Annotated in this window: 386 protein-coding genes, 3 tRNA genes and 1 pseudogene (2 of these 390 running past the window's edge); 152 read left to right on the forward strand and 238 right to left on the reverse strand. The window is 33.3% G+C overall.

What is annotated here, in order from left to right; translation table 11 throughout:
* The 13 genes from DG435_RS16640 to DG435_RS16700 form a co-directional block, all read right to left on the reverse strand.
* Positions 1-307, reverse strand: partial view of an oligosaccharide flippase family protein gene (locus DG435_RS16640; RefSeq protein ID WP_106792438.1) — the 5' portion only. Its footprint begins 1,145 nt before the window's first position; the window shows 307 of its 1,452 coding nt (coding positions 1-307); it begins with the start codon at positions 305-307; its stop codon lies beyond the left edge, outside the window.
* Positions 308-438: 131 nt separating this feature from the next.
* Positions 439-2,313 carry a hydrolase/aminopeptidase gene (locus tag DG435_RS16645; protein ID WP_106792439.1) on the reverse strand — a complete coding sequence of 625 codons (1,875 nt, stop codon included), beginning with the start codon at positions 2,311-2,313 and terminating at the stop codon, positions 439-441.
* A gap of 137 nt (positions 2,314-2,450) precedes the next feature.
* Complete coding sequence (locus DG435_RS16650) at positions 2,451-2,861, reverse strand: hypothetical protein (RefSeq protein ID WP_159025551.1); 411 nt, start codon at positions 2,859-2,861, stop codon at positions 2,451-2,453.
* A 281-nt stretch (positions 2,862-3,142) separates the two neighbouring features.
* Entirely contained in the window at positions 3,143-4,003 is an 861-nt protein-coding gene (atpG, locus tag DG435_RS16655) for an ATP synthase F1 subunit gamma (RefSeq protein ID WP_106792441.1), read from the reverse strand.
* A gap of 123 nt (positions 4,004-4,126) precedes the next feature.
* Positions 4,127-5,707 carry a F0F1 ATP synthase subunit alpha gene (atpA, locus tag DG435_RS16660; RefSeq protein ID WP_024769776.1) on the reverse strand — a complete coding sequence of 527 codons (1,581 nt, stop codon included), beginning with the start codon at positions 5,705-5,707 and terminating at the stop codon, positions 4,127-4,129.
* 74 nt (positions 5,708-5,781) lie between these two features.
* On the reverse strand, positions 5,782-6,309 hold the full coding sequence (atpH, locus tag DG435_RS16665; protein ID WP_024769777.1) for an ATP synthase F1 subunit delta: 528 nt from the start codon (positions 6,307-6,309) through the stop codon (positions 5,782-5,784).
* Between the two features lie 5 nt (positions 6,310-6,314).
* Complete coding sequence (locus DG435_RS16670) at positions 6,315-6,815, reverse strand: F0F1 ATP synthase subunit B (protein ID WP_106792442.1); 501 nt, start codon at positions 6,813-6,815, stop codon at positions 6,315-6,317.
* 88 nt (positions 6,816-6,903) lie between these two features.
* Positions 6,904-7,095 carry an ATP synthase F0 subunit C gene (atpE, locus tag DG435_RS16675; RefSeq protein ID WP_101445998.1) on the reverse strand — a complete coding sequence of 64 codons (192 nt, stop codon included), beginning with the start codon at positions 7,093-7,095 and terminating at the stop codon, positions 6,904-6,906.
* Positions 7,096-7,127: 32 nt separating this feature from the next.
* The gene (gene atpB / locus DG435_RS16680) at positions 7,128-8,204 is read right to left on the reverse strand and encodes a F0F1 ATP synthase subunit A (RefSeq protein WP_106792443.1); all 1,077 of its coding nucleotides are present in this window, start codon (positions 8,202-8,204) and stop codon (positions 7,128-7,130) included.
* 122 nt (positions 8,205-8,326) lie between these two features.
* Positions 8,327-8,704: a DUF6168 family protein gene (locus DG435_RS26105; RefSeq protein WP_106792444.1), complete on the reverse strand. Its 378-nt coding sequence runs from the start codon at positions 8,702-8,704 to the stop codon at positions 8,327-8,329.
* 112 nt (positions 8,705-8,816) lie between these two features.
* A complete protein-coding gene (locus DG435_RS16690) occupies positions 8,817-9,047 on the reverse strand; it encodes an AtpZ/AtpI family protein (protein ID WP_234387083.1) in 231 nt (76 codons plus the stop codon).
* Between the two features lie 336 nt (positions 9,048-9,383).
* Positions 9,384-9,830: a polymer-forming cytoskeletal protein gene (locus tag DG435_RS16695; protein ID WP_024769784.1), complete on the reverse strand. Its 447-nt coding sequence runs from the start codon at positions 9,828-9,830 to the stop codon at positions 9,384-9,386.
* 23 nt (positions 9,831-9,853) lie between these two features.
* Positions 9,854-12,493, reverse strand: a complete 2,640-nt coding sequence (locus DG435_RS16700) for a hypothetical protein (protein WP_234387084.1) — start codon at positions 12,491-12,493, stop codon at positions 9,854-9,856.
* Positions 12,494-13,346: 853 nt separating this feature from the next.
* On the opposite strand from DG435_RS16700, the gene DG435_RS16710 reads away from it, so the two are divergent.
* The 3 genes from DG435_RS16710 (at position 13,347) to DG435_RS16720 (ending at position 15,538) form a co-directional block, all read left to right on the forward strand.
* On the forward strand, positions 13,347-14,426 hold the full coding sequence (locus DG435_RS16710) for an AraC family transcriptional regulator (protein WP_106792446.1): 1,080 nt from the start codon (positions 13,347-13,349) through the stop codon (positions 14,424-14,426).
* A gap of 93 nt (positions 14,427-14,519) precedes the next feature.
* Complete coding sequence (locus tag DG435_RS16715; protein ID WP_106792447.1) at positions 14,520-14,825, forward strand: hypothetical protein; 306 nt, start codon at positions 14,520-14,522, stop codon at positions 14,823-14,825.
* Between the two features lie 62 nt (positions 14,826-14,887).
* Positions 14,888-15,538: a hypothetical protein gene (locus tag DG435_RS16720; RefSeq protein ID WP_106792448.1), complete on the forward strand. Its 651-nt coding sequence runs from the start codon at positions 14,888-14,890 to the stop codon at positions 15,536-15,538.
* Positions 15,539-15,614: 76 nt separating this feature from the next.
* Here DG435_RS16720 and DG435_RS16725 read toward each other — a convergent pair whose 3' ends face one another.
* Positions 15,615-16,316: an ABC transporter ATP-binding protein gene (locus DG435_RS16725; protein ID WP_106792449.1), complete on the reverse strand. Its 702-nt coding sequence runs from the start codon at positions 16,314-16,316 to the stop codon at positions 15,615-15,617.
* Between the two features lie 5 nt (positions 16,317-16,321).
* Positions 16,322-17,794, reverse strand: a complete 1,473-nt coding sequence (locus DG435_RS16730; protein WP_106792450.1) for a DUF5687 family protein — start codon at positions 17,792-17,794, stop codon at positions 16,322-16,324.
* Between the two features lie 227 nt (positions 17,795-18,021).
* Between DG435_RS16730 and DG435_RS16735 the strand changes: the two genes are divergently transcribed.
* The gene (locus DG435_RS16735) at positions 18,022-19,074 is read left to right on the forward strand and encodes a ferredoxin--NADP reductase (RefSeq protein WP_106792451.1); all 1,053 of its coding nucleotides are present in this window, start codon (positions 18,022-18,024) and stop codon (positions 19,072-19,074) included.
* Positions 19,075-19,136: 62 nt separating this feature from the next.
* On the opposite strand, the gene DG435_RS16740 is transcribed toward DG435_RS16735, so the two are convergent.
* The 3 genes from DG435_RS16740 to DG435_RS16750 form a co-directional block, all read right to left on the reverse strand.
* Positions 19,137-20,195 carry a glycosyltransferase family 9 protein gene (locus DG435_RS16740; protein WP_234387085.1) on the reverse strand — a complete coding sequence of 353 codons (1,059 nt, stop codon included), beginning with the start codon at positions 20,193-20,195 and terminating at the stop codon, positions 19,137-19,139.
* Positions 20,182-20,790 (reverse strand): DUF4254 domain-containing protein, encoded by a 609-nt coding sequence (locus tag DG435_RS16745; RefSeq protein WP_106792453.1) that lies wholly within the window; start codon positions 20,788-20,790, stop codon positions 20,182-20,184. Before DG435_RS16745 ends, DG435_RS16740 begins: the two co-directional genes overlap by 14 nt.
* Before the next feature lie 429 nt (positions 20,791-21,219).
* A complete protein-coding gene (locus tag DG435_RS16750; protein WP_159025552.1) occupies positions 21,220-22,140 on the reverse strand; it encodes a DUF6427 family protein in 921 nt (306 codons plus the stop codon).
* Between the two features lie 126 nt (positions 22,141-22,266).
* Here DG435_RS16750 and DG435_RS16755 point away from each other — a divergent pair, with 126 nt between their 5' ends.
* The gene (locus tag DG435_RS16755; protein WP_106792455.1) at positions 22,267-22,497 is read left to right on the forward strand and encodes a uracil phosphoribosyltransferase; all 231 of its coding nucleotides are present in this window, start codon (positions 22,267-22,269) and stop codon (positions 22,495-22,497) included.
* A 118-nt stretch (positions 22,498-22,615) separates the two neighbouring features.
* On the opposite strand, the gene purD is transcribed toward DG435_RS16755, so the two are convergent.
* The 38 genes from purD to DG435_RS16945 form a co-directional block, all read right to left on the reverse strand.
* Entirely contained in the window at positions 22,616-23,887 is a 1,272-nt protein-coding gene (gene purD / locus DG435_RS16760) for a phosphoribosylamine--glycine ligase (RefSeq protein WP_106792456.1), read from the reverse strand.
* A gap of 158 nt (positions 23,888-24,045) precedes the next feature.
* Complete coding sequence (locus tag DG435_RS16765; RefSeq protein WP_159025553.1) at positions 24,046-25,338, reverse strand: O-antigen ligase; 1,293 nt, start codon at positions 25,336-25,338, stop codon at positions 24,046-24,048.
* A 94-nt stretch (positions 25,339-25,432) separates the two neighbouring features.
* Entirely contained in the window at positions 25,433-26,404 is a 972-nt protein-coding gene (locus tag DG435_RS16770) for a UDP-glucuronic acid decarboxylase family protein (protein ID WP_106792458.1), read from the reverse strand.
* Between the two features lie 2 nt (positions 26,405-26,406).
* A complete protein-coding gene (locus DG435_RS16775; protein WP_106792459.1) occupies positions 26,407-27,720 on the reverse strand; it encodes a UDP-glucose/GDP-mannose dehydrogenase family protein in 1,314 nt (437 codons plus the stop codon).
* Positions 27,717-28,862, reverse strand: coding sequence for an MraY family glycosyltransferase (locus DG435_RS16780; RefSeq protein WP_106792460.1), 1,146 nt, complete (start codon positions 28,860-28,862; stop codon positions 27,717-27,719). The genes DG435_RS16775 and DG435_RS16780 overlap by 4 nt, the downstream gene beginning before the upstream one ends.
* Before the next feature lie 55 nt (positions 28,863-28,917).
* Positions 28,918-30,111: a glycosyltransferase family 4 protein gene (locus tag DG435_RS16785; protein ID WP_106792461.1), complete on the reverse strand. Its 1,194-nt coding sequence runs from the start codon at positions 30,109-30,111 to the stop codon at positions 28,918-28,920.
* Between the two features lie 7 nt (positions 30,112-30,118).
* Complete coding sequence (locus tag DG435_RS16790; RefSeq protein WP_106792462.1) at positions 30,119-31,702, reverse strand: alginate lyase family protein; 1,584 nt, start codon at positions 31,700-31,702, stop codon at positions 30,119-30,121.
* Positions 31,684-33,804, reverse strand: a complete 2,121-nt coding sequence (locus tag DG435_RS16795; protein ID WP_106792463.1) for a bi-domain-containing oxidoreductase — start codon at positions 33,802-33,804, stop codon at positions 31,684-31,686. The genes DG435_RS16790 and DG435_RS16795 overlap by 19 nt, the downstream gene beginning before the upstream one ends.
* Positions 33,801-34,784, reverse strand: a complete 984-nt coding sequence (locus DG435_RS16800; protein WP_106792464.1) for a glycosyltransferase family 1 protein — start codon at positions 34,782-34,784, stop codon at positions 33,801-33,803. The genes DG435_RS16795 and DG435_RS16800 overlap by 4 nt, the downstream gene beginning before the upstream one ends.
* A 155-nt stretch (positions 34,785-34,939) precedes the next feature.
* On the reverse strand, positions 34,940-35,863 hold the full coding sequence (locus DG435_RS16805) for a WD40 repeat domain-containing protein (RefSeq protein WP_106792465.1): 924 nt from the start codon (positions 35,861-35,863) through the stop codon (positions 34,940-34,942).
* On the reverse strand, positions 35,853-36,467 hold the full coding sequence (locus DG435_RS25600; RefSeq protein WP_159025554.1) for an O-antigen ligase: 615 nt from the start codon (positions 36,465-36,467) through the stop codon (positions 35,853-35,855). Before DG435_RS25600 ends, DG435_RS16805 begins: the two co-directional genes overlap by 11 nt.
* A gap of 563 nt (positions 36,468-37,030) precedes the next feature.
* The gene (locus DG435_RS16815) at positions 37,031-38,134 is read right to left on the reverse strand and encodes a glycosyltransferase (protein WP_108840637.1); all 1,104 of its coding nucleotides are present in this window, start codon (positions 38,132-38,134) and stop codon (positions 37,031-37,033) included.
* The gene (locus tag DG435_RS16820; protein WP_106793795.1) at positions 38,131-39,522 is read right to left on the reverse strand and encodes a hypothetical protein; all 1,392 of its coding nucleotides are present in this window, start codon (positions 39,520-39,522) and stop codon (positions 38,131-38,133) included. Before DG435_RS16820 ends, DG435_RS16815 begins: the two co-directional genes overlap by 4 nt.
* 147 nt (positions 39,523-39,669) lie before the next feature.
* Positions 39,670-41,004 carry an oligosaccharide flippase family protein gene (locus tag DG435_RS16825; RefSeq protein ID WP_106793794.1) on the reverse strand — a complete coding sequence of 445 codons (1,335 nt, stop codon included), beginning with the start codon at positions 41,002-41,004 and terminating at the stop codon, positions 39,670-39,672.
* Positions 40,992-42,170: a hypothetical protein gene (locus DG435_RS16830; RefSeq protein WP_106793793.1), complete on the reverse strand. Its 1,179-nt coding sequence runs from the start codon at positions 42,168-42,170 to the stop codon at positions 40,992-40,994. Before DG435_RS16830 ends, DG435_RS16825 begins: the two co-directional genes overlap by 13 nt.
* 13 nt (positions 42,171-42,183) lie before the next feature.
* The gene (locus tag DG435_RS16835; RefSeq protein WP_106793792.1) at positions 42,184-42,948 is read right to left on the reverse strand and encodes an AglZ/HisF2 family acetamidino modification protein; all 765 of its coding nucleotides are present in this window, start codon (positions 42,946-42,948) and stop codon (positions 42,184-42,186) included.
* Positions 42,949-42,950: 2 nt separating this feature from the next.
* The gene (gene hisH / locus DG435_RS16840) at positions 42,951-43,562 is read right to left on the reverse strand and encodes an imidazole glycerol phosphate synthase subunit HisH (protein ID WP_106793791.1); all 612 of its coding nucleotides are present in this window, start codon (positions 43,560-43,562) and stop codon (positions 42,951-42,953) included.
* Positions 43,563-44,741 (reverse strand): N-acetyl sugar amidotransferase, encoded by a 1,179-nt coding sequence (locus DG435_RS16845; RefSeq protein ID WP_106793790.1) that lies wholly within the window; start codon positions 44,739-44,741, stop codon positions 43,563-43,565.
* Between the two features lie 2 nt (positions 44,742-44,743).
* Positions 44,744-45,247, reverse strand: coding sequence for a DapH/DapD/GlmU-related protein (locus tag DG435_RS16850; protein WP_106793789.1), 504 nt, complete (start codon positions 45,245-45,247; stop codon positions 44,744-44,746).
* Positions 45,228-47,129, reverse strand: a complete 1,902-nt coding sequence (gene asnB, locus DG435_RS16855) for an asparagine synthase (glutamine-hydrolyzing) (protein ID WP_106793788.1) — start codon at positions 47,127-47,129, stop codon at positions 45,228-45,230. The genes DG435_RS16850 and asnB overlap by 20 nt, the downstream gene beginning before the upstream one ends.
* Before the next feature lie 3 nt (positions 47,130-47,132).
* Positions 47,133-49,151, reverse strand: coding sequence for an acyltransferase family protein (locus DG435_RS16860; protein WP_106793787.1), 2,019 nt, complete (start codon positions 49,149-49,151; stop codon positions 47,133-47,135).
* Between the two features lie 19 nt (positions 49,152-49,170).
* Positions 49,171-50,313 carry a DegT/DnrJ/EryC1/StrS aminotransferase family protein gene (locus DG435_RS16865; protein ID WP_106793786.1) on the reverse strand — a complete coding sequence of 381 codons (1,143 nt, stop codon included), beginning with the start codon at positions 50,311-50,313 and terminating at the stop codon, positions 49,171-49,173.
* Between the two features lie 46 nt (positions 50,314-50,359).
* Complete coding sequence (gene lhgO / locus DG435_RS16870; RefSeq protein ID WP_106793785.1) at positions 50,360-51,562, reverse strand: L-2-hydroxyglutarate oxidase; 1,203 nt, start codon at positions 51,560-51,562, stop codon at positions 50,360-50,362.
* Positions 51,562-52,545 (reverse strand): NAD-dependent epimerase/dehydratase family protein, encoded by a 984-nt coding sequence (locus tag DG435_RS16875; protein WP_106793784.1) that lies wholly within the window; start codon positions 52,543-52,545, stop codon positions 51,562-51,564. Before DG435_RS16875 ends, lhgO begins: the two co-directional genes overlap by 1 nt.
* Before the next feature lie 14 nt (positions 52,546-52,559).
* Entirely contained in the window at positions 52,560-53,534 is a 975-nt protein-coding gene (locus DG435_RS16880; protein WP_106793783.1) for a Gfo/Idh/MocA family protein, read from the reverse strand.
* 226 nt (positions 53,535-53,760) lie between these two features.
* Positions 53,761-54,342 (reverse strand): acyltransferase, encoded by a 582-nt coding sequence (locus DG435_RS16885; RefSeq protein ID WP_106793782.1) that lies wholly within the window; start codon positions 54,340-54,342, stop codon positions 53,761-53,763.
* A gap of 70 nt (positions 54,343-54,412) precedes the next feature.
* Positions 54,413-55,639 (reverse strand): UDP-N-acetyl-D-mannosamine dehydrogenase, encoded by a 1,227-nt coding sequence (gene wecC / locus DG435_RS16890; protein ID WP_106793797.1) that lies wholly within the window; start codon positions 55,637-55,639, stop codon positions 54,413-54,415.
* A gap of 2 nt (positions 55,640-55,641) precedes the next feature.
* The gene (gene wecB, locus DG435_RS16895; protein WP_106793796.1) at positions 55,642-56,766 is read right to left on the reverse strand and encodes a non-hydrolyzing UDP-N-acetylglucosamine 2-epimerase; all 1,125 of its coding nucleotides are present in this window, start codon (positions 56,764-56,766) and stop codon (positions 55,642-55,644) included.
* Positions 56,763-57,635 (reverse strand): dTDP-4-dehydrorhamnose reductase, encoded by an 873-nt coding sequence (gene rfbD / locus DG435_RS16900; protein ID WP_106793781.1) that lies wholly within the window; start codon positions 57,633-57,635, stop codon positions 56,763-56,765. The genes wecB and rfbD overlap by 4 nt, the downstream gene beginning before the upstream one ends.
* A gap of 17 nt (positions 57,636-57,652) precedes the next feature.
* Positions 57,653-58,693, reverse strand: a complete 1,041-nt coding sequence (locus DG435_RS16905) for a hypothetical protein (protein WP_106793780.1) — start codon at positions 58,691-58,693, stop codon at positions 57,653-57,655.
* Positions 58,694-59,045: 352 nt separating this feature from the next.
* Positions 59,046-59,591: a dTDP-4-dehydrorhamnose 3,5-epimerase gene (gene rfbC / locus DG435_RS16910; RefSeq protein ID WP_106793779.1), complete on the reverse strand. Its 546-nt coding sequence runs from the start codon at positions 59,589-59,591 to the stop codon at positions 59,046-59,048.
* A gap of 1 nt (position 59,592) precedes the next feature.
* A complete protein-coding gene (gene rfbA, locus DG435_RS16915; protein WP_106793778.1) occupies positions 59,593-60,450 on the reverse strand; it encodes a glucose-1-phosphate thymidylyltransferase RfbA in 858 nt (285 codons plus the stop codon).
* A 59-nt stretch (positions 60,451-60,509) separates the two neighbouring features.
* Positions 60,510-61,520, reverse strand: coding sequence for a dTDP-glucose 4,6-dehydratase (gene rfbB / locus DG435_RS16920; protein ID WP_106793777.1), 1,011 nt, complete (start codon positions 61,518-61,520; stop codon positions 60,510-60,512).
* Between the two features lie 7 nt (positions 61,521-61,527).
* Positions 61,528-62,499 (reverse strand): type I phosphomannose isomerase catalytic subunit, encoded by a 972-nt coding sequence (locus DG435_RS16925; RefSeq protein WP_106793776.1) that lies wholly within the window; start codon positions 62,497-62,499, stop codon positions 61,528-61,530.
* 74 nt (positions 62,500-62,573) lie between these two features.
* Positions 62,574-63,569 (reverse strand): hypothetical protein, encoded by a 996-nt coding sequence (locus tag DG435_RS16930; RefSeq protein ID WP_106793775.1) that lies wholly within the window; start codon positions 63,567-63,569, stop codon positions 62,574-62,576.
* Positions 63,570-63,574: 5 nt separating this feature from the next.
* Positions 63,575-65,269, reverse strand: coding sequence for a hypothetical protein (locus tag DG435_RS16935; protein ID WP_106793774.1), 1,695 nt, complete (start codon positions 65,267-65,269; stop codon positions 63,575-63,577).
* Positions 65,270-65,324: 55 nt separating this feature from the next.
* On the reverse strand, positions 65,325-66,824 hold the full coding sequence (locus DG435_RS16940; protein WP_106793773.1) for a GH3 auxin-responsive promoter family protein: 1,500 nt from the start codon (positions 66,822-66,824) through the stop codon (positions 65,325-65,327).
* Between the two features lie 6 nt (positions 66,825-66,830).
* Positions 66,831-67,703 carry a M23 family metallopeptidase gene (locus DG435_RS16945; RefSeq protein WP_024769827.1) on the reverse strand — a complete coding sequence of 291 codons (873 nt, stop codon included), beginning with the start codon at positions 67,701-67,703 and terminating at the stop codon, positions 66,831-66,833.
* A 366-nt stretch (positions 67,704-68,069) separates the two neighbouring features.
* Between DG435_RS16945 and DG435_RS16950 the strand changes: the two genes are divergently transcribed.
* Positions 68,070-68,261, forward strand: coding sequence for a twin-arginine translocase TatA/TatE family subunit (locus tag DG435_RS16950; RefSeq protein WP_024769828.1), 192 nt, complete (start codon positions 68,070-68,072; stop codon positions 68,259-68,261).
* Between the two features lie 91 nt (positions 68,262-68,352).
* Here DG435_RS16950 and DG435_RS16955 read toward each other — a convergent pair whose 3' ends face one another.
* The 6 genes from DG435_RS16955 to pgk all read right to left on the reverse strand — a co-directional run bounded on the left by DG435_RS16955 (position 68,353) and on the right by pgk (position 79,971).
* Positions 68,353-70,812: a glycoside hydrolase family 9 protein gene (locus DG435_RS16955; RefSeq protein ID WP_106793772.1), complete on the reverse strand. Its 2,460-nt coding sequence runs from the start codon at positions 70,810-70,812 to the stop codon at positions 68,353-68,355.
* A 328-nt stretch (positions 70,813-71,140) separates the two neighbouring features.
* A complete protein-coding gene (locus tag DG435_RS16960; RefSeq protein WP_106793771.1) occupies positions 71,141-73,267 on the reverse strand; it encodes a Tex family protein in 2,127 nt (708 codons plus the stop codon).
* A gap of 125 nt (positions 73,268-73,392) precedes the next feature.
* The gene (locus tag DG435_RS16965; RefSeq protein WP_106793770.1) at positions 73,393-75,795 is read right to left on the reverse strand and encodes a hypothetical protein; all 2,403 of its coding nucleotides are present in this window, start codon (positions 75,793-75,795) and stop codon (positions 73,393-73,395) included.
* A 134-nt stretch (positions 75,796-75,929) separates the two neighbouring features.
* Complete coding sequence (locus tag DG435_RS16970) at positions 75,930-76,922, reverse strand: DUF4837 family protein (protein WP_106793769.1); 993 nt, start codon at positions 76,920-76,922, stop codon at positions 75,930-75,932.
* A gap of 20 nt (positions 76,923-76,942) precedes the next feature.
* Positions 76,943-78,571: a LysM peptidoglycan-binding domain-containing protein gene (locus DG435_RS16975; RefSeq protein WP_106793768.1), complete on the reverse strand. Its 1,629-nt coding sequence runs from the start codon at positions 78,569-78,571 to the stop codon at positions 76,943-76,945.
* A gap of 209 nt (positions 78,572-78,780) precedes the next feature.
* Positions 78,781-79,971, reverse strand: coding sequence for a phosphoglycerate kinase (pgk, locus tag DG435_RS16980; RefSeq protein ID WP_106793767.1), 1,191 nt, complete (start codon positions 79,969-79,971; stop codon positions 78,781-78,783).
* Positions 79,972-80,370: 399 nt separating this feature from the next.
* Here pgk and DG435_RS25605 point away from each other — a divergent pair, with 399 nt between their 5' ends.
* From DG435_RS25605 to DG435_RS16990, 3 genes are all read left to right on the forward strand, one after another.
* A complete protein-coding gene (locus DG435_RS25605) occupies positions 80,371-80,547 on the forward strand; it encodes a hypothetical protein (protein WP_159025665.1) in 177 nt (58 codons plus the stop codon).
* A gap of 231 nt (positions 80,548-80,778) precedes the next feature.
* Positions 80,779-81,930 (forward strand): DNA polymerase III subunit, encoded by a 1,152-nt coding sequence (locus tag DG435_RS16985; protein WP_106793766.1) that lies wholly within the window; start codon positions 80,779-80,781, stop codon positions 81,928-81,930.
* A gap of 106 nt (positions 81,931-82,036) precedes the next feature.
* Positions 82,037-82,432 carry a DoxX family protein gene (locus tag DG435_RS16990; RefSeq protein WP_106793765.1) on the forward strand — a complete coding sequence of 132 codons (396 nt, stop codon included), beginning with the start codon at positions 82,037-82,039 and terminating at the stop codon, positions 82,430-82,432.
* Between the two features lie 58 nt (positions 82,433-82,490).
* On the opposite strand, the gene DG435_RS16995 is transcribed toward DG435_RS16990, so the two are convergent.
* From DG435_RS16995 to DG435_RS17045, 12 genes are all read right to left on the reverse strand, one after another.
* Positions 82,491-83,447, reverse strand: a complete 957-nt coding sequence (locus tag DG435_RS16995; RefSeq protein WP_106793764.1) for a type IX secretion system membrane protein PorP/SprF — start codon at positions 83,445-83,447, stop codon at positions 82,491-82,493.
* A gap of 93 nt (positions 83,448-83,540) precedes the next feature.
* Positions 83,541-98,177 (reverse strand): T9SS type B sorting domain-containing protein, encoded by a 14,637-nt coding sequence (locus tag DG435_RS17000; protein WP_159025664.1) that lies wholly within the window; start codon positions 98,175-98,177, stop codon positions 83,541-83,543.
* A gap of 48 nt (positions 98,178-98,225) precedes the next feature.
* A complete protein-coding gene (locus tag DG435_RS17005) occupies positions 98,226-101,480 on the reverse strand; it encodes a PorP/SprF family type IX secretion system membrane protein (RefSeq protein WP_108840638.1) in 3,255 nt (1,084 codons plus the stop codon).
* A 4-nt stretch (positions 101,481-101,484) separates the two neighbouring features.
* Positions 101,485-103,557, reverse strand: coding sequence for a gliding motility-associated C-terminal domain-containing protein (locus DG435_RS17010; RefSeq protein WP_106793706.1), 2,073 nt, complete (start codon positions 103,555-103,557; stop codon positions 101,485-101,487).
* Positions 103,558-104,314: 757 nt separating this feature from the next.
* Positions 104,315-104,488, reverse strand: a complete 174-nt coding sequence (locus DG435_RS25610; protein ID WP_159025661.1) for a hypothetical protein — start codon at positions 104,486-104,488, stop codon at positions 104,315-104,317.
* A 400-nt stretch (positions 104,489-104,888) separates the two neighbouring features.
* On the reverse strand, positions 104,889-105,422 hold the full coding sequence (locus tag DG435_RS17015; protein ID WP_106793705.1) for an OmpH family outer membrane protein: 534 nt from the start codon (positions 105,420-105,422) through the stop codon (positions 104,889-104,891).
* Positions 105,423-105,651: 229 nt separating this feature from the next.
* Positions 105,652-106,503, reverse strand: a complete 852-nt coding sequence (locus tag DG435_RS17020) for a bifunctional 2-polyprenyl-6-hydroxyphenol methylase/3-demethylubiquinol 3-O-methyltransferase UbiG (protein WP_106793704.1) — start codon at positions 106,501-106,503, stop codon at positions 105,652-105,654.
* Positions 106,504-106,521: 18 nt separating this feature from the next.
* Positions 106,522-107,016, reverse strand: coding sequence for a hypothetical protein (locus DG435_RS17025; protein WP_106793703.1), 495 nt, complete (start codon positions 107,014-107,016; stop codon positions 106,522-106,524).
* A 53-nt stretch (positions 107,017-107,069) separates the two neighbouring features.
* The gene (locus tag DG435_RS17030; RefSeq protein WP_106793702.1) at positions 107,070-107,549 is read right to left on the reverse strand and encodes a hypothetical protein; all 480 of its coding nucleotides are present in this window, start codon (positions 107,547-107,549) and stop codon (positions 107,070-107,072) included.
* Positions 107,549-109,420, reverse strand: a complete 1,872-nt coding sequence (gene mnmG, locus DG435_RS17035; protein WP_106793701.1) for a tRNA uridine-5-carboxymethylaminomethyl(34) synthesis enzyme MnmG — start codon at positions 109,418-109,420, stop codon at positions 107,549-107,551. The genes DG435_RS17030 and mnmG overlap by 1 nt, the downstream gene beginning before the upstream one ends.
* Before the next feature lie 98 nt (positions 109,421-109,518).
* Entirely contained in the window at positions 109,519-109,938 is a 420-nt protein-coding gene (ybeY, locus tag DG435_RS17040) for an rRNA maturation RNase YbeY (protein ID WP_106793700.1), read from the reverse strand.
* Complete coding sequence (locus DG435_RS17045) at positions 109,931-113,320, reverse strand: DUF4175 family protein (protein ID WP_106793699.1); 3,390 nt, start codon at positions 113,318-113,320, stop codon at positions 109,931-109,933. Before DG435_RS17045 ends, ybeY begins: the two co-directional genes overlap by 8 nt.
* 101 nt (positions 113,321-113,421) lie before the next feature.
* On the opposite strand from DG435_RS17045, the gene DG435_RS17050 reads away from it, so the two are divergent.
* From DG435_RS17050 to DG435_RS17065, 5 genes are all read left to right on the forward strand, one after another.
* Positions 113,422-114,462, forward strand: coding sequence for an alkane 1-monooxygenase (locus DG435_RS17050; protein ID WP_106793698.1), 1,041 nt, complete (start codon positions 113,422-113,424; stop codon positions 114,460-114,462).
* 112 nt (positions 114,463-114,574) lie between these two features.
* On the forward strand, positions 114,575-116,086 hold the full coding sequence (gene gltX, locus DG435_RS17055; RefSeq protein WP_106793697.1) for a glutamate--tRNA ligase: 1,512 nt from the start codon (positions 114,575-114,577) through the stop codon (positions 116,084-116,086).
* A 128-nt stretch (positions 116,087-116,214) separates the two neighbouring features.
* The gene (locus DG435_RS25615; protein ID WP_152538440.1) at positions 116,215-116,382 is read left to right on the forward strand and encodes a DUF4177 domain-containing protein; all 168 of its coding nucleotides are present in this window, start codon (positions 116,215-116,217) and stop codon (positions 116,380-116,382) included.
* 70 nt (positions 116,383-116,452) lie between these two features.
* Positions 116,453-117,397, forward strand: a complete 945-nt coding sequence (locus DG435_RS17060) for an SPFH domain-containing protein (protein WP_106793696.1) — start codon at positions 116,453-116,455, stop codon at positions 117,395-117,397.
* Positions 117,398-117,736: 339 nt separating this feature from the next.
* Entirely contained in the window at positions 117,737-118,189 is a 453-nt protein-coding gene (locus DG435_RS17065) for a hypothetical protein (protein WP_108840639.1), read from the forward strand.
* A gap of 55 nt (positions 118,190-118,244) precedes the next feature.
* On the opposite strand, the gene DG435_RS17070 is transcribed toward DG435_RS17065, so the two are convergent.
* Entirely contained in the window at positions 118,245-120,287 is a 2,043-nt protein-coding gene (locus DG435_RS17070; RefSeq protein WP_106793694.1) for a glutamine--tRNA ligase/YqeY domain fusion protein, read from the reverse strand.
* 161 nt (positions 120,288-120,448) lie between these two features.
* Here DG435_RS17070 and folB point away from each other — a divergent pair, with 161 nt between their 5' ends.
* Positions 120,449-120,805, forward strand: coding sequence for a dihydroneopterin aldolase (gene folB, locus DG435_RS17075; RefSeq protein WP_106793693.1), 357 nt, complete (start codon positions 120,449-120,451; stop codon positions 120,803-120,805).
* A 95-nt stretch (positions 120,806-120,900) separates the two neighbouring features.
* Positions 120,901-120,971, forward strand: a tRNA-Cys gene (locus tag DG435_RS17080).
* Positions 120,972-121,001: 30 nt separating this feature from the next.
* Here the strand turns inward: DG435_RS17080 and DG435_RS17085 are convergent.
* The 3 genes from DG435_RS17085 to rnr all read right to left on the reverse strand — a co-directional run bounded on the left by DG435_RS17085 (position 121,002) and on the right by rnr (position 124,679).
* Positions 121,002-121,697, reverse strand: coding sequence for a LysE family translocator (locus DG435_RS17085; protein WP_106793692.1), 696 nt, complete (start codon positions 121,695-121,697; stop codon positions 121,002-121,004).
* 38 nt (positions 121,698-121,735) lie between these two features.
* Positions 121,736-122,413, reverse strand: a complete 678-nt coding sequence (locus DG435_RS17090) for a head GIN domain-containing protein (protein ID WP_106793691.1) — start codon at positions 122,411-122,413, stop codon at positions 121,736-121,738.
* A 67-nt stretch (positions 122,414-122,480) separates the two neighbouring features.
* Positions 122,481-124,679, reverse strand: a complete 2,199-nt coding sequence (gene rnr, locus DG435_RS17095; RefSeq protein ID WP_106793690.1) for a ribonuclease R — start codon at positions 124,677-124,679, stop codon at positions 122,481-122,483.
* A 547-nt stretch (positions 124,680-125,226) separates the two neighbouring features.
* Between rnr and DG435_RS17100 the strand changes: the two genes are divergently transcribed.
* The 4 genes from DG435_RS17100 to DG435_RS17115 all read left to right on the forward strand — a co-directional run bounded on the left by DG435_RS17100 (position 125,227) and on the right by DG435_RS17115 (position 127,822).
* Entirely contained in the window at positions 125,227-125,466 is a 240-nt protein-coding gene (locus DG435_RS17100; RefSeq protein WP_106793689.1) for a hypothetical protein, read from the forward strand.
* Between the two features lie 551 nt (positions 125,467-126,017).
* On the forward strand, positions 126,018-126,452 hold the full coding sequence (gene rpiB / locus DG435_RS17105; RefSeq protein WP_106793713.1) for a ribose 5-phosphate isomerase B: 435 nt from the start codon (positions 126,018-126,020) through the stop codon (positions 126,450-126,452).
* A 3-nt stretch (positions 126,453-126,455) separates the two neighbouring features.
* Positions 126,456-127,373: a cation diffusion facilitator family transporter gene (locus tag DG435_RS17110; protein ID WP_106793688.1), complete on the forward strand. Its 918-nt coding sequence runs from the start codon at positions 126,456-126,458 to the stop codon at positions 127,371-127,373.
* A gap of 5 nt (positions 127,374-127,378) precedes the next feature.
* On the forward strand, positions 127,379-127,822 hold the full coding sequence (locus DG435_RS17115; RefSeq protein ID WP_199852713.1) for a GNAT family N-acetyltransferase: 444 nt from the start codon (positions 127,379-127,381) through the stop codon (positions 127,820-127,822).
* Between the two features lie 42 nt (positions 127,823-127,864).
* Here DG435_RS17115 and DG435_RS17120 read toward each other — a convergent pair whose 3' ends face one another.
* From DG435_RS17120 to DG435_RS17150, 7 genes are all read right to left on the reverse strand, one after another.
* The gene (locus tag DG435_RS17120) at positions 127,865-129,487 is read right to left on the reverse strand and encodes a S41 family peptidase (RefSeq protein ID WP_106793687.1); all 1,623 of its coding nucleotides are present in this window, start codon (positions 129,485-129,487) and stop codon (positions 127,865-127,867) included.
* Between the two features lie 47 nt (positions 129,488-129,534).
* The gene (gene rnpA, locus DG435_RS17125) at positions 129,535-129,912 is read right to left on the reverse strand and encodes a ribonuclease P protein component (protein WP_106793711.1); all 378 of its coding nucleotides are present in this window, start codon (positions 129,910-129,912) and stop codon (positions 129,535-129,537) included.
* Between the two features lie 110 nt (positions 129,913-130,022).
* Positions 130,023-131,852, reverse strand: a complete 1,830-nt coding sequence (locus DG435_RS17130) for a M1 family metallopeptidase (protein ID WP_106793686.1) — start codon at positions 131,850-131,852, stop codon at positions 130,023-130,025.
* Between the two features lie 7 nt (positions 131,853-131,859).
* On the reverse strand, positions 131,860-133,569 hold the full coding sequence (locus DG435_RS17135; protein WP_106793685.1) for a S8 family peptidase: 1,710 nt from the start codon (positions 133,567-133,569) through the stop codon (positions 131,860-131,862).
* Positions 133,553-134,416 (reverse strand): MBL fold metallo-hydrolase, encoded by an 864-nt coding sequence (locus DG435_RS17140; RefSeq protein ID WP_106793684.1) that lies wholly within the window; start codon positions 134,414-134,416, stop codon positions 133,553-133,555. The genes DG435_RS17135 and DG435_RS17140 overlap by 17 nt, the downstream gene beginning before the upstream one ends.
* A gap of 168 nt (positions 134,417-134,584) precedes the next feature.
* Positions 134,585-136,849 carry a SulP family inorganic anion transporter gene (locus tag DG435_RS17145; RefSeq protein ID WP_106793683.1) on the reverse strand — a complete coding sequence of 755 codons (2,265 nt, stop codon included), beginning with the start codon at positions 136,847-136,849 and terminating at the stop codon, positions 134,585-134,587.
* Positions 136,850-137,710 carry a universal stress protein gene (locus tag DG435_RS17150; protein ID WP_234387139.1) on the reverse strand — a complete coding sequence of 287 codons (861 nt, stop codon included), beginning with the start codon at positions 137,708-137,710 and terminating at the stop codon, positions 136,850-136,852.
* A 132-nt stretch (positions 137,711-137,842) separates the two neighbouring features.
* On the opposite strand from DG435_RS17150, the gene DG435_RS17155 reads away from it, so the two are divergent.
* Both DG435_RS17155 and DG435_RS17160 read left to right on the forward strand, forming a co-directional pair.
* Entirely contained in the window at positions 137,843-139,678 is a 1,836-nt protein-coding gene (locus tag DG435_RS17155) for a sodium:proton antiporter (RefSeq protein ID WP_106793682.1), read from the forward strand.
* Between the two features lie 142 nt (positions 139,679-139,820).
* Positions 139,821-140,252 carry a hypothetical protein gene (locus DG435_RS17160; protein ID WP_106793681.1) on the forward strand — a complete coding sequence of 144 codons (432 nt, stop codon included), beginning with the start codon at positions 139,821-139,823 and terminating at the stop codon, positions 140,250-140,252.
* A 48-nt stretch (positions 140,253-140,300) separates the two neighbouring features.
* Here the strand turns inward: DG435_RS17160 and DG435_RS17165 are convergent, their stop codons facing one another.
* A complete protein-coding gene (locus DG435_RS17165; RefSeq protein ID WP_106793709.1) occupies positions 140,301-141,350 on the reverse strand; it encodes an endonuclease in 1,050 nt (349 codons plus the stop codon).
* 231 nt (positions 141,351-141,581) lie between these two features.
* On the opposite strand from DG435_RS17165, the gene DG435_RS17170 reads away from it, so the two are divergent.
* From DG435_RS17170 to DG435_RS17190, 5 genes are all read left to right on the forward strand, one after another.
* Positions 141,582-144,470, forward strand: a complete 2,889-nt coding sequence (locus DG435_RS17170) for a TonB-dependent receptor (RefSeq protein WP_106793680.1) — start codon at positions 141,582-141,584, stop codon at positions 144,468-144,470.
* 51 nt (positions 144,471-144,521) lie between these two features.
* Positions 144,522-145,916, forward strand: a complete 1,395-nt coding sequence (locus DG435_RS17175; protein ID WP_159025660.1) for a DUF5689 domain-containing protein — start codon at positions 144,522-144,524, stop codon at positions 145,914-145,916.
* A 168-nt stretch (positions 145,917-146,084) separates the two neighbouring features.
* A complete protein-coding gene (locus DG435_RS17180) occupies positions 146,085-146,921 on the forward strand; it encodes a mechanosensitive ion channel family protein (RefSeq protein ID WP_106793678.1) in 837 nt (278 codons plus the stop codon).
* 743 nt (positions 146,922-147,664) lie between these two features.
* On the forward strand, positions 147,665-148,744 hold the full coding sequence (locus tag DG435_RS17185) for a methyltransferase domain-containing protein (protein ID WP_106793677.1): 1,080 nt from the start codon (positions 147,665-147,667) through the stop codon (positions 148,742-148,744).
* A gap of 283 nt (positions 148,745-149,027) precedes the next feature.
* Entirely contained in the window at positions 149,028-149,279 is a 252-nt protein-coding gene (locus tag DG435_RS17190) for a hypothetical protein (RefSeq protein WP_106793676.1), read from the forward strand.
* Between the two features lie 57 nt (positions 149,280-149,336).
* Here the strand turns inward: DG435_RS17190 and DG435_RS17195 are convergent, their stop codons facing one another.
* Both DG435_RS17195 and DG435_RS17200 read right to left on the reverse strand, forming a co-directional pair.
* Complete coding sequence (locus DG435_RS17195; RefSeq protein WP_106793675.1) at positions 149,337-150,176, reverse strand: M57 family metalloprotease; 840 nt, start codon at positions 150,174-150,176, stop codon at positions 149,337-149,339.
* A gap of 126 nt (positions 150,177-150,302) precedes the next feature.
* Positions 150,303-151,139, reverse strand: coding sequence for a M57 family metalloprotease (locus tag DG435_RS17200; RefSeq protein ID WP_106793674.1), 837 nt, complete (start codon positions 151,137-151,139; stop codon positions 150,303-150,305).
* 738 nt (positions 151,140-151,877) lie between these two features.
* Between DG435_RS17200 and DG435_RS17205 the strand changes: the two genes are divergently transcribed.
* Positions 151,878-153,275, forward strand: coding sequence for a metallophosphoesterase (locus tag DG435_RS17205; protein ID WP_106793673.1), 1,398 nt, complete (start codon positions 151,878-151,880; stop codon positions 153,273-153,275).
* Between the two features lie 95 nt (positions 153,276-153,370).
* Here DG435_RS17205 and DG435_RS17210 read toward each other — a convergent pair whose 3' ends face one another.
* Entirely contained in the window at positions 153,371-157,981 is a 4,611-nt protein-coding gene (locus tag DG435_RS17210) for a DUF5689 domain-containing protein (RefSeq protein WP_106793672.1), read from the reverse strand.
* A gap of 403 nt (positions 157,982-158,384) precedes the next feature.
* On the opposite strand from DG435_RS17210, the gene DG435_RS17215 reads away from it, so the two are divergent.
* The gene (locus tag DG435_RS17215; protein WP_106793671.1) at positions 158,385-159,131 is read left to right on the forward strand and encodes a hypothetical protein; all 747 of its coding nucleotides are present in this window, start codon (positions 158,385-158,387) and stop codon (positions 159,129-159,131) included.
* Positions 159,132-159,336: 205 nt separating this feature from the next.
* Here DG435_RS17215 and DG435_RS17220 read toward each other — a convergent pair whose 3' ends face one another.
* Entirely contained in the window at positions 159,337-159,816 is a 480-nt protein-coding gene (locus DG435_RS17220; protein ID WP_106793670.1) for a hypothetical protein, read from the reverse strand.
* A gap of 130 nt (positions 159,817-159,946) precedes the next feature.
* Entirely contained in the window at positions 159,947-160,918 is a 972-nt protein-coding gene (locus DG435_RS17225) for an endonuclease (RefSeq protein ID WP_106793669.1), read from the reverse strand.
* Between the two features lie 122 nt (positions 160,919-161,040).
* On the opposite strand from DG435_RS17225, the gene hflX reads away from it, so the two are divergent.
* Positions 161,041-162,249 (forward strand): GTPase HflX, encoded by a 1,209-nt coding sequence (gene hflX, locus DG435_RS17230; RefSeq protein ID WP_106793668.1) that lies wholly within the window; start codon positions 161,041-161,043, stop codon positions 162,247-162,249.
* 25 nt (positions 162,250-162,274) lie between these two features.
* On the opposite strand, the gene DG435_RS17235 is transcribed toward hflX, so the two are convergent.
* Entirely contained in the window at positions 162,275-163,300 is a 1,026-nt protein-coding gene (locus tag DG435_RS17235; RefSeq protein WP_108840640.1) for a DUF3078 domain-containing protein, read from the reverse strand.
* 376 nt (positions 163,301-163,676) lie between these two features.
* Between DG435_RS17235 and DG435_RS17240 the strand changes: the two genes are divergently transcribed.
* Both DG435_RS17240 and DG435_RS17245 read left to right on the forward strand, forming a co-directional pair.
* Positions 163,677-166,934 carry a S41 family peptidase gene (locus DG435_RS17240; protein ID WP_106791783.1) on the forward strand — a complete coding sequence of 1,086 codons (3,258 nt, stop codon included), beginning with the start codon at positions 163,677-163,679 and terminating at the stop codon, positions 166,932-166,934.
* Between the two features lie 137 nt (positions 166,935-167,071).
* Entirely contained in the window at positions 167,072-167,515 is a 444-nt protein-coding gene (locus DG435_RS17245) for an N-acetyltransferase (RefSeq protein WP_106791784.1), read from the forward strand.
* An 80-nt stretch (positions 167,516-167,595) separates the two neighbouring features.
* On the opposite strand, the gene DG435_RS17250 is transcribed toward DG435_RS17245, so the two are convergent.
* The 7 genes from DG435_RS17250 to DG435_RS17280 all read right to left on the reverse strand — a co-directional run bounded on the left by DG435_RS17250 (position 167,596) and on the right by DG435_RS17280 (position 172,592).
* Positions 167,596-168,549 (reverse strand): DUF3078 domain-containing protein, encoded by a 954-nt coding sequence (locus DG435_RS17250; RefSeq protein ID WP_106791785.1) that lies wholly within the window; start codon positions 168,547-168,549, stop codon positions 167,596-167,598.
* 184 nt (positions 168,550-168,733) lie between these two features.
* Positions 168,734-169,243 (reverse strand): DUF2480 family protein, encoded by a 510-nt coding sequence (locus DG435_RS17255; RefSeq protein ID WP_106791786.1) that lies wholly within the window; start codon positions 169,241-169,243, stop codon positions 168,734-168,736.
* A gap of 17 nt (positions 169,244-169,260) precedes the next feature.
* Positions 169,261-169,698, reverse strand: coding sequence for a PaaI family thioesterase (locus DG435_RS17260; protein WP_106791787.1), 438 nt, complete (start codon positions 169,696-169,698; stop codon positions 169,261-169,263).
* Positions 169,699-169,750: 52 nt separating this feature from the next.
* Entirely contained in the window at positions 169,751-170,077 is a 327-nt protein-coding gene (locus DG435_RS17265; RefSeq protein ID WP_106791788.1) for a DUF59 domain-containing protein, read from the reverse strand.
* A gap of 50 nt (positions 170,078-170,127) precedes the next feature.
* Positions 170,128-170,550, reverse strand: a complete 423-nt coding sequence (locus DG435_RS17270) for a SufE family protein (protein WP_106791789.1) — start codon at positions 170,548-170,550, stop codon at positions 170,128-170,130.
* A 40-nt stretch (positions 170,551-170,590) separates the two neighbouring features.
* Positions 170,591-171,301, reverse strand: coding sequence for a DUF4377 domain-containing protein (locus tag DG435_RS17275; protein WP_106791790.1), 711 nt, complete (start codon positions 171,299-171,301; stop codon positions 170,591-170,593).
* 76 nt (positions 171,302-171,377) lie between these two features.
* Entirely contained in the window at positions 171,378-172,592 is a 1,215-nt protein-coding gene (locus DG435_RS17280) for an aminotransferase class V-fold PLP-dependent enzyme (protein ID WP_106791791.1), read from the reverse strand.
* 78 nt (positions 172,593-172,670) lie between these two features.
* Here DG435_RS17280 and DG435_RS17285 point away from each other — a divergent pair, with 78 nt between their 5' ends.
* Entirely contained in the window at positions 172,671-174,023 is a 1,353-nt protein-coding gene (locus DG435_RS17285) for a serine hydrolase (protein ID WP_106791792.1), read from the forward strand.
* A 75-nt stretch (positions 174,024-174,098) separates the two neighbouring features.
* Here DG435_RS17285 and sufD read toward each other — a convergent pair whose 3' ends face one another.
* The 12 genes and pseudogenes from sufD to DG435_RS17340 all read right to left on the reverse strand — a co-directional run bounded on the left by sufD (position 174,099) and on the right by DG435_RS17340 (position 186,518).
* Positions 174,099-175,412 (reverse strand): Fe-S cluster assembly protein SufD, encoded by a 1,314-nt coding sequence (gene sufD, locus DG435_RS17290; RefSeq protein WP_106791793.1) that lies wholly within the window; start codon positions 175,410-175,412, stop codon positions 174,099-174,101.
* A gap of 48 nt (positions 175,413-175,460) precedes the next feature.
* Positions 175,461-175,856 carry a four helix bundle protein gene (locus DG435_RS17295; protein WP_106791794.1) on the reverse strand — a complete coding sequence of 132 codons (396 nt, stop codon included), beginning with the start codon at positions 175,854-175,856 and terminating at the stop codon, positions 175,461-175,463.
* Between the two features lie 46 nt (positions 175,857-175,902).
* The gene (sufC, locus tag DG435_RS17300; protein WP_106791795.1) at positions 175,903-176,655 is read right to left on the reverse strand and encodes a Fe-S cluster assembly ATPase SufC; all 753 of its coding nucleotides are present in this window, start codon (positions 176,653-176,655) and stop codon (positions 175,903-175,905) included.
* A 39-nt stretch (positions 176,656-176,694) separates the two neighbouring features.
* Positions 176,695-177,084: a hypothetical protein gene (locus tag DG435_RS17305; protein WP_024768560.1), complete on the reverse strand. Its 390-nt coding sequence runs from the start codon at positions 177,082-177,084 to the stop codon at positions 176,695-176,697.
* 25 nt (positions 177,085-177,109) lie between these two features.
* Positions 177,110-178,555 carry a Fe-S cluster assembly protein SufB gene (gene sufB, locus DG435_RS17310; protein WP_025666176.1) on the reverse strand — a complete coding sequence of 482 codons (1,446 nt, stop codon included), beginning with the start codon at positions 178,553-178,555 and terminating at the stop codon, positions 177,110-177,112.
* Between the two features lie 39 nt (positions 178,556-178,594).
* A complete protein-coding gene (locus DG435_RS17315; protein ID WP_024768558.1) occupies positions 178,595-178,924 on the reverse strand; it encodes an iron-sulfur cluster assembly accessory protein in 330 nt (109 codons plus the stop codon).
* 131 nt (positions 178,925-179,055) lie between these two features.
* Positions 179,056-180,099 carry a cytochrome-c peroxidase gene (locus DG435_RS17320; RefSeq protein ID WP_369872183.1) on the reverse strand — a complete coding sequence of 348 codons (1,044 nt, stop codon included), beginning with the start codon at positions 180,097-180,099 and terminating at the stop codon, positions 179,056-179,058.
* Positions 180,100-180,108: 9 nt separating this feature from the next.
* Entirely contained in the window at positions 180,109-180,876 is a 768-nt protein-coding gene (locus DG435_RS17325) for an MbnP family protein (protein WP_106791797.1), read from the reverse strand.
* 5 nt (positions 180,877-180,881) lie between these two features.
* Complete coding sequence (locus tag DG435_RS17330; RefSeq protein WP_106791798.1) at positions 180,882-182,246, reverse strand: hypothetical protein; 1,365 nt, start codon at positions 182,244-182,246, stop codon at positions 180,882-180,884.
* Between the two features lie 22 nt (positions 182,247-182,268).
* Complete coding sequence (locus DG435_RS17335; RefSeq protein WP_234387062.1) at positions 182,269-183,804, reverse strand: GEVED domain-containing protein; 1,536 nt, start codon at positions 183,802-183,804, stop codon at positions 182,269-182,271.
* Positions 183,793-184,971 (reverse strand): annotated as a pseudogene (locus tag DG435_RS25975) (choice-of-anchor B family protein); the annotation flags it as partial. The pseudogene DG435_RS25975 and the gene DG435_RS17335, both read right to left, overlap by 12 nt.
* Before the next feature lie 296 nt (positions 184,972-185,267).
* Positions 185,268-186,518: a choice-of-anchor B family protein gene (locus DG435_RS17340; RefSeq protein ID WP_106791799.1), complete on the reverse strand. Its 1,251-nt coding sequence runs from the start codon at positions 186,516-186,518 to the stop codon at positions 185,268-185,270.
* A 148-nt stretch (positions 186,519-186,666) separates the two neighbouring features.
* Here DG435_RS17340 and thiL point away from each other — a divergent pair, with 148 nt between their 5' ends.
* On the forward strand, positions 186,667-187,713 hold the full coding sequence (gene thiL / locus DG435_RS17345) for a thiamine-phosphate kinase (RefSeq protein ID WP_106791800.1): 1,047 nt from the start codon (positions 186,667-186,669) through the stop codon (positions 187,711-187,713).
* Between the two features lie 7 nt (positions 187,714-187,720).
* Here the strand turns inward: thiL and DG435_RS17350 are convergent, their stop codons facing one another.
* Positions 187,721-187,990 carry a hypothetical protein gene (locus DG435_RS17350; RefSeq protein WP_106791801.1) on the reverse strand — a complete coding sequence of 90 codons (270 nt, stop codon included), beginning with the start codon at positions 187,988-187,990 and terminating at the stop codon, positions 187,721-187,723.
* Between the two features lie 247 nt (positions 187,991-188,237).
* The gene (locus tag DG435_RS17355; protein WP_106791802.1) at positions 188,238-189,017 is read right to left on the reverse strand and encodes an alpha/beta fold hydrolase; all 780 of its coding nucleotides are present in this window, start codon (positions 189,015-189,017) and stop codon (positions 188,238-188,240) included.
* 220 nt (positions 189,018-189,237) lie between these two features.
* Between DG435_RS17355 and brnQ the strand changes: the two genes are divergently transcribed.
* The gene (gene brnQ / locus DG435_RS17360) at positions 189,238-190,518 is read left to right on the forward strand and encodes a branched-chain amino acid transport system II carrier protein (protein ID WP_106791803.1); all 1,281 of its coding nucleotides are present in this window, start codon (positions 189,238-189,240) and stop codon (positions 190,516-190,518) included.
* A gap of 109 nt (positions 190,519-190,627) precedes the next feature.
* Positions 190,628-191,971 carry a cytochrome-c peroxidase gene (locus tag DG435_RS17365; protein ID WP_106791804.1) on the forward strand — a complete coding sequence of 448 codons (1,344 nt, stop codon included), beginning with the start codon at positions 190,628-190,630 and terminating at the stop codon, positions 191,969-191,971.
* Between the two features lie 27 nt (positions 191,972-191,998).
* Here the strand turns inward: DG435_RS17365 and DG435_RS17370 are convergent, their stop codons facing one another.
* The 5 genes from DG435_RS17370 to DG435_RS17385 all read right to left on the reverse strand — a co-directional run bounded on the left by DG435_RS17370 (position 191,999) and on the right by DG435_RS17385 (position 195,000).
* Positions 191,999-192,373 carry a glyoxalase/bleomycin resistance/extradiol dioxygenase family protein gene (locus tag DG435_RS17370; RefSeq protein ID WP_159025501.1) on the reverse strand — a complete coding sequence of 125 codons (375 nt, stop codon included), beginning with the start codon at positions 192,371-192,373 and terminating at the stop codon, positions 191,999-192,001.
* Between the two features lie 79 nt (positions 192,374-192,452).
* Entirely contained in the window at positions 192,453-192,620 is a 168-nt protein-coding gene (locus tag DG435_RS25620; protein WP_159025502.1) for an AraC family transcriptional regulator, read from the reverse strand.
* Positions 192,621-192,698: 78 nt separating this feature from the next.
* On the reverse strand, positions 192,699-193,091 hold the full coding sequence (locus DG435_RS17375; RefSeq protein ID WP_106791806.1) for a lipocalin family protein: 393 nt from the start codon (positions 193,089-193,091) through the stop codon (positions 192,699-192,701).
* 152 nt (positions 193,092-193,243) lie between these two features.
* Complete coding sequence (locus DG435_RS17380) at positions 193,244-194,536, reverse strand: aminopeptidase P family protein (protein WP_106791807.1); 1,293 nt, start codon at positions 194,534-194,536, stop codon at positions 193,244-193,246.
* Positions 194,537-194,718: 182 nt separating this feature from the next.
* On the reverse strand, positions 194,719-195,000 hold the full coding sequence (locus DG435_RS17385) for a hypothetical protein (protein ID WP_024768543.1): 282 nt from the start codon (positions 194,998-195,000) through the stop codon (positions 194,719-194,721).
* A gap of 185 nt (positions 195,001-195,185) precedes the next feature.
* Here DG435_RS17385 and DG435_RS17390 point away from each other — a divergent pair, with 185 nt between their 5' ends.
* Positions 195,186-198,038, forward strand: a complete 2,853-nt coding sequence (locus DG435_RS17390; RefSeq protein WP_106791808.1) for a glycosyl hydrolase — start codon at positions 195,186-195,188, stop codon at positions 198,036-198,038.
* 107 nt (positions 198,039-198,145) lie between these two features.
* On the opposite strand, the gene DG435_RS17395 is transcribed toward DG435_RS17390, so the two are convergent.
* Both DG435_RS17395 and DG435_RS17400 read right to left on the reverse strand, forming a co-directional pair.
* Positions 198,146-199,516 carry a RagB/SusD family nutrient uptake outer membrane protein gene (locus tag DG435_RS17395; RefSeq protein WP_106791809.1) on the reverse strand — a complete coding sequence of 457 codons (1,371 nt, stop codon included), beginning with the start codon at positions 199,514-199,516 and terminating at the stop codon, positions 198,146-198,148.
* 3 nt (positions 199,517-199,519) lie between these two features.
* The gene (locus DG435_RS17400) at positions 199,520-202,690 is read right to left on the reverse strand and encodes a TonB-dependent receptor (RefSeq protein ID WP_106791810.1); all 3,171 of its coding nucleotides are present in this window, start codon (positions 202,688-202,690) and stop codon (positions 199,520-199,522) included.
* Positions 202,691-203,268: 578 nt separating this feature from the next.
* On the opposite strand from DG435_RS17400, the gene DG435_RS17405 reads away from it, so the two are divergent.
* From DG435_RS17405 to DG435_RS17415, 3 genes are all read left to right on the forward strand, one after another.
* Complete coding sequence (locus tag DG435_RS17405; RefSeq protein ID WP_106791811.1) at positions 203,269-204,972, forward strand: helix-turn-helix domain-containing protein; 1,704 nt, start codon at positions 203,269-203,271, stop codon at positions 204,970-204,972.
* Between the two features lie 159 nt (positions 204,973-205,131).
* Positions 205,132-205,935 (forward strand): hypothetical protein, encoded by an 804-nt coding sequence (locus DG435_RS17410; RefSeq protein ID WP_106791812.1) that lies wholly within the window; start codon positions 205,132-205,134, stop codon positions 205,933-205,935.
* 257 nt (positions 205,936-206,192) lie between these two features.
* On the forward strand, positions 206,193-206,978 hold the full coding sequence (locus tag DG435_RS17415) for a hypothetical protein (RefSeq protein WP_106791813.1): 786 nt from the start codon (positions 206,193-206,195) through the stop codon (positions 206,976-206,978).
* 170 nt (positions 206,979-207,148) lie between these two features.
* Here DG435_RS17415 and DG435_RS17420 read toward each other — a convergent pair whose 3' ends face one another.
* Together DG435_RS17420 and DG435_RS17425 are read right to left on the reverse strand one after the other, a co-directional pair.
* Entirely contained in the window at positions 207,149-207,334 is a 186-nt protein-coding gene (locus DG435_RS17420) for a hypothetical protein (protein WP_106791814.1), read from the reverse strand.
* Between the two features lie 232 nt (positions 207,335-207,566).
* On the reverse strand, positions 207,567-209,300 hold the full coding sequence (locus DG435_RS17425; RefSeq protein WP_106791815.1) for an AraC family transcriptional regulator: 1,734 nt from the start codon (positions 209,298-209,300) through the stop codon (positions 207,567-207,569).
* A 202-nt stretch (positions 209,301-209,502) separates the two neighbouring features.
* Here DG435_RS17425 and DG435_RS17430 point away from each other — a divergent pair, with 202 nt between their 5' ends.
* The 9 genes from DG435_RS17430 (at position 209,503) to DG435_RS17470 (ending at position 218,786) form a co-directional block, all read left to right on the forward strand.
* Positions 209,503-210,783 carry a helix-turn-helix domain-containing protein gene (locus tag DG435_RS17430; protein WP_106791816.1) on the forward strand — a complete coding sequence of 427 codons (1,281 nt, stop codon included), beginning with the start codon at positions 209,503-209,505 and terminating at the stop codon, positions 210,781-210,783.
* A 193-nt stretch (positions 210,784-210,976) separates the two neighbouring features.
* Positions 210,977-212,599, forward strand: coding sequence for a T9SS C-terminal target domain-containing protein (locus tag DG435_RS17435; RefSeq protein WP_159025503.1), 1,623 nt, complete (start codon positions 210,977-210,979; stop codon positions 212,597-212,599).
* 242 nt (positions 212,600-212,841) lie between these two features.
* Positions 212,842-213,852, forward strand: a complete 1,011-nt coding sequence (locus tag DG435_RS17440; protein ID WP_106791818.1) for a kelch-like protein — start codon at positions 212,842-212,844, stop codon at positions 213,850-213,852.
* A 101-nt stretch (positions 213,853-213,953) separates the two neighbouring features.
* Positions 213,954-214,559 (forward strand): SIMPL domain-containing protein, encoded by a 606-nt coding sequence (locus tag DG435_RS17445; RefSeq protein ID WP_106791819.1) that lies wholly within the window; start codon positions 213,954-213,956, stop codon positions 214,557-214,559.
* Positions 214,560-214,879: 320 nt separating this feature from the next.
* On the forward strand, positions 214,880-215,410 hold the full coding sequence (locus tag DG435_RS17450) for a hypothetical protein (protein WP_159025504.1): 531 nt from the start codon (positions 214,880-214,882) through the stop codon (positions 215,408-215,410).
* Positions 215,411-215,638: 228 nt separating this feature from the next.
* Positions 215,639-216,295, forward strand: a complete 657-nt coding sequence (locus DG435_RS17455; RefSeq protein ID WP_106791821.1) for a collagen-like protein — start codon at positions 215,639-215,641, stop codon at positions 216,293-216,295.
* A 174-nt stretch (positions 216,296-216,469) separates the two neighbouring features.
* Positions 216,470-216,865: a DUF2721 domain-containing protein gene (locus tag DG435_RS17460; RefSeq protein ID WP_106791822.1), complete on the forward strand. Its 396-nt coding sequence runs from the start codon at positions 216,470-216,472 to the stop codon at positions 216,863-216,865.
* Positions 216,866-216,899: 34 nt separating this feature from the next.
* Positions 216,900-218,351, forward strand: a complete 1,452-nt coding sequence (locus DG435_RS17465) for an ATP-binding protein (protein WP_106791823.1) — start codon at positions 216,900-216,902, stop codon at positions 218,349-218,351.
* 21 nt (positions 218,352-218,372) lie between these two features.
* Positions 218,373-218,786 carry a response regulator gene (locus DG435_RS17470; protein WP_106791824.1) on the forward strand — a complete coding sequence of 138 codons (414 nt, stop codon included), beginning with the start codon at positions 218,373-218,375 and terminating at the stop codon, positions 218,784-218,786.
* Between the two features lie 55 nt (positions 218,787-218,841).
* On the opposite strand, the gene pyk is transcribed toward DG435_RS17470, so the two are convergent.
* The 5 genes from pyk to DG435_RS17495 form a co-directional block, all read right to left on the reverse strand.
* The gene (pyk, locus tag DG435_RS17475) at positions 218,842-220,269 is read right to left on the reverse strand and encodes a pyruvate kinase (RefSeq protein WP_106791825.1); all 1,428 of its coding nucleotides are present in this window, start codon (positions 220,267-220,269) and stop codon (positions 218,842-218,844) included.
* Entirely contained in the window at positions 220,269-220,760 is a 492-nt protein-coding gene (locus DG435_RS17480; protein ID WP_106791884.1) for an IPExxxVDY family protein, read from the reverse strand. The genes pyk and DG435_RS17480 overlap by 1 nt, the downstream gene beginning before the upstream one ends.
* Before the next feature lie 181 nt (positions 220,761-220,941).
* Positions 220,942-221,676, reverse strand: coding sequence for a ribonuclease III (gene rnc / locus DG435_RS17485; protein ID WP_106791826.1), 735 nt, complete (start codon positions 221,674-221,676; stop codon positions 220,942-220,944).
* Positions 221,677-222,930: a beta-ketoacyl-ACP synthase II gene (gene fabF / locus DG435_RS17490; RefSeq protein WP_024768510.1), complete on the reverse strand. Its 1,254-nt coding sequence runs from the start codon at positions 222,928-222,930 to the stop codon at positions 221,677-221,679.
* 17 nt (positions 222,931-222,947) lie between these two features.
* Positions 222,948-223,181, reverse strand: coding sequence for an acyl carrier protein (locus DG435_RS17495; protein WP_024768509.1), 234 nt, complete (start codon positions 223,179-223,181; stop codon positions 222,948-222,950).
* A 181-nt stretch (positions 223,182-223,362) separates the two neighbouring features.
* Between DG435_RS17495 and DG435_RS17500 the strand changes: the two genes are divergently transcribed.
* Entirely contained in the window at positions 223,363-223,947 is a 585-nt protein-coding gene (locus tag DG435_RS17500) for a phosphoribosylglycinamide formyltransferase (RefSeq protein ID WP_106791827.1), read from the forward strand.
* Positions 223,948-224,144: 197 nt separating this feature from the next.
* A complete protein-coding gene (locus DG435_RS17505) occupies positions 224,145-224,780 on the forward strand; it encodes a viroplasmin family protein (protein WP_106791828.1) in 636 nt (211 codons plus the stop codon).
* 128 nt (positions 224,781-224,908) lie between these two features.
* Here DG435_RS17505 and DG435_RS17510 read toward each other — a convergent pair whose 3' ends face one another.
* Positions 224,909-225,985 (reverse strand): carbohydrate-binding protein, encoded by a 1,077-nt coding sequence (locus DG435_RS17510; protein WP_106791829.1) that lies wholly within the window; start codon positions 225,983-225,985, stop codon positions 224,909-224,911.
* 443 nt (positions 225,986-226,428) lie between these two features.
* Between DG435_RS17510 and DG435_RS17515 the strand changes: the two genes are divergently transcribed.
* On the forward strand, positions 226,429-227,358 hold the full coding sequence (locus tag DG435_RS17515; RefSeq protein WP_106791830.1) for a PfkB family carbohydrate kinase: 930 nt from the start codon (positions 226,429-226,431) through the stop codon (positions 227,356-227,358).
* An 81-nt stretch (positions 227,359-227,439) separates the two neighbouring features.
* The gene (locus DG435_RS17520; RefSeq protein ID WP_106791831.1) at positions 227,440-229,338 is read left to right on the forward strand and encodes an amidophosphoribosyltransferase; all 1,899 of its coding nucleotides are present in this window, start codon (positions 227,440-227,442) and stop codon (positions 229,336-229,338) included.
* A gap of 256 nt (positions 229,339-229,594) precedes the next feature.
* Here the strand turns inward: DG435_RS17520 and DG435_RS17525 are convergent, their stop codons facing one another.
* Both DG435_RS17525 and DG435_RS17530 read right to left on the reverse strand, forming a co-directional pair.
* Positions 229,595-230,602 carry a DUF1028 domain-containing protein gene (locus DG435_RS17525; protein WP_106791832.1) on the reverse strand — a complete coding sequence of 336 codons (1,008 nt, stop codon included), beginning with the start codon at positions 230,600-230,602 and terminating at the stop codon, positions 229,595-229,597.
* Positions 230,603-230,773: 171 nt separating this feature from the next.
* Positions 230,774-231,382, reverse strand: a complete 609-nt coding sequence (locus DG435_RS17530) for a superoxide dismutase (RefSeq protein ID WP_106791833.1) — start codon at positions 231,380-231,382, stop codon at positions 230,774-230,776.
* 193 nt (positions 231,383-231,575) lie between these two features.
* Between DG435_RS17530 and DG435_RS17535 the strand changes: the two genes are divergently transcribed.
* The 13 genes from DG435_RS17535 (at position 231,576) to DG435_RS17595 (ending at position 252,027) form a co-directional block, all read left to right on the forward strand.
* The gene (locus DG435_RS17535; RefSeq protein ID WP_106791834.1) at positions 231,576-234,728 is read left to right on the forward strand and encodes an exodeoxyribonuclease V subunit beta; all 3,153 of its coding nucleotides are present in this window, start codon (positions 231,576-231,578) and stop codon (positions 234,726-234,728) included.
* Positions 234,729-235,013: 285 nt separating this feature from the next.
* Positions 235,014-236,411 (forward strand): OmpA family protein, encoded by a 1,398-nt coding sequence (locus DG435_RS17540; protein WP_106791835.1) that lies wholly within the window; start codon positions 235,014-235,016, stop codon positions 236,409-236,411.
* A gap of 164 nt (positions 236,412-236,575) precedes the next feature.
* Positions 236,576-239,311, forward strand: coding sequence for a PD-(D/E)XK nuclease family protein (locus tag DG435_RS17545; protein ID WP_106791836.1), 2,736 nt, complete (start codon positions 236,576-236,578; stop codon positions 239,309-239,311).
* A gap of 43 nt (positions 239,312-239,354) precedes the next feature.
* On the forward strand, positions 239,355-240,203 hold the full coding sequence (locus DG435_RS17550; protein WP_369872190.1) for an alpha/beta hydrolase family protein: 849 nt from the start codon (positions 239,355-239,357) through the stop codon (positions 240,201-240,203).
* Between the two features lie 57 nt (positions 240,204-240,260).
* Entirely contained in the window at positions 240,261-240,545 is a 285-nt protein-coding gene (locus tag DG435_RS17555) for a hypothetical protein (RefSeq protein ID WP_106791838.1), read from the forward strand.
* 76 nt (positions 240,546-240,621) lie between these two features.
* The gene (locus DG435_RS17560; protein ID WP_106791839.1) at positions 240,622-243,015 is read left to right on the forward strand and encodes a TonB-dependent receptor; all 2,394 of its coding nucleotides are present in this window, start codon (positions 240,622-240,624) and stop codon (positions 243,013-243,015) included.
* Positions 243,016-243,031: 16 nt separating this feature from the next.
* Positions 243,032-243,631, forward strand: coding sequence for a type 1 periplasmic binding fold superfamily protein (locus DG435_RS17565; RefSeq protein ID WP_106791840.1), 600 nt, complete (start codon positions 243,032-243,034; stop codon positions 243,629-243,631).
* Positions 243,632-244,279: 648 nt separating this feature from the next.
* Complete coding sequence (locus tag DG435_RS17570) at positions 244,280-244,594, forward strand: DUF6660 family protein (protein WP_106791841.1); 315 nt, start codon at positions 244,280-244,282, stop codon at positions 244,592-244,594.
* A 124-nt stretch (positions 244,595-244,718) separates the two neighbouring features.
* The gene (locus DG435_RS17575; RefSeq protein ID WP_106791842.1) at positions 244,719-249,107 is read left to right on the forward strand and encodes a CusA/CzcA family heavy metal efflux RND transporter; all 4,389 of its coding nucleotides are present in this window, start codon (positions 244,719-244,721) and stop codon (positions 249,105-249,107) included.
* Positions 249,108-249,109: 2 nt separating this feature from the next.
* A complete protein-coding gene (locus tag DG435_RS17580) occupies positions 249,110-250,303 on the forward strand; it encodes an efflux RND transporter periplasmic adaptor subunit (protein ID WP_106791843.1) in 1,194 nt (397 codons plus the stop codon).
* A gap of 2 nt (positions 250,304-250,305) precedes the next feature.
* The gene (locus tag DG435_RS17585; protein WP_106791844.1) at positions 250,306-250,722 is read left to right on the forward strand and encodes a Fur family transcriptional regulator; all 417 of its coding nucleotides are present in this window, start codon (positions 250,306-250,308) and stop codon (positions 250,720-250,722) included.
* A 55-nt stretch (positions 250,723-250,777) separates the two neighbouring features.
* A complete protein-coding gene (locus DG435_RS17590; RefSeq protein WP_106791845.1) occupies positions 250,778-251,146 on the forward strand; it encodes a DUF3703 domain-containing protein in 369 nt (122 codons plus the stop codon).
* A 2-nt stretch (positions 251,147-251,148) separates the two neighbouring features.
* The gene (locus DG435_RS17595; protein ID WP_106791846.1) at positions 251,149-252,027 is read left to right on the forward strand and encodes a cation diffusion facilitator family transporter; all 879 of its coding nucleotides are present in this window, start codon (positions 251,149-251,151) and stop codon (positions 252,025-252,027) included.
* Positions 252,028-252,034: 7 nt separating this feature from the next.
* On the opposite strand, the gene DG435_RS17600 is transcribed toward DG435_RS17595, so the two are convergent.
* From DG435_RS17600 to DG435_RS17615, 4 genes are read right to left on the reverse strand one after another with little or no spacing between them, the layout of a single operon-like run.
* Positions 252,035-252,412 carry a hypothetical protein gene (locus DG435_RS17600; RefSeq protein WP_159025505.1) on the reverse strand — a complete coding sequence of 126 codons (378 nt, stop codon included), beginning with the start codon at positions 252,410-252,412 and terminating at the stop codon, positions 252,035-252,037.
* A 4-nt stretch (positions 252,413-252,416) separates the two neighbouring features.
* Positions 252,417-253,523 carry an alkene reductase gene (locus tag DG435_RS17605; RefSeq protein WP_106791848.1) on the reverse strand — a complete coding sequence of 369 codons (1,107 nt, stop codon included), beginning with the start codon at positions 253,521-253,523 and terminating at the stop codon, positions 252,417-252,419.
* Between the two features lie 3 nt (positions 253,524-253,526).
* On the reverse strand, positions 253,527-253,934 hold the full coding sequence (locus DG435_RS17610) for a DoxX family membrane protein (RefSeq protein WP_106791849.1): 408 nt from the start codon (positions 253,932-253,934) through the stop codon (positions 253,527-253,529).
* A complete protein-coding gene (locus tag DG435_RS17615; protein WP_106791885.1) occupies positions 253,931-254,914 on the reverse strand; it encodes a polysaccharide deacetylase family protein in 984 nt (327 codons plus the stop codon). The genes DG435_RS17610 and DG435_RS17615 overlap by 4 nt, the downstream gene beginning before the upstream one ends.
* Positions 254,915-255,016: 102 nt before the next feature.
* Between DG435_RS17615 and DG435_RS17620 the strand changes: the two genes are divergently transcribed.
* From DG435_RS17620 to DG435_RS17655, 8 genes are all read left to right on the forward strand, one after another.
* Positions 255,017-255,847 (forward strand): AraC family transcriptional regulator, encoded by an 831-nt coding sequence (locus DG435_RS17620; RefSeq protein WP_106791850.1) that lies wholly within the window; start codon positions 255,017-255,019, stop codon positions 255,845-255,847.
* An 86-nt stretch (positions 255,848-255,933) separates the two neighbouring features.
* Entirely contained in the window at positions 255,934-257,037 is a 1,104-nt protein-coding gene (locus tag DG435_RS17625) for an AraC family transcriptional regulator (RefSeq protein ID WP_106791851.1), read from the forward strand.
* Between the two features lie 168 nt (positions 257,038-257,205).
* Positions 257,206-257,409 (forward strand): hypothetical protein, encoded by a 204-nt coding sequence (locus tag DG435_RS17630; RefSeq protein WP_106791852.1) that lies wholly within the window; start codon positions 257,206-257,208, stop codon positions 257,407-257,409.
* Positions 257,406-259,301, forward strand: a complete 1,896-nt coding sequence (locus DG435_RS17635) for a S41 family peptidase (RefSeq protein ID WP_106791853.1) — start codon at positions 257,406-257,408, stop codon at positions 259,299-259,301. Before DG435_RS17630 ends, DG435_RS17635 begins: the two co-directional genes overlap by 4 nt.
* A 96-nt stretch (positions 259,302-259,397) precedes the next feature.
* A complete protein-coding gene (locus DG435_RS17640; protein ID WP_024768480.1) occupies positions 259,398-259,862 on the forward strand; it encodes a hypothetical protein in 465 nt (154 codons plus the stop codon).
* Between the two features lie 27 nt (positions 259,863-259,889).
* Positions 259,890-260,663, forward strand: a complete 774-nt coding sequence (locus tag DG435_RS17645) for a hypothetical protein (RefSeq protein ID WP_106791854.1) — start codon at positions 259,890-259,892, stop codon at positions 260,661-260,663.
* A 40-nt stretch (positions 260,664-260,703) separates the two neighbouring features.
* Positions 260,704-261,753, forward strand: a complete 1,050-nt coding sequence (locus DG435_RS17650; protein WP_106791855.1) for a S41 family peptidase — start codon at positions 260,704-260,706, stop codon at positions 261,751-261,753.
* Between the two features lie 382 nt (positions 261,754-262,135).
* A complete protein-coding gene (locus DG435_RS17655) occupies positions 262,136-262,408 on the forward strand; it encodes a hypothetical protein (RefSeq protein WP_106791856.1) in 273 nt (90 codons plus the stop codon).
* A gap of 47 nt (positions 262,409-262,455) precedes the next feature.
* Here DG435_RS17655 and DG435_RS17660 read toward each other — a convergent pair whose 3' ends face one another.
* The 9 genes from DG435_RS17660 to DG435_RS17700 are packed head-to-tail and all read right to left on the reverse strand — an operon-like array spanning position 262,456 to position 276,752.
* Positions 262,456-263,481, reverse strand: a complete 1,026-nt coding sequence (locus DG435_RS17660) for a UDP-glucose--hexose-1-phosphate uridylyltransferase (protein WP_106791857.1) — start codon at positions 263,479-263,481, stop codon at positions 262,456-262,458.
* Positions 263,475-263,918, reverse strand: a complete 444-nt coding sequence (locus DG435_RS17665) for a DUF4440 domain-containing protein (protein WP_106791886.1) — start codon at positions 263,916-263,918, stop codon at positions 263,475-263,477. Before DG435_RS17665 ends, DG435_RS17660 begins: the two co-directional genes overlap by 7 nt.
* 1 nt (position 263,919) lies before the next feature.
* Positions 263,920-265,071 (reverse strand): galactokinase, encoded by a 1,152-nt coding sequence (gene galK / locus DG435_RS17670; RefSeq protein WP_106791858.1) that lies wholly within the window; start codon positions 265,069-265,071, stop codon positions 263,920-263,922.
* On the reverse strand, positions 265,072-266,652 hold the full coding sequence (locus tag DG435_RS17675) for a solute:sodium symporter family transporter (protein WP_106791859.1): 1,581 nt from the start codon (positions 266,650-266,652) through the stop codon (positions 265,072-265,074).
* 6 nt (positions 266,653-266,658) lie between these two features.
* Positions 266,659-269,802, reverse strand: coding sequence for a glycoside hydrolase family 2 TIM barrel-domain containing protein (locus DG435_RS17680; RefSeq protein WP_106791860.1), 3,144 nt, complete (start codon positions 269,800-269,802; stop codon positions 266,659-266,661).
* Between the two features lie 4 nt (positions 269,803-269,806).
* Positions 269,807-272,848, reverse strand: coding sequence for an aminotransferase class III-fold pyridoxal phosphate-dependent enzyme (locus DG435_RS17685; RefSeq protein ID WP_106791861.1), 3,042 nt, complete (start codon positions 272,846-272,848; stop codon positions 269,807-269,809).
* Positions 272,849-274,852: a trehalase family glycosidase gene (locus DG435_RS17690; RefSeq protein ID WP_234387061.1), complete on the reverse strand. Its 2,004-nt coding sequence runs from the start codon at positions 274,850-274,852 to the stop codon at positions 272,849-272,851.
* Positions 274,845-275,693 carry an aldose 1-epimerase gene (locus DG435_RS17695; protein WP_159025506.1) on the reverse strand — a complete coding sequence of 283 codons (849 nt, stop codon included), beginning with the start codon at positions 275,691-275,693 and terminating at the stop codon, positions 274,845-274,847. The genes DG435_RS17690 and DG435_RS17695 overlap by 8 nt, the downstream gene beginning before the upstream one ends.
* Positions 275,694-275,753: 60 nt before the next feature.
* Positions 275,754-276,752, reverse strand: a complete 999-nt coding sequence (locus DG435_RS17700; protein WP_106791863.1) for a GntR family transcriptional regulator — start codon at positions 276,750-276,752, stop codon at positions 275,754-275,756.
* A 142-nt stretch (positions 276,753-276,894) separates the two neighbouring features.
* On the opposite strand from DG435_RS17700, the gene DG435_RS17705 reads away from it, so the two are divergent.
* From DG435_RS17705 to DG435_RS17720, 4 genes are all read left to right on the forward strand, one after another.
* A complete protein-coding gene (locus DG435_RS17705; protein WP_106791864.1) occupies positions 276,895-279,963 on the forward strand; it encodes a TonB-dependent receptor in 3,069 nt (1,022 codons plus the stop codon).
* A gap of 28 nt (positions 279,964-279,991) precedes the next feature.
* Positions 279,992-281,512 (forward strand): RagB/SusD family nutrient uptake outer membrane protein, encoded by a 1,521-nt coding sequence (locus tag DG435_RS17710; RefSeq protein WP_106791865.1) that lies wholly within the window; start codon positions 279,992-279,994, stop codon positions 281,510-281,512.
* A gap of 93 nt (positions 281,513-281,605) precedes the next feature.
* On the forward strand, positions 281,606-284,929 hold the full coding sequence (locus DG435_RS17715; RefSeq protein WP_106791866.1) for a VCBS repeat-containing protein: 3,324 nt from the start codon (positions 281,606-281,608) through the stop codon (positions 284,927-284,929).
* A 71-nt stretch (positions 284,930-285,000) separates the two neighbouring features.
* Positions 285,001-287,208 (forward strand): alpha-N-acetylglucosaminidase, encoded by a 2,208-nt coding sequence (locus DG435_RS17720; protein WP_106791867.1) that lies wholly within the window; start codon positions 285,001-285,003, stop codon positions 287,206-287,208.
* Positions 287,209-287,419: 211 nt separating this feature from the next.
* On the opposite strand, the gene DG435_RS17725 is transcribed toward DG435_RS17720, so the two are convergent.
* The 3 genes from DG435_RS17725 to DG435_RS17735 form a co-directional block, all read right to left on the reverse strand.
* Positions 287,420-288,832: a M57 family metalloprotease gene (locus DG435_RS17725; protein WP_108840643.1), complete on the reverse strand. Its 1,413-nt coding sequence runs from the start codon at positions 288,830-288,832 to the stop codon at positions 287,420-287,422.
* Between the two features lie 423 nt (positions 288,833-289,255).
* Positions 289,256-289,329: transfer RNA gene (locus tag DG435_RS17730), tRNA-Ala, on the reverse strand.
* A gap of 8 nt (positions 289,330-289,337) precedes the next feature.
* Positions 289,338-290,138, reverse strand: a complete 801-nt coding sequence (locus DG435_RS17735) for a universal stress protein (protein ID WP_106791869.1) — start codon at positions 290,136-290,138, stop codon at positions 289,338-289,340.
* 210 nt (positions 290,139-290,348) lie between these two features.
* On the opposite strand from DG435_RS17735, the gene DG435_RS17740 reads away from it, so the two are divergent.
* The 6 genes from DG435_RS17740 (at position 290,349) to DG435_RS17760 (ending at position 295,765) form a co-directional block, all read left to right on the forward strand.
* Positions 290,349-290,849, forward strand: a complete 501-nt coding sequence (locus DG435_RS17740; protein ID WP_106791870.1) for a GNAT family N-acetyltransferase — start codon at positions 290,349-290,351, stop codon at positions 290,847-290,849.
* Complete coding sequence (locus DG435_RS17745; protein ID WP_106791871.1) at positions 290,846-292,174, forward strand: MATE family efflux transporter; 1,329 nt, start codon at positions 290,846-290,848, stop codon at positions 292,172-292,174. The genes DG435_RS17740 and DG435_RS17745 overlap by 4 nt, the downstream gene beginning before the upstream one ends.
* Positions 292,175-292,500: 326 nt before the next feature.
* Positions 292,501-293,265 carry an enoyl-CoA hydratase/isomerase family protein gene (locus DG435_RS17750; RefSeq protein ID WP_369872272.1) on the forward strand — a complete coding sequence of 255 codons (765 nt, stop codon included), beginning with the start codon at positions 292,501-292,503 and terminating at the stop codon, positions 293,263-293,265.
* A 77-nt stretch (positions 293,266-293,342) separates the two neighbouring features.
* Entirely contained in the window at positions 293,343-293,519 is a 177-nt protein-coding gene (locus DG435_RS25625; protein ID WP_159025507.1) for a hypothetical protein, read from the forward strand.
* Positions 293,520-294,502: 983 nt separating this feature from the next.
* Complete coding sequence (locus DG435_RS17755; protein WP_106791872.1) at positions 294,503-294,955, forward strand: 6-carboxytetrahydropterin synthase; 453 nt, start codon at positions 294,503-294,505, stop codon at positions 294,953-294,955.
* A gap of 51 nt (positions 294,956-295,006) precedes the next feature.
* Positions 295,007-295,765 carry a UDP-2,3-diacylglucosamine diphosphatase gene (locus DG435_RS17760; protein ID WP_106791873.1) on the forward strand — a complete coding sequence of 253 codons (759 nt, stop codon included), beginning with the start codon at positions 295,007-295,009 and terminating at the stop codon, positions 295,763-295,765.
* Here the strand turns inward: DG435_RS17760 and DG435_RS17765 are convergent.
* On the reverse strand, positions 295,762-296,733 hold the full coding sequence (locus DG435_RS17765) for an ABC transporter ATP-binding protein (protein WP_106791874.1): 972 nt from the start codon (positions 296,731-296,733) through the stop codon (positions 295,762-295,764). The genes DG435_RS17760 and DG435_RS17765 overlap by 4 nt on opposite strands.
* Positions 296,734-296,814: 81 nt before the next feature.
* Positions 296,815-298,983, reverse strand: coding sequence for a prolyl oligopeptidase family protein (locus DG435_RS17770; RefSeq protein ID WP_106791875.1), 2,169 nt, complete (start codon positions 298,981-298,983; stop codon positions 296,815-296,817).
* A gap of 41 nt (positions 298,984-299,024) precedes the next feature.
* Between DG435_RS17770 and DG435_RS25630 the strand changes: the two genes are divergently transcribed.
* Entirely contained in the window at positions 299,025-299,186 is a 162-nt protein-coding gene (locus tag DG435_RS25630; protein ID WP_159025508.1) for a hypothetical protein, read from the forward strand.
* On the opposite strand, the gene DG435_RS17775 is transcribed toward DG435_RS25630, so the two are convergent.
* Positions 299,183-299,551 (reverse strand): DoxX family membrane protein, encoded by a 369-nt coding sequence (locus tag DG435_RS17775; RefSeq protein ID WP_106791876.1) that lies wholly within the window; start codon positions 299,549-299,551, stop codon positions 299,183-299,185. The genes DG435_RS25630 and DG435_RS17775 overlap by 4 nt on opposite strands.
* A gap of 196 nt (positions 299,552-299,747) precedes the next feature.
* Here DG435_RS17775 and DG435_RS17780 point away from each other — a divergent pair, with 196 nt between their 5' ends.
* Positions 299,748-302,285 carry a M14 family zinc carboxypeptidase gene (locus DG435_RS17780; protein ID WP_106791889.1) on the forward strand — a complete coding sequence of 846 codons (2,538 nt, stop codon included), beginning with the start codon at positions 299,748-299,750 and terminating at the stop codon, positions 302,283-302,285.
* An 80-nt stretch (positions 302,286-302,365) separates the two neighbouring features.
* Here the strand turns inward: DG435_RS17780 and DG435_RS17785 are convergent, their stop codons facing one another.
* The 4 genes from DG435_RS17785 to DG435_RS17800 all read right to left on the reverse strand — a co-directional run bounded on the left by DG435_RS17785 (position 302,366) and on the right by DG435_RS17800 (position 305,863).
* Positions 302,366-303,358: an aspartate-semialdehyde dehydrogenase gene (locus DG435_RS17785; RefSeq protein ID WP_106791877.1), complete on the reverse strand. Its 993-nt coding sequence runs from the start codon at positions 303,356-303,358 to the stop codon at positions 302,366-302,368.
* 234 nt (positions 303,359-303,592) lie between these two features.
* Positions 303,593-304,009 (reverse strand): large conductance mechanosensitive channel protein MscL, encoded by a 417-nt coding sequence (mscL, locus tag DG435_RS17790; protein WP_024768414.1) that lies wholly within the window; start codon positions 304,007-304,009, stop codon positions 303,593-303,595.
* A 101-nt stretch (positions 304,010-304,110) separates the two neighbouring features.
* Positions 304,111-305,223 (reverse strand): alanine racemase, encoded by a 1,113-nt coding sequence (alr, locus tag DG435_RS17795; protein ID WP_106791878.1) that lies wholly within the window; start codon positions 305,221-305,223, stop codon positions 304,111-304,113.
* Positions 305,216-305,863, reverse strand: coding sequence for a thymidine kinase (locus DG435_RS17800; protein ID WP_106791879.1), 648 nt, complete (start codon positions 305,861-305,863; stop codon positions 305,216-305,218). The genes alr and DG435_RS17800 overlap by 8 nt, the downstream gene beginning before the upstream one ends.
* Before the next feature lie 105 nt (positions 305,864-305,968).
* Between DG435_RS17800 and DG435_RS17805 the strand changes: the two genes are divergently transcribed.
* The 9 genes from DG435_RS17805 (at position 305,969) to DG435_RS17840 (ending at position 312,398) form a co-directional block, all read left to right on the forward strand.
* On the forward strand, positions 305,969-306,811 hold the full coding sequence (locus DG435_RS17805; RefSeq protein WP_106791880.1) for a hypothetical protein: 843 nt from the start codon (positions 305,969-305,971) through the stop codon (positions 306,809-306,811).
* Positions 306,812-306,820: 9 nt separating this feature from the next.
* Positions 306,821-307,165, forward strand: coding sequence for a DoxX family protein (locus DG435_RS17810; RefSeq protein ID WP_369872198.1), 345 nt, complete (start codon positions 306,821-306,823; stop codon positions 307,163-307,165).
* Positions 307,165-307,836, forward strand: coding sequence for a 16S rRNA (cytidine(1402)-2'-O)-methyltransferase (rsmI, locus tag DG435_RS17815; RefSeq protein WP_106791882.1), 672 nt, complete (start codon positions 307,165-307,167; stop codon positions 307,834-307,836). Before DG435_RS17810 ends, rsmI begins: the two co-directional genes overlap by 1 nt.
* 230 nt (positions 307,837-308,066) lie before the next feature.
* Complete coding sequence (locus DG435_RS17820) at positions 308,067-308,765, forward strand: M50 family metallopeptidase (RefSeq protein WP_106791074.1); 699 nt, start codon at positions 308,067-308,069, stop codon at positions 308,763-308,765.
* Between the two features lie 340 nt (positions 308,766-309,105).
* Positions 309,106-309,861 (forward strand): hypothetical protein, encoded by a 756-nt coding sequence (locus DG435_RS17825; protein WP_106791073.1) that lies wholly within the window; start codon positions 309,106-309,108, stop codon positions 309,859-309,861.
* Between the two features lie 10 nt (positions 309,862-309,871).
* A complete protein-coding gene (locus DG435_RS17830; RefSeq protein ID WP_106791072.1) occupies positions 309,872-310,543 on the forward strand; it encodes a hypothetical protein in 672 nt (223 codons plus the stop codon).
* 78 nt (positions 310,544-310,621) lie between these two features.
* Positions 310,622-310,771, forward strand: coding sequence for a hypothetical protein (locus tag DG435_RS25635; RefSeq protein WP_159025437.1), 150 nt, complete (start codon positions 310,622-310,624; stop codon positions 310,769-310,771).
* 120 nt (positions 310,772-310,891) lie between these two features.
* Entirely contained in the window at positions 310,892-311,674 is a 783-nt protein-coding gene (locus tag DG435_RS17835; protein ID WP_106791071.1) for a sensor histidine kinase, read from the forward strand.
* 70 nt (positions 311,675-311,744) lie between these two features.
* A complete protein-coding gene (locus DG435_RS17840; RefSeq protein WP_024768404.1) occupies positions 311,745-312,398 on the forward strand; it encodes a response regulator transcription factor in 654 nt (217 codons plus the stop codon).
* Positions 312,399-312,555: 157 nt separating this feature from the next.
* Here the strand turns inward: DG435_RS17840 and DG435_RS17845 are convergent, their stop codons facing one another.
* Positions 312,556-313,146, reverse strand: coding sequence for a carboxymuconolactone decarboxylase family protein (locus DG435_RS17845; protein WP_024768403.1), 591 nt, complete (start codon positions 313,144-313,146; stop codon positions 312,556-312,558).
* Positions 313,147-313,274: 128 nt separating this feature from the next.
* On the opposite strand from DG435_RS17845, the gene recJ reads away from it, so the two are divergent.
* Positions 313,275-314,960 carry a single-stranded-DNA-specific exonuclease RecJ gene (gene recJ / locus DG435_RS17850; protein ID WP_106791070.1) on the forward strand — a complete coding sequence of 562 codons (1,686 nt, stop codon included), beginning with the start codon at positions 313,275-313,277 and terminating at the stop codon, positions 314,958-314,960.
* A gap of 61 nt (positions 314,961-315,021) precedes the next feature.
* Complete coding sequence (locus DG435_RS17855) at positions 315,022-315,375, forward strand: hypothetical protein (RefSeq protein ID WP_106791069.1); 354 nt, start codon at positions 315,022-315,024, stop codon at positions 315,373-315,375.
* Positions 315,376-315,452: 77 nt separating this feature from the next.
* Here the strand turns inward: DG435_RS17855 and DG435_RS17860 are convergent, their stop codons facing one another.
* The 10 genes from DG435_RS17860 to pdxA form a co-directional block, all read right to left on the reverse strand.
* Positions 315,453-316,394: an alpha/beta fold hydrolase gene (locus tag DG435_RS17860; RefSeq protein WP_106791084.1), complete on the reverse strand. Its 942-nt coding sequence runs from the start codon at positions 316,392-316,394 to the stop codon at positions 315,453-315,455.
* Between the two features lie 108 nt (positions 316,395-316,502).
* Positions 316,503-316,958, reverse strand: coding sequence for a 3-oxoacyl-ACP synthase (locus DG435_RS17865; RefSeq protein WP_106791068.1), 456 nt, complete (start codon positions 316,956-316,958; stop codon positions 316,503-316,505).
* 4 nt (positions 316,959-316,962) lie between these two features.
* Positions 316,963-317,640, reverse strand: a complete 678-nt coding sequence (gene mtgA / locus DG435_RS17870; RefSeq protein ID WP_106791067.1) for a monofunctional biosynthetic peptidoglycan transglycosylase — start codon at positions 317,638-317,640, stop codon at positions 316,963-316,965.
* A gap of 18 nt (positions 317,641-317,658) precedes the next feature.
* A complete protein-coding gene (locus tag DG435_RS17875; RefSeq protein ID WP_106791066.1) occupies positions 317,659-318,771 on the reverse strand; it encodes an FAD-binding oxidoreductase in 1,113 nt (370 codons plus the stop codon).
* A gap of 214 nt (positions 318,772-318,985) precedes the next feature.
* Positions 318,986-320,335 (reverse strand): acetyl-CoA carboxylase biotin carboxylase subunit, encoded by a 1,350-nt coding sequence (accC, locus tag DG435_RS17880; RefSeq protein WP_106791065.1) that lies wholly within the window; start codon positions 320,333-320,335, stop codon positions 318,986-318,988.
* A gap of 88 nt (positions 320,336-320,423) precedes the next feature.
* Positions 320,424-320,909: an acetyl-CoA carboxylase biotin carboxyl carrier protein gene (accB, locus tag DG435_RS17885; RefSeq protein WP_106791064.1), complete on the reverse strand. Its 486-nt coding sequence runs from the start codon at positions 320,907-320,909 to the stop codon at positions 320,424-320,426.
* Between the two features lie 27 nt (positions 320,910-320,936).
* Positions 320,937-321,932: a beta-ketoacyl-ACP synthase III gene (locus DG435_RS17890; RefSeq protein WP_106791063.1), complete on the reverse strand. Its 996-nt coding sequence runs from the start codon at positions 321,930-321,932 to the stop codon at positions 320,937-320,939.
* Positions 321,933-322,105: 173 nt separating this feature from the next.
* The gene (gene rpmF, locus DG435_RS17895) at positions 322,106-322,303 is read right to left on the reverse strand and encodes a 50S ribosomal protein L32 (RefSeq protein WP_024768393.1); all 198 of its coding nucleotides are present in this window, start codon (positions 322,301-322,303) and stop codon (positions 322,106-322,108) included.
* A 7-nt stretch (positions 322,304-322,310) separates the two neighbouring features.
* Positions 322,311-322,853 (reverse strand): DUF177 domain-containing protein, encoded by a 543-nt coding sequence (locus DG435_RS17900; RefSeq protein WP_106791062.1) that lies wholly within the window; start codon positions 322,851-322,853, stop codon positions 322,311-322,313.
* A 175-nt stretch (positions 322,854-323,028) separates the two neighbouring features.
* Complete coding sequence (gene pdxA, locus DG435_RS17905; protein WP_106791061.1) at positions 323,029-324,087, reverse strand: 4-hydroxythreonine-4-phosphate dehydrogenase PdxA; 1,059 nt, start codon at positions 324,085-324,087, stop codon at positions 323,029-323,031.
* Positions 324,088-324,174: 87 nt separating this feature from the next.
* Here pdxA and DG435_RS17910 point away from each other — a divergent pair, with 87 nt between their 5' ends.
* Positions 324,175-324,762, forward strand: a complete 588-nt coding sequence (locus tag DG435_RS17910; protein ID WP_106791060.1) for a riboflavin synthase — start codon at positions 324,175-324,177, stop codon at positions 324,760-324,762.
* Between the two features lie 137 nt (positions 324,763-324,899).
* Here DG435_RS17910 and DG435_RS25640 read toward each other — a convergent pair whose 3' ends face one another.
* On the reverse strand, positions 324,900-325,055 hold the full coding sequence (locus DG435_RS25640; protein ID WP_159025436.1) for a hypothetical protein: 156 nt from the start codon (positions 325,053-325,055) through the stop codon (positions 324,900-324,902).
* Between the two features lie 477 nt (positions 325,056-325,532).
* Here DG435_RS25640 and DG435_RS17915 point away from each other — a divergent pair, with 477 nt between their 5' ends.
* Positions 325,533-325,871: a hypothetical protein gene (locus DG435_RS17915; RefSeq protein WP_024768388.1), complete on the forward strand. Its 339-nt coding sequence runs from the start codon at positions 325,533-325,535 to the stop codon at positions 325,869-325,871.
* Between the two features lie 106 nt (positions 325,872-325,977).
* On the opposite strand, the gene DG435_RS17920 is transcribed toward DG435_RS17915, so the two are convergent.
* From DG435_RS17920 to DG435_RS17950, 8 genes are all read right to left on the reverse strand, one after another.
* Positions 325,978-327,078: an aminopeptidase gene (locus DG435_RS17920; RefSeq protein WP_106791059.1), complete on the reverse strand. Its 1,101-nt coding sequence runs from the start codon at positions 327,076-327,078 to the stop codon at positions 325,978-325,980.
* A 13-nt stretch (positions 327,079-327,091) separates the two neighbouring features.
* Positions 327,092-327,469, reverse strand: coding sequence for a RidA family protein (locus tag DG435_RS17925; RefSeq protein WP_106791058.1), 378 nt, complete (start codon positions 327,467-327,469; stop codon positions 327,092-327,094).
* A gap of 35 nt (positions 327,470-327,504) precedes the next feature.
* On the reverse strand, positions 327,505-328,344 hold the full coding sequence (locus DG435_RS17930) for a PhzF family phenazine biosynthesis protein (protein ID WP_199852626.1): 840 nt from the start codon (positions 328,342-328,344) through the stop codon (positions 327,505-327,507).
* Entirely contained in the window at positions 328,341-329,243 is a 903-nt protein-coding gene (locus DG435_RS17935; protein ID WP_106791057.1) for a PhzF family isomerase, read from the reverse strand. Before DG435_RS17935 ends, DG435_RS17930 begins: the two co-directional genes overlap by 4 nt.
* A gap of 102 nt (positions 329,244-329,345) precedes the next feature.
* Positions 329,346-330,128: a 2-keto-4-pentenoate hydratase gene (locus tag DG435_RS17940; protein WP_106791056.1), complete on the reverse strand. Its 783-nt coding sequence runs from the start codon at positions 330,126-330,128 to the stop codon at positions 329,346-329,348.
* 148 nt (positions 330,129-330,276) lie between these two features.
* Positions 330,277-330,420 carry a hypothetical protein gene (locus DG435_RS25645; RefSeq protein WP_159025435.1) on the reverse strand — a complete coding sequence of 48 codons (144 nt, stop codon included), beginning with the start codon at positions 330,418-330,420 and terminating at the stop codon, positions 330,277-330,279.
* 52 nt (positions 330,421-330,472) lie between these two features.
* The gene (locus tag DG435_RS17945; RefSeq protein ID WP_074406861.1) at positions 330,473-330,862 is read right to left on the reverse strand and encodes a RidA family protein; all 390 of its coding nucleotides are present in this window, start codon (positions 330,860-330,862) and stop codon (positions 330,473-330,475) included.
* 11 nt (positions 330,863-330,873) lie between these two features.
* Positions 330,874-331,464: a CGNR zinc finger domain-containing protein gene (locus tag DG435_RS17950; RefSeq protein ID WP_106791055.1), complete on the reverse strand. Its 591-nt coding sequence runs from the start codon at positions 331,462-331,464 to the stop codon at positions 330,874-330,876.
* A gap of 92 nt (positions 331,465-331,556) precedes the next feature.
* On the opposite strand from DG435_RS17950, the gene DG435_RS17955 reads away from it, so the two are divergent.
* Genes DG435_RS17955 through DG435_RS17965 form a run of 3 tightly spaced genes read left to right on the forward strand, consistent with a single transcriptional unit; the run spans position 331,557 to position 333,676 of the window.
* A complete protein-coding gene (locus tag DG435_RS17955) occupies positions 331,557-331,877 on the forward strand; it encodes an antibiotic biosynthesis monooxygenase (protein WP_106791054.1) in 321 nt (106 codons plus the stop codon).
* A 60-nt stretch (positions 331,878-331,937) separates the two neighbouring features.
* Positions 331,938-332,831, forward strand: coding sequence for a DMT family transporter (locus DG435_RS17960; RefSeq protein ID WP_106791053.1), 894 nt, complete (start codon positions 331,938-331,940; stop codon positions 332,829-332,831).
* A 56-nt stretch (positions 332,832-332,887) separates the two neighbouring features.
* Complete coding sequence (locus tag DG435_RS17965; RefSeq protein ID WP_106791052.1) at positions 332,888-333,676, forward strand: MOSC domain-containing protein; 789 nt, start codon at positions 332,888-332,890, stop codon at positions 333,674-333,676.
* A gap of 5 nt (positions 333,677-333,681) precedes the next feature.
* On the opposite strand, the gene DG435_RS17970 is transcribed toward DG435_RS17965, so the two are convergent.
* Positions 333,682-335,388 carry an AraC family transcriptional regulator gene (locus tag DG435_RS17970; RefSeq protein ID WP_106791051.1) on the reverse strand — a complete coding sequence of 569 codons (1,707 nt, stop codon included), beginning with the start codon at positions 335,386-335,388 and terminating at the stop codon, positions 333,682-333,684.
* Between the two features lie 362 nt (positions 335,389-335,750).
* Here DG435_RS17970 and DG435_RS17975 point away from each other — a divergent pair, with 362 nt between their 5' ends.
* On the forward strand, positions 335,751-338,561 hold the full coding sequence (locus DG435_RS17975) for an IPT/TIG domain-containing protein (protein ID WP_106791050.1): 2,811 nt from the start codon (positions 335,751-335,753) through the stop codon (positions 338,559-338,561).
* Positions 338,562-338,665: 104 nt separating this feature from the next.
* On the opposite strand, the gene DG435_RS17980 is transcribed toward DG435_RS17975, so the two are convergent.
* Positions 338,666-338,739, reverse strand: a tRNA-Ile gene (locus DG435_RS17980).
* A gap of 142 nt (positions 338,740-338,881) precedes the next feature.
* Entirely contained in the window at positions 338,882-339,313 is a 432-nt protein-coding gene (gene mce, locus DG435_RS17985; RefSeq protein WP_106791049.1) for a methylmalonyl-CoA epimerase, read from the reverse strand.
* A gap of 54 nt (positions 339,314-339,367) precedes the next feature.
* On the opposite strand from mce, the gene rbfA reads away from it, so the two are divergent.
* The gene (gene rbfA / locus DG435_RS17990; protein ID WP_024768380.1) at positions 339,368-339,760 is read left to right on the forward strand and encodes a 30S ribosome-binding factor RbfA; all 393 of its coding nucleotides are present in this window, start codon (positions 339,368-339,370) and stop codon (positions 339,758-339,760) included.
* A 119-nt stretch (positions 339,761-339,879) separates the two neighbouring features.
* Positions 339,880-341,082, forward strand: coding sequence for an ABC transporter permease (locus tag DG435_RS17995; RefSeq protein WP_106791048.1), 1,203 nt, complete (start codon positions 339,880-339,882; stop codon positions 341,080-341,082).
* Positions 341,083-341,237: 155 nt separating this feature from the next.
* Here the strand turns inward: DG435_RS17995 and dusB are convergent, their stop codons facing one another.
* Positions 341,238-342,230, reverse strand: a complete 993-nt coding sequence (gene dusB / locus DG435_RS18000) for a tRNA dihydrouridine synthase DusB (protein WP_106791047.1) — start codon at positions 342,228-342,230, stop codon at positions 341,238-341,240.
* 351 nt (positions 342,231-342,581) lie between these two features.
* Between dusB and lepA the strand changes: the two genes are divergently transcribed.
* Together lepA and DG435_RS18010 are read left to right on the forward strand one after the other, a co-directional pair.
* Positions 342,582-344,378, forward strand: a complete 1,797-nt coding sequence (gene lepA, locus DG435_RS18005) for a translation elongation factor 4 (protein WP_106791046.1) — start codon at positions 342,582-342,584, stop codon at positions 344,376-344,378.
* A 106-nt stretch (positions 344,379-344,484) separates the two neighbouring features.
* Positions 344,485-345,555, forward strand: a complete 1,071-nt coding sequence (locus DG435_RS18010) for a hypothetical protein (RefSeq protein ID WP_108840644.1) — start codon at positions 344,485-344,487, stop codon at positions 345,553-345,555.
* 5 nt (positions 345,556-345,560) lie between these two features.
* Here DG435_RS18010 and DG435_RS18015 read toward each other — a convergent pair whose 3' ends face one another.
* The gene (locus tag DG435_RS18015) at positions 345,561-346,373 is read right to left on the reverse strand and encodes an HAD family hydrolase (RefSeq protein WP_106791044.1); all 813 of its coding nucleotides are present in this window, start codon (positions 346,371-346,373) and stop codon (positions 345,561-345,563) included.
* A 178-nt stretch (positions 346,374-346,551) separates the two neighbouring features.
* On the opposite strand from DG435_RS18015, the gene DG435_RS18020 reads away from it, so the two are divergent.
* Entirely contained in the window at positions 346,552-346,974 is a 423-nt protein-coding gene (locus DG435_RS18020; protein WP_106791043.1) for a secondary thiamine-phosphate synthase enzyme YjbQ, read from the forward strand.
* 145 nt (positions 346,975-347,119) lie between these two features.
* On the opposite strand, the gene DG435_RS18025 is transcribed toward DG435_RS18020, so the two are convergent.
* The 12 genes from DG435_RS18025 to uvrC form a co-directional block, all read right to left on the reverse strand.
* The gene (locus tag DG435_RS18025) at positions 347,120-347,560 is read right to left on the reverse strand and encodes a hypothetical protein (RefSeq protein ID WP_106791042.1); all 441 of its coding nucleotides are present in this window, start codon (positions 347,558-347,560) and stop codon (positions 347,120-347,122) included.
* 150 nt (positions 347,561-347,710) lie between these two features.
* The gene (locus tag DG435_RS18030) at positions 347,711-348,763 is read right to left on the reverse strand and encodes a cytochrome-c peroxidase (RefSeq protein WP_106791041.1); all 1,053 of its coding nucleotides are present in this window, start codon (positions 348,761-348,763) and stop codon (positions 347,711-347,713) included.
* A gap of 263 nt (positions 348,764-349,026) precedes the next feature.
* Positions 349,027-352,281 (reverse strand): TonB-dependent receptor, encoded by a 3,255-nt coding sequence (locus tag DG435_RS18035; RefSeq protein WP_106791040.1) that lies wholly within the window; start codon positions 352,279-352,281, stop codon positions 349,027-349,029.
* Between the two features lie 459 nt (positions 352,282-352,740).
* Positions 352,741-354,390 carry a glucose-6-phosphate isomerase gene (gene pgi / locus DG435_RS18040; RefSeq protein WP_106791039.1) on the reverse strand — a complete coding sequence of 550 codons (1,650 nt, stop codon included), beginning with the start codon at positions 354,388-354,390 and terminating at the stop codon, positions 352,741-352,743.
* A 3-nt stretch (positions 354,391-354,393) separates the two neighbouring features.
* Positions 354,394-355,656 (reverse strand): peptidoglycan DD-metalloendopeptidase family protein, encoded by a 1,263-nt coding sequence (locus DG435_RS18045; RefSeq protein WP_106791038.1) that lies wholly within the window; start codon positions 355,654-355,656, stop codon positions 354,394-354,396.
* Positions 355,657-355,668: 12 nt separating this feature from the next.
* Positions 355,669-356,634 carry a tryptophan 2,3-dioxygenase family protein gene (locus tag DG435_RS18050; protein ID WP_024768368.1) on the reverse strand — a complete coding sequence of 322 codons (966 nt, stop codon included), beginning with the start codon at positions 356,632-356,634 and terminating at the stop codon, positions 355,669-355,671.
* Positions 356,634-357,413 (reverse strand): DUF3108 domain-containing protein, encoded by a 780-nt coding sequence (locus DG435_RS18055; RefSeq protein WP_106791037.1) that lies wholly within the window; start codon positions 357,411-357,413, stop codon positions 356,634-356,636. The genes DG435_RS18050 and DG435_RS18055 overlap by 1 nt, the downstream gene beginning before the upstream one ends.
* Positions 357,414-357,919: 506 nt before the next feature.
* Positions 357,920-358,912, reverse strand: coding sequence for a fumarylacetoacetate hydrolase family protein (locus DG435_RS18060; RefSeq protein ID WP_106791036.1), 993 nt, complete (start codon positions 358,910-358,912; stop codon positions 357,920-357,922).
* Positions 358,913-359,117: 205 nt separating this feature from the next.
* Positions 359,118-360,257 (reverse strand): 4-hydroxyphenylpyruvate dioxygenase, encoded by a 1,140-nt coding sequence (hppD, locus tag DG435_RS18065; protein ID WP_106791035.1) that lies wholly within the window; start codon positions 360,255-360,257, stop codon positions 359,118-359,120.
* A gap of 190 nt (positions 360,258-360,447) precedes the next feature.
* Entirely contained in the window at positions 360,448-361,605 is a 1,158-nt protein-coding gene (locus DG435_RS18070; RefSeq protein WP_024768364.1) for a homogentisate 1,2-dioxygenase, read from the reverse strand.
* A gap of 179 nt (positions 361,606-361,784) precedes the next feature.
* Positions 361,785-364,067, reverse strand: a complete 2,283-nt coding sequence (locus DG435_RS18075; protein WP_369872209.1) for a patatin-like phospholipase family protein — start codon at positions 364,065-364,067, stop codon at positions 361,785-361,787.
* Between the two features lie 2 nt (positions 364,068-364,069).
* Positions 364,070-365,869: an excinuclease ABC subunit UvrC gene (uvrC, locus tag DG435_RS18080; RefSeq protein ID WP_106791033.1), complete on the reverse strand. Its 1,800-nt coding sequence runs from the start codon at positions 365,867-365,869 to the stop codon at positions 364,070-364,072.
* Positions 365,870-365,994: 125 nt separating this feature from the next.
* Here uvrC and DG435_RS18085 point away from each other — a divergent pair, with 125 nt between their 5' ends.
* From DG435_RS18085 to DG435_RS18105, 5 genes are all read left to right on the forward strand, one after another.
* Positions 365,995-366,465, forward strand: coding sequence for an ATP-dependent zinc protease (locus tag DG435_RS18085; protein ID WP_369872210.1), 471 nt, complete (start codon positions 365,995-365,997; stop codon positions 366,463-366,465).
* Entirely contained in the window at positions 366,465-367,337 is an 873-nt protein-coding gene (gene rimK, locus DG435_RS18090) for a 30S ribosomal protein S6--L-glutamate ligase (protein WP_106791031.1), read from the forward strand. The genes DG435_RS18085 and rimK overlap by 1 nt, the downstream gene beginning before the upstream one ends.
* A gap of 4 nt (positions 367,338-367,341) precedes the next feature.
* A complete protein-coding gene (locus tag DG435_RS18095; RefSeq protein WP_106791082.1) occupies positions 367,342-368,322 on the forward strand; it encodes a succinylglutamate desuccinylase/aspartoacylase family protein in 981 nt (326 codons plus the stop codon).
* The gene (locus tag DG435_RS18100) at positions 368,315-368,884 is read left to right on the forward strand and encodes a 5-formyltetrahydrofolate cyclo-ligase (RefSeq protein ID WP_106791030.1); all 570 of its coding nucleotides are present in this window, start codon (positions 368,315-368,317) and stop codon (positions 368,882-368,884) included. The genes DG435_RS18095 and DG435_RS18100 overlap by 8 nt, the downstream gene beginning before the upstream one ends.
* A gap of 65 nt (positions 368,885-368,949) precedes the next feature.
* Positions 368,950-369,351: a two-component system response regulator gene (locus DG435_RS18105; protein ID WP_106791029.1), complete on the forward strand. Its 402-nt coding sequence runs from the start codon at positions 368,950-368,952 to the stop codon at positions 369,349-369,351.
* A 19-nt stretch (positions 369,352-369,370) separates the two neighbouring features.
* On the opposite strand, the gene DG435_RS18110 is transcribed toward DG435_RS18105, so the two are convergent.
* The 8 genes from DG435_RS18110 to ileS form a co-directional block, all read right to left on the reverse strand.
* Positions 369,371-369,973, reverse strand: a complete 603-nt coding sequence (locus DG435_RS18110) for a lipoprotein signal peptidase (protein WP_106791028.1) — start codon at positions 369,971-369,973, stop codon at positions 369,371-369,373.
* 129 nt (positions 369,974-370,102) lie between these two features.
* Complete coding sequence (locus DG435_RS18115; protein ID WP_106791027.1) at positions 370,103-371,551, reverse strand: S41 family peptidase; 1,449 nt, start codon at positions 371,549-371,551, stop codon at positions 370,103-370,105.
* A gap of 78 nt (positions 371,552-371,629) precedes the next feature.
* Entirely contained in the window at positions 371,630-372,346 is a 717-nt protein-coding gene (locus DG435_RS18120) for a hypothetical protein (protein WP_106791026.1), read from the reverse strand.
* Positions 372,347-372,379: 33 nt separating this feature from the next.
* Positions 372,380-373,135, reverse strand: a complete 756-nt coding sequence (locus DG435_RS18125; protein WP_024768354.1) for a DUF4097 family beta strand repeat-containing protein — start codon at positions 373,133-373,135, stop codon at positions 372,380-372,382.
* Between the two features lie 25 nt (positions 373,136-373,160).
* Entirely contained in the window at positions 373,161-373,955 is a 795-nt protein-coding gene (locus DG435_RS18130) for a HEAT repeat domain-containing protein (protein WP_106791081.1), read from the reverse strand.
* Between the two features lie 5 nt (positions 373,956-373,960).
* Positions 373,961-374,494, reverse strand: a complete 534-nt coding sequence (locus DG435_RS18135) for an RNA polymerase sigma factor (RefSeq protein WP_106791025.1) — start codon at positions 374,492-374,494, stop codon at positions 373,961-373,963.
* A 188-nt stretch (positions 374,495-374,682) separates the two neighbouring features.
* Positions 374,683-375,066, reverse strand: a complete 384-nt coding sequence (locus DG435_RS18140; RefSeq protein WP_024768351.1) for a TraR/DksA C4-type zinc finger protein — start codon at positions 375,064-375,066, stop codon at positions 374,683-374,685.
* Between the two features lie 5 nt (positions 375,067-375,071).
* Positions 375,072-378,476: an isoleucine--tRNA ligase gene (gene ileS / locus DG435_RS18145; RefSeq protein ID WP_106791080.1), complete on the reverse strand. Its 3,405-nt coding sequence runs from the start codon at positions 378,474-378,476 to the stop codon at positions 375,072-375,074.
* Positions 378,477-378,807: 331 nt separating this feature from the next.
* Between ileS and DG435_RS18150 the strand changes: the two genes are divergently transcribed.
* Positions 378,808-379,590: an amidohydrolase gene (locus DG435_RS18150; RefSeq protein WP_106791024.1), complete on the forward strand. Its 783-nt coding sequence runs from the start codon at positions 378,808-378,810 to the stop codon at positions 379,588-379,590.
* On the opposite strand, the gene DG435_RS18155 is transcribed toward DG435_RS18150, so the two are convergent.
* On the reverse strand, positions 379,582-381,195 hold the full coding sequence (locus DG435_RS18155) for an Ig-like domain-containing protein (protein WP_106791023.1): 1,614 nt from the start codon (positions 381,193-381,195) through the stop codon (positions 379,582-379,584). The two genes, DG435_RS18150 and DG435_RS18155, sit on opposite strands and share 9 nt — an antisense overlap.
* 179 nt (positions 381,196-381,374) lie before the next feature.
* The gene (locus DG435_RS18160; RefSeq protein WP_106791022.1) at positions 381,375-382,055 is read right to left on the reverse strand and encodes a ComF family protein; all 681 of its coding nucleotides are present in this window, start codon (positions 382,053-382,055) and stop codon (positions 381,375-381,377) included.
* A gap of 73 nt (positions 382,056-382,128) precedes the next feature.
* On the opposite strand from DG435_RS18160, the gene DG435_RS18165 reads away from it, so the two are divergent.
* The 3 genes from DG435_RS18165 to DG435_RS18175 all read left to right on the forward strand — a co-directional run bounded on the left by DG435_RS18165 (position 382,129) and on the right by DG435_RS18175 (position 387,942).
* On the forward strand, positions 382,129-383,010 hold the full coding sequence (locus DG435_RS18165; RefSeq protein ID WP_106791021.1) for a hypothetical protein: 882 nt from the start codon (positions 382,129-382,131) through the stop codon (positions 383,008-383,010).
* 177 nt (positions 383,011-383,187) lie between these two features.
* Positions 383,188-384,723, forward strand: a complete 1,536-nt coding sequence (locus DG435_RS18170; protein WP_106791020.1) for a glycine--tRNA ligase — start codon at positions 383,188-383,190, stop codon at positions 384,721-384,723.
* Positions 384,724-384,954: 231 nt separating this feature from the next.
* The gene (locus DG435_RS18175) at positions 384,955-387,942 is read left to right on the forward strand and encodes a GEVED domain-containing protein (RefSeq protein WP_106791019.1); all 2,988 of its coding nucleotides are present in this window, start codon (positions 384,955-384,957) and stop codon (positions 387,940-387,942) included.
* Between the two features lie 5 nt (positions 387,943-387,947).
* Here DG435_RS18175 and DG435_RS18180 read toward each other — a convergent pair whose 3' ends face one another.
* Entirely contained in the window at positions 387,948-388,316 is a 369-nt protein-coding gene (locus tag DG435_RS18180) for a hypothetical protein (RefSeq protein WP_106791018.1), read from the reverse strand.
* 147 nt (positions 388,317-388,463) lie between these two features.
* On the opposite strand from DG435_RS18180, the gene DG435_RS18185 reads away from it, so the two are divergent.
* Together DG435_RS18185 and DG435_RS18190 are read left to right on the forward strand one after the other, a co-directional pair.
* Positions 388,464-389,228: an exodeoxyribonuclease III gene (locus DG435_RS18185; RefSeq protein WP_106791017.1), complete on the forward strand. Its 765-nt coding sequence runs from the start codon at positions 388,464-388,466 to the stop codon at positions 389,226-389,228.
* 175 nt (positions 389,229-389,403) lie between these two features.
* Complete coding sequence (locus DG435_RS18190; protein ID WP_106791016.1) at positions 389,404-390,363, forward strand: OmpA family protein; 960 nt, start codon at positions 389,404-389,406, stop codon at positions 390,361-390,363.
* 72 nt (positions 390,364-390,435) lie between these two features.
* Here the strand turns inward: DG435_RS18190 and DG435_RS18195 are convergent, their stop codons facing one another.
* The gene (locus DG435_RS18195) at positions 390,436-390,840 is read right to left on the reverse strand and encodes a hypothetical protein (protein WP_106791015.1); all 405 of its coding nucleotides are present in this window, start codon (positions 390,838-390,840) and stop codon (positions 390,436-390,438) included.
* A gap of 302 nt (positions 390,841-391,142) precedes the next feature.
* Here DG435_RS18195 and DG435_RS18200 point away from each other — a divergent pair, with 302 nt between their 5' ends.
* The 5 genes from DG435_RS18200 (at position 391,143) to DG435_RS18220 (ending at position 397,968) form a co-directional block, all read left to right on the forward strand.
* The gene (locus tag DG435_RS18200; RefSeq protein WP_159025434.1) at positions 391,143-391,649 is read left to right on the forward strand and encodes a hypothetical protein; all 507 of its coding nucleotides are present in this window, start codon (positions 391,143-391,145) and stop codon (positions 391,647-391,649) included.
* A 213-nt stretch (positions 391,650-391,862) separates the two neighbouring features.
* Positions 391,863-392,543 (forward strand): TerB family tellurite resistance protein, encoded by a 681-nt coding sequence (locus tag DG435_RS18205; RefSeq protein WP_106791013.1) that lies wholly within the window; start codon positions 391,863-391,865, stop codon positions 392,541-392,543.
* Between the two features lie 752 nt (positions 392,544-393,295).
* A complete protein-coding gene (locus DG435_RS18210) occupies positions 393,296-396,670 on the forward strand; it encodes a CHAT domain-containing protein (protein WP_106791012.1) in 3,375 nt (1,124 codons plus the stop codon).
* A 215-nt stretch (positions 396,671-396,885) separates the two neighbouring features.
* A complete protein-coding gene (locus DG435_RS18215) occupies positions 396,886-397,182 on the forward strand; it encodes a phage repressor protein (protein ID WP_199852624.1) in 297 nt (98 codons plus the stop codon).
* Positions 397,183-397,254: 72 nt separating this feature from the next.
* Positions 397,255-397,968 (forward strand): DUF434 domain-containing protein, encoded by a 714-nt coding sequence (locus DG435_RS18220; protein WP_106791010.1) that lies wholly within the window; start codon positions 397,255-397,257, stop codon positions 397,966-397,968.
* 402 nt (positions 397,969-398,370) lie between these two features.
* Here the strand turns inward: DG435_RS18220 and DG435_RS18225 are convergent, their stop codons facing one another.
* Entirely contained in the window at positions 398,371-398,694 is a 324-nt protein-coding gene (locus DG435_RS18225; RefSeq protein WP_106791009.1) for a hypothetical protein, read from the reverse strand.
* Between the two features lie 370 nt (positions 398,695-399,064).
* On the opposite strand from DG435_RS18225, the gene DG435_RS18230 reads away from it, so the two are divergent.
* Complete coding sequence (locus DG435_RS18230) at positions 399,065-400,096, forward strand: aldo/keto reductase (RefSeq protein ID WP_106791008.1); 1,032 nt, start codon at positions 399,065-399,067, stop codon at positions 400,094-400,096.
* On the opposite strand, the gene radA is transcribed toward DG435_RS18230, so the two are convergent.
* Positions 400,093-401,460 carry a DNA repair protein RadA gene (radA, locus tag DG435_RS18235; RefSeq protein WP_106791007.1) on the reverse strand — a complete coding sequence of 456 codons (1,368 nt, stop codon included), beginning with the start codon at positions 401,458-401,460 and terminating at the stop codon, positions 400,093-400,095. The genes DG435_RS18230 and radA overlap by 4 nt on opposite strands.
* 195 nt (positions 401,461-401,655) lie before the next feature.
* Here radA and DG435_RS25650 point away from each other — a divergent pair, with 195 nt between their 5' ends.
* Entirely contained in the window at positions 401,656-401,835 is a 180-nt protein-coding gene (locus tag DG435_RS25650; RefSeq protein WP_152538274.1) for a hypothetical protein, read from the forward strand.
* A 118-nt stretch (positions 401,836-401,953) separates the two neighbouring features.
* On the opposite strand, the gene DG435_RS18240 is transcribed toward DG435_RS25650, so the two are convergent.
* The 4 genes from DG435_RS18240 to panC are packed head-to-tail and all read right to left on the reverse strand — an operon-like array spanning position 401,954 to position 405,335.
* Positions 401,954-403,099, reverse strand: coding sequence for an alpha/beta hydrolase (locus DG435_RS18240; protein WP_106791006.1), 1,146 nt, complete (start codon positions 403,097-403,099; stop codon positions 401,954-401,956).
* Positions 403,100-403,147: 48 nt separating this feature from the next.
* Positions 403,148-404,113: a lysylphosphatidylglycerol synthase transmembrane domain-containing protein gene (locus DG435_RS18245; RefSeq protein WP_106791005.1), complete on the reverse strand. Its 966-nt coding sequence runs from the start codon at positions 404,111-404,113 to the stop codon at positions 403,148-403,150.
* A gap of 3 nt (positions 404,114-404,116) precedes the next feature.
* Positions 404,117-404,467 carry an aspartate 1-decarboxylase gene (gene panD / locus DG435_RS18250; RefSeq protein ID WP_106791004.1) on the reverse strand — a complete coding sequence of 117 codons (351 nt, stop codon included), beginning with the start codon at positions 404,465-404,467 and terminating at the stop codon, positions 404,117-404,119.
* 19 nt (positions 404,468-404,486) lie between these two features.
* The gene (gene panC, locus DG435_RS18255) at positions 404,487-405,335 is read right to left on the reverse strand and encodes a pantoate--beta-alanine ligase (RefSeq protein ID WP_106791003.1); all 849 of its coding nucleotides are present in this window, start codon (positions 405,333-405,335) and stop codon (positions 404,487-404,489) included.
* 112 nt (positions 405,336-405,447) lie between these two features.
* Here panC and DG435_RS18260 point away from each other — a divergent pair, with 112 nt between their 5' ends.
* The 5 genes from DG435_RS18260 (at position 405,448) to DG435_RS18280 (ending at position 414,313) form a co-directional block, all read left to right on the forward strand.
* Positions 405,448-406,257 carry a glycogen/starch synthase gene (locus tag DG435_RS18260; RefSeq protein WP_024768328.1) on the forward strand — a complete coding sequence of 270 codons (810 nt, stop codon included), beginning with the start codon at positions 405,448-405,450 and terminating at the stop codon, positions 406,255-406,257.
* 20 nt (positions 406,258-406,277) lie between these two features.
* Positions 406,278-407,924, forward strand: a complete 1,647-nt coding sequence (locus DG435_RS18265; protein WP_106791002.1) for a DUF4270 domain-containing protein — start codon at positions 406,278-406,280, stop codon at positions 407,922-407,924.
* Positions 407,925-407,946: 22 nt separating this feature from the next.
* Positions 407,947-409,794: a glutamine--fructose-6-phosphate transaminase (isomerizing) gene (glmS, locus tag DG435_RS18270; protein WP_106791001.1), complete on the forward strand. Its 1,848-nt coding sequence runs from the start codon at positions 407,947-407,949 to the stop codon at positions 409,792-409,794.
* A 239-nt stretch (positions 409,795-410,033) separates the two neighbouring features.
* Entirely contained in the window at positions 410,034-412,796 is a 2,763-nt protein-coding gene (locus DG435_RS18275) for a TonB-dependent receptor domain-containing protein (protein ID WP_106791000.1), read from the forward strand.
* Positions 412,797-412,828: 32 nt separating this feature from the next.
* Positions 412,829-414,313 (forward strand): G-D-S-L family lipolytic protein, encoded by a 1,485-nt coding sequence (locus DG435_RS18280; RefSeq protein WP_106790999.1) that lies wholly within the window; start codon positions 412,829-412,831, stop codon positions 414,311-414,313.
* Between the two features lie 55 nt (positions 414,314-414,368).
* On the opposite strand, the gene DG435_RS18285 is transcribed toward DG435_RS18280, so the two are convergent.
* Positions 414,369-415,643 carry a sterol desaturase family protein gene (locus tag DG435_RS18285; protein WP_106790998.1) on the reverse strand — a complete coding sequence of 425 codons (1,275 nt, stop codon included), beginning with the start codon at positions 415,641-415,643 and terminating at the stop codon, positions 414,369-414,371.
* A 271-nt stretch (positions 415,644-415,914) separates the two neighbouring features.
* Between DG435_RS18285 and atpD the strand changes: the two genes are divergently transcribed.
* The 5 genes from atpD to DG435_RS18310 all read left to right on the forward strand — a co-directional run bounded on the left by atpD (position 415,915) and on the right by DG435_RS18310 (position 422,644).
* A complete protein-coding gene (gene atpD / locus DG435_RS18290) occupies positions 415,915-417,423 on the forward strand; it encodes a F0F1 ATP synthase subunit beta (protein WP_074406923.1) in 1,509 nt (502 codons plus the stop codon).
* Between the two features lie 94 nt (positions 417,424-417,517).
* Positions 417,518-417,796 (forward strand): F0F1 ATP synthase subunit epsilon, encoded by a 279-nt coding sequence (locus tag DG435_RS18295; RefSeq protein ID WP_106790997.1) that lies wholly within the window; start codon positions 417,518-417,520, stop codon positions 417,794-417,796.
* Between the two features lie 68 nt (positions 417,797-417,864).
* The gene (locus DG435_RS18300) at positions 417,865-418,683 is read left to right on the forward strand and encodes a LytTR family DNA-binding domain-containing protein (protein ID WP_106790996.1); all 819 of its coding nucleotides are present in this window, start codon (positions 417,865-417,867) and stop codon (positions 418,681-418,683) included.
* Between the two features lie 126 nt (positions 418,684-418,809).
* Positions 418,810-419,673 carry an alpha/beta hydrolase gene (locus DG435_RS18305; protein WP_106790995.1) on the forward strand — a complete coding sequence of 288 codons (864 nt, stop codon included), beginning with the start codon at positions 418,810-418,812 and terminating at the stop codon, positions 419,671-419,673.
* Between the two features lie 121 nt (positions 419,674-419,794).
* Positions 419,795-422,644, forward strand: a complete 2,850-nt coding sequence (locus tag DG435_RS18310; RefSeq protein WP_106790994.1) for a S9 family peptidase — start codon at positions 419,795-419,797, stop codon at positions 422,642-422,644.
* On the opposite strand, the gene DG435_RS18315 is transcribed toward DG435_RS18310, so the two are convergent.
* The 6 genes from DG435_RS18315 to DG435_RS18340 all read right to left on the reverse strand — a co-directional run bounded on the left by DG435_RS18315 (position 422,622) and on the right by DG435_RS18340 (position 427,712).
* The gene (locus DG435_RS18315) at positions 422,622-423,161 is read right to left on the reverse strand and encodes a GNAT family N-acetyltransferase (protein WP_106790993.1); all 540 of its coding nucleotides are present in this window, start codon (positions 423,159-423,161) and stop codon (positions 422,622-422,624) included. The genes DG435_RS18310 and DG435_RS18315 overlap by 23 nt on opposite strands.
* Before the next feature lie 6 nt (positions 423,162-423,167).
* Positions 423,168-424,970, reverse strand: coding sequence for a M61 family metallopeptidase (locus DG435_RS18320; protein WP_106790992.1), 1,803 nt, complete (start codon positions 424,968-424,970; stop codon positions 423,168-423,170).
* An 82-nt stretch (positions 424,971-425,052) separates the two neighbouring features.
* Entirely contained in the window at positions 425,053-426,357 is a 1,305-nt protein-coding gene (locus DG435_RS18325; protein ID WP_106790991.1) for a metallophosphoesterase, read from the reverse strand.
* A 109-nt stretch (positions 426,358-426,466) separates the two neighbouring features.
* Positions 426,467-426,673: a helix-turn-helix transcriptional regulator gene (locus DG435_RS18330; RefSeq protein ID WP_106790990.1), complete on the reverse strand. Its 207-nt coding sequence runs from the start codon at positions 426,671-426,673 to the stop codon at positions 426,467-426,469.
* A 2-nt stretch (positions 426,674-426,675) separates the two neighbouring features.
* Positions 426,676-427,188 carry a DUF2975 domain-containing protein gene (locus DG435_RS18335; protein WP_106790989.1) on the reverse strand — a complete coding sequence of 171 codons (513 nt, stop codon included), beginning with the start codon at positions 427,186-427,188 and terminating at the stop codon, positions 426,676-426,678.
* A 2-nt stretch (positions 427,189-427,190) separates the two neighbouring features.
* The gene (locus DG435_RS18340) at positions 427,191-427,712 is read right to left on the reverse strand and encodes a DUF2975 domain-containing protein (RefSeq protein WP_108840646.1); all 522 of its coding nucleotides are present in this window, start codon (positions 427,710-427,712) and stop codon (positions 427,191-427,193) included.
* Between the two features lie 123 nt (positions 427,713-427,835).
* Between DG435_RS18340 and DG435_RS18345 the strand changes: the two genes are divergently transcribed.
* Genes DG435_RS18345 through bioA form a run of 4 tightly spaced genes read left to right on the forward strand, consistent with a single transcriptional unit; the run spans position 427,836 to position 431,302 of the window.
* Entirely contained in the window at positions 427,836-428,981 is a 1,146-nt protein-coding gene (locus DG435_RS18345) for a pyridoxal phosphate-dependent aminotransferase family protein (RefSeq protein WP_106790987.1), read from the forward strand.
* Positions 428,978-429,379 (forward strand): putative signal transducing protein, encoded by a 402-nt coding sequence (locus DG435_RS18350; protein ID WP_106790986.1) that lies wholly within the window; start codon positions 428,978-428,980, stop codon positions 429,377-429,379. The genes DG435_RS18345 and DG435_RS18350 overlap by 4 nt, the downstream gene beginning before the upstream one ends.
* The gene (gene bioD, locus DG435_RS18355; protein ID WP_108840647.1) at positions 429,376-429,996 is read left to right on the forward strand and encodes a dethiobiotin synthase; all 621 of its coding nucleotides are present in this window, start codon (positions 429,376-429,378) and stop codon (positions 429,994-429,996) included. Before DG435_RS18350 ends, bioD begins: the two co-directional genes overlap by 4 nt.
* Before the next feature lie 40 nt (positions 429,997-430,036).
* Entirely contained in the window at positions 430,037-431,302 is a 1,266-nt protein-coding gene (gene bioA, locus DG435_RS18360) for an adenosylmethionine--8-amino-7-oxononanoate transaminase (protein ID WP_106790984.1), read from the forward strand.
* On the opposite strand, the gene DG435_RS18365 is transcribed toward bioA, so the two are convergent.
* Positions 431,299-432,309 carry a hypothetical protein gene (locus tag DG435_RS18365; protein WP_234387032.1) on the reverse strand — a complete coding sequence of 337 codons (1,011 nt, stop codon included), beginning with the start codon at positions 432,307-432,309 and terminating at the stop codon, positions 431,299-431,301. The genes bioA and DG435_RS18365 overlap by 4 nt on opposite strands.
* Positions 432,290-432,739, reverse strand: a complete 450-nt coding sequence (locus tag DG435_RS18370; RefSeq protein WP_106790982.1) for a cytochrome c oxidase assembly factor Coa1 family protein — start codon at positions 432,737-432,739, stop codon at positions 432,290-432,292. The genes DG435_RS18365 and DG435_RS18370 overlap by 20 nt, the downstream gene beginning before the upstream one ends.
* A gap of 128 nt (positions 432,740-432,867) precedes the next feature.
* Between DG435_RS18370 and DG435_RS18375 the strand changes: the two genes are divergently transcribed.
* The 4 genes from DG435_RS18375 (at position 432,868) to DG435_RS18390 (ending at position 437,316) form a co-directional block, all read left to right on the forward strand.
* On the forward strand, positions 432,868-434,028 hold the full coding sequence (locus tag DG435_RS18375; RefSeq protein ID WP_106790981.1) for a beta-ketoacyl synthase N-terminal-like domain-containing protein: 1,161 nt from the start codon (positions 432,868-432,870) through the stop codon (positions 434,026-434,028).
* An 86-nt stretch (positions 434,029-434,114) separates the two neighbouring features.
* Positions 434,115-435,077, forward strand: coding sequence for an alpha/beta fold hydrolase (locus tag DG435_RS18380; RefSeq protein ID WP_106790980.1), 963 nt, complete (start codon positions 434,115-434,117; stop codon positions 435,075-435,077).
* Between the two features lie 82 nt (positions 435,078-435,159).
* On the forward strand, positions 435,160-436,263 hold the full coding sequence (gene bioB / locus DG435_RS18385; RefSeq protein ID WP_024768305.1) for a biotin synthase BioB: 1,104 nt from the start codon (positions 435,160-435,162) through the stop codon (positions 436,261-436,263).
* A gap of 159 nt (positions 436,264-436,422) precedes the next feature.
* Positions 436,423-437,316, forward strand: a complete 894-nt coding sequence (locus DG435_RS18390) for a cupin-like domain-containing protein (protein WP_106790979.1) — start codon at positions 436,423-436,425, stop codon at positions 437,314-437,316.
* Between the two features lie 82 nt (positions 437,317-437,398).
* On the opposite strand, the gene DG435_RS25655 is transcribed toward DG435_RS18390, so the two are convergent.
* From DG435_RS25655 to DG435_RS18455, 19 genes are all read right to left on the reverse strand, one after another.
* Positions 437,399-437,563, reverse strand: coding sequence for a hypothetical protein (locus tag DG435_RS25655; RefSeq protein ID WP_159025433.1), 165 nt, complete (start codon positions 437,561-437,563; stop codon positions 437,399-437,401).
* Positions 437,564-437,908: 345 nt separating this feature from the next.
* Positions 437,909-438,388: a regulatory protein RecX gene (locus DG435_RS18395; RefSeq protein WP_106790978.1), complete on the reverse strand. Its 480-nt coding sequence runs from the start codon at positions 438,386-438,388 to the stop codon at positions 437,909-437,911.
* A 40-nt stretch (positions 438,389-438,428) separates the two neighbouring features.
* Positions 438,429-438,905 (reverse strand): hypothetical protein, encoded by a 477-nt coding sequence (locus DG435_RS18400; RefSeq protein ID WP_106790977.1) that lies wholly within the window; start codon positions 438,903-438,905, stop codon positions 438,429-438,431.
* Between the two features lie 123 nt (positions 438,906-439,028).
* Positions 439,029-439,217 (reverse strand): hypothetical protein, encoded by a 189-nt coding sequence (locus tag DG435_RS18405; RefSeq protein WP_106790976.1) that lies wholly within the window; start codon positions 439,215-439,217, stop codon positions 439,029-439,031.
* A 50-nt stretch (positions 439,218-439,267) separates the two neighbouring features.
* Positions 439,268-439,435, reverse strand: coding sequence for a hypothetical protein (locus DG435_RS25660; RefSeq protein ID WP_159025432.1), 168 nt, complete (start codon positions 439,433-439,435; stop codon positions 439,268-439,270).
* 44 nt (positions 439,436-439,479) lie between these two features.
* Entirely contained in the window at positions 439,480-439,635 is a 156-nt protein-coding gene (locus tag DG435_RS25665) for a hypothetical protein (protein ID WP_159025431.1), read from the reverse strand.
* 22 nt (positions 439,636-439,657) lie between these two features.
* Positions 439,658-439,813: a hypothetical protein gene (locus tag DG435_RS25670; RefSeq protein ID WP_159025430.1), complete on the reverse strand. Its 156-nt coding sequence runs from the start codon at positions 439,811-439,813 to the stop codon at positions 439,658-439,660.
* 140 nt (positions 439,814-439,953) lie between these two features.
* Positions 439,954-441,489, reverse strand: coding sequence for a vitamin K epoxide reductase family protein (locus tag DG435_RS18415; RefSeq protein WP_106790974.1), 1,536 nt, complete (start codon positions 441,487-441,489; stop codon positions 439,954-439,956).
* Between the two features lie 147 nt (positions 441,490-441,636).
* Positions 441,637-442,200, reverse strand: a complete 564-nt coding sequence (locus tag DG435_RS18420; RefSeq protein ID WP_106790973.1) for a hypothetical protein — start codon at positions 442,198-442,200, stop codon at positions 441,637-441,639.
* Between the two features lie 103 nt (positions 442,201-442,303).
* On the reverse strand, positions 442,304-442,441 hold the full coding sequence (locus tag DG435_RS25675) for a hypothetical protein (RefSeq protein WP_159025429.1): 138 nt from the start codon (positions 442,439-442,441) through the stop codon (positions 442,304-442,306).
* Positions 442,442-442,451: 10 nt separating this feature from the next.
* Entirely contained in the window at positions 442,452-442,634 is a 183-nt protein-coding gene (locus DG435_RS18425) for a hypothetical protein (RefSeq protein WP_024768295.1), read from the reverse strand.
* Positions 442,635-442,674: 40 nt separating this feature from the next.
* The gene (locus tag DG435_RS18430; protein ID WP_024768294.1) at positions 442,675-442,860 is read right to left on the reverse strand and encodes a class IIb bacteriocin, lactobin A/cerein 7B family; all 186 of its coding nucleotides are present in this window, start codon (positions 442,858-442,860) and stop codon (positions 442,675-442,677) included.
* Between the two features lie 551 nt (positions 442,861-443,411).
* Positions 443,412-443,573, reverse strand: a complete 162-nt coding sequence (locus tag DG435_RS25680; RefSeq protein ID WP_159025428.1) for a hypothetical protein — start codon at positions 443,571-443,573, stop codon at positions 443,412-443,414.
* 18 nt (positions 443,574-443,591) lie between these two features.
* Positions 443,592-443,738, reverse strand: coding sequence for a hypothetical protein (locus DG435_RS25685; protein ID WP_159025427.1), 147 nt, complete (start codon positions 443,736-443,738; stop codon positions 443,592-443,594).
* Between the two features lie 554 nt (positions 443,739-444,292).
* Positions 444,293-444,607, reverse strand: coding sequence for a hypothetical protein (locus DG435_RS25860; protein ID WP_199852622.1), 315 nt, complete (start codon positions 444,605-444,607; stop codon positions 444,293-444,295).
* An 83-nt stretch (positions 444,608-444,690) separates the two neighbouring features.
* Complete coding sequence (locus DG435_RS18440; RefSeq protein ID WP_106790972.1) at positions 444,691-444,873, reverse strand: hypothetical protein; 183 nt, start codon at positions 444,871-444,873, stop codon at positions 444,691-444,693.
* Positions 444,874-444,894: 21 nt separating this feature from the next.
* Positions 444,895-445,227 (reverse strand): hypothetical protein, encoded by a 333-nt coding sequence (locus tag DG435_RS18445; protein ID WP_106790971.1) that lies wholly within the window; start codon positions 445,225-445,227, stop codon positions 444,895-444,897.
* A gap of 80 nt (positions 445,228-445,307) precedes the next feature.
* On the reverse strand, positions 445,308-447,491 hold the full coding sequence (locus tag DG435_RS18450; protein WP_106790970.1) for a peptidase domain-containing ABC transporter: 2,184 nt from the start codon (positions 447,489-447,491) through the stop codon (positions 445,308-445,310).
* A gap of 168 nt (positions 447,492-447,659) precedes the next feature.
* The gene (locus tag DG435_RS18455; protein WP_106790969.1) at positions 447,660-448,835 is read right to left on the reverse strand and encodes an HlyD family secretion protein; all 1,176 of its coding nucleotides are present in this window, start codon (positions 448,833-448,835) and stop codon (positions 447,660-447,662) included.
* Between the two features lie 372 nt (positions 448,836-449,207).
* On the opposite strand from DG435_RS18455, the gene DG435_RS18460 reads away from it, so the two are divergent.
* From DG435_RS18460 to DG435_RS18480, 5 genes are all read left to right on the forward strand, one after another.
* Positions 449,208-451,493 (forward strand): lantibiotic dehydratase family protein, encoded by a 2,286-nt coding sequence (locus DG435_RS18460; RefSeq protein WP_106790968.1) that lies wholly within the window; start codon positions 449,208-449,210, stop codon positions 451,491-451,493.
* Positions 451,494-451,592: 99 nt separating this feature from the next.
* Positions 451,593-452,462, forward strand: a complete 870-nt coding sequence (locus DG435_RS18465; protein ID WP_106790967.1) for a thiopeptide-type bacteriocin biosynthesis protein — start codon at positions 451,593-451,595, stop codon at positions 452,460-452,462.
* Positions 452,459-454,165 carry an AraC family transcriptional regulator gene (locus tag DG435_RS18470; RefSeq protein WP_106790966.1) on the forward strand — a complete coding sequence of 569 codons (1,707 nt, stop codon included), beginning with the start codon at positions 452,459-452,461 and terminating at the stop codon, positions 454,163-454,165. The genes DG435_RS18465 and DG435_RS18470 overlap by 4 nt, the downstream gene beginning before the upstream one ends.
* 127 nt (positions 454,166-454,292) lie before the next feature.
* A complete protein-coding gene (locus DG435_RS18475) occupies positions 454,293-454,502 on the forward strand; it encodes a hypothetical protein (protein ID WP_106790965.1) in 210 nt (69 codons plus the stop codon).
* Positions 454,503-454,655: 153 nt separating this feature from the next.
* Positions 454,656-456,335, forward strand: a complete 1,680-nt coding sequence (locus DG435_RS18480; protein ID WP_106790964.1) for a helix-turn-helix domain-containing protein — start codon at positions 454,656-454,658, stop codon at positions 456,333-456,335.
* A gap of 411 nt (positions 456,336-456,746) precedes the next feature.
* On the opposite strand, the gene DG435_RS18485 is transcribed toward DG435_RS18480, so the two are convergent.
* Both DG435_RS18485 and DG435_RS18490 read right to left on the reverse strand, forming a co-directional pair.
* Positions 456,747-458,285: a ribonuclease E/G gene (locus DG435_RS18485; protein ID WP_106790963.1), complete on the reverse strand. Its 1,539-nt coding sequence runs from the start codon at positions 458,283-458,285 to the stop codon at positions 456,747-456,749.
* 285 nt (positions 458,286-458,570) lie between these two features.
* Complete coding sequence (locus tag DG435_RS18490) at positions 458,571-458,861, reverse strand: HU family DNA-binding protein (RefSeq protein WP_024768281.1); 291 nt, start codon at positions 458,859-458,861, stop codon at positions 458,571-458,573.
* Between the two features lie 130 nt (positions 458,862-458,991).
* Between DG435_RS18490 and mutY the strand changes: the two genes are divergently transcribed.
* The 3 genes from mutY to DG435_RS18505 all read left to right on the forward strand — a co-directional run.
* A complete protein-coding gene (gene mutY, locus DG435_RS18495; RefSeq protein WP_106790962.1) occupies positions 458,992-460,050 on the forward strand; it encodes an A/G-specific adenine glycosylase in 1,059 nt (352 codons plus the stop codon).
* A 192-nt stretch (positions 460,051-460,242) separates the two neighbouring features.
* Entirely contained in the window at positions 460,243-460,704 is a 462-nt protein-coding gene (locus DG435_RS18500; protein WP_024768279.1) for a single-stranded DNA-binding protein, read from the forward strand.
* Positions 460,705-460,728: 24 nt separating this feature from the next.
* Positions 460,729-461,373 carry the beginning of a gliding motility-associated protein GldE gene (locus DG435_RS18505; RefSeq protein ID WP_234387031.1) on the forward strand. Its footprint extends 687 nt past the window's final position, so the window shows 645 of its 1,332 coding nt (coding positions 1-645); its start codon is at positions 460,729-460,731; the stop codon falls past the right edge of the window.

Raw genomic sequence — 461,373 nt, forward strand, 5'->3', positions numbered from 1 at the left:
TTTTAAACAGTAAGGCTAAAACAAAAAAACAAAATGATGATATCACCAAAGATATTGCAGATGTGCTTACTACTGCATCTTTATCAGATTCTTTATTAAAAAATCTAAAAAAAGCGGTTTCCATCCCATAAGCCAGTATAACATTAAATAGCACGAAATACGAAAATATAATAGAAATTTTACCGTATTCTCCCGTTGGCAATAAATCTGTGTATAGAGGAACTAAAATAAAAGACAACATACGTGGTAGTACTGTTGCCAGTCCGTAGATAAAAGTTTGCTTAAAGAGTTTTTGAAATATACTCAATTGGTGGTGTACTTAATAGTTGTAAAAATACAATTTTTTGTCTTACGTATTGCCATGTTTTTCTTACCAACAAACTCGTTTTAAATTCTTTAGCTAATTGAAAAAATTTAAAACGAGTTCGTTACTAAAAACTACTTCTTAACACCTAAAATATCATCAATAGTATTTATAGTGACAGAATGATAGTTTGGTCGTGCTTTCTCATAAATAAGTAATGCCTCTTTTGTTTTATTGTTTCGTTGATACGCTTTAAAAATAGTAGAAACATACCAACGGCGTCCAACAGTAACAAGAAAGTCTTCAATTTTTTTATCTACATGATTACCATGGTAATCATGATTTATTGATTGTTCATACCAAACCATTGCAATATAAGAATTGGTAGTATTCGTTAGGTTAAAAGTTTTATCAAACATTGCTAAATGTTTTTTATTTATATCTTTCGGAAAATTACGAACAAAATACACCCATTCCTGAGTTGTCCAATTTTCTGTAATTTTTACATCTACTTTATTATTTGCAATAAATTGTGTTAACGCTTCTAAGACCTTATCAAATTTATCAGATTTTGCAACTGCTTGATTATCGGGAACACCTGCTTTATAAATCCACTCTTCAGCGTTAAATTTAATATCGTCTTTAATCAATAAATTTTCATTCAAAAAAACAATAAATTTCTCTGTACTTATGGTAGAGAAGGCATGTGTCTGAAAGTAATTGTTAAGAAATTTATCAAATTTTTCACGCCCAGCTGCTTCCTCCAACGTTCTTAAAAATAGGTATCCTTTCTCATAGGCAATACTATTCATACCATCGTCAGGATTTCGTCCTTTTAAGTTCAGTTTTAATTTAGTCTCATCTGGTGTTGCTTTAAAACCTTCTATTTCATCATCCAAACTTTGTCTGCTAATTAATGCTAACATATTTGCCCTGTCTACTCCATACAATTCTTCCATTATACGCGTTTCAAAATAAACTGTAAACCCTTCATTAAGCCAAAAATCATCCCAGGTCGAATTAGTAACCAAATTCCCAGACCAGGAATGTGCCAATTCATGTGCTATAACAGATGTTAAACTTTTATCTCCTGCTATTAGTGTAGGGGTAGCAAAAGTCAAACGTGGGTTTTCCATTCCTCCAAAAGGAAAACTTGGTGGTAATACAATCACATCAAATTGCTCCCAAGCATATTTTCCATACAACTTTTCGGCGGCAACGACCATTTTTTCCATATCCGAAAACTCATTATGAACAGCATCTACCATAGATTTCTCAGCATAGACACCAGTTCTGTCGCTAATTGCCTTATACTCAATATCCCCAACTGCCAGTGCAATCAGATACGGGGAGATAGGTTGTTTCATTCTAAATTGATACTCTCCGTTTTCTGTTTTCTCTTTTGGGTTTTCTGCACTCATTACTGCCATCAAATCTGACGGGACACTTACCGTAGCATTATACGTTATTCTAATCTGCGGACTATCTTGTATGGGAATCCAGGTTCTAGTCAATATTGCTTGTCCCTGAGTAAACAAGAAAGGATGTGTTTTATCAGCTGTTTGTTGTGGACTTAACCACTGTAATGCTTCGGTTTTATTCGTGGTTTTATATTGAATTGTTATTGTTTTTGTGGTTTTTTGAATATCAATTTTTAGTGGCTGCCCTAGGTATTCATCAAAACTTCCTAATAAAAATTTGGTATCAACTCCGTCTGCCTGTACGTTCTCAATTTCCAAAAATTTAACATCCAAAATTATTTCTGAAGCATTGTTGTTTTCTATTTGATAAGTAGCACTTCCCTTAATAACTTCTTTTTCAAAATCGACATCGATATCTAAATCCAAATGTTTTATTGCGGCTTTATTTGGCTGTGCGAAAGAATGTGGTTCTTCTTCATACTTAGGCAAAGAAATTTCCTCTTTCAATTCTATTTTTTCTTTTTTAGTATCGGCACAACTTCCTAGCAATAGTATTGCACACACCAATAAAGTAATTACTTTTTTCATTTTCTATTTATAAATTTACAGTGTTGATTATTCTCTTTTATTCAAAAAATAGTATTTCTGGTCATATATTGTTTCCCTAAAAATATCAATATATGACTAGTTTTTCTTCACAATTTCTAATAGTACAGCAATACAATTTACTGACTCTTTCTGGTCGGATACGCTTGCAATTCCTTTTCGGGTACATTGCTTAATTTAAAATATCCTTTTTTACCATTTTTGGTATACGCAACAATGCACTCATTATCTTTAAGTTGGAAACGAGGTTTTTCTTCAACTACCGGCAGCTGGTTCTTAAACTCTTCTTTTGGGTCATCGCTCATACTCAAATCCCGTTTTCTAGATGGATAGGTATGATGACCTACATATACAAGTTCGTTGGTTTTATGTCCCAATTCTATCTTTTTCCCTTTAAAATATGCATGTTCTAATTGTACATCTGATTTCTCATTAACTTCTATGTACAACATAAAACCAGAGCCACCACCTTCAACTCCGGCTATCCATTTCTGAAAATAAACATCTTTAAGCTCTATCGGAGTTTTCATATCTATTTGTTGACTACTGGCACATTGTGTACAAGTTATAAGTAGGAATAAAACCCCAATTGTTGTACTTATTGTTCTCAAATTTATCATTTTTGATATTTTAAGTATTGAAAAACAAAATTGATACCAAAAACATAGTCTTGGTAATTTTAGTTTCGCTAAAGATAGGAAAATAGGCAAAATACCTACTGAAAAAACAAAAAACCCCATAAGAAAACTTATGAGGTTTGGTATTTTATTATAATGAATTCCAGCCAGGCTGAATTAACATCAAATTATAATTAGTTATTCAAGGCTTCGGCACCACCAACAATCTCTAAGATTTCGTTAGTAATAGAAGCTTGTCTTGCTTTGTTATATGATAATTTAAGTGCATCTCTAAGCTCAGTTGCATTATCTGTTGCTTTATGCATAGCTGTCATACGTGCTCCATGCTCTGATGCAAATGAGTCACGTATTGCCTTATATAATTGTGTTTTAAGTGACTTAGGGATTAATTGCTCTACAATCTCTTCCTTAGAAGGTTCGAAGATATAATCCAGATTTACATTCTTATCACTTTCTACAGGTACAATAGGCAAGAATTGCTCTGTAGTAACATCCTGAGAAGCTGCATTTCTAAATTTATTATATACAATAATGATCTTATCACAAGAACCATTACTGAATAACTCCATTAGTTCTTCTGCAATATCTGAAACATTAGCAAAAGTAAGATCATCATACACCGAGCTTCTATTTGCAACTACTGTATGTGTTTTTGAAACAACATCATTGACTTTTTTACCTATGGTAACAAAATCTACTTGCTTACCCGCATACACATTTTGATATAGCTCTCTTACCCCTTTAACAATATTAGAGTTAAAAGCACCTGCTAAACCACGATTAGAAGCAATTGCCACTACTAATACTTTATTCACTTCACGTTCTTCTGCATATGCACTTGCGCTATCTCCTTCTAGTGAAGCGCTCAAGTTTTGCAATAGCTCGGTAAGTTTATCTGCATAAGGACGCATTGCAGTAATCGCCATCTGTGCCTTATTCAACTTTGCAGCAGATACCATTTTCATGGCGCTGGTAATTTGCATCGTTGAAGATACAGAGGTAATTCTACTACGTAATTCTTTTAAATTTGCCATTTTTCTTAGTATTGAGTATTGAGTAGTTAGTAGTGAGTACCTTCTAGATCAATACCATTCTAAATAGTAAACTTTATTTTATTAAGTATAGCGTGTTAGAATCTAACACGCTATACTTTAATACTAGTTTTTATATTTCGCTGAAATCTCTTTACAAGCTGCCATTAACACATCGATTACCTCGTCTGTTAATTTTCCTGCTTTTAAAGTATCTAGTGTATCTCTATGCTTTGCATTAAGATACTCTATATAGTCACTTTCAAATTCTTTTATTTTATTTACAGGCACATCTCTTAATAGGTTTTTAGAACCAGCATAGATGATCGCAATCTGATCTTCTACAGTATATGGATCATTTTGTGCTTGCTTAAGAATCTCAACGTTACGCTTTCCTTTTTCTATTACATTTAGAGTAGCTGCATCAAGGTCAGATCCAAACTTAGCAAACGCTTCTAATTCACGAAACTGCGCTTGATCTAATTTTAGAGTACCTGCTACTTTTTTCATTGACTTAATCTGTGCAGATCCTCCTACACGAGATACAGAGATACCTACATTAATTGCAGGACGTACACCAGAATTAAATAAATCTGATGTTAAGAATATCTGACCATCTGTAATCGAAATTACGTTTGTAGGGATATATGCAGATACATCACCCGCTTGTGTTTCGATAATTGGTAATGCCGTTAATGATCCACCACCCTTTACTTTATCTTTTAAAGAATCCGGAAGGTCATTCATATCTTTAGCAATAGTATCATCTGCAATTACTTTTGCAGAACGCTCTAATAATCTAGAGTGAAGATAGAAAACATCTCCAGGATACGCCTCACGACCTGGTGGACGACGTAATAATAAAGATACTTCACGGTATGCTACTGCCTGTTTAGATAAATCATCATAGATAATTAAAGCAGGACGTCCTGTATCACGGAAATATTCTCCGATCGCAGCACCAGCAAATGGAGCATATACCTGCATTGGAGCAGGATCAGAAGCATTAGCCGCTACGATAGTAGTATATGCCATTGCACCTTTATCTTCTAGTACTTTAGCAATTAATGCTACTGTAGATGCTTTTTGCCCTATAGCTACATATATACAATATACTGGTTCACCAGCATCATAAAATTCTTTTTGATTAAGAATAGTATCGATACATACTGTTGTTTTACCTGTCTGACGGTCACCAATTACTAATTCACGTTGTCCTCGTCCTACTGGCACCATCGCATCGATAGACTTAATCCCTGTCTGAAGAGGCTCATTTACAGGCTGACGAAAAACTACTCCAGGAGCTTTACGCTCTAATGGCATTTCGAAAGTTTCACCTTCGATCGCACCTTTACCATCGATAGGGTTACCTAATGTATCCACTACACGACCTACAATTCCTTCTCCAACGTTAATTGATGCAATACGTTGTGTACGTTTTACAGTTGCACCTTCTTTAACTTCAGTTGAAGAACCTAAAAGTACTACCCCAACATTATCTTCTTCTAAGTTAAGTACGATACCTTCTAAACCAGATTCAAACTGTACTAATTCTCCATATTGAGCATTAGACAATCCGTATACTCTGGCGATACCATCACCTATTTGTAATACCGTTCCTACCTCTTCTAATGAAGCTGATGCTTCAAATCCAGATAATTGTTGTTTTAATATTGCTGATACTTCAGCAGGATTCACTTCTGCCATTTTATAATAGTTTGAAAGAACGAGCATGAACACTCATTCTCTTATTATTAAATTTATATTTTAAAATGTATGTATTAATTGCTTAATTCTCTTCTTAAGTTTGTAAGCTTATTTGCTATACTTGCATTATACTGTAAATCACCTACTCTAAGAATAAATCCACCGATAATACTTTCATCGATTACATTTTCTATAGTAGCTTCATTACCTGTTAATTCTTTAATCTTGGCCAAAACTTTAGCGCTTAATCCTTTATCCAGTGGTACTGCAGTGGTTACTTTTGCAACCTGAGTGTTGTTTAACTGATCAAACAAAGCAATATATTGTTTTGCTACATCATCTAACAAGTTTACTCTTTTATTCTCGATTAATACATCAAAAAGTTTTTGTGTAATCTCACCAGTACTTTTAAAAATCTCACGCAATGAAGCAAGTTTTACTTCACTTTTGATCAATGGACTACTTAACACCATTCTGAGCTCTGCGCTACCGCTAACTGTAGCGATAATACTTTGCATATCCTTCTGAACATCTTCAGTAGCTTTTTTATCTTGAGCCAGGCTCAAAACTGCTTTAGCATAACGTATTGCTGCTCTACTCATTTAGTTTAATTTAAAGTAACATCCTCTAGCATAGACTCAACCAATTCTAATTGCTTGTCCTTACCAGATAATTCTTTTCTCACTACTTTTTCTGCAATCTCTACAGAAAGGCCAGCTACCTGACTTTTAAGATCCGCTATTGCAGCTTTCTTTTCACTAGCGATAGTAGCCTGTGCTTGTGCTACAATTTTATCAGCTTCTGCTTGTGCTTCAGATTTCGCATCAGAAATCATATTTTCTTTAAGCTGTCTGGCTTCTTTAAGCATCCCATCGCGTTCTGCTCTCGCCTCATTTAAGATTCGCTCATTATCAGCCTGAAGGTTTTGCATTTCTTTTCTTGCTTCTTCTGCAGACTCTAATGCATTTTTGATTCCTTCTTCACGATTATTTACAGCCTCTAAAATAGGTTTCCATGCAAATTTTCTTAATAATAATAGTAAACCTACAAAGATTAAAATCTGCCAGAAAAACAGACCAAACGAAAAATCATTTATTAACTTCTCCATTATTAGTGATATTAATTTCTTTAGTGTTTAATTTCAAAAATCTAATTAACAACAGCTATAACCAACCGTTATAGCTGTTGTTTGTAAATTAAGCTGCGAATAACGCTGCAAATCCAATACCTTCAATAAGTGCTGCTGCAATAAGCATAGCTGTTTGGATTTTACCAGAAGCTTCTGGCTGACGAGCGATAGCTTCCATAGCCTGTCCACCGATTCTACCGATACCAATACCAGCTCCGATTACGATTAAACCTGCTCCAACAATATTTGGAATTTCCATAATTATATAATTAAAAATTAAACGTTCAAATTCTAGTGATGTGCCTCTTCATTTGCCATACCAAAGTATAGCGCAGACAACATCGTAAATATATATGCTTGTAATGCTGCAACCAATAATTCTAATATTGATAACGCAAATGCTAATCCAAATGATAACGGACTACCTATCCAGTTTTTAAATATGAATATCATTCCAATAATACTCATTAGTACAACGTGACCTGCAGTCATGTTCGCATACAAACGAATCATTAATGAAAATGGCTTGATAAAAACTCCTAACAATTCTATTGGCGCTAAAACAACTTTCATAAAAGTTGGCACACCTGGCATCCAGAAAATGTGACCCCAGTAATTTTTATTAGCTGTTAAATTAGTAATTAGAAACACGATTAATGCTAATGCAAAAGTTACCGCAATATTTCCTGTAACATTAACTCCAAGTGGAGTCATTCCTAAAAGGTTTAAAAACCAAATAAAGAAGAAAACGGTAAGCAAAAAGCTCATGTACTTCTTATATTTATGTTCTCCAATATTAGGAATAGCGATATCATCTCTTATAAACAAAACCAAAGGCTCTAAGAAACGTCCTACTCCTGTAGGGATACCGTTATTTTTCTTATATGATTTAGCAAGACTTCTAAACATAAAAAACATAAGTAAACTAATCAATAGCATACTTACAACATTTTTGGTAATAGAAAAATCAAGTGGTTTTGCATTGGTAGCGTGGTGATCTTCATCATAATTGATCGCACCTGACGCATCTGTTTTATAAATTTTTGAATGGTATAACTTATAGTGATTACCATCAACTTCGGCAACAGATTCACCGTGGTGAAATTTAGAGGAAGAAAAAACTTTTAGTCCATTATCCCATAAAATCACAGGCAAAGGAAAGCCATAATGCTTGTTTGCTTCTTCATCAGAAAACAATGTAAAATCATAAGAGTCTTGAAGGTGATGATCTACAAATTCTTTGATTCGTTCTTTTAAACCTCCTTCTCCTTCATTTTCCTTTTTCTCGGATTCTTTGGCGAATAAGTTTCCTGTCGTAAAGACCAGACTAAAAATCAATAAAATTTTAACTACAGTACGTTTTTGCATTACGCGTAAAATTTCGGTTCCTAAATTTCGGTGCAAATGTACATAATTATGTTAGATTCTTAAACTATTTTGACTAAATAAGTTTAAGATTATCCGTAAATGATTAAGTTTCTGAAAATCAATTATTTAGTAGAATTCAAAATCTTTGAAACATAATAGACTTCGAGGATTAAACAGATTATATAGGCTATAAAAAAATCAAGAAAGACATTTTTATTGATTTCGAAATCATTAAGCTTACTGACGGCCATAAAAACCCCAATTTTTATAAGGCTACCTGCCATAAAAATAAAACCAAGTTGGTCTTTAAATTTTTTGCTTAGCACAAGTATAACTATTGTAAACACAAAGGTGAATGCACTATTGAATACATATGAAAGCTTGATAATATTGATATTTCTTTCGAGCAAAAAGGTATTTATGATACCCATATGGATCATATAACTGCCTGCTATTACAATAGTGAAAAGAAATAAAAAACGGAATACGTTCTTTCCCATTAGCGTATTAAAATTCTTTATTCAAAAATAAACTCATCAAATATCTAAATTTTCTAAATAGTACAGAAGTATTTAAGGAATTTAAAAATCTAATGGCGATACATTATAATAATCAATCAGATTTATTAATCCGATTGAGTTGCTTAATCACCAAATATATAGATGCGGTTACCCCAAAGAGTATAAACCCCATGGTAAACCATTGTTTATCCAATTCATAATAGGCATCTAGTTTTTTTCCGGCGTAAGCACACAGGAATATGGTAGCTCCCATTTGGAAAGCTATTCCTGTAAGGGCAATGTATTTATTAAAGGCTTTCTTACCTCGATTATTTTTTTTCAAGGTTCTTTTTATTAAGAAAAAGTATTGCTTTAAATAAGCGTTCTAATTATAGAAAAAACTTATTGTCCAGTACCGTCTCCAATACCTTGATCAGAATAAGTAATCACTAAATCATCAAAGGTTTTAATATTAAAAAGGTTTCTCTCCCTCCTAAACCTCCATCAGTTCTGTGAGGAGAGCTTCCTCCTTTGGCGCTCTGTAACTGATTTCTATTAAGTGTCTTTATAGAATTGACTTCCTATCTACACTTTATTTATAGTTACACCTTGTTTATATTAGAAGTTTGTATTCACTCAATCAAGAGAAAACCTAATACAGTAAATACAAACTTCTAATCTAAGCTGATTTCCCTTGTCCTTGTGTTGTTTGCGGTTGTGAAGATTTTTGCTCACTAGGCTTACCTAAAGATTTCACACTACCTTTCATAGAACAAGATGCATTAAAGTTTGCTCCTGGTTCAACAGCCAATTTACCTACAGTAACCTCGCCTTCGATATGCGCAGTTGGTTTTAAAGATAGGGTATTTGACACGATTAGAGTTCCTGAGAACTTACCTTCGAAATCTGCATCAGAACACTCTAATGTGCCTTTAATAAAGCCTGATGTTCCTACAACTACTTTACCAGTAGTTTTAAAAGTTCCTTCGATAGTACCTTCAATTCTAAAACCTCCTTCTGAAATAACATCTCCTACGATTTTAGTTCCTTCTGAGATTTTGTTTTGATTGCGAGAGAAATCGGTCGTATTGCCGTAATCTCTTCCTTTTTTATTGTCTGAAAACATAATATATAAGGGGGATTAAATGATTATTCGGTTTCTGGTTCTGGTTGTGATTGAATATATTCTTCGAGATTTTTATGAATCTGAAGCACTCGATAATTTGGAGATGCTATCGTAAAATACGAAGCCTCTACCTTTTTATAATATTTCTTTTTTCTGTTCCACTTTGTTAAATCTACACCTCGGGTGTCTTCGGTTTTACCCAAAGACAATAATTCTCCCAATCCTTCTGCAGCCAATTTATTTCCTTTTGTATGTACAACTACGAATTGTTGATCTTTATTATATACATCTAAGGAAACTTTCATATTCTCATAGCGAAGTTCTTTGATAATAGCGTCTATTAGTTCATTTAATCCTCGAGCCTGATTGTCTCCAAAAGTAGAAAATGCATAAACCAACTTATGGTTATCTTGTTCATCTATATTCGTTAAAAATACATTTTCTCGAATTTGCGGAATCGTAACCTGATAAATCACTTGGGCTTTTTTACCTTCAGGGCTTTGAGGGTAATTAAGAGACACATAATTAAGTGCTTCTTTATAGGCTTCAAATCCTCTGTATCGCCCTATTGCCTGAGCTTTTAACAATTCGAATTTGGGTAAAAAATCTTCATCTCCTCCAAATTTCGTAATCATCTCATCGCTTTCTTTTATTACCGATGCATATTTTTGGTTCTGAAAATCTCTATACAACCTATTATATATTGATTTAGGACTGTTCTCATCATCTTTTAATGCTTCATCAGGATTCTGAAGAATTTTGGCATATCTCGATTCTCCATGATTATTAATAATATCCTGCATCATTGCATTGGATCTCGAGATATTTCCTTGTGTCAAATAGATTTTATACAAATTATATTTAGAAGGAACAATTAATCGTTTTTCGGGGTTGTTTTGCAATAGATTTTCGAATTTATCTGTAGCTAAACCATACTCCTGAAATTTTTCTTTATATATAACTCCAAGTTGATAGTAAGCAAAGTTACGATCAGTTTGAAGGCTATCAATAGCTGAAGGATCGGTTGGTAATTGAGCAATATAGGTTTGCGGATCAAATGTTGGATCTGTATCGATAGAATATTCATCCTTTTCTTCTTTCTCTATTGTAGAGACAGCGCCCGGATTAGAAATACTTGAAACTCTCCAATTGTCTTGCAGCTCTCTGTTTCCATACGTTCTTTTGAAAGCAGTTTTACCATAAGCTACAGTGGTTTGGTTATAGAAGTAAAAGATTCCTCCTTCTACACTTGGCCCTTTAGTATCTGTGCCAAATCCAGAGCCTGGTTGTCTATATCTCTGTTCTACAGGTAAATTATCCTTTATTCTGGCAATTTCTGCAGCTTTTTCTTCTTCGATAGCTTTTGTTTTTAGCGCATCGGTATACTCTGCATAATACGTTATTCTCTGCTCTGGTGACATAGCCAAAATAGTAAGAATACTATCATTTGTTTTGGCAATACCTTCGTATAAAATAACATCATCAAGGTTATCTCTTTTTTTCTTTAATACTCTATACCGTTTTGAATCTACAATCATTCGCTGAAGTGTACTATCATAATACGCCCCAGAAACAGCATACTCTTTTCTATCAAAACTAATATCCCCAAGAGTATAGTAGTTAAGAGATTCTAAGTATTTATCTTCAGACTTTGTTCGTAATGATTTATTATAATATTCTACAGCCAGATCAATAGAATCCAGAGTTTTAAAATAAACTGCTTTTTGGTTGTATATTTTATCTAAAAACGGTCGATTTTCTCGATTTTTTTCAAGATCGGCTAATAATTCAAGAAACTCTTCTTTATTGCCGCTCTCATAATTAAAATTTCGAGCTTTTGCCATATAGGCATTCATCATATATTTCCTAGGTGCCTTTCTATTGAGTGCAATGACCTGATCAAAAGCATAATTTGCACTATCCTTATAGCCTAATTCATTTAATAATTGACCTTTTATATAGAGATATCTTCCTTTCTCTTCATTTTTTCTGGTATGAACGGCTGCTTTAGTAATATAAGTAACGGCAGAGTCTTTTCTTTCTAAGTTAATATATGCTTGAGACATCATAGCTATTGCATCGGCATAATCCTGAGGTTTCATAAACTCCTGCTCGATCATTCTGGTTAGATCCTCTATCGCCTTATCATTATTATCAAGGCGAAGATTTGTTTTGGCTCTCCACACTTTGGCATGATTGATCGTATTACTTGTGGGATACTTATATAAGATATAATTAAAAGCTTCTAATGCTGGTACAAAACGCTGTTCGAAATAACGAGCTTTACCCAATAACAAAAATGCTTCATCGATCTTAGGGTTACGTTCCTTATTATCAATAAGCATACTATGCTTTTGGATTGCTTTTACTGCTTTTTCTTCTGCTCTATCAAAGTTTTTATTAAGTACTTCGTTAGGAAGTCTAACGTCTTCACTTACGATCATCCTTTCTATAGGTAGTAATTCCCAGAAATTGTCTTTGTAAGACTGAATGATATCTTCTTTACCTACTTCAAAGGCCAATCGACCATTATATAGCGTATTATTTTTTGTCGTAACATCATGCCATGTACGATTTATAAACTTGTCCTTTTTACGAGAACATGCAAATCCTACAATTGCTAGAAACAATATCAGCGTGATCTTTAATAACTTTCTGCCCAAACCAGATAAATTTATACGTGTGATAACTAAAAAACTTGACTTTTAGTGTGTTGATTGTACACAAAAATTGTGTGTGCGTTGTAAAAATACATTTCTTTCGTTAAAAAACAGGTTGTTAACATATTTTTCTCTGCTCAATTATTGTTTTCGTTATGCTCTTTTGATTTATTAACAATACGGATTAGACAAAAATTACAAAACCTCCTCTTTCTTTTATTCCTTTTTTTGAATAAAGTATTTTACTCTACTTAAGATATATATTTTAACACATTGATTGTTGATCAGAATATCATGTTGAGAATTAAGGCAATCATAACATCAACATTTTACTGATTATCAAAACATTAAATATAATTGCGATTTGTTTTCCAGGTAAAAATTATTCAATAAATTCATTGTGATTTTTACACACTATCACTTTATTAAAATTTTAGACTCATGCCTTAAGTGTCTATAAATGTTTAAGGTAAAATCTCTTAAAACTCTTATTATGAAATCAAAATTGTTAAACTTAGGTAAAGCTTTAAGCAAAAGACAGCAGCAAAAAATTAAAGGTGGTGCCCACAGACATTGTACCAGCCATCAAGATTGCCCTGGTGGACAGGGATGTTGTTATGCCATAGAATTATGCTTTTTAGATTCTTATCCTGGTCTACAGCCGGGTGGTACTTGTTGGAATTAATTCATTTAATCTAAAAATAATAGGGTGCTGAAATCAAATTTTTCAGTACCCTTTAAAATAAAAAACACATCTTCTAATAACCTTTCTTTTGATATCGAAGGGTTTCTACTGCTCTCTTTTTATAGTGTCGTATTGATTCTAACAAAAAACAGAGTAGTTAACTGATTTTTTATGTCCATCATCAGGTATTTTCTTCTCATACAGTCACTTACAATTCTTTTTATTTCGGGAGGTATTTTCTTCAAATATTCTAAAAGTCTAAAAAGCTGGACTATTGCTTTATTTTCAGGAATATTTGGTTTAGAAATATTAGTATTTCTTTATGGGACTAGTAAACTATCGATAGTCTACCCCCAGTTTTTAGGATGGTTTTATTTTGATATGGGTTTTCTTTATGGACCGTTATTATGGTTTCATTTTCAATCTTTCATCTATAATAAAAATAAGTATTCAAAAATTGATGGTTTACATTTTATAGCATTCATAATTATATATATACTTATCATAGATATTTTGATGTTACCTAGTGAAGAACGTTTACAATATATGAGAGAGCGTTTTTTAGATCAAATCATGCCTATAAATTATACCAGGGCCATTCATCAACTATTATATGCAATTGCAATTATTTATATAACCATAAAAAACAGGGCAAAACTATCATCAAATGTGTTAGTGTATTTATTTACACTTGCCTGTATATACATCTGTTCTACCATAATTATTTCATTTCTTACTCTATTTGCTGATGGATGGCGTCAATTTGCTTATTATTATTTGTTTAATAATATCATGATTTTTGTTGTTGGGATTATTCTCTATACCAATCCTCAATTTCTTAAAGAGATTAAGAAAAAATACTCAAATTCTACATTGGATCATAACGATATGGCTCAAATTCAAAAGAAAATTAATGCGCTGTTTATTCATGATTCTATATTTCTAAAAAATGATCTTACCATTGGGTATTTGGCCAAAGAACTTAATGTGAAACCTTATCAAATTTCACAGACTTTTTCTGAATACATTCAAGAAAATTTTAATGATTACGTGAATAAACATAGAGTAACATATTCTCAAAAATTATTGAAAGACACTGCATACAATATTTATAAAATAGAAGCCATTGCAACTGAGTCAGGTTTTAATAATAAAGTAACTTTTTATAAGGCTTTTACAAAACACACCTCCACTACTCCTTCTAAATACCGAAACCTGAATAAAAAAAGAGTAAAAAATAATTTAAGTTAACGTTTTACAAGGTTTTTTACCTCCTATACATGATGGTTGGTTAGTAATTTTATACTGAATAACAATTTATTAATCAGTTAAATACAACAAATCATGAAAAAGTATTTCTTAAAATCAAAAAGACAGTTTTTAAAAACTTCGTTTATTTTAATATCTGTTGCCTTATTATCTGTATTTCTTATGAATCCTTTACAGCATATAAGAGCTAATGAATCTAAAAACTTAATTGTTAAAAAATTTGATTGCTCGACCCATTGGGCATTAGTAGAACAAAGTTGTTCTTGTATTGGAAGTTTATGCATAAAAGTAAAAAAATACAGAAAGTACCTTTTATGCGCAGGGGTTTATGTACAGACCAATGAGTATAAAACCAAACGAAGTGTTAGTAATGGATGTTAAACATGATCTTAGTATAGCATACAAACTTTATTAAAAAAATTAACTCTTAAAACCATAGAATCATGAAGAATTCAAATTTTAGTTTAACATTATCGACTCTTAAGTATTTATTAATTCTTTCAGTTTTATTTATTTCCTCTTCCTGTGAGAAAGATACAGGATCTACAATTGACGATCCTACTAATAACAAAACCATTGTAGATGAAGAAATAGAATCAGACATAGATTTTATACTCATGAAACAAGCCTTAACTAATAGTATGGCATCATTTCATAATTCTTTAAAATCAAACGACATTTCGTTAGCTCAATACAAAGAGCTCTATTTAAGTCAGGACCAGGATAAGCTTATTAAAGTTTTCAAAGGGAACAAAGACATTATTCTTTCCAACTTAGTAATTGCTCAAAAGCATTGGAAAGCTTTATCCTTAAAGTATCCCAATTTAAAAAATGAAGCTACCTGTAGTTTTAACTTAAACATGACAAATATTGAAGCAAAAAAAGCTTTGAAAGGTTTTGAAAACATGGAATTTATAGATCAATTTTCTACCAAAGGAGGTGATTGTGGGTGGAGGTATTATGTTTGCTTAGTTGCTGTTGGAGCTCCCGCCGCAGCATGTGCAATAAGTACTGGCGGATTGGCTGCATATTTATGTGTTTTAGGGTATGGAGCTGGCGCTATTTTATGCTTTGATACATATTGTCACTTATAGTAAAGTAATTAAAAACAGACCCTATGGTCAAAATCATAGGGTTTTTATATGTATAAAAGTATGCCCACAAAAGCATTTATTCTTCCTCACCAAAATGTGCTTCGAGTTCTCTAAGCGTTTCTTCTGATGTAGAAAGATCCTTTACTACCTCTCCTTTATCCAACACTACAATTCGTTCACATACCTCGGTCACATGTATTAAGTCATGACTTGATACCAGAACTGTAATATTTGGATCAGCGGATAGTTCTTTAATTATTTTTTTTAAGCGAATTTGTGTCGTTGGATCCAAATTGGCAAAAGGTTCATCTAGAACAATTACTTCTGGATTACCAATAAGTGCCGCAACAATACCTGCTTTCTTTTGATTTCCTTTAGAAAGATCTCTCAAATATTTTTTTTGCCCTAAAATCTCACCATGAAAAAAGTCTTCAAAACCAGATAGTAATACATCTACATCGGCTTTATTTTGCCCTCTAAGCTCTCCAATAAAATAAAAATACTCTTCTGCAGTAAGATATCCTATCAAGAACGTCTCATCAATAAATGCAGAAGTTACCGATTTCCACTCTTCACTTTCATTAACTTTAATTCCTTTATTTTCGATATACCCTGTTGTGGGTTGAATAAGATCTAATATAGCACTAAACAAAGTTGTTTTTCCTGCTCCATTATTACCTACCAGACCAAAACTTTTTCCTTTCTGTATTTCTAGAGATTCAATATTAAGAACGGTGTTTCCGGTATATGTTTTAGTAAGGTTATGTACTGATATCATTTTTCTTATTTTTTTTGTTTGTATGCCAAGATCGTTTTATACTTCTCTGTTCTATAAATACGTTCAATTTTATTAAAAACTGCATCTTTAAATGCAAACCCCGCGATACCTGCTACAGTTACAAGAGCATATCCCGCATAAGGACTATATGCATAATGGCCTATTGCATATAATATCATAGGTAAAACCATTTTGGGCAACGATAATAGTAAGGTCTTAGCGTTAAAAGCTTGCTTATCCCCAAATGCATTTTTGTTACTAGTTAAATCAATAGGTGTTTTTACATAAGCTCCCGCCCATAATACTACATGAGAATTTACTCCTATATTATAGATTGCTCCCACCACTATAGCAAGATATACTTCCCATCCATAATACAAATACCCAGATGCTAATACTGTAGAGATCAATGTTGCAATTACCATCAACCACCATTTAGAAGATAAATATTCTTTATAGCGAATATTTTGACTCATCATTAATGGATAATAAGAACTATCCCAACTCGGTACGAACTGTCCAAAACTTAATAGAAATCCACCAGTGACAAAAATGGCAGCAAAAATTCTCCAAACAGGTCCATCATATGCCTCTACAGATCCTGTGAAGAATAACAATCCATAAAATAAGAACAGAATACTCACCAAAACTGTAGACCTGGCTCGCTTATTTCTTTTTATGAGTTTTATATCATTTTTAAGAAAGGTTGCAGTCTTTCCGAATCTATCTAACCACTCCAGATTTTCTGTTTTTACATTTTTGGTTTTAGTTGCTAATCCAGCATCCAGATACAAGTCGGTTACAAAGGATCGAAACGATATGGTTATTAAAAACAATAGTATCGCTATAGGAATCAATACCAAAAAAGGAATCTCATATAATCCTTTAAAAAATGGTGCCGTATACGTAGTGATATCAAAATATTCGAAATAATGTAACCCTCCTAAAATTGCCAAAATACCACCTATGATAAATATAAGGTTGTCTTTTTTGTTTAGAATAATATTTAGAAAATTGCTACTATAGATCAATGCCGCCAATCCTATATTCCATAATAACACATCAAATACTGGATATTCATTTCCAATCAATACAATAGAAAACGGAATAAAAAAGAAAGCATGAATAATATTAAAAAATGAAAATACTGTTTTCCCAAAAGCAAAAGAAACTATTTTCCTTTTCTTAAAAGGAAGAATCAACAATGGTTTAATATTAATAACCGGCATTTTTTGCAATGCATATCGAAACAACAAATCGACTACTAGCCAATATATTAAAAACCTGTTTATGGTTTCTAGAGGATCGAGATTAAGCTCTTCTTTAATTAAAAAAAATGCACCAATTCCTCCCGAAGCCATCATGACAATAAACCAAAGTGCCCAAAACCCCATAAAGAACTTCATAAATAATCCAGAGGTTAATGAAGCAGATCGCCAAAAAGATTTCCATTGTAAATTGATGAAGCGGGTAAACATAGTTAAGATGTATTTAACTATTTAGTAATCAAAAACGTGATTTTGTTACAAAAATAAACCAAGAACTCGCTTAAATTTTTTCGTAAAGGCTCTCTTCTCTTGTTGCATTTACTATTTTTGTCACAAATTTAAAAATGAGATCCCGATATATTATCGGATTAGTTAAACTGTCTATTTTGAATTCTTCTTATAATGAAGTTTTCAAATTAGATTTTTAGTAAAATACAATGTCAGATTTTCATAAATTATCCATACAACATATTACTCGAGAAACTCCCTTGGCTGTTTCTATAACCTTCGAAGTACCAACAACATTAAAGGATGCCTATTCTTTTATCCCTGGGCAATACATTACTATCAAAACTGAGGTAGAAGGACAAGAAGTGCGTAGAGCATATTCTATTTGTAGTTCTCCAAAAAGTGATATCCTTAAAGTAACCGTTAAAGAAATATCCGGAGGTACATTTTCGGTCATTGCTAATAATAAATTAAAAGAGGGAGATGTACTCGAAGTTCACACTCCCGAAGGTAACTTCTCACTTACCCCTAATGTTCAAGCAAGTAATTCTTATGCTGCTTTTGCAGCAGGTAGTGGTATTACTCCTGTAATGAGCATGATCAAAACAGTTCTTGAAGAAGAGCCAAATAGTCGTTTTGTTTTGGTATATGGAAATAGAACACCAGAAGAAACTATCTTTTACAAAGAATTACTAGAATTACAAGCTAACTATCCAGACCGTCTATTTATAGAATTTATATATAGTAGAAGTCGGGAAGATAACGCTCACTTTGGAAGAATAGAAAAATCAACTGTAAATTACGTATTAAAAAATAAATTTAAAGATCTTTCTTTTACTTCATTTTATCTATGTGGTCCTGAAGAAATGATTAATACTGTAACTTCAATTTTATCAGAAAATAATATTTCTAAAGATAATATTCATTTTGAACTATTTACCAGTAGTGCTTCTACAACAGAAATAGATGCTGATCTCGAAGGAAAATCCAATATTAAAGTATTGGTGGATGATGAAGAATTTAATTTCACCATGGATCAGAAAAAAACAATTCTTGATGCGGCACTAGACCAGGATATCGATGCTCCTTATTCCTGCCAGGGAGGAGTGTGCAGTTCATGTATTTGCAAAATCACAGAAGGTAGTGCAGCAATGGAAAAAAATAGTATTCTTACTGATGGAGAAATCGCAGAAGGATTAGTCCTGGCTTGCCAGGCTCACCCAACCTCATCATCAATTACTGTTGATTTTGATGATGTTTGATTTTGAGGACTAACTTTATCTGTTAAAAATACATTTCAGCAAGGCTGAAATGTATGATAAGTTTATAATTTATTAATCCTTTCTACGACAGTTTCTGGTTTGATCGTATGCATCACTTTTTCATAACCGGGAGGTACTTTATTACCATAAATTGAAGTTGGAATCTGGTCATATTTTGCTAAATTAGGCAAAATAGCGCGCTCCATAGGTTGCCCAAAAGGCATAAACCCGGTAAACGGATGAGTGACTCCCCATAAGGTAATTGTTGGCACTCCGTACATCGCTGCTAAATGCGCATTTCCACTATCCATGGATAACATAGCGTCTAGGTTACCAATAAGTCTTAGCTCATCTTCAAAAGATAGTTTACCAACTATATTCGTTACGTTCTTATACTTACTCTCTATGTTGTTTAGAATATCCATTTCTCGTTTACCTCCTCCAAAGAGGAAAATCTCAAACCTGTCTTCCCTGTTCAAGGTCTCAATTACCTCAATCATTAATGCTAGTGGGTAGGTTTTACTTTCATATTGTGCGAATGGTGCAATCCCTAACCATTTTTTGGTCGAATTTTGAGTTATGGAAAGAATTTCAGGTGTTAACGGTTGTTTTTTGGGGAACTTATGAGTTGTAAGATCAATAGGATATCCTAATGCAGAAAAAACATCAGCATATCGCTGGTGTGTTGTTTTTAATTGTTTAAACGCCTTATTTTTTGATCGAGTCAATGCTTTTTTCTCTGCACGTCCTTTATCTACTTGAACTGTTTTTATCCCTCGTAACGAGAATAGGGTTTTTAGCACATTAGAGCGCAGTACATTATGCATATCGGCAACAGCATCTATCTTCTGTTTACACAACTCATTGGATAATCGTGTAAGACCAATAAAGCTTTTATGTTTATTATCTACATCTGCATGGTATACTTCTAGATTTTCAATATCAGAAAATATAGGTTCAAAGAACTTGCGGGTAAGTACTGTTAGCTTTACATCAGGATAGGTAGCTCTAAAAATTCTTAAAACAGGAACAGTCATTGCAATATCACCCATAGCAGAGAGACGAATTACCAGAACGTTCGTTTCAAATTCTTCAAATCTCTTTATTTTACTTCCCGCCACGCAATACTGGGTTTAATTCATCATCATTGTACATTTTCATTTGCTTATACACTTTCATGTATTTATCCCCATTTTCAATATCATTCAGTAGTGTATCAATAGCCGTAGACAAGTCTACTTGTTGTTCTAGTAATACATTTAATTTGTTTTGGCATGCCGCTTTATGAGTATCTGTAGCTTCTTCGCGAATCGTTTCTACATGCATGTGATATACTTTTAACGCCAAAATAGATAGTCTATCTACTCCCCAGGCAGGGCTTTCTGTATTAATGGTAGCATCTGTCTTGGGGGTTATCTCTTTATACAATTCTAAAAAATAACTGTCAATATATTCTACCATATCTGTTCGATCCTGATTAGAGGCATCGATCTTTCGTTTTAGTTTTAAGGCCGCAATCGGATCAATTTCTGGATCTCGTATAATATCTTCATAATGCCATTGCACAGTATCAATCCAACATTTTCGATATAGCAAATGCTCAATAGCCTGTGATTTACTATCATATGGATTTGAGAATTCTTGATCTACACTATCGATCACGTGGTATTTTTCTATAACTTCTTTAAAAATGGAATTTGCTTTATCGGTAAACATCTGTGCTATTATTTTTCTAAAATGTGTAAATATTCTATAATTTGTATGCTTTTATACTTTCTATAGTATCGTTTTATGCGCTTCGAACTGCTTATGAGTGATGTTCCTACCAATTCTTCAAAAGTCGGTTTTAACTTTGTTTCTTTCTCAATATACAGAACGATCATAAGTACGTAACCTTATTTTTTCGGCAGGTACAAAGGTATTATATTTTGCAATAGTATCTAGCATATGATAATTCAATCCACCTCAACAAAAATTATACACCGGGTTTAGACATAAAATACTTCCAGCTATGGCATTAAAAAAAGGTAGTACTATGGGGTAGTAAACATCTGAAACAAATTTGTAATTCTCTCAAATTCAATAGAAAATCCTTTTAGTTTTTTCTTAGCAATTATTCTTATTCCTTACTCCAATCATACATTATTAAAACAATAATATTGTAAACGGAATCAGGATGAATACCCAAATATTTATCTCTTTAGCAAATTGATGATAATTCATTTCGAGATATGTAGTGCCAATAAGAGAAAGAGGTGTTGCTATAAAAAACAGCTCAGAAGTATCCTTTTTTGGTGCAATGGCTGCTACTACAATCGCCACAATTAAATAGATGATAACAACTCGCAATATAGGTTTTGTATTTGCTGTTTTTCTACCAAATTTGATAAGGTAGATTGAAAAAAAGAATACAATACAAATAGATATTATTCCTACAGAGAAAAGATGTTCTTTTATAAAGTATGTCTGAAATGAAAATGATATCGGATCAATATAGGTGACAATTGCAAAAAACGAATCATAAAACAACAGTGTAAAACAATTTGCGAATACGTAGATCATACTAACCCCAATAAAAGGAATAATCCAGTTTCTATAGTTTTTCGGATCGAAAAATAGTATCCCCAAAAAAACCAAAATAATAAACCCAATACTCCAAAAATAAGCTAACGAAGCCAAGCCGATAAAGATTGATGCATTAAAGATTTTGGCTTTAATTTGTTTTTCATTTCGCAGATGTAGGATATTTTGTACTGCCAGTAATACAAATACGTTTGACAATAAAATAGGAAAACTGGTTAGAGAATTAGGTAATATCGCAGTAAGAAAAGCATACAAAAGTATTGTAAATGTACCTTTATTGGTAAGGTCATTTTTTTGTGCTACAAAATTAAGGGCCAACATTGGTAAAATATACAAAAAAACACTAGCAGCAGTTAGTAAAACATGGCTGCTTTCGGTCTCAAAACCCTTTCTATAATGGGCAATGCCAAATAGTATACCCATATACAATGCCACAGCAATATAATTAATGGGTTTTGATTTACTAAAAAAGCTTGATAACACTACTATTTTTTATATTTTTGCACCAGACAATAATATAGAATTGTCTATAGGTATTATTGAACTAATTTATAAAAAGTTTTTAGTTTACCGCTTTAGACTTTTTACAAAGAAAATATAGAACAAGTTATGAAAGATTTTTTTGAAGTGATAGAATCCCTTTTTGTAGATATATTATTTATTCCTTTTGATTGGTTTAGAGCATTAGAATTAGAAAACTGGTTTGGAGCTAATATGCTTAATTGGGCGTTTATGTTCATTGGTTTTGCTGCTTTTATATATTGGATGAAGGAATTAAAGAAATTTAATGACAATAATGAGGAGAATAGAGATCCTAAAGCACATTCTTTTTTAAACTAAAACCTCGTCTGATCAAGAAGTAATTCTTGAGATTTCAGATATTATAAATATTAAAAAAGCGTTTAATTTATATAAATTAAACGCTTTTTTAATTGTCTTATGTGAGAGAGATGTTTTTTTATAAATCGAATCCTAGATCTTTTCTATAATACATCTTATCAAAATTAAGTTTTTCTATACTTTGGTACGATGTTTTAAGGGCCTTTCTAAAATCTTCATCTAATGATGTCATAGCAATTACCCTTCCACCACTAGTTACTACTTTATCACCCTCTATAGATGTTCCTGCATGAAAAACAATAGAGTTTGTAATGGTATCTATACCTGTAATCTCTTTTCCTTTTTCATAAGCTTCTGGATATCCACCAGAAACAGTTACTATGGTAGCTGCACTTCGTTCATCTAATTCGAGATTGATCTTATCCAGCGATTGATCTCCGACATGCTGAAACAATTGTACTAAATCTGTCTTCACTCTCGGTAGGACCGCTTCGGTTTCTGGGTCGCCCATACGTACATTATATTCGATCACTTTTGGATCATCCCCTACTTTAATAAGCCCTATAAAAATAAAACCTTTATAATCTATATTTTCTTTTTCCAATCCTTGTACAGTAGGTTTAATAATACGCTCTTCAATTTTAGTCATAAGTGTATCATCTACAAAAGGAACTGGTGAGATCGCTCCCATACCCCCTGTATTTAACCCTGTATCTCCTTCTCCAATACGCTTGTAATCTTTGGCAGTTGGTAAGGTTAAATAATTTTTACCATCGGTAAGTACAAAAACACTAAGTTCTATTCCGTCAAGAAATTCTTCGATCACAACTTTTTCACTTGCTGCACCAAATTTTTTATTGGTTAACATGTTTTCAAGCTCAGTTTTAGCCTCATCTATATCCTGAAGAATTAATACTCCCTTTCCAGCGGCCAAACCATCAGCTTTAAGCACATAGGGTGCCTGTAAAGTTTCTAAAAATCGCTTTCCATCATCAACAGTATCGGCAGTGAAGCTTTGATAAGCTGCTGTAGGTATATTGTGCCTGATTAAAAACTCTTTGGCATATTCTTTACTTCCTTCTAATTGTGCACCTTCTTTAGATGGACCAATAACTACAATATTTTTTAATTGGCTGTCTTCAGCAAAATAATCGCTTATCCCTTTTACCAAAGGATCTTCTGGGCCAACTACAACCATTTCAATGTTCTCTTGTAACACTAAGTCTTTGATCGCAGGAAAATCTGTAACTGCAATAGGCACATTAGTAGCTATACGAGCTGTTCCTGCATTACCAGGTGCTACAAATAAGGTGTCGCAAATAGGGCTTTGCACAATTTTATAAGCAAATGTATGTTCTCTACCTCCTGATCCGAGTACTAAAATATTCATGATTTATTATGGCTTATTTTTATGGGCTCAAAAATAGTTTATTCGTAGTTGTATAGCTAATTCTTTCTAGATAAAAACTCCTGCTTTTTATATGTGCTTCTCAAACTAATACTATCCTGCCATATAATAATCAGATGCCTTGATATAATATTTTAATCTTATTCATTACCATCATTGCGAATAATCCTACTACTCAAAATACTTCTCTTTTTTAAAAGCAAAGGGGTAACAATAGAAAAGAATACAATACCATTAAATCGAACTAACATAGATTCGAATACTAATGATATAAAAAGGATTAAAAAGACCGAAAACTCATTGCGACTCCTTTTCATACGCATTGCCAATACAACAAAAATACTAACCAAGACCCCAAATCCAACAATGCCTGTCTGTAAATATGTTTGCAAAAACTGATTGTGCGAATTATACTTACTCTTGTAATTAAGGGTGTAGTTTAATTCTTTATATTTTTCAATCAAAACATCGTTTGCATCTCCTGTTCCATAACCAAATATGGGTGCATCTTTAATCAATTTGATACTGGCATCCCATGACAATAGCCTTGATTTTTCTGCAGTTGTTGCGTCATAATATTCTTCTACATTACTAAAATCTTTTATTCTGGAATAAAAATCAGATACTCTGGGGTTATTCAAAAACAGTAGTAATCCCATCAAAAAAATAATACTCATAGTGTATTTCTTTTGCTTATCAGCAATGTCAAGAACTAATAGTATAGACATTACAAACAAAATAAGATAGGCCGCAATTGAAGCTAATAAAAAAAGATATAGAAATAAGAGAATAACAATTACTAACTGTATTCGAGATTTCAACTTGTTTTTAAGGTAATAACTTAATACCAGCAGTATGTATATAGAAATATAATTAGCATTAACTGATCTTGAAAATAAAGATCCAACAAAAAAATAATGCCAATTTTTTACAATTCCCTCTATAAACAAAAGGATTTCTATGTTTTCTCTTTCATCAATAATATGCCATATTAAGTTATCACCAGCCCTAAAAACATTAACAAAGAATGAAACAATTAACCCCATAAGTAAAAAGTCAAATAATCTTTTTACTGTAGTAGCATCTTCCTTAACAAATAGAAAAATTATAGGAAATAACAATAATGAAAGGGATCGTTGTACCAAATCAAATCCACTGATCAAATTATCGGTGTAGATCAACCCCAAAGACATTACAATAAAATATAATGGAAAAAGCAATAATGATTTATCCAGAATAAATTTTTTTTCGGATCTAAACATCATACCAATCCCAAAAATGATCGAAATTATAAAAAATGGAGTTGGGAGGTTGATACCTAATGGCAGTAAAAAAAAGGCAATATACAGGCTGTTCCAAAAGGTCATTACAACCCAATGATCTTCTTTATAAAACATTTTGGTCGCCTGGGTTATGATGTTAACTAGTTGCACTTTTTATAAGATGTATTATGAGGTAGTTAACGTTTTTTTTGAATTTGTATTATCCATCACATTTATCAATAATACATATCATTAAAGAATGATGTTATTGAAAATCTCTATGTTCGCTCTTTTGAAGTTCTTCTTCAGAAAATCCTCTAAAATAATCCAAAGTTAATTTCATTCCTTCAGATCTTCTTGTTCTTGGTTGCCAATCCAAAATTTCTTTTGCTCTACCAATATCAGGTTGTCGTTGCAATGGATCATCAATTGGTAGAGGTTTATAAATTACTTTTTGATGTGTCTCGGTAAGTTTTACAATTTCTTCAGCAAAATCTTTGATTTTAATCTCATCAGGGTTACCTATATTTATCGGGTATACATAATTACTAAAAAGCAACCTATAAATTCCTTCTACAAGATCATCTACATAACAAAAAGATCGAGTTTGTAATCCATTACCAAATATAGTTAAATCTTCGCCTCTTAAAGCTTGTCCTATAAATGCGGGTACTACCCGACCATCATTTAATCGCATTCTGGGGCCATAGGTATTAAAAATACGAGCTATTCTAGTTTCTAAACCATGATAGGTATGATATGCCATTGTAATCGACTCCTGAAAACGTTTAGCTTCATCGTATACACCTCTAGGTCCAATAGCGTTTACATTACCATAATAATCTTCATTTTGTGGATGAACTAAAGGATCACCATAAACCTCACTAGTCGATGCAATAAGAATTCTAGCGTTTTTTTCTTTTGCAAGGCCTAAAAGATTGTGTGTCCCTAAAGACCCTACTTTTAACGTTTGAATAGGAATCTTAAGATAGTCTATAGGACTAGCAGGAGATGCAAAATGTAATATATAATCTAATGCACCAGGAACATGAACAAATTTGGTTACATCATGATGATAGAACTCAAAATGTTTTAGCTTAAACAGGTGTTCAATATTTTTTAGTGTACCCGTGATTAGGTTATCCATACCGACCACGTGAAAACCTTCTTTAATAAACCGATCACAGAGATGAGATCCCAAAAAACCAGCTGCTCCTGTAATTAAAACTTTTTGCATAGCTATAATTTAATATCTTTCCTCCCTATAGAAAAATAGGAAATCTCTTCTTTTTCGATATCAACAATATCATAAAGATTTCTTCCATCAAAAATCAATGGACATTTTAACCCTTCTTTTATTTTATTGAAATCCGGAGTTCTAAAAATACTCCATTCTGTACAAATGATTAGCGCATCTGCATTCTGAACCGCTTCATACATGGTTGTAACCAAGTCAATCTTATCTCCATATTTATCAGCTACATTTTTCATTGCCTCTGGATCAAATGCTTTAATCTTTACCCCTTCTTTTAACAATTCATCTATTAGATATAATGCAGGTGCTTCTCTAATATCATCTGTCTCTGGCTTAAAAGCTAATCCCCATATTGCAAATGTTTTGTTAGATAGATCGTTATCAAAATATGTATTGATTTTTGGTAATAATGCAATTTTCTGACTATCATTGACTCTAATTACTGCATCCAGAATTTTAAAATCATATTCTGAATCTTTACCTGATTTATGAAGTGCTTTTACATCTTTCGGAAAGCAAGAACCTCCGTATCCTATACCTGGGAATAAAAAACGTTTTCCAATCCTAGAATCTGTCCCTATCCCTATTCTTACTTTATCAATATCTGCGCCAACTTTTTCGCAATAATTTGCAATTTCGTTCATAAAAGTAATCTTGGTCGCCAGAAAAGAATTTGCTGCATATTTAGTAAGTTCTGCAGATTTTTCATCCATCACAATTATAGGGTTACCAGATCGTACAAAAGGCTTATATAATTTTTTCATAAGCTCTATCGCTCTATCTGAGCTTGATCCCACAACAATTCGCTCTGGTTTTAAAAAATCATCTACTGCAAAACCTTCTCTTAGAAACTCAGGGTTTGAAACTACATCAAAATCACATGTTGTATACTTTGCAATAGTGGTTCGAACTTTTTCTGCTGTCCCAACCGGAACAGTACTCTTATCTACTATTACCTTATACTCTTTGAGTAATTGTCCTATATCTCCTGCAACACCTAGTACATAAGATAAATCTGCAGAACCGTCTTCTTCTTCTGGAGTGGGTAACGCCAGAAAAATAATCTCACCATGTTCTAAACCTTCTTCAAGAGAAGTAGTAAATTTTAGCCTCCCAGCTTTGATATTTCTATCAAACAACATATCTAGATGTGGTTCATAGATAGGAACTTCCCCCATATTCAATTTTTGAACTTTACCCTTGTCTATGTCAATACATACAACTTCATTTCCTGTCTCAGCAAGGCAAGTACCTGTGACCAACCCAACATATCCAGATCCTATTACTGATATTTTCATTTATTGTGTTTATCCTTTTTTGGTTTCAAATTTTCTTTCATGGCTTTTACTTTTCTTTTAAACAAAATCTTCTGCTTCAATGAAGTAAAATTATAATTAAACCTAAAGAAAATAAAACTCAAGATTATTACACTAACCAACAATATTATGAATAACCATAAATTCTTAGTAGTACTTCCAAGAATAATAAACAATACTACAAAAATTAGATTAAACCCACCTATCAAATAACTAGCTTGTTTATGAGATAAACCCCAATAATCTATAAGGACGTGATGTGTATGATTCCGATCAGGTGAAAATGGGCTTTTCTTATTCGCAATTCTTATGGTAAAAACTCTAGCTGTATCAAAAAGTGGCACGATTAGAATACTTATTGCAATCAATGGAATATTTTCCAAAAAGAAAGGTAACTCGTTAGAAGAAGATGGTTTTAAAGCCAAAAACTTCAAAGTCATTACACTAATAATAAATCCAACAATTAGCGACCCTGTATCTCCCATAAATATTTTTTTGGTTGATGACACATTGTATCCAAAAAAAGCAAGTAGGCAAGCATCTAAACTTATAGTTATCAAAGCATAAAAATATTCTTTGGTTAAATAAAAAATAGTTGTGTAAATAATTAAAATAACTATTCCTACAATTGAGGCTAAACCATCAATCCCATCTATAAGATTATATGAATTTATTATTGTTACCATTATAAATACAGCGATAAGAAAATAAATGTAATATGGTATTTCCTCTATGTTTAAAAAACCATTTAAGGAATGTATTGTAAAACCACTATTAGCAACAACAAAAGAGACCGCTGCAAGCTGTGCGATTAATTTAGAACCGGGTGACAAAACTACTAAATCATCCTTTAGCCCAATAATAAACAAAATGGTAAGTCCAGGAATGATATGTATAATTTCACCGTTGGCATCCCAACTATTAATAAAGAATAAACCTATTATTAATGTATAGTAAAAAGCTACTCCTCCTAGACTAGGTGTTTGTATTTTATGAGAACTTCTTTCATTGGGAGCATCCATTAATCTCTTATATGAAACAACCCCAATAATTTTGGGTATCGTTAAATATGTCAACAAAAATGACCCTATGAAAATTAATATTGCTGTTTCTAGAAAATTCAACTCATTATAGATTTTGAAAATATGGTAAAAGTAGAGAAAGTTTTTAGATTAAAATTTAATCTTTAATAAACATAAGCATTTTTTTTGCCAGATTTTTTCTGTCAAAATCCTTAATAACATTTTTAAAGTTTTCTTTATTTACTGGATTGTTTTTTAAAACTATGGTTTTTTCTAAAAAATCTTCTTCGTTTTCGGGCTCAAACGTTACTCCCACCATATAGTCTTCAATTAGCTTTTTAGTCTCTCCTTCAACTCCTAATAATATTGGTTTATGCATTGCACATAATTCAAAAATTTTTGAAGGAATTACATGTTTAAAAGTATCTGATTTTTTCAGGTTAACTAAAGCTATATCTAAAATAGAAATATAATCTACAACCTCTTTTTTTGAAACTGAAGGCAACATTGTAACATTATCTAATTTTAGTTCTTTTTTAAGTTGTAATAGTTCTTCTTTTTTTGCCCCATCTCCCAAAAACAAAAAATGTATTTGCTTGTCTTCAATTTTTTGAGCACATTTTAATATAAAATCTAATGCATGTGCCATACCATGGGTTCCTATGTATCCAATTATTATTTTATTTTCTAAACGTAGTCGCTTTAATAATCCCGAGTTCTTTTCTATAGGGGCGAATAAATCTGAATTAACTCCATTTTTTACTACTTCTATTTTTGAACTTGGAACATTGTGTTTTTCAACTAAAATCTTCTTAAAAGAATTGGTTACCACCACAATTTTAGATGCATTTTTATACATTTTTTTTTCTAAAAATTCAAAAAAACGTATTGCAGGGTTTGTATTCATAGCGCCGACAGCTTTTATTGATTCAGGCCATAAATCTCTTACTTCCATAATCCATTTTTTGCGCTTCCAAAATGCTAGCCACCGACCCGAAATTGCTGTAAAAAACTGTGGTGAAGTAGCCACAATAAGGTCTGTTTTAATGAATAATCCAACAAGAAAAGAACTTATCATAAAACTCATATAATCTAGGATTCTTTTCAAAAACCCTTTATTCGCAGATATGTATGTCCAAACACGGATAACTTTTATGCCATCTACTATTTCTTTTTGATACAATTTATTTTTATATCCTTCAAACACTTTTCCTTTTGGAAAATTTGGAGCACAAGTAATTATAGTAACATCTACGCCGTTTTTCACCCATTCTCTACAATGCTCATAGGTTCTAGTTGCCGGAGCATTAACTTCTGGAGGAAAATTATCAGTCAGGAAAAGTAACTTCATTATGTTTTTATATACTTATAGTGGTCGACAAAGTGGTTTTAAAATACACTTTTATTTTTATTGCTATTTTTTTCTTATTAAATCCTAAAGCGTACTCGTAATTTTCTGTTTCGATATTCAATAAATTATTATCAAATTTTATTCCAATATTTTCATTTGGTAAATATACTTGAGCTGTTGAAATTTCTACTTCCTTTATATCAGGATGAAAATGAAAAAAAGCAACTTGCTCTTGCTCTGTCTCTTTTGAAATCACATCTGTAATAGTAATTGCAGATGTTTCAGGAAAAAACTTCCTAGTGTGTAAAAGACCAAGTTCATTATATCCATTATGGGTTGCTTCTATTTTGTACTTATCTTCTTTTAAGCTAATGACACTGGCTCGTTTTGCTACTCTAAAACCATCCCAAACCTTTGATTGTTCATGTGAGCCAATCTTTACTGTATTATGACTCGCGGTTTGCCGTTCTTCTAATCTCAATTGATTTTTCTCATAAGTAGAGATCCCTAAATCTACAATAACTGGTTTATCTTTTACATATAATTCAAAATTAAATGTATCAGAATGTGCATGACCAGGTTGATATTTTGGACCAATCTGACCTACATCTACAAAAAGTTCATACCTATCTTTCCTAAACATTCTATACCCTGATTCTGAAACTTTTATTTCACCCCATTGTAAACCTAAATAGGATCCATACACAAATAATTGATCTGATGATGGCGCTATATCATAAGTACTATCATTGACCATCGGAATGTTTCCATTACGATAGGTAACTCCTTGCAACCAAGAAAGCATTACAGTGACTTTCTCTTCTAAAAAAACCATCAATCTATCTTCTTTCCAAGGATTATTTTTTACAAGATTAATACAATCTAATAGGCGATGTAATAAAATCTGATGATACATGGGTGAAAGCTCAAAATGAGCGCCATCAGATAGTATTTGTTCAGACAATTCTTCAGTTAAAATTTGCTTTGCAATTTTGTACAAAACCTCATCTTTAAAGTAAAAGGCGCCAAATAATAATGAATATCCATTTTCGAGTAAATGATTTCCCAATAAATGATATTCTAAATTATGAATTAATGCTTGATAGTGATTATATAATACTTGATCAATATCTGCATCAGAAATGTTATTTTTTGATAAAAACTTAATCCAATTAATACCTCTTAACGAAATAGGATATGGTTCTTTTCCATCTTTTAAATTCTCTCCATTTTTCAAATAGTCTTTGATCAATTCCAGTCCTTCGCTTACACTAATTTCTTCTTGATTTAAAAAATCAAAATAATTTAAGTTATAGGTCCATAGTTTTCCGAAATTAGCATAATTCCAATCTATTTTATCTGTAAACTGATGCGATAAATTAAGAAAGATGAATCTCTTCTTTTTTGTAAAACTATTTGGATAAAAAAAAGAATCATTCCACTTTAAAGGTTCTATTTCTTTTTCTAATTTTTTGGCATAATCCCTTTTAAAAAACTTATTCCTAACCTTATAAAAAACTTGATAGTAGACTTGTTTAAACTTAAGGTGCTTTACCGTATGTATGAGTAATACTAATTTACTTCTATCCATTTTCCTTGCTTAAGAGATTCTATAGCCGCAAATGATGCTTTTGTAGTGTTTACTATCTCATCAAAAGGAATGATAGGATTTCCTCCTTTTTGCTGCTGCTCTATCAACTCTTTAAACTGGTTATAATGGCCTTTATCTTGTTTAGACGAAGTTTTTCCTCCTCCTTTAAACCCAAAGGATTTTAACTTTCTCCAATTATCCAGAATCAAGGTACGTTCTTGAGAATATACCTCTAATCGTTCTTTGGAATATGCCTTACTTCCGTTTGAAAAGTAATTGATTACTGCGTTAGTCCCATTTTCATATTTTAAAAGAATACTGGCATTATCTGTATTCTCTTCGGGATTTGTTCCCATAGCATTCATGCAAACAGCTGTCACTCTACTTCCTGAAAAATAAGTACACAAATCTATATAATGGCATGCCTCACCGATAATTCTACCACCTCCTACTTCCATATCATGTACCCATACATCTGCAGGAATAAAACCAGCATTCATAGTCGCTATAATATTGATAGGAGTATTATCGTTACCCAAAAGTTTTTTCATTTTTTTTGCCAAAGGAGCAAAACGTCTATTAAATCCAACCGAAACATTTACATTTTGAATGTTATATTCTGTAATGATCTCTTCTAATTCTGTACTAGTAAGTGCTAGTGGCTTCTCTACAAAAACACTTTTAGAAGCTTTGAGGCTTTCTAAAACCATTGAAGCATGCATATTGTGCTGTGTAGTGATAAACGCTAAATCAACATCATTGTCTTCTAAAATTTCTTTGTAGTTTGAGGTTGAATTTGCAATATTATGACGTTTGGCCATAATTGTAGAAGACAATCCTCCAGAACTAGCTATATATTTTATATCTGCATTAATTTTTTTCAAGTTAGGAAGTATAGTAGAACTTGTAAAGTTACCTGCACCGACAATACCGATCACCCCTTTTTTACCTTCGAAACTTTTCTTAGAAATTGCTACTGTAGATGTTATCTCTTCTGTGCTATCATACTCAAGAATCGAAGCAATCGATTTTGAGTTCCCCATGTCTCCATAAATCTTCTGGTAGTCCTGTAAAGGGATTCTTTCTGTAATTAATGGTTTTACATCCAGTGTTCCTCTAGAAATAGCCTTTAATACAGCTTCAAAATTTCTTTTCTCTGTCCATCGTACATAACCAATCGGGTAATCATTTCCTTTTTGTTCATATTCTTCATCGTATCGTCCTGGTCCATAAGAACAAGATACCTGAAAAGAAATTTCTTTTTCATAAAAATCTGCTCTGCTTATATCTAATCCTATAACTCCCACCAATACGACTCTACCTCTTTTTCTGCACATATTGGCAGACTGGGATATAATTTCATTACTCTTATTAGAAGCGGTAATAATAACGCCATCTGCACCGATTCCTTCTGTATATGATTCTACAAATTTTACCTGATCTGTACCTTCTGCAGGATTTATGGCTATAATTCCTTTTGCTTTTGCAATTTTTACTTTTTCTGGATCAAAATCAAACCCAATAACATTACATCCATTGGCAAGCAATAATTCTGCGGTAACAAGACCTATAAGTCCCAAACCTACCACAACCATAGTTTCACCAAAAGTTGGATTTAATAATCGTATCCCTTGTAAACCAATAGAACCTATTATGGTAAAAGCCGCCTCCTCATCTGTTACATTATCAGGAATCTTAGCTACTAAGTTTTTGGGGACATTTACATATTCTACATGGTTCCCATTAGAAGCTACTCTATCACCCACTTTAAATTCTGTAACTCCTCTACCTACGGCGATAACCTCTCCCACATTACAATACCCTAAAGGTAATGGTTGGTTCAATTTATTAAAAACAGCATCCATGGTGGGCTTAAGACCATCTGTCTTTACTTTATCTAAGACCATTTTAACTTTATCTGGTTGCTGGCGTGCTTTTTGAATAAAGTTTGCCTTCCCAAATTCTACCAACATTCTTTCGGTTCCTAACGAAACTAGTGACTTAGTAGTTTTTATAAGTACGTGTCCAGATTTTATCATAGGCACAGGTACTTCTTCTAAGATTGTTTCTCCGTTCTTAAGATCTTGTATGATTTGTTTCATTTTATATTTTTATATAATTCAATAATTTGTACAGATCCATCAACTACCAAATTGTTATGAGGTTGTGAGATAGAATTGTTAAAAAAATTATGTATTGTATTCTTTAAATCACCTCGCTTGTATAAAAACACACCTTTTGGTCGACTCACAACATCTGTACAAAAGGTAATTTTATTTAAAAATAATGATTCTTTAACCGAAATAGAATCTCCGTCGGTTGAAGTATTTCTGATACTAAAATCTGAAAGATTCAATACTTTAAAAAAGGAATGATCTCCTGTGATATGTAATATGTTTTTTGGTGTTTTTATATTTCTTTTTCTAAATTCTGTCAAATAAGCTCCTGAAGGATCCGAAAAAATCAGCCCCTTATCCTGATTATCAGTAAAATAATTGATTATTTCAAAAATTCCATAAATCTCACTATCATTTTTATCTTTAGAAAAATTATATGCATTAGTACAGAAAACGTTCTTATATATAGATTTAAATTGAACTATATTTTCTTTTAAGTCATCACTCATGAATTCTTTATTCATATTTGGTGGAATAAATGATGATATCAATACTGAGTTTTTATTTAATCTTAATGCTTTTTGCAAACTATTTTCGTTCAGAAGTATTGGATAAGTTGCACATTTCAAAACAAAAACGTCTAGTTTGTTTTTCAATTTTGAGTTATATCTTCCAATATCCCCATGTATTGTAATTATGCATTTTGATCCGAATATCTTTCCTAGTAAAACATAATATAGCCGTAAATAAACATTTGAAGTATGTATATGAAAATATGAATACTTCAAAATAAACAAGAAAGAAAGCAATAGATTCTTTTTATTTAGAGTTTTAAAATGAAAATTACCTTCATAATTTGTTTTCAGTTTCTCTAATAATCTTTGTACATGAATTGTAACCCCACCTATAGGTGGAGGTATTTTCCCTATTAATAATATCGGATTTGATGTTATTGTTTTTTCCAATTCTATATGCTTTTATTCAGTCAATATTTTTTTACAACCTGCAAAGTCTTATTCTAATATAAAATTTATTATATTCTATATGAACATAAACATATTTTTTGACAAGAGGCTTTTTGGCATATTTCAAACTACATTTATATCTGTAAAAAAGTACTCTACAATTTTAATTCTTCCATATTCCATATTCGTATCCTCTTATCTCTTGAAGATGAAAATAATTCCTTATTTCTTGTTGTTAGTGAAAAAATATAATCTTTATGGTCAGAGAAAGTTTTTTTAATTTTAAAGTCTTTAATATCTGTGAATTTTATCATTTTATCCCAGCTAGAAGTAACTACATATTGATGATTTACAAAGCATATATCTGTAATTACACTTTGATGAAGATCAATTGTCTTAACTATTTTTGATTGCTCAAGGTTGATAATATTAAGTGTTCCTTTTATATCTCCAACATAAAGGTTTTTTTTTGTTTTATCAATCGAAATACTAGTAATGATTTCTCCAATATTCATTTCAAACCTTATTTTTTTTGTTTGATTATCAATCATTCTAATACGCTTATCATAACCCCCTACAATAATAGTATTGTCGAATTTTGAAATAGCATTCAAAGCTTTATTCGAAACGTTTATTTCATATAACAATTCAGCATTAATACTCCATTTTTTAAGTTTCCCTTTCTCTCCAAAAGACAAAAAACTAGTAGTATCAAAAAAAGAAACACCATGTAATGTCTCTTGATTTGGTCGAAAGTGTTTAAGTATTTTTTTTGTTTTAATTTCCCAAATAATAATTGATTTATCTTGATTAGCAGTAACCAAATATTTACCATCTTTTGATACATCAAAGTCTAAAACGGCAAAACCTAGCCCTCCAAAAATTGCAGAATATTTATTATCATATGAAGTTACGTGTATTTCATTCTTATTGGTTTTATTAAAAAATATAGCATCAAGTTCGCCATTATAAAGTACTTTTATTACTGGCAATTCTGATTTTATAAAAACCTCACTCTTTTGTGCAAATATCATGTTACACCATAGCACTATCAATAATATCCTAAAGTTATTTTTCATTAAAATTTTGATCGCTTAATAATAGGTAAAAAAAAGAAAAAAACACAATACCATGTTGCCTCTGTAAAATATTCTCGGTAAGAAAAAATATACAGATCAAAATAAGGAATATTAATAAAAGCGCATTTCGATTCTGATATGCTATTTTATAGGATTGAAACAACATTAGCAGAAAAACAGAAAAACCAGCAATCCCATACCTTAGTAAGATGTCCAAATATTGATTATGTGTGTTGTATTTATAGAAAATGAAAAAATCATTTCCAAGCAGATAATTACCTTGGTCTAAAGCTTGTTGTGCATCACCTGTGCCATAACCAAAAAATGGGCTTTCTCTAAATACATTCCACCAACCTTGCCATATGGTTACTCTCTCATTAATCGAATCTGGAATCGCTACAAATCGATTTAAAAAATTAAAATAATAAGCAATCAGTAAAGATATACTAACTAACAAAAATATAACCAATATATATTTCTTTCTAATCTTTCTAATGGTTGTTGAAAAATAGATAAGAGAGGTAATAAAAAATGAAATAAGACCTATTCTAGATTGAAGAAAAAGTATTTGTATTAAAAAAACCAACCCAAAAATAGAAATCATAATTGTCTTTTTTTGTGAAGTGCTTTTTAATAGTTCTTCAAACAAAAAAAAGACATTGAAAATCAAAAATAATATATAATAAGCAGGATGAATATCCAAATTTTCTGTATACCCTGAATAATACCAAACATTACTAATAGGGTTATTAGAATAAGTGTATAGGTTAATTATAAATAAGAAAATCGATGCAATCAAACAACTTATGCAAAACACCCAAAGAATTTTGTTTTTCTGTTTTTCTTGAAATTTAACTATAGAAAATGCGATGGGAAAAACCAATAACGGTAGTATTTTTGTTAAGTGCTGAAATCCAATTTTATTATTTTCTGTGTATATCATTGCCAATAACCCTACACTAAAAAATAAAATTAACCATTTTCCATTTTTAAAGTCTAACTTTATTTTATCTCGTTTTACATAGAAATTACCTAAGCTAAAAATAAGCAACAAAATAATACTGATTGAATTAAAATTGTGTTTTAGAGGAAGTGTAAAAACAACCAAACAAAATAAGAAAATCTGTACCTTTACAGTACTAAAAAATGATTCAACTCCTTTGATCATCACAAACTAAACATTTCATTATACTTAGCAACCATATTTGACAATTGAAAATTATTTTCAGCCGTTTTTCTAGCTTGGTTTTCCATTGTTCTTTTATCTTCTATTGATAATTTTTTAAACCTTAATATCTTATCAATCAAATCGTCCAAATCGTTATTATTAAATAAAAACCCATTAGAATGATTTTTTATAATATGAGGGTGGTCATTTACATTGCTAGCAATGATTGGTAATCCACAGGCTAATCCTTCACAAATTGCATTTGGAAATCCTTCTCCTATAGAAGGGTGTATTAATACATCTGAAACCAATAAGTAATTCTGTATTTGTTTTACTTTACCTGCCCAATTCCAATGATTTTGTAATTCATATTTAGATATCAATTCTTTACATTCTTCAAAATAGATATTCTTTTCATTTAAAAATTCATATGTTCTCCCTAGCCATTCAACCTGAGTTTCAATATTATAAGTATCTCTTAAAATTTTTACAGCTTCTATTAGTAACTTAGTGTTTTTATTAGAGTTTATATGACCTATACTAACTATTTTAAGAATATTACTAGGCTGATGTTCTGTTTTTATTTTGAAATCATCAATATTCAAACCATTAGGTATATAAACTATTTTATCCACTAATTTTGGAAAACAAGATTTTAAGTAGTTTGTCTGTGAAATAGAATTCGCAGTAATTACATTTGAAACTCTATATAACTTTCTAATTATTTTTTTTCTATAATCTTCCTCCCTTTCAGAATGAAACGATCGTTCTGAAACTAAAACTTTAGTCTTAGAAAACGTAATTAATTTAAATAGTAATACATATAAGCTAGGGGTAAACAAAAATGCACCTATGGCATCAAACTTTTGATTTTTCATGAACCCTATCGCCTTAAATAGAGATAGTACATCAAATTTATTTCTTTTATAAAACTTATGAACTGCAATGTTGTTATTTTCGAGAATATGCTCAAAAAAATCCCCCTGATTGTAGACTAAAAAATGTACTTCATTCCCTATTTCTTTGAGCCCTATACCCAAATTGACAATTTGCCTTTGCGCTCCTCCAGAATTTAAGTTATCTATTACTAAAAGTATTTTCATATTAACATTTTTAATAAAGCATATATCAATACACCAAATAAGGACAAGAAGAAGAAAATTAAAAGGTATTTATAGAATTGATTTTTGTGGTTTACAATATAATCTATAGAAAAAAGTAGTACGATAGGATAAATTAAAAGCAAATGTCGCTGTTCTCCTGTTGCTGTTCCTACCATGATGAGTACAATTATCAAAAACCAAAAATACGCTCTAACAAAAATTTTATTTTTAACATCGTTTTTAAGCTGGATAGTGTGAATGAAATACAATGGAGAGAGAACGTACCACAAAATATTCCCTATTCCTAGGTAAAGGTTTATAATATTAAAGTCTTTGATAAACTTTGGCGGAATTGGACTAAAATAAAAGTATATATAATAAACTAAAAGTACGATAGGGTTATTTGATAATCGTAAACGTAATCCTATTGAATTTTGAACAGATTCGCTTGTTGCTAAATCTCTATAATAATTTGTTGTATAATTAATATAATTTAATATATCTGTATTAGATGGTGCTATCTTGGGTGTAGGTAGTTGCATTGCAATAAAAAACACCATTAGTATCATCAAAGTTACAACAGGAACAATTCTATTTATAAAGAAAGTAATGTAAACATTTCTGGTATTAAATAAAATGTACAAAGAGATAAGTGTAACTACAAATACAGCGCTAGATTTTCTCAGATAAAAAATAGAAACAATTAATATAGAGATTAGAATTAGTTTTTTTATAAACTTCTTATCGCTTAATATTAAATAAATGATCATCAGAAAAAAACAAATAATCCATGTATCTCTTATAATTGCTCCAGAATAATAGACAAAAGGAGGGAATACTGCACAGAAAAAAGCTGCTTTTTCTGATGTAACACTTTTATTTCCAAACAACTGAAGACCTATCTTGTAAATACAAGGCGCTATAAATGATGCTACGAATGAGTTTATGATATTTAAATGAAAAAATAGATTCCCCTTAATACCAACTATATTAAGTAGTTTATACCAATATGCAAATATCCATACATATAATTTATATTGAACAGAAGACCATTCAAACCGGTGTCCATCAAAATCAAAATCACGTATCCCTTTAGAAAAATCATTAGCTATTGAATAAAAAGCAAAATCATCTTGCCCTGCAGAGTACCAGGTATTGTTGAGATATTCGAAGCAAAAAGTAATAATTACCGCACCACATACATTTACCAAAAAGGAAAATCTCTGCATTTTTTTTACGGTATATACCTGTTTATTAAGTATAAATCTACCTAAATACAGTAAAAAGAAAAATGTAATCAAAATAGAAAAATCCTGGTAATATATTGCACATATTGGCAATAGTATCATTGCAGAAATAAATCCTAAATTTATACTATTAATTTTCATATTATTCACTTCTTCTTACTACTGATCACGTATCGCCTATTTATGTAACTCAAAAGCAAAAAATGATTTCCTTTTTTAATAATTTTTATTCAATTATAGCTTAGGGTATATCTTTTTATCGTTAATCGGCAAAAATACAATATTCTATTATTTGAGTGTAATATTAAATTGAATTAAAAACATACTCGATATAAATAGAATAGAATATACTGCAATCATCATTCTCATGTTATAGTTAAATTCATAGAGTTTTTCTGAAAAAAAGGTATATAATATTGCTGAAAATATTGAAGCAATTAATGTTGACATAATAATTGCCGAAAACCCTAAATAAGGCATTAAAATATAAGAAAGCACAAAATTTATTACAACACCCGACAACGTAATTATAGAAATATATGGAGTTTTCCTTTTAATAGTGTATCCAAAACCATTGATCGACATACCTCCAAAAATAATTATGGCCAAAAAAATTGCAGGAAGAAGGTTACTATACTCAAGGTAATTTTCTGCATTCTTACCTCCCAGAATATTGATTAAAAGAGATTTTACGAAGAAAATAACGAAGAATAATGGAATTAATAACAGATTAAAATAATCGAAAACCTTTTTATTATAGGCCTTCCCTTCTTCTGTATTATAATTATTGTACATAACTGGCAAAAACCCTTTAGAAATTATTCCTAACAATAAATTTCCTATCTGGGCAATTCTATATAGTAATGCATATAGACCAACAAAATACAAATCACCTATTAAAGTTACAATAATTATTCTGTCACTAAAAGCTATTAAATAATTTGACAAATACGTTGGGATAAATGGAATCGAAATCTGCAATAATTCTTTCAGTTTATCTTGTCCTTCTTTAAGCTTCTCAAATATGAAATATTCTTTGACAATAAATAAAGAAATCAACATACCTATCAGATTTCCAAGAGTCATTCCCAGGAAAATACTATCTATTTGCTTTTGCTCTTTAAAAAAGACAAATAAGAAAGCCATTACAATACCAAGTGAGGAAGAAATAAAGTTAACAAATGAAGCTTGTTTAGCTTTACCTAACCATCTGATAAAATTAAAAATTGATGCCGAAATATAAGTTGTAAAGACATACCCTATAAGTAAAAGGAATTCAGTAAAAGAAAAAAAGTTATAGTTATAATTAATAAAGTAACCAAAAGACGATAATACCATTAATACCAAAAAAGATATACCTAGTGATCTTGTAAATAAATACCCCAATAACTTTTTGTTATCTTTATTATCTACAATAATAATAGCAAATCCAGAATCAAATCCTAATCCGATTAATAAGGAAATAAAACTGGCAGCAACCAAAAACAAATCATATCTCCCAAACTCTTCGACCGTAAAAAAGGTATTTATAAATGGTATTATTAAAAACCCAATAATTTTACTACCAGAAACACCTATAAAATAGTAAATAGTATCTGTGATACTTTTTTTTAACAATCCCATTTTAAAATATCAAGTATTTTGTTAATTGGTCTCTTAATCAAATAAACATCAAACCAATCAAAGCCGTGTTGAGTTACTTTATCAACATCTATTTCATTATTTGCACAAGAACATAGTATTCCTTTAATTGTTTGAGGACTATCCGCATAACACATAGGATACAACTCATCATAATATTCTTTATACTGATCATCTATCCTCTTATGAATAATCAATTTTTTTAAAGCCAATGCTTCATATATTATACCATAAGAAAAATAGCTATGGTATAACTCCCCAACCACAATGTCAGACATGCTAAGTGCCATCATTACATCTTTTCTTAGAGATTTTGGTATCCAGGTAACATGATCTTCTATTTCTAACTCTTTTATCAAATCTTTACTATGCTGTACATCAACTCCGTATTCAAACGTGATTATATGAAAATTCGATTTGTTTCCTGTCTCGTTAATGAATTCTTTTAAACCCCTAAAAAGATAATCATTCGCTTTAATACTTAATTCGCTGGTAGTTGTTTTCCAATAGTGCCTTGAACTATGAAAAATAATCTGATTCTTATGTAGTTTAATCTTTTGAATTGTCTTAATAATCTCAGATTTTTCTCTTTCTTTATAAAAGGAATCACTATAAAGCTCTTTATAATATAGCATAGGAACTCCTTCATTAAAAACATTTGCATCAGGAGCTACTTTTTTTAGGAAATCTTCCAAAAGTCCTCCTGTAGGTGCCATAAAAATATGTTTTGCTTCTCGAATGCCTTTCTTTTGAGATTTTGCACTCGACCATTTGGCCCATAATAAACTTGGTTTAACGATTTTAAAAAAAGGAAGATCGTATAGATCGGCTCCATAAGGTATATAAACATCTAACGTTAAACCCGCCTTATGGAAAAAAGCTGGAGTAGTCCCACAACCAATGGTAAGGTCATATTGACTAAATTTTTTTTTTACTTCTTTAAAACTTTTTGAATCGAAAGTATCTAATCCACCCCAATCTAACTGAAATGTATAGCTCTTCCAATCATCGGCAAAAGAATCATCAGAAGGATGAAAATAATCACTCTGAAGTAAAAATAAATGGGCATCGATACCTTCATCACGAAGATATCTACAAAAAGCACTAAAATTATTATTCATATTGCCAATCAACGCCACTTTTCTCATCTATATTCCTTTCTTATTTCTCTAATGCTTTTGTTAATTTACTTCTATCTGGAAAGTTGACCAAAACTCCCATTCCTTTATTTTGATAAACGACCATACTACCCAGACAAACTGCTGAAGCATGTCCTTCATTCACAGCTTTTTTTATATCATCAATAGAAGATGCTCCTCCATTAGCAATTACAGGTATATCTACTGCATTTGATACTCGTTCAATTAAATTTGTATCAAATCCTTTCCAAGTTCCTTCCTGATGTATTGCTGTTAAAATAATTTCTCCTGCACCCAATTCTTCTAGGTTTTTTGCCCAATCCACAACATCAATTTTTTGCTTTTTCTTACCAGAGTTTGAATACACTTTATATTTTCCAAACTTGTTTTTCTTGACATCTATTGACACTACTACGGCTTGATTACCAAAGTGCTTTGCTAATTGAGTAATAAACTTTGGGTTTTCAAAAGCATAAGAATTTATAATCACCTTTTCTATGCCTATTTCAAAGAGTTTTTTGGCAGAATCAAAATCTCGTATACCTCCTCCATAGGCTAATGGCATAAAACATTCATTGGCTAATTCTGAAAGTATTTTAAAATCTGGTTGTTTATTTTTATTAGTAGCTGTTATATCTAAAACTGTTAATTCATCTACTTCAAGCTCATTAAAAATACGGGCAGTATTTACGGGGTCTCCTATATAACTAGGTTTTTTAAAATTAACCGTTTTTACTAAGCTATCGTCTTTTAATAATAGACAAGGAATTACTCTGGTTAATAGCATAATTATAGTTTAGCAAAGTTTTCAAACAATTTCATACCAAATTTATGGCTTTTTTCAGGGTGAAACTGAGCTCCATATACATTCTCACAATGTATAGCAGAATCAAACTCAATTCCATATTGAGTTTTAAGTATAGAATTCTCTTGATTTTCTACTTCTACGTAATAGGAATGAACAAAATAAAACCGGGACTCTTCAGGTAGGTTATTTGTTAGTTTATTTGATGTAGTTGTAAAAACTCTATTCCAACCCATATGTGGAACTTTTAGTTTTTCTTCCTTTTTAAATTGAAATTTTTTTGTGCGTGCTTTAATCCATCCTAAGCCTTTTTCTTTTCCTTCTTCACTACTCAACGTAAGTAATTGCATTCCCAAACATATACCTAATACAGGTACTTTTTCTTCTAAAGCTTTATAATCCAGAATTTCTCTTAATCCAGAGTCATTAATCCTTTTCATGGCATTATCATATGCTCCTACGCCGGGCAATAAGATTTTTTCGGCAACTTTAATTTCATCTAAATCAGAGGTGATTTTTGAAGTTACCCCTATTTTTTTAAACATGTTAAAAACAGAGCCGAGATTGCCCATTCCGTAATCTACAATTGTAATCATTTATTTATTCAGTTTAGCAGGAAAACAGTATTTTAAATAAAAGCTCATAGGCACCAGGTTTGCCTTAGCCAAAGCAAGAAATAATGGTCTTAGCCTTTCAAATCTTTTTTTGTATGTTGGAAATTCATACCAAGACTTTGTAGGAGCATTCATTATATCCTCAAATTCTTTATCAGTTAATGCTAGTCTTTTCTTAAAATATTCCAACAAATCATCTTCTAGATGTGGTTCGGTATTATATTCTTTCCATGCTTCTTCTCTGGTTAATTTACCCAATCGAACTCTTGCAGAAAGTGTATTATTTCTAAAATCAGTATTAAATTTTCGAGGCATATAAAAACTATGATAAAATGCTGTCATTCTATTTTCCAGATGATGCCCTCCATAATATTTCCAATCATATTCTTTTTCCAAAAATGCTCTAGCCTCTTCTTTATTATAGTCAAGGTACCAAAACGGTCTAATTTTCTTTATTCTTTTGAAAATAGTCCAATACAAAAATCTAGAAAAAGTCATTAGAGGATATGTCTTAATAGGCATAGTACCATATTTTTTATGGATTGACTTTATGTATTTACCGTCAAAATAATTCCTTCCAACAGGTGTAATTCCTTCTGTTACAAACGAATGTCCTTCAAAGATGTATTTAACACGATATTTTGCAGCAGCCCTATACATGGTTTCTGCCAAAGCCAAATCTGTAGATGCCTCTATTTCTGCTACACCGGCTTTAAAAAATGCCTTAAATATATCATCAGCTTCTTTATTATCTGTTACATGTGTGTATAGATCAATATCTAAAGCTGTTAATACTTTTCTTATATTTTCTGTTGCTATTGCACTATTCCAGGTATTATCATAATGTACAGCCAATGGTCTTAATCCCCATTTTTTTGTTAAATACAACATATAGGAAGAATCTGTTCCTCCACTTACACCAACTACACAATCATATTTTTTCCCCTTCCCGGATTTTTTAATCTCTTCTACAATTGCATCTAAGTCATTTTTTCCTTTTGATTCACCTGTGCTATATTGTAATTTTAAACTATCTATTTGCTTACAATAGTTACAGACTCCATTTTGATCAAAAGATATCCCATTTACTCTTTCGTCATAAATACATCTACTGCAGATTTTTAGCGTTGTCTTTTCTATATTTGGTTCAAACTTGATCATAATTATAATTGTTTGGCAGGATTACCTCCTATTTTACTTCCTTCTGGAAATGATTTATTTACAAAACTATTAGCACCAACAACGGTTCCTTTTCCGAGAACAACTCCTTTACTAATAATTGTATTAGGGCCTATATAACAATTGTCTCCTATAGTGGTCCTTTCATAATCGTAACAGGCCTCTCCTCCTGATATTGCCCATTGAACAGAATCATGTGTGTATATCTGTACTCCTGCAGATACTGAGCAATTGTTTCCTATAGTAAGCTTTCCAGAGCCATCCAAAATGGTATACGGTCCTACCCAAGTGTTTTTTCCTATTTTCACTTCTCCCATAACCACAGCACTGTCATAAATGCTTGTTCCTTCACCAAAACCAAGATATTTTGCTTTTTCCCATCTATCGGACAATAATTCTCCAATGGGTAAAACCCTATTATAATCAACTTTCATACTTTCTCTTTTGAAAGCTAATAATTCTTTTAATTTACCTAACAGTTTCTCCATTTAAAAATATTCTACACCACCATTCAAAATTCATAAAAGACCAAATCAATAAACGATGATTAATGTGTTCTTCTATATGTTCTTTTACGATTTTATGAATGTACTCTTTGTTTATGTATTTTGTGCTTATTGTTTTTTCTCCTAATAATAACTCTTGCACATATACTGCATTTTCTCCCCGATACCAACTCTCATCAGGGGCAGAAAATCCTTGTTTCTTTCTATTTATAATGGTATCCGGAATAAAATCCAGCATGGCTTTTCTTAATACATTCTTTCCGTCATCATATTCTCTATACGATAGTGTTTTCTTTTCGTTAGATAGTTTATTTTCATCTATCTGTGCTATTTCTTTTGAAAGATTCCCCAGTTTGTGTTTGACAGGAACTTTCATAGCAAAATCAACTAAATCGTTATCCATAAACGGAAAACGTTCTTCCAAACCATGCGCCATTGCCAATTTATCTCCTACTAAAAAGAGTCCTGGCAAAAAGGTTTTTATCTCAAAATAAAGTGAATTGTTAATATGCTGCTCAGGTGTATCGTATTTTAATTTTTCATTAAAAGTAAACACTTTTTCAAACACTTTTCTAGGCTCATCAATATCAATCTTTTCAAATACTTCTCTAGTAAAAAGGTTTTCTTTTTCGGTATCCGGTACTAAGCGCTGCCAAAAATCATAATATTGGTCAAAAAATTCTTGCTGATCCAAAGCATCAAAAACTTTATAATACCTCCACGGATATCCACCAAATAATTCATCACCGCCTGTACCTTGTAAACAAACTTTTACAAATTTTGATGCCAACCTTGAAATATAATAATTAGGATATGACATTCCTACTCTTAAATCCTCTAAATGATATACTAACTTAGGCAATGACCAACGCAGATCTCCTGCATTCATAACTTGCTCAAAATGCTCAGTCTTAAAATGGTTCGCCATTAACTCTGCATCACGGCGTTCATCAAAATTTGCTTCTCTTCCTGTTACTTCACTCATATCAAAGCCACAAGTAAACGTTGACAGCCTCTCTACCTGTTCTGAAGCTACCGCAGTAATGGAACCCGAATCCATTCCACCGGACAAATATGATCCAACAGGTACATCTGCGATCATTTGTCTTGTTACAGCTTGTTTAAAAAGTTTTTTTGTTTCTGATGTTGCATGTTCAAAAGACATACTCTCATCCGTCTTTGTGAAATCATAATCCCACCAGGAGTTATGTTTTACATAGGTCGAATCCTTATTTATTTTTACTGTATTTGCAGGAGGTAACATAGTTACACCCATAAACAAGGTATTATAGGAAAATACGTTTTGAAATGTAAAATACTCGTTTAAAGCTTTTAGGTCAACATCTATTTTATAATCTGAATGTTTTATAATCGCTTTTATTTCGCTAGAAAAGCAAAGTGTTTCTCCATTAAACCAATAATAAAGAGGTTTTATTCCAAATCTATCCCTGCTTAGATACAATTCTTCTTCTTGTGTATCCCATGCTGCAATGGCGAACATCCCATTTAATCGTTCAAAGAATGATGTACCATAGGCAGATAATCCTTCACAAATTACCTCAGTATCCGTTTCAGAAACAAACGTATGTCCTTTTGTTTTAAGTTCTTGTTTTAACTCAGAAAAATTATAAATACACCCATTAAAAACTACAATCCATCTTCCTTCTTTAGAGCCCATGGGTTGAGCCCCCTTATCAGATGTATCAAGGATGGCAAGTCTCTTATGAGCCAAGCCTATGTTCTTTTTCACATAGTACCCTTGGCCATCTGGTCCTCTATGTGCAATTTGAGATGTCATCGTTTTTAATTCGTCTCTATATACAGCTTCTTCATTTATATTAAAAACACCAACTATTCCGCACATATATTATAATTCTAAAATTCTTAAAATTTCTTTTTCGTAATATTCTACAAATTTCAACGATCCTTCTTTTGACAAATGAGAACCATCACTATAGTATATCTTTCCATTTTCAAATTGTATACATTTTTCATTTTCACAAAAAACGTTTACAGGGTCTAAAAAGTAGATATTATTATTCTCATCCGCATAATTCTTAAGATATCCATTTGTTTTTAAACTAATACTATCTTGTCGATAAAAGGACTTTACAGGGGAAAAATATTGTAAATACTTAGGTTTAAAAAGTGACTTATGAATGGGCACTTTTGAAAAAGGCTTAGGAACATTTCCAATGATTATCATGTCTCTGTTTCCTATCAATTTATGGAATTTTTTGATTTTATTGATAACCATTTCATAACCCTTTTCTGAAATATTAATATCCTCAAAAACACCTAAAGAGTCATTTAAAACCTTATTTACTTCCATCTGAAAATACCAATCGTGACTTATAATGGGTACAGCATTAGGATTTAAATTTAATAATTCTAAAGCATAATTCACTCTTTTTTTTTGAGTAGCTTCACTTCCTTTTCTTTCGAAATCTGGTAACACAAAACCTGAAACATTAGAAACAACAATAGATTTTCCGTTGTTTTTATTGATATTATTAATTAAACCATAAGAATAATGCCTTGCATGGCTATCCCCCATTAATACAAAATCTGTATGATTACCACTTCCTTTACCCAGAAAACCAATTTTAGGTAAATCAGCACCTCCATAATTATTTTTATGAAATTCATCAGGATTCTTTAATTTTTGAGCAAGTTCAATATTAGCATCCGGAACTCTCCAAACCCATCCATTCTTATTAATTACATCATTTCTAATAATCACTATTAATAAAACACATCCTATCATAAGATAAACTAGTGAAGCATCTTTTTTAATTGAAATTCTATATGATTTATATCGTAATGGAGTTTCATAATACTTAAACACAATAAGAGAGACAAGTAATGATACAAAAAATAAAAATGATTGATCAATTATATCCAACTCTCTTTCTATAATGTATTTATAAAAAACAATAATCGGCCAATGAAATAAGTACCAGGTATAGCTAATATTTCCAATCTTTTTTAACCATTTGTTTTCAAAAAGGGGTCGAGATAAATTTGTTTTACCAATAACAATTAGAATCGCTACTCCAATACATGGAATTATATTTAATGTACTTAAAAAAGGGGTGTCTTTTGAAAAAAATATTGATGGTAATAGCAATAAAGTAATCCCCATAATCAGAACAACTTCTTTAACTATGTTTGATTTAATCTTTAAAGGAAACATCCAGACTATACTCGCCCCAATTAAAAATTCAAAAATCCTAAAGGGTAAAAGAAAAAACTGAAATGCATTTTGATCTTTATAAAAATCTGTGTTTTCTGTAAATAATGTGGTTAAAAACTTTGGTTCTCCATAGTAATTTACCAAAACTGTTATTACTAAACTAGATAGCAATAAAAATAGAATCACACCTCTACTACTTATCTTATCTTTAATTTTCAGAATCAATAGTAGTGATATAGGCCATATCAAATAAAATTGTTCTTCTATACCTAATGACCAGGTATGTAATAAAGGTTTTAGACTTGCTGAAATATCGAAGTATCCTGCTTCACCTAAAAAGAAAAAATTAGAAACCGCCAATGAAGACATTAGCATTACTTTACAAAGACGTATAAAATCTGCTGGTGCAAAGATTAAAAAGCTCATTATGAATACCACAAAAAGCATTAGAAACAATGAAGGAAGTAAGCGTCTCGCTCTCCTACTATAAAAGTTCTTAAAACTAACAGTATTCGTTATTTCATATTCGTGTTTTAAAATTCTAGTAATTAAAAACCCGCTAATTACAAAAAACACATCAACTCCTATAAAACCGCCTTTTACAAAATTAAAATCAAGATGAAACAGTATTACTAATAGCACTGCAATAGCTCTAAGTACATCAATGTGATCTATATAACTAAGCTTCATTTATTATCTTTGAAAATAACTATAGCGACAAAATTGTTTGCACAACATACTTATAATCTTCCTCGGTCATTCTATTATGCAATGGAATTGCCATTGAGGCATCATTTGCCAATTTAGCTCCAGGGAATTCATCTGGTTGTATGTCATATTTTTCAGCATAAAAATTAAGCATATGAACTGCATGTGTTCCCGGGCGAGTAGATATACCTTGTTCTTGCAGTTTTTCCATAATAGTATTCCTACTAAATGGCGCTTTTTCTTCGTCTATTAAAGTTACAAAACTCTGCCAACCATGTTTAAAATCTGAAGAAATCTCTGGTAGTTTTATCCATTCGATACCTGCTAATTCTTTTTTATAAAAATCAGCCCATTTTTGACGTTCGTTTATAAAAAGATCAATTTTAGATAATTGAACTACTCCAACCGCACCTTGTAAATCAGTCATTCTATAATTATACCCCATCATATTAAAATCTGGAAGAATGAATGGTTTTGGCCCATGATGACGTTGCTCTTCTGATATGGATGCTCCATGATTTCTAAGCATTCCCATCTTTTCTCCTAATGCATCATTATTTGTTGTAACCATTCCTCCTTCTCCAGTTGTAATAGATTTTCTGGGATGAAATGAAAAACAACCAATATCTCCAAGTCCACCAGCAGGAATACCTTTATATGCAGCACCTGCAGCACAGGCTCCATCTTCAATTAATGGAATATCACCTGAAACTTCTTTTATAGCATCCATATCCGCACAAAGGCCAAATAAATGGACTATCATTATAGCTTTGGTTTTTGGAGAAATTTTATTTTTTAATTTAACCGGATCGATATTAAAAGTAGCTGGATCAATATCACAAAAGATTACTTTGGCTCCTTGATAAAGAACTACATTTGCAGTAGAAACCCATGTAAACGCAGGCACAATAACCTCATCTCCTTCTTTTATATCTAATGCAGCTAAAGCCAAATGAAGTGCTGTAGTAGCACTGGTAACAGCGATAGCATGATTAACTTTATGTCGTTTTGCAAAATCCTGCTCAAATTGCCTAACCTTGGGTCCAGATGTTAACCAACCACTCATTAAAGGTTCTTTGATTGCTTCCCATTCTTCTAACCCTGTAACAGGCAGAGAAATTGGTATATTTCTTTTTTCTATCATGTTTCCTATTTTTTATAGATATAATAGTATCTATTATGGCTAATACTTATTTTAATTCTTCTAGATATTGATCTATGATATATTTTGCTATTGCTAATGAAGATGTAGCTCCAGGGCTTGGAGCATTTAACACATGAACCTGTCTGTCTTTTCTTATAATATTAAAATCCATCAACAACTCTCCTTTTGTTGATATTGCCTGCGCTCTTACACCAGCATTCCCTTTAACAAACATATCATTGGTTACTTCTGGGATCATTTTTCTTGCTTTATCAATAAACGCCGATGAAGACATAGAGGATTTAAGTTCTCCCATTGAAAATGCAAAATTATTTTTCATAAATCGTATTAACCCAGGATAAGTCAATGATTCAAATGTTTCTTTTGCAGAAAAACTAAATGTATTATATCCTTCTCGTTTAAATGCAAAAACCGCATTAGGCCCCACTTCTCTTTGACCATCAATAAGTCTAGTGAAATGAACTCCTAAAAAAGGATATTTAGCATCTGGTACAGGGTAAACTAAATGGTTAACAATGTGATTCAGTTCTGGTTTAAACATCAAATACTCCCCTCTAAACGGAACTATTTTTAATGGAGAGGATTCTTTTGTTAATTTATTAAATGTATGATCACTATAGAGTCCTGCACAACTGACAAGATAGTCATATGCTACTTCTTTTTTATCCGTAATTAATACGACACCTTTATCATTAGAACTTTTAACTTTTTCGATTTTGGTATCTGTACAAATTTCTCCTCCATTTTGTTTAATAAGGTCAACAAGCTTCAACATTACCGCTTTATAACTTACAATACCTTCTTCTGGTACCAGAAGAGCTTTTTTTGCCCTAACATAGGGTTCTCTTTTTTGAAGTTCGTCATTATTGAGGTACTTCAATCCTTCCAGCCCATTTTTATGACCTCTTTTAGCTAATGCTTCAAGTGATTTTTCTTCTTCTGCCGTTGTTGCAACTACAACCTTTCCGCAGATATCATGAGAAATATCATGTTCTCGGCAAAAAGAAACCATTTCTCTAATACCCTGAACGGACAAAAGAGATTTTAAAGATCCCGGTTTATAATATAATCCACAATGCAATACTCCACTATTTCGACCAGATTGATGTTGCCCTACATTTTTTTCTTTCTCATAAACTGTTACCGAACTAACTGTTTTTAATTGAGAAAGTTTGTGCGCAATTGCCAAACCTATTATTCCTCCTCCTACTATTGCAATTTTAGACATTACTTTGGGGAATCAATTCCTTCACTAATTCTCCAATCTATCAGTTTTTGTAGTCCTTCTTTTAGTGAATATTTATATTTGAATTTAATTTCTTTTTCTGCTTTTTCTTTTGATCCAATTCTATTTTGAACAAGTGCTCTGGCATCATCCGCAGAATAAGGTATATATTTAACAGACAAAGAAGATTTTTTTAGCTCTAAAATAGTATCACATAACTCTCGAATAGAAGTTTGTACTTCTGTTCCTACATTATAATTACCAATTTTTATATCAGATTCTAATGCTGCTATATTTGCTCTGGCTACATCTTCTGCATATATAAAATCGTACGCCTGACTACCATCTCCATTAATGACCGGTTGCTCTCCTGCTTCTATTTTATTTAGCATAATCGGCACTACTCCACTATACACTGCATGTTGATCTTGCCCTGGGCCATAAACATTCATATAGCGTAGTCCTATTACTTCTAATCCATACCTGTCATTAAACGCTGTAGCCATTGCTTCTCCAGCAATTTTTGTAGCTCCGTAAAAATTCTTATTATTAAAAGGATGATCTTCTGTCATAGGAACTTCAATCGCATCGCCATATACTGATGCTGACGAAGAAGAAACTAACTTTTTTATTTTATTTTTAACACATGCTTCTAATACATTAAATGTTCCAGCAACATTTACATCAAATGCGGTTCTAGGATAATCTTTACAATGTAATAACCACATTGCAGCCAAATGAAATACATAATCCATTCCCTGCATTGCAGTGTCAAGAATATCTATTTCTCTTACATCTCCTCCATATGGATATACAGAACACCTTGAATCTTCTAAACTTTCTGCTATGTTTTCTTTTTTTCCACGAGCAAAATTATCATAGATGACAACTTCTTTTACGTCATGCTTTAATAATTCCTTTACAACAAAACCTCCTATAAATCCTGCTCCACCAATGACTAATACTTTTGAACCTTCTAGTTTCATTTATTTATATTTTTTTAATTGTATAATTTTCCAAATGGATGCCTTGATAATTCTTTTTTTGCTAAAGGATGATATTCTCCTTTTAATCCAACAGGATCAGAATTACGGATATCGTGAACAATTTCTATGGCTTGTCTTGCCGCATCCAACCCATATCCTTTACCAGATATTATGTCTTTATATACTTGAGTATGTAAATCTGTAAAACCATCACTGAATTCTAATTCTTCTCCTTCAATTTTTATGGATCTAAATGTTCTTTGCCCTTTCTCTTTTATTTCTTCTGGAAGCACATCATAATTTATAGACAAAAACCATCGCACCCTTGCTCTTTCAAATTCTAGATATCCAGATGCTCTATCATGCGTATGCACATGAACCACATTTTTCTTCACATCACCAAAAATCCAAGAAAGCATATCATAGAAATGTACCCCAATATTTGTTGCAATACCTCCCGATTTTGAAATATCTCCTTTCCAAGAAGTATAGTACCATTTTCCCCTAGATGTCAAATATGTTAAATCAACATCAAAGATTTTATCTTTTGGGGCAGCTTCTATTTTCTTTTTTAAATCAATTATACTTTTATGGACTCTTAACTGTAAAATATTCCAAATCTTTTGGCCTGTCTCTTGTTCTACTTTTAGAAGAGAGTCTATATTCCAAGGATTTAGTACTAAAGGTTTTTCACATATTGCATCTGCTTGCTGTCGTAAAGCGAAACGAATATGTGCATCATGTAAATAATTTGGGGTACAAACACTCACATAATCTAATTTTGAGTCTTTATATCGTAATTTTTCTATATGCCTGTCAAATCGTTCAAATTCAACAAAAAAATCAGCTTCGGGAAAATAACTGTCAATAATCCCAACACTATCAAATTTATCTAATGCAGCTATCAAATTATTACCTGTATCTCTAATAGCTTTTAAGTGCCTAGGAGCAATGTATCCAGAAGCTCCAACTAAAGCAAAATTCTTCATAATAAACGTTTTAACACTTTGCCATGTGCTTATTTTCTTTAATCCATACTACCTGTATATTCATAATTTCATTATCCTTTTTCATATACAGGTAATTTTTTGCAAATGTAATGGTTTTGGATAATGTATTGTTTGGGATCTCTTTTTATTTTGACCTTTATTTTATAACATAAATTTCTTATCGATACTCTTTTCTAACCAAAGTTTTGAATAAAAATTTATCCCCTTATTTTATTCGTTTAATCGTATCGTTTTCTAACAAATACTCTTGCTGACTTTCGCTACAAACAGCAGTATTGTTTTTGTTAAATTCGAGTCTGTGGCCATATTCACTAACCCATCCTATTTGTTTTGCAGGGTTACCTACCAATAAAGCGTAAGGTTTAACAGGTTTTGTTACAACAGATCCTGCACCAATTAAGGCATATTCACCGATATCATTCCCACAAACAATTGTCGCGTTAGCACCAATTGACGCCCCTTTTTTCACTATGGTTTGCGAATATTGTCCTCTTCTATTTACCGCACTTCTAGGATTTATTACATTTGTAAATACCATTGAAGGGCCAAGAAAAACATCATCTTCGCATATCACTCCGGTATAAATTGAAACATTATTTTGGACTTTAACATTGCATCCTAGTATAACCTGGGGTGATACTACAACATTTTGGCCAATATTACAGGATTCTCCAATCTTACAGTTAGACATTATATGTGAAAAATGCCATATTTTAGTATTGTCACCAATATCACAATTCTCATCTATTACTGCTGTATCGTGAGCATGATATTTTTTATTACCCATATATTAAAGTCTATTAATTATTATTTCCTTTGAGAAAAATTGACACAAGTGAATAAATCATTTACTGATTTTATTCTCTTTGTTCTTTAATGATTCCGCAAAAGTCTAATATTTTTTTATCTTTTGCTATATCTAAGTTTTTAAACTCTTTATGTGCTACCAAAAACACTATAATGTCTGATTTCTCAGCTGCTTCTAAGTAGTTAGTAAGCTTAAACACCGTATGGCTTTCTATATTTGGTTCTACTATATAATACTCTTCATTATTAGCGTTTTGCAATACTTTCTGTGCAATATATTTGGCTGGAGATTCCCTTAAATCATCTATGTTTGGTTTGAATGCTAAACCCATTAAAGCTATACTTGGTTTTCTTCCATATTGCAATTCAAATTCAAGTTTAGCAGTTTGTACTTTCTCTGCACACCAAAAAGATTTGTAATTATTTATTTCACGAGCTTTACCGATTATCTGCGATTCCATCGGATAATCAGCAACTATAAAATAAGGGTCTACCGCTATACAATGACCACCGACACCACAACCAGGTTGCAAGATATTAACTCTTGGATGCTTATTCGCCAAATCTATTAGTTCCCATACATTAATATTTGCTTTATCACAAATAAGAGATAATTCGTTGGCAAATGCAATCTGAACATCTCGAGAAGAATTCTCAACCAACTTGCACATTTCTGCTGTTCTGGCATTAGTTTTATGCAAACTACCTTTAATAAATTCTTTGTAAAAACTTACTGCTCTATCTGTTGATTTATCATCAATTCCTCCAATCACTCTATCATTATGTATTAACTCATACATAACATTACCAGGTAATACCCGCTCAGGGCAATATGCAATATTTAGTGTATCTTTTAAATCTGGTCGTTCAGAATAAATTAATTCCATCATCTTTTCTGTTGTTCCAATAGGAGAGGTAGACTCAATTATATATAGATCACCTTTTTTCAACAAAGGAATTATTGCACGTGTAGCAGCTTCTACAAATGAAATATCAGGTTCATTTTTACCCTTAAAGGGAGTAGGAACAACAATTAAATAAACATCTGCTTTTACTGGTTTTGTATCAGCTTTTAGATACCCCTGTGTTACAGCTTCCAAAACTGCCGTATCCAACTCAGGTTCGACAATATGAACTTCTCCTTTATTAATAGTTTCTACTACCTTTGGGTTGATATCAACTCCATGAACATGCACATTATTTTGAGCTATTAAGGCTGCTGTAGGGAGTCCTATATAACCCAAACCAACCATAACAACACTTGGTTTATTTTCCATTTTTAGTTTTTTGATATATAACTTACTATTCTTTGGCAAGCTTTTCCATCTCCGTATGGGTTATGAAGTTTACTCATATTTTGATAAGCTACTTCGTCTTTCAAAAGTTTATTTGCTTTAGAAATTATTCGGTTTTTGTTTGTTCCGACTAAAATTACTGTCCCCGCATCCACCGCTTCAGGTCGTTCTGTTGTATCTCTCATTACTAAGACAGGTTTTCCCAAACTTGGTGCTTCCTCTTGCACTCCTCCACTATCCGTAATAATTAAATAGGATTGATTCATCAGCCATACAAAAGCTGGATAAGAAAGAGGTGAAATTAATTTGATATTATCGATATTATCTAAAAGTCTATATACGGGTTTTTGAACATTTGGATTTAAATGTACCGGATAAATAATTTGAGTATCAGGGTTATCTATAGCTATTTGTTGTAAAGCTTCACAAATATTTATGAATCCTTGGCCATGATTTTCTCTTCTATGCCCTGTAACTAAAATCAATCTTTTATCTATATCAATAACTTTTTTAAGCTGTTTTACCTCTTCATCTTCAAATTTATTATCACTAACCTTGTCAACACTAAATTTTAAGGCATCTATAACCGTATTTCCTGTTATTAATATAGAATCTAAAGATTTATTCTCATTAACAAGATTTTGCTTTGATGTCTCTGTAGGTGAAAAATGAATATTAGATACAACCCCTGTTACACACCTATTCATTTCTTCGGGAAAAGGAGATTTCATATTGAATGTTCTTAATCCCGCCTCGACATGGCAAACTGTAGCTCCAGAATAAAAGGCTGCTATACTTGATGCCATAGTGGTTGTGGTGTCACCATGAATGTACACATAATCTGGACAAAAATCTTCAAGAATTGGTTTTAAACCAATAATAATATCTGCAGTAAGTGTATATAAATTTTGATCAGGTTTCATTAAATTCAGATCGTAATCAGGGTTTATATCGAAAAAAGATAATACCTGATCCAACATTTCTCGATGTTGTGCGGTGATGCAAACTTTAGTTATAAAATTATCTGTGTGTTTTTGGAATTCTTTTACCAATGGTGCCATTTTGATAGCTTCAGGTCTGGTACCAAAAACAATTAGGTTTTTCTTCATTGAATAATTGAATGTAAATTTCTTAATGAATTTTTCCAATTCAAAATTTTGAAATGAAAAGAATTAATACATTTTTCTTTACTTAAAACACTATACTTAGGTCTTTGTGCAAAAGTATGGTAATTATCTATTCTTTTAAGCATTATATCATCAAGTTTACCTAAAACTCTTAAAATTTCCTCAGCAAAATTATACCAAGTCGCCTCACCAAGGTTACTAAAATGATAGAGACCATATTTTTGATTATTATTTATCGCCAAATCGAGGATAAATTTGGCTAGGTCATTTGCATTTGTGGGAGTTCCAATTTCAGAAGTTGTAATGGTCAATTCCTTCTCAGTTTCTGATTTTTTCAAAATAGTTTTAAAAAAATTATGCCCAAATTCAGAGTACAGCCATGAAGTCCTAATGATGAAATATTTCTCCAAAATTTCTTGAATGTATTGTTCTCCAGCTAATTTTGATTTTCCGTACTCATTAATAGGATTTGGAGTATCTTCTTCGATGTAAGGGGTTTCTTTTGAACCATCAAAAACATAATCGGTAGATATATGGATAAATGTAGTATCATATCCTTTACAAATCTGTGCTAGATTTAACACTCCTGTAGCATTAACCAAAAAAGCTTTTTCTGGTTCTTTTTCTGCTTGTTCTACGTTGGTATATGCAGCACAATTCACTACAAATTTGAATGATTTACCCTTAAAAAAATGCTGTATCTCCTCTTTTTTTGTGATATCTAATACTTCAGAATTGGCAAAATACAACTGTAATCCAGGATAGTTTTTCTTAATTTTTTCTATGCATTGTCCTAATTGACCACTCGATCCCGTAATCAAAATATTATTTTTCTCTGATTTTTTTTCCATTTATTGTCTTACCAAATTCATGCACTTAATTTATCATAATTCATTAAATATTTATTTAATGAAATAAGAATTAGGACCAAAAATAAGATAGTAACAAATACTATTGGTACCAATACGATTTTTTTATTAATAAAATCATTTACCAAGGCTCCTTTATTAGGGAATTCTGAAATAATATTAATGGTATTCTTCGTGTTTGCTTTTTCATTATTTAATTCAATTTTTTCGTCTTTTAGTTTCCCGGTCTGATTTAGTAGTTCAATCTCTGATGCCTGATCTGATTGATTTTCTGCCAAGTTAATGTTGGTGGTTCCATCAGGTTTTTGAGCTTCCATGATTTTTATCTTCTTATAAAATGCTTGTAAATCATTGATTTCTTCCTGTTGAGTGCCTATAACTGAATCTTTAAGAGCAATATTGCGCTCGTTAATTTCTTTCTGTAGTCTAAAATACTCATTATTCTCTATTGATGTTACAATTGCTTTCTGGCATTGTTTTGCTATTTCTGGAGAGGTTGCTTCTATTTGTATTCTATGAAATTTTGCATTGATGTCATTAAAGTTTTCTAAATAATACTCATAATCTACTTGTTTTTGAGATATCGAATCTAATCCACTAATGAATTCACTAAACTGTTTTATTCGTTGTGTTTCATCAGAAAACGATTCTATTGTAACTTTTTTAATATATAATGCTTCCTTTTCATTAACCTGTAAGGCTTCGGATAAAGCTTTATTTTCTTGATGTACGGCCAATTGATTATAAAACTCGATATTATTGTATAGTTGTTGAACACTATTAAAATTTGGTTCTATAATCATAGAGGATTTATATATGGGTAATGATCTATGATCTAAATACCCTCCTATTATAAGTCCTATAAATGCGACAGTTGCAAATTTTAGGAAGTGGATTCTTATGAACTTAAGAAATAGGATAAAAAGGTGAAAAAGACTTTTAAAAATAGTATCAATAAACTTAATGCATCTATTAAGAGCATTGCCAATCAGTCTAAATAATTCTCCCAAGTCAATTTCTTCTGGAGTGTTTTCTTTCATCGTCGCAGGTTAATTTGTTTTAAGAAGCAATCATGCTCAAAAAATTGATAAACTTTAAATAAAACTAAAAACATAATATCGTAGATTCAAAATACAGGAGACATATCAAAAAGTCTCTTATTTATTAGAATCAATGAAATATTATTATTTTGACGATAGGGTAGGAAAAACGTCAATTATACAGCACTGGTATTTGTGCTTTCCCAAAAAATTAGATTTTTCTTTTAAAATTTTAAAAGAAACTAGGGGCAAATTAATAAAAAAATTAAACAAAAATGAGCGTTAACATTTTTTTTAACACCATATATTTACTTAATAAAAAACAAGTCCTCTTTTTATGGTTGTTAAGGTTTTATAATTTTAAGTCTTTTATAAAAGATAGCTCTTTGTCTTTTTCTGATAATTGAATTTCAGAAATATCTAATTTCCAATCAATTGCAAGATCAGGGTCATTATATATGATTCCTGATTCTGAAGATTTATGATAATAATTATCACATTTATAACTAAAAATTGCACTTTCGCTCAATGTAATAAACCCATGCGCAAAACCTCTGGGAACAAATAGCTGAAAATTATTATGATCATTTAACACAATAGAAAAGTGTTCTTTGTATGTTTTAGAATTAGGTCTTAGATCAACAACCACATCTAATACTTCTCCTTTAACTGCTCTAACCAATTTTGCTTGCATATATTCACCTGTTTGAAAATGCAATCCTCTAAGTACTCCTCTTTTGGAAATAGATTGATTATCTTGTATAAAATCGATCTTTAATCCGGTAATTTCTTCGAATACCTTTTGATTAAAACTCTCAAAAAAAGAGCCTCTTTCATCATCAAATACTCTGGGCTTAACTACAAAACACCCATCAATAAAAGTAGATTGAATTTCCATCTTAATCTAGTTGTAATAAATATTTACCATATCCACTTTTTAATAAAGGTTTTGCTAATTCCTGAAGTTGATTTTTATCAATAAAACCTTTTTTAAATGCTACTTCTTCTATTGCTCCAATTTTAAGTCCTTGTCGTTCTTCTATAACTTGAACAAATTGACTTGCTTGCATCAGAGAATTAAATGTTCCCGTATCTAACCAGGCTGTACCTTTATCGAGTATGCTTACTTTTAATTTTCCTTGTTGCAGATATGCATTATTTATATCCGTAATTTCTAGTTCTCCTCGAGCACTTGGTTTAATACCTTTAGCAATCTCTACTACTTTATTGTCGTAAAAGTAAATTCCTGGTACAGCATAATTTGATTTCGGTTGTTTTGGTTTTTCTTCTATTGAAGTGGCTTTACCATTCTTATCAAAATCAACAACTCCATATCGTTCGGGATCTTGAACATGATAAGCATATATAATACCTCCATCGGGATCATTATTATTTTCTAAAAGCTTTTCTAATCCTGATCCATAAAATATATTATCTCCTAATATTAAAGCAACTTTATCATCCCCAATAAATTTTTCTCCAATAATAAAAGCTTCTGCTAATCCATTAGGTTGATCCTGAATAGCATACTCAAATCGACAACCATAGATTTTACCATCACCCAATAGTTTTTCAAATAATGGTAAATCCTGAGGAGTAGAGATAATCAAAATCTCTCTAATCCCAGCAGAAATCAATGTAGAAAGTGGATAATATATCATTGGTTTGTCATAAACCGGCATTAGCTGTTTACTAATCGCCCGTGTAAGTGGATGTAAACGTGTTCCCGATCCTCCTGCTAATATTATTCCTTTCATTTTTATAGTATTATTGTCTGAACATGGATTTTAGTCAAATTTTCTCTTAAAAGACAGTACTAATTCTTATACTTTTTTAAGTACCAATCTATCGTTTTCTTGATTCCTGTTTCAAAATTTTCTTCTGCACTCCATCCTAATTCATTTTCAATTTTAGAAGCATCAATGGCATATCTGAAATCATGACCAGGTCTATCGGTAACATAAGTAATAAGGTCTTTATATGATTTAGTAGTATTCCTTGGAATTATAGTGTCCAAAATTTCACAAATAGTAGTGGCGATATATATGTTTTCTCTTTCGTTTTTTCCTCCAATATTATAAGTTTCCCCAATTTTCCCTTTACGTAGTACTAAATCTATTCCTTTACAATGATCCAAAACATATAACCAATCTCTTATGTTTTTACCATCACCATATATAGGTATGTTCTCTTCATTAATAGCTTTTCTAATGATAGTTGGGATTAGTTTTTCATTATGCTGTCTAGGGCCATAATTATTTGAACAGTTTGTTGTTACCACTGGTAAGCCGTAGGTATGAAAATAACTTCGAACTAACATATCAGAAGATGCTTTTGAAGCACTATATGGACTATTAGGTGCATAAGGGGTTTCTTCGGTAAAAAGACCTGTTTTTCCTAATGTACCATATACCTCATCTGTAGAGACATGTAAAAATCGAGCGTGTTCAAATTCTAACTTTGGTTGATTTGGAGCTTTCATCCATGTCTGATATGCAGCTTGTAACAAATTAAAAGTCCCCACAATATTAGTTTCAATAAAAGCTTTTGGGCCTTTAATAGAATTATCAACATGAGATTCTGCAGCAAAATGAACTACGGTATCAATCTTGTGTTCTACAAAAACTTTTTCAATTACATTCCAATCACAGATATCTCCTTTTATAAAAGTATAATTTATATCATTTTTGACCTCAATATTAGTAAGATCAGCAGCATAAGTTAACGCATCAAGATTGATGATTTTTGAGTCATCATTTTTTGAAATGAAGTTCACAAAATTCGACCCTATAAACCCTGCACCTCCTGTTATTAGTATATTTTTCATTATATATTTAAATGTAAATCTCTAACATTTTCATTGTTAGGGCATCACTTTTGATTGATAAATGTTCAATCTTGGCAGGAATTAATATCGTTTCACCAAATGAAATGTTTGTTGAATGATCGTTTATGTTTATGTTTCCGCTTCCCTCTACACACATCAAAATTTTAAATGAATCTAAGCCTATATAATTTCTTTCTAAACTACCATTTACTTCAATAAAATTGGTAGTAAAATAGGTTGAAGAAGCTAACTTATTTACACAATTTTCAATTTTATTATATTCTAATTTAGAAGAACCATCTACATTAAAGTCTAATGCTTCTAGGGCAAGATCCGTGTGTAACTCTCTTTGATTTCCTTCATTATCTTTTCGGTCCCAATCATATACCCTATATGTAATATCAGATGTTTGTTGGATTTCTGCAATTAATGTTCCTCCTCCTATTGCATGTATTTTGCCTGCATTAATAAAATAACTGTCTCCTTCAGATATTCTTTCAAAATTTAGTAATTCTGTTATTTTCCCATCATTTAAAAAAGCTTCATATTCTTGTTTTGAAGTTTTTTTATTGAAATCAACAATCAATTTAGCGTCCTCATCTGCCTGAACCACATACCACATTTCTGTCTTTCCAAAAGAATTATGTCGCTTTTTTGCTAATTCATCATTTGGGTGTAATTGAACAGATAAATCTTCCTTGGCGTCTATATATTTTATTAATAAAGGAAACTGATCTCCAAATTCCTGATATACCTTATTACCTAATAATTCTCCTTTATATTCTTTAATCAGGTGATCTAGTTTTTTTCCTTCTAACTTCCCATTAGATACTATCGAAATATCATCTCCCACTGTTGATATTTCCCAACTTTCACCGGTATTTTCATCTATTGTAGGCTTATTGAGAATAGTTTTTAATTTATCTCCTCCCCATATTTTTTCTTTTAGAATTGGCCGAAATTTTAAAGGATATAGCATAATTATTACTTTTATAATTCTTTTATAAGTTTTGACAAGGAATACTTATACTACTGAATAAATATTTATCATTATTAGTCTTTAACAAAGTCTTTTATCTCTCCATTTAGATATCGAAGAAAGTAGAATAAAGAAACCAGTCCTATGAGAAGTATAGGGATTAGTATCATCATACGATTCAATAGTTTCTTCCGTTTTGAGATAACATCTCCGTAGGTAACAAAAGAAAATATTTCTTTGTCAAGGATTAAAACGCGTTCCTGATCATTAATCAGGTCTATTAAAAGTTCTTTCTTTTGTAACAGAGAAGCTATAGAAACCATAGGCAATTCTGATCCTGAGGAAATAATAATGGCTTCGTTTTCTGCCTTTAATGGTGTTTTTTCCAAATTACTCAAATACGTATCAATAAATTGTAATGATGTCTTATTTCTTTCTATGTCAATTTTCTTTTGTTTAAGAGTGAGGTCCGATATTTCCTGATAGTATTTATTTGATCTAATATAGTTCAGAATAGATGAGATTATTCTACTGTTATTGTCATTTGCTTTATTAAAATTAATAGTGAGTTTATGATGTTTATAAAAATCCCTAAACCCTTCCTCTTTTAATTTATCTTCATCATATGCTTTCATTATATCCTTAAAAAACTCTCTGCTTTCATACCGCTCTTTTAAATTATCTAAAACATCTGTACCTCTTATAACAGGTTCAATAGTAATTTTTTTTATGTCTTTAGCATCATTTAAACTAATTCCTAATTTGTTAACAAAAACACTATCCTTAAAGTTATTCTCTAATTCTTCTACAAAATCATAAATATACTTTGCACTGTCGTATTTGGGTTCAATTATAATTTCTTGCGTATAATTATCCTTTGTATCTTGATTTTGGTCAATAAAAAACCCGATTGCTCCGCTTAAAATTAATAAAATCAAAAATAAAATCCATTTTTTTTTATAGAATACAATTACAGAAATAATCAACTTTAGAAAGTTTTTAAAAATCCCCTTAATCATTCCAAAAACTTGCATTAAGTCTAGCTCATCTTTGTAATTTTCATTACTCATAATTATTATCTTTCTTTAAATATTTGTTCTATTATTTTTTCGGTTATTAGGTATGTTGGTTTTACTCCTGTAGTTCCTAATCCTCCAGAAGCTAATGTACTTCCTGTTTCTAATGGGTTATCCGAAGCATAGTAAGCGTATCGTACTTTTACTTTTGAACTGATACTACTTCTAAGTTTTGAAGCAGATTGTATGGCCTTTTGATAATGTGCTCCTTCCATTTCTAATCCAATTACATTCCAGGTAGAATCATGAAAAAACTTTAAGATATCTCTATTTTGCAAGGACGTTCCTAAAACTGTAATCATTGCTCCATCATAGATATCAATGCCATGACCTTCTAGTTCTTTCTTTTTTAGCTGATTTTTAAATGGATAATTATCTGCTGTTCCTTCAAAGACATGAGCAGATGGTATCATTATATCCCCTTTTCCTCCTTCAAGAATACCTGCTTTACCCATAATAGAAATAGATTTAACATCTATATGTGTTTTGTTTCCTTGAGAAGTAATATATGGCTTTAATAGCTCATCCATAGTTTCGTATGCCTGTTCACCAAACGCATAATCCATAACAATGATCACTGGCTTTTTATCATCTTCGATATCAGCAATCAGATTTTTATATTCACCATCAGCATATTGAGCAGTATCAAATATCTGAATATTAATATTTGCACCACTATGATCTTCTAGGTAAGTCATTCCTTTTTGCAAGGCTAACTTTCGCACTTTTGCTCTTAATTTATCATTTTTATTATCGCTTAATGATTCATAAACATCAAAAGTGCTTTTATCTTTTAATTCTGTTTTTAATGCTATTGGAGCATATAAAGCATTCATTACACTATGCATATTAGCACTAATAATATGGATTGGGCGATGTAGTAAATTTAGCCCTTCTAATTTATTTTTAATTGTATTTGCCCAAATCTCTCCATGAATATGATGACCTAGTCTTTCTCTTAAAACCGGACTAAAAGTTACGATTCTCTTTTCATCTTCAATTGATTCTTCTATCGCCAACTTACCTAACCAATAAATAATATCTAAAAACCGTTCTTTGTTTTCTGGGCAAGAAAAACTACCATACACAGAAGAAACCTCTTCGAAGGTTCTTCCTAAAATATTAGCTGTATGGGTCAAAGCAACCTCTCTTTCGGCTTTGGTTAAATCTTTTTTAGAAGTTACTGCCTTTTCTAATTTTTGCCAATCCCTGGTAACATTCCCTTGTTCATTAATCACCACTCGATTCATGATTTTGTGTGATTCTATAAATAAAAAGGTAAGGTGAGTAAGAATATCATAAATTTCTGATCGTCCTCTGGTAATCTCAATATTCATTTGCTCATCATCTATTCGATAACAGTTCCTGCGTCTTTTGGGAGGTACTATGGCTTTAAAATGAGAATTTTTATACCCTTCGTCACTGGTTAAGTTAATATATCGGCACTCTTCAATACCAAATGGTAAACGATCAATAACATATAGTAATCCATTAAGCTCTACTTTTTCTTCTGCGACAGAACCATAAATCTCTGGGCGAAGTGTTAATAGTGCTTCTCTAAGTGTATCCCCAGAAACCCCCATGGGTTTATAAAAACCTCTATTAAAAAGATGACGCATAGTTATGTACATGCGTTCAATTGCGCTAGAGCTTTCCTGAGCTCTCGTTCTTCCTTGTAATATAAGATTTGCCATAAATTTTTCCTAGCAAATATAAGTATACTAACCGAACATTAAAATTCAATTAGGACTATTTGTCTATTATAGTTGTGAGTTTGTCTACAATATTTCTATCATTAGAAAGCCTTGGAAGTTTATTTTGCCCCCCTAGTTTACCCACAGATTTCATATAATCTTTAAATCCATCTTTTGGAACAGGAGTTATTTTTAATGTTCTCAATATTTTCCCTTCGATCAAATCATCATAATATGAGTTCTGTTTTCGCAATGAGCTCTCAATTTCTAAAGTTAATTTTCTTATATCCTCTGGAGTTTCTCGAAATTCTATAAACCATTCGTGATATGGTAGTTCGCCCTGATTTGGATTAACCTGCGGCGCTACTGTAAAATCATTAATCATTATCCCGGTGGCTTCTATACCATCTTTAATTGCTTGATCTACTTCCTTACCAATCACATGTTCTCCGAATGCCGAAATAAAATGCTTTATCCTACCAGAAACAACTACTCTATATGGTGATGTATTAGTAAATTGTACTGTATCTCCAATATTATATGCCCATAATCCAGCATTAGTAGAAACAAGCATTACATAATTTACTCCTATTTCAACCTCACCGATAGTTAATCTCTTTGGGTTTTCTTCAAAAAATTCATCTGCCTTTACAAACTCATAAAACATCCCCGAATCCAATTGCAATAGCATTCCTTTTTGGTTCTGACTGTCCTGAAATGCAAAAAACCCTTCTGAAGCCGGATACAATTCGATACCTGCTACTTTTCTGCCAATTAATTTTTCGAATGTAGCTTTATAGGGTTCAAAATTTACACCACCGTATATAAAAAGCTCGAAACCTTTAAAAAGTTCTCCTATGGTTTTGTTTGCCTTTTGCTGTAGTTTTTCAAAATACATTTGTACCCATGGTGGAATACCGCTTATCACTGTCATATTTTGATGTACCGTTTCTTCAACAATGGCATCGACTTTTTGTTCCCAATCTTCAATACAATTAGTTTCCCAGCTAGGCATTCTGTTCTTTTGAAGATATTTTGGTACATAATGTGCTACTATTCCCGAAAGTCTTCCTAGTAATATTCCATTCTTTTCACTCATCTCTGGACTCCCCTGAAGGAATATCATCTTGCCATCGACAAAATCAGTTTTTCCGGTTTCTTCAATATAGCATAAAATCGCATTACGAGCTGCTCTAACATGAGTAGGCATAGAATCTTTGGTAAGAGGAATATATTTTGCACCACTTGTGGTTCCTGATGTCTTAGCAAAATATAATGGTTTGCCTGGCCAAAGTACATCATTCTCACCAGCTACAACACGATTTACATATGATTTTAATTCTTCATAATCTCGTATTGGGACATTTTGAGTAAAATCTGAATATGTTTTTATCTGCTGAAAATTATGATCTTTACCAAAGGCCGTGTTTTCTGCTTTTTCTATAAGACTTGCAAAAACTTGTTCTTGAGTTTTTATTGGGTTTGATGCCCATTTATTAATTTTTTTGCGAATTCGCCTAGCAAATACTTTAGCTCCTAATGTTTTTAAGGACATAGATAATTATTGTTCAAAATCAATAAAGTTAGACGGATCTGTTGGGTATCCATCTCGCCATAATTCAAAATGTAAATGAGGCCCGGTAGATAATTCTCCTGTCGAACCTGCTGTAGCAATTACTTCTCCGGCCTTAACCTGTTCTCCTTGTTGCTTGGTTAGAGAAGCATTATGTTTATATACTGTAAGTAAATTATTACTATGCTTAAGTATAATTACATGACCAGTTTCTGCAGTCCATTCAGAAAAAATTACAGTCCCAGAAGATGCTGCTTTTACTGGGGTATCTTTGGGAACCGCTACATCTATACCATAATGTTTTTCATTCATGTTATAGTTAGAAGTGATATTACCTTTTACTGGAGGAAATAATGAAAAATCAGAGCTTGATTTTTCGCTTTCGAATAGGCTATATTTATCTTCCTTAGATACTTCTTCGCGAAGTTGTATATCTTGTTCTGAAGGTTTAAGGTCTACCTCTTCAGGATTTAATTTTTGGGATTGTATTGCAGAATCAATATCAAATTCTACAGTTTTTACATCTCCTGTAAGTACTTTTCTGATTGATTTATAATATTCCTGATTAATATTAATTACCGACTCCAGAGAATCTGTAGTAGCTACTAATCTGGTAGCTCTTAAATTGAGTGATGTAGAAGAATATCCTGGGATATATTCTCTAAGCGGGGTAAATGCAATCAAAAAGGTAGTTCCTGCTACCAAGACAATTGAGGTAATCGTAACCATTACAAAAACATTAAGCCTGTTTAATTTAAATGATATTCGTTCCTCAAAAGTATCCTCATTAAGGATAACCAAGCGGTACTTATTAAGCAGCTTCTTGGTAATTTTTTTTTGTTCTTTGTTCTTTTTTGCCATAGATTACATCTTCAATAAAGAATGTTATCAAATCGGTATCATTAATCGCAAATATACATAATGAACTCATCTTGGGTTTACCTTTTACCTGCGAAATTTACATTTTACCTTTTAATTTTGTCTTTTTATCAAATTACTTCATTCTTATTATATTCAAAAACGGTTTCCTCATCAAAGAAAATCAAACGTATGAAATGCAAATATAAATCAGAGAAAAATTCAACTTATCCATATTAAAACACAACGGTTTTGATATGTAAATCGTCTATCGGTTTTGATAAAATTGATATAAAAATCCGTTTTTTAACAGCTAAAAACATATATTTAATCATTTCTTGCTAACTTTGTAATCTAATAGTTAAGATCATGATATTATCTAGTATATTTTTAGGAATGATTGGCCCATGGCAAATTGCTCTAATTGTAGCAATTGTGTTGCTTTTGTTTGGTGGAAAGAAAATCCCCGAGCTAATGAGAGGCCTTGGTAGTGGTATAAAAGAATTTAAGGATGCCTCAAAAGAAGAAGAAGAAGATCCTAAGATTGATGAGAAAAAATAATTTTTGTATTCAAATACATATAAAAAAACCCAGTTCTTAGGAACTGGGTTTTTTTATTTTTCTGAATGTAATATAGAATACCATCAAATTATTATTGAACAATAAATTTTTTAACGAGAGTTTCTCCTTTTTTAGAAACAGTTAAAAAATATATTCCTTTTGCAAACGAGTGCCTAATAAAGTGTTCATTTTGACTCGCTACTTCACGATAAATTCTTTTACCTATCATATCTATTATCTCTACTCTGGCTCCTTCTAATTCAGAATAGCTAATATTTATCGTATTTTCTGAAGGATTAGGATAAACAAGAAACTCGTTGTTAGATTCTTCCAAATCACCTACTTCATCTACTACTGTTTCATCACTTATTGTTTCATCACTAGAAGCGTCATAGAGAATTCCAAACATACATACATTCCAAACCATTGTTTCCCAGGTAGTAAATTCATTTCCATTAATGAGAGACCATCCGTCACTCCATCTTCTTAACCCAGGTAAGTCATCCCAAGCCGGATAAAGTTTGTCTGTAATAACTCTTTGATATTGCTGACCGCTTCTACCTTCGGTACTACCATAGACAACTATACCAGGTACATTTCCGATAACTGGTTGTGTACCTCCACCCGGTGATTCACCATATTTGGTATAGTAACTATCCAGGTGTGCAGGACTTATAGGTTGTTTATCACCCAATCCTGTTACATAACTATGTCCTTGTGGATTTAACCCTAGAGAATAATTAGCATAATTGCTTATCTGGTTATAGTAATGTTGCTTATCTTCTTCTGAAGTGCTTAACCGCATCATATAACCAAGATCTTCTGTATATCTGCCTTGTGCAGTAGAAGCTCCCCATCCATTATATTTTGTAACACCTTGCGCATATGGAAAATCATTTTCATTCCAACCCATGTATCCTCCGGTATCAGCCTGAAATTTGAGTGCATTTAGCAACCCTTCGTTGATAGTGGGGTCTGTATAAATATCACTTACAAGTAAATAGCTAATGAATTGAGAAGATTTAATTGTTGCAGACATATTACCTCCTAAGTACTGGTCGGGCCATGTCCCTCCATTAATGATCGTGTTTATTACTTCATCTCTAAATAGTGTATGGTACCTATTCTGCGTATCCTCTGTATCATTACCGATAGCAGTAACCAGATACATTTGCAACGCGGCATACAGCATAGCTCCACGATGTGTTCCGGAAACATAATTATTGTCAATGTATGACCATGCCTGTTCTGCCTTTGCAAACAAATCCGAAGCCCTGTCAGAGTCATAAGGTTCGATAATCCTGGAAGCTTGTGCAAACATTCCGGCTGCTTCAAGAGTTGTTTTTATCCCAACCTCAAAAGTTCCATATTGGCGATCATCTTCATAATCTGCCCTATGTGCTCCATATGTTGGATGCGCCATGGTTTCTGTTCCTTGCATTACACCTCCAAAATCATCTGAGTTATCCCAGTTATTCTGATTTAGTTGTAAATTCTCCCAAATTAAAACACCCCATAAAGCTTCATCAAGAAAATCAGGAATTTCATTTCCCGATTCTGGAATATTATATTGTCTATCAATAAAATTTTGAGGAAATGCTTCAAAGGTTGAAAGCATTGTTATAGGAATAATAGTATGATAAGGTCGTCTGTCAAAATCCCCGGCATCATGATATCCACCTATAACAGTATGCATTTCGGCATCTGCAGGCACATCAATAAAACCCAGAGCAGACCATGTATTCATAGTAAAAGCACTCTCCTGATGGCATTTTTCTCTTTCATATTCTGTATAAGGCCTTTTTAGTTCGATACCGCAACGTTGATGAAACATCCCTCTCGCATGAACTTCGGCTATTTTGCGTAAATAATTATTCCCAACGCCAAAGGAATAAGATCTGCCAACACCATTTACAACAATATGGTATGGCCCTCCTACAGGAACATTTGATAGGTCTATCCTGTATACGTGTTCACCAGAAGTTGCCAGTCCTATATCGGTATCATCTCCCCAATAGATTAGTTTTCCTGAAGTAATCACAGTATTATTCTCATTAACTATCTGGTAATCTGGTATCACATCAAACATTGTAGATCCAAGATTGCCGCCGTAATATCCAAAATTGGCATAATTTCCTGTTGCATTTCCGCTATACCCTTCTTGATTTACTTTAATTGATTCGCAAAACACTTCTGTATCAGAAAAAGCTAATGATGTAGTACCATAGGGGCTTACTATAGTATAGTTTGTATTATTTACTAAGTTTTGATTTAATTCGAGATATATATTATGTCGTACAAAAATCTCATAATATCCCACGGTCCAATCATACTTTCTTTCGTCATAAACACTAGCCCCTCTTCCTATAGAAACAGGAATAGTGCCGTTTACAGTCCAACCAGAGGTAGAAGGAATTACATCTCGATTTTCTACGCTCATTTCTAGAACAACTACAATAACATTTGTGTTAGCTGTATGCACATCGACGATAGATTGTGCTGAAACAATTTTAAAAACAAATATTAAAACTAAATACAAGTATTTTTTCATGATAACCTACCAAAATTTCCTGAGTTTCTTAAAGTTTTAAAAACAATGGTATTGCTTTTTTCAAGTAGCTATAGTACTAGAAAAGTTATAGTTTTTAAATCCTTAGGAATAAAACAGGTGTTTTTACTGATTCTTTTGTCTTAAATAATAGACATTCTTAAAAATCAAACATATGCATATCAGAAAATAATTATGATATAGAATTGATGGTTATATAGTTTCAACTAATGAATGGATCTTTTCAATTCATAAATCAACAAATTGATAGAGATGTTAATTTGCTTTTAGTATAAAATAAGAAATTACAATGTTTTTTTGGCTGTATATTTTAGTCAATAAGAGAAAGTTGAATTCTCTTTCTGCTTATATCTACTTCTATTACGGTAACCATCAAGTGTTGTTGTAATTGTACTACGGCATTGACGTCGCTAATAAATTCGTTTGCCAGTTTTGAGATATGAATTAATCCACTTTCTTTAATCCCTATATCGACAAAACATCCAAAATTTGTAATATTATTTACAATTCCCGGTAGTTTCATTCCTGTTTTTATGTCTTCTATGGTTTTTACATTAGGATCAAATTCAAAGACTGTCACTTTTTTTCTAGGGTCTACACCCGGTTTTTCTAATTCTCTAACAATATCGGTTAATGTAGGAAGTCCTACCTCATCGGTAATATAGTTTTGTAGTTTGATTTTTGTAATAGCTTCTCTATTTCCTATTAATTCACTTATAGGAACTCCCGCGTCTTTTGCCATTTTCGAAACCAATTTATATCGCTCTGGGTGCACTGCAGAATTATCAAGTGGGTTTTTAGGGCTCGTAATTCGTAAAAACGCTGCTGCTTGTTCATAAGCTTTTCCTCCTAGCCTAGGTACTTTTTTGAGTTCCTCACGTGATTGTATTGCTCCATTTTCTGATCGATATGTTACAATATTTTCTGCAAGCTTTTCACCAATACCCGAAACATAGCTTAGTAACGGGACACTAGCGGTATTTACATTAATACCCACACCGTTTACACAACTCATTACTACGGTATCTAATTCATTTTTGAGCTTAGATTGATCCACATCATGTTGATACTGCCCCACTCCAATAGCCTTTGGGTCGATTTTTACTAATTCTGCCAAAGGATCGGCTAGTCGTCTTCCGATAGATACTGCACCGCGTACAGTTACATCATAAGTCGGAAACTCGGCTCTGGCAATTTTGGATGCCGAGTATACTGAAGCTCCGCTTTCATTTACCATAAATACCTGGATTGGTTTCTCAAATGGTATTTTTTTAATAAAAGCTTCTGTTTCTCTGGCAGCGGTTCCGTTTCCTATTGCAATAGCTTCAATCTTATATGCATTTACCAGAGATCTGATTTTTTTGATTGCTCCTGTTACTTCTCGTTGTGGAGGATGAGGATAAATATTTTCATTATGTAATAAATCACCTTGATTGTCAAGACAAACCAGTTTACAACCCGATTTAAATCCTGGATCCAAAGCCAGTATTTTCTTTTGCCCTAGTGGTGAAGCCAACAGTAATTGTTTTAAATTTTGCGCAAAAACCTTTATAGCATTATCATCAGCTTTTTCTTTAGATTGATTGAGTATTTCTGTAGAAATTGCCGGTGTTAATAATCGTTTATAAGCATCAGAACTAGCCAAAAACATATGATCTGTACAAGCTTCGACATTAGTTTTGATCATCACATCGTCTATAATATCTAATGCGTCGCCTTCTGGCACCGTAATTTTTACTCTTACTATTTTTTCATTTTCGGCTCTTAAAATTGCTAGTAAGCGATGTGAAGGACATTTATGAAGTGGTTCTTCCCAATCAAAATATTGTAAGTATTTCTGAGCGGCTACATCATCCTTTTTTGTCTTAATTACTGTAGAAGCTATTGTGGCTTTGCGTTGATATAATCTTCTCAGTCTATTTCTTATTTTTTCATCTTCATTAATCCATTCTGCTATAATATCTCTTGCTCCTTGCAATGCTAACTCTTCACTAGTAATAATATCATTTAGATACTGCGAGGCGATAAAAAGAATTTCTTCTTCTCTTTGCTGCATAATGATCTTAGCCAAAGGTTCTAATCCTTGTTCTTTGGCAACAGAAGCTTTAGTTTTTCTTTTTTTCTTATACGGTAAATACAAATCTTCTACTTGTGTAAGTGTATCTGCAGACAGGATTTTTTTCTCTAACTCTGGTGTTAATGCTTCTTGCTCTTTGATCGTGGCTAATACACTTTCTTTTCTTTTTTGAAGAGCTTCAAAGGCAGCTTTAAACTTTACTATTTCACCAACAGCCACCTCATCAAGGTCTCCTGTCATCTCTTTACGATATCTAGAGATAAACGGAATCGTAGCTCCATCATTGAGTAAGGAAATAGTTTTAGTAATTTGTTTTTCTGAAACAGGAATCTGCTTCGCTATAAAAGAAACGATACTCATAAAATCAAGTTTTAGAATCGCTAAATATAATGCCAAAAATGGCGGATTATTTTATGCGGAAGAGAAAGTTTTCTACAATTTTTGAAGAAAATTGCTTTTATACATACAAGACGTGTCACAAAATTCTAATTCAGATGTATTGTTTGAGTCTTGGATATCAAACTTCCATCACTTCCCATTCCTTCAATAAAAAGTGTAATATTCTCTAAGTTGGTATTCTTAACCTTAAACGTTCCAAAGCCGTCCTTGTTAAAATCAACCCAAGGTTGCCAATGAATCAAACCATAATCTATAAATCCCAAATCAAGATAGTTTGAATATCCTGGATTATAAAACTCTTTAACAGGTTCAAATCCTTTTTCCATTGTGTATCCTACAGAATTTTCATCAATGTCAATTTTTGATCCTAAAGGAACTTTTCTAGTATATATCCTTATAGATGCCCCTGCACCCCCTCGGGCACCCAAACCATAACTTATTTTATCAATATAAATTCTATCTACTTCATTAGTTCGTAATACTGTTAACATACTTTTATCGCCTCTTAACTCAACATTATCCACAAATACAGGAACCTGAGTTGGAAAATTTATAGAACTTGGTGCACGGCTGTAAATAACTACATCTGAAGTAGCCGGTCTCTGATCGCGTATAAAAAAGCTTCCAACAGACTTAATATAGTCTAATATCACGGGAAAATCCCTAGCCATTCTAGGAGTAATTTTTTTAGAATTATTTTTAATGTATTTAAGCAATGGTACTTTACTTGTGTTTTCTGATTCTTCTTTACTTTTTGCCTTCAACAAAACTTCATCTAAAACCTCAACATTATCGGCAATAAACCCTTTAGGAATCTTTATGTTCTTGTTTATATTTTTGCTTTCTATATTATTTTGTTGTGAAATAACAATATCATTAAGTGGCTTTTTATGCTGATCTAATAGTATTTGCAAATATAATTTTGGTTCTACAAAAATATCATCAGAGGTTACCCCAGAAAGTTTAATTTCTTCTCCTTTTTCAGGAAAGAAATTAGGTAATTCAAAAGAATTTGTATTATCAATATCAATAAAATTACCTTTTTGGTATGTAGTTGGATGCATATATAATTTATATATATCATCTTTGTTCTTACCTTGTATTTTTCCTTTTAGTTTATATCCCTGGTTAAATCCATACAACGTGTTAGGCTTATTATTAAAGATGGTATTCCAACTATACTTACTCCAGCCTTGAGTAATTAATAATAAATCAAGATCATATCTTTTTTTTCTGTCTATATCAGTAAAATAATATATTTCATTCTCTATAAAACCTTTTAAGTAAGGTCGCAATACCATTGCCGAATAAATATTATCGTTTGGATTATATGATTTTGTACCTTCGGGTAATACAGAAATACTTAGATCATACCTAACTCCTTTTTTTGTAGGCACCTTGATATTTATCGATAAAGAATCTTTTATAGTCTTGTTGCTAGAAGCACTAATGTCCTCAACAATTTTATCAAAAGAATTAAACAATAATCTTTCTGCAATAGGGGTTTTCTCTTTAAATACGGTTAATGTATTTATTCCTGGATAAAACACGTCTCTTTTTAATGAAATCCTCCTTTTTACTTCGTTAGGTAAAAAATGCAAAGGGATTTTCTTAGATAAATGATTTTGTTTAACTAATAAATAATAATGATCACCAGCTAAATCCTTTAATGTTCTTGTATTAGTATTAAGTTCTACCAACGTATGATCTGTTGCCATATTGTCAACTCTTATGGCTATTCCTTTATCATATATTTGAGGAAATGGTATTTGTATTTTCTCACCATTATTGAGTTCTACAATCGCTTTATATTTTTTATCTAATCTTGGACGTATATTAAATTTGCCCATCCCAAATTTATTTGAACTAAATGAAATGATTTTATTTCCTTTATCATCAAAAACATAACCATTTTCAAAATGCACTCCATAACCTCTACTATTAATCAGTTTAAAACCAACGCTATTATCTGTGTCTGAGACTAGATAACCACCTTCAGGAAGTAATTGAAAATCATATCTTAACTTTTCTGTTAAAACTTTTTCAGGATTGGGTTCTTTTATGATCTCAATTTTCTTGGTATAGGATTCATCTTCTATGAAATTATTCATCCAATTCGTTGATACTCTCATATAGTAATTACCATTATTCCAAGTAGAATCAATTTTTATATTACCTCTAAAATTACCTCTGGAACCAAAAAACAAACCATTATATAGTTCCTTTCCTTCCTGATTGAATAATTGAACATTAAAATTTGTTGAACCAAAAGATGGAAGATTATTTTGTCGATCATAAGCATAGCCTTTAAACCATACTTCTTCTCCATTAACGTAAGTGCTTTTGTCTAAATGCAAGTATAATGTTTCTCTAGGTATACTGAAGTAATCATTATTAGCTTGTTGTGCAGAGCGTGATAAACTATTATTCTGAGCATTTAATCCTATTGAAAGAAAGAACAATAGTAGTATTGGTAAAAAATGATTCATAAGCCCGTATTTATATTTCATTTCTCTAGTATATAAAAACCTTAAAACTAATAGAAATAAGATTAAACCGTTTTTTATAACTAGTTATCAATTAAAAACCAGTAGATATTAAATTTCTGCAATGTATATGAGGTCTAATCGAATTTTACCGTTTTTATAATTGCTTCAAGCTCAAATATATTATCTCTTTTACTTACCGAAGGAGCAAATACAAAGCCTTCTAATACCATTAATCTATTATTAGCAATGTCTTCTATAACATAATTAACAAATGGACCTGCCATAAAACGATCTTTGATCTCCCAGGTTCCTTTGGTTTCGAAAGTAAATCTATTGTCTAACTCAATTTCATAAAGATAAGGTGCATAAGCCTCTTCAGTAATGAAATGACCAACTTCTGGGGTAGGAATTTTCACTGTTCCCATAGAATCTCTCATTTTTATGATACTAGAAACTGTATTAGAATCTTTGGTAACCGTTCCTAGTGGTAATTCATAGATCATAAGATTCATACTGCCATGCTTAATATTTTTACGAATCCAGAAAAACTGTTTTTCTTCAATAGCGATACGATAGGCTGAAGGGATCTTTAAAGTGATTCCCATTTTTTCTTGTAGCTGTGGAATCCTCTCTAAAGACTTTTTAATAATCGCTTGTTTTTCCTTAATTTCGATGGACTTATATTTCGAAATGATCTTTTCATGATTCTCTCGAATCAAAGTAGCAATATCTTCGTTTGTGGCTCCAGAGATTACTGCACCAATTTGAGGGTTAGAAAATTTGTTTTTTAATAATCCATATTTGTTTTCTCCTTCATTTTGTTTTTCAATCCAAAGAAAAATACGACTCTGTTTTGCGAGGCCAGTAAAAGTTTCCTTTGGCATTTGTCGCATTGTAAACAAAGGTTCTTCTTGAGGTAAACCCGGTACTTCGGCTCCAAAATATTTTCTAATGGTATCACCAATAGTACTGTTCCATAGTTCATTATCTATAACTACAGAAAGATGATTTATTCTTCCATTAGAGTGCGCCATAGATTCCTGGCTCTTCTGGTTTTTATCTTTTTTAACCTCTGTACAGCTAACAATACAAAGCATGCAAATAATTGCGAGGGATAATTTTTTCATAAGGTAGATAATATTAGCGGTTATGATTTTGAAAGTTTCAGTGTCATACCTGGTTTTATACCACTACCACTAATATCGTTCCAATTTTTAAGATTTTCGACAGATACTCCTTTAAATTTTTGTGAAATGCTCCATAAAGTATCTCCTGTCTTAACCGTGTACACCTCAGAGCTATTAGCTGCAACCCTAGTTAAGGTTTTTTTTGTTGTAGTTTTTCTGGGTTTATCTACTACTGGTCTACGAGGATAAATGGTAAGACGTTGACCGATTTTAAGGTTATTACTTCGTAAACCATTCCATTTTTTAATTTGACTTACTCTAACACCATAGCGTCTTGCAATTTTTCCTAAATAGTCGCCACTACGTACTCGATATCGAATCCGATCATTTGCCTCTCGGTATTTAGGTAATGGTTTTTCGCGCTTATCAAATTCTGCCTTAGCTAATGTATAGATTTGATCTTCATTAGTAACAAAAGAACCAATTTTATCTAATGGTAATCGCAATACATAATCTTCATCTTTGATATATGGAATGATATCTAGTTTATAGGAAGGGTTTAGAAATTGCAATTCTTCAATATCAATATTTATATATTCTGAAACCTGATCTAATGTGATCATTTGTTTAACTCGTATGGTGTCGGTTTCAAAATATGCAAACTCGGGTTTTCTGGGTTTAAAACCATGTTTGTCTGCGTACTCAAAAATATACATTGTTGCCAAAAAAGCAGGTAAGTATCCTGCTGTTTCTCTAGGAAGATTATGTCTGATATTCCAATAGTTTGTATATCCACCACTACGCCGAATAGCCTTGGTTACATTACCGGGGCCCGAATTATACGAAGCCAAAGCAAGATCCCAATCTCCAAATACCTTATATAAATTAGAAAGATACTTACAAGCAGCTTTGGTAGACATAATTGGATCCATACGTTCATCGACATATGAACTTACCTCTAAACCAAACATTTTACCCGTACCAAACATAAACTGCCATAATCCTGTAGCTCCAACTCTGGATTTTGCTCTAGGTTTTAAAGCAGATTCTACAATAGCAAGGTATTTTATTTCTAAAGGAATATTTTGATTGTCTAGCTCCTGCTCAAAAAGTGGAAAATAAAATTCACTTAGTGCCATTAAGCGCTCTAAATGCTCATGCCTGTTTTTTAAATATCTTTTGATAACACTTTCTAATGAGGCATTATACTCTACATTAAAAGGAGTGCGCGCATTTAATGCTGCTAATCTTGCTTTTAAAGTATCAGTAGGAAGATCAACATATTCTACTGGTTCATATTTCAGTTCGGTAACTGATTTGTAAATAGTATCAAAAAGGTTAGAGTTATATAATTCTTGTTTCCAGATAGAATCTAACTGCGCCATCCTGGGGTGGTCATTTGCTACATAAATTACACTGTCTTTTGCACTCGTCGATGTTAACGTAGTTGTTTGTAATTCGCCAGTTGTTTTGATTACTTGAGTTGTATCTACTACCCGAACCGTATTTTGTTTTATGTCCTGAGTCTTATTAAGTACAATCTCCTTGGTATTTTTAAGATTTGATTGTTCCTCTGATGATGTTTCTTGTCCCACTAATGAAACCGAAACTAATAAAAAAGAAAGAAATAATGTGCAATAGTTATTCATTTTACAAATGCATTTGCTTTTAGTTCAACGGAAATTTGGGGGCTATCTGTGTTGTTTTTAACATGTTATCAACAATACAGCAACGAAAATCGTACTTTTTTTTCTAAACTACAAAAAATCAAGGCGTTAAAAACATGAAAAAAACGGTTAAAACAACCGCTTTTTCATAATTTTTACAAAAAATAAGTGTTTTCTTACAAAATTATACCTTATTCATTTTCTATTGCAGCAATTCCTGGTAGTGTTTTACCTTCTAAGCTTTCTAACATAGCTCCTCCCCCTGTAGAAACATAACTTACTTTAGTACCAAAACCAAATTGTTTTACTGCCGCTACAGAATCTCCTCCTCCGACAAGAGAGAATGCTCCATTTTCTGTAGCTTCTGCTATAGAATGTCCTAATGCTATTGTTCCTTTAGAAAAATTTTCCATTTCAAAAACACCCAATGGTCCATTCCATAATATGGTTTTTGATTTTAGAATTACTTCATGAAAAATTTTCATTGTTTCAGGTCCGACATCAAGTCCTTGCCAACCATCGGGAATTGTATTAACAGCAACAACCTTAGTATTTGCGTTATTATCAAATGCATCTGCACCCAATACATCTACAGGAAGGTGAATTTCTACTCCTTTTTCTTTGGCTTTCTTTAAAATCTCTAATGCCAGTTCTTGTTTATCATCTTCACAAATAGAATCTCCTATTTGACCTCCCAAAGCTTTAATAAATGTATAGGTCATTCCTCCTCCAATAATCAAGTGATCTATTTTATCCAGAATATTCTCGATTATTGTAATTTTTGAAGATACTTTTGATCCTCCTAGAATTGCAGTAACAGGCTTCTCTCCGCTTCTTAATACTTTATCAATACTTTCTATTTCTTTTGCTAATAAACTACCAAAACATTTATGCTCAGGAAAAAATTGTGCAACAATAGTAGTAGAAGCATGTGCTCTGTGAGCTGTACCAAACGCATCATTTATGTAGATATCTCCCAGTTTTGACAATTGCTCTGCAAAAATTGCATCTCCACTTGTTTCATTAGGATGAAATCTTAAATTTTCTAATAATAAAACTTCACCAGAGTTTAGCGCTGCGACAGCATCTTCTGCCTCCTGACCAACACAGTTAGCCACATATTTGACTTGAACCCCAAGAACATCTGCAACTTTATCTACGATATGTCTTAATGAAAACTCATCCTGAACACCTTTTGGCCTACCCAAATGAGACATTAGGATCGCACTTCCTCCATCTTCCAAAACTTTAATTATTGTGGGTTTTGCAGCTTGAATTCTAGTGTCATCTGTTACTTCAAAATTTTCATTTAAAGGAACATTAAAATCTACTCGAATTAAGGCTTTTTTATTTTCAAAATTAAAATCGTCAATTGTCTTCATGATACTGAATTGGTTTTTCGCAAACGAAAATAATTCTATTTCATTAAAAACATCAAAATCTGATAGAAAAATTACCTGAAATCAAAGGTAATTTTTCACTTTTATCAAATTTTTATAAAAACCCTTTTTTCAATAAAAGAATCATAGTTAAATAATAGGATTACTATCAAACCAAAAAAAGATACAATTTTGATATTTATTTTAAATTGGGATTCTTCATCCAGCTTCATGTTTTTCTTTCTTATTATACTTATTTGTTTCAATATCTTAGAATTAGAATGCGATAAATCTTTGATGCTATTAAAATCATACTTGTCTTGGCAAAATATCCTAATAGTATTTTATGTTAAAAATTATTTCTATATTGTATATACAAAAACACTAAACAACTAACTAATTATGAGTAATTTATCCGCACGAACACCAAAAAAAATTACAGTAATCATAAGTATTATACTTGTTCTTTTAGGCCTTCTAGGTTCGCGTATTCACCCTGTTTTGGCAGAAAATAGTAATTGGCTTGTACTTGCAGGATATGTGCTTCTTCTACTAGGGGTTTATCTAAAAGGGCTGTAATTTTCTGTAAAGGTCAATACCTATCAAAATTCGTTTAACTCTGATTATTTTATAGAAAGGATTTTCTAGTAATATATAGTGACTAATACTTAGTATGAATACATGTCCTAAAGTCAAATAAATACTACATCTTCTAATTACTATATTAATATTTTAGAGGTTGCTCATTTTTTATCAGGTTTTATATCTTATAGATCTGCTTTCTTTTTTAGGTATCCCTTATATTTGCCTATGCTTTTCTCAGAAATTTTAGGCTTAAAACATATCAAAAGCTATTTGACCACTAGCGCTAATCGTCAAAGAATACCTCATGCCCAGCTTTTTGTTGGTCCTAATGGTAGTGGAACATTACCCATGGCTATTGCCTATGCACAGTATGTCTTGTGCCAAAATCAAAATGGAGAAAATACAGATGGTATTGAGGCTTGTAATGTAAAGTTTGATCATCTGGCACATCCCGATTTACATTTTGTATATCCTGTTGCTGTAAACGATAAGGTGAAAAAGCATCCTACATCGGATCAATTTGCAGAGGAGTGGAGACATTTTGTAAATGAAAATCCATACGGAAGTATTTTTGACTGGTATCTTTCTCTTGGAATTGAAAAAAAACAAGGTCAGATTGGAGTTGATGAAGCGCTTGAGATCGTAAAAAAACTTTCGTTAAAAAGTTATGAAGGAGGTTATAAAATAATGTTGATCTGGATGGCTGATAAAATGAATATTGCAGCTTCTAACAAGCTTCTCAAATTAATTGAAGAGCCTCCAGCAAAAACCATTTTTATACTTATCACAGAAGATGAGGAGCAACTTATACAAACTATTAGATCCAGATGTCAGGTATTACATTTTCCTCCTTTAGGAGAACAGGTAATAAAAGAAGCGCTTCGGGAAAAAGAGAATATTTCTGATAGTGATGCTTTAAAAATAGCACATCAGGCTAATGGTGATTATAGTAAAGCTTTACACCTGCTACATCATGATGGTGGTGATGATCAATTTGAAGACTGGTTTATACAATGGGTGCGTACAGCATTTAAAGCCAAAGGAAATAAGTCTGCTGTAAATGACCTAATCACCTGGAGCGAGTCTATTGCTGGCACAGGAAGAGAAACACAAAAAAAATTCCTGAAATATTGCCTGGATTTTTTCAGACAAGCTATGTTACTTAATTATGGCGCAGAAGATTTAGTCTTTCTAGAACCAAATACAAATGGTTTCAAATTAAAAAACTTTGCTCCTTTTGTACACGGTGCCAATATTATGGACATCTGTAATGAGCTTCAGGATGCTGCTTATCATATAGAACGAAATGGTAATGCAAAAATCATCCTCACAGATCTTTCTATAAAACTTACCCGATTATTACATAAAAAAAGTTAATCACGTATAGTTTACTGCCTGTTAATACTTAAGAATAATAAATTAGAAATCAGCATTTTTTAGTCTCAAATCTTATTCTATATTTGATATCCTAAACTAATCTCACATGGATAATTTTATAAATAATATTGTTTCAATAACTATCTTATTATTTCTTCTCATTACTTTTTTGCAATCTGGTATCGATAAAATAATCGATTGGAAAGGAAATCTTAGTTGGTTAAAAGAACATTTTGCGTCTACTTTTATGGGTAATATGGTTCCTCTTCTTTTAACAATTATTTTAATTATTGAAATGATTACGGCTGTATGTTGCGTTATTGGTATGTATTACCTTATTACAGATAATATTACATGTTATGCTGTTTTAGCTATGTTTTTAGCCTGTATAACGCTCTTAATGTTGCTTTTTGGACAAAGAGTAGCAAAAGATTATCAAGGGGCCTTAACAATCACCTGTTACTTTATAGTGGCCATCTTTGGGTTGTATATAGTTTCCTAAAAACAAAAGAGAGCAGTTAATTAACTGCTCTCTTTTGTTTTTAGTATTCATTTCATTCCTAATATGTACATCCACATTTACTTTGTCTACAACCAAAGTCGAATCCTAGCGTGATCATGTGCGATCCTGCTGCAGAGGTAGGTTGTAAAACTTCGTTTACATTAATCTGATATCCATAAGCAACATAAAAATTAGCTTTTTTGATTCCTAACATAGGAGATACAGAAAGCGGTTTAAAATCCTGATCAACCAAAGATCGAAGACTAACTCCTATCCAATAATAATCTTCTCGGTGCATTTTACGAACCTTTAGATTAAGATCAGCAGTAGAACGACCATCTCCAGCAAAGTTTTGGTATAATATAGAAGGCTCTACCTCGATATCACTAAATCTATGATAGAATGTATATCCAGTATACAGATAATAGTTCTGTATTTGAGAAGGTTCTGTTGGATTAAAATCATCAATCTCTTTCTGTAATAAATTCACAGCATTGGCGCTCAAAAAGAAACGACCAATACGATATAATAATCCAATATCAAAATTAGAATCATTTACACTTATATCTGCTAATCCAGGATTAAATGGGTTATCAGGGTCTCCATTATTAAACTTTGAAGTATCAATACCAAATTGAGTAAACTTGTAGCTAATCCCAAATGATAAATATTGATTATTGTATTCATTAAGTGTTAAATGGTGAGCAAAAGATAACTGGATTCCTTTCTGAGTAGTAAATCCATTCTGATCATTAAACAGAATAGCACCTACACCCGAACGGTCTGATATTCTACCATCTATTGATAAGGATTGTGTACCTGGAGAATCCTCGATACTAACCCACTGCTCAAAACCTGAAGCTCTGATCTGCCAACAATCTCCAATACCCGCATATGCCGAGGATATCAAATATGGGTTATCTGCGATATATTGATTTTGTACAGGGGCAAAAAACTCCTGAGCAAAAGTACAATAACTTGCAAATAGGCTAAATATGATAATATACTTCTTCATCTAATATTAAAAATTACAGATCATTAACTTTTCTCTTTCTATACTATCTGGCTTTTATCCACATAGTCTTATAACTTACTAAGGCTCTATATATTATCTATATAATGTAAAGTGGCCTGTAAATTCTCTATTATCTACGTCATTCAGAATTATAGAATACCAATAATCTCCTGATGGAAGTTGTTTTCCTTGATATAAACCATCCCATCCTTGTTGGTCTCCTTTAAATTCTGCTAGCATTCTTCCATATCTATCAAAGACGATTACTTCCATATTTTCAAAGAAGAAAGGATCATCTATATTAGGAGTAATCTGTCTAGGGTACCAGAAACGATCTTCTGCCGTACTATTAGGACTATCCGGTGTAAAGTAGTTAGGAATACGAATATTAATATAAGTTAGATTCTGAACCGTAAGTACCTCACAGCCATCTGCATCAACTACACGTAATACATAATCTGCAGTCTCTCTTATTACAAAAATATTTCCATCTAATTCTGTATAGTCTGAAGGCTCTAATTGATCCAACGTCATTCCATCTTCTAACATCGTAAATGAGAATGCATAGAAAGGAGTGTTTTCAAATGGTCTTCCTCCTGATGCTATGATTTGATATTCATTAGGATCTACTGGGTTATTGGTCATTTGAGCAACTGGTATTGCCAATGGAGTATACTCAAGAATCTCGATTGTATCTACAGTTCTTGTACATCCTTGGAATTCCATAATACCTTCATACTCTCCTGGAACTACCTCAAAATTACCTGTCAAATTCGAATTGTTAGGCGGATTTGGTGTTCCATTTATACCATTCAAAGTATAAATAATACCTAATCCTTGTGACTCTTCGACAATATCAAAACTTACAAGGTATTGCTCTTCACTAGTCATCACAGGATTCGCAGGATCACTATAGTCAAATATAGGACATACTAATTCTGGTACTAGTTCACCAGCAAGGTTAACACCTGGTTCAATATCAATATTAAAGGCTCCCTGACAGTTTGCATTATTTTGCGAATCTCTAATAAATACTGTGGTTGTGCCTCCTGGTAGATTATCAATAAACAAATTCGCAGGATCTGTAACAGCTTGATAATTTACACCATCAATACTCCAGAAATAACTTGGATCTGCTGGATTTGTAGGTGGTAATCCTCCTGTAATGGATAAGGTAGCTGTACCATTCATATCTCCTGCACAATCTTCTGGCGTTGTCGAATTTACAGTAGCCAAAATCGGTGCTGGTTCTATAATTTGAATATCAATAATAGTTCTTGGACAACCATTATCATCTTCTACCTCTACTCGATATGTATCAGCTGGTAAACCTATAAATGTATGTTCATTATCCGGGTTTTCAGATTCATCTTCAATAAAGGTAAACACTGCGGTACCTGCACTATTATATAATGAGAAGTAGTATTGTGGAGTACCTCCAACAGCAGTTACTCGTATAGTACCATCAGTTTCTCCATTACAAGAAATAGGCGTTGCAAAAGCTTCTGCTATAAATTCTGCTGGTTGACGTATCTCAAAAGGTGTCACACTATCTACACAATCTCCACTAGTTACTGTATAATTATAAGTTCCTGCTGGTAAATCACCAAAGAAACTAGTAGTTTGAGTATCCGTGGCTAATGGGCCAGGTAATGTTACAGCATTACCTAAGTAATCCGTACCTGTTACTCTATATCCATAATTACCTAATCCTCCTGTAACACTTGCATCAATAGAACCTGTTGGCTCACCAAAACAAACAATAGACGTATTACTTAAGTCCAGTGTTGTCGCTAACGGAACAGGATCACGTACTGGTATGGTATTAGAAGCCGGAGAAACACATCCATTAACATCCCTAACAAAGAAGTTGTAATCCCCTGCAGGTAAAGTAAATTCATGGACTGTAGGTGAAATATTACCAGCAACAAAAGTAACTCCATCACTACTAAATACATATCCACCAGGAGTTCCTCCTCCTGCCGTAACCGTTATTGGGTTAGGACTAGGAGCAAGACAGGTTATTGGTCCTTGAACCACATCTATCGTCACAGCTGGTGGTGCATTAATAACCACAGGATCCTGAATAATTTCACATGCTAAGTTATCGGTAACCGTAACAATATAGTTACCTGGTTTAAGATCTATCCATTGGAAAGTATCTGTAGTACTTGCAACCGCAGCAGATTGTGAACCATCTGGGAATGTTAACATAAAGAAATATGTCCCTGGTCCCTGACCTCCTGTAGCAGTAGCTGTAATTGTACCGTCCTCACTATCAGAACAAGCTAATAGCGTTGGTGCAATTGCATTTAATCCTAAAGGTGTTGGTGGTTGAATATTAATTGTGCTTGTTACCTCGCAACCTCTGGTATCTCTAACTCTAACAACATAGTCTATTCCCGCTGGCGCTGCGCCAGCATCCAATAAGAAGCCTCCAAACCTTGGATCTGTACCAAATGGCACTAATGGTCCTCCTCCAGCATCTTCTAGTTGATATTGTAAAGCTCCAGTACCTCCACTGGCAACTGCTTCAACAGTAGCATCATCACCTGGTGTACAGGTTTCATCCTGTATTTGATTTACAGTAAGATTAATAACTGGTGGCTGGGTTATGGCAACTGTATTTGTAGGAGTACTACAGAATGGTGTTGCTGTAGCAGTTACTACTACTTCAATATTCCCTGCTTCTAATCCAGTGATTGTATGTGTTCCTGTAGCAGTATTACCTACTCCTGGTGTAACCGTACCCGTTGTTGTATTCGTTGCATTATAACTATATGCTCCAGTATAACCTGTTACCGTTAATACAACAGAACCATCTGGTGGAAGAGTATTGAAACAAGTGATATCATTACCTAAAGCAATTGTTGCTTCAATAGTATCATATACAGGTACATCATATTGTGGCGTAAGAACAGAACATCCTGTGCCAATATCATAAATTTCAAAAATATAACTACCTGGTGTTGGTAATCCCGGAAGGGTAAATGTATTACTTGTAGTAGTAGCTCCTCCTGAAACAACATTATTGTCTGGTGGGATAACACCTGTTGTTTCCACAAAGTTAAATGGACCTACACCTCCTGATATAGTAACTGTAACATCTTGTGTGTTCGTATTACAGTCAATTGCAGGTCCAGCATTTACTGTAGGATTGCTCATTACCGGGAATACAGGTTGTATCACATCAAAATCGGCAACAGCACAGTTATTATCATCAACAACTGTAATTGTATATGTTCCTGCAACTGGTGCAGTAATTTCATATTGAACTCCATTAGCAGGATTACCATCAGAATCTACCACATCGGTTTCTGATCCAGAAGACGAAGGTCCTGTGTATGACACATCATAAGGAGCTGTTCCTCCTGTAATCGTAACTATGATAATTGGAGATACAGGATCATTTGCTCCATTACAAGTATAAGATCCGGGAAGTCCACTTGCGTCAAGAATTGCCGTTGGTCCTCCTACTACTACCTGAATTGCTGGTGCATTAGAACATCCTTTATCAGAAATAGCAACGATATCATAAGTTCCTGCTGGTAAATTCTCAAATAATGGATTTAACTGCAATGGTCTTAGTACTGGTCCTGCTACAATCTCATATTGATATGGCGGATTATCATCTGCCGTTGGATCTAAACTTACTAAAATAGTACCGTCAGTTCCACTAAAACAAGAGACCGGTGTAGGCGTTCCTGAAGGAATTGGATCTAAGAATGTAGGTACAGTGATATTAAAAGTTGCAGGACAACCTCCTGGAGCAGGTGGATTTGGTCCTATTGCACTATCATTAACTTCTACTCTATGATTTCCTGGTGGTACATTACTAAACGTAACATCATTTGCACCTGGTACACCAACTGCCTGAGTTACTCCTGCAATAGGAGTACCTGTTCCAGCATCAACTAAACTAAAAGTCCAATTTCCTGGAGTAGCAGAACCACCACTTACTGTAGCTACTACAGTGGCATCTGAAGCACGACAAGTAGGGTCAGTAAAGGTTGCTGTTACTAATAATTCTGGATAAACCGTTATGTCTTGTGAAGCCGAAGGACAGCCATTCTCATCATATACAAATACTCTATATGTACCTGGAGCGGTAACCGTAAATTCATGAGTATTGTTGTTTACACTTCCTGGCACTTGCGGACCAACAGTAGCAACAGGGGTAACCATATTTAATTGGTATGTTAAATCTCCTGTTCCCGGCGCGGGTACATTACTTGTTGCAGTAACTGTAAATGTATAATTATTATCAAAATTACATGCGTCATCTACAAATAATGGTATAGGGTTTAATGTAGGTGGTGCTGTAACCGCTGGTATAGCTATTTGTGTTGGTACTATACAACCATTAGCATCTTGTACATAAATCACCCAATCTAAACTCGTTGTCGGGTCTAAACTAAAAGTATCTGTAAGTGCAAATACTGCGGGAGTTGCTGGTGGTGGTCCAGGAACAAGTGTTCCTGCTTCAACCGCAAAGTTGTATGGTCCAACTCCTCCGTTAGCTTCCATGGTAACTACTGATAATGGATTGTTACAATCAGGAGTAGATATACTCAAAGGACTTAATGTTAATGGGGCTGGTGCAGAAATTGTAACAACGTTTGAGGTGTCATCACATAATAGTGGTGCCGCAGCTGTCACAACAACTGTTATATCTCCAGCTTCCAAACCAGAAATTGTAATAGGTCCTGTAGCAGTATTTCCAGCTCCTGGCGTTACTGTACCAGTAGTCGCGTTAGTTGCATTATATGTATATGCTCCTGTATATCCAGTAACTGTTAAAGTAACTTCTCCTGCTGTTAAATCATTTACACATGTTATATTGGTCAAAGGCGCTATAGTAGCCTCAATAGTATCATATTCTGGGACATTAAACGAAGGCGTTTGAATCGTACATCCCGTAGCAGTATCAGTAATTTCGAACACATAATTACCAACTCCTGGTAAATTAAATGACGCAATGGTTTGAACTCCTGGTGGGGGATCAACATTACCTGTTCCGGCAGCAACTGTTACAGGTCCTCCTAACGCTCCACTTGTTTCTACAAAATCAAATGGTCCTGTTCCTCCGGTTATAGAAACTGTTACTGGTTGAACATTAGTAACACAATTTATAGGTGTACCTGCAGTTACCGTAGGATCAGTCATTACTGGTAATGGAGCTATTGGTACTGGTGCCAATACAAGTGAACAATTATTACTATCAAAAACAGTAATGTTATATACGCCATCTACCGGCGCATCAATAAGTAATGCAGTTGCCGGTGGTGCTGGTATCGGTGTTGGTACTGGGATTCTTGTTCTTACTACTCCATCTGGTTGTGTAACCGTTACAAAATAATCTGGTCCTGTTCCTGTAGTAGCATCAATAGTAATTGCTATTGTTCCTGGGCTTACTGTATTGCCTGCGCCACAAGTTAATGGATCCTGGGCAGTTGCAGTTGCAATAATTACACTTGGGTTGTCTATAATATAGTCCTGATCAGCTGTACACAATACAGACAATGCTCCGTTTGCTTCTGTTGCTGTAACACGTACTGTATAGGTACCTGCACCAAGTCCTGTAAATTGAGGGCTCGTTTGTGGAACTACTACGATAGGTGCAATAATTTCATATTGATATGTAGCTGTAAGATCTTCGGTAGCTGGATCAAGTACTGCATTAACAACTCCATCTGTATCACCATTACACGTTACACTTGTATTAGGCTGTGCTAATAATACAGGTAATGTAGGTGCTTCTATACTCACCGGTGCCGTAAATGAACACCCTGGTGCTACCCCTCTACCGTCATCTGTTATCTCAACAATATAACTACCCGGGGCAACATTAAAAAATACGCCGGTAGCGGCTCCTGTTACATTTCCGGTAGGAGCACCACCAGAATCTTGTAATACATATGTTGCTGTTCCTTGTATTGTTCCTGAGGTTGTTGTTGTAGTGATTGTTCCTGTTGCATTCGTACAATCAGGTGCCACTGTAAACGCTGCACTAATCTGTAATGGTCCATACACATCAACAGGAGTAGTTACCGTACAACCTGATTCATCGGTAACCCCAATAGTATATGTTCCTGGTGTCGAAACCGTAAATTCATGATTATTATTATCAATACTTCCGACAACCGCGGTACCACCATCTATTTGATACGTTAACGTTCCTAATCCTGTAGCTTGAATACGTATCACATTACTATTGTCATAGGCACAATCATCTATAAAGTTAGCTGAAACTATTGTTGGAAGCGGGTTCGCTACTGTTGTAACTGTAACAGGGCCAAAAGTACACCCATTATCATCTATAACAAATATATGTTGTACCTGTCCATTTGTACTACCCAAATCAATTACATTACTTAGTAATGGAAAATCTGCTAATAACGTTGGTGTAGTTACCGGAGCTCCAAAACCATCATCGGCTATTAGTGCATATTGATATCCATCAGCTGTTGGAGGGATAGCAAATGGTGTACCTCCATTGGTATTCATAATAACCTGAGCATTCGTACCACAGCCATTAGCTGGAGTTTGATTAGTTGCTGTTGAAGTTATTGGAACTGGAAGATCAATAGTAAAATCGTATCTCGCCGGACACATTGTACCATCAACTTCTTGTACAGTTACATAATATTGACCAGGTGGTATATTATTAATCGTAACCGGAACATTTGGTACTGCCGGACTTGGAGTAGTGTTATCAGAACCTGTATATGCAGCACCTAAGCTTACATTAGTAAAGGCGTTAAACACTTCCCAAGATATTTCTGTTACCGTAGGATCATATGCCGAAACATCAAATGTAACACTTCCATCATCTAAAGCTGGTGTTTCATTACAACTTACATCCGTAACTACATCATTTATAATACTCGGTTCTGATGGTGGTGCTATAGCAGGAACCATTTCTTGATATAAACAGTTCGTCGCATTATCTCTTACTTCTAAAATATAGGTTCTGTTAAAATTCAATCCGCTATACGTATGATCTCTGATCGGCGTATTTGCATCAACAGCAGTCGCTCCTCCAACACTATCATCTAATGGCACAAAATCTCCCAGTCCTGGAGATGGCTCTCCAACAATTCTAATATCAAATCCTGGTGGTGGATTTGCTGGTGGATTAATACCTGAACCTCCTTGTACATCGATTTCAAATGTTACTCCTCCAGGACATGTTGCAGAAACTGTAATGTTCTGTACTAAGTCATTTGGTGGAGAGAAAATGTTAAAAGGACCAAAAGGACCATTATCTGTACATCCATTCGTATCAGTTACAAAAATAAAGTACTGACCAAAATCCAAACCTTCAAATCTTACAGTAGTTCCTGTAGTTACAGGGTTTGGAGTTGTAGCAGCAGTAGTCGCAGGAACTAATGGTAGTACTGCAAAATTCGCTGCAGTAACCAAAGTATAGGTATAGTTTGCTGTACCTCCTGCTATTTCAAAATCAATAGCTCCTAAATCTGTTATTACAACAGAACCTCCACAAGTAACTGGAGTCTCTGTTCTGCTTACCTCGGTAATAAGATCTGGTTGATTAACATCTACACTACTAGGAGTAGGACATCCTCTAACGCCTCTAACCGTAAAATTATATGTAGCAGCAGTCAAATTTGGAAATGAAATTTCTGTACCAACAATCGTAACAAAAGTTCCCGTATTCTGAAAATCTATTTCATATGGTCCCTCTGTTCCTGTTACTCCAATTACTGCCGTTCCTGTATCTCCATTACAACTTAAAGTTACCGGAGGATTAGAAATGGTAGGTGCAACAGGGTCTGTAACTGTAAATGGTGCTGTAGTAAAGGTACACCCTCTATCATCGGTCACTCTAAACACATAAGATCCTGCGGTACCATTTGTATAATTTGCAAATGGTGTTGTAGCATTGGTCAAGTGGTCAGCAAATGCTCCACCATCTATAGAAACCGCTATGTCATAAGGCGTATACCCTCCATTAACCGCAAATGAGAATTCTGCAGGAACTGGATTACCTAAGGCATCACAAGTATTATCTGCAACTTGAGTTACTACCAATTCTACTGCTGGCGCAATAGTTTGTGTTGGTAGTACTACAGGACAGCCATTACTATCTGTAATTGTAATTATATAATCTCCAGGTAAGGTTAAATCAGGAGTTGTAGTAAACGTAGTCAATGCTCCAACATTGGTATCTGGTATAACCACTACACCACTTCTGGTTACATTATACGTATAATCTGGAGTACCAGAATCAGTACCATCAATATCGATAGTAAAGCTCACTGTGCCATCATCTAAACAGAAATCAGAACTAGCATTAACACTTGCATCTAATTGTGGTAATTGATTGATATCAAATGTTTGTGGTGCAGATGGACAACCTGCTCCATCTGTAACAATAATTTCATATCCGGTTGCATTAGGTACATTATCATACGACTGATTAACAGGTCGGCTCGCACCTAGTGGTGTCCCTCCTGAATCATTTAATACGTATGTATATCCTGCCCCACTACCTCCTGCAACTGCACTAATGGTAACTGTATTGGTATCAGCCGCACAGTCCTGAACTACTGGATCTATGGTAAATGTAATAGGATCTGGTTGGGTAATCGTTACCGTAGTTGTAGCTTGACAATTAGGTGGTGAACCTCCCACCAGATTTGAATCTGTTACAATAATGGTATATACTCCATCCTCTAAAGAACCAACATTTACCGGAGTAACTCCTACTCCTGCACCTCCTGGAACCACGATAGGACCAGTAATAGTATATGTAAAGTTAGCACTATTACCAACAGTAAATGAAAGTGCTCCATCACTACCTCCGATACAAGTCGTAGGGCTAGTTTCAACTGCATTAGTAATCTGTATTTCAGGAACTAGTTCCTGTCTATAATCTTCATCATAAGAACACTGATTATCTCCTCTTGTAGCAGTAAAAGTATAGGTTACTGCTCTGTTTAACACAAATACTCCTGTTGTAGCATTACCAGATACTGGTGCTGGAACAACACTATATGTATATGTTGGTCCTACAGGAACACCAGTTGCTGTTACCTCAATAGTTTGCGCAGAACAGTCTGAATCTCCTGTTACAAAAGTAATATCGGTAACCTCTAAAAGTGGATCTATTGTAATTGGGAAAGACTCAACACAATCATCCGTAGCTTGATTTCTAATATATACGGTATATGATCCATCGGTAGCAAAATCAATTTCAAAAGGGATTGCTGCCACTGTAGTAAATGGACCAGCTGGATTTAGACTCCATTCATAAGTACCTGAACCACCTGCGATGGCTGTTATCTGAGCCTGAGCACCAGGTGTCGCAGTACAACTTAATAATCTGAAATCATCATTTATAGTAGCTGTAATTGCAGCCGGAGGAGTTAATGATATCGGACCTAATGCTAAATCACAATTAAATCTATCACGTATTATAACATTATGAGGTACCGTAGGATCAACTCCATTAAATGTATGAGATACATCACTTGTTGGACCGAATGTTATCGCTCCATCTAAAATATAAGTAAAAGGACCTTCTCCAGCGGTAGCATTAACAGTTATTCCTCCATTATCTGCCGGACAGGCAGGATCTATTCCAACAAGGTTTCCTGCTAGTGCTTCATATGCATTGACAGTTATAGTATTTGATAATGCCGTACAGCCTAATCCATCTACTACTTCTATCTGATAAGTTCCCGGAGTTGTAATTCCTGTTATAGGATTAGGTATTCCTGCTTGAGGAGCTGTTCCTACTAAATTAAAGGTATAAGCTCCATCCCCTCCAGTAGGAGTAAACGAAATGCTAGCGCCTGAATTACAATCTATATCTTTGTCTAAATTAGCCGTAATTGTTAATTCTGGGTTTATTGTAAAGTTCACTGTATTAGAAGTACATGTACTTCCTGTATTAGTAACTGTTACTGTATGCGCTCCTGGAGTAAGATTAGGAATCTCAAATGTGTTTACAGGTGCGCCTAAAAATACAACTGCCACTGGAGCACCACCATCTAAACTATAGGTAAAAGGACCGACAGGTGCTGGAACTCCTAAAGTAATAGTAATTCTCTGTGTAGCTGGGTCAGCAGGAGTATAACATGCATCTCCCCCAGTAGCCACTGGAACAATACTAGGTGCAGTTGTAAACGGTACAATCACCTGCTGATTAATTTCACAAGCTGTTGTAGGATCACTTCCATCACGTGCAAAAACAGTATACGTTCCTGATGCTAAAGGACCAAACACATTACCCGACTGATACGGTGTAATTATTGCAACACCTGCAGCATCTCGTAATTGATATTCGTAACCTCCTCGTCCTCCTGTAACATTTACAGTAATAAAACCTGTTGGATCACCACAATCTGCAGCATCTATGCCAAAAGGATCAAAACTAAATGGATTTGTTGGTTCTGTAATATCAACTGTAGTCGTTGTAGAACAATTTACAGATGGTGCAGAAAGGCTTGTATCTGTAACTGTAATCGTATAAGTACCTGCAGATAGTGAACCAATCGTTACAGGAGTTACTCCTGCTCCTGCTCCTGCTGGAACAACTGTAGGACCAGTAACTGTATATGTATAAGCAGCACTATTACCAACAGTGAAAGATAATATACCATCACTCGCTCCAACACAATTTACAGGTTTATCCTGCGAAGCGCTTGTAATTTGTATTTCAGGAACTGTAGTTCCTGTAAAACTTTCGGTATTTACACATTGATTATCACTTCTTCTTGCAGTAACCGTATAAAGTACTCCATTAGTAAACGTATATGCTGTAGTAGTGCTAAATGCTGTTGTACCTGTAGCACCAGTTCCTGTAGCAGGGTCTGGTGTAATACTATATTCATAAAATGCCGGTAAAGTAAGAGCCGGAGATGCTGAAACTACAACATCAACCGTTTGATTAGAACAATTCTGATCTCCAGGAGTGATGGTTACACTATCAACTTCTAATATTGGATCTATAGTAATTGGGAAAGGTGTCAAACAATCATCGGTAGCCTGGTTTCTAATATATAATGTATAAGCGCCATCGGTGGCAAAATCAATTTCAAAAGGTATTGCTCCCACTGCTGTAAAAGGGCCTGCAGGATTCAAACTCCACTCATAAGTTCCCGAACCACCTGTAATAGAAGTTACCTGAGCTTGAGCACCAGGAGTTGCTGTACAACTCAATAGCCTGAAATCATCATTTATTGTAGCTGTAATACTAGCTGGTGTTGTAAAGGTCACATCTGGAGTAACTGTAAAATCACAACCAAATCCATCCTGAACAGTAACGGTATGTGATACCGATGGATCTACATTATTAAAAGTTTCAGTAGTATTAGCAGAAGGCCCAATAGTTACTTCTCCCGCTGTTCCTTGATCCAGAATATAGGTAAAAGGTCCTGTCGATCCTGCACCAATAGTCACTTGAATAGAACCACTATCTGCATTACAAGAAGGATTAATAGCCGTAGCAGTTGCTGTAATTGCTGTATAAGGGCTTACATCAACACTACCAGCCGCTATAGTACAACTATTATCAAGATCATCAACAAATACTGGGTAATTACCAGCGGCATTTGCTCTAAATTGATAAGTCGTTCCTGTTATCGGTGCCAATACAGTACCCAAGAAATCTGCCTGATTATTAAATGCAAAATTACCCGAACCTCCTGTTACTGTAACTTCATAAATCGCAATAAATAGATGAGGGTCATAGTCAGGAAGATTAATGTCATTTTGAAAGTTTGGATTACAATGTAAATCTTCAACAAGTCTTATTGTAGCCGAAAATGCTGCAGGATCATTTATTGTAACTACAAAAACCTCAGAGCAGCTACCATCGGCAGATAATACCTGTACATTATAAGTATCAGGGTTAAGTCCAGTAAATGTGTGGTTTGGAACCGTTGTAGGTCCCTCTGTATCATTAAAAGCCGTTGTAGTACTATTAATAATATATCTGTAATTAGCTTGGGAATCATCAACTGTTATTTCAATACTTCCTTGATCTCCAGGACATGTAGGAGAAGTCGGAGTAACTGTTTCTCTTGCATCCAACTCATCTAAAAAGATAGTTTCCTGAAAAACACAAGCTGTAGGTAAACCTCCAACTTGACGAACATTAACAGTGTATGTTCCTACTTCTGTTAATCCTGAAAATTCTGCTGAAGCCTGATATCCAATTACTGTATTTGTTATAGGAGTAGTTAATTGATACTCATATTGAAGAGAAGAGTTTTGAACTCGTATTGTACCTGGTGAACCACAAATGATTTGTCGTATAACTGCAAGATCAGGATCAAAATTATTCTGAAATACATTAAAGTAAAAAGGGATGGTACAATTAGCATCAAAAGTAGCCAAAATTCTATATTCTCCTGCTTCTGTAATGGTATAATCGGTAGGTGCAATAGTTGGATTAGGGTTTGTAGGAGACGGTGGAGGTATAACTGCCGTAAATTGAGTTACCCAATTACTATCAGGGCAATCGGGATTCCCATCACCATCTGTGTCGATAAAAGGAGTAGGACAATTAGGATCTCTAATTACTCCTATACAATCGGGATCAGCAGGATCTAAACGCTGCCAAACAATTTGGGTAGCAGAAGTAAATTCTGAATCTATATTTAAAGTAGTACCACTACCACAAAGAAAAATTTCAGGTAACTTTTCATCATTAATTGCACAAATTCTATCCGTACTACCATTCACATTAGGATTGGTGGCTGATGGTAAACCATCTGCAATATTTATGAGAGGATTTACAATGGTATTAAAAGCACCAACATCAAAAGTTTGTTGAGAATCCTGACAGCCAGGAGCTCCGGTTTCTGTAACTATGTACGTTCCTCCCACAGTAACCGTTATGGTTTGACTATTAGGAAAAGTAGCTGTTGGGTCCTCTACATGTGTCCAGTTATAATTGGTAAAACCTGCACCCGCAGTAAGGTCTAAAGAACCTGTACAAATAAATGCTGGTTGAGCAGTAGTAAAACAAATACCATCATTAACCAAAACGTTGGACGAACCTGCAATATCAGATCCACATGCATCTTGTTCTAAAATACTTTGCTCGCCACTTTGTGTAATACCAGAATCAACTCCGGTATAAGTAGAAATAGCTATATTACTAATTTGATTAGAACATGCATCTCGTAAATCGGCACAGGTAGCTACCACACTAACTCCAAAACGGACAGTGTGAACTCCTCCATTACGAACGACCAAAGGATCGGCTATGGTAATATCAATTTGTCGGTTTGTACCATTAGGAGTAGCAACGATTCCCGGGTTACTAGTAGTTATACTACCCAATGTAAAATCAACATTATCAGGAAGTACATCCCTAATACTTGCTGCAGTAATAGCCTCATTACCTTGATTCTCTATTGTGAGTTCATAAAACAACTGATCTGCAAAATTTACAGGATCACCTGTAATATCAATACCATTATTATCTAACACTCGCTTGGTAACCGTAAGTTCGGGTTCGATAACTTCTATTTGAAACGAACTAAAAAATACACTATAGGCATCACCCGAAGAAGTCGTAAAAAAAGTAGCTGAGGTTGTATTGCCGGGAGGAGTATTTGGTATAACAGTATTGCCAGGATTAGGGATATTAAAAATATCTGCATCAAATCCTAAAGTATTACGCGAATGTGGTTCCCGAATAGGTGGATCACCAGGAATAGGTGCTACAGCAGCATTTCCATAACCCCCATCTACAGATATCGAACTATCAAAAAAGTTACCATTAGGGTTAGCAGGAGTAGTGAAGATGTTTTGTCTTACACCATCAGGTCTTTGGATCTGGAATATATCACCAGCAAATGGTCTATCTCCCTCTAGTGTTGCAACCGAATATCGTGCACGTACTGGTAGTGGTGCAGGTAGCGTCTGGAAACCTGTATAAGTAAAGCTTTTTAAACATCCCGGGGTAGCTGGATTACAAGGCTGGTTATTTAAAAATCCACTTCGTGTACTCATAAATTTTGCAGACAAATTTGGATCTTCATAAACTACAACTAATACCCATCCACTTGATATACCATTAGAACCAAAGCCAGAAAAACCTGAAGAAAACTCAGTAGATGCTCGCATATCTGCAATAGTATATGTCCCACTTGGATCTGCAATCCCTTGTAGAAGACTTGTTACATCTGCATAACATACATACTGAATATCTGTTTCTGCGTCATTACCAGCAACCGTTGGGTATCCATCATAAATAACCGTTGTTTGTGCTGGCGTAATCGTGGTATACCCTGCTTGACTCTGATGCCTAATTTTAATAGTCCTAAAATCTGGTCGAGTATCAGGCACAGGTAAATTATCGTATATTACATCTCCAGATCCATCCGTTGCAAAATAAGAAGCTGCCCAATATAATCCTGCATATGCAATTTCTTCACAATCAAAAGGGCCATTTAATTGCAAATCTGCAGAACTCGAACTAAATGTGCTTGGATCACCATCTATATCAATATAGCCAAAAAATCTCTGGTTATTAGAAGCGTTTCCATTATAGCTATCATTGGGTGTAAAACCACTTTGATTTAGTCCTGTAATTGCATTTCCAATAATTTTAAGTTCACCGTTAATTCTTAATGTACTCCCTGGAACTTCTTGAAAAGGTACTGGTATAGGGTTAACCTGAGCTAATAGTTGAATGCCTATCATTAAAAAAACCAAAACGATAGCAGATTTCAGTCGAAGTTTCATAAGCCGTGGGGTGTTTGGGTATTTAGTCATCATAATCTCTTTCTTACATTATTGAATTTTCAATATATAAAGATCTCCATCATACGAATTGTTTACGTTAGAAAATAAACTTTGTTTAGCTTCATCAAGATTGTCATGTCTCTTTAAGTAAACGTATATATAGTTGTCTTTGGGGTTCCTGAAATATTGAGGCTCTAATCCTTGAGATCGTAGCTTCGCCATTCCTCTTTCAAAGTAATTTTCTCTTTTGAAAATATTAGTAATCAGATAATATCCATTTTCAATATTATGTCCTCCGATATATGATAGACTCTCTGTTAAAACGGTATCATCCTTAACTGTATCCTTGATAAGTCGAGTTTCTTGTAATAGCTTTTTATAGGATTCTACTCTACTCTTGGCAATGTGCAATATCCACATATCACCAAAGTATCTGTTATCAATATTATTTAAATACTTTTCTGTCGCCTCATCCCTGTTTGTGTAACTTTCTATAGCTACATACTGGAATTGATTTTCTGGGTTAAGTATTATTTTAGAATCATTGAATCCTAAATCTTTTAAAGTGCCTGAGAATTTATCAGCATATGTTCCTCCCTTAAATACATTACCTATTAAGTAATATCCTTCTGGGTATCCAGGTATATATTTGGTTGCAATTTGAGCTTCTGGTCTCGTTGTTTCTGCAAATTTCACAAACCTATTTTTAGCTGTTAATCTTTTAGAACTAGCAGGATCTGCTTCTCTTTTAGCTTCATCGGCATCATCATTCATACTAACAAGTGATTCTAAAAGCTTGCTAAATTCACGTTTATCCACATTTAAGTTGGTAGTTAGTAATGAATCTCTACGAGCAAATATCTTACTTGTGATTCGACTACTATTATCCAATTCTTTCTTAATTTCATCCAACCCTTCTTCGTTTGCAGTTGTTGTTGCTTTTGCTGCTTCTTGTTTTAATCTTTCTGCCTCTGCTAGACGAGCTGCTTCTGCCGCTGCCTCATCTGCCAATCTCTTCTCTTCTGCTAAACGAGCTGCTTCTGCTGCTGCCTCATCTGCCAGTCTCTTCTCTTCTGCCAAACGAGCTGCTTCTGCTGCCTCATCTGCCAGTCTCTTCTCTTCTGCTAAACGAGCTGCTTCTGCTGCCTCATCTGCCAGTCTCTTCTCTTCTGCCAAACGAGCTGCTTCTGCTGCCTCATCTGCCAGTCTCTTCTCTTCTGCTAAACGAGCTGCTTCTGCCGCTGCCTCATCTGCCAATCTCTTCTCTTCTGCTAAACGAGCCGCTTCTGCTGCTGCCTCATCTGCCAGTCTCTTCTCTTCTGCCAAACGAGCCGCTTCTGCCGCTGCCTCATCTGCCAGTCTTTTCTCTTCTGCCAAACGAGCCGCTTCTGCCGCTGCCTCATCTGCCAGTCTTTTCTCTTCTGCTAAACGAGCTGCTTCTGCCGCTGCCTCATCTGCCAGTCTTTTCTCTTCTGCCAAACGAGCTGCTTCTGCCGCTGCCTCATCTGCCAGTCTTTTCTCTTCTGCCAAACGAGCCGCTTCTGCTGCTGCCTCATCTGCCAGTCTTTTCTCTTCTGCTAAACGAGCCGCTTCTGCTGCTTCATCTGCTATCTTTTGCTCTGCAACTTCACGTTCTAATTGTTTTTGGGCAGCTAGACGTTCTTCTTCTACTTTTTGCTCTGTAACCTCACGTTCTAATTGTTTTTGGGCAGCTAGACGTTCTTCTTCTGCTTTTTGCTCTGCAACCTCACGTTCCAACTCTTTTTGGGCAGCTAGACGTTCTTGTTCTGCTGCTTCTGCTTCACGTGCCGCTTCTTCAGTAGCTATTCTTTCTTCTTCTGATTTTTGTTCAGCAACCTCTCGTTCTATTTGTCTTTGAGCAGCTAGACGTTCTTCTTCTGCTTTTTGTTCTGCTGTCTCACGTTCTATCCGTCTCTGTGCAGCTAGACGTTCTTCTTCTGCTTTTTGCTCTGCTGTCTCACGATCTATTCGTCTCTGAGCAGCTAGACGTTCTTCTTCTGCCTTTTGCTCTGCTGTCTCACGATCAATCTGTCTCTGAGCAGCTAGGCGTTCTTCTTCTGCTTTTTTGTTAAGTAGTTTTACTTCTTCTGCACGTTGTAATTCTAATTCTCTGGCAGCTTTGGCTTCTTTTTCTCTAGCTTCTGCTATTGATTTTTCAAGCTCACTCATAGCTTTTTGATCCTGGCTTCGAGAATCTCCTTGTTCCTCTTGTAGTTCTCTTATTAATTTATTCTGTTCAAGAATTTCTTTCTTAAGTCTTCTAATCTCAGAATCTCTTTCTTCATAGGCCTTTTGAGTACTTGATTTTGTTCTACTACCTCTTCTTCTTCTCGGCCTTTCTTTTTCAAAATTATATGCTAAACCTACCTCATGAGTCGCTCCAAAATTACTGGTATCTCCAAACCCGGTTTCGTAGGTGTATCCAACCGAAATATTCGATGTGATATTACCACCAATACCTAATGAGGCTCCATAAAAACTATTATATCCTGCTTGAGCCCAACCTAGTGCTGGTAATTCAACAATAACATTACCCCCATATCTAAGATTTGAATCTGCACCCGAATCGGGTAACATATTGGCATATACCATTCCTCGTATTAGCTTATCTGATCTTCTTTCTAAACTGGTGGTATACATAACATGACCTGTAAAAGCCATATTGTCTGTTAATAGTTCACTACCTGTTATATTATAAGCAACAAGATTTGACACAGAAACTCCCACATCAAATTCTGCATAATTAAAGTTAACACCAGGAGTTAATTGAAAAACAGAACTGTTTTCATAGTTAAGAATAACAGGATCACTTACTTCTACTCCGTTATTTAAAACAATACTTGTCGCCGAATCAATATTAGATTTAATTCCGCTTTGCGAAAAGCCGAGATTTAAACCAAAAGTGAAGTTCATATCTCTATTTAATTCGATATTATATGCAAAGTTGGCTATACCACCAAAATACCTGTAAATACCTTCATTTTGTTGATGCAAACCGATAGAAACTCCTATTTTTTCATCAAAATTTGATGTATAGTTAATTAAGTATGTCTGGGGATTGTCATTAAATGAAGCCCATTGTGTTTTATTATAAACGTTAATAGATTTTTTGTTTTCGCGAACTAAAGAGAAAGTAGGATTAAAATAAAAACGGTTATATTTTACTAGGGTATGAGTAGGAATATCGGTTGGAAGAATGCCATAAGTAGTCGTGCTTTCATCCTGTCCTCTAAGAAGGTTAAAGGATATACAAATGATTATTAATAGTAATTTTCTGGCCATAAAATTATCTCATTACCGTTATCGAACCTTTTCTGACTACGGAATTATTTTTTGTTATTATATAATAATAAAATGGGTCTTGACCCGATGATTTCGAATTCTCTCTGGGCCAGTTATTCTGATAACTTGGTGTTGTAAAATCTACCTGACCTCGTGCATTATAAATCGTAACTTCTACTTCTTGTTGATTAAACAAACTTGGAGGAAGTAACCAATTATCATTAATACCATCACTATTAGGTGTAACTACATTGGGAATAATCTCTGAAGATCCTGCAACATCTGAAATATTAAGTATCTCTGAATCTATAACACAATCCAACAATGTAATCCTAACAAAATAATCTCCGATGGTATCTATTTCTATAGAATTTGTACCCTGACCACTTATAACGGTAGAACCATCTACCAAAGACTGATTCTCTCCGTCTACTACAATAAACCATTCATAAGCATAATTGCTGCTTTGAGGAACACTTAAAGTAGAGGTTTCTCCAAATGGAATAAAAGCAGGAGAAGCTTCTATAACAACAACATCTGATAAAAACTCAACCGTTAAATCATTTGACCGAGCTGTAGGAAATGTAGTGCTTCGTAAAGTAGCCTCTAAGGCATAAACCTCTCCTATATTAGTCGCCGTTACTGTAAAAGTAGTCTCTGTAACACCTGTAGATTGAGTGCCTAAAAACCATTCAAAATCAAATAAAGAATACTGATCCGGGATGATAGGAACTTCTAATCCCGTCGAAGTAATACCAAATAATGTCTCTAATCCCAAGGTACCTGTATCTGCATCACAGTCTAACAAAGTAGAAATCTGAGTCTTAAATCCTACAGGCTCAAAAACCTCTGTGATAGCCTGAAGGGTATCCATACAAGCATCATTAGCAAATACATCTGCATGATAAACTCCTGGATTGGTAACATCAAGAGACAAAGCTCCCGATGTCGTAATCGGAAGCGGACCCTTTATGCTTATACCATTCCTAAACCATTCTACCGTACTACCAGCAGAAGGTGCATTTGTCTCTATAGACAACGTTAACACTGGTTGGGTCGGTAATAACATAATCTGGGATGGAGGTTTAGTTGTAATGTCTGAGCCCAAATTAATAACCTCCACGGGGGGGGTAGTAATTATATTACATGTTGGAGTTCCAGTAACATTAACTGTATAAAAACCTGCAAAATTACTTTCTGGCAAAATCTCGGAAGGACCATCAAACTCCGGAATCAAAACTCCGTCCTTAAACCATTCATAAGTGAAACCTGCATCGGTAACACTGGTTGATAAAATCTTAACATCACTGGGGCAAAAAGATTGTGGTGAAGGCTCATTGATTCGTACTGTTGTAGAATTAAAGTCAATTACTTGCACTTCGGCACTATCAAAATTGAAAACTGCATTACAGCTTCCAAAATTTACCTGAACTTTATATTTTCCAATTTGTGATACATTTTCAAGCGTATTACCAGATTCACCCGGAATCACAACAAAATTATTGGTTCCTGTAGCATCAAAAGACCAAATGTATTCTGGAAAATCTCCTGGTAAAGCTGTCAACGTCGCCGATTCTCCAACACACAATGCTACTGTGTTAGCTTCAATATTTGCTCCGGTTAATGTGACTCCTTGAGAGAAATCAAAATAATAAATAGGAATATTTTCTTGTACCGCACTTAAAATAGTACTTGCCGGTACATTCACACGTAAACTATAATTTTCTCCTGCTAAATCTGTAGGAATAGCAAAAGAAGGAAATTCAATATCACCACCGGGAGGAATCGCTATAGGTGTTGTAAATCGAGTTAAAATTCTGGTGGTATCATTAGAAAAAACTCCATTTTCATCAGATAATTCTAAAACAAATTCTGTACCTGTTGTAAATAAAATATTTGCCTTAGCTATGGCTCCTCGATTGGGGCCGTTTTGATTTACACAGAGTTTCGTAGTAGTCGATCCAGTAGTAGAAGTAAATAAAGGAGCACTAATATCCTGAGCGTTGGCTTTCAAAGAAGAAAATAGAAAGCCTGTCACTATAGCAATTAATGATATGAGGTTAAGTTTTTTTTTCATGATATCACACTTATGATTAAGGTGAATATACTATATTAACTTCGCGATTTGGGGCGCTTGTTAATAATATTGTTAATATATTTTTTACCAAGACATAAAATTATAAATTAAATGTTTATATCAAACTAAAATTTAACTTTTTTTTGTAATAATTTTCTGACCTTTTATTACTTGTCCAATTTTAACTGAAGCAAATACGATCTCGAAAAACATTTCAATATACATAAAAATTTGTTAATCAATGTCTTGAGCTAACGTAAAAAATCATTTCATGCCTGTAAAAAAGGTTCAAATCTCCCCTGTTTTTATTAAAAAAACGGAAGTATATGGTAAAAAAAACATACTATTTGCACGTTTTTGGGCGTATTTTCTTTACGTTAAATGTTCTAAAAAAGGTAATTTTTCTCGATAAAGTGTAAAAAATAGCATTAAGTTTTTGGTCCTTGAAAAATGATATTATATAAAAATTAAGAGAAGATTTACACATAAAAACTCATCCTGTTTTTAAGTTGTTTTTTCTTTAAATCGGTTTTTTTCCTGAAGAAAAATTTCCGAAAAACGTTCTAAGAAATTCTCTCTTTATTGGTAGAAATTTTACGAATTTATCACCGTAAATCATAAAATCACCCTATTACTGTTATAGAAAATTTTCTGACTATGCAATTGTTTTTGGTTATTATAATAATAAAGTGCATCCTCATATTATTAGACCAAATTCTCCCTGGGTCAGTACGATCAATTTTTGAAAATCAAAATATTATTCTTGTACTGTATTTAAACCAGAACTTGCCTGTACATTCGTTCCTAAATTATAGTTCTCTCTTCTTGAATCCGAGGTTATAATTAAAAGAAGGAAATCCGATGTCATATTCAAAAAAGATAAAATATGTTTTCCGATTTTTAAAGCATTAACAGGTAGTATTATAGACATATAATAACAATGTTTTTTTAGTTTTAGGTTTTAAGATTATTTCTTCAAATCTATAGATGAATTTACCTTCAAGAAATCATAAAATATTAGTTATTTGCTATATAAAAATTCTTAATCATTTGATAATCAGTCATTTAGTTTATTGTAGAATATTCCTGTAACACACTCATAATTAATGTATTATCCATAAAATAGTAGATAAAAAATAGTGTTTATCAAATAAGGCGAAAGTTATTTTGGTAAATGTGTTTTACAAGTAGCACACCTTTAGGAAATCCAATATGATTGTAACCATAAACCTAACGAATTCACAGCTCGATATGATATAAAGATTAATATTAGTCATTAAAAAACCCTCATTAAATATTCAATGAGGGTTACAAAAATATTTTAAAGAAAACTACTCCTTTGTTTCGGTAGTTGTTGTATCTCCTCCATTTAATTCTTTAAGAATCTTATCTGTAATGTTTAATTCCTCTTTACCATAAAGTATATTACTAGTCTCTGTGTCTCCATAGATATAAGTATATCCATTTTTCTTACCATAATCCTCTATAAAGCTCTTCACCTTACCTATAATAGAATCTATCTCTACTTGACTTCCTTGTTGGATCTCTTGCATTTTGGCTTGCTGCTCTCTTTGTAAGCCTTGTTGCTTAACCATCAATTCCTGTTCTTTCTTTTCTCTATTGGCAGCAGACATAGATTTCATAATGTTTTTGTACCCTTCTACTTCAATCTGAAATTGCTTTGCCTTTTCTTCAAGTTCAGCCCGTACTTCATTATTACGCTTTGTCCATTTTTCTTGTGCCACTTTCATTTCTTTATAATCAGAAACAACTTTGGTATTATTTACATAACCCGTTTTTTCTATTTGTTGATTACAAGAAGCCAAAATTAATAATGCGCTTGCAACCCATACTATTTTTTTCATTTTTCAAAAATTTAGTTCTGAGCAAAAATATCAAAGTTCGTGCGATGTTATTCATTATATAGTCGTAAAAAACTATATATAAGAAAAAACAATCATTTTACATGTTGTAATATAAAAAAACTATTAAAAACGAATAAAAATAAGCCGTTTTAAGCTCTTTTTAAAAAAAAGGGGTGTAAATAGATATGGTTTGTTCTAAAAAGAGAAAAAAAGCATCTAAAAACAAAAATTAGTCGTTTTTAAGAATGTAAATGTGCGAAGAATACTCACCAGATCGTTTTGCTTTAAGATTAGAACGTAATCCAATCCAAAAAGCATTTAAAAAGTTCATTTTACCACTTTTGTACTTTTCGGATAAAAGTGACACATAAAATGAATCAAACTTCATAGGAAGTATTTTTTCCAATTTTAAATTTTCTTCTTCAAAAAGTTTTTGGATAGAAGTTTTAGAAAAATGCCAAAGGTGTCTGGGCACATCATATGCTGCCCAAAACGAATTATATTGTTTTGCATCATATGACTTAAAATTTGGTACGGCTATAATCACAAATCCATTTGGTTTTAAAAGACGTCTTAATTCTCTAATTTGAAGTTGCAAATCTGGTATATGCTCTAAAACATGCCACATCGTAATAACATCAAAACTTTTCGAATCCAAATTAGCCGTTTCGGGTTTTAAATCAATTCCTTTTTGTTTTGCTAGTTCTTTTGCTTGATTATTTGGTTCTACTCCTTCGATTCTCCAGCCTTTATTTTTTGCTGCACTTAAAAAATCTCCTGTACCTGCTCCAATATCCAAAAGTACACCTCGTTGTTGATTTAACTTAGAAATAAGTTTAACCTTTTTGTTTAAAGAATAGGTTTTAACTAAGTGGTATAGTTTTTCAAAAAGAGATCGTTTGGAATCTGTATGAGAAATATAATCTTCACTCTCGTAATATTTACCCAATTCTTTTTCATTAGGTTTCGGAGAGGTAACCAACATATCATATTCTTTATCATAAAGCAACTGAAACTTTTCTCCAGAAACCGTATAATCTTTACATTCGATAAAAAAATCTAAGGTTTTTTGTGTATTCATTTATGTAGATAGAAAAATTTAAAATAATGGTTCTATTTTTATGTTGTTTTTTATATCAATTAAAAACGATCGCATTTTATTATAAAACAAAGATCTTGTAGAAAGACAATTATCACCATTAGAATCTACAATGATAATTTTTACAAAAGTTTCAGCATCTCCTATTTCATTTTCAGCATCTTCTTTGTTCGATTTATTTATTAAATCACTAACCAAATTTGATCTTACTTCTCTATCCACATCAAAACTTATTTTGATATTAAATTCCGCATCAAAATTATCGAACAGTTTTACATCAAAATTGGATAGGTTTTGATCCTTTGTTAAGCCAAACTGTTTTCGCAATGAACGTTTCGCTTCTTCTGGATACATATTGGGTTTAAAAAGAAATGATTCTTCATTAAACACATTCTCTGTTTCAATTCTAAAATTATCAATCTGTCTTACCTTGTGTGTAGTGATACACGAATAAAACAAGAATAAAGCAAAAAACAGTATAAAAGAGTTTTTCATTATTTGTTTTTTAAAATTAGAATGTCTTACGACAAAAAATGTTCCACGTGGAACTATTCTTTAGATCTGTCATAAATTTCAACTCCCAAAAGTTCACTTAACTCATTAGCCTTCTTATAGGCCTTCCCATATTTTTCTGTTTTATAAAGTGTAAAATTCTTGTTTCCCGAAAAAAAACGAATTACAATTTTACTATGTCTTTCTTTTGTTCCAATTGCACTAACAGCACCCCACTCATTATCTAAACTAAAAGAAGTTGTAAAAATGGAAATATAATCAGGATATTCTAAATCGAGTTTTGTTTCAAAAATAGGGAATCCAAAAAGCGAAAAAAGTTTTTGATTATTAAAATCTCTATTGATTTTATAAGAAACAGAATATCCAAATACTCCTAAAGATAAAAGTAAAAAGATCAATCTGGATAAAAGTGGTTCCTCTGTATAAAAAAGAAAGGCAATAGCAATTACTAAAATCAGAATAGAAAGAATTCTTCCTTTTACAGGTTTTTCTTGTTCACAAAGCACACTATTCATCACCTACCCATATAAACCAAAAGTACAGAAATATCACTTGGCGATACTCCGCTAATTCGTGATGCTTGAGAAACGGTTGCTGGTTTTATTTTAGACATTTTCTCTCTTGCTTCAAAAGACAAAGATTTCAATTTTGTATAGTCAAAATTCTTAGGGATTTTTACATCCTCGAGTCTGTTTAGTTTATCTGCATTATTTTTTTCTTTTTCTATATAGCCCGAATATTTAACCTGAATCTCTGTTTGTTCTAAAACCTCTTTATCCAAATCATTCTCCTCTATATATGTAGAAACTTTCTCAAAATGTTTTATATCATCCAAAGTAATCTGTGGTCGAGAAAATAATTTAAATAGTTTCCCGCTCTGATTAATAGGTGAAGTTTTCTTTTCTTCTAAAACAGGATTTGCTTCTTCTGGAGTAACACTCGTATCCTTAAAAAACTGAACAAAGGCACTTGCCTTCTTTTCCTTCTCTTCCATTCTTTTCATTCGTTCATCTGAAGCTAAACCAATCTCATGAGATTTTGGTGTTAGTCTAAAATCTGCATTATCTTGTCTTAATAAAGTTCTATACTCTGCACGAGAAGTAAACATTCGATATGGTTCTTCTGTACCTTTAGTTATAAGATCATCTATTAAAACACCGATATAAGCTTCGCTCCTTTTAAGAATAAAAGATTCTTTTTCTTTCACTTTTAGCGCGGCATTTATTCCTGCCATTAATCCTTGAGAAGCTGCTTCTTCATATCCAGTTGTTCCATTAATTTGCCCCGCAAAAAATAACCCAGAAATCAATTTCGTTTCTAAGGTGTGTGTTAATTGTGTTGGAGGAAAATAATCATATTCTATAGCATATCCTGGTCTAAAAAACTTTACATTTTCAAAACCTACTACAGATTTCAAAGCTTTAAATTGAACATCCTCTGGTAAGGATGTAGAAAATCCGTTTACATAAACTTCTACCGTATTCCACCCTTCGGGTTCTACAAACAATTGATGTCTTTCTTTATCTGCAAATCTATTAATCTTATCCTCTATAGATGGACAATATCTTGGTCCAATACTTTTAATTCTACCATTAAACATTGGAGAACGATCAAAGCCTTCTCGTAACAAATCATGAACCTCTAAAGAAGTATATGTCATATGACATGATCTCTGTTTGGTGAGCGGTTTTGTTACATCTGTATAGCAAAATTTCTCAGGATTATCATCTCCTGGTTGTTCAATCATTTTAGAATAATCCAAAGATCTTCCATCCACTCTAGGAGGTGTTCCTGTTTTCATTCTTCCAGCATCAAAACCAAAATCAATCAATTGTTCTGTTATACCGGTTGCAGCTTTTTCGCCAGCTCTACCTCCGCCAAATTGTTTTTCTCCAATATGGATTAATCCATTCAAAAATGTTCCGTTAGTCAACACAACAGTCTTTGCTTTTATCTCAATTCCTAAAGACGTTTGTACTCCTTTTATTTCTCCGTTTTCAACCAAAAGTCCGCTCACCATTTCCTGGTAAAAATCCAAATTAGGAGTTTGCTCTAACAGCAACCTCCATTCTTCTGCAAAACGCATTCTGTCACTTTGAACCCTTGGGCTCCACATTGCAGGTCCTTTTGATTTATTCAACATTTTAAATTGTATGGCAGTACGATCACTCACTATTCCACTATACCCACCAAGTGCATCAATCTCTCTTACAATTTGCCCTTTTGCAATTCCACCCATAGCCGGGTTACAACTCATTTGAGCAATGTTCTGCAAATTCATTGTAATAAGTAAAGTGCTACAACCTAAATTGGCAGCTGACGCTGCCGCTTCACTTCCTGCATGGCCTGCTCCAACTACTATTACATCATACTCCGTATCAAACATAATTTCTATACAATTGTTCCACGTGGAACATAAATTTATTAATCAAAAATAATTGTTCCACGTGGAACAATTATTACTTTATACATTATCATAATGCACTAATGTTCCACGTGGAACATTAGTAATTTTTCTTCTTCTTTTTGTCTCATAAGACTTTCGTCTATATCAGACTTATCCTTATATCCACAAAAATGTAGTACCCCATGTATCAAAACACGTCTCATTTCCTCCTCCTCAGAAACCATAAATTCATTAGCATTATCCTTTACTCTTTCCGCAGAAATAAATATATCACCATTTAATTGGTTACCTATTGTATTGTCAAAACTTATGACATCCGTAAATGTGTCGTGATCCAAAAAGTCCTGATTTATTTTAAGCAAGTATTTATCATCACACAAGATGAAATTAATCTCTCCTTCTGACTTATTTTCTGATAATATAACTGCATTAATCCAAGAAGATAACGCGGCTTCGTTGGGTAGTTTTATGTTCGTTTCGTAAAAAAAATTAATCATTATCTTTCTTAAAATACTCTTGTACCTTTTGTTTATAATTTTGCCGCAAAGGTAATACTTGTCTATTTAATATTTCAGTAGTATTAAAATATTGTTTTGCCTTTTCTAATTGCTGTCTATTTTGATTACCAAACTGTACTTGATTTGTTTTGCTTTCCCTTTTTTCTTCCTCACCTTGTTCCAAAGTGGCATCCTCCAATTTAAGCAACTCATGTTTTAAATTGAGCATCTTAGATAATGTCCTTTCGTTAAATCCTTTTTCCAAAAGTTCTTGCTCTACCTGTTCCATTTTACGCAACAAGCTACTCCCAATCTTATTTCCTTTTCCTTCTTTCTTAATCTTATCTTGTAGTGCATTTCTAAGTTGTTGCTGTTGTTTGTATATTTCATACAATTCCCCATTCATATCCTCCTTCTGCATCTGTGACTCACCTTCTCCATTTTTACCATCACCATTCTTTTTGTTCCCTTCTTTACCTCCTTTTTGGTTTCCTTGTTTACCACCACCTTTACTATTCTTGCCCTGTTTTTCTCCTTGCTTATTTCCCTCTTGTTCTCCTTTTTTATCACCTTTCTTTTTTCCTTTTTCAGCACCCTCTTCCATCTTCTTATTTAACTCATCCTGTTTCTTTATAATATCTGGTAACTGAAATTCATTAGAACCACTCTTGCCTTTACTCCCTGAAGCAGACATGCTGTTTTGCATCTGGTCCAAAGTTCTACTCAATAAATATGCTAAATCATTTGATCCAGTAACAGTGTACTGTTGATTGGCCGAACCCTGGACAACTTGATTCTCTGCTAACCTTTCTAATGATTTATCTATATTAAACTCTATGTCTGTAAGTTTTTGTGTTACCACTTCTGTTATTTGTGGTGTTCGTAATGCTAAGGCATAAAGGCTGTCATCTATATGTATGAAGTTCTCTCTTAATATACTTTGCTTTCTAAGTTTGGATGAATAGCTGGGATTATTAATATCTATACCCTTAAACTTTTTCATTAAACCTTCTTGTCCTATAGAAAAATCAACAAGGTTATCCAAAATCTGTCTTAACATCTCCATGTCTTCTTGCTGTTGTTCTCCACCGGCCATTTGCATTTGCATCATCATACCATTACTCATCTGCTTCATTTTCTGAGCTGCACTTTTTTGGTTTTTCTTAGCATCCGATTTATTTTCCTTCTCTAGGTTTTCACTTGCCTTTTGCTGTTCTTTTTTTATCTCATTCTCATCCTCCTTTTTCTGATCCAAGCTCATTGGCTTTTTTAAATCCTTATTTTCCTCTCTAAGTTTATCCATTTCCTTTTGGAAATTTTCAAACTCTTTATTTAATTCTTCTTGCTTTTCTTTTGTGTTTTCCTCCTCATTTTTCTCAGATAACTCTTCTTGTCTTTTGGATAAATCTTCAAGCTCTTTAACCAGTTTTTCATGTTTCTCTATCACATAATATCGCTTGGTTAATTCTAAAAGTTGTTCTAGGTTTTTCTTTAGATTCTTATTTTCCTTACCTAACTCTTCCAGTTTTTTTGTTAACTCTTCCTTTTGAATTTTATCTGCCAAACGTTCAATTTCTTCAAGAAGTTTTTCGTTCTTTTTTAACTTTTCTTCGTTCCTTTCTAGTCTTTCTTTTAGCGCATCTTTAAAAGGTTCTTCTTTTTCTTTATTCTCTAACTGCTCAAGATTATCTTTCAATTTTTTAGAAAAATCCTGCATCATTTTCTCCTGTTCTTTTTGCCTTTTTAAGAAATCTTCCAACTTCTTCTTGTCATTAAAATCTAGATTTTTTTTCTCTTTTTGAGTTTTACTTAAGCTTTTTAATTCTTGTTCTTGTTCCTTAAACTTATCTAATGATTTGTTCAATCCGGATATCGCCTCATTTTGTTTTTTTAATAATGTATCTTCTCTTTCTTCTTTTGTGAGTTGCCTGAAATTAAATACTTGACTTTTTGTGCTCTTATAATTATGAATAACATCATTATCAAAAACCTCAAAATAAAACTCATAATTAAGTCCTTCTATCAAATCAATTCCAGCAGGAAAAGCATAAATAAATTCATCAAATACAGCTTTACTAATTGCTATATTCTTAATCTTAATATTAGATGCGTTCTCCTGATCATAATATACCAGTCGAAGTTTACTTAGACCATAGTCATCACTTACTCTACCAAAAAAATAAATAGTTTGATTGTCGACCGAATCTTTTTCAGATTTTAGATTTAACTCTGGATACTGATCCCTAATCACATTAAGGTTAAACGCCAAATTATCGTGATCTTTTACATTCTGATTGGATGTCGTGATCTGATAATCCATATTAGAATACACCTTTTTATGATAAGAAAAATCCGTTCCGTTCTTTGCTAATGGGATAACAGAATCCTTGGTCTTTAATTCTACCCTGTCTGTATTTCTTGTATAAACTATCCAATCCACTTTTGTTCCTTCTGGGATAGTTGCATTGCCCGAACTTTTTAAAACTTCATCACGTTTTTTAGTATAACCAGGATAGTCCAATTTCATTTCAAAATTAAGTAAAGCAGGAATAGGAACCACAGATAAACGATGCGGAATAGAATTTACCTCGTTAGCACTTATAACAAATTCTAAAGATTCTTTTGGTTGAATAAACCTATATTCAAACTCACCCAAGCCTACATTTTTTAAAAAATATACTTCATCGTTATATGTAATTGTAGCATTATCCGGTACTATATCTCCAGCAGTTCTCACTTTAAGTATGAAATCTTTATTTTCAAAAGCATTCAAATCCTTGTTAATTATAAAAAATTGAAATGGTGCCGGTGGTTCATAAGCTACTTCATAATTGACAACTCTTTTATAACTATCAGAAATCCAACCGGTCTTATTAAAAACAAACAATAGTAGGAATATAGCTACAGGAATTGCTGCGTATTTGAGGTATTTAGCATTCTTTTTAAAGTTGATAGCCAGCTTAAAGGGAATTGGTTTTAGCTCACTTGATTTTTGTTCAATACCCGCAAGCAACAAAGCAGATGAGTTTTCATTTTCACTCAGTTGTAATAAGTTTAAAAGTCTGTCACTTACCTCAGGAAAATGATTTCCAATTATCTCCGATGCTTTTTCATAATCTATTCCTTTTGTAAGCTTAAACAACTTTGCAATTGGCACCAATATAAACTTAATAAATAAGCCAAACTCAACAGCTATAAATAGCCAAAACAATATTGTTCTTCCTAACCTACTAAGCCACAAAAAATTCTCAATTAGTAACGTCATTAAAAAATACAAAACACCTATTGCAAAAAAAAGTATAATACCCTTTATGAGTTCGTTGATATAATATTTTCTTGTAAACTGTTCTAATTTACTTTTTATGAACTGAAAATTATCCATATTTTAAACCTTCCTTTTTCATTAACCACTAAATCTACAATTTTATTTTTAATAGAATTGTTATATTTATGATAATTCAACCCTCTAGAACATAAGTTGTTATGAAAGATCTTAAATATATTTGTGCATACACAATACCTTTTATGGCTATTATTGGTATCTGGTTACAAGGAATTTACACTTACCTAACTCCTATATATGCTTTTGGTTTAATTCCTATATTAGAATTATTTACAGATTCATCTATCAAAAACGTAGACAATAATGACAAAATATTACAATCAAAAAAAAAGATATTTGATTGGATGCTTTATGTCAATCTTCCCATTGTTTATGGTGTTTTACTCTTTGCTATTATCACTTGTACTACATCAAATCTAGATACGTATGAAGTAGTCGGTATTATTATTTCCTTAGGAATCGTATTAGGATCAAATGGTATAAATGTAGGACATGAGTTAGGACATCGATTTACCAAAGAGCGTTATATTGGTAAAGCACTTCTCCTACCATCTTTATATATGCATTTTTATATAGAACATAATTTTGGTCACCACAATATGGTTGCAACAAAAGAAGATCCTGCCACCGCACGATACAATCAGCCTGTATATTCTTTTTGGATAACTTCAACTATCCGACAATACATTAGCGCTTGGAAAATACAATTCAAATTATTAAAACAAAACAATCTAGGATTCTTCTCTATAAAAAATGATATGCTCTGGTATTTTTTAATCACCCTTTCATATCTTATGATACTTACATATTTCTTTGATCTTTATGGGTTGCTAATTGTAGTTTTAAGCGGAATAACAGGATTCTTATTACTTGAAACTATAAATTATATTGAGCATTATGGTTTGATGAGAATAAAAAATTCTTCTGGTCGCTATGAACGTGTGAGAGAAATTCATTCCTGGAACTCGAACCATACCTTAGGCAGAATTATGTTATATGAATTAACACGACATAGTGATCATCATCATAGAGCGTCAAAAAAATATCAGATTCTGGATCATTATGATAACAGTCCTCAATTACCTTTTGGTTATCCAACATCCATGGTGTTATCACTACTTCCTCCCCTATGGTTTTTTATTATGAATAAACATGTTCCACGTGAAATGAAAAGTATTTAAAAAGGTAATAAGAAATTAAACGGTTATACCACAAAATCATTTCCATAGCATATTTAAGATTGTATCTTTGCCTTTTATTTGTATGACTTTTTAAAGTTAAAAAAACACAATCATGACAAAAGACATTAGGGTACGATTTGCACCAAGTCCCACCGGACCCTTACATATAGGAGGTGTGAGAACCGCATTATTTAATTATCTTTTTGCCAAGCAACACAATGGAACCTTTGTTCTTAGAATAGAAGATACCGATCAAAACAGATATGTTCCCGGAGCCGAAGAATATATTAAAGAAGCATTGGATTGGTGTAGTATACCATTTGATGAAGGGCCAGGAAAAGATGGAGGGTTTGGTCCATATAAACAAAGTGAACGTAAACATTTATACAAACAATATGCTGATCAATTGATAAAAGATGGTCATGCCTATTACGCTTTTGATACTACTGAAGCTCTTGATAGTCACAGAAAAAATCACGAAGCTAATGGTAAAACATTTATATATAATTGGCATAATAGAGAAAAACTTACCAATTCTTTATCCTTGTCTGAGAATGAAGTAACAGCAAAAATCGATTCTGGTGAGTCTTATGTAATTAGATTTAAATCTCCTAAAGATGAAACTTTACATCTTACAGATGAAATTCGGGGAGATATGAAGATTGACACCAATATTCTTGACGACAAAATCTTATTCAAGAGTGATGGGATGCCTACTTATCATCTTGCAAATATTGTAGATGATCACTTAATGAAAATTACACATGTAATTCGAGGAGAAGAATGGTTACCATCTTTAGCTCTTCATGTTCTTTTGTATCGTTCATTTGGTTGGGAGGCACCAATTTTTGCTCATTTACCATTAATTCTAAAACCAGTGGGTAAAGGAAAACTTAGTAAAAGAGATGGGGATAAAATGGGATTCCCAGTATTTCCTTTGCAATGGATAGATCCTAAAAATCAAAATATTTCTTCAGGATATCGTGAAGATGGATACCTACCAGAAGCCGTTGTTAACATGCTTGCTTTTTTAGGGTGGAATCCCGGTACAGAACAAGAATTATTTTCTCTACAAGAATTGATTCAGGAATTTGATCTGAAAAGAGTTAATAAAGCTGGTGCCAAATTTGATCCAGAAAAAACCAAATGGTTCCAACAGCAGCAGCTGCAAAAAATGGATAATTCCCTACTCTCTCAACAATTTGAAACTATTCTATCTGAAAAAAATATTTCTACAACCTTAGATCTAAATCTTGTTGTAAATGCAATAAAAGAACGAGCGACATTTACTAAAGATCTCTGGAGCCTTAGTCATTTTTATTTCTTATCACCTAGTGAATATGATGAGAAAGCCATTAAAAAAGCATGGAAAGAAGATACGCCACGTTTAATGCACGAATTAACAAGAATACTAAATGACATTTCGGATTTTTCTGAAAGCAATGTTTCAACCACTGTAAAAGGATGGATTACGGGAAAAGAAATTGGTTTTGGTAAAATCATGATGCCACTACGTATAGCTTTAGTCGGTTCACTACAAGGGCCTGATGTGTTTCAAATCGCATCAATGATTGGTAAAAAAGAAACTATTAGGAGAATAGAAAACGCCATCGAAAAAAATTAGCATCACTAGTATTAAAAATTAAGAAGACCATTGTTTAGTTAAACAATGGTCTTTTGTTTACAAAAGTTTGTAACATTTCCTTCATATTCTACACTTATTAAGTATAAGATCTTTAGAACTATTTTGTCATGGGAAAACAATATAAGGTTATACGCGTATCAGAAAATTGGTCTGCAGAAAAGCTTAGAAAAAAAATAGAAAATACAATGAATGAGTTTTCTAAACAAGGTTGGGACGTTGTAGACGTATCTTTTTTAGCTAATACTTATGTTGCTATGATAACTCTTTCAAAATAACAATCAATCATTTGCTATTTATTAGTACATTGATTTACAGAAAAACTTTTAACTCTTAATATATAAAACAATGGGACTATTTTTAATTCCAATAGTAATCTTCGGATTTATCATTCTGCTTTCAGGGATATTTACCGTAAAACAACAAACTTCTGCAGTTGTCGAACGTTTTGGTAAGTTTTTGAGTATCAGAAACTCGGGATTACATTTTAAAATTCCGATTTTTGATAGAATCGCTGGGCGAATCAATCTAAAAATCCAACAGCTTGATGTTCTTGTCGAAACCAAAACAAAAGATGATGTATTTGTACGTCTTAAAATCTCTGTTCAATTTCAGGTAATTAAAGAAAAAGTATACGATGCTTTTTATAAATTAGAAAATCCACATGATCAAATTACATCTTATGTTTTTGATGTGGTTCGTGCCGAAGTACCAAAAATGAAACTGGATGATGTTTTTGAACGTAAAGATGATATTGCTATAGCAGTAAAACAAGAACTTAATGAAGCAATGGTAAATTATGGATACGATATCATTAAAACCCTGGTAACCGATATTGATCCGGATATGCAAGTTAAAGAAGCGATGAACAGGATTAATGCTGCCGAACGTGAAAAAGTTGCGGCAGAATATGAAGCTGAAGCTGAAAGAATAAAAATTGTAGCAAAAGCACGTGCTGAAGCTGAAAGTAAAAGATTGCAAGGACAAGGTATTGCAGATCAACGTAGAGAAATTGCCAGAGGTCTAGAAGAAAGTGTTGACGTTTTAAACAATGTAGGTATTAATTCTCAGGAAGCTTCTGCTCTAATTGTAGTAACACAGCATTATGATACTTTACAATCTATTGGAGAAGAAACTAACAGTAATTTAATTTTACTTCCAAATTCTCCACAAGCTGGAAGCGATATGTTAAATAACATGATTGCATCATTTACGGCTTCAAATCAAATTGGAGAAGAAATGAAAAAACAAAATGCCAAAAAAGGTCTTGGCAAAAAGTCAGATAAAAATTAATAAAAATGTAATTTCTATTGCCAAACCCGATCAGATTTTATGATCGGGTTTATTTTTTCACTAAAGATTAAAAATTACTACTATTTTTACCAAAAACTTAAAATAACACGTTTTTATATAACCAATGCATAAAAGTGATACGATTATATTACTATTTTTTTTTCCTCTCTTATATCATTTTATATTAAGTTGTTTTTAATAAGAAAAATTAATGATTTCTTAAAAACTATAAAAATTACTTATACCACAAAAAATTCTTATCTTTATGGAAAATTGTCCCCCATGAAAAATTACTTATTTATTTTCCTTCTTATTTCCGGAAGTGTTTTTTGTCAAAACATGACTACACTAAAAGAATTTGCATTGCGAGATGCAAAAGCTACTTCTAAAGCATCAATGGATAGAAATTTAAGTACAATACTCAAATATACTCATCCAGAAGTTTACAAAGCTTATGGAGAAAAACAACTAATGGATACTATGGACGAAATTTATAGAACCATGGATGCTCAAAAAATAAAAATCCTTAGTTCTGAAGTAGACGAAGTAACAGAGATAAAAAAAGAAAACAAAGAATATCATTGCTTAGTTAAAAACACTGTAAAAATGGATTTTAATGGTAGGTTAATTACCTTAAAAAGTTCATTATTTGGTTTTTATAATAGAAAAAAATCTCAATGGTATTTTGTAGAGTCTAATAAACTTCTTGACGATCCTCAAACTAAAGAGCTCTTTCCTAATTTTAAGACAGATATCGAAATTCCTTTAGATGAGCATATTGCAGATAATTAAAAATCAAAAAAACTCATAGACACAGAAATATTTTCTGTATCTATAAGTTCTCCCTTTATATATCATAGTTAGAGGCAACTTCTTTGGCCTCTAATTGTAATAATTCATTTTTATCATCAAGAGCTTTAGTAATAAAATCTTTTGCTAATTGATCGGGTTGATTTCCTTTATTTTTAAGAATTACACCCAAAGCAATCATAGTAGCAATACGGGTTCCTGCTTTTTTTACAGCCGTATCATAAAGTGGTACAAGCTCCTCTATTTCTACAGTTTTAGCCGCTTCTATAATTTTAGTTTTAAGCACTTCTCTTTTAGCATCTGGCACATTTGTATACTTCTTCCCTGCTCTTTTTATTTCTTCGATTGCAGGTATTTCATTTTGCTTATTCTGAGGTTTGTTTTGATTATTTTGATGTGTCGAAACCGGTTTTACTTTTGCCCATGTATCTCGTAAACCAACAGTTTTGTTAAATACCAAAGCATCAGGTTTACTATCAATATCCACATTAAAATACCCTAATCTTTGAAACTGAAACTGCTCTAATAGTTTAACATCTTTTAAGTTAGGTTCTACATAACCTGTTATTATTTTTAAAGAATCTGGATTTAAAAACTCAATAAAATCTTTATCCTTATGACCGTCTGGTGCCTCATCATTAAACAATCGATCATAAATCCTAATCTCTGAAGAAATTGCATGTGCTATCGATACCCAATGTAATGTACCTTTTACATTACGTTTTGATTCTTCGGTACCACTTCCCGACTTACTTTTTGGATCATATGTACATTGGATTTCTGTAATATTTCCTTCGGCATCTTTTATCACACGTTCTCCTTTGATGATATATGCATTTTTAAGCCGTACTTCTTTCCCTAAAGTCAATCTAAAGAACTTTCTACCTGCCTCTTCTTTAAAATCTTCTCTTTCGATATACAATTCGCCAGAAAAGGGTACTTTTCTAGAACCTGCAGCTTCATCTTCTGGGTTATTTTCTGCTTCTAACCATTCTTCTTCTCCTTTTGGATAATTCATTATAACGAGCTTAACTGGATCCAAAACAGCCATTACTCTTGATGCCGTTTTATTAAGATCTTCTCGTACACAGAACTCTAATAATGATACATCAATTACGTTTTCGCGTTTTGCAACGCCAACAGTTTCAACAAATTTTCGTATTGATGTTGGAGTATATCCACGTCTTCTTAATGCCGAAATTGTAGGCATTCTAGGATCATCCCATCCAGATACTACTCCTTCTTCTACTAACTTGAGTAACTTACGCTTACTCATAATTGTATAGCTTAGATTAAGCCTTGCAAATTCCCTTTGTTTTGGTCGTATATTAGTACTGTATATCTGATCAAGAAACCAGTCATATAATTTTCTATGAGGTTTAAATTCTAAAGAACATAAAGAATGTGAGATACTTTCTATATAATCACTTTCGCCATGTGTCCAATCATACATTGGGTAAATACACCAATCATCCCCAGTTCTATGATGAGATTTTTTTAATATTCTATACATCAAAGGATCTCTCATTAACATATTTGGGTCTGCCATATCGATCTTAGCTCTCACTACATGCTCGCCTTCATCAAACTTACCTTCTTTCATTTTCTGAAACAGCTGTAAATTCTCTTCAACAGAACGATCTCTGTATGGGCTATTACTTCCTGGTTCTACAGTAGTTCCTTTTTGAGAAGCAATGGTTTCTGCAGATTGAGAATCTACATAAGCCTTCCCACCCTTAATGAGTTGAACAGTCCAATCGTATAATTGCTGAAAATAGTCAGACGAGTAACATTCTTTATCCCATTGATATCCCAACCACGTTATATCTTCTTTAATTGCATCTACATATTCCTGTTCTTCTTTGGCAGGATTAGTATCATCAAAACGTAGGTTTACCGGTGCATTATACCTAAGACCAAGACCAAAACTAATACCTATTGCTTTAGTATGTCCTATATGCAAGTATCCATTGGGTTCTGGAGGGAAACGAAAACGTAAATTTTCTGTACTCATACCGGTTGTAAGGTCCTCCTCTACAATATGCTCTATAAAATTAAGCGATTTTTTTTCTTCTGACATCTGTAATCTAATAAAACACAAAACTACAAATTCTAATGCTGCCTTGCTATTGTATAAAAATCTTTAATACAATTATTTTATTATTACCAAAATTCATTAGAAAAGGGGTGTTCTCCCTGCTTAAATCATAAAGATTCTTTTTACATTTGCTTAAAAACCCCGTGGGATTAATAAAGTTGAAAAATATCAAGGTTTATGCCTATCATGGATGCCTTGTCGAGGAGAAAAAAATAGGATCCGATTACAGAGTGGATCTAAAGATTAAGGCCGATCTATCAAAGTCTGCAATATCTGATCGTTTAGCAGAAACTGTAGATTATGTTCATCTTAATCATATTGTAAAAGAAGAAATGGCTATTCGTTCTAAATTGTTAGAACATGCTGCAGAGCGAATTTTAGTTCGTATATTAGATGAATTACCATTGATTGATAAAGTTATTGTAGATGTTTCAAAAATTAATCCACCTATTGGCGGAAATGTAGAAATGGTTACTATTACAAGGAGCAAAAACCGATAACAATAGTGTTAAAATTATATAAAACGCTTTTTATTGTAAAATCATTTAAGAAGTAATCATAAATTTTTTTACATTTGCCTTCCAATCAAAAATTGGGTGTCGTGGCCGAGTGGCTAGGCAGTGGTCTGCAACACCATCTACAGCGGTTCGAATCCGCTCGACACCTCAAAAATCCTGTACTTATGTGCAGGATTTTTTATTTAAACCTGGATTCTGGTGTTATTTTTTCAATCTCGTCTTGGATTCGTTTCTCCATAGTATCCGGCAAAACACCTTTTAAAATAAGAAATACACCAAACACAATCATAACAATACTAATGATCCTTTTGATCATGTAGGTTCTTTTTGGCGTTAATTTTCTCTTTAATCTTTTTGCTAGTAACATTTTAAAGAAATCAATAAAAAGATAAGTACCTATAACCATTGTAAAAAAACGTAGAATTCTATTCGTATTCATGTCTAATTGTGGTCCTATAACAATGATAACACTTAACCAAAATCCTAATACTCCAATATTTATAAAATTGAGTAAAAACCCTTTTATAAACAACATAAGATAGTTGTGTTTATTGATAATCTCTACTGAAGTATCTCTAAGTTTATTATAGTTTTTTCTTTCCTGAATAAAAGAAATTACACCATAAGTAGACAATAACATCCCGCCAAATATAAATAAGGCAGGATCATCTTTTATTTTTTCTAAAATCTGATTGGTACTAAAATATGCGATAAGAATAAATACTATATCTGCAAAGATAACTCCTAAGTCTACAGCCAAAGCAGCTCTAAACCCTTTAATAGCCGCTGTTTCCAGAAGTACAAAAAAAACGGGTCCAATCAAAAAGGCTAATAAAAAACCTAATGGTATAGCTGCTTGAGCATCTTGAAGCATAGGGTCTAAGCGTATTTATTACAAAGTTAAAAAACTACTTAGTTAACTTCAACAATTTTTCCACCTAAAAATTTTTTGGTATCCTTTTGTTTTGGATCTCCATAAATTCTAATAGTTCCTCCTGCATTAGTTTTTGCTTTAATATAATCTTTAGCATTTACTTCTGCCACTCCTCCTGCACTAATTTTTACTTGTGTTCTTTCTGTTTCGAGTTCACTACCAAAATACTTTCCTCCAGAATTAATAACAATTTCCTGTTCTTTAGATATACCTTCTAAGTGCACCTCTCCACCAGTAACCGCTTTAATAAATAATGTTTCAGTTTCAGTTTTTGCTTGTATAACTGCTCCTTCTTGAGCTCTTAAATCAAGTTTATTTCTATTAAGAACATCTTTTACTTCTACCGTTGATCCTTCATTAGCATCAATTTTTCTAAGTTCTTCATAATGAACCAAAACTTCGGTATTGCTTTTATCCCATAGATTATCCAAAGACATTCTAATTTTTAGAATAAGACCTTCTTGAATAATTTCTACATCGTATCTTTTATAACCAGTGACTATAACTTTATGTTTATCACTTTTAACAAGAGTTACCTTTATTTTATCAAAAACTTTTACTTCTGTAAAATAATCTAGATTTTTGGTTTTAACGTCTTCTTGTGCTTGTCCTAATGCGACTAATAAAAACACAAAAAGAAATATTAATTTTTTCATCGCCCTACTTTTAAGATTTATATTTCAATTTTGATCTTACATAAAACAAACGACACTAATTTTTTGATTATTCTATTTCTTCCTTATTTCCTAACAAGGTGAAATCTAAGTGTCTTTTTATAAGATCAGCATTTTTTACTTTTACATATACCTCATCTCCTAATTGGTATACTTTTTTAGTTTGTTCTCCTATAATGGCATATTCATCTTGATCAAAAACATAGTGATCATCATTCATGTCTCTAAGACGAATCATACCTTCACATTTATTATTAATGATTTCTACATAAATTCCCCATTCTGTAACTCCAGAGATGACTCCCAAAAACTGTTCATCCTCATGATCTTTCATAAACTTTATCTGCATAAACTTTATAGAGTCACGCTCTGCACTAGCAGCCAGATTCTCCATACTGCTACTATGATTACATTTTTCTTCATATTCATCTTCTGCAACAGATTTTCCTTTATCTAAATAATGTTGTAACAAACGGTGTGCCATAACATCTGGATATCTTCGTATTGGAGAGGTAAAATGTGAATAATAATCAAACGCTAATCCATAATGACCAATATTATGAGTAGTATATTCTGCCTTACTCATACTGCGTATAGCTAAAGTATCAACTAAATTTTGTTCTTTTTTACCTTGAACATCCTTTAATAATCCGTTTAACGATTTTGTAGTAGTTTTTCGATCTCTAAGATCTAATTTATATCCAAATCTTCCAATAATATTTTGTAGTGCTGCTAATTTTTCATCATTAGGTTCATCATGTACACGATAAATAAATGTTTTTTTAGGATTTTGCTTTCCTATGAACTCTGCGACCTTTTTGTTAGCTAATAACATAAACTCTTCAATAAGTTTATTAGCGTCTTTAGAAGTCTTAAAAAACACTCCTACGGGTTCGCTATTTTCGTTTAGACTAAATTTCACTTCTACTTTATCAAAAGAAATAGCTCCCTCACCCATTCGTTTACCTCGCATAATTTTAGCAAGTTCATCTAATTTGAGTACTGCATCAGCTATTTTTTGATCAGCTTTATATTCTTTTCTGGTAAGTGAGATCTCAGCAGGAATTACATTTTCGCGAGTTTCTATAATATGCTGTGCTTCTTCGTATGCAAATCTAGCATCAGAATAGGTTGCTGTTCTTCCAAACCATTGATTTTTAATTTCTGCTTTATCATTTAATTCAAACACTGCAGAAAATGTATATTTCTCTTCATTTGGTCTTAAAGAACAGGCATTATTAGATAAAACCTCTGGTAACATAGGCACTACTCTATCTACCAAATATACAGATGTGGCTCTTTCATAAGCTTCATCATCGAGTATTGTTCCTGGTTTAACATAGTGTGATACATCTGCAATATGAATTCCGATTTCATAATTGCCATTTTCTAAAACCTGAAATGATAATGCATCATCAAAATCTTTAGCATCTTTAGGATCAATAGTAAACGTAAGAATTTTTCTCATATCCCTACGATTCTTGATCTCAGACTCCTGAATAGATGTATCTAAAGTGTTTGCATAATCTTCGACTTCTTCAGGAAACTCATAAGGTAAACCATACTGAGCCAAAATAGCATGTATCTCGGTATTATGCTCACCTGGTTTCCCTAGTACTTTAACTATTTTTCCAAAAGGTGAATCTGCTTTTTCTGGCCAATCTTCTAGTTTTACTAAAACTTTATCTCCATTTTCTGCATCTGCTATTTTATTCTTAGGAATAAAAATATCGGTATACATTTTGCCATCTTGCATATTTACAAAGGCATAATTTTTTTGAATATCTATTACACCAACAAACTCACTCCTTTTACGAGAAATAATCCTAGTAATCTCTCCTTCGCTCTTTCCTCTTCGCTTTCTACGATAAATATAAACCTCTACCTCATCACCATTCAGTGCTTTATTAAGATTATTATTTGGGATAAAAATATCATCTTCAAGATCTTTTACAATTACATATCCTGTACCTTTTGAAGTGATTTCTAAAATACCTGTATAAGTGTTAATGTTAGGTATAATCTTAAATTTTCCTCTTTCTACTTCTTCAATTTGTTTCTTAGCAGCGAGTTGAGATAATTTTTTTATAATCTGATTTCTACTACTTGCATCGTCTACTCCTAATTTTGATGCGATTTGTTTATAATTAAAATTTTTATTTGATTCAGCTTTTAATATTTTGAGTATTTCCTGTGTAATATTCTCTATTTTAGGTGACTTTTTTCTTCTTCTACTCTTTCTTTTCATTAATATCTGTTCTATATATTTATGATAAAAGTACAGCTTATCTTTTAACATCAGTAATTTTAACTTTAAACTTTTATTAATACTTAAATCATATTACTGTTGAATAACTCTAAAATACATTATCTGTAAATCAAGATATTACACCAAAAAAAAGTAAGAAAATACAGTTATTTTTCTTAAAATTTACTTAATTTTAGTACACTAGGATTCGATTTTATCCGTTTAGTATTTAATTCGATATGCACAAAATCAAAAAAATACATAAGATAATATTACTCTTCATACTCATATTTCTATTGGGCATATATTCGTTTACCTTATACATTAACAATACAATAGATCAGAAAAAAGAAACCTTGGAAGGATCAGAAATAAATAGTTCTGTAAAAACTGATCGTGAAGCCAGTCAAATCAATTAATTTTTTACTGTATAAATTTATTTATCAATCTAAGAAAAATTGATATTCGTTTTGGTTACTGTTAATTTGATTGTTACGCTTATTTTGTATCTTGTAAAAGGAAGATTATCAAGGAATAATTTTAAGAAATGAAAGATTTTATTACTATTAAAACATATACATATCCTTTTGAATATGCCATACTAAAACTACTTCTCGATCGAGAAGGTATTTCTTATTTCTTTGAAAATGAAACAATGGTAGGTGTTTTTCCTTTCTACTCAAACGCACTAGGAGGTATTAATTTGAAAGTTCATCAAAGAGACAAAAATAAAGTACTTCAGATCATAAACGATCTTAACACAGATTCTCATCTTAGAATCGTATAAACTAATACTCTTATTTCTTTATAGTTTTCAACATATATTAAATATATCTTTTTCTTTTTTTTAAATTTAAAATTAATAATGATGATTATAATATAGTGTGGATAGCGGTATAACTTTTTTGAGTTTTATTTGTTTTTTAAGTTAAACTGAATTTTGAGAAAAATATGAACAGGATATCATTGTTCTAATTGCTTGAAAATGTTCTAAAAATGAAATTTAATTAACAACTGTTAATAGTTAATCAACAGCTTAAATTTTTAATATTATTACGGCAAAACCGTAGTTTATAACATTAACTTAGCACTTGAAAACTTAGCTAAAAAAAGAGGGTTTAAAATTTTGATTTCTTACTACTATACTTGTATTCTAATAAAAATTAAAACTACCAAAAATACTTTATGAATTTTAAGAACTGTTTATCCACACTCACTGTTAACAGAAGGTTATGAGTTATTAACATTACCGTAATATTGGGTTAAATTATTGGTTTTTTGGAGTTTACTTTTTTTAGATTGAATTATCTTTGCTTAACTAATGAAATGAATAAAAAAATGAAAATAGCTATTGGAAATGATCACGCAGGGACTGAATATAAATTTGCAATTGCAGAATATTTGGAATCTGAAGGAATTGAGATTACTAACTACGGCACTAATGAAAACAATAGTGTTGATTATCCAGATTTTGTACATCCTGTAGCAAAAGATGTAAACACTGAAAAAGTTAGTTTTGGAATTTTGGTATGCGGAAGCGGAAATGGTGTAGCTATGACAGCTAATAAATACAATAATGTTAGGGCTGGACTTTGTTGGACAAAAGAAATTACAGAATTGACCAGACTTCATAATGATGCTAATATCATATGTATTCCTGCAAGATTTACATCAGTACCTCAAGCTATCGAAATGGTAAAAACATTTTTAGCAACAAAATTTGAAGGAGGCAGGCACTTAAACAGAGTACATAAAATACCAATGTGTATTTAGCCTATGGTAAAAATTCACGCCCATAACCATTCATATTCTCATGATAAACTTACTGGGCGTAATTTATTATTTTCTATTCTCTTAAATATTGGAATTACAGCTGCCCAGGTAGTTGGTGGTTTAATGTCTGGTAGTCTTTCTTTATTATCGGATGCATTACATAATTTTAGTGATGTACTTTCTTTGATAGTTAGTTTTTTTGCTAATCGATTAGCAAAAAGAGAAGCTTCTATTAAAAGAACTTTTGGTTTTAAAAGAGCAGAGATCATGGCAGCATTTATAAATGCTATTTCATTAGTTATAATAGCATTAATTCTTGTGTTGGAAGCCATAGAAAGGTTACTTAATCCACAAGAAATAAGTGCACATGTTGTAGTTATACTTTCTGTAATAGCAATTTTTGGGAATGGACTAAGCGTTTTGCTTTTAAGAAAAGATAGTAAAGTAAATATGAACATGAGATCGGCATATTTACATCTTATAACAGACTTAATGGCGTCTTTTGCAGTTTTAATAGGAGGGTTGTTAATGAAGTTTTATAAACTATTCTGGGTAGATAGTGTTTTAACTTTTGCAATTGCGATCTATCTGATTATTGTAGGTTATGATCTCTTAAAAAAATCATTCAAAGTATTAATGTTGTATACTCCCGATTCTATTGAGTTAAAAGAAATAGTAAATACAATTAATGCTTTACCAAAAGTTAAAAGTATACATCACGTACATGTATGGCAACTTAATGAAGAAGAAACACATTTAGAAGCACATATAGATTTTGATAATGATATTTTGGTTTCAGAATTTGGAGAAATACTTAATACTATTGAAGATATACTTTATAAAGAATTCAGAATAAACCATGTTACCCTACAACCAGAATATGGAAATAAGGATAATAAAGATATTATTGTACAGGATTAAAAAATATGGATATAAAATTTAAAGTTAAACGTTTTGATGAACTCTCTGCACTAGAACTATATAAAATTTTGCGCTTGCGCGCAGAAGTATTTATAATAGAGCAAGAATGTATATATCAGGATATTGATGATAAGGATCAAAAAGCACTTCATGTAATAGGGTATAAAGATGAAAAAGTTGTCGCATACACGCGATTATTTGATGCAGGTGATTATTTTAAGGAAACTAGTTTTGGACGAGTAGTCATACCTAAAAAAGAAAGACAATACGGGTATGGTCACAAACTAATTAAAGAGTCCGTAAATGCCATAGAAACACATTTTAAAACTAAGGTAATTAAAATATCTGCTCAGACCTATTTAAAAAAATTCTATGAAGCACATGGTTTTAAACAAATAGGAGAAGAGTACCTTGAAGATGGCATCCCTCATATTGGTATGATTAGATAATAAAAACTCGTTAAGTCTATGGACTTAACGAGTTTTTTATTCTTACTTTAAAAGTTCTTCGTATTTATTTTTGCTACTCAGTATTTCCTGACTTTTAGCTACTTCTGGATTGTGTGTTACATAATACGTATATAACCCTTCACGATAGAAATAACGCTTAATAATCTCATCTGTTAGTAAATTAACAATCTCGGTTTTATAGGTATCTAAAGCTGCTTGTTTAGAAGTATTTATCGAAGCAATAAGAGTGTTATAGGTAGAGATTATATCTTTATCAAACTTTTCTTTTTTCGCTATTTCTAATGACTTTTTAAATGATTTTTCGGTTTCGGTTTCAAAATTAAACTCACTTTGTTTTACAAAACTTTTAAAATCTTCATAATCTTTATCTGTAAATTTAAAATCAGAGGATTTTTTTAATTGATGAGAATAATAATATTTTGTTCCATATTCGAAAATAGCATCAGACCGTAATAAAGCTGTAGTAATTTTACTGAATTTAGAGGTCTCTAATTCAATATCAGGCTGTATACCACCACCATCATATACCGTTCTTCCGTTTTTGGTTTTAAAGGCTTTAAAATCTTGTTCATTGATACGCACAGCATTATTGTTTTTATCACGATTCCAATAATCTAATGCCTGAATACATCTACCACTAGGAGTATAGTATCTAGAAATAGTAATTTTTAATTGAGTACCATAGGTTAGTTTTTTTGGTCGCTGTACTAGTCCCTTACCAAAACTTCTGGCACCAATAACTATTCCTCTATCAAGATCCTGAATACCACCCGCAACAATTTCACTTGCCGATGCACTTCTTCCATTTACTAATACTACCAAGGGAATCTGGATATCAACAGGTTCTCTTTTTGTAAAATATTCTTTATTATATTTTTTAACTACTGATTTTGTGGTGGTAATTAACTCTCCTTTTGGTACAAAAATATTGGTAACATTTATAGCTTCACTTAATAAACCACCGGGGTTACCTCTTAAATCTAAAATCACTTTATTAGCACCTTTGGCTTTTAGGTCTTTTAAAGCATCGATAGTTTCACTAGAAGCTTTGTTATTAAATTTTGATAATACGATGTATCCAGTATTATCATCTAGCAATGTATGAAAAGGAACTGCATCTACTTCTATTTCTTCTCTTGTTAACACAGTTGTTCTGGTTACTCCTTGTCTTTTATAGGTAATATCAACTTTAGTTCCGCTGGCTCCTTTAAGAAGTTCTCCTGCATCATCTTTAAAATCAGAAACTTTTACATCTCCTATTTGAATAATTTCATCACCAGCTTTAAGACCAGCTTTATCTGCAGGATAACCTTTATAAGGTTCTATAATAATGATTTTATCTTTTATTGTTTTTACAGAGGAACCAATACCTGTATATTCTCCTGCATTACGTATTTTTGAAGCTTCAACATCCTGCTCGTTCCAATATTTGGTATATGGATCCAAATCATCTAACATGGCTTTGATTGCCGTATCCATTAATTCTGCCGGATTCGTCTCATCTACATAGTTCATATTTAATTCTTTGAACATTGTAGTGAAAATTTCAATTTGCTTAGCGATTTCAAAAAAATCTGACTTAAAACTCACAGTAGATAGTAAGATAATCACAGCGACTACTGGGTAGATAATTTTCTTCTTCATTGATGTTTTCTTTTAAATATTGGAAACCAAGTAAACATATGATGTTGTTATTTTGATTTTATTTCTTGTTCGACAAATTTTTGTAATATTCCTTTTATTTTAGATTCTATTAACGAATATTCAGGTATTTCTTTACCTGAAAATAAAAACATAAAAGTGAATTGGTGAGTAGTGTTGGGCACAATATACTTATTTTTTCTATAACTTTCACGCATTAAACGTTTTATACAATTACGATCTACTGCTTTTTTGAAATTGCGTTTACTAGCCGACACACCAGCCCTGATTTTAATATTCTCTTCAAAATTTGATTTTTTATACACTAACCTAACGGGGTATTTGGATATAGATTTTCCTTCAGAAAAAAGTAATTCTATTTCCGTTTTACTTTTTAACCTTTCTTTTTTATTAAAAGTAGCCTTCATTGGCATTAAATGTAGTGATTAGATTTCTTATATAAGTAATAAAAAAACCGGTTTTAGTACCGGTTTTTAATAAGACTTTAGTCTATATGGTCCACTCCTGTTAATAGCAATTATTCTGAAAAGCTATTATTATTAGGGTTTATATCTGCCATAGTATTTGTAATGTCAATGCCAATAGCTTTTATTTCAGATTTTGGTCTAGAAAGATTTAATGAATAAGTTGGGTTAGTCCAAGGCCAATCAGGCAGTATAGTCCTCTTCATTGATGGGATTGGGTTTTCCTTTTCATTACGCATTACTCTTAAAGGAATATAGAATGATTCTATAGTACTGTCTTTATATTCTACATAAACATCAATAGGCATTGGCATTAATCCAATACGCTCTATAGTGACTTTGGTTGTGTTGTTGTCTTCTACAACATCTTTAATCCCATAATCTATTGTATTTGTTGTTTGTGTCCAATCGGTTAAATACCAATCTAATTGTATTCCAGATACTTTTTCTGCTACCCTTTTAAAGTCATTAGGAGTAGGATGCTTAAATTTCCATTCATTAAAATATCTCTTAATCGTTTTTGCGAGATTATCTTTCCCAATAATATACCCTAATTGTGAAAGAAAAACAGCCCCTTTTGTATAGGCAGAGGCTCCATAAGCGGCATTATGCGAATAGCGATCTGCTTGAGTAGTCTGTGGTTGTTCTATACCAGAAGTAGCTAATTGGTAATATCCCTGATACATTCCTTTTAATGAATTAGGGTTATTTTGTTTCATTACATCATTCATAGCTAGAGTAGAAATATAGCTGGTAAATCCTTCATCCATCCACTCATGCTTAGACTCGTTGTTTGCCAGAATATGTTGAAACCATGAATGTGCCATTTCATGAGCTGTAACCCCAACAAGGCTACCAAAATTTCTTTCTCCTGTGATTAGAGTAGACATAGCATACTCCATACCACCATCACCACCTTGTAATACAGAATATTGATCATATGGGTATTTCCCTATTTTTTCACTAAAATAATTTACTAGTTCTACAGTTTTTGGCTGTAGGTCTTTCCAGTTTTCTATAATTTCTTTCTTGTTTTTATACAAAAAATGAAGTGTAGGGCCATTAGGTACTTTTACAACATCATGTAAATATTCTGGATCTGCAACCCATGCAAAATCATGCACGTTTGGGGCTTTAAAATGCCAAGAAAGCTTTTTACCTTTTCTTGTCACTTTTGTACCGGGTTCTTCATATCCATATCCTATTTCCTGCGGGTTTTGTAAGTATCCTGTACCACCCAAAATATAATCTTTATCAATATTTATGGTTACATCAAAATTACCCCATACTCCATGAAACTCTCTAGCGATATATGGATCAGCATGCCATCCTTCAAAATCATATTCTGCAAGTTTTGGATACCATTGTGTCATCGATAATGCGATACCTTCTTTGTTATTTCGTCCAGAACGTCGTATTTGTTTAGGTACCTGACCGTTAAACTTCATAGAAAAAGTAGCCTTTTCTCCTGGTGCAATAGGTTTATCTAATGACACTTCTAAAACAGTCCCGGCAGTTTCATATGTTAATGATTTTCCATTTTGTGATAAAGAAGAAATTTTTAAATATCCGATTTCTTCTGGGGTAAGTTTACTTATTCTGTTTCCAACCCGGGGATCTGGATCCGGCAGGTTACGAGAACGTATATCCATTTCACTTCCTGGTTGAAATGCATTAAAATATAGATGATAAAAGACCTGATTTAATGTATCCGGAGAATTGTTAGAATATATTAACTCCTGTGTCCCTTCATATTGAAAATTTTCAACATTCATATTCACATTCATGGTGTAATCTACGTGTTGTTGCCAATACGAAGTATTGTTTTGTGCGATTGCACAAAAGATGCCAACAAAAAAAACAAAAACAATCTTTTTAAACATAATAAAACTATTTAGACAATTTATCCGCCATAATAAGGGCGTTATATAGGTTAACCATTCTACCAGATTTAGACAACCCAGAAAAACTTCCCACATTAGTTTGTTCTCCTCCGATAACTACCGAGGCTTTGGTGCTTAAACCACTATCCATAAGTATTTGTTTTACTTGTGGAGCCTTTAAACTAGGGTAATATGATCTAATTAAAGCAGCAACTCCTGCCACAGCTGGAGCAGCCATAGAGGTTCCTTGTAAATATTCATATGAATTATTAGGCGTAGTTGCCCATATTTTAACTCCTGGAGCAAAAGCATCAACATTACTTTTTCCGTAATTAGAAAAGTCAGCAACAAGATTAGCGCCGTATGCATAATTTAGGGCACCAATGGTAATAAAGTTATTAGCAACTTCAGAGCCATTATTCATTTGATCATTTGGATATACCGATTTTTTATCAAGGTCTGTTCCTTCGTTTCCTGCTGCATTTACGATTAATACATCTTTTGATGCGGCATAAGTAATAGCTTCTCTTACCCATTCTGGATGGGTGCTATAATACTTACCAAAACTAGTGTTAATTACTTTAGCTCCATTATCTACAACATATCGTATTGCAAGTGCAATATCTTTGTCATATTCATCCCCATTAGGAACAGCTCTAACTGCCATTATTTTTACATTTTGTGCCACTCCATTCATTCCTTTCCCGTTATTTCTCTCTGCAGCAATAATACCCGCAACATGAGTTCCGTGTTTTATACCTTCTTTTTTTGGATCAGGCCCCATAACATTATTATTCCCATATTTGACATCTGTAATATCATCTACATTGTCACCTACCACTGTTCTACCATCGAATTCTGGGTTTAAATTATAATTTAATTGATCTGTGAAATGATCTACCCCTTCTTTAATATTTTTTATAAAATCTGGCACAGTATCATCAGGGTCCATAAACCCAAACATTTGAGCCAGAAAAGCAACGTGTTGTTGCATTTCTTGGGTTTTTGCGTCAATTTTTAAAAGTTCTTGGCGAGAATAGTTTTCTTTTCCAATTGCTTCTACAACTGCTTTATGTGAAATTTTAGATTGCTGAAGAATTTGTTCGTATTGCCCTTTTTGTGCTGAATTTTCTTGATATTCTTTTTCAAATTCTGCTTTTGCTTCAATATACATTTGATATTCTTTACGATCAGCCTGCGGTATTGAAGCTAAAGTTTTACCAGTATATTTAGGCTTAAGCTTTTTTATAATTCTTACATATTCTAGATTTTCATCTTCAGAATCTCCCAGAAAATTCCATCCATGAATGTCATCTACATAGCCATTATTATCGTCGTCTTTACCATTGCCTTTGATCTCTTTTGGATTGGTCCAGATTACTCCATCAAGATCTTCATGTTCGATATCTACACCACTATCAATAACGCCAACAATAACGGTTTTACCTTTTTTATTTTTAATAAGAGTATTATATGCTTTGTTTACACTCATTCCTGGGATGGTATCAGAAACCAAATCAAGTGAATTCCAACCTTTTAATTGAGTATCGGTTAGATCCATATTTTTTAAAGGAGTAGTATCAATATTTCCTATGGGTGTAGAAACGATAGTTGGAGCACCACCACAGCTTACCAAAATCATAGATGAAGCAATAGCGGCAATAATTTTATTAGATGAGGGAATCATTTGATCTTTTATTTTAATTAAATATTTCATTACAAGTAAAAACTTCTTTAAGACGCACCCCTTTCTGGGTATGTTGTACTGTTATTATTTCATTATGGGCATCATGTTCCAGGAATAAATACCACCCGTTGGTAGCAGCGCTATCAAGAAACAGTTTTTTTTCATCCAAAGTCAACAAAGGTCTTGTATCATAACCCATTACATATGGTAATGGTATATGACCAGCTGTAGGCAGAAGATCTGCCATAAATACGATAGTCTTACCCTTGTGTTCTATATGAGGAATCATTTGTTTTTCTGTATGTCCATTAACAAATAGTACGCCAAAACCTAATTCAGAACTTTTTTGAAACGCTGCATCTGCTGATCTGGAAATAAAATTTAATTGGCCACTTTCTTGTATCGGCACAATGTTTTCGCTTAAAAAAGAAGCTTTTTCCCGTTTATTAGGTGCAATAGCCCATTGCCAATGTTCTTCGTTACTCCATATTCTGGCATTCTTAAAAGCCAATTCATATCCAGTACGGGTATCATTCCATTGCACCACGCCACCACAATGATCAAAGTGAAGATGAGTAATAAAAACATCAGTAATATCATCTCTGTGAAACCCCTTTTCTTTTAAAGAAGCGTCAAGACTATCACTACCCCAAAGTGAGTAATGGCTGAAAAATTTTTCAGATTGCTTGTCTCCCATTCCAGAGTCAATGAGAATTAACCTATCACCATCTTCAATCAGTAAACATCTTGATGCAATATCAATTAGGTTTTTTTCATCTGCAGGATTGGTTTTGTTCCATAAAACTTTAGGAACAACTCCAAACATAGCCCCTCCATCAAGTTTAAAATTTCCTGCTTTTATGGGATATAAATTCATTTCTTTTTCTTTAAATTATATGTTATCTCAAAGGACTGATTGGTATATCCAAAGTACCAATTAATCTCTCTACCAAAACACTTGCTACATATTTTCTTTGTGTTTCATTCATTAGCATCTTTTCAAGAATAATTAAAAATCTTTGCAAAATAGAAAAAATGGAAGGGATCAAGATTTAATTTTTGGACTTTTTAACAATATTTCATCATATTGTATATTTGAGATTACTTTTTCTAAGCGAGTTCCATAATTTAATAATGCTTTAATCTCCTTAATACTAGCTAAACGTTCTTTCCGCATTACAAGTAAAGAATTGCCATTACATTCGATATGATAATATGGGTTACTCTCTAAAAACAGCACTAAATCATCAGTAAATAACACTCGAATTTTTTCTGGATTTTCCCCTAAAAGGAAGAATCGCTTAGAAAAATCGGGATGTCCATAAATTAAAATATCCTTAAAACCCGAAAACTTATATATAAACTCTAATAATCCTTCTTTATCTAGAGTGAATTTAGGAATTTCTTTTTCTAATTGTATAGTTAATATTGTAGTTCTAACTAATGTACGTGCTATAAATTCGCCTTCGGAAAATTCGGTATCAGAAATTCTAAAAATAGACCGGGGATCATAAATAGAGTTGTTTAGATAATTGATTTTTTTAGTTTTAAAAAACACAAAATCATGTAAACCAGAAATATCATTATCCTTTTTAGGGTCATATCGCCAGGAAAAGTCATTAGCAATATTCTGTAAATCTTTTTGTCTTTTGGTAAGATTCGATTTTGCTCCAAGTTTGATTTTTTTAGAAAAAGGAATCAAACTTCTTATTGCTAGAGGGTGTTCTGAAGAAGTACCATGAATATCAAGTCCTGTGATCTCAAAAGATCCTCCTTTTCTCTTAAAAGTTTCTTGATACCCCAATAGACTCTCCTGTACAGTATAGTCTACAAAGTCACAAAGAGAAAAATCGATAATAGCATCCTGATTCTCTGGAATTGTATCTAATTTTCTTTTTAATCGAGAATAATTAAGAAAGCTCGAAAAATTCTTTACACTAACAAAATAGGTGTCGTTGAAACCTTCTTTAAACATAAGCACATTAGGTTTAAAAAGATTTCTAACAAAAAACAGCACACTTTTATTAAGGATAAAATGTATAACAATCGTTGTCAGGATTCCGATAAGGATCCCTGTGATTAAGTTTGTTGTTATTGTTGCAATAATTGTGGCAAAGAAAATGATAAGTTGTTCTTTACCGATTTTGGCAACAATTTTTAAGTTTCTGGGAGCTGCCAGTTTATATCCTGTATATACCAAAATAGCTGCCAATGCTGTAAGCGGAATTCTTTTAAGTTGATCTTGAAATAAAACCACAAATAGTATTAAGAACACAGAGTGAAAGAAGTTAGAAGTCCTATTGGTACCACCATTATTAACATTTACAGAACTGCGGGCAATTACGGTAACTACATTAAGCCCTCCTAAAAAACCACTCACAATCGATGCAACACCTAATGCAGTAAGGTCTTTGTTTATATTTGATCTTCTTTTTAAAGGGTCTAGTTTGTCTACAGCCTTAATACTTAATAGAGATTCGATACTAGAAATTAAAGTTATTGCAATAACTACTCCTATAAATTTAAGATCAAGAATTAATGAAAAATCCGGAGTAGGGAAATTTGAAAAAATATCATCAGGTATTTGCACTAATAAGGAGTCAGCTATAGGGTAAGGAGCACTAGAAAAGAACTCATAATAATAACTTAAACCTACAGCGATAAGAACGATCCACATGGGTGCTGGTACTAATTGAAAATACTTATTTCTGATTTTACCATAAAAAAACATAATCAATAAGCTCAAAACTCCAACCAATGCAGCAATAGCAATGGCGCTATATTCGGGCTTAAATAATAACGAAATACTATGGGGAATATTTGTTAACAAGGAAACGGTATCTCCTTTGATGCCAGTATTGGCAAGCATAACATGAAATTGTTTTGCAAAAATACTTATTCCTATTGCAGCAAGCATTCCTTGAATTGCCGAAGAAGGGAAAAAATCACTCAGAATCCCTAGTCGCAATTGTCCAATAATGATCATCAGTGCTCCAGAGCATATAATGGCTGCTAATGTAAAAATATAACCTTGATAAAGATCACCATTTGCAAGGGTTGTTATAGCACCTAGTAAAACGACTACCAATCCATTACCCGGACCTGTAATTGTAACTTTAGATCCTCCAAAAATGCTTACAATAATCCCCCCAACAACAGAAGCAATTACTCCTGAAATAGGAGGGGCTTCTGAAGCTAAAGCTAACCCTAACCCTAGCGGTAATGCGATTAGCGAGACCACAAAGCCCGAAAAAATGTTCTTAGGCAGTTGAGATAAAAAACCAGATGTAGTGTTGCTCGTCTTTCTCATTTATCTCATAATTAAAACATCTGTTGGTAATTCTGATAAAATATGCTCAAGATCATGAAGAAAAATACGATCTAAAAACGTAGTTCTTTGTGGAGCATTCATAATAAGAAGATCTGCCGCTACGACTTTTGCATAATGACCAATAGAATATCCTCTTTTTCCAAATATGGATTGTGTTTTTATTAAAATACCGGTTTTAAGATCTTCGGGAACATCATTTAAGATATGTTGTACTCTAAGATCTTCTTTTTTGGCTAATTGTTCTTTTATTAATGTGTCTTTAAGCAAAGATTGATCGTCTTCTACAATAACCTTAACCTCCTGACGAGAAATCTCTTCTACAATAGTGAGTTTTTGTGCACCAAGATTTTGTGCCACTTCGAATGAATCAAGAATTGTTTGTCTGGTTTTTTCATCTTTAAGACCATTTACCACAATATGATTACAGGGTCTTAAATCTTCTGATGGTTTTATTAACAATAAAACAGAACAATGTGCATTTCTGGTAATTTTTCGTGCAATTGACCCAATATAAAATTTAAGAAAGTCTTCTCTGGGAATAGCACCAAGCATAATAAGATCAGCTTTATTTTCTTTGGCGGTTTCAATAATTACTGTAACAGGATCCCCTTGTTTCCAAATAACATTTACTTTTTCATCATCATCATCAGAAAACCCTGAAATGAGCTCTTTTATATTGTCCTCTTTCTCTTTAGTTTTTTCGCCTACATGAACAATGATCATTTTAGAATCAAAAAAATCAACCATTCGCATGGCCTCAAAAATATTATTTTTTAAGTTAGGAGAAAAGGCTACCCCAATAAGGATAGTATTAAATTTATGATTAGGTAATTCGTTCAAAGATTTATTTTGTAATAATTATAAGTGGCAAAATATAAACTTAATTTTTTAAAATCAGAAAATAGCACTTATTTCTGTTATTTTTAAAAAAATCCCGATCTTTCTCACATTAATCTGATTTAAGAACAAAGCATGTTAGAACTTGCAGGAATAATTATATTAGGAATTTTAGCTCAATGGGTAGCATGGAAATTTAAAATACCCGCAATCTTACCATTAATTTTAATTGGGCTTTTGGTTGGTCCTTTTGCTACTTTATTTACTAGTGATGGCACTAAGTTAATACAACCTATCTGGAACGGGAAAGAAGGTCTTTTTCCTGGTGAGAGCTTATTCTATTTTGTTTCTTTAGCCATAAGTATTATTCTTTTTGAAGGTGGTCTTACCCTAAGAAGAAGTGAAATCCTTAATGTAGGTCCGGTGATTATAAAATTAATCACAATTGCCGTTATTGTTACTTTTTTTGGTGCAGGATTAGCAGCACACTATATTTTTGGTTTAAGTTGGCCTATTTCTTTCTTATTTTCTTCATTGATTATTGTAACTGGCCCTACAGTAATAACTCCGATTCTTAGAAACATTCCTCTTAAAAAGGACGTGTCTGCGGTACTAAAATGGGAAGGTATTTTAATTGATCCTATTGGAGCTCTGGTTGCTGTTCTGGTATTCGAATTTATTAGAGTAGGCGGTGGCGAAGAATTTACATTTACAGCTTTGGTCGAATTTGGTAAAATTGTACTAGTGGGCTTTACATTTGGCTTTACGTTTGCACATGCTTTAGCATTTTCTCTAAAGAAAAAAATTATCCCTCATTATTTGCTTAACGTAGTAACTCTTGCATTGGTATTAGGGGTTTTTGTGTTATCTGATGCTTTTGCTCATGAATCTGGGTTACTTTCTGTAGTGGTTATGGGTATGGTATTAGGGAATATAAACCTTCCTCACATTGATGAAATTCTATATTTTAAAGAATCTCTAAGTGTACTTCTGATCTCGATATTATTTATTCTTTTGGCAGCAAATATTAATATCGAGGATTTACAACTAATCTATAATTGGCAAGCTGCATTACTTTTTATTATTGTCGTTTTTATAGTTAGGCCAGTAGGTGTATTTCTAAGTTCTTTAAATTCTGGACTCAAAACTAACGAAAAACTATTTATCAGTTGGGTGGGGCCTCGAGGTATTGTAGCAGCGGGTATTGCATCATTATTCGGATTAAAACTATATAAAGAAGGAGTTCCGGGAGCAGAGTATATTACACCTCTTGTGTTTATGATTGTGTTGGGTACTGTTTTACTTAATGCTACTACAGCACGTATTTTTGCCAAATTAGTAGGAGTATTTCTCAAAAAATCTGAAGGCATTTTAATTATAGGCGCCTCTAAAGTTTCCAGATTGATTGCAGTATATATCAAAAACAACAATCGACATGTGGTTTTGGTAGACAGCAATAGAGATAACATTAATAAAGCCAAGGATCTGGGATTAGAAGCAATAGAAGGTAACATTTATGGTGATCAGCTCAAAGACAATATTGAGTTAAATGATATGGGATACCTAATGGCACTTACAGGTAATAGTGATATAAATAAATATGCAATTAATAAGTTTAAAGATCAATTTGGAGAATATGGGGCTTTTAGATTAATTACTTCTGAAGAAATGGAAGATCCCAAAAACAACCCTCAAGAAGGACTGTTTTCTCATACCGATGACTACTATAAACTTATTGAGCTTGCCGAAAAATATCCTGGAATTCAAGAAATAAAGATTAAGGATAAAAAACAATATAAAACGTTGATTGATCTGACTAAAGATGATAAAGACATTATCCCCCTGTTTATAAAAGATACCAATAAAGATATTAGAATTATATCATCATTTAGTAAAGAAATAGAGCAGGTAGAAGAAGGTAGTTTTCTGGCCTATATTGGTAAGCCTATTGATATCGAAGAGGTAAAATAAATTACTACATTTTCTATAAGATAGTTGCTTGTTACAACCAATTTTGGAGATGATGAAACCATGGGATTATATAGTGATATTACCTAGTCCAGTTTAATTTTCTTACTTTTGAATCTACTTAACCTAAAAATTGATAATCAAAATGAAAAAACTTGTGTATGTCGTTGCCTGTATCCTTGCCCTGGGATTTACAGCATGTGGAAGCGACGACGATGATGTAGATTGTGTTAAAGCTAATGTAGACTTATCAGAAGTTGCTGTGACATATAGTCAGAATATTGGTTCTACAGAAGCTTGTGCTGCATATAAAACAGCAATAGAAACAGTTTTAAATAATGGCTGCGCTGCTGATGATGAAACAATTAAAGTTTATGAAGAGCAATTAAAAATATTAGGAGATTGTAAGTTTGGAGGACAAACCTGCCTGAATTGTACTAATAATGATATTACTCTGCGGGTATGTAGGGGAGAAAACGGAAATGCTTTTATACAAGAATTTCATCAAGGAGTATTAACTCCTAGAGATACGGGTGTTCCTTTTGAAAAATATGTAGAACTTTCTGATTGTAAATAATCAGATAATATCTTTATAAAAAACAAATAAAAAGGTGATCAAAAGTGATCACTTTTTTTGTTTAATAAGATATATGTATACCGGAAAATGATCACTATATCCTCCTGTATATGCACCATTAGTATAGCTACGAAAAGGATACCCTTTATACTTACCTGTTGGTGTAATCAAATATTCTGGATTAAATATTCCAGCTTTATAATACCTATAAGAATAATAATCTATGTCTAAAAAACTTTTAGAAACAATAATTTGATCAAACAGGCTCCATTGATCTCTCCAAGCAAGAGAACCCAACCCCTTTTTGGCCAATTTTGCCATAGGATTGTAAAGCTCTTTAATTTTAACATTTTTTCTATACTGTTTTGGAGCCAGTATTTTTTTTACGCTAGAGTCATTAGGATTATCATTAAGATCGCCCATCGTGATAATTTTTGCATATGGATCAACGGCAAATATAGAATCCATTATCTTTTTGTTTAGTGCTGCTGCTTTTTCTCTTTTATATCGACTTCTGGCTTCTCCACCTCTTCTAGATGGCCAATGATTTACAATTATATATAGTAAATCTCCATCCAGATAACCACTCACCAGTAATTGATCTCTTGTAAACACTCGCTTAGCAGTATTTTTGTCATAAATTACTAACTTATGTTTATTGAAGTTTTTCACTTTAAACAGAGCATTTTGATAAAGTAAAGCCACATCTATCCCTCTTCGATCCGGAGAATCAAAATGAACAATACCATAATCCTTAGATCTAAGATTTGGATCATTGACAAGATCTTCGAGTACTTTTCTATTTTCTATTTCTGCAACGCCCAAAACAGCAGGAGAGCTGGTAGTCAGATCTTCACCAATTTCAGAGATTGTTCTGGCCATATTTTTAACCTTATGTGCATACATTTTATAGGTCCAATGATCCTTTCCTTTAGGAGTTCTGTCATCATCAAAAGTTATAGGATCATCTTCGGGGTCAAAGAGATTTTCAAGATTGTAAAATGCAATGGTATGGATCTTATACTCCTTTGTTTCTTGTGCAAAAAGAAAAGAAGTAGTTAGTAAAATAAGTGTTACGCAGGTACTTTTCAAAAACATAAGCTTGCTTTTTATCATACCTCACAGAGATACTGAATCAAGTTCAGCACAATATGAGGTTTAGGATTAATCTTTTCGGCAGATATCAAAATCAGGGTCTTGACACCTACTTTGAGACAAATATTGGTTTTTCCAGTTTCGAAAAATGAAACTGGGATATTTTATACTTGCTCATTATTAACATATAACTCGGTAGCATTTTGAGTTATTCAACCCTATATATCACACACTATGAACTATACTCTTTTTGATTCAAAATATAATATATTGCTAGTGTTCTTTTGTAGTATCTTAGGCATACACGCCCAACAAACCGGGCTAAAAGGAAAAGTTATCGATGCCATTTCTGGTGTAAATCTTGAGAAGGTTACAGCATCTATTAAAGAAACAAAGGTTACTGTACTCACTAATTCCTTTGGCGAATTTGATTTTAGAAATACTATGCTTCCTATAGGGGAGCAAGTACTTATATTATCTAAACAAGGATATATAACCAAACGTTTTCCTATTATAATTAATGAAGGGAATGTCTTGAATCTTAAAAAAATAGACTTACAGTTTGATTTTAATACAGAACAACAACACATAGGCACGATTAGCCTTTCTGATCATGAATTAGATGAAGATAATGATGTTTCCTTTAGTGTTTCCGGATTACTTCAATCTACCCGAGATGTATTTCTTACTGCAGCAGCATTTGATTTTAGCTCAACTTTTTTTCGCCCAAGAGGTTTAGGAAATGAAAATGGAAAAGTTCTGATCAATGGGATTGAAATGAACAAATTTTCTAATGGAAGACCACAATGGAGCAATTGGGGAGGATTAAATGATGTGCAACGCAATCAGGAATTTTCACTAGGGATCTCAGAAAACGATTATACATTTGGAGATCTTTTAGGAACTTCTAACATCATTATGAGAGCTTCTAAATACAGAAAAGGAGGCAAAATATCTTATGCAATTTCTAACCGTAGTTACCAGGGGAGAGTAATAGGAACGTATAATTCTGGGATTACGGCAAAAGGATGGGCATTCTCTGTATCGGTAGCCAGAAGATATGGAAAAGAAGGCTTTGTTGAAGGAACCTTATATGATTCAAATTCATTTTTTGTTTCGATTGAAAAGAAATTAGGAAGAAAACACAGTCTAAACCTAACAGGTTTTTATACTCCAAATCGTAGAGGGAGATCTACAGCGATTACCAATGAAGTATTTAATCTTAAAGGAAACAAATATAACCCTAACTGGGGGTATCTAGACGGAAAAATAAGGAACTCCAGAGAGCGGAAAATAGAGGAGCCGGTCTTTATGATAAATCACTATTGGAATATATCAAAAAACTCTCTTTTACAGACGAATATAGCATTTCAGGCAGGTAAAATTGCAAATAGTAGAATAGATAATGGAGGCAGTGATTTAATACTAGGTCCAAACGGGCAACAAACCTATATTGGAGGAGGCAGAAGTGCAGATACCAATCCTGTACACCCGGATAATATGCCAAGTTCTTTTTTAGAAAACCCCAACCCAACTCCTCTGGATTATCAAAATGCCTTTTTAGCACAACAAAATCTTATCAATGATGGGCAATTAAATTGGGATGATTTGTTACAAACCAATCAACAAAATGCGCAAAAAGGTAATAATTCAACATATATTTTATACGAGGACAGAACAGATGACACCCAGTTGAGTGGTAATATGATACTAAATAGTCAACTCAATAAACACATTACATTAAATGCAGCAATCGGGTACAAGAATTTAAAGAGCCAAAATTTTGCTGAGGTAACAGATCTTTTGGGCGGTACTGGTTTTCTGGATATTGACGTATTTGCTTTATCTTCGATAGGATCAACTCCTTCTGAATTATCCAATAGAGCACAGAGTGATTTACGTAACTCTAACCGTATTGTTGGAGTAGGAGATCGGTATGATTATAACTATGAGATTGAGGCCTCAGCAATTAAGGGATTTCTTCAAGGGCAATTTAAGTTGAAAAGAGTTAACTTCTTTTTAGGAGGAACATTTTCACAAACGTCCTATCAAAGAAATGGTTTATTTGAAAATGGATATTTTCCAGGGAATGCTTCTTATGGAAAAAGCGAAGCTTTAAACTTTATGAATTATGGAATAAAAGCAGGAACTACTTTTACTGTCAATGGACATCATTTTATAAAACTACAAGGCGCATATTTTAATAAAGCACCTACAATTCGTAATACTTTTGCAAATGCAAGACAGAATAATAGTACCGTAGCACAATTATTAGGTGAAGCTCAGGAAAGTGAAAAAATTCAATCTGTAGATGGTAGTTATATATTTCGTTCTTCAAAAATAAAAGCAAGATTAACGGGGTATTACACCAAGGTTATGGATGCTACCAATATTTCTTTCTTTTTTACCGAAGCTATCTCAGGATCAGATGTAGGGTTTGTTCAGGAAATACTTACCGATATTGATAAACGATATATTGGTGGAGAATTTGGAATTGAGTACCAAATTACCCCTACTATCAAAATTAAAGGAGCTGCTGCAGTTGGTAGTTTTGTATATGATAATGATCCAGACTTAGTTTTAACTAGCACTAGTGAAGTATTTTCAGACATTCAAGGGGTACGAAGTTTCGGAAAATCAGCATTAGAGGGGTATCACATTTCAGGAGGACCTCAACGCGCAGGGCAATTAGGTTTGGAATATCGTGACCCAGATTTTTGGTGGTTTGGAGCTACTACAAATTATTTTTCTAACGCGTATATCAACATAAGCCCTTTTGCAAGAACCACGAATTTTTATCAAGATACTGATGGATTGCCTTTTAACGATTATGACGAAAATATTGCAAAGCATCTTTTGCAACAGGAGCAGTTTAAGGATTATTTTCTTGTAAATGCTATTGGTGGAAAATCCTGGAGAATCAAGAAGTACTACATTGGTTTTTTTGCCTCTATAAGCAATATTCTTGATCAAAAATATAAAACAGGAGGATTTGAGCAGGCTAGGAGTGCGAATTACAGATTGGCTTTAGAAGAATCACAACGCGACACTCCCGTTTTTGGATCAAAATATTTTTACGGGTTCGGTACTTCCTACTATCTCAATGTCTATGTAAGATTTTAGTTTCAGACTTCACTATAAAAACAATAAATACAACAAAAATATCGTACAAAAATGAACACAAAGAAATTTTTATGGATCTTAATTGTATCATATACAATTATGGGGTGCTCACCAGAAGAAGAATTTAAAATATCTCCGGTTACCATAGATGAACCGCAAATTGAAGGCATACAAATTACAATTGATGCAATACTCGGTATTCTGGGACAGAAACTTGTAGAAGATGGAGAAAAAGCCAAGGTAGTTTTTGAAGATACTAACAATTTTATCCAAGGTTATATCGTATCCAGTGATAAAGCCAGTAATTTTTTTAAAGAACTTGTGCTTCAGGATAAAAATACTAACCCTTCTGCAGGAGTTCGGGTATTAATTGATGACAATCCATTATTTACTACTTATGAATTTGGACGTAAAATGTACATTAAGCTAGATGGTTTATCTCTTGGCATGGAAAACGGGATTCCAACTCTTGGAATTTCAGAAGGAAATACCATTGGTGCAATTCCCTCTTTTTTTATAGAAAAAACTGTGATAAGATCTACAGAAATAGCTACTATAACTCCACTAGAAATAACAATTGAAGATTTTACAGATAAACTAGTAAATTTATACATTAAAGTAAACAATATTCAGTTTACCAAAAGTCTTGTTTTAGAAGATAACGCTTTTACTTTTGCGGCAGAAAATTATGACAAATTCGATGGAGAGCGTATTATAGAGAGTTGTGCGACAGGAAGAACTACAATAATGAGCACAAGCACTTTTTCAGACTTTAAAGGGCTTAAACTACCAAATCAACAAGGAAGCTTTGAAGGGATATTAACTAAAAACTTTTTAGGAAACAGATATAACTTAGTGCTTAATGATCCACGAGGATTAGTATTTGATAATGAAACGAGATGTGATCCTATAGTTTTAGAATGTCCAGCAATTTCTACCGGAGCTACGATATTATTTGAAGAAGATTTTACAGATCTCAAAATTAGTGACCTAGAAGATTCTGGATGGATGAATAGCAATATCACAGGAGGAAAATTAAAGTATAAGATAGGTAATTTTGGTGAAAATCAATATGCACAAATTACTGGGTATAGATCTAAAGAAAGTCTATATGAGGTATGGTTTATTACTCCAGATATTGATATAAGCACCTCAACAGATGAGGTTTTACATTTTGACCTTCAGGCAGGATATGATAACGGAAATATCCTTGAAGTTTTTGCGACGGATAATTTTACAGGAGACCCTACAACTACATCATGGACAAAGCTTGATGTTATGATCCCTAGAGGGCCATTAAATGCTTTTGGCGATTCTACACCTGCAGGACCTACTGGATTATCTTGTTTGAGTGGTACCATTCGTATAGGTTTTAGATATATTGGTGGTGATCCCAGAGCTACCACGCGTTACCATATTGATAATATTAGGGTTATAGGAGAATAAGAGCTAATTGAAATGACTTGGTAGTGTGATTTTTGTTTAGTAGGTATTTTAAAAAAAGATAGCATTTTATTACAGTAAATTCAAATTGTAAATGGTATTAGTTTAAAAAAGAATATTTCACCAAGGTTAAATCCTTTATTTTTGCAGATTAGTTTAAAAATATAAATCATGGAAAAACTTGGACTTACTAACGAGAACTGGGATCAATTTGTAAAATGGTTATGGGATTTTATACCGGGTTTGGTTTCGGCTATCATTATTCTAATAGTAGGTATATGGGTTATTAATATTATAAGTCGTATGCTTCGCAAGTTTTTCAAAAAGAAGGATTATGATGAAACATTAGAAAAATTTCTTTACGATTTTTTGAATTTAGGACTTAAAGTTCTCCTGGTGGTTTTAGTGGTGACTCAATTAGGAGTACAATCATCGTCATTAGTTGCTATTTTGGGTGCCGCTGGTCTGGCAGTTGGTTTGGCACTGCAAGGATCTTTGGCAAATTTTGCAGGTGGGGTATTGATCTTGTTTTTTAAACCTTTTAAAATAGGTGATTTTATTGAAGCACAAGGCATACAGGGTACAGTAAAAGAAATCTCAATTTTCACTACAAAATTAAATACTTTTGGTAATCAATTGGCAATTCTCCCCAACGGTAAATTGTCTAATGACAATATCATTAATTACTCTGAAGAAGGTAAAAGACGAGATAATATTACAATTGGAGTATCTTATGATAGTGATATTAAGAAGGCCAAACAAGTATTGCTAGACCTTGTAAATGAACAAGATAAAATAGTTCAAGATCCTTTACCTGTGGTAGTAGTGACAGAACTTGGGGATAGCGCGATAACGCTTTCATTACGATATTGGACACTTACTGAAGAATTTTGGGATATACATTTTTATACTCTCGAAGAAGCAAAAAAACGCCTGGAATCAGATGGGATCTCTATTCCTTTTCCTCAAAGAGATATTCATTTATATCAACATGAAAACATAAAATAGAATTTACAAAACTATTATTAGATGTAGAAACCCTAAACCCTATGATTTTTATAGTGTATTTATAACGAACTTCCTGATTAATTTAATGATTTTTAGATTGTTTGCATAGTAGCCATATTATATATATATCTTAATGTTAGTTAATAGGTTACGGCTGTAAAGATTCAATGTTTTTAAAAAATTCCTTAATCAAATTAATAGGTATTAAACGATATTAATCTAAATAACATCATTGACTTTCTGCCAAAGACTAATATGAATGTAAAGACAATGAAAAAAACAGTCACTTTAGCGATAATCATAAATCTTTGCAGGAATCAATGCTCAAGAATATAGAACCTATAAATCTCTAGAAGAGGCTCTAAAAACTCTGGATCAAGTTTATGAATTAGATTTAAGTAAGTATGGGCCCACTAGTCTTCCGAAATCTATTGGTCAACTCAAGAATTTAATTTGGCTTATTTTAAGTTTTAAAAAATTAGTACCGCATTGTAAAATTGAATTTTGAGATAGTTTATCCGCAGTCTTGTTATCACCATTTTATAATAATCGTGATTATGTAATTGGGTATTTCATAACAATGCTAAGTAATTATAACCTCAACGTTCTTAGAAATTAAAACAGTAAATTCTGATTTTATAAGCAGTTGAATTATATTCAAGCAACCTATTATTTTTTTTCATATTCTTTTGTCGTTGGCTTTTAGCGAAGCGTTGTATTTTGCATAAAAAAAAACAAAAACAATGGCTAGTATAGAAATCCGTCATTTAAAACTTATTGATACCGTTGCAGCCGTAGGAACCTTAAAAAATGCGGCCGAGAAACTTTTTCTTACACAATCGGCATTAAGCCATCAGCTTAAAGAGTTAGAATCCCGCCTAGGCACCCAGATATTTTATAGAGTTAATAATCAATTGGTGTTTACTACGTCTGGTAAAGAGTTACGAGATGCCAGTAAAGAAATACTAGAACGTCTGAAACAGGCAGAAAATAATATTCAGGAAATAGGTCAAGATCACATGAAGAGTTATATTCATGGATATTCTCAAGAGGAAACAACTCGATTAAATGACCAGGCTAATTCTATTGCAGAGCTTTTGCACTGGGACTCAAAATGGAAAAAAGGCTCTCTAATTCTTGAGGCTGGTTGTGGCGTTGGGGCACAAACCAAAATCATAGCAAAGAACAACTCAGATTCGACTTTTATTTCTGTAGACTTGTCTACTACGTCATTAGAAAAAGCAGAGGCATCGATCAAAGAACACAATATCAAAAATGTAGAGTTTAAGGTGGCCGATTTGTTACACTTACCTTTTAAAGACGGTCATTTTGATCACATTTTTGTTTGCTTTGTTTTAGAACATATTCCCCACCCAAAAGAAGCTCTACAGGAACTAAAGAGAGTTCTTAAACCGGGGGGAACACTTATGATAATTGAAGGAGATCATGGTTCTACATATTTTTATCCAGATAGTCTATCTGCTCAAAAAGTGGTGCAGGCACAAGTAACTTTACAACAACAAAAAGGAGGGAATGCTAATATTGGCAGAGCGCTATATCCATTATTACTTGATTCGGGATTTAAGAACATCACTATTTCTCCAAGACAGGTATATGTTGATGATTCAAAACCCGAATTAGTAGATGGGTTTATTAAAAATACTTTTACGGCTATGGTCAGAGGGATTACAGAAGAAGCATTAGCAAAGAAAATTATTAGCAAAGAAGAAATAAATAATGGTATTAATGATTTGTATAAGACGGCTGAAGGAGGAGGTACATTTTGTTATACTTTTTTTAAAGGAATAGCGATTAAAGATTAATGAATTAAGTTATCCAGCTTACCATATATTCGGATAGAATTAACAGTAAAGCTATAATCTTGGTGCTTGTTAGGAGTTGAATTTAAAATCCTTCATGAATGGATTTGTTTTTATGTTTTACCTCGGCTCTTGTACACTGGATTATAGCTTGTTGTTTGATTTTGAGTACCTATGTTAGTGTGAAGGCTATGTAACTACTAGTAAAATTAGGGTATACCAGAATTATAAAACAATTACTCTGTTACAACGTTTTATAGACAGTACAAACTAAAAATGTTGTATTATGAAAACTTTAAAAAAGTGTTTATTAGTAGTAGTATTAGTATTTTCAGTATTGGCCTGTGGTGAAAAGAAAAAAGAGGCTGAAGCTGCAGAGAAATCAAAAAAGACTGCGGTAGTCGCTAAAAAGAGTCAAAAAAAGATAGTTACTAAAACACTATCTAAAAAAGAGCAGCGAAAATTAAGAAGAGAACAACGAAAACGAGAACGCCAAGCAAGAAGAAAAAAGCGTGAACTCAAGAAGAACAAAAAGTAAATAGTAAAAAAGGCTGAATTATTAAATTCAGCCTTTTTTTATACATCAAAACTATTTTCAGTATAATATATTTAATGCCAGAATATCGGTAGCTGTTAATTCACCATCTGCAGTAGTACTAAAACAGGCTAACATAACAGAATCTGTATATGGAGACCAAGGAGTTCCCGGTATCCAAATAGGTGAGGGCCCGGCAGGCACAGGACCAGTATACCCACAACTCTGAAGGTTGTACCAATCTTGATGAGCTAGCCCAATAGCATGTCCTATCTCATGAGTCATTACATGCTCTACCACATTAGTACTAAAACTATTTGTACCTGCTTTAATTTGGATATACTTACCCGGTCTACCTGCTGCAGTAGGAATTGTAGCAATTCCACCACCACCTAGTTGATTATTATTATACACTACCATATCCGCTGGACCAAAATCAGTACCAAAAGTTAGTCTAAATCGTAGTGAATTACCCAAACTATTATAGTTATTTACAGCCCACCGTAAAGCGGTTTGCATTTTACTGGTGAGAGCATACCCAGAACCCGTATATCCAAGGATATCAATAACTCTATAAGGTGGTGATACTATGTGTGGAAACCGGAATTGTTTCTGGTTAGTTGTTTTAGGTTTTAACTTGCTATAATTTTTTAAATCAGATACGGGGATTAAAATATCTCCCGAAACCAAATATTTTTTTTTAATACCATCTAATGTGGTAATATCTTCAATCGTAACATTATCAGTGTTTATAAACATGGCAGATAACTTATCAAGTTGTGCTTTTGTGGGTTTTAAAGCTACCTGTTCGGGTATTTCATTAGTAATCTCATCTTTATCGCAAGACCCAAAAAATCCAGCAATAATAATGCAAAATACTAATAGTTTAAACTTTTCCATTTTGTTTTAGTTTTAAGAATATTTAAGTTGTTTTAGTTTTCGAAATTTCTGAATGGTAATCTCTGTTATGATAAATCTCCAGAGTTTTGCTCTGGAGATTTATTGTTATCTCTCAAAAGGATATCATTAGTATAGTATATTTAATGCTGTTTTGTCTGTAGGTGTTAATTCACCATCTTCACCAGCACTAAAACATGCTAACATAATAGAGTCTGCATTGGGAGACCAAGGAGTTCCCGGTATCCAAATAGCACTAGACTCGGCAGGCAAAGTGCCAGTATACCCACAGCTTTGACGGTTATACCAGTCTTGATGCCTGAATCCAACGCAGTGCCCAATCTCATGACCGATTACATGCTCATTTACATTAGTACTATATGCATCTGTTCCTGCTTTGATTCTAACCCATTTGTATGGTTTGCCGGCAGGAGTAGGAAATCCTGCAATTCCACCTGCAGCTCCTGCGATTTTATAAACTACGATATCCGCAGCCGCGACGTTAGTACCATAACTAAGCGTAAAATTAAGTGTGTTGGGTAACACATTATAGTTAAAAACGGCCCAGGATAAAGCTGTTTTCATCTTAGGAGTTAATGCAAAACCACCCCCAGTATACCCAAGAATTTTAATATTTCTATTAGGTGGAGATACTAGGTTTGGTGTTCGGTATTGTTTACTATCATCATCACGAGACTTTAGTTCCGGATATTTGTTTAAATCTGCTATTGGAACTGTAATATCTCCTGAAACCAAGTGTTTGGCAGAAGAACCGTCTAAAAAGGTAAAATCTTCAATCGTAACATTATCAGTATTCACTCCCATATTATGCAACTTCTCGAGTTGTGCTTTTGTGGGCTCTATTTTCACCTGTTCTAGTGCTTCATTTGTAACTTCATCTTTTTGGCAAGACGAAATAAATCCAGCAATAATAGCGCAAAGCGCTAATAATTTCCATTTTTTCATTTTGATTTAGTTTTAAGATTATTAAATAAGTTAGTTTTTGAAGCCTACAAGGATTCATGAGATCATTCTTTTAGAAACAGTTACTTTCGGCGCCAGATATATTTTTGTTTCTTACCTATTGGATGGTTTTGTCCTAATGATACTATAATCATTGTGGGATTCTAACCATTAGAGTGGAGTAGTATCAAATGAAGAAATATTTAATCTCTATTGATTTTAATTTTAAAAGTATTCAAATCTATCTATCTATAAAAATAGAATAATAACATTCTTAATTGTTTGAAAATATAATCAACTGATTGTTAGGTAATTAAAATTGTTATTCAGGAAAATCACTATATAAAAATGGGTTAATTAACTGTATAGAGACTAGTCATAAACTCTGGATAAAAACAGGTATTTGGATGTTTTTTTTTGATGAGAACCCGTAATGTTATGTTGTTGAAAAACAATGTGTTATGTGTATTTTTTAAAAAACCTCCTTTTAATTAGATTATTTTCTTTACATTTAGATAAAATTGCCTCATAATCAAGATTTTACAGAATTTTGTTATGAGGTTTTTATATTAGAAAACTACTTGATACTACTCCGTAACAATATCTGGTGAGCACCTCTCATGATCAGATGTTTTAGTATTTGAATATCTCATATTATACCTCGTTAAACCCTGATTAGATTTTTGGTATCTCTTCTGGGTTATTAAACTTTTCATTAATACTATCTAAAACAAAACTAAAATGGAATCTTCACAAAAAACACTAGAACAGATCCAAAAAGAATTGCAAGATGCAGTACAAAAAGGAGTTGTAGTAGAAACTCATTTCTGGGTTACTTTTCAGAAATCAGAAGACTTGCTTATTCAATTAATGAATACCGAAACACCGCCTCCACCGCTACCTCCTGGTGCCGATGAGAGTATTGAATTTGGATGGGTACTGTATTACCTAAACAACAAAGCACCTTCTTGGTTAAAGCCTATTTTGAAATTTTTAAAAATGCCTGCTTCAAAAATCACAACTAAAGAATGGGATCATTGGTGGACAATTTGGGAAGGCGAAGGCAAATTAACAGGCGATGGTTCTCTGGTCTCTACAGCCAAGTATGCCGAATTGGATATGGGTGACCCAAAAGGAACAGGGTGGCCATTGGCAATACTCAATTTTTTATACTATCGATTTTTCCCTAAAAAAATACATCCATTTGTTCATAATGATCCTCCAACTACAATTAAAATAACCCCTTCTTCTCAACCGTCATTAAAAATTGCATTATTTGGAGATTGGGGGACAGGAAAATACAAGGATGGAAATTTACCAGATAGCCCATCGCAAATGGTGATGCAACAAATTGCGAAACAGACCCCGGATATTATGATTCACCTGGGAGATGTATATTATGCAGGTCTTGAATCTGAAGAACAAAATAATTTATTAAACTGTTGGAAACCTGCTCCTCTTGGCAACTTTACTCTTAATTCTAATCACGAAATGTATGATGGTGCAAATGGTTTATATAAAACAGCACTTGCATCTTCAGTTTTTGAGAAGCAAAAAGGAGGAACCTATTTTTCTATTACCTATGGGGATTGGGTAATTATGGGTCTGGACTCTGCCTATAATGCAACTGATATGTATATGGATGGAGTAATCAATGATGTATACCAATCAGGACCAGAAGGATTTATAGCTACACAGTCTAAGGGTAAGAAAACAATACTGCTTACTCACCATAACCCAATGGATGTGCAAGGAAAGTATACAAATTCGCTATGGAATGATGTTGTTAAAGATTCTCTTATGGGAAGACATCCCGAAGTGTGGTATTGGGGTCATATTCACAATGGAGTCGTTTATAACAATACTGCTGCAAGTCACTCTACTTTAGCTAGGTGCCTGGGACATTCTGGTATTCCATTTGGTAATGCAGAATGGTTAGAGGGTAACAATAATGGGAATTTTGGTACCATTGATCATTATGCTCATACTCCATTAGAAAACCCTTCTCCCAATAACAAATTAAGAGTTAAAAATGGATTTGCTATTTTAGAGATTAAAGGCGGAAAATTAACAGAAACCTGGTATGATCAAGACGGAACTCTTTCGTGGACATCAAAAGCCCCAGAATTATCATATTAGATGATGTATATTATTATAAAAGAGAGGTTTTGACCTCTATAAATGAAAAACCCTGCGAAGTCATCTTCGCAGGGTTGATATTTTGTGTTTGCCAATTATTTTTTAATTATCTTTTTAGTTATATTAAGTTTTCCATTTGTACTGAAAGCATGTACAACATAAAACCCTTTTGGATAACGATTCATATCAATAGATAATTTTGATTGCCCGGCATTAAGTTGTATTGTTTGAGTATATACAGTTTTGCCAGTTACATCAGTAATTATAACATCTACATCTCCTTCAACAAGAGTATTAAAATCTATAGATAATTGATTTTTAAATGGATTTGGAGAAACAAAAACACTTGCTTCTTCTAATCCAAAATCCTTGGTGAGTAATTCACTTTCAAGAGCAGTAGGGTTTTCTGTATAGACCATAGTATTTTTTGTAGCGATACGCTCACCATTTTCAAGACATACAATAGCATCTAAGTCATAGCCATCTGCAAACCATGGAAAATTAGCTTTATCACTTGTATCCACAACTTTGATATATTTTGCAGAACGTAAGTTACCCGTTGCAAGATCAAATTCTCCATCCTGGCAAGTTGTTCCTAAAGAAACAAATTCAATACCATCCTGAGAAGCAAATACTTCTGCTGATTCTGGATAGTAATTACAAGGGACGTTGTCAAAGAACCCTGTAGATTCGAATACTGCAAATTCATTAGTACCAGCATTATCAAAAATTTCGTTGTTTAGTTCTATGGTGATCGATCCACCAAACCCTAAACTCACAAAATTAAAATACCTTTTTTCTCTGGGAGTTCCTAGGGCACGCTTAGTCTTGCTTCTAAGTCGGGATATTCTTCCTCCATCTTTTCTCTTGCCTTGATCAAAAGCTACCACAGATGCTCCCGAACAATCATTATTTACAAATTCTGGTTCTAGCAAGAATCGTGCAGAAACGGGTAAGTGATCCGATGTAGTGAATGCATAGTCATTATCATATACGTCGTAATGAACAGTTACAGAATTTTCGATATAAGCTTCATTAAGTTCATTGGTTACCATGATATGATCAATCATATTTTCTCTAAAAACGAATGATCGCAATCCTGCTTCGCTTAGTGCAGAAGATACAATCGTGTAATTAGCAGTGTCATCTACATATTCCTGAAAACTAGAAATGGTTGATGGGATATCTGCTACGGTTTCATCTACATCGTCATTATAATCTCCCAAAAGAATAACCTTGTTGTTTGCAAAATTAGCATCTAGCGAATCTTTTAATACTTCGACATCATATTTACGCATATCATATCGATTTTGAGGACCATTGCTACTATTTGCTCTGGCATGTAATGCGATCAAATCAATACGTTCTGTAACTCCATTAATGGTTACATCTGCAGTCATTAAAAATGGTAATCTTCCACTAGCATAGAAACGATCTGTTTCGCTAGGGTAATCTACAAGCGCAGATGCATCTCCACCATTATATAGCGGATGAATAGATGTAAACATTGCTCTTGTTTCGACCACAGAAACGGTTTCAGTATTATAAATAAATCCTACTTTTTGTGATACTCCACCAGAACCAGGACGAGAAACGGCATCGGATAAAATATAATCATACCCTGGTAACAGGTTTACTAATTCTTCAAATAATACATCATCAGCAATTTCTTCTACAGCATATACATCTGCTTTTAGTTTTTTAAGTACTGTAGCAGTACTATCTCTTTGAATTGCATCAGACATAGGGTTTTGACCTACAGGTGAGTTGTTTTCATCACCAAACCATTCGATATTCCAGGTTACTACATCAAAAGTATCTTCTTTAGGAAAACCTACTGTGTCTCCTGGTGGAATAAATTCTACCGCACAAGGAATATCTGAAGCTTGCCTTGGCAGTAACTGGAAGAATTCTCTAAAACGACCTATCACACCAGTGATTTCTGAACAGGTAACAGGTTGTGCTTTACCTACTATAGAAGCTACGTCGTTATCAACACGTAGTTCTCCGTTTCCGCTAGCATCGGTAAGGGTGAAGTTAGAGTTTCCAAATAAAAGATCTCCTGGATTAGGGAATGTGGTATTAAGTACTCGAACCAATTCTCCCGGATGATCTGCAAGTTGTGTAAGCGTAATGTCTAGTGGTGTAATTGGGTTTTGAGGAAGACCGTTATTTACTACTTCAGCTACAGAACTAATTTGAATCTGATCATTAAAAACGGCTCTGACTCCTGTTATGGTAATAGAATCTCCAACTTTTAGAGCTGTATTAGCTTGCACCTGGTCATCAAAAACAGCGATACCACCAGTAGCATCCTGAATAAATGCAGGACCATTAAAACTATCGGTAACAGTTAGTACTCCTGCAATAGTTACCGGAGTTCCCTCTGCAACAGCTCTAGCTTCTGCAATGCTTATTGGGTCACCAGGAGTTACTATTACACCATCGTTATCTGCTCCTGGTGTTGGAGCTTTAGCGACATATGTAGCAGTATTTCGAACTCCTCCTTGTCCATTAGGACTTCGCTGTAAAGACTCTCCATCTTTGTTTCCATTTGTGTTTTCGTTCACCTGTGGCTGATCTGTATTTAGAAGTACTAATAATTCTAGATCATCAGCATCATCGGTATCATATACAATGGCATCAATGATATTTTCGGTAGTAACCGCTGTTCCATTAGGGAAGCTTGTAGCATCTCCAAAATACAAGACTACAGCATCTGCACCATTTTGGAACGTATTTCCGGGAACGACAAGGTTTACATTGGCAACATCTGCATTACCAACCACAAAATATCCTTCGGCATTGGTAGTAAAACCATCTAAATCAATGGCGTTATAACTGGTATTATTACTTCCGTTATAATTTACCAATACATAACCATCAAGTGAGGTATTTCCGGTTCCACCATCATATAGTTCTACAAACTCTAAAGCATCAGAGCCTTGAGTATCTGCATCCAGTTCGTTAATAATAAGATTAACTATCTCTGTTGCATTGGTATTTGCTCCTCCCGGAGTAGGAATTGCTTGTGTGTATGTTGAGGTATTTCTTAATCCTCCTGATCCATTAGGGAAACGTTGTAATGAATGGAAATTCTTATCGTTTTTCTCGTCTTCATTTACTTGTGGTTCACTATTATTTAGTAGCACCAATAGTTCTACATCATCACTATCATTGGTGTCGTATACAATAGCATCTACCAAATTTTCTGTTGTAATAGGGCTTCCGTTAGGAAAATTAGAAGTTGCAGTTTTATATAGTGCTACAGCATCTGCTCCATTTTGTAGTCCATTACCTGGAAACGTAATCCCAACGTTAGCTACATCTGCATTACCGATAACAAAGTATCCATTAGCATTTGTGGTAGAACCGGTTAAATCATAGGCAGCATAACTCTGATTATTGGATCCGTTAAAGAACACTAATGTGTGTCCATCTAGAGATGTGTTTCCGGCTCCGCCGTCAAATAGCTCTACAAATTCTAAAACATCAGACCCATCGGTATCTGCATCAATTTCATTAATTACTATAACGGCTGTAGGATCAACATCATCAATAACTACATTTTCTCGATTAGGAGTATTAACAGCTTCTCCCGGTTCTGCTATAGCTGCGGGGAAGCTTGGTAATCCACTTCCATCAAAATCATTTCTTTTCCAATCGGTGACAGTATTGGTATCTTGACCATTTGGAAATCTCGATGCTCCTCCAACAGTAAATGAGCTTCCATCAAAGGATTGTAGTAAGGTAACATTGGCATAGTTAAGATCAGATGCACCACCATCATTAACTCCAATATCATCAATGCGTTCTTCCCACGGGGTAACATCAAAGATACCATTGTCATCTGTATCAAGATCTTGTCCTAAACTACCCGTAAAATTCTTTACCAAAAGTAGAGTAACAGTACCATTTTCATATACATTACTACCAAAAGCAGTAGTGAAATATCCATTAATATCTGTAGAGCCTAATTGTAGTATTTCATCGATAACTCCAGAAGCATTACTATCTCCTTCAATTTCTAGTAACCAATATTCGCTTAAGTCTGTTTCTGCACCAGCTAATATTTCTACAAATTCATCAGTATCTGATCCGGTATGATTAAATACAAATTCGTTAATTATTGGTATGATAACTGGTGTTCCTAAAACCTGATTAGTATTTATCGCACCATATGAGTTGGTTGTAGATGTTTCCCAGGTAAATTCTGTAGCAGATGTTCCTGTTCCTGTTAGTTGTAAAGAGGCTCCAACAGGAGTACTGCTAGATTCTGATACACCTATATCGGTACTTGTTAACCCAGATGCAGGCCCATCTATTGCTGTAATAATACCTTCATAGCTTAAAAACTGGATAACAGTATTATTGTTGTCAATTAATGCAATCCCATCGGGTGCACCATTTTGTAATCCATTGGCAGGAAGAATTTCTACTATCGTTCCGAAACCATTTTGCTCATCAGGAATCACTCCCGAAATAGAAATTGTATTATAAACGGTGCTATTAGACCCATTATACAAAACAATACTCCAACCAGAAAGGTCTGTTCCTGCTGTCCCGGCAATTTCGATAGCTTCTTCTACATCTGTACTTGCATTGTCGTAGTGTATTTCATTAATAAATACGGATTGAGTAAACCCATTCTGAGTCCAAAAAAAGCAGGAGATAACGAATGGAATTAAGAGTAATTTTAATTTCATGACTATTAGTTTATTTGTGTGATTTTTTGCGTAATGCAAGTTAGAGTATTAGAATGATTATTATTGGGCAGAGATGTTAAAAAAAGTTTAAGAAAAGTACGTATTTTTTTGTAATCACATATTAATCAATGGTTTGTTAGAGAAAGATATAGTTTTCTTAGGTATAGATTATAATCTAGAATCCAAATGATTTTGATGTAATTGAATAGGTGAAGATTACAAACGATCAATTGAAACATATTTTTAATCAATTCAAAATAGCAGACCATCAACTATGAGTGTTATAGCATTATCAAAAGAAACGCACTATCCATCAATCCCAAAGGGTATTCTATAAATTCATTATCATAAAACAATACTTCATCAGATACATTTGATAATTAATTTTAAAATTAAAACAATAATGAAAAGTTTAAAAAAAAATGTAGTACTAGCATTATGTATCCTAGGGATAGTATCATGTGAAAAAACAGAATCAGATACCGAGATATTAAACATAAAGGAGCAAGAAGGTTTTATGAGTACTACAGGAAATAGTAATGCTACTGTGGCAGATGATCAATCAGAAGCAATACAACCAATAATTCATATGAATTTTGGAGCCGAAACGAGTAAAGCAGAAGCTTCTATCAAATTTGATGAAGCTATTGCAAAATATCATAGTAAAAATAATAACAAAAACAGGGGGCCAGTTTTATCAGGTAAGATTACAAAATGGTATTACAAAGTGACTACTATAACAGGTACATATGAAGATTCTGGCTCAAATCATTGTGGTACCGATGGATCAGCAAGGCTTGATGTTAGTTTTCTAACTGATTTAGGAATAATAACTAAACATAATATTGCATTAAACAACCCTGGAAATGATAGAGAAGAAGGTTCTTGGGATATCTATTATCTAGAATTGGATTTACCCAATCCTTTAACTATTGATTGGATAGAGGTTGATTCGGCTTTAATTAGATTAAAAGGAACAGATGGTTGGTTCTTAAAAGAGATTGCTATAGCTTCTACTTCGGATGAGGATTATACAGCTTTGAGTTCAAAGCCCAAATTATGGTTAGACAGTAGTGCGAATAATCTTTGGGATAGTTTCGATACTAATGGTCATGAAACTACAAACAAATCAGGGAGATATGATTTTTAATTAATCTATAGAATTTCTCGACAATTCTGCTCTGTTACGTTTTTTTTATAATCCTAACTAAAAGAAAACTCAAGATGAGTGGAGGAATAAAAAAAAGTTAAGAAATACAAGTGTTTATACGTATAAACACGAAAGACATCTGGATAGATATCTATCCAGATGTTCTTATAAAATAGGCGTAGAAGTTACAATGTAAGTACTGTGTTTAATTATGTACTAAGATTGTTTTCCATTTTTTGCTGTAGTGTACATTTGTATTTTTATTATACATCTGAAACCCGATTCTCCAGAAGACAGTGTTATTATTTCCATATTTTGGAAATTTGGCTGTTACTGTACTAGGTTGGTTACTGTATGTTTTTTTATGCACCCATGCACCCCCAGACCATACTTGAAAACGCACTTTGAATCGTCTTGAACTACTCGGAACAGCATTTTGTTCAGCCTGAGTTAAAACATAACTATAAGTCTCATTTTCATAAGTATTAATATTTGTAGACCCATAAATTCCAGGAAGCAGTCCAGGAAGTATTATTCCTTTAGCATCTTGATTCTCTACAATTTCGACTTCGCTTTTTTCTAACACCAATGTTTCATCGGTTTCAGAAAGATCAGATTTACTGCAGGAAAACATTAGAAGTCCCACACATAAAAAAACTAGATTTTTAAAATTTTGTGTTTTCATATTTAAAATTATTGGTTTATTTGGCGAATATAGACAGAGGTCAAAATAGAAAAGTCCGAATAGCTTGAATTTCAAACTATTCGGACTTTTTTTAGGTCTTTTACCTGTTTTACCAGGGTTAAAACACCTTCTATATATTGTGTCTTAAACGTATATACACAGGAAAATGATCACTGTATCCTCCTTTATATTTTCTTCCTACATAAGTTCTGAAAGGAGTACCCTTATAGCGACCTTTGTAGATCTTTAGGAAGTCGTCATCAAAGATAGCGGCATTAGAAAAACTATGTTTCCCTCCTTCATATTGATGAAAGTTATGGCTAAAGATTATTTGATCAAACAGGTTCCATTGACTTCTGTAGCTAGTACTACCCCTGTATCGGGTAAGGAGTCGTTCCATTGGATTAAAAAAATCTTGCTGTACCAAATTCTTTATACTTTCACTAGAAGGATCATCATTAAAATCTCCCATAATGATAATTTTTGCATTAGGATTTTTATCAGTAATCTGGTTGATAATCTCACGGTTTTTTTCTGCAGCAGCTATACGCTTATAGGCTGTGCCTTCTGCTCCATCTCTTCTTGATGGCCAATGATTTATTAAAATATGTACTTCCTCTTGGTTTAAAGCACCAGTTACCCATAGAATATCACGGGTATAATCTCGTTCTCCCTTTTCATTATCTACCAAAACAGTAATAGTTTTAGAGTTTTTTACTTCAAAATATTGTTTTTGATATAGTAACCCTACATCAATACCTCGTTCATCTGGAGAATCGTAATGAACAATACCATACTCTTTTTGTTTTAAATGTTTAGAGTTAATAAGGTCTTTTAGAACAGCTTTGTTTTCTACTTCTGCGACACCAACCAAAACAGGAGCTTTTCTTGTTTTTAAAAATCCAATATTAGAAATGGCTGTGCCAAGCTTGAATATTTTTTTTTCATATCGTTTTCGATTCCATTTTTTTTCAGAATCAGGTAAGAAGTCATTGTCTAAGGTTTTCGGGTCGTCTTTGGTGTCGAATAAATTCTCTAGGTTATAAAATGCTATGGTAAAGTGATTTGTTTTTTTTTTACTGAAATAAAATTTATTGGCCATAGCATTTAATTTTATAAGAAACCGGTTATAATGTTGGTTCCCGAGTATATAATTGTTGTACTTTTGTACATTTGTTTAAAGGCACAATATAATAAATTAAGATATAGAAGATTAGGTAGCTAATGTTAGAAAGAGAGGAAATAGCATACGAGAAAACAGTTTTGATAGGAATCATAACCAAGAACCAGGATGAAGAGAAGCTTGAAGAGTTTTTGGATGAATTAGAATTTCTTACGTATACAGCTGGGGGTGAAGTGGTAAAACGATTTACCCAAAAGATGGATATGCCTAATTCTAAAACTTTTATAGGATCGGGAAAAATGGAGGATGTACGAATTTATGTAGAACAACATGATATCGGTACTGTCGTTTTTGATGATGAATTATCCCCAGGTCAACTTCGTAATATAGAGCGTATTCTAAAGGCTAAAATTATAGATCGAACCAATTTAATCCTTGATATTTTTGCCCAACGTGCTCAAACCAGCTACGCCCGTACTCAGGTAGAGTTGGCGCAGTATCAATATTTATTACCTAGATTAACAGGGTTGTGGACTCACTTAGAAAGACAGCGTGGTGGTATCGGGATGCGAGGTCCGGGAGAAACAGAGATAGAGACCGACCGTCGTATTGTTAGAGATCGAATTTCTTTGCTTAAAAAGAAACTACTTACTATTGATAAGCAGATGGCGACACAACGGGGCAATCGTGGAAAATTGGTTAGAGTAGCTTTAGTAGGGTATACCAATGTGGGTAAATCTACACTAATGAATGTTATTGCCAAAAGCGAGGTTTTTGCAGAAAATAAACTTTTTGCTACTCTGGACACTACAGTAAGAAAAGTAGTTATTGGCAACCTTCCATTTTTACTTAGTGATACAGTTGGTTTTATTAGAAAACTACCCACCCAACTCGTAGAGAGTTTTAAAAGCACATTAGATGAAGTAAGAGAAGCAGATTTATTATTACATGTAGTAGATATTTCTCATCCGCAGTTCGAAGATCATATCGAATCAGTGAATAAGATTCTTGATGAAATTGATTGTAGAGATAAACCCACTATGATGGTTTTTAATAAAATTGATGCTTATAAACATGAGACAATAGATAGTGATGATTTAACTACAGAAAGAACCAAAGCTCATTATACTCTAGAAGAATGGAAACAGACTTGGATGAGTAAAATAGGAGATAATGCTTTGTTTATTTCTGCGATCAAGAAAGAGAATATTGATGACTTTAGAAAACGAGTATACAAAGAAACACGAAATATTCATGTAACTCGTTTCCCTTATAATAACTTTTTATATCCTGAGATTGTCGAAGAATAAGAGGATGTTTAAACAAGCTCTAAGCTTAAAATTTATATTTAAGCCCTAATCCAATTACCTCACGTATCTGAAATCCACTGGTAGCATTGTCATCATAAATTGCTTGAAACACAAAACTACCCGTAATGTATTTGTTTACAAGTAAGCTAATGTTTAATGTATAATCAATATCTACATTGGCCGGATCTTCAATATAGTTAGAGTACAGATTTAAAAGTTGTTCTAGAGTTATATTTTTTGCCAAAGTGTTTTTAGAATAAGCCGCAAGAGATCCACCAAACTCAAATCGTGAGCTTTCACCAGCGTCTACACCAAAATAATCACCATCTACATAATCTGCAACATTGGTAAATTCTTTGTCTACAAATATCATACGAGACGTAACTGGAGCAATATTAATGTGTAGATTATCGCTTTTTTTCCATAATAATCCTGGTCCGATCTGTATAAAAGCGGGAGAAAAGAAATGAGTTTCTTCTGTACGAATAGTCTCTTCTGTATCGGGATCTTTGGTAAATCTATATCCTTTATCAAATTGAGATCTGAAATTGATAAACAAAGAATAGTTCCAGAAACCTTGACCAATTTTTTGCCCCAATCGAGTGTTAAATTCGATCCTATCATTGGTTTTGCGAGCAAAATCCTCTCCTCTTAAAAAAGTAAGACCGTAATCTGCAATAATTTTATTATCCCAGGTTAGGCTATTTTTTTTATAGTTAAATTCATAATTTAATGTAACATTTCCAGCAATATTAGATGTTCCTCCACCTTGCCAGTCGTAGTTAAATGCAGATTGATTAAAAAGTAAAGTAAAGTTTGCCTTGTCTTTCCACCCAATATGTTCTTCTTTTGGTTTCTTAGGAGTAATTTCTTTTAGTTTCTGTTTTAAAACTATGATATTTAAGTCATTTGTGGTGTTTTTTAAAATACTATCAAGAGAACGTTTTAAATTAACTTGAATTGAATCCAGGTATTTTGTTTTTTCTTTTTCCTGACCAGAAATTTTTGTTACTAACAAAAACAGAAAAATAGCTAAAAAAAATCTACTCATTTGATCTTTTATTGCAAGGGTAGAATACAAAGATACGGTATGCTCTTAGCTTTTTCAAATTAGTGATATTTCTTAAAAACATCTTACATAAGATTGCTTCTGCATTGACCACTTACCATAGTATCAATTCATCTGTACTCATCTATTAACATAGGTGAGTAAACCCTTTATTATTTGGTAATTACATACTATATTAACGTTAACAGTAGGTTAATGTGTCAGAATCGTATAAAAATAAAAACCATTTGGGATACTTTTGATATAATGACGTATGAATATAACAAGATAATAATCAGAGCACTTGATGTAACGTTCTAAATAATCATAGGTCATAGTAAAAACAATACATATCAATCACAAAACAAACTTTAATGTCATGAAAAATCTCTCGAAGATTATTACACTACTTTTATTGTATTTGTTGCCAAACATAAATTATGGCCAACTACCAGCAAAAATGATTCAATATCCAGATGTTTCTGATTCTCACATCTGTTTTACTTATGCAGATGACCTATGGATTGTAAATAAGCAAGGGGGCACAGCACATCGGTTAACAACTAAGCCGGGTCGAGAAACAATGGGGAAATTTTCTCCAGATGGAAAAACTATCGCGTTTAATGCTAATTATGATGGCAACCATGACATATATACAATTCCTGTAACTGGTGGTATTCCTAAACGAATTACAACTCACGGAATGTCTGATAATATTAAAGCATGGACTAAAGACGGAAAATTTTTAATCTACACTTCTAGAATGGAAAGCGGTAAACAACGTTTTTCTAAGGCGTTTAAAATATCTGTTAATGGAGGGTTACCAGTAAGAATACCAATAAGCAAAGTCGAAGAATTAGATCTACATGTTAACGGTGACCTTGTAGCAATGACAGATAAATCAAGGCTTAGCAGAAACTGGAAAAGATATAGAGGAGGAATGGCTTCTGACATCTATCTTTTTAACCTCAAAACCTTAACCTCTGAAAACATTACCAATAACGATGGTAATGATGAACTACCCATGTGGAATAATGATGACCTCTATTATCTTTCGGATAAAGATGCTTCAAAAAAGTTTAATATCTGGAAATATGACCTACAATCAAAACAACACGAGCAAATTACATTTTTTAAAGAATTTGATATTGAACGCCCGTCTATAGGAAAATCTGAAATCGTTTTTGAAGCTGGAGGAACACTATATCTGTTAGATGTGACAACAAAAACAACAAAAGAAATATCTATAAGTGCTATTGGGGATTTTACAGGATTAAAACCTCAAGTAAAAAAAGCAGAAAAATACATTCATAGTGTAGGTATTGCACCAGATGGTAATAGAATTATTGTAGGCGCCAGAGGAGATATCTTTTCTGTGCCTAAAAAAGACGGGATTACCAAGAACCTAACACGTACAAGTGGCATTGCAGAGCGCTATCCAAGTTGGTCACCAGATGGAAGATATATTGCATATTGGAGTGATAAAACAGGAGAATATGAATTAATGGTAAGAAACCTTAAAGATAATTCAGAGAAACAAATCTCAAAACAGGGCCCGGGATTTAGATACCAACTGTTCTGGTCTCCTGATAGTAAAAAATTAATTTTTGTAGATCAGGAAATGCATATAAAACTGGCAAATATTGCTAACAATACGATTACCAAAATAGATCAGGAAATTCAATTGTTTCAAGGTGGCTTATCAGGGTTTTCTGTAAGTTGGTCAAGTGATAGTAAATATATTACCTATGCAAATTCTCATGAAAATGGAAATCAGCATATCATTATATACGATATCGATAAAAAGAAAAAGAACATTATCACTTCTGCTTTTTATGATGATGGTAATCCTGTGTTTTCTGTTGACAACAAGTATATCTATTGTACGACTAATAGAACCTTTGATCCGGTATATAGTGATTATGATAATAGCTGGACATATCCTAATGCAACTAAAATAGGAATCATTCCGCTTACAAAAGATGCAGTACACCCTATTGAATTAAAAAATGATGTAGTTGCTATAAATGAAGGTGATAAAAAGAAAGAGGATTCTAAAGATAAAAAGAAAGAAGAAGAAGAAGATCAAAAGGTAAAGCCGATACGCATAGATTTTAATGGTCTAGAATCCAGAATGATCATTTTACCTGTAGAACTAGGAAATACAGGAGGAATAAAGGCTGCCAAAGGTAAAATCGTTTTCTTAAAACATCCAAGAACTGGATCAAAGGATGAAAAATCAGTTTTAAAATATTATGATTTTGAAGAAGATGAAGAAAAGACAATTCTTGAAAATGTAGACGATTATAAACTTTCGTTTGATAATAATAGTATTCTAGTGTTTACCGAAGAAAAAATGGGCATTATAGAAGTAGCAAAAGATCAATCTCTCGAAGATCATATAGACACCTCTAAAATGGAAATGACCGTTAACCCAAAAGAAGAATGGCGACAAATCTTTGCAGATATATGGCGTTTAGAAAGAGATTTTTTCTATGATAAAAATCTACACGGGTTGGATTGGGAAGCTATGAAAAAGAAATATGAGCCATTAATAGAATATGCAGCAAGTCGAAATGACCTTAATAAAATAACCGGAGCACTAATTGCAGAACTAAATGCTTCTCATACATATAGAGGAGGAGGAGATGTAGTATCAAGCTCTAACAAAACCACTGGTTATCTCGGTGTTGACTGGGAAATGCATCAGGGAAAATACAGAATAAAAAAGATCATTACACCAGCTCCTTGGGATACTGAGGTTAAATCTCCTCTTAAAAAACCTGGAGTATTAGTTGAAGAAGGTGATTATATATTGCGTATTAATGGAATAGAATTAACAGAGTATGCAGATCCTTATGCAGCATTAGAAGGAAAAGCAAATGAAACGATAGAGATTACAGTTAGTAAAACTCCTGATGGCAAAAACAGCAAGCAATATCTTGTACAACCTATAAGAAGTGAAGCGAGGCTGAGAAATCTTGCCTGGATTGAAGAAATGCGAAAATATGTAGATGAAAAATCAGGAGGAAGAATAGGATATATTTATGTGCCAAGTACAGGAATAGATGGGCAAGAAGAATTAGTTAGAATGTTCTATGCTCAACATCATAAAGATGGATTAATCATTGATGAAAGATTTAATAATGGAGGACAAATACCAGATAGATTTGTAGAATTGTTAAATAGACCATTATTAAGCTACTACAAGGTGCGAGATGGCAAAGATTGGGCCTGGCCTCCAAGAGGACATTATGGTCCTAAAGCGATGCTTATTAATGGATGGAGTGGTAGTGGAGGAGATGCCTTTCCTGATTATTTCAAGAAAAGAAAAGTAGGACCGCTTATTGGTACAAGAACATGGGGAGGACTAATAGGAATTTCGGGAGCACCAGAATTAATAGACGGTGGATATGTAACAGTACCTACATTTAGAATGTATAATCCCGATGGAACCTGGTTTGCAGAAGGACATGGTGTAGAGCCGGATATCCATGTTCCAGAAAACCCAGGAAAAGATGCTCAAGGTATAGATGTGCAACTGGATCGCGCTATTAATGAAGTGCTAAAAACACTTAAAGAAAGTGACAAAAACCCAAAGAACAAAGTACCTGCAGCAGAGGATCGTTCTAAGTAATTTGCTAGCAAATGAGATACATAAAAAAGCGAGAGTATTTTCTTTACTCTCGCTTTTACTCTTTTTATGATATGTATTATCAAAAATGTATTTCATAATTTAAGGTATATTCGTGATACTGTATTATATGATTTCTTATGGAAAAATTAGAACTGATTAAAGCGAGAGAATCCGATAAGGATTTCTTATTTAGTTTAAGAAAGGCAACAATGGTCGAGCATTTAGAGAAAATGGGAATTTTCTTATCAGATGAAGAACATTTATCCAGAATAGATTTTCAATATGATAGTGCTTATGTGATATTAAAATCAAATCAAAGAGCAGGTGTATTGAAATATATTGAAACAGAACACGCGATAGAAATACTACAAATACAAGTGTTACCCGAATATCAAGGTCATGGAATAGGAAAGTATGTGATTAAAGATCTAATAGAAACTGCCAAAGTTTCAAATAAAAATATGATACTAAAAGTATTAAAAGAAAACCCAGCTAAGTATTTATATGAACGTATGGGTTTTAAGACAGTTGATGAGGATGAACATGAATTTCATATGAAATTAGTATCTGATAAAGGCTAAAAATAGTGGACCTACTAAAGAAAAAAAGCATCTTTTATTTGATAAAAGATGCTTTTTTTAAGAGTTATATTTTCTTGTTTCTAGAACCCGTAATTTACTCCTAGACCAAACACTTCTCTAATCTGAAAAGCACCAACGGCATTATCATCATAGATAGCCTGAAAGGTTAGATTAGTAGATAAATACTTGTTAATGGTCATCACAATATTTGCAGTATAATCGATATCTACATTTTGTGGATCTTCTAAGTAGTTAGAATACAAATTTAAAATGTTTTCCATAGATACATTCTTCATGATCTCAAATTTAGCATACCCATTAAGTGCAGCACCAAATTCAAAGCGAAACGTGTCGTTTGCTTCTACTCCAAAATAACCTCCAGCATCATTAAAAGCGTCTATTGCTGCCTGATCATTACCCACATCTGTAAACTCATCATGTACAAAAATAAATCGTGCTGTTGCAGGGGCGATATTAACTTTGAGATTGTCACTTTTTTTCCATAACATACCTGGACCTAACTGTAAATAGGCAGGAGAAAAAATACGAGTAGTTTCTGTTCGGATTTCTCTTGTTCCTATAACATTTCCAGTAGTTGTATCTAGAATAGGTTCTTCTCCATATTCGTATCCTTTATCAAACTGTGTTTTAAAGTTTAAGAAAAAAGAATAGTACCATAGTGATTCTTTGATTTGTCTACCCAATAATGAATTTAACTCTAAGCGATCATTAGTTTTACGTATAAACTCTTGATCTTTAAGTTTAGTAAGACCATAATCTGCAAGAATTTTATTATCCCAGGTAATAGGGCCTTTACGATAATTAAAGTCATAGGATAGCGATAGATTTCCTGCAATATTAGATGTTCCTCCTCCTAGCCATTCTGCATTAAAAGCAGATTGATTTATTAAAAGGCTAATATTACCTCCTTTGGTCCATCCATCTTTAGGAGCTTCGTCTTTTTTTGTTTCTTCTTGTGCAAATAGAATTGTAGAACTAATTAATAGAACTACAGTTAGCAATGTTTTTTTCATTTGATGATAGTTTTAAGGAATTTAATCAGGCTATATTAATGGTTAAATAATTAATTATCTAGCATAAATAACCGGTGTAAATTTTTATGTTGGCAAATATATTTTAAGAAACGTTTTTTACTCTAAAAGTATGTTAGTAGACCATTATTATTCGATAAAAAACAACATTAATAGATAAAAGAACCTATTTCCTTTTATATAGAGGAACAGAAGAGCATGCTTCTCCATACATAATACTTTTTGCAACAGGTTGTAATTTTTGGATCAGATCGATATAAGCCCCTTGGGGAACAGGTTTGTTAGTACATCCCTTTATAATAATCAGCTTGTTTTGATATTCTGAAACATCAATAGTATTTATAATTTCGGCATAGAGTACCGTTTCCAGAGCTTCTAAAGATCCTACAGCTACTTTTTTTGAAAAGGGCTGTAATGAGCTAGTCAATAAAAGGTATGCCCATCCGGGGATAATAGCGTCTGTAGAACAAGTTAATGCAACATAGGCGTCTCGGTATTGACTCCAGTCATGATCTAAAACAGATTTTCTGAACTCTTTTTCACGTAAAATTAACCCCTCAAAAAGCCAATTTTTAATATCAAAAAGAATACGATCACCTTTAGGATAGTATTCTTCTAAATCAAAAGTGATGAGGTTTTTATTATTAGCAACTCTATTTACAATTTCATCGGCCATTGTATCGTTGTATTATGTTATTTATACCCTATTTTTTCTGAAAGTTCTATCTTGCTTTTTGCAAAATTTCCAGTTCCAAAAGCAATTTCTTTACCATCTTGATTGTATAAAGTTGATTCTGCAACAAATAGGCTTCTGGATTTAAATTTTATCTTTCCGACAGCTGTAATTATTCCTTTATCTACTGGTCGTATTAAATTAATATTAAACGAAGTAGTAAGGACAAAAACATCTTTTACAATAGAATTTACTGCAAAAAAGGCAGCATCGTCAAGTAGTTTAAAATATACAGAACCGTGTATCGCTCCTAATGCATGAAAATACTTTTCTGAAACTTCAAGTTCAATTTGTGCTAAACCCTCAGAAATTTTGACTGTGGTAGTATCATACAATGCGGTATTGATATTTGCCTGCAGATACATTCTTTCTAATTTGCTATAATGTTCAGGATTCATTTTCCTTGTTTATTTATTTTAGAAAGTTGTTCCGAAATGACTGCAATCCCAGTTACAGCATTCCCAATTCTAGTTTAGCCTCTTCACTCATTAAATCTTGTGACCATGGTGGGTCAAAAGTAAGTTCCATTTCTACATCGTTTACTGCATCAAGAGATTTTACTTTTTCTCGTATTTCTTCTGGTAGAGACTCTGCTACAGGACAGTTAGGAGAAGTAAGTGTCATTAGAATTTTTACTTCATAATCCTCATTAACAAATACATCATAGATTAGTCCTAGCTCGTATATATCAACCGGAATTTCTGGATCAAAGATTGTCTTTAATACTCGTACAATTTTTTCTCCTAAGTCGTTTGTATCTATAGTGGTTTCACTCATTTTTTTAGTTTTAATATTGCTTTAACAAGCTTTATGCGACAAAAATTGATTTAATTCAATTGTGTTTGGTAAGCGATAGCATACATTTTTAGTTGTTTAATCATACTTACCAAACCATTAGCACGTGTCGGTGATAAATGCTCTTTTAAACCAATTTCATCAATAAAATCGGTGTCAGCTTCAATGATGGCTGCGGGATGTTGCTCAGAAAAGACACGTATCAATATTGCAATAATACCTTTGGTAATAATAGCATCACTATCTGCAGTAAATTGAACTTTATCATCTTTCATTTCGGCGTGTACCCACACTTTACTCTGGCATCCTTTTATGATATTGTCGTCTGTTTTGTATTTTTCTTCAATAAGAGGCAGAGATTTTCCTAGTTCAATCATGTATTCATATCGCTGCATCCAATCATCAAACATACCAAATTCATCAACAATCTCTTCCTGGATTTCTTGTATTGTCATTACGTACAAATTTTCAACAAAAGTACGACAAGAATTGTTGCTATTCAATACTTTCTGCCAATGATAGTATAGTATTAACTAATTGTTGTACTTCTTGAGGAGGATGTCCGTGATCAAAGTCATTCGAGACAAATGTTTTGGTAGAAGAAGTGATCTTTAGTTGTGCATGAGGAGCACCATCAAAAAGTCTTTTTTCTGTAGGTGCTTTTAGCTCCTTTATTTTATCAATGTCTATAGTTTCCAGAAGTGAAATAATGGTATTCCAATCTTTTTTTAAGCATTTTTTTGAATGACTATTTTTTAAATTTACATCGGTAGTTTTTTCAATACGATCATTATTAATTTTGATTTGAAAAAATGAACCTCTGGAGAGCGCCTGGTATTCGACATTAACTATATTGCCCTGATCTTTTTTATTCTTTAAAGGAATATTTTGGGCTATGGATCGATTTTTTTCTTTTGATAGTATTTTAACTAGAGTATAGTGTAATGAGGAACCATCAGCCGGAGGGTTTTCTACTTGTGTAACGGTAATTTCTATTTCATAGTTATATCCTTCTTCATATTCAAATCCCTTGATTGTATCGTAAAAATAAGTCCATTCATCACTTGGGTTTTCTTTATATAACATGCATTTTTGAGGGCCAACACCAACACAATCTTCCAGAGTATTAGCTATAAATACTCGCTTGGTTTTCTGGCATGAAGAAAATAAAATAACGATACTTAATAAGGAAAAAAACTTGCTCATAGATTAGTTGTTTTGTGTAATGCGTTATATGGTAATTAAATAACGTTGAACAAAACCAAATGGTATAAAAAATAATTTACGAGAGCATCATCTTGGCTTTTTTAACGGCTTCGACCAAAGCATCAATTTCCTCCTTAGTGTTATAGAATGAAAAAGAAGCACGGACTGTTCCTGGTATTTTATAAAAATCCATGATGGGCTGTGCACAGTGATGTCCTGTACGTACTGCAATACCGAGTTTATCTACAATAGTTCCTACATCATAGGGGTGAATATCATTAAGGTTGAATGAGATTACAGAAGTTTTGTTTTTGGAGGTACCGTAAATTTTTAACCCTTCAATTTCTAATAATTTTTGTGTCCCGTATTCAAGAAGTCCATTCTCATATGCAGCAATATTTTCAAAACCAATACCATTCATATAATCAAGTGCTGCTCCAAAAGCTATACCGCCACAGATATTAGGGGTGCCAGCCTCGAACTTATGAGGCAAACCGGCATAGGTAGTTTTTTCAAAAGTAACTTGCTCGATCATTTCACCACCACCTTGATATGGAGGCAGTTTGTTTAACCACTCTTCTTTTCCGTAAAGCATACCTACTCCTGTGGGTCCACAGAGTTTGTGCGCAGAAGCAACATAAAAATCTACATCCAAAGCTTGAACATCTGGTTTAACATGAGGGCAAGCTTGTGCACCATCGATCAATACAGCTGCACCTACGCTATGTGCTTTTTCAATAATTTCTTCAATAGGATTTATAGTTCCTAATGCATTAGAGATGTGATTAGTAAAAACAAGTTTAGTTTGGTTAGAAAGTAATTGATCATATACATCCATTACTAATTCACCATCTTCGTTCATCGGGATGACTTTAAGGATGGCTCCTGTTCGTTCACATAGCATTTGCCAAGGCACAATATTAGAATGATGTTCTAATGCCGAAACAATAATTTCATCACCTTCAGAAAGAAGAGAGGTAAAGCCGGTAGCAATAATATTAATACTATGAGTTGTTCCCGAAGTGAGAATAATCTCATGTGTGTGTTTTGCATTAAAATGTTTCTGCACTTTTTTACGAGCCATCTCGTATGCATCTGTTGCTTCTTGTGATAAAGTGTGAACACCACGATGAATATTCGCATTGTAGTTGCTGTAATAATCTACAATGGCATCTATAACTACCTGCGGTGTTTGAGATGTGGCCGCATTATCAAAATACACTAAAGGTTTTCCGTGTACTTCTCTGGTAAGTATTGGGAAATCTTCTCGTATTTTCTGTACATCTAACATATCAATTTCTTTCTGCAAAAGTAGTAAGTATTTCTAATTAGGATTGTTTATTTTTAGAATGATTTAACCCTTTTTATAATGAAACGACTTAAAAAAATTATTGGGATTGCATTTCTTATTCTATTTGCAGGAATTTGTATTGCATTTGTACTGAATTACCCAAAACTTACAATTCTAACAGGATATTCTGCAAAGAATATGAATTCATCGGTTTTTATTGCAAACAGAAGTTTGGAGTTTACCGACATAAATGATAATAATTTTGCTCCGGTTAACTTAGCAGATGATGAGGTAAATATGAAAAACAGGACATCTGTTGCCTCTGTTTTTGGCCTTAAAGAGAGAAAAGCAATTTATAGAGAAGGATTGGGTAGTGTTTTGATTGATGATGATTTTGATGAAAATATACCTGTTTTAATACCACAAAGAACTAAAATAGAGACAAGGTTATCGTATCCTTATGGTGAATTAGAACAAAAAGACACAGTTTTTACTACGGTCGATTATGATAAGGTAAATAGAACTATTACTTCAATTTTTGACACGAATGGAGAATATATAAAGAAAACAAGGGCTGTTCTTGTGCTTTATAAAGATCAGATTATAGCCGAGAAATATATAGATGGATTGAATAAAGATTCTAAGTTGCTAGGGTGGTCTATGACCAAAAGTGTTCTCTCTACGGTTTATGGTGTGTTACAAAAACAAGGCACTATTAATATAGACGATAAAGCCCCGGTGTCTGCATGGCAAAATGATGAAAGAAAAGAGATAACGATTAATAATCTTTTACAGATGAATTGTGGGTTGGAATGGGATGAGGATTATGGCTCTATTTCTGATGTTACAAAAATGTTATATGTAGATAAAGATATGACAATTCCCCAAATTCATAAAAAAGCAATTTACAAACCCAATGAATATTGGTACTATTCCTCTGGTGTGTCTAACCTGCTATCTGGGATTTTGAGAAAACAGTTCAAAAGTTATCAGGAGTATCTTGATTATCCATATCGAGAGTTTATTGATAAAATAGGAATGAATTCTATGCTTATAGAAACAGATATGACAGGTAATTATGTAGGTTCTTCTTATGCTTGGGCAACAGTAAGGGATTGGGGCAAATTTGGATTATTATATCTACATAAAGGGAATTGGAACGGAGAGCAGATTTTTAACCCAGGTTGGGTGGATTATGTGACAACACCAAGCCCTACATCTGAAGGAGATTATGGGGGGCATTTTTGGCTAAATGCAGGAGGGTTTTATCCAGACGCTCCAAGAGATATGTTTTCTGCAAATGGATTTCAGGGACAACGTGTGTTTATTATTCCTTCTAAAGATTTGGTCATTGTACGATTTGGGCTCATTGGAGACGCGGGAGTGGACTTCAATACATTTTTAAAAGAAATGGTTGATTCGATAGAATAGGGAAATAAAAATAGTAAAGCCAAATCTTCTAGGATTTGGCTCTACTAATATCGTTTGTTGTTAAAGCAGTTTATCTTATAGGTCGAAACCAATATTTACACCGAGTTTAGTGGCGATTAGTTTGTTAATTCTGCTTTTTAGCTGAGGTATTTTTACACTAGATAACACATTGTTTGCGAATGCATACATTAATAAAGCTCTGGCTTCTTTTTCTCCAATACCTCTGGATTTCATATAGAATAATGCATTATCATCCAATTGTCCAATAGTACAACCATGCGAGCACTTTACGTCATCTGCAAAAATCTCTAATTGCGGTTTAGAATTGATAGTTGCCTTATCACTTAACAAGATATTGTTATTAGATTGAAAAGCATTTGTTTTCTGCGCTTCTTTATTTACAATAATTTTTCCATTAAAAACACCTGTAGATTTTTCATCAAAAATACCTTTATAATCCTGATGACTCTCACAATTTGGTGCTGTATGATGTACCAGAGTATTATGATCTACATGCTGCTTTCCTTCAATAATTGTTATACCATTAAGTATAGAGTCGATTCCTTCACCTTTTTGATAGAAATTAAGGTTGTTTCTGGTGATATTTCCTCCAAAAGCAAAAGTATGTACTGATGCTATACTTTGTGCATGTTGTTCGATATAGGTATTGTCAATCAAAGAAGCATTTTGATTATCATTCTGAATTTTGTAGTAATCTACGATTGCTCTTTTGTCTGCAAAAATCTCTGTTACCGAATTCGTAAGAACAGGATTATCTGTTAAACTCTGATGACGCTCAATGATTTGTACATGAGAATTTTCTCCAACAACAACCAAGTTACGAGGTTGTAACATCTGGGCAGCTTCATTTCCTGTAGAAAAGTGTACAATCTGTATAGGCTTATCCGCTAGCTTATTTTTTGGAATATAGATATAAGCTCCTTCTCTAGAAAAAGCTGTATTCAAGGAAGTAAGCCCATCTTCACGAGCTACTTTGTTAAAATAGTTTTCAATTATTAATCGATATTTTTCATTGCTTAATGCTGATGACATTAAACATACGTCGATTTTATCATGAGTTGTTTCAGATAAATGAGATGAATACTTACCATCAATAAATACAATTTTATATGTATCCAAATCATGAAGGAAGTACTTTTTTATATCCTTAAAATCTAAAGCATTTTCTTCTTTTGGAAAAATACTGTAATCGTGTTTTAGTACAGTATTTAGAGAGGTGTATTTCCACGCTTCTTCTTTTTTGGTAGGAAATCCTTTTTCTTCAAAAGTTTTAATAGCTTGACTTCTGATATCATGAACAGCTGTATCAACATCTACCGTGTTTTCAAAGGCCAAAAAAGAAGACACCAATTTATCTTTCAATTCCATATTTAGTTTCAAGTTTTGTTTCTTAAGAAACAGTTTCAAGTTTCAAGGTCAGGATTCTTTATATTTTACGCCTCTAAACTCTTTTTTATTTAAATAACTAATGAAACCAGAAATTCTTCTACTTAAGGTTTCATAATCATTAACTAATATCTTTAATGCTTTTTCTTCAATATATCCTGAATCGAAGATTCTGTATAATTGAGATCTTGTTTCTCCTGAAGAAGCTTTGGCTATAGAAAGGAATTGTCTAAATTCTATATTTCCATCTCGTTCAAAACCTTCAGCGATGTTATCCATTACTGAACCAGAAGAACCTTTAATTTGATCTTTTAGTTTATAATCATTTTCTAAGCCAGTTGTTTTTGATAAGAGAATAATTTCTTTACTCAATCTTCGGGCTTCTTGCCAAATTTCTAAATCTTCGAACCTTTTTATAGTTGCCATATTTTAGCTAATTTGAAACTTTAAACTAACAAACCAAAAACTACAATTATGCGTTTATTTCTTCTTTAATCCAATCGTATCCTTTTTCTTCTAGTTCTAAAGCTAATTCTTTAGTGCCAGATTTTACGATTTTACCGTCATATAATACATGTACAAAATCTGGAACTATATGGTCTAACAGACGTTGATAGTGAGTAATTACTACAATAGCGTTGTCTTCGCTTTTCAATTTATTCACTCCGTTGGCCACAATACGTAGAGCATCTATATCAAGCCCAGAATCTGTTTCGTCTAGGATTGCCAATTTAGGCTCCATCATTGCCATCTGAAAGATTTCATTACGTTTTTTCTCACCACCAGAGAATCCCTCGTTAAGAGAACGAGATAGGAATTTGCGATCGATTTCTAACAATTCGGATTTTTCACGAATTTTTTTAAGCATGTCTTTGGCAGGCATTTCTTCAAGGCCTTGTGCTTTTCGTGTTTCATTTATGGCGGTTTTCATAAAATTAGTTACCGTTACACCAGGAATTTCTACTGGGTATTGAAACGATAGAAAAACACCTTTATGAGCACGTTCTTCTGCTGCAAGTTCTTCGATATCTTCTCCTTCCAGAAGAATTCCTCCTTTGGTAACCTCATATTCTTCTTTCCCTGCAACGATACTGGCTAATGTACTTTTTCCGGCACCGTTAGGACCCATAATTGCGTGTATTTCTCCTGCTTTTACATTTAGGTTAAGACCTTTTAAAATTTCTTTCCCTTCGACACTTGCGTGTAAATCCTTTATCTCTAACATGTTATACAAAGCTTTTATCTCTTATGAGATATAATTTAGTTATTTATCTTTTTCTAGCTCAGAGTTTTTGTCTTCTTCTGGAGACTTAATCTTAGTGGGCAACTCTGAAGTTGGCGCACTTACTCCGATAATTTCTTTTATTTCTACTATTTCTTCCCACCCTTGTTCTGGGTTGGGTTTTATGATTCCCTTTACTACAACAGGAACCATGTCATATTCTTCTCTTTGCAGAGGTTCTACTTTTTTAGCGAGTTCAAGAGTGATATCATTAATTATCACACCATATATAAAATCATTACCTTTTAAGACTGCCGCATCATCTATAAGAATAAATTCGCCACGAATTAAATTAGGTTCTTCATTTTTGTTTTCGGATTTGCAGGAAAAAAGAATAAGACTTAGTGCAATTAAAATACATGTTTTTTTCATTAATGTAGATTTGATGGTTTTACAATTAGCCTACAGAACCTTCTAAAGAAATCTCTAGAAGTTTTTGAGCTTCTACTGCAAACTCCATAGGTAGCTTATTCAACACTTCTTTACTAAAACCATTAACGATCAAAGCGATTGCTTTTTCTGTATCGATTCCTCGCTGGTTACAATAAAAAATTTGATCTTCTCCTATTTTGCTTGTAGTTGCTTCATGTTCTATTTGAGCGGTTTTGTTTTTAGTTTCTATATAAGGAAACGTATGTGCGCCACATTCATTGCCCATCAATAATGAATCACATTGTGAAAAATTACGTGCATTGGTCGCTCTACTACTTATTTGCACTAATCCTCGATAGCTATTTTGAGATTTCCCTGCAGAAATACCCTTAGAAATGATAGTACTTTTAGTGTTTTTGCCTAAGTGTATCATTTTTGTCCCTGTATCTGCTTGCTGAAAATTATTGGTTACTGCAATAGAATAAAATTCTCCAACAGAGTTATCTCCTTTTAATATACAAGAAGGATATTTCCAGGTAATTGCTGATCCTGTTTCTACTTGTGTCCAAGAAATTTTAGCGTTGTTTTCGCAAATTCCCCTTTTGGTCACAAAATTATAAACCCCTCCTTTTCCTTCAGCATTACCAGGATACCAGTTCTGTACTGTAGAATATTTTATTTCTGCATCATCCAATGCTATTAATTCAACAACAGCAGCATGTAATTGATTTTCATCACGAGAAGGAGCAGTACATCCTTCAAGATAACTTACATAACTTCCTTGATCTGCCACAACTAAAGTACGCTCGAACTGACCTGTACCTGCCTGATTGATTCTAAAATAGGTAGATAGCTCCATTGGGCAACGAACACCTTTAGGAATATAACAAAACGAACCATCACTAAAAACAGCAGAGTTTAAGGCAGCATAAAAATTATCCTTCTGCGGAACCACAGCTCCAATATATTTTTTAACTAATTCTGGATGTTCTTGAATAGCTTCAGAAATAGAGCAAAATATAATTCCTTTTTCTGCAAGGGTTTCTTTAAATGTTGTAGCTACAGATACGGAGTCCATTACAATATCTACCGCTACTCCTGCTAATTTCTTTTGTTCATCTAATGAAATCCCTAGTCTTTTAAAAGTATCGAGTAATTCTGGATCTACCTCATCAATACTATTATATTTAGGTTTTTTATTTGGTGCAGAATAGTAAGATATATTCTGAAAATCAGGCTTTTCATAAGTAACATTAGCCCATTCGGGTTCTTCCATCTGTTCCCATGCTCGAAAAGCTTCAAGCCTCCATTCTGTCATCCATTCGGGTTCTTCTTTTTTCTTAGAAATCGCACGAACTATATCTTCATTAAGACCAACAGGAAAAGTATCAGATTCTATATCGGTATAGAATCCATACTCATATTCTTTGGTCTCTAATTCTTTTTTTAAATCGTCTTCAGTATATGCCATTTTTATTACCCTAAATTAATTCAGGATCTTTTTTATCGATTAAAGGGAAAAACTTTCTCCACAGCCACAAGTTCTACTGGCATTAGGATTATTAAATACAAAACCAGTACCATTTAAACCACCAGAATACTCTAGAGTTGTACCAATTAAATAGAGGAAACTTTTTTTATCTACAATGATTTTCACACCATTATCTTCAAATACTTTATCTCCTTCCTCTTGCGCTTTATCAAATTTTAGATCATATGATAAACCAGAGCATCCTCCACTTTTTACACCTACACGCACATAATCGGTAACTGCATCATATCCATCGTCACTCATCAATTCGATGACCTTATTTTTTGCTATGTCTGATACCTTAATCATACTTTTATAATATAGATTAATTCTAAATGAAATGCAAATATACTACATAAGTAGATTTTATACACAAAACCTAACATATATCTGTTATATATTGGAATAGGTAAAAGCTATAATGATATAGATAGAAGGTTTTAAAATTCTGAAAAACGAGTATCATTTACAAAATCATCATCGGTAAGCGTTTTTAGAAAAGCAATGATTTGTTGTTTTTCTTCGGCTGTCATTGGGATTCCCAAGGCACCAGTTTGATCTTTAAGCATGGGATCTAAGGTTTCAGAATCAACCATACCATCACTATAATGATTTAAAACATCGTCTAAAGTTTTTAATCTACCATCATGCATATAAGGGAAAGTAAGTTCAATATTTCTTAAACTAGGAACTTTAAATTTTTGTATATCCTCGGTTAATCCTGTAACACGTTTTCGTCCTATATCATTATACAAAGGGTCAATAGGTAGACCATTATTGCGATACGACTGATCAGTAAATAATGTACCTTTATGACAAGAGGCGCATTTGGTTTTAAAGAGTTCAAAACCCGCAGCTTCTTCTGCGGTAAATACAGAACCTTCATTTCTTTCTATCTTGTCGTATTTGGTGTTTGCTGAAATCATCATAATCATAAACTGAGAAATTGCCTTAAGCATGTTATCAGAATTGATTTTTTGATCTTCAAAGGCATCTGCAAATAATTTTACATATTCTGGTTGCTCTTCTAATTTTTTAAGAATACCATTGAAGGTTTCATTCATTTCTACTTCTGCAGTAATAGGTATAATAGGCTGAAGGTCTAAGTGTATTGCAGCTCCGTCCCATGTGAATTCTTTCATAAATGCCATGTTGTGTAAGGGCTGTGCATTGCGAGTGCCTAAAGCACCGCCTACACCATGACTTACAATATGTGTGTGGTGGGTAAATGCAAAATCCTGAATATGACAAAAACCGCAAGAAATCACACCATCAGAGGCCAGGCGACCATCATAAAATAACTTTTTTCCTAATTCGAAACCTTTTTCTGTAGGAGGATTAAGTGCTATATCATAAGTTGGATCTGGAAAGTTTGAAGGTATAGTAAATTCTAATTTTGCATTTTCTATAGGAACATAATTATCCTTATCAGAACTACATGCGGTTCCGATAAGGATAATAACTATATATGATAATAATTTCAAAATGTTACTTTAATTAGATACATTAGTTGCGGTAAACATAGTACTTATATTTTCTGCAATTTTTGGAGCAAATTCTGCATCTACCTGAATACTGTTTTTTACCTCTAGTGAATGCGTATTTGTACCATCAAATATCTTTGCAATATCAACATTAATTGCCACTTCTGGTGATTTTGATTCTTCGATGGTCAATGTGCTGGGTAATTCGAGTGTTATTTCTTTATAGTTGTCCAAAGTGGTACCATGACTTCCTACATGAATTAAAAAATCAGCACTAGCTGCACCATTTGCGGTATATGTTCCTTCAAATTTAAGGAATTTATATCCGGCAGACCAACTCCATAACATTCCGCTTTCTTCTGCGGTAGGAATAAAGTTCGCCATTCCGTTAAGTGGATACTTTGATTGGTCAACCCCAAAACCAAACCTGATTTTAGTGTATTGTCCGGCACTAATATCAGAAAGGTTTACTTTTTTGCTTTCTAAAACTTCTTCGTTAATTAAGAAATAGCTTCGATCTACAGGATACGTAAACTCCTCACCATTAGCTTTAATTAAAACAACATTACTTATAATATATTTTAATTCTGAAATGATATAGGCTTCATTACTTCCGTTAGTATAAGAATCAGTAGTTAATTCGATACCATTACTATTTATTGTATTTTTAAAATCAAGTACAACATTTCCAAATGTTTTTATCGTTCCCTCGTCGTCATTTTTACAGGAAGAAACGATGACCAATGTTGCTATGAGGATGTATATTATATTTTTCATTGTGTTTATTTATATTTAATAATTAATAGGTCTTTGGACCCCTTATTACCAGGGACATCAAAGTCACTACTTTCAGAACTGCCTACAACAACTATTTTTTTGTCGCTTGTTTCTATGCAGCCTTCTCCAAATTCTGCTTGGCTACCACCACTAGCCAGTTTCCATTGAATTTCTCCATTAGGGGTTATAATCATACTCCAGACATCACTTTGCCCTTTGTTTTGTGCCACATCGATGTCATTGCTTCTAGAGTTACCTGTAATAATGAAACCTCCGTTTTGCATTTTGGCGATAGCTCTTCCGGTATCAAAAGCAGTACCTCCCAATGATTTTTCCCAAAGTAGATTACCATTGCCATCTATTTGTATCAACCAAAGATCAGCATTTCCATTGGCACTAGAAATATCACCATCTGCACTTCTTGAATCTCCTACGATAAGAAATTTTCCGTCACCGGTAGCTGCAATGGCATATCCTACATCAATTTCTGATCCTCCAAATGATTTTTCCCATAATTTGGTACCTTCTTTATTAATTTTTACGGCCCAAAAATCATAACTTCCTTTACTGGCAGTAACATCAAAATCAATACTTTCTGAAGACCCTATCATTAAAAACCCATCATCTTGAGTTTGTACTACATCATAACTACGATCATTATTGGTGCCTCCAAAAAAACGTCGCCACTCTTTTTCTCCAGAAGAGTTGAGTTTAATACCCCAGAATTCTCCGACTCCGTGTTTTGAAAAACCACTTTTGTTGTCATTGCCTTCTCCACCACTAGCAGTTACATCAAGAAAACCTGTAATAAAGTATCCGCCATCACGAGTTTGTACAACAGAAAAGGCTCTGTCTATTCCAGGAAATCCAAAACTCTTTTCCCATTGTATACCTCCCGAAGCATCTGTTTTTACGATCCAGTAGTCTTGTAATCCGGCATTTGCACTTACATCTTCGTCTGCGCTTCTGCTATATCCTACCAAGGCAAATCCTCCATCGGTAGTTTGAATGATTTTTTCCCCTCTTTCATCTCCAGAGCCTCCATAAGTTTTACTCCACGAAATTTCTCCTTCTTTAGTTATTTTGAGTAACCAATAATCACTATCTGGAGCAGTTTTATCTGTAATATCTCCATCAATGCTTTGGGTATATCCAGCTATTGCATAACCCCCATCAGTAGTTTCAACTACTGATAGGGCATTATCTTCATTACTTCCTCCAAATGTTTTTACCCAGTCTATTTCACCCAAAAACCCTTCTAAAGGAGGAACGGGTGTCACATTATCTTCATCATCGCTACCACAAGCAATTAAAACTAATGTTGCAATACAGACGAGAAGTACATTGAATAAGAATTTAGAGCGATCCATTTGTTAGTATATTTTAAAGACATTATTTTTTTACAAAACGCTTGGTAATAACACCTTGTTTTTTGGTGGTGATTTGTAAAAAATAAACTCCTGTTTTCAAATTAGAAACATCTATAGTATTTTTAACGGCTCCTTTACCTACTAATTGCCCTACAAAATTTTTGATTTCAAAATTTGAAGGTTCTTTAGAAGCACTTTTGTCACCCATGAATATATTCATGATCGATCCCTGAACCGGATTTGGGAAGACCGAAAAAGATATGTTTTCTGTTGAAATCAAAGAAGAGTTGGCAGCAACACTGGTTGTAAGAGAAATGTTATCAATGGCAATATCAGCCTGCCAGGTAGCCCCTGTAACTCTATTAAATCTTAGTTTTAAAGCTTCACCAATATATTGAGAAAGATCTAGATTAATGGTATTCCAGGAATTTCCTTGATTACCGGTTTTACTCCAAATGCTTGTCCATGAAGCACCATCATTTGTTGATGCTTCAACTGCTATGCTCCCCATATCCGATGCGCCAAACATATGATATGCAAATGTGAATGTAGGAGAAGCAGTACCATTTAAGTCCAAACAAGGAGATGTTAGTATTGCACGTTTACTAGGAAACCCTGTTCCGTTTCCAGAAGCCTCTACATAGAGATAATATGTTCCCTGACTTGCACTTGATGGTCCTGTATTTCTTGATGGAGTTCCATTGGCATCTACTGTCCAATTGATATCATCTGATGATGATTGTGTCCATAAACCTAAAGTGTTTTCAAAACTTTCATTGTATGGAAATGATGATACTCCACCGGCACAAACATCACCACTACCCTCGGTAATAGTAACCGTGTAATCTTCTACCTCACCATATTGGAACGATTCACAGGATGTTGGGATAGAATTATATTTCATAGAAACACGCATTCTGGTCGATACCGCTGATGCACTAGATGGGATTGAAAACGTTCCACTAACGGGGGTAGTCCTCGTTGCATTCTGTGACCATACTTGTTCTCCAGAGTCTGCAAAATCACCATCTTGATTAAAATCGATCCATACGCTATACCCTTCACTGTATACTGTACCTGACCATGTTGGAGTAATCGTGATTGTATGTGATGTGCCTTTTGCAAGACTGGTAGATATAGAGGTGTTGTCTTCATAACCACCATTGGATGCCCCGGATGTATTATTTATACTCCCGATAGATACATTACTTATATATTCATCAGAAACACTATTTCCATTAGAATTACAATAATTTACTTGCACATCTGTAGTTGTGAAATTAACAGAGCTACTGTAGTTAGAAGAAGTGCCGTCTTGACATTTACTTCTTACTTGTGCTTCATAAGATGTAGTGGCAGACAAGCCAGTTATAGTATTAGAAGTTCCGTTTACCGCGGTCGTTGTCCAGGAAGAAGTACCAGTTTGACGATATCTTAAATCATAGGTCGCATTGGATACAGCTGTCCAATTGATAGTAGCAGAAGTTGCATTTATATTAGAAGACCCTACTCCTGTAGGAACAGTTGCCTGACATACAGCTGGTGCACTTTTTCGTATTAAGAAAAACCCTCCTTCGATATCACTTAGAACAATGTTCCCACTATTAAAATATGGATATACGTTCCATACTCCATTAAAGGCAGCTCCATTACTAGAGGTATAGGTATCAAAGGATCCAATTTCGGTCATATTCTTATTTCCGATATCAGAAATATCAATAACCCTAATACCTGCACGATAATTAGCTAGGTAAAATTTATTTCCTTTTACATAGCCATTATGATCAATTGCTGCCGTAGGACCTGTATAAGTCATATGCTCTTTAGGGTTGTCTAAATCCAGAAAATCAAAGATTATGGTTCTGGTATTAAACCCAACTCCTTGCTCATCGGTTTCATCTCCTAATATAAAATACCTCATGTCTTCTGTAAACCAGCCCTGATGAGTGTATCCAACATCAGAGTATTTAATGGTTGAAATAGTAACAGGATTTGCTTTATCTGTAATGTCTGCAATCACAACTTCTATCTCGTTACTACCGATTAGTATTTCTTTACCAGAATAACTACTATCAGGACCATTATAAGTTACCACCTGGGCATCGTGTGTGTATGCACGTTGTCCACCAGATAGAAATCCACCAGCGTTGGTTGGATTTTTTGGATCTTGGATGTTAATAAAAAGAGGACCTCCTTTATATGGGCCAGAACTTCTTTGGGCACCTACAACATAGGCATATCCAGAATCTTCATTGATTACAATGTTATGAGCATTTCCGAATTCTGTATACCTTTTATCTGCTGTAAAATTTTGAGGAGGATTTGCTACGTTACGTAGTCTTGTAAGGTCAAAAACCTGCATTCCGTGATTAGCAGCTTCACTTACTATAAAAGCATGATTTTTATACACTTTTACATCTCTCCAATCACTATTGGAGGTAGCTGTTGGCAATTTACCAAGATAAACGGGATTAGTTGGATTTGAAATGTCTATAAATGCGGTTCCGTTATTTAAACCGATAATTGCATATTCATTACCGTTTTGTGGATCTGTCCATCCCCAGCTATCATTACCAGCTCCAGCACTCATTTGAGATAGAGTGATGTGAGACATTAAATCGTAATCGTTACAAGGATAAGAACCTGCCAGCCCATTTTGACAAGGGGTCTGACCATAAGAGAATACTGCTGATAATAACAGCAGAAGAGTAGTTAGATTTTTCATTGAGTTTGTGGTTTAAGAGTTTGTTTAGAAACTGAAGTTTATGTCATATGCTAATAGTTTAGTTTTTAAATAATTAACTAATTTATCGATTTTATATATAGGTATTTGTGAATTCTATGTGTAGTTTGTATTACTTTAACTTTTTTTAACACTTTTTCACATAATTATGAGTTAAAAAATGAGGAATTGTATTAAAGTGATATGTATTTTTCAATTTTAAGCAAAATCTATAAAGAGCAATTAAAGTTTTTGACTGGGATCGTATTTTGATCTATGTAGAGGATAGAATTATATTTTTAAGGAGTACTCTTTCGAATCAATAAAAGCCCTCTTTGGATATCACTAATCACAATATTTCCACTTTGAAAATAAGGGTATACATTCCATACACCATTAAAATTTGCATTATCACTTGATGGGAAAGTATCAAAAAAGCCAATTTCTGTCATATTTTTATTTCCGATATCAGAAATGTCAAGTATTCTAATTCCAGCTCTATAATTCGCCAGATAAAATAGATTTCCCTTTACATATCCATTATGATCTACGGCAGCTGTAGGACCTGTATAATTCATATGAAACTTAGGGTTATCAAGATCTTCAAAATCAAAAACTATAGTTCTGGTATTAAACCCAACTCCTTGTTCATCGGTTTCGTCGCCCAATATAAAATATCTCATGTCTTCTGTAAACCACCCTTGATGAGTATACCCTACGTCTGTATATTTAATAGTTGATATCGTAACAGGATTATTCTTATCTGTAATATCTGCGATTACAACTTCTATCTCATTACTACCAATTAATATTTCTTTACCTGTATAATCTGCATCAGGCCCCTGATAGTTAATTGCCTGTGCATCATGGCTATAGGCTCTATCTCCTGTAGAAAGAAAACCTCCTGCAGCAATTGGATTTTTAGGATCTTGTATATTAATAAATACAGGACCTCCTCGATAAGTTCCGGACCTACTTGTTCCTACTGCATATGCAAATCCAGAATCTTCATTAATAACAATATTATGAGCACTTCCAAAATCGGTAAAATGCACATCAGAAGTAAAGGTCTGAGGTGGATTTGTTACATTTCGTAGTCTTGTAAGATCGAAAACCTGCATTCCATGATTTGTAGCCTCACTTACAATAAAAGCGTGATCTTGATAGACTTTTACATCCCTCCACGGACTATTTACAGTTGCGGTTGGTAGTTTACCTAAATATATAGGACTATCAGGTGTAGAAATATCTATGAAAGCCGTACCATTGTCTAGTCCTATTAATGCATATTCTTTACCACTTTGTGGGTCTGTCCACCCCCAGCTATCATTGCCAGCACCCGCAGACATTTCTGTCAACGATATTCTAGTGATCAAATCATATCCACTACAAGGGTAAAACCCACCCGCAAGGCCATTTTCACAGGGACCAGATTTAACGTCATTTGTAGCAACAGATGGATTATTAAAAACGTCATTACCATTATCGTCACCACTACAACCTATAAGAGTTGTAAATAATAACAAATTACACATAAAATACCTTTTCATAATGTTTTCAATTTTAATAAATGTACTAAACTTTTTTGAGTATTGTTTTAATATCCGCAAGCTACAAGACTCCTGTGTTAAGTTTAGAAGGTTGAAAAATCAGAAGTTTTTTATGAATTGAAATCACTTTGTTACCTACCTTTGCAAAATGATTGAAGATAAGAATACACCAAAGACACAACTATCTGAATTAGGAGAGTTTGGACTGATTAACCATTTGACCAAGAATTTTGAGATCAACCAAAAAACAACTTCTCTTGGGATTGGGGATGATGCAGCAGTTTTGGATTTTGAAAATAAAAAATGTGTATTAACAACAGATTTATTGATAGAAGGAGTACATTTTGATTTGTCATATGTTCCATTAAAGCATTTAGGATATAAAGCAGTGGTGGTTAATCTTTCTGATGTTTATGCAATGAATGCAACAGCATCACAAATTACAGTTTCTATTGCAGTATCAAACAGGTTTCCTTTGGAAGCATTAGAAGAATTATATGCAGGAATTGAAACTGCAGCAAAGATTTATAATGTAGATGTAGTAGGAGGAGATACAACTTCTTCAACAACCGGGTTACTTATTAGTATTACGGCTGTTGGATATGCAAATGAAGAAGATTTGGTATATCGTAATGGGGCCAAAGAAAATGACCTTCTGGTTGTAACTGGTGATTTGGGAGCAGCATATTTAGGGCTTCAGGTATTAGAGAGAGAGAAGCAAGTTTATGAGGTTAATCCTAATTCACAACCAGATCTGGATCAATATGCTTACATCATTGAGAGGCAACTTAAACCAGAAGCACGTAAAGACATATCAGAACTTCTTAAAGCATTAGATGTTAAACCAACAAGTATGATTGACATAAGTGATGGACTATCATCAGAAATAATACATCTTTGTTCTCAATCTAAAGTTGGAGTAAATTTATATGAGGAAAAAATCCCATTAGATCCAACAGTTATATCTACATGCGAAGAATTTAAAATGAATAGTACAACAGTAGCACTAAATGGAGGAGAAGATTATGAATTACTGTTTACAATGAAACAAGAAGATTATCCTAAAATAAAAGCAAATCCCAGTCTTACAGTTATAGGTCATATAACAGATGAGAAAAGTGGAATAGGATTAGTAACCAGAGCAAATGAAAAGATAGCCATACAAGCTCAGGGATGGAATCCAATCGAGGAATAATTAATAATTATGAAGCTGCCTGAAATGGAGTATCACGATTAGTTCTTGCCTGTTTCTTAGCATGCACAGAGGCTAAAGCATTGTTAATTTCTTTTAATTTAGGTGTCATTGCTTCTAATCGACCTCTACTATTAGTAGTTGCTTGATCACCACAGTGAGAACAGGTATATTCTTTAATGTGATGGGTAACATTTTTAGAAAGAAGATAGTCATGGCCAAATAGAGAGCAGTAAATTTTTGAAAAAGAAAATGCGGAGGATGGGGTAGTTTTTTTCATTATTCTTAGGGGGTTAAAAATTCATAGAAAAGGGTTACGGGTTCATTATCAATACAATAATAATCTTTTTTTTATTATTATCTGCATTTTTGTAAGAAAAAATCACCATAAATCATTGATTTTTAGTCGAAATACTCCTTTTGTAGTGTTTTTTGACCACGAAAAAGGCATTTCGTCTAAAAAATACATAAAACTGTCTAGTTTTTAAAGAAACTAAAAATAGGTTTATTATCTTCTAAGACTTGTATTAAAAAGAGTTCAGAAACTGGGAAAGTTCTGCAACATATTCGTCCTTATTCTCCAAATATGACATATGCCCCCCATCAAAGCTAACAAGATTGATATTACATTGTTTAGATTCTTTAATACTTTGATCATATAATAAGATAGGATCTTTAGTTCCTGCAAATATGATTTTAGGCTTATTAAAATTGGACAAAAGAGATGTATGATCTTTTCTCACTTTCATTCCTTCTAAACCAGAGATAATTCCTTGCAAAGAAATCTTTGAAGCCTGATCTTTGATTATGTTTATTCTGTCGGCAAATCGCAATCGGTTTTCTTCGGCAAAAAGATTAGCAATTGCCATGCTGGTATATGCATTAGGACTATTCTTAACAATATCAATGGCTCTACTACGATTTTGTTTTCTCTCGGCACTATCAGGAAATGAGGTAGAATTTAACAATACTAATCCCGAAACTATATCTGGAAAAAGATCTATGCATGCGAGAGCTACATATCCTCCCATAGAATGACCGACAAAAGAAGCGGTAGAGATATCTAGATGATCTAAAACAATTTTGATTGCTTGTGCCATATCCTCCATAGTATGTATATATCCGATACACTCGGTATGACCATGACCTAAAAGATCTATCGAAATGCAATGATATGAACTTGATATAAGGTCGATGGTTTCTTCCCACATAGTAGAATTTTCTAAAAACCCATGTAGAAAGATTATAGGAGTACCTTTTCCAGAGGTGTTATAATTTACTTTAATCCCTTTATATGTTACTATCATTTTGATTTTTAATTTAAAGAGCAAAGAAACTAGAAACAATACTTTTTTAAAATGTAAATGGATATTTTTTTATGAATGTACTTAGTTTTTTAGCTATAGTTATATATTAATTTTCAGCTTGTTATTGCTTTTCTATTTACAAATACTATTACGATTATTTTGTATGCTTATTATGGTTTCATTATTATTGCTTTTTAAAGGGACATAAATACCTAACTAAATGAGATTTAATAAAGAAACTTTTGTTGCTGGATTTGCATTATTTTCAATGTTCTTTGGTGCAGGAAACTTGATGCTTCCTCCACTTTTGGGGTATAAAGCGGGTGATGCATGGTTTCTGGTTATTATGGGTTTTGCTATTTCGGCAGTAGTTATTCCTTTGTTAGGAATTTTTGCACATGCTCGCTTACAAGGAACTATGCTTGATTTTGCAAAGAAAGTATCTCCTACATTTAGTCTTATTTATTGTATACTGGTTTATTTGATCTCGATCACATTGCCCTCTCCAAGAACAGCATCTGTTACTCATGAGATGGCAATTCAACCATTTTTTGGCACAAATGCCTGGTTGACCAGTACTATTTATTTTGCATTAGTGTTGCTTTTTGTACTTAATCGATCTAAGATTCTTAGCTTATTAGGCAAATTTCTTTCTCCTATTATATTTATCGTTGTACTTAGTATCATATGTATTAGTATTTTTTCAATGCAAACACCTGCGATTAACCCTTCAGAATTTGAAACTCCTTTTATTAAAGGGTTGCTAGAAGGCTATCAAACATTTGATGCAATAGGAGCCGTTGTTGTAGGTGGCGTTATTATTGTTTCTCTAAAAATTAAAGGAGAAAATAATTTTGATAGAAATCGAAAACTAATTATTGGATCAGGTATTTTGGCGGGAGTAGGTCTTTTTGTTATTTATGCAGGGATGATTTATAGCGGTGCATTATTTGGCGCTGATTTTGACACTGATATTTCCCGAACAGATTTATTATCGGGGATGAGTTTAAAAACCCTAGGCAATATTGGTAAAGTATTTTTAAGTATTCTAGTTGGGTTAGCTTGTTTTACTACAGCCGTAGGTATTGTAACTGGTACGGCAGATTTTATAAAAGGTATGTATAATGGATCTCAAAAAGCATATTTTATTACTGCAATTGTAGCCTGTGTTTTAGGTGTTTTAATGGGACAGTTTGATGTACACTATATCATCAATGTGGCTATACCGGCACTTATGTTTATTTACCCTATAACCATCATTTTGATTCTATTAAATGTTTTGCCCAATAGATTCACTTCTTCATTAGTATTTAGAACTGTTGTTATCGTAACTATTTTATTTAGTATTCCTGATTTTTTAGGGTCTATAGGAATGCAGGATTATGTTGCTCCGGTTTTAAAAGTCCTTCCTTTAGGAGTATATAGCTTAGCTTGGTTATTACCAGCATTGGTAGCACTAGTTGTTATGAATATCTTTTCAAAAACAAAGCGATTTTTCTAAACATAAAAATTAAAGGTTTTTAGGGGTAAATTCCCCTTTTGTATTGTATTAGTTTTTGTTACATTCGCGCCAGAAAACAAATCTTAATATTTTATATAAAGGGAAATCTATGGGAAAAATAACTACTCTTATACTTATTACATTACTTTTATTTTCTTGCGCTAATGATGATGACTATGTACCTATAGCATCAGGTTTGGATAAAGACTTAAAAACTCTTTTAACTAATATTTCTGAAGACAAAGGTCTTGCTTATTTTATTTTACCACAAAGTGATGATTATCTTAAAATACCTCAGGATCCTCTAAATCCAATTACTAAGGAAAAAGTTGAATTAGGAAAGTTATTATTGCATGAAACGGCTCTTGGTGGAAATCCAAAAATAGATGAGATGAAAGCTACATATTCTTGTGCCTCTTGTCATCAAGTTGCAGCAGGATTTAGCTCAGGATTAAGACAAGGTATTGGAGAATGTGGTGTAGGTTTTGGAACCAATGGTAATGGTAGATTAATAAATACTAATGTTCCTGTTGATTCTGTTGACATCCAACCACTTCGTTCACCTACTCTTTTAAACGTGGCGTACCAAGATGTAATGTTATGGAATGGACAATTTGGAGGTACAGGAACTAATGCGGGAACAGAAAGTAATTGGACAAATATTCAAGAGAATTTTTTAGGATTTCAAGGCATAGAAGTTCAAGCAATAAAAGGTCAGGGAGTACATAGATTATTAATTGACGAGGATTTTGTAAATACACTCGGATATAAGGAAATGTTTGATAAGGCTTTTGGTGATATTATAGAGAGCCAACGATATACTACTAAGAATGCAGGACTTGCCATGGCTGCTTATGAAAGAACATTACTTGCTAATAAATCGCCTTGGCAAGAATGGTTAAAAGGAGACTATGATGCTATGAGTGATGCAGAAAAGAAAGGAGCAATTTCGTTTTTTGGTAATGGAAAATGTTATCAATGTCATACTGGTCCAGCATTAAACGATAAGAGTTTTCATGCTTTTGGGATGGGGGATTTTGATAATTCTAATAAAGCATTGGTGCTAGATAGTGCAGGTTTTGAAAATGTAAAGAAAGGAAGAGGAGGTTTTACTAAAAATCCAAATGATAACTATAAATTTAAAACACCAACTCTTTATAATATAACCGATAATGGTTTTTATGGTCACGGAGGAACATTTACATCGGTAAGAGATGTTGTGGTATATAAAAATAAAGGAATCCCGCAATCAATAGAAGTAACAGATGAAAATCTGGCAACTCAATTTGGTACTATTGATTTGACAGATCAGGAAATAGATAACCTCACAGCTTTTATTGAAATCAGCTTACGGGATACTGATCTTAATCGATATGTGCCTGAAACATTGAAATCAGGATTATGCTTTCCGGTTAATGATGTGCAATCTCAACAAGATTTAGGATGTAACTAGATATAACGTAATCGTTTTTGATCAAACTTAATTTAATGTAGCAATCCACCAGGTGTTACCAAATGGATCTTGAAAACCGGCTCCTCTGGCTCCATAATCTTCTTCCATAGGTTCCATCAAGGATTTGGCTCCGGCATCTATTGCTTCATAATATGTTTGATCAGTATCTTTTACATAAACATACATGCACCCGGGATGTGCAGGATTATGTTGTGAAGCTTCTGTAAGAAGAATAGTAGTATCGCCGATCCTAATTTCTGAATGTTGTATTCTGTTATCAACATCCAGGCTTCGTATCATTTCCTGTGCCTGAAAGATTTTTCGAATGAAATCAATAAAATCTTCAGCTTTTTCTACTACTATATATGGCATAGCTTGCTGATGACCAGCAGTTATTTTCATTCGTTGCATAGTATATAAAAGAGAGTTTTTGTATTCAACGAAGGAAGTATAGAAAATATTCTACAGATGAGTAGAAATATCAACGAGAAGATTGATTAGCCTTACCATTTTTTTGTTTTTCTAATTTTTTAATAAAATATGAAGGGTAAATCCCTGTCTTTTTATAGAATGCTTTAGAAAATGCTTCAGAATTATTAAAACCAATTTCTTGTGCAATGGCCTGCACTGTATATTTTCTATACAACAAGATGAGAGATTTTTTACTAGTGATTATAAGATTTTATGCGATTTTAGATTTAGTTCGGTTGTTTAAAAAATAAGGTGATTAATCAATTTTGGTATATTTTTCTTTGCAAGGTTCCATGCATTGAGTCGGATAATCGATGATCAACTTAGAATCGTTTATTTCAAAATTTATTTTAGATTCTGAAGATGTACAAGCCATAATAAGCTGAGTATGATTCATATCATACGTTCCAGACATTCCAATAATCTTATCATTGTCTAATGGGCAGTAAGATACGTTTGTTTTTAAGGTGCCATCATTAAAAAATTCGATAACCTTTTCTTGATTCGTTTTTTGAAAGGCGCCTTTTCCATTTCCTGGATCGACCAGTACATGTGTTAGCTTCCATTTACCAACTAATGGTGATTTGTTTTTTTTTGTACAGGCATTGCAAAGCGTAATGACGAAAAAACATAGAAGAAGCTTTTTCATGGTAAAGCAGGTTTTAGAGTTGTGTTCGGCTAAACTATAAAAAATAAGAGAAACTACCTTACGGCTTTACCGCCGTTTTTTTTCGTGTTTTGGAGAGTATTAAAAACCCCATACATAAAATGGATGGGGTCTATATTTGGTTTTAGTGGATTCTAATTATTCATTAATTCTTCAATTTCTTCAGCTTCGATAGGGATATTAGCCATTAGGTTAAAAGGTTCTCCTTTTTCCTGGATCACTACATCATCTTCAATACGAATTCCAAAACCTTCATCAGGAATATAAATCCCTGGCTCAACGGTAAATACCATATTAGCTTTCATAGGGTCAGTAAGAATACCATAATCATGAGTATCTAATCCTATATGGTGAGAGGTGCCGTGCATAAAGTATTTTTTGTATGCAGGCCATTCTGAGTCTTCCTTTTGCACATCAGCCTTATCTATAAGACCTAAACCTAATAATTCAGACGTCATAATTTTACCAACTTCAACATGATAATCAGCCCAAATAGTTCCTGGAACCAGCATTTTGGTAGCTTCGTTTTTAACTCGAAGTACAGCATCATAAACATCTCGTTGACGTTTAGAATATTTTCCCGATACAGGAATTGTACGTGACAAATCACTAGAGTAATTAGCATATTCTGCAGCAACATCCATAAGGATTAAATCTCCTGCTTTACAGGATTGGTTATTTTCTATATAATGAAGTACATTAGCATTATTCCCGCTTGCGATTATAGGAGTATAGGCAAAACCTTTGGATCTGTTATTGATAAATTCGTGCAATAATTCGGCTTCAATATTATATTCCCAAACGTCTGGTTTTACAAAGTTTAAAAGTCTTCGAAATCCTTTTTCGGTAATATTACAAGCTGTTTGCATAAGATCAATTTCTATAGGATCTTTTATTGCACGCAATCGTTGTAAAATAGGATTGCTTTTTGCTACGGTATGTGCAGGATATTTTGCTTTCCACCATTTGGTAAAACGATCTTCACGGGTTTCTGTTTCTACACTCGACCTGTAGTGTTCATTAGTGTTTACATACACGGTTTCAGATTGTGTCATCAGTTCAAAGAAAATTTTCTCTAAATCCTGAAGCCAATATACGGTTCTGATTCCCGAAACATCAAAAGCTCGTTCTTTGGTTAATTTTTCACCTTCCCAAATTGCAATATGTTCATTGGTTTCTTTTAGAAATAAAATCTCACGATGTTTTTCCTTAGGAGCATCCGGGAAAAGTAATAATACACTTTCTTCCTGATCAACACCACTTAGGTAAAAAATATCTCTATGCTGCTCAAAAGGCATAGTACTATCGGCACTAATTGGATATATATCATTACTGTTAAATATAGCAATGCTATTGGGTTTCATTTGTGCTGTAAAGTTTTTACGATTTTTGATGAAGAGATTTCTATCGATCTGGTGATATTTCATTGTATGATATGTTGTTTAATTACAAACCTCATAAGCCTCTAGACCAAACGAGGATTAAGAATACTGATTTTCTTCAAAAATATGATTATTATTTACGTAATAAAAAAAGGAACTCATAAGATTTTGAGTTCCTTTTTAAATATTGAATTTACCTTACCTTTTTTGTTAATATGAATGTATTTTTATTTGCTTATTGCATTTTTGATTAAACCTATTATAGCCATTAACACACCACCACCAACACCACCACCAGCAATACTTCCTAATATTCCGGACAAATCCATTCCACCAGAAGTACCTATTCCCAGATAACTTAACAAATATCCACCTAAACCTCCTCCGAGTATTCCCAGAATTGAATTTCCTACTTTACCTAAAGATGCATTTTTTAATAATGAGCCTGCGATGTTTCCTCCCACGGCCCCGCTGATTAATTGAATAATTAACGGTAAATACTCTTCCATGATTGTGTGTTTTATTGATTAGTGTTTAATAAATTAACTAAAAAATTACGAGAAACGCAAAAAAATAGATGCTTTCATTTGTGTTTTATAACTATTGTTTTGAAACAAATGATTGTTAAACAATATCTAAAAATTTTGAGTTGGTTATAACAATATCTACTTTCAGCGCACTAAACACCATCAAAATGAAAAGATTTACATCATTATTATTTTTCTTCTTTCTTTCTTCTTTTATTTTTTCTCAACAACCCGCTACTAATGTAGAATTAGTACAGAAAGGATTGCTGAACAAAAAGCAAATGGAAAAGTCTTCTTTAGTGAAACATGTACCTTTTAAAAATATTGGCCCAACTGTAATGAGTGGTCGTGTAGTTGATGTTGATGTAAACCCAGAAAATACTACAGAGTTTTATGTAGGATATGCTTCTGGAGGGTTGTGGCATACAGTAAATAATGGAACTACTTTTGAACCTATTCTGGATTCGGCAGAGACAATTAATGTAGGTGATATTGCAGTAGACTGGAAAAATAATATCATTTGGGTAGGAACTGGTGAAAATAATTCATCTAGGTCGTCCTATGCAGGAATAGGAATTCTAAAATCTACAGATAATGGTAAAACATGGAAGAATGTAGGACTACTCGATTCACATCATATAGGTAGAATCGTTATTAATCCTAATAATCCAGATGAGGTAGTAGTGGGAGTAACCGGACACTTATATTCTTCTAATCAAGAACGTGGAGTCTATAAAACAACAGATGGAGGGGCTACCTGGAAAAAAACATTGTTTATTAATAATCGAACTGGTATCATTGATTTGGCATATGCGCCTGGCAACTATGATATTATGTACGCAGCTGCATGGGATAAAGATCGTAAAGCCTGGAATTTTGAAGGTAATGGATTAGGATCAGGGATTTATAAAAGTATTGATGCAGGAGCTACCTGGAATAAAATATCTATAGAAGGAAGTGGTTTTCCTACGGGAGAAGGAGTAGGTAGAATTGGCCTTGCTGTTTTTGATGAAAACACAATATATGCTGTACATGATAACCAGTATAGAAGAAAGGAAAATGAAACCAAAAAAAGTGGTGTGGGATTAACCAAAGAGGATTTTAAAACGATGTCATCAGAAGCTTTTTTAAAACTGGAAAACAAAAAACTGAATGCATTTTTAAAAACCACTGGGTTTCAAGAAAAATATAGAGCAGATAATGTAAAGCAACTTGTGCGTAGTGGTACGGTAAAACCAATTGATCTTGCCAAATATCTCGAAAATGCTAATGCAATGTTATTTGATACTCCGGTTATAGGAGCAGAAGTATACAGAAGCAATGATGGTGGTAAATCCTGGGCAAAAACCCATAAAGATTATATCGATGATTTATTTTATAGTTATGGATATTATTTTGCTCAGATACAAGTAAGCCCTACTAATAAGGATCATATATACATTTCTGGAGTTCCTATTTTGAAATCTAAAGATGCAGGAAAAACATTTACCAATATTAATGGAAAAAATGTTCATGCTGACCATCATTCATTGTGGATTAATCCTAAAAATCCTATGCACTTGATAAATGGTAATGATGGGGGGGTAAATATCTCTTATGATGATGGAGGAAACTGGATAAAAGCAAATCAACCTAGTGTGGGACAGTTTTATGCAATTAATATTGATCATGAGAAACCATATAATGTGTATGGTGGATTGCAAGATAATGGAGTTTGGGTAGGAGCACATAATGCTAAAGAAGATGATTCCTGGCATCAAAATGGTCATTACCCTTGGGAAAGCATCATGGGAGGTGACGGTATGCAGGTACAGATTGATGATCGGAATGCAAATATTGTATATACTGGATTTCAGTTTGGTAATTATTTTAGAATAGATCGTGAAAAAAATAAACAAACCTATATTCAACCTAAACATGAGTTAGGAGATTCTCCTTATCGATTTAATTGGCAAACACCAATTTTACTATCTCCTCATAATCAAGATATTTTATATTTAGGAGGTAATAAGTTAATGAGATCTATGAACCAGGGTGATGACTGGACTGCCATATCTAACGACTTAACGAATGGTGGTAAAAAAGGAAATGTAGCTTACGGAACATTAACTGCTATTACCGAGTCGATATTTCAATTTGGACTGATCTACACAGGTAGTGATGATGGATTAGTATATATAACTAAAAATTCTGGAGGAAGTTGGAGTAAGATTTCGGAATCTTTTCCTAAAGATCTTTGGGTTTCAAGAGTGATTGCTTCTTCTCATAAAAAGGGAAGAGTATATGTAACATTAAATGGATATCGATGGGATGATTTTAAACCTTATGTCTATGTAAGTGAAAACTATGGACAGAGTTGGAAGAATATAGGGAACGGTTTACCTGTATCTGCAATAAATGTAATTAAAGAAGATCCTAAAAATGAAAACGTAGTATATATAGGAACAGATAATGGAGCTTATGTTTCATTAGATAAAGGAGCAAGCTGGCAAGTTTTTTCTAATGGATTGCCTAATGTAGCGGTTCATGATATTGTAATCCAACCAGAGGCTAATGACTTGTTATTAGGAACACATGGTAGAAGTATATACAAAACAAATATAGAAGAAGTGCAGCTTCTTGATGATGAAGTAATAAATAAAGGACTTCATGTTTTTGACGTACCTGCAATGCAGTGGTCAGATCGATGGGGTGTTTCGTGGAGTAAATGGTCTACACCATATGAACCGACAACTACCATCAAATTTTATTCTGGAAAACCAGGAGATTTTTCTATTAAAATTACTACTGAAGAAGGAAAAGTACTTCAGGAGTTTTCTACAAAAGCTGATAAAGGGCTTAACTATGCAGAATATGATCTTACGATCACAGAAAAAGGGAAAAATATACTTGAAAAAGAATTTCCTGATGAAGAAGTTTCCAAAAGAAAAAACGGAAAATATTACCTTCCTACAGGAAGATATTCAGTAGAAGTTTCTGCTGGAAAGCAAACAGCAAAAACTGTATGGAAAATTAAATAAAAAAGATTCTTAATAGCTTATATTTTTACTGTATAAACCCCATCAAAATATTTTGATGGGGTTTAAGCAATTCAAACATTTATGATATAAAACAAATCACATTTTCTTTAATATCCTTTATTGGGTATCATATTAGAGTTTGCATTTAATTCTGCTAAAGGAATAGGAAAGGCATAATTATAGCTACCGTATACCGGCCCTTGAGAAACTACATTTAGTTTTGGGATATCCTGCTTTGTACGTGCCAAATCATCAAATCTAAACCCTTCAAAACATAATTCTTTTCTTCTCTCTAAAAGAATATTTTCTTTGGTAGCCTCTGTATATAAGTTAGCATCTCTATTATCAGGAATCATATTTAACCAGCTTAAAGCATCGCCCGTGGCTCCTGTTTCTAATAATGCTTCTGCATAAATTAAAATGATTTCCTCATATCTTATTAAACTAATATTATCATCAAAAGATTGGGAAGGATATTTACCAATATTTCTCAATTTATCTCCGTCAATATCAATCATACTGGTAGTTCTTCTAATATCTCCAGCATCAAAAATAGAAGTAAAATCATCATATGCTACAATATCACCATACCCAAATCGGTAGATATTTGCCAAACCGTTTATGCCTTGATTGTCATCTTTGTCATAAGCTAGTTCAAAGATCGAGTTAGGCTCATTATCCTTAGACCAACTCTCTACATATGAAGCAGAATCTAATATTGTAAATTGCCCTGAGTCAATTACAGCTTTAGCTGCGTCTTTGGCTATACCATATTCTTCAAAATACAAGGCTACTCTTGCCTTAACTGCATTAGCTGCATAAGTGGTTATGTAGGTAGATGTACCATTAAGAGTTTCAGACATTAAAGATGATGCTTTGTCAAGATCAGCAAGAATTAAATTTTTTACTTCCCCTACAGTTTTTCTACTTGGAAGAAGATCACCATCATCTTTAAACTTATCAATATAAGGAACTCCTAAGGCACTTAGCCCTCCGTTATCCACATGTTGTTGACCATATAAGCGTAATAAATCAAAATGACCTAAAGCCCTTATGACATAAGCCTGACCTTTAGTATGATTGATTTGGTCTTCATCTCCTTCAACCCCTTCGACATTAATAGCGATATTGGCTGTGGATATCGCAGTATAGATTACTGACCAGGTATTTAAAGCGTAACCGTCTGATTCTAACATGTTCATATCGCTAACACTAATAAAACGACCTGATTTACCAGTAGAATACGCATTATCTGATCTTGCTTCTCCATATACGATGATATCTCTTCCATAATAGGTAGATTGAGTCATCCAACTATAAGTGCCATTTAGAAGATTAGATAAATCTTCTATGGTACTAATATTACCTTCTAAGTTTTGATTTTGAAGTAAAGTAGGCTCTAAATCATCATTGCTACAAGAAGATATTGATGCTATAAATAAAGCACTACATACGAGGTATACTATTTTTTTCTTCATGATTTAAAATTTTAGGTTAACACCAAATACAAATGATTTTACAGGAGGTGTAGTTAATCTGGTAAATCCATCAGTTCTTACTTCCGGATCGTGTTTTAATCGATCATCTTTTACCCAGGTAAATAGGTTAGTTCCTCTTAGGGTAAATGTGATTCCGTCAATACCTATTGTATCTAGTGTATTGTTAGTAAGATTGTATCCTAGTACCAACTCTCTTAATCGTATAAAATCTCCATCATATAAAAATCTTGTTGATGTAGAAGAAGCTTGGTTTCCTGCTGCTGTATTAGATTGTAATGCAGGGTAATCTGTAATATCACCTGGTTGTTTCCAGCTTTGTAAGAGTTCTTCGGTGCCATTAAAATATAGAGTACTGTTTAATCCGTTACTTTTGGTATAATATGACCAGCTTTCGTATACTTTGTTACCACCTGTGAAGTACAAGTTAGCATCCATAAAGAACCCTTTGTAATCAATATGTGTTCCAAAACCACCACTATAGGTTGGTATAGCACTTGCTCCCTGATATGCTACTTCTGCATCACTATACGTATTGGTTGTTTCACCATCTACTCCATTAATAAACCATAAAGGATCACCATTTTCTGGATCTACACCTGCCCATTTTCTCATATACCATTCACCAATCGGATGTCCTACTTCAGTTCTCTTGGTTCCAGAAGTAAGTAGAATATCTTCTCCATTAGCGTCTTTAGCCAATTTTGTTACTTCGTTATCTACTGTGGCAAAATTTCCGAAAATACTCCAGTTAAAATCATCAGTACTAATGATATCATAATTTAGTTCTATTTCAATCCCTTTATTTATTACTTCTCCTATGTTTCTGTTAATAGATGAGAACCCTGTAGTACGAGATAGCCCTACACTTTGTAAAATATCAAAGGTTTTTTTGTTGTAATAGGCAACAGATCCTGATATTTTATCATTAAAAAGGCCAAAGTCGATTCCTATATCCAGTGTATTATTTTTTTCCCAGGATAAAGCATCGTTACCATATCCTATGGGATAAATTCCTGGATTAGCATTATAATCTGCATTATAGGCTAATAATGACTGATAGCTGTTAATTGCTACACCGGCACTACCACTAGTCCCGTAAGAAGCTCTTAATCTCAGGTTATTAAATATAGCATTATCATATAAGAATTCTTCTGAGGTGATATTCCACGCCGCACCTACAGACCAGAAGTCACCAAATCGTTGCTCTGGTGAAAAACGAGAAGAAGCCTCTTTTCGATATGTAGCATCAAAAATATAAGTATCATCATAATTATAATTTAACATTCCTAAGTAAGAAAGGTTTTTCCAATCGGCAAAAGAAGTGCTTGCTGAAAAATTAGTACTAGCTTCTGCTATATAGGTCAATCCTTCTTTTGCAAATTTTTCTCCCTGAGCACTAATAAGATCATTTTTATTCTTTTGAAATTCTTGTAATACGGTGATATCAAAATTATGTTTGTCTATGCTGGTTTTATAATTTAAAGAATTTTGAGTGACCCAGTTAAAATTACGAGCGGTCGCAGCGGCAGAAACACCTCCTTCTTCAACACCTCCACCATGGACTCTATTGGCAAAACGTTTGTAATTAGCCAGAGTATAATCGATACTAAAATTGGTTTTAAATTTTAAACCATCAAGAATTTTCCATTCTAAAGACGAGCTATTCATTGCACGGGTAACATCATTATTAATGATATCATTCTCAATTAAATAAAGATAATTAAAGTAGTTGGTAGTGCTCCCAAAATCAGTAAGATTTAGGGTTCCATCAGCATTATATGGCGGAAGTGTTGGTGGCACAAAAAACTGAACAGAAAGTCCACTGGCATAAAACGCTCCTTGCTCAAATAACCCATCTTGATTTAAATTAGAAACACTAATATTATTTGTAAATTTTAATGTTTTAGTCATGTCCTTGGTAAAATTGAACTTAGCTGTGATTCTTTCGTATTCGGTTCCTTTAACAATACCTTCGGTTTTATTATATCCTAAAGATGTATAGAATGTGGATGTTTCACTTCCTCCTGTGGCAGAAAAATCATAAGTCATCAAAGTTGGGTTTGGAGTTTTGATTTCTTCCTGCCAATTTGCTTCAGGTCTTCCATTTGCGTTCCAATCGGTATATGAGGTACCCCAGAATCCAGGAAACCGTTCATAAATGTCTTTGGCTTCTGATCTGTCTATACTATACGTTTCTCCATATGTATTAAATACAGCATCATAAAAAAGTTCTTCCCGCTGTGCAGCAGTTAATACTTTAGATCCTTCTACAGCTTGCTTCTGATATCCATAAGTAGAGGTAAAATTAAATGTCGTCTTTCTATTTTTTTTACCATTCTTTGTAGTAATTACGATAACCCCATTGGACCCTCTTGCCCCGTAAGCTGCAGTTGCAGAAGCGTCCTTAAGAACAGTAATACTTTCTACATCTCTACTATTAATACTGGATAGAGAACTCAAAGAGCTTGCAGAACTGCTACCAGAAGTATTATAATTAACCATAGGCACACCATCGATTACAAAAAGCGGAGCATTAGATGAAGTAATAGAACCTACTCCCCGAATTCTGATTTGTTGTGTCGATCCGGGTGTTCCCGAAGAAGAAGCTATATTTAGACCCGCTACTTTACCTTGCAATGCTTGATCTACAGTTACTACTGGTACATCATTAATTTCATTGGCAACGACTTGTACAGTACTACCGGTAATTTCATTTTTACCTCTTGTAGTGTACCCAAGTACAACGATTTCTTCAAGTTCTTGAGTATCAGATATCATTTCAATATTGATAGTGTCTGATATGGTATCGATTATTCTCTCCTCTGTTTTCATTCCGATATAAGAAAACATTAATATCTCACCAGCCTTGGCATTAATGATATAGTTTCCATCAAAATTGGTTTGTGTTCCCTGGTTTGATCCTTTGATGATTACTGCTACTCCGGGTAGTGGTATACCACTATCATCTGTTACTTTTCCTGTTATTTCTCTTTCTTGCAGAACATCACCAATTTTATTTATTTTGTGAGTATTTCCATATGCACTAAACAGCCCCACAGATAAACATAACATAAAAACTGTTGTGGTTGTAAATAATTGATTTTTAATAATTTCTGCTGAATTCAAAAAATATGTATTGATTTTTTTATTCATAATTCGTTTTTCTAAAAATTGATTTTTTTGTTCTTTTCCCCTTGTTTGAGAAGATTACTCTAATACTTCGTAGAGTCTGATTTTATTCCATAAAGTGTTGTTTTAAATTTGTATTAATATTAATTACATGCTCTGTTTTTTTGGTATAGGTTGAGCTTGACGCATCTATTGATATAGATGTATCTATCGTTATATTATATTTTTTAGTAATGGTGTTAAGTACTTGTTTTCCCTATATTCAGTCTAACATCATCAAAAAGAACTAAATGTTGATATTTCAAATTTTGTAGATAATTTTTGATAATTATTTAACAAGACTGTTTTATTTTTCATAAAATGAAAACAATTCGAATGGCATTATGTTTTTTCATCAAAAACAGAATATTATTCAGGAAGAAAAGAGCACTAAAAGTGGATAATTCTAAATTTAGTAGGGCTTTTTATGATAAATTAACAAGAAAACTTATCATATTAATATAATTTTATAATAAACAGCAAAAATAACCTGAAATAAAGGGTGGGGTCTGTACGTTATTAGACGTTATAGATATTGTAGTAGGAATACATCTATGTAATCAATGAAAATAAACCCATACAATATTATTTTGCTTATAGGGTGTCTGGGCATTGTAGTTTTTGCAGTCCTTAAATTATGCTGTTGCAGAAAAAAAGAAAAGACATTTAGGTTTTTTTATTATTTCTTGATTACTGCCAACTTGGTAATTATTCAAATACTACTAATAGATTTTAGAATTACAAAATTATATCCCTGGATTCTTATACTGTATACTCCATTCGAATTTTTATCTCCCGTTTTTTTTACAGCATTTACGTGCTACTACCTTGAAAAAGAAGAAATATATAATAGATATCGATACTATCTTTTGATTCCGTTTACGGTATTTTTTGTTGTATATTCATTAATAAAGATTAATATTCTCATAGATTATTCTATTTTTTCAAAAAGTACAGTTTCCTTTCTTCTTAATGAAATAGATGAAAATTTTACTGTTATTTTTTGTTTTTTACTTTCGATATGGAATTATCGTATAATACAGAAATATGAGAATTCTTTGGGAAGATTATCTTTTGTTTATGTTAGGAAAAAAACAAAATGGATAAAGAATATTTTTGTTGTACTAGTGATCCTATCGGTATTGTGGATGCTTACTATTACTTTGTTTTTTATTAAAGAAGAAATAACTGGTCATTCTGCATATTACCCGATTTGGATGTTATACATGATATTTTGTTATGTTTTTCTGTTTTTGGGGATGAAACATTTAAAGAAAGTATCTGGTAGCGTTAATAATTTAGAAGATCCAATACAGAAAAAGATTACTAATTTTCAGCTATCGGGACTAGGTCATATTTTCTCAGAAAGAGAACTTCAATTAGTACACTCTAATCCCATATCTATTACGGGGATATTAAGTTATTTTGCCACTTCTTTGTTTGATAAAAATAAGAGAGATGATGTTTTATCAGATATTGCAGAGAATTGTATTTCTCAATTACAACTACAGGAATGCAGTATCTATATGATATGTAAAGAAAATAAAATATTAATTCCTAAAGCAACATACAGTAACAAGAACAGTTGTGAAATCAAAAAAAGAAAAAAACAAACACCTATCCCAATTGGAGAAGGAATCTTAGGTAAAGTAGTGCGGTTGGGGAAATATCAATGTATAGAAAATTTAAATGTAATTATTGGTGATAAGAAGAAGGATATAGCAAGAAAATCAAAGCTTTCTGTTCCTATATTTGTAAGAGAGAAAGTGGTAGGAGTTTTAGATGCCGAACATGACGGGAAAGCATATTTTAAATCACATCATATCGCATTATTTTTATTGATAGCTAAATTAACAGAAATAAAACTTTCCCAAATCAATACCAGTACCAATACGGTAGTACTTAGCAATATTACAAATGATAATGCCTATTTTAAAGAGCTGGATTTTTTAATGAAAGAAGAAAAAATTTATGTCGATCCTAATTTAGGTTTAGAAAATATTTCAAAAAGACTACAAATAAGCAGTAACTATCTATCTCAATTGATTAATAAACTAGGAGGCTGCAATTTTTCTGATTATATAAATAGCTATAGAGTCGAGGAAGTAAAATCCAAACTAAATGATCCTGATTATGATAACTATACCGTACTTGGCATTGCTATGGAATGTGGATTTAATTCAAAGTCACCTTTTTATTCTGCTTTTAAAAAACACACAGGAGTCTCTCCCAAAGAATATAGACAGCAGCAACAAATTATGTCCTGATTTCTTGAAATTCAAACTTTAAGGACACTTATATTTTTTAATGTTATTAGAATTGCATCTCACTTGTATTTTATACAGTTGAGTTTGTGTATGAGGTGAGTAGGTTTTAAACCCTTAAAATATACTCACCTTTTTCAAATATTTAAAAAACTAACTAACATGAAAAATCTTATCCCTACAAGAATTGGATTAATCGAATACATTTCGCTTTTAGCATTTGCAACATTCTCTTGCGAGAGAGTTAATAATGAAACACTACAGGAAAATAAAAATGAAGAATTAGCGGTCTTTACATTCTCTAATGGCAATACGCTACAATTAATTGAAAGTGACGAAGAAGGAGACCCGGTTATCCTGGCTATCGAATCTGGGTCAAATAAAAATATAGAATTCATAGACTTTGACTCTAATTCTATATTAGATATATACCTCAAATTAACCCCTGATCATTCTCCTCTACCTAAAATAATTGCGGATATCTCAAAAGACAAAGACCATTTACATCATAGAAGTGTTATTAAGGATTTTGATACCGCACTAAAATTTAGTGTTGAAAAAATACCAGCAACACTTAAAATGAAGAATAATAATAAAGGAGATTTTTGTGATGATATCCCTGAAAGTTATAATTATTGTTATAACCGAGAAAAAAGTAAAGTGTCTAATATTACATCGAGTAGCCGATGTAAAGTAATGGAAAATTATACCTCTGTGTTTAAAGAATCATACAATGAAGGGAAGTATATGGAAGTAAGACATAGATATAGAAAAGCATCTGGAGGATGGGTGACACACACCAAAGGGAAATACAAGGTATATCCTGGAAGGTGGAAACGATTAGCAATACCGGGAAAAATGAAAAGATACAGAAGAGCAGCACGTAGTGGGGTTAATGAATCAACTGGTCTTGGAACAGAATATTTGTATTGGAAAGGGTATACTGATTTTCGAAATTCGAAATAAAATTAATAGTACAGAAATAATGATTTTATAATGGAATTTTATTAGCTAGTAATTCAGCAGTTTGAAATGATGGCTTGGTAGGCAGCAGGTAGAAACTTTTGATTCTCTTGCTGCTTTTTTATCAAAATGGAGATGAATCCAAACCCTCAAAGCACATTTAATTTTCTAAAACATTCTTGCAAGAGTAGACATAAACCCGGGTGTCTTAAAAAGGTTCGGGTAATTTTTATCACATAAATCTTTAGTATACAAATCTTATGAAACGTATTAAATTCATACAAATTTTATGTATCCTCTGCGTCTTACTCTTTATTACCTCCTGCGAGAATGAAGCAGAACCTACACAGCCAACTCTAGAGGAAACTAATAGTGGAGAATTTGCTGTTTTTACCTTTGCCAATGGCAACAAACTACAACTTATCGAAAGTGACGAAGAGGGAGATCCTGTTATCATTGCGATAGAATCAGGATCTGAACATAATAAAATGTTTATTGATTTTGACACGCATTCTATGTTGGATGTATATCTGGCACTTACTTCAGAAAAAATTCCTGTACCTAAGGTATTGGTAGATATGTCCAAATCTTTTCAAAATCAGAAATTATTAGAAAAAAGACAGATAGTACCTACTATGAATATTCCTGCCACTATAGAGATGGAAAAAATTCCTGAATCGTTGTTACAAAAATATCCGGCTAATCGTGGTTTTTGTGATGATGTAAGTGCAGATCATTGTGAGAAAGGTGAAAATATATTAGAAGATGTTTGGAAATCGGGAAGTAAAAAAAGAAAAATCGACGGGTATACTATTCTTCTGTGGGATAGTGGAACCGCAGTACCCCATATGACAGTTAGATTTAAGTATAAAAAAGCAAATGGAAGTTGGAAAGAAAATGATAAGGCAACTCATACCGTTAAACGAGGGTATGGAAAAAAGGTTACTTATATCGGAGGAAAAAAAAGATATAGAGGATCATGGAGATTAACAGGTACTCCAGGTTGGTATGCTCATTGGCGTGGTTGGACAGATGTTAGAAACTAAAAAATGATAAATCGAATATGTACATCTCTGTAATTATGCTTAAAGCAAGTCACTTAATATATCGTATTTGATTAAGTCCATAGAAAAACCCTCAAACTATGTTTTCCCATTTTTATAGTTTGAGGGTTTTTATTCTTTATTAGTATTCTACAATAATTATATAACCTTGTTTAACCCCATCCAAAATTAGTTGGGCAAGTAATAATGGTAAATATCGGTTTATAGAATATAGGACATCTTGTATGTACCTGACTTTTTATTGGACCTTCATTTCCACCTTGGATAGATGACAAATTTTCCAATTTTGTAACATTCAATTTTTTGAGATGTAATTTTTTCCCCTTTGCTTTTTTCATAATTTTTAGTTATTAAAGATTATTATACATATATCTTTTCTACCAGCACCAGAAGATTACCGATACAATTTTTTATCAAAAATCACTCAAAGTGACGATAAAAAATGCCTAACAGTATAAAAGGATATGTAAGTTACTTTTTTTGAATTCCAAGAATAAATATAGGATAAAAAATAGCATAAACCCTATAAATGAGGAAGTTATTAGTCGAAATTCACGGAATTTCGATAAATTACATAGTGTCTAAGTCATATAGCTTCTTAATAAAATAAGAAGTTTTGATACCGGTACTCTTTTTAAAGGCAGATGAAAAAGATTCAGCTGTATTAAACCCCATTTCTTCTGCAATACCCTGTATGGTATAGTGTTTAAGAGTTTTGTTTTCTTTTAACTGGATTACTGCATGTGCAACCCTAAGATCATTGATGTAATTAGTGAAATTCTTTTGCTTATGATGATTAATCACTTTTGATAAATACTTTGTATTAGTTTTAATGTCTTTAGCCAAAGAGGTAGTACTAATATTCTTTTTAAGGTAATGATGATTTTGTTCAAATAGGACCAGCTTATTAAGAATTTCTTCAACGATATCATCAGCCACTCCAATATCCCTATCACTTTGTTGTTTTTCTCGTGTAGTTTGGGTTAACTTGTCTTCAGAAATCAGTTGTTCAAATTTTTTCTGATAGGTTTTTCTCTTTTGGTATTGACGATATAAAAAAGCAATGGCAACAAGAGTAAGTAATGAGAGAAAAATCACTAAAAGATTTAGGTTTTTATTATTACCTTTTAATTCATTGATTAGGATTTCTTTTTCTTTTAATAATAAGGGAGTATCAAACTCTTTGAATAAGCGCGAGGATACAAAAGAAGCTTCCTGGTTAATGACACTATCAAATTTCAGCAATTTGTTAATATATTCGAGTTGTTTTTCCTTTTTATGATTCGTCTTATAAAAGTTTATCATAAACTCATAGCTTTCTCGAATCTCCAAGGGAGTAATTTTTTCTTTTTGCAGGATAGAATCTACAGTAAGAAAGTGTTTTTTAGCTCCAATGGCGTCTTGTTTTAGAAGCTGTAGTTTTCCTAGATAAAACTCACCCAAAATATATGCTTTTCTGTTTTCAGATCGGGTTTTATCAAGGATAGGTATACCCTTGGCAATGCTATCATAAGCGTTCTTAAATTTTTCTTTATAGAAGAGATTGATACCCTCATTAATGATAACCCTGCCATAAAACCTATTATAATTATGCTCCGATTTATAGGCTCGTTTAATTGCTTCATAATGATACACTGAAGCAGAATCCAGGAGATTATTATAGCGGTAAGATTCTGCTAGAGGGATTATAGAATTTAAATATCGAACCGTATCAGTAGCATGTTTTGTAATAATATGAGCAAAGTTTTCTTTAAAAAGAGGTAAGGCTTCCTGATGTTTTCCTATTTCGGTTTTAATACAAGCAATATTATGTTCGGTAATAGAAATATATTCGGTACTATTTACTTTTTCGGCTAATGCCAATGCTTGTAAATAATTATCTAATGCTAAAGTATACTGACCATTATTTAAATAGTACCCTCCTTTAAAAGAATATCCTTTAATTGTGATATTACCTTCTAAATTTTTACTTAAAGCTATAGAGCGATCAATTAATCTTATTTTTTCCGATTCTTCTTCAGCATAATAAAACAACCAACTATAAGCTTTAGCCATTTCTAGAGTATTGTTTTCTGAAATGGCTTTCTTTAAATAAGTATATAAATAAGTTTTTGAAATTAGAGTATCTCTATAGGTTTTCATGTGGATTTTATAGATACTATCATAATCCAAGGTTTTTAAAGAATCGGGAATTACAAAATCTTCTTCCTGCCCCGTAGTAATTTGTATACAGCACAGTAAAAAAACAATAGCTATCCTTTTATAAAAGGAAGTGAAAAAGAGATATGTCTTTTTTGTGTTCAAGGGGTTTTATCGATTTATCTAGCTATAAAGATACTATTTTCTGGTTTCTATAAGATTTCAAAACAAACCCATTTTAAATACCTGAAAATAAGTATGTTGTTTGATAGAATCAATATCGAAATTCTCAGAATATCGAGATATTTTGTTTGTTTTCAAAGGTATTGTCAGTATATATTTGAATTGGACAAAAAAATCAATCATCATGAATATCAAGAAATACATAGGTGATAAAATAGTAATAAAGGTTTCAGCAATTTTGGTATGTGGGATTGTATTTCTCTTTATGGTCATGTGCTATAAGATGCTAAGTACAGATGTTTTCTTATTTAATACAAGACATATGTTTGCAATGCTGATTGTATTAAATATAGTATTACTTATCACCATATTTACTTTTTTCTTTTCGAGTATAGTTCTAAAGAACTTTTCTAATTTCTATTTTAGGATACCTCTTTTTTTTAATCAAGTATTTGCCGTAGCATATAATGGTGTGTTTACTACTACAAAACAGCTAACACCAGAGTTTGATAAAGTGAAGAGTAAAAAAGATTTGATACGAAGTTCAATTTCAAATTTTAGCACACATGGGCTGGATCAGATTTTTTCTGAAAAAGAACATATAAAACATCAAAACACATCAAATGAAACAATAGGAATACTAAGTTATTTTGCATCATCACTATTTGAAAAAAATAAGCTTGAAGATGTTTTATGGGATATCGTAGAGAATTGCATTTCGCAACTCGAACTAGAGGATTGTGTGATCTATATGCTGGATACCCAAAATAGGGTTTTGATACAAAAAGCAGCATTTGGTCATAAAAATAACGGAGAAAGAAAAGTTGTAAGCCCTATCCAAATTCCATTAGGAGAAGGTATTGTTGGTAGAGTAGCACAATCAGGAACATTTGAATATGTTCCTGATGTGACCAAAGATTCTGGATATATCATAGATGATGATCGTAGAATGTCTGAATTGTCTGTTCCTATTTTTATTGGTGATGAGGTAGTAGGTGTTCTGGATTCTGAGCATTCTCAAAAAGATTTTTTTAGCAATAATCATGTGTTTTTGTTTCAGTTAATTGCCAGGCTAACTGGAAAAAAACTAAAACAAATTCACATAAAAAACGAATCCCACATTACAAATGATAATGTGTATTTTAAAGAACTTGATTTTTTGATGAAAGAAGCCAAAATATACCGAGATCCAAATCTGGGATTAGACAGTATGGCCAAAAAACTAAATATAAGCGGTAATTACCTATCACAATTGGTTAATAAATTAAGTGGATATAATTTTACCGATTATGTAAATAGATATAGAATAAAGGATGCAAAATTTAAATTAAGAAACCCTAATTTTATAAACTACACTATTATAGCGATCGCTTTGGAGTCTGGGTTTAATTCGAAATCAACTTTTTACAGTGCTTTTAAAAAACTAACTGGTATTTCGCCAAAAGAATACAGAAAAATCTCCTAAAAAAAAGTCCGGATTCTTTGAAATTCAAACTTTCTGGACATTCGTACGCTTCTCCCTAATTAATTTTATCATCCTAAGTACTACACAAGTACAAACTAAGTATTTGTTGTTTTTAGCTTAAGCAGTTTGTTGCTCTATAGTAGGCTAAGAATAAGGATAGATTTTTATAAACAAATCATAAAAACATAAACAAATGAAAAAGAAACAGTTTTTATATCGTTTGATCATCTTTTGCGTGTTGATTGTAGGATGCAAAAATGATGATGACATAGTTGTACCACCTGTATCAGCCGAGAATCAGGCACCAGGAGATTTTACAATACAAGTTAACCAAATTACCGATAATAGTGCACTGCTAGAATGGACTCTGGTAGTTGACCCAGATGATGATGAGGTAACATATGCCGTTTTTTTAGGAGATAATACAATGCAGTCGGATTTACAAACCACAGAGTTTTTGTTAGAAGGGCTTAATGCCCAAACCAGCTACATTGGAAAAGTAGTAGCTTCTGATGGAAAAGGAGGAACATCAGAAAGCACATTTACCTTTGATACAGAAGGAGGAGCTGTCATTAACGAAGAAGTATCAATAGCATGGGAAAAATCTTATGGAGGTTCTCATATTGACATCGCTAATGCGCTGCAATTAACAATAGATGGGGGGTATATTGTGGTTGGTACTGCTAATTCTGATGATGGAGACGTAGGTGGTAATAACGATGCAGATGGGTATATAGGAGGAGACTATTGGGTTATTAAATTAAGTAATTCGGGTGAACTAATGTGGGAAACTAACCTGGGAGGCTTTAGTGATGAAGCCGCAAATAGTATACAACAAACATCAGATGGCGGATATATAGTTGCAGGAATGACTGATTCTAATGATCAGGACATTAGTGGTGATACTTCTTTTGCCGATTTTTGGATTGTAAAATTAGATGGCTCAGGAAATTTGGTTTGGGAGACCAATTATGGTGGAAGTGGAAATGAAGAAGCAACAGATATCGAACAAACATCAGATGACGGTTTTATTGTCGCAGGTTTTACTAGTTCTTCAAACGGTGATGTAGGAGACAATTATGGAGGTCTGGATTACTGGGTAATAAAGTTAGACTCTTTTGGAGGCTTAGTATGGGAAACAAATCTTGGAGGTACCGGATTTGATATTGCACAATCGGTTGAACAAACGTTAGATGGAGGTTATATCGTTGGAGGATATTCAGAATCCTCAGACGGTGTTGTAGGAAGTAACTATGGAGAAAAAGATTTTTGGATTGTAAAATTAGATGTTTTAGGAAATTTGGTTTGGGAAACAAACCTTGGAGGAACACTTGATGATCTGGCATATGATGTTCATCAAACTACTGATCAAGGATATATCGTAGCTGGATATTCTGAATCCTCAGATTTTGATGTAAGTGGTAATAATGGAAAAAAAGATAGTTGGATCTTAAAATTAGATACTTCGGGAGAACTGGTATGGCAGGTTAACCTTGGTAGTTCAGAGAGTGATGCCGCTCGCTCTGTTCAACAAACGACAGATGGAGGATATATCTTTGCTGGGAACTCGGGAGCAAGCGACTTTGATGCAAGTACAAATAATGGAGGCTATGCAGATTTCTGGGTGGTAAAACTAAATCCTTTTGGTGAATTGTTATGGGAAATTAGCTTTGGTGGTCCAGAACCTGATTATGCAAATACGATTCAACAAACCAATAACGGTTACATCGTAGCTGGTTATGTTTATGCTCCTGGAGGAGATATTAGTGGTGCCGGTAAAGGTATGTGGGATTACTGGGTCGTAAAACTAGAATAATTCCTGCGATACTATAAAAACAATTTGTAATGATTAGGTTTTTTTGTCCATGCTTTTCATTACCTCGGATCCTCATTACCTAACCTAACAAAGATAATGGGGATCCGTTTTTCTAACCTACAGGTAAACCCCTTAAAAAACGTCCGAATTCTTTGAAATTCAAACTTTTCGGATATTCTAAATCTCGACCATAATTAGGTTTGTATCCATAACTTTTAGAATAACTATAAACACTTAAACGTATGAAAAAAAATTGCTACATAATTTCAGCACTATTGTTTTTGGTCCTGTTATCATGTGATATTGAAGAAACCCAGACAGAAAACTTTGAAAAGAGTAATGTCAATTCTTTTACGACCAAAGCAATTAGTTTACATCCCAAGAAGGTTCTTAAAGAAACCCCTTTTGGAGGGAGAGCCAATCATACCTCACTTGTATTTGACAATAAAATGTGGGTAATAGCGGGTAATGGTCCAGGAATATACTATAACGATGCATGGTATAGTAAAGATGGTACTACCTGGATGGCAGCTACAAAAAAAGCTTCTTTTTCACTGAGAACAAATCATGCTGCAACTGTTTCTCAAGGTAAAATGTGGATAACAGGTGGTAGGCTTGTTAATGAAATGAATGATGTTTGGTTTAGTACAGACGGGAAGACCTGGAAAGAAGCTACAAGCAATGCTTCTTTTTCACCAAGATCAGGACATACGATGGTCGATTTACAAGGAAGAATGTTTGTAATTGGTGGTCATGAAAATGGAATTGAAAAAGGTGATATTTGGGTAAGTAGTGATGGGTCTAAATGGAATTTAGTATCCAATCTGGCACCTTTTGGAGCAAGAAGAGATCATGCCTCTGTAGTGTATGATAATAAGATATGGGTTATTGGAGGCTATGATGCCAATAATAACTTTTTAAACGATGTATGGTATTCGCCAAATGGCTTTCAATGGTTTCTCGCTACCCCAGACGCAGATTTTTTACCTAGAAGAGATCATGCAGTAACAGTAGATAAAAAAGGAATGTGGTTAACTGCCGGAACAAGAAATAACGACTTCGAGTATTTTAATGATATCTGGTATAGTACCAATGGTATAGACTGGAAAAAAACGTTTCTAACTAAAAAGTTTCAAGAAAGAACGCAGCATACATCTGTGTATTTTAACAAGAAATTATGGATCATTAGTGGATATGCTTTGAACAATGGAAGCCCTGATGACTTTTATCACGATATCTGGTCTTTTGAATAATAACAATGATATTTCTGATGCAGGTCACTATTCTAATATCCAATTTTTAAAGCATGGCATGTGTTTACGTTTGTGATTACTTAAATAAAAACAATAAATAAATGAAAAAATTAATTCTAATTCTGCTAATAGGTACTGTTCCTATGTTTGGGCAGCAACAAAATAATACGATAAGTGTAATAGGAGAATGTGATAAAAAAGTTGATATCGAAAAATATATTATTAATGTCGAATTCAAAGAAGTTATGGCAGATGGATATCAAAATATTGAATCCAAAAGCATATCACAACTCAAAGAGGATTATAAGAACAAATTGAATACTATAGGTGTAGATTTTGAAAAGTTTAAAGAAAATGTTTTGTATAAAATTACCTCTACGGGTTATGGAGCGCAGGCTTATTATTTTTATGTTACAAAATCCCTTGATGAAGTAAAAAAAATACATGCTCAAAAAATGAAAGGAGTAACAATCACGTGGGTAGATGTTATTGCTAAAGAAAAGACCAATGAAGAAATGATAGTATTGAATAAAAAAGCCATCCAGGATGCTAGAGGTAAAGCTACTAGAATTGCAGGTAGTGTCAATAAAAAAATAGGGGATATACAAAACATAGAAGACACTAATTATAAGCGACAATATTATAATGTGAACAAATCACAAGAACTACAAAAACATTACATAACAGTAACATTTGTTTTGGAATAGACTTTTGAGAATCAATTAAAATGATACAGACATCTCTAAAAACTAGATGAAAAATGATTAGCTTTAAGCTGAAATTAAATAAAAGTGTCAATAATATTAATATTATTGACACTTTTATTTAGTTGTAAATCAAAAAATACAATGAATAATACCGATAGTATATCAAAAAGAAGGGCGCTATTTAAACGTATAAATAGAAAAGTAAATACGAATTAAATTTAAAAATAGAAATGTATCATATATTGACAAAATCGATAGTAATTTTTGGTTTTCTTTTTTGTAGTACAGGTTATACACAAAAAAAAGAAACAGATACAAAAATGAATCAACCAATATCTACAGTGGATGATACCCTTAGGGTTGGATACACATATTGGTGGCCACAATCAGGGCCTTTTATTGGTAATTGTGGAGATAAATATGCATTAGTTTTTTTAGGCACTATTCAGCATATTGATAATCCGGTTAAGAATGATGATCTGCTCTATACGCCTCAAAAAGGAAGTATCAAGATCGATAAGGTGTTAACTTCAAGAGTACTTAAGAAGAATAAGTATGACAAACAAAAATTCTTTGTTTCAGATTATTTCTATAAGCAAGATGTAAAACAAGGAGATCGGGTACTGGTTTTTTGCTATGAATACGAAGATAATTATAGTATTCCGGGAGGAAAGTCGATGTTAAAAATAAAAGGAGATAATGATCCTATTTTACTATCCATTAAAAGATATATTCAGTCTGGTCAAAATGCATTAGAGCTAAAAAAGGATGTGACTTTATGGAAAAACTATGGTTTAGAGGCAGAGGTAAAACAGGTTATTGAATGTAGAGAAATGAGAAGTAAGGATTGAAGAACCTAAAAGTTTTTACTACATCAATTGTCATAACAGTATACTTCAGCATAAATATCTAAATTATATAGAAAAAGTATAGTATTTAAAGCACTCAGGTGTTTTCACTCCAAAAACACAGTCAAACCCCTTAAAAAATGTCCGAATTCTTTGAAATTCAAACTTTTCGGATAGTACATATTCTTACCCATACTAGGTTTGTGCCATTAACTTTTAAAAATTATAAAAATGAAAGCAATAACAAATTTAGTAAAGGGGATGATGATAGTGATGGTATCGCTATTGATCTTTTCATGCTCTGATGGGGAAGATGGAGCAATTGGGCCTGCGGGTCAAGATGGAGTTAACGGAGCTGATGGTGCAAATGGAGCAGACGGTAATGATGGTGCCAATGGTACTGATGGCGAAAACGGTGATGATGGTTCCCCAGGAACAGCCAATGTAATGTATTCTGATTGGATTGCAAGGGATTTTGAAACCAATGTACCGGCCGAAACTAACGAGCAACTTCTCACTTCTTTTAATCTTGCCGAATTCAATCTGAATGAAGATGTAATACTGGTCTATGGGCGACATGAAGTAAACATCCTAGTCTCTGAAATCAAACAACTTCCATATATACTTGCTTCACAAAATGAATTCTACACCTTTGAGGTTTCAAGTTTTAGTGGTGGCAGTTCGTTACGAATCGAAGTATCTACATTGGATGGAGGAACTAACTTGTTTACATTTTTTGATGATTTCAGATATGTGATTATACCTGGTGGGGTTTCGACTTCTAGTAGTGCCGCTTCAGGTGGACTTGAATCTGGATCCAAATCTGCAGAAGATTATAAAAACATGTCTTATGAAGAGATTAAAACTTTATTTAATATCCCAGAATAATCTTTATAGCCAATCATTAATTTGAATTATGTATAGTGAGCAATGCCCTTGTATTGCTCACTTTTTTATATGAATAAATTCTGAAATTTGAATGTTATAAATGGTGCTGAGATATAATTTATCATTTGCTGCTCTATTTTTTTAGCCTAAATTAGTAGTCCTAAATTCTTTTTTATGACGCTTACTATGAGTATTCCGGCCTTGTTATTTCCTGCAATATCATTAACTATGCTGGCCTATAATGCAAGGTATTTAGCTATTGCAGCATTGATACGGCAATTACATGAGGAATATTTGACTTCACGATCAAAAAACACCGTATTACAGATCAAAAATTTAAGAAAACGATTATGGTTGATTAGAAATATGCAAGCCATAGCTATCGCTAGCTTTCTCACCAGTGTAATTACCATGTTTTTATTGTATATAGAAAAGATGTCCTGGGCTAATATAGTATTTGGCATTAGTCTTTTTTTACTTATGATTTCACTTTTTTTATCATTTATAGAAGTTCAGATTTCTACCAAAGCACTTGCTATTAGGCTTAATAGAATCGAAGAGGATACGTAAGAAATCCTTATCTTGTTATGATAAATAGTGCCGAATGCTTCAAAATGAACTTTTTAATAATGTAATTCAAGATTTCAATGCTGGATATTGGGAACTATATGATGATCCAGAAAAAGAAGTTTGGTCAAAAAAGTTTTATGATAGTTTAGGATATACAAAAGATGAATTAGAGTCAAAAATAGATTATTTTTTAGAACACTTGATACACCAGGATGATATTGAGTTATTTAGAGATAATTTTTTTAGCTATCGACGTAATGCTGTAAATTTTAAGCAACATATAAAAATTCTCGATAAAAAAGGAAATTATAAACTATATAGATGCGCAACTAATGATGAATTACCTGTAAATATAAAATCTAAGATTAACCTTATCTTTTTTATTGAAATCAAACTAGAACCTGAGCAGGATATTACAAAAGATAATTTCTACTATAAAGAAACTGCCCAAATGACAGCTACGGGGAGTTGGTATGTAGATTTTGAGGAAAGGAAAAGTTTCTGGGATTTTGAAACCAGAAGAATTTTAGAATATGCCGATGATTATATTCCTTCTCTTAAGGATTCTGCCAACTACTACGCAGAGGATTCGAGGCAACAAGCAGCAGATTTGTTTTTTAATTGTGCGATGGTAGGTACACCTTTTAATACCGAAATAAAGATGGTAACCGCTAACAATAGAGTGTTTTGGGTACGAGCCATAGGAAAACCGGTATATAATGAAAATAAAGAAATAATTGGGATTAGAGGTGTTTTTCAGGACATAGATGAAATCAAAAGAAAAGAATTAAATCTGCAAATGTCAATCGATATTATCGCATCTCAGAACTCTAGACTATTCAATTTTGCTCATATCGTATCCCACAATCTTAGGTCGCATACCAGTAATCTGTCTTTATTAGTACAATTGATTGAAGATATAGATAACCCCGAGGAAAAGATTGGATTGATCAAAGAAATTAAACAGATATCATATAGTCTAAATACAACCATTGAACACCTAAATGAGATTGTAGCGATACACACAAATAAGGATCAGGAAAAAAAACCTGTCAAATTTCAGGATGCTTTTAATTTGGTTACAAGCGGAATCGGACAAATGATTTCTATGAGTAAGACTAAAATTAAGACAGATTTTAGTGAATTAAATACGATTAATTATATTTCTGCGTATTTAGAGAGTATCCTGTTAAATTTAATAACAAATGCTATAAAATATAAACATAAGGATAGAGACCCGGTAGTAGAAATCAAAAGCTATTCTATAGGTAGTAAAGAGTGTTTAAAAGTCACAGATAATGGTAGCGGAATTGATATGAAACTGTTCAAGGATAAAATATTTGGGATGTATAAAACATTTCATTACAATAAGGATGCAGTAGGAATCGGATTGTTTTTAACAAAAAATCAGGTAGAATCATTAGGTGGAAAAATTACTGTAGAGAGCGAAGTGGATAAAGGAACAACTTTTATAATTGAATTTTAAAAACAAATAACCCCACAGATCATGAGTCATAAAATAGGATTAGCTTGTATTATTGATGACGACAATATGTATGTAAATCTTGTAAAAAGGATTGTAGAAGCAAAAAACCTTTGTAAAAACTTAATGGTATTTCAAAATGGTAAGGATGCTCTTAATTATTTTGAAGCTATTTTGACTAATTTAAATAAAAAGACAATTCCCGAAATAATATTTCTTGATTTAAATATGCCAGTAATGGATGGATGGGAATTTTTGGATAACTTCACTAAAATCAAAAACAAACTCGGAAAAACAATTACACTATACATTGTAAGCTCCTCAATTAACCCAGTAGATATAGAAAGGGCAAAAAGCATTAATACGGTAAAAGATTATCTTATAAAACCAGTTACAATAGAAGATTTAGAGACTATCTTTTTAAAGCAAACTTTATAAAAAAAGCTTCACGTATAGAGAAGCTTTTTTTAAAATATTCTATTGAAGGAATTTCTTAGATTTGCGATACCCTAAGCGTATTTACCATTCCTTTTGCGGTGATAGGCATTGCTGCAAGATTAATCAACATATCTCCCTGCTCTACAAACCCACGTTCCAGTGCAATTTTATTAATATCTTCTACAGTTTCATCGGTACTTACGAACTTATCATAATAAAAAGCTTTTACTCCCCATAAGAGGCTAAGCTGAGATAAGATTCTATGATTACTGGTAAAGACCAGAATATGAGCATCAGGCCTCCATGCAGAAATTTGAAATGCTGTATAACCACTATTGGTAAGAGTACAGATTGCTTTGGCATCAATATCATTTGCCATGTGCGCAGCATGATAACAAATAGATTTTGTAATAAATCTATTTGTTCTGATGTGAGGAGGGTTTTGAGGAACCGTTATTAAATCAGAATTTTCTACACTTTTAATAATATTAGACATAGTTTCGATCACCTGTACAGGATATTTCCCTACAGAAGTTTCTCCTGATAGCATAACGGCATCAGCTCCATCCATTACAGAGTTGGCTACATCATTTACCTCGGCACGTGTTGGCGTAAGGCTATCGATCATTGTCTCCATCATCTGTGTGGCAATAATGACAGGTATTCTGGCAGTTTTAGCTTTGAGCACTAAATTTTTCTGAATTAAAGGTACTTCCTGAGCAGGAATTTCTACACCAAGATCTCCTCTTGCCACCATCAATCCATCGCAATAAGCTACAATCTTATCAATATTTTCTACTCCTTCAGGCTTCTCTATTTTAGCAATAATTGGAATTTTATGATCACTATGTTCTTTTATGAGATCTTGTAATTGTATTAAATCCTGGGCATGACGCACAAAAGATAATGCCATCCAATCAACTCCTTGTTCGCATGCAAAAATTGCATCTTTTATATCTTTTTCTGTTAGTGCCGGTAAAGAAATACTAGTATTAGGAAGGTTCACTCCTTTTTTAGATTTTAGAGGGCCTCCTTGTATCACTTTGGTCTTAACCGTATCTTTTTTGTTAGAAGAAATAACTTCAAAAATTAACTTACCATCGTCTAATAATATTCTTTCGCCTGCTTTTACATCTTTTGGGAAACTTTCATAATTCATATAGACCTCTTTAGAAGTGCCTTCAAAAGGTTTACCGGTTACAAAATTGATTACATCACCATCATTAGCAATAATATCTCTTTTCATAACACCTACACGCAATTTAGGGCCTTGTAAGTCTCCTAGTATAGACGCATTGTAGCCATGTTCTTTACTTAGTTTTCGTATAATCTTTATGCGCTCTTTGACATCACTATAATCAGCATGAGAAAAATTTATTCTGAAAACATTTACACCTGCTTCCAACATTTTTTTTAATATCTCTTCACTACTTGTCGCGGGTCCAAGAGTAGCGACTATTTTAGTTCTTTTACGTTTTGGCATTATTCGAATATTAGGTTGTTCTTTGATTTAAGTGTAGCATATTCTAAAGAATATGCTGTTATAATTTGTGAAATGGTAAGCATGTCTATAAGTAAAGATTTACTTGAAAAATTTGATGCTTCAGTTTCAATTTTTAGAAAATAATCTACATTTTTTAATTCTGGAATTAAATATTTTGTGGTATGTGTATTCTCTATAGTGGTAAACAGCCCTTCAGAAATCTTATTTTCTGATTTTATTTGGGATTGAAATTTATTTCCCATAAGACTATATGTGCTATATTGAAAATGATCATCATACTGGTACAATGGAAAATTTGCCGTGAGATCATTATACTCAAAATTAATATCTTCTTTTTTTCTATAGAGCTTTAAATTCAGGTTTTTATTCAATAAAAAAGCCAACCGATATGAAGCTAATGAACAATGAATGGCAATGAGTTCATAATCATCATCGGCAAAGGCATCTAATACTAACCGTTGAACAGCCACTTTGATTTTTTTTGTTTCCGATTTAACGCGAAATATACAAATAAATTCACCTAACAAGTTTAATTAGAGATAAAGTTATTTTACGAAAACGATTGAGTTAGTATCTTTTAACTATAAAAAAAATAGTTTTTCGAGTATGTGTATATTTTGCTTAATTTGATAAGAAAAATTCTAATGTTATTTAGATGTTTATTTTAGATTGAAATGCAAAATAAGCTCTTTTTGAAGCTTTTTCTTCTGCTTTCTTTTTTGAAGTAGCTCTTGCTTTTGCAACTACTTTATCATCTATCCATAATTTTACGGCAAAATGTTTCATTTCATCCTTACCGGTATCTTCATATACTTCGTAACTAAATACTTTTTTCTCTTTTTGACACCATTCTATCAATAAGCTTTTGTAACTAATGATTTGTCCTTCGAGGCTTTCGATATCAACATATGGATTGATTACAGCTTCTTTAATAAATCGTTCGCAATATGCAAAGCCACGATCCAGGTAAATGGCACCTATTAGTGCTTCAAAAAGGTTTCCATGTATATTTATTCCAAATTGAGATTTAGGAATATTGGTTCGCACCAGTTCAATTAGTTTAAGATCTTTACCCAATTCATTAAGATGTTTTCTACTTACTACTTTGGCTCTCATTTTAGTCAAATACCCTTCATTGCCTTCAGGTACTTCTTTAAATAAATGGGCTGCGATAACACTACTTAACATGGCATCACCAAGAAATTCTAACCTTTCAAAATTAACAGCATTTCCTTTTTTGTCTTTTAAATTTAATGACCTATGAGTAAATGCTTTTTCGTAAGGTTTAATGTTTTTGGGCTTAAAATTTACTATTTTCTGAATTTTAGAAAAAAAATTCCCGTTCTTTTCAGAGCGGGAATTTAGTATGTTTCGAATAACATTCATTTATTCGTTCAGTTTTTTAAATAACACACAAGCATTATGACCTCCGAAACCAAAAGTATTACTCATTGCGTATGTGATTTCACGTTTTTGAGCTTTGTTTAATGTCAAATTCAATGAAGAATCTATGTTTTCATCCACAGTAGTGTGATTGATAGTAGGAGGTACTATACTTTTTTGCATAGCCAAAATAGAAGAAATAGCTTCTATAGCTCCAGCTGCACCAAGTAAGTGTCCTGTCATAGATTTCGTTGAATTGATATTGATGTTAGGTGCATGATCTCCAAAAACCTTGGTAATAGCTTTCAATTCTGCAACATCTCCTAATGGAGTGGATGTTCCATGAGTGTTTATAGCGTCTACCTGTTCTGGTGATATACCTGCATCTTTTAAACAATTAAGCATCACGCGTTCTACACCTATTCCATCTGGATGCGGAGCTGTCATGTGATATGCATCACTAGACATTCCACCACCAACGACTTCGGCATAGATTTTAGCACCTCGTGCTTTTGCGTGTTCATATTCTTCAAGAATGAGAGCTCCACTACCTTCTCCAAGAACGAAACCATCTCTGGTTGCGTCAAATGGTCTGGAGGCAGTTTCCGGACTTTCATTTCTTGTAGACAAAGCGTGCATCGCATTAAATCCTCCCATACCAGCTATAGTAACAGCAGCTTCACTTCCTCCTGTAATGATAATATCACAATGGCCCAAACGAATATAGTTTAGAGCATCGATCATTGCATTTGCAGAAGAAGCACAAGCAGAAACTGTGGTATAGTTAGGTCCCATAAAACCATTTCGGATAGAAATATGACCAGGAGCAATATCGGCGATCATTTTCGGGATAAAGAAAGGATTGAAACGAGGTGTTCCATTTCCATTGGCATAGCCAATTACTTCTTCCTGAAAAGTTTCTATTCCGCCAATTCCTGCACCCCAGATCACACCAACTCTAAATTTATCAACCTTTTCTAGGTCAATAGCAGCATCTTTTATAGCTTCTTCAGAAGATACAATAGCATACTGCGCGAATTTATCAAGTTTTCGTGCTTCTTTTCTATCAAAATAGTCTGTGGGAGAATAATTTTTGACTTCGCAAGCAAATTTAGTCTTGAAATTTTCGGTATCGAAATAAGTAATGGGGGCACAACCGCTTTTTCCATTTACTAATCCATCCCAATATTCATCAATATTGTTACCTATAGGTGTTAATGCACCTAGTCCTGTGACTACAACTCGCTTAAGATTCATATTTTGTCGTGAAGTTATTACTTTGCGTCTTCAATATAAGATATTGCTTGACCTACTGTTGCGATGTTTTCAGCTTGATCGTCTGGAATCTGAATATCGAATTCTTTTTCGAATTCCATAATCAATTCTACAGTGTCTAATGAATCAGCGCCTAAATCGTTTGTGAAACTAGCTTCATTTACAACTTCGTTTTCGTCTACTCCTAATTTGTCAACGATTATCGCTTTTACTCTTGATGCAATGTCTGACATAATGTTTAATTTTAATTTTTTAATTAGGTGGCAAAAATAAAAAACTTTATTTTAAAACCCCACAATCCCATAAAAATGTATTTGTATTTTATCAAATATAGCGAAGTATTGCCTTTTTGCTGCCTAAAATTGAATAATAATTATTTTTTTTGTGCTCTCTAATTAACAACTTTATCATACTATGAAGCGTATTATAATTTTTGCTTCCGGCTCAGGTACCAATGCCGAAAATATAATTAAGTACTTCCACGAGCGAAAAATTGCCGAGGTTACACATGTGTTCTCTAACAACCTGCGTGCCAAAGTATTAAAAAGAGCTCACGCCCTGAAAGTAAAGGCGTTACACTTTGACAAAGAGTCATTTTATGACACAAATGAGGTGCTTAATATCTTAAAAGATGCCAAACCTGACATTATTGTACTAGCTGGGTTCTTATGGATTTTTCCTAAAAAAATCATCGAGACCTTCCCTGATAAGGTGATAAATGTTCATCCTGCATTATTACCAAAATATGGTGGAAAAGGAATGTATGGGCACCATGTACATGAAGCTGTAGTTAGAAATAAAGAAAAAGAAAGTGGCATTACAATCCATTATGTAAACGAACATTATGACGAGGGAGCGATAGTTTTTCAGGCTAAAACATCAATTTCTGAAGGAGATTCTGCCGATGATGTAGCACAGGCAATCCATAAATTAGAATATAAATATTTTCCAATCGTTATAGAAGAACTGCTTTTTGCTAATAAAAAAAGTAATGAGTAGTGTGCTTACTAGTTAGAAACGGAAGGAATATTGTAGAATACTATTAATATAGTTGTTTATTATAGCGTTCGAGCGGGCTATACGTTACAATTCCTCTCCCGAATACTCGGGATGCGGTATTTTCACTACTATCCCTAACGCAAAAAACCGTTTAAAAAGAAAAATTTCTATCAACCAACAATGATCAACTAATAAGAATGGCTAAGAAAGAAAAATTTTATGTGGTTTGGGAAGGACATACGCCTGGGATTTACACCAAGTGGAATGATTGTAAAGCGGCTGTTAAGGGATATGCCAATGCAAAGTATAAATCTTTTGATTCTTTTGATATTGCAAAAAAAGCATATAATGGAGATTATGAGGACTATAAAGGGAAGAGTAAACCTAAAAAAATACTTACTGCAGCACAATTATCAAAAATAGGAGAACCTAATTTGTATTCTATAGCAGTAGATGCTGCTTCTAGTGGTAATCCTGGTAAGATGGAATACAGGGGAGTAGATACCCAAACCGAAAAACAGCTTTTTCACCAGGGGCCTTTTAGACAGGGTACAAATAATATAGGAGAGTTTTTGGCACTTGTGCATGGTCTTGCATATCTTAAAAAGAAAAATAGTGATCGTATTATTTATTCTGATTCTAAAATAGCAATAGGATGGGTAAAACAAAAGACATGTAGAACAAAGCTGAAACGAACTGCAAAAAACAAAGAAGTCTTTGATTTGGTAGATAGAGCAACACAATGGCTCAAAGAAAATACATATATGACTACAATTGTAAAATGGGAAACCAAAGCATGGGGAGAAATACCTGCAGATTTTGGTAGAAAATAGCTTTAAAAAGATTTTTTAGGATAATAATGTATATGCAAAATGCTCCGGAAGAATACCGGAGCATTTTTATATAAATAAGATTTTTTAATCTAATGTATTGAACAAACTAGGTTTGTGATTACTTTATTTTAGTTACCACATGCTCCAAGATTATTCCATGATGTTGCAGTTTTTTGGTATAAAGTACCGTTATATGTTACTTTATCTCCAGTAGAATAAGAAGTGCTACTGTTATATGCAGATACACCAGCACAAATATCAGTACTAGGAGCGCTATCACAAGCTCCAAGGTTATTCCATGAAGTAGCAGTTTTTTGGTATAAATCTCCATTATATGTTACTTTATCTCCAGTAGAATAAGAAGTGTTACTATTATATGCAGCTACACCATCACAGTTACCACCACCAGTATTAGAACCAGGATATATAGTAGCTATAAAAGATTTATCTGTTGCAGATAATTGAGTATTACTTCCTACGGCAACACCATCTGTAGTATGTGCTGCAGGAATAGGGTAATGCATTATTGATAATGGATCATATGCACTGTAGTTAGAAATATTTGCGTCATAACGTCTAAACAGGTTGTTATCTACCTGTGCTCTACTCCAGTTGTTTGGTGGTCCGGCATAGTATGCATAAACTGCCTCTTTATCCCAGTTAATTCCAGCTACAGGATTTTGATGTTCGTGAATCAAACCAAGAGCATGTCCAAATTCGTGAATTGTAGTTCTTCTAAACTCTGTATCAGAAGTGTTGTTGTTAAACCATCCAAAATGCATACTATGTGCATGGTCATTAGAATCAGTTCCTAAATAAGACCAAGATCCACCGTCGTTTGCAAATTGACCTTCTTTAAAACCAATTTTGATGTTAGCACTGCTGTTTGAAGAAACCCATTCAAATTTAATATTTGCATGACTTTCCCACGCTACAGCATATTGCTTAACTTTGGATTGTACAAAATTATTACCATTTAAGAATTTCACTCGAATAGTTTGACCAGCTTGCCATTCCTTTGCTTTAACACTAGCAGCTTTTGAATCATTCTCGTTAGTATTCCATTTTTCGATACATACATGAGCAGCTTTTGCATCTGCATGTTGATTTGTTTCGATAATGTCTTCAGAATCTTTTTCACAGTTGAATAATAAAACCGAAAGCGATGTAACTAAAACGAGTTTAGCTAAATTTAATTTTTTCATAATTAATTATAAGTTTGAGTTTGTATTGGGTAAATAACGGTAATTTTTTAAGATTATTTTAGCATTTTTTAAATTTTTTTTTCGGAAATTATAGTTTTTTTTAAATTTTCGCACCAAAAAATTGCGATTTTCATAAATTATCTGGCATAATTCAACATTATTTTCAATACATAAAATAAAGAGTTAAAATTTTGATTTATAGGGTGTTGTTGTTAAATCAGCAAAACCTAAAATCATATACCAACCTGTAAAAGGAGTATTGTGTGCTTACCATTTCTGTAATAATTACTAAAATTTAGATTTCTTGATTTAAATTTATCAAATAGCAAGTAAAATCATAAAGAAAAATACTTGTAGATTCTAACAGGAAATAACCTTTGTATTAATCTTCTTGGTACTTAAAAGTAAAACGTATATTTGCAAAAAATTATAACGCTAGTTGTATGAGTAAATTACTTATTGTAGGTTCTATCGCCTTTGATGCTATTGAAACCCCTTTTGGTAAAACAGATAAGATATTAGGAGGAGCAGCGCCTTATATTGCGCTTTCTGCCTCAAATTTCAATGTTTCTTCAGCAGTTGTCTCTGTAGTTGGAGAAGATTTCCCTTTGGATTATCTTTCTCTCCTTCAGAAAAAAAATATTGACACTTCTGCTGTAGAAATCGTAAAAGGAGGAAAGACTTTTTTCTGGAGTGGTCGATATCATAATGATTTAAATTCAAGAGATACATTAGATACGCAACTTAATGTACTTGCTGATTTTAATCCTGTGGTTCCTGATAATTACAAAGATGCAGACATTGTGATGCTAGGAAATCTAAACCCGTTAGTACAACTTGGTGTTTTAGAACAACTCACGACTACCCCAAAACTTACGATATTAGATACTATGAATTTTTGGATGGAAGATGCTTTTTTAGGAGATCTTCTAAAAGTAATTTCAAAAGTAGATGTAATTACTATCAATGATGAAGAGGCTAGACAATTAAGCGGAGAATATTCTTTGGTAAAAGCAGCCAGAGCAATCGAAAAGATGGGCCCAAAATATATTGTGATTAAAAAAGGAGAACATGGTGCTTTATTATTTCATAAAGAACAGATTTTCTTTGCTCCTGCACTACCATTAGAAGAAGTTTTTGATCCTACCGGCGCTGGAGATACATTTGCAGGAGGTTTTTCGGGATATCTAACCAAGACAGATGATATTTCATTTGAGAATATGAAAAAAGCAATTATCCATGCTTCAAACCTCGCTTCTTTTTGTGTAGAGAAATTTGGTACAGAGCGAATGGAGAATTTAAATCGTGAGGAGGTCCAGAAGCGACTTCAGCAGTTTAGAGAGTTAACACAATTCGAGATAGAATTGTCTTGATATAAAGTATAGCCCTAAAGTAATTGTTTGGGGCTTTTTTAATTATGATTAACACAACAACATTTAGAATTTTGGAATACAATGAGTGATGCGTTAAAACACGAATGCGGTATAGCATTTATCAGATTACTAAAACCATTAGAGTATTATAAGGAAAAATACGGTAGTGCATTTTATGGAGTAAATAAAATGTATCTAATGATGGAAAAACAACATAATCGCGGTCAGGATGGTGCTGGATTTGCAAGCATTAAATTAGATACGGCTCCTGGTGAACGATATATAAGTAGGGTTCGATCTAGTGAGTCACAGCCAATACAAGATATTTTTTCTCAGATTAATGATAGAATTAATAAAGAATTGGTGGATCATCCAGAATACACTGATGATGTCGAACTACAGAAAAAAAATATTCCTTATATAGGAGAAGTGCTTTTGGGACATGTACGTTACGGGACATTTGGCAAGAATAGTGTAGAGAGTGTTCATCCTTTTTTAAGACAGAACAATTGGATGCATCGTAATCTTATCGTAGCAGGTAACTTCAACATGACTAACAATGATGTGTTGTTCAATAATCTTGTAAGATTAGGACAGCACCCAAAAGATAAGGTAGATACCGTTACTGTAATGGAGAAAATCGGCCACTTTTTGGATTCTGAAGTAGCTAAGTTATATAAGAAATTAAAGAAAGAAGGGTTTAATAAAAATGAAGCCTCTCCACAAATTGCAGAACGATTAAATGTCGCTAAAATCCTTAAAAAATCATCTAGAGATTGGGATGGAGGTTATGCGATGGCAGGAATGCTTGGGCATGGTGATGCTTTTGTTTTAAGAGATCCTGCAGGAATCAGACCGACATACTATTATAAAGATGATGAAGTGGTAGTTGTAGCATCAGAAAGGCCTGTTATTCAAACAGTATTTAATGTTGCTTTTGATGATGTATTAGAACTTGATCCGGGAAAAGCAATTATCGTCAAAAAGAATGGAGATACTTCTATAGATAGAATTATTGATCCACTAGAACGGAAAGCATGTTCTTTTGAGCGTATTTATTTTTCACGTGGAAGTGATGCTGAGATTTATGAGGAAAGAAAGAGTTTAGGAAGGTTGATTATGCCTCAGGTCTTAAAAGAAATTAGTCATGATACAGTAAATACTGTTTTTTCTTTTATTCCGAATACAGCCGAAACTTCTTTCTACGGTATGGTTGAAGCTGCTCAGGATGAATTAAATAAGCAGAAGAATGAAACTATACTTTCTGAAAAAGAAACATTAACAGATGAACGTCTATCAGAAATTCTCTCCTACAGATTAAGAACAGAGAAAATTGCAATCAAAGATGCTAAGCTTCGTACTTTTATTACAGAAGATAGTAGTAGAGATGATTTGGTAGCTCATGTCTATGATGTAACTTATGGTGTAGTAAAACAAGAGGATAATTTAGTCATAATTGATGATAGTATCGTTAGAGGAACAACACTGAAGAAGAGTATTATCAAGATGATGGATAGATTGAAGCCAAAGAAAATCGTTATTGTTTCTTCGGCACCGCAAATTCGTTATCCTGATTGTTACGGAATTGATATGGCAAGATTAGAAGGTTTAATTGCATTTCAGGCAGCATTAGAACTTTTAAAAGAAAATGGGAATTATGATTTGGTAGAGCAGGTTTATGAAAAATGTAAAGCTCAAGAAAATCTGGTAGACTCAGAGGTGCAAAATTTTGTAAAAGAAATCTATAGTGGATTTTCTGATCAGGAAGTAAGTGATAAAATATCAGAATTGTTAAGTGATAAATCGGTAAAAGCTGATGTAAAGATTATTTATCAGACCGTTGATAACCTTCATAAGGCCTGTCCTAAGAACCTTGGAGATTGGTATTTTACAGGAGATTATCCAACTATAGGAGGAAACAGAGTTGTAAATAAGGCTTTTATAAATTTCTTTGAAGGTAAAAATGAAAGAGCTTATTAAAAAAACAAAAATGTTTGTTGTTAAAAAGGGTTAATTTGTGTATTTCAACAATTATTTTGACCTTTCGTCTAAAACATTTTTTCACTATGAAATAACGTTCTATATTAGCAAAGCCATAGCATAAGTAGGTTAAGTTCATGGTAGATTTGGGGCAAAAAAAGGTGGTTCTTCCACCTTTTTTTATTTTCTAATAATTTTGATTAAAAAGATATAAAAATATTACCTCACAATTGAAGTGATATACTACCCTAAAATATTATTCAATTAGTATCTTTTTACTTCCTATTTTTTTATCACCATTATAAATATTTACAAAATAAATACCTTTTGGATGATTAAAAGCATCTAAATAAACATTGTTTTTTGGTAACATAGTAGTTCTTTTATCAATAACTTTTCCAAATGCATTAAGTATTTCATATGATGTTATTATGGTTTCTTTACTTTTTATAATGATAGTATCTTCAGAATTAGAAGGATTTGGAAAGACAATTATATTGGAAGAAGTGTCGTAAGAGTAATTCGATTTTTTTGATGTAGCATTATAAGCATTTTGAAGAGCATCAATAGGTTCAAAAATAGATGTTGTAATCCATACATTTAAATCCAACGATAGGTTTCCATAAGAGCTATCTGTGTCACTGGGGTCTGCTACTCGTATAAATGCCGAAGCCGAACTTATACCATCATTTAAACAACGAGAATCAGCTCCAGGTCTTTTTGCTCCTTGTAAGGCGGCCATGAGTTTATCTGCCAATGAACCATAGCAATTGAGAAAAGCAGTTTCCATATCTTTAACAACATCTTCAGAAATCAAAATATTTCCGGCAATTGCATAGTTTGGTCCTGTAATGTGTATAAATTCTTTGAAGCAGTTAGGTCCTGTATAAGCAGCACTTCTTGGGCAACCATTATTAAGGTCCACAATATTGTATTGTCTTGCAGATGGGCTGTTGTTCACATCGTTAGCTACAAGCCAATTAATGATTTGTGCAGGAGAATCCCCCGCCTTCATACGTTTTGTAGCATTAGCTTGATTTCTTGGATCCCAAGCGGATTGAGTATGAATAGCACCAATACCCAAAACAATAGCACTAATATCCTGAGCACCATCTTCTGATGCGATACAGGTTGCACCGGCACTACCAATCTCTCCGGTAATAGGATCAACTGCTACAATTGAAAAAGTGTGTTGCGCAAAAGAAGAAAACACAAAGAAGAAAACACACGGAATAATAACGAAAGGTTTTAAAAAAGTTTTCATGTTAATATGGTTTAAGAGTTAAGTATTATCTTAAACGTATTAAATGAAGGAAGAATTGCATTTGTTCAGCAGGAAGCTAAATCTAAACATATTTCAAACATAGAAATACTAATATGAAAATAGAAAACCATCAAATAATCAGATTACTTGATGGTTTATAGAGGTAAATTATTATTTTCCTTGAGCATATCGGCTTGCCACTTCGTTCCAGTCAATTACATTAAAAAATGCTGAAACATAATCCGGACGACGGTTTTGATAGTTTAAATAATATGCATGTTCCCAAACATCTAGTGCAAGGATAGGAGTTCCTCCGCATCCAATACCGGGCATTAAAGGATTATCTTGATTAGGTGTAGAGCAGATTTCTACTTTCCCTCCTTGATGTACACATAGCCAAGCCCATCCAGATCCAAATCTAGTCCCAGCTGCTTTTGAGAATGCTTCTTTAAAAGCATCAAAAGATCCATATGCAGCATTAATTGCATCTGCAATCTCACCAGAAGGTCTTTCTCCACCATTAGGTGACATTATCTCCCAAAATAAATTATGATTATAATATCCACCACCGTTATTTCTAACAGCACCGTTTGACATATCTAGATTAATAAGAATATTTTCAATGGTTTTACCCTCAAGATCAGTTCCTTCAATTGCGGCATTTAATTTACTAGTATATCCAGCATGATGTTTATCATGATGAATTTCCATGGTACGAGCATCTATATGAGGTTCTAACGCATCAAAAGCGTAGTTTAATTTTGGTAATTCGAATGACATATGTTATTATTTTAATTAATAAAAAATAAAAGCGACATCAAATTTAACAATTCAAATGATGAATAAAAATTTATAATTGTTATAAATTAATTAAAACACATAGGATAGTAAAAACAATCTTTTTGTTATTATAATTTTATAGAAATCGATGGTATAAGATTTTCGGGTTTTAGTATTTTAGTAAAAAAAAGAATTGAATTCGACTACTGCTTTTATTGTTTATAATGCTGCTGCTGGTGCCGGTAAAACCTATACTTTGGTAAAGGCATATTTAATTGCTCTTTTAAAAGGAGAGTTTAGGGATAGTTATAAGAATATCTTGGCAATTACTTTTACAAATAAAGCAGTTGCCGAGATGAAATCCAGAATATTAGAAAACCTTGTTGCTATTAGTGCTCTTGATACTTCATCAAAACATCAGGGTTTACTAAATGAATTAAGTGCAGAGACCAAAATTCCTGAGCTCGAACTTAAACAAAAAGCAAAACGAATTCTTAGAAGTATTCTTCATAATTATGCGGCATTTGATGTTGTTACTATTGATACGTTTACACATAGAGTAATCAGGACATTTGCACATGATTTAGGAATTCCTATGAATTTTGAGATCGAAATGGATACAGATTCTTTAATTGAAGAAGCTGTAGATGCAGTAGTTGCCAAAATAGGACTAAATGAAGAGTTAACCAGGTTAATTGTTGATTTTGCAATCAGCAAGCTTGAGGATGATAAAAGTTGGGATATCACTATAGAACTTAATAAGATAGCCAGATTGTTGTTTAGTGAAAATGATAGAGAACATCTCAATAAACTTTCGCATAAAACAATTACTGATTTTGAGATTCTAAAAAAACAGTTGAGTCACAGAGTTGCCGAATGTAAGAAAGATATTATTTCTGAGTCGAATACAATTTTACAATTAATAAAGGCTCAGGGAGTAGAATATACAGATTTTACTCGAAGCTCAATTCCTAACCATTTTTTAAAACTTGCAGAAGGTGATGTGAAAGCAGATTTTAAAGCAGCCTGGAAACAGAACATACAAGAAGCTTCTTTCTATAATGCTAAATTAGATCCTCATAAAAAAGAAATAATCGATAGCATTAGACCCTCTATAGAAGAAACCTTTCTAAAAACAAAGCAATTATTAATACGAATTGGTTTTTTCCAGAACATTATCAAAAACCTTACCCCTCTTTCGGTATTAAATGCGATTAATAAGGAGTTAATCGGAATCAAAAAGGAAAGAAAAATTCTATTGATATCAGAATTTAATACGATTATAAGTAATGCAATTAAAGATCAGCCAGCTCCGTTTATATACGAACGTTTAGGAGAGCGGTATAGAGATTATTTTATTGATGAATTTCAGGATACCTCAGAATTACAGTGGAGTAATTTGATCCCTCTTATTGATAATGCGGTTTCAACAGAAACGTTAACAGGTAAAAGAGGGCAAGTTACCATAGTAGGAGATGCAAAACAAGCAATTTATCGATGGAGAGGAGGGAAAGCAGAACAATTTATCAATTTATCTTCTGATGAAAACCCTTTTTCGATACAAGAAAAACAAGTTCTTAACCTCCCTAGAAATTATCGTAGTCACGAAGAAATTATTAAATTCAATAATAGCCTATTCACCTTTTTATCTGGTGATTTTAAAAATGAAAAACATCGGGAATTATACGTATTGGGTAATAAACAAGAAGTTAACTCCAAAAAAGATGGATATATTAATATCTCGTTTGTTGAAGCTAAAAATGTAGCTCAGGAGAATAACTTATATCCCGAGAAAGTATATGAAACTATACTTGAACTAAGTAAAAAGGGATACTCTCTCAATGAAATATGTGTTATCGTAAGAAAGCAAAAAGAAGGAGCTGTCATAGCAGATCTTCTCACCCAGAAAGGGCTATCTATAATTTCTTCAGAAACATTGTTAATTAATAATGCTCCTCAAGTTATATTTATTATTGATCTCCTTACCTGGTGTATACAACCCGACCATCTACAATCAAAAATCAACGTATTACATTTTTTGACCGAGAAGTTTTCAATCCGAGAAAAGCATTTATTTCTGGAAAAAATGATAAACAGTAATAAGAATACATTTTCTTCTGAGCTTAAAACTCTAGGTCTTGATTTTGATCTTGCCAAAGTAGCTGTAAAACCTCTTTATGATGCCGTAGAATATATTATAGCCAGTTTTTCTCTTGCCGATAAAACTACAGCATATATACAATTTTTCCTGGATGTTGTGTTTGCATTTACTCAAAAACATACAGAAGGTATTGTAGGTTTTTTAGCGTATTGGCATGTCAAAAAAGATAAATTAAGCATTGTTGCCCCAGAAACAGAGCAGGCAATTCAGATCATGACAATACACAAAGCAAAAGGACTGGAGTTTCCCTGTGTTATTTATCCATATGCTAATATTGATATCTATGAAGAAATAGAACCCAAAACATGGTTAGCAGTGGATAGTAAAAAATATGACAATTTTGAAGAAGTGTTTATTAACTATAATAAAGGCATATCTGAGTATGGTAAAGCTGCAGAAGAAATTGTTTTAAACAGACAAGCTCAATTAGAATTAGATGCGTTTAATCTATTATATGTAGTGCTTACTCGTGCAAAAGAACAGCTGTATATTGTTTCTAATTTGAAATTAAATTCTAAAGGGGAAAGTAACCCAAATACTTTTTCCGGAAAATTAATTGCTTATCTAAAACATTTGAATCAATGGAATCCTCAAAAAACAGAGTATACTTTTGGTCATTCTTTAAAACCAGAGGTTATAAACCCAGATATAGAAGACAAGCCAAAAGTGGTTAAACTTTCTAGATTCGAAGATTCCTCGAGAAAATATAAGGTAAATATTGTAACTAATTCTGGTAAACTATGGGATACATCTCAACAGAGTGCAATAGAAAAAGGAAATTTGATACATGATCTTATGGCTTCTATAGATACATATATGGATGTGAAAAGAGTTGTCGAAGAAGCATACAAAACAGGAGAAATTACTATTTCTGAAAAAGAAATACTTCATGATGAAATAAAGGATATTGTAGACCACCCAGAGCTTTCTCAATACTTCTCTTTAGATAATACAGTGCATAATGAAAGAGATATAATTTCTAACGGAAGATTATTTCGACCTGACCGAATAATAATTGATAAAAATAATCTAACGACCATAATAGATTATAAAACAGGTGTTCATAATGCTTCTCATGCTATGCAAATACAGGGTTATGCATCACTTCTTGAAAAAATAGGGCACACTGTAAAAGATAAAATTCTAATTTATTTTAATGATAATATCACCTTAAAACATGTATAAATAAACTATCATTTTTATAATTACTAAAAGAAATTTAAGGATAAAAGGTATTTTTATCTTATAATTGTAACGTAATTGCTGAGATAGATACTTTAATTTTTCTCTAATAAGGTTAAAATTATTGCTTTTTTTGGGGCTAGAAAACTGTAAGAAAAAACGACTACACTCTCCAAAGCTGCGATATATGCTGGCCTGTTAAGAAAAATTTATTAGATTTATCTTTGACAGTTATTTTTAACATATTACATTTGCTCTAATTAACACTTAAAAATTAAATTATTGAATATGAAACATCTTAGCAGATTTTTAGTGGCTTCGTTACTTGTACTTGGATTTAGTACGGCGAATGCACAAGATGAAAACAATCCTTGGGCGGTTTCTATAGGCATTAATGCCGTTGACATCTTTCCTACTGGGGGAGACCTTACCAGTCAGGGAGAAATTTTCGATGAATATTTTAATGCTAGTGACCACTGGAACATCCTTCCATCTGTTTCCAAATTATCTGTTGGTAGATATATAGGAGATGGTTTTAGTTTTACAGCGGCAGGATCGGTTAACAAAATAGAAAACTGGGGAGAAAATCCTACCACAGGAGAAGATTTAAAAGTTGATGACCTATCTTATTATGCCTTAGATGGTAGAATTAGCTACAGCTTTAAGAAAGCATTTGGTTCAAGTTGGATCGATCCTTACTTAGGTGTAGGTGGAGGTTATACTTGGCTTGATGAAAAAGGAGCTGGAACATTAAACGGTTCTCTTGGATTCAACTTTTGGTTAACTGAAAACTTAGCGTTTAACCTTCAAACAACTTACAAGCACGTATTTGAAGATTATGAGACTGGTAGTTACCCACCAACTCATTTCCAACATTCTGCAGGACTTACTTTCGCATTTGGAGGTAAAGATACTGACGGTGACGGAATATATGACAAAGATGACGAATGTCCAGACGTTCCTGGTTTAGAAGAATTCAACGGATGTCCTGATACTGATGGTGATGGAATCACTGATGCTAAAGATGAGTGTCCTGATACTGCAGGTACTGCTGAATTTAATGGATGTCCTGATACTGACGGTGACGGAGTTCCAGATCCTAAAGATGAGTGTCCTACTGAAGCTGGATTACCTGCTCTTAATGGATGTCCTGATGCTGACGGTGATGGAATCGCTGATGGTAAAGATGGTTGTCCTAATGAAGCTGGACCAGCTGCTAATAATGGATGTCCTTACCAAGATAAAGATGGTGATGGTGTATTAGATAAAGATGATAACTGTCCTGACGTTGCTGGTACTGTTGCTAACAATGGTTGTCCAGAAGTAACTGAAGAAGTACAGAAGACTCTTAATAACTATGCAAAAACTATCTTGTTTGATTCTGGTAAATCTACCATTAAATCAGAGTCTAATCAAGCACTTGCTGATATCATAGCGATATTAAAAGAGTACCCTAATGCTAAATTTACTGTAGAAGGACATACTGATAGTGTAGGAAGTGCTAAACTTAATCAAAGATTATCTGATTCTAGAGCAAATTCTGTTAAGAACTACTTGACAGAAAATGGTATCGACCAGTTCAGATTATCAGCTGTTGGTTATGGTGAAGACAGACCTATCTCTTCTAATAAGACTAGAAAAGGTAGAAAAGAAAACAGACGTGTAGAGATCAACTTAGTAAAATAAGAATAAACTCTCTCAATCATAATAATAAAAACGTCCCGAAATTTTCGGGACGTTTTTTATTTTTAGAAAATTAAATAAAGATCTTGACTTAACACGATCGATTCTTCTTAAGAGGTTCAGGTTTGCCTTCAGATTTAATATCTTACACATAAAATCATAAATACTTGAAAAGTTTTCTAAAAGATGTTATACTAGAAGTGCAAGGCACTACAGAAAAAATAAGTGATCTAATTTTTCTGGTACCTAGCAAAAGAGCAGGGCTTTTTCTTAAAAAAGAACTTTTAGAAACATATCCTGATCAAACTCTTTTTGCTCCCGTGATCCTTAGTATTGAAGAATTTATTGTTCGACTATCAGGATTGCAACAAATTGATAATGTTCAGACATTATTTGAGTTTTATGAAACATACCTAAACACTCATACTCACCTAGAAAAAGAAGATTTTGAAACCTTTAGTAATTGGGCCCAGACCTTGATCTATGATTTTAATGAAATCGACAGGTATTGTATAGATCATCAGAGCTTTTTTTCTTATTTATCAGGAATACAAGACTTAAACCATTGGTATTTACAAAAAGAAAAAACCGAATTGGTTAAAAATTATATTAGGTTTTGGGAAAACCTAATGGATTACTATGACAATTTTAAAAATAAATTGCTTTCCAAAAAAATAGGATATCAAGGATTGTTGTACAGAAAAGCATCAGAAGATATCCAAGCGTATATTAATACCGAAAATAGAACACATATTCTGGTAGGATTTAATGCACTTAATAATGCAGAACAGATCATTTTTCAATCACTCTTAGAGGCTGATATTGCTCAGGTATACTGGGATGCGGACAAGTTTTTTGTGGAGAACACCTACCACGAAGCGTCTTTATTCTTACGAACATATAAAAATCAATGGGGGTATTATAAAAAGAATCCATTTCAATGGGTACAAAACAATTTTTCTGAAGAAAAAGACATCACTCTAATAGGAGTGCCTAAAAATATTGGGCAAGCAAAATCTATCGGCCAAATATTGACTTCGATACCCAAGTCCGAGATCGAAAAAACAGCTTTGGTACTTGCAGACGAAACGCTACTACAGCCCTTACTCAATTCATTACCTAATACAATAGAAGCCCTAAATATTACAATGGGACTACCTCTTAAAGAAGTTCCCATAGCTGCATTTTTTGAACTGTTATTTGGGATTCATAAGAATTCTAACTCCAAAGGGTTCTATTATAAATTAGTATTAGAAATTTTAAATAGCCTACCAGCATATAGAATATTAGGGTTTGAAGCAACACGATTGATTAATACCATTTCTAAAGAAAATATCGTTTACATAACATTAGATAAGCTACAGGAGGAAGCTTCGGATAAAGAAAAACAAACTCTTGCATTACTATTTGAACCTTGGAAAGATGTTACCACAGCCTTAGAAAATTGTAGAAAAATAATACTATTACTCAAGAATAATCTCGATAAGAAAAATGATGAGTTAGAATTAGAATATGTATACCATTTCCATTTAGTTTTTAATAAAGTTTTTACACTACATAATAGCTATCAATATCTAGAAACGATTGGATCTTTATATACATTGTATAAAGATATTATGATGTCTGAGACACTCGATTTTTCTGGTGAACCATTTAGTGGATTACAACTCATGGGAATGTTAGAATCCCGATGTCTTGATTTTGAAACTGTTATTATCACTTCAGTTAATGAAGGAGTTTTACCTGCTGGGAAAAGCATGAATTCTTTTATTCCTTATGATCTGAAAAGAGCATACAATCTCCCTACATATAAAGAAAAAGACGCTATCTATACGTATCACTTTTATAGATTGATCCAAAGGGCTAAAAAAGTATATCTGCTGTACAATACAGAAGACGAAGGAGTAGGTGGTGGAGAAAAGAGCAGATTTCTACTTCAGTTGGATATTGACAAAAGACCAAAACATAAACTCACAAAATATGTGGTGTCGGCAGAAGTGCCTATGTTAACTAACGAGCCATTACAGATAAAGAAAAATGAAACTGTTTTACTAAAGTTAAAAGAGTTAAGTGCTTATGGATTATCCCCTTCTGCACTAACTGCTTATATAAGGAACCCAATGGATTTCTATTATAAATATGTTTTAGGCGTTACAGAAACCGAACAAGTAGAAGAAACTATTGCTGCAAATACTTTGGGAACAGTTATTCATAACACACTCGAAACTTTTTATAAGCCATTAGAAGGTAAATTTCTTACTATAGAAGATATCAATAAGATGAGAAGTCAAATTGATATCGAACTTCGGGATCAGTTTAAACAAGAATATACAAAACTCAATATCACACAAGGTAAAAATCTTTTGATTTTTGAAGTAGCTAAGCAGTATGTGTATAATTTCCTGAAAGCCGAAGAGAAACTAATAAAGAGTGGAGCTCGATTAAAGATTCTGTCTATAGAAAGTAATCTAAAAACAAAATTAAAAATCCCCGAATTGGATTTTCCTATTTATATTAAAGGAAAAGTAGATCGTATTGATGAGCTAGATGGGCAAGTAAGGATAATAGATTATAAGACAGGAAGAGTAGGTCGAAATGATGTCGTTATTATGGATTGGGATATAATTACCGATGAATATAAATACAGCAAAGTAATCCAGGTTTTGGCGTATGCATATATGCAGCATAATGAAAATCCAATTTCAGAAGCTTTTCAAGCAGGTATAATTTCATTTAAGAATCTTCAGGAAGGGTTTCTTAAGTTTGGAACAAAAGAAAGCATAAGAGGGAAGGCAAATTACGAAATTACCAATGCGGTGTTTGATGATTACCTGCTACAGTTAAAAAAACTGATCCTGGAAATTTTTGATATTGAAACCCCATTTATTGAAAAAGAAGTATAGCTGAGAGACAATAGAGTAGGTACTAAACTTTACACTTAAAATTATGATGGCCAAAAGCAAAAATATAATAGTAACAGGAAGACATCAAAAATCAATTTTGGCAGATGTTTTTTATACTAATAATGAATTACAAAAACCTATTGTTATTTTTTGTCATGGGTATAAAGGTTTTAAAGATTGGGGAGCTTGGGATTTGGTGGCAGAAACTTTTGCCAATGCTGGGTTTTTCTTTATAAAATTTAATTTCTCGCATAACGGAGGTACTACAAAACAACCTATTGATTTTCCTGATCTGGAAGCTTTTGGTAATAATAATTATATCAAAGAATTAGATGACCTAGAGACAATTATAGATTGGGCTACCTCTCCGGATTTTAAATTTAAAAATGAAATTAACACCTCAAACATTTCTTTGATAGGGCATTCTCGTGGTGGTGGAATTGTAACTATTAAAGCTGTAGAAGATAAGAGAGTCACAAAGTTAATAACATGGGCGAGTGTTTCTGATTATAAAAATCGATTTCCAAAAGGAGAAACCTTTGAATATTGGAAGAAGAATGGGATAATGTATATCGAAAACGGAAGAACCAAACAACAAATGCCACATTATTTTCAGTTTTATACATCTTTTATCGAGAATGAAGATAGATTAACCATCGCTAATGCAGCTAAAAAAATTAAAATACCACATTTAATTGTTCATGGTACAAGTGATCCGACAGTTGATGTGCAGGAAAGTGAAAATATACACGCCTGGAGCGTCAATAGCCAACTATTCATAGTAGAAGGAGCAGATCATATCTTTGGTGTAAAACATCCCTGGCAAAACAACAATTTATCAAAACACCTTGAGAAAATAGTGCAAAAAAGTATAGATTTTATAGGTCTTTAACACTTTCTTAGCCAAAAAATATAATAAGCAATCATTTTTTTTCGTTTATTTGTCGTAATGAAGTTTAATAGACAAATACTAGCTTCCGTATTTTTGGTACTCTTTGGTATCATTCAATTAGCAGACTTGCATATTGTAGGTCATGATGCTAATGATACAGACTGCTCTCTTTGTAAGTTTACTTCTGATCATCATAATGACAATTTTACTTCTGTAGATACGGTTACTGTTCCTGAAGCAGTACATGTTCCTGCCGATATTGTTCGAGCAACTTATGTGAATCGATATTTTGATTCATCTGCTGCTTACAATTTTCTAAACAAAGCTCCCCCTGCAGCTTAGTTTTACCTAAACTTTATTACTGAAACTTAACTGTGGTATATTCATACCAACAGTTTATCCATTATTTATTTTACAAATGAAAAGACACACTTGGTTACTTGTGTTTCTTCTCGGGATTAATCTCCTTTCAGCACAAGAATGTGATAAAACACTTTCTGGCAGAGTCATAGATTTTCATGACGGAGCTCCCCTTGAAGGCGCTACAATAACATTTAATAATCGTACAATCGTGACAGACGCTTCTGGTAAATATTCTATTACAGGTTTATGTGCGACGGCATATGCTTTTACTGTTTCTCATGAAAAGTGTAATTCGCAGGTAGTAACTCTTGATGTAGGCAAAACGTCTTCAAAAGATTTCTCCTTAGAACACCACCTTAATGAATTAGAAGAAGTAAAAGTTTCGGGAGTCAATGATGATAAAACAACTTCCGCTCAAGAAGAAACTATAGGTTCTGATATCATAGAGAAATATAGTAGTGCTTCTTTAGGTGATGCTCTTAGAGAAATTACAGGTGTTTCATCGTTAAATACTGGATCTACGATAGTAAAACCTATTATTCAGGGCCTTAGCGGAAGTCGTGTATTGATCATGAATAATGGCGTTCGCATGCAAGACATGGAATGGGGTGACGAACATGCACCTAATGTAGATATTAACACAGCAGGAAATGTTACTGTTGTCAAAGGGGCTTCTGCACTACAATATGGTGGAGATGCAATTGGTGGTGTTATTATTATGGAGCCTCGTAAAGTACCTTCAAAAGACACCTTATTTGGCAAGACCCTGGTGGCAGGAGCCGTAAATGGTAGAGGAGGATCGATTTCTTCAGAATTGATAAAAGGATATAAAAATGGATGGTTTTTTAAAGCACAAGGAACATTAAAACGCTTTGGTGATGTAGAAACACCAGACTATGTTCTTTCTAATACAGGAATATTCGAAAAAGGAGCATCTTTATCTGTTGGAGTAAATAAATTTACCCACGGCTGGGATGCGTATTATTCTTTTTTTGATAACGAAATAGGTGTATTGGCAACATCTCATATTGGTAATGTAGATGATCTTATAAATGCTATTAATGATCAGCAACCTGCAATCATTAGAGATTTTACTTATGAAATTGATAATCCTAAACAAGAAGTTACCCATCATTTAGGACGTCTTCGATATTTTAAACGTTTTGAAGAACTTGGAAAATGGAATACGCAGTATGATTTTCAATATAATAAACGACTTGAATTTGATATTCGCAGAACAGAAGAACTTACCAAATTGCCTAGTATAGATCTTGAGTTAAAAACACATACGTTGACTTCGGATTTTAGTTTTGATTCGAACCCTGATTTTCTATGGAATGTAGGAGTATTGTTTAGATATCAGAATAATTTTGCAGATCCCAGTACAGGAGTAAAAAGATTAATTCCAGACTATGATAAGTATGATGCTGGAGCATTTATTACAGGCGAATACAGTTTAACAAATGATATCATTATAGATGGAGGTATTCGATACGATTATAATCGTATGGATGCAAAGAAGTTTTACTTGAAATCCAGATGGGAAGAAAGAGGATATAATGTGGATTTTTCTAATCTCATCATTGAGGATTTTAATACACAGTGGCTTACTAATCCAGTTTTTGATTACCATAGTGTTTCTGGTACTACAGGAATACAATATACTTTTAAAGAAGATTACGAATTTAGATTCAATTATGCATTGGCACAACGTGCGCCTAACCCTTCAGAACTATTTAGTGATGGCTTACACCATTCAGCTGCCAGAATTGAGTTGGGGGATTTAAGGATAGATCAGGAAACATCACATAAAATATCTCTAACTGCACAAAAGAATACAGAAAAATGGGGATGGGAAATAGCGCCATATGCCAATTTTATAAATGATTATGTTTTACTAGAACCTGTAGGTGTTGAACTATCCATACGAGGTGCATTTCCTGTTTGGGAATATCGACAAACTAATGTTAGATTATTAGGGGTGGACGCTAAACTTTATGCCAATTGGCATCAGAACTGGAGAACAGATCATAGTTTTTCTATGGTAAAAGGAAAAGAAAATGAAAAAGATGTTGCGCTGATTAATATCCCTGCGCCAACTTTTAATAACGGTATTACTTATAGTAACAAAAATTGGTTAGGGCTTAATGTTTCTTTACAAAGTCAATACTTTTTTAGACAAAATGAGTACCCACCAAATATATCTGTGTTTTCTCCGCAACAAGGAGAAAATGTAATACTGGAAATCAATACACCTCCAGATGCATATCATTTATTAAATGCAGATACCAGTATGGAGTTTTCTTTAGGAGAACGAAATAAACTAAAAGTTGGATTAACAATAAACAACATATTAAACACAAGCTATAGAAATTACTTAAATCGTCAGCGATATTTTGCAGATGATCTAGGTAGAAATTTTTTATTAAGATTATCAGTTAACTATTAAATTAAATTTAGAAATAATGAACACACGCAAACTTTTATCAATGCTTATCGTTGGAGGTATTTTATTCGCATCATGCTCTAGTGATGATGATAATCCTGTACCAGTTAATGAAGAGGAATTAATAACCAAAATGACAGTATCTCTAGTTGGAGGAGGCGGAACCGTAACTTTAATTGTTACCGATGAAGATGGAGCAGATGGACCAGTAGCACCGGTAGTATCGGTTTCTGGTAATTTAACTGCCAATACAACATATAATGGATCTGTAGAATTACTTAATGAATCTGAGAGTCCTGCCGAATTAATTAACGAAGAAATAGAGGCTGAAGCAGATGAACATCAGTTTTTTTATGAAACAAGTTCTGCATTAAATATCACGACAGCTTATACAGATAAAGAATCAGATTACAAGAAAGAAGATGGAACCTCTTTTACTACAACTAATCCTGTTGGACTAACATTTACAGTAACAACAACAGATGCAGGAACCGGAACCTTAACAGTAACATTAAGACACCAACCTAATAAAGCTGCAGATGGAGTAGTTGGAGGTAATATTGCTAATGCAGGTGGTGATACAGACATTACTCAAATTTTTGATATTACAGTACAATAATTGAAACTCGATTAATTATGTAAGTTGAATTTGTGTAAAATTTCATAATTAGTTTCAATTCTTACCCTCGGGAGTAGTTACCCGAGGGTTTTTAAACCATATTTATTTTAAAATAAAACAGATCAATATGATGTTGGCACGAATTTTGCTATAATAAGGGTCTTCGGTGTTAGGGAAAAAATTAAAAAAACACTGGGAATACGACAATCAAAATATCATAATTGTTACATAAAATAGTTTAAAAATTGACTTTTAATAAGTTAGTATTATTGGTTTTATCAATGTATTAACATACCATTAAATGTTAATTATCATCAAAAAAATGTTAAAACATTTATAGGATAGGGCTTATCTTTGTATCATAAACCTAGACTAACAAACAATAAAATTGAAACTATCATAATTAGTATAAGTTGAGTTTGTGTTAAATACAATTAAGTTTCAATTTAGACCCCTGGGAGTAGTTAACCCGGGGGTCGCTTTTTTTGGTCTGGTTTTGAATATTAAGCCTTAAAAACCGTACCTCAATTCCTGATGTTTTTTGTTTTTATGAATAATATCCTTATTCCCAAAGGACATAATTAGTAATATTTAGAATCTAGGTAATTTTGCAATACCATTGCATTACAATATTACTATCTTTGTAATGTGAAAATTTTAGTATTCATATTATCAATATATTTTCTGGCACTCAATTTTATGCCTTGTAATGATAGTATATCTATTACAGATGATTCTCAAATTGAGAATTTTGCAGATTCTTGTGAAAATCATGATCATAGTATAGAGAATGATTTATGTTCTCCTTTTTGCCAATGCCATTGTTGTCACGTTCATGTAATTGATCTCAATATCAATACATATCAATTAGTTTCTCCAGAAATTTCCACAGAATTATTTGCCCATTTTGATAGTGTTGGTAAAGAAATCTCTAGTACGCCATTCCAACCACCCCAGGTTTAATTTAGTTACATAGGATAAGTATGTCTTGTTATTTCTTTTCAAAAGAAAGTAGCATCTATTTAACATCGATAAATTCTGTTTAATCGAATTTAATCGAGATGTCTAACTGAATTAAAAATATTATATGCTTAATAAAATAATTAGGTATTCCATAACTCATAAATTGATTATTGGATTACTAACATTAGCACTGATTATTTTGGGAATATATTCATTAAAACAGCTGCCAGTGGATGCTGTTCCCGATATTACAAATAATCAAGTACAGGTGATTACCTCTTCTCCAACATTGGCATCACCAGAAATCGAGCGGCTAATCACTTTTCCCGTAGAAATTACAATGGCTACCATTCCCGAAATTGAGGAAATACGCTCGTTTTCACGTTTTGGATTATCAGTAGTAACCATTGTTTTTGAAGAAAACGTAGATGTGTATTGGGCAAGACAACAAGTTAGCGAACGCCTTGTCGAAGCACAATCCCAAATTCCTGAAAATATAGGAAAACCTGGTATAGCTCCTTTGACCACTGGTCTGGGAGAAATTTACCAATATGTTATTACTACAAAATCAGGTTATGAAGACCAATATGATGCAACAGAGTTAAGAACTATTCAGGATTGGATTATAAAACGTCAACTACTAGGTACACCAGGAGTAGCAGGTGTAAGTAGTTTTGGAGGATATCTGAAACAATACGAAATTGCCATACGACCCGAACGATTAAATGCTATGAATATATCAATTTCAGAAATATTTAATGCATTAGAAACTAATAATCAAAATACAGGGGGTGCTTATATAGAGAAGAATGATAAAGCCTTATTTATACGAAGTGAAGGATTAATCGGAACTATAGAGGATATAAAAAATATTCTCATTAAACAGACATCTGATGGGATACCAGTTCTAATTAGTGATGTAGCTAAGGTGCAAACCGGGAAAGCCATTCGTTATGGGGCTACTACTCGTAATGGAGAGGGAGAAGTAGTAAGTGCTATTGTAATGATGCTTAAAGGAGCAAATTCTGCAGAGGTAATTAAAAATGTAAAAGATAAAATAGCATCTATTACCAAAACACTTCCAGAAGGAGTAATGATCGAACCTTTTTTAGATCGGACTAAGTTAGTAAATAATGCAATTGGTACAGTGACCACTAATCTCATAGAAGGTGCATTGATTGTCATTTTTATACTATTAATATTACTAGGAAATTGGCGAGCAGGGCTTATTACAGCATCGGTAATACCCTTATCACTTTTGTTCGCTTTTAGTATGATGCATCTTTTTGATGTTTCTGCAAATCTAATGAGTCTTGGAGCTATTGATTTCGGCTTGATAGTAGATGGAGCAGTAATTATTGTAGAAGCCACCTTGTTTCATCTTGGAGCCTTGAAACTTAACAAGAGGTTGACACAGAAAGAGATGGATGAAGAAGTTTATAAATCAGCTAGTAAAATCAGAAATTCTGCTGCTTTCGGTGAAATCATTATTCTTATTGTGTACTTACCCATTTTGGCCCTGGTAGGAACAGAAGGAAAAATGTTCAGCCCAATGGCACAGACAGTAGGTTTTGCCATCCTGGGAGCTTTCATATTATCGCTCACTTATGTTCCTATGATGTCTGCATTGGTATTGAGCAAAAAAGGAACCCATAAAGAAAATATTTCCGATAAAATCATGAATTTCTTCTATAAGCTATATGAGCCTATAATCAAATGGTCAATGCGTAGTAGAATATTTATTCTGGCAATCACATCAGGACTTTTTATAATAGCATATCTGGTGTTTAACAACCTTGGAGGAGAATTTATTCCAACACTAGAAGAAGGAGATTTTGCAGTAGAAACCAGGGTACTTACAGGAAGTTCTCTTTCTAATACAATAAAAGCTACAACCAAAGCAGAGAAAATAGTACTCGATCAATTTCCAGAGGTATTACAAGTAGTTTCAAAAATAGGTTCGGGAGAAATACCTACCGATCCTATGCCCGTAGAAGCTGCAGATATGATGATTATTCTTAAAGATAAATCAAAATGGGTATCTGCTTCCAATCGTTCAGAATTGGCTAATAAAATGGCAGAAGCTTTAGAAGTGATACCAGGAGTGGCTTTTGGTTTTCAACAACCGATACAGATGCGATTTAATGAATTAATGACAGGGGTACGCCAGGATGTGGCCATAAAAATTTATGGAGAGGATTTAGCTCGACTTTCTTCTTATGCCAATCAAATTGGTAAAATTGCCGGAAAAGTCAAGGGAGCAGTCGATGTTTATGTTGAAGAAGTAACGGGAGTACCACAAATTGTAATAGATTACAATAGAGCTCAATTAGCAAAGTATGGTTTGGATATTAAAACAGTTAACAATACAATTCAGGCAGCTTTTGCAGGGGCATCTACAGGATTGGTTTATGAAGGAGAAAAACGTTTTGATTTAGTAGTGCGTTTGGATAATAGTAACAGAACCAATCTTACAGATGTGCAGAATCTTTATATTAATGGACACAATGGAGAACAAATTCCATTACAACAACTGGCAACAGTATCTATCAAGGATGGTCCTTATCAAATACAACGAGATAATACAAGACGACGTATTATCATTGCTTTTAATGTTAGGGATCGCGATGTCCAGAGTGTTGTAGAAGAAATTAGTACTAAAATTGACAATCAGGTAAATTTTGCATCGGGATACACTGTTGCTTATGGAGGTCAATTTGAAAACCTGGTCAAAGCTAAACAACGCCTTGGAATAGCAGTTCCTTTAGCATTATTGCTTATTTTCATTCTATTGTATTTTACTTTTGGTTCTTTAAAACAAGGAGTCTTAATATTTACAGCGATTCCCCTTTCTGCTATAGGAGGTGTCTTTGCTCTTTGGCTTCGGGATTTGCCATTTAGTATTTCTGCAGGTGTTGGTTTTATAGCCTTATTTGGTGTAGCGGTATTAAACGGAATTGTACTTATTGCAGAATTTAATAGATTAAAAAAAGAAGGTATTACCGATATTTTTGAACGAATTTATAAAGGTACCAAGACTCGATTACGACCTGTAATTATGACTGCAACTGTTGCTTCATTAGGGTTTTTACCAATGGCAATTTCTCAAACCTCGGGAGCAGAGGTACAACGACCTCTTGCAACCGTAGTTATAGGAGGATTGATTACCGCTACTTTTTTAACCCTGGTGGTATTGCCTATTCTCTATTATTATTTTGAAAAAAGAGTACAAATGAAACCAAAAAAAGCATTGCTTTTACTAGTAGTACTTATTGGAGTAGCAGGAAATATGACTAGCATAAATGCTCAGACTAGTGAAGCAAAAACCATTTATCAAAGTTTAGAAGAAGTTATGGACGCAGCTTTAAGAAATAATCCAAACCTAAAAGTTGCTGCGTTTCAAACCGAGAAGGAACATGCCTTAAAAGGAACTAGTTTTAACTTACCCAAAACTGATTTTTACCTAGAATATGGGCAAATGAATAGCGATTTTGATAATGATACTCGGTTTAGTATCAGCCAGAAATTTGCCTTCCCTACGGTTTATACCAACCAGAATAAATTGGCTAAAGCGACGATAAAATCTAGTGAATTGAATCAGGAAGTGGTTCAAAATGAAGTGATAACACGATTAAAAGCAACGTATTATCAATTGTGGTTTCTAAAGAGTAAACAACAATTGCTTCAAAAACAAGATAGTATTTATCAGCGATTTGTATATGCTGCAAACCTGCGATTTAAAACAGGAGAAAGTAATGCGTTAGAACAAGCAACAGCCAATGCAGAAGTTGCAGATTTGCAAATTAAAATACAGGAGAATAATGCCACTATACAACGATATAGATTGCTTATGCAAAAATTGGTAAATTCTGAAAACAAGGTTGATATTGATGTAGGGGATTTAAAAGTAAAATCAAATTTGCTGCCAGTAGATCAAAATACTACAGCTGTAGAGAAAAATCCAGTACTATCTTTTTACAAAGAACAAATAACTATTGCCGATATTAAGAAATCGGTAGAGGTATCAAAAATGCTTCCCGATATCACATTAGGGTATTTTAATCAATCTTTTAATGGCCCAGGACAAACCGTAAATGGATCCGATGTGATTTTTGATTCTGGAAACAGATTTACCGGGGTAAAGTTAGGTTTGGCTATTCCGATTTGGGGCAAACCACATGCAGCAAAAATAAAAGCGGCCAAAATTCGTCAAAAAGAAAGTCAGGCACAGTTAGATGTGGTAGAAAATGAAGTTAATACCCAATTAAATATGCTTTTGGAACGACTAGAAAAAAACCAAAAGAACTTGTTATATTATGAGAAAAATGCGCTTTCACAATCTGAACTGTTATTAAAACAATCTCAGCGAGGTTTTACAGAAGGAGCTATTGGATATATAGAATATGTACAAGGAATCAATCGGGCACTAGAAATTCAGACCAAATACTTAGAATTCATAAACGCTTACAATCAAACTCTTATCGAAATTGAAAGTATAAACGCAATTCAATAAAAATGAAAACAAACATATATAAATTAATAGCCATATTCATACTTCTGCTTACCTTAGGGTGTAATAATAAACCAGCTACAACTTCTGAGGAAAAACATGAAGAAGCTAACGAAAATCTTGTCGAGTTGACAGATGAACAAATGAAACAAACTCAAATAGAAATAGGTAAAGCTCAGAAACGTAAAATAGGAAATGAGTTAAGTGTAAACGGAATGATCGATGTTCCTCCTCAAAGTAATCTTTCTGTTACGGTTCCTTATGGAGGGTTTTTGAAATTTACCGATATGCTACCAGGTACACGATTAAGAAAAGGACAACTTGTAGCAAGAGTAGAGAATCCTGATTTTATAGAGTTTCAAAGAGATTATCTCGAAGCAGTTGCAAAAAATGAATATTTGAAAGCAGATTATGAACGTCAGGAAACATTAAATAAAGAAAGTGTCTCTTCGACAAAAGTATTTCAAAAAGCAAAAAGCGATTACTTGATTAATAAAGCAAATATTCAAGCTTTAGAAAGTAAATTAAAAATGGTAGGAATCAACCCTTCTAATGTAACCAATGGAAGAGTATCTTCTATGGTAAATGTGTATTCTCCTATCAATGGGGTAGTGAGAGAAGTATATGTGAACACTGGGAAATATTTTGGTTCGGAAGATGTATTGATGGATATCACCAATGCCGAAGATTTGCATGTCGAGCTCAAAGTATATGAAGATGATATCCCATTAATAAAAAATGAGCAACGTATTCGTTTTCGTTTAGCAAATGAACCAGATAAATGGATGGAAGCAGAGATTTTCTTAATAGGTAATAATGTTAGTGATGATAGATCTATAACTATTCATGGGCACTTAAAAGAGGAAAACCAGGAGTTGCTTCCAGGAATGTTTGTAAACGCAAAAATTGAAGTTGGTGCTCGCGAAGCATATGCTGTTCCAGAAGAAGCCATAGTTCGTTTTGATGGAAACCATTATGTTTTTGCAGCAGGAGAGAAAAGAAGTGAGGGAGAAGCAATAGTTACGGATTTTGAAATGATCCCCATCACCAAAGGAACCGAAGAAGATGGGTTTGTAGCGATTACATTAGAGGATAAAAATAAAGACATTAGTACTACTCGATTAGTAATAAAAGATGCTTTTACCATATTAGGGAAGGCAAAAAACAGTGAAGAAGGAGGTCACGGTCACGGGCATTAGCAATGAACACCATTGAAGTTTTTTTAGAATCAAAGAAAGTGCGTCCAACAGCGATGCGAATGCTGGTCTATAAATATATGACTCAGAGTAATGTAGCTAAAACACTTGGAGATATTGAAAATGCTTTTACAAAAGCAGATAGAACAACACTGTATAGAACCTTAAAGACATTTGAAGAAAAAGGGATTGTACACCAGGTAGATGATGGAACGGGCACTATAAAATACGCACTTTGCGAAGCTGGTTGTAATTGTGATATTGACAGAGATTTGCATTTACATTTTCATTGTAGTAATTGTAGAGAAACGATATGTCTTACAGAACATAAAATTCCTCAAATCAATTTACCAGATGGATATGTAGCCGAAGACATGAATTTGGTAGTAAAAGGTATATGTGAGCATTGTAGTGGTCAATAAATGCACTTCTATTGCATGGCTACTATGCATATTTTTGTACAAAAGAAATAACCGTATGAAGTTTAATATAACAATGCCGCCAAAGCTTAAAATTGAATATGATAAAGAATTGTCACTTTATAAAACGGCATTATCTAATAACGATTTATCAAAGGCCTGGGATCATTTAGAGCGTAGCCATATTTTGGGACAATCATACCCCATAGAGCATTCTTATACGCATTATTTGATGCTTAAATATGGCATGCTTACCAGAGATACCAGAGAGATTTTTGGACAAGTTATTCGTTTGATTGTGGGTGGTTGGAAATCATTTATTAATAGGGTTCCTATTGGTAATACAGGAGGTGCTAATATACCTCCTTTAAAAACAATGCCTATACCTCATGATTTAAAAATAAAATTAGAATCATACCAAAAGTAATTATGGGACACAACCATTCACACGACCACGCAGGAAAGAATTTAAAAATTGCATTTTTTCTAAATCTAGGTTTTACGATTTTAGAAATCATCGGAGGTTTTTATGTAAATAGTATTGCTATTATTTCTGATGCTATTCATGATTTAGGAGATTCACTTTCTTTGGGTACTGCTTGGTATCTCGAAGGGAAATCGAAAAAAGAAGCCGATGCTAAATTCTCATTTGGTTACAGGCGTTTCTCTCTTTTGGGAGCGTTGATTAATAGCATTGTTTTGATTTTAGGATCTATTTATGTGATTTATGAAGCCATAGGTAGATTATTAGAACCCGAACATTCTGATGCCGGAGGAATGATTGTTTTTGCACTCATAGGAATAGCAGTCAATGGTTATGCTGCATGGAAAGTAAGTAGTGGGAAATCATTGAATGAGAAAGTGGTTTCCTGGCACTTGATGGAAGATGTATTGGGTTGGGCTGCTGTGCTCTTTGCAGCAATTGCTATATATTTTACAGATGTTCAGTACCTCGACCCTGCCCTTTCTCTTTTAATAACACTCTATATTCTATATAATGTTATTAAGCGACTAAAAGAAACACTATTTGTATTTCTACAAGGGATCCCAAAAGATATTAATATAGAAGAAATAAAATCAAAAATATTACAAGTACCACATATTGATTCTATACATCACTTACATGTTTGGTCATTAGAAGGAGAACATCATGTTTTTACGGCACATGTTAAGCTAAAAGACATTACAGAAACCGATCAGATTATTGATATAAAATCAGAAGTTAAAATGATCTTAATGATATATCATTTTAGCCATTGTACTATTGAAACAGAATTGGATGGTGAGGTGTGTATGTTAACAGAGTAATAGGAGGTTATTTATATTCTACCGTGTTAAACTTTAATAATACATCACCGATATTTTCTAAATTATGTACAAAATCACCTTTAGCATCGTGATCGTAATATGATACATCTCCTTTTTGATACTGTATTTCGACAATTCTACCATTTTTATAATGTGATATGGCGGCTCCTTGGGTTAAACAAACCCAAGTATAGTTTTTTGTATGCTTATGAAAAGGTAACCTATCTCCAGGTTTTAAAATAATAGACCAAACTTTAATACTATCATCTTCAAATAAAAGAATATCTCCTACACGATCACTTTCATTGCTGTTTTGTAGTTCTAGTATTTTGGTACTATCCCAATCTTTAAAACTACCAACAGGATTAATTTCTTTTGTCATCATAGTTTTATACTTCTAGAAATGGATAATCGGTATACCCTCTTGCGTCACCACCGCCAAAAAGAGTATGGGGATCAGAAATGTCGTTCATTATAGCATTTAGTTGTACTCGTTTAGGATAATCAGGATTGGTTAGAAATTTTCTTCCAAACCCCACAAGATCAACTAAGTTTTTGTTTAATAGATCGTTAGCTTCTTTAGGAGTTTTATTTCCTGTAGCTATAATTGTATGTGTAAAATTAGCTCTCAATTTAATTCTGAAATCTTCTGGAATTGTGGGAGCATCATCCCAATCGGCTTCGCATAAATGAATATAGGTTACTCCTATTTCGTTTAATGTTTTGGCAGCGATCATAATGGTTTCTAAAATTTCGGGATCATTCATGTCCTTAAAGCTTATAAAAGGAGATAATCTCACTCCTGTTTTATCAACACCTATTTCATCTGCCACAGCTTGAGTAATTTCTTTAAGAATACGAATTCTGTTTTCTTTGGTTCCGCCATATTCATCTGTTCTATGATTGCTATTACTTCGCAAAAACTGATCAATTAGATACCCATTTGCCCCATGAATTTCTACCCCATCAAAGCCAGCTTCAATAGCATTTTTAGCCCCTGTCCTAAATTCTTCGATAACCTGAGTAATATCACCTTTGGTCATTTCCCGAGGTTTTTCGACAGGAACAAATGTAGCATCACCATTAGGCGCACCATCAAAAATATATACTTGTGTATCTTTTGCTATTTCTGCAGAAGGAGCAATAGGTTGCAAGCCATTTACTTTCGAAGAGCTTACACGTCCTACATGCCATAGTTGTAAAAAGATTTTACTTCCGTTTTTATGCACTGCGTCTGTAACGAGTTTCCAACCTTCGATTTGTTTCTGAGAATAGATTCCAGGGGTTTTTGCATAGCCCATTCCTTGTACAGAAATTTGAGTAGCCTCACTAATAATAATCCCGGCAGAAGCTCTTTGTTGGTAATATTTTGCCATTAAAACATTAGGTACATTTCCTGGTTCTTCTGCCCTGGAGCGTGTCATGGGGGCCATTAAAAAACGATTTTTTAATGAAAGCTCATTCATTTTGTATTTTGTATATAGTGTAGTTTTCATAACTTATTTTTGTAAGAGATTATCAATTGAAAAATGGTTGTTTTGCGTTGTATCAATCAAAAGGTAAAAGAACAGTACATAGATCATTTGAAACCCAACCCATTCCCATTGTTCGGCTAAACAAGAACCAAAAATCAGAACGATCATTAGCATTCCTCCTGTGAGGCAGGTACGATAAGTATACAATCCAAAAACAAGGAATACACCAATAGTAAGTTCTACAAAGGGTAATATTTTTGCAAAAGGAGAAATAAATATTTCAGGTAGTATTGTTTCTTTATAAAGGTTTGCCATCCAGTTACTAAAGGTTTTTATTTTTGGAATCCTTACTAATCCATGTGCTAAAAGATTGATGCCCATTGCTAATCGTAGTAGAAAATAGGCATGATTTTTTGAAGTTGTACTTTTCATTTGTTATACATTAATTCAGAATTATCTCTTGGCGTTTTCGGGTCATCTTTTATCATTTTTGCAATATCATCTTTACGCATAAATACAACGCCTTTATGCTTTTTAGCATACTGTATGAATAGATCTACTACACGAACAATTGACGGTGCTCCACCGATTCTATCGTGTAAACTCACAGACATCATTCTTCTTTTACTTCCCGCTTCATCATATAATTGATCAAACTCCATTTTTAATTGATTTAAAAACTGATCAGGAGACCAATTTTTGCCTTCAATATTTACGATATCATTATTACGAAGCGTATACGGCATGACTACAAAATCCTCTCCCCTAACCTCTGTGATAAATGGTTGGTCATGACTTAAGTCATCTATATGATATAAGAAATCAAGTTCTTGTAGAACCTTTAATGTGTTGGGGCTACGTCGTAACCAATTGGCATTATAGCCTCTACCACGTTGCCCGGTAATGGTTTCAACTGTGTCAATACCGGTTTTTATAAATGCTAATTCCTGTTCATAAGTCATATCCCATTGATCGTTCCAGGCGATACCATGTGCAGCAATTTCATGACCATGATTTGCTATAGCTTTGGCAACTTCGGGATACTTGATAGCAGCAGCTCCAACGATATGAGAACTAACTTTGATACTGTGTTTATCCCACAAATCCAGCATTCTGTAAATACCTTCTTTGGCACCATAACGAAACCAACTTTCTGCCGGAAGATCAGGACTTCCTTTTGGTAATGGTTTTGCAGCAAAAGGACTTTCTGCACCCTCAGGCTGTCCGCCAGTTTCAAATTGCATTGAGAACGAGATCACCAGACGCGCATCATTTGGCCAGAAACGATGTACTAGGCTGTCGTTTTCTATTGCTGTCGTTTTTATAAACTCTTTTTCTGAAGTATGGCTAGAAAATAGAACTATACATACGGTTGTAGATAGTATTAAAAAACACACTTTTATTAGTCTCATTGGGTTTACCATTTGATTTATAATGCAAATTTATATGAAGGAAGAAACATATTTTTGGTATATATTCATTGTATATTTGTATAAATCTATGTTAGTATACTTGTGTCAAAACGTTTTTTTAGTGCAAAGTCTTTAAATGTATTTGAGCTGTCGCTTGATAAGTGGGAGTATCCAAAGCATTCTCATAATTTTTTCGAATTAATTTTTATTCTGAAAGGAAATGGGCAACATGTTTTAAATGAAAGTGTTTTTGAATATACCGAAGGAGACATCTTCTTGTTAACCCCAAAAGACGAGCACGAATTTAGGATTAGAGATCATACAGACTTTGGTTTTATTAAATTCACAGAGCAGCTTTTTATAGAAAAAACAGAACTTGTTTCTGATTTAAAATGGCGAAAGAATTTAGATGCTGTTGTATTACATGCCAATAGTATTCCCGAAAATATTGTTTCTAATACTACAGACAGATCTCATGTGTTTGAATTATTTCGAATTATTAAAAAAGAGTATATAACTCCCTCACTTTATAGCCGATCAATTTTATTAGAGTTATTAGGTGCATTATTAATTATAATATCAAGAAATCTTAATAAAAATGCTACTATACATGCTATTTCTGAAGAAGAAAAGGTGAGTGATATACTTACGTATATACGGCAGAATGTTTTGGATAAAGATACCATTAGAATAAAGGAAATTGCTGCAACATTTAGTATGTCTCCTAGTTATGTAAGTGTGTTTATTAAAAAACATGCAGGTATTTCAATACAGCAATATGTAATTCAGACAAAAATCAAAATGGCAGAACGATTATTGAAACAAACAAATTTGAATATTTCTGAAATAGCTCAAAAAACAGGTTTTACAGACTCCAGCCATTTTAATAAATTATTTAAAAAATATACAGGTAAGAATCCAAGTGAATTTTAATCAACCAAAATAATTTTATAAATTAATACTTTTTGGAGTCATTATTGTAACAATGCTTCATCTACAAATTTCTATACATTTAGATAATGGAAATAAATTATAATATTGTATCCTTTATAGATACCCTTGGGTTAATACAAGGTGTTATTCTTGGTCTGTTACTCATTATCATAAATAGAAAAAAGGATAAATCTACTTTATTTTTGGGCTTGTTTATAATTGTATATGCATTAAACTTGCTTCCTGTCATTTTAGAAGATTTAAATATTATAACGTATTACCCTCAATATGACTTATTGCCTTTTGATTTTACCTGGTTGATGTTTTCTTTATTTTATATCTACGTTCAGCAGGTTTCAATACTTTCTAAAAACAAACTTAGTTACTGGACACTAATTCCAGGAGTATTAGAATTCATTATCGCAATAGTTGTGTTTTTTCAGGATAATGATTCGAAAATAGAAATAGAAGAATCCCTTTGGTATAATCTGATACTTTTAGGAGGAGTTCTTTTTTCTTTTTATATAGGTTTTAAAACCTTAAATTTTATTAAAAAACATACAAAGGAGTTAAAAGATCAATATACTTCTACAAAATATAGAGAGTTACGTTGGGCAAGAGGATTTGTTGGCTTTGGACTTCTCCTTACTTTTATTGCAATAGCTTCTGACTTTTTTGACACCGGTTTTTACTTTGATTTAACTATTTCTACCATTAATGTTATGTTATTGTATTGGATATCGGTACGAGGTATTCTTCAACAAAACGTAACAACTTTAATTCCTATATCAGATGATGTAATGGTTGTGGATAAAAGTGATAAAAACACTGGCTCTTTAATTCATAGTGAAAACACAGCAAAGCTATTGCAAGAAATAAAGAAATATATTCGGGATGAAAAGATATATACTGTACCCGATTTAACTATCATTGATATTGCAGAAAAAATAGGAACGCACCCTAAACGTATTTCGGGTGTTATAAATTCTCAACTTAATCAAAATTTCAACACCTATATCAATAGTTTTAGAATTGAAAAAGCAAAAGAACTTCTAAGAAGCGATATTGCAAATAATTTAAGTGTTGAAGGTATTGGTAATGAAGTAGGTTTTCAAAGTAAAAGTACATTTTATGATGCCTTTAGAAAATATACAGGTACCACTCCTTCTCGTTTTAAAAACAGCGCATAATCTTCTTTTTTTGAAGTCCGGATTCCTGAAACAGGAATGAAACCTTTGATTTTACAACTATTTCCGTTCGGATTTCTGAAATCCGAACCGCTACTCTATTGAATTTCTTGGCTGTCTTTTTCCTTTTAACAAATCTTTGTACAGCGTTAAAAATTAAACTATTCAAAAATGAAACGTGTAGTTATAGTATTACTAGTTTTTTTAATTGTGGTGTGGTCCAGTTTTATTATCTGGGAATTACAAATAACCAAATGGGAAAAAACCATAACTGGTCCATCAATACGAGTTGATTTGGTTCTTATACTACCCATCCTGATTGGAATAACAATTTATGTGATTGATCAAATTATTACAATATCAAAAAAGAAATGAAAAAACTAACATACATAATCAGCCTCTTATTTTTTATAAGTATTTCTGTATATAGCCAGAAGATTCAAGATTTAGAATATTTATTAGACCGGGAATGGAAATACGATCCATCGGGAATAGAATCTGTGGCAGAGGGTTTATATGTAAAAATATTGACCGAAGCAGAAAAAAAAGGAGATAAAAAAGAAGGTAAAGAACTAAAATCTAATAAACAGGAAATACTATTATCTATTAAAGAATTGGTGTCTAACGCCAGATTCAAATTCAATTCAGACTATACATTAAATACAGAGATAAATGGAGATATTACTGAAGAGAAATGGACCTATAATAGTGATAGCAAAACGATAAGTTATGTAAATAGTACTACTAAAGAAGTCAATACTCGAGCTGTTAAAAAACTAACCAAAACGCAGTTTGTCTTTATTAATCAAGATGGACAAGAAATAGTATTTACACCAGCATTGCCTAAAAAACCATTTGATCCTTTAGTATTAAAAGAAGATTTAAAAATCTATCGTGATATTATAGAAACGGCACATAGCGGAATGTATTTGTACACTGCTAAAGAAACCTTTGATTCGATATTTAAAAAAGCAAATGAAAGACTGCCAAAGCTTCAAAATATTCGGGAATTTTATAACCTAATAGCAGGAATTCATACTAAAATAAATTGTGGGCATTCTAGTTTTTATGCCTCGGGAGATATTTTTTCAGAATTAAAAAATAATACTACCAATGCCTTTTTCCCTTTCAAAGTAAAGTTCTTAAAAGACACATTGATTGCTGCACAGGACTATGGGAAACTAAAGAAAGGGGATCAGATTTTAAGTATTAACGGAAACACAACTAAAAAGATAACTACAGAGGCTTTTAAATTATTAAGTTCTGATGGGTATAATACTACTTTTAAATACAGGCAATTAGAAGATGATTTTTCGACCAATTACTTTTTGGCTTTTGGTCCACAAGAGAAATTTACCATAGCATATTTACATAATTCAGATAAAGAAAGTTGTACCGTAGAGTTACCGGGAATTCCGAAATCTGAATTAGAAAATACAATTACAGAAAGTCATTATGAAAAACCATATTATCTGGAATACCTGGATAGTAGTACAGTTTTATTAACTGTAAATACATTTTCTACCGAGACTCGAAAAAATCAAAAAAAATTCTTCAAGTTCCTCAAAAATTCTTTTGGCGAAATAAATAAAAAAGGAATTAAGAACCTGATTTTGGATATCAGAGAAAACACTGGTGGAGATGATGGAAATGACATGGAATTAGCTTCGTATTTAATTGATACGCATTTTAAAGAGAATAAGTATAGAAAACTAAGCACCATTGATAATTTACCACCATATCCACAGTATTTACTACCGCAATGGTATGATATGATGGAGTTGGATTCGAACAGTAGCCCAGAGGCTATCCAGAAAACTATGAAAAAGATGGTGAAAGAAGAAATGATAAAAGGAGATGATGGGGCGTATTATTGGAGAGAAGATAAAGTTATTCATCGTGACCCGGCAAAAAATAAGTTTAAAGGAAATGTATTTGTCTTAACGAGTGGTAGAGTTTTTTCTGGAGGAGGTTTGTTTAGTGCGCTAGTAAGAGATAAAAGTAATGCCATTTTTATAGGAGAAGAAACTGGGGGAGGATATTACAGGCATACAGGATCTATCCCACTGTTTTATAATCTGCCCAATTCTAAACTGATCTTTTCCATCTTCATTGTGATTAATGAGCAAGACGTTGATAAGAGATTATTTCCAGAAGGCAGTGGTACCATGCCACATTATGAGGTATATCAAACAATCGAAGAGTTTAACAATGGAAAGGATGCTGTTTTAGAGAAAACAAAACAATTGATAAAAGAAGTAAAATAATATTTAGACAATAAAAATAGGGTGTTCTAGAAGTTTACTGTTGTGTAAGAAGGAAGAACACTGAAATTAATAGTAAATAATATAAAAGTAAGAAAAATGAAGAAAGTAATTTTATTAAGCGCATTTATTATCGCATCAATCGTAACGAGTACTGCACAAACTTCAACTCCAAAATATGAAGTAAAAGTTATTACAAGTGTAGAATCTATAGTTCCAAGTGGTTTAGGACGTTCAAGACTTATTTCAGCAAATGCAGAAAGAGATTATAAGGAGTTCACCTCTACACAAACAGAAGATGATAATACACGTAATAAATCAAAAAGAAAAGCAATTCGTGTTAAGGATTTTGAGGAAACCAAACTTTTAAACTTTTACAACCTAGTAGGGATTCGTTTTCAAAACATTGCAGCAAATGATGCTGTGATTTCATCAAAGATAACCACAATGTTGGCAGAAGGTTGGGATCTTGTTTTTGTAACCAGTGCAGTAGAAAGTGATGCTGGCGAAGGAGATAGTAATGGGATATTTATTACACGTTACATTTTTAAACGAGCAATATAATAGTGAATTAATTCATAAAACGAAAACATGAAAAAAACCTATTTAATTGTGCTCTTTTTTGCAGTTAGCCTAGTACAGCTTTATGCACAAAAAACATCATCTTTTTATGTTGATATTGGTGGTGGCTTTTCTTCCTTTCAGGATGTAAAATACTCTAATGTAAGGTATAATGGATTTGGTGGTGTATTTGGATTAGGATATCTAAAAGAAAATGAAAAAGCAATTTGGGGAGTTAATTTGCAAGGAATAGTAACCACAGAAAAAGCTGCTACTCACGATAATACGGTAAGTACTTACAATCCTATGTTACAGGCCAAATATCTTCATCGTATTAAAGAAAATCTATTTGTTGGTGCAACATGGGATGTACTGGATCTATATGCAAAAAGCTTTGATGGTTTAGGTAATAATAGTGCATACAATGTTACAGGAAGCACATTGTGGGCCTCGGCGATATATGATTATAAAAAGTTTCGTTTCGGTTTAGATTTAGGATTGATTTCTTATTTCAAAGAAAGCACAGGGTTTGCTTTTTCGGCATCACAGAATGTACTCGAAAATGGAGATTTTGATTATCAAAATGATAAAATTGATAGCCCTTTTGCCTTTAAGTACTATGAATTAAGAACTATACCCAGACATTTTCAGGTAAGAACGAGCATACGATATCAATTATCAAACCGATTTTCTGTAGGATATAAATGGCACCTGAGAAAGTTTTCAGAGGTTAAGAAGTATCCGGTAACGTATGGTACACATTCGCTCTCTATCCGATATAATATTTTCAAACGCACTAAGTAAGAGTGATGCATTTAATTAATTTTTTTAATCAAACATTGTAATGAAATATCTAAAAATAAAAATATATCTGCTTCTATTTTTGGCTGTGTTCAGTTCTTGCGAAAAAGCGTTGATGGAACCAAATCCAGAAACAGATGCACTTGCTGTATTTGATGAGTATACGACTCTGGTACAGGAGAAATATGCTATGCTGGAATTTAAGAATGTGAACATAAATACGTTGAGAAATAACCTGAGAGGAAAGATTAATACTACTACAACTCAAAAAGAATTTTTTGAAATTCTAGGCGAGGTTACCAAAAGTTTAAGAGATGGGCATTCTAGCCTTATCGAAGACCAGAGCAATCCAAATGGTATGTCTGCAGGTTTTGATCTTGAAGAAGGGTATCCAGCAGGAATAGACGCAGCGATCTTAGTGAATAATTATATTGGTACTACAGTTAATTCTGAAATAAAAACATTAGCAGGAGGACAGGGATTTAGAGCTGTGTGGGGTACTTTGCCACAAGATAGAAAAGTTGGATATCTATGGATTCCTTCATGGAATGTTGAGATTTCTGATGATGAAATTGAGCGAATATTCTCAGACTTAAAAGATACCAAAGGTCTTGTTTTTGATATGCGGACTAATACAGGAGGCGATCCGGCTTTGGCAACCAAATTTGCATCTTATTTTACAGATAAATCTATTTATACAGGTTTTGAAAGATTTAAAACAGGTCCGGGACCAAAGGATTTTTCGGATAGCCATATTACTCTTCAACCATCAGGCAGCGCAAACAAGTACTTGAAGCCTGTGATGATACTTACCGATAGAAATGTATATAGTGCGTCTACTACATTCTTGTATTCTGTTGACCCGGTAGAAAGCATAAAAACTGTAGGACAAAGAACAGGAGGAGGAAGTGGATCTGTAGCAGATGGATATTTGGCAAACGGGTGGTATTGGAGTTTGTCTACCAGTGAATTTATCGACGCTCAGGGAAAACACCTCGATGATGGTGTTGAACCCGATATTCCTGTAGTACTTAACCTGGAAGATACTGCAAAGGATGAAGTGATCGAAAGAGCAATATTAGAATTGAAATAGTAGGTATAAATATAGTATAGATATCTCTATATAAAGCATTAAATGTAGATAGGTTCGGGGGAGTAGTTGCCTGGGGTAGTAGTTAGAAATGACTAAAGCTCCAGGTTTTCTATGTTTTAGCAGATAATCCGGATTAAATATATTACACAACCCTTCCTTTTTTCCGATAGAATTACTCTTTAAAATACGTTCTGATATTCAAATGCAAACCTGAAAACTACAACATCACGAATTAAAAATTTAGCTTACGGTTTTCCTTACATATTGAATACGGAAAAACCATAATTTTGCTTTTATTACGATACCAATAATGTAAAGAATATAATCAAAAAGTGATAATTATTGCTTTTCGCAGTGCAGTATGCGTTTTCAATCTATAGTTATGAATATCATGTTAAAGCAAATACAATTGATAGAGCGAATTGATCAACTTATTCGTTTACAAGCTACCGGATCTCCCATAGAACTGGCAGCAAAGTTAGGCATCTCCAAAACTAAATTATATCGTACGCTTTGTATAATGAAAGAATTGGATGCACCTGTAGAATTTGATACGCTCACACAGAGTTTTGTGTACTCAGAACCGGTAGGATTTACTTTTGGATTCTATAAAAAAGGTCAAAAAATGAATATCATTAACCCTTCTATAGGATAGTTAAGAGGAGTGGTTAACTCAAAACCTGAAAATCAGTATTCCCTTTTTTAATAGATTAAATCATAAAGCATTTTTGCAGCGGTTTCTGCTGTAACATCTCGTTGTGGCATCCCGAACATTTCATAACCAACCATAAATTTTTTAACGGTAGCACTTCGTAATAATGGAGGATAAAAACTCATATGCCAATGCCAATGCCTATGATCAAGATTATGAGTTGGGGCTTGATGAATCCCACTAGAATAGGGAAAAGAACAATTAAATAATTGATCGTATGCTCGAGTTAATACAGAAATACATTCTGAATAAGCAATTCGCTCATTTGGATTCATTTCTATAATTGATGACTGTTTCTTTTTTGGAACAATCATCGTTTCAAATGGCCAAATAGCCCAAAAAGGAACTAATACAACGAAGTGTTCATTTTGAAATATAATACGTTCTTTCTTTTCTAATTCCAGAATCACATAATCTTCTAATAACGATGTACCATTTTTAGAAAAATAGAGTCGTTGATTGTTGTCTTTTTTTAAGATCTCATTGGGCAGATGAAATTGACTCCAGATCTGCCCGTGGGGATGAGGATTGCTACATCCCATAACAGCACCTTTATTTTCAAAGATCTGTACGTAATTAATCTCTGGTAGCGCACCTAATTTTTGATATTCTTCTTGCCATACTGCTACCACTTTTTCAATAGCTTCTACAGACATATTGGCCAAGCTTTTAGAATGATCCGGGCTAAAACATATTACCTTGCAGATTCCTGTTTCACTTTTCACTTTAAACAATTCTTCTTCTACAGCAAAAGAAGGAGATTCGTTTTGCAATGCGGCAAAGTCGTTTTCAAAAACAAAAACATCCTGGTAGTCTGGATTTTTCTTTCCTCCTGCTCTAATATTTCCCGAGCATAAATAACAATCTTTAGCATAAGAGGGCAATGATTGTGTATTGATTTCTTCTTCCTGGCCTTGCCAAGGTCTTTTTGCTCTGTGCGGGGATACCAATACCCACTCTCCTGTAAGTGGATTATAACGTCTGTGGGAGTAGTCTTGTAAATCTGTATTTAACATGAGGAATCTGCTACAATTTTCCAATTACCATTTATTTTTTTGAAAATGATCATAAAAGTACCGTCAGCATTACCTACGCTACGTATTAAATGATACTCTCCCATCACAAAATAGGATTCACTATCAATTCGTGAAATGTCATTGATGACAAAATTTAATGTACCGGTATGTGCTCTAGAGGGATATCCTTTTTTATAATTAGATAATGTTTTATCCCAACCATACGTTAATCCTCTGCTACCATAAAACTTTAAAGAATCAGACTTCCAATACCCTTGCATATACTCTTCCAGGTCATGATTCGACCAGGCTTGTTCTTGTGCTTTCAGTACTTCAATGATTTGCTGTTTATCGGCTTTCTCATCGACCTTTATTTCTTGATGACAGCTGATCAACCCCATTAGTATTCCCAATATAAATAGATATCTTATTGTCATATTATTTGATTTTATATGTTCCTTCTGCAATTTGTATATCATATCGACTTAAGATTTTGTTGAATTGTTTATGATATAACGGTGCAACCGTATTAATAAATGTATCTGTAGCTCCTTTTTTAATGATATTAACAGTACAACCACCAAATCCACCTCCCATCATTCGTGCACCTAATACATCTGGATTCTGTTTGGCATGATCTATCAAAAAATCCAATTCAGCACAGCTTACTTTATACTGGTTTTGCAGCCCGTTATGTGACTCAAAAAGCAGTTTGCCAAAAGTTATATAATCCTTTTTATCTAGAGCAATAGCAGCTTTTAAAACTCTTTCATTTTCTTGTATGATAAATAAAGCTTTTTGGTAATGGTCTTCAGTAATTTCTTTTTTAATAGCACATAATGTTTCATATGTGGCATCTCTTAGAGCAGATACTTCTAAGCGTGCAGCTACAGCTTCACATACCGAACGCCTTTCATTATAGGCACTTTCTGTAAGACTGTGTTTTACATTAGTATTGATTAAAATAATATCATGTTCTTTAAAATCAATAGAAAAGTAGGTTGCTTTAAGATCTCTGCAGTCTAATAATAAAGCTTTGCCTTCTTTTCCAAACATACTCGCATATTGATCCATAATACCGCACTGTACTCCTACATAATTGTGCTCTGCTTTTTGAGAGATATAAATCATTTCTTCTTTGGTTAATCCAAGTTCGAACAATTCATTTAACCCAAAAACGATACTGTTTTCCAGGGCAGCAGAGGATGATAATCCGGCTCCGAGAGGAATATTGCCAGCAAAGACTAAATCAAAACTACAGATTGTGACATTTCTTTTAAGAATTTCGGCAACTATCCCCAATACATAATTTTTCCACTCTCCATTTTTGGCAGGTTGGATATTTTGTAGCGAAAATTCTAAAACCTCATCGGTATCTATGGCATAGACCGAACAATACATATTGTTATTTTTCTGGATCCCCGAAACTATCCCTTTATTGATTGCTGCAGGAAAGACAAACCCACTATTATAATCGGTATGCTCTCCGATTAGATTGATCCTACCCGGAGAAAAGGATAATACAGGTTTGGTGCTAAATCGTTTCAGAAAAGTAGATTCTACCTTTTCTAGTAATGATTCATTTGTCATTTATGCAAAGTATATATAGATTCCTAAAACAATCAAACAAATAGTGATCCCTACAACATTAAGGTGTTTCCAGGGAGTGATATCAACCTGCTCTGTATAGTGTTGCTCATAAGCTTCTGTTCTTGGTCTGAATTTGCCAATAAGTAACATGATAAGTACATTAAGGATGAATAATATTGCCATAACATGTAAGAAGTGAGGGAATTGCTCAACAAAAACAAATTCATCTAATAAAATATAAGCAACATATAAAACCACACCAGAAATGATAGCAATTTTTGCTGCAATTGCAGGAACATATTTTGTGAGGTATCCCACTACAATAATGGTTAAGATAGGAATGCTATAACATCCGTTTACTTTTTGTAAATACCCAAATAGGCCATCAGGAGCGTACGCAATTAATGGAGCAATACACATGGCCAAAATTGCTAATATGATGCCAAAACTTTTTCCTGCTTTTACCGTTTGCCGTTCTGTAGCATCAGGTTTAAAATGTGATTGGTATATGTCAATTCCGAATAAAGTGACCGAACTGTTTAAAGCTGAATTAAAAGAACTTAAAATAGCACCAAATAATACTGCTGCAAAAAATCCTACCCAAGCTGCAGGTAGCACCTTGGTCACTAACATCGGGTATGCCTCATCTGGATTATCCAATGTGTTCCCGAACATATGAAAAGCGATTAACCCTGGTAATACAACAATTAGTGGCCCCAGTATTTTTATAAAAGAAGCTAATAACAATCCTTTTTGTCCTTCTTTTAAATTTTTTGCCCCTAAAGCTCTTTGGATAATTGCCTGATTGGTTCCCCAATAGAACAATTGCACCAGCATCATACCAGTGAATATAGTTCCTATCGGAATTGAAGATTCTGGTCCTCCCAAGGCTTTGAGTTTTTCGGGATGAGATTGCGTTAGTGTAGCGATTCCTTCAAAAATACTACCATCACCAATGGCCATCAATCCAAATACTGGTATTAACAATCCTCCGATTAGTAATCCTATTGCATTAATGGTATCTGATACGGCTACTGCTTTTAAACCTCCGAAAATTGCATAAATCGACCCTATGATACCAATTCCAAAAACGGTTACCCATAAAGCAGTAGTTTCATTAACATTTAATATACCAGGCACATCAAACATTGTATTAATTGCCAGTGCCCCGGAATATAAAACGATAGGTAATAACACCACCACGTATCCGCTTAGAAATAATGCAGAGGTGATTGTTTTGGTCGTTTTATCATATCGTCTTTGCAAAAATTGTGGAACGGTGGTTATTCCTCCTTTTAGATATCGAGGTAATAAAAATACGGCTGTAACCACCATGGCAATTGCCGCCAGCGTTTCCCATGCCATAACCAGGATCCCTTCTTTAAAGGCGGCCCCATTTAACCCTACGATTTGTTCGGTTGATAAATTGGTTAATAATAACGAACCTGCAATAACGATTCCTGTTAAACTTCTTCCTCCCAGAAAATATCCATCAGAAGAAGACTCGTCTGTTTTTCTGCTTTTTACATAAGCTATTATTGCTACTAATAATGTAAACCCTATAAATGTAATGAACTGCATAGTTTCTTATTTAATTGGTTGTATTGTAAATGAATAGTTGTGTTTTGTTGGTTTTATGGTGTATTCATCATGTACCAAACGTCCCCAAGAAGTATCTCCGCCTACTCCCATTTGTTGATAGTCGATATTCCATTGGATAGTTTCTCCTTTTTTAATATCTGCTCCGTGTTTTTTAGTGACCGGCACTAATCCCGAAGCTGAAGCAGCTCCATCTTTTTCGCTATTAAAATCTAATTCGGTCATAGCAAAAGGCCAAACACTACTATTGAGTAATGATGAAGAACTGTTGGCTATAACAGATACTGTATTCGAAGCAATTTTTATCCATCTTACATCTGTTTTATTCCCGGTTTCTTGTGGTCTGGAATAGGTATGAAATTGTGTATCTACCGTACCTGTATATACTCCTGTTTTAACCCCTGTTTTGCGATCCCAATAACTTTCTTCTGGACCATTACCATACCAGGATACCTTCTGGAATGTGTTAGGTAATGTAAGGTACATTCCTAATCTTGGGATGTTAGGTAAATCACTCTGGTTTGGAGTAAAGCTAAAGTCTACTTTCATTTTTCCATTGGCACTAATATGGTACGTTACGGCTACACTTGCTTCGTTTGTAGGAAGTGTGTAGGCTACTTTATACGAAACACCAGAATTCTTTATTACAGGATTTTCAACAAGTTTTGCTTTATAATTATAAGAGGCATATTGCCATGTTTTGGCCCATTTATCCATACCATTACCTAGATCATTATCTGTAGGAGGGCGCCAAAAGTTAGGTCTGATAGGATGATTAGTGATTACAATTTCATGATGCTTCCAGGAAATAATTTCACCGGTTTTTTTATCGAGTTTCAGATCCACTATTTTATTTTGGATGTCAATAGATTGATCTTTAGATATGATTTTTAAATCATTAGAAACTGAAGGCGTATTCATAAATCCAGTTCCTTTTTGAATAACAAATTGATCCCATGCAATTTCATGCCCTTTAGGAAGTAATGAGTTTGCATCTTTTTGAAGTAAGCTTACTTCTAGAATGTATTCTTTGTTTCTGTCTAAAACCTTAGGGAATTTTTCTAGTGTTACTGCTTTTTTCTCTCCAGGTAATACAAGTGCCGAAATCCCATTACCTTCTGCTATTTTAACACCATCTTCTAATACTTTCCATGAAATACTTTTATCAGTAAAATCCTCGAAGAAGTTTTTATTTTCTATTTCTATAGCTCCTTTTCCGGTCGTATAAAATTGTGCAGGTTCATACACTTTCTTTACTTCGGATAAATGTGGGTGTGGATTTCGATATGGATCTACTAATCCATTATTTAAAAAATTACCATCTGTTGGCAGATCAGGATGATAATCATGCCCATATGCTAAATATGAATTTCCGTTTTCGTCTTTATATTCTAAACTTTGATCTACCCAATCCCAAATAAACCCTCCCTGAAGATTAGGATATTTTTCGATGATATTCCAATAGTCCTGTAGGTTACCAACAGAATTACCCATAGCATGAGCGTATTCGATCATGATAGAAGGTTTATCAGAATCAGATTGGCCGTGATGAATCAGGTATTCTGGCTTTGGATACATCGGGCAATACACATCGGTATACTCCTCTTTACCTGCGGGTTCATATTGTACAATACGATTGTCATCGTGTTCTTTTAACCATGTATAGGTAGTTCTAAAAATCTCTCCTTCTCCTGCCTCATTTCCTAATGACCACGAATAGATAGACGGATGATTTCTATCTCTATAGAACATTCTTTGTGTTCGTATCATATGCGCTGGCAACCAACTCATCTCGTTGCCGATTTGAGTTTTTTCATCGATAGCCAATGGGTGACTTTCTATATTTGCTTCATCAATAACATATAATCCATATTGATCACATAGATCTAACCAATAAGGATCATTAGGGTAATGTGCACTTCGTACTGCATTGATATTATGTTGTTTCATTGACCTGATGTCCTGTTCCATAGAAGCTCTGGAGACTACATGTCCTGTAAACGGGTCGGTCTCATGTCGATCTACACCACGTATATATATAGCCTTGCCATTAATTAAAACCTGACTGTTTTTAATTTCTACACGTTTAAAACCAATATGTCGATTAATATATTGATTACTGTTGCCCTGATCAGGGTTTTCTAAAGTGATTACCAAATTATATAGATTGGGAATTTCGGCAGACCACCTTTTAACGTTCTCTATTATTTTCTCTGCAGTAACATCAATTTTTGATTGCGCAGGTATTTTTATCTCTTCTGAAGTAGTATAAATTGTGTTTTTCCCATCTAATACCGTAACAGATACCATTCTGGTCACAGCCTCTTCAAGACTATTGGTTACAGATATTGTTCCTTTAAAAACTCCTTTAGTATAGGATTCATCTAAGTTGGTATAGGTATAATAATCAGAAATAAATACTTTAGGCTGTGTATATAAATAGACATCTCTTTCTATACCACTCATTCTAAGCATGTCCTGACTCTCTACATAGCTAGCATCACTCCACCGGAAGAGTTGTAGTGCTATAAGATTTTCTCCTTTGGTAAGGTATTGGGTTATATTAAATTCGGCAGGGGTTTTACTTCCTTGCGAATATCCTGCATATTGACCATTTACATATACATACATAGCAGATTTAGCTCCCGAAAAATGGAGAATAACGTCTTCTGACAGGAAACTCTCATCTAAATGAATAAATTTTCTATAGGTTCCTACAGGATTATAATCTTTGGGAACATTAGGCCATTTTGTTGTAAAAGGATACCTCTCATCCAGATAGATTGGTTTTCCATAACCTTGTACTTCCCAGTTTGCAGGTACAGGAATTGTATCCCAATCATGGTCAGTATATTCAGTATGTTGAAAAGTTGTCGGACGTTGTTTAGGGTCTTTTACCCAATTAAATTTCCAATCTCCATTTAAACTTAAAAATCGTTTCGATTTTTCTTTTTGCTTTACCAACTTAGATTCATAGCTAAAGAAAGTGGCTCTGGGAGGCAGTTTATTTTCTTCGAATATCTGATGATTAAAATGATTCGTTTGTTCTGAAACAGGTTGTAATGGCTCTTTATTACAGCTGTACATCCCTATTGCCCCTAATAATATGATTATATATTTTAATTTCATCATTGTGTTATATTTCTTTAATATTCTGCATGTAGTCTTCTGCAAATACTTTATCGAGGTAAAAAATTAATTCTTCTGCATTTTCTTTAGTAAAAATGATAGGAGGCTTAATTTTTAATACGTTATGATCCGGTCCATCTGTACTCATTAAGATACCATGATCTTTTATCCTGTTGGCCAAATAATCAGCATGATTTGCCAAGGGGTTCATGTTATCATCTACAAGCTCAAAACCTAGAAATAATCCTTGTCCTCGAACGTCTCCTATGATTGGATATTTTATAGCTAGTTTTTGTAGTTCTTCTTTTAAAAATTCACCTATTTTTAAAGCGTGGGATTGTAGGTTTTCGCGTTTTACTGTTTTAAGAACTGCTGTTCCAATAGCCGAAGAAACCGGGTTTCCTCCAAAGGTGTTAAAGTATTCCATTCCATTAGCAAATTTGTTTGCTACCTCTTGTGTACACACAACTGCCGCCAGTGGATGTCCATTACCTAAAGGTTTTCCTATGGTTATAATATCAGGGATTACATCATACAATTGAAATCCCCAAAACGTTTTTCCTAGTCTTCCGCATCCTACCTGTACTTCATCAGATATACATAATCCTCCTGCGGCTCGAGTATATTCGTAGGCTTTAGGTAAAAAACCGTCTGGCAATTCAATTTGGCCACCACAACTTATAATAGGTTCTACGATAAAAGCCCCAATTCCTCTTCCTTTTTCATGTACATCATTAATACAATTCTTAACCTCTAAAGCATAGTGTTCTCCCGTATTTTCTCCTCTGTATTTTCCTCTATACGCATCAGGTAAGGGAAATATATGAGTATGCTCTGGAGCTCCATGACCTCCATTACCATCAAATTTATAGGAACTAATATCGATGCACATGTTAGCATTTCCGTGATAACCAACTTCTGATGCTATGATATCACGCTCTCCTGTTACAGCTTTAACCATTCTAATAGCTAGTTCATTGGCTTCACTTCCAGAATTAACAAAATGCAATACATTCAATTCTGGAGGCAAGGTTTCTATCAACTCCTTTGCTAATTGATTAATAGTATCGTGTAGATATCGAGAATTAGTATTAATCAAGGCCATTTGTTCTTGCCCTGCTTTGACTACTGCATAATTTTCATGCCCTACATGAGCTACATTATTTACCGTGTCTAAATACTTTTTACCATATTGATCTATTAGGTATTGACCAGCTCCACGTACCATCTTAATAGGCACTTTATATTGCAAGCTCAAGCTCTTGCCTAGATGTTTTTTTCGATAAGTGATCAATTCTTCATTAGTAGCATCACTTTGAGAATTTAGACTTTCTAATTTGAATAAGAAGTTTGGATTCGGGCATAACCCTTTCCACACTTCTATTTGATTGTAATATGCTACTCCGGGAAAATCTACTGTATAGTTTAGCATAGAAAGCATGATCTGAAAATGTAAATGTGGAGCCCAATTTCCATTTTGAGTTGGATCACCAAGATATCCGATACATTCCCCTTTTTTTATAATATCTCCAGGTTGTTTTTGTAATACACTATCGACCGTTAAATGCCCATATAGCGTATAGAATTCTAATGAATCATTTTGATGCTTAAGTATAATTAACCCTCCATAGTTTTTATCTCCGGTATGATTAAATGCCGTTATAACTTCTCCATCTAATACAGTATGAACCGGAGTGTTTGCTGGCAGCCAAAAATCTACCCCAAGATGGACCGTTCTACTTTCTCGTCCGCTATTTCCTGTTTTATCATATGTCGTCGATGTGTATAGTGCTCTTGGTTCTAAATATCCGCCTGCGATAATCTTGTCTGGGTTTTCCTTTTGAAGACGATCTACTTTAAACTGAAATACTTCTAAATCATTAAATTCTTGTTGATGCCCAACCCATTTGCTGGATACGCTCAAATCTAAAGAGCACACTTCATTTTTTTGAACCGAAGGAAATAGTTCTGATAAAGAATAATTATTATTTTCTATCCAAACTCTAAATGCTTTTTCATTGGGATGTGCAGAGTACCCGCAAGTATGTCTAAAACTATAATGGGCATACTCTTCGCTAATTTGCCTCCATTTCTTGAGCACTTGCCAAGCTGGTTTTTCACTTATTAGTAAGTATTCATTATCTGGTTCCTTGATTTTATTAATAGCAGATTTTGTAACAGAAATTACCAGGCGCATAGCTATTGCTACATACAGATATTTTAGTTCTTCTTCTTTTAGCGGAAAAGTAGCATGGTATCCTTGCAGTATGGGTAAAGTTGCTTCTAGTGGATCATTATGATTCATTATAGCATACGCACAGGCAATAGCTATATCATTAATAACCTGAGTGTGTATCGCATCTCCATAATCTATTGCTGCTTTAACCTTAGGGTGAATCAAGTTTTCTGAAACAATAACATTATTGTCGTTAGCATCATTATGAACTACTGACTTTCTAAGTATAGCATATGAATCCTGGACGGTTTCAAATCTATTTTGAAAAAAAGAAATGATATCTTTTTCTTCGTCTTCAAACAAGTGTAGATGTTCTTTGGTCCATAAAGATTGTGCGATGTCCCAAACAAATTCCCGATGTGCTTCAGGATGATCAAACCCTTGTAAGGCACCTGTTAGTAATCCGCATTGTTCTCCTAAACTGTATCGTAACGTATCTAATTGTGGATTAACACTGCTCCATACTCTACCGCTTATCCAGGATAATAGACGTACTTTTCTAAGCGTATTATTTTCATCTATAATTTCGGATATAGCATTCCTTTCCTTATCTCGTATTACTCTGGGTGCTATAAGGTCCTTTCCATTTTTCTCTACGTATTCTAGTAATTGCTGTTGATAATCCAGGTACTTACTATGTTCATCAGGTCTTGATATTTTAAGAATATATCCATCTCCATGTTCGGTTTTAATTCTAAAATTAAAATCAATTTCTCCAGGAAGAGAAGAGGCTTTTCCTTTAATGCCAAATAATTGCTGCAGTATTTGTTCTGCTTGATTAGTAGTTACCTGTAACGTCGAATATTTCATCATCTATTCTTTTATTAATAGCATTATAATGTGTGCTGCACTCCAACTAAAATTTTGTGCATGTAATCCCTGACCTGTTATTGGGTGATAGTTTTCTCGAATTGCTTTTCCTTTTTCTAATAAGCCTTCTGCCCCTTGGATGATTTGTGCAGTAGCATGATCTGCTTCTTTATCAAATCCATAATTACGTAATCCTTTTACTCCAAAATACGATTGATCTAACCAGTTAGGGCCTCTCCAATAGCCTTTTAAAGGATCAAACTTTGGATGATCTGCAGACATGGTTTGAAAAGGTATTTTGGTATAGAATTTACTGGGATTCATCATCTTATTTTTTACAGCCTCTGCTTGTTTTTGGGTTGCTACATTTGCCCAAAGAGCCGTCCACCCTTCACTACCTTCTCCTTTTATAAATGTTGTTCCGTTTAGATTAGTATCATAAAACCAACCATCAACAGGATCATAAAATTGGTTTTGAATTGTTTCTTTCAGTTTTTTTGCTTCTACCTGGTATTGTTTTGCATCATCATCTTTTTGAATAGCTTGTGCAAGTTTTTCTAAATACAGTTTTTCGGCATAGAGGTATGCATTAAGATCAACACTTTCCTGATCCAAAGAATAGGCCCCTTCTTCATTTTTAAGAATTTTAGAATCGTCAAAACGAATGGCATTATCCATACCACTTTCCCATTTGGCAGCGACAAGACTTCCATCGGTAGACCCGTACTCACATAGTCCGTCTTTATCATGATCTCGTTTTTGATACCACCAATAATGGTATTTTTTAAGTTTAGAGTACATTTCTTTTACAAAATCAAGATCATTATCTTTTTCATAAATTTTAACTACTGCCCATGCCGATAATGGTGGTTTTGTATCTCGATAGTTATGGTCTTCTATGCTCGTATCTCTGTATACACAATCTGCTACAAAACCATCTTCGTTCTGAAATTCGAACATTAATCGCATCTGTTTTTTAGCTAATTCTGTATTGTAATAGGATAATCCAACAGCATGTTTCCATGAGTCCCATGACCAAAACCCATTAAACCACTTGTAGTGATAGCTGGGGAACAATCCTTCGTGTTGTATTTCTCCTGCGGGAATACGCCAGTTGTTTTGTAAGGTAAGATGAGCTTTGGTCAGTACCGTAGCATATTTGTCATCTTGAAATTTTTCTTTTCTTGCCTTAATTAAAGATTTTAGCTGCGTTTCTTTTTCGACGCTGCGTTTACTTAAGATAGTGTCAAAATCAATAGTAGCGATCGTTTTTTGTTCATCTTCCCAGGAGTATTCGGGGAAAATAAAAGTCTGGGAAACCACAATCTCTTTAGTTGTTTTTGGGTTTAAATGTAGTTGCTGATTATTAGTAGAATAAGAGCTGTCGGTGCTTGTGATTTTTGTTTCATTTGGAAATACAATATGACCAATAGCATTAGATTTTGAAGAGTGTATGGTAATTTTATTTTCTGCTGATTCTAATCTTAGAGTTTCTGTTAAAAGCGGCTGATTTTTCCAGTTATACACCAACTCAATTGCTTTATCCGTTTTATTGGTAAACGTATATTGTACTAGTGCCGAATGTCCAGAGACAAATACTAGTTTTTGTTTTAGAACTACGTCTTTGTTTGTAAAGGTTTGTTCTAAATGACTGTTATATGCAGTTGTTTTATATTCACTCCAGGAAATGTCTCTAATATTTAGTTTTACGAGCATCTCACTACTCCAGATTCCATTTTGCTGAGTCATTAAAAAAGGCCCGGAGAACCCGGGAGAAGGACGAATAGAATCAGGAAAACTATAGGCAAACCATGCACCTTGATCTGAAAACATCAATCCCGATTTATCTATAGAATCTTTTGGAGTAACTCTATAGTTGAGGATGTTTTTACTATAAGAGAGGTATTCTTTTTGGATAATGTTTGGTGCTACTACCTTAGTATGCTTTTTACAACCAAGACACAATATGAGAACCGAAATCATTATAAATAGAGCATGCTTATTCATTGTTCTGAAGTTTAATTTTCCAATTTATCTTGTAGGTTTCTTTTGGGTTCAGGGTGCTTAACCCGAGTTTGTTATTAAAACTATTAGATGGCCCTGTTTTGGGTTCGATGGCTATAATATTTCTTTTTTCGGGTGTAAATACTTGTAGATAATTTTCTTCCGAAGAAGACTCAAGAATCAAACAATACTCCGGAGTATTAAATTTTGCTGTATTATTGTTAAGAATATAACAATCATCAAAAAGCCTGTCTTTGATCTGGATAGGTTCTTTTATAGTAATATCTTTGATCTTCATAGGGATCATATCTTTATCGAATACTAATTTTTTATTGCTTTCAACAGTAAGAAAACTCTCGTGTAAATCACTACTTAAAAAATATGGGTGCCATCCAATAGTAAAAGGAAAAGGAGTTTGATCATTATTGACTACAGCTACAGATAACTCTAAAGCATTGGCAGATAGAGTGTATGTTAAATGTATAGCGTATTTAAAAGGAAATCCTTTTACTTTTTTGGTTTCTTCATAACCAATAGTCACAGAAGCATGATTGAGACTAATTTCTTCTTTTATATAGGTAAAAGTCTTATTATATATCAGGCCATGTAAAGCATTGTTTTCTTTTTTTACATTAAGGTCTAAAACATATTGTTTGTCTTTAAAAATATACTTTCCATTTTTTATTCTATTGGCAAAAGGGAATAAAACAGCAGAGGCATATGAGGTATTATAATCTAGTAATTCAAGCCCAGCAATTATGTGCTTGCCATTAATTGATAATCCTTGTATGCTTCCTCCTAAATTTAAAGCTATTATGGCACTTGAACTTTGGTCTGTTCTCAAAAGTTCGATGTGATGCTTAGGGCTTTTTTGCCCTTTTATGTGGTTTATTTGATACAAAAGCTAAAGAGAATTTCTTAAAATTAAATTATTTACGTTTTCGATTCTAATCTGTTCCTTATTCGTAATCATTTCGGCCAGACGTTCTCCCATCTTATTAAAATCGGTAGAAATAGTAGTTATACCTCCTTCTACGATTTCTTTAAGAAGTGTATCATTATAGGATATGATACCAATATCTTTTGCAAGAGTAAACTCTACTTCTTTTATTTTTTTAATAATGCGAATGAGACTTCTGTCATCAGGAATTATGTAAACTTCTCCTTTAACTAAGGTTCTCCCTTCTAGAGAATCGATCACTTCATTATCAAATCGATAGGTGTTACAGAACATTTTAAAACCTTCAAACATTCCTGCAGGCTGTTTCAGCTCTTGAAAAAGCAGCACTAGTTTTTGATATTTTTTTAGAAGATGAAGCCCTTTGACCAAACCGGTTAAAATATCTTTCTTAAAATTTTGATGAATGGCAGGATATTGAGAAAGCTCGGGACGAGTTTGATCCAGTATATATACTCTATCTTGAGGTAAGACATCTAGTATAGCAGGAATATCATTTAAGTTTGCAGGCATAATAATATAATAATTATAGCTGCCAATATTGTCGTAAATTAATTTGCTAAATACATCATAATTGAAATGATGAAAATAAATATCTACTTCGATATTCGTATTTAAACTTTTTAAAAAAGAATTATACAAATCTTCTTTAAAGGCATTCAGTTCATCAAATAATAAAAAAATCTTTTGAGCGATTTCTATACTTTCGCTTTTTACATAATATCCTTTACCAGGAACAGAATTTACAATTCCTCTTACTTTTAAATCATTGTAAGCGAGTAATACTGTATCTCTCGAAAGGGAGAATCGAAGCTTTACACTGTTGATTGATGGTAATTTATCTCCACGCTTATACTCTCCAGACAAAATAGCACTTTCAATTGATGAAATGATCTGTTTGTATTTAGGTACACCTATATTTTCTACCACACTAATTGTTTTCATACTACAAATATATCATATTTTTTCTTTTAAAAAACTGGTAGGTACTAGTTGCTTTTTTAAAAACTAAAATTCTATATTGCGCCAATATTTTACGTTAAACCCCTCGTAAAATGGGGGATTATCACCAAAAAACAATGTGATTATGGAAGCAAAAAAAAAGAAAAACCAATGCTATTCATTTTTTTTAACTCTACTTGGGCTTACTCTATTTGGATTCGCTAATACTTATGCGCAAAATGCAGTAATAACAGGTAATGTTTCAGAAAATAGTAGCGGTTCTCCTTTACCGGGAGTTACAATTACAATTATGGGAGATCAAACTCAAGGAACACAAACTGATTTTGATGGAAATTACTCAATTGAAGTTTCGGGCCAGCAAACAACATTAGTATATCGATATTTAGGATTTGTTACCAAAGAAATCTTAGTTGGTAATCAAACCGTAATCAATGTTAGCCTTGAGGAAGATGCGCAGAGCTTGGGAGAGGTTGTTCTGGTAGGTTATGGAACGCAAAAAAAATCAGAATTAACTGCTGCAATTACTTCGGTAAACATAGAAGAGATACAAAAAATCCCTACTGCAGATATAGCAACATCTTTACAAGGGCAAGTAGCTGGGCTTAATGTAGCAATAGCGAGTGGTGCTCCGGGGAGTGCTCCGGTAATTAGGATTCGTGGTATGGGTACCGTAAATAATAATGATCCTTTATTTGTAATTGATGGGGTTCCGGGAGATTTATCTTATGTAAACCCTGCTGATATCCAAAATATAAGTATTCTTAGAGATGCGTCTGCTGCTACTATTTATGGTTCCAGAGCCTCTAATGGAGTAGTTATCGTTACTACAAAAAGAGGAAAAAGAGGAGACCCACAGGTTGTAGTAAACTCGTATATAAGTACACATTCTATTAATGATAATATAGAGATAGCAAATAGAGCTCAACACGATCAGATAAAACTCGAAGCGTATGCTAATGTAGGAGAAACTCCTGCTCCATATCTTACTAATGGAGAACAGTATGCAGATTCTGATTGGGCTGACGCTTATTATAAAAACGCTTTTGAACAGAAACATGATATTTCGGTTTCGGGAGGTTCAGAAAATACTACCTATAATTTTTCTGCAGGTTATTTTACCAATTCAGGAACTGTGATTAATACAGATTTCAACAGATTTAATACCCGATTAAATATGGATATCAAATTGTTGGATAACCGTTTGAAGATTTCTCCTGGTTTGGCCTATGCCAAAGAAAAAAGGCGAAGTATTTTTGAACCCCTTGATGGAGGTAACGCTAGCTTTTCTCCGTTTCTAAATATCTATTCTCAATTACCTCATAAAGCAATATATGATGCAAATTCATTAAATGGATTTGCTACACCTGCAACTGGTCTAGGTTCGGGAAATCCAATAGGCCAGGGAGAATTGACCGATCGTATTGATCGTGACGAATACACTCAATTTAATATTGCAGCCAACTTAAAATTATTTGATGGTTTAAGTTATCAATTTCAATATGGATTAAATGTAGAAAACGAGCACTTCTTTTTCTTTCAGCCAGCATTTAATTTTGGACCACAGTCTATTAATGAAGATCCGTTTTTATCTGAAACCAGATCAAGAACTACCAGTTGGACATTAAACAATACGTTAAACTATGTCAAAACATTTGGAGATCACGATTTTGATATTCTTGTTGGTGGTTCTAAAGAAGAAAATGTATTTAACTCGGCAGGAGGTAGCAATAATAGATTACCATCTGATGCAATACAAGCACTAAGTGCCGGGATCGGAGATGCTTCTTCTTTTGGTAGAAATTTTTCCAGTACATTACAATCTATTTTTGGTCGTTTAAGTTATGATTATGCCAATAGATATTATGTACAGGCCAGTGCCAGAAGAGATGGTTCATCGCGCTTTAGTTCTAAGAATCAATATGGTACTTTCTATTCGGTTTCATTGGGTTGGGCAATTCATAATGAAAACTTTTTTAAGACGGATTTGTTTACTCAGCTAAAACCTCGTTTTAGCTATGGTACATTAGGAAATCAGCTTATCCCTAATCATTTATTTTTGGCGAGGATTGGTTCTGGAGGACAGCAATTAAATTATCCTTTTGGCGAAGATGTAACACAAGCAATATTATCTGGTGCAATTGCTACGTCACTACCAACACCTGATATTCGATGGGAAGAAACGGCAACTACCAATGTTGGTATTGATATCGGTTTACTAGATAATAGAATCAAAGCTTCTTTCGATTACTTTAACGCCAAGACTACAGACATGTTGGTATTTACTAAAGTTCCTGGGAGTTCTGGAATTACAACAGATCCTTTAACCAATGCAGGAGATTTGGAAAATAAAGGATGGGAGTTTTCTGCTACATATAGTAGTAAAGAATACAAAGATTTTTCTTTTGATATTACTGCAAACTTAAGTACTTCAAAAAATAAGATCACAAAACTGGGAGTAGAAGGCGAAGCTCGTACTGATGGTTTTATAGAATTTAATAATTTCCCTACCACTCGTACTGAAGTAGGGGGAGAAATCGGACGATTTTATTTATTTGAAGCCAATGGAATATTTCAGAATCAGGCAGAAATTGATGCACATGGAGTTCAACCAGATGCTGCTCCGGGAGATTTACGATTTACTGATGTAAACGGAGACGGTCAATTAAACGATGATGATAAAAAATATATGGGTAGTGGACTTCCTGATTTTGAATATGGATTAACTCTTAATGCTAAATACAAAAACTTCGATGTTAGTGTATTCTTTCAAGGAACTCAGGGAAATAAAATCTACAATGGCGTAAAAATGTGGTTGTATAGAACAGATAGAAATAATGTGTCTTCTGATTTAGCTAATGCCTGGACACCACAGAATACGAATACAGATATTCCGAGAAATGCATTTGGTGATCCTAACAATAACATTAGACCTTCTAGTTATTTTCTAGAGGATGGATCATATTTAAGACTAAAGAACCTACAAATAGGATATTCGATTCCAGAATCTGCAATAAGTAAGATTCCTGTTTCGAGAATCAGAGTATATGCAACTGCCAATAATCTATTTACCATTACAGATTATTCAGGTTTTGATCCAGGTTTGGGAAATGGAGGAACATTTAATAGAGGAGTTGATAGAGGATTCTACCCACTAACCAGATCCTTTATATTCGGTATTAACGTGTCTATGTAATAGTTAGAAAAAATTAAAAAACAGAACAATGAAAAAAATTAGTTATTTATTAATTATAGTTCTTTGTATAGGAATATTGCACTCTTGTAGTGATGAGTTTTTGGACGTTCCTAACAATGAGAATTTGACCGATTCTAGTTTTTGGCAAACAGAAGAACATGCACTACAAGCTTTAACAGCTACTTATGGTGCAATGCATAGTGCAAGTGGAAGTAAGTGGGCTTTCTTTGAAGAGGTGTATACTGCAATGGCATATCGAGCCGATGATGTGACCAATAATACAGCAGAAACATATAGTCGATCCCTGGCAAGTTTCTCTAATACCACAGAAGATACAGGCCCATACAATATTTGGCAAAGTAGCTATGCAGGTATAGGTCGAGCTAATCAGATCATACAAAGAATTCCAGAAATGGAAGCTTTGTCTCAAGAGAATAAGAATACGATTGTAGCCGAAGCAAAATTCTTAAGAGCACTATACTATTTTTGGCTGGTAACCGGTTTTGAAAATGTACCTCTGGTAACTACTTATGAAACAGAATTAGATCGTCTTTTTGTGTCTCAGGTAACTCCTGATAAAATATGGGAGCAGATAGAAAAAGACCTTGCCGAAGCAGAACCAAATTTATTGACAGAACATTCATCCGAATGGAAAGGAAGAGCTACACAAGGTGCTGCAAAAGCATTATTAGGTAAAGCATATTTGTTTCAGGAAAAATGGAGCCAGGCAGAAGTCAAATTAGGAGAAGTAACCGGTATGGGATACTCTTTATTAACTAATTATGCAGATAATTTTAATGGAGCTGCAGAAAATGGGAATGAAAGTATATTTGAAATTCAGTTTTCGGGAGATCGTGCTAATGGTAATGATGAACGACAGGTTTTTAACTTTCAGGTTTCTCCTTATGCCTTTGGTGGATGGGAATTATTTTATCCTTCTGATTGGTTGGTTGAAGAAATGAAAACAGATTTAACTACCGGAGGAGAAATTAGTGAAAGAGTATATGAGAGTATTTTCTTTGACGATCCTAATTCTGAAATGTATAGTAGAGATGCAGATGCAGTTGTTGCTTACAGTGCTGTATCTGGTGACCTTAACCATCCTAAATACTTTAAAAAATATGCTTTTAATCAGGATGTAAGCTTTTATAACGGATCAAACATTGCTTTAATTAGATATGCCGATGTTTTATTAATGTATGCCGAAGCTTTGAACGAAAACGGTAAAACAGATCAAGCGATAATAGAGATTAATAAAGTTAGAGAACGAGGGAAAGCAGCTCCATTAGGAGCAATGACTCAAAGCCAACTGAGAGATCAAATTCGACATCATGAACGCCCGGTTGAGTTAGCTATGGAATTTGGTATTCGTTGGTTTGATCTTTATAGGTGGCAAAGAGGAAGTACAGATACAGAATCGATAAAAACAACGCTAGAAAATCATAACAAACCATTTGCAGAGAATTTTCAGGATAAACATATTTTATATCCTATACCATTACAGGAGATAAATATTAATACCAATCTTAAACCGAATCCCGGATGGTAAAAAACCCCCGAAAGTTGAGTTAGTTATTAAAACTAGTAAACACCTAAGAATTTTATTATTTTTAGGTGTTTATGCTATTATACAATATATGCCATGATCACAGATAGTAAAAAAATAAAAATACTTGGAGTAGTAATATGTATATTCCTAATCATATCATGTCACAACAATGAAACCACTCAACAAAACCTAAATTCTGATAAAAATAAAACATTATTTACTTCAGTTTTATCAGATCATTCGGGGATTCATTTCATAAACCAAATACCAGAGAGTAGTGCCATGAATAGTATGGTGTATGAATATTTCTATAATGGTGGAGGTGTTGCTATAGGAGATGTTAATAATGATGGATTATCCGATATTTATTTTACTTCCAATCTCAAAGAAAACAGACTTTATATCAATAAAGGAAATTTTCAATTTGAAAATCACACAGAGAAAGCAAAAGTAAAAGGCTCTTTTGGATGGACAACAGGGGTTACCATGGTAGATATTAATGCAGATGGTTGGTTAGACATTTATGTGTGTAAGTCGGGTAAAGGAAAGGCTGAAAATCGAGAAAATGAGCTTTTTATAAATAATAAAAACGGAACGTTTACAGAAGCAGCAGCCCAATATGGACTTAATTTTTCTGGATATAGTACGCAAGCTGCATTTTTTGATTATGATAAAGATGGAGATGTCGATATGTTTTTATTAAATCATAATGTATCTCCTATTAATACTAATAACCCAGAAGACTATAAAAGTAAGAAGAATGACCTGGTAGGAGATCGATTGTATCAAAATAACTTAGGAAAATTTACTGATATTTCTGATCAGGCAGGAATCATACAAAATCCTTTAGGTTTTGGTTTAGGAGTTTCTATAGGAGATCTTAATCAAGATGGTTGGCCCGATATATATGTAGCAAACGATTATATCGAGCATGATTACCTTTATTTTAATAATGGAAATGGCACATTTACAGAAAAAATAAAATCATCTATTGGGCATACGTCTAATTTTTCGATGGGAACCGATATTGCAGATTTTAATAATGATGGGCTGTTGGATATTATTTCGTTAGATATGGTAGCCGAGGATAATTATGGGATCAAAACCAGTATGAGTGGGATGAATCCAAAAGCATTTAACCATGCTGTTGATAATGGATTTCATTATCAATATATGTTTAATGCATTACAGCTTAACAATTCTGACGAATGTTTTAGCGAAATCGCACATCTCGCAGGAATATCAAATACCGATTGGAGTTGGGCACCATTGTTTGCAGATTTTGATAATGATGGATTAAAAGATGTATTTATTACTAATGGTCTTAAGAGAGATTTTAGAAATAATGATTTTAGAAAATATAAAGTAAAGCGATTAGAACAGGCTCAAAAGAATAAGGAAAATATAAAAAAAGTAATCGAAGAGTTAGTTCGTAAAACTCCACAACGAAAGACCCGAAATTACTTTTTTAAAAATAACGGAGACTTAACCTTCTCAAAGACATCAACATCCTGGGGAATTGATGCTCCTACTTTTTCTAATGGTGCATCTTATGCAGATTTAGACAACGATGGGGATTTGGATTTGGTTATTAATAATATTGATCAGGAAGCTACTATTCTAAAAAATAATACCAGAAATAAGAATTATGTACAGTTTCAATTTAAAGGAGATTCCCAAAACCCATTTGGAATAGGTACACGTATTGCTGTACAAACAGAAAAAACAACTCAAATATTCGAAAACTATCCCACAAGAGGATATCAATCTGCGGTAGAACCAATTATACATGTCGGATTGAACAGTAACACAACGCTGCAAAAAATCATAGTAACCTGGCCAGATGATAAAGTAGAGGTAATTAGCAATCCAGAAATTAACAAGAGAGTCATTATTAATTACAACGATGCTTCTTTTACACATCAAAAAAAGAAGAATTCTGGTGCAAGGTTATTTAAGAATATTACAAAAGATATAGGCATATCTCACAGGCATGTAGAAAATGCATATGATGATTTTGAAAAAGAAAGTTTATTGCCACATAAAATGTCTCAGTTTGGTCCTGCGCTTGCTGTTGGAGATATAAATATGGATGGATTGGATGATTTTTATATTGGCGGAGCAAAAGACCACCCAGCAGCATTGTATACACAACAACCAGACGGTTCTTTTCAATCTTCAAACGGTATGCTATGGGAAAAAGAAAAAGCGTTTGAAGATGTATCTGCACAATTTTTTGATGCAGATGGGGATAACGATTTAGATTTATATGTGGTAAGTGGCGGGAACGAATGGCCAGCAAATCATACAATGTATCAGGATCGCTTATATATAAATACTAACGGAAACTTTGTTAAAGAGAACAATAGATTACCAAAGATAGTATCTAGTGGTAGTTGTATAAAACCATTTGATTATGATCAGGATGGAGACCTGGATGTATTTGTTGGAAGTAGGCATACACCACAAAAATACCTGTATCCCGGAGCAAATTATCTATTAGAAAACAACAACGGTGTTTTTAAAGATATTACCAAAACGATTGCTCCAGAATTATCTGAAATCGGTATGATCACTGATGCAATATGGACAGATATTGATCAAGATGGCTTATCTGATTTGGTTCTAGTTGGAGAATGGATGCCTATAACGGTATTTAGAAACACAGATAAGACTTTTAAAAAAGATACTACTTTGTTTAAGAATACCGATGGTTGGTGGAATTCGATTAATAGTGCCGATTTTGATCAGGACGGAGATATGGATTACATAATGGGTAATTTAGGTCTAAACTATAAATATAAAGCCTCTGCCAAAGAACCTTTCGAGATTTATGCACATGATTTTGATGATAACGGAACCAATGATATTGTATTAGGATATTATAACAATGGAGATTTGTTTCCGCTTCGTGGTCGAGAATGTACCTCGCTCCAAATGCCATTTATAAAAGAAAAATTTCCAACCTATGAAGGTTTTGGTTCTGCAGACCTAATTCAGGTATATGGGCAAGAAAAACTAGAGAAAGCTTTACACGCCAAAGCGTATACATTTGCTTCTGTTTTTATAGAAAATTTAGGAGATGGAAAATTCAAAATTGTAGAACTTCCAAAACAAGCACAACTATCTTCTATAAACGATATTCATATTGATGATTTTGATGATGATGGATTAAAAGATATTCTTATTGCCGGAAACCTATATCAATCAGAAATTGAAACTCCTAGAAATGATGCTGGTTATGGATTGGTACTTAAAAATAATGGAAAGAATAATTTTGTTCCTATTTCAGCAACCGAAAGTGGCATCTTAAGTAAAGGAGATGTAAAAGCAATACGATCTTTTACATATAAAGGAAAGAAAGTAGTTCTTTTTGGTAGAAACAATGAGAGATTAGATAGTTATTCAATTGAGTGAGTCATGATCGATAAAATCTATTTTAGAATTCTTGATTCGAGATTTGTTTTAAACCTTTAAATTATATTCAAATGAAATTAATATTGGGGAATAATAGTGGCAAACTTATTATAATAGTCCTACTTGGTTTACTATCCTGTACTACTTCTAAAGAAAAGGAAAAAGAAAAGCTCTCTGCAAGAGATGTATTAGAGAGAACCATTGGAAAAGAAAACACAAGTCATTTCGAATTTCAATTAGAAGAAAATAATACGATACCAGACTGGTTCTCATTACAAAAAAAAGATGATAAAATTCGTGTCACAGGTAATTCACCAATAGCACTTTGCCGAGGAGCATATGAGTATTTAAAAAGCGAATGCAATAGTATCTATAGTTGGTCTGGTTCTAAAATAAATATTCCGGCAGAATTACCTTCAGTAAACAAAAGAGTAGAAAGCCCTTACCAATATCGGTATTATTTTAATGTAGTTACTCATGGGTATACGACTGCATATTGGGATTGGGAACGTTGGGAGAAAGAAATTGATTGGATGGCAATCCATGGAATTAATATGCCTTTAATTGGAGGTGCTCATGAAGCGATTTTATCCAGAGTATTTCAAAAATTGGGATTAACCAAATCGGAAACAGATCAATATTTTTCAGGTCCGGCTCATTTTCCATGGAACAGAATGGGAAATTTGAATGGATGGGATGGCCCACTACCCGATTCTTATTTTCAAAAACAAGTACAACTTACTCACCAGATGTTGGATCGTATGAAAGAATTAGGAATGAACCCGATAATTCATGCGTTTGCAGGTTTTGTGCCCAAAGCTATTACCAGAATATATCCAGATGTAGAAGTCCGGGAGTTAGGATGGGGAGGAGGATTACCTCTAGAGAATAATGCATTTATATTATCACCCGATAGTGATCTTTTTATCGAAATCGGTACGCTTTATATACAGGAGTGGGAAAAAGAATTTGGAAAGGGAGAATATTACCTTGCAGATAGTTTTAATGAAATGGATGCTCCTCTTTCTGAAGATCCAGAAGTGGCTTTAACCGAATTATCCGGATATGGGGCATCGGTCTATAAATCGATAAAAGAAGCTAATCCTGATGCTACATGGGTAATGCAGGGGTGGACTTTTCCTTATCATAAAGATGAAAATGGCAAATTGTTCTGGACACCAGAACGATTAGGAGCTTTGGTCTCTAAAGTACCGGATGATAAATTACTGATACTCGATCTGGCTAATGAATACAATCATGTATTTTGGAAAATAGACCCTTCCTGGAAGATGTATGATGGTTTCTTTGGAAAAAAATGGATCTACTCTTTTATCCCAAATATGGGAGGAAAAGTACCTCTTAATGGTAAGCTGGATGTATATGCATCAATTCCTGTTGAAGCATTGCAGTATGAAAACAAAAAGAACCTGGTGGGCTTTGGTTTTGCTCCAGAAGGTATAGAGAATAACGAGATCATCTACGAACTTCTATCAGATGTGGCATGGAGAAAAGAAAAAATTGACTTAGACTCCTGGATTGCACAATACAGTATACAACGATATGGAGCATTTCCTGAAGATATGAAAAAAGCTTTTGATCTATTAAACCAATCTGCTTTTGGAACATTTACAGATCATCCGATGCATAGGTACCAGTTTAGACCTTATAAGAAACCTGAAGGAGTAGAGGATCATGCAACGGTACATCGCTCTGTAAAATTTAAAGAAGCCGTAGGAGCATTTTTAGATAATGCATCTGAACTAAAAAACAGTGAATTGTATACTATTGATGCCATAGAGATGGTAGTGCAATATCTTGGACTTGTAGCTGATCAACAACTTTTAGATTTTTTGGATGCAAAAGAAAATAGAAAATCAGTTACTCTGGAGGAGACAATGCAAATACTATTAACTATGGATAGATTGCTAGCTTCACACCCTAATCACAATCTTAAAAAATGGGTAGATTTTGCTCGAAAATGGGGAGATAACCCTAATGAAAAAGATTATTACGAATCTAATGCCAAGCGCTTATTAACCACTTGGGGAGGAGATCCGGTAAACGATTATTCTGGTAGAGTGTGGACAGGGCTTATCCGGGATTATTACGTACCCAGATGGATTAATTATCATCAAGATGATAGCCAAAGTAAAGAAGATATGCGTCAATGGGAAGAACAATGGATTATCACTCCAGGAGTTTCCGAAATTAAAGCCTACGAAGATCCGCTTACCATTAGTTTAGAAATATTTAATAAATATAAAAATAGTATAGATTGATCAACTTAACCAAGGATATATGATCATGAAAAATTTTTAGGATTAAGTTAATATTAGAGCGCAGAAATTTCTTCTAACTTGATAGAAACAACAAAGGCTTCAAGAGGCATACCTCTTGAAGCCTTTGTTATAAGGGGAAATATAATTTAACTCATGTAGCTATGTCTTTTTTTAGTAGATATACCTGTTGAGCTTACTTTAGATCGTTGATTTAATGTGAAAAAGAAGAACCTGTAGATATAAATACATCTGCTCCCGCTATGGTCGGAATGTATCGAAATATATCGGTATCTCCATCTCCATTATAATCCCCAATATGCCATCCGCCTTTAGAGAAATCTACACCAGCTCCTGTCCAACTTCCGTTATTGCTAAAGCTACTTCCTGTTGATAAGAATACTTCTGCACCAGATATTCCTGGTCTGTATCTAAAGATATCATCTTTACCATCGCCGTTATAGTCTCCGATATGCCATCCACCTTTGGAGAAATCTACACCAGCTCCTGTCCAGCTTCCGTTATTGGTAAAGCTGCTTCCTGTAGAAAGGAATACTTCTGCACCAGATATTCCTGGTCTGTATCTAAAGATATCATCTTTACCATCGCCGTTATAGTCTCCGATATGCCATCCACCTTTAGAGAAATCTACACCAGCTCCTGTCCAATTTCCCGAATATATAAAATCTACTCCGTTAGAAAGAAATACATCTGCACCAGATATTCCTGGTCTGTATCTAAAGATATCGTCTTTACCATCACCATTATAGTCTCCAATATGCCATCCGCCTTTGGAGAAATCTACACCTGCCCTCGTCCAGGTTGCTTCAGAATACATGATTCGTATCGCTAATATATCATTTGGACTTAATGGTTTTACTTGCCCGCATTCTCCGCCATTCATTAAAGAAGCAGGATCTGTATTAGGAGTTCCAGGAATATGAATTCCTCCGCTACCCTGATTGGTATGCATTAATCCTACATTATGTCCGAATTCGTGCGTAATGGTTCTTAACCTTTTTGCATTTGTATTAATGTGGGGTGAATCTGTATTGATAGAAATGACATTTCCTGGATTGCCATTCGGAGGGAAAGTTCCTCGACCACATACATTAGAACTCAAATTACGATGACTTACCGGGCACGCAAGAGATGTGTCTGAATAAATAGTGATGTGTGGGCTTGTGGTTACTACGGTAAAGGATACCATAGAACCTGCATTATTCCAAGCGGTTAATGCTTGTTGTATTAAGCTATTCCAGTTCGAATTAAAATTAGGATCAATACGTACTCTAATATTAGTTACAATATTATCGCTTACAAAAAAACTATTGCGAAGTTGCTTTGATATATTAACAGGTGCAAGCGGATTGATTAACTCCTTGGAGATGGCACTTTTGTAAATAATCAAGTCATCATCAATCAAAAAGTAGTCTTTATGTCCTTCAATTTTGTCTTTTTGAAATCCCATTGCAATTAGAATTTCTTTTTTCTCAGGATCAGATAGTATGCCTTTATCGCTCTCTGTGTTTTGAGTTTGATTTAGGTTTTCGGGTAATTCTTCCTTTGTGCAGGAACCTAACGAAAGGATGCATACTATAATTAGTATGAAGTTTAATTTTTTCATAAAGTTTTAATTTAATTGTTTGTGCTAAAATTTGTTTTGATTTCTCAAGCAAATACCCTTGAAAAACAAGTTGTTTTAATATGTTACGATACCGATAACATGAGAATATTTAGGATGAAATATGTGATTCTCATTACTGACAAATAGGGGTAAGAAATGAAATGTCAGATCGCTCTTTTTTAAATTAATTAGGTTGAGTAAGCCCTTAAGTTGTCTTTAATCTTTCATGCAAATCTACATACAAACTATTGATTTTTATATACTTAAATCCAATCAAATTGTTAAGGTCTTGCCGTAAAATATTGTGCAATATGGTGGGTGAGATAAAAGTGTTGAGTTTTTTCGAATCTTGGTTAAGAAACTCTTTTGATATAAACGAAAAAAGGCTTCAAGAGGTAAATTCTGTGAAGCCTTTTTTACGAGTGGAGAAGATGGGACTCGAACCCACGACCTCTTGACTGCCAGTCAAGCGCTCTAGCCAGCTGAGCTACATCCCCAGTATTTTTTAATCCGATCCTCTTAAAACGAATAAAGGAATTCTACTATCAAAGTCTTTTTTGAGAACAGCATCTTCTTCCCAAAGCTTCGCAAAGAATCCTCGTTTTCGTCTAAAAACACAAATAAGATCAGGATAATTCTCATTAAGATGTTCTAAAAGTCCTTGAAATAATGTAGCATTTTCAGACGATTTATAAGATGAGGTAATCTCCCCTAAATCCTTGTCAAACTTAGAATCTTCAGCTAAGAAATTTGCTGTTTTTACCTGAAGCAATTTCAAATCACCATCAAAAGTACTTAAAATTTCCTTTACAGGAGTTAACGCATTTTTCTTTTTCACGATACCTGATTTGACTGCCATAAGTATCTTTTTAATAGGCGAAAAAGTGTACATTTGAGGAATAATCAATACAGGAATTTCTGTATTTTTTACAAGACTACCCGAAATTGGGCCAAGAAAATATGGATCTTTAATATCCTTAACCTCTGCCCCCAAAATGAGTAAATTTATAGAGTGCTGTAAATTAAATTTAGGGATAGCTTCAAGAAGTTCTCCTTCTAATGGTAAGGCAATTACTTCTACTCCTTTTTTGTCAATTTTTGCTATTTTTTCTTCTATAGAAGATGCTGTGATTTCCTTTAGTGTTTTGTTTACAGAGGGAAGACTACCAGATCTGGGTAGTTCTTTAAAAACCTCTACTACATAAACTTTTGCTTTGAGTTCTTTTGCAAAATCTATAGTGTATTGAAGTCTGGCCATACTAATTGAATGTTCAGACAAGCCCAAAGGAACCAATATATTCTTCATTAATTATTATGATTTGTGTTTCAGTGTGTAAAATTACAATTTTAGACCTTTTACTAACTCATTTCTTGATATAATATTATTTTTAAAGCTTTTCTGATGGTCTAAAAGAGCTTTTTTCTTAAAGTTTTTTTAAATGTTCTATAGAATATAACTATCAGTTATATTCTGCAATATAAAGTTAGTACTTTTGGGCTTCTCCAAAAAAAAAGTATGATTCGTAAAGCATTATTATCTGATCTGGATGCTATTTACACATTGACTCGAGCTTGTGCCAAAGCAATGATAGCTAATGGGATATATCAATGGAATGAGCATTACCCTACTCAGGAACGTTTTCAAAAAGATGTTGAGTTACAAGAACTATATGTCCTTGAAGAAGAAGACCACATCAAAGGAATTATTGTGCTTACTGATCTAATAGATGAAGAATATATTCCTGTTACGTGGTTAACAGGTAATACCAATAATCTCTATATACATCGTGTAGCGGTTGATCCAGAATATTGGGGAAAGGGATATGCTCAAAAACTAATGGATTTTGGAGAAGAATATGCTCGAAAAAATCGATATCAATCAGTTAGGCTAGACACTTTCAGTCAAAATAAAAGAAACCAGAAATTTTATGAAACCAGAGGGTATCAACGTTTGGAAGATATCTATTTTCCAAAGCAAAGTGAACACCCGTTTCACTGTTATGAACTCGTTTTATGAGTAAGGTAATTGGTTTTAAAAATATAAATCGCCTGGCTATTCCGGCTATTGTTGCTGGTATTGCAGAACCATTGCTATCGATAACCGATACGGCTATCGTGGGTAATATTCCCGAATACGGTACCGAATCCCTTGCAGCAGTAGGTATTGTGGGGTCTTTTTTGTCGGCATTAATATGGATTCTCGGACAAACCCGAAGTGCAATATCTGCTATCATTTCTCAATACCTGGGAGCAGGTAAAATTGAGGAAGTAAAAACATTGCCAGCACAAGCCATTTTCTTTAATGTAGCCCTTAGTATTTTTGTGTTGATCTCTACTGTTTTTTTTGTTGAAGAGATTTTTAAGTTATATAATGCTTCAGGATTAATTTTAGAATACTGTGTAGTCTATTATGATATTAGGGTGTGGGGATTTCCTTTAACCTTATTCACATTTGCAGTTTTTGGGATTTTTAGAGGATTACAGAATACATTTTGGCCAATGATTGTTGCTGTAATCGGTGCAGTAGCTAATATTGTTTTAGATTTTATCCTGGTATATGGGATCGAAGGTTTTATTACTCCAATGGGGATTAGCGGAGCCGCATGGGCAAGTTTAATTTCACAGTTTTTAATGGCTGTCATCGTTTTCATATTATTGTTGACTAAAACCAATGTAAGTCTCAAATTACGTTTCCCATTAAATAAAGAGTTGGGTAGATTGGTTACTATGAGTCTTAATTTATTTGTTCGATCTATAGCATTAAATACAGCATTATATTTTGCAACCTCTAATGCTACAGAATATGGAGACGAATATATCGCTGCATATACGATAGCAATGAATATCTGGATGTTTACTGCATTTTTTATTGACGGCTATGGCGGAGCAGGTAATATCCTTGGCGGAAAACTATTAGGTGCAAAAGATTATAAATCCCTCTGGAAATTAGGTAAGCGTGTAAGCACTTATGGTGTTGGTGTGAGTTTGATTTTGGCAATATTTGGATTTATATTTTATGATGCAATAGGAGAAGTATTTACAAGTGAAACCATAGTGTTAGAAACATTTTACAGTGTCTTTTTTATTGTTTTAATTGTACAGCCCATTAATGGTTTGGCTTTTGTCTTTGATGGGATTTTTAAAGGCCTTGGCGAAATGAGTTATTTAAGAAATGTATTACTAGGAGCTACATTCTTAGGGTTTATACCTACTCTTTATTTATGTAACTTTTTTGATTTAAAGTTATACGGGATATGGATAGCATTTACGGTTTGGGCACTTTTTAGAGGAGTAGCACTCGTCATAAAGTTTAGAAATAAGTTCTTGCCCTTGATCTCTTAAAAAGGATAAATAAGGATAAATAATAATGGAGCATAGATAAGGATTAAGAAAATCCCTATTCGTAATCTGTTTTTTTCAAAAAACTCTTCTAACATCTTCTTCATATATTTTATGAACTATCTATACATATAAACGTGTTATATTTTAGATAATTACAATTAATTTTTACTAAGAAATAAATCATTTGATTGTATTAAGATTGTTTGTTAAACAATTTTAATACAGAGATCACCAGATGGGTGAATGATACCAGCCAAAATAATTATGTGTGGTATTTTAATCTTCAGTTGGTATTAGTTACTTTTACTATAAAAGTTACAACAATAATGATACCAAGATCTAACGGAAGTTTATATACTCATACCGAAAACAGCATTGCAACGATAGAATTTGGCCACCATGCCAGTAATTCTTTTCCATCAGAATTATTAGTAAGATTAACTAAAGCTTTTGATGAATTATCAGAAGATACATCTGTATCTGTAATCATTCTTAAGTCAGAAGGAGACCGGGCATTTTGTGCAGGAGCTTCTTTTGATGAACTAATGGCAATAACAAATCTGGAAGAAGGAAAACAATTCTTTTCTGGATTTGCGAATGTGATTAATGCAATGCGAAAATGTAAAAAACCAATCATAGGAAGAATACAAGGTAAAACTGTAGGAGGAGGAGTTGGGTTAGCGTCTGCTTGTGATTACTGCCTGGCTACAGAAGCAGCATCGATTAAATTAAGTGAATTAACAATTGGTATAGGCCCCTTTGTAATAGAACCGGCAGTATCAAGAAAAATAGGATTAGCAGCTTTTGAAACTCTTGCATGGGATGCGTCACAATGGAAAAATGCGTATTGGGCAAAAGAACAAGGATTGTATGCTCGCGTTTTTGGTACCACATCAGAATTAGATAAAGAAATACAATTATTTGCCGAAAAACTTGCTGGCTATAATCCAGAAGCAATACAACAAATGAAAAAAGTAAACTGGAAAGGAACAGAGCATTGGCAGGAACTTCTTATAGAAAGGGCGGCCATTTCTGGCGAATTGGTGCTTTCTGAATTTACTAAAAAAGCATTAGAAAAATTTAAAAAATAAAAGGGCTACGGTAATCCTCAATTTTGCCTTTGTTATTTTCTTTACATTACATCATTACAAATTTAAAACCTTTAATTATGTTAAAAAACATTTTAAACCGTAATGATGTTAAATCATTGAACAAAACAGAGCAATCAAGTATTAATGGAGGAAGCAGTTGTTTTCTCGCTTGTAGACAAGACTATATTAGTTGTCTAGGTAGTGGAGGTTCTAACTGTCTGGCAGATTATATTGCATGTAGATCTGCGTGTTAATACTTGTGCATTGTGATTTACTTTTTTAGATTGTATTTCACTTAGCATTACATGTCTCGTCCTAAAATAAGTCGAATTTATGTCAACTTATTTTAGGATGACTCATTTAATACCTTGTGTGTTTGCCTCTATGATGATCTTCTTTTATGTCTTTTGAGCGTGACCCAAAAGGTCGGGCTATTCGCTTTTACTCCTCGTACTTCCTTTCTGTCAGACTGTGGGGTAGCCGCTACTATCCCTCACGCAAAACACCAATAGAAAACAAACTTCAATTGAAAAGGGAAATTTGTTGTACCCCTATATTTTACCTAAATTACATGATTACAAATTAAAACCTATAACCATGTTAAAAAACATTTTAAATCGTAATGATGTTCAGTCATTAAACAAAACGGAGCAATCAAGTATTAATGGAGGAGCAAATAGTTGTTTGCGCGAATGCAGACAAGACTTTGTAGATTGTAGAGAAGATGGTCATTCTCATTGCGCAGCAAGTTTAGCTGCATGCAAATCTATGTGTTAATATAATGTATAGTGATTTATACCATTTACACTTTGAATTTATCACAATAAAACTCTCTTTTTCGCCTATGCTTCAAAATAAAAATTAACCGTAGCTATGGCTATGCTGAATTTTTCTTCTTTGCATAAACAAAAAATAGCTGATTTTCTTTTGTAGTAAATTCAAAGTACAACTGGTATTACTTTTTTAGATCGTATTTCATCTAGCAGTATTAGATTATAAAGCGGGTTTACCAGCTTTTATTAGTTTTTTATAAGAAAATACTCAAAATGACGTTGTTTTCTTATGTAGAACCTGGGTTATAAATTAAAAGTCTAAATAAATAATGGATATACTAAACTTTTTAGGAGGTAATGGATTGTTCCTGGTATTAGGAATTGTTTTGGTTGTGGTTTACTTTATAAATAAGAGAAAGAGACGATAATCTTCCGTAACTTTGCCAAAAATTACAAAGTAAACGATGAGTAAAATTCGTATCACGAAACAATTTTCTTTCGAAACCGGGCATGCTTTATATGGATATGATGGTAAATGTAGAAATGTTCATGGTCATAGCTATAAACTAAGTGTGACTGTAATTGGAACACCAATTACAGATACTTCGCATGTAAAATTAGGAATGGTGATTGATTTTGGAGACCTTAAAAGGATTGTAAAAGAAGATATTGAAGATGTTTTTGATCATGCAACAGTATTTAATAAAAACACACCACATATAGAACTGGCAAAAGAATTAAAAGATAGAGGACATAATGTAATTTTAGTAGATTATCAACCTACCAGTGAGAATATGGTAATTGATTTTGCTAAAAAGATTATCTCTCGATTGCCTGAAGACATTAAGCTACATTCTTTAAAACTTCAAGAAACTGAAACATCATTTGCAGAGTGGTATGCATCAGATAATGAATAGATCATTTAAATCTTAGGACCTTTTCTTACCTTTACCTTTTAAATTATACGTATGAACCTTCCTGAAGGGAAAAAAATATACTTTGCGAGTGATAATCACTTGGGGGCTCCAACATCAGAAAAAAGTTTTCCCAGAGAGCAAAAATTTGTAAAATGGTTGGATGAAGTTAAAAAAGATGCAGCTGCTATCTTTTTGTTAGGAGATCTTTTTGACTTTTGGTTCGAATATAAAACTGTGGTTCCCAAAGGATTTACCAGAACATTGGGGAAATTGGCAGAAATTACAGATTCTGGAATACCCGTGTATTATTTTGTAGGAAATCATGACCTGTGGATGAACGGATATTTTGAAGAAGAATTAAATATTCCCGTGTATCATAAGCCCCAGGAGTTTACTTTTAATGACACTACTTTTTTTATCGGCCATGGTGATGGTTTAGGCCCGGGAGATAAAGGGTATAAACGAATGAAAAAAGTGTTTACCAATCCTGTAGCAAAATGGTTTTTTAGATGGTTACATCCAGATCTTGGCGTAAAACTGGCACAGTACCTTTCGGTAAAAAATAAATTGATTTCGGGAGATGAAGATGTAACTTTTTTAGGAGAAGATAATGAGTGGTTGGTACAATATTGCAAAAGAAAACTGGAGAGCAAGCACAGGGATTATTTTGTATTTGGGCATAGACATCTTCCTATGGAAATACAATTAAATGAACAATCCCAATATATAAATCTAGGAGACTGGATTGCTCATTACACCTACGGTGTTTTTGACGGAAATGAACTTAAGTTAGTACACTACAACAACTAGATTTGTTTTCTTTTCTCAATGGTTTCTTCAGGAATTGTAATCCCAATCATTTTGGGAGCGGTTAATTTACTGTGATGATTAAAAAAGAGAATTGTATTGTCGAGTATAGCTTCAATCAAGTAATAGCCCCCGTTGAAATATGCATTTTTTACTCGTGCTTTTATCATAGAACTAGGATTAACTTCTATCTCATGAGGATAGACCAGAATGGTATCCTGGCTATCAGATGCCGTAAATGAAGAAATCTTTATTTCGTTTACTTCTCCAAAAAGAGAAGCAATGTAATAATCGGTAGGATTTTGATATAAAGCGATCGTATCTTCTTGAGTTAAAATTTTACCCTGGCGAATAACAATGGTCTGATCTGCAAAAGAGAGAATATCGGTTTTGTCATGTGTAGCGGTGATACTTGTAATTTTATTACGTTTTAGATATCTAAATAGATTTCTTCTCAAAGAACTACGTCTGAAGTTATCAATATTTCCAAAAGGCTCATCAAGCAGTAATAATTCTGGTCTTTTGGCCAATGCTTTTGCCAGTGCTACTCTTTGTTTTTGGCCACCACTAAGGTTTTCGACTTTGGTATTGGCAAAATCAGTCATTTCTACAATGTCGAGTAACTCATCTACCCGCCCTTGTTTTAACTCTGGTTGAAAATTAGACAGATATTGGCCAATATTTTCTGAAACACTGCGGTAGGATTGTAGCTCAAAACCTTGTGAAAGGTATTTCATATTTTCTTCACCAGGTACAAGATTAAAAAGCGGCCCTAATATTTTAGTGCCATTCCAGGATAGTTCTCCTTCGTTTACTTGTAAAAGGCCATAAATGATTTTTAATAAAGTACTTTTTCCACAGCCACTAGCACCAATTAGGGCAATATGCTGCCCTTTTTGAATAGTAAAACTAACGTTTTTTAAAACAGGAAGCTGATCATACGCGAATGATATATTGTCTACTTTTAACATCACTCAAATATATTGAACTTTAACAAAAAAAATCCGCTTCTTTTCAGAAAACGGATTTTTTATTTTTTTAAGTTAAAAATATTACCCTTTTACTTCGTCGGTAACTTTTTCTGGTAATACTTCATATCCCATATTATAGAGTGTAAAACCAAAAATATCGGCATATTGCTCGATAGTTTTGCTTACCGGTGTTCCTGCACCATGACCGGCTTTGGTTTCAATTCTAATCAATGTAGGATTATCCCCTGATTGTTTTGCTTGTAGCTGTGCGGCAAACTTAAACGAGTGTGCTGGTACAACACGGTCATCATGATCTCCTGTAGTAACCAGAGTAGCAGGATACTGTACATTTGCTTTTACATTATGTACAGGAGAATATCCTTTTATATAGTCAAACATTTCCTTACTTTCTTCTGATGTACCATAGTCATAGGCCCATCCTGCTCCTGCAGTAAAAGTATGATAACGCAACATGTCTAAAACACCAACAGCTGGCAATGCTACTTTCATAAGATCTGGTCGTTGTGTCATCGTAGCACCAACAAGTAATCCTCCATTAGACCCACCGCGAATAGCTAAATAATCACTAGATGTATATTTGTTTTCTATAAGATATTCTGCTGCAGCGATAAAGTCATCAAATACATTTTGTTTCTGCAATTTTGTTCCGGCAACGTGCCATTTTTTACCATACTCACCACCACCTCTTAGGTTAGGTACAGCATATACTCCACCTTGCTCCATCCATACCGCATTAGCAATACTAAACGTTGGAGTAAGACTAATATTAAACCCTCCGTAACCATATAAGATGGTTGGATTTTTACCATTAAGCTCCATGCCTTTTTTGTAGGTAATAATCATCGGTATTTTTGTACCATCCTTAGAAGTATAAAAAACCTGCTTGCTTTCGTAATTTTCTGGATTGAAATCGATTTTTGGTTTGCGATATAATTCTGAAGTACCTTCGGCAATATTGTACTTATAAATACTATTAGGTGTTTTATAGTTGGTGAAGGAGTAATACAATTCTTTTTCTTCCTTTTTAGTACCAAATCCATTTGCGCTTCCTACTCCGGGTAATTCTACTTCACGAATCAATTTACCGTCATAATCATATTGCATTACTTTAGAAACTGCATCCACCATATATTCTGCAAAGAAGTATCCTCCTCCTGAATTTGGGCTTAATACATTTTCAGTTTCAGGAATAAAATCTTTCCAGTTCTCTGGGGTTGGATTAGAGGCATCTACCGTTACAATTTTCTGGTTGGGAGCATTTAGATTGGTAACAAGATATAGCTTAGACCCCACATTTTCTATAATATAAGTATCACTATCTGTAGTACCCATAATAGTAATAAGTTTACTATTTGGCTTTGTAAGATCTTTGATAAATAACTTATTTCCTGATGTAGAAACACTGGCAGAAATAATAAGATACTGGTCATCCTCTGTAACATTTGCACCAATATATCGGTGTTTTTCTTCTGGTGTACCTCCAAAAATTAAGGCATCATCTTTTTGAGAAGTACCCAGAGTATGGTAGTATACCTTATGTTGATCTGTTTTGGCAGAAAGCTCACTTCCTTCTGGCTTATCGTAGCTAGAGTAGTAAAAGCCTTCGTTACCTTTCCAGGATATTCCAGAAAACTTAACATCAACAATAGTATCTTCTATGATCTCTTTGGTTTCAGCATTTTTAACAATTACTTTACGCCAGTCACTACCTCCTTCAGAAATAGAATAAGCTACAAGCTTTCCGTTTTTAGAAAAAGATACTCCTCCTAAAGATGTTGTACCATCTTTACTAAAGGTATTAGGATTGAGAAAAACTTCGGGCTCATCACCTTCATTCTTAAAACGATAGAGAACATATTGATCTTGAAGTCCGTCATTCTTATAAAAGTAGCTATAATCTCCTTCTTTAGACGGAGAGCTAATTTTTTCATAGTTCCAAAGGTCGGATAGCCGTTTTTTTAGATCTTTTCTAAAAGGGATATTTTCTAAATATCCAAAAGTAGTTTTGTTTTGTGTAGCAACCCAGTCTTCGGTTTCTTTGCTACGATCATCTTCTAACCAACGATATGGATCTTCTACTTGAGTACCAAAATACGTATCTACTGTATCAACTGTTTTAGTTTCAGGGTAGTTCAATGCAATGGTAGTTTTAGAGGGTTCTTCTTTAGTTTCGTTTTTGCAAGCCATCATCATTGTAATGATGGATAATACAAGGAGTGCTTTTTTCATGATGTAATGCGTTAATATGATTCACAAATCTATCAAAAGATGTGGCTATAAATGCTAAAGAAAATATAAAAAAGACTGCTCCGCAATTAACCTGTAAAGAAAGTAAGGTTTCTACCATATTGCTTTGGGGTATAGCAGTATGTAGGATTAATATGCAGGAGCAGTCAGAATTTTCTGTAAGAAACGAAAAATTTTGGTCTTAGAAAAGTGTTTTATACTTGTCCCAATATTTAAATATTAAAAAAGCGTTTATAAGGAAGACTAATGCTCCGGGACCAATGTTGGCAGGATCTAATGTAGCATGGAATAAAATAATATTTACAGAAATAGGAGCTAATAATACTAGGGCAAAGGGGACTGCTTTATTTGTAAGAAGTAAAAGTCCGACAATCACTTCGATAATCCCTACTACCTTTAGTACATAACTATTGGCTAATGCGCCAAAAAAAATACCAGCATCGGGATTGGCAAATTCAAAAGCAGGCATGAATTCAAAAAATTTATTACTTCCAAAAACGACCAACATCGCTCCCAGTAGTATTCTTAAGGTTAAAACCAATTTATTCATTTTTATATTTTTAAGGGATTAAATTGCTGTATTAGAGGGAGAAATGTTAAAAACCTTACAAATGTCAAGGAAAACCAGAGTTAAAAAAATACCTTTCGAGATTATAAGTATTCTATATTGATTTGTCTCTTAATTATAAGTGACTTCAATTGTTTTTATGTAGCTAATCTATTTAATCTGAAAATCAATGAAACTAATGAACTTGCTAAAAATCAACTTTTTGGTTTGTATATTCTCTGTTTTTTCTGCTACTGCGCAGGATTATTTTTTTAAAGACAAAGCACCTTTTAACACAGAAATCCCTTCACCCGAAGAATTTCTTGGATATCCTATTGGACAACAACATACTCGCCATGATCAAATTGTAGCATATCTTACTAAACTTGCAGAAGTTTCTGATCGGGCAACGATTGCTAGCTATGGAAAAACTCATGAAAACAGAAAATTAGTAATACTTACCGTTTCTACTCCAGAAAACCTAAATAAGCTTTCTGTATTAAAGCAGCAACATTTAGCATTTACCGATCCTTCTGAGACGCCTACTAACTATGATGCAGTACCAATTTTCGTTCAATTAGGATATAATGTACATGGTAACGAACCTTCTAGTTCAGAAGCTGCTATGTTAACAGCATATACGTTGGTGGCATCTACTAGCGCAGAAGTAAAAAATTATATAGAAAATGCTGTAATCTTTATTGATCCGACAATTAACCCAGATGGACGTGACAGACATACGCAATGGGCTAACCAATATAGAGGAACCCCTTTGGTGAGTGATAATTATGATGCAGAGCATAACGAAATGTGGCCTGGGGGACGTACAAATCACTATTGGTTTGATCTTAATCGTGATTGGTTGCTAGGTATTAATCCAGAGAGTCGAGGAAAGCTAAAATGGTATCATGAGTGGTATCCTAATGTAGTGACCGATTTTCATGAAATGGGAACGAATAGTACCTATTTTTTTGAACCCATGAAACCCATTGGTTCTCAGGATCCTATTATGCCCAAAGAGAATTATGAGGATCTAAATAATTTATTTGCACCGTATTTTTCTAAAGCTCTGGATAATATTGGATCATTTTATTTTACCAAAGAAGCTTTTGATGGCACCTATCCTGGATATGGTTCTTCGTATCCTGATTTACAAGGAGCATTAGCACTATTGTTTGAGCAAGCTAGCTCTCGCGGGCATTTACAGGATACAGAGTATGGAACCATATCGTTTCCATTTACGATTCGTAATCAGTATATATCTAGTATTGCTACTGTTAAAGCTGCGGTTGATAATAAGAGCAAACTACGTAAATACCAACAAGACTTTTTTAAATCAGCAGTTAGCAATACGTTCAAAAAAGGAAATGATGCATATGAGTTCGGAGATGCATATGATCATAATAGAAATAAAGCTTTTATCGATAAACTATTACTTCATCATATAAAGGTTTATAAAAAGGGGACACGTTTTGTAGTGCCTGTAAAGCAGCCTCAACAGCGTATGGTACAAACGATTTTTGAAACCTACAATAAGTATCGGGATAGTGTATTTTATGATGCTTCGGCTTGGAGTATAGCCAATTTTTATAATATGAAATATAAAGGCATAAAATCTGCCGACACTAGTGAAGAAATTCTATCTACAGATGGATTGATAAATGTTTCAAAAGCACCAAAGTCAGACTATGCATATATCATGGATTGGGATGATTATAATGCTCCGGCAGCTTTATATTTTATGCAATCTAAAGGATTAAAAGTAGCCTCGGCATTTAAACCTTTTAGTAGTATAACTTCAGAAGGAAATAAAAGCTTTAATTATGGTAGTGTGATGGTACCAGTAAGTAAGCAGAAGAAAACCAATGACGAGGTGTATGCAATCATTAAGGAAGCACAGGATAAGTATGATGTACCCATATATTCTGTCGATTCTGGTTTTAGTGTATCAGGAATTGATTTAGGAAGCAGAAATTTTCAGAAGTTGGATATACCAAAAGCATTATTACTGGTTGGTGAAGGCGTTAGTTCTTATGAAGCAGGAGAGGTATGGCATTTGTTGGATACACGAGTGCATATGCCTATAACAAAATTACAAATGAGTGATTTTGGCAATGTACCTCTAAAGAAGTATAATATGTTGGTTATGGTTTCGGGAAGATATAATACATTAGATTCTCTTCGTCAGAAAAAAATAAAAGATTGGGTATCACAAGGAAATACCTTAATTACTATTGCAAGGGCTTCAAAATGGGCGATTGATAAGAAAATTGTAAAAGAGAAACTTATCAAAAAACCAAAGGATACGACAAAGAATAAAGTAATACAACGATTACCATATGTAGATGCAGGGGAGAATATTGGTCGCGAACGTTTGGGAGGCGCTATTTTTGAAGTTGATCTGGATATCACTCATCCTTTAGGTTTTGGGTATCGTGATACTTCTCTTCCGATATATAAAAATAATGAAGTGTTTATTGCACCCAGTAAAAACCCATATTCTACGATTGCAAAATATACAGAAAACGCGCATATTGATGGTTATATTTCTGCCGATAATTATGAAAATTACTTAAAACCTTCGGCTTCACTAGTTGTAAGTAAATTAGGTAGTGGTCGTGTAATTCTATTTGCAGATAACCCTAATTTTAGAGGTTCATGGTACGGAACTAATCGTTTATTTTTGAATGCATTGTTTTTAGGAAATCATATATCTGTGCCTAAAGTAAGAGAATGACGAAATTATCATAATAAACTAAAAAAACCCTTGCTTATATTAAGAAAGCAAGGGGTTTTTAATAATATTGTTAGGAAAGATTAACCTATAAGTTCGTTTTCCACCAGGTATTCTCCGATTTGTACTGCGTTAGTAGCAGCTCCTTTACGTAGATTATCTGATACTATCCACATATTCAAAGCATTTTCTCTAGAGTGATCTCTTCTAATTCTACCAACAAAAACATCGTTTTTACCTTCGGCATAGATTGGCATAGGATACGTATTTGTATCAGGATTGTCCTGCACAGTAACTCCAGATGTTTCGTTTAGAAGTTGTCGTATTTCATTTTCATTGAAATCACTATCAAATTCGAGATTTACACTCTCACTATGCCCACCAACTACAGGAATACGAATTGCTGTTGCTGTTACTGCGATAGTACGGTCATCAAGAATTTTTTGGGTTTCGTTTACCAACTTCATCTCTTCTTTGGTATATCCGTTTTCCTGAAACACATCACAGTGTGGAATAGCATTACGGTGAATAGGGTATGGATATGCCATTTCTCCTTTTTCACCTGCATATTCATTTTCTAATTGTTGTACTGCTTTTACTCCGGTACCTGTTATAGATTGGTACGTAGAAATCACAGCACGATTTATTTTATATTTATCGTGTAATGGGCCTAAAGCCATAACCAATTGTATAGTAGAACAATTAGGGTTGGCAATAATTTTATCTTCTTTGGTCAATGATTTAGCATTGATTTCTGGAACGACTAATTTCTTTGTAGGATCCATTCTCCAGGCAGATGAGTTGTCAATAACAGTTATTCCTGCTTCTGCAAATTTTGGGGCCCATTCTTGAGAAGTACTTCCTCCGGCAGAGAATAAGGCAACATCCGGTTTCATTTCTATGGCAGTAGCAAGTCCTACTACAGAAAACTCCTTACCTTTATATGAAATTTGTTTCCCAATAGATCGTTCAGACGCTACGGGAATTAATTCTGTTACCGGAAAATTTCTTTCTTCTAATACTTTTAACATTACGGTTCCTACCAGACCGGTAGCACCTACTACAGCTACTTTCATCAGTTTATATTTGTTTTCATTTTCGCATAGCGAAAGTCATACACCTTTTAATTTCATACAAATTTGAGGAATATTTCCTAGACGGCAAGCGTTTATGTTTAAAATATAAAAATTTGTATAATATGTATATTATATAACATTATGTAAAAAAGAACCGCCCTAAATTTGGGCGGTTTAGTGTTAGAATATGTAGTATAGCGGTAGCTATAGATAATTCGTTATACTATTGGAGTTTTATTTTTTTAATAAATCTCGTATTTCGGTTAATAATTCTTCTTGAGTTGGTCCCGCTGGTGCTGCAGGAGCTTCTTCTTCTTTCTTTTTAGATTTTTCATATGCTTTAAGTACCATAAAGATAAATAAACCTACAATAATAAAATTAATTATTGCTTGTATCAGGTTACCATAGGTCATAACGGCAGCTCCCGCTTCTTTAGCAGCTGCAAGAGTAGCATACTCTCCACCATCAAGAGCAATAAATTTTTGAGTAAAATCTGTTCCTCCTGTTATTACGCCAACGACAGGCATTATAATATCTGCTACAGCAGAGCCGACAATTTTATTAAATGCACCTCCGATTACAACAGCGGTGGCTAGTGCAACAATGTCTCCTTTTAGTAAGAAAGATTTAAAATCCTTAAAAAACCCCATAATTAATTTTATTTAGATAGTTAGTAATGTACTAATTTAACAAAAAATTAAAATAATTATAAAAGTGACCCTGTCTAATACGTTTAGATTTTCGTTAAAAATCAATTATCGTCGACAACAACACGTTTTACTCTGGGAGAAATTGCAGTAAGTAGTTCATAAGAGATTGTTCCCGAATTTTCGGCTACTATAGCTGCACTCGAATCTGCATCAAAAATAACCACTTCATCTCCTTCTTTACAATCAATATTGGTAACGTCTACCATAATCATATCCATACATACATTACCAATAATATAGGCTTTTTTATTATGTATGGTTACAAATCCTTTTTTATTTCCATATTGTCTGCTAATCCCATCGGCATGCCCAATAGGTATGGTAGCAGTTTTTGTAAATTCTGAAGCAATAAATGCCCTGTTATACCCTAATGATTCTCCCGGTTCTAAGGTGTGAATTTGCGAGATTACCGATTTTAATCCCGCTACAGGCTTTAGTGCAGTATCATATTTTGCATCATTTCCGTATCCATACAGTCCTATGCCGGCTCGTACCATACCAAAATGTGCTTCGGGATAATTAAGAATCCCAGAGGTATTAGATTGATGAAATATAGGAGTGTACCCTAGCTTATCGATCATATTACGAGTAATCTTTTTAAAAGAATCGATCTGTTGTATTGTAAAATCTCTTTCTGAAGCATCTTCACTAGCCGCCAGGTGAGAAAGAAGAGCAACTACTTTAATAGCTTCTGTAGTATTGAGATTTTCAATAATATGGTCAACATCATTTTCCCAAAAACCAATTCTGTTTAATCCAGTATTAAATTTAATATGAACCGGATACTCTTTTTGACCCAAAGCAGTAGCTGTTGCTATAAATGTTTTGAGCACTCTGGAGCTATATAGACTAGGCTCTAATTGGTATTCGATTAATTTTTGAAAATTCACGGGCTGCGGATGCAATACCAAAATAGGAGTTTTTATCCCCGATTCTCGAAGTGTAATACCTTCTGATACATAAGCAACGGCAAAATAATCGGCTCCTATTTTTTCTAAGTGTTTTGCAATTACAGAAGCATCACTACCATATCCCGAAGCTTTTACTACTGCTAAGATTTTGACATTGGAGTTAACCTTGCTTTTTAAATAATTAAAATTATGAGTAAGATGAGCCAGGTTGATTTGCAAAACAGTTTCTTTTACACTACTCATCAGTTTTTTCAGTTTTTTTGGATATTTCTTTAGGGTCTTTAACCTCCATTTGATTTACTTTTTCTTTGAGCATGGCTTTATAATATGCAGCTCGACTTAAAGGTTCATACTCATCTGTTTCTCCTAATAAAACCAAATCATCTTTTGCAGATTTTCTATAGCTAAATTGAGCGAGATTTCCTGTTCTGGTGCAAACAGCATGCACTTTGGTAACATATTCTGCTGTAGCCATTAATGCTGGCATGGGTCCAAAAGGATTTCCTTTAAAATCCATATCTAATCCAGCAACGATAACACGAATTCCTTTATTAGCTAAATCATTGCAGACCGCTACAATTTCATCATCAAAGAATTGCGCTTCATCAATTCCAACAACATCACAAGTATCAGCAAGAATTCTAATATTAGCTGCTGCAGGAACAGGGGTAGAACGAATTTCATTAGCGTCATGAGAGACTACCATTTCATCGTTATACCTAACATCAATTGCAGGTTTAAAAATTTCAACATTTTGTTTGGCAAATTGCGCGCGTTTTAATCTACGAATCAATTCTTCGGTTTTACCCGAAAACATAGAACCACAGATTACTTCTATCCACCCAAATTGCTCTTTATGATTTACCGTATTTTCGAGAAACATTTTGTATTTTTCAGCATCAATTAAAGAAATCCCTTCTCCTTACTCTAAAGATGAGGTAAATTTATTAAAAAACAAAAAGCAGTATTGTAAACGAATAAGAAAGTTATGAAGAAGAAATTGGAAGCGGAACTTATAAGTATTGCCCATAGAATATTACAACTTAAAGATAAGACTACCTTATCACAGTTACAGGAAGAAGCCCGCGAACTATATGAGAAGTTAACTATTCTTAATTTTTCTGAGTCTCATTTTGCAGGGCCACAGCCTACTATTGGTCAGATTAAAGAAGCTCTGGATACTAATGAACCAGATGCCCCTGATACATCAAATGAACCAGATGAATTAAAAAAAGTAGAGCAAAAAATCAAAGCGATTATTGATCCCAAACCAATTTCTGACAAAAAGGAAGAATCTGTTCCCGAACAATTTTCTTTGCCAAAGAGTGATCAGGAGCAAAAAACAGATAATATCGCTGCTATAGAAAATAAACCCGAAATTATTATCGAAGAAATTAATGCAAGGGTTACTGAGGATCTTTTTGTGCCAGCAAATACTAAAGTGGTAGAAGAAGCTGTTTCTTTTTCAGATTCGATTCCACCTCAATCATCATATGATAAAAACGACAAGGAAGATGTTACTCCAACTGCAGAGGATATATCTTCTTTACAGAACACAGAGGTTAATGATCGACCTAAATCTCTTAATGATCAATTAAGAAAAGAAATTCATATTGGACTTAATGATCGATTAGCATTTATAAAATACCTTTTCGGGGGGAGTGCTCCTGATTATAATCGTGTATTATCCCAATTAAATACATTAAGAGAGAAAAGTGAAGCAGAAGAATTTATCACAACTATGATAAAGCCGGATTATCAAAATTGGGAAGGTAAAGAAGAATATGAGGAGCGTTTTATGGATGTTGTTCTTAGTAAATTTGATCACTAAATACAGATTATGAAAATTATATATTGGATTGCCACGATTGCTTTATGCGCTATAATGCTGTACTCTGCTCAGATGTATTTTTTTAAAACTGAAATGGTAAAAGGTTTTTTTGAAAGTTTTAATTATCCAACATACATAGTAATTCCTTTGGCAGTGGCTAAAGTATTAGGAATAACAGCTATTCTAACAAATAAAATAAAATGGCTCAAAGAGTGGGCATATGCCGGTTTTTTCTTTGATTTGGTATTGGCTACTATGGCACATCATAATGCGGGACATCCAATAGGATTGTCAGTATATGCAATTTTAATCCTTATCGTTTCCTACACTATTGGTAAAAAAATAAGACCTTAATGTCAAAATTATACCTTGTACCTACACCGATTGGTAATCTTGATGATATGACTTTTAGAGCGATAAAAGTTCTTGAAGCGGCAGATTTGATATTAGCCGAAGATACTCGAACCAGCGGAAAATTATTGAAGCATTTTGAGATTACTACCCCCATGCAAAGTCACCATATGCATAATGAACATAAAATGGTGGATCGTATTATTCAAAAATTAAGTGCAGGAGAAACTATAGCATTAATAAGTGATGCAGGGACTCCCGCAATAAGCGACCCTGGTTTTTTACTCACCAGAGCATGTGTAGAGCAAGGGATAGCCGTAGAATGTCTTCCTGGAGCAACAGCTTTTGTTCCTGCTTTGGTTAATAGTGGTTTACCTAATGATAAATTTATCTTTGAAGGGTTTCTACCCGTAAAAAAAGGCAGACAAACCAGATTAAAACTTTTATCTGAAGAATCTAGAACGATGGTGTTTTATGAATCTCCTCACAAATTGATTAAGACATTAGGAGATTTTGCAACTTATTTTGGTGAAGATCGACAAGTTTCGGTATCACGTGAATTGAGTAAACTGCACGAAGAGACCATACGAGGAACCACAACAGAAGTCATAAATCATTTTGAAAATAAGCCTCCAAAAGGTGAAATTGTAATTATTGTAAAAGGTAAGAAATAGAAGACTTCAATTTTTAGACATAAAAATCGTTATATTATAACCCGGATTATGCATTAGAACTTCGTTATGAAGCTCTAAAATGTAATAAAATATAATGTTTCATCAAATTCAGCGTAGCACCGCTACGGTTAATTTGAGAAACATAACAAAGTGATATATTTTGAAGCAGTTTGGAGCTGTAGTAGATTTTCTAATGCATAATTCGGGTTTAAGTATAAAACTTTGAGTGCGTGAAAAACTACCCCTTGCTTTCTATAATAGGAATTAGCTTGCTTGTTTTTTTATTATGGCAACTACCTTATTTTGGGTTTATACAATATCCATTATTACTTTTAGGTACTTGGTTTCATGAAATGGGCCATGGCTTAACTGCAATATTGGTGGGAGGTAAGTTTATATACCTCGAAATATATGAAAACGGAGGAGGTGTAGCCTACTCCAATGTTTCGACCAGTTACTTACCCTTTAAAATCGCCAGAGGTATTACCGCTGCAGGAGGTTTATTAGGTCCGGCAATTTCGGGAGCCATACTTATAGCCTCGGCCAGAAATAGAATAAGCTCTAAAATTGCATTATGGTTACTAATTATAATAATGGTACTATCATTATGCTTATGGATTCATGAGTTACTGGCATTAATTATCCTAAGTGTTTTTGCTGCACTTCTCTTTTTTATCGCGATTCTTAGAGTAAGAAACCTCGAAGCTTTTACGCTCTTGTTTTTAGGAACTCAATGTGTGTTAAGTTCATACCTACAAATAGGATATCTGTTTACAAAACAATTCGAACGAGACGGGAAAATCCAATATTCTGATACGCAGATGATTGCAGCTCATCTATCTGGTGCCTATTGGATGTGGGCAGTATTGATTCTATTAATTACCATGTGTCTGCTGTATAAAAGCTATCGATATTACTTAAAAAAATAATCACTTTATACGCTGGTATAGATTATTGTTTTTTGTCATCCCAACCTTTCGACTTGGCTCAAGATAAACCAAAGGCTGAAATCCATTTTTTTGGATGGTACTAAATTCAGTGAATTTTACCCAAACCTATACAAAGTACAATCGAAGTGAGAACTCATTTTCACTATGTATTTTCCTAATAAAAAGCATATAAAAAATCGAAAAAATACTTGAAATTAAAATATGTGGTAAATACGTGTTTTTATGCGGTAATTACCTGTAAATCCCTTTTGAAGCAAAGTGTGCAGGTTTTTTTTGATTAACTTTAATACTAATTATTAACTTATAAATATATCATCCAATGGAAAACGTAATCACACAAGAAACCCCTCTAATTACAGAAAAAGTTTTTAAAGAATCTACCTCTTTATGGAGAAATGCAGATGTACTACAATTAACACATCATTTTCATAAACTAGATCCGGCTAAAGGGCAATATGAACGAGTATATTATTTTAGCATGAGCGATGATGATGTTGAGCGTTTTAATAATATACAAGAGATTAAGACTTTTACTATGTACATGGCTTTGAAACGTGGATATAAAGAAAAGTTTACCTTTTTTCCAATTTTTGAGATTGTTGATATAGAAGGTGACAAGCAGTACTTTGGTCTGGAAGCTTATCAAAAACCAAGAATCAAGGCATCACAAAATAAAGAAGACGAACTGGGATCCGAGATTGTGCCTTTAACCTTTAAGCAAATGATTCACGATAATTGGGAAGAGGTAGATATGAGTCTGGTTGATGATTTGTTTACAGTAAAAACGAAGAAAAAGCCAATGGAAAGAGTAATTTTTTACAAGGTTACTGCAGATTTGATCAATCCCTTCTTGGCTAATGGCATTGAAGCAATAAAGTTTTATCCTGGATTAGATATGAACAAGTTTCAATATAAGGATATGATATCTTTTACTCCTGTTATTGGGATTACACCCAAGGAGCCGATTGAAAATATAATGCAACGAGCTGGTATCATCGAATCTAATGATAATGAGGTGTTTATTGAATATTCAAGACCGTGTCCACCTACTTGTACAGGAGAATTATCTATCTAATTAGAAACTAATGAGTAAAGAACTTTTTGATAATTTAAGTTTGATTTCATCTTTTATAGTGATCATCCCTTTATTTTTATCTATTTATAAATTCAAATCATTAAATAAAATACAGGTAAAATTAGTATATCTATTATTAATAGTATTAATAGTAGAAGTTATTTCTAATATGTTTTGGTATAAAAAAATAAATAATTTACCATTATATCATTTTTTTACTGTAGTTCAGTTTTTATTGATTGTTAATATTTATAGAAGAGCGTTATCACAAACATTTTCAAAATATTTCTTTACTGCTTTAAGCACTGGATTTACGGGATTTGCTATCATCAATATTATATACTTTCAAGATTTTTTTACTTTTAATTCTAATGCAACGACACTTATGGCAGCGATAATTATTTTTTTGTCTCTAAGTTATTTTTATGCATTGCTTAAAGAGGTAAAATATAGTGCCCTGGAAACGAATCCTATGTTTTGGATCAATTCAGGGTTCTTGATTTATTTTTCTAGCAATTTAATCTTGTTTTTTATGAATAACACATTGTTTAAAGGGGTTACTGAAGCTAGTCATATTCTTTGGGGGCTACATGCTGCCATAAATATTGTATTAACTATTTTTTATACGGTTGCAATATGGGTGAAACCCAAAAAAGAGACTAATGAAAATAGTGATTTTTGATCAAATGATTTTGGTCTGAAGTGCTGGTTTTACTGTTTTTTTGAGCTATATTTATGTAAACTTTTAAAACCTAAAATCATGAAAACAATTCGTTTATTATTTTTAACCCCACTGAACTCATTCGTTGTCAGACAGCAAGAAGGACCTCCAGATAATAGTGAGCAAAAAAATCCAATACTTAATTGGAAAATAGTAAATCCAGAAGTCATGCTGTTTGGTTTTTATTAGAATTAAACTAAAACAGGATTGTTTTTTATGAGTTTATAAATCTTGTATACTACTGATAGACTAGTCTGGAAAAGATAATTAATTAGATAGTAAAGCGCTATATTTTATACTATTTGTTTTATGGGTGAACCCGAAGAAGCCGTTGCGTTAAAGGTTATAATTATCGGTATGGTGGTGATTTTTTTACTATCATTATCAGTAATTATATTTTTTATTCTTTATCAACGCAGGTTGTTGGCGCAACAGCAGAAACATCAAAAAATAGAATCTGATTATCAGAAAGAACTACTAAAAACCTCGATTATTAGTCAGGAAGAAGAAAGGAGTAGGATTGCCAAAGAATTACATGATGATGTGGGGGCTATGCTAACCACTACCAAATTGTATTTTGGGCAAATTACACCAGAATTGCCTCCAGAAGAGCTTATAGGCATTGCTAAAAAAATGAGCTCTTTTTTCGATGATATGATACAAAGTGTACGTAGTATTTCTCAAGATCTAAGACCTGTAGTTCTAGAAAAATTAGGACTTATAGAAGCAATACAAAGCTTGGTGCAAACCATAAATGATTCAGGAAAAATTAGTGTGCATTTTAAAAATAACACTATAAAAACGATTGCCAAATCAAAAGAACTTAACCTGTATAGAATCATTCAGGAATTAATTACGAATACGCTTAAACATGCAGAGGCTTCTGCAATACGTGTTGAGTTAAAAAATGAAAAAAGTTCGTTAATTATACTTTATGAAGATGATGGGAAAGGTTTGGAACAAAAAAACCTTTTACATAAAAAAGGGCTAGGGCTCAAAAATATAGAAAGTAGATTGTCGGTACTTTCTGGAAATATACATTTTTTAAAAAAGAGCTCTGGTATGAAAGTGAAAATTGCAATACCAGTTTGATCATAAAAACAGTAAAAAAAACCCCTAAGTAAGTAAAAAGAAGCACTAACAATTTTAATCACAATTAATCATGGAGACTATAAAACTAGGACTGATTGATGATCATAACTTATTTCGTGAAGGTATAAAGTCACTGTTAAAAAGAATGGCCAATATTACATTGGTATTAGAAGCGGTGAGTGGTAAAGACCTGTTAGCACAGTTGAATAATGTGGTTCCGGATGTAATCCTTTTGGATTTAGAGATGGGAGAGATGAATGGTGTGGATACAACTCTAAAATTACAAGAATTGTATCCTGATCTAAAAATTATTATTCTAACAATGCATACAGAAGAAAGAATGATCTCTTATTTGATGGAAGCGGGAGCTAATGGATATCTACTAAAAGATACCACCCAACATGAGTTAGAAATAGCAATACGATCTACATACGAAAAAGGATTTTATTTTAATTCTTTTGTATCAGAAGCGTTATTAAAAGGGTTGAAGCATAAAACTTCTAAACCCCCTGCTATACGAAAAGATTATCACCTTACTTCTAGAGAATTAGAAGTGTTAGAAGGGATTACTCAAGAGTTTACAACTGCAGAAATTGCAGAGCAACTTTTTCTAAGTGTAAGAACAATTGAAGGACATCGAAAAAATTTAATGGGTAAATTAGGCGTGAAAAATACGGCTGGTTTAGTTATTAAAGCAGTTAAAGAGAAGATCATTTCTGTTTAAACCCGGATTATGCATTAGTTGGAAGATGGAATAAATTTTCTAATGCATAAAGCGGATTAAATCATTTTGGAAAGTAAAAATAAACCTGTCGGGATTTTAAAATCCCGACAGGTTTCTAATACGAAAATTCTATTATAATCTTTAGTTTCAGAAAATACTAAATATGCTTTCCTTTCTCCCAACCGTGTTTTCCTAGGTATTTTTCGCCAGATTCAATAGCTCCTTCCTCAACCATTGTGCCCATAGAATCATTCCAGCGATTTAGATATCCAAATAAAGAAATCACTCCTAACATTTCTACAATTTCTCCTTCATTCCAGTATTTATATAATTCTTCTTTAATGGTATCATCTACAGCATTAGGAACCATCGATGCAGCAAGCGAAAAATCGAGTGCTGCACGTTCTGCATCACTAAAAGCGGCATGCGTTTTATACTCCCATATATTATCTAATTGCTCTTGCTCTGCTCCATATCGTTCGGCTGCACGAATAGCATGTGCCTGGCAATATCTACATCCTGTAGCATTACTGCTTACCCAAGCAATCATACGTTTTAATGCAGAAGTTACTTTACCTTCATTTGCCATTACGGCTTTATTAAGGTTGATAAATGCTTTAGAAATAGCTGGTCTTCTTTGCATAGTAAGTACAGAATTAGGACAAAACCCTAAGGTTTCATTAAAAAATTCTGCTAATTCTCTGGTTTCTGGATCATGATCTGCCGATAATGGAGTAACTAATGCCATATTATGTATTTTTTTGAGTTTAAACGTATAATTTTAAGCAAAGCAAAATACAAAACTAATGTCAAATCAAGAGAGGTCAGGATGTTTTTTGTACTTTGGATTTTTTAATATAGGAATTTACCGCACGAATGAGATGGACACTACAACCAAAACCTGATGTTTCAACAATAGAAAATCTGGCAAAAACTCTTAATGTAGATGCAATAATTGCTTCGCTATTAGTGCAAAGAGGGATAACAACTTTTGATCAGGCCAAAAAATTCTTTAGACCGTCTTTAGAAGATATACACGATCCTTTTTTGATGAAAGATATGGATAAGGCAACTGCCAGAATCCAAAAAGCAATTGCTAATGGCGAAAACATAATGGTATATGGTGATTATGATGTAGATGGCACCACATCTGTGGCACTACTGTCTTCTTATTTAAAAACCTTATCCAATCAAATCGCTACATATATCCCTGATCGATATAATGAAGGATATGGGATATCGTATATGGGAATTGATTATGCTCATGATAATGATATTTCTCTTATTGTTGCTTTAGACTGTGGAATTAAAGCTATAGAAAAAGTAGCGTATGCCAAAGAAAAAGGAATCGATTTTATTATTTGTGATCACCATAGACCAGGAGATAAAATTCCTGATGCAGTTGCGGTTTTAGATCCAAAACGTAAAGATTGTGAATACCCATATAAAGAATTATGCGGTTGTGGAGTAGGGTTTAAATTGATACAGGGATTGGCAGTTCATCAAAATCAAACTATAGAAGATTTGTTTCCATATTTAGATCTGGTGGCTACTGCAATTGGGGCAGATATTGTGCCCATAACAGGTGAGAATCGTGTATTGGCATATTATGGCTTACAAGTTATTAATGCAAATCCCAGAATTGGATTTAGGGCAATGTTGTCTGAAGTAAAAAAAGAAACTTTAACGATAACAGATTTGGTCTTTATCATCGCACCCAGGATTAATGCAGCCGGAAGAATGAAACATGGATTACATGCTGTTAATTTGTTGACAGAAGAAAATATTGATATTGCATTACAATATGCCGCAGAAATAGAATTGTATAACAGCAATAGAAAAGAGGCTGATAAAAACATAACCCAGAAAGCGTTAGAACAGATACTTCAGAATAAAGAAGAGGATAGATATACTACTGTGGTGTATGAAGAAAATTGGCATAAAGGAGTGATAGGTATTGTGGCATCACGATTAACAGAGACGTATTATCGCCCGACTTTGGTTTTTACAAAAAGTGGTTCGAAATTAGCAGCTTCTGCACGATCTGTAAAGGGGTATGATGTATATAATGCATTAGAAGCTTGCTCAGAGCATATAGAACAGTTTGGAGGCCATAAGTATGCTGCAGGGTTAACATTAGACGAAAAGCAATATCTGCCGTTTAAGCAAAAATTTGAAGAAGTAGTATCTGCTACTATTGATAAAAAAATGCTTATTCCCGAAATATCTATTGATGGCTCTCTAGAACTAGATCAAATCACTCCTAAATTCTATCGTATTTTAAAACAATTCGCTCCATATGGCCCAGGAAACATGGCCCCGGTGTTTATGACAGAAGGATTAAATGATACCGGATACGGAAAATGTGTGGGAGCCGATGAGAAACATTTAAAATGTAGAGTACAAAAAAATGGAGTTGCTATTGGAACTATTGGCTTTAATCTTGGCCCCAAATATGATTTGATAACCGAAGGGCAACACTTTAAAGCTGCGTATACTATCGATGAAAATGAGTGGAACGGAGAAGTATCTCTTCAATTAAAGTTGAAAGATATAAATTAACTTATTTTTATTTAGATTTATTATAAATAGTTACTATTTTTGATTCAAATATGTATTCAGGATGAACGCTATAGATAAAATATACAGTAACGAATTAGGTATTTCTTTCTTTTGGAAACAAGAAAAACATATTTCAACGCCTAGAGTTCAGTTGGTATTTAGAGATATTGGATTTTTACTTACTTTAAATGAATTAAAGGATTTTTCTAATTCTTGTACTACTACTATTGAATCTCAATGCTGTAGTCAATGCAAAAATTCACAACAGTGTAAATCATTATTATTGAGAACTCCTTCTGATAAGATAGATTTAGCAGTAAGTAGAGAAGAGGTTCATCAAATCCAGGAACTAATCAAGGGTACTATTTTCAGGGTAGAGTTACAAGATTGGATAAGAAATCTATCTCTTAATTAATACCATTTAGGTTTTGATTTTACTGTGATAAAATGTTCTTTTTCACCTCATTTCAAAATTATAACTAGGCCGCAGCCCTATTCTTTTTTATATAAAAACTCAACAATTTTATACGTGATTTCTTTTGCTTTTGTTTCCTGCAAAAAATGTTTCTCGTCTATAAAATGAATATCTTCATTCTTAACCTTTAATGCATTAGCTGCACGAACTTGTTGTGGAGGCCATTGTAGCATTGTGTCATGTATCCCCCATATAACAGTAACTGGGATATTGATATTTTCAAAAACGGGTGAGTAGTCAGGTAATTCATTACAGGTTTGACTATAGAAATAATACATGGCATGTGTTTTACCTTCTAATAAGGGAGTTTTATATCCTTCTACATCAAGAGAATTTAAAACGTTTTCTTTAAGTCCCTGATTAAATAGATTTTTGAGTAAGGTATTGGTTGTAACTCCATTTCTATAACCCCACATCGCTGTTTTGGCAAGACCTCCTGGTTTCATACGTACAGGAGGGTAAAATCCATCATCATAAATAATAGTATTTAATACAATTAGTTTTTCAATTTTATCGGGCGCTTGTTTCAAAAGCTCCCAGGTCCATAGTCCACCAGCATCATGCATAACATGAGACCAGGTCTCGATCCCTAATGCTTGCATAAGTTCTAACAAGCGTTTGGCATGATTTTCTGCATTGTAGATTTCAAAACCTTCGGGAGAATCACTAGAACCATACCCCAGCATATCAGGTACAATCACTCTAAATCCATTTGCAACCAAAGGGTCAATCATTTTACGATATAACCATCCCGAAGTAGGTACGCCGTGTAATAATACAATTGCAGGCCCTTTTCCTTTATCTATATATTTGATTAAACCATCATCTGTAGGATATAATCTTTGATCAGATCTAAAATCTTCATAGGTGATTTGATTTTTCCTGATTTTGGTATTCTCGTATGGTTTACAGGAAAAGAGCAATACCCCTATTAGGGTAAGCACAAAAAAATTCTTCATGGTAAATGATTTATGAACTGGCAATTTACTTAAAATCATTTTTGTATGCTATATGCGGTTGAAAATTTAATAGCACTATGATTAAAACCAGATTTTTTTATTCCTTAGTTAAGAGACTTGTTTGATTATTATTTCATTTCCGTTAAAGCTAAAAGAATCACCAGTGGTTTTTCCTAATAGTAATTTACCAATAGGAGAATTAGCAGCTATGGCAAAATAGGATTTATCGTCTATAGAGAGTTTGCCAACAGAGATACTAATAAAATAATAACCTTGTGTGGTAATCACCAGACTACCTAAATGAATATGTTCTGAAGGAGAAATGTTAATTTTAGCTAAGACTTCTTGCAATTTTTGTACTTCGGCTAATTGTTTTCCTGCTTTTTCACGTTCTAACTGTAACATTGCTCGCCCGGTTTCATGTTTATCTCCAGCAGTACTTTTGGTTTCAGAAGTTAAAGATTCTTGAATACCAGTAATAGTATTTTGAATTCTTTGTAATCTTTGATCTACATAATTTTGGCATTGATGAAGTATTTCTTCTTTGATTTTTTGTGAATCCATATTGCTATTTCTTATCAAATACTAAAGTACCGTAATTACGCATTTGTATCATAATCCATTTTTTTCTTTTTTGGGTATATGCAGAAGGTGGATTAGCCAAAAAACGTATGGGATTAGGAAGTATTGCTGCAATAGCTGTAGCTTCATCCTTATTAAGTGCAATTGCAGAGGTGTTAAACCAAAATTGGGCAGCAGCTTCGGCTCCATAGATCCCATCTCCCATTTCTATACTGTTCAGATAAATTTCGAGAATACGTTCTTTACTCCAGAAAGTCTCTATCAAAAATGTAAAATAGGTTTCAAATCCTTTTCGTATCCAGCTGCGATGTGGCCACAAAAAAACATTTTTAGCTGTTTGTTGAGAAATCGTACTTGCACCTCGCAATCGTTTACCTGATTTATATTCTGCCATTGCTTTTTCGATAGCTTCTTTGTCAAAGCCATTATGGTTAATAAATCGTTGATCTTCACTGCAAATAACTGCTAGTTGTAGGTTCTTAGAAATCTTGGATAATGGTACCCATTGATGGCGAATGGTATATTTATTTTTAGATTGTAATTTTCGAATTCCCATTAACGGGGTAGCAGGAACATTAACCCATGTATATATGAGTACCCACAGCACACTTAGTATGATAAATGCGATGCAGCTTTTAAGTATAAAACGGAAGTATTTTTTCATAATTCAACAGGAATCGACTTATAAAAGATCAGCTAATTCTGCACCTACCAAACTTCCTATTGCAACTCCCATTCCGCCCTGGCGTACACCACAAAATACGTTTTGAGATAATTGTTTAACGATAGATTGTTTTTGATTTCCTACACCCATAATTCCGCTCCAGCGATGATTGATTTCAAAATTAATATCGGGTAAGATGACATCTCGTAAAATTTCTTCTAATTTTTGTTGTACCAATTCAGTTTGAGCTAAATCTGTAGTTTCTTCAGCTTTAAAATCTAGATTTCGACCTCCTCCAAATAGGATTCTGTTATCAATATTTCTAAAATAATAATATCCTTTATCTAGATGAAATGTTCCTTTAATATGTAAATTATCTATGGGTTGGGTAATCAAAACCTGAGCACGAGCGGGTTTTACTTCCTCAATTCCTAATTGAGAAGCAAAGCCATTTGTAGCAATCAATACTTTATGTGTAGAGAACGTAAACTGATCGGTTTTTATTTTAACAGCAGTGTTGTCATCATCAAAAGTTTCAACTGTGCAATTGTTTAGAATCTTAATGCCAGAATTTCGAACTTTTTTTAGTAATGCTTCCATCATTTTTCCGGTATCGATTTGACCTTCAAATTGATTAATGATGTATTGAGGCTGGATATTTTCAAAATTAAAAATATTATCACTTGTGCTAAAAACATCATCTTTAAAAATTGGTTTCAATAAGGTGTTTATTTGCTCTCTTTTTGAAAAACAATCTTCATAAAGAGCTTGATCATTTTTGGTAAAAAGTTCATATCCTCCGTTTTGAAAATAGCCAATAGTCTGATCTCCCAGATGTTTTCTCAATAGTTGAAGCCCATTGTGTCTTTTTTTAACAAGCTGTAGTACTTCTTCTTCACTGTGCGAGTTTAGGTCGTCCAGAATTTCAGAGAGGCTTCCAAAACAAGCAAAGCCTGCATTCTTGGTACTAGCACCATTAGGTAATATACCACGCTCCAGAATAAGAATTTTGGCTTTCGGAAAATTGTTTTGCAACCTTAATGCGCAAGTAAGCCCTACAATACCGCTTCCGATAATAGTGAAATCAATATTAGATAACCAAGTTTTATGTTCCCAATAGCTAAAATTCAAAGTACAACAGGTGTTATTTGTTAGAAAAACAAATATAGTCGTTCCTAAAGAGATTTTACGATTTCTTGTGTAGTTACAATAGTAGAAAATTCGTTTTTTAAGAAAGGGTTTTTAAAAGTGATTAGGGGGTAGAATCTTGTTATTTTGAAAATGCAATTTTTGATAGTAAGTAAAAGGTATAAAAAAAGCCTCATTGCTGAGGCTTAATTGGTTGTTATTCAGTTGGGTCTTCCATTTCAAAATCTTCCATAAACTTAGTGGTATAATTTCCAGCTATATATTCTGGATGATCCATAAGTTGTCTATGAAAAGGAACGGTAGTTTTTATACCTTCCACAACGAATTCGTCTAATGCTCTTTTCATTTTATTAATTGCCTCTTCACGCGTTTGTGCAGTAGTTATTAACTTGGCAATCATAGAATCATAGTTAGGCGGAATAATATACCCACTATATACGTGAGTATCTACTCGCACACCATGGCCTCCAGGGATATGCAAATTGGTAATTTTACCTGGTGAAGGTCGAAAATCTTTATATGGATCTTCTGCATTGATCCTACATTCTATAGAGTGTAATTGTGGAAAATAGTTTTTACCCGAAATTGGTACTCCGGCAGCAACAAGAATTTGTTCTCTAATTAAATCATAATCAACTACTTGCTCTGTAATAGGATGTTCTACCTGGATACGAGTATTCATTTCCATAAAGTAGAAATTACGGTGTTTGTCAACCAAAAATTCTACAGTTCCTGCTCCTTCATATTTAATATATTCTGAAGCTTTTACTGCAGCTTCCCCCATTTTTTTACGCAATTCGTCTGTCATGAATGGCGAAGGAGTTTCTTCTGTAAGTTTTTGGTGTCTACGTTGTACCGAGCAATCTCTTTCAGATAAATGACAGGCTCTACCATTGCTATCTCCTACAATCTGAATTTCGATATGGCGTGGTTCTTCGATGAGTTTTTCCATGTACATACCATCATTACCAAATGAGGCTGATGCTTCCTGGCGAGCACTATCCCATGCTTTTCTTAAGTCTTCCTTTGCCCATACAGCTCGCATACCTTTTCCACCACCACCGGCGGTAGCTTTTAGCATTACTGGGTATCCCATTTCATCGGCAAGCTTTTCGGTTTCTTCAAAAGAATCCAGTATACCTTCACTACCTGGGATTGTAGGCACTCCTGCTGCTTTCATAGTAGCTTTTGCAGAGGCTTTATCACCCATTTGATCAATCATTTCGGCGCTGGCACCAATAAATTTTATTTCGTGTTCTTCACAAATCTTAGAAAACTTAGCATTTTCTGAAAGAAAACCATAGCCTGGGTGTATTGCATCTGCATTTGTGATTTCTGCAGCTGCAATAATATTAGACATTTTAAGGTAAGATTCATTACTGGGTGCAGGTCCGATACAAACCGCTTCATCTGCGAAACGTACATGTAAACTTTCTGCATCTGCTGTAGAATAGACCGCAACAGATTTTATCCCCATTTCTTTGCAGGTTCTGATTACACGCAATGCAATCTCTCCTCTATTTGCAATTAGAATTTTTTTAAACATAACTTCTTAGAAATTATAATATTCAAATGATAAATTCCAATTCTCGATATGTGATTTGAAATTTAAAGATTTGAAATTATGGGTTTAACTATGATGGGTCTACTAAGAATAGTGGCTGATCAAATTCTACTGGAGAAGAGTCATCAACTAATACTTTTACAATTTTACCAGAAACTTCACTTTCAATTTCATTAAAGAGTTTCATCGCCTCAATAATACAAAGTACATCTCCTTCTTTTATTGAATCACCAACTTCTACAAATGTAGGTTTGTCTGGCGATGGTTTTCTGTATAAAGTACCTATTATAGGTGATTTAATAGTTATGTATTTCGAATTATCGTCAGAAGCACTTTCTTCTACAACTGCTGCGGGTGTAATTGCAGCGGGTGCTGGTGGTTGTACGGGAGCTACCACTTGAGGAGTTACTGGTAGTTGTTGTACAATTGTGGTTTCTTTACCATCTTCTGATGCAGTTTTAATGGTGATTTTAATGTCATCCATTTCTAACTTTACTTCGCTAGCCCCTGATTTGGCTACGAATTTGATTAAATTCTGAATTTCTTTTAAATCCATAATGTGGGTATTGTGTGTTTTAGTTGTTTAGGAATTATAGGCCCATTTAAGATAAATAGACCCCCAAGTAAAGCCTCCACCGAATGAAGCAAATACTATGTTATCTCCTTTTTTGAGTTGTTTTTCGTAATCGTGTAACAGTAATGGTAAGGTGGCTGAGGTTGTATTACCATATCGTTGGATATTCATAAGAACTTTACTCTCATCTAGCTCCATTCTTTTGGCTGTAGCGTCAATGATACGTTTGTTGGCTTGATGTGCAATAAGCCAATTTACATCCTGTCCTGTTAAATTATTACGTTCCATAATCTTAGAACTGGCATCTGCCATATTAGAAACTGCATATTTAAATACAGTTTTTCCGTCTTGTTGAACAAAGTGCTGCCTTTTGGCTATAGTTTCTTCTGATGGAGGTAGGATAGACCCTCCAGCTTCAATTTTTAAGAACTCTCTTCCGATACCATCGGTACGAAGGTATTCGTCTTGAAGTCCTAGACCTTCATAATTGGGTTCAAAAAGAGCTGCGCCACCGCCATCACCAAAAATGATGCAAGTGGTACGATCAGTATAATCAATAATAGAGGACATTTTATCTGCTCCTATTACTAATACTTTTTTGTATCTTCCTGATTCTATATAACTAGCGGCGGTAGACATTCCATATAAAAAACTGGAACAAGCGGCCTGTAAGTCATAAGAAAAAGCATTAACGGCTCCAATTTTTGAAGCTGTATATGCTGCTGTTGCAGCAACTGGAAGATCTGGAGTTGCAGTTGCAAAAATCACCATATCAATCTCTTTAGGGTCGAGATTTTTTTTAGCGATTAGATCTTCTGCTGCTTTTATACCTAAGAAAGAAGTTCCCTTATCTTTATCTTTTAGTATTCTGCGTTCTTTGATACCTGTACGACTGGTTATCCATTCGTCGTTAGTTTCGACCATTGTTGCTAATATATCATTAGATAACACATAGTCTGGCACGTATGCACCTACAGCGGTGATAGCGGCTGTGATTTTACTCATATCTTAGTTTTAGTTTCACAAACTATAGCATAAAAATGCGCTCAAAAAGTTGTCGAAATTACTAAATTATACACAAATATGGCGCAAAATAACGGGATTTTGACACATATTCAACTAAAAACAAAAAAACTCTCACATTTGTGAGAGCTCTCTTTAAAATTTTAACAGTATCCTTACGCTACTTCTTCTTCAGTATTGTCGATAACAATTTGACCACGATAGTATAATTTACCTTCATGCCAATGTGCTCTATGATATAAATGCGCCTCTCCAGTAGTTGGATCAGTAGCTATTTGTGGTACAGAAGCTTTATAATGCGTTCTTCTTTTATCTCTTCTTGTTTTCGATATTTTTCTCTTAGGATGTGCCATTGCTTAGCTATTGTTTATCGTTTAATAAGTTTTTTAATTTATCCCAGCGAGGATCTGTCTCCTCATTGTTGTTTACTATTGTTTTTTCTTTTGGACTTAATTCTTCTAATTTTTCAAGTATGTCTGATTCTAATGTTCCGTTCTCAACACCAGGATGAACTCTTTTGGATGGCATAGCCAAAACAATAAGCTCATAAATATATTGTTGAATGTTTACTTCATAGTCCCCGTGAGGAATAATAAGAAGCTCTTCATTTTCATCATTATATTCGTCTCCAAACTTCACTACCAAAAAGAATTCATTTTTAATAGGTAAGTCAAAAGGTTCATTGGTGAGATCACAATTTACATTTACAGTTCCGGTTGCTTTAAATTGAAGTTCTAATAAAGTTGCTTTTTTATTAAACTCCATATCAACTTTTACTGCAGATGAATTAAACTCATCATACTCAAAATGTTCAAAGAACGCGTTGTCAATTTGATACTCAAACTGGTGTAATCCTTGCTTCAGCCCAACGAAAGGAATAGTATACTCTTTAAGTTGTATCATTTCATCATCAGTTTCAAGTGCCTATCAATTTGATAAAGGCGGGTGCAAAGATAATAAAAATTCGTTATGAAAGTATTTTTGTAAACAAAATTATATCAGATTGTTAGTGATTAATTAGGTTTGTGGATTATGGTAATAGGTTTAAGAACTACTTTCATACTTAATTCTTAACCTCTCATGCCTTATTTTGAGGTTTACGAGGTTGCCTTTTTAGAGGGTTTTTGGTTAATTCGTTATACTCATTTCTGTTTTTGAAAATCCTTAATGCAGCAAAAACTGATTCTTTAAAAGAACTATTGTCAGCTAGATTTTTCCCTGCAATTTCAAAAGCAGTACCGTGATCTGGAGAAGTGCGAACTTTATGTAAGCCTGCAGTATAATTTACTCCTTTGCCAAAAGAGAGTGTTTTAAAAGGAATTAATCCCTGATCATGATATGAAGCTACAACAGCATCAAAAGCTTTATAATTATTAGAGCCAAAAAAACTATCTGCTGCGTAGGGACCATATACTAATATGCCAGATTCATTAATTTTTTGGATCGTTGGTTTTAATACATCTTCATCTTCTTTACCAATTACGCCGTTGTCTCCGCTATGAGGATTGATTCCTAGTACTGCGATCTTTGGTTTTGAGATGCCAAAATCCTGTTTAAGTGCATGATGAATAGTATCTATTTTTTGTTCGATCAATTCTGGTGTTATCGTATCGGCAATATCTTTAACGGCCACATGATCAGTAAGTAATCCTACTTTTAGATCATCGGTGATCATAAACATAAGGCTATTTCCTTCTAGTTCCTGATCCAGATAATCAGTATGTCCCGGGAATTTAAATTCTTCAGATTGAATACTATGTTTATTAATAGGTGCGGTGACCAGCACATCAATTTGATCATTTTTTAAAGCTTCGGTTGCAGATTTAAGTGATTTGATCGCATAGCTTCCTACTTTTTCATCTTCTTGCCCAAAATTAATACTAACGGCTTCCTTCCAAACATTAAGAACATTTATTTTACCATCCAGAATTTGAGATGTCTTATCTATACCATGAAGGTTTATGTTGCTTTTATATTGTTTTTTTAAGAAAGAAAGAATTTTTACCGAGGCAAAAATTACCGGAGTACAAAAATCTAACATTCGCGAATCTTCAAAAGTTTTAAGGATAACTTCACTTCCTATTCCGTTAAGATCACCAATAGAAATCCCTAATCTTATTTTTTCTTCTTTCTTCATTATATAAACTACTTTATCAGTATTTTTGAAATCTAAAATCAGACTTCAAACTTCAAGGTCACAAATTTAATTAAATAATTCGCATTTATGTTTACAGGAATCATCGAAGAATTAGGAATTGTTACTTCTTTACAAACTAATAAAGAAAATCTGGATATTACAGTACGTGCGAATTTTACCTCAGAATTGAAGATTGATCAAAGCATAGCGCATAATGGGGTTTGTTTAACCGTGGTATCTATTAATGAAGATATGTATACAGTTACGGCGATCAAAGAAACGCTGGATAAGACCAATCTTAATACCCTTGCAGTTGATACTATTGTAAATCTGGAAAGAGGAATGAAATTAGGGGATAGGTTAGATGGGCATATTGTACAAGGACATGTGGATCAAACTGCAATTTGCACAGCAATTACAGAAGCTGATGGAAGTTGGTACTTTACTTTTGATTATGATCCATCATTAAATAATATCACTATAGAAAAAGGATCGGTAACAGTTAATGGAGTTAGTTTGACTGTGGTTAATTCTAAAAAGAATGAATTTAGTGTTGCTATTATTCCGTATACATATGAACATACAAACTTTAATACTTTTAAAGTAGGCAGTGTTGTTAACCTTGAGTTTGATGTTATTGGTAAATACGTAAAACGAATTACAGAGCTAAGATAACTTACTTCATAGTGTTCATTAGTAGGTGTTATAACTTTCCTTAGCTACCTTATTCCTGATAAAGAAAAGGCTAAAAGAATTTATAATTACTTATTCGTAATAAATAATAAGGAAAGTTGAAAGAAGTAGAATGGTAATTATACCAATTCTACTTCGTTAAATTTAAAAAGTGAAACCCTGTTTCTTCCGATCTTTAAGAGTACTCCTCCCAGATCACTTAAAGTAGAGCAGGATTCGAAATCCAATACTTTGCCAAAATACTGGCTTTTTGCATCAATTACTTTATACCGCATAATTCTAGATTTGATTTATTTTCCCAATTTTTCGTTATCGTAGTTCTTTCCCCAAAAAACATACCATACCGTATCAAATTCAAAAGTAAATTTAATAGACATGATTGGTTTTTTAAAATAAACTTATCAGGTTTTATTAACAACAGTTATTGATTTTAAGAATTAAATAACTGTAAATCAAATGGTTAAATATTTGTTGGTTTTCGTTGTATTCTTGCTTTTTTAAGTGAAAATTTGAAAAATAAAGGCATAAAAGTGAAATATATTTATTGGAATCATTCCTAATTTTGTATTTTTGTATTGGAATTATTCCTAAACAGAAATATGAATTATCAATTAAAATTTTAAGATTTACTTAAGCTTTTTTTGGTTAATCTTTTAAAGTTCTGGCATACGTTTTGCAAAAACAGAGATAACTTCGAATCGTATACCTATGAGAATATGGATACTTAACCTAGTGCAAATGACTCTTATGTTATGAGTGGTATTAACTACGAAATACAAAATAGAAAATTACAATCGTATAAGCATACTTTTGATTATGACTTCTGCAAAAGAAAGTATGATGAGTATGCACATATGACATTAGATGAATTTAGAGAATGTTTAAAAGATGCTCAAAAACTAGGAGAGATAGGTCATTTGTGTTGTTTTATTCTGTGGGTAAAAAATAAGGCTAAGTATGAGTATAGAGATAGCTTAGGTGATTATGGATTAATTCACTTATTATTTCATTGCCTGGAAAATAAACACCATGCAGAAGTGCATGCCGAATATATTCACATGTTATTTAAGGAGGATATTAAGTTGGTATAGTTTTCTTTCTTCTAAAACAAGGGTAAAAGAGGACTAATTTTACGTTTTAGTATATCTAAATAACAAATAATATTATCTACGATTTGTTTTGCTAATCTTTTGTGTGTTATATAAGAAACTTTCCATTTTCATAGATCAGTTTTCCGTCTGCCAATATCTTACCTCCTTGTGTCATATCTGTAATCATATCCCAATGAATGATAGATTTGTTTTTAGCTCCAGTTTGAAAATACGATTGTCCTACCGCCATATGTATAGTACCTCCTATTTTTTCATCAAATAAAATGTTTTTTGTGGCTTGCTGTATATTGTAATTGGTTCCAATAGCTACTTCTCCAAAATAATTAGCTCCCGGAACTTTAAATATGTCATCTAATAGTTCTTGTCCTTCTTCTGCTTTCCAGTCTATAATTTTACCATCCTTAACTGTTAGTGTAATTCCCTTCACGATATGACCTTCAAATACAGAAGGTAAGCTAAAATATGCTGTTCCGTTCACACTATCTTCAATTGGCCCGGTAAATACTTCTCCGCTTGGCATGTTTGTTCGCCCGTCTGAGTTTATCCATTTACGTTCTTTAACACTAAACTGTATGTCGGTTCCTTTGGTGATGTACTGTACCTTGTCTACATTGTTTAAATAATCAACAATGTTTTGTTGTTCTTTTCGTATTTGTAACCAAGAAGCTTTAGGATCTTCTTCAAAAAGATGACAAGCATTAAAGACAAAATGAGAATATTCTTCTAGTGACATGCCTGCCATTTGAGCACCTGCTTGTGTTGGGTATAAGCATAAGGTTCGTTTTAAACTACCGTTGGCAGTTCTTTTGTAATAATGTTCTGTTACTGGTTTTAAAGTTTCTTTGTGTTTTCGTTGTTTTTGAGCATCTATATTTTGATTTTCGATAAGGTTATGAGGAGCCATGATTTTAAGATAAGCATCAAAATGCTCCATCGCATGTGCATACAATACGGGAGGTTGATTTAATTGCTTTTCTTCAGAATTATCAATTTTAATTTTATGAGCTTCGCTAAATTCTAATTGATATTCTACGTGCGCTCCAGCTTTGATAGCAGCTCTAAAAACTTCTCGTACTAATGGTTCTGCAAGTGTTGTACTTTGAATAAATAGTTTATCTCCCGGTTGTATATCTAGGGAGTAATGTACCAATAGATCTGCGTATTTTTTTAATATAGATGAATTCATTTTTTAGTATTAATTATTCGATTATTGCTGCTGTTGTTACGATTTCAATGAGGCAACCGAGATGTAATTCGGCATTACCAACTACTGCTCTGGCGGGTTTGTGATCTCCAAAAAAATCAGCATATACTTTGTCTACTGTTGCCCAGTGTGCAACATCAGTAATAAAAATCTCATTTCTGATAATATGATTTTTATTACTACCAGCTTCTTTTAGTGTGAGTTCTATATTCTGTAGAAGCAATTTTGTCTGTGCTTCAATACCTACAGGGACTTCTTTGGTAATTGGATGTATTGGTAATTGCCCGCTTAAGTAAAGTGTGCCTTTATGTTCTACCCACATAGCGTAGTGTCCATTACTTTTGGGTGTATTTGATATCTCATTTGTTTCCATATTTTTTATTTGAGTTTGGTTGTTCAAAATGGTTTTTAAATATTTCGCGCACTTCCTGATATTTTTACACTAGCCCCAATTGTAGAGGTGTATTCGACTATTAATCGTGATGGAGATCCCATATCTTCACCCTGGATAATTTCAAATTTAGTATTCCCTTTCCAATGTATATCACGCAAATAACCAGCTAGAGCGGCAGCGGCAGCTCCTGTAGCAGGATCTTCGTATACTCCTCCAGAAGCAAATGCATTTCTGGAATGAAATACATTATCGGCATCTAACCACAGTAAACTTATGGTAACCAGGCCTTCTTTAAGCATAAGAGCTTTGGTCTTTTCAAATTCATACTTCATATTGGCTACCGTTTTTCGATCATTTACTACAAGAATGAGGTGTTTGGCCCCTGCAAACGCATATCGAATCGGAAAATCTACATGCAGTGCTGAAGCAGGAAGATTGAAAAAATCAAGAACATCATCTATAACGGTTTGTGGTGCAGGTTTTGACCAGGTTTCAGGCGATTGTAGTGTTACTTTAAAATCATTTCCTGTGGTTTTTTTAACGGCAACACTAATTTCTCCGTTGTTTAAAAACAGCTTGTATGTTCCTTCTCCATGGTTTTGTCCCAGACCTGCTCCTGTGGCAATGGTAGCATGACCACAAAAATCGACTTCTATTTCGGGAGAAAAATATCGAATACGCCACCCATCGTCTTTGGGATGTAAAAAAGCAGTTTCAGAATATCCTACCTCTTTAGCAATGCTAAACATTTCTTCTTCTTTCGGCATTTTGTCTGTTATGACAACGCCCGCAGGATTTCCTCCTTTGCTGTCATAAGAGAAAGCTGCTATTTTTTGAATTTTTATTGCTTTCATAGTGTTATTGTGGTTTTAAAAACGATTACTGCATCGCCAGCAATTTGTATCATAACAGGGTTATTATTTTCTATATTCACTTTTACATTCATATACCCGGTTCGATTCATGGTTTCGCCTTGTTTGATCTTAAAATCGAATAATTTTCCGTTGTGGTTTACCAAATTGTGATGTACTATATAGGCACCCAAAGGTCCATTAGCATTTCCGGTTACCGGATCTTCATTAATGCCTATGGCTGGAGCAAACATGCGACCATTGATCAAACAGTCTTTTTCATTAGAATCAAAAGTAAATACATAATATCCATTACATTGTATGTTCTGACTTAACTCTGCCAGTTTAGAAAAATTTGGTTTTAAATGATTAAGAACTTCGTTTTTATGAATACCAATCATTACTTTAGAATGTCCTGTAGAAACAATTTGAATAGGGTAGTCATTATTGATTTGGTTTTCAGAAAGCCCTAAAGCAGTACTAATTTCCTGGCTCGTTTTTTTATCGAAAGGAGGTTCGAATTTAATTGCTCCCTGTGTCATTTCTATTTTATAATCATCATCTTTTCTATGGATTGCAAATGGTAAAACTCCTACTTTGGTTTTTATTTTCAATATGCAAGAATCAAGATTTTCGGATATGGCCTTGGCATACATTGCCGCAATAGTAGCGTGACCGCAAATAGGAACTTCTACCGTAGGGGTAAAATATCGTATAACGCCATCATTATCGTTGCTATCAGAAGGAAAGATAAATGCTGTTTCAGAGTTGTTTAATTCTCTCGCGATAGCCAGCATTTGTGCATCATCTAATCCTGTTGCATTAATTACAACTCCAGCAGGGTTTCCTTTAAATTTTTCTTTGGTGAAGGCATCTATTTGGTATACGGTAAATTTTTTCATGCGACTATTTTTTTTTGAAACCTATATGGGGTAGTCAATGTCCTTTTGAGCGGTATAGGAACTCAAGAAGATGTTTACTCCATTATTAACTATCCTATATATCTAGGTGACTGTAAATTCGATAGTTCCCAGAGCTCCATATGTGGCAGTATAAGAGCCTTTGGTTAGCTGGGTTATTTGTCCAACTGTGCCTGTCATGAGTATGTGTTCTGGGGTAATTGGGTATCCTTGGTCCAAAATTTTATTGATTAACCATGCTAATGATGTCCATTGGTTTCCCATGGAGTCACTTCCTTTTCCTCTACTAATTTCTTCTTTGTTTAATGCCAAGGTTATAATCTCTTCATTAATATTTACATCTGCATTCACTGGTTCTCCTAGAATAATTACAGCACCAGCACCATTGGTCGCGATCATATCCTTTTGGGTTAACCTGGACATATCTGGATGTTTGATATCCGGGATTTCAATCATAGGTACAATTTCTTTCACTAATTCTTTTACGGTACTTAAAGTTACCTTTTTTGTGATTTCTGATCTCATTCGGTAACCGATTTCTGTTTCCAGAATTGGATTTTTAAATTCAGAGATTTTAATTTCTGTAGTGTTGAAATGAAGTCCAGAAGCAAATCGTGCTGCAGCAAGTGGTTGGGTTGCTCCGAATTTTTTTTGAGAACCTTCAGATGTCATACCTGCTTCGTAGGCAACGATGGTATCATTTTCTGATACTTCCTGTACCAAATGTTTCTGAATCTGATAAGCTTCATCTGAGGTTAGTACTACATCAAAATCTGAAAGATAAGGTAGTGAGACCTCTTTCTTGTATGCGGCCATCATTTCTGATCTGTACGATTGAATTTTCGAGTTGGAAATATTATCTTTCATAAAGTACTTGTTTCAATTAAATTTTTACCGGAATCTACCTGGCAAACTCTTTAGCTCTAGTTTTTGACTGTCTATTTAATATCTCTACAGGTAAACTAAGATGATTTATGCGGTTTATTTCACATCATATAGATTGTTGAAATGGATGCTATTTAAATCTTGAAGCATCTTCTGCTCCGGGGATTCTAAAAGTTTTTAACCAATCGGTAATAGATTGAATAAAAACTTTGGTAGTGCTCTTTTCTCTTACTACTGAACAATCATTAGGTAAACATTCTACATTACAATTCATAAATTATGAGTATTTAAGGGTTAGTACTAATTTTTAATTCATTTTTGTATAGTTAATCTGCTATAGCTGTAAATTCTATTTCTACCAACATATCAGGATTAATTAGCTTGGCTATTTCTACCATTGCGGTAGTGGGCTTTATAGTGCCAAAATATTCCCCATGTGCTTTTCCTATAGCTTCCCATTGGGATATATCGGTAGTATAAATTCTTGTTCGTATCACATTGTCTAAACTATATCCCATATCTTCCAAAACATTTTTAGCAGTTTCTATAATTGTTTTGGTTTGAAGATAAGGATCGTCTATACCAATAATATCCCCATCTTTACCAGTAGCAGTAGTACCAGAGACTTCAATAATATTTCCTACTTTTACAGCTCTGGAATAACCAACGATATCTTCCCAGGGGCTACCAGACGAAATGTTTTTTCTGTTTTTCATTTTATATAATTTTATACTTTATTTTTTTTGCTTTCGTAATATTTTCTGGCTTTTACCTCATTACCACAAGTATCCATATTGCACCATTTTCTACATTTGTTTTTACTCGAATCGAAGTAAATCCAACCGCAATTACCACATTCTTTTACCCGATCTATTTCTTCAGACATCAATAGTTCATGTGCAGCTTTTCCAATTTTTAAAATATAGCTATTTAGATCATTTGGATCTATCTCTAAATGTTCTTGAGGTTTATTGTCAACTACAAAAATCTTAGTGGATCTTCTGATTTTTTGTAAGAGTGTATCAAAACATTTAAGATCTTTTTCTTTAATCTCTCTTTGAAAAACAAGTCCTTGAAACACACGATGCAAAAATTCTCTTTTCCTTATAACTTCTTTTAGATTAAAGTTAGCTTCATCAAAGTTTGACGTTTCGTTTTCTAAAATATCAACGCGTTTTAGCCAGGCAATCCATTCCTCTTTTCCGGTAAGGTAATCTTTAGGGTCTGCAACCAGCCTGTCTTTAATCGTATTGATAAAATTTAGGGATAGATTTCCTCCGTCTAAAAGGCTATTTTGTATGTGTTCTACATTATTCATAGTGCAAAGTAAAATAATTATAACCGGTAAAACAAGTTTTGGTGGTAAAAATATTATATTATATTTGCACCAGTATAATTAATTATAGTGGTATGAATTATAAATCAAGTGTAATTACAAGAAAATGGCATGGCAGAATTAATGCCGAAGATGCTCAAGAATATTTACAATACTTAATAGAAAGTGGTATTTCGGATTATAAATCTGTCAATGGAATACTAAGTGTAGAGGTTCTAAGAAGATTTGAAAATGATATTTGCCATTTATGGACAGTGACCAAATGGAAAGATTATGAGAGTATTAAAACTTTTGCTGGAGAGGACTATACTAAAGCAAAATATTACGATAGAGATAAGGACTTTCTTCTGGAGTTTGAAGAAGAAGTACAGCATTTTGAAACCTTTGTTTTTTAAATTAAGAACTAATTTCAATTTAATAATCTATTAATGAACTATAAATAGTATATATCTGCAATGAATAAAATAATTACGTTTCTGTTTTTGATACTAACCATGCTTTTTTGGGCAGCTAATTTTCATGTGGTGAAAATAGCGTTAGAGTTTTATTCTCCTATAAGTGTTGCTGCTTTGCGATTTTTCTTTGGGGTTGTCTCGTTGATTCTCCTTGTGTATTTGAGATTTGGCAATCAATTATTCAAATTCAGATTTTCTGCAAAAGAATGGTGGTATATGTTTCTTACTTCCTTTTTCGGAATCTTTTTAACCATATACTTTTTTAACCAGGGTCTAAAAACAACCAGTGCTGTAAATGGATCTCTTATTATTGCAACTAGTCCTGCAATTACTGCTGTTTTTGCTTTTGTGTTTCAAAGAAAAAAAGTGAAACTAATGCAATGGATTGCTATTGCGATTAGCTTTTTTGGAGTGGCAATTATTTTGGTAAAAGGAGATTTTAGTAAGTTGGCAGAATTGCAGTTCGAAATAGGAGATGTTTATATTATGGGTATGGCAATTGTATTCTCACTTTCTCAGATCATTGTGAGTAAGTATCTTCCTCATATAGATGCTGTTGTGATGACAACGATCACTTCGCTTATGGCTTTTGTTTTGTTTGCGGTTTTCTCATTACCAGAATTTATAACAACCGATATACCAACCGATATGTCTTTTTGGAGTAGCATCTTGTTTATGGGTGTACTAGGAACGGGAATTGCATATACTGCATTTTATTTCTGTGTCGTTAAACTGGGAGCAACCACCTCGACACTGTTCATGAATCTTATTCCGTTTTTTGCGGTGTTACTTGCGTTTCCTTTCGGAGAAACAATATATGCTGTACAACTCATAGGAGGAGGTATTGTAATTATTGGTCTGTTACTATTTGGGTTTACTAAAAAGAAAAGCTGAACTTTACAAAACCATTCAGGTTAAACTGATAGACAACGAATATTAAAAGTAAAAAGATGCTAAAAATCTCAGAATTGTATGTGTACCCGGTTAAATCACTGGGTAGAATTGAATTACAAAGTGCTACCCTATCCGAAACAGGTTTTGAGTATGACCGATATTGGATGCTGGCCGATAAAAACGGAAAACATATTACCCAGCGAGAAGAACCTAAATTGGCATTGTTTCAGGTGGCATTATCACAAGATTCATTATTGGTAACCTATAAAGAAAGTAGTATTAATATTCAATTAGAGAATCCAACCTTAAAAGAACCTATTTTGGTTTCTGTTTTTAAAGAAAAAGTAGAGGCCATAAAAGAAGAACAGGTGGTGAATGATTGGTTTTCTGATCGTTTAGGAAAAGAAGTATATCTGGTTAGACAATTAAGTACAGCAAAAAGATGGGTTAAACAAAATAATGATGCACGAATTCTTTTTCAGGATGGAGCTCAGTATTTGATTGTAGGAGATAGTTCTCTGGATGATCTAAATAGTAAGTTACCTTCTCCTATTAAAATGAACAGATTTAGACCCAATATTGTCTTTACAGGAGGAAGCCCGTTTATTGAAGACCAATGGAAAAAGATTAGAATTAACGACTCAACTTTCGAAATCACTAAATCATGTGCTCGGTGTACGGTAACGACGGTAAATCAGGAAACGGGAGAAAAAGGAGAAGAACCGTTAAAAACACTATCACAATATCGATTATCAGAGCGAAAAATCTGGTTTGGAAGATATCTTAAACTTGTCGATAGTAAAGATTTTACCATTGCTGTGGGAGATGAAATTAATGTAATGTGATTTTCTTATGTAGACTGTTGTTTCTCTAGTTCCTTTATAAAATATGAAGGATAGATTCCGGTTTTTTTATAGAATGCCTTAGAAAAGGCTTCGGCATTATTAAAGCCAATCTCTTGCGCAATGGCTTTTACTGTGTATTTTCTAAACATAGAATCTTCACGTAGTTTATCAATCACAAAATTGATACGTAGATCATTAATATAACTACTAAAACTTTTTTCTTTAAAGGTATTGACTACTTTAGAGAGGTAGCTAGAATTAGATCCAAAACTCTTTGCCAGGTCTTTGGCATTAAGGTTTGATTTTAGATATCCCTTTTTTTCTTCGAATTGTTGTAGTTGATCCAGCAGATGGTTTAGAGTTTCTTTATTGATTGATGAACTTGATGAATTGTTAGAAGGTTCTTTTTTTTGATCAGAATTGGTAGTTGTATCAAGTAGTTTTAAGAAGCGTTTTTTATACAAACGTTGCCGATAGTAATAATATCCAAAACCAAAGATGCTTACTGCTAATAATATGGATATGATGATATTTTGAGATGAGATTTTGGTATTTTCTTTTTCTAGTGAAGCAATGAGTTTTTCTTGTTCAGAAAGCAAGATAGGAGTATCATATTCTTTGATCAACTTGTTGTTTACATCTCTAAAATTACGATCAACTATACTATCATTATGAAGTAACCTATTGATATAGTATAACTGATTATTTTTATCGTCAACGGATTTGTAATATTTAATAATTTCTAAATATGCTAAACGAATCTTTGGAATTAAATAATTCGTTTTTTGAAGAACAGAATCTATTTTTTTATAATAAATAATGCTTTGTCTCTTATTTGATAATGCATTATAAGATTTTCCAAGAAAAAAGTAAGCATCAATTAAGTCATAGGTTTCATAATATTGCCTATTGTCTGACTTCAACAAAACTTGTACTGCTTCATTGATATTCTTTATGGCAATCTCATGCTCTTTATAATGATAGTGAAGTATTCCCTTGTTTAACCGAAACAAAGATTGTATCGTTTTTTTGTTAGACATCTGCATACCTTTATCATTTAATATGGCAGCAGAATCTAGTTCTTTATTCTGTCTATAGGTAGTGACTAGTTCTGAAAGTGTTAAAAGATAGCTTAACGAATCATTTGGTTCTTTTCCTATTTTTAATTTTTCATAGTTCAAAGCTTTTTTGAATAGCGATTTTGCTTCTTCATATTTTCCAAACTTTCTTTTTAGAATAGCGATATTATGCTGCAAAATATAAATGTAAGGTAAGAAATTTGTCTTTTTGGCTAACTCTAAACTCTCAAGATAATTATCCAAAGCAATATCAAAAAAAGCAGCGGTTTCATATACTGTGCCTTTATGATTTTTGAGAATAACTAAATATTTCTTATGATTTGTCTTTTTAATCACATCAATCGCACTATCAATATATATTACGCGTTTTTCAAAATCGTTTGGATAGAGTTGAGATGTGTAATATAGCCCTGTTGTAATTTTAAGATCGTCTTTGTCTTTTTTTCCTTTTTGTAAATATGCTTTGGCGTACAAGCCTGTTTTGGTAGAGTTTGTTTCAATAAGATTGTTAAACCTTACTCTAATTTCTTTATATTCTAATTTAACTATAGAATCTAGGGTTTCTTCTGATTGCCCATATCCTATACAAGAAATCAAAAAAAGCAAAGTAATCTTATATAATCTTAGCCACATAGCACATCCTTTTATGTGAATCAAAAGTAGTAGAATAATCCTATGCTTAGCCGCTTAATAACTCAAAATATGCCAGATAGCACACGGGTTTTGTAAAAACCGAGTTTGATGTAATATGTTTGTTATTGATTCTTTTCTAATGTAGTGACCTCACCTTCATAATCTTCATAAATCAATGGGGTTAATAATTACAGCAAAAAGGGTTAAATGCCTTTAGGTAAAAAGGAGAATTCCCCCTTAATAGTTGAAAATGAAATCATTACCTTGTTTGGTCTAAGCATTAGCCTTAATAGACAAGCTAGGGTGTGTAGTTTTCGATACACTCAAATTTTAAATATACAATCACACAAAAACAAACTAAAATGAAGACGTTCATTAAACAAACATTAGGTTTTTATATATACATAGCTCTTTTGGCATGTGTATGTAGTTGTAGCGATTCTTCTTTAAGCCCTGTTATTAAAGAAGTCGTCCCCAATAAAGGAATACCTGGAACTATTGTAACACTTAAGGGGGATAATTTTAATTCAATATATCATCAAAACAAGATCACTGTAGGTGGAGGAAGTACAAAAATACTTAGTGCTACAGATAGCATTATTCGATTTGTACTTCTTCGAGATATTGCTACCGGCCCTATTATTTTAACAGACCTAAGTACCTCAGAAGGTGATACTACTACAGTAGATTTTAATAGAGAAGGCTCTACTTTACAGGCCTCTCCTTTGCAGGATAGTGATGCAGAATTATTTCAAGGGTTGATGGAGATCTCTAATAAAAAGTACGATATGAATGCACAAGGCACCAATCAGCCAATTTTAATCATATTAGCACAACCCTCTGATATCTCAGATCCAAATTCAACTATGTATTTTGATAATACGATTGCAGCTACAGGGCGAGATTATATAGTGCAGCGAGCCAGTCAGGCAAATACTTATTTTCAGGAGGCATCTTATGGTAAAACATCTGCTAATTTTGTAGTGACCCCTGATTGGGTTTCTCTAAGCCAGGTTAGAGATTTTTATATGTGGCAATCAGAAGATATAACCCGTGCTCAAACTGCTTTAGATGGAGCCCAGGCAGAATTGGATGCCCTTATGTTAAACCCTGCAACTACCCAAGCTCAAATAGACGAAGCAAATGAAAAAATTGAGCAGAAAGAAACAGAATTAAAGAATGCTCAGGATAGCCAGGGATTCGTTCAGGAACCAGAATTTTATTATGCTGAAGCTTTATTGGGAGCCAAAGCAATGTTGCCCAATTTTGATGATTTTGGTGACTATATTGTAGTTTGTGCAGGGCCATTTTTAAGAGGCTCTTGTTGTTGGAAGGAAGAAGGTTTTCATGCAGAATCTACAGTTTTGGGACTTAATTTTGACATAGACTTTAATGCCCAAAAAGGACTCACTTATATGGCGCAAGGTACTCATTGGGGTAGAATTGGTCACGAATTATCGCATTTTTTCGCAGGTGGAGATTTATATCCTAGCGGCACGACAGCAGGCACAGCTTCTGGTTATGCGTTTATGGGTAACCATGACAGTGGTCCTCTATATATTGGCTATAATATGGAAAAAAGATTACAGTACTTTCATAATAATAATATAGCTAAAGAAACTTGGGGTAGTTCGCCAACATTTAATCAAACTTATGATATTGTTGCCCACGGAAATAGTGAAGATAATACCGGTGATAATGTATTTAATCTGCTAAGCCTTCAGGTAACAGATGGGATGTATTATCACGTAGAAGTAAGACAAAAACCAAATCCTAGTGCTGGAGCTCCTAATGACTATATTTTCGATCAAAACATCAATGTTGGCTCAACAGCACCTGCGTGGGAGGGTGGTGTAATAGTAACTAGTTCTATTGAGGAAAACAATCAAAATAATAATCAGGAGCGCAATATTCAATTATTGCCTCCCAGAAGAATTCTTCAAGTAGGAGATCAGGTCAACGATCCTAAAAGGACAATCAGAATCTCTATAGAACAAAAGTTGGCAGATCGCCCACTTAAATATAGAGTACGATTAGAATGGGGAACCTTACCGGCAGCTGACCCTGATGGGCAATTTGATTTGCGTATTACCCCTTGGTCTCCACCACCTTGGGAATCTGAAGATATATGGGCTAATAGTCTTAAAAATGATGAAACTTCACCTCCAAAAATTGTTTACAAAAATCATGAGCCCGGAGATGATACTAAACCAATAGGAAACGGAGATGAGCCTTGGGTAGGAAATAACAATACGTTATATGCACGTATTTTTAATAATGGAAGTGTTCCTACACCCGAAGATGTAAAAGTTACCTTTTATATCAATTCACCACCTGGTGTGGGAGATGATGGTAACTGGACTCCTTTTGATGAGGTCAATGTGGGGATCTTGCCGGCAAATTCTGAAATTATAGTAGAGGCAAATAGAAAGTGGGTACCTTCACAAGGAGAACACACTTGTGTAAAGGTTTTGATTCAACCACAAACAGGTGAGATTACTTTTAATAATAATCAGGCGCAGGAAAATTTTGTAGAATTCGAAGCCGCCTCAGGAAGTCCGTTTACCCCTACAGAATTTCAGGTAGATGTACGTAATCCTTATGATCGACCTGTGGTGATGGATATGAAAGTGCGTGATGTTCCCAGGTTCTGGAATGCAGCGATCGAACATGGATCGATTTATTTGCAACCCAAAGAGGTAAGAAGAATGAATGTAGTTATATGGTCTGATCTAGATGGTTCTGTACTAGATAATATTGATGAACAAGAAGAGCGAAAATATAACCGCAAACCACTAATTAGTATAGAGGGCTGGGTGGATAAGATAGGTCATTCTTTCTTTCCAGTGGGGGGAATGACTGCTTTTGTGCAATCTGTGCAAGCATCAGAAATCAATGTAGATCCTTATTATGAATCCCCAAATATATCAGGTAGAGGAAGTATTACCCCTAATAAAGAAGGAGTACCTGTGGCAATTCATGCGATAAGTCCTGATGGAACCAGACATTCTGTTACTGCAACAACCAAAAGTAGTGGTTCATTTATTTTTGATATTTCAAACAATTCAGGAAAACCTTTTGATCCTGGGGAGTATAAGATTATAGCATATATTCTTTCAGGAAGCACACTTGCTTCAGCAACGTCTCCAGTAGTACCTATAATTGTTCAATAAGAAGAAAATTCATTCTATTAAAGCCAAAAAGTCAAGTAGATTTTTAAAAACTAGGATAAAAACAAAAAGCTGTTTCTAATACAAGAAACAGCTTTTTAACTACGTGGTCCCACTTGGGCTCGAACCAAGGACCCCCTGATTATGAGTCAGGTGCTCTAACCAGCTGAGCTATGGGACCTAAAACGGAGGGCAAATTTAAGGATTTGATATAAACACGCCAAACATTTTTCTATTATTTTAATTGTCTTTTATTTCTAAGCTGTATAAAGGCTTTGATTCTTCTTTAAAAAAGGAAAAAAGAGCTATAAAAACGATAGTATTTATTTTGTAATATCCTGATCAATAGGCTTTTCTTGGCATAACTCTATTAAAACCCCATTTGTGCTTTTAGGATGTAGAAAAGCAACTAATTTATTATCAGCACCAGGCTTTGGCGTTTTATTGATTAATTGAAACCCTTCTTTTTCTAATCGATCCAGTTCTAGTTCGATATCATCAACATCAAAAGCGATGTGATGAATACCTTCTCCCTTTTTGGTAATAAATTTTCCGATAGGTCCATCCTCCCGGGTACTGGCCAGTAATTCTATTTTACTATCTCCCACTTTAAAAAAAGAGGTGATTACAGCTTCGCTTTCTACGGCCTCCTGCTTATATGGAGCGACTCCCAAAAGTTTCTCATATAATGTATTTGCTTGCTCAATATCTTTGACTGCAATGCCCAGATGTTCTATTTTATTGATATGATTCATAATATACTTTTATCACTATGTCGCAAAAATACATATAAATTGTACTTTTGCACCATGGAAACAAACAGACAGAAAAAAATTGGAGGAGTATTACAACGCGATGTAGCCGATGTGATACAACTTGCATTACGTGAAGCAGGAGTACAGGGGATTTTGGTTTCCGTTACCAAAGTAAGCGTGACTACAGATCTCTCAATCGCAAAAGTATATATGAGCGTATTCCCACATCAGGAAGGAGAAAGAGTGCTAAAAGAAGTAAACCAGGTAAGATCACAAATAAAACATCAGGTAGCACAGCGTACCAGAAATCAATTACGTCGTATGCCAGAATTATCCTATTTTATTGATGATTCTCTTGAGTATATTTCTAATATAGAAGAAGCTGTAAAAGGGAAAGAAGATCCGATTAATAATCCCGAACTTCTCGAAAAACGTAAAAAGAAGTAATTTTAGGTAGCGTCATAAAATAGAAAAATCATAGAAAGTAGAAGAAATAGATTTTTCTTTTCTCTTATCTTTATTGCAGAATTAAAATTTCATACATATCTAATGCTCATCATAAGGATTTGAATTTTTCATACTACATCGCAAAGCGATACCTGTTTTCTCCCGGTAGTAGCAATGCTATTAATATTATTACAATTATTGCTGCGACTGGTGTAGTCATAGGAGCGATGGCATTATTTCTTGTGTTATCAGGATTTGCAGGACTTAAAGATTTTAGCCTTCAGTTTTCTTCATATTTTGATCCTGATCTTAAGATTTTTCCGTCAAGCGGAAAGACATTTACATTCACTGATACCCAAAAAGGAAAGTTAGCTAAGCTTGATGGGGTTGCCAATTTTTCTGAAATTGTAGAAGAGCGTGTTTTCTTAGAGTTTATGGATAAACAAAAGATGTCCTATATCAAAGGAGTAGATGCTAATTATCATAACGTTATTCATACCGATAGTATACTGGTATTTGGGGATTGGTTAACCAATAATGATTTTCAGGTAGTTGCGGGTAATGGTATTAGTAGAGAACTTAATATGGGAGTTGAGCAAACATATACAAACCTGCTTAGCATTTATGTGCCAAAACCGGGTAAAGGTATTCCCAGTGACCCATCAAAAGCATTTAGATCAGAGAAAGCAGTAAATATTGGGGTATATAGTGTAAATGAAGAGCTTGATAAAAAATACATTTTTGCAACTACGGGATTAGTACGAAAATTATTGGAATTACCAGAAGATAAAGTGACTCATATAGAACTTAAACTATCACCACAAGCTAATGAAGAAGTAGTGATAGAGGGATTACAACAGATTTTTGATCATAATGTGATTGTAAAAAACAGGGTGCAGCTTAATGATACATTATATAAGATGTTAAATACCGAGAATTTAGTATCCTATCTGGTGATCACGTTAATTGCCATTATTGCCCTGTTTAATGTCGCTGGAGCTATTATTATGATGATTATCGATAAGAAAAACAATGTAAAAACACTCTATAATGTGGGGGCTTCTCTGCCAAGTATCAGAAAAATATTTTTGTTTCAAGGTTCACTTATGACCGTTTTGGGTACAGTATTAGGATTGTTATTAGGGTTTATACTTATTGTACTGCAACAGCAATTTGAATTATTGATGATCACACCTTCATTACCTTATCCAACTCGTATTACCATGATTAGTTTTGTTGTGGTATTTTTTACGATTACTATTATCGGTTTTATAGCTTCTCTCTTAGCTTCTAGTAGAATTAATCAGAAATTGGTGAATTAGTATAGTCCATTGTTATAGGTAAAGGTATGTGTGTTCGGGCGGGCTATCCGTTTTTACTCCTCGATATGTGGATCTTTCGACTGGGCTCAGAATGGCAACTTTTCTGTGGGGTAATCACTACTATCCCTAACACAATGCCTTTTGGGTTTTTAAAATTATACAAACTCAAATCCGGTAAATGTAGACTGTACTTCATCAAAAGCAGCAAATACATCTTCGGGGAGATCACTGGTTACCATTTTGGTTCGGTATTCTTTAAAATGAGGTATCCCTTTAAAGTAATTGGTATAATGTCTACGGGTTTCAAAAACACCTAGTTTTTCGCCTTTCCAATCGATTGCCATTTGTAAGTGTCTACGTGCTGCATTTACTCGTTCTTCTATAGTTGGTGGTGGTAAAAACTTACCAGTTTCAAAATAGTGTTTCACTTCCTTAAAAAACCAGGGATAACCAATACTGGCACGGCCAATCATAGCGCCATCAAGACCATATTGATCTCTCATTTCCATAGCGCGTTCGGGAGTATCTACATCACCATTACCAAATACAGGGATGTGCATTCTCGGATTGTTTTTTACTTCGGCAATAGGTTTCCAATCTGCATTGCCTTTATACATCTGTGCCCGGGTACGGCCATGAATAGAAATGGCTTTGGCTCCCACATCCTGTAGTCGCTCTGCAACTTCTACAATTCTGATAGAGTCATGATCCCAACCCAATCGGGTCTTTACGGTAACAGGTAATTTGGTGTGTTTAACCATGGCTTCGGTAAGAGAAACCATAAGATCAATATCTTTAAGAATTCCTGCTCCGGCACCTTTGCTCACTACTTTTTTTACGGGACACCCAAAATTAATATCAATAATATCTGGTCCCGATGCTTCTACAATCTCAACAGATTTAAGCATAGAATCCAGGTTGGCTCCAAAAATCTGAATACCAACCGGGCGTTCTTTTTCATAAATATCAAGCTTCATGACGCTTTTGGCAGCATCACGTATTAGTCCCTCACTAGAAATAAATTCTGTATATACAACATCGGCGCCTTGCTCTTTGCACAACGCACGAAAAGGAGGATCGCTTACATCTTCCATCGGGGCTAATAATAACGGGAATTCTCCTACATCTATGTCTCCTATTTTGGCCACAGCAACTATTTTTTTGGTAAAAATACAAATTCTTTAAGACCTCACAGATCTCAGAGACCTGTGAGGTCTTATTTTTTTGAAATGAGTAAGATCTAAAAATACCGGGAGAGATAGTATAAAGCTTCTAAAATCAATTATATTTGCAAGTCATTAAGAGCATGAAAATTGCGTGAGAGATAGGAGCAAGCTACCGTGTAGCGCGGATAGCCCGACCCAAGATGTAATGATGGGTCACGCCCTAAAACTTATTTGAAAAAGAAGAATGAGACCCCATAATGGGTATTTAAAAATGATTGATATACCTTTATAAATGATTATGTTAGATTTGATGGTATACAAGAGAGAGACTACATGAAAAATATTAGAAACTTTTGCATTATTGCACATATTGATCACGGTAAAAGTACACTGGCAGATCGATTATTGGACTTTACCGGATCAGTAACCGCTCGTGAAGCTCAGGCGCAGTTACTTGATAGTATGGATTTGGAACGTGAACGAGGGATTACGATCAAGAGTCATGCAATCCAGATGGAATATACGCATAAAGGAGAGGAGTATATCCTTAATCTTATTGATACTCCTGGTCATGTTGATTTTTCATATGAGGTTTCTCGTTCTATTGCAGCTTGTGAAGGAGCATTACTAATTGTAGATGCAGCACAAAGTATACAGGCACAGACAATTTCTAATTTATATCTGGCTCTTGAAAATGATCTGGAAATTATTCCGGTACTCAATAAAGTAGACCTGCCAAGTGCTAATCCAGAAGAGGTTACCGATGATATTGTAGATCTTTTGGGGTGTGATGCAGAAGAAGTAATTCCTGCAAGTGCTAAAACGGGAATTGGGATAGAAGAAATTCTTACTGCGATTATAGAACGTGTTCCTTCACCAGAAGGAAATCCTGAAGAGCCTTTACAAGCCCTGATTTTTGATTCGGTATATAACTCATTTAGAGGCGTAGAAACATATTTTAAGGTAGTTAATGGTGAGATTAAAAAAGGGCAACAAATTAAATTTGTGGCTACCGGGAAAAGCTATTCTGCTGATGAGGTAGGAACATTAAAATTAAATCAGGAGCCTAAACAGGTAATCAAAACAGGTGATGTGGGATACCTGATTACAGGAATCAAAGATGCTAGAGAAGTAAAAGTAGGAGATACCATCACAGATGCTAAAACACCTACGCAAAATGCAATCGAAGGTTTTGAGGATGTAAAACCTATGGTATTTGCAGGGATTTATCCTGTAGATACAGAAGATTATGAAGAGCTTCGTAATTCTATGGAAAAATTACAGCTTAATGATGCTTCTTTGGTGTTTGTACCAGAAAGCTCAGCGGCATTAGGTTTTGGTTTTAGATGTGGGTTCTTAGGGATGTTACATATGGAGATCATCCAGGAGCGATTAGAACGTGAGTTTAATATGACTGTAATTACTACGGTACCTAATGTATCTTATCATGCGTTTACCAATAAAAATCCCGATGATATCATAATTGTAAATAACCCATCGGATTTACCAGATCCTTCTTCTATGAACAGAGTAGAAGAACCATATATCAAAGCTTCTATTATTACCAAATCTGATTTTGTAGGATCTGTAATGTCTTTATGTATTGAGAAACGTGGAGAGATTACTAATCAAACCTATTTAACTACAGAACGAGTAGAGCTTACTTTTGATATGCCATTGGCAGAGATTGTATTTGATTTTTATGATCGCTTAAAAACAGTATCAAAAGGATATGCATCTTTTGATTATACACCGATTGGTTTACGTTCTTCTAAACTGGTGAAAGTAGATATATTGCTTAACGGAAATATTGTAGATGCGTTATCTGCATTATTGCACAAGGATAATGCTTATGATATTGGTAAAAAGATTTGTGAGAAATTAAAAGAATTAATCCCTCGCCAACAATTTGATATCCCGATACAAGCAGCAATTGGGGCTAAATTTATAGCTCGTGAAACGGTAAAAGCTCTTCGTAAAGATGTAACAGCCAAATGTTATGGTGGTGATATTTCTCGTAAGCGTAAATTATTAGAAAAGCAAAAGAAAGGTAAGAAGCGTATGCGTCAGGTAGGTAATGTAGAAATTCCTCAGGAAGCGTTTATGGCGGTATTAAAACTAAATGACTAAAAATTTCGTTATCAGTTCCTTATAAATAGGCTCAATTTATTTGTTGTGTAATTCAAATAAAGTGTCTATTATAGCGTTGTTTTTTTATAACTTAAGAATTTATATCATGCTAAATCCCCAATCTAAGCAGAGCCTAAAGGTCTTATCTTTTGTAGGCTTATTTGTTTTTTGTTTCTTATCTTGTAGTAAAGATGATGATCCCGACTCTACAGATACAGGAGTTGACCCTGATCCATCAGGAGAGCAAACTGTTTTTGAAGAAAATTTTATTTTAGGCAAAGGCAGCAAACTTATAAACTATGTTTTATCAGAAGCAGAATACAATAAATTTATTGCCGGAAATGGCGATTTTGCTATGGTGTCTAAAAAGGTGTATGAGCATTTAAATGATAATTTTGATTTTATTTTTATACTCTCTGTTGAAACAGAACAACCTAATGATTTGTATTATGGCGTAACTCAAAAGGTTAAAAACGATGTAGAAGGTGTAGGGTCATCTATTTATGATAATACGGCAGCGTATGGCTCACAGGGCACATTGAAAAGTATTATTCATATGCCTAGAACCGAATATATTAAAAATGGCCCCTTTTTACACGAAATAGTGCATTATTGGGGGAATTATGATTTTATCCCAACCACGGTTGGTGGTCATTGGGGATATTCTAGTGTAGGAGGACAACTTGGTGGTTTTGATGAGCTTATTGATTTGGGAGGTAATAATTATCAGGGAAAACTGGATGGTGAAAACAGATTTGGGACTTTTGCTAATGGAGGAAATGCGCTTCCGTATGGTAATTTAGAATTATACCTTATGGGGTTAATAAAAGAAAGTGAAATCGAATCGGTTCAAGTAGCCGAAAACCCGCAAGCAGTAGCAGGTGGAGGTAGATTTACAGCAGATAAAATTACAACATTTACGGCAGCAGATCTTATTACAAAGAACGGTGCTCGCGTACCTTCTGAAGAGAGTTCTCAAAAAAGTTTTAAAGGAATTACTGTGGTTATTTCTACTTCAAAATTAAGTGACGAAAGGATTACATCTATCAATATGGACCTAGATAACTTTGCTAAAAAAGGAACTCCTGATTGGGGTAATTTTTACTTTAATTTTTGGCAAGCTACAGGAGAAAAGGCTACTTTAGATATTGATATTTCTCAGGCCAATATAAAATAGTAGATTTAGTTGGCTTTTTTGGCTTCAATCATTTTGTGTAACATATATTCTACACCATTGTCATTATTGCTCTTTGTGGAGTAATTGGCAATTGCTTTTATGTTTGGGTGTGCATTTTCCATAGCAAAGCTATATGTCGCTTTGGTCATCATTTCAAGATCATTGTTATAATCTCCAAAAACCATAGTCTCTTCAGGTAATATATCATTGTTTTTTTGCAATTGTTGTAGCGCATGACCTTTATTAGCGAGGTTATGAGAAAGGTCCAACCAGATTTCTCCAGACACTTTTACTTTCAATTTGTTTTCCAGATGTTTTAAAGCAGGATAGAGATATTCTTCTGCTCCCTTTTGATTACAAATTGCAATTTTGAGATATTGATCATCGATTACTTCAGAAAGATCTTCTACAATCTCATACCGGTCGTAAAATTCACTAAACATATCGACAAAATCTTGTCCGTAGTCTTCAATATACCCTCGTTTTCTTCCACAAACGATTACTTGCGAACCCTGTAATGTTTTAGTAATATCAAGGAGTTCCAGGTATGTTTTACGATCGATTTCTGTAATCTGAAGTTCTTTGTCTTGTTGCATGGTCAAAGCTCCATTTTCGGCAATGACATAAATGTCATCTTTGATAGGTTTTAGTTTATCAATAATACTATAATATTGTCTTCCGCTAGCAGCAACAAAAGTTACACCCAGGCTATTTAACTCTTCAAAAAGCTCAAAAAAATGACGGCTTACTTCACCTTTAGCGTTAAGAAGTGTGCCATCCATATCTGTAGCAACCATTTTGATTTGGGATAAATCCATAGTAGTGTATAATTTTAATTGTAAAGGTATTAGAGTTAGAATAAATACAGGGTATTATAACTGTAAAATTTGTATTAAATTGCTAGTAAATAAAGAGCTGTGCTCGGTTTGATATAACCTGACAAAGTAGATTAAATACTAATTAAAAAAAAATCCCGAGTCGTACTAGGGCAATACCATGAAATTTTTTCAAAAAGAAATACAATTACCATCATATCCCAGAGGGTTTCATTTGATTACTTCTAAGATTCTTGCCGAAATACCCGAAATCAAACAGGTACGAATGGGGCAGTTACAAGTGTTTATTAAGCATACATCTGCTAGTCTTACTATAAATGAGAATGCGGATCCCACAGTACGACAGGATTTTGAAAGTCATATGAATATTATGGTTCCAGAAAATGCGTCCTATTATATTCATACCTATGAAGGAGCTGATGATATGCCAGCTCATATCAAAGCTTCTTTGATGGGTGCTTCTGTTTTGGTTCCTATTACTAACGGAGAGTTAAATCTAGGAACATGGCAAGGCATTTATCTCTGTGAACATAGAGATTCTGGAGGCCCTAGAAAACTGGTTTTAACAGCTTATGGGTCTTAGAGACTATAAGTTAATCGAGATTACTTTATAACAAAACTATTTTGGTTTTATACTAATTAAGCTTGTCATTCTAGCGTAGACTAGAATGACAAGCATTATAGATTTTTCACAAGCCTAAATTAACTATAACTAAAACACTTTTGATTTAGAACCATTGTGCCCAAGGTATTCTTGATAGCATAAGAATCCAGGCAATAGTATAGAAAATAGCTAGCATTTTAAACTTAGGTGTAGAAGTAAGTTTCTTTTTATGTTTAGAGTATCCCATTGTGATAAAAACAATGGTTAAGATCATTACCAAAGGGTGCTCTACATTATATAATCGTAAAGTAGCGTCCTTCATGATTTCTCCCATTTTGTGAGTTCCTGAGAACCAAACCACAAGAGGGGAAACAAAGAAGATAATAATACCGATTAAAAGCTGAATATGAGTAACGATAAGCGCGAATAGAGAGACTCTAAAATCTTTTGGAGCATATTCTCTTTTGGTAAAAAATCCAGCTAGGGCATTAATAGTTGCTAGTGTAACGACAAGAACAACAAGATAAGCCCAATATGAATGGACGATTTGAATAGCTTCGTACATAAAATGATGTGTTTAATTTATTCAAAGGTACATATAATGCATAAAAAAGCCTCATCCTACAAGCACAGGAGTCTTTATTTAGACTTATTCTACAAAGTGTTTGCTTTGTAGAAAACTTATTTAGTCATAGCTATATATAATATATCAGTTTTATTCTAAAGCTTCTTCTGGGACCTCTCCTGTTAAGGTTTGTAAAAATAAGTGAATCTCATTAATTTGCTGTGGATTTAATTTTTGATTTAATTGAGTTTCCCCCATAATTGAGATGGCTTTTTTAAGATCTTTAATACTACCATCATGAAAATAAGGTGTGGTTTTTTCAATATTAAGTAGTGAAGGAACCTTAAAGACGTATTTATCAACTTCATTTTTGGTGAGATCAAACCTACCATTATCTATTTTTTCACTATTTGTATACTCCCAATAATTTACGGTAAGCCCAAATTTTTGATACATATTACCTCCTAGTAATGCTCCAGTATGGCAGGTGATACAACCAACACTTATAAAGGTTTCCATGCCTTTCTTTTCATATTTGTTTAATGCAGAACCATCTCCAGCCATGTATTTATCGAACTTAGAGGGAGTAATCAGTTTTCGTTCAAAAGCACCAATAGCTTTTTCTATATTCCTATATGTTATAGGAGTTTTCTCCTCTGGAAAAGCTTTGGCAAAAAGCTCGATATACTCATCGATTTTTGATATTCGGTCTACCACTACTGTTTCGTTAGGCATTGCCATTTCTATTGGGTTTAATATAGGGCCTCCGGCTTGTGCTTCTACATCAGGTTCTCGTCCATCCCAAAATTGAGTCATATGTAATGCGGCATTTAAAGTTGTAGGGGAGTTACGTCCTCCTGGTTTACCATCGTTACCTATTGAAAAAGACAGATTGTCTACTCCATATGTTTTTAGATTATGGCAGGTATTACAACTTTGTGTATTGTCTTTAGAAAGCCGTTTGTCATAATAAAGCGTTTTACCCAGAGTTACTTTTTCATGAGTTATTGGATTGTCTGGGCTTTCTGCTATTTTGGGTAATACACCAAAAATTTCTCGAGCTTTCTTGTCAATTTCTGATACTGCAATAGCCTTGTTTCCGATTGAAGAAACTGGAACGTAATCTTTGTCTTTTTGTTTAGAATCGTTTTTACATCCTATACATATTGCAAGGATTACACCCCATTGAAGTACGTTTTTCATAGTGTTTTTTTTGTGTTAATATATATATGTTAAAGTTGGATTTTTTACTGTCGTTATCACATGGAGATACTTACAAATAAAACGGTGTTTTTTTGAAAAAAAACAAACCGTTGTATGTATTTCTATATCAGAAATTTACAACGGTTTATACTGTGATTTAGTATTCATTATTATGGATAATAATGAAGGTCAGAAATTGAGGAGATAAAAAAAACCTCATTCGATCTCCGAATGAGGTTTTTGATATTTAATTTATAAATTTCTTAGTTGAATATATAACGTAATCCAACTTGCATTTGCCATCTTGATGATTGAAGACCATTATCATCTATTTGTTCAATTCCATCTTCAAAAGAACTAGCGTCAAAGGTAAACTCTGGATCTGCTGTTCCACCTCTTACAGTTTCAATTAGTGCAACATTTCCAGGGATGAATTTACGTTTTCCCCAATCTTTATTTAAAAGATTAGTGAAGTTAAAGATATCAAGAGAAAGCTGAAGTGTGTTTTTCTTTTCTCCAGTTTTGATATAAAAATCTTGTAAGAACTTTAAATCAATAGCATGACTCCAAGGACCTCTATCTCCGTTACGTTCTGCATATCCACCTCTTCTTTTTCTTAAATAATCATTTCCTTCTATAAAAGCATTTAGTGCAGCCCATTGCTCTGCAGGAGTATCTGATCCTGGGATTATGTCTCCGTCACGATCTCTAAAAGGAACAAGGTTAATTTCACTTGCATTTGAAGGAATATAGATAAGAGCATTATCTCTAGAATCATCATTTAAAAGATCTCTACCTTCTCTGTAAACAAAAGAGTGAGGAGCACCTTGTGAACCTTCATAAAATAATGCAATTGTTGATTTCATAAACCCTAGGTATTCTTTTTCATAACTAACATTAGCAGAAAAACGAGACCCTTGTGAAAAATCAGATCTTGATCTTGGGATGTTAGAGTTCTTACCATTTACGGTTTGAATATTTCTCCACTGTGAACTGTTTTGAGAAGAAGTACCATCAAAAATAGATTCTGATTCACCATAAGAATAAGATACACTTCCTTGAAATCCATTGTCAAAAGGTTTTCTTAGGGTAAAAGATGTATTATAAGAGAATCCTTCGCCAGTATTGGTTCCAAGAGTTATTCTTCCATAAGTGTTATCGATTCGATCTCCGAAACTATCACTGTAGTATGGTCTGTTATCAGCACCATTTAAAGTTCCTTCTGGTCCGCGAATATTTAAGTTTTGATAATAAATATTAGTAATAACATCTGTATATAAAAAGTCTGCACTTGCGATTAATCCCCAAAGTGGTAATTTTTGATCAATAGCGATATTATATTTCATTACCTGAGGTAATTTTAGATCAGGAGTAAAAATATCGATATTTCCTGCTGTTTCTCCAGTTCCTGGAGCTACGGCTACAGGCTGTTGATTAACATTTGGGTTAAAAGTTATTGTAGAAGGATCTAGATTAAATCCGCCAGTAAATCCACCAGTAATACCATTATTGTTATATGAACCACCAGGCCATACTAACGGAATTCTTGAAGTAAAAATACCAAAACCACCACGTACTTGAGTAGTCTTATCATTTTTTACATCCCAGTTAAATCCAACACGAGGAGATAAATGTGCAGAAGGTCTTATTTTTTTACCTACTCTTGCTCCTTGAAGGTCTTTTCCGGCAGCTTCAAGAAGAGGAATAGTTCTGTCATTAAAATCAGGATTTTCAGCACCTGCATCAAAAATAGGAACATCAACTCTTAATCCAGCTGTTAGTTTAAAATTATCAGATATGCTTATTTCATCCTGAACATAAAAACTCGGTTGGTATAATTTAAATTCTGATGCTCCGGCAGATTCATCGCCTACTGCAGTACCACCTACTAGAGAATATCCTTTTTGGTATTCGTCAATAACACCATTATAAAAGTCACTTAAGTTGTTAAAGGTGTAATCTCCGTAATTAAAAGCAAAGAATAAGTTTTTAATTTTTGAAAACTCATGTTGAGTCCCTATAGTTACAGTATGTTTACCGCTATAAATCTCAAAATTATCGGCTATATTAACAATATCCTGATCTAATAAGTTTGCAGTAGAAAATGGTTCTGCTCCAAAAGAAATTGTTCCACCACCATCACGAATATCAACAGTTGGAAACGGGTTGCCAGAAGGATCACGATCATCTCTTACTGATTTATAACCAATAAGTAAGTTGTTAGAAGCCCAGTTTCCTATAGACGAACTAAATTCTAAGGTAGTTTCATTTTTAGTACTTTCAAAAAGCTCAGAACCATTAATAAAACCAATATTTCTGTTTCCACTATTTCTTGCTTCTAGATTATCAGCTTTTACAAAATTGTGCTTTACACTTAATTGATGGTTATCATTAATATTCCAATCTAGTTTAACTGTTAGCTTATCACTTTCTAATGTTCTTGTGTTATTGTCAAACCCACCAGGGTTATAACCATATGTAGTCTGTAAGAAATTTGATAGATTTTGAATATCAGCCAGGGTAGCGTTTCCTTGGTAGTTACTAAAGTTAAATGGCTGTGGAGTTTCTTGTTCTTCTCTCTCATAATTAACAAAGTAAAATAATTTGTCTTTTATGATTGGACCACCAATACGAGCTCCGTAAATTTTTGCAGAGTAATCAGATAATTTTTCTCTTGAATCGCCAGTCCCTACTAAATCTGGAGGAGTTTTTCCTGAAAGACTTTCGTTTCTAAAATATGTATAGGCAGATCCTTCGATGCTATTTGTTCCTGATCGAGTAATTGCATTTATAGCACCACCAGAAAACCCTGATTGTCTTACATCAAAAGGAGCAATGTTAATTTGAAAAGTTTCAATCGCATCGATTGAGAATGGATTTACTCCTGTTTGACCACCATCAGTACCTGAACCAGCTAGACCAAATACGTCATTACTTACTCCTCCGTCAATATACAAAGCATTGTATCGGTTATTTTGTCCAGCTAAAGAAACTGAAAAACCATCATCTCCTTCGGTTATTTGAGCTTGAGGAGTAATTCTTACAAAGTCGGCAACAGATCTTGATACCGAGGGTAAAGAATTAATTTGTCTCTCGGTCACCGTAGTTTCGGTACCTGTTTTACCAGAATCAAATACACTATTGTTAGTTACTGTAATTATAACTTGTTCAAGTGCACTGGCTTCTTCAATCATTTGAGTGCTGATATTTTGTGAATCTCCTAATTGAAGAAAAACATTGTCTTTTACATAATCCTTAAAACCAACATATGAGATAGTAACCTTGTATGGTCCACCAGTTCTCATATTTGCTATTCTGTAAAAGCCGTCAAAATCAGTAATTGCACCATATTTTGTTCCAGATGGAGTGTGGATCGCAACTACATTGGCACCAGGAAGAGCTTCTCCTGTATTATCGGTCATCTTACCATTAATGGAAGACTTAGTTACCCCTTGCGCAAACGTTTCCCCAACGACTGCCATAAGGATTACAACAAATAAAAATGTAATCTTTTTCATGAGTGTGTTTTAATAGTTTTTAATTGTCTCATGAAACTCTTAACGATTAAAATAATTACACTAAAAGGTTTAAAAATCATTTAAATCGTATACAGTTTCGTAAATATTTGATAGAGTTAATAATCTTCGCAAAAGAACGAATCTTTATGCGTGCATAGTTTATTAAAATGTTAAATTTTATACAGATTTGTATTATAGTTTTTAAGATAATTTTTTTTTGTAGCAGATTGATTATTAATTAATTGAAGATATTAAAAAGTTATTAACTAAGAAATTGTTAATTAAAAATTAATTCAATCTTGCAACATTGAGTAAAAAAAACGTCTAGAGCTTGAAAAATAGACTCTAAATAGATTAAGATTAACATATTACTAGTGCGAAAAAGAGTATAAGTCTCAAATCAATTTATGATTACAAATTGATTTGAGACTTATTTTTTTATGTTATCTGAAAATAGATTTAGTATTCAGATTGCCCTAAATACCGTTGTAAAAGAGTATGTGTTGAAGAATCATGTTCTTTAATCTCACGAGTGTCGATCTCAGATAAAATAGTAGTAGCCAGTTGTTTACCTAATTCTACACCCCATTGGTCATAGCTAAAAATATTCCATATAATACCTTGAACAAAAATACGCTGTTCATACATCGATACTAATGCACCTAGGCTTTTAGGGGTGAGGGTGTCGATTAAAATAGTGGTTGTAGGTTTATTACCTGCAAATACTTTAAAAGGCAACAGTTTTTTTAGCTTTTCTTTGGAGATGTTTTTAGCACTTAATTCCCGAAGCACTTCGTCTTGGGTTTTGCCATTCATCAAGGCTTCTGTTTGTGCAAAAAAGTTGGCCATTAATTTATTTTGATGATCTTGATCATCAAATAAAGAGTGTTTAAAACCAATAAACTCTGCTGGAATCAATTTTGTCCCCTGATGAATTAATTGAAAGAATGCATGCTGGGCATTGGTTCCTGGTTCTCCCCAGATAACCGTACCAGTTTGGTAGTTAATAGGGTTACCATTGCGATCTATACTTTTTCCATTACTTTCCATAATACCTTGCTGTAAGTACGCCGGTAATCTATGTAAATATTGAGAATAAGGGATGATAGCCTCGCTTTCTGCATTAAAAAAATTATTGTACCATATGCTAAGCATTCCTAAAATTACAGGAATATTTTCTTCAAAAGGAGTATTCTTAAAATGTTCATCCATCTCATGAGCACCTGCTAGCAGGGCTTCAAAATTTTCATAACCTACGGATAAACTTATAGATAGCCCTACTGCACTCCATAAAGAAAAACGACCTCCAACCCAATCCCATAGCGGAAAAATATTTTCTTCTGCAATCCCAAAATTAGTAACATTAGGAATATTACTTGATACGGCTACAAAATGTTTCTCTACAGCTTCTTTTGGTGCATTTTTGGTGAACCAATTTCTTACTGTAGTAGCATTTGATATAGTTTCTTGAGTAGAAAAGGTTTTAGATACGACTACAAATAAAGTAGTCTCCGGATCTAATTTTTTTAGGTTTTGATGAACATGATCTCCATCTACATTAGAGATAAAATGTAGAGTAAGATGATTCTTGTAATAAGCTAAGGACTCGGTAATCATAGCAGGACCAAGATCAGATCCTCCAATACCAATATTTACAATATCGGTAAAAGCTTTGCCTGTATATCCTTTAAGATTTCCTGAAATAACCTGATGGCTAAAGGACTTTATTTTTTCTTTTACGTTTGTAACTTCAGGAATTACATTTTTACCATCAACGTTAACTTGATATGTTGATGATGTTCTGAGGGCTGTATGTAGAACGGCTCTATTCTCTGTCTCATTAATAGTACTTCCATCAAAATAATGTTGTATCGCTTCATCGAGCTTTACTTCTCGGGCCAGATCTAATAACAGTTTTTTTGTAGTCTTATCGATTCTGTTTTTAGAATAGTCTACATAAAAATCCTTCCATTCAATCGAAAAGACATCTGCACGATCCGGATTGTGTTCAAAAAGATCTTTAAGATGTGTTTCTTTTATGGTTTCGTAATGAGATTTTAATGCTTCCCAGGCTTTTGTGGTGGTTGGGTTAATAGTTGGTAATATCATGATTTATAAAATTTCCAGGGGTTTTTGTGGTTTAAAAGAAATGCTATCTAATTCGGTCTTTAAAGGCTGGACATGGTTATAAAAGCCTTGTTTAAGACTATCGGCTAGTGGTTTTGAAGCCGGAAGATCTTGTTTAAATGGGTCTACTTCTTTTCCGTTTTTCCAGAATCTGTAGCATACATGGGGACCTCCTGTATTACCAGTCATCCCAATATAGCCTATAACATCTCCTTGCTTTACAAACTCACCTACTTTTACAGCTTGTCTGCTCATATGTAGATATTGAGTGTCATAAGTGGCATTATGTCTTATTTTTACATATTTACCATTTCCACCTCTTCGCTCAGATTTGGTTATGACTCCGTCTGCAGTGGCTAATATTGGTGTGCCAATAGGGGCGGCAAAATCGGTACCTCGATGTGGTCTTACTTTATTGCCATAGTATTTGATTCTGCGTTTAAGGTTGTATCTCGAAGAAATTCTACTAAATTTTACTGGAGCAGTAAGAAATGCTCTTCGCAAATTGTTAGCTTCTTCATCGTAATAATCTATAGAATTGTTAATTGAATCATCTATAAACCTAAAGGCATAAATAGGTTTGCTTCTATGTTCAAAATAAGATGCTTTGATCTGGTCAACTCCTGCAGGAATAGTATCGTCAATAAATTTCTCGGTATAAATTACCTTAAATCTATCTCCTGCTTGTAATCTTGTAAAATCAATAGTCCAGGCATAAATATCTGCCATGTTATATGCAACCAGAAAATTGAGATCCATATCATCAAATGTTTGCATTAAACTACTATTTATGACTCCAGAAGCAGTTTTTTCAACCAGTGTTACGGGTTTTTTACTTTTTTTGGCAATGATACTATCTCTAAAATCAATTACGGTATAATCGATTTTGTTATTTTGATATACAAACACCTGTGCTTTTTCTGTTGTATCCTTTGTTTTAAGAAGCATATAAGGTTTTCCTGCCTGAATTCTGGCTACATTAAAAGTATCTTTAATTGTATTGGTGATTTCGAATACTTTAGTTCTACTTATGCCGTGAGTATCCATAATGGCCCCAAAACTATCTCCGGGACGGATGGTATCTTTGACAACATTAAAATCATTTAGGATATAACCAAATTCGGTTATAACAGGGGGTGCTTTTTCTTCCTCGATAACTTCAGGAACAATAATTTTTGCTTCTTTTTTTTCTTTCTGACATGAAAATAATACTACCGCTATAAGTAGTAAATAACCTATTTGCTTCAACTGACGACTATTTTATTTTGCGGCATTAAATTGATGAGCAACCCATTGTTGGCCCCAGTTTTCTTTTTCTTCCTTAGTCCAAAGATTAGGAAAAAACATAATCCTTTGAAAACTTGGAGGTAAGAAACTTTTCCAGTTTGTTCCTCCTGTAGCCAAAACTTCACCTTTCTCTTTATTGAGATACCTATAGGCGGCACCCATGTGCATTAATAACCAATTAACATTCACATTAATGTCAAAAGTACGCAAAGCTTCGATAAGGAGCACATTATTTTGCTCTTTTTCTGGTAGTTCGAGGTATTTATGAAAAATAGTGCTGTGTTGTACTTGGTGAGCAATACGCATCATTCTTGGTGTATATCGATATTCGAATTGCTTAAGCGTAAGTGTTTTTTCACCAGTTTCTTTATCAGTAGCACCAGATTTCCAGTATAAATGTTCGAATACTTCTTCGAGGACATCTTTTTCAGAAAATAAACTTCTTTCTTTAGCACTTACAAGATTTGCAAGGGGAGTCGAATATATTTCGATCAATCTGAATTGTACAGATTGAAAACCACTTGCTGGCAGAAGAGACATTCGGTATTTAAGAAACTGTTCTTTGTCCATTCCTCTAATCATGACATCAAAAGAATTGATCAGAACTCTAAAATAACGATTTACTCGATCAATTTTAGCGGTAAAAAATGCTGCATTTTGTAATTTATCATCAATAATCTGTTTTAACTCATGTATAATGAGTTTAAAATAGAGTTCTGTAATCTGATGATAAGTAATAAAAATTTCTTCGTCGGGAAAATGCGTTCTTGGGATTTGCAAACTTAATAGGGTGTCCAGATGTATATAATCCCAATAGGTTAAATATCGATCGTGAAGCAGGCCATCTAAATATGATCCCAAATCCTGGCCAGAATTTTTAAATTTCTTTTCTAATTGCTTTATTTTTTCGGCAATCTCTGGTTTTATAGATTCATTCATTAATCTACTATAATTTTAAATGGGTGTTTAAGTCCTTTAAATGCATCTAAATCTGCTTTTATCGAGCCTACAACAATATCTGCTTTTATTCTTACAGGCATACGATTATCATCATCACTTACCCATACGGTCATACTTTCTTCTTCTTTAAAAACTCTATCTGCTTGGACATAGGGCCTAAATTTTAAACATGCAATTTTACCCATTTTGGTTTTAATTACTTCTCTTCCTAAGAATTTTAACTTAAAACGATAGCTTTCATTATCAAAAAACATATTTACATATTGTTCGTCTCCTTTTTTTAGAGAAGATGTATTAATGTTATTACGCAAGTAGTAAAAAGAAGACATCATATCCTGTACATCAGATTGTATAGGGTAAGATTTTTTTGTATTGTGTTTTTTGTTGAAAACTAATGCTTTGTTTTCATTATGATCGAAGTTAATTTCTATATTCTTGGTATGCCCTCCTTCATTTATTTTTCGAATAAAACGATATGGTTTTACTCTGTCCATGTCAATATAGGTTTCATAATAGTCTTCTACTTTAAAAAAGACACTTAAAAAACCAGATGATTTACCTGTACCAATTATGTGATGTACTGGTTTCCCATTTAACTGCTCTTTTTTAATTTCAAGTGTAGCATAACTAGCTGTAAAAAGACCATAATGAATTCTGAATTTAAACCATTCTCCAGAATCGAATGCTTTATGGTTATCTTGCGCAAAAGCAGGAACTATACTTGTTATCAAAAGCAATATTATGATATACTTTTTCATAGTTTAGGGCATTGTTATTATTTGATATACATACTAATTGAATATGCAATTACAATATCCATTCCAAAAATACTATTTAATATGAAGAGATAAAAATGAATATTGTTATCTAATCTAAAAATATAAACAAAAAAAGAGAGCCACCACAGCTCTCTTCTTTACTTTTATTAACCAACTAAAAACTTAAATTATGAGAATAATTATTGTTTTAGATATAGGCGGTAACCACTCCACCTATTATATGCAAAAATGGACTTTTTTTGAATAATTATCAAACGAAAACGTTTTTTTATTATGAAATTTAACAAAAGTTTATATCGATTGCTGTGAAAATTGCATTTTTCTCAAAAATCAAAAAGTAGCTTTAATCAATAAAAAAGAATCTGTTTTAGCTATTTTTTTAACCAAAATTCTTTTCATTTTAAGCCTAAAAAGGAGATTTGATCTGCTTCTCGATAACTTGGACAGACTTGTCTTTGATTAAAAATGTTAAATTCACAATTTATTTAATTTATAGGTTCGTATTGTTTTACTACCTGATCTATTTTTCCAAAAATTGTTTCTCCTTGCTTATTTTTCATTTCGATTTCTATACGATCGTCAAAACTCATGAAAGGAGTGGATGGTTTCCCGTTTTTTATAATTTCTAAACATCTAACTTCTGCCAAACAACTTGATCCATCTGGACTCCCTTGATTAGCGACAGTACCAGATCCTATTACAGATCCAGCCATTAAAGACCTTGATTTAGCAGCATGAGCAATCAATTGGCCAAAATCAAAAGTCATATCTATTCCTGCATTAGGTGATCCTATAACTTTAGAATTTAATGTAGAGATCAACGGTAGATGTACTTTAGCATTACTCCAGGCATCATCTAGTTCATCTGGCGTAACTACTACAGGAGAAAATGTAGTCCATGGTTTAGATTGATAAAACCCAAATTGTTTAGCCAGCTCATTAGGGATTAAATTTCTTAATGAAACATCATTAATGATTGCCACAAGTTTAATATGCTTTTGAGCATTTTTTGCACTTACACCAGCAGGAACATCATCTGTTATTACAGCGACTTCAGATTCAAAATCTATTCCCCACTCTTCTTTTTCAATTTCAATATCTTCATTTGCCCCAATGAATGCATCAGAAGCTCCCATATACATTAAGGGATCGGTCCAGAAAGTCTCTGGTAATTCGGCATTCCTTGCTTTTCTTACTAGTTCTACATGAGTAACATAGGCGCTACCGTCTGCCCAATGATAGGCCCTGGGAATTGCAGCCATGGTTTCGGTCGAATCAAAATCAAAAGTATTTGGCAATGTATTATTTTGTAACTGATCATACACCTTTTCTAGTTTAGGAGAAATATCCTCCCAATTATCCAAGGCTTCTTGCATTGTTTGAGAAATTTCAGGAACTTTTATTGCTTTGGTTAGATCCCTGCTTACTACCACTAGTTGTCCGTCTCGGCTGTTATTTTTTATTGTTGCTAATTTCATTGTATCGTTTTTCTTTGAACTTCATAACCTGTATTATAATTTCATTTTGAGGAAACTATTTTTACAGGAAACTTTTGTTTGATTTTTTAGAAATACTATACCATACATTATATACCAATTAAAAGATAAGTTCTAAATAATTGGTATATAAAAATGGCAAGAAAATAATAAGTCTATTTTCTTAAAATGTAGTGTTATGCTGTTTTTAAAGCGTACCTCTTTGTTCTTGTTCTCTCTCGATAGCTTCGAACAATGCTTTAAAATTACCTTTACCAAAAGACTGAGCTCCTTTACGTTGTATAATTTCAAAAAACATTGTTGGACGATCTAAGACTGGTTTGGTAAAAATCTGAAGCAGGTATCCTTCATCATCTCGATCAATTAGAATTCCTAATTCTTTAAGTGGAGCAAGATCTTCATCGATTTCACCAACTCGATCCAAAACAGTTTCATAATAACTAGCAGGAACAGTAAGAAATTCTATTCCTCGATTCTGAAGTGAAGAAACGGTTTCAATAATGTTATCGGTAGCTAATGCTATGTGTTGTACTCCGGCACCATTATAAAAATCGATATATTCTTCAATTTGAGATTTTTTTCTTCCCTCTGCAGGTTCGTTTATAGGAAACTTTATACGACCGTTACCATTACTCATTACCTTACTCATTAAGGCTGTGTATTCTGTAGAAATATCTTTATCATCAAAAGAGACTAATTGTGCAAATCCCATAACTTTGGCATAAAACTCACACCATTTGTTCATCTCATTCCATCCTACATTACCTACCATATGATCAATAAACTTAAGACCTGTAGTTTCTGTTTTATAGGGTTTGGTCCAGGCCATATAGCCAGGTAAGAATATTCCGTGATAATTTTTTCGTTCTACAAAAATGTGTACTGTTTCTCCATAAGTGTGGATTCCTGAAAACACAACACGACCGTTTTCATCTTCTTCAACGGTGGGTTCCATATAGGATTCGGCACCACGTTTTACGGTTTCCTGATAGCTTTTGGTAGCGTCATCAACCCAAAGAGCTACTACTTTTACTGCATCACCATGGGCATTTATATGTTTGTTAATATCTCCATCTGGTTGTAGAGGAGAAGTAAGAACCAATCTTATTTTATCTTGTTGTAGTACATATGAAACACTATCCTTGCGTCCTGTTTCTAATCCGGCATAGGCTATAATTTGAAACCCCCATGCTGCTTGGTAATAATAGGCTGCTTGTTTGGCATTACCTACATAGAGTTCTACATAATCTGTTCCTAACAGCGGCAAGAAATCTTCTGCCTGAGGAACTATTTTTTCTAAATTCTGAGGTGTTATATTGGTCGACATAATGCTTTTAATTTTTATAGTTAAATAAATGAGTCAATGAGAAAAACATATTCATGATTTTTTCTCGAATAGGGTAGTTTAAAAACATTACCACATGGCTCTTAAATGCGCTGTAATATCTTTCCTGTAATTTAGCATAACAAATTATCTTTTTTAAAGCTGTTTTGATTTTAAAACATTTCCTGGTGTGTTACTCAAGCCAGGATTTATGATAGTCTTCGTCGGCTATTTTCATAGCCTCTTCGGTAACCATAAGAGGTTTAAAGGTGTCTACCATAACGGCTAATTCATCAGTTTTGGTTTTTCCAATACTTCGTTCTACTGCTCCAGGATGAGGACCATGAGGTATCCCTGCGGGATGTAAGGAAATATGTCCTGCGTCAATATCGTTTCTACTCATAAAATCACCATCGACATAGTATAATACTTCATCACTATCTATGTTACTATGATTGTAGGGTGCAGGAATACTGTCTGGATGGTAATCATATAATCTTGGTACAAAAGAACAAATCACAAAAGCATCAGTTTCGAATGTTTGGTGCACTGGTGGTGGTTGATGTATTCTACCTGTGATAGGCTCAAAGTCGTGTATCGAAAAAGCATAAGGGAAATTAAATCCATCATATCCTACCACATCAAACGGATGTGTAGCATAGATCATATCAAAAATTTCATCTTGCTTTTTTACTTTGATTAAAAAGTCTCCTTTTTCATCGTTAGTTTCTAATTCGTATGGAGTCCTGATATCACGTTCACAAAATGGAGAATGTTCTAGCAATTGCCCAAACCAATTTCGGTATCTTTTTGGAGTATAAATTGGTCTTCTTGATTCTACAATAAACAAGCGATTATCAGAAGTATCAAAATCAAGTTTATAAATAGTTCCTCTGGGAATCAATATATAATCACCATATTTAAAATCGAGATTACCTAGGTGGCTACGAAATTTTCCGCTTCCGCGATGCACAAAAATTAATTCATCGGCATCTGTATTTTTATAAAAATAATCGGTAGTGGATTCCTGAGGGGCAGATAAAATAATACTTACATCACTATTGATTAGTACATTTTTTCTGCTCTGTAAATAATCCTTTTCTGGATTGACTTTAAAGCCATGGAGTCTATAGGATTTGATATTATTTTTAATAGCTACTTTAGGAGCTACACTATAACTTCCTTTAATTTCTTTTACTTGCGTCGGTCTATGGCAATGATATGAATTGGTCGACATTCCGTCAAAACCTATTGTTCCAAATAATTGCTCATAATATAAATTACCATCGGGTTTTTTAAAGATGGTATGGCGTTTTGGGGGTATTTCCCCGAGAGTATGATAAAAAGGCATGATGTTGCAAATTTATAATATTAACTACTTTTTTTAATAAGACAATAATAAATAGCAGATCTACCTTATTCGGGATTGCGCTTAATAAGGTAGTGTAGTAATAATAGTAAATCCTGCCAAAACAAGTTCATAATATTACAAATATCGTAAATATTTCTATTCTATCGCAGTATAATTTTTTAAAACCAAAAACCGATACTAAAAAACCAACTACTTTCGTCTAGTTCTGGAGAATAAGAATATTTAACTTGTACTGGTCCAGCAAAGGTATCCAGGCCATAACCCAAAGCATAACCAGAAAATTCTGGATCTTCAAACCATTTCCCGGTACTAAATAACTTATTGCCTACATTTGCAAAATTGGCAGATGCGTTAATATGGTTGTTTTTAAATATCTCATAATCTACAGATAGTAGAGCTTTCACAAAGCTTTGCCCTGTCATTCCGAAAAAATCATATCCATAAAAAGGAATAAAATTATTAATAGTTTTAGCGCCAAAACCTCCAAGTAGAAAATCAAGAGAACTTAAGGAAGTATTTCCAATTTTGGTACCTGCTTCCAGGCTAATGTTCATAGAAAGATCTTCATATAATGGTGTAGCAAACCCTAGTTGTGCTTTGGTAATTGAGAATTCATCAAAACTTTCTGTAAAATCAGAAGAAAAAAGATAGGTGTGGATATCACCTTCAAATAAAAATCCACGCTTTGGAAAATATTTGTTGTCATAAGTATCTAGTTTAATATACCCAAAGGCACTCCAATAATCACTGTCATCAAATACAGTTCTTGGAATTTGATTTTCATCTTCTCCAAACGTTTCAGAAATAATACTAAGGCGTTTATATTCTGCACCTAATCCAACAGAAAAGGTTTGTTGTAGTAAGGTTTCTGCATAGATTTGTGCATTATAGTCGGTATAATCTACATCGATAGTATTAATATCTAAATCAGGGATTTCTCCAAATCTTCCTATAAAATCAAAATCAATTGCTTTTTTAAAATTGGTATAGCGAACTTTTAGCCCGGTACTCCAATAAAAACCTTTGTCTATATAGTAGTCCAGATTATAACGAATATTATCACCTAAAGCTACATCGGCAGAAAGTACATCATTATCAAATAACAGGCTTTTTCTGGTAACATTAATTAGGGCTGCAGTTTGATATAGGTCATCATAATGAAGTGCAAAACGTAGTAACATTTTGTTGTCACTCTCTTTTACATTAAGTGCTAGATGCTTGCCATCTTTTGTGTCAATGAGTTTGTGACTTACACGATCAAAGTTTCCTGTTGCTGATAAGTTGTTAATACCTTCATTTAATTTTCCGTAAGTTGTAACACTAGGAGTTTTTAGTTTTAGTTTCCCTTTGATATAAGCTCTTGTATATCTTTCATTTCCTGAAATGGCCAAACTGCTGACTAATATGTTTTCTGAGCTTTTAGCAATAACAGGTTTCTTTGATCCAGATTTTTGACGCATTGCAATTGCTTTGAGCTTTTCATAATTTGCAAAGGCAGCTTTTTCTCCATTAGCAATAATTTTATCAACCTGGTCAAAAGAGATTACCGAAAAATCCGTTATCGAAGGTTTAATGTATAAATCTGTTTCAGAAGCTTTATTTTTCATGGCTTCGTAAGTTCTGAAATTGTTGATTTGAAGCATGATATTTGTTACCGAGGTTAGTTGATCTCTAGACATTAGGCTGTCTTGTACATCAATCCCTATTACTATTTCTGCTCCTTTTTCTTTAATTTCTTTAACAGGATAGTTATTGGTCACCCCTCCATCTGTCATTAAAATTCCATTTAATTCTACAGGGCTGAAAACAGAGGGCAATGCACCACTGGCAGCAACAGCATCGGGCAAATATCCTTTGTCCAGCAGTACTTGTTCTCCAGTCTCAATATTAGTAGCCATACAGAAAAAAGGGATTGGTAGATTATTAAAATCACGTATTTCGCTTACATGAGCTGTAAATCTTGAGAATTGGTTATAAAAATTCTGTCCCTTAGATAGCCCTTTGGGTAAACCGATTTTAAATTTATCAAAAGGAAGGGTTATGGCATATTTTTCTGAATCTTCTCGTTCATAAAACGTTTTAGCGCTTCTCGGAAGTTCGTCTTGTATAAATGCATCAAAGTCAACAGCTCTAAAGATAGAATCGAGTTCTGCTGCACGATATCCAGAAGCATATAAAGCTCCTACAATAGCTCCCATACTGGTACCGCCAATATAATCGATACGTACTCCTGCATCTTCTATTATTTTTAAAGCACCAATATGAGCAAGTCCTTTTGCACCACCGCCACTTAAGACTAATCCTATCTTTAGATCTTCTGTAGCAGGATTATCGTGAACTTCTAAGGATTGTTTTTCTTGCGACCACATTATATCTGGAATGAGGAACACTAAAAGTAGTATTCCAGATAAAAAAAATCTTAATGTATTGTGTCTGGCCACGCTTATTCTTTTTTAGAAAGATAATAATTATACACTTTGGTTGCGCGCGAATCCCCTATCACTTCACTTAATTCGTGTTTAGAAGCTTCACTTATTCTTTTTACAGATCTAAAGTTTTTTAATAATTCTATTACGGTTTTTTCTCCAATCCCGGGAATTAAATCTAATTCGGTATCTAAAGCAGCTTTGCTTCTTTTTTGTCTATGGAAAGTAATTCCGAATCGGTGTGCTTCATTTCGTAAATGTTGTATGACTTTTAAGGATTCTGATTTTTTATCTAAATATAAGGGTATAGAATCCCCTGGATAATAAATCTCTTCTAGTCGTTTTGCAATACCAATAATGGTTATTTTTCCTCTTAAACCCAATGTGTCCAGAGCTTTTAATCCTGAAGAAAGCTGTCCTTTCCCTCCATCTACAATCACTAGTTGAGGTAAAGGTTGATTTTCTTCTGTTAATCGTTTATACCGCCGATATACGACTTCTTCCATAGAAGCAAAATCATTGGCACCTTCTACTGTCTTTATATTAAACTTTCTATATTCTTTTTTACTGGGTTTTCCGTCTTTAAATACCACACAGGCAGCGACTGGATTAGTCCCCTGGATATTCGAATTGTCAAAACATTCGATATGTCTTGGTTCTTCGGGTAACCTCAAATCTTTTTTCATTTGTGCCATCAAGCGTTTTATATGTCGATCAGGATCCATAATCTTGATTTGCTTAAAACGTTCTTGTCTATGATATTTTGCATTTCTTAAAGATAAGTCTACAATCTTTTTTTTGTCACCTAATTGCGGGATTGTGATTTTTAGATCTTCTCCTACTTCTACATTAAAAGGAACAAATATTTCTTTAGATGTAGAGTTAAAACGCTGTCGGAGTTCGATAATGGCAAGTTCTAAAAGTTCTTTATCAGATTCGTCCAATTTTTTCTTAACCTCTGTAGTATGTGATCTAATTATCGCGCCATAGGATAGTTGAAGAAAATTTATATACCCATAGGATTCATCTGATATAATAGAAAACACATCAACATTACTTATTTTAGGATTAACTACAGTTGATCTTGCCTGGTAGTTTTCTAGTATTTGTATTTTTTCCTTAATCCGCTGGGCATCTTCAAACTCCATTTTTTCTGCATGTATCATCATTTGACCTCTAAAGCGATTAAGAGAATCTTTAAAATTTCCTTTTACAATTTGACGAATAGCTTCAAGGTTTTCGAGATATTCTTTTTCATCTTGTAACCCTTCACAAGGTCCTTTACAATTACCTAAATGATATTCTAAACAGACTTTATATTTTCCGTTATTTATTTTTTCCTGAGATAAATCATAAGTGCATGTTCTAAGCTGGTATAGTTCTTTGATAAGATCCAAAAGGACATGTACTGTTTTTACCGAAGTGTAGGGGCCATAGTATTCTGAGCCATCTTTGATAAGATTACGAGTAAGAAATACTCTGGAGAAACGCTCTTTTTTGATACAAATCCAAGGATATGTCTTATCATCTTTGAGCATGACATTAAACCTAGGTAAATATTTTTTAATCAGATTGTTTTCTAGTAACAGTGCATCTGTTTCTGTTTCAACAACAATATGTTTTATGGTATGAATCTTCTTTACAAGAACCTTAGTTTTATAGTTATCATGATTCTTTGTAAAGTAAGAAGAAACTCTTTTTTTTAGATTCTTTGCTTTTCCTACATAGAGTATTGTATCATCTTTATCATAATATTGATATACTCCAGGACTGGTAGGTAATATTTTAATTTGTATGTCTAAAGTAGCTTCTTGCATATTCGAATGGTAAAGTTAAGAGTTTAGCTCAATTGTAATACGAATATTAGGAGTTTAAATTTTTGTTAATTACTGTTTAGTGTTACGGTTTTCTATTAAATAGTAGGGATGTAATACAATGCTTATTGATTTTTATTACATTAGTAGCGCAATATCAATCATATCTTTTGGAGAAAGAAAAGAAAATAATTGGCAGAACTGATAAAGTGGATTTTCCTCTTTTAGAATTGAAAGATATCGATACCAAAATCGATACAGGAGTATATACTTCATCTATTCACTGTATTGATATAAGAGAGGTGGATCAAACATTGCAATGCAATCTTCTTGATATAGCGCATTCAGAACATAATGGTAAAAGATTTACATTTAAAAATTATGACATTACCGCAGTAAAAAGTAATAATGGAAAAGTAGAAGTGCGATACGTCATTAGAACACAAATTATTGTATTTGATAAAACGTATCCTATAACTCTTACATTATCTCCTCGTGATGATATGCGTTTTCCAGTATTAATTGGCCGTAAATTTTTAAGTGGTAAATTTTTGGTTGACCCCCAATTAGAAAATCAGTCTTATAATAGAAAACGGTAATGAATATCAAAATCTTGTCGCGTAGTGCAAATTTGTATTCTACTAATGTCCTGGTACAGGCAGCAGTAAAACGAAAGCATAATGTACAGGTGATAGATCCTCTTAATTGCGATATTATTATTGAAAAACAAAAGCCTGAGATTTATTATCGAGGTAAGAAATTAGATCATGTAGATGCTGTGATCCCTAGAATTGGGGCTTCTGTAACTTTTTACGGTACTGCAGTAGTACGACAGTTTGAGTTAATGAATGTATTTACCACACTTAAGTCACAAGCATTACTACAATCTAGGGATAAGCTAAGAAGTTTACAAATATTATCTAAAGCAGGATTGGGACTTCCCAAAACAGTATTTACCAATTATTCTAAAGATGTTTCTGAGGTTATATCTCATGTAGGAGGAGCTCCTTTAATTATTAAATTATTAGAAGGTACTCAGGGATTAGGAGTTGTATTGGCCGAAACTAAAACTGCAGCAGAATCTGTGTTAGAAGCTTTTAATGGATTACAGGCTCGTGTAATTGTACAAGAATTTATAAAAGAAGCCAAAGGGGCAGATATTAGAATTCTTGTTGTTGATGAACAAGTTGTGGGAGCTATGAAAAGACAAGGTAAAGAAGGTGAGTTTCGATCTAATTTACACAGAGGTGGTAGCGCATCGGTGATTACTCTTAGTGAAGAAGAAGAACAAGCTGCCATAAAAGCGGCCAAAGCTTTAAAAATGGGTGTAGCAGGTGTAGACATACTACAAAGTGATAGAGGCCCTCTTATTCTCGAAGTTAATTCTTCTCCAGGATTAGAAGGTATAGAAAGCGCAACAGGAAAAGATATCGCAAAAACCATTATTCGCTATATTGAAAGAAGTTTATAACACAATGACCAAAGTAACAGGAAAAAATATACTTAATATTCTTGGTAAAGAAGTACTGCCTGGCACCAGTACAACTATAAATTTTAATATAGCCAAGTTATATACTTCTACTAAGGTAGAAATACCTATAATCATAGAGAGATCAAAAAAACCAGGGCCTACGGTGCTTATTACTGCAGGAATTCATGGAGATGAGATCAATGGGGTAGAAGTTGTGAGGCAAATCATTGCAAGAAAAATCAATAAGCCTGCAAAAGGTAGTATCATATGTATTCCTGTGCTTAACGTATTTGGTTTTTTAAGTATGGATCGTTTTTTTCCTGATGGTCGAGATTTAAATAGGGTATTTCCAGGAACCAAAAATGGATCTCTTGCCAGTCGTTTTGCTTATCAGTTTATAAATGAGATTTTACCGGCGGCAGATTTTTGTTTAGATTTTCATACCGGAGGAGCCAGTAGATTTAATGCTCCACATATCAGAGTGGACCCTAAAAATGAAAGATTGATAGCTTTGGCAAAAATTTTTAATGCTCCGTTTACTCTTTTTTCTAAGAACCTGGAAGGATCATATCGAGCTACCTGTGCCAAAAAAGGAAAAGATATATTATTGTTTGAAGGAGGGAAATCCCAAAACAGTAGTAAAGAAATAGCCAGAGAGGGAGTACAGGGAACCATGCGGATATTAGATCATCTGGGAATGCTGAATACCGAATTTGAATCTCTAGTTCAAGAATCTGATACTCAAATTGTTATAAAAAGTGTATGGATGCGCGCAAAATATAGTGGTTTATTGCATATTAAAATACCCATCGGTAAACATATAGAAAAAGGAGAGATTATGGCAACAATTACAGACCCTTATGGTAAGATGAGGCATGTGGTTAAAGCGAATAATGAAGGGTATGTGATAAATGTAAATGAATCTTCAATTGTATATAAAGGAGATGCCATTTTTCGTATAACTAAAGAATTAGCCAATGAATAAAAAAGAACTACGAGCTAAATATAAAACCCTTAGGTCCCATTTAAGTAATGAAGAAGTTGAGAATTTAAGCATCGATATCGCAAATCGATTGCTCGAATTACCCGTTTGGGAAAAATCGTATTATCATATTTTTTTATCTATTAATGAAAAGAAAGAGATCAACACAGAATTTTTGTTGAATATTCTCCTTGGAAAGGATAAAAATGTCATTGTATCAAAAAGTAATTTTAAAGACAATACATTGCAGCATTTTCTACTTACAGATACCACTGCATTAAAGGTAAATTCTTGGGGAATTCCAGAGCCAATTGATGGGATTCCAATCCCCGAAGATAAAATAGAAGTAGTTTTTGTGCCGTTATTAGCATTTGATCAAAATGGGAATAGAGTAGGTTATGGAAAAGGGTTTTATGATAAGTTTTTGGCAAAATGTAATCCCAATACTTTAAAAATTGGCCTTTCCTTTTTTTCTGCTGAAGAAGAAATAGAAAATGTAACTACAGCAGATATACCACTTGATTTTTGTGTTACCCCAACAGAGGTATACTCTATTAAGAAGTAAATAGGATTTTCTGAAATAAAGAATACTTTTGTATATTCGATACTTTAACTTGTACCCTCTAAAAAATGCCCCAAAATATAGAAAGTGTTTGCATCATTGATGATGACCATATTTATATTAATCTACTAAGCAAGATCATTGAATTAAAAAAACTATCAGAATCTGTTTTAGTTTTTAACAATGGTAAAGAAGCTTTAGATTTTTTTCTACAGTCTTTACTGAAAGAAGAAAACGAAGAGGTGCCCCAGATTATCTTTTTAGATCTTAATATGCCAGTTATGGATGGTTGGGAATTTTTGAATGAATTCTCTAAAATCAAAAATCAAATTAGAAAAAAAATTGACCTTTATGTAGTGAGTTCTTCGATAGACTCCAGAGATATAGAACGTGCCAAATCTATTGATATAGTGTCGGATTATCTTACCAAACCCATTAAGCTAGATGACTTCGAGAGAATATTGATCTAGTCAGAATTTAATACTTATTTTATTTTTTAGGAAATGCTTTCTTGTTAAAAACAATCAATAAGAATACACCAATACTTATCGCAGAATCGGCAATATTAAATACAGGGTCAAAGAATGAAAAATGTTTGCCTCCCATAAACGGAATCCAATCTGGCAGAATATCATCATAGAAGGTAAACTGAATCATATCGACTACCTTACCATAAAAAACACTTTCGTAACCACCCGCTTCTGGTAAGAAAGTAGCTATTTCTACCGGTGTACTTTCACTAAAAAAGATACCATAAAATATAGAATCAATAATATTCCCAAAAGCACCAGCAAAAATTAATGCAATACAAAAGGTAAGAATAGTAGGGCTGTTTTTGCGAACAGAATCATACAACCAATACCCGATTCCTGTGATGGCAACTACTCTAAATAGAGTAAGAACTAATTTCCCATAATTACCCGGAAGTTCAAACCCCCAGGCCATCCCTTTGTTTTCTACGAATATGATGCGAAACCAATCGAATACTTCTACACTATCATGAAGAGTAAAATGAGTTTTAATATAAATTTTGGTGATCTGATCAATAAGTAACACTAAAATTATAACTAAAATAGATTTCTTTAAAGACATATAAGTATTAATTTGCTTGGCTGTTAAAAGCGACGGACAAAAATAGTGTTTTATTTTGTTTTATAGATACTTATTGTTTTAGCTACATGATTTATGGACTTTTGTTCAGCATTAAGATAAAATTTATAACTAATCTTCTTTTAGTATTTTTTCAACATATTTGATCCATTGATAATCAGGAATGCTCTTATCGATATAATAATCAGGTTGAATACCTTTATTATCAATTGTCATTTCTGGTATTCTCATACTTTTAGATAAACTATATCCCAATTGTAGATCTTTACAGGGAGAATCAACAAAATTCATGTTTGAAATATCTAAAACACCTGTTGTAGTAGTGCCATAGAGTTTTACTTTTTTACTTTGCTTTGCTGCTAATAAAAACTGTTCTGTTGTACTACCATTATTTTTATTAATTACAATAGCAACATTTTTTGGGTAAGGGTGAATAGTATCTATTTTTTTGACATCTATTATGGTGTCATCAAGATTTACAAATTCACCAATATGTTTATTCAATTTTTCCAACCCTTCTTTTGCCCATTTCTTTTCTTCAGCAGACCAGTTAGGGTCCTTCATGAATTTCTTCATTCGATTATTATTAAGTGGTGTCGATAGTAGTTTAACACCCACTGTGCGTATAGGGTTAGTATACAAATAAGGAATGATTTTTTTATAGCTAGCATCACTTCCTCCACCATTATTTCTTACATCAATGATGAGGTTTTTTTTACGAATCAATTGATTGTGATTAACCATAATCAGGCTGTCTATATATTTTTTGTTAGAATATGAAAATGATGGAATTCTAAGAAGAATGGTATTGTCATTTAACTCTTTAATCATAGGGTTTCGAGCTTTGATTAACGCGAAATGTTCTTCTATTGTTTTATCAACTTCAAAATACGGTTTTAACCTTTTTAAAGCGATAAAGCCCATTTGTAGGTAGTTTTTTCCAACCAACTTCACATCTTTAAATATTCTGGGAGAATGATCTTTCATGTAATAAACAGCTTCTTTCTGATCATTTTCAGAAACTCTGATCCTAAATTTGATTTGATTTTTTTTCCAGTAAACACCATCAGCTTCAAGGACAAATCCAATATATTCGTTTTTGGTTTTTATGACACCAATTTTATACGGTTTTGATTCCCATACTCCTTCATAAGTAATGTTTTTTAATTTAGAAATATAGTGTTCAAATTCTTTTTCTCCTATATCATATTTTTCCCAATCCTTAAATTGATCCAAAGTTTCAGCATCAGAAGATCCATTTTGAACTTTGTTTTGTTGATTGTTAATCCGTACTCCTATATGCCCTGATCTAAAAAACCGAAGCCAATCATTTAGTATAGAAGAGCATTCCTTAATAGTTTTAATAGGTTTTATTTTAGCTCTAAATTTTTTATTATGGCTTGCATAAAGATCTTCTCCTTTTTGCTCTAATGTATAAATAAAACCAGCATCGTTTTCTTCAAATGTTTTCTTTAACCAGTTGAAATTATCTTCGCAAGAACAATTTTGTGAAAAAGTAAAAAATGAGGTGAAAAAGAATAAAAGAAATGCTGGTTTCATTACATTGGATATTTGCTGTTGTGTAATAGAAAACAATTACCTTATTTTTCTAAGGCAATTGTTTTTATATTCTTCTCATTATTGTTTTCTAATAAATATACTTCCACTCACGGTTCCAAGTTGTAGTTCGCTTCTTACATCTCCAAAAGTACCTGTTACTTTACTCCCTACTACTCTGTTTTTACCATGATCAAATTTCATGTCTTTATCAGAATAAATCATTCCGGTAACTGTTTCAGCTTTTAATCTTGATTTTGAAACATTGATGTCTATATCACCACTTATGGTTTTAAGATTAAGATCTCCATTGTAGTTTTTTATATCGATATTTCCACTAATAATATCAACAATTAATTCTCCATGATAGTTTTCAGACTGTACGTTTCCTGAAATGCTTTTTACTCTTAGAGTAGAATTTTTTGGAAGATACAAGGTGTACATAGCATCAATGTCTAAATTATTACAAGGACCCCAATTGTTTTTACGGTTTGATCCACCACGTTCTTTTTTCCACTTGTCGAATAGATCACCATAGTCTGATGATATATCCAGAACAGATGAGGTGTTCTTTATTTTTAAGTTAAAATAATCGTCAAATTCACCGCCATTAATACTTACACTGGCTTTTAAAGATACGTTGCTTTTATCCCATGTTTTGATAACGATGTCTTGGGCGAATTTAAATTCTACTTTGATTAGATCGGCAGAAGTGGTGAGTTCTTTTTGGATTACTTTCTGTGCATTTATTTGTAATGAAACAAAGCACAATAGGATGAGTTTTAATACAGTTTTCATGTTCGTTGTTTTTTGATTAATTGATGACCTCTATTATTTTTTTCTCAGGTAAATATTTCCTGTGGATGACCTTAAGGTAATATCAACTCCACCATTATTTATTTTGGTGTTTATAGCTCTTCTACCGCTGATTACCTTCATGTTTTTATGTTCAACGGGGAATTTTATATCAAAATCGGTATAGATTTCTCCCATAGAAGTTTTTAATTCTAGGTTTGCAGGGGTGCTAGATGGCAGACTTACATCGATTGCTCCCGTAGCAGATACAATAGAAATTGGGGAACTTTGGCTTACTTTGTCGAATACAATATTAATTTCACCTGTTGCAGTTTTGGCTACAATTGGACCGGTAACATTTTTTAATGTAATACCTCCAACATTGGTTCTTGCTTCTATCTCGGCAGAAAACCCATTAAAAGATAAGCTTCCCAGATTACTACTCTCTGTAGTGATGTTGATCTCTTTTGGGAGATAGATTTCTAAGGTTTCGCTATGCATACCTTTCAAGTTTCTGATAATAAGCGTTTCTCCTTCTTTTTGAATATAAATCCCTATACCGGTGTTGTCGCTTCCGCCAGAATACACAGCCTTTAATCCTCTGGCTTTTTCGGGGGTTTTTCTTCCTTCTCCTTTGATCAATACTTCATTTTGACTGTGAGTTTTTGCGATAACTCCAGATTCTGAGGCTATTCTTACTTTTTTGACTCCTTGTAGAGAATGTTTATAATCTTGTGCGGTTAGATTTCCTGCTACTATAAATACTAGTAATGCGATTGCTATTTTCTTCATGACTATTTGTTTTTTGATTGTACTTTTAAATTAAATTGGGTAACCCAATTTTTACCTGATCTTTCACATAATCAGGTGTTTCTTCTTTCTGAAGTAATTTTTCCATAGAAGGAACTGCGCGTTTTTCCTGAATAGAAACTAATATTTGAATTAATTCAATTTGTATACCTGGATCTTGTTCAATATCCAAGGCATTGATTAATGCTTTACGAATCATCTCAGAATCCGAAAATTTTGCCAGTGCTTCTGCTGCAGCTAATCGCACATTGGTATGATCGTCATAATGCATTTTATTGATTAAAGCGTTTAAGATGTCATTTCCGGGTTTTTCAAATTCTTCTGCATAGTTTACAGCCTGTAGGCGTTTGCTTGCAGATTCGTTTTCTATTAAAGAAATAGTCATCGTTTGCTTCATTTGATATTTTTCTTTTTCTAATACTGCCATTTCCTCAGAAAGTGATGCAGTATTCTCTAGTTTTCCGTAGAAATACCCCGAAAAAACAAGTGCAATAGTTGCAGCGATCTGCAAAACTGTTTTCCATGAGCTTTTGGCTTTTGGATTTAAGGATACAATCTTAGGATCATTGACTCCCTCTTTTTCTTTCTTCAGCATTTTCTCAAAGTTCATTTGTAAACTTTGATCCGGAAGTTCCTGAGAAGAAGTGTTATCTATGGCTTCAAAAACGGTTTGAAGTTCTTGTAGGGCTGTTTTGCACTGTTTACAGCTTTTGATATGTACTTCTACTTTTTGATATGTTTCCTGATCCAGATTATGATCTATATAATCAATCAGTTGATTTTGTATGTCTTTACAGTTCATAACGGTTATATGTTTTGTAAATAATAATCTTTTAATTTATGGATAGCTCGATGAACTTTGGTTTTTACAGCTCCTGCTGTAGAGCCCGTGATCTCGGCTATTTCCTGATACTTTATTCCTTGATATCGATTCATAACAACAAGCTCTTTATCAGTTTTGCTGAGTTGATTTAATGCTCGATATAATTCTTCATTAGTCTCCTTTATTTCGATATTATCTTGCTCTTTTTGTTCTATTTTATATTCGACATTTTCAAAGCGTTGAGCGACTGTTTTTTGACTTTGATAATGATCGCTAAATATATTTCTGGCAATGGTATAGATCCACGATGAAAACTTTCCTTTTTTATAAGAGGATCTATATTTAATCGCCTTATAGAAAACTTCTTGCGTAATGTCCTGGCTGATCTCCCGATCTCTTGTCATTTTTAATAAGAAATTAAAGATTTTGATATGGTATCTTTCAAAAAGGATACTCATTACATCCAGATTACCATTGGATACCAGAATCATTAATTCTTCGTCAGTTAGATTTTTCAAGATGTTACTCTTTTGGTTGGTTTCTATTACTAATACCTTGTTTTTTTAAAAAGGTTACATTTAATATCAGATAAATCAAATTCTTTTAGCTTCATTTTATAATCTATTTAATATAAGATAAAAAAAAGACCTCACTGGTTTAAAAACCGGTGAGGTCAAATCTAAAATTATAGATTATTTTTTTGTATTTAACTCTGCATATTTTTTGCTTCGATACTTAATGTAGCATGCGGAACCAGTTTTAATCGATCAGGATTAATTAATTTTCCTGTTACACGACAAATACCATATGTTTTGTTTTCAATACGTAATAAAGCATTCTTTAAATCGCGTACAAATTTTTCTTGTCTAATAGCAAGTTGTGTATTTGCTTCTTTAGACATAGTTTCACTTCCTTCTTCAAATGCCTTGAATGTTGGTGAAGTGTCATCTGTACCGTTATTTCCGTCATTTTTGTAAGCACTTCTGATTAATTCTAAATCTTTCTGTGCTTTTTCCATTTTCTCTACGATGATTTCCTTAAACATCGTTAAATCAGCGTCGCTGTACCTTACTTTGATATCTTCTGCCATACTTCTTAATGTTTTTTTATTATCAATTGGGTTGCAATGTCGTCAAACGCAATTTCTGTACCATTTATTACATCTGATGCAAATTCAATTGTCTCGGTTAAGGTTTCATTTTTAATATAATTCTCATTAGTGGCGATAGCTTCTTGAATAGCTTCATTTTCCTGAAAAACAATTTTTATCTTATCAGTCACCTCAAGACCACTATCTTTACGAATGTTTTGAATACGATTTACAAGTTCTCTGGCGATTCCTTCTTTTTTAAGCTCAGAACTTATCGTTACATCCAATGCTACAGTCAAAGTTCCAGAATTTGCTACTAACCAACCTTCAATATCCTGAGAGCTTATCTCTACATCATCGGTACCTAATGTAATAATTTTATCATTAATTTCTACATCAAAATGCCCTGTTTGTTCAAGAATTTTAATGGTTTCTTGACCGAATGATTGTATCTTATTGGAAATCAGCTTCATATCTTTGCCAAAGCGAGGGCCTAATGTTTTGAAATTAGGTTTAATTTGCTTTACCAGGATACCTGATGCATCATCTATAAGCTCTATTTCTTTAACATTAACTTCACTTTTTATAAGATCTGCAATGTCATTGATTTCATTCTTTTCGGCTTCGTTTAGCACAGGAATCATAATGCGCTGTAATGGCTGTCGAACTTTGATTTTTTCTTTTTGACGAAGAGAAAGTACCAAAGAAGATATAGTCTGCGCTTTCTGCATCTTGTGTTCTAAAGGTGTGTCTACAAAATCCTGATTATACTCAGGGAAATGTGCTAAATGAACACTTTCAAAACCTTCTTTTTGTGTTCCTGTTACCAAATCTTTATATAATCGATCCATAAAAAATGGTGCTACCGGTGCTCCTAATTTAGCAATCGTTAACATACAAGTATATAATGTTTGATAGGCAGAAACTTTATCTTTTTGATAATCGCCTTTCCAGTATCTTCTTCTGCTTAGACGCACAAACCAGTTACTTAGGTTTTCCTGAACAAAATCAGAGATTGCTCTGGTTGCCTTGGTAGGCTCATAATCATTATAATAGGTATCTACATTTTTGATCAGGGTATGTAACTCACTTAGAACCCAACGATCAATCTCAGGTCGTTCTGCTAATGGGATGTCGGCTTCAGTATATGTGAAATTATCGATATTGGCATATAAAGTAAAGAATGAATATGTGTTGTATAGTGTGCCAAAAAATTTACGGCGAACCTCTGCAATTCCTTCAGAATCAAATTTCAAGTTATCCCAAGGATTGGCATTACTAATCATATACCATCGGGTAGCATCTGGTCCAAAAGTTTTTAAAGTCTCGAAAGGATCAGCTGCATTACCAAGTCTTTTAGACATTTTTTGCCCATTTTTATCTAATACAAGACCATTAGATACTACATTTTTATAGGCAACATCATCAAAGATCATGGTTCCTATAGCATGTAGTGTATAGAACCATCCACGAGTTTGATCTACTCCCTCGGCTATAAAATCGGCTTTTCTTTCTCCTGCTTCTACCTTTTCTTTATTCTCAAAAGGATAATGCCATTGCGCATATGGCATTGAGCCAGAGTCAAACCATACATCGATAAGATCGCTTTCGCGTTTCATAGGTTTTCCTGAAGGAGATATCAAGGTAATTTGATCTACTACATTTTTATGAAGATCAATTTTATCATAGTTCTCTTCGCTCATATCGCCAACTGCAAAGTCTGCAAATATATCTGCTTCGAGTACTCCTGCCTTAACCGCTTTACTCATTTCGGTTTTTAATTCTTCAACAGAGCCGATAATAAGTTCTTCTTTACCATCTTCTGTTCTCCAGATTGGTAATGGAACACCCCAGAATCGAGATCGAGATAGATTCCAATCATTAGCATTAGCCAGCCAGTTACCAAAACGACCCTCACCAGTTGCTTTAGGTTTCCAATTGATACCCAGATTAAGCTCATGCATACGATCTTTAAAATCGGTTACTTTTATAAACCAGGAGTCTAAAGGATAATATAAAACAGGTTTATCGGTACGCCAGCAATTTGGGTAACTGTGTACATATTTCTCGACCTTAAAAGCTTTATTTTCTATTTTTAGTTTAATGGCTATTTCTACATCAACAGATTTCTCTGGAGCTTCACCATCATCGTAATATTCATTTTTAACATATTTACCACCCAAATCACCCATTTGCGAGATAAATCGTCCTTGTAAATCTACAGTGGGTACAAGGTTATCATTTTCATCCATTACTAATAATGCAGGTACCTCGGGCTTTGCTTGCTTGGCTACTAATGCATCATCTGCACCAAAAGTTGGCGAAGTATGTACTATCCCGGTTCCATCTTCGGTAGTTACAAAATCACCTGCAATGATTCTAAATGCATTCTCTGGATTATGATATGGTTGCACATAATCTATAAGTTGCTCATAACGAATATCGACGAGATCTGCTCCTTTACATTCCTTTAAGATGAAATAAGGAATCTTTTTGTCTCCTTCTTTAAAAGTAGTTAGCTCTTCTTTAGTTTCTACCTGCACAAATTTGCCGGCAAATTGCTTTCCTACCAAATTTTTTGCAAGAACAACATGAATCGGCTCAAAAGTATATTGATTAAATGTTTTTACAACTACATAATCAATTTTAAGACCTACTGTTAATGCTGTATTCGAAGGAAGAGTCCAAGGAGTTGTCGTCCAGGCGAGAAAATAAATAGCTTCTTCTATCTCCTGCAAAAACGAAGGCAACGTTTCTTTTTTAGCTTTAAATTGAGCTACAACTGTTGTGTCGGTAACATCCTGATACGTACCTGGTTGATTAAGTTCGTGTGAACTTAGTCCTGTACCTGCTTTAGGAGAGTACGGCTGTATAGTATATCCTTTATATAATAATCCTTTTTTATAAATCTGAGAAAGCAACCACCATACACTTTCCATATACTTAGACTTATAGGTAATATATGGATCGTCCATATCTACCCAATATCCTATTTTTTGTGTAAGATCATTCCAGATATCTGTATAACGCATCACAGCTTTTTTACAAGCTTCATTATACTCTTCTACAGTGATTTTTTTACCAATATCTTCTTTGGTAATTCCTAATTCTTTTTCTACACCAAGTTCTATCGGAAGTCCGTGTGTATCCCACCCAGCTTTACGTTGTACCTGATATCCTTTTTGTGTCTTATAGCGACAAAAAATATCTTTAATTGCACGAGCCATTACATGATGAATTCCCGGTAATCCATTTGCTGAAGGAGGGCCTTCAAAAAAGATAAACGGTTTTGCTCCATCTCGTTCACTAATACTTTTTTCAAATATGGTATTCTGTTGCCAGAAATCCAGTATTTCGTCAGCTACTTTAGGTAAGTCAAGTCCTTTATATTCAGGAAACTTCGTGCTCATTTGATCGTTCTTTCTATTAAGAGTGCGAAAATAAGGATTTTCTGGAAAAAAGAAGGGTGAATTTGGAATGTGATATGAAATAATTGTTAGGTAAATATGATTTTTTAACAAAGAATTCAATTTTTCATTGAATTCTTATCGAAAACACATCAAAGTAGTAGTGAAATTAATTTTAGAAATGAACGATATGTAATGTCGAATAATGAGATCTCTTTTTAAAATCATTTGTCAGCGGTTAGATTTTAGTATTTTTAGGCGACGAAATAATTGTATGTGATTTTGTATTGATCTATCCAATACAAATCTGATCTCTAAATATAGTATAAAACAGATGAAAGAAACTCTAGATATTGTATTACTCCAATCTCATCTGGCATGGGAAAACCCAATACAGAATCGTGCTGCTTTTGCTCAAAAAATTAATTCGATATCTCAGAAAGTGGATCTAATTATTTTACCCGAAATGTTCACTACAGGGTTTACAATGAATGCTATCGAAGTAGCAGAAAAAATGGGGGAGGATACTTTACAATGGCTAGAGAAAATGGCCAAATCGGCGGATTGTGCAATTGTAGGAAGTATTATTATTGAAGAAAAAGAAAACTATTATAATCGATTGGTTTTTATGCTTCCTGATGGGACTTGTGAGGTGTATGATAAACATCAGTTATTTACATTGGCCAAAGAACAAGAAGTCTTTACTGCAGGACAAAAAGATATAATTATAGATTATAAAGGTTGGAAAATTAAACCGCTAATTTGTTATGACCTTAGATTTCCGGTATGGGCGAGAAATACTTCGGGATATGATGTATTGTTATATGTTGCCAGTTGGCCAAAACCTCGTATTGATGCATGGGATGCATTGCTAAAAGCAAGAGCTATCGAAAATATGTGTTATTGTATTGGGGTAAATCGTGTAGGTCTTGATGGTAAAGGATATGAATATAATGGTCACTCTGGAATATATGATGTTTTAGGAGATTCGGTTTTAGAAGAAAATCCTGTCGAGAGAGAAGCTATTTTATATGCAACATTAGATATTTCTCATGTTAAAAAAATAAGAAATAAATTACCTTTTCTTGATGATAAAGATAATTTTAAACTAATCTAATGTGAAGGTTTGCTTTATTTCCCAGTTTGCTCTAACATCTATTGGTTCTGCAAAGTAGCGGATTTCTTCGGGTTGTATTCCTTTTAAAAAATTACCGCTGTCCCATTTGCCATTATTATTACGATCAAAAACGATTCTGATGTAATATTTAGACGGGTCGAGATAATCAAAAGCCAAAGTTTCCTGACGTTGCACATTTTTTTCTGAAATCACTTCTTCTTTTTCATTTGTGACTTGAACCAAAATTGGATAAGCTTCTACTTTTTGGAGTGTTAAGAAAATAGTCCCATAATCGGTTAATTTCTTTGTCCGGAAATTGATTTTTATAGTATCGTTAGCATTGCCTGTGAAATCTTTAATAGCTTCTGGTAAAAACTGTAAACTGTAGGCGTTATTCTCTGTTTTTTCAAAAGCCAGTTGTGCTTCATTTTTTGTGATGTCTAATTTGATAGAAAAAGGAACCTCAAGTGTATCCTTATCAGTTAGAGAGATTAGTTGCTCATTAATGCTATCCAGGGCAGTATTTGCTGTAAAAACAAAATCTTTATTAGGTGGAAGTGTAGCTCCAATATAAGAGGATACTACAAGAGAATCTTTATACTGATCTTTAAATCTGGTAAGTACAGTGTCTCGATATTTTTTAACATTGGTTACTTCAAATAATAATGAATCAGCTTTAAAAAATGGTCTAAACCAATAGTGCAATGTATCTTTGTTTTTATCAGGAAAGATTCGAGTTTCAAATGTGTCTGGTGCGTCACTTAGCAACTTAATTTTCATGCTATCTACTTCACCTTCATACGGAAAAATAAATTTGTTTTTTGAGACTTGTTTAGGGTTTAGCGCTTTAAAATCCAGGGTTTCTTTAAATATATTAAGATTAAAGACTTTAGCGGTATCTTCAGGAAGTGATATTATCTCTTCATAAAACCCTATTTTATCCTGTTTAGGTTCGTAGATATAGTTGTTAGAAATATCTTTTAAAGCAATGAGTTTAAATTTTCCTTCTTTCAGATTATGCAGACTAAAAACTAAGCTATCTAAGGTGTTAGTAATATATCTGGGAACAGTCTTATATACCAGTGAATCTGAGTAGTTTTCATCAATTTCATATAAAGCTACTGTAATATAAGGATCTGCCTTTTTTTGAATAGCATCACCAACAGTACCTTTTATACTTAAAGAGTCGAGAGAATCTCCTGTAGAAAAAACATATCTAAAAAAAGAATTAGGATTTTCTTCATTATTATCTACTACACTTTCACCAAAATTAATACTATAGGTTGTGTTTGCTAATAAGGTGTCAAGAAATTTAATTTTTATGTATTTACTGGCTCCTCCCAAAGGAGTGATAGTCGGTTTAGGATCCATAGGAGGAGAAACGATAATTTGTTTTTGCGGATCTTTTAATTTTACATATTCATCAAAATAAATTCTGATCTCATTTTTGTCAAAATTTGTAGAGAAATTGGGAGGCATAGCTTTTATAAAAACCGGAGGAGTCTCATCTTTAGGACCACCGGTTATAGAACCTTTTTTGGCACAACTAACCACGATGACAAGTGACGCCAAGGTAAGCAATATCATATTTATTCTTTTGCTCATATCTCCGCAATAATTTTAGGACACAAAGAAACAACTATATTTAAAAAACAAAAAACTTAATGAAATTCTATTTAAGAACGAATTCAAAATTGGCTTATAAATAGAAGTACGTTATATCAATCTCACTTGTATAACAAGGTTTCAAATGTAAATTTATTGTATATCAGACTTTATTCTAATTACTCTGTTATAGCTATTGTGGCGACACTTATTTTGATACCAGGAATAGATTTTAATACATTTACACAAGATTCTATTGTTGCACCTGTTGTAACAATATCATCAACCAACAAAATATGCTTGTTTACAAGTAAGGACTCATTTTGAATCCCGAATGTTTCAACAGTGTTTATCCATCTGCTAAGTCTTCCGTGTTTGGATTGTTTTTTATTGTAGGAAATTTTTTTCAAAACAGAATCAACATATTCAGCATTTAGTTTTTTGGCAATTTCGGCTCCGAATTTTCCTACTTGATTATATCCTCTTTCCTGTAATCTCCTTTTGTGTAAAGGAACTGGGATTACAGAATCAATAAACTGGTATCCAGATGTTTGAATTAACTCCTGGCCGAGCCATTTTCCTAGCTCTTCTCCTATCTCTTCTCTTCCTCGATATTTTAGATTATGAATTAAATTTTGTACTAAACTATCTTTATGAAATACAAATAAAGCAGTAGCATTTTCAATTTTGACGCGACCATAAAATACTTTTTCAATTTTTTTTGCGTTTACGTTATGGAAATTGCCCAAAGGAAGCTCGTGTCTGCAAGAAGTGCACAGTAACCTTTCATTAGTATATAGAGGGCTGTCGCAGGCAGCACAATATATAGGATAGAATAAATACGCTAAGTCTCTTAGCATTTTGTTAGGGAGATTAACATTAATTATTATATTTAGCTATTAAAATAACCATCAAAAATTATAAATCTTAATTATGACAACTCAAAACAATAACTTAACCCTTAAGATTCTTATCGGTGTTCTAGGAGCACTGTTACTTATTCTAGGGATATTTACGTATAAGTTTTACAACGAAGAGAAGCAAAATAAAGCAATTTTGCAACAAGAAAAGGATCTTATTGAAAGTGAATTAGGAGAATTGATAACAAAGTATGACAATGCTATTGCTCTTAATGAAGTAATGGATGATCACTTACTTAAGGCCAAAGAACGTATCGTAGTCTTATTAGATAGTGTAAAAGATAATGATGCTAATCTGGCTTTGATCTCTCGATACAGAAGAGAAGTAGGTAAACTTAAAAAGGAACGTGAAAGATTGTTTAAGCTTGCAGATAGTTTAACGGTTGCAAATACGCAATTAACTACAGATTTAGATAGTACTTCTGTCGCATTAAATAAAAGAATAATCTTATCAGATTCGTTACAAACTCAAAACAGTAAACTTGCTGATATTGTAGAAAGAGGTTCGGCGCTTACGGCAGCAAATATTAAAGCAGAAGGAGTACGTGTACGTAACAGTGGTAAAATATCAACAACTTCTAAAGCAAGTAGAGCAGAAAAAGTAAGAGTTTGTTTTACACTTGCACCAAATAAATTAACAGAAAAAGGAGATAAAAACCTTTATGTACAGGTGGTTAATCCTGGTAATGTTTTAATAGGAGATAAAATAGCTGTAAACTTTGATAGTGCTACACTTACCTATAGTGGAACTAATAAAGTATTCTATGAAAATGAAGCACTGGATGTTTGTGTATTAGTAGATGCAGCAGAAGGAGAACTAGTTAAAGGAAACTATATTGTAAATGTATTCTCTGGACCAAAAATGATCTCAAACACTCAGTTTGAACTAAGATAAATTTTTTAGATACAAAATTAGAAACTGTCATATTGCTTAAAATATGACGGTTTTTTTATGCTTTTGTCAGAAATTACTTTCGATGAGTAACCCCTGCGTTAGCAACTGATGAAGATTTTAATAAAAAACAAAATCAGATTCGTTTTCAAATCATTTAAATTCAGTTATTTTTGCGCAATGGCAAAGCAAGAAGATAAATTTAAAAAGGTTATTGCCCATGCTAAGGAGTATGGGTATATTTTTGGTTCTAGTGAAATTTATGATGGACTAAGTGCGGTATATGATTATGGTCAAAATGGAGTAGAACTTAAAAAAAATATAAGAGAATATTGGTGGAAAAGCATGGTGAATATGCACCAGAATATTGTTGGTCTTGATGCTGCAATATTTATGCATCCTACAACCTGGAAAGCTTCGGGGCACGTAGATGCTTTTAGTGACCCTCTTATTGATAATAAAGATTCTAAAAAAAGATATAGAGCCGATGTACTTATTGAAGATTATGCAGAAAAGCTTAATCAAAAGGCTCAAAAAGAAATCGCTAAAGCCAAAAAACGTTTTGGAGATGATTTTGATGAAGCTCAATTTGTAGCGACTAATCCGAGAGTAGTAAAATACCTTTCTAAAAAAGAAGAGGTTATACAGCGTATGGCAAAATCTTTGGATAATGAAGATCTTGCAGATGTAAAGGCATTAATAGAAGAATTAGAAATTGCTGACCCAGAGACTGGTTCTAAAAACTGGACAGAGGTGCGACAATTTAACCTAATGTTTGGTACTAAATTAGGAGCATCTGCAGAATCTGCTACCGATTTATTCTTAAGACCAGAAACTGCTCAAGGTATTTTTGTGAATTTCTTGAATGTTCAGAAAACGGGACGAATGAAAATACCGTTTGGAATTGCTCAAACCGGAAAAGCATTTAGAAATGAGATCGTAGCGCGCCAGTTTATTTTTAGGATGCGAGAGTTTGAACAAATGGAAATGCAATTTTTCGTACGCCCTGGTGAAGAAATGAAATGGTATGAATACTGGAAAGAAACCCGATTAAATTGGCATTTATCTTTAGGTTTAGGTAAAGAAAATTATCGTTTTCATGATCACGATAAACTAGCACACTATGCGAATGCTGCTGCCGATATTGAGTTTGATTTTCCTTTTGGATTTAAAGAATTAGAAGGAATTCACTCCAGAACAGATTTTGATCTTAAAGCACATGAAGAACACTCTGGTAAAAAATTACAATTTTTTGACCCCGAGTTAAAAGAAAGCTATGTTCCTTATGTTGTCGAAACTTCGGTTGGATTAGACAGAATGTTCCTGGCTGTATTCTCTACCGCATTACAAGATGAAGAATTAGAAGATGGTAGTAGTAGAGTAGTATTAAAATTACCTGCAGTTGTTGCCCCTGTAAAAGCAGCAATACTTCCATTGGTTAAAAAAGATGGCCTGCCAGAGATTGCAGAACAGATTGTTGATGATCTAAAATGGAAATTTAATGTTATTTATGACGAAAAAGATGCTATTGGACGTCGATATAGAAGACAAGATGCTAATGGTACTCCATTTTGTATCACAGTAGATCATGATACTAAAAAAGATAATATGGTTACGATAAGAGATCGAGATACTATGGAGCAGAAACGAGTGGCGATTACAGAACTTAAAGCAATCATTTCTGAAAAAACAGATGCCGAGTATTGGTTAAAATAATTTTGGGAGAAGTTTTTCCTCATAAAGCTGCCTTATAATTAGGCAGCTTTTTTTATTCTAATAAAAACATGGATAAGATATGATCGTTGACAATCATTGATAATTTTTTTTAAAATTAACCGTTTTTTTATCAATACTTAGGATAAAGTGCTTTATGGTTATCGTATTTTGAAGTTTAGTTGTATTTTAGTCTCTAAGTAAAGAGCCAGGTCTTAATATAAATTATTGCTTATGCTATTAAAGAAAATTGTAGTAGTTTCTTTTCTATTTTTTGTTGCCATTGGATTTTCACAAAAGAAAGAAACCATGAATGCCAGTATGGTAACTACTGCTGCTTATATGCGGGCAATAGAGCCATTGGCAGGAAAAAAATTATTACCTGGCAAACCAAGAGAAGGTAAGATTAATCCCAGAAGAACAGATGCAAATAAGATTGTTCCGGGAAAAGGTTTTCCAAAAGGAATGGATCCTTTACTTGCAAAACAAAAGAGCAATCAGATGATGAGAGCAGGTAAAGCTCCTTCTCTTACATTCGAGACAAATTCTAGCAATAGAGCTCCTTCAGATCCTACAGGAGCTATTGGTCCTAATCATTATGTAAGTGCCAAAAACTTTGCTTTTGCAATACATGATAGAAGTGGTAATGAGTTAGTTGCTTCGTCATCATTAGCCAATATATTTCCAGGAGAAACTCTTGGAGATCCAATTGTCTTTTATGATAGTTTTGCAGATAGATTTGTAATTACTCAGTTTTCTAATACTCCAAATGGATTTTTGGTAGCTGTAGGTCAAGGGCCAGACCCTGTAAATGATGGATGGTATACGTATAGATTTAATACAGAAGGGTTTCCTGATTATACAAAATTTTCAATTTGGTCCGATGGATACTATGTAACGGCAAATAAAGATCAAAACTCTGTGCAAACCAGTGAGATTGTGTTTGTAATCGAAAGAGAAAAAATGTTACAGGGAGCAGCAGAAGAAAATGTAAAAATGGTAGGTTTTCCACTTCCAGGAGCAAGAATAGGAGGGTTTTACAGCCCGGCATCATTTAATGCTTTAGGAAAAACGTTACCTCCCGATGGTGATGCAAGAATTGTTTATTTTCAGGATGATGAGTGGGAAGGTGTCGATCAGGATATTTTAAAACTATGGAAAATTGATGTAGACTGGGTTTCTCCCAGTCAATCAACAATTGCAGAGGCCGAAGAGCTTGCGGTAACAATTTTTGACTCTACTTTTGATGGTGGGTCTTTTGGTAACTTACCACAGCCAGGTAGTGATCGAAATATTGATGCATTACAAGGTGCAGTTATGTTTGCCAGTAATTACAGGCGATTTTGTAATTATAACTCTGTAGTACTTAATCATGTAGTAGATGTAGATGCAGATGCAGATGATGTAGCAGGAATACGCTGGTATGAACTACGACAAAGTGGAGATGGCCAACCCTGGACAGTATTTCAGGAAGGAACTTATTTTTCTCCCGATGGTAAAAGTGCATGGTGTGGGAGTATGGCTATGGATGTTTATGGTAATATTGGTATGGGGTATACTACAATGGGTACAACAAGTACTGGGGCAAGTGCAGATAGTTTTGCCTCAATTCGATACACCGGTAGACTTGCAGGTGACCCATTAGGAATGATGACTATAGCAGAACAAGATATCAAGATAGGAACCGATATACAACGCGAAGGAGATCCACAACGATATGGAGATTATGCACAACTTACCGTAGATCCTGTTGATGATCAAACATTTTGGCACATTGCAGAATATTTTGAAAATACAGGAGACAACTCAAGAAATGTAGTAGGTGTTTTTAAGGTGGCTGGTACAGTTGCTACAGATGTGGGAGTAGTAAGTATAGATACCCCAGGAAATGATGCTACCTTTACCAATTCTGAAAACATTACTGTAACCGTTAAGAATTTTGGATCTACAGCTCAAAGTAACATCCAGGTTACATACTCTATTAATGGAGGACCAGTAGTTAATGAGTTATTAGCAGGCCCTATAGCTCCGTTAGGAACAGCTTCTTTTTCATTTGCTACCAATGCAGATCTTAGCACAGAAAGAGTATATACGATAACAGCAGAAACTAATGCAGCGGGAGATACTAATCCAGAAAATGATTGTAGCGAAGTAACACTCAATAATTTATTTCCTATTGATGTAGGAGTAGGAGAATTATTATCCCCTGCCTCTGATAGTGGAATTACAGCTTCTGAAGAAGCAATTACAGTTACATTGTATAATTTTGGTTCTACTGCGCAAACTAATATTCCGGTTTTTTATACTTTAAATAATGGAACCAGAATAGAAGAAGTTTTTACAGGCACCTTACAACCACAAGCAGAAGCAAGTTATACATTTACCACTTTGGTAGATATTACAGGAACAGGAACTTTCGAATTTCAATTAGGAACAGCTTTAGCTACAGATGAGAATACGGGGAATGATATGATTACCCGAACAATAGAAAGAGCGTTTTGTAGACCAACAGCAAATTGCGCTCGATTTGAGGACGGAATTAAGTCTTTCGAATTAGCAAATGTTACCAATACTCAAATTACCTGTGATACAGGGTATGAGGATTTCAGGAATGATTTTACCATCAATTTAAATCGATCCATAGGAAACTATACATTAACCGTACAAACAGGGTTTGCAGATAATAATGGATCAGAGCGAGTATCTATGTGGATTGATTTTAATGATAATATTGTTTTTGAAGAATCAGAATTGTTGTTAGATAACCAGATTATTGAAGCCGCTAATACAGATCAGGAGTTTACTATATCAATTGCTGCCGATGCTGTGTTAGGAAGCCATTTGCTTAGGATTCGTGCAGGTGATGTTAATACCAATAGTGGAGCCCCTCTTAATAATTCCTGTGGTTCGATGGACTTTGGTACGACCCATGACTATACAGTAGAGTTAGGAGAAAATAAAGAACTAAATACTGGATTGATTGTAATTACAGAACCCGATAATCAATTCTTGATCACCAAATCAGACTCAGGCCCAGAAACTGAAACGAGACTTTATATTTTTAACATTCTAGGACAGGTTATTGTTTCTAATATAGTGAGAAAAGATGCCAATGGTAGATTTGTATACGATCTGGATATGTCCTATGCGAGATCAGGAGTCTATTTTGCACGATTTGGTAACAAAAGAAAAGCAGACGCTACGAGGTTTGTTGTACAATAATACGTTTATTCTTTACGCATATTGATTTCTGTAATAGAAACAGGGCGAGCATTGTTGCATCTACTTGCCATTCTAAGGCTGCCAAATTTTACCCAAACATGCTTGGGAACCTCCGCTTTAAAAAACTCACTAAGATTAATAGGATCCAGATTATCTTTATATTCTTCAACATTTAGAATATAAGGACATCCTGCAGATTTACTACTCACTATGATACCTTTGCTAAATCCTTTTTCTACCATTTCTTTTGATGTTATAAGTTGAGTATCACTTTTTGAATCCGAAGTGTTTTTTGCATCCACTCCTTTTGCGGGAACACAATTATATGTACTAAATAGTAGAAGCAAGCAGGCCATTTTAAGCATGTTTTTCATGATTTGTGGTTGTTTACTATAAAGATCATAAAAATTTATTAGAATATGATGGGATTTATATGCCAATTTAAATTCATAATAGATGATTAAAATGTATCGATATGACGCTTCATTTTTTATTTTTACTAAAATTTAAACCACAATTCAATGAAAATCGTCTCCTATAACGTAAACGGAATTAGAGCAGCAATAAACAAGGGGTTTTTAGAATGGTTACAACAAACTGACCCCGACGTGATCTGTCTTCAGGAAATAAAAGCAAATAAAGAACAGTTAGATCTCGATCTGTTTTCAGAAGCTGGATATCCATATAATTACTGGTACAGTGCTCAGAAAAAAGGATATAGTGGTGTTGCTATTCTATCAAAAACAAAACCTGATCATGTAGAGTATGGTACTGGGATTGATTATATGGATTTTGAAGGCCGTAACCTGAGAGCTGATTTTAATGGAGTATCGGTAATGAGTTTATATCTACCCAGTGGGACCAATATGGATCGTTTGGAGCATAAGCTAAAATATATGGCAGATTTTCAGACCTATATAAATGAATTAAAAAAAGAACATCCCAACCTGGTGATACTAGGAGATTATAACATATGTCATAAAGCAATCGATATTCATGATCCGGTACGCAATAAAAAAGTATCAGGATTTTTGCCAGTAGAGCGTGAGTGGATTGGTGATTTTATCGATAGTGGTTTTATAGATTCTTTTAGGCATTTTAATACAGAACCACATCAATATTCATGGTGGAGTTATAGAGCTAATGCCAGAGCGAATAATAAAGGATGGCGTTTGGATTATGGTATGGTATCTCAACCCTTACAAGATAATTTAAAAAGAGCCGTTATTCTATCAGAAGCCAAACATAGTGACCACTGCCCTATTGTAGTCGAATTAGATGTGTAGATTTTGTTGACGAGATTAAACAATATCGAAACAATGTAATATTACTAAATCTAAGTAGTCTATTGAATAAAGACCGTCAATTCGAATGCTGCGTTTTCAGGCGCGGTGTATCGAGAATAAGTTTTTTGAATGTAAATAGAAACGTAAAAAAGAACAACCCCATAAACAACATAAAATGATAAAAAGAATCGTATCTGTTATACTTGTTGGTACTCTTATGACTTCTTGTGTTTCTTCTAAAGTATACAAAGAATTAGAAAGCAAGTATGCCCGACTGAAGCGAGAAAATCGTAAAACCAAAGATGAACTAGCAGCTTTAGAAAAAACAAGTGATGCCACTAGAAAAGCACTAGAACAATTAGATGCCGAATATCAAAAGGTTAAAGCCGAAAGAGATGATTTGCAAGGAAAGTATAATGCTGCACAAGCCAATTATGAAAACTTAAAAGATTCGTACGATGCATTAGAGAAAAACAGCTCGGCAGCTATTGCAGCAAATAGCAGAAAAAATAGAGAACTGCTAAAACAACTGGAAGAAAAAGAAAGAGCGCTGGCCGAAGAACGTAATCGTTTGGATGCATTACAGAGAGATCTGGCTTCTCGTTCTAAACGAGTGGATGAATTGGAAGGATTGATTGCCGCCAAAGATGCCAAAATGCAGGCACTTAAAAATGCAATATCCAAAGCACTACGAAATTTTGAAGGTAAAGGCCTCACCGTAGAAGAGCGTAATGGTAAAGTCTATATCTCTATGGAAAACAAACTACTATTCGAATCTGGTAGTTGGGCTGTGGGCGCCCAAGGACAAAAAGCGGTAAAACAATTAGGGAGAGTATTGGGTGATAATACCGATATCGCTGTTTTGATAGAAGGGCATACCGATAATGTACCATATACAGGAAATGGGCAACTATCTGGTAACTGGGATTTGTCTACCAAGAGAGCCACTGCCATTGTAAATATTTTGTTGCAAAACCAGAAAATTGACCCGCAAAACATTACTGCAGCCGGTAGAGGTGAGTTTGCTCCTGTAGCTTCTAATGATACTAGTACAGGAAAAAGTAAAAACAGAAGAATAGAAGTGATCCTAACTCCAAAATTGGATGAAATCACTAAACTATTGAATGATATATAAGAAGTAATTGAATATAAAAAGAGCGACACATTGTGTCGCTCTTTTCTTATCTATCCTATTGGAGAGATTATATTATAGACCATTTAGTATGTCTTCAACTTCTTTTCTATTGTTAGTCTTAGAGCTTTCCTTGACACGCTTTAACACTTCAAAAAATTTATTTACTACTTTGTTAGCTAATAACTGGTCAGTTAATGCTATTTCTTTGCCTTTAGAAGTAAGTAACGTAAGGCTATATGCCTCAATAGATATACCTTCTATTCTTTTCTTTGCCAAAGAGGTCGTTCCAGTCTTTTTTACAATAGAAATCACATTACCATGAGCAATAACTTTATTATCGGTAAATTCTGAAACATCTTTAGCTAGAGGATATAACTCATCACTAAAGAGATCACTAAGCTCCTTGCTGTTTTTTTGTTGAGCTTGAGTTGCAATTCCTGCGCATAGTACAAATGCAAGTAAAAATAATTTTTTCATAGTGTTTGGGTGTTAAAATAATGTATTATAGTTTATAGGTTAATTACACCGGTTATCAGAACGTGATAAAATTTATTTTATTGTTAAAATAACCTTAAAAATTGCCTCAAAATAGGTAATTTATTTGATAAAAACCAAAAAGCGTGCCACGGATTTAATAAACAAAAATAAAATCCTTATTTATGCATATAGTGAAAAAGCATACTGTTTTTATATAAAAGTATAAAAATAAGGAAAGCAGATAACAAAAGGACGTTGCCAGACGTTTATTATACCCAAATTAATTTAAAACTATAGAACAAATGAAGAGGCTCCCCATTTTTATAATATTAATAGTATCCGTGATTAAAGGAGTAAGCCAGGAAAGCGAAGAAGGGTACCAGAATGAAGAAGAAATACAAAGTGAAGAAGAGGTGCAGGAGGATGAAAAAGAAGAAAACAACCACTTTGATATCTATGCATATTTTAATTTCACCAATGATGAATATTCTAATGCCTTGGATAAGGTGAGTGATATGGATCCAGAAGATCAAAATGTCCTATATACGTTGGTAGTAGAAGTCCAAAAAGATAACGTATTAAAAGATCGCTTGTTCGGGGAGTTGATCGCAAAACCCAAAAAAAAGAATCCTTTCAGAGGCAAAGACAGTCCAGGATTTACCTGTATCCTACGTGGTCTTATAGAAAACCAAACAATATATAATGAGGTTATTAAAGACGGAGGCTCTGAGGATCGAGCCAGAAATGTCGCAGCCCTTGCCGAAAGAACAGTACGGAGAAAATGTGGTATCGCCAAAAAAAGTGAATAAGCCATAACACGAACTGTTTCTATATTCCAGTAAATTCGGGTCACAGACGGTATAAATCAATATTTTGACGAAAAACATAACTTCTCCTGCTACTCCAGGTTTAATTTTACCATAAGGAGTTCGGCAATATAAGGATAGTAATTTGATTATTAGGAGGTTTAGAATATTATAGTATCTTTAAAATACCTTAAATCTATAAATACCTACATAATTATGTTTATTATCTTCGGAACAAGAGGACTAAAACACACGGTGAGTGAAAGTCCTGTTTTATCAAATTCATGCCCAAATTGTAATAATGGAAATCTCGTAAATAAGCTCTATCGCAGATGGTTTACTTTGTTTTTTATTCCCATGATCCCATTGGATGTAGTAGATCGGTTTTATCAATGTGACAGCTGTAAAAGTGCCTATAACGAAAGTGTAAAAACGATTTTACAACGCTCTCAGGATGAGATTAACGAGAATCAAAAACGGGCAAAATTAGTATTTGCCAAAGCGCTTATAGCTTCGATGACGCATATGTCGATTATCGATGGAGATTTTGCTGCAGAAGAAGAGCGCGAAATTATGGATGCTATAGAAGGATTACCAGAAATGAAAGAAGAATTAATGGCAATACATCAAAATATAAAAGCAACTGGTAACCAGGATAACCAGGTCTTTAATTTTCTTAATGAAGCACGAAATGAACTATCATCAGAAGCGCTAATTAATATTTTGGCACAAGCAGCTGTAGTACTATTGGCAGATGGAGCTATCGAAAAAGAAGAAGAGAACCTTATGAAAGAATATCTTATCGCTTGTGGATTACCAAAAGAGATGTATCAGACATTGATTGATAAACTAATGCAAAAAGACATGACCAAGATTAAAAAAGAACAATTGAATTAAGGCTTCTGATAATTTTTTATCTAGCGTTGGTATTTGGCGTAAGCTTAATCAATAGAATATTGTCTGATCGAGTGTTTTGTGAAACATAGTGAAGCAAAATGTATCGAGAACCAATGTGAGTTCAGGTGTTTTTTATGGGATAGTTTCTTGATGCTTTTTTAAGACGATACAACCTTTCACAATAAGGGGATACCCCCTTGTTGACATGGGGAAGACCCTATCAAAAGGTGGTTCGAGCTGATATTTTAATACTTCGAGGGATGATAACGACTCTTCGAAGTGATACATTCAGGCTTCGAGCTGATGTTATATGGCATAAAGGGCTTGAGAGGAAGGGTAAAAGTGATAATTTTTGGGGTTCGAGGCCATAAAGGGAGCCTTCGAAGGACCTCAGTAACGCTTCGAAGGGTGTTGCAAAGGGGTATCGCCCTAAGTTTATAACTGGTTGGTGCACATATGCCTGTCACCCTGAGTCTGACAAGAAATTTTAAATCTTCCCTTTTTCTGGAAAATCACATATTATAAAGTAGACGCTACATCAAATCTGTTCATAAGCAAGAATAAAAAGTGAATACTAAAACGATATAAACCTATATCTTTGTTATCAATCCTACCCAAAGATCATCTAAAGAGGAGCATACTTTTATTAGATGATCTATTTTTTAGAACAGTACACTTCTCTTTAAAGAGATATAACACTGTATGTGATAAAATATAAAACTATAATTTCGTTTATTGATCAAAGCTCTCTTATGAAAAAATTAGCATCGATTTTTCTAACCTCCTTTTTCTCTATTATTTTGTGTGTTTTATCGTTACAGGCTACTCATGCACAAGTAACAAATGATACTTTGCTAGCTTTTCAATATTATAAAAAAGCAGATTCGTTATTGGTACATAGGTATTCAGATAGTTCTATCGTTTATTTTAAAAAAGCTTTGTCTATTTATGAAAAAGCCAAAGCCCAAGAACGTGTTGTAGCTTGTTATAACGGATTGTCATCAAACTACATCTTTTTAATTGAAGATAAAAAGGCAATGTCTTCTATGCAACAGGCATTGTCTTTATGTAATACTCATAAATTAGATCAGCAAAAATCAAAAGTTCTGGATAATTTAGGAGATTATTATTATTACATAAAATCCAATAATAAAAAAGCCGAAGAATATTATAAAAAAGCATTAAACATTCGAGAAAAACTAGCTTTTCAATACCCTTCAGATTTATACAATTTCTATATTAATTTGGCCAGGATAAATATTTATAAAGGTAAGTATGAAGACGTAAGAAAAAATGTTGAAAAGGCACTTGCTTTAATTACTAAACATCATGGATCTAGTCATTATAAAATAGCAGATATCTATGATATAAAGGGGCATTATCATCTCCGAAAATGGAATTTCGAACAAGCACGTGATAATTTTGAAAAAAGTCTTAACATCAGGAAAGAATATTTTGGCGAAAACAATTTGCAAACAAGTTCTTCTATTAGTAAATTGGGAATATATCATTATATTAAGGGAGAAATCGATACTGCAATCAAGTATCAAAATAAAGTATTAGCTATTGAAAAATCTTTTTTTGGTGAAGGCCATTTAAAACTAAGAAAAATTAATGTTAATCTGGCCAATTCATACAAAGAACAAGGGTTTTATGACCTGGCGTCAGAAATATTAGTGAAGACTTCGAAAATGATCCGAAAGGAGTTAGGAGAGGATCACTTAGACCTTTATCTTGTTTATTATAATCTTGCCAGTATATATTATTTTACAGGGCGTTTGAATATGGCTCTTGACTTCAATCGGAGAATCATTCGTCTATTAGAAAAAAACAATCAAGACGATAGAGAGTTTGCTTTTATTTATAACAAAATGGGGCTTATTTATATAGAAATGGACAACTATATAAAAGCAATAGAGTGTTTAAAAAAGTCAATTGATTTAAAAGAAAAAGTTTATGGGGAAAGTCATATCGCTATTGCAGATGGTTATAATAACTTAGGAACAGTATATATGCTTAAAGATGAAAAGGATAAAGCGCTTCAATTTTTCATGAAATCCCTAAAGATTAAAAACAAAAGATATAAAGGAAGTCATGTATCTCTTGCCAATAGTTATAAAGAAATAGGTCAATTATATACTAGAGATAAGAATATAGATCTTGCCTTAAAATACCTTCAAGATGCTTTAGAAATAAGAATTAGTGAATATGGAGAAAATAACCCTAGAGTATCTCATATTTACAACCTAATAGGAAATGCTAATTTGGCTAATGATAACTATATTTTGGCTATTTCTAACTTCAAAAAAGCAGTTGAATCAAACCAAAGATCTAATTCTTCAACAGAAGTGAAGTTTTCTAATTTTTTGAATCATAATGTTTTATTGAGTTCTTATGAAGGGCAAGCTAAAGCATATTTATTGGCATACAGAAAAAGTTTGAATACGAATAACCTTTTGAAAAGCCAGAAACAATGTAAAATTTCGGATTCTTTGATACGTTTTGCAAGGTTTCATAATACGAATTACAAGGACAAAGTATTTTTTTCTAAAAAGGCTAAAGATATTAATAAGATTGCAATAGAAGGATCAATGTTGCTGTACAATAATGATATTTTAGATTTACAAGATGTTCTTTATTTTTCTGAAAAAAGTAAAGCAAACACTTTAATAGAATTGATTAATAATGATTCTAAAAGGTTTTCAGGATTACCTGAAAAGATAATAAAATTCGAAAAAAAATTAAAAATTGACAGATCCTATTATCAATCAAAAATCCAAAAAGAAAAATCTGAATCAAGTAAATTAATAGAATTCAAAAATAAATTATTTAGTATAAACAGGAAGCAAGATTCATTAAATGAGGTATTAGAAAAGAACTACCCTAAATATTACCATTTAAAGTATAATAACAAAGTAATTTCAATTGTCGATATTCAAAAAAAGTTAGATCAAGAAACTACTTTATTAGAATACTTTACTGCGGATAGTATTACCTATGCTTTTATGATTTCTAAATATGATATTAGTGTACAAGAACTATCCACTCCAAAGCTTACTGAGCAAGTTGAAGCATTTCGTAAAAGTATCATTTCCAAAAACACAGGAGCATATAAACAACAAGCATATGCTTTGTATAATACACTTATACCACCGGTTAAAGATAAATTAGTCGGGGATCAATTGATCATAATCCCCGATGGACCGCTATGGCATCTTAACTTTGAGTTATTGCTCACTCAAAAAGACGATTCTAATAATCCAGCTCTCTTATCTTATTTACTTAAGAAATATGCGGTTACTTATGCCAATTCTGCAAATCTGTTGTTTACTACTTTTAAAAGTGATTTGACAACTAAACCATTACAAGAATGTCTGGCGTTTTCTTTTTCAGATAGTACACAAACTACTGAAACACGTGCAATGAGCATGGCTACACTAAGAGATACTGGTGGTGATCTACCGGGAACTCGTAAAGAGATCAAAGCCATTTCTGATATTATCGATGGACAATACTATTTTGGATCACAGGCAATAGAAGCTAATTTTAAGAGCAATGCAGGTCAATACAATATCCTACACCTGGCACTACATGGAGAGGTAGATAACGAACGCCCAGAGAACTCTAAACTCTATTTTACCAAGAGTAAAGACACTATAGAAGATAACCTGCTCTATAGTCACGAGTTGTTTGCTCTGGATATCCCTGCAGAACTCACCGTACTTAGTGCCTGTAATACGGGTAGTGGTAAGATTGCTAAAGGAGAAGGTATTATGAGTCTGGGTACTGCTTTTCAGTATGCAGGAACCAAAAGTTTGTTGCTCACCAGTTGGGAGGTGTCAGATCAAACGACTCCAGAATTAATGAAATATTTCTACACCAACCTTAAGACAGGGATGCATAAAGGTAAAGCCTTACAACAGGCTAAACTACAATATTTAACCACTGCTAATATCAATCGTACCGATCCTTTTTATTGGGGGGGATTTTACCTGGTAGGAGATACTACTGCAATGCAGTTTAATGACCACACTCAACTATATTGGATTTTAGGATTAGGTATTGTAGGAATTATACTTTTGGTTGTGTTTTTGTATAGAAGGAGAAATAAGAATGTAAAATTGTAAATATACTTCAACAGGTCTTTACTAAGTTTATCAAAGGGGCTTAGTACAGGCACTTTCGAGGGTTTATTAAGTTATAGATTTACTTAAATAAGACTGACAATTAATTAAGAGTTATGGATAATTCAAGTTAAATACCTACTTTTGTACAAGTTCTTTGGTATAAAACCATACTCCATAGTTTATGAATTTATGTTTAATTTTTAAAACTATGTATGATGAATTGGAAAATTCAAAAACTATTGAATGGTGAGACTATTGTCTCCAAAGAACCTGGTAATTCTATGTTACCCATCTTAAAATCAAAACAACCTGTATTACTTGAACCCGTACATTGGGAAGATTGCGAAGCAGGAGACATTGTTTTTTGTAAAGTAAGAGGGAACTGTTTTACGCATTTGGTCAAAGGAAAAAATGCTAAACGAGGATTGCTGATCGGTAATAACCGAGGACGCCTTAACGGGTGGACCAAAAATGTATATGGTAAAGTAATAGAGATATTACCAATGTCATAGAGATAGCGCTGAGAGCGCTTTTTTTGTTTGTATACATCAACTTTATATACTGTTTTATCAAAGTAAATATAAATGACTACTCGCAATAGAGGAAGAGAAGCTAGTGATGATCGATTGTTTGGAGAGTTGCCGATGCAGGAAAAATTAAAAGCAGCAGCAAAAGATATGTTGTATCTCCTTTCTCACGGTTATGCAGAAAAATCATCTGTACAGTTGGTAGGAAATCGCTATACCCTTAATGCACGACAACAAAGGGCTTTACATGGTATGAGTTGTAGTGAACAACAAATTGTGATTCGTAATAAAAATAGGGTAACGTCAAAAATGTTAAAAGGGCAAACCATAGCGATAGACGGATTTAACCTATTGATTATTCTCGAAAGTGCCTTGTCCGGAGCATATATTTTTAAAGGACTTGATGGATATTATCGCGATGTATCTGGTGTTCACGGTACCTATAAACGAGTTCAAAAAACAGAAGAAGCCCTTCTAATAATAGGAAATACACTTGATAAGCTTGGAGTAAGTTGGGTACACTGGTATTTTGATGCTCCGGTTTCTAACAGCGGGCGATTAAAAACAACACTTCGAGAATTAGCAGAACAACACCATTTTTCCTGGGAAATAGATTTGGTTAATAACCCTGATAAGGAATTAGCAAGCTCAGCACATATTGTAGTAAGCTCTGATGCTTGGATATTGGATAGAGCACAAAAAAACACAAATCTGGCCGCTTATCTAGTTGATCATTATATCCAGGAGGCGAATATAATATGTGCAGAATAACACCAAACAAATATCTTAGTTTGATATAATACTTCAAAATAAGAGTTCCCTCATTCAAAACTACCATTCCCTCATTCTGTGTTTTGTACAACGATAGTCTGCCTTACTTTTGAGTAAACCAATGAACATATGATTACTTTAATCTATAGATTAAACTTGGAATAGGGGGTCAAAAAAGTAAAAATAGAAAGGAAGAAATGTAGCGTTTATGTATAGAGAGAAGCTTTTATAGGTTCATTCCTAAAATATATTTGATGGATGTTGGAGGAATAATTTTAGGTTGGTTTAGTGTGTGAAACGGATGCGGCAAGGGGTAGTCGTATCCGTTTTAATTAAAAAAAGAGCTTCTTATATAAGAAGCTCTTTTCTGGTTAAAATAAGGAAGAAGTCAGTAACTTGGCATCACCTTTTTTTACTTGGATCAAACCATTCTCCCCTAGCGTTGGTATATACCGTTTTAGTGTCGTTACCTATGGTAAGGATTAATTTGTAATTTCCAATCTTGTCAGTATAGGCCTCAGAAATACTAGCTTCTGGAAAATCTTTTTCTACAGCAGCTTTAATGATTTCAGAAAGCTTGTCTATTTTGACTTGTTTATAATCCTCCTGATTGGTAGAAGCTTCTGTTTTAGTGATTGGCAGAGCTTCTTCGACTTCTTGTGCAGATACGGTTTGGAATGAAAATAGGACAACACAGATAGCAGCTATGATACTTATCTTTTTCATATTCTTAGAATTAATTTCGTTATACTTTATTATGTAAAAAGAAATTATCATTCCGGAATATGAAATAATCTATTTTTATGTAAAATTCTGATTATTAATTGTTTATGTTTTTCGTGTTTTTAACTCGTTATTTAAAAACTGTTGATTTGGTATACTGATTGTGGATTTATTTCACATCTAGAAAGAAAAGACGCAGAGGTATAGATTGTGTTTTGATCAGATTTATTATGATAATTTTTACACTAACTAAGAGAAGAGTTTCTACTTTTGGTCATGAATTTAATATTATACTATATAAATTATAAAACGAGTTAAGTAGCTCATTTCATAGTTTTTTTTATTCTCAACTTAAAAATTTACAACCAAAAGAATGAAGTACACTACATTACCAGGTACAGATATACGAGTGAGTAAAATATGCCTGGGAAGCATGACCTGGGGTGAACAAAATACAGAAGAAGAAGGACATCAACAGTTGGACTATGCGATTGACCAGGGGATTAATTTTATTGATACAGCAGAGTTGTATTCTGTTCCGGCAGATAAAAAAACCCAGGGAAGCACAGAAAGAATTATTGGAACGTGGTTAAAAAAAACAAATAAACGGGATGATGTAGTTATCGCTACAAAAATTGTTGGCCCGAGAGATTTTGTTAATCATATTCGTACAGGAGGTTTTACAAAAGCAGAGTTTACTGATGCAATACATAAAAGCCTGCAACGATTACAAACGGATTATATTGATCTGTATCAATTACATTGGCCAGAACGAGATACCAATTTCTTTGGAGTTAGGGGGTATACTCATAACGAATCCGAGCAATGGGAAGATAATTTTAGAGAAGTGTTAAGCTATCTTCAGGATTTTGTTGCAGCAGGAAAAATAAGGCAAATAGGTCTTTCTAATGAAACGCCTTATGGAGTAATGCGCTATGCTGAAGAAGCTCGAAAAGGAGCTCCGAAAATGATCACGGTTCAAAACCCATATAATTTATTAAACCGAAAAGATGAGGTTGGTCTTACCGAAGTTTTGCATCGCGAAAATATTGGGCATTTACCCTATTCTCCTCTTGGTTTTGGACAATTAACAGGAAAATACCTTGATGAAACTCCAAAAAATGCCAGGGTAACCTTATTTCCCCAATTTGCAAGATATCATAACGAGAAATCGTTTGAAGCAACAAGAGCGTATAATGAGATAGCAAAAAAACATGGTATAAGTTTAACTCAAATGGCTTTGGCATTTATAAATGATCGCCCTTTTGTAACTAGTAATATTATCGGTGCTACATCATTAGATCAGTTAAAAGAAAATATTGGTAGTATCGATATTACCCTTTCTGATGCGATCTTAGATGAGATAGAGGCGGTACATGAAAATAATCCTAATCCGGCTCCTTAACCAAACAAAAACTCAACTACATCTTCGATTTTGGAAACCATCTGAATTTGAATTTGAGTATTTTTCAAGGATATTTTATTGTATTTAGAAACAAAGATAGTAGAGAAACCTAGTTTCTCTGCTTCTTGTATACGTTGTTCTACTTTGGTTACCGGGCGTATTTCTCCTGCCAGGCCAACCTCTGCAGCAAAGCAAAAGTCTTTGGGTATAGGGATGTCTTCACTTGAAGATAATATGGCTGCAACTACTGCCAGATCAATTGCAGGGTCATCTACAGAGATGCCTCCTGTGATATTAAGGAATACATCTTTGGCTCCTAATCTAAAACCAGCGCGTTTCTCTAAAACTGCCAGGATCATGTTAAGACGTTTAAGGTTGTATCCTGTTGCACTACGTTGCGGGGTCCCGTATACTGCTGTGCTCACCAAAGCTTGTACTTCTATCATGAGAGGCCTCATACCTTCTACAGTAGAAGCTATAGCAGTGCCACTTAATTCTTCTTCTTTTTTAGAGATCAGGATTTCACTGGGATTCGTAACTTCTCGTAGACCGCTTCCTTGCATTTCGTAAATTCCTAACTCAGAAGTAGACCCAAATCTATTTTTTAAAGCACGTAAAATTCTGTATACATGGTTTCGATCTCCTTCAAACTGTAGTACAGTATCAACCATATGCTCCAGGATTTTTGGGCCGGCGATATTGCCATCTTTTGTGATATGACCAATCAATACCACAGGCGTTGCAGTTTCTTTGGCAAACTTGATTAATTCTGTAGTGCATTCTCGGATCTGAGAAATACTTCCTGCACTACTTTCTATATAATCACTGTGTAAGGTTTGGATAGAATCTATAATAACAATATCGGGTTGAGTTTCCTCAATTTGCCTAAAGATGTTTTGAGTCTTGGTTTCGGTAAGAATTAAGCAATTATCCGTTTTAGAATAGATACGTTCTGCACGCATCTTGATTTGCTGTTGACTTTCTTCTCCAGAAACATATAATGTCTTATATGGTAATTTAAGACTGATTTGTAATAGTAATGTACTTTTTCCTATTCCTGGTTCGCCTCCTAGTAGTGTTAAAGAACCAGGTACCAATCCTCCTCCAAGTACCCGATTTAATTCTGTATCATCTGTATTGTATCGAGCTTCTTGGCTAGTGTCAATTTCTGAAATTCGTAAAGGCTTGGCTGTTTTATTTGTTTTAGAACTGGATGTAGCACTTTTCCAATCACTTGCTGAAGCTTTTTGAACGACTTCTTCGGCAATAGTATTCCATTCCTTGCATGATGTACATTGTCCTTGCCATTTGGAATATTGTGCTCCACAATTCTGACAGAAAAAAACAGTTTTGGTCTTAGCCATAGAAGATTGATAAGAGTGTAAAAATACTATTATTTTGATAATACAGTAAACAAAAATGAACTCTTAAAACAAGTATCAAATATTTTTGTTCGAATTTTAAAAATCAATCTCCTTAATCGGAAATATGGTATCTTTATATGGTGTTCAGAGATAGGTTTCTGAATATTTTTTATTAACCAATAAAATTATACCATTATGAAAATTCTAAAATTAACCGGAGTAAAACTAATTAGTAAAATTGCTCAAAAAGAAATTAACGGAGGTTCTCCCAATTCTGCCTGTTGTAGTTTGGATAAGACTAAGTGCATGGTAGAATGTATAAACGCCGGAAACAGCTCTGGAGTGTGTTACTTGCGATGCTTGAGCTGCTGCTAATGAATCTAAATAATTCATGAAACAGAGTTTCGAAGAATTCTTTACATTAAAATCCTACGAAGCTTGTCAATATATATTGACAAGCTTCCTTTTTTAAGTATTGAAAACTAATTTACTTTTACCAGCCAAAATCTTCTTTAATTTTGTTGACTTTATCCAGCATATAATCTTTGGTTAAGAAAGCAACTTCAGAAAGTTGAAAACCACTTTCGTAAGCTCTCATAGCTTTTTTAGGCTCTCCTGTTTGTTCGTAGAACATACCTAAATAATAATATCCCAGCATTAAATCAGAATGCTCTTTTATAGCTAACTTGCCTAAAGGTTCTAATTCTGACCAGTTTTCATTCTTTTCGAGAGCGGTAGATACTGCAATAAAATCGTTGATTCTTATTTTACGCTTTATACCATACAACTTTTCTGTAGTTTTATACATATCTACAAGATAGTCATAGGGCGAAGTTTCTAGTGTAAGAAGAACTTCTTTGTAAGTTTTCTTACTGATTGGGCGATACATTTCAAAAATACCTTCGAGAGCATTAGGAATGGCTTTTCCAACCAAAGTATAATGAGAAGATTCGTCAAAATTATCAAAGAAATAACTCATTTCAGTATTTTCTATTACAGACAGTTTTTCATCTAGAGCAATGAGGTTCTTTTTGATATTATCGGCATCATTAGTTGCAGTAGCCAGATAATACCAAATATCAGAAGAAATCGCTAATTTACTTGAAATTCGGTCTCCCATCGGCGGTCCTAATTCTGGGCTAATGCATATATATCCCTGAAAAATAGGATTGTCTTTAAACAAAAAGTAATTTATAAAATTAGCAGTATAGTCATGTCCAACAATAATTTTAAGTTGTGCGGTACGATAAGTTTCATTAAGATAAGGAACAAGCTCTTGTCCTATAAATTCGAAGAATTCTGCTCCTTTTAGAGTCGGTAAAAACTCTGCAGTATCGTACCTGCAATCATCTTCTCTGGTTTTTCTTTGATTAACACCAACAACAATTGATTCAGGCATATCTTCCCAATAGGAAAAGTAATCCACGTTTCCGGCAACTGGTTCGAATAAATAATCCCCATCAAGAACAATAATCAAGGGATATATTTTATCTTCATTTTTCTTGTAATTACGCGGAAGCTGAATTTTTAACTCTCTACTTTGGTCTAATTTGATAGATCTGAAAGACTCATATATTGTTTGACCATAACTGGAAACAACAAAAATACAAGCTATAATAAGAGTCACACTTTTTTTCATAAGTATTAGGATTAAGGTTAAGCAAGGGACAATATATAAATTATTTCCTTATTTTTCTCTGTTTAAAATAGGGAGGAACAAAAAGGATAACGCCCCAATGATTATATTTATTGCGGTTTGTGAGCCCCATAATATCCAGCCAAAAGCTTCTCCTGCTGGTTTTTCGATATCAAAAAGCAATAAAATTGTAGCAATTGCGATAGGAAATGCACCAATACCTCCATTGGTAGTAGACATAGCAAATGATCCTGCTACAAAGGTAGCTAATATAGGACCTATAGATAAAGAAGTGGTTTCGGGAACCGTAAATTTGATAATATAAAACATCCCTACATAAAGTGTCCAAATAAAAAAAGTATGAAACACAAAAGCTCTTTTTTGCCTTATCTTAGAAATGCTTTTTATCCCTTCTAAAAGACCAATTCCAAAATTTCGTAATTTAATGAGTATTGGATTACTAGAGGTTTTTATGATTTTTAAGAATGCTATTCCGGCAATTAATAGCCCCAATAAAATAGCAAGAGTGATAAAAGGATTTGCAATTTTTTCTTCTAAGTATGATAATAGAAGTTCTGATTGAAAAAGCAGAGTGATGCCTATTATTAGTAAAAGCATTAACAGATCAATAACTCGTTCTGAGATAATAGTTCCAAATGCTTTTTTAAAAGGAACGCCTTCATATGTTGATATCGTGCCTCCACGTAGAATTTCTCCAGATCTTGGGATTCCCAGATTAGCAAGGTATCCTACCATAATAGCCATAAAACTATTTGATAGTTTGATCGGATATCCCAAAGGTTCTAATAAAAACTTCCAACGATATGCTCTTGAGAGATGAGAAATAATTCCCATAATAACAGAAAGGATAACCCACTTAGGATCTGCTTGTGTGATATACTGAAGCGTTTTTTGTCTTTCTTCTGGAGTTGCCGAAGCGATAGAATACCAAATTAAAAAAACTCCCAATGCTAAAGGGAGTATAATTTTAAGAAACTTTATAAGTTTAGGGTTCACTATTTATTTTAATAAATTATTTTCCTCATTTGGGAAAAGAAGTCTTGGTTTGAAGTTTTTGGCTTCTTCAATATCCATCATGGCATAGGTGATTAGTATTAATACGTCTCCTTTTGCTACTTTTCGAGCAGCAGCACCATTTAATGTGATTTCACCACTTTTTCTAGGTCCTGGGATTGCATAAGTTTCTAAACGTTCTCCATTATTATTATTTACAATCTGTACCTTTTCTCCCTCAACAATATTAGCAGCATCCATTAGATCTTGATCTATAGTTATACTACCGATATAATTAAGATCGGCACCAGTCACTTTAACGCGATGAATTTTTGATTTTACTACGTGTACAAACATGTTACAAAGTTAGTTATTTTTAATTTAGGGCAATGTTATCAATGAGTCTTATTTCTCCTGCAAATACAGCTATAAAAGCTCTGTATTTAATATCTTTTTGTTTTCGTTTAATGGATTTTAAGTCAGATACCTTTGCAATTTCAAAGTATTCTAATTTTAATTCATCATTATTTTTGAATTGTTCTGACACCCATTTGTTTAAGATATGAACACTTTTTGTGCCAAAGTCTTTTTTTACCTGTTTCAGGATTGAATAAATCAAGGGGGATTCATTAAGTTGCTTCTGGTTTAGCCTTTTGTTTCGAGAGCTTAAAGCCAATCCGTTTTTTTCTCTATAAATAGGACAACCAATGATTTGAACTGACATTTTTTCAATTTCAACTAATTTTTTAACAATTTGAAGTTGTTGAAAATCTTTTTCACCAAAATATGCTTTATTTGGATTGACAATAGTAAAGAAGTGTTTTAAGACTGTTCCAACTCCATCAAAATGACCAGGCCTGTATTTGCCCTCCATTTCGTTTTCTAACCCTTCAAAATCATAATTAGTTGATGACATTTCGTCTCCATACACCTCTTTTGGTGTAGGAGCGAATACAATTATTTCTTTAGATAACTCTGATAAAAGTTCAATATCAGAATCCAAAGTTCGAGGATAATTAACCAAATCTTCGGTAGTATTAAATTGTGTAGGGTTCACAAAAATACTAACTATAATTTTTTGATTTTCCTTGAGAGCTCTTTCTATCAGTGCAAGATGACCCTTGTGCAATGCTCCCATAGTAGGAACAAATCCAATGGTTTTGTTCTGCTTATTAAAAGCTGCAACATCTTCTAGTATATCTCGTCTTTTTCCGTGTAACCGCATTTGGTGTATAACTTAAAGGCGTGCAAAAATAAGATATTACTGGCAGACTGCATAAATTTTCGTAATTTTGCAAAATTAATTCCAAAAGGAGGACGATAAAAGTATCGATTATATGAAAGATAAGAGGATATTGTATGTATCATCAGAAGTAATACCTTACCTGCCAGAGACTGAAATCTCATCTATGTCTTTTGAAGCACCAAGAATGGTAAATAATAAAGGGGGTCAAATAAGAATTTTTATGCCTAGATATGGCAATATCAATGAAAGGAGGCATCAGTTACATGAAGTAATTCGGCTTTCGGGTATGAATTTAGTAATTAATGACTTGGATATGCCCCTTATTATTAAAGTTGCTTCTATTCCAAAAGAACGAATGCAAGTTTATTTTATCGATAATGAGGATTATTTTAAAAGAAAAGCAACGTTAACTGATGAAGAAGGGAAATTATTTCCTGATAATGATGAGAGAGCAATCTTTTTTGCTAAAGGAGTGATCGAAACAGTTAAGAAGTTAAACTGGTCACCAGATGTGATTCATGTACATGGATGGCTAGCTTCTCTTTTGCCATTATACTTAAAGAATTATTATGCTAATGAACCTCTTTTTGGTCATAGTAAAATTGTTACTTCTGTATATAATAATGGTTATGACGGGATATTGGATAAGAATATGATGGAAAAAGTAAAGTTTGACGGAATAGCTGAAGAAAAAATTAGTGATTTGGCTCAGCCAACATATAGTAACCTTATGAAGGTGGCTGTGGATAATTCTGATGCAATTATTGTGGGATCCGAAGAAATTCCATCAGAACTTGTTGAGCATTTAAAAACAATAGACCAACCAGTTTTAGAATATAAAAAACCAGATGAATTTGCTGATGCCTATGAAACCTTCTATCAAACAGAGGTATTGGTGTAAGCAAAACGACGAAATTATTTATGAAATTGAAGAATATTATAATTAGGATAACGGCTATAGTAGCTGTTGTTTTTACCTTTCTGTCTTGTAACGATGATTTTGATTCTGTTGGTAGTGAAGTTATCGGAGATGTTAATTTTGAAGACAAGCAGTACTCTGCAGTGCCAATAGCATACAGTAAAAAATTCGAAAGAGTACGTACAAGTGGTTTAGCGATTGATCAACAAGGGAGGACTGCACATTCTAATTTGTTAGGAGTTTATAATGATCCTATATATGGACAATCGGTGTATAGCATTTTGTCGCAGATTCAGCCGTCAAAATTAAACCCAACTTTTGGAACTAATGCAGTGTTAGATAGTGTTGTTTTTAGCTTGCCATATTTTAGTACTGCGACAGGTACAACATCGGTTCAAGTAGATAATGTTACAGAGACAGCAACGACCTACAGGTTAGATTCAATTTATGGAAACCAACCTATTAAACTGTCGTTGTATAAATCTAATTATTTTTTAAGAGATTTTGATCCCGAATCTAACGAAAGACAAGTATATTACTCTGATGATGTCGAAACTAATTTTGGGGCAGAAGTAGAACAAACATTATTATATACGAATAACAGTTTAGTTCCTTCTGCTAAAGAAATTATTACAACAACCGAAACTGTTACCAACGGGGAGACTACGACCAAAAGAGAAAGACTAACTCCTAGATTACGAGTTGAGCTTCCAGATGATATAAAAACACTGTTTTCAACGTTATTTTTGGATAAAGAAGGTAGTGTAGAGTTAAGCAATTCAAACAATTTCAGAAATTATTTTAGAGGAATTTATATTAAGGCAGAACCCGTAAACAATAACGGGAATTTAATATACCTTAATACTAATGATGCACAGATAACCCTTCATTACAGTTTTGATGAAACTTCAAATAACGTCACCACACGTAAAGACGATAAATTGGATTTAAATTTTGCTAATACTTTTATAAATTCTATAAAAACTACTTTAGATCCAACTATTGCAGAGGAATTGAAAGAAGAAAATCAGGATACAGTAAATGGCGAAGATAATTTATATCTAAAAGGAGGTGATGGTTCATATGCAGTAATCGATTTATTTGGAGGCAATGTCACTAATGAAAATGGCGAAGAAGAAAATGAACTTAGTTTCTTAAAGAGACAAGATTGGTTAATTAATGATGCAAGTCTAAAATTCTACATCGACCAAGATAAAGTAACAGGGGGAGATACCGAGCCCGAAAGAATCTTTATCTTTAATATGGAGACAGGAACAGTTCTTCTTGATTATATTTTGGACGGTAGTATTAATAGAGATGCTCCTTTGGTTTCGGGTATTAACCATTTAGGAAGAATCAGTCGTGATTCTGGTAAGAATGGAGAATTTTATAAAATAAGAATAACACAGTATATCCTAAATATTTTAAAAGGAGAAATTGAAAATACTAAACTGGGATTGTCAGTATCTCAAAATGTAAACATAATAACAAGCGCTATAGGCGATACCCCTACAACTAAAAATGAGATAATTCCCTCCTCATCAATAGTTTCCCACGAAGGAACAGTTCTCTATGGAAATGGAGTAAATGTCCCTGAGTCAAAACGTTTAAAACTTGATATTTTTTATACATCATCAAAGGAAAACTAACAATATTTTAAAAACTTAAATCATGTGCGGAATTGTAGGGTACATTGGACATAGAGAAGCCTATCCAGTTGTTTTAAAAGGCTTAAAAAGATTAGAGTATAGAGGCTATGACTCTGCAGGAATTGCTCTTTACGATGGGAAAGACATTAAATTGTCTAAAACCAAAGGAAAGGTAGCGGATCTGGAAAAGCGATTATTAAAAGAAATTCCTACAAAAGGAACAATAGGAATAGGGCATACCAGATGGGCAACACACGGAGTTCCTAATGATGTGAATTCACATCCACATTATTCTAACTCTGGTAATCTGGTAATCATTCATAACGGAATCATAGAAAATTATGATGCTCTCCGTAAAGAATTGATTAATCGAGGATATACATTTACCTCAGAAACTGATACAGAAGTATTGGTAAATCTTATAGAGGATGTAAAGACTAAAGAAAATGTAAAACTAGGTAAAGCAGTTCAGATTGCTCTAAATCAAACTGTAGGAGCGTATGCAATTGCTGTTTTTGATAAGCAAAAACCAGATGAGATTGTTGTTGCGAGATTGGGTAGTCCACTAGCTATCGGCGTGGGTGAAGATGAGTTTTTTATAGCCTCCGATGCATCTCCCTTTATAGAATATACAAATAATGCAATTTACCTCGAAGATGGTGAAATGGCTGTTGTAAGAAGAAATAAGGGAGTTAAAGTAAGGAATATTAAAGATGATAAGCTGGTAGATCCATATTTGCAAGAACTGCAAATTAACCTGGAGCAAATAGAAAAAGGAGGGTATGATCATTTTATGCTCAAAGAAATTTATGAGCAGCCTAATGCGATTAGCGATACCTATAGAGGTAGAATGCGAGTTGCAGAAGGGATTATAAAAATGGCAGGTATTGATGACAACCTTGCTAAACTATTAAATGCAAAACGCATCATTGTTATTGCTTGTGGTACCTCATGGCACGCTGGTTTAGTAGCAGAATATATTTTTGAGGAATTAGTTCGTATACCTGTCGAAGTAGAATATGCATCAGAGTTCAGGTATCGAAACCCAGTAATTCATCAGGATGATGTTGTAATCGCAATATCACAAAGTGGTGAAACGGCAGATACAATGGCCGCAATTAAGCTAGCAAAAGAAAATGGAGCTTTTGTTTTTGGAGTTTGTAACGTGGTTGGATCCTCAATCTCTAGAGAAACTCATGCAGGAGCTTATACTCATGCAGGTCCAGAAATAGGGGTTGCTTCTACAAAAGCATTTACTACTCAAATAACAGTGCTGTCTTTAATAGCATTAAAGCTGGCAGAGAGAAAAGGAACAATTTCTAATAGCGATTTTCATTATTACTTGCAGGAATTAGAGAGGATTCCAGAAAAAGTTAAAAAGACTTTAGAATCTAATGACCATATTAAGTTTATTGCAGATACGTATAAAGATGCAAAAAACTTCCTGTATTTAGGTAGAGGATATAATTTTCCTGTTGCATTAGAAGGAGCGTTAAAATTAAAGGAGATATCATATATACATGCAGAAGGATACCCGGCAGCAGAAATGAAGCATGGGCCAATAGCATTAATTGATGAACAAATGCCAGTTGTTGTAATAGCGACCAAAAAGGGACACTATGATAAAGTGGTAAGTAATATTCAGGAAATTAAATCCAGGAAAGGAAAAATTATCGGAATAGTTACAGAAGGAGACGTTACCGTGAAAGAACTTGCTGATCATGTTATAGAAATACCAGAAACAGAAGAATTTTTAACACCTCTTCTTACAACGATACCTTTGCAATTATTATCATATTATATTGCTGTAATGTTGGATAAAAATGTAGATCAACCAAGAAATCTTGCAAAGTCTGTAACAGTAGAATAACGAGTTCTCTTATATAGAGATTGATTGAAATATAGTAACCCTATCTGAAAAATTTCGGATAGGGTTTTTAGCTTTTATTAGGACTTTTAATAGTGATTGGATTACAAATAAAAATCATGAAATGATGATAATGTTGTATAATGGTTTTTTTGATAATGAAATCACAAAGGTTTAGCGGTTTTATTGAAAGATTATTAAAAAAACGTATATTGTTGTCATAACTATTAAAACTTAGGGGCATGAAAAAAATTACATTAGTAATAATGATGATGGTATGCATTATTGCTACTGCACAAACAACAATTAGTGGAAAAGTTGTTGATGATGGTAACCAACCTATTCCTGGAGCCAATATTGCATTAAAAAGCTCTTCTTCGGGAACAGTAACAGATTTTGACGGAATTTTTACTTTAACGGTTCAGGAATCGCCTCCTTTTACAATAATAGCGAGTTCTGTAGGGTTCGAATCCTCATCAGTAGATATATCTTCACAAACTACAGATTTGACTATTGTATTAAAAGAAGGTACAGAACTAGATGAAGTAGTCATTTCTGCTTCCAGAACTCCAGAACGTATCTTCGAATCACCAGTAAGTGTTGAACGTTTCGGAATTAAAGAAATTAAAAATACACCTTCAGTAGATTTCTATGATGGATTAGAGAACCTTAAAGGAGTTGATGTTAATACTAATAGTTTAACATTTAAATCAATTAACACCAGAGGATTTGCAACATTTGCAAATACTCGTTTTGTGCAATTGGTAGATGGGATGGATAATACTGCACCGGCTCTTAATTTTGTGTTAGGAAACCTGTTGGGAATGACAGAACTTGATGTTAATAGTGTAGAACTATTGCCAGGAGCATCTTCTGCGCTGTATGGAGCGAATGCTTTTAATGGAATTTTGTTTATGACGAGTAAAAGTCCATTTGACCATCATGGAATTAGTGCGTATTTTAAAGGTGGAATCACTTCACAAGAAGCTGCAGGAGATAATGAGTTTTATGATTACGGAATCAGAGTTGCGCATAAGTTTTCAGAGAAATTCGCAGCAAAAGCTAATTTCTCGTATCTGCGAGGTACAGATTGGTTTGCAACCAACACTGTTAATGTTTTAAATCCTGCTACCGATAGGTCAGATCCTAATTATGATGGTCTTAATGTATATGGTGATGATTTTGGAATCAATATAAGAGGTGTGGGAGAGGCACTTGTGAATAGAGGAATTCTACCGGCAGGAGCAGAAAATCTACTACCAGATGAGAGCGTTAGTAGAACTGGATATGATGAGAAAGACTTAAATGCTAATAAGGCAGAAAGTATAAAATTTGATGCAGCATTACATTATAGACCATTTGCTAATGATTTTGAAGTTATTTATAACGGAAAAATAGGAAGAGGAACTACAATTTATCAAGGAGCAAATCGATATTCAATTCGTAATTTTTTCTTACAGCAGCACAAATTAGAGTTTAAGAATAATCACTTTTTTATTAGAGGATATTTAACAGATGAAAGTGCAGGAGATTCTTATGATATAAGATTTACCGGAATTAATATTAATAGAAAATGGAAAGATGATCAAACTTGGTTTGGTGAATATGCAGGCGCTTTTGTTCAGGCAACATTAGCTGGTCAATTGCCAGAACAGGCTCATCTTATTGCAAGGCAAACAGCAGATACAGGTCGCCTTATACCGGGAACACCAGAGTTTGAACAAGCTTTTGAAACGGTAACTAATGATCCAAACTTATTAACCGGATCAAAATTTCAAGATGCTTCTCAGTTAAGGCATATGGATGTTAATTATAATTTAAGTCATATTACTGGTGATTTCGCAGATATTCAGGTAGGAGGATCATTTAGAGAGTATAAACTGAATTCTTCAGGCACAATCTTTACAGATTTTGATGGGCCTATTAGGTATTCTGAATATGGAGCATATACACAAATTCAGAAAAAATTTGCAGATGAAAGAGTAAAAGTAACAGGATCTGTACGATATGATAAATCCGAATTGTTTGATGGTAATTTATCGCCTAGGTTATCTATAGGATATACCTTAGGTAGTGAAAGAAATCATAATATTCGTGCCTCGGTACAAACAGGATTTAGAAATCCAACAACACAGGATTTGTATATTGGTCTGGATGTAGGACGTGCAATATTGGTTGGATCGGCTAATGATAATTTAGACAGAGATGTAAGATCATTTGATGACTTAAGTGGAGCGGGTGAAACTATTGTAGGATCTGATACTGTCACAATAACAGGTAGAGCAGCTTATGAAAATTCGTTTTCGGCAAGTTCAGTAACAAATGGAGCACCAGAAGCCTCTGGTTCAACCCTGGTAGAACCAGAAAAAATTACTGCACTTGAAGTAGGGTATCGTGGTAAAATAAAGAAATTCATTATTGATCTAAGCGGGTATTATAACCAGTACAAAGATTTTATATCAACCGAAAATGTGATAGTGCCATTATACGGTCAGGTAGGAGATGGAACATTATCGCTTCTAGCATTGCAGAATGATGATTTTAAAGTGTATCAGGCGTATACAAACTCGGATGTAGATATAAAATCTTTTGGAGCTACAATTGGTGTAAATACCAGGATTCCGGGAGATTTTGATTTAGGTGTAAACTATACCTATGCAGAGCAAGATTTTGATAAAGATAAAGATCCTGATTTCATGACTAATTTTAATACTCCAAAACATAAAGTAAAGGCAACGTTTGGACATACAAATTTGTTTGAAAATTTTGGATTTAATACGAGTTATCGTTGGAGTGATGGTTACTTCTGGGAAGCATCATTCGGAAATGGAGATATACCATCTTTCTCAGTTATCGATGCTCAGATAAATTATAAAATTCCAAAATTGAAAACCACTCTTAAAGTTGGCGCGACTAACATTGGAGGAGATGAATACTTCACGGCATTTGGAACTGGATTTATTGGATCCCAGTATTACATAGGCTTGTCAATAAATAATTTGTAAGCAACGATTAAAAAACAATAAAAAAAGAACAGATGAATACTCAATATAAATGGTTAATACTCCTGTTGATTTTTGGATGTATTTCTTGCGAATCAGATGATGATGCCTCTACCGCAGGAGAAGAAATAGTAATTACCTCAGGGAACGCAGATTTTTCAAAATATGTTTCCTTAGGAAATTCTCTGGCTGCAGGATTTACAGATGGCGCTTTGTTTATTGCTGGACAAGAGAACTCAATGCCTAATATTTTGGCGAAGCAATTTGCCATGGCAGGAGGAGGAGAATTTACACAACCTTTAATGAATGATAATATCGGGGGGGCTTTAATAGGAGGAACTCCAACTTTAAATCCAAGGTTTTATTTTTATAGTGATCCTAATCCTGATCCACCAAATGAATCGGGGCCACGATTATTAGGAACTATACCAGGTGATGATACTCCCGAGGTACCCACCACAGAAATAACAAATATAATATCAGGGCCTTTTAATAATATGGGGATTCCTGGAGCTAAAAGCTTTCATTTACCTGCAGCGGGATATGGGAATGCAGCAGGGTTACCAAATTTGGCTAATCCTTATTTTGTGAGAATTGCTTCTGGTCCTACTGCATCTGTACTTGGAGATGCTATGGCTCAGAATCCAACATTTTTCTCGTTGTGGATCGGTAATAACGATGTGCTAGGGTATGCTTTGTCTGGTGGAGATGGCACAGACCCTATCACAGATGAAACTACATTTACACAGGCTTATAATGCGTTAGTCACCACCTTAACTTCTGGTGGAGCAAAAGGAGTAGCATTTAATATTCCTGATGTAACATCGATACCACATTTTACAACTGTACCTTATAACCCTGTTCCTTTAGACGCTGCGACAGCAGGGGCTGTTAACCAGGGATATGCAGCCTATAATGCAGGATTATTACAAATAGAAGGCATTGGAGGAATTGATGAGGCAGAAAGAAAAGCCAGAACAATAGAATTTGCAGCAGGACAAAATGCAGTAGTAATCGAAGATGAAAGTTTAACAAATCTAACCGGATCTGGTTTGCCAAATTATAGACATGCTACTGCAGAAGATTTGTTGATATTGCCAAGTTCTTCTTTTATTGGTACTACAGTTGGAGGGAATCCATTATTAATAAATGGGGTTTCAGTTCCTTTGGAAGATAAATGGGTATTAATACCAACAGAACAACAAGAGATATCTGCTGCAACTACTACATTTAATACCATAATAAACACAGCAATACAACAAGCTGGTTTAGCATTTGTAGATGCAAATACAATCCTTAAAGAGGTTTCGGGAAGCGGAGTAATGTTTGATGATTTTTTGTTGCAAGGAAATTTAGTTTTTGGTGGCGCTTTTTCTTTGGATGGAGTGCATCCTACAGCTAGAGGTTATGCTTTTTTAGCGAATAAAGCAATGGAGTCTATAAATACTACATATGGTTCTAATTTACCTATGGTGAAAGCAGTGGATTACCCAACTTTTTATTCGCCGTTGTTAAAATAAATCATAAATTCTAAAATAACAAAACCCACTTTAGGATATCCTAAAGTGGGTTTTGTTATGCTGTTTGCTGAATAGAATGAGAATTGTAGTTCCTTTCTATTAATTGAAAATATAAGGATAGTAAAAAAGATATAATTATATATCCCAAAACAACAAATGTAGCTCCTTGAAAAATTGTGTCAATATTAAACCAACTGCCATAATAAAGTATAAAATACAATCCCATTGCAAGCTTAATACATTCTGCAAACAAAGAAATTATATGTCGATCCATTAGAGAGGTATAAGCAAATATTGATACCGCCAGAAAGATAGAGTAATTTATAATTTGAATAAACTCCAGATCGCCAACGCTAATCAATAAATAATACATAAGTGCTACTGTAGTTACGAGCTGAAACCAGGACCACAATTTTAATACTAATGAACTTTCTGTTTTGTATTTCTGTCTGGAATAAGGATTAGTGATGAGCTGTATGGGATATTTTTCTTTTACATCCTCTGGTCGCCATCCTGTAGGCATAAACCATATCCTGATTTTATCAAACCAATTTTGGGTTCTCCATGCATCTTTTATTATTCCCCACAGGTGCATGAAATTGATAAAGAAAGGATTCCACGTGTTTACAGGTTTTTTTACGCCATAAATAGGTGGTTTGTCTGGTAGTTCTTCTTGAAAAGTTCCAAAAAGTTTATCCCAAAAAATAAATATTTCAGAATAATTTTTATCCAGATATTCGTCATTAATAGCGTGATGAACCCTATGGTGAGAAGGAGTGACAATAATGTGTTCTAAAATTCCCATTTTGTTGATCAATCGAGTATGATACCAAAATTGAGCAAAGAAATGGATAGGAGCAACAAATGCAACTATACTTGCTGGTATCCCAACTAATGCTAATGGAATGTAAAGAAAAAAATAAATAGCAACTATTGCAGATACATTTTGTCGTAAAGCACATGCTAGATTATATTCTTCACTACTGTGATGTATAATATGTCGGTTCCAGAATAAATTTATCGTATGATTAAAGCGATGAGACCAATAGCCAACAAAATCTAAGCCGATAAAGGTTAAAATATATATCAAAAATGTAGATTTAATTTCTATTAAAGCCAGATGTTCAACCATCCACTCATAGCTTAAAATAATAACAGTAAGGCCTATCAAGCTTTTGAGTGTGTTTGTGATACCCGAACTAATACTCGAAATTGTATCCATACCTTCATTAACCGGTATTTTTCTCCATCTACTTATTAAATATTCAATAAGTATGAGTACAATAAAGCCTGGTATTGCATAGCTTAATGCGGTTGCATAAGTTTCCATTTAACTAGTTTTATCTAAAAATAAGGAAAATATTTATTTCGAAAAATTAATTCATTCAAACAATTCGAAGTTACCATATAACCGTAAAAAAAGAGATGTCATGGGAGTTGAAAAAAGAAGTAAAGTGCTACTTGAAAAAAACTAAAGAAATTGAGTTATTTTTTTCATTTTAAAAGACTATATTTGCAGCCTGAAAAAAGCTAGTATTCAGTATGGTTGAGTACTTGATTTTTTTAACATAGTTAAATACTAAACATTAAATAGTTATATAATGTCTAAAGTTACGGGTAAAGTATCTCAAATTGTAGGTCCGGTTATCGATGTAGAATTCGCAGCTGGTACTGAATTACCAAAAATTTATGATTCGTTAGAAATTAACAAAACAGACGGTAGTATACTAGTGTTAGAGGTTCAGTCTCACATTGGTGAAGATACTGTGCGTACTATTGCAATGGATTCCAGTGATGGATTGAGCAGAGGAATTGAAGTAGTTGCAACAGGAGCTCCTATCCAAATGCCAATAGGTGGTGACGTATATGGACGTCTATTTAATGTAATTGGGGATGCGATTGATGGTCTTGGTGATCTTCCAAAAGCAGGAAAAGAAGGACTTCCGATTCACCGTCAAGCTCCTAAATTTGAGGATTTATCAACTTCTACAGAGGTTTTATTTACTGGGATTAAAGTAATCGATCTTATTGAGCCTTATGCAAAAGGAGGTAAGATTGGATTATTTGGTGGTGCCGGTGTAGGTAAAACAGTACTTATTCAGGAGTTGATTAATAATATTGCAAAAGGACATGGTGGTCTTTCTGTATTTGCAGGAGTTGGAGAAAGAACACGTGAGGGGAATGACCTTCTTCGTGAAATGCTAGAATCTGGAATTATCAAATACGGTGATGATTTTATGCACTCTATGGAAAATGGAGGATGGGATCTTTCTAAAGTAGATAAAGAGGTAATGAAAGAATCTAAAGCTACTTTCGTATTCGGACAAATGAATGAGCCTCCAGGAGCACGTGCACGTGTAGCACTATCTGGTCTTACTATAGCAGAATATTTCCGTGATGGAGCTGGAGATGGACAAGGGAAAGATGTACTTTTCTTCGTAGATAATATCTTCCGTTTTACACAAGCAGGTTCTGAAGTATCAGCACTTCTGGGACGTATGCCATCAGCGGTGGGTTACCAACCTACATTAGCAACAGAAATGGGTGTGATGCAGGAACGTATTACTTCTACAAAGAAAGGATCAATTACATCTGTACAGGCAGTTTATGTACCTGCAGATGACCTTACCGATCCTGCACCAGCAACAACATTTGCTCACTTAGATGCAACAACAGTATTATCTCGTAAAATTGCAGAGCTTGGTATCTATCCAGCGGTAGATCCACTAGATTCTACTTCAAGAATCCTTTCAGCAGATATTCTTGGAGATGAGCACTACAATTGTGCACAACGAGTAAAAGAGCTATTACAACGCTATAAAGAATTACAGGATATTATTGCTATCCTTGGTATGGAAGAACTATCTGAAGAAGATAAGTTAGCTGTAGGACGTGCGCGTCGTGTACAACGTTTCTTATCTCAACCATTCCATGTAGCAGAACAATTTACTGGTATCCCAGGATGCTTAGTAGATATTAAAGATACCATTAAGGCATTTACAATGATTATGGATGGTGAATTAGATCACCTGCCAGAAGCAGCATTTAACCTTAAAGGAACAATCGAAGAAGCTATAGAAGCTGGTGAAAAAATGTTAGCAGAGGCATAAATTAGTAGTGAGAAGTTAGTAATTGAGTAGTGAGATTAGTTTCTTTCTCATTATGATCTAAATACTAATTACTCAATACTGAATACTTAAAAATATGTATTTAGAAATAGTAACTCCAGAAGCAATATTATTTAGTGGTGAAGTAACCTCGGTTGCTGTACCAGGAATAGATGGAGAGTTTCAGATGTTAGATAATCACGCACCTATTGTTTCCTTACTAGGAAAAGGAGATGTAAAAGTGTATGGTGAGATGAATCTAGAAGAAGAAGTTGCCGATAAATTCACAAAAGGTGGAAATGGAGCAACACTACTTTCTATTACCTCGGGAACTATCGAAATGAAAGATAATAAGGTTATTGTACTTGCAGATTAGTACGGTACTTAATTAAGGTTTTTTTATTATATATTTAATCCCTATTAATAATTTAATAGGGATTTTTTATGCTTTTAAATAAATCATGTCCATATTCAATATCTTTTAGATACCATTTTTTGATCGCTGCCATTCTAGGCATAATAGTAGTGTTTATTATTGTTTTTCTACACCCATTAGGATCTAATAATTTTACAAGCCCTTTTAAAACCCTCTACTTTACAGGATATGGAATTATTGTATTTTTTACATATTTGATCGCTGTAATTTTTTCTAATGGATATTACTTACGTTTCAAAATCTGGAAATGGATAGAAGAACTGATTTTTTGTTTATTTTTTATAATTATCGCCATTATGATTGCTTTTTTCTACACAGAAGTGATTATCAATAAAACACCAGAACGACTTACTTTAATTTTGTTTTTAAACTGGTTTAAAATGGTATTTCTCGGATTTGGTGTCATTATGCTTGTAGTTACGGCTTTATTGAGAAACTATTACAAATCGATGAATAATGTAATATCAGAAAAGAAAAAACCTCCTGTGGAACAATCAAAAATTAAGTTGAAAGGTACATTAAAAAAGGAATTGTTTTCTGTAGAAGAAACATCTATTGTTTATGTCAGGTCTGAGGATAATTATGTGTATATATATTATGTAGAAGAAGAATTATTGAAAGAGAAAATGCTTAGAAATACCTTAACAAATATAGAAAAACAGCTCTCATCCTTAATCAAAGCACATAGATCATATTTAATTAATCCAGATTTTATTATTTCATTAAAAGGAAATGCTCAAAATGCAAAACTTCAGTTAAAAAATGTTGAAGGCTATATTCCGGTATCAAAAACGTACTTTACATCTGTAAAAAACACTATTAATTAGCCAAGAATTAATAGTATTTCACCCCAAAATGTATTTGTTTACCACAAAAAATAAGTAGTGATAACTTTCTTTTTTTTCAGAGTACAGAGTTCTTTTCATTTGTGTCATTAATTAAAAATTGCACTTATGAAAAAAATAGTAAAAACAATGAAATGGTTGGCGGTAACTATTATTTCTACTCTCATTATAATTGTTTTGTGGATTCGATTTTCGAGATTTACTGATACAATGATATATAAAACTAATGGCCTTACGTATGATAGTTTTCAAACCGAATATGCTCATCAAGAATATTATTATGAGGTAGATAAAAATGTAAAGATTCATGCAGTGCTTTTTAAGCCAGATTCCACCATTTCTCCTATAGGAACAATTATACATTATTCGGGAAAAGGAATGCATTTAATGTCATCTCAGAAATATTATAAATCAATATTGGATAAGGGGTTTCAGGTATTTAGTTTTGAGCGAAGAAATTTTGGTAAATCTACAGGAACAGCAGATAATTCTGTACAACTAAAGAAAGATGCTCTTTATGTTTTTGATGAAATAACAAAGCATAAAGATGTTATAGACACCTCTATCATTATTTGGGGACAATCATTAGGAGGTGCTTTTGCAATAATGAATGCAGCAGAAAGACAAGAGAAAATTGATGGTCTTATTGTAGAAGGTACATTTAGCTCCTTTCCTGATATAGGAAAAGTATATGCAAATGCATTACACATGGAAAACTTTAAAGCATTTATACCTTTGTTAATGAATAATGATTTTCCTGCAGAAAAAGAAATAAAGAAAATCAAAAAACCAGTATTGGTAATACATAGTTATAATGACAAACAAGTTCCATATAAATTGGGTGAAAAACTATACAAATCTTCAAATAAAGATAATACAGAATTTTGGAAAGTAAAGAGCAAGCATATTAAAGCACTATTTGATTACGAAAAAGAATATATAGGTAAATTTTTGGAAATGATTAGTAATTGAGTGATAGTTAACCTAAATCATTGATTTTTAGATAAAATTATGTTAAACAGCCTTTTTTGGTAAAAAGGTTTTATACTTTTCGAGAGCATATATAATCACTCTAATTGTTAAAACCTTACATATGATTCAAAGACTAATCACCTTTGTAGTTATACTAAGCACCTCATTGATTTCTGCTCAGAAAAAAACGTTGACTCATGCTGACTACGATTTATGGAAAAATATTACTGATGTTAAAATATCAGATAAAGGGAAATTAATTGTATCTACTATTGAAACCAATACCAAAAGAGGAGACGGCTATGTAGAGATATATAATACTCAAAATAAAACTAAATTTAAGTACTCTAATGGATATGATACTTCAATATCCTTAGATGAAAACTATGTAGTTTTTAAGAAAAGACCTAAATATCAACTCACCAGAAAAGAAAAAAAAGAAGAAATAAAAAAGGAAAATAGAACTAAAGATGCATTGTTTATCTACGATGTAAAAAATAATGTTATTTATGATTCTATCTTAAGAGTGAAAAAATATAAAATGCCCAAAAAACAAGAAGGTTGGTTGGTTGTTGAAAATTTTAAGAAAGTAAAAAAGAAAGAAAAAGGAAAGAAAAAGGCAAACTCTGAGCAAAAAACTGATAGTATAGACAACAATGCTCCAATGGCGTTTAAACAGAATTATGCCTTGGTTTACAATTTAAAAACAAAACAGAAAGATACGATTCATCAAATAAAAGATTTTATTCTACCCGAGAAGGGCAAGACATTTTATTATACTTTAAAAAATAAAAAAGATAAACAAAAAGATATCGGAGTCTACGAATATAACTTAGCGTCTGGAGCAAAAATTGCTATTGATACTACAAAATATATTTATGATAAACTGGCAGTATATAAAGATGGAAATCAATTTGTTTATCTATCTGCCGTTGATTCTACAGCAATAGACTCCTTAAAGTTTGAATTGTATTATTATAAAAATAAGGGACTGCAAAAGCTTGTAAATACTCCAGATAAGAACCTTAGAGAAAACTGGGAATTGAGTAAAGATCAAACGCCTTTTTTCTCTGATAATGGAGATAGATTATATTTTTATTCAAAGCCAAAAGTGGTATACTCAAAGGATACTACATTATTAAAAGATGAAATACCACAGGTAGATGTTTGGAATTGGCAGGATAAATTGATTCAGCCAGAGCAGAAATCAAAATCTGAACAGCTTAATAAAAAAGCATTTTTGTCTTATTATAATACCAAATCTAGCCAGTACATTCACATTCAGGATCACACAATCGAAACGCTAAGTTTTGATAAAAATAAGCAACAACAATATATAGTAGGATCAACAACATCTCCATATGACATAATGCGCTCATGGGATTATCCATGGACAAAAGATTATTATGTGATTAATACCAATACAGGAAATAAACATTTGATTCTTAAAAACAAAGGAAGACAACCTATTCTTTCTCCAGATGGGCAATATGTATTGCATTATGATATGAAAGAAAAACATTGGTTTTCGATTGATTTATCGGCTATAAAAAAAACAAACCTTACCAAAGAGTTGGATGTAGCATTTTATGATGAAGATGATGATCACCCTTCATTACCTTCTCCATATGGTTTTGGGGGATTTGATTCAAAAGGAAACGCATTGATTTATGATAAATTTGATGTTTGGCGAGTTTCTCTTTCTGGAAAAGAAAAACCAAAGAATCTTACACAAAATGGAAGGAAAAACAATGTTGAATATAGAACAAAAATGTTGGATTCTGAACAAAAAAACAAAGCAACATATTGTAATAAAGAATTATTGATTACCAGTTTTGATAAGGTGACAAAAGTTTCTGGAGTATATACTTTACGAAAAGGAAAATTGATAGAAAAAGTCCGACCTTCAGAATTTCGCATTAGCTCTTATAAAAAAGCAAAGAATGCCGAGGTGTATAGCTATAGAAAAGAAAACTTTACTACGTTTTCTGATCTTTATGTAACAACGAATACATTTCAAAACTCAGATAGAATAACAGTAGTAAATCCACATCAAAAAGATTTTAAGTGGGGAACTTCAGAATTGTTTTCCTGGAAAACATATGATGGTAAAAAACTAGAGGGAATTATTTATAAACCCGAAGATTTTGATCCTTCCAGACAATACCCTTTGATCACTTATTTTTATGAAAAACGATCTGATAGCTATCGTAATTATCATATACCTAGACCTAGTGCCTCTATTGTAAATCCTTCATATTTGGTAAGTAATGATTATATTATGTTTGTTCCCGATATTGTATATGATGAAGGTAAACCTGGAGCCAGTGCATACAATTGTATAGTCTCGGGAGTAGAAGCCTTAGAAGAATTAGGATATATAGATAGAGATAATATAGGGATACAAGGGCAAAGCTGGGGAGGATACCAAGTGGCATATCTGGTAACCGTTACTAATAAGTTTAAAGCAGCGATGGCGGGCGCACCAGTGAGTAATATGACTTCTGCTTATGGTGGAATCCGATGGAAATCAGGATTGAGTAGAGCATTTCAATATGAAAGAACACAAAGTAGACTAGGTAAAAATTTATGGGACGGATTTGATCTTTATATTGAAAACTCACCACTTTTTGGTATCCCTAAAATAGAAACACCATTGCTAATGATGCATAATGATAACGATGGGGCAGTACCTTATTATCAAGGTATAGAAATGTTTATGGGGATGCGTAGATTACAAAAACCGGTATGGTTACTGGTATATAATGAGGAAGCTCATAATTTGAAAAAAGTAAAAAACAGGCAGGATCTTTCTATCAGAATGATGCAATTTTTTGATTATTATTTAAAAGGAAAGCCTGCTCCTAAATGGATGACTAAAGGTGTTCCTAGAGTACAAAAAGGAAAAGACTTGGGGTATGGTTTAGAGAATACAAGAGCATCAAGTATTACGCCCAGTTCCAATGAATAAGATGCCATTCTGTGCCATCAGACTCATGAGTGATTAATGTTTTAAAACCGATGGCATAATGCGCTTGTAAAGAACGCAAATTATTTGAGGCTACTTCGGTGATTAAAAGATTATATTTGTTTTGTAATTCGGTTTTCATGGTTTGATACAGGCCTCTAAAAATCCCTTGTTTGCGATAGGCTTTATCAATACATACCTGTCCCATTATTACATAGGATATAGAAGAATCTAAGTGATTTTCGATTATAGAAAACATGGGCTTTAGTAGTTCTATATCATCTTTAAAATCTTTTAACATACACAATGCATACCCAACCACTTTATCACCATCTTTTGCAATGATATGAGGTTGTTTGTTATTCATTTTTCTTAGAATATCAAGATCATGTTGCACAGAAACAAAACCCTCTGCTTCTTTTTCTGTTTGAGAAATTGAGACAGGTAGGTTATTACGCTGAAGCACTAAAATCTGCTGTAATTCTGCCTCAGAACTAATAACGGTATACGTTATATTCATTGTATATTATTTAGATTTTAACCAGTTTTCCCGTTTATTTATGGCTTCCTTATTAGCGTTTTGTAGTAATTTGGTTTCAATATCTGGATGTGCAGTAAAAGTCATTTCAGTTTTTACTTCCTTACCTAATCTTTTGTAGGTTATCGTTACCTTTTTACCAGGAATGTATTTTTTTAGTACCTCAGATAATTGCTTTTTATCTGTAATAGGATCTTCATTTATAGCTATGATAATATCATCTTTATCTAATCCTGTCGTATAAGCCGGAGATCCCTTTTTTGGATAATCAGAGAAAAAAGCATCTTTGTTTTCAAACTTTATGGGTACTCCTGCAAAGTATACTTTTTCTTGATTGTTAATCATTGAAATTCCAAAATTAGCAAATAGAGTTTTATAATCCGGTACCTGGCTGCTATTGATGTATTTATCAAAGAAATCATTGGCAAACGACTCTCCTGCATATTCGCGCAGTGTGGTTAACAGATACTCTTTTGTATACGGGATTTCGGTCTTTCCATATTTTTGCCAAACAAGCTTCATGTAATCATCAAGGGTAAGACTATCCTTATAGTTTCTTAAGGATAGATCCAGTGCTAATCCCAGCATACTGCCATAAGAGTAATATGAGATAAATGTATTTCCTCTATTTACTGGATCTACAGATGTTGCTGCATCTACAAAAGGAGCCTGGTAGCTCATCTCTGTAGGGTTAAAATATGCTCTGGCAGGAGAGTTCCATACATAATTAAAAGACCGTGCTAACCCTTGTATATATTGTTCCTGACTTATAATACCTGCTCTGCATAAAATTAATGCCGTATAATAACTGGTAAATCCTTCTGCAAACCACAATTCTCCAGACATATTGGCTTTTTCAAAGTCGAAAGGCTCTAATGTTTTTGGTCGTATACGTTCTACATTCCAGGCATGAAAAAACTCATGAGAAACAGTTCCTATGTTTCTGTCCATTCCTTCCTTAGCAAGACTACGAGTACTGGTAAGGATAGTAGAGTTTCTGTGTTCCATACCATCGCCAGATACATTCGGCATATAACAGGCCAAAAAAGTATAGGTTCCGTTGTCAAACTTTGGATATTCTCCAAATACTTCTTTCTCTTGAAGTACTACTTTTTTGACTTTTTCAAAATAAGTAGCAGCTTCTTCTTCGGTCCCTAAGTGGTGTAATGCAAATTGTATGGTGTATTCCGAACCTTCAGATTGAACGGTAAATGCTTTTACCGAGTGATTGCTAATTTCTACAGGACTATCCATAAAATACTGTAGATTAGGTGCAGTATATTTATTATTTCCAACAGGAAAAAGTTGCGTAGCAATCTTCCAGTTTAGATCTTTTCTAGTGTCAAAAGTCACTTCGATAGCTCTATCTTTAAGAGCAGGAGCAAACATAAAAGTAGCAGGGATATTGAGGTGTGCATGGGTTTCATCAATTTGAGAATACGTCCCATCTCCTCGATCTGCAAATAGAGTGTAGGATACTTTAATGGTGCCGTCATGACCAGAAATATCCCATTGATGAGGGTTAGGGCGAGTTACTTTAACTTTTTTACCTTGACTATCAGTAACCTTTACATCATAAACATTTTTGGCAAATTCGTGCAAAGCATATCTTCCGGGCGATGTTCTGCTCATTCGTAAAGAAATAGTACTTGTTTTTATATCAGCAAATGTAGCTTGTATTTTAGCTTCATGATGAACAGCATTGTCAAAAGAGATATGATATTGATTTTTTGATTGAGAGAAGTTTAATTGAACACATAGTATTACAATTAATAACTGTACTGATTTCATTATGACTCGTTTATGATTAATGTGTGAAATGATGATGAAAATCAAATATAGGTATTAATTGCAATTCTTTTCAGATAACCTTTTAATAAGGATGACTTATACTAGAAAGTTTAACAATATTCCTTATTGTTAATGCTATCATCTTCAAATCATTTACTTTGAAAAAAGAAAAATCCCGAAAATATACCTGTGGTGTTTTTTCCTTTTTCATAACTCCGGTATTCATAATTTTTGGGATTCCGTTTTCAAATAATAATGCCTGCGGAGATGTTTCAATAGCATTAATGTTGTATATCTGCCCATTATAAAGCGGTTCAATAGTAGGAACATTAGTATGCCCGACAATTATATGAGATGCATTATAAACTTTAAGAATCTCTTCTACTTCTTTTTTTGAGGATTTTTTAATTTTATCGTTTTGTTTTACATAGCCCCTATATTGAGTTACGCCTGTTTTTCCTAATATAATTTCCTTAAGATTTTCATCAATGGATTTGTTGTTCCAATAATCCCAAATAGCTTGATTTATTTGCTTTATAGAATATTTCTTTGTTGCGGTTTCGGGACTAATTCCTCCATGGGTAATTAGGGTAGTTCCGATTTTTAGTAGTACAGGTCGTGTTCTTAACCATTGTCCTAGATATGTTTTATTAGAAAAAGCATCTTTAAAAGACATCATCTGCTGAATGGCAAATAAATTGGCAGGATTTACACGACTGAAATTTCCTCTGAGAACATACTGTTCATGATTTCCAAGTAGATAATGAATCATTCCTCCCGCTAATTCTGCCTGTTCTGAAAGCTGAACTATTTTCCATAGTACTGTACTTACTTTAATTCCACGATCAACCATGTCTCCCACAATAACCAAATGGTTTTTTCCAAAACTCCAATTACCAAGAGAATCAATAACCTTAAGGTTTTTTAAAAGAGCATCCATATATTCATAATCTCCATGAATGTCACTAATAAAGGCAATCTTATCAGGAGTAGTTGTAATTTCTGTGACAGGTACTTTAATTTCTGGTAAGGATAAATTCAGGGTAGTATTAATGGTAAAGTTTTTAATAGTAGAATCATACGTTTTGTGGTGTGCTTCATCATTTTGATACCAATCTACAGATATGGTATTGTCTTTTTGATAGGTAACAATAGGGCCTTCAATAAAATCATCATCAAATGTCGGAGTATCCGCAGCCCCAGCCAAAGTAGCATTAAAATCAATAAATTTTGATCTTATAGGAACCTGAAGTGTTTTGTAGATACCATTCTCGGTTAATATAACAGTACTCTGATTTAGTTTGTAAACTATAATAATCAGAATTAAGATAAGTATTCCTAATATTGGATACAATAGAAATAATTTCCATTTTTTGATCTTTTTCATTTTTGTTTCGATTTAGGATTAGACACTAGTTTTCTTAGACAATGACATGTGATCATTGCCTATAATAAATAGTTCAGAAAATTGAGATTACTTAATTCTGGATATAAATTTATTCTTCGATGTATTCTAAAATATCAGATGGCTGACAATCCAGAACCTTGCAAACAGCTTCTAGTGTTGAAAAACGTATTGCTTTAGCTTTTCCAGACTTGAGAATAGAGAGATTAGCAGTGGTAATGCCAATTTTTTCTGCCAATTCTTTACTCTTCATTTTTCGCTTGGCTAGCATCACATCAAGATTTACAATTATTGGCATAGTTATATTGTTAGTTCGTTTTCTTCCTGTAATTGAACTCCTTGTTTAAATATAGTTGCAATAAAAAGAGCAAAAACACCTAGTATGATATGTAAAAACACTGCATACAAATCATTGAAATTTCCTCCTTGAAAAATAAGCAACTGAATGCTACCATATAATACGGGAAAGAATAAATTTATAATTGTAAAATAAGTCAAATGCTTTATCGCATTTTTTGAAAATAAAGTTTCTGCTTTAAAAGTCTTAAAAACAAGCGATAAGGCATAGAAAAATGATGTATAAAAGAAGAAGAATACAATAATTGACACTAATGTATTGATTTCATACGCTCCTTTTATTACCGAATCGGTAAAAGGAATCTTAATCTGAAAATTATTATCTGAGATATTCAGAAAAGAATTACTTATCATGGCAAATACAATAAATAATAGAAAAATCCCGTACCCAATAGTAGTCACCCTAGTCAAATAAAATAATAGAGTCGACAATGATTTTTTTCCAAACATTTTCATAGTTATACTGTTAGCTCGTTTTCAGATTGAATTTCAATACCTCGTTTAAAAATCAATGCAAAAAAAAAGATAATTCCCGCCATGAAAAGGAATTCTGAGCTTCCAAAATCTAGTTCAAAGACAACTCCTTTCTTTACTAACCATTTGCTGTACCTACTTGCGAAATAAGCTAATAAGCCTATCCATAATGAGACATAGCTAATATTAGAAATTAAACTTGCTACAACAGGAGTAAATGGCTTATCAAAATCAATTTTTGAAAAAATCCTAATGATTAAATAAAACATATATGCCTTAAAAGCTAATATGAAAACAATTAGTGATAGAAGCATAATATAATACCGAATAGAAAAGTTGTAAAGATTTGATAAATCTAAACCTAGATATAGATTCTTTGAGGCCTCTTCGGTTACAAGAAGACTTATTGCACTCGAAATAAGTATTGCTCCCAACTTAATACATAAACCAATGAATATAATCCAAGATATTATTTTCATTGTACTTAAAACTTGTTTTGTTTTCATGATTATTATCGTTTAACGATAACAAATATACAAAAATTATTGATAAACGATAATTTTTTATAAAAAAACCTATTTTTTAATTTTTGATTTTAGCTTTCTAAAACCTCGTGGTATCTTTGAAACATGATTTCCAGAAAGCTAAAGCAAAAACTAAATAATCGTATCGAAAATAACTCTCTTCGGTTATTAACTGATTCTAAAGGGTTGATTGATTTCTCGTCTAATGATTACCTGGGATTTACGTCATCAAAGATAATTTTTGAAGGAGCACATCGATTATTGATTGAAAAAACAATACAAAAAAATGGAGCGACAGGTTCTCGCTTACTTTCTGGAAATCATAAATTATACGTAGAAACTGAAAAAATGCTTACGGATTTTCATAATTCTGAAGAAGCTTTGATCTTTAATTCTGGATATGATGCCAATGTTGGCTTTTTTTCTTCGGTTCCACAACGAGGAGATATTATTTTTTATGATGAACTAATACATGCCTCCATTAGAGATGGGATGCAGATGAGTAATGCAAAATCGTATAAGTTTAAACACAATGATATAGAAGATCTAAAGTTTCAGATTGAGCGAAATCAAAGAGAGAGAAGTGATCAAGAAATATATATCGTTACAGAATCGGTTTTTTCAATGGATGGAGATTGTCCAGACTTAAAATCTTTAATAGCATTTTGCCAGAAATACAGTTACTACCTTATTGTAGATGAGGCACATGCGACCGGTGTATTTGGCGACTATGGTGTAGGACTACTTCAGAAATTAGGGTTAGAAGATCAGGTTTTTGCAAGAATCAATACCTTTGGTAAGGCTTTAGGTTGCCATGGAGCAGTTGTTTTAGGATCGAAGGATCTAAAAACATATTTAGTAAATTTTTGTAGAAGTTTTATATATACTACCGGATTACCACCACACTCTATTGCAACAATCAAAATGGCGTATGAAGAACTTCAATGTACATCTGAAATTGAAAAACTCACTGAAAATATTACTTTTTTCAACCAACAACTTAAATCCAAACATCTAACATCAAGATTTATTAAAAGTAATTCTGCAATACATTGCTGTATTATCGCGGGTAATGAAAACGTAAAAAAAGTTGCAAACCAAATTCAAATAAAAGGATTTGATGTCAAGCCGATTTTGTCACCTACCGTGCCTCAAGGTAAAGAACGATTGCGCTTTTGTTTACATTCTTATAATTCTAAAGAAGAAATCTCGGAAGTCTTAGAACTACTTGCTACTTTTGTAAGCATATGAGCGAAACATTTAAAACTGTCGCTGTTTTTCAATATTCGGCAGAAGCATTGATCATCAAAGGAAGAATAGAATCAGAAGGAATTCAGGTTTTTACTATGGATATGCATACTATTGATACAGATCCTTTGGTTAGTAATGCCATCGGAGGCGTTAAATTGAGAGTAAAAGCAGAAGACGAACAGAAAGCACTGCAGATTATAGAAAGTATACAAGAATATGCTATAGATGATCAGGGAGAATCTATTTGTTGTCCAAAATGCAATGGAGAAAAAATTGTTCTGGATTCAACAATCGATAGCATTAAAAGTTTAATTCTATTTCTATTGTTTCTGTTACCAATTAATCAAAAAACAAAATATAGATGTGAGGACTGTAATCACAAATTTTACTTAAAATGAATAAAAAGATATTCGTTACAGGGATAGGTACAGAAGTAGGTAAAACTATAGTTTCGGCAATTGTGGTCGAGGCACTGCAGGCTGATTACTTTAAACCGATACAGGCGGGGGGTTTAGAATATTCGGATACCGATAAAGTACAAGAATTGGTGTCTAATTCGAAATCTGAGTTTCACGATAATAGCTACGCTTTAAAAACGCCGATGAGCCCGCATGCTGCAGCAGAAATTGATCAGGTTTCTATTGAAATCGATAAAATAACACTCCCCAAAACCAATAATGATTTGGTTATTGAAGGTGCCGGAGGATTATTAGTGCCATTAAATAATAACAATACCATCCTGGATCTAATACACTCTGATTACCATGTTATTGTAGTTTCCAGGCATTATTTAGGAAGTATTAATCATACTTTAATGACCATCCAGATTTTAAAAGAAAAAGGATTTACTATATCTGTTATTTTTAATGGGGCAGCACATAAAACTACCGAAAGTATCATAAAAGAAATGACAGGAGTTACAGTTATAGGAAGAATTGATAATGAGCCTTATTTTGATAAAATGGTGATTGCAGAATATGCAGAATTGTTTAGAGATAAATTAAAATCACTTTAGTATTTATAAAAATATTCGCTTTCGCAGAAATGACACACATATGACTTTAAAAGAAAGAGATAAAAAACATCTTTGGCATCCACTCACCCAGCATAAAATACATCCCGAAGCATTACCAATTATAAAAGCAAAAGGAGCCTTGCTTTATGATGAAGATGAGAATACATATATCGATGGAATTGCTTCCTGGTATACTGCCATGTATGGTCATTGTAATGATTATATTTTAGAGAAAGTACAATCTCAAATGCAGCAATTAGATCAGATTGTATTTGCTGGTTTTACTCACGAACCTGCCATAAAATTATCTGAAGAATTGATCAAAATATTACCAGATAATCAAGAAAAGATATTCTTTTCAGATAATGGTTCTACTGCCAATGAAGTAGGAATTAAAATGGCACTACAATACCATTTTAATAGAGGAGAAAAAAGAAATACAATTATCGCTTTTGAAGATGGTTTTCATGGGGATACTTTTGGGGCTATGTCTGCCTCAGGATTATCAGTATATAACGGTCCATTTGAAGATTTTTTTATAAACGTCAAACGTATTCCTACTCCTAATTTTGAAAATATTGATAGCGTTATAAAAGAATTACAAGAGTGTATTGCAACTAATGAAGTAGCTGCTTTTATATATGAGCCACTAGTACAGGGAGCCAATGCAATGCATATGTATGAAGCGAGGTATTTGGATCAAATCCTTACTATTTGTAAAGGCAACACCATAATTACCATTGCAGATGAGGTAATGACGGGTTTTGGAAAAACCGGAAAAACGTTTGCTTCTGATCATGTAGAAACCAAACCAGATATTATTTCGATGTCTAAAGCTTTAACAGCAGGATTCGTACCTATGGCGGTAACAAGCTGTACTCAGGAAATCTACGATGCCTTTCTTGATGATTCTATTGGCAAAGCCTTTTTTCATGCACATACTTACTCTGCTAATCCTATAGCTTGCTCGGTAGCCCTCGCGGCGATAGCACTTTTACAAAGTGAAGAAATCCAAAATAATATTGATAGAATAATAATGTCTCACAAGGATTTTGATGCTAAAATCAAAGACCACCCTAAAATTAAAAGGACTAGGCAAGCCGGAGTGATCTACGCCCTGGATCTGGATATCGAGATGGATCGTTATGGTAAAAAACGTTATGAGATATTTGACCATTTCATGAAAAATGGTGTAGCATTAAGACCACTCGGAAGCACAGTTTATATTTTGCCTCCTTATGTGATTACTCAGGAACAATTACAGAAAGTGTATGATACTATTGTTGAGTTGTTAGAGAGTGTTTAATCTTTTAACGTCTCTTTTATAGAAGATGTAAACCTCTCTTTATCATCAATAAAAAATGCTATCGTTTTATAGGTCTTTTTCATTCCATAAAGTCCAAAAAATGTATTTTCTTGCTTCAAAGTAATTAGTATATTATGACTTTCTAACTCACCAAGTGGAGATAATTTTATGGTCTTAGTGTCGAATTCAATTTCTTTGCTTGTGATTTCAATAGATTCAATAGTATTAATATCTATTGTGGTTTCACTAAGGATACCATAGCGTAGATGCAAGATGCCATTTTCTATGGTAATGGGTCTTTTAATAATAGATTTTAGAAAACCAAAAATTTGAATACTAGAGTATACACTCAATATACTTGCAATCCATGCAGCAATTGCACTCCATTTTAATAAAAGAACGTGTAGTACATAGGTTTCAACACCAATGATTACTATAAGTGCAGCTAATAAAGAAATGGTTCCGCTGTTTTTATGGTAAGTAAATTCATTTTCAGCTAAGATTCTGTTTTTCCAGGATATGAATCCATAATAGAATACCGCAAGCTCCATGGTAAGAAATATTGCAATTTTACCAGGTACAATTTCACTACAGGTTTCCTTTAATGCAGAGAAAAAATCTAACTCCTGTTTTGAATTTGCTTTATATCTTTTTATGGTTTGGCGAACTTTATAAAACACAAAAACACCGACTCCCAGCTCTACAAAAGGGAAAACCCAGTTTTTTGCCCAATTTAGTATAGATTGATGCTCTTGCGGGATAATATAAGAAGCGATAACCATTCCCAGAATAAAAAAAGGAACGATTGTAGTTTTAGGAATATTTTTCTTTTTGATTAATATAAAATAAACAATAGGTATAGTAAAAAGTAAATCAAGAGTGATACCAATTGACAATGTACTAGTATTTGTTGCAAATATTTGTGATTTGGTGATTAAAATCACTGATAAAATAAGGAGTAATGGTACTCCAAACACTACTAAGTTACTATGGGTTTTCGTTGTCATACTCATTTTGTTGATATCCTAATAAATCAATTTGTTCATCGGTTTCATCAATGATTACATACATTTCTTTATAGGTCCATTGATCATTCTGTTTGGTGCCTACAACAAATAATTGTGCCTCACCTTTTGGTCCTTTTATAGGAATTGATATATCTGCAGATCCTGTGTTATTCTTATATGAAAGACTACCATTCATTATACCATTAGTTTCTATAGGTTCTCCCAGGATATTTACCACATACTCATCTTCATTTACTTTAACAAGAGCATCCTTGTAAGGAGTAGACTCAGTAATTAACTCACTCACACCAAATATTAGAGAGCCCAAAAAAATAAAAAATATGACAATAAGAGTAAGACAGCCTCCTACAGGAACTGCCCATCCCCAATTTCTGGCAAACCAGCTTTTTTGTTGTATATGCTCCTCCATAATTTTTATTATTATATCCTATAAAGATAAGTATCTAAAATGTGTTTTTTGTTACTAAAATCTTATGATAAATGATATAACTATTGAACAAGATAGAACAAACCAGTACATTTGCCAAAACTTGAAAATTGCAACAAAAAATATCAATAACAGGAATTTCTTCTATATCTCCATTGGGAGTTTCTTCTGGCGATATATGGAAAGCATATAAAGATCCATCACATCGTATCTCTTTTAAAGATTTTGAAGGAGAACAAGCCCCGATTGCATTACTTTCTCAAAACGCGAAACAAAAAATAAAAGAATTAAGAGCAGAGAGTTCTCATTATGAGGCATTGGATGACTCTGTTCTTTTTGGTGTTTTTGCCGCCAGACAAGCAGTTAAAAATGCTGGATGGCATGGAGACCGTAATTTTGGGATTAATATAGGTTCTTCTCGTGGTGCAACAGGGCTTTTTGAAAAATACCATCAGGAGTTTCTAAAAAGCGGTAAGTCGTCTACATTAAGTTCACCTACGACTACGCTCGGAAATATTTCATCATGGATTGCTCATGATTTACAAACCACCGGACCAGAAATAAGTCATTCGATTACATGTTCTACGGCACTACATGCTGTGCTTAATGGTGTTGCATGGTTGCAATCGGATTTGGCAGATCAATTTTTGGTAGGCGGAAGTGAAGCTCCATTAACACCATTTACTATTGCACAAATGAAAGCTCTTAAGATATATGCATCAAATGATAAGGTGGCTTATCCATGCCAGGCAATGAATTGGAATAAAAAAAGAAATTCTATGTTTCTTGGTGAAGGTGCTGCCATCGCATGTTTAGAAAAAGGAGTAAAAGAAAATGCTTTGGCTTTAATAGGAGGTATTGGTTATGCTACAGAACCATTAAAGCATAATATATCTATATCTACAGAGGCAGATTGTTTTCAAAAATCCATGAAATTGGCTTTAGGAGAAACCTCTGCAGATAAGGTAGATGCTATTGTATTGCACGCACCTGGCACAGCAAAAGGAGATCTGGCAGAATATAATGCTATTAAAGCTGTTTTTAAAGATTCATTACCAGCTTTGACAACTAATAAATGGAAAATAGGACACACCTTTGGTGCTAGCGGGATCTTGAGTCTGGAACTAGCAGTACTAATGCTAAAACATCAGGAATTTATTCCGGTACCCTTTGTAACATACGATAAACTTCCTAAGCAGTTAAACAAAATAATAGTAAACGCTGTTGGCTTTGGAGGCAATGCTGTTAGTATTTTGCTCGAGCGTCTTTAATTTTTCGCGATATTTGAAATATAAAATTTTTTGGTATTAGAATGCAGTTATATGCGTTCTCAAGTAATTAAAAAGATTTAAAATACATGAAAACACAAACCACTCTTTTTTTAGCAAGTCTGATCTTACTTTTTTCGGTCCATGCACAAGAAGCTATTCATGATGAGTTTGAATCTCAGCTAATCAATATAAATGGATACAAGATTAATGTAGAAAGTAAAGGTAAAGGAAACCCAATAGTATTTATTGCCGGTGGACCCGGAAATTCTCATGATTATATGCAGGGCAATTTTGGGAAATATCATAAAAATCGGCAAGTAGTTTTTTTTGATGGTTTAGGGAGAGGGCTGTCTGATGATGCCAAGGATATCAAGGAATATTCTATACAAGGTGATGTAGAAACGTTAGAAGGTATTAGAAAAGCGTTGCAGTTGTCTAAATGGACAGTAGTAGGGCATTCTTATGGTACCGTAGTTGCTCAAGCCTACGCCTTAAAATATCCTCAATATACAGAGAAGATGATATTGATTAATGGGTTTCACAGTGGGTTAATGTGGCAGGCAAATTGCGATAGCTATAATCATTACGCCAAGACACACTTTCCAGAAAAATGGAAAGTAGTTGATTCATTACGATCAGAGGGATTTGTATCTAGTGATTCAGAGTTTTCGAAAGTATATGGAGATTTTCCAACAAAATATATATACTATCATAATACAGAATTAAGACAACCTGTACCCAAAGAAGTAAAACGTTCATGGAACTCTGATGTGTATTATACTATTGTTGGTAGAGATGCTGATTTTCATGTTACGGGTGATATGGGAGATATAGATTTCAGAAGAGAGTTAAAGAAAATACAATCACCAACTTTAATCATTGCTGGGCGTTATGATGGTGTGTCTACTCCAGAATTTGCAATACAGTATAAAACCTATATGCCTAAGGCAGAGTTTGTAATGTTTGAAAAAAGCGGCCATAACCCATATCTGGAAGAGCCAGAAAAGTTTTTTAAACTGTTTGAGAGTTTTTTAGAGATAAAGCATTAATTTTTGAGATATGAGTTTATCATATTATTTGATACAAATACACCAGATTTTCTTACATTTGACTTTTAGATTTAGATGATTTATGAGCGTTATTAGACACGATTGGACCAAGCAAGAGATTCTTGATATTTACAATACACCTATGATGGATTTACTGTATAAAGCAGCAACTATTCATCGCGAATATCATGATCCCAATGTTGTACAGGTATCTACCCTGTTATCTATTAAAACAGGAGGATGTCCTGAAGATTGTGGATATTGCCCACAAGCAGCCAGATATCATACCGATATCGAAGGAAATGACCTGATGAGCGTACAGCAGGTTAAAGCACAAGCACTTCGTGCAAAATCATCAGGGAGTTCTAGAGTATGTATGGGAGCTGCCTGGCGTAACGTTAAAGATGGTCCAGAATTTGAAAATGTGCTGGAGATGGTTCGTACGATTAATAAACTTGATATGGAAGTATGCTGTACCTTGGGTATGATCACCGAAAATCAAGCACAGCGATTGGCAGAAGCAGGATTATATGCCTATAACCACAATTTAGACACTTCAGAAGAGTATTATAAAGAAGTAATCTCTACAAGAGGTTATGAAGATCGTTTAAAAACAATTGATAATGTCCGCAAAACCAATGTAACTGTCTGTAGTGGTGGTATTATCGGTATGGGAGAAGAAGTAAGTGATAGAGCAGGAATGTTGGCAGCATTATCAAAATTAAGTCCGCAGCCCGAATCTGTACCCATAAATGCTTTAGTAGCAGTAGAAGGGACACCAATGGAAGATGAAAAGCCTGTAGAGATATGGGATATGATTAGAATGGTAGCTACTACCAGAATTGTTATGCCAAAAACACAAGTACGATTATCTGCAGGAAGAACCGAAATGAGTAGAGAAGGGCAAGCGATGTGTTTCTTTGCAGGAGCAAATTCTATTTTTGCAGGAGATAAACTACTAACGACTCCTAATCCAGATGTAAATAAGGATATGGAGATGTTTAAAACATTAGGACTTAATCCGCAAAAACCATTTGTAAAAAAGGCTCAACCAGAAACAATTGAAGCAGAAGATTCTATATTTGAACCTTTGGGAGAAAAACCTAAATGGTCCAGACCAGATCATACTATCGAAAGAAATCAAACAGCAAAACAGAAAGCTAAAGGAATAATTGCGGATAAGTAAAGATATCAAGACCTTTTAAAAAATTAAAGGTTTTATAATATTCTCTCTACATCTTTTATTTTTTAATCGTCAGATTATGTTGATGTAGATCAGTATAAAATTACCATCACCTACTTTTGGCTGATATCGCCTTAATTCTTATGGCTTATTTTTTAGTAAGTGAAATTAAATTTAGAACAAATACCAAGGGTAAAAACAATTACCAAAGAAGAATTTCTTAAGAAATATGTAACATTACAAAAGCCGGTTGTAATCGAACAGTTGATTGTAGATTGGCCAGCGTATACGAAATGGAATCTTTCTTATATCAATGATGTAGCAGGAAATAAGACTGTTCCTTTGTATGATGACCGACCAGTTTCGTCTGAACGTAAATTTAATGAAGCTCATACTAGTATGAGAATGAGAGAATATCTTAACCTACTTGAACAGGGGCCTACCAATTATCGTATTTTTTTATATAACTTACTAAAAGAAGCACCTCTGCTTCAAGAGGATTTTAGGTATCCAGAAGAGATAGGGTTAAAATTTATGAAGAAACTACCATTTTTGTTTTTCGGAGGTAGTGGCTCTAAAGTATTTATGCATTACGATATAGATTTAGCCAATATTCTTCATTTTCACTTTCATGGAGAAAAACAATGTATATTATTTCCACCTTCAGAAACAAAATATTTATACAAATTACCACATTCACTACTATCTCATCAAGGAATAGATTACACAAATCCTGATTTTAAAAAATGGCCTGCGTTACAGCATGCCAAAGGGTATATTGCAAATTTAAAACATGGCGAGACATTGTATATGCCCGAGGGGTACTGGCACCACATGACATATTTAACTCCAGGGTTTTCTATGAGTATCCGTTCTGCAGCCCAGGGAGTTACTCAGTTTTCTAAAGCATGTTATAACGTGTTTTTTATGCGATATCTGGATAATTTTATGCGAAAAACCAGAGGAGAGAAGTGGATCGATTATAAAAATAATACAGCAGTTCTACGAACAAATAAAAGAAATGGTTATTCTAAAAAAACAAAACCTCGACTATGAGAAAGAAACTCAGTAATCAAGATTTTGTTTTCTAAGGATGTTTACTATCAGAAAAAATCTGATTAAAAATCTCTTAGCATGTTTACAAGGTTGGGGTGAATTTTTTTAAATTCTTAATCACTTCAACAGCAGTTTCTACAACTTCTACGATATCATCGATTAAGTCTCCAATAGGACCTCCTCCTTCTATTTGAGCAGTTTCTTCAAAGCTTAGTTCGCTTACTTTCAGTTCGTTTAAATTTTTCATAGTTAAATAATTTACAGATTTATGATTCTAGTTAATGTTTTAGTTTTTTACCGTTTTCTGGTTCAAACTTAAGCGGTAAGAGTCTCATATTTTGAGATATAAGAAAATTTTACATCTGCTTATTATTTATAATGATTTTACCACTTTGGATTAAAAAAACAGATAGTGGAATAAAGAAATTTATAGTGTCATTAAAAGCCTTGAAGATCTACGCCAAAGACATGACAGTTTTGATTAAAAAATTGACTTTTAGGCATAAAAACGGAGGTATATTAAAAAATAAATAAGAATATTTCTAATGAGAAAACAACATTTTGGTTTATGAAAATGTTATTTCTTTTAGAATCATTTAACGAGTTCATTTACTTTTTCATAGACAAGAGTGGTCTCCCATCCTCGGTATAAAAGATAATCAACAAGTTTTTTACGTTTTTTGTTTTTATCTTGTTCTGTAAGAGTGCTATATTTCTTTTCGGCAAGCTTATGAAAAGTTTCAAAATAGTCTTTTTCTGATATTTCTTTAAGTGCCGTTTTTACATTGTAAGGTGAGATGTTACGAAATTTAAGCTCTCGGACAATGCGTTGCTTACCCCATTTTTTGATATTAAATTTTCCTCTGGCAAAGGCTTTGGCAAAACGTTCTTCATTAAGAAAATTTTGATCCAGAAGATGTAGGATAATTTTTTCTTTAGCCTCAGGAATAAGTCTCATCGTCCTTAATTTATCTTCGACATCTTTATGGCAGCGTTCCTGATAGGCACAATAATGTTCCATTTTTCGCAGTGCTTCGGCTACAGTTATAGATGTAATAGGATTCTTATACATTACCGCAAATGTACAGTGACTTTTATAATAACCCCAAAAGTTATGCTTCTAAAATTAATAATCTGTTGGTAATTACATCTTTTTTACAAACATTATATTGCTTTAAAAAAGCTCTTACTTTTTCTTCTTCATTTTTTTCTTTTAAATCTTGCAATAGATTTTTTTTTGTTAATTTTTTAAGATCTAATGGGGCATATCTTGTTTTAAAATAATAAGTTTCAAAAACAGGCCAATCAGGTAATATTCTCTTATTTTCTTTATAAATATGAATCCAATTATTGCAGCCTACAAACTCACAAAAATTACCATTTGGTAGAATAGTAAAATGAAAAGGATCAATTTCATGATCATGATCCATATCAGAAACTATCAGTTGCTTAAGTTCCTTGGCATTAATTGGATTAGATGCATAAAACAAAAGGGTTTCTAGCTTATGGGTTAGGTCATAAGCTTCGATTTTCCCCATTCCATTAAAGTTTTCAAGGATTTTGTAGAGTAATTCTTTTTCGTTTGTCATGGTTTATGTTTTTGAGATATATAGAATTGAATTGTCTTTTATAATGGAGTGTTTAGAAGCATAATTCTCCTATAATCAAATAGATCATAGGAGAAAATGAACTCACTAACTTAACTCATTAGTTTACAAGCTAGTATCTTGACCTCCGGGACCGCTTCCGGCCCATCCCCAATCTTTATTAAATTGGTCATCAAGGCCAGGTAATCCTGGTGTAACAGAGGTAGAAGTTGCAGGAAAAAAAGTACCTCCTTCTATTGTAATTAGTTCTGATGCATTTAATTCCTGAAAGAATGCAGTTTTATAACTTTTCATGTGATTTCGTTTTAAGATTGATGATTGATGATTGATGAAATTAGAGTGTTTTAGAAACCTGGAGTTTCTTTTTTAGGAAAATAGTTATCCCATTCTCTAGGATCACCAAATGGTACAATTGGAAATATATCAAGATCTCCCAGGTTTATTACAAGACCACCATTGATGGTACTTAATTGGGCATTGTTTAATGCTTCGAATGATTTTAAATTTTTCATGATTTTTGTTTTAAGATTGATGATTATTAATGATACCAAAGTGCTTAGAGCACTGTAAGTAGATGCTTTAAGTTTTCTAAAACTTCTTGGATTAACTCTAATTCTGGACATTCAATATCCTCTCCTCCGCAACCACCATTGATGGTTGTAATTTCTTTTGATGATAATAATGTGTACTGACTTATAACTTGATTTTTCATGACACTTAATTTTTACAATTTGTTATAATTGTTTGATTACCTTTTTTACATTGTGTACAAAGATGATAGCCTCGGTTACTAAGCTTGTGTAAAGTCCCGGGAAAATTATACCTCCCTGTGTTTCTCTGGTTTCAGTGGTACTTAACGATTGAACTCCAAGTTTTTCTAAATTTTTCATTTTTTAAGTTTTTATGATTAATAGTTATTTTATGGTAATAAGTCTTTTACTTCCTTTTGATAGTACAATGATAAGAGGTGAATGTCTCATCTTATGAGACGTCATATTTTTTTCTGAAAAAAGTGTAGAATAACCCCCTGTTAGAATGTGATAATATCTTCTATTGCATAGTGATCTGATAGCTTTCTATTATTAAAAATAGTAAGTGGTGTTTGCAGAATATTATTCTGAGTACACCATTTTTTATGTTGAGCATATGTTGCTCTTGATTTTTCAGATATTTCTATAGCGTATTTTTCTTTTAGCGTATTTAGATTCTTATGTTCAAACCATTTACTTAATACAGATAAGAATTCTGATTTTGTCATTTTGTAATAAAGCTCAATAAGAAATTGTGAGATTTCATTGTTGTCGGTATCAGAAAAAATCAATGAGAAATTGATACCCTCAGAAGTTTTATTGATTTCAAGAATTTTTTGAAACTCCTTTGCACAAAGATGACAATAAGGGTTTATGACCAATGCTGCTCTTTTATCGATATCCTTAGCACCTTCGAATATGATATGGTTTTCATTAAATGCAGTATTAAGAAGATTCTCTTTCTCTTGTAGTAGACTAAAAACTTCGGGATTGTTTTTTAACCTTGCATATTTATACATGCTTTCTTTAAATCGAAAATACTTATATACAGGGCTTTTTAGATAGGACCATATAATGATGATTAACGAAAAAGAAATGCCAGGTATGAGAAATCCATTTATAGATGATTCGAAGTTGTGGTTAAAAAGAAAATATGAAGAAAGTATGGTTTCAATAAAAAATATCCCTTGGATTGCCAGGCACAGGATACACCATTTCTTGACTATTCTATATTGATAGTAAATAGAGAAAAATATATACGGAAATGTAAAAAAGGAAAGTATACTTATCAAAAAAGCAACACTCTTGAAATTAGAGGTCATAGAGGCAATGCAAACTGATATAAAACTTCCTAAAAAATATAACAATCCTAAATCCGACATAGAAAGCCAGGGAAAAATTTTGGAAGCTCCAGAATTTAAAACACCTTCGCAACTTATATGATCATTAGATTTACAAAATTTGGATTTATGTATGATGCTAACTTCGGTATATACTATTAGTAAACTAATAAGAGTCCCGGCTAATTTTGTAAGTAAGAACAGGTTAAAAACCCCATGATAACTTTTAATCGATATGGTGATAAGAATAGCTAATAAAGACAAGGCTCCAAAATGCTTCGTTCTTTTTAGTTTTTGGCGAGCTAGGTCTTCATTAGACATCTCAACCATAGCATCGGTATCAATTAAAAGTACGATACCATTCCATTTCTGTAAGAAACTCTCGAAACTCTCCACAATAAGATCATTACTATTACCACTATAATAACTTATTTCTGTATCTGAAATTTTAGTAACGATTACCAGGCCATCTTCTATAGAATATGCTAGAAAAACCGGAGATAATTTCAATAATTGATCTGAAGAAACTCTACCAGCCTTGTTTTCGACACCTATTTTTTTTAAAGTATCAGAAAAAGAAAAAATACTGGGATAATCCTGATGACTAAGCAAAAGTGATTCTAATTTCTCATTAGGAATTTCTAGCGAGAGTTCTCTTTTAAGTTGCAAAAGAACTTTTAATACTGTCTGATCCAAAATAAATTGTTTTTACGGTTATACATTAGAGTGAATGCAATGTATTTCAGACAGTCGAACGATCGAACGGCCAGAGAATTCACATGGTCATCTGAAAATCACAAAGATTCTTTATATAGATTTCTATACACATAGAAGATTAGGCAGTTAGTTTACCGAATAGTTGAGCAAATAATCATATCGGTTAATATCGGTTGTTAAAACCTCAATGTTTTTTATCACGGTTTTATTTTTTATTCTTTGTCCCTGTACATTTATATTAATATCTGCATAATTGGTGATTTCGTTATTTTCCATATCGATATCTACTAAAGATGATTTACTTAATAGTTTGTATGCTGCAATATTTGCAGTATGTTCAAGATCAGGAAATTTAGATATTTTTACTTCTCCCGATATGGTAACTACATTACCTTTACCATCAATACTGATGCTTCGACTATTTTTTTCGGCTTTATGTTGAACATCAATTTGGGAAAATAGTTTCTTAAATTGATCGGCTTGTTGTTGTCTCTGATCTAATGAAATGGGAGTTATATTTTTTGATGTTTCGTTTACAGCATATATTTTGTCCTCATCTTTTCTATAGAAAACATCATTATCCTTTTGTTTTGTAAATACAAATAAATCGGTAATAAATTCTTCTACCTGTATTGTGTTTTCTACTGTTTCTATTTCTTTTATAATATGTATTAAGACTTTTGATTCCATGATATCCTGTTTTTTGATACTGAAACAAGTTCAGCACGAGTTGATGATTTTTTAATAAAGTAAACAACCCTCTTGGCAATATACCAGAGGGTTATTTAATGGTCTAGTGTTTAATATGGTATATAAATTTACCTATTGCAACTCCGGCATTATAGAAAAAGATTACTGCAACAATTGCAAGTACAACATATTCTAAATAAGGAGTAATATCAACACCACTACCTTTTTGAAATATACCCATGATAGTTATATTAGTTAAAAAGGTGGTAAAGCCCTTTTCCTATTGCTTCTCCAGCTTTATAAAGCCCACCGATAGCTGCAAGTACTACTGCTGCTCCAGCTGCTGTTACTGTGATAGGATCGATAACACCACCTTCTACGGTTCTTAATTCATTGCTTGATAATTCTGCTACGTTTAATTCTAAAGTATTCATGTTGTTTGTTTTTTAAATTAATTAATGTTTTGTTTTAAATTTATTTTACACCTTCGTGCTTGTCTTTTTCATCTTGGTATCCATTGTATGCACCAAGCCCTAGAGCACCAACTGCAACTACAACTATAATACCGATACACCATCCACCACAAACGATACCTCCGTTAATTTCTGTTGCTTCTTGTTTTGATAATTCTTGAAATTCTAAGTTGTTTAAATTTTTCATTTTTTTACGATTTAATGATTAATGATTTTTAATTTATGCTTACACTATCTATTCCGTCAAATTGATATGTAAACTGTTTTTTGTTGTTGCAACAATCGTGAAAAGCGTTGTTGTTTCCCTTTCACAGTACAATGATACGTTGGGGCTGTCTCATCTTTTGAGACTGATATTTTTTTTTCATTTTTTTCATGATTATTTTTAAAGAAGTCTTGATTTGCAGGGTCATAGGACAGCATCATTATCTCTTTGAAGCCTATTAAGAGTTTTGCTATTTGTATTTCTTAGAACCCCTAGTCCAGGATCTACTTCAGAATAGTATACTATAGTTGTTAAGACTTTTTCAGAAGTGTACTTGTTGTCATTTCTTAATATCTCTCCAGAATAATGGGCTGGTATTTGTCATAAAGCAAAAAAGAGCCTTGTTATGACAAGACTCTTTTTTTACAATGCAAAAACTGATTTGTGATCAAACTGAATGTTCTGATTTCAATAAAAGGATGGAGGCCACCATCGGTTTGTGTTAATTGATGCTCACTAAGGCTTCTAAATAATTATGATGGAATAAATGTTGTAGTAGGAATATTAAAAATACCAGTAATAACTTCACAAACGATTTTACGAGTAGTAGCAGATATTAGTATAGTACCTCCGTTATTGTTTAAAAGTTCATTTGATTGCAGTTCCTGAACGTTGTAGTTGTTTAAATTTTTCATTTTTTTATGTTTTTATGATTAGTGATTATTTGAATTTTTATAGTTTTCCTTTTCTTCTTCTGGTACACCAAAAAGATAATCTGCTAAAGGTTGCAACCATTTAGGAATAGGAAATGCTGATCCTCCGTTGGTTTCTAATGCCTCTTTGTTACTTAAATTTTTCATTTTTTACGATTTAATGATTAATGATTTTTTTGTTACAGCTGTAAATACAGCTACGCTATCTCTTTTACACTACAATGATAGTACGCGATGGTCTCATTTTATGAGATACTTATATAAAATTTAATAAAATGACGTGAATAAATGTATAAGAGCAGATACGTCACTTCGAGTGAAATTCTGTAAGAATTTAGTATCGAGAAGTACTTTTTAGCTATAAATTTTCTTGTTTTCGATACACCAAATCAGAGATTTGGCACTCAAACTGACGAAAATTTCTTATCCATTTATTCACGTTAAAATGATAAAGTCGATAGGGTGATATAAAAAAATCCCGGAAAATTGATTTTCCAGGATTTTTATTCAAAAGAATTTTTCATTTTACTTTCCAAATTTTAGATTCATGTATGTATACGGTTGCGTTAAACATAAGTATGATATACAATTAATAATATAATTGATTTCATGATTTTTCTGTTTACCTATATTGAACAATTTAAAATTATAGGAAGTACTATAAATCCTTTTGTCTATAGTTGTACCTGCAATATTTCATTTTATAAAATTGCAGCTAAACATTGTAATCTTTCAAAAGAATTTCCACCACTTACTGATCTAATTTCTGTGGCATCAAGTTCTTTGGTGTAAAACCCAAATTTAAAACCTACACTTTCTTCATATACAAAGCTCTGTATTGTAAAATCATAAGTGATAGGAGCATTTAGCTCTTTCATAATATCAACAATCCGATAGGTTTGAGCTCTGGAGATCCCTAATCTCGATGCTAATTCTACTGGGGTTCCCGTGGCTTGTAGGCGTATGAGTTGGTCAATTCTCTCGATAAGTTCGATTTGTTTGATGATAATATTCATAACTGTTCATTTTTTGATTAATAAAATATTTTAATGATTGATATGATTGAATTTTTACGCGATTTGTAATCCTTATATCGTTTTTATAATATCCAATCGTTCATATCATCATGATCTATATAGATTTCGTACTCTTCAGAGTAGGAAATAACATCAGATATCACATGTTTTAGCTCTGGATCATTGATTTCTTGTTGCAAAAAATCATTTTCTAATTTGTGCTCTGTTAGGTTGCTTTCGTTTTTTTGTGGATCATAGTTTTTCATGAGTTTATTTTTTAAATGTTATTATACTATTCTTAGGCTTGGATATTTAAAATCTACTTGCATCATAATACTTTGAGCACTATAAGAAGATACCTCAAGCACTTCTTCTCCATAAAGTTTACGGGTATAAAAACCATAGGTAAAGTTTACAGATTCTTCATAGACATAGCTCTGTAGTGTGATATCAAATACAATAGGAGCATTAAGTTGTTTCATTACTCCAAGAATCTGAAACAAAGATGCTTTTGAGATTTCCAATTTTTCGGATAATTGATCAGGAGTTCCTGTTTTTCCTAATCGTATAAACCGATTTAATCGTTCTATGACTTCAATTTGACGCTCTATTTTTTTCATAACCAGATATTTAGATTAAAAAGTTTTTTAGCATTTTAAAAACATAATTATCAATTAAATTTTGCTGAACCATCTTCTAGTTATGCAACAGCATTTATTTTAGGAATGTGATCTGCTATTGGCATTTGTTTTTGCCATAGTTCATAGTATTTTTCCTGTCGGGTATATAGTACATTGTGATTGCCCTCTTCTATCACTTTCCCTTTCTCGAGGACTACAATTTTATCGGCATTAATCACTGTACTTAATCGGTGAGCAATAATGATGATGGTTTTATCCTGATCGCGCAGGCTTTGTACTGCTTTCTGGATATAATTTTCAGAAGTACTGTCCAGTGATGAGGTAGCTTCGTCTAATACTAATACTTCGGGATTTTTATATAATGCTCTGGCAATGGCGATACGTTGTTTTTGTCCTCCAGACAGGGTAGCTCCATTTTCTCCTAAATATGTAGCGAAGCTATTGGGTAGGTTTTCTATAAATTCAAGAATACCTATGGCTTTACATACTTCCATAATACGTTCTACATCGGGAGCAAATTCTCCTACTGCAATATTGTCTATCACATTGCCGGCAAACAGATCTATTTTTTGTGGCACCACACTTACCAGGTCTCTAAGGCTACCATTCTCGATATGTTTCAAATCCTGTTTTCCTATAGATATTTGCCCTTTCTGGATAGGGTAGATATTTTGTAGTAAAGACATCAGGGTAGATTTTCCAGAACCACTTTCCCCGATAATTGCAGTGATTTTTCCTTTTGGAATTTCAAGACTGAAATCTTTAAAAACTTCAACTCTGGAGCCATATCTAAACCCTACATTAGAGAAATTGATATCACCGATGCTATCTTTTGTGAGTTTTATTTTCTGCTCATCTTCTTCGCGTTCCAGGTCCATGATCTCAAACAAACGATCTGCTGCAATAAGTGCATTTTGGATCTGTTTATTGGCACTGATTAAACCGGAAACAGGACTAGTAAAATATCCTATGATGGCATAAAAAGCCATAAGTTCTCCGGCAGTAATTTCTTTTTGAATCACAAAAAAAGAACCACTCCATAACAGGATGATAGTAAATAATTGTGCAATAGTACCGGTACTAGAGTTAGAAAACACACTATTTAATGCAGACTTATACCCTGTTTTTAATAACCCAATAAAACGGGTTTCTGTTTTAATATTGGCAAAACCTTCAAGACCAAACCTTTTGATGGTTCCTACAGCATTTAGAGATTCTACCAATTGACTTTCCAGGTCTGCAGATTTTTCCATAATCCCTCGTTCTGTACGCTTGTTCAGTTTATTGGTAATTACATATATGATCGCATATATTGGAATAATCGCCAGCATGATCAGCGCCAGTTTCCAATAATACGTAAACATCAATCCAAAAGAGAATACCAGAATCAGGATATTAACGGTTAAGTTTAAAGCTACTCCATTGATAAAGTTTCTGATTTTTACAGCATCACTAATTCGCGAAATAATCTCTCCGACCCGCATGGTATCAAAAAATTGCTGAGGTAGTTTTAACAAGTGTTTATAGTATCCCAGAATTAGTCGCGAATCGATCTGTTGCCCCGTTTTGATTAAGAAAACATCCTTGTATGCTCCTACGATTAGTTTTAAGAGTAATAATGTAATCATCACAATCCCTAACAGGTTAAGCAGTTTGGTACTGGTACCCATAAAAACATGATCAGTAAGTTTTTGGATGTATATCGAGGTAGAGAATCCTAATAAAGTATAGATGATCGCTCCAACAAATGCTTGTATCAATACTCCTTTATGCGGTTTTAACAAAAACCAGAATCGTTTATATACCGATACTTTTTCGTTACCTGTTATAAAATCTTCTTTTGGTAATAGCAGTACCAATACTCCTGTCCATTCTTTGTTAAATTCTTCATGTGTTTTTTTATGAAACCTGCCATCCCCCGGATCCATTATTTTGATGTGTTCTTTGGTCACTTCGTAGATCACTACATAATGATGTAATTTTTCATTTACGATCACATGGGCGATGGCAGGTTTAGGGATTTTCAACAAACTGTCCAGATCCCCGCGCACTCCTTTGGCTTCAAACCCGAGTTTATCGGCGGCCTCGATTAATCCCAATACATTGGTTCCTTTTTTATCTGTACTTGCAAACTGTCGAATACGTGCGATAGGCAGTTGCAATTTATAATGTGCTGATACCGATGCCAGGCAAGCCGCACCGCAATCAGTGATATCGTGTTGTTTTATTTTTGTCTTAGCCATGATTCGTTTAGTTTTGAGAGGTTAGTATTGAGTATTGAGAGATTTGACGTTCGAAATAGATGGTGTGATATTCGAGATGTAATAAACAACTCCTAACTGCTGACTTTCTCCTAACTTTTTCATTTATTTTTTTGGTTTTTACATTCAACATTAGATATTCCGTATTCGTTATTCGACATTCATTACTTCTGCAATAGTGGGACTCGATGGGTTAAACCAGTCATCGACTTTATCATAAAGTAATTCATACAAGGTGCGTTGTGTAAGTTGAAATCTTGCACTTAGCGTCATCCCTTTATTAAAACTACCTTTAAAACCATTTTTAAGTTCCAGATGTCCCTGATCGATAGCACAACGTACTTTAAAAACTGGCCGGTCATTAATGATATCCACATCTTTACTGATCTCCAGAATTTTTCCGGTAGCCAATCCCCATTGGTTATAGTTAAAAGCATCGATCTGAAAATTCACCGACTTATTCCGACCCACTAACCCTATATCTGATGGCGAGAGGTAACATTCTGCAACCAATCCGGTATCAGGAGATATTTCGGCAATAGTTAATCCTCCTGCAATTAAACTACCCGGCTCGATACCCAAAACATTTTTAAGAATCCCATCTATTGGTGCTGTGATCAACAGCTCTTTTTGATTCTGTTTTAGTTGTGTTAATCCACCTTTTAATTCCCTGATGGTATTCTGGTACTCTGTTACTGTCGCCTGCCAGTTATTTTTTTGTTGTTTTCGGTATTGTTGTAGTGTACTCGATGCCAATTGATGCTCAAAAGCACTATTCTCATAATCGACCTTGGCGATCACTCCTTTTTCATACAGTTTTTGGTTACGCAGGTAATCGATTTTAGTTTTTTCAAATCGGGTTTTTAACTCCTGTATTTTTTGAGTGAAGTACAAATATTCTTTCTGGTAACGTGCCGATTGTATGTTATTAAATTTCGGGGTAGCCGTATTGATCAGGTATTCGCAATCTGCAATAAACTGCTGAGTTTCTTCAATCTGTGTCGAGGACCGAGTGATTTGTTCTTTTACGACCGAGGTATTCGTCATAAGCAAGGTATCGCCCTTATTTACTTTTTGATTATCGACCATATTTACAAAAACAACTTTACCCGATTGAAGCGGAGTAATAGCAATTCGTTCTTTGCTAGGTCTTAGCATTCCTCTTGCGGTAGTATAGATGTCGACTTTGATAAATGGCAAAAGTGCTAATGCAATGACAAAAGCGACCAATATCGTTGTATAGATCATCTTACTTTTACTGCTATGTTCAAACTGATGCACCTCTATGGTGTTTTCTATAATTTCTTTTGGAAATAACTGTTTCATGCTGGATATTCTTTAAACGTTAACAATAGATTGATACATGATGATAAAATGATCCATCAGAAAAGTCGTGAGTTGCGAAATGAAATTGATCAGTACGTGTATCATAAGTTTTGATTTTTTTGAGTGAAACTAAAGCGACTGCTACGTTTTTTGATTTGATCAAATATACCCACGATAAAACCCTAAAAACAAGAGAAGGAAGTCGTGATTCCTGAAAACAAACACGGAATTCGCAGAATGCAGACTTTTAGTTCAAAACAGTAATTGATTGATTATCATATAGTTTTGTTATAATTATCTAAAAGAAATCTTAAAACAGAAAATAGTATATTTATATCCTATTAAATAAGTATAGAATAATACCAACACCTCTTGAAACTAAAAAATCCATATACCTTCTTTGATCAGTTTTGTCTGAGAACTCCTCTTTTGTCATTAGACTTTTATCATAACCTTACCAAAGAGAAGAACATACCCGTAGAAGTGTTTAAAGATGTCTGGAAAAATGATAGCATTAGAGAAGCTATTTTTCTGGCGTCACCAGAGCTATTTTCTGAAATTGAGAAATGGTTATCCGGGCAGCTTAAGGATGTTAAAAAGAAGAAACGATTAGAATCGTCATTGTTAAAATATTTATCCAGGATGAGTTCACGTTGTACTCCCTTTGGATTGTTTGCAGGCTGTAGTATAGGAACATTTGGTAAGACCACAGCAATAGAATTGTCTAATTATGATACCCATCAAAGGCAAACCCGGTTTGATATGAACTTTTTGGTGGCTTTCTCGCAAAAGATGGCTAAAGAAGAAGCAATCAAAAAACAGTTATTGTGGTATACCAATAATAGCCTGTACAAAATCGGAGATCAATATCGATATATAGAATACAAGTATAACAAGTATAATCGGCGAGAACATTCTATCGAGGCGGTAGCCTATGCAGAGTATCTCGAAGACATAATCGAAAGTGCCAGGTCTGGTAAAAAAATAAAAGAATTAGCTTCTCTTCTGGTTGATGACGAAATTACTCATGAAGAAGCTTCAGAATTTATGGATGAATTGATAGACAATCAAATCCTGGTGAGTGAGATAGAACCCTCTGTAACCGGAGATGATTTTTTAGAACAGTTAGAAGCTTGTTTAAGCCAAATAGAAGGTACTGATGCTATACAAACAGAGATTCATCATTATAAAAAATTTCTGGAACAAATAGATCAGAAACTAGGTAATGGATCTGGCGAATACTTAAAACTTAGTGAACGGGTGGCGAAGTTAGAAACGCCTTTTGAGTTAAAATATCTTTTTCAGACCGATATGTATACCCAGGCGCAGTCTAATCAATTAAATATACGGTGGGGATATAAGCTAACACGAGCACTGGAACTATTAAACAGAATCAGTAGTGCTTCATCAGAAACGCACCTGCAAAAGTTTAAAGATGCATTTACAAAACGATATGAAACCCAGGAAATTCCTCTGGCTACAGTTTTGGATACCGAGATAGGTATTGGATATCTACAGCATCAGAGTGCTAATGACTCTACATCTTTTTTAGACGATCTGTATATTCCCTCTAAACCTGCTTCAAAACAAGAAATGCATTGGACCCCGGTACAAGAAATTCTAAATAAAAAATTACAACATATACATAAAGAGAACCAGTATACAATAGCACTCGAAGATAAAGATTTTGAACACCTCGAATTAAACTGGGGAGATTTGCCCGATACCATGTCTACAATTGCTCAAATAGCAACAGTTGATGGTGAAGAAAAGATGATGTTTTCCTCTATAGGAGGGTCCTCTGCAGCAAATCTGTTAGGGCGATTTTCTACCGGAAATGAGGGTATTTTAAAACACGTAAAGGATATTGCGGCTATAGAACAAGAAATGTATCAAAATCAGATCCTGGCCGAAGTTGTTCATTTACCAGAATCCAGGACGGGTAATGTGATTCGCAGGGCAACGATACGTGAGTATGAAATCCCGTATTTAGGAAAATCTAATGTGCCTATAGAGCAGCAAGTAGCGATATCAGATTTGATGATATCGGTGCAATATGGTCGTATCGTATTACGCTCCAAAACACTTAATAAAGAAATTATTCCTCGTTTAACCAATGCTCATAATTATAGTGCCAATGCATTACCAGTATATCATTTCTTATGTGATATGCAAAAACAAGGTGGCCGACCGGGTCTTGGGTTTTATTGGGGAGAAGCACTAGAGAAGCATACCTTTTTACCCAGAGTGGTATATAAAGAGTTTATATTGGCAAAAGCCCGATGGAAGATCACAATGGCAGACTTGCCTTTTCTAAAAGAGAATACTGAAAAAGACAAGATCGCAATGGTAACCATCTGGAGAGCAAAACACAATATACCCGGGATGGTGCAATTGATCGATGGAGATAATACTTTGCTGATCAACCTGGGGAATACGAATTCGATAAATATGTGGTTAGACACCATAAAAAATAAAAAAGCTTGCGTATTAGAAGAGTTTTTATTTGCTGAAGAAGGACAGTCTAGTGAGCAAAAAAGTACCGTACAGCAAGAAGGTATGAGTTATACCAACCAGTTTGTGATTTCGATGTATAACCAGGAAAAACTGGAGCAAGCAAGGAAGAAGGTCGAAGCATCAAAAGCAGTTGAGGTATAAGTAAAATAACATTTTCGTCACATCGAGTGATCCTACGATAGGAGGATTGTATCGAGATGTACTTTGAATTTGTTAAAACATAAAACAAGGGGATACTACATGAGTACAAAAAGAACATATATACTGGGGGATGAGTGGCTATACTACAAAATATATTGTGGTGCCCGTACGTCTGATGTACTCCTTACCGAAACCATAAAACCGCTCACAGCACAATTATTGGAACAAGGACTAATTGATTCCTGGTTTTTTATACGCTACGGGGATCCCGATTTTCATATCAGGATACGATTTCATCTGCTTGATATACGAGCGATAGGAACGGTGATCCTGCAGATCAATGCAGCAATGCAGCGGTATGTAGAACAACGAGTGGTATATAAACTACAAACCGATACCTATATACGAGAATTAGAGCGTTATGGTACAAACACTATAGCTACCTCTGAAACCTTGTTCTTTTATGACAGCACTATGTTGCTGGATGCTATAGCGTTGATCGAAGATGAGGAATTGTACTTCTTATTTATAGTAAAAGCGATCGATAGATTATTAAACAATTTTGGCTACGAGCAACAAGAAAAACTAGAGTTAGTGACCCGAAACTGCCAGGGATTTAAACGAGAATTTCATGCTGATAAAGGACTAAATAAACAATTAGATAAAAAATACAGAGGGTTAAAAAGCAAGCTTTCTTCTTTTTTAGAGACAACTTCTATGCAGGAAGACTATAAAGTTCTGGATGATTTGCTGGATCACAAAGCAAAACAATCATTAGGAGTAGTACAAAAGATTATGGAAGCACAGCAGGATAACCAGTTAGAAATGACATTAGACGATTTGCTAAGCAGCTATATACACATGCTGGTAAATCGTGCCTTTAGATCCAAACAACGATTTTATGAGTTGGTGTGTTATGATTTTTTAGTACGATATCAAAAAACAAAAGTAAGTTATACTGTATCATGAAAAAACTAGTACTCATCGTTAGTATCTTTTTTTTATACAATATCCCGGGGATTGCCCAGGATACGAATACATTTACCATCCCGGATTCGTTAAAGAATAAAACGTTTGATGAGATTGAAAAATTAAGTTATCAGTACTACCGTGATACCCTCAAATACGAAATTTATTCGAATACTTTCCTTGCCAAAGCAAAACTGAAAAACGATTCCTTAGCATTGGCGAAAGGATATCAACTAGTGTCTTATAATAATAGTAAGAACTTTCCTGTTAGATTAACGAATTTAGATAGCTCAATTGCATTTAGTAAAAACTTAAATCATAAAAGATTTCCTACGATTTCTTATTCTATAAAAGGTGGTATATATAAAGAAATAGGAAATTATGATAAGGCTTTGGACAATTATTTGGCTGCCTTAAAATATGCTAATGCATCTAATAATAAAAACTTTTACTATTTAACTAAACATAATATTGGTAGTTTAAAAGAGGATATAGGAGAATTTGAGGAAGCAGCAGCGATTTTTAAAGAAGTTATAAATTATGAAGAAAAGAATAACATTGGTGGTGTAGGACATTTAGTTACCATATTACATTTGGCAGATTCATATAGAAAATTAGAATATAGAGATTCTGCTACTTTTTATAATACCAAAGGAATACAAGAATCGCTTAAAGATAGTTTAGATCTCTATCCATTGTTTGTGTTACATGAGGGCATCAATTTATTTTATAAAAAACAATACCAAGGGTCATTGGATAGTATTGATAAAGCACTGCCGTTTATTGAGAAATATAAGCCAAGAGTAGAGGAGTCATTGGTTAATGCCTATATATATCTGGCAAGATTGTATAAAGAATTTGGTGAAAACGAAAAGCACCTAAAGTATTTATTAAAAATTGATCAATCCTATGAACGTTCAGGCTTTGTTTCTATAGAAATGCGAGAAGGCTATGAACTATTGATTGATCATTATAAATCGATAGATGATAAAAATAAGCAATTATATTATATAGATAAGTTATTTAGAATAGATAGTATCCTGGATACCAATTATAAAAACCTGAGTAAAAAAATAGTACAGGAGTATGATACTCCAAAACTATTAGAAGAAAAGCAGAATTTAATTAAGGTTTTAGAGGAAAAAGAAAAAAAGACCAGTGTAAAGTTTATTACTGCCGTCATTTTTGCTATAATACTGATCATTGTTGTAGCTGTGATCTATATTAAAAATGTACGCTATAGAAAACGTTTTAAAGAATTGATGTATACACCAACCCTGGATACTACTGCGCCAAAAGAAGTAATAGATAAGCACCCAGCCACACCAGAAGCGATAGGGATTTCTGAAGAGATTGTAAATTCAGTCCTAGAAGGTTTGCAAAAATTTGAAGATAAACAAGAGTATTTATTAGCAAATATTACTACCGGGGAGTTGGCCAAAAAACTACAGACCAATTCTAAATACTTATCTAAAATCATTAACACGTATAAGAAAAAAAGTTTTAGTGTTTATATTAATGAGTTGCGTATTGACTATGTGATCGAAAAACTAAAGCGCGAATCCAAATTTAGATTATATACCATCAAAGCGATTTCTCGCGAAATCGGATTTAATACCACCGAGGCTTTTTCTAAGTCGTTCTACAAAAAGACGGGAATTTACCCTTCTTACTTTATCAAACAGCTTGAAAAGGGTAAATAGGTAAGTTGTTGATTGTTAGTTTTTTAAAAGTCTGATTTCTTAGAATACAGACTAGTACTTCCTTTTTTTGCCTTATTTTTTTAAGGTTATCCCCTACATTTGTTTTGAACTCAAAACATAAAAACTCATGAAAAATCAACATCAAACAAAGAAGCTGGGATTAAAAAAACTAAACATTACCCTATTAACAAATACTAAACTATCGCAGATCAATTCGGGAGAGATGCCAAGTGCTGCAGCTAATGGATGTGAAGGTTCCATATTGGACGATTGTCGAAGTATATACCCTCCTCAATGTGGTAATCAAACAGAGATTGTAGATCTTGCATATAGATAAACATTGGTTACAATTGTAATCCATTATTACTGTTTGTATTAATCAAGAAGTAGTAATAAATAATTGTCCTGGCTTAGATAAGCCAGGACAATTATTTTTTTAGAAGTTGTACCATTTATTTCAATACTTTTGATAGGCGAACCAAAACTGACTATGCGAACCATCTATCTTACCCTGTTTATCTTCTTATTCTCATTTTTTGGGTATGGTCAAAAATTTCAAATCCCGGATTCGTTACAGGATAAAACTATTGATGAACTAGAAAAGTTAATGTATAAGCATTATCAAGATACTATTAAACGTGAGATTTATGCATATACATTACTTGCTAAAGCAAAACAAAAAAACACTCCATTAGCTCTTGCCAGAGGATATAGGTCTGTTGTATTCACATATAGGAATAAATTTCCTGAAAGAATTGCATATCTAGATAGCTCTATTGCAGCAAGCAAAGACTTAAATGACAGGTTGTATCCTGCCGTACCTTATTCTATTAAGGGCGGAGAATATAGAGTAGTAGGAGATTTTGACAAATCCCTTGATTGTTACATTGCGGCTCTAAAATATTCTAAAAAAGCAAATAATATGAATTTTTATTATTTGACCAAACATAATATTGCTAGTTTAAAAAAGAGAATTGGAGAATTTGAAGAGGCTGCAGTAATGTTTAAAGAGGTTATCAATTATGAAGATAAAAATAATATAAGTGGTATAGGGCATTTAGCAACTATATTATATTTAGCCGATTCGTATAGAAAATTAGAGTATAAAGATTCTGCCACTTTTTATAATAAAATAGGTATAAAAGAATCCCTTAAAGATAGCATAGATATTTATGACTATTTTGTTTTGAATGAAGGTATCAACTTATTCTATAAACAACAGTATCAAGCTTCATTAGATAGTATCAATAAAGCATTGATTTTTTTTGAAGATGCTAAACCAAGAGATGAAGAAATATTAGTTATCGCATATTTACATTTGGCTAAACTGTATAAAAAATTTGATAATAAAGAAAAATGTTTGGATTTTTTACTAAAAATAAATCAATCATACAAACGTTCAAATTTTGCTTGTAAAGAAATGCGAGAGAGCTATACTATGTTGATTGATTATTATAAATCAAAAGATAATAAAGATAGGCAATTGCATTATATCAATGAACTGCTTAGTGTTGACAGTATTCTAGATAAAAGATATAAAAGCTTAAATAAAAAAATTACCAAAGATTATGATACTCCTAATCTACTTCGGGATAAAGAAGAGATTATCGCGTCACTAGAAGCAGAAAAGAGTAGCAGTGCTACTCAAATTTTGATTATATCTTCTTTGTTGGTGCTAAGCCTGGGCGGAGTGGGGTATTATTACTATAACCAGCGTCGTTATAAAAAACGATTTTTACAACTACTTGACACCAATACACCACAAGAAACTACACCAATACCACCGCCCAAAGATAATACTGGGATCACTACTATAAGTCCCGATACCTTGGAGCAATTGCTGGCGCATTTTAAGCAGTTTGAGAAAAACCAGAAGTACCTTGCTCCTAATATCAACTCTAAAGATTTGGCCAAAAGCTTTGGGTCTAACTCCAGCTATTTGTCGTTGGTGGTTAATACCTATAAGCAAAAGACATTAAGCCAATACATCAACGACCTGCGTATCGATTTTGTAGTAGAGAAACTGCAGTCAGATTCAAAATTCAGGAAATATACGATTAAAGCCATCGCACAAGAGGTCGGTTTTAATACTGCAGAGGCGTTTTCTAAAACGTTCTATAAAAAAACGGGGATATACCCCTCGTATTTCATAAAAAAGCTGGAGGAGTAGTGTTTTGGGTTTGAGTACACGCTCGTCACTTCGAGTGCCGCGTTTTTGGGCGTGGTGTATCGAGAAGTATGTTATTATGGATTCCAGCCTACGCTGGAATGACACGTCGCTGAGTGGTTATCATGTTGAGCATATTGACTACTCGTTTGTTATTCTGGCTTACGCCAGAATCCACTATCCTTGTCATTCCGGACTTGATCCGGAATCCACATTGGAGTAATAATTTTGATGTAGAATTGCATTTTTATGTTAGATACATGCCGTCACTTCGAGTGCCGCGCTTTTGGGTGTGGTGTATCGAAAAACATGTTATTATAGATTGCAGCCAACGCTGGAATGACAAATTGTTATGATAACTACATAACCATTAAAAACAAAAAACCCGGCACTGTTATCAGGCCGGGTTTAATTTTATTTTATCAATTCACCATTTTTATCGTGAAAATGATATTCTAAATACGTGTAAGCGTCTCTAGGTACAATCTTTACCCATCGTTTATGGTTAAAATACCATTTTGATCGGGTGGATGGAAATCCTTTTGTTAAAAAAGCTGCGATAAAAGGATGCGCACTTAGCGTTATCTTTTTATGATCTTTTTTAATTAATTTTTCTAATTCGACTTTCATTTTTTCTACCAATACTATAGGCGCCTCAACTTCGCCATTTATTCCGTTTGGATCATCCTCACGGGTTTTGATATTCATTTCTGGTCGAACACGCTGTCGCGTGATTTGAATCAAGCCAAATTTACTTGGCGGTAAAATTTTATGCTTTGCCCTATCGTCTTTCATCTCTTCTCGCAATTGGTTGAAGAGGGTTCTACGGTTATCTGCATTATTCATATCGATAAAATCGACTACAATAATACCTCCCATATCTCTAAGACGCAGTTGGCGGGCTACTTCAGCTGCACTAATCAGATTTACTTCTAGTGCAGTATCTTCTTGGTTTTTGGCTTTATTAGATCGGTTACCGCTATTTACATCGATTACATGCATCGCTTCTGTATGCTCTATAACCAAATAAGCGCCCTTACTCATAGATACCGTCTTGCCAAAACTTGTTTTGATTTGCCGTTCAATACCATATTTTTCGAAAACAGGTATTTTAGGATTATGAAGTTTTACAATTGATTCCTTTTTTGGAGCAATTTCTTGCAGATACTCTTTGATTCGGTTGCAGAGATCTTCATCATCCACAACAATAGAAGTAAAAGTGTCATTAAATACATCTCTTAATATAGAAGATGCTCTATTCATTTCACCTAGTACTTTTGAAGGGTGATGGGCTTTGTGCATTTTTTTACACATGCTTTGCCATCGTCCCATTAGATTTTCTAAATCTTTGTCTAGTTCTGCTACTTTTTTGCCTTCTGCTACTGTACGTACAATAATTCCAAAACCTTTTGGCTTAATACTTTTTACAAGCCTTTTTAAACGTTCTTTTTCTTCTGAGGATTCTATTTTTTGAGAAATAGAAATTCGATTCGAAAAAGGAACTAAAACAATATATCGACCAGCAATCGAAAGCTCTGAGCTAATTCGAGGGCCTTTGGTAGATATCGGTTCCTTTACTATCTGTACTAATAGTGATTGATTTGATTTTAACACATTGGTAATAGTACCGTGTTTATCAATATCGTTCTCAAAAGGAAAATCCTTAAGAGAATAATTTTTTAATTTACCTGTGCTTACACGTTTTATGAATTTAAGTAAAGAAGATACTTGAGGACCAAGGTCATGATAATGCAAAAATGCATCTTTTTCATAGCCTACATTAACAAATGCGGCGTTTAGACCTGGGACAGATTTACGGATTTTGGCAATAAAAATATCACCTACCGCAAAATCGCTGTCGTCTTCTTCCTTATGTAATTCAATTAGTTTTCCATCCTTTAATAAGGCAAAATCCGTAGAGGAACCTGACCTAATGATCAATTCGTTGTTCACTCTGATTAGATTTTTATCCCGATAATTATCGAGATGGATTAAACAATTTTTTCACAGGAATTTTTTACAATTCCGTTGAAATAAAACAAAGATACCGGTAGTGGGGTAGTATGTCTTATTTCGATTTCAAAGAACTTAACTTTTTAAATGAAAAAAGTAGTTAGAAACTACTTTTTCTTATGGCGGTTGGCTCTTCTTCTTTTTTTACGCTTGTGCGTAGCTACCTTGTGTCTTTTTCGTTTTTTACCACTTGGCATAGTGTATGCTTTTTATATTTATAATTATTTATTTTACTTCTACGTTAGTTTTTACACCTTCTACAAATACTTTTGCAGGTTTAAACGCAGGTATATTGTGTGCAGGAATTTTGATAGTAGTATTCTTAGAAATATTACGGCCTGTTTTCTCTGCTCTGGTTTTGATAATAAAGCTACCAAATCCTCTAAGGTATACATTATCTCCACTCTCTAGTGAGCTTTTTACCTCTTCCATAAAGGTTTCAACCGTTGCCTGAACATCACCTTTTTCTATTCCTAATTTTTCTGAAATTTTTGCTACAATATCTGCTTTAGTCATTATATTACCTATTTAGGGGTTTTTAAATTTTCAAGGGGGCAAATATAAGAATTTAAAATCCAAAATATCAATACTTAAGATGATATTTTCATCTTTAAACGTTTAATTTTACAAAACTTATAATTTTACTATGATAATTTCTAAAAAACTCATTACGTGGTACTTACAAAATAAAAGATCGATGCCATGGCGAGAAACTAAAAATCCATATCATATTTGGCTTAGTGAAATTATACTTCAACAGACCAGAGTGGCGCAAGGATTACCTTATTATGTGTCGTTTACAGAGACTTTTCCAACAGTATTTGATCTTGCAAATGCAAGTGAAGAAGAAGTGTTAAAATTATGGCAGGGATTGGGATATTATTCCAGAGCCAGAAACCTGCATACCACTGCAAAATACGTTGCAAATGATTTAAATGGTATTTTTCCTACTACATATAAAGGTCTGTTACAATTAAAAGGAGTTGGAGATTATACAGCGAGTGCAATTGCTTCTATATGTTATAAGGAAGCAGTTCCTGTTGTAGACGGAAATGTGTATCGGGTATTGTCACGGTATTTTGGAATCGATACACCTATTAATAGTACAAAAGGAATAAAAGAATTTAAAGAGCTGGCAATAACCTTAATGGATCATGAGGAACCTGCAGAGTATAACCAGGCAATTATGGAGTTTGGAGCACTACAATGCAAACCCAAAAGCCCGTATTGTATTGTATGTCCACTACAAGATAGTTGTGAAGCATTAAAAAATGGAAAAGTAGAAGTACTACCAGTTAAAATCAAAAAACTTAAAATCAAGAAACGCTACTTTAATTATTTGGTGTTTTTTACAGAAGATAAGAAAACGATCATCCAACAAAGAGTAGGTAATGGCATATGGAAAGGGTTATATGAATTTCCTTTAATAGAAAGTGACGCGATAGATACAAATACGATATCGTCTCATACTGTTTTTAGAGAAATGATAAAAGATAAAGAGTACGAAATTATACCACACCAGGAAGAACCCATAGTACACAAATTATCTCATCAACATTTATATACTCGATTCTATATCATCAAATCAGATATTCCTTCAAAAGTAAATCAGGACCAAAAGATCGTTGATTATGAAGAAATACATGCGTATCCCGTTCCTATTCTGTTAGGTAATTTTATAGATGTATTTTTTCAGCAAAATTGATATTAGGAAAGATCTAAAACCTAAGTTAAGACCATCGGGATATCATTTATGTATTAATTTTTTTATTACATTTACTATAAACAAAGTTATTTAAAGCTACTTTGAAAAATAAGAAGTATTAGGATAGCGTTATTTAGTACAGTTTGTCATTTCTTTGCAATGATAAACCAAAACAACAAATCATAAACTAAAATGTCTGGAACATTAAATAAAGTAATGCTTATAGGGCATACGGGTGATGAGGTAAAGATGCATTATTTTGAAGGAGGTAGTTGCATAGGTAGATTTCCTCTTGCTACTAATGATTCGTATGTAAATAAAAGCACAGGAGAGCGTGTAAATACTACAGAGTGGCACAATGTCGTAGTCAGAAATAAAGCTGCAGAAATTTGCGAGAAATACCTTAATAAGGGAGATAAGGTATATATTGAAGGTCGTCTTAAAACCAGAAAATGGCAAGATGAGCAAGGAAAAGATAGGTATAGTACAGAAATACAGTGTACAGATTTTACTTTTCTTACGCCTAAGAATGAGAACCAACCTTCTGAGCATAAACCTCAGAATACACCTCAAACGAATACACCTGCTGCTAGTAATTCGCAGGAAGTTTCATCTAATTCACCAGCGACAGAAGACGATGATCTTCCGTTCTGATATGTCTAACTAAACAAAGATAATTTGGACCCTGATCCTGAACCGTTATTTATTTCACTATTTGTTTTTGATTTTATGCAAACCATTAATGTGGTTGTACTGGTGGTGCTGCTCATTTTTTCTGCATTAATATCGGGTAGTGAAGTGGCTCTGTTTTCTTTAACTCCTACTGATCTTAAAGATGAAGAGAATGCGTCTAAGAATCTTAGGATTGTATCCAAACTATTAGATAATCCCAAGAAGTTATTGGCTACTATATTAGTAGCCAATAATTTTATCAATATAGCGATAGTGTTGCTTTTTGATACTTTGGGTAAAATATATTTTAGCAATCTTGATTATGTTTGGTTAGGTTGGATTAATGTACGATTTGTAGTCGAAGTAGGAGTTGCTGCATTTCTGATTTTATTGTTCGGTGAAATTTTACCCAAACTATATGCTAGTAGAAATAAAGTGAAATTTGCCAAATTTATGGCAAGACCTCTGGCAATTCTGGATTGGGCCATTTCGCCGGTTAGTATGCCAATGCGTAGCATCACTGTTGGGATTCATAATCGATTAGGAAAACAGAAATCTAATTTAAGCGTAGATCAATTATCACAGGCATTAGAATTAACCTCAGATAAAGATACTACAGACGAAGAGAAGAAAATATTAGAAGGTATTGTG

Origin of the sequence: Aquimarina sp. Aq78 (assembly GCF_900299525.1) — a bacterium.
Lineage (GTDB): Bacteria > Bacteroidota > Bacteroidia > Flavobacteriales > Flavobacteriaceae > Aquimarina.

Coding starts and splice junctions, on each gene's coding strand:
- DG435_RS17030 (WP_106793702.1), bottom strand. CDS start 107,549: ATGAATAGTGTGCTTTGTGAACAAGAAAAACCTGTAAAAGGAAGAATT.
- DG435_RS17715 (WP_106791866.1), top strand. CDS start 281,606: ATGATCACAGATAGTAAAAAAATAAAAATACTTGGAGTAGTAATATGT.
- galK (WP_106791858.1), bottom strand. CDS start 265,071: ATGACAAATGAATCATTACTAGAAAAGGTAGAATCTACTTTTCTGAAA.
- rfbD (WP_106793781.1), bottom strand. CDS start 57,635: ATGGAAAAAAAATCAGAGAAAAATAATATTTTGATTACGGGATCGAGT.
- DG435_RS18230 (WP_106791008.1), top strand. CDS start 399,065: ATGAAGTACACTACATTACCAGGTACAGATATACGAGTGAGTAAAATA.
- DG435_RS17665 (WP_106791886.1), bottom strand. CDS start 263,918: ATGACAATAAGATATCTATTTATATTGGGAATACTAATGGGGTTGATC.
- atpH (WP_024769777.1), bottom strand. CDS start 6,309: ATGAGTAGAGCAGCAATACGTTATGCTAAAGCAGTTTTGAGCCTGGCT.
- DG435_RS17045 (WP_106793699.1), bottom strand. CDS start 113,320: ATGGATAATTTTCAGTTCATAAAAAGTAAATTAGAACAGTTTACAAGA.
- DG435_RS17575 (WP_106791842.1), top strand. CDS start 244,719: ATGCTTAATAAAATAATTAGGTATTCCATAACTCATAAATTGATTATT.
- DG435_RS17915 (WP_024768388.1), top strand. CDS start 325,533: ATGAGTGGTATTAACTACGAAATACAAAATAGAAAATTACAATCGTAT.
- DG435_RS17540 (WP_106791835.1), top strand. CDS start 235,014: ATGAAACATCTTAGCAGATTTTTAGTGGCTTCGTTACTTGTACTTGGA.
- DG435_RS17120 (WP_106793687.1), bottom strand. CDS start 129,487: ATGAAGAAGAAAATTATCTACCCAGTAGTCGCTGTGATTATCTTACTA.
- DG435_RS25675 (WP_159025429.1), bottom strand. CDS start 442,441: ATGGGTATATTTCAAAAAGGTAGTGGTGTTGATATTACTCCTTATTTA.
- DG435_RS16975 (WP_106793768.1), bottom strand. CDS start 78,571: ATGAATAACTATTGCACATTATTTCTTTCTTTTTTATTAGTTTCGGTT.
- DG435_RS17900 (WP_106791062.1), bottom strand. CDS start 322,853: ATGATACAACTTAAAGAGTATACTATTCCTTTCGTTGGGCTGAAGCAA.
- DG435_RS17090 (WP_106793691.1), bottom strand. CDS start 122,413: ATGAAAAAATTAATATTTCTTTTTGTGTTTTTATTAGTCGCATTAGGA.
- DG435_RS17860 (WP_106791084.1), bottom strand. CDS start 316,394: ATGAAGAATTTTTTTGTGCTTACCCTAATAGGGGTATTGCTCTTTTCC.
- DG435_RS17960 (WP_106791053.1), top strand. CDS start 331,938: ATGAATAAAATAATTACGTTTCTGTTTTTGATACTAACCATGCTTTTT.
- panD (WP_106791004.1), bottom strand. CDS start 404,467: ATGTTTGTACACGTAGTAAAATCAAAAATTCATCGCGTTAAAGTGACT.
- DG435_RS18200 (WP_159025434.1), top strand. CDS start 391,143: ATGAAGAGGCTCCCCATTTTTATAATATTAATAGTATCCGTGATTAAA.
- DG435_RS17130 (WP_106793686.1), bottom strand. CDS start 131,852: ATGTTTAAAAAGATTGTTTTTGTTTTTTTTGTTGGCATCTTTTGTGCA.
- DG435_RS17760 (WP_106791873.1), top strand. CDS start 295,007: ATGAACCTTCCTGAAGGGAAAAAAATATACTTTGCGAGTGATAATCAC.
- atpD (WP_074406923.1), top strand. CDS start 415,915: ATGTCTAAAGTTACGGGTAAAGTATCTCAAATTGTAGGTCCGGTTATC.
- DG435_RS18300 (WP_106790996.1), top strand. CDS start 417,865: ATGCTTTTAAATAAATCATGTCCATATTCAATATCTTTTAGATACCAT.
- DG435_RS25600 (WP_159025554.1), bottom strand. CDS start 36,467: ATGATTTCTATTTTTGGGTTGGTTTTTTTAATACAAATACTTTTTCTT.
- DG435_RS25650 (WP_152538274.1), top strand. CDS start 401,656: ATGAAAATTCTAAAATTAACCGGAGTAAAACTAATTAGTAAAATTGCT.
- DG435_RS17270 (WP_106791789.1), bottom strand. CDS start 170,550: ATGACAATACAAGAAATCCAGGAAGAGATTGTTGATGAATTTGGTATG.
- DG435_RS17025 (WP_106793703.1), bottom strand. CDS start 107,016: ATGAAAAACTCTTTTATACTGTTTTTTGCTTTATTCTTGTTTTATTCG.
- DG435_RS18340 (WP_108840646.1), bottom strand. CDS start 427,712: ATGAAAACAAAACAAGTTTTAAGTACAATGAAAATAATATCTTGGATT.
- DG435_RS17710 (WP_106791865.1), top strand. CDS start 279,992: ATGAAAAAAATTAGTTATTTATTAATTATAGTTCTTTGTATAGGAATA.
- DG435_RS17765 (WP_106791874.1), bottom strand. CDS start 296,733: ATGTTAAAAGTAGACAATATATCATTCGCGTATGATCAGCTTCCTGTT.
- DG435_RS18125 (WP_024768354.1), bottom strand. CDS start 373,135: ATGAAGAAAATAGCAATCGCATTACTAGTATTTATAGTAGCAGGAAAT.
- DG435_RS16935 (WP_106793774.1), bottom strand. CDS start 65,269: ATGGCAAATCTTATATTACAAGGAAGAACGAGAGCTCAGGAAAGCTCT.
- DG435_RS18160 (WP_106791022.1), bottom strand. CDS start 382,055: ATGCTAAGAGACTTAGCGTATTTATTCTATCCTATATATTGTGCTGCC.
- DG435_RS16720 (WP_106792448.1), top strand. CDS start 14,888: ATGAAGAATTCAAATTTTAGTTTAACATTATCGACTCTTAAGTATTTA.
- DG435_RS16875 (WP_106793784.1), bottom strand. CDS start 52,545: ATGAAACTAGAAGGTTCAAAAGTATTAGTCATTGGTGGAGCAGGATTT.
- DG435_RS17530 (WP_106791833.1), bottom strand. CDS start 231,382: ATGTCATTCGAATTACCAAAATTAAACTACGCTTTTGATGCGTTAGAA.
- DG435_RS17410 (WP_106791812.1), top strand. CDS start 205,132: ATGAAAAATCTTATCCCTACAAGAATTGGATTAATCGAATACATTTCG.
- DG435_RS18430 (WP_024768294.1), bottom strand. CDS start 442,860: ATGAAAAATTTAAACAACTTAGAATTTCAAGAATTATCAAAACAAGAA.
- DG435_RS17950 (WP_106791055.1), bottom strand. CDS start 331,464: ATGAATAATGTAGAACACATACAAAATAGCCTTTTAGACGGAGGAAAT.
- DG435_RS17945 (WP_074406861.1), bottom strand. CDS start 330,862: ATGAAAAACAGAAAAAACATTTCGTCTGGTAGCCCCTGGGAAGATATC.
- pgi (WP_106791039.1), bottom strand. CDS start 354,390: ATGATATTACCAACTATTAACCCAACCACCACAAAAGCCTGGGAAGCA.
- rfbA (WP_106793778.1), bottom strand. CDS start 60,450: ATGAAAGGAATAATATTAGCAGGAGGATCGGGAACACGTTTACATCCA.
- DG435_RS17010 (WP_106793706.1), bottom strand. CDS start 103,557: ATGAAAAAAAAACTTAACCTCATATCATTAATTGCTATAGTGACAGGC.
- DG435_RS17655 (WP_106791856.1), top strand. CDS start 262,136: ATGAATATCATGTTAAAGCAAATACAATTGATAGAGCGAATTGATCAA.
- DG435_RS17305 (WP_024768560.1), bottom strand. CDS start 177,084: ATGAAAAAAACATGTATTTTAATTGCACTAAGTCTTATTCTTTTTTCC.
- DG435_RS17005 (WP_108840638.1), bottom strand. CDS start 101,480: ATGGCCAGAAAATTACTATTAATAATCATTTGTATATCCTTTAACCTT.
- DG435_RS17800 (WP_106791879.1), bottom strand. CDS start 305,863: ATGTTTCTCGAAAATACGGTAAATCATAAAGAGCAATTTGGGTGGATA.
- DG435_RS17595 (WP_106791846.1), top strand. CDS start 251,149: ATGGGACACAACCATTCACACGACCACGCAGGAAAGAATTTAAAAATT.
- recJ (WP_106791070.1), top strand. CDS start 313,275: ATGAGATGGACACTACAACCAAAACCTGATGTTTCAACAATAGAAAAT.
- radA (WP_106791007.1), bottom strand. CDS start 401,460: ATGGCTAAGACCAAAACTGTTTTTTTCTGTCAGAATTGTGGAGCACAA.
- DG435_RS16755 (WP_106792455.1), top strand. CDS start 22,267: ATGAAAGATTTTTTTGAAGTGATAGAATCCCTTTTTGTAGATATATTA.
- DG435_RS16970 (WP_106793769.1), bottom strand. CDS start 76,922: ATGAAAAAATTATCCCTCGCAATTATTTGCATGCTTTGTATTGTTAGC.
- alr (WP_106791878.1), bottom strand. CDS start 305,223: ATGAGTAGTGTAAAAGAAACTGTTTTGCAAATCAACCTGGCTCATCTT.
- DG435_RS17245 (WP_106791784.1), top strand. CDS start 167,072: ATGGAAAAATTAGAACTGATTAAAGCGAGAGAATCCGATAAGGATTTC.
- DG435_RS18030 (WP_106791041.1), bottom strand. CDS start 348,763: ATGAAAAACGTACTTCAATGGGGTGTAATCCTTGCAATATGTATAGGA.
- DG435_RS18100 (WP_106791030.1), top strand. CDS start 368,315: ATGAATAAAAAAGAACTACGAGCTAAATATAAAACCCTTAGGTCCCAT.
- DG435_RS18095 (WP_106791082.1), top strand. CDS start 367,342: ATGACCAAAGTAACAGGAAAAAATATACTTAATATTCTTGGTAAAGAA.
- DG435_RS18320 (WP_106790992.1), bottom strand. CDS start 424,970: ATGAAATCAGTACAGTTATTAATTGTAATACTATGTGTTCAATTAAAC.
- DG435_RS18420 (WP_106790973.1), bottom strand. CDS start 442,200: ATGGAATCAAAAGTCTTAATACATATTATAAAAGAAATAGAAACAGTA.
- DG435_RS17630 (WP_106791852.1), top strand. CDS start 257,206: ATGAAACGTGTAGTTATAGTATTACTAGTTTTTTTAATTGTGGTGTGG.
- DG435_RS17830 (WP_106791072.1), top strand. CDS start 309,872: ATGAGTAAAGAACTTTTTGATAATTTAAGTTTGATTTCATCTTTTATA.
- DG435_RS17180 (WP_106793678.1), top strand. CDS start 146,085: ATGGAAAAACTTGGACTTACTAACGAGAACTGGGATCAATTTGTAAAA.
- DG435_RS18215 (WP_199852624.1), top strand. CDS start 396,886: ATGAATTGGAAAATTCAAAAACTATTGAATGGTGAGACTATTGTCTCC.
- DG435_RS17085 (WP_106793692.1), bottom strand. CDS start 121,697: ATGCTTCAAGATGCTCAAGCAGCTATACCATTAGGTTTTTTATTAGCC.
- DG435_RS17810 (WP_369872198.1), top strand. CDS start 306,821: ATGAAAATTATATATTGGATTGCCACGATTGCTTTATGCGCTATAATG.
- DG435_RS17725 (WP_108840643.1), bottom strand. CDS start 288,832: ATGAAAAAATTAAACTTCATACTAATTATAGTATGCATCCTTTCGTTA.
- sufC (WP_106791795.1), bottom strand. CDS start 176,655: ATGTTAGAGATAAAGGATTTACACGCAAGTGTCGAAGGGAAAGAAATT.
- DG435_RS17600 (WP_159025505.1), bottom strand. CDS start 252,412: ATGATGACAAAAGAAATTAATCCTGTTGGTAGTTTTAAAGATTGGGAT.
- DG435_RS18365 (WP_234387032.1), bottom strand. CDS start 432,309: ATGACAACGAAAACCCATAGTAACTTAGTAGTGTTTGGAGTACCATTA.
- DG435_RS18140 (WP_024768351.1), bottom strand. CDS start 375,066: ATGGCAGAAGATATCAAAGTAAGGTACAGCGACGCTGATTTAACGATG.
- pyk (WP_106791825.1), bottom strand. CDS start 220,269: ATGCCAAAACGTAAAAGAACTAAAATAGTCGCTACTCTTGGACCCGCG.
- DG435_RS18195 (WP_106791015.1), bottom strand. CDS start 390,840: ATGAAAAAATTATTTTTACTTGCATTTGTACTATGCGCAGGAATTGCA.
- mce (WP_106791049.1), bottom strand. CDS start 339,313: ATGAATCATATCAATAAAATAGAACATCTGGGCATTGCAGTCAAAGAT.
- DG435_RS17165 (WP_106793709.1), bottom strand. CDS start 141,350: ATGTTTTTGAAAAGTACCTGCGTAACACTTATTTTACTAACTACTTCT.
- rnc (WP_106791826.1), bottom strand. CDS start 221,676: ATGAATGTTATTCGAAACATACTAAATTCCCGCTCTGAAAAGAACGGG.
- DG435_RS17295 (WP_106791794.1), bottom strand. CDS start 175,856: ATGGCAACTATAAAAAGGTTCGAAGATTTAGAAATTTGGCAAGAAGCC.
- DG435_RS18110 (WP_106791028.1), bottom strand. CDS start 369,973: ATGTCTTTAAAGAAATCTATTTTAGTTATAATTTTAGTGTTACTTATT.
- DG435_RS17140 (WP_106793684.1), bottom strand. CDS start 134,416: ATGAATTTATATCCCATAAAAGCAGGAAATTTTAAACTTGATGGAGGG.
- lepA (WP_106791046.1), top strand. CDS start 342,582: ATGAAAAATATTAGAAACTTTTGCATTATTGCACATATTGATCACGGT.
- DG435_RS17520 (WP_106791831.1), top strand. CDS start 227,440: ATGAGTGATGCGTTAAAACACGAATGCGGTATAGCATTTATCAGATTA.
- DG435_RS16770 (WP_106792458.1), bottom strand. CDS start 26,404: ATGCAAAAAGTTTTAATTACAGGAGCAGCTGGTTTTTTGGGATCTCAT.
- DG435_RS17435 (WP_159025503.1), top strand. CDS start 210,977: ATGAAAAAGAAACAGTTTTTATATCGTTTGATCATCTTTTGCGTGTTG.
- mscL (WP_024768414.1), bottom strand. CDS start 304,009: ATGGGGTTTTTTAAGGATTTTAAATCTTTCTTACTAAAAGGAGACATT.
- DG435_RS16945 (WP_024769827.1), bottom strand. CDS start 67,703: ATGGCAAAAAAGAACAAAGAACAAAAAAAAATTACCAAGAAGCTGCTT.
- DG435_RS18055 (WP_106791037.1), bottom strand. CDS start 357,413: ATGAAAAAGTATATCATAATATTGCTTTTGATAACAAGTATAGTTCCT.
- DG435_RS18035 (WP_106791040.1), bottom strand. CDS start 352,281: ATGAAAAAGATTACATTTTTATTTGTTGTAATCCTTATGGCAGTCGTT.
- DG435_RS16670 (WP_106792442.1), bottom strand. CDS start 6,815: ATGGAGAAGTTAATAAATGATTTTTCGTTTGGTCTGTTTTTCTGGCAG.
- thiL (WP_106791800.1), top strand. CDS start 186,667: ATGATTGAAGATAAGAATACACCAAAGACACAACTATCTGAATTAGGA.
- DG435_RS17955 (WP_106791054.1), top strand. CDS start 331,557: ATGAATTATAAATCAAGTGTAATTACAAGAAAATGGCATGGCAGAATT.
- DG435_RS17825 (WP_106791073.1), top strand. CDS start 309,106: ATGGAAAACGTAATCACACAAGAAACCCCTCTAATTACAGAAAAAGTT.
- DG435_RS17285 (WP_106791792.1), top strand. CDS start 172,671: ATGAAACGACTTAAAAAAATTATTGGGATTGCATTTCTTATTCTATTT.
- DG435_RS18165 (WP_106791021.1), top strand. CDS start 382,129: ATGACAACTCAAAACAATAACTTAACCCTTAAGATTCTTATCGGTGTT.
- DG435_RS17685 (WP_106791861.1), bottom strand. CDS start 272,848: ATGATGAAATATTCGACGTTACAGGTAACTACTAATCAAGCAGAACAA.
- DG435_RS17465 (WP_106791823.1), top strand. CDS start 216,900: ATGCTTCAAAATGAACTTTTTAATAATGTAATTCAAGATTTCAATGCT.
- DG435_RS17940 (WP_106791056.1), bottom strand. CDS start 330,128: ATGAAAGATAATATTTCCAACTCGAAAATTCAATCGTACAGATCAGAA.
- DG435_RS17280 (WP_106791791.1), bottom strand. CDS start 172,592: ATGTTAGATGTACAGAAAATACGAGAAGATTTCCCAATACTTACCAGA.
- DG435_RS25670 (WP_159025430.1), bottom strand. CDS start 439,813: ATGAAAAATTTAGAAAAACTTGGAGTTCAATCGTTAAGTACCACTGAA.
- DG435_RS17840 (WP_024768404.1), top strand. CDS start 311,745: ATGGAGACTATAAAACTAGGACTGATTGATGATCATAACTTATTTCGT.
- DG435_RS17565 (WP_106791840.1), top strand. CDS start 243,032: ATGAACACACGCAAACTTTTATCAATGCTTATCGTTGGAGGTATTTTA.
- DG435_RS17190 (WP_106793676.1), top strand. CDS start 149,028: ATGAAAACTTTAAAAAAGTGTTTATTAGTAGTAGTATTAGTATTTTCA.
- hppD (WP_106791035.1), bottom strand. CDS start 360,257: ATGTCGACCAATATAACACCTCAGAATTTAGAAAAAATAGTTCCTCAG.
- DG435_RS17970 (WP_106791051.1), bottom strand. CDS start 335,388: ATGTGGCTAAGATTATATAAGATTACTTTGCTTTTTTTGATTTCTTGT.
- DG435_RS16775 (WP_106792459.1), bottom strand. CDS start 27,720: ATGAAAATATCAGTAATAGGATCTGGATATGTTGGGTTGGTCACAGGT.
- DG435_RS18205 (WP_106791013.1), top strand. CDS start 391,863: ATGTTTATTATCTTCGGAACAAGAGGACTAAAACACACGGTGAGTGAA.
- DG435_RS18465 (WP_106790967.1), top strand. CDS start 451,593: ATGAGTACAAAAAGAACATATATACTGGGGGATGAGTGGCTATACTAC.
- DG435_RS25605 (WP_159025665.1), top strand. CDS start 80,371: ATGAGTAATTTATCCGCACGAACACCAAAAAAAATTACAGTAATCATA.
- DG435_RS17855 (WP_106791069.1), top strand. CDS start 315,022: ATGAACGCTATAGATAAAATATACAGTAACGAATTAGGTATTTCTTTC.
- wecB (WP_106793796.1), bottom strand. CDS start 56,766: ATGAAGAAAAACCTAATTGTTTTTGGTACCAGACCTGAAGCTATCAAA.
- DG435_RS17460 (WP_106791822.1), top strand. CDS start 216,470: ATGACGCTTACTATGAGTATTCCGGCCTTGTTATTTCCTGCAATATCA.
- DG435_RS16710 (WP_106792446.1), top strand. CDS start 13,347: ATGTCCATCATCAGGTATTTTCTTCTCATACAGTCACTTACAATTCTT.
- DG435_RS17020 (WP_106793704.1), bottom strand. CDS start 106,503: ATGAATACACAAAAAACCTTAGATTTTTTTATCGAATGTAAAGATTAT.
- DG435_RS17705 (WP_106791864.1), top strand. CDS start 276,895: ATGGAAGCAAAAAAAAAGAAAAACCAATGCTATTCATTTTTTTTAACT.
- bioB (WP_024768305.1), top strand. CDS start 435,160: ATGAGCGTTATTAGACACGATTGGACCAAGCAAGAGATTCTTGATATT.
- DG435_RS16805 (WP_106792465.1), bottom strand. CDS start 35,863: ATGAAAAATAACTTTAGGATATTATTGATAGTGCTATGGTGTAACATG.
- DG435_RS18425 (WP_024768295.1), bottom strand. CDS start 442,634: ATGAATACTTTAGAATTAAACGTAGCAGAATTATCAAGCAATGAATTA.
- DG435_RS17050 (WP_106793698.1), top strand. CDS start 113,422: ATGAAAGATCTTAAATATATTTGTGCATACACAATACCTTTTATGGCT.
- rpiB (WP_106793713.1), top strand. CDS start 126,018: ATGAAAATAGCTATTGGAAATGATCACGCAGGGACTGAATATAAATTT.
- DG435_RS17930 (WP_199852626.1), bottom strand. CDS start 328,344: ATGAAAGCAATAAAAATTCAAAAAATAGCAGCTTTCTCTTATGACAGC.
- DG435_RS18260 (WP_024768328.1), top strand. CDS start 405,448: ATGAAAGATAAGAGGATATTGTATGTATCATCAGAAGTAATACCTTAC.
- DG435_RS17770 (WP_106791875.1), bottom strand. CDS start 298,983: ATGAAAAAAGCACTCCTTGTATTATCCATCATTACAATGATGATGGCT.
- DG435_RS17405 (WP_106791811.1), top strand. CDS start 203,269: ATGAAAATAAACCCATACAATATTATTTTGCTTATAGGGTGTCTGGGC.
- DG435_RS17385 (WP_024768543.1), bottom strand. CDS start 195,000: ATGGAAGAGTATTTACCGTTAATTATTCAATTAATCAGCGGGGCCGTG.
- atpE (WP_101445998.1), bottom strand. CDS start 7,095: ATGGAAATTCCAAATATTGTTGGAGCAGGTTTAATCGTAATCGGAGCT.
- DG435_RS25655 (WP_159025433.1), bottom strand. CDS start 437,563: ATGAAAAATTTAAACGAACTGAAAGTAAGCGAACTAAGCTTTGAAGAA.
- rpmF (WP_024768393.1), bottom strand. CDS start 322,303: ATGGCACATCCTAAGAGAAAAATATCGAAAACAAGAAGAGATAAAAGA.
- DG435_RS16905 (WP_106793780.1), bottom strand. CDS start 58,693: ATGAAAGAAAACACTCCAGAAGAAATTGACTTGGGAGAATTATTTAGA.
- DG435_RS17325 (WP_106791797.1), bottom strand. CDS start 180,876: ATGAAAAATATAATATACATCCTCATAGCAACATTGGTCATCGTTTCT.
- DG435_RS16860 (WP_106793787.1), bottom strand. CDS start 49,151: ATGAAGCTTAGTTATATAGATCACATTGATGTACTTAGAGCTATTGCA.
- DG435_RS17070 (WP_106793694.1), bottom strand. CDS start 120,287: ATGTCAGAAGAAAAAAAATCGCTTAATTTTATAGAGCATATTGTAGAG.
- DG435_RS17585 (WP_106791844.1), top strand. CDS start 250,306: ATGAACACCATTGAAGTTTTTTTAGAATCAAAGAAAGTGCGTCCAACA.
- DG435_RS17920 (WP_106791059.1), bottom strand. CDS start 327,078: ATGAATTCATCTATATTAAAAAAATACGCAGATCTATTGGTACATTAC.
- DG435_RS18370 (WP_106790982.1), bottom strand. CDS start 432,739: ATGGAGGAGCATATACAACAAAAAAGCTGGTTTGCCAGAAATTGGGGA.
- DG435_RS16990 (WP_106793765.1), top strand. CDS start 82,037: ATGGATAATTTTATAAATAATATTGTTTCAATAACTATCTTATTATTT.
- DG435_RS17640 (WP_024768480.1), top strand. CDS start 259,398: ATGAAGAAAGTAATTTTATTAAGCGCATTTATTATCGCATCAATCGTA.
- DG435_RS17365 (WP_106791804.1), top strand. CDS start 190,628: ATGGGAAAAATAACTACTCTTATACTTATTACATTACTTTTATTTTCT.
- DG435_RS17455 (WP_106791821.1), top strand. CDS start 215,639: ATGAAAGCAATAACAAATTTAGTAAAGGGGATGATGATAGTGATGGTA.
- DG435_RS16830 (WP_106793793.1), bottom strand. CDS start 42,170: ATGAGAAAAGTGGCGTTGATTGGCAATATGAATAATAATTTTAGTGCT.
- rsmI (WP_106791882.1), top strand. CDS start 307,165: ATGTCAAAATTATACCTTGTACCTACACCGATTGGTAATCTTGATGAT.
- DG435_RS17375 (WP_106791806.1), bottom strand. CDS start 193,091: ATGAAAAAGCTTCTTCTATGTTTTTTCGTCATTACGCTTTGCAATGCC.
- DG435_RS18500 (WP_024768279.1), top strand. CDS start 460,243: ATGTCTGGAACATTAAATAAAGTAATGCTTATAGGGCATACGGGTGAT.
- DG435_RS17935 (WP_106791057.1), bottom strand. CDS start 329,243: ATGAAAAAATTTACCGTATACCAAATAGATGCCTTCACCAAAGAAAAA.
- DG435_RS17350 (WP_106791801.1), bottom strand. CDS start 187,990: ATGAAAAAAACTACCCCATCCTCCGCATTTTCTTTTTCAAAAATTTAC.
- DG435_RS17135 (WP_106793685.1), bottom strand. CDS start 133,569: ATGAAATATTTAATTAAAATAAAAGATCAAATGATTCCCTCATCTAAT.
- DG435_RS17330 (WP_106791798.1), bottom strand. CDS start 182,246: ATGGATCGCTCTAAATTCTTATTCAATGTACTTCTCGTCTGTATTGCA.
- DG435_RS18310 (WP_106790994.1), top strand. CDS start 419,795: ATGATTCAAAGACTAATCACCTTTGTAGTTATACTAAGCACCTCATTG.
- DG435_RS18210 (WP_106791012.1), top strand. CDS start 393,296: ATGAAAAAATTAGCATCGATTTTTCTAACCTCCTTTTTCTCTATTATT.
- DG435_RS17690 (WP_234387061.1), bottom strand. CDS start 274,852: ATGAATAAGCATGCTCTATTTATAATGATTTCGGTTCTCATATTGTGT.
- DG435_RS18025 (WP_106791042.1), bottom strand. CDS start 347,560: ATGTACGAAGCTATTCAAATCGTCCATTCATATTGGGCTTATCTTGTT.
- brnQ (WP_106791803.1), top strand. CDS start 189,238: ATGAGATTTAATAAAGAAACTTTTGTTGCTGGATTTGCATTATTTTCA.
- DG435_RS18020 (WP_106791043.1), top strand. CDS start 346,552: ATGAAATTTTTTCAAAAAGAAATACAATTACCATCATATCCCAGAGGG.
- DG435_RS17525 (WP_106791832.1), bottom strand. CDS start 230,602: ATGAAAACTTTTTTAAAACCTTTCGTTATTATTCCGTGTGTTTTCTTC.
- DG435_RS17745 (WP_106791871.1), top strand. CDS start 290,846: ATGAGTAAGGTAATTGGTTTTAAAAATATAAATCGCCTGGCTATTCCG.
- DG435_RS18380 (WP_106790980.1), top strand. CDS start 434,115: ATGAAAACACAAACCACTCTTTTTTTAGCAAGTCTGATCTTACTTTTT.
- DG435_RS18335 (WP_106790989.1), bottom strand. CDS start 427,188: ATGAAAATGTTTGGAAAAAAATCATTGTCGACTCTATTATTTTATTTG.
- DG435_RS16650 (WP_159025551.1), bottom strand. CDS start 2,861: ATGAAAACTCCGATAGAGCTTAAAGATGTTTATTTTCAGAAATGGATA.
- DG435_RS16825 (WP_106793794.1), bottom strand. CDS start 41,004: ATGGGATTGTTAAAAAAAAGTATCACAGATACTATTTACTATTTTATA.
- DG435_RS18295 (WP_106790997.1), top strand. CDS start 417,518: ATGTATTTAGAAATAGTAACTCCAGAAGCAATATTATTTAGTGGTGAA.
- DG435_RS17145 (WP_106793683.1), bottom strand. CDS start 136,849: ATGAGAAAGACGAGCAACACTACATCTGGTTTTTTATCTCAACTGCCT.
- DG435_RS17580 (WP_106791843.1), top strand. CDS start 249,110: ATGAAAACAAACATATATAAATTAATAGCCATATTCATACTTCTGCTT.
- DG435_RS17340 (WP_106791799.1), bottom strand. CDS start 186,518: ATGAAAAGGTATTTTATGTGTAATTTGTTATTATTTACAACTCTTATA.
- DG435_RS17210 (WP_106793672.1), bottom strand. CDS start 157,981: ATGAAATTAAAATTACTCTTAATTCCATTCGTTATCTCCTGCTTTTTT.
- ileS (WP_106791080.1), bottom strand. CDS start 378,476: ATGAGCACGAAGTTTCCTGAATATAAAGGACTTGACTTACCTAAAGTA.
- pdxA (WP_106791061.1), bottom strand. CDS start 324,087: ATGAAGAAAGAAGAAAAAATAAGATTAGGGATTTCTATTGGTGATCTT.
- DG435_RS18455 (WP_106790969.1), bottom strand. CDS start 448,835: ATGAAACAGTTATTTCCAAAAGAAATTATAGAAAACACCATAGAGGTG.
- DG435_RS18155 (WP_106791023.1), bottom strand. CDS start 381,195: ATGAGCAAAAGAATAAATATGATATTGCTTACCTTGGCGTCACTTGTC.
- DG435_RS25665 (WP_159025431.1), bottom strand. CDS start 439,635: ATGAAAAATCAAGTTATAAGTCAGTACACATTATTATCATCAAAAGAA.
- DG435_RS17315 (WP_024768558.1), bottom strand. CDS start 178,924: ATGATTAAGGTATCAGACATAGCAAAAAATAAGGTCATCGAATTGATG.
- DG435_RS18130 (WP_106791081.1), bottom strand. CDS start 373,955: ATGAACTGTAAAGACATACAAAATCAACTGATTGATTATATAGATCAT.
- glmS (WP_106791001.1), top strand. CDS start 407,947: ATGTGCGGAATTGTAGGGTACATTGGACATAGAGAAGCCTATCCAGTT.
- DG435_RS17785 (WP_106791877.1), bottom strand. CDS start 303,358: ATGAAAGTAGCTGTAGTAGGTGCTACCGGTCTGGTAGGAACCGTAATG.
- DG435_RS17675 (WP_106791859.1), bottom strand. CDS start 266,652: ATGCAGTTCATTACATTTATAGGGTTTACATTATTAGTAGCAATAATA.
- DG435_RS18015 (WP_106791044.1), bottom strand. CDS start 346,373: ATGGATTTATCCCAAATCAAAATGGTTGCTACAGATATGGATGGCACA.
- DG435_RS18010 (WP_108840644.1), top strand. CDS start 344,485: ATGCTAAATCCCCAATCTAAGCAGAGCCTAAAGGTCTTATCTTTTGTA.
- DG435_RS17220 (WP_106793670.1), bottom strand. CDS start 159,816: ATGAAAACACAAAATTTTAAAAATCTAGTTTTTTTATGTGTGGGACTT.
- DG435_RS17355 (WP_106791802.1), bottom strand. CDS start 189,017: ATGATAGTAACATATAAAGGGATTAAAGTAAATTATAACACCTCTGGA.
- DG435_RS17235 (WP_108840640.1), bottom strand. CDS start 163,300: ATGAGTAGATTTTTTTTAGCTATTTTTCTGTTTTTGTTAGTAACAAAA.
- DG435_RS16735 (WP_106792451.1), top strand. CDS start 18,022: ATGTCAGATTTTCATAAATTATCCATACAACATATTACTCGAGAAACT.
- fabF (WP_024768510.1), bottom strand. CDS start 222,930: ATGAATCTTAAGCGAGTTGTAGTCACAGGACTAGGTGCATTAACACCT.
- gltX (WP_106793697.1), top strand. CDS start 114,575: ATGACAAAAGACATTAGGGTACGATTTGCACCAAGTCCCACCGGACCC.
- DG435_RS17780 (WP_106791889.1), top strand. CDS start 299,748: ATGAACTTGCTAAAAATCAACTTTTTGGTTTGTATATTCTCTGTTTTT.
- rnr (WP_106793690.1), bottom strand. CDS start 124,679: ATGAAAAGAAAGAGTAGAAGAAGAAAAAAGTCACCTAAAATAGAGAAT.
- DG435_RS16985 (WP_106793766.1), top strand. CDS start 80,779: ATGCTTTTCTCAGAAATTTTAGGCTTAAAACATATCAAAAGCTATTTG.
- DG435_RS17060 (WP_106793696.1), top strand. CDS start 116,453: ATGGGACTATTTTTAATTCCAATAGTAATCTTCGGATTTATCATTCTG.
- sufD (WP_106791793.1), bottom strand. CDS start 175,412: ATGGAATTGAAAGATAAATTGGTGTCTTCTTTTTTGGCCTTTGAAAAC.
- DG435_RS18225 (WP_106791009.1), bottom strand. CDS start 398,694: ATGAAAAAGATAAGTATCATAGCTGCTATCTGTGTTGTCCTATTTTCA.
- DG435_RS18470 (WP_106790966.1), top strand. CDS start 452,459: ATGAAAAAACTAGTACTCATCGTTAGTATCTTTTTTTTATACAATATC.
- DG435_RS16695 (WP_024769784.1), bottom strand. CDS start 9,830: ATGTTTTCAGACAATAAAAAAGGAAGAGATTACGGCAATACGACCGAT.
- rimK (WP_106791031.1), top strand. CDS start 366,465: ATGAATATCAAAATCTTGTCGCGTAGTGCAAATTTGTATTCTACTAAT.
- DG435_RS17275 (WP_106791790.1), bottom strand. CDS start 171,301: ATGAGCAAGTTTTTTTCCTTATTAAGTATCGTTATTTTATTTTCTTCA.
- DG435_RS16850 (WP_106793789.1), bottom strand. CDS start 45,247: ATGGAGAAACTGTTAGGTAAATTAAAAGAATTATTAGCTTTCAAAAGA.
- DG435_RS17215 (WP_106793671.1), top strand. CDS start 158,385: ATGAAAAGTTTAAAAAAAAATGTAGTACTAGCATTATGTATCCTAGGG.
- DG435_RS18345 (WP_106790987.1), top strand. CDS start 427,836: ATGATTTCCAGAAAGCTAAAGCAAAAACTAAATAATCGTATCGAAAAT.
- DG435_RS18115 (WP_106791027.1), bottom strand. CDS start 371,551: ATGAAACCAGCATTTCTTTTATTCTTTTTCACCTCATTTTTTACTTTT.
- DG435_RS17910 (WP_106791060.1), top strand. CDS start 324,175: ATGTTTACAGGAATCATCGAAGAATTAGGAATTGTTACTTCTTTACAA.
- panC (WP_106791003.1), bottom strand. CDS start 405,335: ATGCGGTTACACGGAAAAAGACGAGATATACTAGAAGATGTTGCAGCT.
- DG435_RS17650 (WP_106791855.1), top strand. CDS start 260,704: ATGAAATATCTAAAAATAAAAATATATCTGCTTCTATTTTTGGCTGTG.
- DG435_RS16925 (WP_106793776.1), bottom strand. CDS start 62,499: ATGCTATATCCTTTAAAATTTCGGCCAATTCTAAAAGAAAAAATATGG.
- DG435_RS17440 (WP_106791818.1), top strand. CDS start 212,842: ATGAAAAAAAATTGCTACATAATTTCAGCACTATTGTTTTTGGTCCTG.
- DG435_RS25610 (WP_159025661.1), bottom strand. CDS start 104,488: ATGTCTATAATACTACCTGTTAATGCTTTAAAAATCGGAAAACATATT.
- DG435_RS16815 (WP_108840637.1), bottom strand. CDS start 38,134: ATGAAAATACTTTTAGTAATAGATAACTTAAATTCTGGAGGAGCGCAA.
- DG435_RS16940 (WP_106793773.1), bottom strand. CDS start 66,824: ATGTCCTTAAAAACATTAGGAGCTAAAGTATTTGCTAGGCGAATTCGC.
- DG435_RS17195 (WP_106793675.1), bottom strand. CDS start 150,176: ATGGAAAAGTTTAAACTATTAGTATTTTGCATTATTATTGCTGGATTT.
- DG435_RS17550 (WP_369872190.1), top strand. CDS start 239,355: ATGATGGCCAAAAGCAAAAATATAATAGTAACAGGAAGACATCAAAAA.
- DG435_RS17250 (WP_106791785.1), bottom strand. CDS start 168,549: ATGAAAAAAACATTGCTAACTGTAGTTCTATTAATTAGTTCTACAATT.
- DG435_RS18060 (WP_106791036.1), bottom strand. CDS start 358,912: ATGAAATTAGCAACAATAAAAAATAACAGCCGAGACGGACAACTAGTG.
- DG435_RS18170 (WP_106791020.1), top strand. CDS start 383,188: ATGGCAAAGCAAGAAGATAAATTTAAAAAGGTTATTGCCCATGCTAAG.
- sufB (WP_025666176.1), bottom strand. CDS start 178,555: ATGGCATATACTGAAGACGATTTAAAAAAAGAATTAGAGACCAAAGAA.
- DG435_RS17890 (WP_106791063.1), bottom strand. CDS start 321,932: ATGAGTAAAATCACAGCCGCTATCACCGCTGTAGGTGCATACGTGCCA.
- DG435_RS17560 (WP_106791839.1), top strand. CDS start 240,622: ATGAAAAGACACACTTGGTTACTTGTGTTTCTTCTCGGGATTAATCTC.
- DG435_RS16725 (WP_106792449.1), bottom strand. CDS start 16,316: ATGATATCAGTACATAACCTTACTAAAACATATACCGGAAACACCGTT.
- DG435_RS18405 (WP_106790976.1), bottom strand. CDS start 439,217: ATGAAAAGTTATAAAACTGCATTCTTTCAGGAATTAAATGCATCAGAA.
- asnB (WP_106793788.1), bottom strand. CDS start 47,129: ATGTGCGGAATAGTTGGTGTTTTTAATATAAATGAAGAAGCTGTATAT.
- DG435_RS17155 (WP_106793682.1), top strand. CDS start 137,843: ATGTTAGAACTTGCAGGAATAATTATATTAGGAATTTTAGCTCAATGG.
- rbfA (WP_024768380.1), top strand. CDS start 339,368: ATGGAAACAAACAGACAGAAAAAAATTGGAGGAGTATTACAACGCGAT.
- DG435_RS18120 (WP_106791026.1), bottom strand. CDS start 372,346: ATGAAAACTGTATTAAAACTCATCCTATTGTGCTTTGTTTCATTACAA.
- DG435_RS17865 (WP_106791068.1), bottom strand. CDS start 316,958: ATGGATTCACAAAAAATCAAAGAAGAAATACTTCATCAATGCCAAAAT.
- DG435_RS17450 (WP_159025504.1), top strand. CDS start 214,880: ATGAATCAACCAATATCTACAGTGGATGATACCCTTAGGGTTGGATAC.
- DG435_RS17065 (WP_108840639.1), top strand. CDS start 117,737: ATGACTACACTAAAAGAATTTGCATTGCGAGATGCAAAAGCTACTTCT.
- DG435_RS18350 (WP_106790986.1), top strand. CDS start 428,978: ATGAGCGAAACATTTAAAACTGTCGCTGTTTTTCAATATTCGGCAGAA.
- DG435_RS16835 (WP_106793792.1), bottom strand. CDS start 42,948: ATGCTATTAACCAGAGTAATTCCTTGTCTATTATTAAAAGACGATAGC.
- DG435_RS17205 (WP_106793673.1), top strand. CDS start 151,878: ATGGAATCTTCACAAAAAACACTAGAACAGATCCAAAAAGAATTGCAA.
- DG435_RS17835 (WP_106791071.1), top strand. CDS start 310,892: ATGGGTGAACCCGAAGAAGCCGTTGCGTTAAAGGTTATAATTATCGGT.
- DG435_RS17115 (WP_199852713.1), top strand. CDS start 127,379: ATGGATATAAAATTTAAAGTTAAACGTTTTGATGAACTCTCTGCACTA.
- DG435_RS17255 (WP_106791786.1), bottom strand. CDS start 169,243: ATGGCCGATGAAATTGTAAATAGAGTTGCTAATAATAAAAACCTCATC.
- DG435_RS16885 (WP_106793782.1), bottom strand. CDS start 54,342: ATGGGTAATAAAAAATATCATGCTCACGATACAGCAGTAATAGATGAG.
- DG435_RS25860 (WP_199852622.1), bottom strand. CDS start 444,607: ATGAATATTATCATCAAACAAATCGAACTTATCGAGAGAATTGACCAA.
- DG435_RS18105 (WP_106791029.1), top strand. CDS start 368,950: ATGCCCCAAAATATAGAAAGTGTTTGCATCATTGATGATGACCATATT.
- DG435_RS18315 (WP_106790993.1), bottom strand. CDS start 423,161: ATGAATATAACGTATACCGTTATTAGTTCTGAGGCAGAATTACAGCAG.
- DG435_RS25645 (WP_159025435.1), bottom strand. CDS start 330,420: ATGAATTGTAATGTAGAATGTTTACCTAATGATTGTTCAGTAGTAAGA.
- DG435_RS18175 (WP_106791019.1), top strand. CDS start 384,955: ATGCTATTAAAGAAAATTGTAGTAGTTTCTTTTCTATTTTTTGTTGCC.
- DG435_RS16795 (WP_106792463.1), bottom strand. CDS start 33,804: ATGAAACAAATCATACAAGATCTTAAGAACGGAGAAACAATCTTAGAA.
- DG435_RS17185 (WP_106793677.1), top strand. CDS start 147,665: ATGGCTAGTATAGAAATCCGTCATTTAAAACTTATTGATACCGTTGCA.
- DG435_RS25680 (WP_159025428.1), bottom strand. CDS start 443,573: ATGAAAAATTTAAACAACTACAACGTTCAGGAACTGCAATCAAATGAA.
- DG435_RS17755 (WP_106791872.1), top strand. CDS start 294,503: ATGAGTAAAATTCGTATCACGAAACAATTTTCTTTCGAAACCGGGCAT.
- DG435_RS17590 (WP_106791845.1), top strand. CDS start 250,778: ATGAAGTTTAATATAACAATGCCGCCAAAGCTTAAAATTGAATATGAT.
- atpG (WP_106792441.1), bottom strand. CDS start 4,003: ATGGCAAATTTAAAAGAATTACGTAGTAGAATTACCTCTGTATCTTCA.
- DG435_RS17720 (WP_106791867.1), top strand. CDS start 285,001: ATGAAATTAATATTGGGGAATAATAGTGGCAAACTTATTATAATAGTC.
- DG435_RS18280 (WP_106790999.1), top strand. CDS start 412,829: ATGAATACTCAATATAAATGGTTAATACTCCTGTTGATTTTTGGATGT.
- DG435_RS18490 (WP_024768281.1), bottom strand. CDS start 458,861: ATGACTAAAGCAGATATTGTAGCAAAAATTTCAGAAAAATTAGGAATA.
- DG435_RS17700 (WP_106791863.1), bottom strand. CDS start 276,752: ATGAAAACAATTAGTGTGGTAGAAAATATAGGTGTACCTAAATACAAA.
- DG435_RS17175 (WP_159025660.1), top strand. CDS start 144,522: ATGAACACAAAGAAATTTTTATGGATCTTAATTGTATCATATACAATT.
- DG435_RS17775 (WP_106791876.1), bottom strand. CDS start 299,551: ATGAATAAATTGGTTTTAACCTTAAGAATACTACTGGGAGCGATGTTG.
- rfbC (WP_106793779.1), bottom strand. CDS start 59,591: ATGGAAATTCAATCTACTTTTATTGATGGGTGTTTTGTAGTTAAGCCC.
- DG435_RS18240 (WP_106791006.1), bottom strand. CDS start 403,099: ATGAAAAAAAGTGTGACTCTTATTATAGCTTGTATTTTTGTTGTTTCC.
- DG435_RS16845 (WP_106793790.1), bottom strand. CDS start 44,741: ATGATCAAGTTTGAACCAAATATAGAAAAGACAACGCTAAAAATCTGC.
- DG435_RS17260 (WP_106791787.1), bottom strand. CDS start 169,698: ATGAATCCTGAACATTATAGCAAATTAGAAAGAATGTATCTGCAGGCA.
- DG435_RS18070 (WP_024768364.1), bottom strand. CDS start 361,605: ATGCCTTTTTATCATACTCTCGGGGAAATACCCCCAAAACGCCATACC.
- DG435_RS25615 (WP_152538440.1), top strand. CDS start 116,215: ATGGGAAAACAATATAAGGTTATACGCGTATCAGAAAATTGGTCTGCA.
- DG435_RS17610 (WP_106791849.1), bottom strand. CDS start 253,934: ATGAAAAGTACAACTTCAAAAAATCATGCCTATTTTCTACTACGATTA.
- DG435_RS17505 (WP_106791828.1), top strand. CDS start 224,145: ATGGCTAAGAAAGAAAAATTTTATGTGGTTTGGGAAGGACATACGCCT.
- DG435_RS17740 (WP_106791870.1), top strand. CDS start 290,349: ATGATTCGTAAAGCATTATTATCTGATCTGGATGCTATTTACACATTG.
- bioD (WP_108840647.1), top strand. CDS start 429,376: ATGAATAAAAAGATATTCGTTACAGGGATAGGTACAGAAGTAGGTAAA.
- DG435_RS18395 (WP_106790978.1), bottom strand. CDS start 438,388: ATGTATAAGAATCCTATTACATCTATAACTGTAGCCGAAGCACTGCGA.
- DG435_RS17400 (WP_106791810.1), bottom strand. CDS start 202,690: ATGAATAAAAAAATCAATACATATTTTTTGAATTCAGCAGAAATTATT.
- DG435_RS18305 (WP_106790995.1), top strand. CDS start 418,810: ATGAAAAAAATAGTAAAAACAATGAAATGGTTGGCGGTAACTATTATT.
- DG435_RS25625 (WP_159025507.1), top strand. CDS start 293,343: ATGTTAAAAAACATTTTAAACCGTAATGATGTTAAATCATTGAACAAA.
- DG435_RS25635 (WP_159025437.1), top strand. CDS start 310,622: ATGAAAACAATTCGTTTATTATTTTTAACCCCACTGAACTCATTCGTT.
- pgk (WP_106793767.1), bottom strand. CDS start 79,971: ATGAAGACAATTGACGATTTTAATTTTGAAAATAAAAAAGCCTTAATT.
- DG435_RS26105 (WP_106792444.1), bottom strand. CDS start 8,704: ATGGGAAAGAACGTATTCCGTTTTTTATTTCTTTTCACTATTGTAATA.
- DG435_RS16865 (WP_106793786.1), bottom strand. CDS start 50,313: ATGATAGAAAAAAGAAATATACCAATTTCTCTGCCTGTTACAGGGTTA.
- DG435_RS16745 (WP_106792453.1), bottom strand. CDS start 20,790: ATGTTTACCGATAAAGCAAATTCCATTTTTAAAGAAGTTATAGAAAAA.
- DG435_RS17240 (WP_106791783.1), top strand. CDS start 163,677: ATGAAAAATCTCTCGAAGATTATTACACTACTTTTATTGTATTTGTTG.
- bioA (WP_106790984.1), top strand. CDS start 430,037: ATGACTTTAAAAGAAAGAGATAAAAAACATCTTTGGCATCCACTCACC.
- DG435_RS18150 (WP_106791024.1), top strand. CDS start 378,808: ATGAAAGAAACTCTAGATATTGTATTACTCCAATCTCATCTGGCATGG.
- purD (WP_106792456.1), bottom strand. CDS start 23,887: ATGAATATTTTAGTACTCGGATCAGGAGGTAGAGAACATACATTTGCT.
- DG435_RS17975 (WP_106791050.1), top strand. CDS start 335,751: ATGAAGACGTTCATTAAACAAACATTAGGTTTTTATATATACATAGCT.
- DG435_RS18220 (WP_106791010.1), top strand. CDS start 397,255: ATGACTACTCGCAATAGAGGAAGAGAAGCTAGTGATGATCGATTGTTT.
- DG435_RS17420 (WP_106791814.1), bottom strand. CDS start 207,334: ATGAAAAAAGCAAAGGGGAAAAAATTACATCTCAAAAAATTGAATGTT.
- DG435_RS16965 (WP_106793770.1), bottom strand. CDS start 75,795: ATGAATCATTTTTTACCAATACTACTATTGTTCTTTCTTTCAATAGGA.
- lhgO (WP_106793785.1), bottom strand. CDS start 51,562: ATGTCTAAAATTGCAATAGTAGGAGGAGGAATAATAGGTTTGGCAATT.
- DG435_RS17000 (WP_159025664.1), bottom strand. CDS start 98,177: ATGAAACTTCGACTGAAATCTGCTATCGTTTTGGTTTTTTTAATGATA.
- DG435_RS16955 (WP_106793772.1), bottom strand. CDS start 70,812: ATGAAAAAATACTTGTATTTAGTTTTAATATTTGTTTTTAAAATTGTT.
- DG435_RS17500 (WP_106791827.1), top strand. CDS start 223,363: ATGAAGCGTATTATAATTTTTGCTTCCGGCTCAGGTACCAATGCCGAA.
- DG435_RS16645 (WP_106792439.1), bottom strand. CDS start 2,313: ATGAAAAAAGTAATTACTTTATTGGTGTGTGCAATACTATTGCTAGGA.
- DG435_RS16995 (WP_106793764.1), bottom strand. CDS start 83,447: ATGAAGAAGTATATTATCATATTTAGCCTATTTGCAAGTTATTGTACT.
- DG435_RS16715 (WP_106792447.1), top strand. CDS start 14,520: ATGAAAAAGTATTTCTTAAAATCAAAAAGACAGTTTTTAAAAACTTCG.
- DG435_RS17170 (WP_106793680.1), top strand. CDS start 141,582: ATGAACTATACTCTTTTTGATTCAAAATATAATATATTGCTAGTGTTC.
- hisH (WP_106793791.1), bottom strand. CDS start 43,562: ATGATTACAATTGTAGATTACGGAATGGGCAATCTCGGCTCTGTTTTT.
- DG435_RS17635 (WP_106791853.1), top strand. CDS start 257,406: ATGAAAAAACTAACATACATAATCAGCCTCTTATTTTTTATAAGTATT.
- DG435_RS16880 (WP_106793783.1), bottom strand. CDS start 53,534: ATGAAGAATTTTGCTTTAGTTGGAGCTTCTGGATACATTGCTCCTAGG.
- DG435_RS16930 (WP_106793775.1), bottom strand. CDS start 63,569: ATGAGTAATGAAAATTACAAAGATGAGCTAGACTTAATGCAAGTTTTT.
- wecC (WP_106793797.1), bottom strand. CDS start 55,639: ATGGAAAATAAACCAAGTGTTGTTATGGTTGGTTTGGGTTATATAGGA.
- DG435_RS18275 (WP_106791000.1), top strand. CDS start 410,034: ATGAAAAAAATTACATTAGTAATAATGATGATGGTATGCATTATTGCT.
- DG435_RS17110 (WP_106793688.1), top strand. CDS start 126,456: ATGGTAAAAATTCACGCCCATAACCATTCATATTCTCATGATAAACTT.
- DG435_RS17510 (WP_106791829.1), bottom strand. CDS start 225,985: ATGAAAAAATTAAATTTAGCTAAACTCGTTTTAGTTACATCGCTTTCG.
- DG435_RS18480 (WP_106790964.1), top strand. CDS start 454,656: ATGCGAACCATCTATCTTACCCTGTTTATCTTCTTATTCTCATTTTTT.
- DG435_RS17370 (WP_159025501.1), bottom strand. CDS start 192,373: ATGAAAATAACTGCTGGTCATCAGCAAGCTATGCCATATATAGTAGTA.
- mnmG (WP_106793701.1), bottom strand. CDS start 109,420: ATGTTTGATACGGAGTATGATGTAATAGTAGTTGGAGCAGGCCATGCA.
- DG435_RS17225 (WP_106793669.1), bottom strand. CDS start 160,918: ATGGCCAATAAATTTTATTTCAGTAAAAAAAAAACAAATCACTTTACC.
- DG435_RS17605 (WP_106791848.1), bottom strand. CDS start 253,523: ATGAAAACTACACTATATACAAAATACAAAATGAATGAGCTTTCATTA.
- DG435_RS16790 (WP_106792462.1), bottom strand. CDS start 31,702: ATGGATAGAAGTAAATTAGTATTACTCATACATACGGTAAAGCACCTT.
- DG435_RS17395 (WP_106791809.1), bottom strand. CDS start 199,516: ATGAAGAAAAAAATAGTATACCTCGTATGTAGTGCTTTATTTATAGCA.
- DG435_RS17750 (WP_369872272.1), top strand. CDS start 292,501: ATGATACCAAGATCTAACGGAAGTTTATATACTCATACCGAAAACAGC.
- DG435_RS17515 (WP_106791830.1), top strand. CDS start 226,429: ATGAGTAAATTACTTATTGTAGGTTCTATCGCCTTTGATGCTATTGAA.
- DG435_RS17805 (WP_106791880.1), top strand. CDS start 305,969: ATGAAGAAGAAATTGGAAGCGGAACTTATAAGTATTGCCCATAGAATA.
- DG435_RS17555 (WP_106791838.1), top strand. CDS start 240,261: ATGAAGTTTAATAGACAAATACTAGCTTCCGTATTTTTGGTACTCTTT.
- DG435_RS16820 (WP_106793795.1), bottom strand. CDS start 39,522: ATGAAAATTAATAGTATAAATTTAGGATTTATTTCTGCAATGATACTA.
- DG435_RS17100 (WP_106793689.1), top strand. CDS start 125,227: ATGAAAGATTTTATTACTATTAAAACATATACATATCCTTTTGAATAT.
- DG435_RS18475 (WP_106790965.1), top strand. CDS start 454,293: ATGAAAAATCAACATCAAACAAAGAAGCTGGGATTAAAAAAACTAAAC.
- DG435_RS17925 (WP_106791058.1), bottom strand. CDS start 327,469: ATGGAAACAAATGAGATATCAAATACACCCAAAAGTAATGGACACTAC.
- accB (WP_106791064.1), bottom strand. CDS start 320,909: ATGGATTTAAAAGAAATTCAGAATTTAATCAAATTCGTAGCCAAATCA.
- DG435_RS17495 (WP_024768509.1), bottom strand. CDS start 223,181: ATGTCAGACATTGCATCAAGAGTAAAAGCGATAATCGTTGACAAATTA.
- DG435_RS17390 (WP_106791808.1), top strand. CDS start 195,186: ATGAAAAGATTTACATCATTATTATTTTTCTTCTTTCTTTCTTCTTTT.
- DG435_RS17265 (WP_106791788.1), bottom strand. CDS start 170,077: ATGAGTGAAACCACTATAGATACAAACGACTTAGGAGAAAAAATTGTA.
- DG435_RS16785 (WP_106792461.1), bottom strand. CDS start 30,111: ATGAAGTTACTTTTCCTGACTGATAATTTTCCTCCAGAAGTTAATGCT.
- DG435_RS18190 (WP_106791016.1), top strand. CDS start 389,404: ATGATAAAAAGAATCGTATCTGTTATACTTGTTGGTACTCTTATGACT.
- DG435_RS18450 (WP_106790970.1), bottom strand. CDS start 447,491: ATGGCTAAGACAAAAATAAAACAACACGATATCACTGATTGCGGTGCG.
- DG435_RS16960 (WP_106793771.1), bottom strand. CDS start 73,267: ATGAGTATCGTTTCTTTTATAGCGAAGCAGATTCCTGTTTCAGAAAAA.
- DG435_RS17660 (WP_106791857.1), bottom strand. CDS start 263,481: ATGTTAAATACAGATTTACAAGACTACTCCCACAGACGTTATAATCCA.
- DG435_RS17200 (WP_106793674.1), bottom strand. CDS start 151,139: ATGAAAAAATGGAAATTATTAGCGCTTTGCGCTATTATTGCTGGATTT.
- DG435_RS17615 (WP_106791885.1), bottom strand. CDS start 254,914: ATGAGACTAATAAAAGTGTGTTTTTTAATACTATCTACAACCGTATGT.
- mutY (WP_106790962.1), top strand. CDS start 458,992: ATGATAATTTCTAAAAAACTCATTACGTGGTACTTACAAAATAAAAGA.
- DG435_RS18265 (WP_106791002.1), top strand. CDS start 406,278: ATGAAATTGAAGAATATTATAATTAGGATAACGGCTATAGTAGCTGTT.
- DG435_RS18050 (WP_024768368.1), bottom strand. CDS start 356,634: ATGAATGAATCTATAAAACCAGAGATTGCCGAAAAAATAAAGCAATTA.
- DG435_RS17680 (WP_106791860.1), bottom strand. CDS start 269,802: ATGATGAAATTAAAATATATAATCATATTATTAGGGGCAATAGGGATG.
- atpB (WP_106792443.1), bottom strand. CDS start 8,204: ATGCAAAAACGTACTGTAGTTAAAATTTTATTGATTTTTAGTCTGGTC.
- DG435_RS17015 (WP_106793705.1), bottom strand. CDS start 105,422: ATGAAAAAAATAGTATGGGTTGCAAGCGCATTATTAATTTTGGCTTCT.
- DG435_RS25640 (WP_159025436.1), bottom strand. CDS start 325,055: ATGCGGTATAAAGTAATTGATGCAAAAAGCCAGTATTTTGGCAAAGTA.
- DG435_RS17380 (WP_106791807.1), bottom strand. CDS start 194,536: ATGAAATATCACCAGATCGATAGAAATCTCTTCATCAAAAATCGTAAA.
- rfbB (WP_106793777.1), bottom strand. CDS start 61,520: ATGAAAAATATACTAATAACAGGAGGTGCAGGGTTTATAGGGTCGAAT.
- DG435_RS18445 (WP_106790971.1), bottom strand. CDS start 445,227: ATGAAAAAAATAGAGCGTCAAATTGAAGTCATAGAACGATTAAATCGG.
- DG435_RS25685 (WP_159025427.1), bottom strand. CDS start 443,738: ATGAAAAATTTAAGTAACAAAGAGGCATTAGAAACCAACGGAGGATCA.
- DG435_RS18440 (WP_106790972.1), bottom strand. CDS start 444,873: ATGAAAAACTATGATCCACAAAAAAACGAAAGCAACCTAACAGAGCAC.
- DG435_RS17160 (WP_106793681.1), top strand. CDS start 139,821: ATGAAAAAACTTGTGTATGTCGTTGCCTGTATCCTTGCCCTGGGATTT.
- DG435_RS18330 (WP_106790990.1), bottom strand. CDS start 426,673: ATGCCAATAATTGTAAATCTTGATGTGATGCTAGCCAAGCGAAAAATG.
- DG435_RS17445 (WP_106791819.1), top strand. CDS start 213,954: ATGAAAAAATTAATTCTAATTCTGCTAATAGGTACTGTTCCTATGTTT.
- DG435_RS18325 (WP_106790991.1), bottom strand. CDS start 426,357: ATGAAAAAGATCAAAAAATGGAAATTATTTCTATTGTATCCAATATTA.
- DG435_RS17735 (WP_106791869.1), bottom strand. CDS start 290,138: ATGAAGAATATATTGGTTCCTTTGGGCTTGTCTGAACATTCAATTAGT.
- ybeY (WP_106793700.1), bottom strand. CDS start 109,938: ATGATTAATTTTTTTTACGAAACGAACATAAAACTACCCAACGAAGCC.
- hflX (WP_106793668.1), top strand. CDS start 161,041: ATGTTAGAAAGAGAGGAAATAGCATACGAGAAAACAGTTTTGATAGGA.
- DG435_RS16950 (WP_024769828.1), top strand. CDS start 68,070: ATGATATTATCTAGTATATTTTTAGGAATGATTGGCCCATGGCAAATT.
- DG435_RS17470 (WP_106791824.1), top strand. CDS start 218,373: ATGAGTCATAAAATAGGATTAGCTTGTATTATTGATGACGACAATATG.
- DG435_RS16730 (WP_106792450.1), bottom strand. CDS start 17,794: ATGTTTACCCGCTTCATCAATTTACAATGGAAATCTTTTTGGCGATCT.
- atpA (WP_024769776.1), bottom strand. CDS start 5,707: ATGGCAGAAGTGAATCCTGCTGAAGTATCAGCAATATTAAAACAACAA.
- accC (WP_106791065.1), bottom strand. CDS start 320,335: ATGTTTAAAAAAATTCTAATTGCAAATAGAGGAGAGATTGCATTGCGT.
- DG435_RS17965 (WP_106791052.1), top strand. CDS start 332,888: ATGCTAAAAATCTCAGAATTGTATGTGTACCCGGTTAAATCACTGGGT.
- DG435_RS18180 (WP_106791018.1), bottom strand. CDS start 388,316: ATGAAAAACATGCTTAAAATGGCCTGCTTGCTTCTACTATTTAGTACA.
- DG435_RS17430 (WP_106791816.1), top strand. CDS start 209,503: ATGAATATCAAGAAATACATAGGTGATAAAATAGTAATAAAGGTTTCA.
- mtgA (WP_106791067.1), bottom strand. CDS start 317,640: ATGAAAAAATACTTCCGTTTTATACTTAAAAGCTGCATCGCATTTATC.
- uvrC (WP_106791033.1), bottom strand. CDS start 365,869: ATGCAAGAAGCTACTTTAGACATACAAATTAAAATATTACCTACCAGT.
- DG435_RS17645 (WP_106791854.1), top strand. CDS start 259,890: ATGAAAAAAACCTATTTAATTGTGCTCTTTTTTGCAGTTAGCCTAGTA.
- DG435_RS18285 (WP_106790998.1), bottom strand. CDS start 415,643: ATGGAAACTTATGCAACCGCATTAAGCTATGCAATACCAGGCTTTATT.
- DG435_RS25660 (WP_159025432.1), bottom strand. CDS start 439,435: ATGAAAAATTTAAAATCATTCGAAGCATTAAACAATGCCCAATTAAGT.
- DG435_RS18400 (WP_106790977.1), bottom strand. CDS start 438,905: ATGACAAACGAAAAAGAATTACTCTACAAAATCCTTGAAAACTTTAAT.
- DG435_RS18185 (WP_106791017.1), top strand. CDS start 388,464: ATGAAAATCGTCTCCTATAACGTAAACGGAATTAGAGCAGCAATAAAC.
- rnpA (WP_106793711.1), bottom strand. CDS start 129,912: ATGAAGGCTACTTTTAATAAAAAAGAAAGGTTAAAAAGTAAAACGGAA.
- DG435_RS17625 (WP_106791851.1), top strand. CDS start 255,934: ATGGAAATAAATTATAATATTGTATCCTTTATAGATACCCTTGGGTTA.
- DG435_RS17845 (WP_024768403.1), bottom strand. CDS start 313,146: ATGGCATTAGTTACTCCATTATCGGCAGATCATGATCCAGAAACCAGA.
- DG435_RS17415 (WP_106791813.1), top strand. CDS start 206,193: ATGAAACGTATTAAATTCATACAAATTTTATGTATCCTCTGCGTCTTA.